Here is a 343,806-nt window from a genome sequence, read left to right on the forward strand (position 1 = left end):
ATGGTGCGGTTGCTCGAGACCACCATGCCGACGGGTGCATGTTCAAAAGCCAGCCGGTAATCGATCTCGGGCATCGGGTGTCACCATTACGAAATACTACGTATACGAGTAGGTAGTATCGTTGAAGCCTTTCCCACCCACTCTCCACCACCCATCAAGGAGCCCGAGTGAACAAGATTTATCCCTCCGCAGACGCGGTACTCAAGGGGGTCGTGGCCGACGGGCAGACGCTCGCGGTCGGCGGCTTCGGCCTGTGCGGCATTCCCGAAGCGCTGATCGACGCGCTGAAGGATTCCGGCGTGCAGAACCTCACCGTCATCTCGAACAACGCGGGCGTCGACGGCTTCGGCCTCGGCAAGCTGCTCGAGACGCGCCAGATCAAGAAGATGATCGCGTCGTACGTGGGCGAGAACAAGGAGTTCGAGCGCCAGTACCTGGCCGGTGAACTGGCCCTCGAATTCACGCCGCAAGGCACGCTGGCCGAGAAGCTGCGCGCCGGCGGCGCGGGCATTCCGGCCTTCTTCACGAAGACCGGCGTGGGCACGCAAGTGGCCGAAGGCAAGGAGCTGCGCGAGTTCGGCGGCGAGACCTACGTCATGGAGCACTCGCTGGTGCCCGACGTGGCGCTGGTCAAGGCCGACGTGGCCGACAAGGCCGGCAATCTGCGCTTTCGCCTCACGGCGCGCAACTTCAACCCCGCCGCCGCCATGGCCGGCAAGGTCTGCATCGTCGAGGTCGAGAAGATCGTCGAAGTGGGCGAGCTGGCCCCCGACGACATCCACCTGCCGGGCATCTACGTGCACCGCCTGGTGCTCAACGCCACGCCCGAAAAACGCATCGAGAAGCGCACCGTGAGCGCCTCGGTCGATGCCGCCGCCGCCAAGGTCGAGGCCCAGACCGCCATCGCCCAGGCCGCCGCCGCCGGCAGCGAATCGGCCGTGAAGGCCGTCAACAAGAAAGAAGGAGCCTGAGATGCCCTGGACCCAAGACCAGATGGCGGCCCGCGCCGCCCAAGAACTCGAAGACGGCTTCTACGTCAACCTCGGCATCGGCATTCCGACCCTGGTGGCCAACCACACCGGCACCAAGGAAGTCTGGCTGCAAAGCGAAAACGGCATGCTCGGCATCGGCCCATTCCCGACCGAAGACAACGTCGACGCCGACCTCATCAATGCCGGCAAGCAGACCGTCACCACGCTGCCCGGCTCGGCCATCTTCGGCAGCCATGACAGCTTCGCGATGATCCGCGGCGGCAAGATCAACCTGTCGATCCTCGGTGCGATGCAGGTCAGCGCCAAGGGCGACCTCGCCAACTGGATGATCCCCGGCAAGATGGTCAAGGGCATGGGCGGCGCCATGGACCTCGTGGCTGGCGTGAAGCGCGTGATCGTGCTGATGGAACACGTGGCCAAGAAGAAGGACGGCACCGAGGACCTGAAGATCCTCGAGCAATGCTCGCTGCCGCTGACCGGCGTGGGCGTGGTCGACCGCATCATCACCGACCTGGCCGTGATGGACGTCGTGCCCGAAGGCCTCAAGGTGATCGAGCTGGCGCCGGGCGTGAGCTTCGACGCGCTGCAGGCCAAGACCGGTGCGAAGCTGATCCAGTAAGCAGCCCGCACAAGGTCGCGAACGCAACGACAGCAACAAGGGCAGGGCCGCGCAAGCGGACCCTGCCTTTTTCATTTCCTCTTTCCCCTGAAGGGTTGACGCATGGCAACGAGTGAAGAAGTCCTGGCCGGTCTCTGGCAACTGGCGGGGTTGCCCGCCGAAGCGCTGGCCTTCGCGCGGCTCACCGGCGCCGACCCGGTGCTGCCGTCGTCCTTCGCGGTCGGCCTCGCGGCGCAGGCCAGCATCGCCGCCGCCGCGCTCGCGGCCTGCGAGCTGGGACACCGGCGCGGCGTGGCGCGGCAAGAGGTGGCGATCGACACGCTGCACGCCGCGCTCGACTGCACGGGCTGGTTCAGCCTCGACGGCCGCGTGCCCGAGCTGTGGGACACCTTCTCGGGCGTGTACCGCTGCGCCGACGGCTGGGTGCGCATCCACGCCAACTTCAAACACCACCGCGAAGGCGCGCTGCGCCTCATGAAGCTCGACCCAGCCAACGCCACGCGCGCCGACGCCGACGCCGAGGCCGCGATGGCCGGTTGGCGCGCGGTCGATTTCGAATCGGCCGCCGCCGTGCAAGGCCTGGTGGCGACCGCACTGCGCCGCTTCGACGAATGGGACGCGACGCCGCAGGGGCAGGCGGTGGCGGCGCAACCGCTCTTCACCCTCACGCGCATCGGCGATGCACCGCCGCGCGCGCTGCCGCCGCTGCGCGATGACCAGCGCCCGCTCGAAGGCCTGCGCGTGCTCGATCTCACACGCATCCTCGCGGGCCCGGTCGGCGGCCGGGCGCTGGCGGCTTATGGCGCCGACGTGATGCTGGTCAATTCGCCGAACCTGCCGAACATCGAATCCATCGCCGACACCAGCCGGGGCAAGCTCTCGACGCACGTGGACCTGTGCACGGACGAAGGTCGCGCCGTGCTGCACGGCCTCGTGGCCGATGCGCATGTCTTCGTGCAGGGCTACCGCCCCGGCGGCATCGCGGCGCTGGGCTTTGGCCCCGAAGCGCTGGCGCGCGAGCGGCCGGGCATTGTCTGTGTCTCGCTCACGGCCTACGGCACGCAGGGGCCGTGGGCCGGTCGGCGCGGCTTTGATTCGCTGGTGCAGACCGCCATGGGCTTCAACCATGCCGAAGGCGAGGCCGCGGGCGACGGCAAGCCGCGCCCGATGCCGATGCAGATCCTCGACGAAGCCAGCGGCTACCTGATCGCCCTGGGCGCCGCCGCGGCGCTGTGGCGCCAGCAGCAGGAGGGCGGCAGCTGGCATGTGCAGGTGTCGCTGGCGCAGACGGGGCAGTGGCTGCGCGGGCTGGGGCGCGTGGAGGGCGGGCTGTCGATCGCGCGGGCCGATGTCGCGCCGTACGTCGAGACGTCCGCCTCGGGCTTCGGCGAACTGGCGGCGGTGCGCCACAGCGCGCAGCTGTCGCGCACGCCGGCCGCCTGGCCGCGGCCGTCGATGCCACCGGGCAGCCATCCGCCCGTATGGCCCGCGGCTGCCAGGGGATGAGAAACTGGGCGCATGGCTTACCTAGACATCGACAACCTCCAGAGCATTTTTCTTGACGACGAGGCGCTGCGCGCACGGCATCTGCAGCGCCAGCCATGCGGAGACCTGCACCTCACGAGCGGCCGCATCGTGGCCTGCGATCCGCTGGTGCAACCCGAGCGCGAGCCTTTCGTTCGCAGCGTGAGCGGGCGCGGCGCATTCCCCGTCGAGGTGCTGCAAGGCGGCGGCCGCCATGCGTTGGCCGTTCTGTGGCTGCGTGAGCGAGGCAGCCTGCATGCGAACGATCTGCGCTGGGAGGCCGCGCTGCTCGAAGGGCAGTCGCAGGACGAGCTCGGCAGCGACGAGTTCTACGGCTACCCGGTCGATGCCGGCGTCGGCTGCTTCATGGACGCCGATGCGGCCAAGGCCATGGCCGAGCGCGAGGCGCGCGAATCCGCCACCAACCCCGAGTACGTGAGCTACTACGACGACGTGCTCGGCGCCGACCTCGCCTCGGCCGACATCGCCGACCACTACCCGCTGGGCGCGGGCAGCGCGAACAACGTGCTGATCTTCAGCGCCGGCTGGGGCGACGGCAGCTACCCGAGCTTCTGGGCGCTCGACGCGGCGGGCGAACCCGTGGCGCTGGTGACCGACTTCATGGTCATGCAGGGCGGCGACGCGCGCGACGAGGACGACAAGCGCAGCGACGCCTATGTGGCCAGTCTCTCGCCCGAGAAGCTGGCGGCGCTCGAGGCGCTGGGCGCGGCGGCGGTTCAAGGCAATGCGGCGGCGATCCAGCCCCTGCTCGACGGCGGGCTCGCGCAGCCCAACGAGATCATCCCCTCGCTCGGTGAGACCGCGATCATGAGCGCCGTCCGCATGAACCAGCTCGACGCGCTGCGCGTACTGCTGGCGGCGCTGCCAGGCCAACTGCCGATGCCGCCGCAGTTCTATCGCATGGACGAGGAAGAGAGCTACATCGACTACGCGCGCCGGCTGAAGAAGCCGCGCGTGGACGGACTCATTGAGTTGCTGGAGAAGGCCGCGACGCCGGCGGCCAGGCCTGGGTTCCTGAAGCGCCTGTTTTCCTGAAGCTGCGAATCCTCAGGCGCCGGGCGAGCATGAAGGCCGCCTGGTCCGCAACGCGTCAGGACCTTCGCTCTCGCTTCGCTTGCGCCTCAATGGCTTCGATCATTTTCAGATCTTCGGCGTCCGAATCCGTGGCTTCGGCGTGGCGACGGCGTGCATCGAACGTGTCGTAACGATCCTGGGCAATGGCCTTCATTTCCTCGTTGCTGATGCTCCCGTTGTGCTTGAGGACGGGGCGGTCGTTGAAGTCGAGCAGGCGATCCACATTGCTGCGCCAATAGTCTAGGGTTAGCTCTTTTCGTTCTTTGACCCTGAGCTCGGCCTGTTCCAGAAAGATGACGACCAAGCGATTGAGCGTATCGACTTCATCCGTGGCGAGGTAGTTCTTGGCAACGATCACATCATGCTTGCGCACGCGCGAGCCGCTCCATGTGGAGAGCGCCATGTTGGGTAGGCTGGCATCGGCGCGGGCAACCACGATTTCAGCCGCGGTTTTCTGGGTGACCGCATAGAGCAACTTGTTCTGCACTTCCGCGAAGAAGAGCTGCGCTGCGTTGTCGTTGGCGCGGTAGTCGGCACTCAGTGCGAACAGATCGCGTACCTTTTGGTAGAAACGTTTTTCGGATGCCCGGATCTCCCGGATGCGTGCCAGAAGCTCGTCAAAATGATCCCACCCTCCGGGGTTCTTCAAGCGCTCGTCGTCCATGACAAAGCCCTTGACGAGGTATTCGCTCAGATGCGACGTCGCCCATTGCCGAAACTGGGTGCCGCGCGGGGAGCGCACCCGATAACCAATCGCCAGAATCATCGGCAGGCTGTAAAGCAGGGTGCTGCGGCGGACTTGGCGCGCTCCTTCGTTTTGAACTGTCAAGGATTCCTTGACTGTTGCTTCCATCGTCAATTCCTGTTCCGCCAGGATGTTCTTTGCATGGAGGCTGACGTTCTGCTTCGTGGTGGCAAAGAGTTCGGCAATTTCCACCTGCGTAAGCCAGACGTTGCCATCAAGTGCGCGCAGCTGAATTCGGGCGAGGCCGTCATCGGTCTGATAGAGGATCAATTCACTGCGCATGCCGTGAGTTCTTTCTGCACGAAGGATTCGAGTTCTTGATGGACGCGCAGCAGATGCTGCGTGCGGGTGAGGCGGTCATTTTGTGTCCACTGCGCCATCAGGCAAGAGGAACGGCTGTTGCGCCGTGGCAGTTTCGCGCAGGAATTCCCACACAACCCGCATGCGTGCCAAGTGCTTGGTTTCCGCGGGCATCGACATCCAGAAAGTCCGTGTGAAATTTGCCTGCGCGGGGAGCACCGTACGCAACCCTTTGTCGCCCTCGGCAATGAACGCCGGCAGCACCGCAATCCCCGCACCCGCCGCCACCGCCCGGTGCTGCGCCAGCACGCTGGTGCTGCGCAGCGCAAAGCTGTCGGGGCGGTGCAGTTCGTCCAGGTACTGCAGCTCCTTGCTGAACAGCAGGTCGTCCACGTAGCTGATGAAGGTGTGGCCGCGCAGGTCTTCGCGCGTCTTGATGGGCTTGTGCGCCGCCAGGTACTGCTTCGACGCGTACAGGCGCAGCGTGTAGTCGGTGAGCTTGGTGACCACCACCGGCCCGCGCGCCGGCCGTTCGAGCGAGATCACGATGTCGGCCTCGCGCCGCGACAGGTGCACCAGCCGCGGCATCGCGAGCAGGTCGATGGTGAGCTTGGGGTGCTGCACCGCGAACAGCGCCAGCTGCGGCGCCAGCACCACGGTGCCGAAGCCCTCGGTGGCGCCGATGCGCACCAGCCCCGACAGGCCTTCCTGCGAGGCCGGCGCGGTGCTCTCCACGGCCTGGAAGGCGCTTTCCATCGCCTCGACCTGGGGCTGCAACCGGCGACCCGCCTCGGTGAGCCGGTGGCCGCCGGCCTCGCGCGAAAAGAGGGGCGCGCCCACCTCCTTTTCGAGTGCCTGGATGCGCCGAGCGACGGTGGTGTGGTCGACCTCCAGCCGGCGCGCCGCGCTCATCAGCGTGCCCGAGCGGGCGAGTTCGAGAAAGTAGCGCAGGTTGTCCCAGTCCATGTGCGTGCGGCCTCGTGCAGGGTGGCGTGCGGTGCTTTGCATTTTTGCAAAGCGATGACGCATATTTGTCTATTGTCATGGCAAATCTGCAAAGCTAGGATGCAGGCTGCACCGGTTCGAACCGGTCCCGTATTCACAGGAGACAAACCCCCATGGACGCCACCACCACCCCCTCGACGCAGGTCGCCACCGTCAAGCTGCTCATCGGCGGCAAGTTCGTCGAATCGAAGACCACCGAATGGCGCGACGTCGTCAACCCGGCCACGCAGCAGGTGCTGGCCCGCGTGCCCTTCGCTACGCAAGCCGAGCTCGACGCCGCCGTGGCCTCCGCCAAGGAAGCCTTCAAGACCTGGCGCAAGACGCCCCTGGGCGCCCGCGCCCGCATCTTCCTGAAGCTGCAGCAGCTCATCCGCGAAAACATGGGCGAGCTGGCCGCGATCCTCACGGCCGAGCAGGGCAAGACGCTGCCGGACGCCGAAGGCGACGTGTTCCGCGGCCTCGAAGTGGTCGAGCACGCCTCGAACATCGGCAACCTGCAACTGGGCGAGCTGGCCAACAACGTGGCCAACGGCGTCGACACCTACACGCTGCTGCAGCCGCTGGGCGTGTGCGCCGGCATCACGCCGTTCAACTTCCCGGCCATGATCCCGCTGTGGATGTTCCCGATGGCCATCGTCACCGGCAACACCTTCGTGCTCAAGCCCTCCGAGCAAGACCCGATGGTCACGATGCGCCTGTGCGAACTGGCGCTCGAAGCCGGCGTGCCGCCGGGCGTGCTGAACGTGGTGCACGGCGGCGAAGCCGTCGTCAACGGCATCTGCGACCACAAGGACATCAAGGCGATCAGTTTCGTCGGCTCGACCAAGGTCGGCACGCACGTCTACAACCGCGCCACGCTGGCCGGCAAGCGCGCGCAATGCATGATGGGCGCGAAGAACCACGCCATCGTGATGCCCGACGCCAACAAGGAGCAGACGCTCAACGCACTGGCCGGCGCGAGCTTCGGTGCAGCCGGTCAGCGCTGCATGGCCGTGTCGGTCGCGGTGCTGGTGGGCGAGGCGCGCAACTGGGTGCCCGAACTCATCGAGAAGGCCAAGACGCTGAAGATCGGCGCCGGTACTGAAAAGGGCGTGGACGTGGGCCCGCTGGTCTCGTGCGCAGCGTACGACCGCGTGAACAGCCTGATCGAACGCGGCGAAGCCGACGGCGCCAAGCTGGTGCTCGACGGCCGCAAGCCCACCGTGCCCGGCTACGAGAAGGGCAACTTCGTCGGCCCGACGATCTTCACCGGCGTGAAGCCCGGCATGACCATCTACGAACAGGAAGTGTTCGGCCCCGTGCTGTGCATCGCCGACGCCGAGACCATCGACGAAGCCATCGACCTGATCAACAGCAACCCGAACGGCAACGGCACGGCGATCTTCACGCAGTCGGGCGCCGCGGCGCGTCGCTTCCAGGAAGACATCGACGTGGGCCAGGTCGGCATCAACGTGCCGATCCCGGTGCCGGTCCCGATGTTCTCGTTCACCGGTTCGCGCGCATCGAAGCTCGGCGACCTGGGCCCGTACGGCAAGCAGGTCATCATGTTCTACACGCAGACCAAGACCGTGACGGCACGCTGGTTCGACGACAGCACCGTGAGCCAGGGCGTCAACACCACCATCAGCCTCAAGTGAGGCAGGGGCTTCGCGTCGCAGCCTGGGCCGCCGCGGCGGCGCTTGCCCTGCTGGCCGGCGGGGCGCAGGCGGCCGGCTCCGACGAGCCGGTCGACTGCAACCCCAACGGCAACCAGCAGCAGATGAACGACTGCGCGCTACGCGATTTCCGCGCGGCCGACGCCGAGCTCAACATCCGCTACGGCGAGGTGATGAAGACGCTCTCGCCGCAGATGCGCGTCGCGCTGCGCACCGAGCAGCGGACCTGGCTCAAGGGCCGCGACCCGGGTTGCAAGCGGGCCGCGAAAGCGAACGAAGGCGGCTCGATCTGGCCGCTGGTGTTCAACGCGTGCCTGGAAAAATCGACCCGCAAACGCACCGCCGAACTGGACCTCTGGAAGGGTCGTCAACCATGAATTTCGAACTGTCCGAAGAACAGAACGCCTTTGCACAGACCGCGCGCGATTTCGCGCAGGCCGAGTTCGCACCGCACGCCGCGCAGTGGGACGCCGAGGCGGTCTTTCCGCGCGAAGCCATCGCCAAGGCCGGCGAGCTGGGCTTTTGCGGCCTGTACGCGCCCGAGCGCATCGGCGGCCTGGGCCTGCCGCGGCTCGACTCTGCGCTGGTGTTCGAGGAAATGGCCGCGGTCGACCCGTCGACCACCGCCTTCATCACGATCCACAACATGGCGACGTGGATGCTCGGCACCTGGGCCACCGACGCGGTGGCCCAGCAGTGGGGCGAAGACCTCACGAGCGGGCGCAAGCTGGCGTCGTACTGCCTGACCGAACCGGGCGCGGGCTCCGACGCGGGGTCGCTCAAGACGCGCGCCGAACTGCAAGGTGCCGAGTACGTGATCAACGGCAACAAGGCCTTCATCTCCGGCGCCGGCTCGACCGACGTGCTGGTGCTCATGGCCCGCACGGGTGGCGCGGGCGCCAGCGGCATCTCGGCCTTCGCGGTGCCGGCCGACGCGCCGGGCGTGAGCTACGGCAAGAAGGAGCACAAGATGGGCTGGAACAGCCAGCCCACGCGCACCATCAACTTCGACAACGTGCGCGTGCCGGCGCAGAACCTGCTGGGCAAGGAAGGCGAGGGCTTTCGCATCGCCATGAAGGGCCTGGACGGCGGGCGCATCAACATCGCGACCTGCTCGGTGGGCGCGGCGCAGGGCGCGCTCGACGCGGCGCGCCGCTACCTGCACGAGCGCCAGCAGTTCGGCAAGCCGATCGCGAGCTTCCAGGCGCTGCAGTTCAAGCTGGCCGACATGGCGACCGAGCTGGTGGCCGCGCGGCAGATGGTGCGGCTGGCCGCCAGCAAGCTCGATGCGGGCCATGCGGACGCGAGCACCTATTGCGCGATGGCCAAGCGCTTCGCGACCGATGCGGGCTTCAACGTCTGCAACGACGCGCTGCAGCTGCACGGCGGCTACGGCTACCTGAGCGAGTTCCCGCTCGAGCGCCTGGTGCGCGACACGCGCGTGCACCAGATCCTCGAAGGCACCAACGAAATCATGCGCGTCATCGTTGCGCGAAAATTGCTGGAAGGCGACAGCGACATCCGCTGACCCCGCCGCACCCAGGACCTGAAAACAATGACCGACAACGTAGTTCTCTTCAACGAAATCAAGACCGCCGGCGGCCAGCGTTTTGCCGTGGCCACGCTCAATGCGCCGGCTTCGCTCAACGCGCTGTCCGTGGACATGGTGCGCCTGCTCACGCCCAAGCTGCGCGAGTGGGCCGCAGACGCCGGCATCGTCGGCGTGCTGCTCGACGCGGCGGGCGAGAAGGCCTTCTGCGCCGGCGGCGACCTGCGCCAGCTCTACCAGACGCTGCTCGACTGCGGCCCCGAACGCAACACCTACGCCGAAGACTTCTTCCGCGAGGAGTACGAGCTCGACCACCTGATCCACACCTTCCCCAAGCCCTTCCTGTGCTGGGGCCACGGCATCGTGATGGGCGGCGGCGTGGGCCTGCTGGCGGGCGCTTCGCACCGCGTGATGACGCTGCAAAGCCGCATCGCCATGCCCGAGATCAACATCGGCCTGTATCCCGACGTGGGCGGCAGCTGGTTCCTGCGCCGCACGCCGGGCCGCACGGGCCTGTTCCTGGCGCTCACGGCCGCCAACATCAACGCGCACGACACCATCTTCTGCGGCCTGGCCGACGTGCTGGTGCCGCAGGAGCGCAAGGGCGCGGTGATCGAGGCCATCGCGTCCACGCAATGGGTCGGCGGTGACGCCAAGGCCGACCGCGCCACGCTGTCGCGCATCCTGGCCCAGGCGGGCGAGGGCGCTGAAATGCCCGCCTCGAAGGTGCGCGAGCACTACGACACCATCAACGCGCTGATGGCCGGCGACGACCTGCTCGACATCGCCAAGCGCCTGCGCAACGTGCAAAGCGACGACGCCTGGCTGCAGACCGCATCGAAGACCTTCACCAAGGGCGCGCCGAGCTCCATCGCACTGAGCTTCGAGCTCTGGCAGCGCGTGCCGCGCATGTCGCTGGCCGAGGTGTTCCGCCTCGAATACTGGGCGTCGCTGGGCTTCTGCGCGAACAAGGATTTCGCCGAAGGCATCCGCGCCGTGCTGGTCGACAAGGACCGCAACCCGCGCTGGAACCCCGCCACGCTCGAAGAAATCACGCCGGCCTTCGTCGAAGACCACCTGCGTCCGCGCGGCGAGATGCCGGCGGAACTGGCCTCGCTGACCTGATCGGCCCCATTCCCTGCACAGAACAACGGAGACAAGACACATGAAGATCGCATTCATCGGCCTGGGCAACATGGGCGGCCCGATGGCCCTGAACCTGCACAAGGCAGGCCACACGCTCAGCGCCTTCGACCTCTCGGCCGAAGCCTGCAAGAAGTTCGCTGCCGAAGGCCTGCCGATCGCCAAGTCGGCGGCCGAGACCGTGGCCGGCGCCGAGGTGGTGATCAGCATGCTGCCCGCCAGCGCGCACGTCGAGGGCCTGTTCCTCGGCGGCGCCGGCAAGCCCGGCCTGCTCGACAGCATCCAGGCCGGCACGCTCGTGATCGACAGCAGCACCATCGCCGCCGCCACCTCGCGCAAGGTGGCCGAGGCCGCCGCCGCCAAGGGCGTCGCGATGATCGATGCGCCCGTGTCGGGCGGCACCGGCGGCGCGATTGCCGGCACGCTGACCTTCATGGTCGGCGGCGACACCAAGGACCTGGAGCGCGCGCGCCCGGTGCTCGAGAAGATGGGCGCCAACATCTTCCACGCCGGTGCGGCCGGTGCGGGACAGACCGCCAAGATCTGCAACAACATGCTGCTCGGCATCCTGATGATCGGCACCTCGGAAGCGCTCGCGCTGGGCGTGGCCAACGGGCTCGATCCGAAGGTGCTGTCCGAGATCATGCGCCGCAGCTCGGGCGGCAACTGGGCGCTCGAGAAGTACAACCCCGTGCCCGGCGTGATGGAAGCCGCGCCGGCCTCGAAGAACTACGCCGGCGGCTTCGGCACCGACCTGATGCTCAAGGACCTGGGCCTGGCGCAGGAAAACGCCACCGCCGTGCGCGCGGCCACGCCGCTGGGCGGCCTGGCACGCAGCCTGTACGCGGCGCACAGCCTCGCCGGCCACGGCGCGCTCGATTTCTCGAGCGTGCTGAAGCTGGTTCAGAAAGCCGGCTGAACGGCGCGCCGGCCGCGCCGCGCCATCGCGAGCAGCAGGCCGGCCGTCACGAGGTTGGCGCCGATCGCCACGAGGATCGGCAGCAGGTAGCTGCGCGTGAGGTCGAAGGCGAAGCCCGCGGCGCTCGGCCCGATCAGCGTGCCGATGGCCACGCTGGTGTACAGGATGCCGATGATCGCGCCGATGTGGCGCCCGCCGAACCAGTCCATCACCAGCGCGGGCAGCAGCGCCACGAAGCCGCCGTAGAACACGCCGTAGGCAAAGGCGAACAGGGCCAGCCCCCAGAACCCGCCCGACACGGCCCACACCACCAGCGACAGTGCCATGCCGGCCGACATCAGCGGCAGCGCATGGTCGCGGCCCATGCGGTCGGCCAGTCCGCCCAGGAAGAAGCGGCCCGCCGTGCTGCCGACGCCGATCGCGCCGAGCAGCAGCACCGCCGACGAGGCGGCCACGCCGTGGTCCAGCGCGTAGGGCACCAGGTGCACGAAGGGCACGAACAAACCGAACGAGCTGATCAGGCAGGCCGCGTACAGCCCCGCGAAACGGCCTGAGCCCACGGCCTCGCGCACCGAGGCGCCGGGAGGCAGCGCGGTGGAAGCCTGCGCCTGCGGCGGATCGCCATCGGGCCCGAGGCCGCGTGCGCGCGGGTCGTTCTCGACCAGGAGCGCCATGCCCACGCCCACCACGGCCGCAAGCACGCCGAGCGCCAGGTAGGCATCGCGCCAGCCCAGCGTGTCGATGAACCACGAGGCCAGCGGCGGCATGGCCAGCGTGCCCACGCCGATGCCGCTCACGGCGAGCCCCGAGGCGAAGCCGCGCCGGCGCACGAACCAGCGCTGCACCGCGCCGAGCACAGGCACGTACGAGGCCCCCACGCCGAGACCGACACCAAGCCCATACGCCCAGAAGATCTGCGTCAGGCTGCGCGCCTGCCCCGCGAGCACCAGCCCGAGGCCGACCAGCACCATGCCTGCGACCGCCAGCCGCCGCGCGCCCCAGCGGTCGGCCAGCGGGCCGCTGAACACGCCGAGCCCGAAGTACAGGAAGCCCGCGAGCGAGAACACCAGCGACACCTCGCCGCGCGAGGCGCCGAAGTCGCGCTGCAGCGCATCGAGGAACGCGCTGAAGGTGTAGGCGCAGCCGAAGCCCACGAACATGACGGCGAAGGCGCCGGCGACCACGAGCCAGCCGTGGAAGAAGCGGTGGCGTGGCGCGGCAGGGGAGTCGGGTGTGTTCGGCGATGTCATGGGGCGGTCCGTGGTGGTGGTCGATCTTCAGGCCGTGCACCACCACGCACTGGCCGGATTCGGACGTGATCCTCCCGCCATCGGACTCACAGGGCTCACAGCAATTCGATCCCCGGCAGGCTCTTGAAGCAGCTCTCGCGCGTGACGCGCACGAAGTCGTCCAGCCAGGGCCGCGCCGACGTCGCCTGCGTGCAGGCCATGTACAGCCGCCCCGTCAGGCCCCGGGCGCCCACGCGGCGCGCCGTGACGTAGCCGCGGTCGAGGTAATTCTGCACCGCCCACAGCGGCAGCGTGGCCACGCCGCGCCCGCTGGCCACCAGCTGCAGCATCGCCACCGTGAGCTCGGTCGTACGCCGGTGCGCGGGCTCGACGCCGGCGGGCGCCAGCACCTGGCGCACGATGTCGAGCATCTCGTCGGGCACGGGGTAGGTGATGAGCGTCTGGTCGGCGAAGTGCCGGGCCGTGAGGTGCGACTTGGCCGTCAGCGCATGGTCGTTGGCCAGCAGCGCCACGATCTCGAAGCGGAACAGCGCGTGGTAGTCGACCGTTTCATCGGGGTCTTCCTCGGAGACGATCGCCACCTCGGCGCGGTTCTGCATCACGAGTGCGATCGGGTCGGGGTGGAAGCCCGAGACGATGTCCAGCTCGATCTCGGGCCAGCGCTGGCGAAAGGCGTCCATCGCGGGCATCAGCCAGTCGAAGCAGGTGTGGCACTCGACCACGATGCGCAGCTGCCCGCTGCGCCCCAACGCCAGCCGCGCCACGTCGCGCTCGGCTTCTTCGACGAGCGGCAGCGCGGTGTCGGCCAGCTGCAGCAGCCGCAGCCCGGTGGTGCTGAACTGCGGCGGCACCGACTTGCGTTCGAACAGCTGCGCGCCGTAGCGCTCTTCGAGCAGCTTGATCTGGTGCGACAGCGCCGACTGCGTGAGGTTGAGCAGCTGCGCCGCGCGCACCAGGCTGCCGGTGTCGCGCAACGCGGCCAGCGTGCGCAGGTGGCGGATCTCGAGGATGGACTGCATCATGAAAATGATTCAAGCGAACGGGCAAAAGGTTTCGTTTGAATCATATGCGCCAAACGCCGACGATCACCGGTTTCCAAGACCAGCGACCGGATTACCTGCAATGACCACCCGTACCCACATCCTCGGCTTTCCGCGCATGGGCGCCCACCGGGAACTCAAGTTCGCCCTCGAGAAGCACTGGCGCGGCGAGACCGGCCACGCCGCGCTCGAAGCCGTCGGCGAGGCGCTGCGCGCGCGCCACTGGCAGGCGCAGCGCGACGCGGGGCTCGACTTCGTGACCGTGGGCGACTTCGCCTTCTACGACCACGTGGCCAACCACATCCAGCTGCTGGGCTGCGAGCCGGCGCGCTTCGGCTTCAGCGGCGACGAGCCCGAGCTGTCGCGCTATTTCAAGATGGCGCGCGGCGTGGAAGACGAAGCGGGCCATGTGCACGACGACAGCTGCACGCACGGCGCCGAAGGCACCTTCGCGCTTGAGATGACGAAGTGGTTCGACACCAACTACCACTACCTCGTGCCCGAGTTCGATGCGGCCACGCAGTTCAGGCTCGCGTCCACGCGCCTGTTCGACGAGGTCGCGCAGGCGCAGCAGGCCGGCCACGCGGTCAAGGCCGTGCTGCTCGGGCCGCTGAGCTTCCTGTACCTGGGCAAGGAAAAGGCGGCGGGCTTCGACCGCTTCTCGCTGCTCGAATCGCTGCTGCCTGTGTACGAGCAGGTGCTCGGCCGGCTCAAGCAGCAGGGTGTGGAATGGGTGCAGATCGACGAGCCGATCCTGGGCCTCGACCTGCCCGAGGCCTGGCGAAATGCCTTCGAACGCGCGTACTGGCAGATCGCGCGCAACGCGCCGAAGCTGCTGCTGGCGAGCTACTTCTCGCCGCTGTCCGAGAACCTGCGCCTGGCCTGCCAGCTGCCCGTGGCCGGCCTGCACGTCGATGCCGTGCGCGCGCCGCAGGAGCTGACCGGCGTGGCCGACTGGCTGCCGGCGCACAAGGTGCTGTCGGTCGGCGTGGTCGACGGCCGCAACATCTGGCGCACCGACGTCGATGTGGCGCTGGGCAAGCTCAGGCCCGTGGCGGAGAAGCACCAGGGCGAGCTGTGGATCGCGCCATCGTGCTCGCTGCTGCATGTGCCGTTCAGCCTCGCGGCCGAGACGAAGCTCGACACCGAACTGAAATCGTGGCTCGCCTTCGCGATCGAGAAGCTCGATGAGTTGCGCGTGCTGCGCGCCGCCGTCGAGGGCGACGAAGCCTTGGTGGCCGCCGAACTCACGGCCGCGCGTACGGCCGTGGCCGCGCGCCGCGCCAGCCCGCGCGTGCACCGCGCCGACGTGGCGCTGCGCCTGGCACGCAGCGTGGCCGGCGACGACCGCCGCGTGTCCGCTTTCCCGCAGCGCCAACAGCTGCAGCGCACGCGCTTTGCACTGCCCGCGCTGCCGACCACCACCATCGGCTCGTTCCCGCAGACCGCCGAGATCCGCGCGGCCCGCGCCGCCTTCAAGCGCGGCGAGCTCGATGCCGGCGGCTATCGCGAGAAGATGCGCGCCGAGATCGCCCTCGCTGTGCGCAAGCAGGAAGAGCTCGGCATCGACGTGCTGGTGCATGGCGAGGCCGAGCGCAACGACATGGTCGAGTACTTCGGCGAGCAGCTCGACGGCTTCGCCTTCACGGCCAACGGCTGGGTGCAGTCGTACGGCTCGCGCTGCGTGAAGCCGCCGGTGATCTTCGGCGACGTGGCACGCCCGGCGCCGATGACGGTCGAATGGACCGCGTACGCGCAGAGCCTCACGACGCTGCCGATGAAGGGCATGCTGACCGGCCCCGTGACCATTCTGCAGTGGTCCTTCGTGCGCGACGACCAGCCGCGCGCCACCACCTGCGAGCAGATCGCCTGGGCGATCCGCGACGAGGTGAACGACCTCGAGGGCGCGGGCATCGGCATCATCCAGATCGACGAGCCCGCCATCCGCGAAGGCCTGCCATTGCGCCGCGCGGGCTGGCCGGCGTACCTGAAGGCGGCCACGCGCGCCTTCAGGATCAGCGCCTCGGGCGTGCGCGACCAGACGCAGATCCACACCCACATGTGCTATTCGGAGTTCAACGACATCCTGCCGGAGATCGCCGCGATGGACGCCGACGTGATCACCATCGAGACCAGCCGCTCGGACATGGAGCTGCTGCGCGGCTTCGGCGGCGAGGGTGGTTTCCGCTACCCGAACGAGATCGGCCCTGGCGTGTACGACATCCACTCGCCGCGCGTGCCCTCGGTCGACGAGATCGTGCGCCTCATGCGCAAGGCCGCGCAGGTGGTGCCGGGCGAGAACCTCTGGATCAACCCCGACTGCGGCCTCAAGACCCGCGGCTGGCCCGAGACCGAGGCGGCGCTGTCGAACATGGTGGCGGCCGCGAAGCTGCTGCGCGGGGAGCTGGCGCAGGCCTGATGAAGGGCGCGGGATCGCGGCGTGCCAATAATGCGGGATGTCCTTGCTGTCCCGCCTGTCGTCGCCCCGTTGCCTCTTGTTGCTGTCGTTGCTCCTCGCCCCCTTGACGGGGTGGACGCAGGACCGCGCGCAGGCCCTGCTCCAGTTCGAGGGCGTGCAGGCGCGCTACCAGAACGCCTACGGCCCCGGTGCCGTGTCGCGCGGCGCGCGCGAGCTGCTGGAGCCGCCCGACTTGGCCATCGCCGACAAGGCCCTGCAGTCGCTCGACGTGGCGGCCGGCCGCGCCTTCGACGTGAACGCCTCGGTGACCGCGATCCGGCAGGACGTGGCGGCGGCCGGGCAGGGCGCCGCCGCGCCGACGCCTCCGGTGCTGGAAGCCGTGGCGCGCCTGGCGAAGCTGCGCGCCGAGTACGCCGCGATGGACGAGCCCGCCAAGGTGACGTTCTTCCATCAGCAGCATGCGCGGCCGGCCGACCCGGCGCGCGTCGAACTGCTGGCGCGCATGACGGTGGCCGAGGCGCGCGAGATCGATTTCTCGAGCCAGCTGCTCATGAGCGCGGTGGTCAAGCAGCTGGCGCGCGGCAATGCCGGGCAGTTCAGTTCGCTGCCCGACCGCACGCTCGACACCGCGCTCGATTCGCTCTGGTCGCGCGGCGTGACGTCGCCGCGCCCGCGCAACCTGATGACCGTGGCGCGCGAGTTCGAAAAGCTGGTCACGCAGGCGCTGCTGCTGGCGCTGCCCGACGCCGACGTGGCCGCCTTGCTCGCCTGGCGCAACGAACCGCAGGCCGCCGCCGAGCGCGAGGCGCTGCTGGGCAGCTACCGCGCCGAGGTCAAGGGCAGCGGCGCGGTCGCCATCCGCACGCTGGTGCGCAGCTGGGGGCGGCCCTGAGACTTGACGACAGCGCGCCAAAGTTTGCAAACTCGGGGCCGTTTGTACGAAAAAGTTTCACGCGAACCCCGCATGTCGGAAAGTTCCCCGTGATTGTTTCAATTCCGTGAACACTGCGATTCAGATTGACTGGGGTTTACCCTAGGAATTTGGCGCACACTTCAGGGCATCCAAAGCCCGATCAAGAAGGAATTGAAATGAAGACCTCGAACATCCTCGCCGCCGCCGCTCTCTCCCTGCTCGCCGCCGCTGGCGCCGCCCACGCAGAGACCTACGAAGGCGTTCACGCCGTGACCTCCGGCTACAGCCGTGCCGACGTGGCACCGCAAGCCGTGGCCGCCGCCCGTGCCGGCAACGAATACAGCGACGCCGTGTCGGCCAGCGTGGCCCCCGTGCTGGCCTCGTCGGTGGACCGCGCCTCGGTTCGCGCCGAAGCCGTGGCAGCCGCCCACGCTCCCGGCCAGAACCTGCGCCGCGAATCCTTCGCCGGCAGCGTGATCCCCTCGCAGGCACGCAGCTTCACGCGCCAGGCTGGCCTGTGATCGACGGCGGCGCGAGCCGCCTCGGTTAGCAAGACCACCACCCGAAAAGACCGGACCGTGCGACAGCACCGTCCGGTTTTTTCATGCCTGTTCAGGCGCGGCGGTGGTCGCGATGGCAGTGGCAGTCGGGCGCGTGGTCGTCGACGATGCCCGTGGCCTGCATCCAGGCATAGACGATCACCGGCCCGACGAACTTGAAGCCGCGCTGCTTCAGCGCCTTGGACATCGTTTCGGACAGCGGCGTCTGCGTGGGCACCGTGCCCGTGGTGTTGACGACCGGCTGGCCGCCTGCGAGGCCCCAGACGAAATCAGAAAAATCTTCGCCCGCCGCCTCCATGGCCAGGTAGGCCTTGGCGTTGCCGATGGCGGCTTCGATCTTGGCGCGCGAGCGCACGATGCCCGCGTCCTGCATGAGGCGTTCGACGTCGGCCGGCGTGAAGCGCGCCACGGTCTCGGGCACGAAGCCCTCGAAGGCCGCGCGGAAGGCGTCGCGCTTGCGCAGGATGGTGAGCCACGACAGGCCGGCCTGGAAGCCGTCGAGCATCAGCTTTTCCCACAGCGCGCGGCTGTCGCGTTCGGGCACGCCCCATTCGGCGTCGTGGTAGCTGGCCAGCAGCGGATCGGTGCGGGCCCAGGCGCATCGCGGGAGTGAGGAAAGGCTGTCGTCGTGAGGCATGGCTCGGCTATCGTCGGGGGATGTTTTCGGAATGAGGGGGTGACCCTGATGCAGCAGTCTCGTTTTTCATTGTCGGCGCTTTCGCTGGCGCTCATGGCGCTCGCCGTCGCTGTCCCGGCCGGTGCCGAGACCCTCAAGAAGCCCGCGCTCGACCAGCTCGCCGCCGCCTGGAAGGGCGGCCGCACGGCGCCCGACTTCAAGGCCTTCCTGGCCCAGGCCGCGCAGGCCCAGCCCGCGCTGCAGGCCAGCGTGGCGGCCTACACCGGCGGCAAGGCGCTGGCGGGCGACGACCTCGTCAACATCGCGCGCCTGCTCGGCCTGTACAACCGGCTGCAGAACCAGCAGGCCGTGATCGCCAGCATCGGCACCATGGTCGCCTTGCCCACCGTGCGCAACGTGCAGGTGCCGCCGCACGAGAGCCCGCCGATGGTCGCGTTTGGCCAGCTGGTCGAGAAGATGGCGAAGGACTTCGGGCTGGGCTACCGCAACGTCGACGGCCGCATCTTCGAAGTGAGCCTGAAGGGTCGGGGCAGCGAGGAGTTCGGCATCCTCACGCACGCCGACGTGGTGCCGGCCGTGCTGTCCGAATGGGTGCTCGACGACGGCACGCGCCTGGACCCCTTCGCGATGACGCGCGTGGGCGACTTCCTCTACGGGCGCGGCACCATCGACGACAAGGGCTCCATCGCCGCCGTGCTCTACGCCATGAAGGCCGTGAAGGACAGCGGCCTGCCGGTGGAACGCGGCGTGCGCCTGATGATCGAGACCACCGAGGAAACCGGCGGCGACGCGATGCAGTACTACCGCGACAAGACGCCGCTGCCGGCCTACAACATCGTGCTCGACAGCAAGTACCCCGCGGTCGTGGCCGAGAAGGGCTCGGGCGCGCTCAAGGTGTTCTTCCCCGCGGAAGCGGCCGACCCCGCCGCGACCGCCATCACCGCGATGAGCGGCGCCGCCTCGGCCAACGCCATTCCGCAGACCGCGACGGCCACGCTCAAGGGCGGCGACCTCGCGGCCGTGGCCGCGAAGCTCGAGGCCGCCAAGGCCGCCTTCGTGCGCAAGTACGAAAGCCAGGGCGGCAAGTTCGCGATCGACATCGCACACGGCGCCGAGGCCGTCGAGCTGAAGGTCACGGGCACCTCGGCCCACGGCTCGCGGCCCGAAGAGGGCGTGAACCCCGTGCCGCGCCTGGCGCTGTTCCTGAAGGAGTCCGGCGTGCCGCTGGCCGCCAACCCCTACCTGCGGGCCGTGCAGTACATCGACGCGCTCTACGGCACCGGCTACCTCGGCGAGAAGATGGGCTTGGGCTACCAGGACGACTTCATGGGCCCGCTCACGATGTCGCCCACGCTGGTGCGCATGGGCGCCGACGGTCGCCTCGAGGTGATGGCCAACGTGCGCATGCCGCGCGGCCGCACGCCCGACGAGCTGAAGGCGCAGGTGGCGGCCAAGATCAACGGCTGGGCCACGGCCAGCCAGGTGAAGCTGGAGCTGGCCTACGACCAGGGCAACTGGATGGCGCGCGACCCGAAGGGCGCATGGCTCTCGACCTTGCTCAACATCTTCGGCGACACCACTGGCCTCGAGGCCAAGCCCGTGCCCACCGCCGGCAGCACCACGGCCAAGCTGATGCCCAACGCCATCAACTTCGGCCCCGCGATGCCCGGCAAGAAGTACACGGCGCACAACGCGAAGGAATACAAGGAAGTGCCCGATCTCGACGCCGACATGCAGATGTTCACCGAGATGCTGGTGCGCATCGGCAACCTGCAGCAGATGCAGTAGCGGCCCGCGCCGGGGCGCGACGCGTCAGGATTTCGATGTCGCCAGGGGCACCAGCGGTGCCCCGTTCTTCGTCGTGGCCTGGATTTCCGCGATGGTGCGCCGCATCGCGACGAAGCGTTTGGCGGAGCTCGGCGGGGCGCTCATGAAGCTCTTCTTTTTCGCCCCGGCCGTGTGCACCCCGAGCTCGCGCCAGATCCGTTCGGCGCCGTCGATGTTGTAGCCCGCCGCGGCCACCATGTAGAGGCCGAGGTAGTCGGCCTCGGCGTCGAACTGCTGCGAGAACGGCGACGACAGCGCCTCTTGCGCCAGCCCGGTGCTGCCCAGCGCGCCATCCACGATGCCGGCCGCGATGCCCACCGCGCGCGTCTTGCCGCCATGCGACAGCACGCCGTTGGCCAGCTCGTGCCCCAGCACGATCGCGAGGTCGCGGTTGTCGGGAAAGAAGCGCATCAGCGCCGAGTTGACGACGATCTCGTGCCCGTCGTTCTCCGCATGGACCTCGTTCTTCATGCGCGTGACGGCGGTGTAGTTGCACGCCGTGGTGTACGGCAGGCGCAGCGCCGTCGACTGGCCCTCGCGCTGCACCACGGCTTCCAGCCAGCCTTCGCGCCGGGCGGGCTTGGCGCGCGCGGCGTCGATCAGCACGTCGTTGAGCCGGTCGATCCCTTTCTCGCCGGCGGGCAGCGGCTTGCCGCCGACGGACAGCAGCACGTCCCCGGCGCGCAGCGGCGTGGCCGGCGCCTGCTTCCTGTCGAGCGTCCACAGCACGGTCAGCCGGTCGTCCAGGTGCAGGGCCTGCTTGGCCGCCGCGCGCTCTTCCTTCTCGAAGCTCCACAAGCTGGCGATGTGCGCGCCCAGGCTGGCCCGCACGTCGCCGCCGCAGAACGGCGCGCTGTGCTCCAGGAGCGGGATCGCCACGTCGTCGAGCCGGCGCTGCAGCGTCATGCGGTGGTTCAGCGACAGCGAGTGCTGCAGGGCCTGTTCCTGCACGACGTCGGGGTCGTCGCTGGCCGGCCGGATGGAGGCGGCGCAGGCCGTGAGGACAAAGGTGGCCGCGATCGACGCGCAGGCCGGGAAGAAGGACGGGCGAGGGTTGTTCATTCGCTCAAGAGGTGCTGGGCATCGGTCGCATCCAGGCGCGGACGCGATGCCAGATGCCATCGAGGGAAGGGGAGTTGCCCGGTGGCGATGGCGACCGGGCGTTCCAGGCAAGGCGAGGTGCCGCGCCCGCTTGACATTGTGGGAGCGCGAGCGCGCTCCAAGCTGAAGATCAGATGAAGGCTCAGCCCGTCTTGCGTGAACGCAGCGTGGCCGAAGGCAGCTCGCCGAAGCGCTGCTGGTAGGCCGCGGCGAACAGGCCGAAGTTGGCGTAGCCCCACGCCTGCGCCACCGAGCGCACCGTCGCGCCCGCGTCGGCCATCAGCAGTTCGGCGCGCACGCCCTGCAGGCGCTGCTCGCGCAGCGCGCGCATCGGCGTGGCCTGGCGGTATTCGCGGAAGGCGCTGTTCAGCGTGCGCACGCTGACGCCCGCCACGCTCGCCAGTTCGCCGAGCGTGGGCGCGTGCTGGGCGTGCTCGCGGATGTGGCGCTCGGCCGCCAGCACATGCCGCGGCGCCATGCGGTGCTGCACCGCTTCGGCCGGGTGCTCCAGCTGCGCGCGCCACTGGGTCAGCACGTGCACGCCGATCATCTCCTCGAGGTGCCGCCCCAGCGGACCGGCGTCGACCGCCTCGGGCAGCTCGGTGACGCAGCGGCACGCATACGACAGCAGCGCGATCCAGCTCGAGTGGGCGCCGCCGAACTTGAACTTGCGCGTCCACAGCCGCTCGTCCGCGGGCGCGCCGAACCAGCGCGCGTGCAACGCGGCCAACGCGTCGTGCGAGAAGCTGAGGTTGACCTGCAGGTGGTTGGCGTCGAAGTCCACCCAGTAGTGGGTGCGCGAGGTGTCGACCACGAAGGCGTCGCCCACGCCGGTGTCGGCATAGGCGTTGGCTTCGGACCAGTGGCGGCCCGCGCCGCGCACGGTCGTCAGCACCATGCCGACGCCGCTGTCGGGCGAGAAGTCCTTGATGTTCACCGGAATGCCGTAGTGAAAACGGCTCAGCGTGAAGTGCCCGATGCGCGTGGCGTCGAGCACCGAGTCGGGCGTGCGCGCCCGCCCGATAGGCGTGACGCGGTAGGGCATGTAGATGCGGTCCGACCAGCGCCGGATGTCGTCCCAGTCGTGCGAGGCCACCAGGCGGTGGCGCTCGCTCGGCTGCCCGCGGGCGTCGGTGACCAGCACGTTGCGGATCGCATCCATCGCGCACCTCGGTTCAGAAGGAAGAAGGTGCGCGCCCCGGGGCGCGCACCGCTCAGCGGCTCAACGGTGATGGTAAACCGCGGTCTCGAAAGCCACGAAGCCCGGGTAGCTCGCGCAGTCCTGGAAGGGCAGGATCTGCGTCGCCCAGTAGCCGCCGAGGCCGCTCTCGCGGTCGATCCAGAAGAAGCTGTTGGCCAGGCCCGCCCACATCAGCGAGTGGGCGGGGCGGCCCGTGGGCGCGCGCTCGCGGTTGGTCATGAAGGTGTAGGCCCAGCCCTTGTCGGTGCCGGGCAGGAACTCGCCCGTGTTGCTCAGCGCGGGCACCGACGTGCGCCAGCCGCCCACCGACAGGTCCATGGCGGCCAGGCCGTCCTGCGCCATGCGCTGCACCGTGTCGGCCTTCAACACGCGCCCGTGCGGCCCGGCGCCGTCGTTCAGCACCATGCGGATGAACTTCATGTACTCGCCCACGGTGGCATACAGGCCGTGGCCGCCCATGTCCATCGGCGGCGGCTCGGGCAGCACCAGCTCGGGCAGCGGCGTGAGCCGGCCGTCGGCCGCGCGGTCGTGGATGGTCACGCGGCGCGCCTTCATCGATTCGGACATGCCGAAGCCGATGTCCTGCATGCCCAGCGGCTCGAAGACGCGCTCCTTCATCACCTCGCCCAGGCGCTTGCCGCGCTGCTGCTCGACGATGCGGCCGAGCCAGTCGATGTTGGCGCCGTAGGTCCAGGCTGCGCCCGGCTCGTGCAGCAGCACGGTGCGGATCGATTCGAAGCTGCCCGACACCACCGTCGGAATGTTCAGCGCGGCGCGGTACTTCAGGTCGTCTTCGCTGAAGAACTCGTAGCCCAGGCCCGAGGTGTGCAGCATCAGGTCGTTGACCGTGATGCGTCGGCGTGGCGCGCGCGTGCGCGGCCGGCCGTCGGCGTCGAAGCCGTCGAGCACCTGCAGTTCGTCGATCTCGGGCGCGTAGGCGCCGGCCGGGTCAGTGAGGGCAATCTTGCCTTCTTCGACCAGCTGCATCACGCAGGTGCCCGTGATCGCCTTGGTGGTCGAGAAGATGGCGAACACGCTGTCGGTGGCCATCGGCCGGTCGAGCCCGAGTTCGCGCGTGCCGGCGGCGCCTTCGTAGAAATTGCCCGTGCGGTCGGTCGCCATCGCGACGACGCCGGGGGCGCCGCCGTGGCGGTGAACGGTCTGGTGCAGCGTTGCGTCGAGCGCGGTCTTCAGCCTGTGCGAGGTCATGCCTTCTTGTCTCCTGTGTGAGGAGGCCGGGCGTGTGTGAACGGGTGCCTGCGCGCCGGCCTGCCATGCGAAATTCCGCAGGCAGCGGCAATCTAGGGCCGCGGGCTCACCGATCCTGTTCGCAAATGGCAGGCGGCTGTGCGGATCTGGCAGTCATTGCATGCGCGTGACCCGCGACGCGCGCGGCGCGTTTCAGTCCACGCCGTTGGCGCGCAGCACCGCCTTCAGCCGCCGCACCTCGTGCTGCAGGTCGAGGATCAGCGCGGCGGCGTCCAGGTTCACGCCGAAGTCGCGTTCGAGGCGGCGCGCTTCGAGCGCGTGCTGCAGGTCGGTGCTGGAAAACTCCCAGCGCTCGGGCGGTGCGTCGGTCGTGCTGACCTGCACGATGCCCACTTCGACCAGTTGCACGACCCAGGCGGTGTCGGCGCCGCAGGCGTGCGCCAGTTCGTTCGCGGCCAGCGGGTGCGAGACGCCGATGGCCGTGGTGGTGGTCACGGAAGAAAAGTTCGCCATGCTCAGACTCCCAGGTGCTGGCGGGGGTTGAACGAGGAGGTCGCCTGCGCGAGTTGTGCGTAGGCGTTGCGTGCGGCCTCGCTGTCGGCGGGCGGCAGTGCGATCTCGAGCAGCAGGTACAGGTCGCCGGGCGTCTTGCCCGCGAAGCCGCGGCCCTTGAGCCGCAGCTTCATGCCGCCGCGCGCGTTGGGCGGCACGGTGACCTCGACCACGCCGCCGGTGGGCGTGGGCACCTGCACCTGCGCGCCCAGCGCGGCCTCGGCGGGGGTGACGGGCAGCGTCATGTACAGGTCGCGCTCTTCCACGCGGTACAGCTTGTGCGGCGCGATGCGCACCTCGAGGTAGAGGTCGCCGGCCGGCTCACCGCCGTGGCCGGGCATGCCCTGGCCTGCGAGGCGGATGAACTGGCCGGGGTGCACGCCGGGCGGGATCTTCACGGCGAGCGTGCGGTTCTCCCACTGCGGGTGGCCCTGCGCGTCGAGTGTCTGGGCGCGCAGCGTGAGCTCGCGCTCGGCACCGTTCAGCGCGTCTTCGAGCGTGATCTCGATGGCCGCATGGTGGTCTTCGCCGCGCGCGCGGTAGTTCTGGCGCGTGGCGCCGCGCCGCTCGGCGTCGCCGAACATCGAGGAGAAGAATTCGCTGAAGTCGGCGTGGTCGGCCGGGCCCTGGCGCGGGCCGCGGTGAAACTCGTAGCCGGTGTCCCAGCCGGGCGGCGGCTCGAAGCTGCCGTCGGGGCGGCCCCCGCGCGCGACACGGTCGGCCAGCGCGTCGTAGGCGGCGCGCTTGTCCTTGTCGCCGAGCACGTCCTTGGCCTCGTTGATGTCGCGCATGCGCTGCTCGGCGTCGGGCTCCTTGCTGACGTCGGGGTGGTACTTGCGGGCGAGCTTGCGGTAGGCCTTGCGCACCTCGTCGTCGGACGCGGTGCGTTCGACGCCCAGTGCGCTGTAGTAGTCCTTGAATTCCATGGTGGGTGGTGATTCCTTTCAGGACGGCGTACAGATCAACCGGGAGCCAGGTCAGGCCAGGGCTGCTCCGCCGTCGGCGTGCCGCTGTTGGAGCGGCGTCACGGCCCATGTGGGGCCGGCACGTGAAAAACGCAATGGCTGGGCGTTGCCGAAGATGCTCGCATCGACCGCCACGCCCAGCAGCGCGGCCAGCGCATAGAGCGTGCCGCCGTGCGCCACCACCAGCACCGGCGCGGGCTGCGCGGCGAGTGCGGCAGCCAGCGCCTGGCGCTTGCGGTCGACGAACTGCGCCAGCGTCTCGCCGCCCTCGGGCTCGCAGGCCCAGTCGATGTTCGCCGACGAGGTGCCGATGAGCGCGCCGAAGTTGCGCTCGCGCAGGTTCTCGTGCGCGCTGGGCACGAGGCCCAGGGCGCGCGCCACGGTGTGGGCGGTGTCGAAGGCGCGGCGCGCGTCGCTGCACACGATGGCGCCGATCGGCTCGCCGGCCAGCAGCTCGGCCGCCTGCACCGCCTGCTGCTCGCCGAGCGCGCTCAGGGGCTCGTCGGGCGCCTGGAAGACGCGCAGCGCGTTGCGCCCGGTCTGGCCGTGGCGCAGGAAGTAGAAGTGGTCGCAGGCCGGGGCGAGCGGCTGCTCGGCGGCCAGGCGGTTCAGCAGGTCGATGCCTGTGGCGGCGTGGGCGGGAAAAGGAACGGTGGTCGAGGACATGGTTCAGTACGCCAGCTGCAACGGCTTGCCCTCGCGCTGCGCCTGCACGTCGGCCGGGTGGAAGGGCAGCGGATGCCACTGCTTGGCCGCGAACAGCGGCAATTGGTCGTAGGCGCGCGGCGAGGCCGGGTCGCTGCTCTGGCCGTAGGTGAGCAGGCCTTGCGCCACGGGGCCGCGCGCGTCGAAGGTCACGACCTGCATGTAGCTGCTGCCGTAGTTGATGGCGTAGCCCTTCGGGTCGATCAGCGGCTGGCCCTGCGATTCGAGCTTGTTGAGCACGCCTTCGAACTCGTCGCCGCCGGGCAGTGCGATCTTCTGGCCGCGCACGGTGCGCGACTGCGGCACGCCCAGCGCCACGTCGGGGGCGAAGCCGGCGGTGCGCACGGTGCCGACCGCGTCGCCCAGCGCCTTGAACACCGCCTCGCGCGTGGCGGGCGTGGCCATGTCCAGGCCGGTGGGCGTGGTCACGGGCTGCGCCGGGTCGAAGGGCACGCGCCAGACCTTCGGCAGGTCCTTGGCCTTGCGCCAGAACTCGCGGAACAGCGCCGCGCCCTTCGACTCGGCGTTGCTGGTGCGGTCCCAGGCGGAGAGCACGCGGCAGCCCAGGGCCTGGTCGGCGCTCAGCGCGGCGCCGGTGGCGGCGCACGCGGCCTTCAGGTCGTCCATCACCAGCATGCCGGCGAGGTTCCTGTCGCGGAAGATCACGCTGCGCAGCTCGGCCGCGCCCATGCGGTTGCCCGGCAGGCCGTCGGTGCCGGCCAGGCGGCCTTCGATTTCCATGATGCCGCTGCGCGTGCGCAGCCGCTGCGGCACGCCGACGGGGCCGACCAGTGGCGACACGCCGGCCATCGGCGGCACGCGCGGGTTGCTGAGCCAGAAGCTGTCGTTGCTGTTCTGCACCCAGTCGGGCGTGACGACGACGGGCATGCGGGCCGGCGCGATGATGCCGGGCGCGGCGGCGCTGCTATCGCGGTGCCAGGCGCAGGCGCTGCGCGAGCCGTCGAGCACGGGCAGGCCGGCCGCGTTGAGCAGCGCGGCGGCGGCCGGCGAGGGCGCGCAGGTCTTGAGCATTTCGGCCGACACGTCGGGCACCACCGACAGGTCGGCGTACATCGCGTTGCCTTCGCGGTCGGCCGCGAGGGTGTTGATCCACGGGATGCCCTGGTTGCCCATGGCGGCGCGCAGCTCGGCGACGTTGCGGGCCCGGCCCATCTTCATCCAGCTCTCAGCCGAGCGCACGTTGAGCGTGTTGGCGTCGCGGATCGCATAGGCCTTCTGGGCGGTCCAGCCCAGGCCGGCACGCGGCAGCGACACCACGGGGCCCCAGTCGGTGGCGTAGAAGGTGTGCTGCACGGGCGCGCCGCCCGCCGTGGCGGCGGCCGGCAGTGCGACGGTGCGCGCGACCATCTTCTTCGGCTGGCCGTCGACCCAGTACACGGTCGGGTCGTTGGGGTCGAGCTTGAGTTCGTACAGCGTGAAGCGCTTCCCGGTCGACACGGTGTGGGTCCAGGCCACGTCCTTGTTGAAGCCGATCGACACCACCGGGCTCAGGCCGCCGGTGGCGCCCATCACGTCGAGCTGGCCGGGGATGGTCAGGTGCATCTGCCAGAAGCGGTTGGTGCCGTTCCAGGGGAAATGCGGGTTGCCCAGCAGCAGGCCCTTGCCGTCGGGCGTGGCGTTGCGCCCGAAGGCCCAGCCGTTGGAGCCCAGCTCGCCCCCTTCGGGGTTGGCGTTGAAGCTGTGGCGGCCGATTTCGGCCACCGCCTGCTCGAGCGCGACCGGTGCCGCGCCGGTCTTGGCGCCCGGGGCCGGCGGCACGGCGGCCAGCACCGCGCCGGCCAGCGCGCCCAGGCCGCCCTGGATCATCGATTGCTCGGTGGCGCGCGCCAGGTCGGCGGCCGTCATCGGGCGCACCCAGGGTTTGCCGCGGCAGGCTTCGGGCAGGCCGCCAGGGCCCGCGTCCTGCAGGTAGCGGTTGTAGCCCGCCACGTAGCCGCGCAGCGCGGCCTTCACCTCGTCGTTGGTGGTGGCCGCCGCGCGGGCCAGCGCCGCGTCGTCCATGTGGTAGCGCACGAACAGGTCGATCTGCGCGTTGGGCATGCGGCCCAGGCCGAAGTCGCCGGTGTTCTGTGCCCCGAGGAACTGCGCGCGGTCGCCGCGCAGCGTCAGCAGGTGCTCGGCGGTCTGGCAGACGTTGTCCTGCGCATGCGCGTAGGCGGTGCCGTAGGCCAGGCCTTCGTAGTCGGGCGCCGTGATGTGCGCGATGCCGAAGGTGGTGCGCTCGATGCTCACGCTGCGGCTGCCGGGCGGCGGCGTGCTGGCACAGGCCCCGAGCAGGGCGACCAGGCCCAGGGAGAGGGCCGTCAACGAGAACCGGGAGCGCGAGGTGTTCGATGTCATGGGGCGGGCGTGAGGTGGGAAAGGGTCGAAAAAGAGGGACCGATTAGAGGATGAACCTCCGCCGCGCACTGTCGCCAGCGCGGCACGCCTTGCCGCTTACTTCAACCGAACTTCATGCCTTTGGGCCGTGCTTGCAGCCGGTGGATGTACGCATCGAGCTTCGGGCGGTTCGTGCGCCCGCCGAAGGCGCGGTGCCAGATGAGCATCGAGCCGATCATCACGTCGGCGGCCGTGAACTGGGCGCCAAACAGGTAGGGGCCGTCGCCGAGTTCGCGTTCGACGGCGTCCTTGGCCTGCTCGAAATCGGTCCAGCCGCGCGCGCTGTTGTTGCTCTTGATCTTCAGCAGGCTGTCGCCCATCGAGGGCTCGAGCTGCGCGGTCGAATAGACCATGAGCGACAGGTAGCGCCCGCGCTCGGGCGTGCCCACGGCCGGTGCCAGGCGCTTGCCGGGGTACTTCTCGGCGATGTACATGCAGATGGCCGCGTTCTCGAAGATGCGGGTGCGGCCGTCGACCAGCGCGGGCAGCTTGCCGGCCGGGTTGATCTTCAGGAACTCGGGGCGCTTGTGGGCGCCCTCCCGGATGAGGGTGGGCACGATCTCGTAGTCGACCTCGGCCTCGTCGAGCATCCACTTGGCGACCTGCGCACGGCTGCGCGGGTCGAAATACAGCTTCATCGCCATGCGGGGTCCCCTTTGTCAGGTGGGTGAGATGGGCGGGTTGTCAGAACTTGGGAATGCGCAGGGTCTTGCTGATCATCAGCGTGCCCGAGAGCGCGAACAGCAGCACCAGCGGGTGCAGCTGCCAGGGGCCGAGCGTCCAGGCGCCGCCCCACACGTTGGCGCCGAGGGCGCCCTTCGAGGCCGCGTAGGCCAGCACGCCCACCAGCACGACGCTGGTCGGGATCGGCGTACCTTCGAAGTACTTCACCTTGTCGGCGCCGGCCGAGAGGGCCTCGGCCGTCACGTTGTAGCGCGCGAGCCGGCTCACGCCGCAGCCGACGAAATAGATCAGCACCGCGCAGTCCCAGCCGCCGTCCAGGCCGGCGGCGAAGCCGAGCGCGGCGGGCAGCACGCCGAAGGAGATCACGTCGGCCAGCGAGTCGAGTTCGCGTCCGAGCGCCGACTGGGTCTGGCGCCAGCGCGCGATGCGGCCGTCGAGCACGTCGAAGATGAAGGCGGCCGGGGCGAGCGCCGCGGCCCAGTAGAAGTGGGCGAGCGACTGGCTGCGCATGAAGGCCATCGCGAAGAACACCGCCCCGACGCCGCAGGCCGCGTTGCCGAGCGTGAACACATCGGCCAGGTGAAAGCCGCGGATCATCGAGAAGTGCTTGCGGGCCGGCGGGGACGAAGGCGTGGTCATGAGGCGGGGAAAGCTGCGAAAGGAACCGCACCTTAACCCAAGCGGGGCCCGCTTTTTGTAGTCGCGCGCCGACGCCCCGTCGGCGCCCCGTCGGCGCGCTCAGGCGGCTGGCTGCGCCTTGGCCTCGACGATCCGTGCGAAGCGCCCGAGCAGGCCCGCCGCCGCGTCGGTGGGGCGCACGCCTTCGCGCAGCGCCGCGGCGTCGAGCCCGTCCGCGGCGAGGTCGCGGGCCAGCAGGTCGATGTAGCCGCCCATGGTCCGGGCGTCGAACTCGGGGTGGAACTGCAGGCCCCAGGCTTGCGCGCCCACGCGGAAGGCGTGGACCGGCTCGTGCGCGCTGTAGGCCAGCTTCACCGCGCCCTCGGGCAGGCGCAGCGCGCTCTGCCAGTGGATCGCCTGCGCCGGGAACTGCGCGGGCAGGTCGCCCAGCAGCGCGTCGCCGGCGGCGGCTGCGTCGAGCGTGACGGTGACCGTGCCAACTTCGGGGCCGCCCGGGTGGTGCCCGGCCTCGCCGCCGAGTGCGTGCGCGAGCAGCTGGTGGCCGTAGCAGATGCCGAGCACGGGCGTGTCGCGTGCGACCAGTTCGGCGAGCCAGGCGGCGGTGGTTTCGCTCCAGGGTTCGCGGTGCGACACCATCGCGTGCGAGCCGGTGACGACCACGCCCGCGACCTGGCCGGGCGCGGGCAACGTGTCGCCGCGGCGCGGGTCGACCACCACGAGGGGCAGGGTCTGCGTACCGAGGCCGTCGGCGATCCAGTGCTCGAAGTCGCCGCGGCCTTCGCGCAGCGCGTCATGGGTGTCACCGACCTTGACGATGACCAGGGGATACGGGGGCGTGCTGTGCATGGCGTCGATCATGCCGCAGCGCAACGTGCGCCGGTCAGCGCCGGGACGATTCCCGACGGTGCAGCAGGTCCATGAAGGCGCGGCCCACGGGCGAGGGCGAGCGCCCCGCGCGCGTGACCAGCCCGATGGGCCGCGACATCAGCGGACGCTGCAGCGGCACGGTGGCCAGCTCGTCGTTCTGCGACAGCTGCAGCGCGAGCCGGGGCAGGGCGGTGAGCCCCAGTCCGGCCGCCACCAGCGCGCCCGCCACGGCCACGCTCGGGTATTCGAGCGCGGGCTGCACCTGCAGGCCGCGCTGCAGGAAGGCGGCGTCGGTGATCGGCCGGATGCTGCTCTGGAAGCTGCTCGCAATGAAGGGCCGTGTCGCGAACACCGACCACGACACCGAGGCGCGCGCGGCCAGCGGGTCGTCGCGCCGGCACAGCAGCACGAAGGGGTCGTCGCGCAGGTGGCGGTACAGCAGGGGCTCGTGCGTGCCGGGGCGCACGCTGAGGCCAAAGTCGGCGCGGCCTTCGTCCACCGCGGCGCGCACCGCCTCGGCCGGCCCTTCGATCAGCGAGAACTGCACCTGCGGATGCTGCTGGCGGAACTCGGCAATGGCACCGGGCAGCAGCGCCACGCCGGTCGAGGGCAGCGCCGCGATGGTGAGGTGGCCGCTGCGGCCTTCGAGGAACTGCGACAGCTCGCTGAACGAGCTGTTGAAGTTCTCCAGGATGCGCAGCGCGATCGGCAGCAGCTCGCGCCCGGCCGGCGTGAGCTCCACATGCCGCGTGTCGCGGTCGAACAGGCGCGCACCCACCAGGTCTTCGACGATGCGCACCGTGCGGCTCAGCGCCGGCTGCGACACATGCAGCGCCTGCGCGGCGGCGCGGAAGTTGGTGGTCTTCGCGACTTCGACGAAGGCCTCGAGCTGCTGCAGCGTGATGTCGACTCGCACGAACGGGGCCTCTCGGGGTGGCGGTGGATTGATCCATCCAAGTTATCACAGATATAGGAATATTGTTCTTCACAGATCAATGTGCGACGCCGAGACTGGCGCATTCGATACCACGGAGACAAGGGGCCCACGCGCCCCCGTGACATGGACACCAAAATTCTGGAAGGCATCCGGGTGCTCGAGCTCGGGCAGGTGCTGGCGGGGCCCTTCGCGGGCGCGATCCTGGCCGACCTCGGCGCCGACGTCGTGAAGCTCGAGCGCGTCGAGGGTGGCGACGACGCGCGCCACATGGGCCCGGCCTTTCGCCACGGCGACGCGCTCAATTTCCACGTCTTCAACCGCGGCAAGCGCTCGGTCGCCATCGACCTGAAGAGCGAAGAGGGCATGGCCGCCTTCGAGACCCTCGCGGCCGGCGCCGACATCCTCATCCACAACCTGCGACCGGGCGTCACGCAGTCGATGGGCATCGACGGCCCCTCGCTGTGCGCGCGCCATCCGCGGCTCATCTACTGCGAGATCTCGGCCTTCGGCCACACCGGTCCGCTGCGCATGCAGCCGGGCTACGAGCCGCTGATCCAGGCCTTCAGCGGGCTGTCGAGCATCAACGGCGGGCCTGACGATCCGCCCATGCGCACCGGCGCCTCGGTCTGCGACCAGGGCACCGGCATGTGGGCCGTGATCGGCGCGCTGGCGCTGCTGCAGCGGCGCCACCTCACGGGGCGGGGCGGCGTGGTGAGCACCTCGCTGCTGGAGACCGCGCTGGTCTGGACGGGGCAGAAGGCCGACGCCTACGTCAACGAAGGCCGGTTGCCCGATCGCCACCGCTCGGGCCATCCGGGCTTCGTGCCTTACGAGTCTTTCGACACCGCCGATGCGCCGCTCCTGATCTGCTGCGGCAACGACCGGCTCTTCGCCAAGTTTGCGCACGAGCTCGGCCGCGACGACTGGACCACCGACGCGCGCTTTGCCAACAACCGCCAGCGGCTGCAGCACAAGGCGGCGCTGTTCGAAGAGATCGGCCCGCTGCTGCGCGCGCGCACCCGCGCCGACTGGATGGCGCGCTTCACCGCCGCCGGCGTGCCCTGCGCGCCGGTGCACACCGTGCCCGAGGCGGTCGCGCATCCGCAGGTGGAGGCGCTGGGCATGCTGCAGCCCGTGCCGGGCGAGGACTTCCGCCTCACGGCGCTGCCGATGTCCATCGACGGCGTGCGGCCCGCGCACCGCGCGGTCGCGCCCCGTCTGGGCGAGCACAACGCGGCGCTCGGCGCACCGCCGGTGCCGCCGCGCGACCGCGCCTGAGCGACCGCACCCTTTCCCTTCTCAAGAACTACATCCCACCGGAGACATCACCCATGCGCACTTCCATCTTCCGCCTCGGCGCGGTCCTGGCCTTCGCGGTCGCGGCGGCGGCATCTGCCCACGCGCAGGACTACCCCGCCAAGCCCCTCACCGTCGTCGTGCCCTTCGCGGCCGGCAGCGGCACCGACCAGCAGGCGCGCAGCTTCGCGCAGGCCCTGACAGTCGAATACAAGGTGCCGGTGATCGTGGAGAACCGCGCGGGCGCCAGCGGCTTCCTGGCCGCGCAGTACGTCGCCAAGGCCGCGCCCGACGGCTACACGTTGCTCATGACCACCAACACCACGCACGCCGCCAACGAGCACCTGTACAAGAAGCTGCCCTACGACCCGGTGAAAGACTTCACGCCGGTCGGGCTGCTGTCCAAGGGCCACATGCTGCTGCTGGTGGGGGCCGATTCGCCGATCAAGTCGGTGGCCGACCTCGTGGCGGCGGCGAAGAAGTCGCCGGGCAAGCTCAACTTCGGCAGCGGCAGCTCGTCCAGCCGCGTGGCGAGCGAGCTGCTCAAGCAGATGGCCGGCATCGACATGGTGAACGTGCCCTACAAGAGCAACCCGATGGCCATCACCGACCTGCTGGGCGGGCAGGTCGACTTCATGTTCGCCGACGCGCCCACGGCGCTGCCGCACGTCAAGAGCGGCAAGCTGCGCGCGCTGGCCGTGAGCGGCGACAAGCGCCTGGCCGCCGTGCCCGCGCTGCCGACCGTGGCCGAGGCGGGCGTGAAGGGCTACGACATGTCGTACTGGACCGCCGTCTACCTGCCGCCGGGCGCGCCCGCGGCCGTCACGCGCAAGCTCAACGAGATGCTGGTGAAGGTGTCGGCCTCGCCGGCCATCGTCGCCTACCAGGCCATCTCCAGCGGCGAGGCCGCCACCGGCACGCCCGAGGCGCTCGCGAAGTTCCAGGCCGCCGAGTCGCAGAAGTGGGGCCGCGTGATCCGCGCTGCCGGCATCGAGCCCGAATGAGCCGCGCGATGAATACGTCGGACACGCAGAAGAAGGCTGTGCGCATCGGCGGCGCCTCGGGCTTCTGGGGCGACAGCAGCACGGGAGCGCCGCAGCTCGTGGCGCACGGCGGCATCGATTACCTGGTGTTCGACTACCTGGCCGAACTCACGATGTCGCTGCTGGCCGGCGCGAAGCTGAAGAACCCCGACGCCGGCTACGCCACCGACTTCGTCACCACCGCCATGGCCGCCGTGCTGCCCGACGTGATGCGCCAAGGCATCCGCGTGATCGCCAACGCCGGCGGCGTGAACCCGCGCGCCTGCGCCGCCGCGCTCACGCACCTGGCGGCCGGCATGGGGCTCGCGCCGCGCATCGCCGTGGTCACTGGCGACGACGCACTGCCGCATGCCGAAGCGCTGCGTGCGCAGGGCATCGGCCACATGAGCACGGGCGCACCGCTGCCCGAGCGCCTCGTGAGCGCCAACGCCTACCTGGGCGCCGTGCCGATCGCGCGGGCGCTCGATGCCGGCGCGCAGATCGTCATCACCGGCCGCTGCGTCGACAGCGCCGTCACGCTCGGCGCGCTGATGCACGAATTCGGCTGGGCCGACGACGACTGGGACCGCCTCGCGGGCGGCAGCCTGGCCGGCCACATCATCGAATGCGGCGCACAAGCCACCGGCGGGCTGCACACCGACTGGGAGCAGGTGCCCGACTGGGCCCGCATCGGCTACCCGGTGGTCGAATGCGCGGCCGACGGCAGCTTCGTCGTCGGCAAGCCGCCCGGCACCGGCGGGCTGGTGAGCCGCGCCACCGTGGGCGAGCAGCTGCTGTACGAGATCGGTGACCCCGCGGCCTACCTGCTGCCCGACGTGACCTGCGACTTCCGCACCGTGCAGATCGAGGCCGTGGGCGTGGACCGGGTGCGCGTCTCGGGCGCGAAAGGACGTGCGCCCTCGGGTCGCTACAAGGTCACGGCCACCTACGCCGCGGGCTACCGCTGCAACGCCGAGCTGCTGATCGTCGGCTTCGACGCCGCCGCCAAGGCGCGGCGCAGCGGCGAGGCGATGCTGCGCCGCACGCGCGACCTGTTCGCGCAGCGCGGCTGGGCCGACTTCTCGGCCACCCACATCGACGTGCTGGGCGCCGAGCAGTGCTACGGCCCGCACGCCACCGCCCAGCCGCCGCGCCAGGCGGTGCTGCGCGTGGCCGTGACGCACGCGGACAAGGCGCCGCTCGAACTCTTCGCGCGCGAGATCTCGGCGGCCGGCACCTCGTGGGCGCCCGGCACCACGGGCCTGGGCGGCGGGCGGCCGTCGGTGGCGCTGTCGATCCGGCAGTTTCCGCTGCTCGTGGACAAGGCGCTGTTCACGCCCGTGGTCGAGATGGCGGGCGAGTCATGGCCCGTGGCGGTGAGGGCGCAGGCAGCGGAGGTTGCCGTGGCCGATGAGGTGGCGCCGCAGGCAGACGCCACCGACCCGGACACGGACGACGAATGGCTCGAGGTGCCGCTGATCCGCCTGGCCTATGGCCGCAGCGGCGACAAGGGCGACGTCTCGAACATCGGCATCCTCGCGCGCGAGCCGCACTACCTGCCCGTGCTGCGCGCGCAGCTCAGCGCGCAGGCCGTGCGCGCCTACATGTCGCACCTGGTCGAAGGCGAGGTGACGCGCTACGAGCTGCCCGGCATCGGCGCCTTCAACTTCGTCTGCGAAGCGGCGCTGGGCGGCGGCGGCATGGCCTCGCTGCGCACCGACCCGCTGGGCAAGAGCATGGCGCAGATCCTGTTGTCGATGCCGGTGCGCATCGCGGCCCGCCGGCTGCGCGCGGCCTGAGCCGACGCGCCGCCGGGCCCGCGTTTTCAGCGCGGGCCCACGCCATCGTTCATCGCTTTCGGATTCGTCCGATGGCCTGCCGCGGTGGTTTTTCCTAGAGTGCTTCGTTCCCTGAGCGCTGGCCGTTTTCCGGCCGGCCCGCTCTTCCTTCTCTTCGCCAGATGGCTGCCTTTTTTTGTGAAGGCGCTCGAAGCACGCCATGTCCTTGTCCAGATTCCTTTCCTTCCATCCCCGCCCGCGCGCGGGCCGCTGGCTGCTTGCCGCCTCCACGCTGGTCGCGGGCTGCGGCCCCGTCGCGGTCACGTCGTACGTGCCGCTGCCGCCGATGCCGCCGCCCTCTGAGCCGATGAACATGGCCGTGCCTGTCGCGGTGTCGGCCACGAGCTCGCGCAAGGGGGCGGTGTACCGGCCCGCGCCCGCGGTGGTGCCCGAGCTGGCGCAGGTCGTGTTCTTCCGCCGCGCCACGTCCACGCCCAGCACGGGCGCGGCGCATGTGTATGTCGACGGCGAGTTCCATGCCGCGCTGATGCCCAACGGCTTCACGCGCCTGTGCGTGGCGCCGGGCGCGCACTCGCTGGAGGCCTACATCGACGATGCACCGCTCTACGCGGGCAAGTCGCAACCGAAGACGCAGGCGGTGCTCGAAGGCGGGCAGACGGTGTTCGTGGCCGTGTCGGAAATGGGCGAGGGCGCGCCGGTGCCTCACGGCAGGGTCGCGGCCGAGCGCCTGCTCAAGGGCGCGCGCGAGCAGCGGCAGGTGATCAGCCGCGCGGTCCGCGTGCAGCCCTGCCGCGAGCCTTCGCAGCCCGCCCGCCGGGCCTGACACCGCCCGACGGCCTTCAAGGGATCTGCGTCGCGTAGGCCGCCTCAGCGGCCTCCAGCTGGGTCCAGAAGCCTTGCGGCGCGCGCCCGTGCAGCACCTCGTCGAGCACGCCCAGGTGCGCGTGCCAGCCGCTGGCCACGCTCAGCGTTTCCTTGCGGTCGGGCAGGCGGCGGTGCGTGAGCACCAGATGGGTGGCTTGCGCGCCCTGCGGCGACAGTTCGAAACTGACCTCGGACGCGTCCTCGCGCTCGCTGCCCCAGCTGATGACCAGCAGGGTCGGCGGCTCGATGCGCAGCACGCGCGAGTGCTGCACATGGGTCTCGCGGTAGGCCGCGAAGCGCTCGGGCGCGACCTCGCCCGACAGCTCGGTGTGCTGGAAGCGCAGCTCGAACACCGCGCCGGGTGCCTGCGCCATGGTGCCGCCGGCCAGCCAGCTGCGGCGCTTCTCGGGATCGACGAGGTAGGTCCACACGCGGTCGATGGGGCCGGGCAGGGTGCGTTCGATGCGCAGGGTGCCAGGCTCGGTCTGCGTGCCCAGGCTGTGCTTCAAGGTCGTGGTCATGGGTCGGTGCTCCTTGGGTGAATGAGGGGAGAGACGTTGTTCACGCGCTATCGCCGGCGTCGCGCCGCAGCGCATCCGCCAGGGCGTCCAGGCGGTGGTTCCAGAAGACTTCGTAGGCGCGCAGCCACGCATCGGCCGTGGCGAGCGCCGCCGGTTCCAGCCGGCACACGTGCGCGCGGCCCTGCACGGTGCGCGACACCAGCCCCGCGCGCTCCAGCGTCTTGACGTGCTTGGAGGCGCCCGCGAAAGACATGCGAAACGGCGCGCCCAGCTCGCCCACGCTGCATTCGCCCTGCGCGAGCAGTTGCAGCATGGTGCGCCGCGTGCTGTCGGCCAGGGCGTGGAACACGGCGTCGAGCCGTTCGTCTTCGATCTCAAGTTCAACCATGAAGTTGAATATAGATCGGTCCCGAAGAAAATTCAACCCGAAGGTTGAATGATGAAATGGCGTTACACCTGATACACCCGGGACGCCGTGCGCGCCCCGGGCGCTGGAAGCGCGGCGGCGGCGCTCCTACGATGCCTTTCATTCCATCCACTCGCGAAAAGAAAGACGCACGCACATGAACCCTCTGATCCAGCGCCGCACCCTGTTGCTCGCCGCCGCCGTGACCCCGCTTGCCGGCGCCTGCAGCGCATGGCCGAAGAAGGGCGCGCAGTCGGACGCCGAAACGCAGCTCGCCGAACTCGAGCGCGCCTGCGGCGGGCGCTTGGGCGTGGCGGGCTTCCACACCGGCAGCGGTGCACGCCTGCAGCACCGTGCGCACGAGCGCTTTCCGCTGTGCAGCACCTTCAAGCTGGTGCTCGCCGCGGCGGTGCTCGAACGCAGCGCGACCGACGCAAGCCTGCTCGGGCGTCGCGTCAGTGTCGGCAAGGGCGACCTGGTGTCGCACTCGCCGGTCGCCGAGAAACACCTCGCCACCGGCATGACCGTGAACGAGATGTGCGCTGCCACCATGCAGTACAGCGACAACGCCGCCGCCAACCTGCTGCTGAAGGTGATGGGCGGGCCGGCCGCCGTCACGGCCTTTGCGCGGCGCATCGGCGACACGACCTTCCGCCTCGACCGCACCGAGCCTGAGCTGAACACCGCCATCCCTGGCGACCCGCGCGACACGACCACGCCTGCCGCCATGAGCGACACCGTGCAGCGACTCGCGCTGGGCGACGCGCTCGGCGCCCCGCAGCGCGAGCAGATGCGCGAATGGCTGCTCGGCAACACCACGAGCACCGAGCGTTTCCTGGCCGGCGTGCCCAAAGGCTGGCGTGTGGGCGACAAGACCGGCGCGGGCTCGTACGGCTCCACCAACGACGTCGGCGTGCTGTGGCCGCCGTCGGGCGCGCCGCTGGTGTTGTCGGTCTACCTGACCTTCCCCGACAAGGACGCCAAGGGCCGCAACGACGTGGTCGCCTCGGCCACGCGCATCGCCGTCAAGGCCCTGGCAGGCTGAGTCAGCGGCGGGGCCACAATGGGCGCCCCATCTTTCCCCGTCGCCCCATGGACCTGAGGTCTCTTCGCTATTTCATCGCGGTGCTCGAAGCCGGCAGCCTGTCGCGCGCGGCGGCGTCGCTGTACGTGGCGCAGCCCGCGCTGACCGCGCAGATCAAGAAGCTCGAGGCCGAGCTCGGCACGCAGCTGTTCGACCGCTCGCACGTGGGCGTCACGCCCACGGCCGCCGGGCTGCAGCTGTACCAGGACGCGCGGCGCCTGCTGTCGGATGCCGCCGCCATGCGCGAACGGCTGCAGCGCGCGCCCGACGGGCCCGAGGGCTCGGTCACGGTGGCCGTGCCGTTCCTGCTGGCCTCGCTGCTGCTCGGGCCGGTGCTGGCGCGGCTGAAACAGTCGCACCCGCGCATCCGCGTGTTCGTGATCGACGACCTGAGCCTGATGGTGCGCAAGGCCATGGTCGATCGCCGCGCCGACATCGGCCTGCTGGTCGACACCCCGAGCGTCGAGGGGTTGGATGTGCGTCCCTTCGTGCGCGAAGGCATGTTCCTCTGCGGCTTCAATGCGAAGGGCGAGGTGGCGGCACTGCTCGGCAAAAGTGCGAAGGGTGGGCGCGCGAAGAAGGGTGTGCCCGCGCGTCCCACGGTGCCTTTCGCACGCGCCGCGAACCTGCCGCTGGTGCTGCAGTCGCGCCGCTTCAGCATCCGCCAGCGTGTCGAGGCGGCCGCCGAGGCGGTGGGTGTGGAACTCAACGTGGTGCACGAGCACGACTCGGCGCGCGTGCTGCGCTCGCTCTACCTGGCGGGCGCGGGCTTCACGGTCACGCCTGCCTGCGCGCTCGCGGACGGGCCGGGCGATCAGCCGAACTGGTTGATTGCACGCATCGTCGAGCCCGAGCTGGCGCGTACGTACCATCTGGCCACGCCGGCCGGCAAGGTGCCCGATGCGGCGACGCAGGTCGTGAGGCAGGCGCTGGCCGACGAGGCGCGCTCGATGATCGCCTCGGGCCGCTGGGACGCGCAGTTCCTGGGCGACGGCAAGGCGTAGCCATCGCGCACGCCGGTGCCGCGCGCCCGGGCCATCATCTTTTGTGATGGCCGCGCATCAGCAATCGGTATTTGTTGTGCGGCGGCGTTGTTTGCGAAAGTTCTCCCCACGGTGCACAGGCACCGGCCTCAAGGAGACAACTTGCCCTCACTTTCGCCCGAGGTCGCCAACGTCGGCGAACTCGCATCCCGCGCCGCCCGCCTGCATGCCCGGCAGATCGCCGTGACCAGCCCGCAGCGCGCCTGCACCTACGAACAGCTCGACCGGCGCGCCAACCGCCTGGCCAATGCCCTGCGCGGGCTCGGCCTGCAGCGCGGCGACCGCGTAGGCGTGTACCTGCCCAACTGCGTCGAGATCGTCGAGCTGGAGCTGGCCTGCTACAAGGCCGCGCTGGTGAAGGCGCCGATGAACGCGCGGCTCGCGCCGGTCGAGGTGGCCGAGGTCATCGAGAACAGCGACGCCGCGCTCATCGTCACCACCGCCGCGCGCGCCGAGACCTTCCTGCCGCTGCTGAAGGGCGCGGCCCCGAAGTTGCTGCTGCTCGACGCGGCCGAAGGCACGCCCGCTTCCTACGAAGGCCAGCTGGCGCGCGCGAGCGACGCCTTCACCTGCGAGCGCGTGCGCGCCGACGAACTGGCGGTGCTGCACTACACCTCGGGCTCCAGCGGCGTGCTCAAGGCCGCGATGCAGACCTTCGGCAACCGGCTGGCCCAGCTGCGCAAGTTCCTCTCGCGCAGCGAAGGCCTGCGCCCCGGCGACCTGCTGGGGCTGGTGGGGCCGATCACGCACGCCTCGGGCATGCAGATCGTGCCGGCGCTGTGCAGCGGCGCGACCATCCGCCTGTTCACCGGCTTCGAGCCCGCGCGCTTCCTGGACGACATGAGGAAGGAGCGCGTGACCCATACCTTCATGGTGCCCACCATGATCAACATGCTGCTGGCCGAGCTGCAGGGCCGCTACCGGCCGCTGCCCGACCTGCAGCGCCTGGGCTACGGCGCGGCGCCGATGGCGCCCGCGCGGATCATGCAGGCGATGGACGTGTTCGGCCCGGTGCTGTCGCAGGGCTACGGCGCGGGCGAGACCACCTCGGGCGTGTGCGGCCTCTCGGTGGAAGACCACCTGTTCGCGCGCGCCGCCATGCCCGAGCGGTTGGCCTCGTGCGGGCGGCCGTTCCTCGAGTCGCTGGTGGAGATCGTCGACGACGAAGGCCGACCGGTCGCGCCCGGCGAGGTGGGCGAGATCGTGGTGAGCGGCGAGGACATCTTCGCCGGCTACTGGCGCGCGCCCGAGCTCACGGCCGAGGTACTGAAAGAGGGCCGCTACCACACGGGCGACCTCGCGCGCGCCGACGACGAGGGCTACATCTACATCGTCGATCGCAAGAAGGACATGGTCATCAGCGGCGGCTTCAACGTGTACCCCTCGGAGGTCGAGGCCGTGCTGTACCAGCACGCGGCGGTGGCCGAGGCCTGCGTGTTCAGCGTGCCCGACGACAAGTGGGGCGAGGCGGTGGCCGCGCACATCGTGCTGAAGCCGGGCGCCTCGCCCGACACGGCCGGGCTCGACGACTTCTGCGCCGCGCGGCTGGCGGGCTTCAAGCGGCCGCGCCGTATCGAGTTCGTCGAGTCGCTGCTCAAGAACGCCAACGGCAAGGTCGCGCGCAAGGCGATCCAGACGCCGTACTGGGCCGGCCACGCGCGGCGCGTCAATTGAAAGAGAACGACATGGACACCACGCTGACACCTTCCGCCGCACCCACCGAGGCTTCGGCCATCCGCGCGCCGCTGTTCGACGGCCCCTTCGAGGGCTCGCCGCGCGCGGCCGAGCTGATCGCGCGCATCGGCGACTTCCTGAACGGCGAGCTGGCCGACCTGGTGCGCGAGAAGGGCATCGACCACGAGCACGGCCCCGACCGGGAGACGCTGCGCCACGTCTGGCGCCGCTCGCACGCGATGGGCTTCTACGGCATGACGCTGCCACCGGCGATGGGCGGCCTGGGCCTGTCGCTGCTCGATCATGTGCTGGTGAAGGAATCGATCTACGCCAGCGGCTCGCCGCTCGCGCCGCATGTGTTCGGCGAACTCAGCGGGCCACCGCGCGTCGGCGCATTGGCCAAGTTTGCGACGCCGGAGCAGATGGCGAAGTTCATCCGTCCCGTGGCACAGGCCGAGAAGGCGATCTGCTTCGCGCTCACCGAGGCCGAGGCCGGCTCCGATGCCGGCGCGGTGCAGACGCAGGCGCGGCGCGAGGGCGATGTGTACGTGCTGAACGGGCGCAAGCGCTTCATCTCGGGCTCGCCCTTTGCCGATCTCGCGGTGCTCATGGCGTCCACCTCGGACGATCCGGCGCGCCGCGAGGTGACGGCGTTCTTCGTCGACCTGACGCAACCGGGCGTCGAGGTGCAGGCGGGCTACAAGACCATGGCGGGCCAGTCGACCACGGGCGACATCGTGCTCACCGATTGCCGCGTGCCCGCCGCGAACCTCATCGGCGAGCCCGGCAAGGGGCTGGCGCTGGCGCTGGGGCGCATCACGGTCAACCGGCTGCTGCACTGCCCGGGCATGGTGGGGCTGGCGACCGTGGCGCTGAAGGACGCACGCGACTACGCGCGCACCCGCCGCCAGTTCGGCCGCGCCATCGCGCAGTTCCAGGCGATCCAGCATTCGCTGGCCGACATGGCGACGCAACTCTGCGCGGCGCGCGCGCTGATGCTGTCGACCGCGCGGCAGATCGACGCCGGCGGCGACCCGCGCGCCGAGGCCTCGATGGCCAAGCTGTTCTGCTCGGAGGCCGCGTTCCGCGTGGCCGACGCGGCGGTGCAGATCCACGGCGGCGAAGGCATCGTGCAGGGGCGGCGCGTGGAGTTTTTGTTCCGCATGCTGCGCATGTACCGCGTGCTCACGGGCACCAGCGAAATCCAGAAGAACATCATCGCGCGCGAGCTGATCGGCGATGCGGCCTGAGGCCGGACCAGACAATCAGGAGACACCACAAGCCATGACTCTCATCAATGTCAATCGCCGCGCGCTGTGCGGTGCGATCGCGGCGTCGGCGCTGCTGCCGGCCGTTGCTCGCGCAGCGGGCGCGAACGCCTCCGCCTGGCGCCCGACCCGCCCGGTCAAGTGGGTCGTGCCGTACCTGGCCGGCACCGGCCCGGACAATGGCGCGCGCATCCTCGCGGAAGCGCTCGGTCCCTTGCTGGGACAGCCGGTCGTCATCGAGAACCGGGGCGGCGCGGCCGGCAACATCGGCGCGCGCCAGGTCGCACGGGCCGCGCCCGACGGCTACACCTGGATCTACTCGAGCGCGCCCATGGCCGCCAACATGCGCATGCAGCAGAACCCGGGCTACGACGCGCTCAAGGACTTCCGCCACATCATGCGGCTGACCACCTCCGACGTGCTGTTGGTGGTGAATGCGGGCTCGGGCATCCAGACCCTGCAGGAATTGGTGGCACGTGCGCGCGCCAACCCCGGCAAGCTCGACTACGCCTCGGGCGGCGTCGGCACGCCCTCGCACCTGGGCGTGGAGCTGTTCCTGCAGGCGGCGGGCGTGCAGGCCACGCACGTGCCGTACAAGGGCGCCTCGGAAATCGTCAACGCGGTGCTGGGCAACCAGGTGAACTTCGGCATGCCGATCTTCTCGGTGGCGCTGCCGCACGTGCAGGGTGGCAAGCTGCGCGCCCTGGGCGTGGCCGGCACCAAGCGCAACGCGACCTTGCCGCAGGTGCCGACGCTGGCCGAGCTGGGGCTGCGCGGCGTCGAGCTCACGTCGTGGGGCGGTGTCTCGCTGCCGGCGGGCACGCCCGATGCCATTGCGGCGCGCATCTATGAGGTGTTCGGCCAGGCGCTGAAGCAGCCGTCGGTGATCGCCGCGCTGACCGAGCTGGGCAGCGAGGTGAGCCCGTCGACGACCGAGGCCTATGTGCAAGGCTTCGCGAGCGAGATGGAACTGACCGAGCGGATGATGAAGACCGCGAAGCTGCAGCCGTTGTAGGAACCAGGCTTCAGAGCACGAACCATCCCACGGCCACGTAGTGGCTCGTGGTGCCGGCCAGCACGAACAGGTGCCAGGCGCCGTGCGCGTGGCGCAGCCCCCGCCGGTTGCGATAGAACACCGTGCCCACCGTGTAGAGCACGCCGCCCGCGACCAGCCAGGCCAGGCCGGTCGTGTGCAGCTTGGCCGCCAGCGGCGCGGCGGCCAGCACGCCGAGCCAGCCCATGCCGATGTACAGCGGCAACGAAGGCTTCTTCGCCGCGTCGACCGCCGCGGGTTTCAGCTCGCGCCAGATACCGAAGCACGCCGCGCTCCAGATCGCCGCGAGCAGCAGCCAGCCCCAGGGGCCTTGCAGCGTGACGAGCGCGAAGGGCGTGTAGGTGCCCGCGATGAGCAGGAAGATCGCGCAGTGGTCGGCGCGCTCCCACAGGCGCTTGCTGCGGCCGCGCGTGCTGTGAAAGAGCGTGGAGGCCGCGTACAGCGCCACCGCCGAGAGCGAAAACACCAGCCCGCCCGCGATGCGCGCCGGGTCGCCCGTGGGCAGCGTCTTGGCGAGCAGCAACGCGGCCGCCGGCAGCGCGAGCAGCAGGCCGAACAGGTGGCTGTAGCCGTTGAGTCGTTCGCCGGGGTACATGGGATGGATTGGAGTGGGCGCGTCGGGCGCCCGCGATCCTAGGCAACCGCCATGACTGCCCCGTGACCGGGCAAACCCTGTCTGGATTCTGGTTGCAAATGTTTACATTCAGCGGCCGGGATGCGTTCCCGACACCCGCCGCGTGCTTTGGCGCACCAGTGCCGGCGGGCCTTCTCACCGTGAGGGACTGCCGATGAAAAAAAGTTTGATGTCGTGGCGCCGGGCTGCTGTCCTGTGCGTCGCCATGGGGAGCGCCGCTGTCGCTTGTGCGCAAGTGCAGCAGTTCAAGTGGGGCCACATCTACGAGCCCGCGAGCATCTTTCACCAGCAGGCCGAACTGGCGGCGCGCAAGATCGCCGAGCAGTCCGAGGGCAAGATCAAGATCGAGGTGGTGCCCGCCTCGAAGCTGGGGCAGGAGCGCGACTACGCGCTGATGCTCGCCAACGATTCCATGCAGATCGCCTACGTCGGTCAGGCCACGCTGGCCGAGGGCTATCCGCCGCTGGGCCTGGGCAGCTACCCCTTCGCCTTCAAGGACCTGGACCACGTGCGCAAGTACCTCGCGAGCCCGCTGCTCGCGGACCTGATGAAGGGCTACAACGAACGCAGCGGCAACCGCATGGTCGCGTCGGTCTACTACGGCGCGCGGCAGGTGACCTCGGGCAAGCCGCTGCAGCGCCCCGAGGACTTTCGCGACCTGCGCCTGTACGTGCCCGACGCCGCGGCCTACCAGCTCTTCGCCACCGCGCTCGACGCCAAGCCCGTGTCGCTGCCGTTCAACAGCCTGTACGGCGCGCTCAAGAAGAACGAGGTCGAGGCGCAGGAGCATCCGCTGGGCACGGTGCGCGCCAAGCAGCTGTACGAGGTGCAGAAGTACGTGCAGCTCACGGGCCACATCTACGACACGCTGGGCATCGTCATCGGCAAGGCGGCTTGGGCCCGGCTCACGCCGGCGCAGCAGGCGATGGTGGAGAAGACGCTGGCCGACACGGCCAAGTGGACCAACGTCGGCGTGATCGCCAGCGAGCTCGAAGACGAGCAGTTCCTGCGCGGCAAGGGTATGACGGTGCAGCCGGTCAACCGCCTGCCGCTGCTGGAGCGCGTGACGAAGCGCTCCACGCCCGAGCAGATGGGCGCGCGGCCGGGCGATTTCGCCAAGTTGCAGGCGCTGGCCGGCGCAGCGAACTAACCCGCGCGCTGGCGGTAGCCACGCGGCGTGCTGCCGGTCCACGTGCGAAAGGCACGGTGGAAGGCCGGCGTGTTGTCGAAGCCGACCGAGGCGGCGATGCGGTCGATGGGCTCGCGCGTCTTCACGAGGCGCTGGATCGCAAGGTCGCGCCGCACCTCCTCCTTCAGTGCGCGAAAGCTGGTGCCCTCGGCCGCGAGCTGGCGCGACAGCGCGCGTTCCGACATGTGCACCGCGCGCGCCGCCGCGCCCAGCGTGGCGTCCGAGGCGAGGTGCGCGGCGACGAACTCGCGCACCGCGGCGCTGGTGGTGTCGTGGTCGAAGGTGACGAAGATCCAGTCGTCGGGCGCGCGGCGCACGAAGTCGAGCAGCTCGGCGCGCGTGCGCTGGAAGGTCTGGCGCAGCACCGGTTCGGCAAAGCGCACCGAAGATGTGTCCTGCTCGAACTGCAACGGGCCGGGGAACAGGTTGGCGTACTCGTCGAAGCGCGCCGGTCGCGGGAACGCAAAGCCGACGCCCAGCACCGGCAGCTGCCGCCCCATGAGCCACGAGGCCACGCCGTGGATCAGCTTGACCATCAGCGCATGGCCGAAGGGCGTGGTGGGCCGCGCGGCGGCTTCGGGGTGCGGCGCGATGGCGATCGTGGCCACGCCGTGGGCGCGCGTCATGCGCAGGCGGTGGTCGTCCAGCAGCAGGTTCCAGAAGCGCGTGAAGCGGTACATGGCGACCATGAGCGAGGGCGCATCGAGCAGGCTGAGCCCGAGGTACTTGAGCGCGCCCGCGCGGATCGGGCGCGACCACAGCCCCAGCATCTCGTCGCCCATGAAGAGCGACACGCACTCGTACATGCGAACGAACTGTTCGCGCGTGACGCGCGCGCCGTCCTGGCGCAGCAGCTGCGGCGAGAGGCCGGCCTGCGCGGCCAGCAGGTCGATGTCGCGCGGGCTGAGCTGGCGGCGCGCGCCGCTCAGCAGGTGCTGCAGGAAGCTGACGGCGACGGTGGCGCGCTCTGGCGGCATAGCGAGTTCAAAAGACGGTTGGCGGAATCTGCAAATGAATGGGCGCGATCTGCAAGCAATGGCGCAGCGCCCATGGCTATCGTAGCCCTGAAGCGCCCCATTCTGGTGGCGGAACCCGCAACAACCCAAGGAGCCCTGCCGTGATCGAACGGAACGTCACCCTGCACATGGATGAAGAGGTCGCCGTCGTGACCCTGAACCGTCCCGCCAAGCGCAACGCCATCGACGAGGCCACGCTGGCCGCGCTGGACGCCGTGTTCAGTGCGCTGCCGCGCGAGGCCAAGGCCGTGGTGCTGACCGGCGCGGGGCCGCATTTCTGTGCCGGGCTCGACCTCAAGGAACACCACGACAAGGAACGCACGGCGGTCGACTTCATGCGCGTGTGCCAGCGCTGGCACAGCACCTTCGACAAGATCCAGTACGGCGGCATCCCGGTGGTCGCGGCGCTGCATGGCGCGGTGGTCGGCGGCGGGCTCGAACTCGCGGCGGCCACGCACGTGCGCGTGGCTGACCCGTCGACCTATTTCGCGCTGCCCGAGGGGCAGAAGGGCATCTTCACCGGCGGCGGCGCGACGGTGCGCGTGGCGCGCATCATCACGCCGGGCCGCATGGTCGAGATGATGCTCACCGGCCGCGTGCTCGACGCCCGCGCCGGCAAGACGCTAGGCCTGGCGCACGAGATCGCCGCACCCGGCGAGAGCCTGCGCGCCGCGATGGTGCTGGCCAAGCGCGTGGCGAAGAACGCAGCGCTGTCGAACTACGCGATGGTGACGTCGATCAGCCGCATCGCCGACATGTCGGCCACTGACGGCATGTTCGCCGAGTCGCTGATGGCGGCGGTGGTGCAGACCGGCGGGGAAGTGCAGACGCGGCTGGGGGCGTTCGTCGACAAGTCGCTCGCCAAGGTCACGCCCGAACAGGTCGCGGGCTGAGGCCCGGCTTCAGGCGTCGAAGGCGCGCCGCAGTTCGAGCGACAGCGTGCCCGTCAGTGCTTCGCGCTGCGGCGCGGGGCGCCAGAAGCTGCGCGTGAGGGCGCCGGTCGATTCCCACTCGGGATGGCTGCGCGCCGGTTGCACGGCGCGCACGGCACCGGCGGCGGCGCGCATCAGCGTGTCGTCCTCGTCCGCCGATCGGGCCTCGGCCCGGATGCGTTCCACGGCCGCATGGCCGCGCCGTTCCAGCGCCTGCGCGAGCTGCAGCTGCCACGCCGCGAGCGTGAACAGCACGCTGTCTTCCACCGTGAGCTCGTGCATGTCGCGCAGCTTGTTGGCCAGCTTGCGCCCGAGCGGTCCCCAGCCCTGCGACACCGCACCGCCGATGGCGCCGCCCAATGCCGCGCCCGCGCCCAGCGACAGGCCCGCCACCGCGAGGTCGGCCACCACGCCCACGGCGGCGCCGATGACCGCGCCCTTGCCCAGGCGCAGGCCCGCGTCCTTCATCGCCTCGGGGTTGAAGAAGTCAAGCGTCCAGCGCCCTTCGATGATCGGCAGCGGTGCTTCGTCGGCATCGCCCTGACGAAAGCCGTAGAGCGCGAGCAGGTCGTCGGTGCAGCGCTGGGCCTTGTCGAACACGTCCTTCTGCACGCCGGCGACCAGCGCCTGGCGGCGCGTGGCATCGGTGAACTCGGCGGCCGGCACGGTGCGGCGGACGGATGCGGCATCGACCAGCAGGTCCGCGATGCGCGTGCAGGCCGACTGGCGGCGCGCGTCGGCCTCGGCGTCGAGCGCGTCGACCACGCCGCGCAGCGCGTCGCGGCGGTCGCGCAGCAGGGTGGCGAGGTCGTTGTAGAGGTCGTGCTCGGCGCCCACGAACGGCGCCGCCGCATCGAAGCGCACCTGCACGTGCAGGCCGTAGGCCGAGAGCAGTTCTTTCCAGGCCGGCTCGCGGCTGGCGGCGTCGCGCACGAAGTTGAGCACCGGCAGCACCGGGCGCGCGCAGGAGTTCAGGAGCTCGATCTCGTCGCGGAACTTGGGCAGCACCGGCTCGCGCACGTCGATCACGAGAAAGGCAGCGTCGATGTCGAGCATCGCGCGCAGCACCTTGGCCTCCTGCTCGAACACGCCCTGCGCCTCGGGGCCCTGCAGAAAGCGGCGGATGCGCTCGGGCGGCGTGGCCTGCTGGGCGGCGTCGAGGTCGGCCAGGTGCTCGCGCAGCGCGACCGCGTCTTCCAGGCCCGGCGTGTCGAGGAAGCGCACGGCCGGCTGGCCGTTCACCTCGAGATCGACCGACTCGACATGGCGCGTGGTGCCCGGGCGCTGCGACACCTCGCCGAAATTCACGCGCCGCGTGAGCGTGCGCAGCAGCGAGGTTTTGCCCGCGTTGGTGTGGCCGACGACGGCAATGCGGATCGGAGTCGGGGTGGTCATGCGGTGGCGGTGCCTTCCGTGAAGACGGCATCGAGCCGGTCGCTCGCGACCACGTGGGCGAGCCCTGCGTCGCGCAGCCAGTCGCGCCAGCGCTGCGTGGCGGCGGCGTTGGGTGCGTCGGCCAGCCAGAGGCGGCATTCGCCGCAATGCGCCAGCACCTCGCGCAGGAAGCGCTCGGTGCCGCGGTCGGGGCTCGAGGCCGCATGGCAAACGAGCAGCACGGTGCGCGGGTGGATTTGCGCAAGCTGGTCGAGCAGCGCACGTCGCGCCGGGGCGCTGCCGTCGATGCGGACCGCCGATGCGGGCAAGCCGGCGGGCGGCCAGGGCAGGTCGGGCGGCAGTTCGAAGCCGACGACGAACAGGCCGTCGTGCTGCTCGGAGGCCGGCAGGCCCGTGGGCGCGGCGGGGTGCGCGCGGCCCGGGTCGGCATCGACGATGGCGGGCGGCGCCAGCGCGGCGAAACGGGCCAGCAGCTTGCGGTAGTAGGGCGCCTGCCAGTCGGGCTGCAGGGCGGGGCGGCGCTGGCGACAGACGGCAGTGCTCAGCAGCACCAGCGCCAGGCGCGGCAGCAGGCCGTACACCGCGATGCAGCCAGTGAGCCACAGCGCCCAGGTGCGCTGGGCCGCTGCGACCGGCGCCGTCGATTGCACCATGGCCGCATCGGGCACCGGAAAGCCGAACTGCGCCGGCAGCCAGCCCAGCGCCTGCACCACGCGCACGAAGAAGGCGGGCTCGAGGATGGTGGTCTCCCAGCTCAGCGTGTAGCTGCGAAAGGCGAGGGCGAACAGCATCGCGGCCAGCACCACGGCGAACGACAGCGCCCAGATGCCGTGGCTCACGAGCCCGAAGGCCCAGGGCAGCAGACGCGCACGTGTCAGCAGCCCCGTGGCCGCGCGCACCAGCTGCGGCGCCTGGCCGCGCTGGCCGCCCGCCACGCGCGCCGTGAGCGACAGCCACAGCCAGCCCAGCGAGGCCGTGCCGAAGGTGCCCGACGGCAGCCACAGGCCGGCCAGCCACAAGAGCAGCGTGAGCGCATGCAGGCCCAGCAAGCTCACGAGCGCGACGATCACGTTGATGTGGCGGTCGTTGCCGCCGACCACCTGGCCGGCCAGGCCCAGCCCCGCGATCACGACCAGCGCCACCAGCGCCAGCAGCACCCACGGCGCCCATTGCCGGCCGCGCGCGAGTTCGGCCTGCAGGCCCATGCGGTCGCCGAGCTGGCGGGCGCGTTCAACGATGCGGGAGTGGCCGTCGGCTGCGCGCGAGGCCGCGGTGCGAAGGGCCGACGCGTCGTCGAGCGGGCCGTTCTGTTCGGTCCATCGGACCGCCTCGGTGATCACCGCATCCGGAAAAGCAGGTGCGCGCAGCGCGGTGGTGGTGATCAACAGGGTCCCTTCTTCTTCGCCAATGACGCCCCGGCGCAGCAAAGCGGCGGCGGGGCGCGCAAATTATGCCCGGCGCATGCAGAAGGCCTGCCCAAGAGAAACGGGGCCGCGAACGGCCCCGTGGCGCTGCGCGGACGGTTTCAGCGCAGGCCGAAGAACGACAGCACGGCGACGACGACCACGACCAGGCCGACGATGTAGATGATGGAATTCACGCGAAGGCTCCTTGTGGTTGGCGATGACCCAGCATCGGGCGCCGGCCGGCGCGCGGGTGTCGGCGAGGGACGGTGCGTGCTGTAGGACTCGCGAAGCGCGCACACGGCGACAAATGCCCGGGATGGGCGTGGACGTGGGCGTGGGCGTGCGCGCCCGGCCCGCTGTGTGACCATTGTTTGCAATGAGCGGCGGGCATCCACGCAAGACTCTGCCCCTTCCAGAAAAGGCCAGGTCATGCGGCTCACCGAGCAATCCCCGTTCACAGGTTCCCACCCCGCGCACCCCGGCGCCCGCGCGCCCCGCGGGCCCGATGCACCCGCCGCGCCGCGCGTCAACGCGCAGCTGCTGCCCACGCTGTTCGACCGCCTGCGCGACGAGGCGCCCGGCCGCAGCGCCGAGCTGCCGTCCGAGTACACGGCCACGCCGGCCCGGATGCGCGAGATCATCCAGCGCGACCTGGCCCTGCTGTTCAACACCACCAACGCCGAAGACCTGATCGACCGCACGCGCCATGCCGACGCGGCGTCTTCCACCGTCAACTACGGCGTGCCGCCGCTGGCCGGCAGCTACCTGTCGGAGCGCAAATGGGCGGACATCGAACGCATCATCCGCCGCGCCATCCGCGACTACGAGCCGCGCCTGATTCCCGACAGCGTGCAGGTCGTGCCGCTCATGAAGGAAGACGGCGCGGCCGAGGCCTACAACGTGCTGCTGTTCGAGATCCGCGCGCTCATTCACCTGAAGCCGTACCCGCTGGCGTTCACGGTGCAGAGCGCGGTCGATCTCGAGACCAACCGCATGCGCATCGTCGGCGCGGCGGATTGACCTGCTGCCGCCCATCTCTCGTTTTTCTTTCACTTCACACCACGCCAGGGAAGGCTCACCGTCATGGACCCGCAACTCCTCGAGTACTACAACCGGGAACTCGTCTACATGCGCGAGGCGGCGAGCGAGTTCGCCGCCTCGCACCCCAAGATCGCCCGCCGCCTGGGCATGCACGGCATCGAGGTGGCCGACCCGTACGTGGAGCGGCTCATCGAGTCCTTCAGCTTCATGTCGGCGCGCATGCAGATCAAGCTCGACGCCGAATTTCCGCGCTTCACGCAGCGCCTGCTTGAGGTGCTGTACCCCAACTACCTGAGCCCCACGCCGTCGATGGCCGTGGCGCAGCTGCATCCCAGCGTGAAGGAGGGGGACTTCACGCGCGGCTTCGTGGTGCCGCGCGGCACGGCCTTCCATGCGCGCGTGCCCGCGGGCGAGCAGACGCCGTGCGAGTTCCGCTCCAGTCAGGACGTGACGCTGTGGCCCTTCGAGATCGCCGAGGCCCGGCTCACCGGCGCACCGCCCGACATCCCGGCGCTGGAGCGCTACGTGCCGCCGCACGTGCAAGTGACGGGCGCGCTGCGCCTGCGGCTGCGCATCGTGGGCGAGATGGGCTTTTCAGCACTGTCGGGGCTCGACCGGCTGCCGATCTACCTGCGCGGCAACGAGCAGGTGGCGTCGCACCTGTTCGAGCTGCTGCACACCTCGGCGGTCGCGACCTTCATCGGCGAGCCCGGCCAGCTGATGGACCGCCCACATGTGGTGACCGAGGGCGCGCTGGTGCACGAAGGGCTGGGGCCGGGCGAAGGCCTGCTGCCGCTGGCGTGGAACACCTTCCACGGCCACAACCTGCTGCACGAATACTTCGCGTGCCCCGAGCGCTTCTACTTCTTCACGCTCACGCAGCTCGCGCCGGGGCTGGCGCGCATTCCCGGCAAGGAGGTCGAGATCGTCGTGCTGCTGAGCAAGCCGCCCGGCGCGCTGGGTGCGCTGGTCGATGCGGCGCAGTTCGCGCTGTTCAGCACGCCGGTGGTCAACCTGTTCGAGCGGCGCACCGACCGCATCGAGCTCGACAGCGCGCAGACTGAGTTCCACCTCGTGCCCGACCGCTCGCGGCCGATGGACTTCGAGGTGTATTCGGTGCAGCGCATCGCCGGCCAGCAGGCGCGCACCACGGCTGAGATCGACTTCCGCCCGCTCTACCAGACGCTCAACGAAGACGAGGGCAACCATGGCCGCTATTTTTCGGTGCGGCGCGAGCCGCGGCTGGTCTCCGAAACGGCGCGCAAGTACGGCACGCGCACGCCCTACATCGGCACCGAGGTGTTCCTGTCGCTGGTCGACCAGCAGGAGGCGCCGTACCCCGAGAGCCTGCGCTATCTGTCGGTGAAGGCGATGCTCACCAACCGCGACCTGCCGTGCCTGGTGCCGCGCAACGGGCAGGCCGACCTCGCGGTGGCCGATTCGATCCCGGTGTCGGCCGTGGGCCTCATCCGTGCGCCGAGCACGCCCAAGTCGCCGTTCGCGCAGCGCGAGATCGCATGGCGGCTGATCCGCCAGCTGGGTTTCAACCACCTGCCGCTGGCCGACATGCCGCACCGCGAGGGCGCGCAGGCGCTGCGCGACATGCTGCGGCTGTTCGTCACGGCCGACAACGATGTGCTGCGCCGGCAGATCGATTGCCTCGTCGGCTCGCGCATCGAACCCGTGACGCGGCGCCTGCCGGGCGCGGGGCCGCTGATCTACGGGCGCGGCGTGCAATGCACGCTGAGCGTCGACGAAGAAGGCTTCTCGGGCACGAGCCCGTACCTGCTGGGGCTGGTGCTGGAGCACTACCTCGCGCGGCACGTGAGCATCAACGTGTTCACGCAGACCACGCTCGAATCGATGCAGCGCGGCACCGTCGCCAAGTGGCCCGTGCGCATGGGCGGTCGAGGCGCGGTCTAGTTCCTCTTGGGCGGGAGCGCCTGCTCCAGCAGCCACAGCATGGCCGCCCGCACCTTGGCGGCATCGGCGCCGGCGTCGATCTCCAGCGCCGCGCGGTCGAAGGCGGCCGATAGCAGGCGGGCGAGGGCGTCGAGCGACACCTCGCCGCGGCCCATGCCGGCGCGCGCCAGCCCCTGGCGCAGGGAGTTCGCCGAGGTGGCGTCGTCCATTGACATCATTTCCGCCAGGCCCAACACGGCCGGCCCGTCGATCAGCAGCAGCCGGGTGCGCCCCGGCACCGTCATCGCCTTCAGGTAGGCCTCGCTGCCCACGAGCAGGGCCTCGCGCGGGCCGAGCTCGTCGGGCGTGGCGGCATCGATGTCGGCCGCGACCGCCTGCGCCTCGAGCAGCAGCACCTGGCGGAACAGGTCACGCTTGTCGTTGAAGTGGTGGTACAGCGCGCCGCGCGTGATGCCGGCGGCCATGGCGATCTCGGGCGTGGAGGTGTCGCCGTAGCCCTTGCTGACGAAGAGCGTGCGGGCCGCCTCGGTCAGGGCGAGGCGGGTGGTTTCGGTGCGTTCGCGGTTGGTGCGTGCCGGGGTTTTGGCCATGACCCTAATTTACATGCAGTCTGTTTGTGGATTAATATTTAACTTACATGCAGTTTGTACGTTTTATCCACGAAGGAGCCATCCCATGAAAGTGACGAGCTATTACCCGGTGATCATGACCAACGACGTGGCCGGCACCGCGGCCTTCTACCAGGCGCATTTCGGGTTTGCGTCGCTGTTCACGACCGACTGGTACGTGCACCTGCAGCTGGCGGACGATGCCTCGGTGAACCTCGCCGTGCTCGACGGCAGCCACACGACCATTCCCGCCGAAGCGCGCGGGCAGGTGGCGGGCGGGTTGCTGCTGAACTTCGAGGTGGAAGACCCCGACGCGGTGCACGAGCGCCTGAAGGCGGCGGGCCTGCCGATCCTGCTGTCGCTGCGCGACGAGGCTTTCGGCCAGCGCCACTTCATCACGCGCGACCCGAATGGCGTGCTGATCGACATCATCAAGCCGATCCCGCCGTCGGGTGAGTACGTCGCGCTGTACGAGGCCGGCACGTCGCCAAGCTAGGCTCTCCCCCAGGCTTCGCGCACTTCGTGTCGCTGCGCCAACCCCCTTCCGGGGGCAACACCTGCGGCCCGGCAAAGCCGGTTCCGCGGTGTTTCACGAAGGAGCCTTGTCAGGCGCGCAGGGCTTCGTCTTCTTCCAGTCCGTCGCCCAGGAAGCCGCCGCTCTGGTGCGCCCATAGCCGCGCATACAGGCCGCCCTGGGCCATCAGCGTGCGGTGGTCGCCTTCTTCGACGACGCGGCCTTCGTCGAGCACGATCAGGCGGTCCATCGCCGCGATGGTCGACAGGCGATGCGCGATGGCGATCACGGTCTTGCCTTCCATCAGCGTGTACAGGCTCTGCTGGATCGCGGCTTCGACCTCGGAGTCGAGCGCGCTCGTGGCTTCGTCGAGCAAAAGGATCGGTGCATCTTTCAGCATCACGCGCGCGATGGCGACGCGCTGGCGCTGGCCGCCCGACAGCTTCACGCCGCGCTCGCCCACATGCGCCTCGTAGCCGCGCCGTCCGCCCGCGTCGCCCAGCGTCTGGATGAAGTCGTGCGCCTCGGCACGCCTGGCCGCTGCCTCGATCTGCGCCAGCGTGGCGTCGGGCCGGCCGTAGGCGATGTTGTCGGCCACCGAGCGGTGCATCAGAGACGTATCTTGCGTGACCATGCCGATGTGCATGCGCAGCGAATCCTGCGTGACCTTCGAGATGTCTTGCCCGTCGATGAGGATGCGGCCGCTCTCCAGGTCATGGAAGCGCAGCAGCAGGTTCACCAGCGTCGACTTGCCGGCGCCCGAACGGCCGACCAGGCCGATCTTCTCGCCGGGCTTCACGACCAGGTTCAGGTCGTCGATGACGCGGCGGCCCGCATCGCCATAGCGGAAGCTCGCCTGCTCGAAGCGCACCTCGCCGTGCGGCACGTCGAGCACCGTGGCATGGGGCGCGTCGAGCACCGTGCGCGGGCGCGACAGTGTCTTCATGCCGTCCTGCACCGTGCCGATGTTCTCGAACAGGCTGGTCATCTCCCACATGATCCAGTGCGACATGCCCTGCAGCCGCAGCGCCATCGCCGTGGCGGCGGCCACCGCGCCCACGCCCACTGTGCCGTGCGACCACAGCCACAGCGCCATGCCCGCCATGCCGGCCGTCAGGCCCATGCTCAGCGTGTGGTTGACGATCTCGAAGGCGCTCACCAGCCGCATCTGGCCGTAGCCGGTCTTCATGAACTCGCGCATCGCGTCGCGCGCAAAGCCGGCCTCGCGCTGCGTATGCGAGAACAGCTTGACGGTCGCGATGTTGGTGTAGGCGTCGGTCACGCGGCCGGTCATGAGCGCGCGCGCGTCGGCCTGCGCCTTGCCGACCTTGCCCAGGCGCGGCACGAAGTACACCAGCGAGGCGATGTACAGCGCCAGCCAGATGACGAAGGGCCACACCAGCTGCGCGTCGAGCACGCCCACCAGGATGATCATGGTGGCCACGTACACGCCCATGGCCACGAGCACGTCGGCCAGAACGAACACGGTCTCGCGCACGGCCAGCGCGGTCTGCATCACCTTGGCCGTGATGCGGCCCGCGAACTCGTCCTGGTAGAAGGCCATGCTCTGGCCCAGCATCAGGCGGTGGAAGTTCCAGCGCAGGCGCATCGGCAGGTTCACTGCCAGCGTCTGGTGCTTCACGATGGTCTGCAGCGCCACCACGCCGATGCTGATCACCAGGAACGCGGCCAGCCACAGCAGCGTGTCGCCGCGCTCGGCCCACAGCCGCGAGGGCTCCTGGCCGCCGAGCCAGTCGACGATGCGTCCGAGGATCGCGAACAGCGCGGCCTCGAAGGTCGACATCACCGCCGTGAGCACCGCCATCGCGGCGATCTTGCCGCGCACGCCGTGCGTGCAGGCCCACAGGAAGGCAAAGAAGCCCTGGGGCGGCAGCGTCGGTTCGGCGGCGGGGTACGGGGGAAGGAGTTTTTCGAAAAAGCGGAACAAGGAATCGGTCTCCAGCAGAGCCTTCGAATGTAGCCCTGCATGCATGACCTTGCCCCGAAAAGGTGCGTTCGTGGCCGGTGCCTTCAGCAACCCTTCAGCTGCGACGCACCTTACTGTCGTCGGCCCGTGCTGCCTTTGTTTCCATGCCTCCCAGCCGCTCGCTCAGGAAGTCGATGAAAGTTCGCAGCTTGGGCGACATGTACTGCCGGCTCGTGTACACGGCGAACAGCGTGACCGGCGTGGCCTCGAACGCGGGCAGCAGCCGCACCAGCCGGCCCTGCGCCAGGTCGTCGTCGATGAGCCACACGGGCAGGTACGCAATGCCCATGTCGGCGCGCACCGCGTGCAGCGTGAGCGTGGTGTCGTCCGAGCGCATCGCGGGCGTGAGCCGCAGCGGGAACATGCGCCCGCCCGGCCCCTTGAGCGCAAGGTTGTCCAGGTTCACGTAGCTGGGCACGATCGCGCCCAGCTTCGCGAGGTCGGCCGGCACCGCGGGCATGGCGCCGTGGCGCTTCAGGTAGGCCGGCGTGCCTGCAAGATGAAAGGGCACGCGGCACAGCGGCCGCGCGATGAGCGCGGGCGAGGGCTCCTGCGTGGCGCGCAAGGCCAGGTCGTAGCCGTCGGCTGCAAGATCGACCTTGCGGTTCTCCAGGTGCATGTCGACCAGCACCTCAGGGTACGCCGCACGGTAGTCGGCCAGCACGCGCGCAAAGCGCGGCGTGGCGCACCACACGGGCGCGCTCACCTTGAGCTGGCCGCGCGGCGCGTCGCTTGTCTGGCCGATGGCGGCCTCGGCCGCATCGAGCAGGTCGAGCGCGCGGCGGCTCTGTTCGTACCAGGCGGTGCCGGCCTCGGTGAGGCTCAGGTGGCGGCTCGAGCGGTGCAGCAGTCGCGCACCCAGCGATTTCTCGAGCTGCGCCACGTGCTTGCTGGCCATCGGCGCCGACAGGCCCAGGCGCTCGGCCGCGGCCACGAAACTGCCGGCCTCGACGACCTCGCGGAACACGCGCAGGCTGGTCATGCGGTCCATCGATGATTTCCTGTGAAGAAATGATTCGATGCATCGTAGCCTGTCGATTTCCTGAAAGGAAATGTCTACAGTCGATCCAACGCCTTCAAGGAGCATCGACTTGACCCACGACACCACGCTTTCCCGCCTGCCCACGTACTTCATCTCGCACGGCGGCGGCCCCTGGCCCTGGATGAAGAAGGAGATGGGCGCCACCTACGACCAGCTCGCCGCCTCGCTGGCCGACATGCCGCGCCAGATCGGCCGCATGCCGGCCGCCATCCTCATGGTCTCGGCGCATTGGGAGTCGCCCGTGTTCACGGTGCAGGGCAACCCGCGCCCGCCCATGATCTACGACTACGGCGGCTTTCCGGCCCACACCTACGAGGTGCGCTACGCCTCGCCCGGCTCGCCCGAACTCGCGCAGCGCGTGCAGTCGCTGATCGCCGCCGCCGGCCTGCCGGCGCAGATCGACCCCGAGCGGGGCTACGACCACGGCATGTTCTCGCCCATGGCCGCGATGTACCCGAACGCCGAGGTGCCGGTGGTGCAACTGTCGCTGCGGCGCGGGCTCGACCCGGCCGAGCACCTGGCGCTGGGCCGCGCGATTGCGCCACTGCGCGACGAGAACGTGCTCATCGTCGGCAGCGGCCTGAGCTATCACAACCTGCGCAACTTCGGCCCGCAGGCGCACGGCGTGTCCAAGGCCTTCGGCGATTGGCTCGACGAGACGGCTGTGCAGGCCACGCCGCAGGCGCGCGTGCAACGCCTGCAGGACTGGGCCTCGGCCCCGTCGGCGCGCATGGCGCACCCGCGCGAGGAGCACCTGATTCCGCTGATGGTCGCGGTCGGCGCGGCCGAAGGCGACGTCGGCGAGCGCGTGTACCACGAGGACGCCTTCATGGGCGGGCTCGTGGTGTCGAGCTACCGGTTCGGCGCCGCCTGAAGGCACGCGGGCCGCGCGGCAGAATGAAGCCATGCCCACGCCCGCTCTGCCCACCCCCGACGAATCCGCCGAAGCCCGGCGCCAGATCGCTCGCATCGAAGCCCTGTCCACCTCGCACGACCCGGTGCACGACGGCGTGCGCGTGCGCTGGCGCCGCTTCGGCACCGACACGACGAAGCCGCCCATCGTGCTGCTGCACGGCGGCCACGGCAGCTGGATGCACTGGCTGCGCAACGCCGAGGCGCTGTCGGCGCAGCGCACGCTGCTCCTGCCCGACATGCCCGGCTTTCACGATTCCGACGCGCTGCCGCGCGTGGCGCCCGGCGAAGACGCGCTGGTGCCGCTCCTGGCCGCGCTCGGCGGCACGCTCGATGCGCTCATCGGCGCCGGCACGCCCATCGACCTGGGCGGCTTCTCGTTCGGCGGGCTCACCGCCGCGCGCTTCGCGGTGCGGCGCGGCGCGATCCGCCGGCTGGCGCTGATGGGCAGCGGCGGCCACGGCACCTTGCGCCGCATGACGGTCGAGATGATCAACTGGCGCGCCGCCCCCGACCGCGAGACCGAGCGCGCCGCGCTCATGCACAACCTGGGCGCGCTGATGCTGCACGCGCCCGCCGCCATCGACCCGCTGGCCTTCGAGATCCATGACCTCTCGTGCCACGGCACGCGCTTTCGCAGCAAGGAGGTGTCGCTCTCGGGCGGACTGCAGGCCGCGATCGACGCGCTGGGTGTGCCGACGCTGCTGCTGTGGGGCGAGTTCGACGTCACCGCCGACTCGCGTCCGCTGGTGGCGCAACTGGCCAGCGAAGGTCCTGGCCGCGAAGGCGTGGTGATCGACGGCGCGGGGCACTGGGTGCAGTACGAACGCGCCGACGAGACCAATGCGCGGCTGCTGAAGTTCTTCGGCTGAACTTCGCCGTCGCGACCCGTTACTGCTTCGTGAGGCCGAGCTTGCGGATGGTCTCGGCCCACTGGTCGTAGGTCGTGCGCGTCAGGTCGGCCAACTGCTGCGGGGTCGACGATTCGGCTTCGTACGCACCCTGGCGGAAGAAGTCGCGCGTGGCCGGCATCGCCAGCACCTGCGCCAGCGCGGCATTGAGCTTCGCGACCACCGGCGCCGGCATGCGCGCCGGGCCGTAGAAGCCGAGCCAGCTCGCCATGTCGACGCCGCTCACGCCTTGCTCGCTCATCGTGGGCACGTCGGGCAGCATCGCGCTGCGTTTGGGCGCTGCCACCGCGAGCATGCGCACCTTGCCGGTGGCCGTGTTCTGGATGGCGTTGGGCGCCGCGTCGAAGTAGTACTGCACGCGGCCCGCGAGGAAGTCCTTCGCCGCATCGGCACCGCCCTTGTAGGGCACATGCACGACGTCGAGCCCGGCCTGCCGCGCGAAGGCCTCGCCGTAGATGTGCGACGAGGTGCCGGTGCCGAACGAGGCGTAGCTCATCTTCCCCGGGTTGGCCTTGATGTACGCCACCAGCTCCTGTACGTTGCGCGCCGGCACGCTGGTGTGCACCGTCAGCACCAACGGGCCGCGCGCGCCGAGCGAGATGGGCGTCAAGTCCTTGAACGGGTCGTAGCGCACCTGCGCCAGCGTCTGCGGGTTCTGCGCCACCACGGAAGAGGGCGCGTACATGAAGGTGTAGCCGTCGGGCGCCGCGCGGATCACTTCCTCGGTCGCGAGGATGAAGCTTGCGCCCGGCCGGTTCTCCACGATCACCGGCGTCTGCAGCACCTCGCCGAGCTTGTTGGCGACGAAGCGCGCCTGCGCGTCGGAGGCGCCGCCCGCCGCCAGGCCGAGCACGATGCGGATGCTGCGGCCCTTGACCGGAAAGTCCGCCGGTGAGGCTGCGAATGAAGACGGCGGCAGGGCGATCGCGCCCAACGCAAGCCATGCGGCCGCGCTGCGTCGGGTGATGAAAGAAGAAGGGCTCATTGCTTGGCCAAGCCTACCTGCTGCACCATCGCGCCCCAGCGCTCGTAGGTCGTGCGCGTGATGCCCGCGAATTCTTCCGGCGTCGTCGCGCCCGCTTCGTAGCCGCCCGTGCGATAGAACTCGCGCACCTGCGGCATCGCGAGCACCTGCGTGAGCGCCGCGTTGAGCTTTGCGACCACCGGCGCCGGCATGCGCGCCGGCCCGTAGAAGCCGAGCCAGCTCGGCAGGTCCAGCCCAGCGTAGCCTTGTTCGGCGAAGGTGGGCACGTCGGGCAGCGCCGGAATGCGCGCATTCGCCGCGATGGCCAGCACCTTCACCTTGCCCGTGGCCGAGGTGATGATGGCCGACGAGGCCGAGTCGAACATGTACTGCACGCGCCCGCCGATCAGGTCCTTCGCCGCGTCCGAGCCGCCCTTGTAGGGGATGTGCACCGCATCGACGCCGGTCTTCTTCACGAAGGCCTCGCCGTAGATGTGCGACGAGGTGCCCGCGCCGAACGAGGCGTAGCTCACCTTGCCGGGGTTGGCCTTCACATAGGCCACGAGTTCCTTCACGTTGTTGGCGGGCACCGAGGTGCTGACCGACAGCACCAGCGGCCCGCGCCCGCCCATCGAGATGGCGGTGAAGTCCTTGAACGGGTCGTAGGGCACCTGCGCGAAGGTGTGCGGGTTCTGCGCCATCGTGGAAGAGGGCGCGTACAGCAGCGTGTAGCCGTCGGGCAAGGCGCGCGACACCTCGTTGGCCGCGAGCATGGTGCTCGCGCCGGGCTTGTTGTCGACGATCACGCTGGTGCCCAGCACCTCGCCGAGCTTCTGCGCCACGATGCGCGCCTGCGCGTCGGTGCCGCCGCCGGCGGTGAAGCCCACGACGATGCGGATCGGTTTGTTGCGCGCCGGAAAGTCCTGCGCGAACGCGAGCGGCGCCAGGCCCAGCAAGGCCGCGGCGCCGAGGGCCGAGCCGAATGCACGGCGGGTGCCGTTGAGTTTCTTCATCGATGTCTCCGTTGGAATGTTCTCCTGATATTGATTTAGAAAGTCATAAAAATCCAGATTGACTAGGGAATACCCCGAACAATGGCCTTTTCACGGCCTTTGCGTTTGACAAAATGAACATTGAAATCAAAATACGACGAAACAGCCCATCCAAGACACCCATCTCATGAAAACTGTCGTCCGCACCGACGAGCGCATCCTGTCCTCCGACATCTTCGACCGCGACAGCCGCGTCAAGCGCCCTGACCACGGCAGCTGGGCCGAGCCCGGCAAGAACATTCCGGTCTATCACCGCTGCGGCGTGCTGGTGGTCGGCGGCGGCCCGTCGGGCACCGCCGCAGCCGCTGCCGCCGCCCGTGCGGGCGCCGACGTGGCGCTGCTCGAGCGCTACAACCACCTGGGCGGCCTGTCGACCGGCGGCCTCGTGATCTGGATCGACCGCATGACCGACTGGGAAGGCAAGCTGGTGATCCGCGGCTTCGCCGAAGAGCTGTTCGACCGCCTGCCCGCCGACGCCATCGCTGGCCCGCAGCGCGCGGACTGGGGCTCGCAGGACGTGGCCAAGGCCGCGCACTGGTCGCAGCGCACCGCCGCGTACCACGGCATCGTCACCTGGTCGCCCACCATCGACCCCGAGCGCCTGAAGCTGCTCTCGCAGGAAATCGTGCTGGAGCGCAAGGTCAAGCTCATCTACCACTCGTGGGCCGCGATCCCGATCGTGCAGGACGGCGTCGTCAAGGGCGTGGTCTTCGAGAGCAAGGAAGGCCGCATGGCCATCATGGCCGACGTGGTGGTCGATGCCACCGGCGACGGCGACCTGTTCGCCCGCGCCGGCGCCGCCTACGTGAACGACATCGAAGAGGCCGACGTGCACCACTGCATGAACACCTCGTGGCTCTTCGGCGGCGTGGACATGAACCGCTGGATCGACTTCAAGGCCGGCCAGCCCGAGGCCTTCGCCGGCTTCATGGCGCGCGGACGCGAGCAGCTCGGCCTCTTCGAGCGGCCCTTCGTCTCGTGGCGCAACGACGTGGCGCTCTTCATGGGGCCGCGCCAGTCGGGCTACTCGGCGCTCGACGTGGACGACCTCACGGCCGTCGAAGTGCGTTCGCACCGCGCCATGGCCGCGCACCTCGACTACTTCAAGGCGCACGCGCCCGGCTTCGAGGATGCCTACCTGATGCTGAGCGCGCCGCAGATCGGCGTGCGCCATGCGCGGCGCCTCACCGGCGTGGGCGCGGTGCTGCGCAGCCAGTGGCCCGACGGCGTGGCGCTGGCGGACGAGATCGGCGTGACGCCCGCGGTGTCGCCGAAATTCCCGAACATCTCCATCCCCTACGGCGCGCTGGTGCCGCAGCAGCTCGACGGCCTCGTGGCGTGCGGGCGCCACATCTCGTGCGACCGCAACTCGCACGGCTTCATGCGCGAGATTCCGCAGTGCTGGATCACCGGGCAGGCCGCGGGCGTGGCGGCGGCGCTGGCGTCGCAGGGCGGCATCGCGCCGCGCTTCGTCGACACCGGCGCACTGCAGTCCGCGTTGCTGGCACAGGGCGTGTACCTGCGGGCCGGGGCTGAAGGCGGGCAGGGCGTGGCCTCCGTCGCAGCCGAAGCCAACGCCTGAGCCGGCCCCCTTTTTGCCATGAACCCGGACGACCTCCTTTCGCGAGCCTCTACATTGCAGAGTCTTGCAAAGGGTTCAAAGGGTCCTTCCATGTCCACCGAAAAAAACGACAGCTCTCTTTCCGCGGCCGATGCGTCCGATTCGCGCGGCGAACGTTCCGACACCGTGAGCGCGCTGGAGCGCGGCATCTCGGTGCTGCGCTGCTTCAGCGAAGACCGCCCGGTGCTCGGCCACGCCGACGTCGCGCGCATCACCGGCATTCCGCGCCCCACGGTCAACCGGCTGGTCGCGACGCTGCTTTCGCTGGGCATGCTCAAGCCCGCGCAGGCGCCCGACCGCTTCATGCTCGGGCCGGGCGTGGTCTCGCTCTCGCGCGTGTTCCTCGGCAGCCTCGATGTGCGCGCCGCCGCGCGGCCCAGCATGCAGGCGATGGCGGAGGAGGTGGGCGCCTCCGTCTACCTCGCGGTGCGCGACGGCATGGAGATGGTGCTGATCGAAGCCTGCCGCCCGCGCTCGTCGATGCTCTCGGCGCGGCTCGACGTAGGTTCGCGCGCGCCGCTGCCGAACTCGGCGCTCGGCCGCGCGTACCTCTCGGCGCTGCCCGATGCGCAGCGCAACCAGCTGGTCGATTCGATGCGTCTCCTGCGCGGCCCCGAGTGGGACGGCATCGCCGCGCCCATGACGCGCGCCATCGGCGAAGCCAAGCGGCTGGGCTACTGCCTCTCGCTGGGCGAATTCCACCGCGAGATCAACTCGGTGTCGGTGCCGCTCATCGGCCCCGACGGCGAGGTGATGGCGCTCAACGGCGGCGGCGCCGCCTTCGTGTTCACCGAAGACAGATTGCGCAACGAACTCGCACCACGCCTGCACGACATCGCGCTCACCATCGCGCGCGACATCGGCGGGCATGTGCCCACGCCCTTGCCGGGCTAGCAACCCGGCCGGGGTTCGATCCCCCACGACATAGAAGAACGGAGACACAGGTCATGCACCTGAGCAACGAAGAAAAAGCCATGTACGACGGCCGCGACGGACCGGCCGTGCAGAAGGCGATGGACCTGCTGATGCGCTATGGCGAAGCCCTCGGCGCCGAGCGACTGGTCGAGACGCGCAACGTCTGCGCCACCATCACCTCGACCACGCCCTTCCAGCGCGACTTCGCGCTCGCCAAGGGCGGCGGCATGGACGCGGTGTTCTCCGAATTCAGCCTCGACAGCCAGGAGACGGTCGAGATCCCGAAGTTCAAGGTCTTCACGAGCCACCTGCAGCTGGGCTTCGACCCCGGCCAGCCCGAGCGCATGGGCGTGAGCGAGGAGATCGTCCAGTTCTACAACAAGAGCGAACGCCATGCGGCCGGCCTCGGCGCGCAGATCATGAACACCTGCACGCCCTACCAGGTGGGCAACATCCCGACGCGCGGCGAGCACTGTGCGTGGATGGAATCGTCGGCGGTGGTGTATTGCAACTCGGTGCTTGGCGCGCGCACCAACACCGAGGGCCGCGAGAGCACGGGCGCGGCGATGCTCACCGGGCGCATTCCGTACTGGGGCTACCACCTCGAAGAGAACCGCCGCGCGACCCATGTGATCGAGCTCGACATCGAGGTCGAGTCGGTGCAGGACTGGGGCCTGCTCGGCTACTACATCGGCGAGCAGGTGCAGGAGCGCGTGCCGGTGGTGCACAGCCGGCGCGGCATCGGCCGCGTGCCGAATTTGCCGCGGCTCAAGCACTTCGGCGCGGCCGCCTCGTCCTCGGGCGGCGTGGAGATGTACCACATCGCCGGCGTCACGCCCGAGGCGCTGACGCTGGAGCAGGCGCTCGGCGGCAAGGCGCCCATCGAGGTGCTGCGCTACGGCGAGGCCGAGCGCCGCGCGACCTACGAAAAGATCAACGTCACCGGCAAGGACAGCGAAGTCCAGTACGTGATGCTCGGCTGCCCGCACTACACCATCGAGCAGATCTGGGAGGCCGCGCAGCTCATCGAAGGGCGCCGTGTGCACCCCGACTGCGAGCTGTGGATCTTCACGCCGCGCGCCATCAAGTCGCTGGCCGACCGCAACGGCTACACGAAGATCATCGAAGACGCGGGCGGCATCCTCATGACCGACAGCTGCTCGGCCATGAGCCGCGCCGTGCCCAAGGGCACGAAGACCGTGGCACTCGATTCCGCCAAGCAGGCGCACTACCTGCCCGCCATCCTCGGCGTGCAGGCGTGGTTCGGCAGCACGGCCGAATGCGTCGATGCGGCCTGCACCGGCCGCTGGAACGGAGGCTACGCATGAGCGCCGCCGTCATGACTGAAGAAAACACCATCGTGATCCGCGGCCGCAAGGTGGTCGGCGGCGTGGCCGAAGGCGAGGCGCTGGTCACGCGCGACCGCATCTCGGGCTGGGGCGGCATCGACCCGCGCACCGGCACCGTCATCGAGACGCGGCACGAACTGCGCGGCCAGAGCTTCGCCGGCAAGGTGCTGGTGTTCCCGGGCGCCAAGGGCTCGTCGGGATGGTCCGCGATGTTCCACATGACGCGGCTCATGAACTCCGCGCCCGCGGCGTTCCTTTTCAACGAGATGACGACCAAGATGGCGCTCGGCGCCGTGGTGACGCACTCGCCCTCGATGACCGACTTCGAGCGCGACCCGCTCGCATGCATCGAGACCGGCGACTGGGTGCGCGTGGACGCCGACCGCGGCGTGATCGAGATCACCAGGAAGAACAACGACAAAACCGGAGACCGTTCATGACCCGTCCCCTGCGCAGCAACTTCCCGCGCGGCTCCTACCTCTGGTCGGTGCGCAACGCGCACTGGCGCGCGCTCGGCATCCCCGAGGAGGATTGCGAGAAGCCCAAGATCGCCATCGTCAACAGCTCCTCGGAACTGGCCGCCTGCTTCAGCCACCTCGACAAGGTGGCGGCGGAAATCAAGACAGCGATCCGCGCGGCGGGCGGCGTGCCGTTCGAGATTCGTACGGCCGCGCCCAGCGACTTCATCACCGGCGCGGGCGCACGCGGCGCCTACATGCTCGGCGCGCGCGACCTCGTGACCAACGACATCGAAGTGGCGGTCGAAGGCGCGCAGCTCGACGGCATGGTCTGCCTCACCTCGTGCGACAAGACCGTGCCGGGGCAGCTCATGGCGGCCGCGCGGCTCAACATCCCGACATTGCTCGTGCCCTGCGGCTACCAGCCGAGCGGCGAGTACCGCGGCAAGCACATGGACATCGAGGAGGTGTTCATCGGCGCGATGCACGCGGTCACCGGCCACCTGCCCGTGGAAGAACTCGTGGGCATGAGCCGCGAGGCGATCCGCGGGCCGGGCGTGTGCTCAGGCCTGGGCACGGCGAACTCGATGCACATCGTGTGCGAAGCGCTCGGCATGGCCTTGCCCGGCAGCGCGCCGGTCGCCGCGCTGAGCCCGAAGATGATGGACGACGTGCGCGCGGCCGGCACGCGCATCGTGCAGATGGTGCTGGACGACCTGAAGCCGCGCGACATCCTCTCGGCCGGCGCCTTCGCCAACGCGGTGCGGGCGGTGCTCTCCGTCGGCGGCTCGCTCAACACAGCCAAGCACCTGCAGGCGATATCGACCGAAGGCGAGTGCGGCGTCGACGTGTACGGCCTCTTCGAAAGCCTCGGCCCCACGACGCCAGTGCTGGCCGGTGTGCGGCCCATCGGCGAGCATTCGATCGAGGCCTTCGAGGCGGCGGGCGGCTGCCGTGCGCTGATGAAGCAGCTCGCGCCCTTGCTCGATACGGGCGCGCTCACGGTGACCGGCGGCACCGTCGCCGACAACCTGCGCCACGCCGAAGTAATGGACGCCGAGGTGATCCGCCCCATCGACCGTCCGGTCGCGCCGCTGCCGGCCATCGTGCTCCTGCGCGGCAACCTCGCGCCCGAGTCGGGCCTCATCAAGACCGGCATCGCCGAGCGCAAGGTGCGGCGCTTCACCGGGCCGGCCGTGTGCTTCTGGACTTCGGACGCTGCCATCGCCGCGATCAAGAACCACGAGATCGTTCCCGGCCAGGTGGTCGTGATGCGCGGCGCCGGCGCGTGCGGCGGGCCGGCCATGGGTGGCGGCGCATCGCGCGTGGTCTTCGCGGTCGATGGCGCGGGGCTGGGCGACCAGGTCGCGCTGCTGACCGACGGGCATCTCTCGGGCCTGGTCTGCAAGGGGCTCGTGGTGGCCGAGGTGTCGCCCGAGGCGGCACTGGGTGGTCCGCTCGGGTTGGTGCGCGATGGCGACGTGATCACCATCGACCTCGACGCGCGCCGCCTCGACATCGCATTGACCGACGCCGAACTCGCCGCGCGCCGCGCCGACTGGCAGGCGCCGCCGCCGGCCTTCGACACCGGCTGGCTGCAGCAGTACCGGCGCAACGTGAGCCCGCTGTCCAAGGGGGCCGTGCTCGTGCGCACCGAGCGCCCGCAGCCCGCCAGCTAGACCTTTTTCACCCCGGCCTTCGCCAACCGGTGCGCACCCCCGTGCGCACCCGGTGGCGCAGCCATGCGCGCGATTCCAGAGTTTTTCAACCAAAGAGAAGAAGCAGGAGACAAAAAACCATGAAGAGAATCTTGATGTGGTCGGCCATCGGCCTTGCCAGCAGCGGCGCGGCGCACGCGCAATCCAGCGTCACCGTGTTCGGCGTGATGGACCTCGGCGTCCAGTACACGAAAGGCGAGGGCGGCGGCTCGATCAAGGCGCTGTCGAACGGCGGTCTCTCGACCAGCCGGATCGGCTTTCGCGGCACCGAAGACCTGGGCGGAGGCTTGCGCGCAGGGTTCTGGCTCGAAGGCAGCCTGAACCCCGACCTGGGCACCGGCCGGCCGAGCAACACCAACAACCAGACGAGCGGCGCGGGCCCGGCGGGACCGATCACCTTCGACCGCATGTCCTTCGTGAGCCTGTCGCACGATTCGCTGGGCGAAGTGCGGCTGGGCCACGACTTCATTCCCACGCACTACAACAGCATCTACTTCGACCCCTTCAACGCCAACGGCGTGGCGCGCGCGGGCAACCTCACCTTCGCGGGCGCGGGCACCGGGCCGCTGCCCACGGCCATCACCGGCAGCAACACGGTGAGCTACTGGCTGCCGGCCAAGCTGGGCGGCTTCTACGGCATGGCGATGGTCGGCACCGGCGAGAACAACTCCACGGCGCCGAACCGCGACGACGGCAACTTCGGCGGCGCGCGCTTCGGTTTCGCCTCGGGCGCGTTCGACATCGCGGCGGCCGTGACGCGCTCGCACTTCAACGCCACCTCCACCATCGGCAACTACACGCACGCCAACATCGGCGGCTCGTGGGACGCGGGCTTCGCGAAGTTCTTCGCGCTCTACAACAAGGTGACGGTGAAGCTCGCGGCCGGCACGGTGCGCAAGAACACGGTCGAGATCGGCGCGCACATCCCGGCCTTCGAGGTCGGGCGCATCCGCGTGAGCTACGCCTACCTGGACGACCGCAGCGACGAAAGCCTGCGCAACGCCAACGGCATGCCGCGCAACCGCGACGACGCGCGCCAGTTCGGCATCGGCTACGTGCACAACCTCTCCCGGCGCACCGCGCTGTACGGCACCTACGCGCGGCTGATGAACAGCGGGCAGGCGCGCTACGTGGTGAGCGGCGGCAGCGCGCCGGCGGGCGGAATGCGCTCGTCGGGCTGGGAGTTCGGTGTGCGGCACCTCTTCTGAACAAGGAGGCTTTCATGCGACGCAGAACCTTGACTCTCGCGGCCCTCGCCGCCACGGCACTGCCCGGCGCTGCGGCCTGGAGCGCCGACGCCTATCCGAACAAGCCCGTGCGGCTGATCGTCGGCTTCGCGCCCGGCGGCGGCGCCGATTCGCTCACGCGGATCATTGCGGAAGGGCTGTCGCGACAGCTCGGCCAGCAGGTGATCGTGGAGAACCGCCCCGGTGCCGACGGCGTGCTTGCGGCGCAAGCCACTTCATCTGCGAAGCCCGACGGCTACACGCTGCTGATGGGCACCAACACCGCGATGGTCGCCGCGCCCACGCTGCGGCCGACCTCGCCCTACGACCCGTTCAAGGCCTTCACGCCGATCAGCTCGGCGGGGCAGTTCTCGATGTTCCTCGTGGTGCCTTCGAGCCTGCCGGTGAAGAGCGTGAACGAGCTGCTGGCGCTCGTGGCGTCGAAGCCCGGGGCGCTCAACTCGGCATCGAGCAACAGCGCCTCGGAGCTCGCGATGCTGCAGCTGCTGGGCGAGCGCAAGGTGGTCAACGCGCGCTACAAGGGCGACATGCAGGCCATGACCGACCTGCTGGGCGGGCAGATCCAGATGATGTTCACCACCGGCACGCTGGCGCCGGGGTTCGTGAAGGAGGGACGCATCCGCGCGCTGGTCACGCTGTTGCCGCAGCGCAGCGGCCTGCTGCCCGATGTGCCCACGGGCGGCGAGCTGGGGCTGGGCAAGCTCACGATCACGCCCTGGGCCGGCTTCTTCGGGCCGCCGGGGCTGCCGAAGGAGATCACCGACAGGCTCTCGCTGGAACTGCAGAACACGCTCAAGCGGCCCGACGTGCATGCGCAACTGGTGCAGCAGGGCTTCGAGGGCTACGGCATGAGCCCCGCGAAGTTCGCTGAGTTCTTCCGCACGCAGTACGACGCCTTCGGCGCGACGGTGCGGGAGCACAACGTCAAGTTCGAATAGAAGAGGCCTCGCGGCGCCAGAAGGCGGCATCGGGGAAGGTGCCGGCGCCGGCCGCGGCGTTGTCCGTCATGTGCTCCGCGCGGCTCGTGCCCGGGATCGTGCAGGTCACGGCCGGATGGCTCAGCACGAACTTCAGCAGCACCTGCGCCCAGCTTGTGCAGCCGATCTCGCCGGCCCAGGCGGGCAGCGGCTTGTCGCGCAGGCGCCGCAGCAAGCCACCGCCGCCGAAGGGCATGTTGACGATCACCGCCACGCCGCGCTCGGCCGCGAGCGGCAGCAGGCGCTGTTCGGCATCGCGCGCATCGAGCGAGTAGTTGATCTGCACAAAGTCGAGCGTCTCGGCGCGCAGCACCGCTTCGACCTCGTCGTAGGCCGAGGCGGTGTAGTGGGTGATGCCGATGTAGCGCACGCGGCCTTTCTCTTTCCAGCCGCGCAGCGTGGCGAGGTGGGTGCGCCAGTCGACGAGGTTGTGCACCTGCATCAGGTCGATCTGCTGCGTGCGAAGCCGAGTGAACGACTGTTCCATCTGCGCGATGCCGGCTTCGCGGCCCGAGGTCCAGACCTTGGTCGCGAGGAAGGGCTTCGCGCCCGGCTTCGCGGCGGCCAGCAGTTCGCCGGTGGTTTCCTCGGAGCGGCCGTACATCGGCGAGCTGTCGATCACCGTGCCGCCGGCCGCGAAAAGCGCGTCGAGCACGCCGGGCAGGCGCTGGTACTCGTCGGTGCCGGGACGCTGGTCGAAGCCGATCCAGGTGCCGCAGCCGACGACCGGCAGGGCTTCCTTCGTGGAGGGAATGGGGCGGGTGGTCATCTGCATCGCGGGCCTGCGGGGTGGCTGCTGGGCGAAGGAGGGGAGCGCGGCACCTGCGCACAGGGCTGCGCCCAGTCGGAGCAACCGGGCGCGCGTGAGGGCTGGAAGGAGGGGCGCGTTCGTGGTGGGCGTCACGAACGAAATTCTGCGCCCGCCATGCCGGCGGGCGGAAGGGCTCAGCGCAGGTAGCGCCCGTCGGCCTTGAGCATCGACAGCTCGGAGAAGGTCAGCCCGCGGTGCTCGCCGGGCCGGTACGACACCGCGATGCCGCCGAGGTCCAGCGTCTTGAACGACTCCAGGCCCTTCTGCAGCGACTCGGGCGTGGGGTTGGCGCCCGCGCGCTTCAGGCCTTCGACCATGACCTTGGCCGTGACGTAGCCCTCCAGGCTGGCGTAGCTGAACTCGGTCATGCCGATCTTCTTCATCGCCGCCTGGTACTCGGCAATCACCGGCATCGCGCTGTTCCACGGGTAGGGCACGACCTGCGAGATGACCACGCCGGCCGCGTCCTTCTTGATGTCCTGGAACAGCTTTTGCCCATTCAGGAACGAGAACGAATAGAACGCCGTCTCGCCGCCGGTCGCGCGGTAGGCCGCGATGAATTTCGCCGCCACGTCGTTGGTGGCCGACAGCACCACGGCCTTGGGCTTGAGCTTGGCCAGCTCGGCGGCGCGCTCGGCCGCGTCGGAGCCGTCGTTCTTGATGGCCACGCTGCCGACCATCTTGTCGCCGCGTTCGGCAATGAACTTCTGCGTGCTCTCCATCGCCGAGCGCGCGCCGGGGTTGTCGTTGTGCGCGAAGGCGATGCGCGACAGGCCGATGGTGAACAGGTGGTTCACGATGCGGCTGTATTCCTCGTCGAAGCTGATGCGCACCGGAAAACCGAACTCGCTGAACTTCACCACCGGGCCCGCGCCCGTGTAGGGGCCGACGACGGGAATCTTCAGCTCGTTGGCCGCCTTCAGCGCGCCGACCGCCGACGAGGTGCCGATGGGCATCAGCACGCCGATGGCGCCGTCGCGCGCGAAGGTCTTGACGTTCTCGGCGCCCTTGGCGGGGTCGTAGGCGTCGTCGAGCTGGCGCAGCTCGACCGGGCGGCCGTTGACGCCGCCGCTCGCGTTCAGCGCCGTGAACATGGCACGGATGCCCACCAGCGGCTCGGTCGACAGCGACGCGAGCGGGCCGGTCTGCACGTAGGTCTGGCCGATCAGGAGCGGCTTGGCGGGCTGCGCCGAGGCGGGCGCCGCCGCGAAGACGAGGGCGGCGAGGGCCAGAAACCGCAGGTGAATCTTTTTGTGTCTCATGGTCACTAATTGTTAATAAACCGATCTTAAGGCGCGGGCCTTCGCAGGTAAATCGATCGCTGGTTGCGACCTGGGAAATACTGTATAAAAATACAGTTAACAACTGCAATCATGGGCCTCCCTTTCCTCGACTCCTTTTCCACCGCCGCGGGCCGCGGCGTCTGGCATGCCGACGAACTCGGCCTGGCCGACGCGCAGGTCGTGGCCACCGGGCATGCCGCGCTCGACGCCGAGCTGCCCGGCGGCGGCTGGCCTGTGGGCGCGATGACGGAGCTGCTGCAGGCCACGCCCGAAGCCCATGTCTGGCGCCTGCTGCTGCCCGCGCTGGCGCAGGCCGTGGAAGCGCGCGGCGGGCCGGTGGTGCTGGTCGGCGCGCCTTACGAGCCCTGCGGCACCGCGCTGGCGGCGCAGGGGTTGCCGGTGGAGGCGCTGATGTGCGTGCGCAGCGACGCCCCGGCCGCGCGGCTGTGGGCTTGCGAGCAGGCGCTGCGCTGCGCCGAGATCGCTGCCGTCGTCGCCTGGCTGCCGCAGGCCCGCGTGGGCGAGCTGCGGCGGCTGCAACTGGCGGCCGCACAGCACGAGGTGCTGCTGTTCGTGTGCCGGCCCGAGTCGGTGGCGCTGTCGGCCTCGCCCGCGCGCCTGCGCCTGCGCGCCGAGCGCTGCCCGGACGACCCGGCGCAGATCGCGCTGCACCTGCTCAAGCGCCGGGGGCCGCCGCTGGCCGCGCCGGTGCGGGTGCCGGCGCGCAACGCCCGCATGAGCGCGCTGCTGGCCGCTGCCCGCGTGCGGCGCCAACTGCGCCTGCAGCCGCCCGTGGCGCCGGCCGCCGCGCCGTCGGCCACGGTGGTGCGCATCGACGCATGGAAAGGAGGCCCGGATGCACTGGATCGCCTTGCAGTGGTCGTCTGAGTCCGAAGAAGCCGACGCCCCCGACATGCCCCCGCCCGAGGCCCTGGGCTGGTGGGCGCTGCAGTTCACGCCGCATGTCGCCTGGCAGGACGAGGCGCTGATGCTCGAGGTCTCGGCCTGCGAACGCCTGTGGGGCGGTCGCGCGCCGCTGATGCGCCAGCTGCTGGCCCTGAACCCCGCGCCCGACGCGCGCATGCGCGGCGCGCAGGGCGCCACCAGCCTGATCGCGCTGGCGCGGCTGCGCCTGTTCGCGCGCAACGAGCACCGGCCCGCCGAGGTGCCGGCCGGCCTGCCGCTGGACACGCTGACGGCCGCGCAGGGCCACCTCGACCTGCTCGCGCGCCTGGGCTGCCGCACCTGGGGCGAGGTGGCGGCGCTGCCGCGCGGCGGGCTGGCGCGGCGCTTCGGTGCCGGGCTGCGCGAGGCGCTCGACATCGCCTGGGGCCTGCGCCCCGAAAGCCACGCCTGGCTCACGCTGCCCGACGTGTTCGAGCAGAAGCTCGAACTGCCCGCGCTGGCCGAAACCGGGCCCGAACTCATGTGGTCGGCCAACCGCCTGCTGTCGGCGCTGCAGATCTGGCTGCGCGCGCGCCAGCGCGGCGCGCGTGCGCTCGAGCTGCAATGGACGCTCGACCTGCGGCGCCTCAACGGCGTGACCCTGCCGCCGCACCAGCAGCTCACCGTGCGCACGGCCGAGCCCACGCAGGACATGGCGCACCTGCGCCGCCTGCTGTCCGAAAAACTCGCGCTCACCACGCTGGCCGCGCCCGCGAGCTGGCTGAAGCTGCGCACGCTCGAAACCGATCCGCTGGCCGGCGCCAGCACCAGCTTCCTGCCGGAAGACAACCGCAAGGGCGACAAGCTGCACGAGATGGTCGAACGGCTCAGCGTGCGGCTCGGCGCCGACCAGGTGGTGGTGCCGCTCGCGCAGGCCGACCACCGGCCCGAGCGCCAGCAGCGGTGGCGGCCCGCGCTGCAGAAAGAGAAAACCCCGGCACCCGACAAGGCCCGCAAGGACGCCGCCTCGCAGCCCGATGCGATCTACCCGCCCTGGCTGCTGCCCGAGCCCTTGCGGCTCGAGATGGACGGCGAGCGCCCGTGCTACTGCGGGCCGCTGCGCAAGCTGGTCGGGCCGCAGCGCGTCGAGGCCGGCTGGTGGGGCGGCGAAGAAGACGGCGGCCAGCCCGCGATGCGCGACTACTACGTGGCCGAAAGCCCCGAGGCCGGCCTGGTGTGGATCTTTCGCGAGCGGCCCGCCACGCGCTTTTCGTCGGGCGAGGTGCGCTGGTATCTGCAAGGCTTCTATGCCTGACCTGAGCGGCAAGGAAGAGCGCAAGCGCCAGCCTGCCAAGGTGCATGTGCTGCCGCAGCGGCTGCGCCCGGCGCCGGGCCTGCCCGGCTATGCCGAGCTGCACTGCCTCACGAACTTCAGCTTCCAGCGCGGCGCGTCGACGCCCGAAGAGGTGGTCGAGCGCGCCTACCACCTCGGCTACGCGGCGCTGGCCATCACCGACGAATGCTCGGTGGCCGGCATCGTGCGCGCGCATGTCGCGTTGCGCGACCTGCCCGCCAAGCTGGACACCTACGAGCGCGAGCACCCGGACGAACCACCGATCCCGCGCCACCCCGAATTCCGCCTGTTGTTCGGCAGCGAGTTCCGCTTCGAGCGCTTCAAGCTTGTGGTGATCGCGAACGACACCGAGGGCTGGGGCAACCTCTGCGAGTTCATCACCGCTGCGCGCAACACCGAATTGCCCAAGGGCGAGTACCGCGTGAGCTGGGAGGGCAGCGACGTGGCTTCGCTGCAGGACTGCCAGGTGCTCTTCGTGCCGCACCGTCCGCCGGGTGGTATGTCGGATGCAGCCTCCTTGCAGGAAGACCTGGCAGCGGCCAGGGCGCTGTACGGCGACAACCTCTGGCTGGCCGTGGAGCTGTTCAACGAACTCGACGACGACCTCTGGCTCGTCACGCTGATGCAGGCGGGCGAGCAGGCCGGCGTGCCGCTGGTCGCGGCCGGCGATGTGCACATGCACGCGCGCGGCCGCAAGCCGCTGCACGACGTGCTCACGGCCGTGCGCGAAGGCCGCACGGTGGCCGAGTGCGGCTTTGCACTGCAGTCGAACGCCGAGCGGCACCTGCGTCAGCGGGTGCGGCTGGCCGAGCTGTACCTGCCCGCGATGCTGGCGAACACGCTGGAGGTGGCGCAGCGGTGCCGTTTCGATCCCGAGGTGATCCGCGAGACCTACAAGTACCCGCTGGAAACTCTGGGCAGCAACGAGACGGCGACGCAGACGCTGGCGCGCAAGACGTGGGAAGGGGCGCAAAGGCGCTACCCGAACGGGATTCCTGATGGCGTGCGAGCCCAGGTGCAGAAAGAGCTGGACCTGATCAGGGAGCTTGAATACGAGATGTTCTTCCTGACCGTAGAGAACATCGTCCGCTTTGCGCGCTCACAGAAAATTCTTTGCCAGGGTCGCGGGTCATCGGCCAATTCCGCTGTCTGCTATTGCCTCGAAATCACCGCCATCGACCCCGAAAAAGGCCACCTGCTGTTCGAGCGCTTCCTGAGCCGCCATCGCAAGGAACCGCCCGACATCGACGTTGACTTCGAGCACCAGCGGCGCGAAGAAGTCATCCAGTACATCTACGCAAAGTACGGCCGCGAGCGCGCCGCCATCGCCGCCGTCGTCATCTGCTACCGCTCGCGCAGCGCCTTGCGCGACGTCGGCAAGGCCATCGGCATCGACGAGCGGCTGGTCGACGAATTCGCCAAGGACCACTACTGGTTCGACGACACCGTGCTCGGCGAGCAGCTCGACAAGGCCGCCGCGCGCGTCGGGGTGAAGGAAGACCGGCTCAAGCTGGTGCAATGGATCGAGATGACGCAGCGGCTCAAGGGCTTTCCGCGCCACCTGAGCCAGCACGTCGGCGGCTTCGTGCTCACGCACACCAAGCTCACGCGGCTGGTGCCGGTCGAGAAGGCGTCGATGAAAGACCGCTCGGTCATCCAGTGGGAAAAAGACGACCTCGAGGCCATGGGCATGCTCAAGGTCGACGTGCTCGCGCTGGGCATGCTCAGCGCCATCCGGCGCGGGCTCGACCACATGAACCGCTGGCGGGGCTCGATGATGGAGATGCACCACATCCCCAACGACGACCAGAACGTGTTCGACATGATCTGCGACGCCGACACCATCGGCGTGTTCCAGATCGAGAGCCGCGCGCAGATGTCGATGCTGCCGCGCCTGAAGCCGCGCACCTATGAAGACCTGGTGATCGAGGTCGCAATCGTGCGGCCGGGGCCCATTCAGGGTGGCATGGTGCATCCGTACCTCAAGCAGCGCGAGCGGGTGCGCAAGGGCTTGCCGATCCTCTACGAAAAAGAGGAACTGAAGCCGGCGCTGGAACGCACGCTGGGCATTCCGATCTTCCAGGAGCAGGTGATGCAGATCGCCATGATCGCGGCGAAGTTCAGCGCAGACGAAGCCGATCAGTTGCGTCGTGCCATGGCCGCGTGGAAGCGCAAGGGCGGCCTCGACAAGTTTCACGCGAAGCTCGTGGATGGGATGGTGGACAACAAGTACCCGAAGGAGTTCGCCGAAGCCATCTTCAAGCAGATCCTCGGCTTCGGCGATTACGGCTTTCCCGAAAGCCACGCCGCGAGCTTCGCGCTGCTGGTCACCATCAGCAGCTGGCTCAAGAACTACGAGCCCGCCTGCTTCCTCGCCGCGTTGCTCGACTCGCAGCCGATGGGCTTCTACAGCCCCTCGCAACTGGTGCAGGACGCGCGACGCCATGGCGTTGAGGTGCGGCCGGTCGATGTCACGTGCAGCGAGATCGACACCACGCTCGAGGCCCGCACGCCCGACGCGCCGCGCATGCCGCCTGGCACCGATACGCGCTACGCCGAGCGCCTGGGCAACGAGAACCAGCCGGCGGTGCGGCTGGGCCTGAACCGGGTCCTGGGCCTCAGCGAAGCCGGCGCCAGGCGTTTGCTCGCAGCGCGCGCACAAGCGCCTTTCACCAGCACCGAAGACCTGGCCCTGCGCGCCGAACTCGAAGGCAAGGACATGGCCGCGCTCGCCGCGGCCGATGCATTGATGTCGCTCTCGGGCCATCGGCGCCAGCAGGTGTGGGATGCCACGGCGCAGCATCGCTCGTCGGCCCTGCTCAAGGGCGTGCCGATCCACGAACAGGCGCTGCTGCTGCCGGCCGCGCCCGAGGGCGAAGAGATCGTCGGCGACTACGCGGCGCTGGGCCTCACGCTGCGCCGCCATCCGCTCGCGCTGCTGCGCCCGCGCCTGGCGCGCATGAATCTCATGAGCGCGGTGGAGCTGCGCGCCGCACGCAGCGGCCAGACCGTGCGTGCCTGCGGCATCGTCAAGGGCCGGCAGCGGCCCGGCACCGCCAACGGCACCATCTTCGTCACGCTGGAGGACGAGACCGGCAACGTCAACGTGATCGTGTGGAGCCACGTCATCGAGGCCTGGCGCGAGCCGCTGCTCAAGTCGCACCTGCTCGCGGTGCAGGGCACCTGGCAGCGCGACGACGACAGCGGCGGCAAGGTGCAGCACCTGATCGCCACCGGCTTCAAGGACCTCACGCCGCTGCTGGGCCGGCTGGCGCAGAGCAACACCAGCCGCGACTTCCACTGAGGCATTGCGAATGCAACCGATCGTTCCATGCCTCGCGCCGACCCTCACTTTTCGCTAACCTGTTCTTCCCATGTCCGCACTCGCCGCAACCGCCGGATTTGCCCTTGCCGATGAGGTCGTCGCCACGCCGATCGGCCCGCCGCCGCCCGCGCCCGATGTGCCCATGCCGCCACCGCCGCCGCCCGTGCTGCCGCCCGAAGGCGATCCGCCGCCGGTCGTGCCCCCGGTGACTGACCCCGGTTTTCCGCCGCCGGTGAGCGACCCACCGCCCCTGCAGACGGCCGTGCCCTTCGGCAAGCCGCACGCACGGCGCCTGCGCGAGATCTACCGCTCGGCCGGCTGGCCCTGCTGCGACACCATCGAGGTCGAGCTGCTCGCGGGCGGTTTTCTCGAACGCGTGCGCAGCGCGCTGGGCCACGAGACGCTGCGCGTGACCGACGCGGGCATTGCGCGCATTGCCACCACGCTCACGGTCAACCGCGCGGCGCTGTCGCCGCACGAGGCGCTGGTGGAGCGCGTGGCGCGCGAGATGACGCGCGGCGGCCGCATCGCCTGGCGCGGCCTGGGCCTGCGCGCCCGCCTGCCGCCGCTGGAAGAGGGCGGCAAGCCGCGCTGGTGCATGGCGCGGCCCGACGTTTTCTCGATCCGCAACACCAGCGTCGAGGCCTATGCGCATCCCATCGTGCACGAGGTGAAGGTCAGCCGCGCCGACCTGCTGGGCGACCTGCGCAAGCCCGACAAGCGCGCGGCGTATCTCGACCTGGGCGGCGAGTGCTGGTACGTGCTGGGCAACGACGCCAAGGGCCGCTGCATCGCGTCGCCCGACGAGATCCCGGCCGAATGCGGCGTGATGGTGCTCGAGGGCGAGCGCCTCGTGGTGGCGCGCGCCGCGGTGCACCGCGCCTTCGAGCGCATTCCTTTTTCGGTGTGGCTGGCGCTGGCCAAGGCGCAGCCCGTGGCGGGCTTCGAGGACGACGCGCAGGACCTGCTGATCTGAGCGGCGCCCTTCAGGTGCTTCAGGTGATGGCGTCGTAGTCGCGGTGCGCGACGGCGACCACGTTGCCCGGCTCGAACTGGCTCGCCATCTGGCGCAGGCCTTCCTCGCGGTCTTCGCGGCTGGCCTGCGGGTCGAACATCTGGTCGCAGAACTCGAGCAGGTCGCGCACGATGCGTTCGTGGCGGTAGTAGGCGAGGGCGAGCGTGTCGACCGCCTCGTTCGTGCCGTAGCCCTGGAAGAACAGCGCTTCTTCGCGCGGCTGGTTCCACACGCCGCCGACCCCGCCGCCGATGAACATCAGGTCGCGCTCCTTCGGCGCGAGGATCAGCGTGTCCCAGTCGACGATGTACAGGCGATCGTCGTCGCCCAGCAGCACGTTGCCCGCATGCAGGTCGGCATGGCAAAGCACCTGCGGCAGTGACTTCTCGAGCAGGATCGAGGCGAGCTGTTCGCTGCGGTAGACGATCGAATCGATCTCTTCGTCGTGCGCGTCCCAGAAGGCCAGAAAGCGCTTGACCAGATCGTCGCCCGCCACGCCGTTGATGAAGCGGCGCTGGTAGCCACGCACGCCTTCGCGCCAGTGGTGCGAATAGCTTTCGCGCGGCAGGCCCGCGCGCAGAGATTCGGGCAGCTCGGTGCGATGGATGGCGTTCAGCGCGGTGCCGAGCGCGGTCCATTGCCGGTCGGTCGGTGCGCGCGTGAAGCCGTCGACGCCATCGAAGAAGGGGTAGAGCGCCCAGTCGAAGCCATGGTCCTGCACGCTGAGCCGCCGCGTGCGCGTGAGCAGAGGCGCCATCACGGCGTCGATGTCATAGGTGTGGTGCAGCACGGCCGGCACATCGACCACGGCGGGCGTGAAGCCGCCTCGGCGCAGCTTCAGGAAGTACGCGCGGCCGTCCGATGCCTCGATGCGGAACGCGGCCGAATCGACGTCTGCGCCCAGCGGCAGGAATTCGGTGCGGGAATCTTGAAGGCCCCAGTGGCTGGCGAGGCAGGCGGCGATGGCATCGTTCGACAAGGCGGGCGGCGTCAGCATGCGGGGTAGGCGTCCAGGAGTTCGTGGCGAAAGGGATGCGTGAAGTGCGAGCGGACCAGCCGGAACTCGCGCACCGTCCAGTGGATCGGTGGCAACTGCCCAGGGCACGCGGCGCGCTCGCTTTTCCGCGCAATTGTGACGTGAGGCGTCCAGCCGCGAGCGTAGGAAATGAAGCCGGCTTGCTGCAGCGCGCACGTCAGCGCGTCGTGGAATTCGCGCAGCCCGTCGTGTGCCGCGGGACGGACCACGGAGATGTCGTTGCGCCAGGTGCCGGAGCTGTCGAGCGTGAGTTCCAGTGGTGGCATCGGCACCCGGGCCAGCGTGTCGCGCAGGCGTTGCTCGGCTTCGCCCTGGTGATCGGGCAGGTAGTACAGCGTGAGGTGCAGCCCCTGCGCCGCAGACAGGGTGCAGCCACGCGGCCACCACCAGTCTTCGCGGTGCGCCAGGATTTCGGCGCGCACGTTCGTCGTGGGAAAGAGGCCGATGAGGAGCTGGCGGCGGACGGCCACGGCATCACCTTCAGGCCTCGGGCGGCCACCAGTGCGCGGCCGTGGTTTGCAGCACGCGTGCGGCTTGGGCGCGGATGTCCAGGTTGTCGCCCGGGCTCTTGTCGCGCGTGACCTTGAAGGGCCAGGTCGAGATCCGGCCCGTGGTGGCGGTGGTGCGCGGACGCGACTGCAACGGATGCTGTCGCGACGAGAAAAAAAGCACCTGCGCCGAGGGCGCAGGCGGGTTGGCGGTGGTCATGGCGTCGCCTCGAATGTTGTTCTTGGAGACGATCCATTCTAGAGAAAAGACTGTATTTATGTACAGTATATTTGCAGTCTATCGAAGATCGTTGCCGAGCAGGGCGTCGAGGTCGATGGCCGCCGCCATCGCCCGGTAGCCGGCGTCGCCGGGATGCAGGTGGTCGCCCGAGTCCATGGCGGCTTTCAGCCGGGTCGGCCGGGCCGGGTCGCGCAGCAGGGCGTCGACATCGACCACCGCATCGAAGGCGCCGCCTTCGCGGATCCAGCGGTTGACGGCCTGGCGCACCTTGTCTTTCTCGGGCGAGTGGTGGCCGGCCAGCGGCGTGCCTTCGAGTGCGCGTTCGTTGGGCGGAATGGTGGCGCCCACGATGCGCACGTTGTGGGCATGGGCCATCTCGATCAGCTGGCGAAAGCCCTGGATCACGGCCTCGGCGCGCACCGCGGGCTCCTGCGGTGCGAAGGGGCCGCCGGGCCAGCCGATGTCGTTGGTGCCCAGCAGCACGACCATCGCGCGCACGCCGGGCTGCGCGAACACGTCGCGGCCCGCGCGTTCGAGTGCCGCGCGGCCCATGCCGTCCTTCAGCAGCCGGCCGCCCGAGATGCCGGCGTTGAGCACGCCCACGCCGCGCGGCGCGAGCCGCTCGGCCAGCGCGTCGGGCCAGCGCGTGTGGGCGCCGGGCGTCGAGCCGTTGCCGTCGGTGATCGAGTCGCCCAGTGCGACGACGGTGACGGGCGCCTTCGGCGTCTCGACGATCAGGCCGCTCACGTAGACGCGGGTGCTCCACGAGGTGGCGGCGGCCGGCAGTCGTGCGGCGGCGCTCAGGTCGCCGTCGGCGATGTACAGCGTCTGCCGCGCATCGAAGTGAAAGCCCGCGGGCCGGCTGGGTTCCGGCAGGTACAGCGACACGGCCACTTCGCTCAGCGCGGGCAGCGGCAGGTCGACCGGGTCGCTTACGAGGCGCGCGCCGGGCGGCAGCGTCACGTCGCTGCGGCCGCCGAAGCGCAGCACGCGGTCGGTGCCTTCGACGACCGCCGAGCCGCTCGCATGGCGGGCCACGCGCGCCGCGCCGATGTGCAGCGGCGTGGTGCCGCCTTCGTTGCTGATCACCACGCGCAGCCGCGTGCCGCCGATGCTCAGGCGTGCCACCTGGCGCAGCGTTTGCCGCTCGAAGCGGGCGGGAATGCCGACGGGCAGCACGAAGCTCTCGTCCCACAGCGGCTGGGTGGCGGCCATCCAGCTGGGGCTCCAGTGGGTGGGCGCTGCAACGGAGGCGGTGGCGGCGCCCGCGAGGGAAAGGGCGAGCGCGCCCTGGCGCAGGAGGGTGGTGAGTCGCGAAGCGGTCATGTGAATGTCCTCAGGTGAAAGAAGTGTCGATGGACGAACTTTCTTCCATTCGAATCGCGAGGGGTAGAAGGCAGAATGGCATGCATTGCATTCCCAATTCGAATGACCCCATGGACACCCTTCGCGCACTCTCCGCCTTCGTGCACAGCGTCGAGCTCGGCAGCCTCTCGGGCGCGGCCCGCGCGCTCGACACCACGCAGCCCACCGTGAGCAAGCTGGTCGCCGGGCTGGAGCGTTCACTGGGCGTGCGGCTGCTGCGGCGCGCGGCCACCGGCCTGAGCCTCACGGAGGAGGGCCAGCGCTTTCACGAACGCGCGCGCCGCATGCTCGAGGACTACGGCGACGCCGTGGCCGATGCGCGCGCGCAGGTGCAGCAGCCGCGCGGCCTGCTGCGCCTGAGCGCGCCGGTCACGCTGGGGCAGCGGCATCTCAACGCGATGGCGGTCGAGTTCCTGCGGCTGTACCCCGACATCGAACTGGAGCTGGTGCTCGACGACCGCTTCGTCGATCCGCGCGAAGAACGCATCGACGTCTCGCTGCGCGTCGGCGGCGTGCTGCCGCCCGACCTCGTCGCGCGCCACCTCGGCAGTTGGCCGCGCGTGCTCGTCGCGTCACCGGACTACGTGGCTGCACGCGGCAAGCCGCGCACGCCGCACGATCTGCTGGCGCACGACTACCTGCGCTACGCGGCGGGCGACGACGGCGTGCTGCTCACGGGCCCCGACGGTGCGGTGACCGTGCCGGTGCGCAGCCGCTACCGCGTCAACAACGCCGTGGCGTTGCTCGACAGCGTGCTCGCCGGCGCGGGCGTGTCGCTGCAACCCACGTGGATGGTCGCGGACCTGCTTGCGCAGGGGCGGCTGGTGCGCGTGCTCGCGCGGCACACGGGGCCGGCGCAGGAGCTGCACCTGCTCTATGCGCCGCGCCGGCAGCTCCCACTGCGCGTGCAGGTGCTGGTCGACTTCCTGGCGCAGCGCGTGGCGGCGCTGCCGGGGGCTGCGAAAGCGCCGCGGCGCTAGTCAAGCCGCCTTGCGGGCCACGCTCTTCGCGCGTTTGGCCGCAGCAGGCTTGTGCGCGGTCTTGCGTGCAGAAGCCGTCGACTTCGCCGCACGCTTTTTCGCCGCAGGCGGCGTGCGCTTGCCGCTGCGCAGGCTGCGCGCGAGCAGCTCGGTCAGGTCGATCACCTCGGCGCCGCCCTCAGGTGCTTCTTCTTCCGGCTGCACCACCGTCTCCGTGTCGCCCGCCTTGACCTTCTTCTCGACGATCTTCATCACGGCGTGCTTGAACTCGTCCTTGAATTCGTCGGGGTTCCACGGGCCCGACATGTCGCCGACCAGCTGCTCGGCCATCTTCATCTCGGCGGCCGACAGCTTCGCCCCCTTGATGCCGGCGGCCGGCAGGTCGAGCCCGTCGGCGTCCTTGATCTCGTCGCCCCAGCGCAGCAGGTTGAGCACCAGCACCTTGCCGAAGGGAATCAGCAGTGCCAGGTGCTGCTTGGTCGCGATCACCACCTTGGCCAGGCCGACCTTGCCGGTCTTCACCAGCACCTCGCGCAGCAGTGCGTAGACCTTCTGGCCCTTGTTGATCGGCGCGAGGTAGTAGGGCCTCTCCAGGTACACGAAGGGAATTTCGCCCACGTCGAGAAAGCGCTGGATCTCGATGGTCTGCGTGGTGCGCGGGTAGACGGCCTCGATCTCCTTGGGCGAGATCACGACGTACTTGCCGTCTTCGTACTCGAAGCCCTTCACGATCTGCTCGCGCGCGATCTCCTTGCCCGTGCGCTTGTTGATGCGCTTGTAGCCCACGGGGTCCATGCTGCGCTTGTCGAGCCAGTCGAAGTCGATGCCCTGTTCGGTGCTGGCGGTGTGCAGGCCCACGGGGATGTGGACCAGCCCGAAGGTGATGGCGCCTTTCCAGAGGGTTCTCGTGGCCATGGTGTGCTTCCTTCCTTGTGCGTGGGTTCGTGGCTATCGCTTGAAGCCGAGCCGCTTCATCGCCTCGCCCAGCGGCTGGCGCGTGGTCCAGTAGGCGGCCCAGGGGTCTTCGGACTGGAACGACAGGTGTTCGCGCGCGGTGGCGATGGTCCAGTGCGCGCCGCTCTTGAGACCGGCGAGGTCGTCCCAGCGCACCGGCATCGACACGCCCATGCCCGGCCGCGCCCGCGCCGAGTAGGCCGCCACGGTGGTCGCGCCCACGCCGTTGCGCAGGTAGTCGGCAAAAAGCTTGCCCACGCGGTTCGAGGGCCCGCTCTTGGCCACGAACTTCGAGGGGATCACGTGGGCCATGTGCTGCACGATGGCGCGCGAGAAGGCCTTCACCGTGTCGTTGTCGTAATGCATGCGCAGCGGCACGACCACGTGCAGGCCCTTGCCGCCGCTGGTCTTGAGCCATGACGCCAGGCCCAGCTCGGTGAGCAGCGTGCGCATCAGCAGCGCGCCTTCCTGCACATGCGCCCACGGCGTGCCTTCGCCCGGGTCGAGGTCGAAGATCATGCGGTTGGGCCGCTCGAAGTGCGTCGAGGTCGCGTTCGAGGTGTGGAACTCGATCACGTTGAACTGCGCTGCGTTCAGCAAGGCCTCGAGCGTGCCGACCTCGAGCATCGACGGATGGCCGGGCCACAGGGCCGGGTCGAGTTGCTTCACGCCGGCGATGTGGACCTTCTCGGCATGCTTCTGGAAGAAGATCTCGCCGCCCACGCCCTGCGGCCCGCGCACCAGCGAGCAGGGGCGGCCCTTCAGGTGCGGCAGCATGTCGTCGGCCACCGATTCGTAGTAGCGCACGAGGTCGAGCTTGGTGCGACCCGAGGCCGCATCGATCACGCGCTCGCCGTGGCTCACGGCGACGCCGCCGACGGTGGAGGCGGATTTCTTCGACGGTGTCTTCATGGCCTTCGTGCCCTTTTCATGGGAGACAAGTGCGATGTCGCGGGGCTCTTCATGCACGATCTCCGAGGCCGGCTTGTCGTCGCGCATCGCCACGAAGGACGCGTGGCGGACCTGCCCGTCCGGCGTCCATGCGGCGAAGCGCACCTCGGCCACGAGCTTCGGCTTCACCCAGTGCCGCGTGCCGCCCGGCCGGCGGCGGCCGGGCTTGGCCTCGCCGCCGGTGAACGGCGCGTGGTCGGTGTCCAGCGCGGCGAGCTGGCGGCGGATGTCGCGCGCCTCGCGGTCGCTCCAGCCGGTGCCGACGCCGCCGACCGACACCAGCTCGCCGTTCTTCGCGTGCACGCCCAGCATCAGGCTGCCGATGCGCGTCGGGCTGTCGGTGCGCAGCGTGTAGCCGCACACCACGAACTCCTGGCGCCGGATGCACTTGAGCTTGAGCCAGGTGTCGCTGCGGCGCGAGACATACGGCGCGTCGGCGCGCTTGGCGATCACGCCCTCGAGGTTCATGCGGCAGGCCGATTGCAGGATCGAGTCGACATCGGCCTCGAAGTCGCTGCTGAAGCGCAGGCGGCGCGTGGCACGCGCGTCCATCAGTTGCTTGAGCAGCCGGCGGCGTTCGGCGAGCGGCGTGTGGCGCAGGTCGAAGCCCTCGAAGAAGGGCACGTCGAACAGGAACATCACGATGGGGTCGGCGCGTTCGCGGTCGAGTGCGTTCTGCAGCGCGTTGAAGTCGGGCGTGCCGTCCTGGTCGGGCACGACGATCTCGCCGTCGAGCCAGGCGTTGCCGAGGCCCAGTCGCTCCAGCTCGGCCACCAGCTTCGGCAGCTTCGCACTCCAGTCGTGGCCGCCGCGCGTGAGCAGGCGTGCCTTGCCGTTGCCGATGCGCGCCATGAGGCGGTAGCCGTCGAACTTGATCTCGAAGATCCAGTCGCCGGGTGCGCCTTCGGGCACGCCGGTGGCGAGTGTCGCGAGCTGCGGCGAAAGCCTGGCGGGCAGGCGTGCCTTCACCGCGCCCGTTGCGGGCAAGGCGGGCGATGTGGGCGCGGCCTTGGCCTTGGCGCTCTTGCGCGCCCCGGCCACGCTGTCGGGCAGCGCGGACACCACGTCGTACTCGGCATGCGAGCGCGCGAAGGCATCGCGCTTCTTGAACAGCAGCCAGGGCGCCTGCCGCTCGCCGCCCTTGGCGATCCTGACGAATTCCCACAGCCCTTCGAGCTTCTGGCCGTGCAGCCGGAACGCGAGCTTGCCCGCGGCCAGGCCCTTGCGCGGATCGCCCACGGGCTCCCAGGTGCCGTGGTCCCACACGATGACGTCGCCCGCGCCGTAGTGGCCTTCCGGAATCGTGCCCTCGAAGCCGGCGTACGACAGCGGATGGTCTTCCACATGCACGGCCATGCGCTTGTGCGCGGGGTCGAGGCTCGGCCCCTTGGGCACGGCCCATGACACCAGCACGCCGTCGAGTTCGAGCCGGAAGTCGTAGTGCAGCCGCCGCGCCGCGTGCTTCTGGATCACGAACGCGGGCGCGTGTGGACGGGCCTTGCCGCCTTCGGCGGGTTCGTCGGTGACGGCGAAGTCGCGCTTCGCCTGGTAGGTTGCGAGGGGCGTGTCGGAACGGGCCATGCCCTCTGGTGTGCCCGCATTCGGGCCGCGCCGCATCGGCCAGGTGTCCGGTCTTCGTGTGGGCCAAGGCCGCACGCGTGGGCGAAGGCGGGGCGAGGCGTAGGCGCAGCCGGGTGCCAGACGGGTCCCACGCGCAGGCGCTGTGCCCTCCGACCGGCGTGCCGTGCGATCCGCAGAACATGGAGGCACTGCAGCCGCCAACCCGGAGGAGGCAGCCATGTGAGCCCGTGTGCATCGCACCAAGGAGACCCCATGACTTCGAAGCAGACCCCCGACCCGAAGCCGGCGAGCCCGGACCAGAACCCGCCGGAGAAGTTTCCGTTTCCCACGTCCGAGAACCACGACAAGCCACCGGCCGAGCCTGCGAAGCCGACCGAGCAGCCGTCCAGCGAAGAAGCGCTCGACAGCGGCGTGGAAGAGTCCTTTCCGGCGAGCGACCCGGTGTCGGTCACCGTCACGAAGGTCAAGCTGCCATCGGGCGATGCGGACAAGAACAAGAAGGACGAGAACAAGAAGGCCGACGCCTGAGGCCCCGATGGACCTGCGCCTGAACACCGTCATGGCCGCGGAACCCGCCACCGGCCCGGCCACGCGCCGCGTCGTCACCTGGGACGTGCGTCCGCAGGGCTACTGCAGCGAACACGAGCACGCCACGCGCGCCAACGTTGCGCAGCGCCTGGCGGCGCTCCAGGGCTGGGCGTTCGCGGGCGCCTACGACGCCAGCCAACCGGGGCCGGACCCGCTCTACTTCGTGCCGAGCGACACGCTCACCGACCCGCACCAGGCGCGCGCCATGGGCATCGCCGGCGTGGACGACCTCTTCGGCGGCGTGGTGCCCCATGCCTTCGTCGCCACCAAGGCGATCAGCCATCCGCTCATCGGCCCCGACGCCGTGCGGCCCTTGGGCTGGTCGGCCCGGATCGCGGTGGAGATCGCCGATGCCGCCTTGCCCGGCTTCACCTGCTTCAGCCTGGACGAGGCGCGCGTTGCGGGGAGGGCGCTGCTCGACATCGGCCGCGTGCGCCTGAAGCCCGTGACGGCGACCGGCGGGCGCGGCCAGCAGGTGGTCGACGGCATCGATGCGCTCGAGCGCTGTCTCGATGCGATGGACGACCGCGCGATCGCCACCGAAGGCCTTGTGCTCGAAACCAACCTGGAACAACCCCAGACCTACAGCGTCGGGCAGCTGATCGTGGCGCAGCGTCTCGTCAGCTACTGCGGCGAGCAGCGCCTCACGCGCGACAACGCCGGGCAGGAGGTCTACGGCGGCTCCGACCTGCTGCTGGTGCGCGGCGACTTCGACGCGCTGCTGGCCCGCGTCGATCCGCCGCCGCCGCTGCGCCGCGCGATCGAGCAGGCGCGGCGCTACCACCGCGCGGTGATCGACTGCTACCCCGACTTCTTCGCCTCGCGCGTGAACTACGACGTGGCGCAAGGGCTCGACGGTCGGGGCGACTGGCGCTCGGGCGTGCTGGAGCAGTCGTGGCGCGTCGGCGGCGCCACCGGCGCGGAGATCGCGGCGCTCGAAGCCTTCCACCAGGACCCGGCGTGCCAGCGCGTGCACGCATCCTGCTTCGAGGTGTACGGCGAGGCTGCGTGCGTGCCCGCCGGCGCCATCGTGGCCTACCAGGGCAACGACCCCGAGACCGGGCCGCTGTGCAAATACACGGTGATCGAAACCACCGCCACCCCGCATGCCGACACGCCATAGTTCCATCGACATTCCCGTGGACGGCCATCACATCGAGGGCACGCTGTTCGCCGCGTCCAGCATGGTGCCGGGCGTGCTGCTGGTGCACGGCTGGGATGGCAGCCAGGAGCAGTACCTCAAGCGCGCGCAGGAGATTGCAGCGCTTGGCTGCGTCTGCCTGACCTTCGACCTGCGCGGCCATGCGCGCCATGAAGGGCTGCGCCAGCAGGTGACGCGCGAAGACAACCTGCGCGACGTGCTCGCCGCCTACGACGCGCTGGTGGGCCACCCGACCGTCGACCCCGCGGCCGTCGCCATCGTCGGCAGCAGCTACGGCGGCTACCTGGCCGCGCTCGTCAGTGCGATGCGGCCCGTGCGCTGGCTCGCGCTGCGCGCGCCCGCGCTGTACCGCGACGGCGAGTGGGACACACCCAAGGGCCTGCTGAGCCGCTCCGACCTCGTGGCCTACCGCCGCACGCTGGTCGGGCCCGACGACAACCGCGCGCTCGCGGCCTGCGCGGCCTTCACCGGCGACGTGCTCATCGTCGAATCGGAAGACGACCAGATCGTGCCGCACCCCGTCATCGAGAACTACCTCGCGGCCTTCAAGCGCGTGCGCTCGGCGACCTACCGCACCTTGTCCGGCGCGGACCACGCGCTGTCGCGCCTGGAATCGCGCCAGGCCTATGGCGCGCTGCTCGTGTCGTGGATCACCGAGATGACGCTGGGCGCCAAGGCGACGTCGACGCTCACCAGGCCGGTGATGAGCGGCTCGGCCTGAGGCACGCGCCGAGGCTGTAGGCCGCTTCCTTCCCGAACATGCGTGCCAGTCCATCACCACGCGTCGCGTCGCGCGCGCCGAATCCTGACCCCATGGTGACGGAGACAAAGAGATGGACTTCGAAGGCATCTACTGCTTCGATACGGCCACGGTGCGTTTCGCCGTGTACCCCGACGGTCCCGACGGCGCGCGCGTGCTGGCGCAGATTTCGCAAGACGTGCTGCACGATGCGCTCGGCGCGCAGGAAATCGGCGAGCACACGCTGCATGCCTGCAAGCGGCATTTCGACGTGATCTCGGCGGCGGCGGTAGCGCGCTTCAGGGCCGATCCGCACGGGCCCATCGTGCTGGCCTGCGGCGATTTCGCACGGATGCATGCACCGCGCTGAGACGCGGGTGGCGAGGCGCTGTCGGGCGAAAGTTCTCGCACGGCGCTCGCACCGTGCGACCTGTCGATTTGGTTACAAAAGCGACCTATCTGGACCCGCATTTCGGGGGCGCAACGACCTAGACTGCGCCTCGTTTCCTCAGGAGCCTTCCCATGCCCATGGACTTTCTGGAGCGCATCGAAGACGCGTCGTTCCCGATGGCGGTCCGCGACGAAGCCGACATCCACTGCGCGACCATGCTGGTCGCCGCGCACCTCATCGAAGCCGTGCTGCCACCGGCCGCCAGCGGCACGGGCCCGCGCGTCGCCGTCGTCCTGCTCATCACGCCGCAAGGGCGCGCGGCGCTGCGGCTGCGAAGGGATGCGCTGCAGACCTGAGCGTGCGCCGTGTGCGAGTGAACTGACGTTAGAATCCGCGCCTGCCGCGGGTGTAGCTCAATGGTAGAGCTGTTGCTTCCCAAGCAACTGACGAGGGTTCGATTCCCTTCACCCGCTCCAGCCAACATTCCTCGGCGCCCGGCAGCCTCTCAAGCGATGCCGTGCTGCCGCAGCACCTCGGCCTCATCGCCGGTGATCCAGCCGAACACCTTCGCGGTGCCGCCCTCGAGCCGCACCAGATAGACATTGGTGAAGTCGATCACCTTCTGCGCGCCCTCGACCTTGTAGATCGCTCTCCACGCCACGCGGGCGAGCCCGTGCAAATCGTCGATGGCCGAGATGTCCAGGTTGCGCACGGTCATCCGCTGCACGCCGGTGTCGCGGTAATGCTTGAACCCCTTCGCGGACACGCTCCTGAGTTCTTCATCGTTCTTGCCCGTGAAGACGCCGGCGGGCGAGGCGGCAATGAAGCACGCGGCGTACAGCGTCGCCACGGCCTCGAGGTCGGCTTCGCCGGTCAGTCCCGCATTAAATTCCCGCTCATAGCGGTCGAACAACGCGCGCGTCGCGGATTGGATCGGGTGGGCTTCGGCTCCGTTGAGCATGATGACGGGCACTCCTTGTCGATGGCGTTTCCGACCGGATGCCCGTCATGCCATGCCCGTATCAAGGTCGAATTTCGGTGACCTTCGCACCCTGCACCGACGCACCCGCCTCCAGGCCCACATTGGTCATCACGAAGGCGACCACGGGTTGCCGGAAGGTGCTGCTGTCGACGACGCCGTTGGCACCGTAGCGTGCCAGCGCCACCGTCGCGTCGACGCCCACCGTCCAGCCCCGGCTCTGGCGGAATTTGTCCAGCGCCTCCCTGGAGGTGAACACGTAGAACACGGCCTTCGACTGCGCACCGGCCTGGAAGCCGATGGAGCCGGCGGTCGTGCTGTAGTAGCTCTGCGTGCGGCCGCCGCTGCGCAGGGCACCGCGGCCATAGTCGGCGCCGATGCCGAAGCTTCCGCCCACCACGGACGGGAACACCAGCACGCCCTGCGCGCCAGCGACGAGCGCGCGCGAACCGGCGACGGTGTCATAGAGCCGGGCCAGCGACGCGTCGACCTGGGCGTCGATGGCCGATGCCGACGAGGCCGGGATGTCGTTCGCCGCGCCGGAGGGGCGGGTGACCGTGCAACCGGTCACGGCGAGGCTCGCCGCGATGGCGGCGGCTGCGAGCAGGTGGAAAGGTGCGACGTGCATGGCAAGTCCTCCAGGAAGAAAGGGAAGGGACAGTGAATCGGGGTGAAGGACCTCGCCTGGTCAGACCTTCTCAGGCCTCGACGGGTTGCGAGATGCCGCACAGCGCCTCGGCGGCCGGCTTGACCTTGGGCTCCTTCACCGCGACATCGGCCAGCGCCAGGATGCCCACCAGCCGTTTGTCGCGGTTGACGATGGGCAGGCGCCGGATCTGGTGCTCGGCCATGAGCTGCGCCGCATGATCGACGGCGTCGTCCTCGTAGGCCCAGCGGATGCCGTCCGACATGACGTCGCGCACCTTGGCGTTGCCGTCGTGTCCCTCGGCGATGCCGCGCACGGCAATGTCGCGGTCCGAGATCGCGCCGATCATGCGGTCGTTCTCGCCCACCGGCATCATCCCGAAGTCGCCGTCGCGCATGCGCCTGGCGGCCTCCGCGATGGTGGCGTCGGGACTGATGACCTCGACATCGCGGGTCATCACAGCGTTGACTTTTCGCATCTGGAATCCTTTGAAGAAAAAGTAAGTTGGGCGGCCGTGGTCCACGGCAGGAAAAGGGGTGCGCACGGCACTGATCCGGCGCAGGTACAGGTCTAGTCTTCTGCGCGGCCCAAGGTGTAGGACAACCGCCGAAAAGCCGGTGGTGCAAAGGAAGAACGCGCGCATGCCGCAGCCTGGGCGTGTCCCCATGTCGCGAAGGGCATGGGGCTCGCCGGGGTTGATGACCGTCGCTGATGCGTGCCCGCCACAGCGCCCCCGCGGCGGCTGTGACCAATCGCGGCAATATCGTTACGGCCTGTTGAACGCGACGCCGAAGCCGCGTTCTCGACGCCGCGCGCGCAGCGGGCCGCTTCATCGGACCTGGCCCCGTGCGATGCCCGTGGGCCTTCGAGACAAACGCGATCACACGCTGTTCCGTGCGTGCCGACACGCCCAGCCCGTGTCAACCCCCACCGCCGCAATACCTATGTAGGACTTCGCCCGGTCCGTGGCCGAAAAGTAGATGTGAAGTTCGCACATCTTGTTTCTCCCGGAAGCAGGGTCGGCCGCGCTTTGGGCGTACCTTTATTGCACCGCAGCACGACAAATCGAGGCGCGGACCGAGGGGTCGGGAGGTTGATTCGAGTCTCTTTCTTCACCAGACGGCATGCCGTTCGCCGGCATGCCGTCGATGTTTCCAAGAGGTGGTTATGCGAGTGTCCAGACCCATTCCTTTTCCGTCGGAACCGGGCCGACCGCGCGCCCCGGGTGCCGGAAGTGCCCGGCGCCAGCGGGGCGCCTTCGTTCCCAAGCTGGCGGCCTATGCGCTGCTGGCCTTCGTGCTGTGGCTGATGGTCGCCACGCTGGTCGAGCCACTCCTGTCCTCGCAGGCCACGCGGGCCGTGTTGCAGGCCCCGGTCGGCATCGTCACGTCGCCGATCAATGGCGTGGTGACGCAGATGGCGGTGCGCACGCGCGATGCGGTGGCGCCCGGCACGCTGGTGGCCACGGTGCGCAACCCGACCGTCAGCCAGGAGATCCTCACCACGCTGACCACGCAGCGCCTGGCCCTGCAAAGCCAGCTGTCGCAGCTGGGCAACCAGTACAGGTCCGACAGCCAGGAGATGCGCTCCATCGGCCAGCAGGCGCAGGTGACCCGTCAGGCCTCGCTGGCGCAGACCTGGGACGCGTGGGAGATCGCGCAGCGCCAGCGCGACGTGGCGCACAGCGTGGTGGCCGAGCAGGAGAACAAGGTGCGCACCAACGAGGCGCTGCTGAAAGAAGGCGCCATCAGCGAACAGGTGATGAACGCGTCCGAGGCCCAGCTGAGCACCGCGCGTGCCAATGCGGCGGTGGCCGAGCAGGCCTTCGCGGGACAGGCGCAGACGGTGGCGAGCGCGGGGCAGGGCGCCTTCGTGGGCACCAGCGGCAACAGCCTGTTCCAGACGCTCGCGAGCCGGCGCGAAGCGCTGCGCAACAGCAGCGACCGCGCGCGCCAGGACGGCACTGCGATCGTCAAGCAGCTCGCGCAGATCACGCAGCTCGAGGACGAAGAGCGTCGCCGCGTCGACAAGCTCGCCGCCTACGAGGTCAAGGCGAGCCAGCCCGGCATGGTGCACACGGTGCTGGCGCCCGAGGGCGCGTATGTCACGGCGGGCTCCTCGCTGGTGCGCGTGACCGACTGCAGCCGGATCGGCGTGGTCGCCGTGTTTCCCGCGCGGCTGGCCAAGCGCCTGAGCGTCGGCTCCAAGCTCGACGTGAAGGTGGCGCAGAACGTCGACGTGCAGGCGCGCGTCGAGCAGCTGCTGCCCGTGGCCTCCGACGCACTGCAGAGCACGTACAGCGTGCCCTTCCCCTTTGCCGAGCAGGGCTCGATCTATGCGGTGGCGCGCATCGAGGCGCCCGAGCCGCCGCCCTCGGAAGACGGCAGCCGTCAGACCCTGTGCGTGCCGGGCAAGGTGGTCTCGGCCAGCCTCGCCAAGGCTTGAAAAAGCATGTCGCGCAGCCCACCGAGAACGCCATGTCGATCCCTTTCTCTTTCCGTGCCGTGGCACGGTGCGCCGCCGCATCGATGGCGCTTGCCGGCGTCGCTGCAGCTGCGCCTTCGCCTTCACCCAGCGCCACGCAGCAGGCCCTTGCGCGCGAGAGCTGCGACGGGCTGCGCCGCGTCGTCGCGCACGACCAGGGCGGCGCGACGTCGGGGCCGCTGTTCCTGACCAGCTACCGCCCGGCGAATGCACAGGGCGAACCGCCGTTCGAGCCCGCGCTGGCGGGCGCCGCCTTCACCTACGACAACGCGCTGGCCGGCATCGCGCTGCTGGCGTGCGGCGAGCGCGCCGCCGCGCGGCGCATCGGCGACGCCGTGGTGCGGGCCGTGGCGCACGACCAGACGATGCCCGACGGGCGCGTGCGCAATGCCTACCGCGCCGGGCCAGTCACCGAGGAAAAGCCCGCGCTGCCTGGCCGCTGGGACGCCGGGCGCAAGCAGTGGATCGCCGACGCCTACCAGGTCAGCACCGCCACCGGCAACGTGGCCTGGGCCGCGTTGCTGCTGCTGAACCTGCACCAGGCCGAACCCACGCCCGCCTACCTGGCGACCGCGCGACGGCTGCTGGCCTGGACAGAACAGAACACGCGCGCCAGGAACGGCCCCGACGGCTACAACGGCGGGCGCCACGGCTGGGACAACGCGCAGCGCGCGCAGACCTGGAAGTCGACGGAGCACAACCTGGACATCGCCATGGCGGCGGCGTGGACCGCGCGGGCCGTGCGCGCCGACGGCCAGCCGGACGGCCCCGAGCCGCGCCAGGCGCGCACCGCGCTCGACTTCGTGGGCCGCATGTGGAACCCGTCGGAGCAGCGCTTTCACATCGGCACCAAGGAAGATGGCGCCACGATCTCCACCGAAGGCTCCGGCCTCGATGCGCAGCTGTGGCCGGTGCTTGCGGCGCCCGAGGGCTCCTGCGCCTGGGTGCGCAGCCTCGACTGGGTCGAGAAGCACCACCGCGTCGGCGCGGGCTACGGTTTCTCGCGCGAGCCCGACGGCATCTGGACCGAAGGCAGCGCACAGGCCGCCGCCACGCTGGTGGCCCGCAAGGGTGCGGCGCCCGAGGCGCTGTGGCAGCTGCTGGCCTCGCAGCGCGCCGGCAACGGCCTGTACTACGCCACGCCGAGCGCGCGCATCGCCACCGGCCTGGCCATCGGTCCCGATTCGACCGGTGCCGATTTCTTTTACTACCGCTGGCCGCACCTGGGCGCGACCGCCTGGATCGCCCTGGCCGCCACGGGTTTCAACCCCTTCACCGGCAAGACCGCCGCATCGGAAGTTCCCTCATGTCCAGCCTGATCGCCACACCGGAATTCCAGCTCAACGCCCTGGTCGGGGGGCTCGCCTTGCTCCTCATGACCTGGGCCAGGGTCGAGCGCGTCACCCACCGCGTGCTGTTCGGCGCGCTCACGGCGCTGCTGCTGCTGCGCTACGCCGTCTGGCGCATCGTGGCCACCATGCCGCCCTCGGACCTGGGCTTCGAGACCCTGTTCGCCTGGGTGTTCCTGGGCTTCGAGCTCACGGCCATCGTCTACACGCTGATGTCGATCCACATGCTCATGCGGCGCCGCGACAACCGCGCGCAGGCCGACCGGGGCGAGGCCGCGCTGCGCGAACGCCATGCGCGTGGCGAGGAGGTGCCGGCCGTCGATGTCTTCATCTGCACCTACAACGAAGAGCTGGCCGTGCTCGAGAAGACCATCATCGCCGCGCAGGCCATCGACTACCCGCGGCTGAACGTCTGGGTGCTCGACGACACGCGGCGCGACTGGCTGCGCGAGTACTGCGAGCGCCGCGGCGTGCACTACGCGCGGCGGCCCGACAACCGCCATGCCAAGGCCGGCAACCTCAACAACGGCCTGCGGCTGTCCGCAGGCGTGACCGACGCGCCCTTCATCCTCGTGCTCGACGCCGACTTCGCGCCGCAGCGCCAGATCGTCTACCGCATGCTCGGCCTGTTCGAGGACCGCCGCGTGGGGCTGGTGCAGACGCCGCAGTTCTATTACAACGCCGACCCCATCCAGCACAACCTGCGCGCCACCGACAGCTGGGTCGACGAGCAGCGCGTGTTCTTCGACGTGCTGCAGCCCGCCAAGGACGCGGTCGATTCGGCGTTCTGCGTGGGCACCTCGTTCATCGTGCGGCGCGACGCGATCACCGAGGCCGGCGGGTTCCCGGTCGGCAGCGTGTGCGAAGACATCCACACCACCTACCTGCTGCTGCGCCACGGCCGCATCACGCGCTGGCTGGGTGAGCGGCTGTCCAACGGGCTGTCGGCCGAGAGCATCATCGACTACATCAACCAGCGCAGCCGCTGGTGCCTGGGCACGGTGCAGCTCGCGCTGCTGCCCGACGGGCCCCTGCGCGGCCCGGGCTACAGCCTGTCGGCGCGGCTGCACTTCCTGCACGGGCTGCTGCACTGGCTGGGCAAGCCTTTCATGGTGCTGGTGCTGCTGGCGCCGGCGCTGTACTGGTATGCCGGCGTCTCGGCCTTCCATGCCACGCCGCAGGCCTTTGCGGCCTACGGCCTGCCGTCGCTCGTGATGTTCTGGGCCTACAGCTACTGGGTCAGCCAGCGCCGCTGCCTGCCCGTGTTCAGCGAGGTGAGCCAGCTGGTGGCGGCGATGGCCGTGAGCGGCACGCTGGCGCGCGCGATGCTGAAGCCCTTCGGCCATCCGTTCAAGGTGACGGCCAAGGGGCTGGACCGCTCGCGCACGGTGGTGCACTGGAAGCTGGTGGCCGTCTTCGGCGGCCTGCTGGTGGCGCTGCAGGGCGCGGCCGCGATGGCGGCCCTGGGCGGCGAGGCGCTCACGCCGGGCGACCAGCTCAACCTCGTGTGGACCGGCATCGCGCTGGTGCTGTGCCTGAGCGCGCTCATGGCCTGCGTCGACCTGCCGCGCCCGCAGCAGGAAGAGCGCTTTCCCTGGCGTGCGCGGGCACGGGTGCGCACGGCGGCGGGCGAGGGCGAGTCGCGCTTCGTCAACATCGCGGCCGACGGCGCGCTGCTCGAAGGCCGGGGTCCGCTCAAGCGCCTGCGCGTCGGGCAGCCGCTGGAGGTGCATGTCGACCCGGTCGGCTGGCTGCCGGCCCACCTCGCCGCGCGCGGCAGGGCGGGCGCCGAGCTGAAGTTCGCCGCCACCGAGGCGCAGCGCGAAGACCTGGTGCGCCACGTCTTCAACGTGCCGCCGAGCCACGTGGCCGTGCAGGTGCGGCCCTGGCAGGCGGCGTCGGCGCTGTTCGCGAGTGCGGGCATGCGCGCGCCGGGCGCGGGCTTCGCGCGCCTGTCGCTGCGCCTGCTCTTCGCGGTGCTGGCGGTGTGCATCGTGCTGGTGACGACCGGGTGCAACCTCACGCCGCCGCTCAAGGACCCCGACCTGTCGGTGCCGTCGCAATGGCCCGCGGGCACGACGGCGCCGGGCGCGCAGCCCGTGGACTGGCGCAGCTTCGTGCAGGACGAGGAGCTGCGCGGCCTGATCGCCACCGCGCTCGAACAGAACCGCGACCTGCGCGCCTATGCCGCGAAGGCCCGCGAGGCGCGCGCGAACTATGCGGGCAACCGCGCTTCGCTGTTCCCGGCGCTGGGCCTGTCGGCGCATGCCCAGCGCGCGCAGACCACGCCACAGGGCTCGCTCAGCCCGGTCGGCAACCTGCCGTCGGACGGGCGCGTGTCCAACAGCTTCGACGTGCAGGCGGGCGTGATGTCGTACGAGCTGGATTTCTTCGGCCGGCAGCAGAGCACCGCGCAACAAAGCGGCGCGCTCGCCGAGGCCGGCGACAAGGACCACGCGGCCGCGCGCATGAACCTGGTGGGCGAGGTGTCGAACGCCTACCTCACGCTGCGCGCCGACCGCGCCTTGCTCGCGCTGGCCGAGTCCAACGAGGCCGCGCTGAACGCCAATGCCGACACGATCGGTCGCGCCCGCGCCGTGGGCGGCGCCGCGCAGCTCGACGTGTACCGGGTGCAGTCGCTGCTGCAGACCGCGCGCGTGCGGCAGGAGGAATACCGCATGCGTGTCGCGCAGGACCTGCAGTGGCTCAACGTGCTGGTCGGGCGCCCCGTGCCGCCCGAGACGGGCAGCGCGCGGCCCTGGCCCGAGCGTTCCACGGCGCAGGTCGCGGCCGGCCTGCCGTCGAGCCTGCTGCAGCGCCGGCCCGACCTGCTCGCGGCCTATGCGCGCGTCGAGGCCGCCAACGCCGGCGTGGGCGCGGCCAAGGCCGCGATGCTGCCGACCATCTCGCTCACGGCGCTGGCCGGCGGTGTCAGCAAGGAGCTGTCGACCTTGCTCAACAGCGGCAACAGCAGCTGGGCCGGCGTGCTGGGCGTGTCGCTGCCGATCTTCGACTGGGGCCGACGGTCGGCCAACGTCAGCGCCAGTGAAGAGCGTCTATCCGCCGCGATGGCCGGCTACGAATCGGCGGCGCAGGTCGCCTTTCGCGAGGTGGCCCACGCGCTGATCGCCAGCGACCACCTGCAGCCGCAGCTGGAGGCGCAACAGGCGCGCGTGCAGGTGCTCGAGAAGGTGGCCGGCATCTCGCGCACGCGCTTTCGCAGCGGCATGGAAGACTACTTCTCGAGCCAGGACGCGCAGCGCGAGCTGTATACCGGGCAGCAGCAGCTGATCGAACTGCAGCTCAAGGCGGCGGTGAACACCGTGAACCTGTACAAGGCGCTGGGCGGGGGCTGGGGCAGCGCGTAGCGCGTAGTGCGGAGTGCGTGGCGTCGGCGAAGAGCGGCGATTCAGTTCACTGCACCTCGTCGCACCACACCCTGAACCCATCCAGTTCGTTGGGCCCGAAGGTGTTGGACAGTGCGACGTCGCTGGCGTCGCGCCCTTGCGCGATCAGCACGCGGCCGATGCGGGGCACGTTGTTGCGCGCGTCGAAGGTGTACCAGCGGTCGCCCAGGAAGGCCTCGAACCAGCCCGCGAAATCCATCGTGCCGTGCGGCGGCGGGGTGCCGACATCGCCGAGGTAGCCGCTGCAATAGCGGGCCGGAATGTTCAGGCAGCGGCACAGCGTGATGGCCAGGTGCGCGTAGTCGCGGCACACGCCTTGCCCTTCCTTGAAGGCTTCGAACGCCGAGCGGGTGCGCCGCGCATGCGGGTAGCCGAACTCGATGTGCTGGTGCACGAAGTCGCACACCGCCTGCACGCGGCCCCAGCCGGTCGGGCCGTTGCCGAAACGCTGCCAGGCGAAGTCGGACAGCAGGTCGGTTTCGCAGTACCGGCTGCCCAGCAGGTAGAGCAGGGTGGACTCGGGCAGGTACTCCACCGGCACCTGCGGCGCCGAGAGCACGACGATGTCGGGTGCGCCACTGTCGTGGACCACGGTGTCGGTGCTCAGCACGAAGCGGCCCGCGGGGGCGACCAGGCGTGTGCACCAGTTCCCGAACAGGTCACGGTACGCGGTGGTGGGAACGGCCGGTTTCGTGAGCAGGTGGTCGGGGCGCAGGAGGTCCGAGGCGCGCGAGTAGTGAATGCTGAGGGCCAGGATCATCGGCGTCGGCCGGGGAAACTGGTAGGCGATCTCGAAACCGAGCTGGATGTTCATCGGCCCATGATGCGCCTTCATTCGCCAGCGTGCGGGAATTCGCGGTGCGATGCCAGCGCGCGGCGGCTTTCAGGGGGCGTCGCCGGACCCCGACGTGGCGTGGCGCTGCTCGGCGTAGGCCTTCAGCGACCGCATGGTCCGGGGCAGTCCGTGTCGAACCTGCTTGGCGACGCCCGGCCCGAACAGGAAGGCCAGGGCGCCGGTGAACCACACGCGGTGCACCACGTCCGAGCCGCTGTCCGTTGCAGACACCGTGTGCTTGAAGTGCATGCGGAACAGGGGGATGTAGCCCTGCGCGGTGAACGACTGGCCCTCGGAGCGCTCCGTGACCACCATCGGAACACCCATGCCTTTTTGCGGAACGATCCGGCCCTTGGTGCCCACGGCGAAGGGGCCGTCGAGCCGGGCCTGCTTGGTGTCCGGGTCCCACAGGTGCCATCGGTCGACCTCGCTCCAGATGCGGTCGATGACCCGGGGCGGGACGGCGATGTGGATGCGTTCTTCGATGTGCATGGGAGGAGGGGTTGAAGGGATCGTGGAGCCTAACGCACGCGGCGCGCCATGCCTTGCGCCTCCAGTCGTCAGCGCTCCTTGCGCAAGATGGCTTCCAGCGCCTCCATCGCCTGCGATGCCGAGGGGCTGAGGTAGCCGCCGGCACGCCGCACGATGCCCACGCGGCGGGTCGATCGCCATCCGCCGACGGGGCTGACCGGCACGAACTGCGCCGCGACCGGCGGCTCTTTCAGCACCGAACGCGGCACCGGCATCAAGGCGCCCAGCGAGCGCACCAACGCCAGCTCGCGCTGGGACGAACGCGAGGTGCCCACCGGCTCGGGCGGGTCGAGCCGGTGCGCGCGGAAGTTCGCTTCGAACTCGGTGTGCGTCGACGTGCCGGGCGCCATGACGATCCACCGCGCCTGCGCGAGCTGGTCCCAGCCCACCTCGCGTCTGGTGCGTGCCAGCGGATGGCCGATCGGCGCCATGGGCAGCAACGGGTCGTCCCGCAGGCCTTCCCATGCCAGCGCGGCCGTCGGCTTCTTGTGCAGGCCGGTCAGGGCGAACTCCAGCTCGCCCATGGCGACGGCCCGCGTGAGCGAGTCGGAGTTGCCACCCGACAGGTCCACGCGGATCCCGCGCTCGATGAGCGCGGCCACCACCGGCAGCACCCAGCGGTCGGGAATGCCGTCGCCGACACCGCAGCGCAGCACGCCGGTGCGCGCCTGCCGCAGGTCGCGCAGTTCCGCATGCAGGTCGGCGGCGTCCAGGTCGATGCGCTGCGCCCGCTTCAGGAAGGCCTGGCCCAGCTCGGTCGGGCGCATGCCCCGGGCCAGCCGTTCGAACAGCTTGACCTTGGTGGCGCGCTCGAGCCGCGTCACGGCCTTGCTCAGGGTGCCCGGTGAAATGCCGAGACAGGCCGAGGCATGGCTCAGCCCGCCTTCGCGCGCGATCACCACGGCCAGATGGAGGTCGTTCAAGTTCATGGTTTTCCAAAGTGGAAAAGGTCGCCACGGAATGTAGGTTGCTGCGCGCCGGGCGGCAACCTATCGTTCAGCCCGGACACCACCAGGAGACACACCCATCATGCTTCGCAGTTCTTTCTTCCTGGGCGCCCTGTGCGCCTTCTGGGCCCTGGGGACTGCCTCGGCCTGCGCACAAGCGGCCTATCCTTCGCGCCCCATCACGCTGGTGGTTCCGTTCGCCGCGGGCAGCGGCACCGACATCGGCGCGCGCGTGCTGGCCAAGGACCTGACGGACATCCTGAAGACGCCCGTCATCGTCGACAACAGGCAGGGCGCCAACGGTGCGCTGGGAACGGCGGCGGCCGCGCGCGCGAAGCCCGACGGGTACACATTGCTGATCGGCTCGGCCACGACCAACGCCGTCAATTTCTCGTTCTTCCCGGCCAGGCTCGGCTATGAACCCGGGTCGTTCGAGATGGTGGCGGGCCTGGGCGCCAGCCCGATCTCGCTGTACGTCGCGGCCAACGCCAAGTGGCGCAACCTGGCCGACCTGATGGCCTACGGCAAGGCCCATCCGAACGCGCTCAGGTGCGGCAGCGGCAACGCGGTGACGCAGGTGGCCTGCGAGACCTTTCGCAAGTCGGCGGGCATCGACGCCGTCACGGTTCCCTACAAGTCGAACCCGCAATCGCTGGCGGACCTGGCCGGCGGGCACATCGACTTCGCGTTTTCCGACGCGTCGGTGGCCAAGGTCTTCATCGACGGGAACAAGCTGAAGCCGCTGGCCGTGGCCGCCGCGCGGCGCTATCCGGCCACGCCGGACGTCGGCACGTTCCGCGAACAAGGCATTGCCGATTTCGAGATCACCGGATGGACCGCCGTGTTCGTGCCCGCGGGCACGCCCGCGCCCATCGTCGAGACGCTGCATGCGGCCATCCGCAAGTCGTCGGCATCGCCCGAGTCGGTGCAACTGCGCGCCAGCAGCGGAACGCAGCCGCTGGCGTTCAATCTGGAAGAGAGCCGCCGCTTCGCCAGGGAAGAAATCGCCCGCTGGGCGCGCTATGTGAAGAACAGTGGCGTCAAGCCGGAGTGACGCGATGACATCGACCCCCACACCCCTGGCCGGCTTGCGCGTCATCGACTGGACCCATGTGCTGGCCGGCCCCTTCGCCGGCTACCAGCTCGGCCTGCTCGGCGCCGAGGTGATCCGCATCGAGCGCGCCGACGGCGACGACATGATCCGCGCCAAGGGCCTGGACGCCGAACTGACCGCCCTCGGACTGGGCGAGACCTTCGTGACGCAGGGCGCGGGCAAGCGCTCGCTGGCCATCGATGCGCGCGACCCGCGGGCCAAAGAGGCGCTGAGCGAACTGATCGGCAGCGCGGACGTGCTGCTGGAGAACTTCCGCCCCGGCAAGCTGGCGGCGCTCGGCTTCGATCCGCAGCAACTGATCGCGCGCCATCCGCAGCTGGTCGTCTGCTCGATCACCGGCTTCGGCCCCGCATCGGACCGGCGCGCCTACGACCACGTGATCCAGGCCGCGAGCGGGCTCATGGCGGCCAACGCCGACCGCGACGGCAAGCCGCAGCGGGTGGGTTTCCCGCTCGTCGACTACGCCGTGGGCCAGCAGGCGGCGCTGGCGGTGATGAGCGCGCTCTACCGGCGCGACCGGCCGAACGGCGAGACGCGCACGCGCGGCGAATGGCTTCAGGTGTCGATGATGGGCGCGGCGCTCACGCTGATGGCGCCCACCTACGCGGGGCCGCTGGTCAGCGGCATGGAGATGCCGCGCAGCGCATCGACCGCGTTTTCAGGCAGCCCGCTGTCGGGCACTTTCGAGGTGGCCGACGGCCAGCTGGCCATCGTCTGCAATGCGGCCGACCAGGCAAGGGGGTTGCTGAACGCGCTGCGCGAAACCGGCACGGACGCCTCGCTGCTCTCGTCGCTGCACGAAGCCGCCGAGCTGCGCGACGTGCCGCGCGCGCAGGCGCTGCTGGGCCAGGCGCTGGGTGGAAGGACCACGGCCGAATGGGATGCGCTGCTGACCCGCCACGGCGTGCCCGCCACGCCGGTGGTGCGCCCCGCACAGGCGGCGGCACAGATGGCGCGCGACTGGCCGCACGTGGAGCTGTCGTTGCCGAACGGCGCGCGACGGGTGCCGGTGCCAGGCATCGGCTTCACGTCCAGCGAGCCGCTGACGCCTTCGCTGCGCGCGCCGGTGCGTCGCGGCGCGGACACACGCCGCCTCCTGGCCGAAGCCGGGCTGGAGGCGCCGACCATCGCGGCCATGCTCGCCGACGGCGCGGCGAGCGAGCCCTCGGACTGAGCGCCGCGGTGGTCCCGCCGGGGCTGCGGCGCGTCCCGATTCGGCGCCGGAAGTGTGGCGAAAACGCCGAGAAAAATATTTCTCCAGGTTTTTCAGCGTCGCTGCCTGTTTCGCAGGCACCGTGTTGCAGGCCCCGCCAGGCAAGGGTTTCGCGCGCTGCGCACACGGTTTTCCACAACATTGTCCCCATCGGGATTGGAAAACCCGTCACTTCGATGTGCTAAGGCGCGAACCGGGCAGGGGCAGCCGCAGCCAGACGGTGGTGCCGGCACCGGGCGTGCTGTCCGCGCCCAGGGTGCCGTTGTGTTTCTGGACCACCGCGCGCACGACGGAAAAGCCCAGGCCCATGCGCCGTGTGCCCGTGCCCTTGGTCTCGCCGGGGGCGGCTTCCGGCACGGTGGGCGCGCGCCGGCCGCGCGGTGCATGGAGCAGGGCGTCGAGCTGTCCGGGCGTCATGCCCGAGCCCTGGTCGCTGACGGAGATCCGGACGCTGGCCGCGTCCGCGCCGTTGGCGCCGGGTTCGATGGTCATGCCCAATTCCACGCGGCGGCCGGACGGGCTGTGGCGGATGGCGTTGTTCAGCAGGTTGACGATGGCGCGGGTCAGTAAGGCCCCGTCGGCGCGCAGGATCGTGTCGCCGGCGGCGTCGTCGATGCGGGCTTCGACGCGCACGCCATGGGACTGCGCGTAGTGCCACACCTGGTCCCTGGCATCGAGCAGCACGGCGCCGACGTGCGTGTCCGCAAAGCGGTAGTCGTCCGATTCGGCCAGCGCGAAATCCATGAAGCCCTCGGCCATCGCCAGGGTGCGCTCGGCTTCGCGGCCGATGGCCGAACGCATGTCGGCATCGGCCGTGGAGTGCATCGACAGGATGCTGAGGATCGTGACCTGCGGGCTGCGCAGGTCGTGCGACAGGAACTGGCGCCACTCGTCGCGCTGGCGCTGCGCTTCACGCTCGGCCGTGAGCTCGGGCAGCATCACGACCCAGCCCCGGTCTTCGGGCGCGTCGCCGCTGAAGGCCGCGGCCTCCAGGCGGAACACGCGCGCGTCGGGGGTGGCGTACTCGCCGTGCAACCGGTCGGTCCAGTGGGCGGCGTCCGTGCGGGGCGGCACACCGCTGGCGGGCGGCACGGCCAGCGGCGCGATCAGCTCGGGCAGGCGCACGCCGCGCAGCGCGGGCGGTGCCATGCCATCGTTCTCGTGCGATGGCATGACACCGGCGCCCAGGAGCCGGAAGGCCGCGGCGTTGCCCGACCCGATGCGCCCCTCTTCGTCGCAGATCAGCATGGCCACGGGCATCGCCTGCATGGCCTTGTCCATGAGCTGCTGCATGCGCCGCAGGCGTGCAATGGCGCGGTCGAGCGCCTGCTTGGGATGCTCCGCCGGATCGGCGGGCGCCGGCGAGCGGGCCGGCATGACTTCGAAGGTGCCGCCGGGCAGGGCGTCGAGCACCTGCGCGCGCTTGCGCAGGTAGACGAACTGCGATTCGAGTCGGCGCCAGCTCCACAGCAGGTAGAGGATGGCCAGGCCGAGCATCGGCGCCACAGGCGGCAGCCAGTGGTGCCACGCCAGCATGGCGATGCCGCTGATCAGCAGGCACGCGCTCGCGAGGCCGGCGGCGATCGGCAGCGCGTGCCGGCCCCGCCGGACCAGCAGCCACAGCGCGAGCCACAGCGGCACCACGGTCCAGGCTGCGTGCCACAGCGGCGGCGATACGCTCACGTTGCGGCCGTGCATCAGGTTGTCGATGGCATTGGCATGCACTTCCACGCCGGGCAGCACGCCGCGGATGCCGGCGTTGGGCGTGAGCGTCTGGTCGCCGAGGCCGGGCGCGGTGGCGCCCACGAGCAGCAGCTTGTCGCGCAGCAGCTCGGCGGGCACTTCGCCGCGCAGCACGCTCACGTAGGGCACGGTGCGGTAGCTGCCGCGCGGGCCGGCGAACAGCAGGCGCAGGGGGTTCTGGCGCAGCCAGTCGACCGGCGTCGCTTCGGGGTCGACCACGGCCGGCGGGACGCGCTGCGCCATCAGCGCGCCCACGTAGGGCTGCAGTTGGTTCGGATAGCCCTCGAGCAGGTACAGCGTGCGCGCCACGCCGTCGGTGTCGGGCGCGAGGCCGGCATGCCCGACGCCGCGGGCCTGGGCGGCAAAGTCCGGCAGCGGCGGCAGGAAGCCCGGCCATTCGTGGCTCGTGAAAGCCAGGGGGCTCGCGTGCAGTAGCGGCAGGTACACGGGCAGCAGGCCCATGGCCCGCGCCAGGTGCGCGTCTTCGCGCGGGTCGGCGCTCGGCTCGGTCAGGAAGAGGTCGAGCAGCACCGCGCGCGGTGCCGCCGGCGCGAGCCGTTCGAGCAGGCGCGCGTGGGTCGCGCGGCTCCAGGGCCAGCGCCCGAGTTCGCGCAGGCTGTGTTCGTCGATGGCGATGATCAGGATGTCGGCCGACGCCCGGTGCGAGGCCAGGATCAGCAGGCGGTCGTGGATGTACGCATCCATCTGCAGCAGGCCCGGGCGGTGCGCCAGGCCGAGCATGGCCAGCGGCAGCAGCAGCGCCATCAGCAGGCGTTCGACGACGAGGCGCATGCGCGTGGCCCCGCTTCAGCGCGCCGGGATGTCGAAGCTTCCGCCGAAACCGGTTGCTGCGGACGCAGCACCGTCGGGGGTGGCCTGGCGCGCGCGCCAGTGGTAGCGCCCGCCGAGCGCGAAGGGGCCGACCGTCATGCCGGTGGCATAGACCGCGGGCTCGTTGACCAGCAACACGGCGAAGTCAGGGCTGCGCGAGAGTTCGAAGGTGTAGCGCTGGCCCGCGATGCCCGGCCAGCGGACCTCCACGCGCCCGTCGGGCAGTGCGGTCGACGTGCTCTGGCCGCCCGCGCCGCCTTCGACCGTGGGCAGGTAGACCGTGCCGTCGCCCGGCAGCCCTTCGAGCCGGGCGGCATCGAAGGCCGTGAGGCGCAGCTGGTACAGGCCCGATGGCAGTTCCGCCGGCACCGTGAAGGAAGGTCCCGGGCCGCGTTGTTCATACACCGGCAGCAGGAAGCGCTCGTCGCGCGCCAGTTGCAGGCGGTAGGTTTGCGCGCCCGCAACGGGCGTGAAGCGGAACGTGCGGTCGTTGCGCGCTGTCGTCTCGGGCACCAGCTGGGGCGCCGGCAGCAGGCCCTGCGCTTGCGACGGGCCGCTCTCCAGCAGCACCGCGCCGCGGCCTTCGCGCAGCACGAGCGGCGGTTCGGCCTGCGCGGTGCGCTGCACCACCACTTCGCCCGAAATCACTTCGCCGGTCAGCACGCCGTCTTCGTCGCGCACGCGAAAGTGCGTGCCGCGCACGCCCAGGCCCATCGACCGCGCGCGGATCTCGAACTGCTGGTTCGGCTGCTGCTTGTGCACCTGCGATTCGACGCGACCTTCGATGAGCCGCAGCCGCACGGTATTGGCATCGATGGCCAGCACCTCCAGCGCGCTGCGCGAGGGCAGCACGACGCGGCTGCCGCCCGCCACCCCGAGGGTCACGAAGGCATCGGTGCCGGTGATGAGCGTGTCGCCGGCCTGGATCGGCAGGCCGGGCGTGAGGACCTGTTCAGGCACACCCGCGCGCTTGCGCGAGGCCCGGCCTTCGACCGCGGTGACCACCGCCGCGCCCTCGGGCACGAGCCGGCCGTCGGCAAAGTAGAGCACCGTGCCCGGTTGGAGCAGGCGCGGCTCGCCCACCTGGTTGCGCTGCTGCACTTCGGGCCAGCGCAGCGGCGTGTCCAGCTGCTGGCCCGAGATGCCCCACAAGGTTTCGCCGGGCTTCACCACGTGCGGCGACTGCGCGCCCGCCGCTGTGGCGACGAGCAGTGCGGCGCAGGCCAGGAGGCGGTGCAGGCGGAACGATGGTTGGTGCGTCGTCGCCATCAGGAATCCGCCTGCGGTGCGTGTTGCGTGGCCTCGAGCCGGTAGCCGCGGCCGTACACCGTGCGCAGGCTCAGTCCGCTTTCGGCTTCGAGGCCGAGCTTGCTGCGCAGCCGGTAGATGTGGCTGTCCAGCGTGCGCGAAGGCAGCTCTTCGTTGCTGTAGCCGGCGCTTTCGAGCAGATGCGCGCGCGATACCGTGTCGCCCATGTGCTGGAACAGCGTCAGCGCGAGCTTGAATTCGCGGTCGGTGAGGGCATGCCGTTGCGGCGCGGCGTCATCGCCCGGGGCCGGGTGGATCAGGACGCTTTGCGACACCCGTTCGAACTCCCAGCGGCCGAAGCGCTCGCCGTCGGACGGCGCGAGCGGCACGCGCCGGGCCATCAGGCGCTGCACGCGCGCACGCAACTCCAGCGGTCGGAAAGGTTTGACGATGTAGTCGTCGGCGCCGAGGTTCAGCGCCTGCACCACGTCGTGCTCGGAAGCGCGTGAACTCAGCATGAGCACCGGCACCTTGTCGGTCTGCCACTTGCGCAGCCACTGCAGCAGTTCGACGCCGGCGAGGCCGGGCACGTTCCAGTCGAGCACCAGCAGATCGAAGCTTTCGCGCCGCAGTGCCTGTTGCAAGGTCGACCCGTTCGAAAACGTGATGCAGGTCACATTCGTCTCGCCAATTGTTAACAGCTGTTCGAGTGTCCGCACGAGATGCGAGAGCTGGTTCGGGTCGTCTTCAAGGATGGCGATGCGCATGGACTCCAGGGGTGGCGGCGGCAATTTTGACAGTGAATCCACACCCGAAATCTGACGAATTCCGTAGCGTGAACGTTAGCAACATTGTTGGCGATGGTTATGAAGTAGTAAAGAAATTCACAAATGCAGCCTAAAGCTGGCTGCAAATCTGACCAAACCTCACGCCGGCCCTTCGACCCTCGAAGGCCGTCGACATCATCCGCCCCCTGTAGCGCCACCCGGCGCTCCGATCACTCCACATCTCCGGTCATCTCCGCTCGCCATGTCGCGATCCTGCGGGGTACAGCCGGCTTGCATCCGAGGAACAGGGGAAATGAACAAGTCTTATCGATCCATCTGGAATGAGGCGCTGGGCGCTTGGGTTGCCGCGTCGGAAATCGCCTCGGCCCGAGGCAAGAAGAGCCGCAGCGCGCAACGCCAGCTGGCCGCGCTGGGCCTGGGCATGCTCCTGTTGGGCGGGCCGGCGCTTGCGCAGGTCGGGGTCGGCACGCCGTCCCCGGACCCCAGTTCCTGGCTGACCATCGGACCGGAGCCGGGCGCGGGTGTGCCGAACAAGGGCGTGCTGATGCCGCGTGCCGCCTTGACCGACGCCACGACCTGGGGCCTCGCCGCGCCCACGCCGGTGGAAGGCATGGTCGTCTTCAACACCACGGCAGGCACCTCGGCCAACGGCCTCGGCGTCGGGCTGATGACCTGGAAGAACGGTCGTTGGGTGAATGTCGACGAGACGCCGTACCTGCATGTGAATTCGACGGCTGTCGGCAATTCGACCCAGGCCAACTCGGGCGCCATCGGCGCCAACAGCGTGGCGATCGGGCCGGATGCCAAGGCGCTCGCGAACGACACCGTGGCCATGGGCAACGGCGCCGAGGCGCACAAGCTCGGCGACATCGCCATCGGCCGCGCCGCCATTGCAAGCGGCGGCGACCGCCTGACCGGACCGACCGAGAACTGGAGTTCCGTGGCGGTCGGCACCTATGCCTCCGCCACCGAAGGCAACTCCGTCGCCTTGGGCGGCTCGGCCAAGGCCGAGGGACGCGGCACCGCGCTGGGTTCGCGCGCCGAAGCCGGCTACGACACCGTCGCGATCGGCACGTTCGCGGGCACGGGCCGCCCCGCCAAGGCCGACCCCAACGATTTCAGCAACTCGCTCAACACCTTTGTCGGCAGCGGCTCGGGTGCGAGCGGCAATGGCGCCCGCAATTCCTACGTTGGCAACCAGGCGGGCCTTGTGGTGCAGGGCGACGAGAACGCCGGCATGGGCTACGGCGCGGGCGGGCTGTCGAGCGGCAACCGCAACGTCGCGGTGGGCCAGCGCGCCGGCCAGTTCGTGACGGGCGACCAGAACATCAACCAGGGCACGATGGCGGGCTTTCAGGCCAAGGGCAGCAACAACATCGCGCTCGGCACCCTGGCGAGCGCCAACCTGGCGCTGGCCGCGCAGGACCCGAACGCCCCGATCTCCCAGGCCGCTGTGCAGGCGGCGAGCCTGGCGGCGCAGACCGAATACATGGGCTTTCTGGCCACGCGCGGCGTGACCGAGGCCGGCCTGGCCGACGGCACCTACACCCTGGACGCCAGCGGCAACGTCATCGAGGCCAGCAGCGGCAACGTGCTGGTCACCGCCGCCGAGCTGCAGACCTCGGTCACCCAGGCATTCCAGCGCAACGGCGTGGCCGGCATCGACGCCAGCCGCACGACGGCCATCGGCCACCTGTCGCGCGCCACCGGCGACGACGCCGTGGCGCTGGGCTCGTCGGCGGTCGCCGGCGACAAGGCCGCCGTGGCCATCGGCACGGCGAGCAAGGCGTTCGGTGTGTCCAGCGTGGCGGTGGGCGACAGCGCCTTTGCGAAGGGCGAAGCCTCCATCGCCATGGGCAAGGGTGCCCAGGCCAACGGCACGCAGTCGATCAGCATCGGCACCGGCAACATCGTCAACGGCAACAACAGCGGCGCCATCGGCGACCCGAGCACGATCGACGGCGCCAACAGCTACAGCGTGGGCAACAACAACACGCTGGGCGCTGCGGCGAACAACACCTTCGTGCTGGGCAACAACGTCAATGTCAACGTGGCCAATGCCACGGCACTGGGCGATTCGACCAGCGTGACGGTGGCTGATGGCGTGGCGCTGGGCAGCAAATCGGTGGCGAGCACGGACAAGGGCGTGGCGGGCTTCGACCCGGCCACGGGCCTGGCCTCGACGGACACCTCGGCCACGTGGAAGAGCACGCTGGGTGCGGTGAGCGTGGGCGGCAATGGCCAGACGCGGCAGATCACGAACGTGGCGGCGGGCACGCAAGCCACCGATGCGGTGAACGTCGCGCAGCTGAAGGCGGGACAGACGCACTACTACAGCGTGAACGACAACGGCGTGCAGGGCGGCAATTACGCCAACGACGGCGCCACCGGCATCAACGCACTGGCGGCGGGCGTGGGCGCCCAAGCCAACGGCGAGCGCAGCGTGTCCATTGGCTACCAGGCCGGCGTGGGTGCCAGCGCCGGCCTGGCCGGCCAGAACAACGTGGGCATCGGCACCGAAGCGGGTGGCGGTGTCGTGGGGTCCAGCAACACCGCCGTGGGGTCCGCTGCGGGCAAGGACGTGGCGGGCAGCTCGAACGCGGCGTTCGGCATCGCGGCGGGCCAGGGCGTCCAGGGCGACTACAACCTGGCGATGGGTGTCTACAGCGGCATCGGGACCAAGGGCACCTACAACACCGCGATCGGCGGCAGCGCGGGCCAGGCCGTGAACGGCAACGACAACATCGCCATGGGCGACCTGTCGGGCTCCTCCGTCGTCGGTGACACGAACGTCGGCATCGGCGCGGCGGCGGGCGCCGGTACCAAGGGCAACAGCAACGTCGCCATCGGCACCCTGGCGGGCGTGGTCGATCCCGCGACGTTGAGTGGCATCGCCGCCGACAACACGGTGAGCATCGGCAACAGTGCCGTGGCCAGCAAGAACGACGGCGTTGCCATCGGCCGCCAGGCGCAGGCCAGTGCGGCCAACGGTGTCGCGCTGGGCGCGGATTCGAAGGCGACGCAGGACGCAGCCGCGCTGGCGCTCAAGAACGCCTATGTGCCGGCAGGCGCGACGGCCGTGGCCGGCGCCGTGCCGGTGGGCGAGGTGTCGGTGGGCAGCGCGGGCAAGGAGCGGCGCATCACCAACGTGGCCGCCGGATCGGACGACACCGACGCAGTGAACGTGAGCCAGCTCAAGGCGGCGCAGACGCACTACTACAGCGTGAACGACAACGGGACGCCAGGCGCGAACTACAAGAACGACGGCGCACTCGGACAGAACTCGCTGGCCGCTGGCGTGAACGCCAGCACCGCGACCGGCGCGCGGCGCGCGGTGGCCGTGGGAACCGACGCCAGTGCGCAGGCTGAAGAGAGCGTGGCGGTCGGTCCCTCGGCGACGGCACTGCAGAACAGCGCCACCGCGATCGGCAGCAGCGCGCGCGCTGACGGTTCCACGGCCGTGGCGATCAATGGCCAGGCGACCGGCACTCAATCCACCGCCATCAACGGCATTGCCAACGGCACGGCGGCGGTGGCGATTGGTGGGGCCTCCAGCGGCACGGCCAGGGCCGAAGGCTTCAGCGCCATCGCCATCGGTGGGCAGGCCCAGGGCGACAACACCGTGGCCCTGGGTTGGGCGGCACGCGTGGACAACGCCGAGAACGCCATGGCACTCGGCGCGAACTCGCGTGCCAACGTGGCCGACGGCGTGGCGCTGGGTAGCGGATCGGTGGCCGACAGGGCCGCCGGCGAGCCGGGCTTCGACCCGCGCACCGGCACGTTCAGCACGGCCTCCACCCCGACCTGGAAGAGCACCCTGGGCGCGGTCAGCGTGGGCAACGGCACCGACACCCGGCAGATCACCGGCGTGGCAGCGGGCACCGCCGAGACCGATGCGGTGAACGTGGCGCAGCTCACCTCCGCGCAGACGCACTACTACAGCGTGAACGACAACGGCACGCAGGGCGGCAACTACGACAACAAGGGCGCGACCGGCATCAATGCGATCGCGGCAGGCGTGGATGCCGTGGCCGCGGGCGTGGGCACCGTGGCGGTCGGCAACTTGGCCGGCTCGGGCAGCACGGCGGCTGGCAACTCGCACAACACCTTCGTCGGGTACGCCGCGGGCCGGCAGGTTGCGGGAGCGGACAACACGGCCGTCGGCAACAGCGCCGGCGTGTCGGTGACGGGCGGGAACAACACCGCGCTCGGGTTGAGCGCGGGCGCCCGCGTCACCGGGGACTCCAACATCGGCATCGGCGTGAATGGCGGGGCGGTCACGACCGGTTTCTCCAACGTGGGCATCGGAAGTTCCGCGGGGCAGGGCACCACCGGCGCCTTCAACGTGGCGCTGGGTGGTCTTTCCGGCGGCGGGGTCCAGGGCAGCGCCAACGTCGCGATCGGCTTGAACGCGGGCGAGAGCATCAGCGCCAGCAACACCGTCGCCATCGGCAACCGTGCCAAGGCGACGGGCGACAGCGGCGTCAGCATCGGCACCGATGCCAGTGCCACCTACGCGAACGCGGTGGCACTGGGTGCCAACAGCACCACGGCCTCGGACCTGGCGACGTTGAACGCGAACGCGGCTTACAAGCCGACGGGCGCGGCCGTCGCCGGCTCGACCGCCGTGGGTGAGGTTTCCGTGGGCGGCGTGAGCGCCGAGCGGCGCATCACCAACGTCGCGGCCGGCGCGGTCGATACCGACGCCGTGAACGTGAGCCAGCTCAAGGCGGCGCAGACGCACTACTTCAGCGTCTTCGACAACGCCGTGCCGCAAGGGAACTACAACAACAACGGAGCCCAGGCCATCAACGCGATCGCCGTCGGTCCGAATGCGTTCGTCGATTCCAACTCGTCCGTCGCCATCGGCGACGGCGCAAGCGTGACGGGCACTTCGGCCAACGACTCGGTTGCCATCGGCACCAAGGCCGCGGTGCTCGGCGGCTTTGCGAAAAGCGTGGCCATCGGCGCGGGCAGCAAGACCTCCAACAGCAGCGCCGTGGCGCTGGGTGTGGACGCGAATGCGACGGCGGCGAACTCGACCGCGATCGGTCTTGGCGCATTCACCGGGGGACAGAACGCCACGGCCATCGGGGTCACCGCGCGCGCCGAGGGCATCAGCTCCTTCGCGATGGGCGAAGCGGCGGTTGCCGGGAACGACTACACGGTCGCTGCTGGCTTCCAGGCCAATGCAAACGGGCTGCGAAGCGTCGCCATGGGCTACCAGGCAAACGCCACGACCGACGACACCGTGTCGATGGGCCGCCTGGCCGGCGCAGGGCAATCGGGCGTGGCCGGCGGCAACCTGAACCTCGGCACCAAGGCGGGCCAGTCGGCCACCGGCGACGGGCTGACGGCCATCGGTTCGCAGGCCGGCGCGAGCAGCAACGGCAACGACAACACCTTCATCGGAAAGCTGTCGGGTGTGAATGTCGTGGGCGACGGCAACTTCGGCCTCGGCGCTTTCGCGCTGGCCGGTAGCAACGGCAGCAACAACGTCGCCATCGGCAACCGGGCGCAGAACGGCGTGCCCGGAACCGTCGACAACGTTGCGGTGCTGGGCAGCAACGCGCAGTCGACCGTCAGCAATGGCGTGGCGCTGGGCGCCAACTCCGTAGCCTCCACGCCCGCCGGCGTCGTCGGCTACGACCCGAGCACCGGGGTGGCCGCACAGAGCGGCACCGCGATCGCCAACACCACCAGCACGCTGGCGGCGGTGAGCGTGGGCGGCAACGGCCAGTTCCGCCAGATCACCAATGTGGCAGCAGGCGCCGCGGACAGCGACGCGGTGAACGTGAGCCAACTCAAGGCGGTCCGCGAGGTTGCGAATGCGGGCTGGAATGTGGCGGCCAACGGGGAGGCTACGGGCGGCAACGTTGCGCCGGGCAGCAAGGTCGATTTCAGCAACTCGGACAGCAACGTCACGATCACGCGCACGGGCACGGACCTGGACTTCAAGCTGGCGAATGACGTGAAGGTCAACAACAGCGTGACGGTGGGGCAGAGCGTGCTCAACACCACGGGCCTGACCGTGAACGATGGGGCGGCCAATGTCACGACGACGTCGGCGACGGGCACGAACGTGACCAATGGCACGACCACCACGGCGGTGGCTGCCGGTGGCGTGACCAGTGGGACCGTCAATCTGAGCGGGGTGAGCAACGACATCCAGGGTCTGAGCAACAAGACGCTGACCGATCCGAGCTTCGCGACGGTGGGCCGTGCGGCGACCGAAGAGCAGCTCAAGATCGTCAACGACACGGCCAGCGCGGGCTGGAATGTCGCAGCCAACGGCGAAGCCACGGGCGGCAATGTCGCGCCGGGCGGCAAGGTCGACTTCAGCAATTCGGACAGCAACATCGCGATCACGCGAAGTGGTACGAACCTGGACTTCAAGCTGGCCGACGATGTGAAGGTCAACAGCAGCGTGACGGTGGGCCAGAGCGTGCTCAACACCACGGGTCTGACGGTCAACAACGGCACGACGACCACGGCGGTTGCCGCCGGCGGCGTGACCAGCGGAACGGTCAAGCTCAGCGGCGTCAGCAACGACATCCAGGGCCTGAGCAACAAGACGCTGACTGATCCGAGCTTCGCAACGGTGGGCCGTGGGGCCACGGAAGAGCAGCTCAAGATCGTCAATGACACGGCCAGCGCGGGTTGGAACGTGGCTGCCAACGGCGAGGCTACGGGCGGCAATGTCGCCCCGGGCGGCAAGGTGGACTTCAGCAATTCGGACAGCAACATCGCGATCACGCGCACGGGCACGAATCTCGACTTCAAGCTGGCCGATGACGTCAAGGTCAACAACAGCGTGACCGTAGGCCAAAGCGTGCTCAACACCACGGGCCTGACGGTCAACAACGGCACCACGACCACTGCGGTGGCCGCAGGCGGCGTGACCAGCGGCAGCGTGAACCTCAGCGGTGTCACCAACGACATCAAGGGCCTGAGCAATACGACATTGACCGATCCGAGCTTCGCGACGGTGGGGCGTGCAGCTACCGAAGAGCAGCTGAAGAAGGTCAACGACACCGCCAGCGCAGGCTGGAATGTCGCGGCCAACGGCGAAGCCACCGGCGGCAACGTTGCGCCGGGCGCCAAGGTCGACTTCAGCAACTCGGACAGCAACATCGCGATCACCCGCACGGGCACGAACCTCGACTTCAAGCTGGCTGACGATGTGAAGGTCAACAACAGCGTGACCGTGGGCCAGAGCGTTCTCAACACCACGGGTCTGACGGTCAACAACGGCACGACCACCACTGCGGTCGCGGCAGGCGGCGTGACCAGCGGGACGGTCAACCTGAGTGGCGTGACCAACGATATCCAGGGTCTGAGCAACAAGACGCTGACCGACCCGAGCTTCGCGACGGTGGGCCGTGGGGCCACTGAGGAACAGCTCAAGATCGTCAACGACACCGCCAGCGCAGGCTGGAATGTCGCAGCCAACGGCGAAGCCACGGGCGGCAACGTCGCACCGGGTGGCAAGGTCGACTTCAGCAACTCGGACAGCAACATCGCCATCGCGCGCACCGGCACGAACCTCGACTTCAAGCTCGCTGACGACGTGAAGGTCAACAACAGCGTGACCGTGGGCCAGAGCGTGCTCAATACGACGGGCCTGACGGTGAACGACGGCACGACCACCACGGCCGTCGCGGCGGGTGGCGTCACCAGCGGCACCGTCAAGCTCAGCGGCGTCAGCAATGACATCCAGGGCCTGAGCAACAAGACGCTGACCGACCCGAGCTTCGCGACTGTGGGCCGTGCTGCGACGGAAGAGCAACTGAAGCAGGTCAACGACACCGCCAGCGCAGGCTGGAATGTCGCGGCCAACGGTGAAGCCACCGGCGGCAACGTCGCGCCGGGCGGCAAGGTCGACTTCAGCAACTCGGACAGCAACATCGCGATCACGCGCACCGGAACGAACCTCGACTTCAAGCTGGCCGACGACGTGAAGGTCAACAACAGCGTGACCGTGGGACAGAGCGTGCTCAACACCACTGGCCTGACGGTCAACAATGGCACGACCACCACCGCAGTCGCCGCCGGCGGCGTCACCAGCGGCACCGTCAAGCTCAGCGGTGTCAGCAACGACATCCAGGGCCTGAGCAACAAGACGCTGACCGACCCGAGCTTCGCAACCGTGGGCCGTGCAGCCACCGAAGAGCAGCTCAAGCTGGTCGATGCCACGGCCAGCAAGGGCTGGAACCTGAGCGCGAACGGCGAGGCGACGCCGCAGAACATCGCGCCCGGCGGCACGGCCAACTTCGCCAACGGCGACAACATGGTCGTCACGCGCAACGGCAACACGCTGACCGTGGCCACGGCCAAGGACGTGAAGTTCGACAGCGTGACCACCGGCGACACGGTGATGAACAACGCCGGCGTGACCGTCGGCCCGAACGTCACGCTCGGCGCCACCGGCCTGACCATCGTCGGCGGTCCGAGCGTGACCACGGCGGGGGTCGACGCGGGCGGCAAGGTGATCACCAACGTGGCACCCGGCGTGGCCGGCACCGACGCGGTGAACGTCAGCCAGCTCAAGGACACGGTCGCCGAGAGCAAGACCAAGTACTACAGCGTGAACTCGACCGGCGGCGGCAACGAGAACAACGACGGTGCCACGGGCGCCGACGCGATCGCCGCGGGCAAGGACGCGCAAGCGACGGCCGTCAACGCGGTGGCAATGGGCACGGCGGCGCAGGCCGCGGGCGTCAGCGCCACGTCGATCGGCAATGCCGCCTGGGCGATGGGCGACCGCAGCACGGCGGTGGGCTACTTCTCGACCGCCGACGGCATCGACAGCGCGGCCTTTGGCGCCTGGGCGCGGGCTGCTGGCAACGGCAGCGTGGCCGCGGGCATGGCCTCGAACGCCTCGGGCGTGGCAAGCGTCGCAATGGGCGCGCTGAGCGCCGCGGCCGGCGACGTCAGCGTGGCCGTGGGCGCAGGCAGCACGGCCACCGCGGCCGGTGGTGCGGCCCTGGGCGCAGGCGCGGTGGCCGACCGCGCGGCCGGCGTGAAGGGCTATGTGCCGCCGGAGGCGACCGCGGCACAAGCGGACGCCATCGCCGCCACCACCAGCACCATGGGTGCGGTGGGCGTGGGCGACGCCGCCAACGGCGTGTTCCGCCAGATCACCGGCGTGGCGGCCGGCTCCGCACCGAGCGACGCCGTCAACGTGGCGCAGCTGCAGGCGGTGGCCAGCCAGGCTGCGGCGGCGGGCAGCAAGTGGATCACCGGGTCGCCGACGACCTACGTGGCGCCCACGTCCACGGGCACCGACAGCACGGCGGTGGGCTCGGGCGCGGCCGTCAAGGCCGACCAGGGCGTGGCCATCGGCACCGGCGCCGTGGTCACCACGAAGAACAGCGTCGCGCTGGGCAACGACGCGACCACGGCGGAGGCCAAGCCCACCGAAGAGGTCACGCTCCAGGGCACGACCTACCAGTTCGCCGGCACCAAGCCGGTGGGCGTGGTCAGCGTCGGTTCGAAGGATGCCGAGCGGCAGATCACCAACGTCGCGGCCGGCGAGATCAGCGCCACCAGCACCGACGCGGTGAACGGCAGCCAGCTCAACGCGACCAACCAGGCGATCAACAACATGACCACGGGTGGTGGCGGTATCAAGTACTTCCACGCGAACTCGAAGGCGGCCGACTCGGACGCCAAGGGCGCGGAGAGTGTGGCGATCGGACCGAAGGCCGTTGCGACCGGCAACAACTCCATCGCCACCGGCAACAACGCGCAGGCCAAGGCGGCCGGCAGCATCGCGCTGGGTGCCAACAGCACGGCCAGCACGGCCAACAGCGTGGCGCTGGGCGACGGCGCGGTGGCCAACCGCGCGGGCATGAACGGGCAGCGCGAGATGTTCTCGAACACCGTGGTGCAGTCGGCGCAGGGCGCGGTGTCGGTCGGTTCGGCCGGCAACGAACGCCAGATCACCAACGTGGCCGGTGGCACGCAGGCCACCGACGCGGTGAACGTGCGCCAGCTGCAGGCCGTGCAGCAAAGCGCGGTGCGCTACGACACGAACGTGGACGGCAGCGTCAACTACAACAGCGTGACCATGGGCAACGGGGCCTCCACCGGCCCGGTCACGGTGCAGAACGTGGCGCCGGGCGTGGCGCCCACCGACGCGGTCAACGTGCAGCAGCTGAACCAGGCCGGTGCCGCCGGCATGGCCTACACCGACGCGCGCACCAACGCGCTGGGCAACGAGCTGCGCAACACCGCCAAGAACGCGTATGCCGGCGTGGCCGCCGCCATGGCCGTGCAGATGCCGGGCACCTCGGTGCCGGGCAAGACGGTGATGCGCGTGGGTTACGGCACGTTCAAGGGCGAGAGCGCGGTGGGCATCAGCTTCCGCCGCACGGCCGAGAACAATGGCTGGAGCGTGACCGGCGGCGTGGGCATGAGCCGCGCCGGGGCCGCGGCCACGGTCGGTGCCGAGTGGGTCTTCAATTGAAGCGGGAGAGAAAAAGAATGAAGCAGATGAACCGAACCCTGTCCGCCGTCGCACTGGCGGCCTTGCTCGCGGCCCTGCAGGGCTGCGCCTCGCCCGGCGCCGCCATCGACAAGGACGCGCAGGCGCGCGCCGCGGCCGAGAAGCCCGCGGCGCCCAAGCCCGAGGAGTTTCCGGCGCTGGACAGCGCCAAGTGGAAGCAGGGCGCCTTCCCGGGTACCGAGAAGTTCCAGCGCGTGCGCCCCGGCATGGGCAAAGACCAGCTGCGCGAGCTGCTGGGCTGGCCGCATTTCAGCGAAGGGCTGTGGGGCGTGCGCGAGTGGAACTACATCTTCCACTTCTACACGGGCAAGGGCAGCGAGCACGTCACCTGCCAGTACATGGTGCGTTTCAACGGCAGCGAGCTGATGACCGGCGGTTGGTGGAAGAACCCCGACTGCGCCTTGCTCGCGCAGCCGCCGGCGGCCACGCCGATCCCGGCCAGCACCAAGCTGGCGCCGCCGCAGAAGGTCACGCTCAATGCAGACGGCCTGTTCCGCTTCGACGGCGCCTCGCTCACCGACCTGCAGCCCGCGGGCCGCACGCGGCTGGAGCACCTGGCCGTCGAGCTGCGCAACAACTTCCGCTCGCTGCACTACATCGTGGTGACGGGCCACACCGACCGGCTGGGCGGCGACGCCTACAACGAGGCGCTGTCGCTGGAGCGCGCCAACACCGTGCGCGACCTGCTGGTGCAGCAGGGGCTGGACCGCAAGCTGATCCGCACCGCGGGCATGGGCAAGCGCCAGCCGGTGGTGTCCGACTGCGAAGGCAGCCGCAGCACGCCGGCGCTGCTGCAGTGCCTGCAGCCCAACCGGCGCGTCGAGCTCGACATCGCAGGGGAGCAGTGACGATGAACGCGCCTGCTCCCTCGGGCTACCGGATCGCGCTGGTCGATTCCGACGCCTTGCAGCGCGCCTGCACCGGCAACTCGCTGACGGCGCTGGGGGCCGACTTCATTCCCTTCGTGCGCATCGCCGACCTGATCCAGGCGCTGGAGGTGGGCCAGCGCTTCGACGGGGTGATCGTGGGGCTGCACGCCGACGCGCAGAAGACGGTGGCGCGCGTGCCCGCGATGCACCAGGCGGCCGACTGGATGCTGCCGCTGCTGTACCTCACGCACCGCTCGGAGCTGGAGAGCGTGGAGTCGGTGCCCGTCGCGGTGCGCGCGCAGCGTTCCTTCGAGCTGTTGCTGACGCCCGTGTCGAACGAGGACCTGGGCGCCTGGCTGGCGTCGCTGGACGGCCGGCTGAAGCCAGCGCGGCTGATTCGCGTGGGGGCGGACGCCTGACGCGCGTCCGGGGCCCGGCCCGCTGCGGGGCCGGGCCTGTCAGCAATTCACGGCAAGGGCGGCATGGCGTGGCCGGCCTCTTCGCGTGAACTCCCTCTCCTTGACGGGTTCGCGCCCGGGCAACACCGACACGAGCCGGTAGCCCTGCTTGTAGACCGCGCGCAGCTCGTAGCCGTTCGCGGCGCACAGGTCCAGGCGCTTGCGGATGTTGGCCGCGCACACGTCGAGCACGCGCGTGCCTTCATACGGCGTGGTCTTGTCCCAGATCGATTGCCACAGCCACTCGCGCGTGATCACCTGCCCGGCGTTGCGGAACAGCGTGACGGCAAAGGCGTACTGGCGCGGCTGCAGGCGGATGCGCCGCTCGTGCAGCAGCACCGTGTGGGCCATGTCGAGAAAGCGGTAGGGGCCCCAGCTCGCCGCGCCGAGGCTGGCGGTCTGCGCGGCCTGCCGGGCGCGCAGCAGCAGGGTGCGCATGCGCCAGGCCAGTTCGTTGATGGCGTCGTCGATGCCGGCGCCGTGCAGCTCGATGAAATCGTCCCAGCCCGGCGCGTCGCGCCAGGGCATGAGCTGCTCCCAGCGCCTGTCGCGCACGATGAGCAGCGTCGGAATGTTCAGCGCCCGGCAGGCGGCGAAGAGGCTGCGCGAAGCCAGCTCGTTCTCGACCACCAGCAGCAGCAGGTCGATCGGCTGGCCGCTGTCCAGCAATGCAAAGAAGTCGCCCGCACTCGAGAACCGCAGGGTGTCGTAGCCCAGGCGGGGCAGGCTGTGCAGCAGCTGGGGTCCGGTGGTGCCTTGCGGGTCGAGCAGGGCCACGCGCGTGGTCACCGGCATGGCTCAGGACGCCTTCTTGCCGTCCCGGACCGCCAGCACCACGATGCCCACGGCGCACGCCGCGAACAGCACGCCCGTCGGCACGGCGCCCAGGGTGCCCATCAGCCAGCCGTACAGGTCGGTCAGCATGGCGATGAGCCGGTTGCCGCTGGTCTGGCGGCTCAGGTCGTTGGCGATGAATGCGTTGAACGACAGCACTGAGAAAACCAGCGCCACAAAGCCAGCCACGATCCACTTCACGATGTTTTGCTCCCTTGGGTCCCCGGCGCGGCGCAGGCTGGCCGCCCGGGTCGTTCGATGCTAGCGGGGGCTTCGGGGTGGGAGTCTGATGAATTCTTTCAGCGCCGTTCGGGGCGGCGGCGGGCGGGGCTCGGCGGGGAAAACGGGCGGGAAAAATATTTTTCCGGGTTTTTTACCTTCGCTGCCTCTTTCGCAGGCACCGCGTTGCAGGCCCCGCCAGGCAACGGTTTTGCGCGCTGCACACACGGTTTTCCACAACATTGTCCCCACCGGATTGGGAAAACCCGTCATGGCGATGTGGTAGGGCGACGGCCGGCCCGGTGGCGGGCAAAAAAATACCCGCCGGAGCGGGTATCTCGAGGGGCCCCCGAAGGGGCGCGCTCTAAGGCAAACAGAGAGCTCTTCTTTTGCGGCCCTGTTGCGTGACAGCAAGTGCATCCTCGGCGAGGACGCGCGCCCAGCATGTCAGCTGAAAAATGTCGTAACCGTAGGACAAGTTAAAAAGTGTGAAGAATTTGGCACTTTTTCGAGCTTCCGGGGATACCCGCGGTTCGCACGATCGTGCAGAACTGTCGGTGTTGTCCGACAAGCCGGGGGCGGCCCGGGCCCTAAATTTTGCGGACTCGCTTCAAGTGCGGGTTCTCTGTGCGTGACAGCAATCCAGAGATTCAGCCCAGCATCGTGCTGGGTTTTTTTTGCGCGTTTTCTGGCGTTTTCTGGGGTTTTGGCCCGTCAGCGCAGGAAGACATGCTCCATGAACTGCCGGATCGGGTACTGGATCACCGTCTGCACCCGGGCCGGCAGCTCCAGCGGGCGCATCAGCATCTTCAGCGTGGCGGCGGGGCTCAGGTGGGTGCGAATGGTGCGGTTCATGTGCGCGCTCAGCTGCTGCACGTAGGCCGCGTCGCCGGCGCGGTGCGGGGCGCGGGCCTGCAGCACGTGGCGGACGGCGCAGTCGGCGTCCTCGCTTTTCAGCTCCAGCGTGCGCCGGCCGATGGTGCCCATCACGCGGAAACGGTTCAGCCGCTCCTGCGCGCGGTAGCGGCGAAAGAACCGGTAGAAGTGCTTGTAGTGGTTGACCTCGTCGGTCGCGATGCGGGTGGCCAGGTCGCGCAGCACCGGCTCGGTGGTGCTGCGGGCCATGGCCCGGTAGTAGGTGGCGGTGCCGGTCTCGACCACGCAGCGGGCGGTCATTTCCAGGGCGCGGGTCGGGGCCAGCAGCTCGACCTTGCAGTAGGTGGCGTATTCGTCGAGAAAGCCGCGGTAGGCGGTTTCCCAGGGAAATTCGGGCCAGACGTGGTCCACGTAGGCGCGCAGGGCCCGGCCGTGCTGCAGCTCTTCCTGCTCCCAGTGGTTCGACAGCCACTCGGTGACCTCGTCGTCACCCCGGAAGAAATCGACCAGATTCTGCGTGTACAGGTCGGAGCCGCTCTCGATGAAGGAGGCCGACGCCACCAGGTAGAAGAGGTTCTCGTCCGTGCGCACCTGCTCGCGTGCGATGCGGGAGAAATCGAGGTCTTCGATCTTCCAGTGTTCCGACGCCTGACCCGCCATGCGTGCTCCTTGATTCATGTTGCCGATGAAAACAGGGAAGAAACAGGCTGCAGCCGGGGAGGGCGCGCACCGCTTCAGCCGTCCATATTAGCCCCGGCTCCCGGATCGCGCGTGCGCAAGGCCCGCGGCGGGCCCGGGCACCATGCGCAAACCTATAATCGATTGTTCAAGCAAATCAAGCAGTTAGGCCGGTTCAACGCAGTGGTTTCGACGCAGGGTCGCCATCGCCAGGCCGCCCCCGACAGCAGACGAAATCCAAAGATGAGCCAGCCCACATTCACGGTCGCGGACATCCGCAAGACCTTTCTCGATTTCTTCGCCTCCAAGGGCCACACGGTGGTCCCTTCGAGTTCGCTGGTGCCGGGCAACGACCCGACGCTCATGTTCACGAACTCGGGCATGGTCCAGTTCAAGGACGTGTTCCTCGGCGAAGACAAGCGCCCCTACGTGCGCGCCGCCTCGGTGCAGGCCTGCCTGCGTGCCGGCGGCAAGCACAACGACCTCGAGAACGTGGGCTACACCGCGCGCCACCACACCTTCTTCGAGATGCTGGGCAACTGGAGCTTCGGCGACTACTTCAAGCGCGACTCGCTGAAGTGGGCCTTCGAGTTGCTGACCCAGGTCTACAAGCTGCCGGCCGACAAACTCTGGGCCACCGTCTACATCGAGGACGACGAGGCCTACGACATCTGGACCAAGGAAATCGGCCTGCCGCCCGAGCGCGTCGTGCGCATCGGCGACAACAAGGGCGGGCGCTACATGTCCGACAACTTCTGGATGATGGCCGACACGGGCCCCTGCGGTCCGTGCTCCGAGATCTTCTACGACCACGGCCCCGAGATCCCCGGCGGCCCGCCCGGCTCGCCCGATGAAGACGGCGATCGCTACATCGAGATCTGGAACAACGTGTTCATGCAGTTCGACATGCAGCCCGACGGCTCGGTCAAGAAGCTGCCCGCACCCTGCGTCGACACCGGCATGGGCCTGGAGCGCCTGGCGGCGATCCTGCAGCACGTGCACAGCAACTACGAAATCGACATCTTCGACGCGCTCATCAAGGCCGCCGGCCGCGAGACCGGCACGCAGGATCTGTCGAACAACTCGCTGCGCGTGATCGCCGACCACATCCGCGCCACCTCCTTCCTGGTGGCCGACGGCGTGATTCCGTCGAACGAAGGCCGCGGCTACGTGCAGCGGCGCATCGTGCGCCGCGCCATCCGCCACGGCTACAAGCTGGGCCAGAAGAAGCCCTTCTTCCACAAGCTGGTGCCCGACCTCGTGAAGCTCATGGGCGACGCGTACCCCAAGCTGGTGGCCGACGAGAAGCGCATCATCGACACGCTGAAGGCCGAGGAAGAACGCTTCTTCGAAACGCTGGCCAACGGCATGGAAATCCTCGACGCGGCGCTGGCCGGCGATGCCAAGGTGCTGCCGGGCGACGTCGCCTTCAAGCTGCACGACACCTACGGCTTCCCGCTCGACCTGTCGGCCGACGTGTGCCGCGAGCGCGGCCTGAGCGTCGACGAAGCGGGCTTTCACGCCGCGATGGAAAAGCAGAAGGCCGCGGGCCGTGCCGCCGGCAAGTTCAAGATGGACCGCAACGTCGAGTACGCCGGCGCGGGCAACACCTTCACCGGCTACGACCACCTCGAAGAAAACGCCAAGGTCGTCGCGCTGTACCTCGACGGCGTGGCCGTCGACGCGCTGAAGGAAGGCCAGAGCGGCATCGTGGTGCTCGACACCACGCCGTTCTATTCGGAAAGCGGCGGCCAGGTCGGCGACCAGGGCGTGCTCGTGGCCGAAGGCGTGCAGTTCGGCGTCGACGACACGCAGAAGATCAAGGCCGACGTGTTCGGCCACCACGGCACGCAAACGCAAGGCACGCTGAAGGTCGGCGACGCGGTCAAGGCCGCGGTCGACACCGCGCGCCGCGCCGCCACCATGCGCAACCACTCGGTCACCCACCTGATGCACAAGGCCCTGCGCGAAGTGCTCGGCGACCACGTGCAGCAGAAGGGCTCGCTGGTCGACGCCGACAAGACGCGCTTCGACTTCGCGCACAACGCCCCCGTCACGCGCGAGCAGATTCTCGAGATCGAAAAGCGCGTCAACGCCGAGATCCTGGACAACGCGCCCACGCAGGCCCGCGTGATGGACCTTGAGTCGGCCCAGAAGACCGGCGCCATGATGCTGTTCGGCGAGAAGTACGGCGAGACCGTGCGCGTGCTCGACATCGGCACCAGCCGCGAACTGTGCGGCGGCACCCACGTGGGCCGCACGGGCGACATCGGCCTGTTCAAGATCGTCAGCGAAGGCGGCGTGGCCGCCGGCGTGCGCCGCATCGAAGCCGTCACGGGCGCCAACGCGCTGTCGTACCTGCAGGACCTCGAATCGACCGTGCACAGCGTGGCCGCCACGCTCAAGTCGCCGGCCGCCGAGCTGCAGGGCCGCCTCTCGCAGGTGCTCGAGCAGGTCAAGACGCTCGAACGCGAAGTGGGCGCGCTCAAGGGCAAGCTCGCGTCGTCCAAGGGTGACGAGCTCATCGCGCAGGCGGTGGACGTCAACGGCATCAAGGTGCTCGCGGCCAAGCTCGACGGCGCCGACGCCAAGACGCTGCGCGACACCATGGACAAGCTCAAGGACAAGCTGAAGACCGCCGCCATCGTGCTGGCCGCCGTCGACGGCGACAAGGTGCAGATCGCCGCCGGCGTCACGGCCGACAGCATCGCCAAGGTCAAGGCCGGCGAGCTGGTCAACTTCGTGGCCCAGCAGGTCGGTGGCAAGGGCGGCGGCAAGCCCGACATGGCCATGGCCGGCGGCACCGACGCCGCGGGCCTGCCGGCCGCGCTGCAATCGGTGCAGGCCTGGGTCGCCCAACGGACCTGAGGTCCTTTCCGCTCACTACCCACACAGCACTTCATGTCCGACGCGATCCCCGGTGAAGTGCTCGTGATGGGGGCGGGCACCATCGGCTGCTTCATCGGCGGCAGCCTGGCGGCGGCGGGCGTGCCCGTCACCTTCGTCGGCCGTCCGCGCGTGCTCGACAAGCTCGCGCGCCACGGCCTCACGCTCACTGACCTCGACGGCGCCCGGCACAAGCTGGCGGCGCCCACGCTGCGCTTGTGCGAGCAGGTGCCGGTGGGCGCGCGGCCCGCGCTGGTGCTGCTGTGCGTGAAGAGCGGCGCCACCGCCGAGGCGGCGCGCGAACTGGCCTTTGCGCTGCCGGCCGGCACCACGGTGGTTTCGCTGCAGAACGGCATCTCGAACTGCGCCGCCGCAGGACAGGCCGGCCCGTCGCTGAACATCCGCGCCGGCATGGTGCCGTACAACGTGGCCGAGATCGACGACGGCGCCTTCCATCGCGGCACGCCCGGCCGGCTGGCCGCGGAAGACGACCCCGCGCTGCGCGACTGGCTGCCCGTGTTCGAGCGCGCCGGTGTGCCGCTCGACCTGCACGCCGACCTGCTGCCGGTGCAGTGGGGCAAGCTGCTGCTCAACCTCAACAACCCGGTCAACGCACTGTCGGGCCTGCCGCTGCGCGACGAACTCATGCAGCGCGGCTACCGCCGCTGCTTCGCGGCGCTCATCGACGAAACGCTGGGCGTGCTGCGCACGGGCGGCATCGTGCCCGCGCAGGTCGCGGCCGTGCCGGCGCGGCGCTTGCCGGGCCTGCTGCGGCTGCCCGACTGGCTGTTTCGCATCGTCGCGGCGCGCATGCTGCGCATCGATGCCAAGGCGCGCTCGAGCATGGCCGACGACCTGGCCCTGGGCCGTCGCACCGAGATCGACGCGCTCAGCGGCGAGGTGGTGCGGCTCGCGCAGGAACATGGCCTGAGCGCCCCGCGCAACGCGCGCATGGTCGCGCTGCTTGAGGCCTGGCCGCAACAGCCGAAGCGCTGGACGGCGCGCGAACTGCAGGACTCGCTGGGCCTGTAGGTGCCGACCCTGTACCCTCGGCCCATGGCGGCTTTCAAGAGGGAGGGGTTGTCATGCAGGTCCTGATTCTCGGCAGCGGTGTCATCGGCACCTCGGTGGCGTACTACCTGGCGCGCGCCGGGCATGCGGTGACGGTGCTGGAGCGCCAGCCGGCGCCCGCGCTCGAAACCAGCTTCGGCAATGCGGGCGAAGTGTCGCCCGGCTACTCGGCGCCCTGGGCCGGGCCCGGCGTGCCGGTCAAGGCGATCAAGTGGATGCTCATGCAGCACAGCCCGCTGGTCATCAAGCCGATGCTCGATCCGGCGATGTGGCGCTGGGGTCTGTCGATGCTGCGCAACTGCACGCAGGCGCGCTACGAACTCAACAAGGGCCGCATGGTGCGGCTGGCCGAATACAGCCGCGACTGCCTGAAGGCGCTGCGCGCCGACACCGGCATCCGCTACGACGAGCGCATGCAGGGCACGTTGCAGCTCTTTCGCACGCAGGCACAGCTCGACGGCACCGCGAAGGACGTCGAGGTGCTGAAGGCGTCCGGCGTGCCCTACCAGGTGCTCGACCGCGACGGCTGCGTGTTGCATGAGCCCGCGCTCGGCGCCGTGAAGGACAAGTTCGTCGGCGGCCTGCGCCTGCCGGGCGACGAGACCGGCGACTGCTTCAAGTTCACGCAGGCGCTGGCCAAGCTGGCCGAAGCCGAAGGCGTGCAATTCCGCTTCGGCGTGAACATCCAGGCCCTCGAACACGAAGCGGGGAAGGGCGTGACCGGCGTGCGCACCGACCAGGGCCATTTCACCGCCGACCGCTACGTGGTCGCGCTCGGCAGCTACTCGCCCGCGCTGGTGCGGCCCTTGGGCATCAATCTGCCGGTGTACCCGGTCAAGGGCTTCTCGATCACGGTGCCCATCACCGACGCGAGCGGCGCGCCCGAATCCACCGTGATGGACGAGACCTTCAAGGTCGCCGTCACGCGCCTGGGCGATCGCATCCGCGTGGGCGGCACGGCGCAGCTCTCGGGCTTCGACCTGGCGCTCGATGCGCGGCGGCGCGACACGCTCGAGCACGTCGTGACCGACCTGTTCCCGCGCGGCGGCCCGGTGCGCGACGCCTCCTTCTGGACCGGCCTGCGGCCCATGACGCCCGACGGCACGCCGGTGATCGGCGCCACCCGCGTGCCCAACCTGCTGCTGAGCACCGGCCACGGCACGCTCGGCTGGACCATGGCGGCCGGCACGGGCCGCGTGATGGCCGACTTGGTCGCGGGCAGGGCGCCCGAGATCGACATGGAAGGCCTGACCGTCGCGCGCTACGGCGGGTAGCCCAACCCCGCTTCCACCCTCGAAGGGCGGCCCGAAACGGCCGCCCTTTTTTCGTGGGCCGCGCAGCCTGGCTTCACCTCAACTAGGGTTTTTACCTAGTCATGAAGTTGTCTTCGTCGGTATTCTCGCGGTGTTCCATTAATAAATCGTTGTTTCGTTAGTGAAACAAACCACCGATTCCACGGACCCCCGATGACACACACTCGCCGCCTCGCCATCGCCGCTGCCGTCTCCCTGGCTGCCGCTTGCGCTTCCGGATTCGCCTGGGCAGACACCTACCCCAGCAAGCCGATCACGCTGGTCGTTGCCTATCCGGCGGGTGGCGACACCGACGCCCTGGCGCGCCTGTATGCCGAAAAGCTCTCGGCCCGCGTCGGCCAGCCCGTGGTGGTCGACAACCGCCCCGGCGCCAGCGGCATCATCGGCAGCGCTTTCGTGTCGAAGGCCGCGCCCGACGGCTACACGCTGCTGCTCGCGCCCAGCACCTTCTCGATCGCGCAGCTGGTGCTCAAGACCGGCAGCACCTCGGGCTACGACGTGCTCAACGGCTTCACGCCGATCGTGCAGACCGGCAACCTGCCGCTCTTCCTCGTGGCCAGCGGCGCCAAGGGCTACACCGGCCTGAAGGACGCGGTGGCCGCGGCCAAGGGCGGCAAGTCGCTGAGCTACGCCAGCCCGGGCAGCGGCTCGCCGATGCACATCCTGGGCGAGATGTTCGCCCGCGCCTCGGGCACCAGCCTGGCGCACGTGCCCTACAAGGGCGTGGCGCCCGCCGTCAACGACGTGCTCGGCGGCCACGTGCCGGTGACCTTCATCACGCTGGGCCCGGTGGCGCCCTACATGCCCAACGGCAAGATGGTCCCGCTGGCCGTGGCTTCGCGCGAGCGCTCGCCGCTGGCGCCCAAGGTGCCGACCTTCGCCGAGCTGGGCTACAAGGACGTCGAGCTCACCGCCTGGAACGGCCTGTGGGGCCCGCGCAACCTGCCGCCCGAGATCGTGAAGACGCTCAACGGCCACTTCAACGAGATCCTGAAGATGCCCGAGATCGTCGCGCGCATGGCCGTGCTGGGCACCACGCCCGTGGGCGGCGACGCCGACGTGCTGGCCAAGACCAACGCCGCCGACTTCGCGCGCTTCGGCAAGGTCATCAAGGAACTCGGCATCCAGGCCGACTGAACCTCACGGAGACGCCCGCCATGACCGACCTCAAAGCCATCGCCGATCCCTCCAGCCTGCAGGCCCTGCTGGCCGAGATGCCCGCCAACCTGCTGGCCGGCCGCCGCGTGCTCGTGACCGGCGGTGCGCGCGGCCTGGGCCTGGCGTTCGCGCAGTGCGTGGCCGCGGCGGGTGCGAGCGTGGTGCTGGCCGACATCCTCGGCGAGCTGGCCGAGACCGAGGCCAAGGCGCTGCGCGAGGCCGGCCGCACGGCGCACGCGCTGGCCATCGACCTGTCGGACCCGGCCTCCATCGAGGCGGGCGCCGCCGAGGCAGTGCGCCTGCTCGGCGGCCTCGACGGCCTCGTCAACAACGCCGCCATCACCAACTCGGGCGGGCGCGATGCGCACCAGCTCGAGATCGACATGTGGGACCGCGTGATGAACGTCAACGTGCGCGGCAGCTGGCTCATGGGCCGCGCCTGCCGCCCCGCGCTGGCGGCCAGCGGCCGTGGCGCCATCGTCAACCTGGCGTCGGACACGGCGCTGTGGGGCGCGCCCAACCTGCTGGCCTATGCCTCGAGCAAGGGCGCCGTCATTTCCATGACGCGCTCGCTGGCGCGCGAATGGGGCGGCGACAACATCACGGTGAACGCCGTGGCGCCCGGCCTCACGCTGGTCGAGGCCACCGAGTACGTGCCGATGGCGCGCCACCAGAAGTACCTCGAAGGCCGCGCCATCCCGCGCGAGCAGCAGGCGGCCGACGTCTGCGGCGCGACCGTGTTCCTGCTGTCCGGCCTGGCGCGCTTCGTCACCGGCCAGCTGCTCGCCGTCAACGGCGGCTTCGCGATGCACTGAACGAGTCACCACCGACCGAATTTCCCGACCAAGGAGTACACCCATGAGCGATTTGTCCGAACAGCAGAAGATCAACAACACCCTGGCGCAGCCCGAGGGCAGCAGCCTGGCCGAGTGGATGAACACCCGCATCGCCCGCTACGAGACTCGCAAGTACGACTGGGACGCGCTGAAGTTCCAGGCCGACTTCGACCCCAAGTTCCGCCGCGCGCAGATGCGCTACGTGGGCACCGGCGGCACCGGTGTCGCGGCCGACACCAACACCGTGCCCTCGGAGCACTTCACCTTCTCGACCATGGTGATCCCGGCCGGCCACGAAGGCCCGCCGCACATCCACACCGACGTGGAAGAGGTGTTCTTCCTGATCCGCGGCAAGCTCAAGGTCGTCATCGAGAAGGACGGCGAGCGCTTCGAAACCATCATGACCGACCGCGACCTGATCTCGGTGCCGCCCGGCGTGTACCGCGAAGAGATCAACATCGGCGACGAAGACGCGCTGATGTGCGTGATGCTCGGCGCCAAGAAGCCGGTCACGCCGACGTACCCCGCCGACCACCCGCTGGCCAAGATCAAGCGCTGAGCGAGCGAGCAAGCAAGCGAGCGAACAGGCCATGAGCACCGTCGACATCTCCGCGCAGACCCTGCCGGCTTCCGAGCTGGCGCGGCTCGACGCGCGCTTTCCGGCCCGCGACGTCGCGGTCGGCGGCGGCGCGGTGGTGTCGGTGCGCGAATGCGGGCAGGGTCCCGTCATCGTGTGCCTGCACGGCATCGGCTCGGGCGCGGCCTCGTGGCTCGACACCGCAGCGCTGCTGGCGCCGCAGGCCTGCCTCATCGCCTGGGATGCACCGGGCTACGGCCGCTCGACGCCGCTGGCCTCGGCCGCGCCGACCGCCGCCGACTACGCCGCACGCCTTGAAGAAATGCTCGATGCGCTGTCGATCCGCTCCTGCGTGCTCGTCGGCCATTCGCTGGGCGCCATCGTGGCCGCGTCGGCCGCCCGCAGCGATGCGAGCGCCAGTGCCCGCATCCGCCGCCTCGTGCTCGTGAGCCCTGCCATCGGCTACGGCGCCGCCGGGCGCATCGACGCCCGCGCCAAGGTGCGCGCCGAACGCCTGGCCACGCTCGACGACCTCGGCATTGCCGGCATGGCCGCCAAGCGTGCGGGCCGGCTCGTGTCCGACGGCGCCAGCGAACACGCCCGCCAGTGGGTGCGCTGGAACATGGCGCGCCTGAACGACCACGGCTACCGCCAGGCCGTCGAGCTGCTGTGCAACGCCGACCTGCTGGCCGACCTGCCGCCGCCGATGCCCGTGCGCGTGGCCTGCGGTGCGCTCGACGTCGTCACGCCGCCGGCTGCCTGCGAAGAAGTCGCGCGCCGCTGCGGCGTGCCCCTCGAATTGGTGGACGATGCGGGTCACGCCGGCTATGTGGAACAACCGCAGGCCGTCGCCGCCTTGCTGCGCGAATCGCTCGCCGGCTGACCCGACACGAACAAGACAACCGAGAGGAATTCCAAGATGGCCACCGACAACGAAGTGATGGAAGAGGGCGCGGACCGCTACAACGTGCCCGCGCTGGAGCGCGGCCTGCGCGTGCTGTGCGAGTTCAGCCGCGAGAGCCGCACGCTCTCCGCGCCCGAGCTGGCGCGCCGCTTTGACCTGCCGCGCTCGACCGTCTTCCGCCTGCTCACCACGCTGGAGAACATGGGCTTCCTCGAGCGCGCCGAGGGCGGGCGCGACTACCGCCTGGGCCTGGCCGTGCTGCGCCTGGGCTTCGAATACCTGGCCTCGCTGGAACTCACGCAGCTGGGCACACCGCTGCTCAACCGCCTGTGCGACGAGCTGCGCACGCCCTGCAACCTGGTGGTGCGCGACGGCCGCTCGATCGTCTACGTCGCCAAGGTGGCGCCGGCCACGCCGTTCGCCAGCTCGGTCACGGTGGGCACGCGCCTGCCGGCCCACGCCACGGTGCTGGGCCGCATCCTGCTGGAAGACCTCACGCTGCCGCAGCTGCGCGCGCTGTACCCCGAAGACAAGCTCGAGACCTTCTCGCCGAGCACACCCAAGACCGTGAACGAACTGTTCGACATGGTGCAGGCCGACCGCCAGCGCGGCTACGTGCTGGGCGAGGGCTTCTTCGAATCGAACATCTCGACCATCGCCGCGCCGGTGCGCGACCACAGCGGCCACATCGTGGCGGCGCTGGGCGCCACCATCACCTCGGGCCACATCGACGAGAACCGCATGGACGAGATGGTGCAGCGCGTGCGCGGCACGGCCGACGAGATCTCGGGCCTGCTCAATTACTCGCCCGCGCGCACCAGCAAGGTGGTGCCGCTGCGCAGCGCCTGACGACTGATTTCAGATCGACCATGACGACCCTCGCCCCTTCCTCCTCCTTCTTCGCCGCCGACGCACTGGCCGGCCGCGTGGCCGTGGTCACGGGCGGGTCGTCGGGCATCGGCCTGGCCACCGTGGAACTGCTGCTCGGCTGCGGCGCCGCCGTGGCGCTGTGCGGGCGCAACGCCGAACGGCTCGATGCCGCCGTGGCCGGCCTGCGTGCGCAATACCCCGACGCCAAGCTGTTCGCGCAGACCTGCGACGTGCTGGACGCCGCCTCGGTGCGTGCCTTCGCCGCCGCCAGCGAGGCCGCGCTCGGCCCGGCCTCGATGCTGGTCAACAACGCAGGGCAGGGGCGTGTCTCCACCTTCGCCGACACCGACGACGCGGCCTGGATGCAAGAGCTGAACCTGAAGTTCTTCTCCGTCATCCACCCGACGCGCGCCTTCCTGCCGCAGCTCACGGCGCAGCGCGCGGTGCTCGGCGATGCCGCCATCGTCTGCGCCAACTCGCTGCTGGCACGCCAGCCCGAGCCGCACATGGTCGCCACCTCGGCCGCGCGCGCGGGCCTCTTGAATCTGGTGCGCTCCATGGCTACCGAGTTCGCGCCGCAGGGCGTGCGAGTCAACGGCATCCTGATCGGCCTGGTCGAGTCGGGCCAGTGGCGCCGCCGCTTCGAGGCGCGCGAAGACAAGTCGCAGGACTGGGCCGCCTGGAGCCGCCAGCTCGCCACCACCAAACACATCCCGCTGGGTCGCCTGGGGCTTCCGACCGAAGCCGCGCGCGCGATCCTTTTCCTTGCTTCACCGCTCGCGTCGTACACGACCGGCAGCCACATCGACATCTCCGGAGGCCATTCCCGCCATGCATAACCCCAACAACACCGTCACGGTCGGCGCCGTCGTCGCCGCGTTCCTCGAGCAGTGCGGCGTCAAGGCAGCCTTCGGCGTGATCTCGATCCACAACATGCCGATCCTCGATGCCTTCGCGCAGCGCGGCACGGTGCGCTTCATCTCGGCACGCGGCGAAGCCGGCGCGGGCAACATGGCCGACGCCTATGCGCGCTCCACCGCCAGCCTGGGCGTGTGCATCACCAGCACCGGCCCGGCCGCGGGCAACATCGCCGGCAGCATGGTCGAGGCACTGACGGCCGGCGCGCCGCTGCTGCACATCACCGGCCAGATCGAGACGCCGTACCTGGACAAGGGCATGTCGTACATCCACGAAGCGCCCGACCAGCTCACCATGCTCAAGGCGGTGTCGAAGGCCGCGCTGCGCGTGCGCAGCGTCGAGACGGTGCTGGGCACGCTCAAGCGCGCGGTGCAGCTCGCCATGACGGCGCCGACCGGCCCGGTGAGCGTGGAGATTCCGATCGACATCCAGTCGGCGCTCACGACCATGCCGGCCGACCTGTCGCCGCTGCCCATCGAGCGTCCCGTGCCTTCGGCCGCCGGCCTCGATGCACTGGCCGCGCGCCTGGCCACGGCCAAGCGCCCACTGCTGTGGGTCGGTGGCGGTGCCCGCCATGCGCGCAGCGCGATCCAGCGTCTGCAGAAGCTGGGCTTCGGCGTGGTCACGACCACGCAGGGCCGCGGCACGGTGCCCGAGGACGACGCCGGTTCGCTCGGCGCCTACAACATCCAGAAGCCCGTCGAGGCCTTCTATCAAACCTGCGACGCGATGCTCGTGGTCGGTTCGCGCCTGCGCGGCAACGAGACGCTCAAGTACGAACTGAAGCTGCCGCGCCCGCTGTACCGCATCGACGCCGATGCCGCCGCCGAAGGCCGCTGCTATGCATCCGAGGCCTTTGTCTGCGGCGATTCCGCGCTGGCCCTCGACGGCCTGGCCGACCGCCTCGAAGCCGCGAAGTACCAGGCTGACCCGCAGCTGCTGGTCGACCTGCGCGCCGCGCACGACCAGGCCGTGGCCACGCTGCGCGACGGCCTCGGCCCGTACGCCGAGCTCGTGCGCCAGCTGCAGTCGGTGGCCGGCCGCAAGTTCAACTGGGTGCGCGACGTCACGGTGTCCAACAGCACCTGGGGCAACCGCGAGCTGCGCGTGTTCGAACCCAGCGCCGGCGTGCACGCCACGGGCGGCGGCATCGGCCAGGGCATGCCCATGGCCATCGGCGCGGCCATCGGTGCGGCGGTGACGGGCTCGGGCCGCAAGACCTTCTGCCTGGCCGGCGACGGCGGCTTCATCCTGAACCTGGGCGAGCTCGCCTGCATGGTGCAGGAGAAGGCCCCCATGGTCATCGTGCTCATGAACGACAAGAGCTACGGCGTGATCAAGAACATCCAGGACGCGCAGTACGGCGGCCGCCAGTGCTACGCCGAGCTGCACACGCCCGACTACGACCTGCTGTGCAAGTCGATCGCGCTGCCGCACGCCCGTGTGAAAGACCTGGCCGACCTGCCGGCGCAACTGGACCAGGCGCTCGCCGCCGACGGCCCGTTCGTGCTGGAGATCGACATGCTGTCGATCGGCGGTTTCAAGACCAGCTTCGCCGGCCCGCCGACCAACACGGTCACGCAGATTCCCGCGCTCGGCGCGGCCAAGTGAGCGAACGCGGAGCCCCACGCATGACCACTGCCATCACGCGCATCGCCCTCGTCGGCTGCGGAGCCATCGGCACCTCGGTGCTCGAACTGCTGCGCGGCGATCCCGCCCTGAAGGTGGTGGCCATCGTCGTGCCGGCCGAAGGCATTGCCGCCGCGCAGAAGGTCGCCCCCGACGCGCAGGTGGGCAGCGCCGTGCCCGCCGACGGCATCGACCTCGTGGTCGAGACCGCCGGCCATGCCGCCATCGAGGAGCACGTGCTGCCCGCGCTGGCACGCGGCACGCCCTGCGTGGTGGCCTCGGTGGGCGCGCTGTCGGCCACGGGCTTCGCCGAGAAGCTCGAAGCCGCCGCCGTCGCCGGCCGCACGCAGGTGCAGCTGATTCCCGGCGCCATCGGCGGCATCGACGCGCTCGCCGCGGCCCGCATCGGCGGCCTGGACAGCGTGCGCTACACCGGCCGCAAGCCGCCGCAGGCCTGGAAGGGCACGCCGGCCGAGCAGGGCCGCAACCTGGACACGCTGGCCCACGAAACCGTGATCTTCGAAGGCAGTGCGCGCGAAGCCGCCTTGCTCTATCCGAAGAACGCCAACGTGGCGGCCACCGTGTCGCTCGCGGGCCTGGGCCTGGACCAGACGCTGGTGCGCCTCATTGCCGACCCGGCCACCACCGAGAACGTGCACACCGTCGAAGCCGAAGGCGCCTTCGGCAGCTTCGCGCTGACCATGCGCAACAAGCCGCTCGCGGCCAACCCCAAGACCTCGGCCCTGACCGTGTACAGCGCCGTGCGCGCGCTGCGCAACCGCGTCGCGGCCCTTGCCATCTGAGCCACCCCATGATCTCCACCGAACTCCTTCCGATCTGCATCGCCGGCGAATGGCGCCTGGGCGGCGGCGACGTCTACGAAAGCCTGTACCCGGCCACCGGCGAGCCCATCGCGCGCCTGAAGGCCGCGAGCCTGGCCGATGTCGAAGAAGCCATCACGCGCGCCGACCACGCCTTTCGCACCAGCGGCTGGGCCCAGCGCCTGCCGCACGAGCGCGCCGCCGTGCTGCACCGCGTGGCACAGCTGATCCGCGAAGAGGGCGAGTCGCTGGCGCAGAAGCAGCGCCTGGACAACGGCAAGCCGATCAGCGAAACGCGCAACCTCGTGGCCAGCGCCGCGGGCACCTTCCAGTTCTTCGCCGCCGCGCTCGAGACGCTCGAAGAAACCATCACCCCCTCGCGCGGTGCCTTCGTCACGATGAGCGTGCACGAGCCCATGGGCGTGGTCGCGGCCATCACGCCGTGGAACTCGCCCATCGCCAGCGAAGCCCAGAAGCTGGCGCCCGCGCTGGCCGCGGGCAACGCGGTGGTCGTGAAGCCCGCCGAAGTCACGCCGCTCATGGCGCTGGAACTGGCGCGCATCTGCGAGTTGGCCGGCGTGCCCAAGGGCATCGTGAGCGTGCTGCCGGGCAAGGGCTCGGTGATCGGCGACGCCATCACCAAGCACCCGCTGGTCAAGCGCGTGTCGTTCACCGGCGGCACCACCACCGGCAAGCACATCGCCCACATCGCGGCCGACAAGATGATGCCGGTGTCGCTCGAGCTCGGCGGCAAGTCGCCCACCATGGTGCTGGATGACGCCGACCTCGACCATGCGGTGAACGGCGTGCTGTACGGCATCTTCAGTTCGTCGGGCGAGTCGTGCATCGCGGGCTCGCGCCTGTTCGTGGCACGCGGCATCTACGACGAGTTCCTCACGCGGCTGGCCGAAGGCGCCAATGCGCTGCGCGTGGGCGACCCGGCCTCGGAGCGCACGCAGATGGGGCCGCTCATCACGGCCAAGCACCGCGAGGGCATCGAGCGCTACGTGGACCTGGGCGTGTCCGAGGGCGGGCGCATCCGCACGGGCGGCGTGCGCCCGCACGGCGCCGACTACGACAAGGGCTACTTCTACCAGCCGACCATCCTCGAAGGCCTGACCAACAACGCCCGCATCAGCCAGGAAGAAATCTTCGGCCCGGTGCTGGTCGCGATGCCGTTCGACAACGAGGAAGAACTGATCGCACAGGCCAACGACAGCGTCTACGCGCTGGCCGCGGGCGTGTGGAGCCGCGACTTCAAGCGCGCCTGGAAGCTGGGCCGCGCGGTGCAGGCCGGCACGGTCTGGGTCAACACCTACAAGCAGTTCTCGGTTTCGACGCCGTTCGGCGGCTGGCGCGACAGCGGCCTGGGCCGCGAGAAGGGCCGCGAAGGCATCTTCCAGTACATGGAACAGAAGAGCATGTACTGGGGCACGAACGAACAGCCCCTGCCTTGGGCGAACTGAACGAGAGCGAAAAGATCATGAGCGTACTTGGCATCGACCAGATCACCTACGGCGCGGACGACCTGCCCGCCTGCCGCCAGTTCTTCCAGGACTGGGGCCTTTCACTCGTGTCCGAAGCCGCCGACGAACTCGTCTTCGAGTGCCTCAACGGCTGCAAGGTGGTCGTTGCGGCGTGGGACAAGCCCGGCCTGCCGCCTGCGATGGAAGAGGGCCCGACGCTGCGCGAAGTGGTGTGGGGCGTGGAAAGCGACGCCGACCTGGACCGCTACGCCGCCGCCATCGCGCAAGACCCGGCCTTCGTGGACACCACGGTCGACGGCGCGCGCCGCATCGGCTGCACCGACCCCAACGGCCTGGCCGTGCGCCTGCAGGTCAGCCGCAAGCGCGCGGTCGAGGTCGACTGCGGCGCCATGAACACCTGGAACGCCAAGCCGCGCGTGAACCAGCCCGCACCCATCTACGAACGCGCCACGCCGATCGAGGTCGGCCACGTCGTGTTCTTCGTGAGCGACGTGAAGGGCACGAGCGCGTTCTACGCGCAGCGCTTCGGCTTCGTGTCCTCCGACGGCTATCCGAACCGCGGTGCCTTCATGCGCTGCGCGCCCGAGGGCGGCCACCATGACCTGTTCCTGCTGCAGATTCCCTCGGGCAAGCGCGGGCTCAACCACGTGGCCTTCACCGTGCGCGACATCCACGAGGTGTTCGGCGGCGGCCTGCATTTTTCGCGCTGCGGTTGGGACACCCAGCTGGGCCCGGGCCGCCACCCCGTGTCGTCCGCGTACTTCTGGTACTTCAAGAACCCGGCCGGCGGCCTCATCGAGTACTACGCCGACGAAGACCAGCTCACCGCCGACTGGCAGCCGCGCGAGTTCGAACCCGGCCCGACCGTGTTCGCCGAATGGGCGGTCGATGGCGGCCTCGATGGCCACACGCGCCGCCAGAAGAACGCGGAAGGCCCGAAAGGTGCTTTCCTGACCGAGAAGAAGTGAACCCGGTGACCCTCATGCAACGACGTTTTTCCTTCTCCCTGCTGGCCGCCGCGACGCTGGCCATCGCCTTGCCCGCGCACGCGCAGAGCGACGCGCACAAGCAGCTGTCGAGCGACCGCTTCACCATCGTCTCGCCGTTCCCGCCCGGCGGCCCGGTCGACACGCTGGCCCGCATCCTGTCCGACGGCCTGGCCAAGCGCTACGGCCAAGCGGCCGTGGTCGAGAACATGGTGGGCGCGGCCGGCAACATCGGCATCGACAAGGTCAAGCGTGCGAAGGGCGACGGCCACACGCTGCTCGTGGTGCCGGCCGGCAACCTCACGATCAACCCGACGCTGATGCCGAACTTCCCGTTCAACATCGAGAAGGACTTCGTGCCCGTCACCATGCTCGCCAAGGCGCCCAACGTGCTGGTGGCCGCGCCGGCCTCGGGCATCAAGAGCGCGAAGGAACTCGTGGCCATGGCCAAGGCCAAGCCCAACACGCTGTCGTATGCCTCGCCCGGCGTGGGCAGCGGCCTGCACCTGGCGGGCGAGCTGTTCAAGCAGCAGGCCGGCATCGACCTGCTGCACGTGCCCTACAAAGGCACGGCGCCCGCGCTCAACGACGTGCTCGGCGGCTCGGTGCCGCTGATGTTCAGCAACCTGCCCGCGACCATGCCCTTCATCAAGAACGGCAAGCTCGTCGCGCTGGGCGTGACCGAAGCCAAGCGCAGCGCCGCCGCGCCCGACATTCCCACGCTGGCGGAGCAGGGCATCCAGGGCGTGGCTGTGACCTCCTGGTATGGCCTCTTGGCCCCCAAGGGCACGCCGCCCGCCGTGGTCGAGCAGCTTGCCAAGGACGCGGCCGAGATGCTGGCCCAGCCCGACGTGCGCGAACGCCTGAAGGCACAGGGCATGACCGACGCGGCCATGAAGCCCGCCGAGTTCGCCACCCATATCCGCGATGAGACGGCCGTCTGGGCCCGGATCATCAAGGCCCGCAACATCGTGGCCGAGTGAGCCACCCCCAAGAACAAAGAGAGACAGAGACCATGCAGACAAGCGAATCCACCATCGGCATCGTCGGTGCCGGCATCGGCGGCCTGGTCGCCGCCATCGCACTGCGCCGCGCCGGGCACGACGTGGTCGTGTTCGAGCAGGCGAAGCAGTTCGCTCGCGTCGGCGCCGACATCAACCTCACGCCGAACGCCGTGCGCGCACTCGACGGCCTGGGCGTCGGCGACGCCGCCCGCGTGACGGCGGCCCGCCCGTCGCACCGCATCAGCCGCACCTACGACAGCGGCGAAGAAACCTCGCGCCTCGAAATGGCCGACTCGGCCGAAGAGCGCTACGGCGCGCCGCAGCTCACCATCCACCGCGCCGACCTGCTGGCCGCGCTGGCCGACATGTTCCCCGCCGAGCGCGTGGCGCTGGGCAAGCGCGCCGAGACCATCGCGGCCGACGGCCAGGGCGTGACCCTGTCGTTCAGCGACGGCACCAGCGCTCGCGTGGGCGCGCTCATCGGTGCCGACGGCATCCACTCGGGTGTGCGCACCGCGATGTTCGGCGCCGAGAGCCCGCGCTTCACGGGCATCGTCGCCTACCGCGCCGTGGTGCCCGCCGAGCGCGTGGCCGGCGTGCCCAACCTGGGCGCCTTCACCAAGTGGTGGGGCCCGAACCCGCAGAGCCAGATCGTCACCTTCCCGCTGAACCGCGGCAAGGACATCTTCATCTTTGCCACCACGCCGCAGGACACCTGGCACCTCGAGTCGTGGACCGCGCCGGGCAGCGTCGACGAACTGCGCGAGCAGTACGTGGCCTACCACCCCGAGGCGCGCGCGCTGCTCGACGCCTGCGACACGGTGCTGAAGACCGCGCTGTACGAGCGCGACCCGATGCCCGCCTGGGCGCAGGGCCGCATGGCGCTGCTGGGCGACGCCGCGCACCCGATGCTGCCCTTCATGGCGCAGGGCGCCGGCATGGCCATCGAAGACGCCGTGGTGCTGTCGCGCCACCTCGATGGCGTGGCCATGGCCGGCATTCCCGCCGCGCTGCAGGCCTACCAGACCGCGCGCATCGAGCGCGCCAGCCAGGTGCAGCTCGGCTCGCGCGGCAACAACTGGCTGCGCGAAGGCGGCAACGCCGACTGGGTGTACGCCTACGACGCCTGGGCCGTGCCGCTGGGCGTGCCGGCGCAGGGCGCTGTCGCCGCCGCCTGAAATTTTTCCCCTCGCTTACGGAGGCTCACGATGCAACAAGACCGCTTTCTCCAACCGCACCAGGCGCGCCAGCGCCCCGCGACCACCTACGAAGACCTGCTGGGCGACGTGATCGAACGCGCCTACGCCGACGGCATCCATGACCTGCCGGGCCTGGTGCAGCGCCTGAACGACAGCGGCCTGGCCACGCCGGGCGGCCTCGCATGGACCGAGGCGCTGTACCGCAAGGAAATGGCCACGCTGGCCGCCTGAGGAGAACCACCATGACCATCGCCATCCATCCCGTTCCCGCCGATCCGGTCGACCACCTGCTCGAGATCGGCCTGAAGGACCTCTGGTACCCGATCTGCCCCTCGCACTTCATCAAGGAGAACCCGATCTCCCTGCGCCGCCTCGGCCGCAAGATCGCGCTGTGGCGCGACGGCGAAGGCGTGCTGCATGCGCTGGAAGACCGCTGCCCGCACCGCGGCGCGCCGCTGTCGCAGGGCGTGGTGCTGGGCGACCGGCTCTCGTGCCCGTACCACGGCGTCGAAGTGCGCCATGACGGCGTGGTCACGCGCGTGCCCGGCAGCCCGGGCTGCAAGCTTGAAGGCTCGCGCGCCACGCGCCACTTCCACGTGCAGGAGCGCGCGGGCGCCGTGTTTCTCTACAACTCGAAGGAGCCGGTCGACGTGCCGCCGCCGCTGGTGCTGCCCGAGCAGCTGACCGACGAGGCCGAGTATTCGAACTTCCTGTGCTACACGGAGTGGAAGGGCGACTACCGCTACGTGCTGGACAACGTGATGGACCCGATGCACGGCACCTACCTGCACAAGCAGTCGCACTCGATGGCCGAGGGCGACTCGAGCGCCAAGTTCGGCGTGCGCCCGACCGACATCGGCTTCGTGTTCGAGAAGGAAGGCCAGCGCAACGTCAACTTCGACTGGACCGAGTGGGCCGACACCGGCATCCACTGGATGCGCCTGGAGATTCCGTACCCGAAGACCGGCGGCCCCGGCGGCAACTTCATCATCATCGGCGCCTTCTCGCCGATGGCCAACGGCATGACGGCCACCTTCTTCTGGCGCGCACGCAAGCTGGCGCCGGGCTGGGAGCGCGACACCTGGCGCTTCCTCTACAAGAACCGCCTCGAGGCGCGCCACTGGCACGTGCTGGAACAAGACCGCGTGATGCTCGAAGAGATGGAAGCCGACGCCAACCAGCACGAGAACCTGTACCAGCACGACCTGGGCATCGTCCGGCTGCGCCGCCACATGCGCAACCTGGCGCAGGCGCAGCTGGCGCAAGCCGAGGCCGCCACGGCCTGAACTGCAAGCAAGCGAGCATCGCCATGTCTTCTCCCACGCTGAACGCCCTCGTGCACACCATGCGCTACGAGGCCGACGGCATCGTCAGCGTCGAGTTCCGGCCGGCCACGCCGGCGGTGGACTTTCCCGCCTTCGAGGCCGGCTCCCACATCGACCTGCACCTGCCCAACGGGCTGGTGCGCAGCTACTCGCTGTGCAACCCCTCGAGCGACCGCCAGCGCTACGTGGTGGGCGTGCTCAACGACCGCAAGAGCCGCGGCGGCTCGCGCTACGTGCACCAGCAACTGCGCGTGGGCATGACGCTGCCCATCTCGGCACCGCGCAACAACTTCAAGCTGGAAGAGGGCGCCGAACGCTCGGTGCTCGTGGCCGGCGGCATCGGCGTGACGCCCATCTGGTGCATGCTGCAGCGGCTCATCGCCATCGGCAAGCCGGTGGAGTTCGTGTACTGCGCGCGCACCCGCAAGGAAGCCGCCTTCTGCGACGCCATCGAGGCGCTGGCCACCGAAAAATCGGTGCAGCTCACCTGGCACTTCGACGACGAGAAGGGCGCGCCGCCCGACCTCGCGTCGCTGCTGGCCGGCAAGGGCGCCGCCAGCCACTACTACTGCTGCGGCCCCACGCCGATGCTCGACGCCTTCGAAAAGAGCTGCGAGCAACTGGGCTATGCCAACGCCCACATCGAACGCTTCGCCGCCGTGCATGTGGAGGCGCCCAGCGCCACGCAGACCTGCGTGGTGCAGTGCGCCAAGAGCGGCAAGAGCGTCGAGGTGCCTCCGGGCAAGTCGATTCTCGACAGCCTGATCGACGCTGGCCTCAACCCCGATCACAGCTGCAAGGAAGGCGTCTGCGGCGCCTGCGAAACGGCGGTGCTCGAGGGCGAAGTCGATCACCACGACGGCATCCTCACCAAGATCGAACGTGCGTCCAACAAGACCATGATGATCTGCGTCTCTCGCTGCAAGGGCGAGCGGCTGGTGCTGGACATCTGAACGAGAAGGCCACAACCCAAAAGACGGCCGAGAGAAGAAAACCAACCGAGACATTCAATGAAAAAGTACTTGATCGCGATGGCTGCGGCCACCGCGGCTGGCGGAGCGCTGGCCCAATCTTCCGTGACGCTCTTCGGCGTCGTCGACGCCTCCGTGGTCTACACGCGCGGCAGCGGCAACGGATCGGCCCACAAGACGCAGCTGGGCAACAGCGGCAACATGTTCAGCCGCCTCGGCTTTCGCGGCACGGAAGACCTCGGCGGCGGCTACTCGGCCAACTTCTGGCTCGAGATGGGCCTGCAGAACGACAGCGGCACGGGCTTTCCGTCGAACTCGAACAACCAGGCCAGCGGCAACGGCACGCCCGGCGTGCTGAGCTTCAACCGCCGCTCGACCGTGAGCCTGGCCGGCCCCTTCGGCGAAGTGCGCCTGGGCCGCGACTACGTGCCCGCCTTCTGGAACACCGCGATCTTCGACCCCTTCGGCACCGGCGGCGGCATCGGCGCCAACCAGATCTACTTCTCGGGCCTGGGCGGCCTGGTGGCGCCCACCGGCACGCGCGCCTCGAACAGCATCGGCTACTTCCTGCCGGCCAACCTGGGCGGCTTCTACGGCCAGGTGATGTACGCGATGGGCGAGAACGATTCGAACTCGGTGCTGCCCGGCACCCAGGTGTCGAACAAGCGCGACGGCCAGCACACCGGCGCGCGCTTCGGCTACCAGAGCGGCGGCCTCAACGTGGCGCTGGCCACCGGCCGCACGCGCTACGCCGCCGGCGACCTGCGCGTGACCAACCTGGGCGCGTCCTACACCTTCGATGCGGCGCTCATGAACCTCAAGCTCACGAGCGAGCTGTACAAGGAATCGAAGGGCAGCACCGACGCCAAGGGCGTGCTGGTCGGCTTCCAGCTGCCCATCGGGCCGGGCGAGATCAAGGCCTCGTACGCGCGCTACAGGCTGGAGCCGCTCAATGCGGTGCTCGAGCCCACGACGTCGAAGCTGGCCCTGGGCTACGTGCACAACCTGTCCAAGCGCACGGCGGTGTACGGAACCATTGCCCGCATCAGCAACAAGAACGGCGCAACGCAGGCTTTGGCCGGCGCCATCACGCGGCCCAACCGCGCCTCCAGCGGCGTCGAGTTCGGCATGCGCCATATGTTCTAGGCGCGGCAAGACAGCGCGCACCACCCCCGCAAGAGAGAGCCCCGGTCATGCAGAGCAAGAACTTCCGTTGGTACGGCGTCATCACGCTGTTCGTGATCGTGGCGATCTCTTACGTCGACCGCATCAACATCGCGGTGCTGATCACCGATGCGGCCTTTCTGAAGCACGTGGGCCTCGACGCCTCCGACCGCGTGAGCCAGGGCCTCCTAGCCACGGCCTTCATGCTGGGCTACGGCATCTCGGCCTTCGTGCTCACGCCGTTCTGCTCGGCGCTGTTCGGCGTGCGGCGCAGCCTGATCTACGGCCTCGTGCTGTGGGGCGTGGTGACCTGGGCCTCGCCCATGTTCAACAGCTACGGCCTGCTGCTGGCCTCGCGCGTGCTGCTGGGCGTGTCGGAGGGGCCGCTGTTCTCGCTGGCTTCGTCGTACATCAAGGCGCACTTCAAGAGCGACGAGAACGGCAAGCCCAATGCGCTGGTGAACATGGGCACGGGCCTGGGCCTGGCGGTGGGCTATCCGCTGGTGGGCTACCTGCTCACGCAGTTCGAATGGGACAGCTCGTTCCACGTGCTGGGCGTGCTCAACATCGTGCTGGGCATTCCGCTGGTGCTGGCCTTCGTGCGCATGCCTGCGGGGCACGGCGACGGCATCAAGCCCTCGTCGCTGGGCGATGCGATATCGCGCGTGGCGGGCATCGTGAAAGGTGCGCTGCACACGCGGCACCTGTTCCTCATCACGCTGCTGACCTCGGCGGCGCTGGCCTACCTCTGGGGCAGCAGCAACTGGCTGCCGACTTACCTGCGCGAGGCGCGCGGCTTCTCGCTGCGCGAGATGGGCTGGATCGCCTCGCTGCCGCAGTACGCCACCGTGCTCGCCGTGTTCACGGGCGGCGTGCTCATCGACAAGCTGGGGCGCGACCGCGTGCCCTTCATCTTCATGGGCGCGAGCGCGGGCGTGGCACTGTCGGTGCTGCTGGCGATCAATGCGCGCGACCCGTACATGGCCGCGACCTGCCTCGTAGCGGCGAACTTCTTCTGGGGCCTGCAGAGCCCCGCCATTCCGAGCACCGTGCAGCACTGCTCGCGGCCCGAGCACACGGCCAGCGCCTTCGGCGTGACCAACGGCGTGGGCAGCCTCGTAGCGGGCTTCATGCCGGCGCTGATGGGCGGCGTGATCACCGCGGTGTCGCACGGTGGTGGCGCAGCGCACACAGCGGTCACCGCGGCCTCGTCGGCGGCGGGTTTCTTCGCGGGCTTTGCACTGCTCATCGGCACGCAGGTCGTCGTGTTCGCGTGCGGCTTTCTGCTGTGGTGGCGCGAGCGCGCGCAACGCACTGCTGCAGTCTCTGGTTCACAGCTTTCGTAGCCTTCGCCGCGGCTTGAACCTTCGTACTGTGGCCGCTTCGTCACAGTGAAGGCCCCGTGTTTTTGTCATCTGCGTGAGCAGGTGTTTCGGTCGCAGAACCATCTTCGTAGTGCATGGCATGCGTTGCATGTCATGACGCCATTCGGCCTATCGCGCGCGAACAATTGGAGAGAGAAAAGTTCCGCGGATCGTTGAGCTCATTGCATCGATCAGCTACAACTGCGTGCACTTCAACGGACGAGGGAATGCGCGTGAAATCAACCACAAGAGCCGCAGCCAGTCTTGCCGTCGCCATCGCTTTCGCCATGGCCCCGGCCGTTCACCTGACGGGTGAACGCATCGCGTCGATGCACGGGCACTGAGCCCGGCCCGCGACACCCCACCGCGTTCACACGCTCCCCCCACACCCCGCGTCCTGACGGGAATGGCGCCGCTCGCCCCGCGCATTCTGGGACCACCGCAGCACACGCGGTGCGGTCCGGCTTGAGCCTGCGTTCCTGACGAACGGTTTGTTCGCCGGGAGGGCGCTGTGCTGCCCGTGATCTGTCGTTCCACTCATCCCGCGCGCGTCACGTGCATCACCGGCTATCCGCCGGTGCCTGCGGTGCGGCGCATGTTCCTTACCAAGAGTACCCAGAGGCGATCATGAAATCACTGAATACACCTGTCGTTCATTGCCTGGCCCTCACGGCCGTGACCCTTGCCGCGCTGACGGCCTGCGGCGGCGGAGACAGCGGCGGTGGCGCATCGTTCGGCGGCTCCGGCCTGAACGCGCCGTCGCTGGCCAACGCGCCCGCGGCCGACAGCGGCGACACCACCAAGAAGACCCCCGACGACGGCGTGCCCGCCGCATCCGATGCAGCGGTGGCCGCGGTCGATCGTTCGGCCCGGCCGATGGAGCTGCCTGACACTGTCTGGCCCGTGAACTACAAGCTGTGGTTCCGCCCCGATGCGGCGCTCAAGACGTTCGTGGGCCGCGCCGACGTGGAGATCGACGTGCTCAAGCCGGTGGACGCCATCGTCGTCGCCGCGCACGACCTCAACTTTGCGCGCGGGCGCACCACGCTGCGCAAGGTGTCCAAGCCGGGCGAGGTGATCCCGCTGATTCCAACGCCGCAGACGCGCGGCGACTTCGTGCAGCTGCGCCTGAACGATGGCCAGATCGCCAAGGGCAAGTACCTGCTGCACATGGAGTGGGACGGCAAGATCCAGTTCTCCGACGCCGAGTACTGCACGCCGGACGTGATGGCGAAGAACCCGCTGTGCTCGGCCGCGTCGGGCATCTTCAAGGTGGGCCTTTCCACGCCCGAGGGCGTGAGCAGCGACGCCATCGTGACGCAGGGCGAAACCAACTTCGCACGCCAGTGGTTCCCAGGCTGGGACGAGCCGGCCTTCCGCCACACCTTCGAGATCTCGGCCGAGGTGCCGGGCGACTGGAAGACCGTGTCCAACGGCGCGCAGACCGAGGCCGTGAAACTGCCCGACGGCTACCAGCGCGTGGCCTTCGAGAAGACGCCTTCGATGCCGATGTACCTGGCCTTCTTCGGCGGCGGCAAGTTCGACATCCTGGCCGACACCTTCAAGAACCCGCTCGATGGCAGCGACATGGCGCTGCGCTGGTTCACGCCGCCGGGCCGCTCCGACTGGGCCAAGTTCGCGATGGAGTGGACCAAGGTGTCGATGGACTACTACTACAAGTACACCGGCATCTCGTTGCCCTTCAAGAAGTTCGACACCGTGGCCGCCAACGACAGCTACGACAACAAGCCCAACACCGGCTTCGGCGGCATGGAGAACTGGGGTGCGATCTTCGAGTTTGCCGATGCGGTGCTCACCAAGCCCGGCGACAAGCCCACGCTGTACTCGGTGACCGTGGTCACGCACGAGGTGGCGCACCAGTGGTTCGGCGACCTCGTCACGCTCGACTGGTGGGACAACGTGTGGCTCAACGAGTCGTTCGCGCGCTGGTTCGAACGGCGCACCACGATCAAGTTCCACCCCGAGTACTACAGCTTCTCCGACTACGTGCTGGACAAGCACAACGTGATCGTGGCCGACCTGAAGCCGTCGGCCGTGCCGGTGCAGCGCAACCTGAACGACGCGGGCTCCTTCGGCTTCATCAGCCCGGCGATCTTTGTCTACAACAAGGGCAGCCACGTGCTGGAGATGGTGCAGAACTACATCGGCGAAGAGGCGATGCAGAAGGGCCTGCAGATCTACCTGAAGGACTATGCGTACGGCAACGTCACGCCCACGCGGTTGTGGACCTCGCTGGAGAAGGCCGCCGGCGGCAAGAAGGTGAGCGAGATCGGCGACAGCTTCATCCGCCAGACCGGCATTCCGCTGCTCACGGTCGATGCGCAGTGCGCCGGCGACCGCACCTACGTGAACATCACGCAGGAGTCGTTCCCCAACCAGAACCAGTTCCCGGCCTCGACGTGGACCATTCCCGTCACGCTGGCGTACGGCGACGCGATGGAAAAGCGCGAGACCTTCGTGATGTCGAACAACGCCACGCAGGTCGAGCTGCCGGGTTGCACCGCGGTGCTGGCCGGGCCGACGGGGCAGGACTACTACGTGAGCAACTACAGCGCGCCGTCGTGGAGCAACCTGCTGGCCAAGGTGCAGAACTTCGCGGGCAACAAGCCGCTGCTGCTGAACATCGAGCGCGATGCCTTCCGCCTGCTGGGCGTGGGGCGCATCACGCAGGCGCAGTACGACCAGATCAAGGGCGTGCTCAACCTGCCGGCGCCGCTGCTCGCCAAGACGCAGCTGAGCCAGCAGAAGATGGCGGCGGTGGACGCGGGCGGCAAGGAAGAGTACCCGCACGCGCTGCGCTTCCAGGGCAAGCTGCCGCTGCGCGAGAACCAGAAGCGTTGAGTTGAACTGAACTCACTTTCATGAACCCTCGCATGTGCCGCCCGGCGGCGCATGCGTCACCACTTCATCCGAACCCATGAAAAAGCTTCTGAACTCTTTGCTGGCAGTGGCCTGTGTGTCACTGCTCTCGGCCTGCGGCGCGCGCGGCGGGCCCGAGACCGAACTGGTCGGTGTCTACGCCGTCGAACGCAACGGCGTGCTCAAGGAGGTCGTCAAGATCGAGCGCGACGGCGACCGCTACATCATGCGCGACAAGGTGCGCACACCCGAGTGGAGCGAACCGAAGATGCAGCTGCAGCCGGTGACGCGCGAGCGCTGGAGCCGCATCACCACCGACACGGAGAACACGTCCTTCGTCGGCATCTCGAGCGACCAGCTCGGTATCTTCAAGGTGCCGCCCGGTTGGCAGAAGAACGGCTTCAAGACCCAGACGGGCTACTTCCTGTTCTATTCGCAGGGACCGGTGGAGGCCCACAAGCTCTGATCGGCCGCCGCCACCACCACGACAGCACCCAGCGGGCACAGGACACTGGGTGCTTCCCGCAGCGAAATCAAGGAGGAGGGGCGAAGCCCCGGGGGACATTCGCGGAGGGAAGTACCCGGTGGCCTGTGCACGCGCCCTGAACGAGCGCGCTTGATCAGGGCGCGACGATCGCGCCTTCGATGCGATGGCGTTTCAACGCATCGGCCACAAAGCCCGAAGCCTTCATCTCTTCGACAAAGGAAGAGAGCAGCGCCTGCGCCTCGGCCCCCCGGCTGGCCGGCGTCCCCATCGCCTGCTGGATCACCATGAAGCGCCCCGGCAGCACACGCACGCCCGGCGCGCGAGTCGCTTCGCCTTCGAGCAGCTGGCGAATGCCCGCCGCCACCTCGACCTGCCCCGCGCGCAATGCAGCGAGCGCAGGCCCCGCGCCCTGAAGGCGCACGATCTCGGCCGCCTTGATCTCGCGCGTGAGGAACAGGTCGTAGGCGCTCCCAGAGCCGACCGAGATGCGGTGGCCTTCAGCATCGACCTGCGCGTTGTCGGTCAGCGCAGAGGATTCGGGCACGAGGTAGCTGCCTTCGATCAGCACATACGGCGCCGTGAAGCGAAGGCCTTCGCTGCGTGCCGGGTCGACCGCGAAGAAACCGATGTCGGCCTTCTCGTTCTTCACCGCGTCCACCGAGGCCGCGGCCTTCTCGAACACCACCAGCTCGATGCCCACGCCAAGCCGCCGCGCGAACTCGCGGGCCAGGTCGATCGACACGCCGACCGGCTCGCCCGTGGTGGCGTCCTTGTTGGCGAGGATCGGATTGCCGAGGTTGATCGAGGCGCGCAGCGTGCCGCTGGGCGCGAAGGCGGTCACGAGGGCGGAAGAGGGCGAAGTGGTCATGGCGTCCGTTCGTCGGGAAGGCGGAAGGAGGGGATGAAGGCCGCCAGTTTACGGGCCGTGAGGCCGCCGGTTCAGCGCGCCATTCACCGCGCGGAGAGCGGCTCCAGCCCCGTCTTCGCGATGGTCGGCGCCGCGGCCGGCGCGTTGAGGTAGCGGATCAGCTGGCGCGCCGCCTCCGGCTGCTTCGAGGCCGCGGCCACGCCGGCCGAGAACACCGTCACGCGCTGCACCTCGGCGGGCAGCGGGCCGATGTAGTCGATGCCCTCGATGGGCAACAGCTCGCTCACCTGCTGCAGGCCGAGGGCCGCGTCGCCGCGCGCCACCACCGTGCCCACGCGCTCGCTCAGGATGCGCTTGCTCTTGGGCTTCACCTGGTCCTCGATGCCCAGCGTCTTGAGCAGCTCGGTCTCGTAGTAGGTGCCGCTCGCGCTCGCCGAATAGGCGATCGACGGCGCCGCGAGCAGCGTGCGCTTGAGCGCATCGACCGTGCCGATGTCGGGCTTGGGCGCGCCCTTGCGCACCGCGAAGCCGATCGACGAACGCACCAGGTCGACCTGGCTGCCCGCCACCACCTTGCCCTGCGCCACCAGCGCATCGAGCGCGGGGCGCGCCAGGATCACGACGTCGGCCGGCTCGTTGCGCCCCAGGCGGCTGGGAATCGAATCGCTGGCGTTGCCCATCGACGCGCCGTAGGCCGTCTTCACGCTGCGCCCGGTGCTGCGCTCGAAGCCGGGGCGCAGCTCGTTGTAGGCGGCGGTGAAGCCGCCGGAGGTCATGACGTGGATGTCGCCTGTGGCGGCGGGTGGGGTGCTGACGCAACCGGCGAGCGCGAAGGAGGCGGCCAGCGCCAGGGCGGCGCGGCGGGTCAGGGCGGAACGGGGGAAGGCGAAGGCTGTCACGGCGTGTGTCTCCTGAAGATCGTGCCGTGTCATCGTAGGGGCCGAGGCTGTCAATCGGCCTTCAGGAAATTCGGGGTTACTACTAGCGCGAGGGCTTGGGCGGGTCCGCGTCCTTGGCGGGCGCAGCCGCCGCCGGCAGGCGCCCACGCTTCGCCAGCCCTTCGCGCAGCAGGAACTCGACCTGCGCGTTCGCGCTGCGCAGCTCCTGGGCCGCCAGCCGCTCGATCTCGGCCCACAGGGCCGGATCGATGCGCAGCGGGTAGGACTTCTTACCGGGACTGGCCATCAGGGAACAACGACGTGGCGGCGGTGAACAGGTGCCGTGGATGCATCAGGTATAGAGCGTGCCCGTGTTGACCACGGGCTGGGTTTCGCGGTCCGAGCACAGTACCACCAGCAGGTTCGACACCATCGAGGCCTTGCGCTCGTCGTCGAGCACAACGAGGTTGCGCTCCGACAGGCCCTTGAGGGCGGCCTCGACCATGCCCACCGCGCCCGCCACGATCTGGTGCCGCGCGCTCACGATGGCCACCGCCTGCTGGCGCCGCAGCATCACCTGGGCGATCTCGGGCGCATAGGCCAGGTGGGTGAGCTTGGCATCGAGCACCTCGACGCCGGCGCTGGCGAAGCGCTGGTTCAGCTCGGCCTTGAGGGCGTCGGCCACCACGTCCAGGCCGGCGCGCAGCGTGACCTCGTCGCTTTGCAGGTCGTCGCCGCTGTCGTAGGCGTAGAGCGTGGCCAGGTGGCGGATGGCGGCTTCGGACTGGATGGCGACGAACTTGTTGTAGTCGTCGATCTCGAACACGGCCTGCGCCGTGTCGTGCACGCGCCAGACCACGGCCGCGCCGATCTCCACCGGGTTGCCGCGCTTGTCGTTCACCTTCAGCGGCGGCGTGTTGAGGTTGCGCGCGCGCAGCGAAATTTTCTGGCCCGACTGGAACGGGTTGGTCCAGCGCAGTCCCTCGCTGCGGTCGGTGCCCTGGTACTTGCCAAAGAGCGTGAGGATGATGCCCTCGTTGGGCTTGAGCATGTACAGGCCCGGCAGCAGCGAGACGCCGACGACGATCAGCAAGATGCTCAGGGGCAGCGGCATCATCCGCCGCACGAGAACCCAGGCGCCGACCGCAAGGATCAGCAGCGCCACGGCGACGATGCCGTATCCGTTGACGGACCGGTACGGCCGCTCCCTGCGGACCGGGCGAGGGATGGACGGGGTCTGCTCGTGCATGAAGGCCTCCTGTTGAAAGTGATATCACTTTAATATCTTTTTGGAGGTCGTCAAGGATTTCTTTCGGCTCGCCTTCACCGGTTCGGCTGCCTCGCGCAGGCACTGCGCAAACTGCGCGACGAGGGGCGGGCTGGCGCGTGGCTTGCGCTGCAGGAGGCCGATCTCGCGATGGAACGTGGCCTCGCCGAGGGACAGCATGCGCACGCCCGGCGGCAGCGGCAGGTGGGCCTCGACCCACGGCACGAGCGCAACGCCCAGGCCCTTGGAGGCCAGGTGGATGAGCCCGGAGATTTCGTCGACCTCGATGGCGTCGCTGACCACGAGGCCTTCGCGCTGGAGGAATCGTTCGACCATGCGCCCGCCGAACGATGCGCGGTCGTAGCGCAGGAACGGCTGTTCCTGCAGCAGGGTGCGCCAGTTCCTGCCCGGCACGCTCGCGGGGGCAATGAGCACATAGGGCTCGCGCACCAGGGTCTGCCACGTCAGCTCGGGAAGAATGCCGAAAGGCGGCCGGATGATCACGGCCGCATCGATGCTGCCGGCGTCCAGGTCGTCCATCAGCCGCATCGACACGCCGGGCGAGATGTGCACGCGCAGCAGGGGGAAGCCGGCGCGCAGTTTCTCGAGCGCCCGCGCCACCAGTGTCGGCTGCGCGGACGCGATGGCGCCGATGCGCAGCAGCCCGGCGTTCGCAGCGTCGTCGGGCAGCTCGCCGAGCTTGGCGTAGAGGCCGCAGATTTCTTCCGCCCGTCCCAGCGTGGTCTCGCCCGCCGCATTCAAGGTGGCAGAGCGGCCCGTGCGATCGAAGAGCTGGAACCCCAGGGATTCCTCGAGCCGCTTGATCTGGCTGCTGACGGCCGATTGCGTGAGGCCGATGCGCTCTCCTGCCGCGGCGAATGTGCCGTGGCGACACACGGCGATGAAGGTTCGAAGCTCGGTGATCATTCGGGATTCATCGAAATGGGTGGTGCTCAGCGATGAAATATATCGTTTTCGGTTATGTGGCTCGCTGCTTAGAGTTTGCTCACCCTGAACTCCTTGATCGATGAACCCCATGAGCACCCCCACTGCACGCATCCCGTTCCACCTGGCCTTTCCCGTGCGCGACATCGCCGAGGCGCGCGCCTTCTACGGCGAGTTGCTCGAATGTCCCGAAGGCCGCAGTTCGACCGAGTGGGTCGACTTCAACTTCCACGGCCACCAGATCGTGGCGCACCTGGCGCCCGACGAATGCGGCCACAAGACGCACAGCGCCGTGGACGGCCATGACGTGCCCGTGCGCCACTTCGGCGCCGTGCTGCCGATGGACCTGTGGCAGGCGATGGCCGACAAGCTCATCGCACGCCAGACGCCATTCGTGATCGAGCCCTACATCCGGTTCAAGGGCGAGCCCGGCGAACAGGCGACGATGTTCTTTCTCGACCCGTCGGGCAACGCCATCGAGCTGAAGTCCTTTGCGGACCTGGATTCGCTGTTCGCCGTCTGAAAGCGCCGACGTGAAAACAACCCACTGCCTTCTGGCGGCCGCAACGGCCGCGGCGCTCTTGCTGAGCGCCGGGCGTGCATCCGCCCAAACCGACGTGCTGAAGAAGATCAGGGAGTCCGGCGCCATCACCATGGGTGTGCGCGACGCCTCGGGCGCCATGTCCTTCACCCTGGGGCCCGGCAGCTACACGGGCTTTCACGTCGAGGTCTGCGAACGTGTCATTGCCGACATCGGGAAGGCGTTGCAGATCGGCAAGATTCACGTGAAGTACCAGCTCGTCACGCCGCAGAACCGCATGCCGCTCGTGCAGAACGGAACGGTCGACATCGAGTGCGGCACCACGACCAACAATGCGGCGCGCCAGAAAGACGTCGCGTTCGCTCCGACGCTCTATGTCGAAGGGGTTCGCATCGCGGTCAAGGCGACATCCGGCGTTGCTTCGGCGGCTCAGCTCGCCGGCAAGGCGGTGGCCGTCACGACGGGGAGCACCTCCGTCCAGCTGCTGAGAAAACTCAAGCGCGACAACGCCCCGGAGATTGCGGAGGTGTACGCCAAGGACAACAGCGAAGGGTTCCTGCTGCTCGAATCGGGCCGCGCGGAGGGCTTCGTCGCCGACGGGCAGATCCTTGCCACCTTGATTTCCAGGAGCAAGGAGCCCGCGCAGTACCGGCTGCTCGACCAGGTGCTCAGCGTCGAGCCGATCGCGATCATGATTCCCAAGGGCGATGCCGCGTTCAAGAAGCTGGTCGATCAAAGCGTCCTGGCGTTGGCAAGGAGCGGGGAGGCCGCGCGGCTCTACGACAAGTGGTTCATGCAACCCATTGCGCCGCACGGCGCGAAGGTGGGGCTGCCGGCCAGTGCCCTGACCAGGGCCGCCTGGGCCAACCCCAGCGACAAGCCGATGGAAGACTACGAGGTGCGATAGGGCGGCACCCGCAAGGCGACGAGGTCGAATCAGGCGATCAGGTCGAAGCAGCAGCCCGCGTAGTACGGCTTGTCGCCGCCATCGACGAAGGGCACCTCGATCGGCTTGCCCTCGTTGCGCCACACGTCGCGCTTGCGGTAGCCGGCGCGTGCCAGGTCGGCCAGCAGCTCGTCGTGGTGCTGGATGCGGTAGGCGCACACGGCCACGCCGATGCTGTTGAGCGTGTAGATCGTGCGCTCGGGGTGCACGGCCGTGGTGTTCATGACGATGCGCCGGGGCTTCACGGCGAGCGCGGAAAGAATCGCGTCCATGCGCATCGGCAGGTACTGCAGGCTGCCCGACACGTACAGCACGTCGCAGCCGCTCGCGTCGCGGTAGTCGGTGGTGAAGCCGAGCTGCGCGGTCGCCTCGCGCTTGACGGCCATCGCGCGGCCGCTCTCGACCACGCCGGGCACGTCGCACACCGTCCAGCGCAGGGTGTCGGGGTAGCTCAGCACGCGCCGGAAGGCGTAGTACTTGATGCCGACGTGCCCGCCCAGGTCGAACACGCGCGTCAGGCCCGCATCGATGGAGCGGCCCAGCCAGAAGAGGCCGGGATAGTCGTAGAAATAGATCTGCGGGCTGTAGAGCTCGCCCGCGTCGGCGTTGGCGTAGCCGATGGCCTTGGAGGGCGGCGCGCCGGCCTCGGCCGCCTCGAAGCTCTCGAACGACCCCATGAAGAGGTTCTCGTCCGTGTTGTTCAGGAACTTGCGCCGGTAGGCGCTTTCGCGGGGCGGGAAGGTCAGCAGGCTTGAAAGCATGTCTCTCTCCTGTGGCTCTGCCCATTCTGAGCGCAACCGGCGCCTTTGGGGCGATAGCCCAGCGCCGCGGGGGCGGTTACCCCGTGGGGCTTTACATGCCGCTCGCCAGTGCCGCAGCCGCCGCGCGGGTCTCCACCCCCAGCTTCTCGAAGATGTGCTCCAGGTGCTTGTTCACCGTGCGTGGGCTGGTGCCCAGGATCTCGCCGATGTCGCGGTTGGTCTTGCCCTTGGCGAGCCAGGACAGCACCTCGGTCTCGCGCGGCGTGAGGGCCGCGTCGGCCAGGCGCGCGGCCGGGCCTTCGCGCTGGATGGCGAACAGCAGCATCGTCTCGCCGAGCGCCGCCGCGCCCAGGTTGCGCACCGACAGGCGCATGCCCGTGGCGGTGCCGATGGCGATCGATGCACCCGGCGCCAGCGCAGGCTCCACCGACGCGGGCAGGCGCCCCGGCGCCACCGGGTCTTCGAGCGCGTGCAGCCACAGCGCGGCCTGCGGCGAGCGCCAGGCGATGCGCCCGCGCGTGTCGACGAACACCACGCCCATGCCCGCCACGTCGACCGCGTCGCGCGCCATGCGCGTGATGCGGGCGTTGCGCGTGTGCGTGTGCAGGCGCGCCAGCACCTCCTGCGCGCGGATCGGCTTCACCACGTAGTCGACGCCGCCGCACTCGAAGCCCTCGACCACGTGCGCGGTTTCCGACAGGCCCGTCATGAACAGCACCGGAATGTGCGCCAGCGCCGCGTTGGCCTTGATGCGCCGGCAGGTCTCGAAGCCCGAGAGGCCGGGCATCAGGCCGTCGAGCAGGATCGCGTCGGGCACCACCAGCTCGAGCCGCTGCAGCGCGGCCTCGCCGTCGGCCGCCACCAGCACGGTGTAGCCGCTGGCCTCGAGCGTGTCGCACAGCATGCCCAGGCTGCTGGGGGCGTCGTCCACCACCAGCACGACGGGGCGTTCGGATTCATGACCGGGCAAGGGGAGTGTCTGCATCTTCTGCCAGTGCGTTGCGGAGGTTGTCGAGTTCGAAGCGCGCGACCATGCCGCGCAGCCAGGTGCAGGTGGCCGCCGCCGCGGGCGAGGCCGCGGCCAGCCGGTCGAGCGCGGTGTGCAGGCCGCGCACATGGCCCATCTGCACCAGGCGCATGAGGTCGGCGCGGTCGTCTTCGCCGAGCGCGAGCAGGGGCGGGCGCGGCGGCGCGAGGTCGGGGTCGGCGGGCGGCGGCATCGCATCGCCGGTCGCCAGCCATTCGAGGCCCAGGTGCCGTTCCAGCGTGGCGATGAGTTCCGACTCGATCACCGGCTTGCCCACGAAGGCCTGGCAGCCCGCGGCGCGCAGCCGGTCGGCCTGGTTCTCGAACATGTTGGCCGAGACGATGATGATCGGCAGTTCGGCAAAGCCCGAGGCCCGCACCGAGCGCGCGGTCTGCCAGCCGTCCATGTCGTCCATCGTCAGGTCCAGCAGGATGGCCGAGGGCAGCTCTTCGCGCAGGCTGTCCAGGCACTCGGTGCCGCTGGCCGCCTCGCGCACCGTGAAGCCCAGCGGCGCGAGCATGCCGGCGAGCATCTGGCGCTGCACCGGCTGGTCGTCCACCACCAGCAGCGTGCGGCGCTCGCCCAGGTAGCCCGACACCGGTTCGCGCGAGCCCGCCTGCGGGCCGGGGTCAGCCACCTCACGCAGGTACACGCGCACGCTGAAGGTGCTGCCCGCCGACGAGGTCGACGCCAGCTTGAGCTCGCCGCCCATGAGCGAGGTGAGCAGCCCGGTGATCGTCAGGCCCAGCCCCGTGCCCGGCTCGCCGCGCCGGCGGCCCGCGGCGCCGCGCTCGAAGGGCAGGAAGATGCGCTGGCGGTCCTGCGGCGCCACGCCGATGCCGGTGTCGACCACGTCGAAGCGCAGCACCTCGCGCCGCGCGTCCACATGCAGCGTGACGGTGCCGCTGTCGGTGAAGCGCACGGCGTTGGTCAGCAGGTTGATGAGGATCTGGCGCAGCCACTTCACGTCGGCATGCACCCACGGCGGCAGCCGGCCCGCGTGCGTGTAGACGAACGCCAGGCCCTTGGCCTCGGCCTGCGGTCGCACCATCTGCACCACCTGGTCGAGAAAGGCCGGCAGCGCCAGCGGCGAGGGCTCCAGCTGCAGCCGGCCGGCCTCGATGCGCGCGAGGTCGAGCAGGCCGTCGATGAGGCCCAGCATGTGCTCGCCGCTGCGGTGGATGGTCTGCACCGCCTCGCGCGGCGGCAGGGCCGAGTCGCCGCCCTTGAGCAGGATCTGCGAGTAGCCCAGGATGCTGTTGAGCGGCGTGCGCAGCTCGTGCGTCATGCCGGCCACGTAGCGCGTCTTGGCCTGGTTGGCGGCTTCGGCGGCTTCCTTGGCGGTCTGCAGCGCGGCATCGGTGCGGCGGTGCGCTTCGATCTCCAGGGCCAGCAGGTTGTTGTGGCGGTTCGATTCTTCCTGCGCCATCTGCCGGCTCTCGCTGCCCAGCACCACCCACCACGCGGCCACGGCGGCGACCACCGAGAGCAGCGCGAACACTTTCAAAAAGGCCGTCGCCATCGCCGAATCGATGGTGCCCGCGATGGCCTCCTGCGCGTAGACCACGCCCACCACCGTGGCCAGCAGCGCGATGAGCGAGGTGGCGACCAGCAGGTAGTGCGCCACGCGGAAGTTGAGCCGTGCCGACAGCGCGGGCGGCAGCAGCGCCTGCAGCCAGCCGCTCATCTGCTCGGCCGCGCGCGAGTCGGTCTTGCAGCGGTCGTGGCAGCGCGACTCGAGCGTGCAGCACAGCGAGCAGATCGGCGCGCTGTAGGCCGGGCAGTGCGCCATGTCTTCCGACTCGAAGCTGTTGTCGCATACCGAGCACTTCACGCTCTGGCCCGGCGTCCAGCGGTCGATGTCGGTGCGCGCCAGGTAGTAGCGCCCGCGCGTCTGCCATGCGAGCAGCGGCGACACGGCCATGGCCGTGGCCAGCGCGATGAAGGGCGAGAAGGCCCGCGCCCACTGGCCCAGCGCGCCCGAGTAGGCCAGCATCGCCAGTGCCGCCGCCACCAGCATCGCGACCAGGCCCACGGGGTTGATGTCGTACAGGTGCGCGCGCTTGAACTCGATGGTCTTCGGGCTCCAGCCCAGCGGCTTGTTGATGACCAGGTCGGCCACCAGCGCGCCGACCCAGGCGATGGCGATGTTGCTGTAGAAGCCCAGCACGTGCTCCAGCGCGGCGAACACGCCCAGCGCCATCAGCAAAATCGCGATGGCCACGTTGAACACCAGCCACACCACGCGCCCCGGGTGGCTGTGCGTGAGCCGCGCGAAGAAGTTCGACCACGCCAGCGACCCCGCATAGGCGTTGGTCAGGTTGATCTTCATCTGCGAGACCACCACGAACAGCACCGTGATGCCCAGCACCCAGGCCGGGTCGCGCAGCACGTACGAGAAGCCCGTGAGGTACATCTGCGTCGGCTCGATCGCGTGGTTGGCCGGTATCTCGTGCTGCAGCGCCAGGAAGGCGAGGAACGCGCCTCCCATCATCTTCAGCATGCCCGGCACGATCCAGCCTGGCCCGGCGACCAGCACTGCCGTCCACCAGCGCCCGCGGTTGGCGGCGGTCTTCTCGGGCAAAAAGCGCAGGTAGTCGACCTGTTCGCCGATCTGCACCACGAGCGAGAAGGCCACCGTGGCCGCCGCGCCGAACATCAGCGGATCGAAGCCGCTGCTGTCCGAGGTGCGGCCCACGAGGCCGGTGAAGTCGGCATACAGCTCGGGCTTCTTCACCATCACCGCGATGAAGGGGCAGACGAACAGCACGATCCAGATCGGCTGCGTCCACAGCTGCAGCCCCGAGATCAGCGTGATGCCGCGCGCCACCAGCGGAATGATCACGATCGACGACACCAGGTACAGCAGCCACAGCGGCCAGTCCAGGTACATCTGCAGCGCCAGCGCGAGGATGGCCGCTTCGAGCGCAAAGAAGATGAAGGTGAAGCTCGCGTAGATCAGCGAGGTGAGCGTGGAGCCCAGGTAGCCGAAGCCCGCGCCGCGCGTGAGCAGGTCCATGTCGACGCCATGGCGCGCGGCGTAATACGAGATGGGCAGGCCGGTCAGGAAGGTGATGAGCCCCACCACCAGGATGGCCCACAGCGCGTTCGAGAAACCGTAGCTCAGCGCGATCGCGCCGCCGATGGCCTCCAGTGCCAGGAACGAGGTGGCGCCGAAGGCCGCGTTGGCCACGCGGAACTCCGACCACTTGCGAAAGCTGCGCGGCGTGTAGCGCAGCGCGTAGTCCTCCAGCGTCTCGTTCGCGACCCAGGCGTTGTAGTCGCGGCGGATGCGAAAGATCTTCTGTCCGGAGACGGATGTCATGGCGGGTTCTCGCGGCGGCGGCTGTGGCATGCGTCAGGTACAGCAAGAAGCGCTCCCTGCTGTCTCCTGCGTTGTCTGGCTCGGGAGTCTGCGGGTGGGGCGGGGCACCGCCGCTACGTTGAATGACGTATTCGCGCAGAGGCAAGTGATTTCTAAAGTACCAGCCATGGTGCTAGCGGCACCGTCCGATGCACTGCGATGGTGCGCGGCTCTCCCTTCTTTCAACCTGCCTGGAGTTCCTGATGTCGCGTGATTCCGACCCTTCCTCTCTCGATGCCATGGCACTGCGCCGCCGTCGCCTGTTGCAGGGCGCCGCCGCGCTGCCCGTGATGGGCCTGAGCGGCCTGAGCTTCGGCCAGGGGCAGTTCCCCACGGCCAAGGTCAACACCACCAAGCTCGCGGTGACCGACACCGAAGTCACGGTGGGCCAGCTGCATTCGTCCACCGGCACCATGGCCATCTCGGAGACCGGCTCCATCCAGGCCGAGCAACTGGCCATCGACCAGATCAACGCGATGGGCGGCATCCTGGGCCGCAAGATCAAGGTCATCAAGGAAGACGGCGCCTCCGACTGGCCGACCTTCGCCGAGAAGTCGAAGAAGCTGCTGGTCAACGACAAGGTCGCCGCCGTGTTCGGCTGCTGGACCAGCGCCTCGCGCAAGGCCGTGCTGCCGGTGTTCGAGAAAGAGAACGGCCTGCTGTACTACCCGACCTTCTACGAAGGCCTGGAGCAGAGCAAGAACGTGATCTACACGGGGCAAGAGGCCACGCAGCAGATCATCTGGGGCCTCGACTGGGGCGCGAAGGAGAAGAAGGCCAAGACCTTCTTCCTGGTCGGCTCCGACTACATCTGGCCGCGCACCTCCATGAAGATCGCGCGCAAGCACATCGAGAACTTCCAGAAGGGTTCGGTCAAGGGCGAGGAGTACTACCCGCTGGGCCATACCAACTTCAACTCGCTGATCAACAAGATCAAGGTGGCCAAGCCCGACTGCATCTTCGCGGGGGTGGTGGGCGGCTCGAACGTAGCCTTCTACAAGCAGCTCAAGGCCGCGGGCATCACGGGCGACAAGCAGTTCCTGCTGACGCTGGCCGTGACCGAAGACGAGATGACCGGCGTGGGCGGCGAGAACTTCGCGGGCTTCTATTCGTCGATGAAGTACTTCCAGACGCTGGACAACGAGAACAACAAGAAGTTCGTGGCCGCCTTCAAGGCCAAGTACGGCAAGGACGCGGTGATCGGCGACGTGACGCAGGCGGGCTACCTCGGCCCGTGGCTGTGGAAGGCGGCGGTGGAGAAGGCGGGCAGCTTCGACATCGACAAGGTGGTGGCGGCGTCGCCGGGCATCGAGCTGAAGACCGCGCCGGAGGGCTACGTGAAGCTCGACGCCAACCACCACCTGTGGAGCAAGGCGCGCATCGGGCAAGGGCAGCTGGATGGCAGCTTCAAGGTCGTTGCCGAATCGGGCGAACTGATCAAGCCCGATCCGTTCCCCAAGGGGTATCAGTAACTCCCCCGAAACGGCTCACTTCGTGTAGCCGCCTCCCCCTCAAGGGGGCGACACCAGCGGCCCGGCAAAGCCGGTTCCGCGGTGTCTCACGACTTGTTCCCTGACCCTTACCGGATATTGCGCAATGAGCCTCTCGGACATGATGAACATCGGCCTGATGCAGGGCTTCGCGGGGCTGAGCCTCTTCGCGGTGCTGCTGCTCATGGGCCTCGGGCTCGCGATCATCTTCGGGCAGATGGGCGTGATCAACATGGCGCATGGCGAGTTCATGACCATCGGCGCCTACTCGATCTTCCTGGTCGCGCAGGTGACCGAGCGCATGGCGCCCTCGCTCATGCCGTACTACTTCCCGATCGCGATCGGGCTGGCCTTCGTGTTCGCCTTCATCGCGGGCTGGCTCGTGGAATGGGCGCTGATCCGCCACCTGTACAAGCGGCCACTCGACACGCTGCTCGCCACCTGGGGCGTGAGCCTGGGCCTGCAGCAGATCTTTCGCACCTTCATCGGCCCGAAGGAAGTGAGCCCCACGCTGCCCGAGTGGCTCATGGGCTCGTGGACGCCGCATGAAGGCCTGGACATTCCGATCAACGGCCTGTTCGTGCTGGCGCTCACCGCGCTGGTCACGGGCGGCGTGCTCATCGCCTTGCACAAGAGCCGCTGGGGCCTGCGGGTGCGCGCCACCGTGGCCAACCGCACGATGGCCAACGCCACCGGCATCGACACGAAGAAGACCGACCGCCTCACCTTCGCCATCGGCTGCGGCATTGCGGGCGTGGCGGGCGCGGCCTTCACCACCATCGGCTCGACCGGGCCGACCTCGGGGTCGCTGTACATCGTCGACGCCTTCCTGGTCGTCACTTTCGGCGGCGCGGCCAGCTTGCTGGGAACGGTGGTCTCGGCCTTCGGCATTGCGCAGACCCAGTCGATCTCGGAGTTCTTCATGACCGGCTCGATGGCCAAGGTGCTGACGCTGTCGCTGATCGTGCTGATTCTCATGATGCGACCGCAGGGACTTTTCGCAGTCAAGGTCCGTCGCTGAACCCGAATCCTTCCCGGAGAACCTCCCGATGAATTTCCTCAAGGCCTCGATCCGGCGCTACCAGCTCGGCAGCCTCCTGCTGCTGGTGCTGCTGCTCGCGGTGGTGCTGCCGCTGTCGCTCGACATCTTCCGCCTCAACCTCGTGGGCAAGTACCTCAGCTACGCCTTCGTGGCCGTGGGCCTCGTCATGGTGTGGGGCTACGGCGGCGTGCTGAGCCTGGGGCAGGGCGTGTTCTTCGGCATCGGCGGCTACGCGATGGCGATGTTCCTGAAGCTCGAAGCCTCCGACCCGATCACCACCAAGATCCAGTCGACGCCCGGCATTCCGGACTTCATGGACTGGAACCAGATCACCGAGCTGCCCGCGCTGTGGCTGCCGTTCAAGAGCCTGCCGCTGAGTCTGGCGCTGGTGGTGCTGGCACCGATGGCGCTGGCCTGGCTCATCAGCTTCGCGATGTTCAAGCGCCGCGTGGGCGGCGTGTACTTCGCGATCATCACGCAGGCGGTGGCGCTGATCTGCACCGTGCTCATCATCGGCCAGCAGGGCTACACGGGCGGCGTGAACGGCATGACCGACCTGAAGACGCTGCTGGGCTGGGACACCCGCACCGACAGCGCCAAGTACATCCTCTACTACGTCTGCGTGGGCCTGCTGGTGGCCAGCATCGTGCTGTGCCGCTGGGTGCAGACGAGCAAGCTGGGCACGCTGCTGCTGGCCATGCGCGACAAGGAAGACCGCGTGCGCTTCTCGGGCTACGACGTGTCGAACTTCAAGGTCTTCACCTTCTGCCTGGCGGCCGGGCTCTCGGGCATCGGCGGCGCGATGTTCGCGCTGCAGGTGGGCTTCATGTCGCCGAGCTTCGTGGGCATCGTGCCCTCGATCGAGATGGTGATCTTCTGCGCCGTCGGCGGCCGCATGAGCCTGGTGGGCGCGGTGTACGGCGCGCTGCTGGTGAACGCGGGCAAGACGCTGTTCTCCGAGAGCTTTCCCGACCTGTGGCTGTTCCTGATGGCCGCGCTCTTCATCGGCGTGACCATGGCCTTCCCGATGGGCCTGGCGGGTCTGTGGGAAGACACGATCAAGCCGTGGTGGGCCTCGCGCCGCCAGGCCCTGCGCGACGCCGCGACGAAGCCACCGCCCGCCGCCGTGTCGGCCCCTTCACCCGTCGCTGCGCCGCAGGCCGAGGCCGTGCTGCCCGAAGGCATCGGCCGCCAGCGCGCTTGACCGAACCCGGAGTCCCACCCCATGAGCAACACCGACTTCGCCCTCGCCGTGGAAGACCTCAGCGTCTCCTTCGACGGCTTCAAGGCCATCGACGACCTGACGCTGTACATCGACAGGAACGAGCTGCGCGTGATCATCGGCCCCAACGGCGCCGGCAAGACCACGCTGCTGGACCTGATCTGCGGCAAGACGCGCGCCAGCGCCGGCAGCATCAAGTTCAAGAACACCGAGCTCACGAAGATGGCCGAGCACAAGCGCGTGCGGCTGGGCATCGGGCGCAAGTTCCAGACGCCGTCGATCTACGAGAACCTCAGCGTGTTCCAGAACCTGGAGGTGTCCTTTCCGAAGGGGCGCTCGGTGTTCGGCGCGCTGGCCTTCCAGTGCGACGACGAGGTCAAGGGCAAGGTGCAGGCCATCGCCACGGAGATCGGCCTGGCCGACAAGCTCGGCACCGAAGCGGGCCTCCTGAGCCACGGCCAGAAGCAGTGGCTGGAGATCGGCATGCTGCTGATGCAGGAGCCCGAGCTCCTGATGCTCGACGAGCCCATTGCCGGCATGAGTGCGCGCGAACGCGAGCTCACGGCCGACCTGCTGCAGCGCATCTGCCGCAACCGCGCCGTGATCGTCATCGAGCACGACATGGCCTTCGTGAAGCAGATCGCGCACAAGGTCACCGTGATGCACCAGGGAAAGATCCTCGCCGAAGGGCCGATGGAGAAGGTGCAGGCGGACCCGAAGGTCATCGACGTCTACCTGGGCCACTGAACCATGAGCACCATCATGCTGAAGGTCGACGACCTGCACACCGCCTACGGCCAGAGCGAGGCGCTGCACGGCATCTCGTTCGTGGGCCATGCCAACGAAACCATCGCCATCATGGGCCGCAACGGCATGGGCAAGACCACGCTGTTCAAGAGCCTCATGGGCGTGCTGCCGATCAAGAGCGGGCGCATCGAAGTGGCGGGGCAGGACGTGTCGCGCGACGAGAGCTTTCGCCGCGTGGCCAAGGGCATCGCGTACGTGCCGCAGGGCCGCATGATCTTCCCGACGCTGACCGTGGAAGAGAACATCCAGACCGGCCTGGAGAACTCGAAGACCCGCCGCATCCCCGAAGAAATCTACGCGCTCTTCCCCGTGCTGTGGGACATGAAGAGCCGCAAGGGCGGCAACCTCTCCGGCGGCCAGCAGCAGCAGCTCGCCATTGCGCGCGCGCTCGTCACCGACCCCAAGGTGCTGCTGCTCGACGAGCCCACCGAGGGCATCCAGCCTTCGATCATCAAGGACATCGCCAAGGCGCTCAACGAGATCCGCAAGCTGCGCGGCATCACCATCGTCGTGTCCGAGCAGGTGCTGAGCTTCGCGATGGACGTGGCCGACCGGCTGTTCGTCATCGAAGGCGGCCGCCTCGTGCACGAGACCGCGCGCGACAAGACCGATGTGGAACACATCAAAGCCTATCTCTCTGTCTAACCACAACCCCAGGAGCCACTGCACATGACGGACACGCTGATCAAGGTCGACCTGACCAAGCCGCCCACGGAGAACGAGAACATCCACAACCGCTGGCATCCGGACATTCCGATGGCCTGCTGGGTCAACCCGGGCGACGACTTCATCCTCGAGACCTTCGACTGGACCGGCGGCTTCATCAAGAACAACGACAGCGCCGACGACGTGCGCGACATCGACCTGAGCACGGTGCACTACCTCTCGGGCCCGGTGGGCGTGAAGGGTGCCGAGCCCGGCGACCTGCTGGTGGTCGACCTGCTCGACATCGGCGCCAAGCAGGACAGCCTGTGGGGCTTCAACGGCTTCTTCTCGAAGAAGAATGGCGGCGGCTTTTTGACCGATCACTTTCCCGAAGCGCAGAAATCGATCTGGGACTTCAAGGGCATGTTCACCAGCTCGCGCCACATTCCGGGCGTGAACTTCGCGGGCCTGATCCATCCGGGCCTCATCGGCTGCCTGCCCGACAAGCCCATGCTCGACATGTGGAACGAGCGCGAAGGCAAGCTCATCGCCACCGACCCGGACCGCGTGCCCGGCCTGGCCAACCCGCCGTTCGCCGGCACCGCCCACATGGGCAGGATGACGGGCGAGGCGAGGGCGAAGGCCGCCGCCGAGGGCGCGCGCACCGTGCCGCCGCGCGAGCACGGCGGCAACTGCGACATCAAGGACCTGTCGCGTGGCTCGAAGGTGTTCTTCCCCGTGTATGTCGACGGCGCGGGCCTGAGCGTGGGCGACCTGCACTTCAGCCAGGGCGACGGCGAGATCACCTTCTGCGGCGCCATCGAGATGGCCGGCTGGGTGCACATGAAGGTCACGCTCATCAAGGGCGGCATGGCCAAGTACGGCATCAAGAACCCGATCTTCAAGCCCAGCCCGATCACGCCGCAGTACAACGACTACCTGATCTTCGAAGGCATCTCGGTCGACGAGAGCGGCAAGCAGCATTACCTGGACGTGAACGTGGCCTACCGCCAGGCCTGCCTGAACGCCATCGAGTACCTGAAGAAGTTCGGCTATTCGGGCGCGCAGGCCTATTCGATCCTGGGCACGGCGCCGGTGCAGGGCCACATCAGCGGCGTGGTCGACGTGCCCAACTCGTGCGCCACGCTGTGGCTGCCCACGGGCATCTTCGACTTCGACATCAACCCGAACGCGTCGGGGCCGGTGAAGTTCATCGACGGCAGCATCGACATGCCGCTGTCGCACGACCTGCGTTGACGCCATGCCGACCTACGACTACGCCTGCGGGAAGTGCGGCGGCTTCGAATCGCTGCGGCCTTCGGGCCAGCGCGACGAGCCCGCCGCCTGCCCCGATTGCGGCACGGCTTCGCCGCGCGTGTTCACGGCCGCGCCGCGCCTGGCGCTGATGGCCGCCGATACGCGGCACGCGATGGCGACCAATGAACGCGCACGCCATGAGCCTTCGAGCTCGCGCGACTATGCGCGGCTGCGGCATCCCTCGGGCTGCGGTTGCTGCGCGGGATCGTCGCGGCGCAGTGCCACGCAGACCGCGCCGAACGGCGCGAAATCGGCCCCGTCGCGGCGGCCCTGGATGATCTCGCACTGAGGGGGCGGCGTGCATTCCTTGCATGCATCAGGCGCATGCAAAGAATGCCGATGACGAGAACTTTCTCGTGCGTTCCCTCTGGAGGGCAGGGTTCCGGCCGCCGCATCGCATGCGCGAGCGACGCGCGATTGTTTCAATCCCGTGAACGCCGCGATTCCTTTTGCTGCCGTTTTTTTGGGCGCTTCAGGTTCAAACTTCATTCCATCGACACACCACCTGAAGGAGATTGAAATGAATGCCTCGAAGACCCTCGCCGCCGTTGCCCTCTCGCTCTTGGCTGCTGCCGGTGCCCACGCTGAAACCTATGACGGCGTGCACACCGTGAACTCGACGCTCTCGCGTTCGGAAGTCGCGTCGCAAGCCGTGGCCGCCGCCCGCGCCGGCAACGAGTACAGCGACGGCGCCACCGCTGGCGCACAGACCTTCACCTCGACCGCCGACCGCTCGACGATCCGCGCTGAAGCCGTCGCCAAGGCCCACGACCCGCTCGCCAGCCTCGACCGCCGCGCGTTCTACCGCGACGAAGTGCCGGCTGCGTACAAGAAGCCCAGCGTGTCGTTCACGCGCCAGGCTGGCCTGTAATTGGTCGACGGCAGCTCCTCGAGAGCTGCAAGGAAAGATCGGGCCTTCGCAGGCTGTGTGAATAGCCTGCGCTGAGTTCGCGAAACATGCCCTTCAGGCGTTTGTCTGAGGGGCATTTTTCATGGGCCCTCTCACATCGGGCCGGCTGCGCTCATTTCTTCGAGAGCATGGTCTCGATGGCGTGCTTGGCGAGCATCTCCGTTTCCGCGGTCGACGTGGGGTCCAGGGCCAGGTCGCCCAGCATCCGAAGCGCCGTGGCCTTGTCGCCGCGCTCGGCCAGGGTTTTGGCCTTGGTCACCAGGAACCAGCCCCTGGTCTCGGGATCCGGATCCTTGCGCAATCCTTTTTCGATGAACTGGAGGCGCTTCACGGGATCGTCTTCCACGCGGGCCATTTCCTGCCAGCCTGGGGCGAAGTCTGGATAGTGGGTGCTCAGCTCGACGGCGGCCTGCTTCCATGCCTTCTTTTCGAGCATCCATTCGAACTCGAGCCTGAACAACCGCTGGGCCGTGCCGCGGGGCAGCTTCCCCTGCATCTCCAGCTGGAGCGTGGGCAGGATCGTCCAGGTCCTGAGAAAGCCCCGGGGCGACAGGCTGTCGACGCGGCGATGGAGCTCATAGGCCTTCGCAACGTTTCCTTCGTCGAGGTAGTCCTCTGCCAAGCTGTAGATCGGGTAAGGCCACTGGGGACTGGCTTCAGCGGCAGCTTCGTAGTGGCGACGCGCTGTCTCGTAGTCCTTTTTCAGCGAGGCCCGGTCAGCGAGCTCCTTCAGCCTCCAGGCCTTGGAGGAGGGCTTGCCTTGAAACAGGGCGGCATTTCTGAGGCGACTGAAGCTGTCGTTGACATCGCCGAAGGTCAGCACGCGACCGGCCTTGTCCGTGTGGATGACGTCCGTTGCGGTCTGGGCGTGAAGGGGTTGCGCCAGGGCCAGCAGGAGGGGCAGGGCATGCAGGAGGTGCTTCGCGGATTTCATGGGCGGGTGCGGGTTCGGCGCGGGAGGGGTTGCCGATGATAGGCATCCCGGTTTGGCCGGATCGCGCGGGTCGAGCGCACGAAACCGCCATGGTTGCCGGGTAAGCTCGCGGCCCATGAAGCGCAACAGCACTCCCCGCACGTCCAAGTCCACCGGCGGCAAGGCTGCCGCGGCGCCCGCCGCCGAGGCATCCGACGTCCCGGTGTCGGCCGTGCTGGCGCGCATCGAAACCCTGTGGTCGTCGCTCGGCCCCGTGGGCCAGCGCATCGCCGACTTCATCGTGAAGAACCCGCGCGAGGTGGTCCACATGTCGGTGAGCGAGGTGGCGGAGCGCACCGGCTCCAGCGAAGGCAGCATCGTCGGCCTGTGCAAGAACCTGGGCGCCACGGGCTTCCAGCAGATCAAGATCGCGCTGGCGCAGGAGATCGTGCGACCGGTGCAGTTCATCCACGAAGACCTCGACCCGCAGGACAAGGCCGACGCGGTCATCCGCAAGATCTTCCAGAGCAACGTGCAGACGCTGCACGACACGCAGTCGATGCTCGACGCGAAGGCGATGGAGCGCGCGGTGCAGCTGTTTCGCAAGGCCGAGCGCATCGAGATCTACGGCATCGGCAGCTCGGCCACCATCGCCGAGGACGCGCACTACCGCATGCTGCGCATCGGCCTCAATGCCAAGGTGGTGGTCGATTCGCACGTGCAGGCCATCAGCGCCTCGCTCACGAATGCGAAGACGGCGGTGCTGACGATTTCGCATTCGGGCAGCACGCACGAGACGGTGACGGCCACGCGCCTCGCGAAGGAGGCGGGCGCGGCCACGGTGTGCATCACCAACTTCGGCAAGTCGCCGATCCAGGCCTTTGCCGACGTGCTGCTGTTCACCATGGCGCGGGAAACCAACTTCCGCACCGAGGCGATGACGAGCCGGCTGGCACAGCTGGCGATCATCGACGTGCTGATCGCCTGCCTGGCGCTGTCGGACTACGACACCTCGGTGCGCACGCTGCGCCAGACCTTCGACGTGCTCTCGCTCAAGCGGTACTGAGGCGCGGGTTCCACTGCTTCTGAGACGGGCGGCACGAGCAGTCCGGCGACCGTGGGCGCCACCGCGCCCGGCGATTCACCCACCAGCACGCAGGCCAGGCCAAGCCGAGCGGCGCCTTCGCCATCGGTCAGCGGGTTGTCGCCGACCACCACCGTGCGCCCGGCGTGCGCGCCGAGGCGGCGCAGGCCTTCCTCGAACAGCAGCGGCGCGGGCTTGCCGACCACGCACCACGGCTGCACGCCGCTGGCCGCGACCACGGCCGCGAGCAGCGCGCCGGTCTCGGGCACCACGCGGCCGTGCGGGCCCGGGTGCGTGGCGTCGGCGTTGGTCACCATCAGCCTGGCACCGCGCCGCAGTGCGTTCGCGATGACCGACAGGCGCGCGTGGCTGAAGTGCATGTCGAGCGCCAGCAGCACGACGTCGGCCTCGGCCTCCACGGACACCAGCCGGCAGCCCTGTGTGCGCGCGTAGCGCTGCAGGGCAGGGCTGGCGGCCAGCAGCACGCGCGCCTGCGGATGCTGCTGCGCCAGCTGGCGCACCGCGAGTTCGCCGGCCAGCACGATGCGCTCGGGCGGCACGCGCAGGCCCAGCTTGCGCAGCCGCACCGACAGGCCGTGTGCCGTGTGCGTGGAGTTGTTGGACACGATGGCGTAGCGGTCGTGAAAGTGCGCCAGCAGGCGGGCCGCGCCGTCGATGGCTTCCTGCTGGCGCACCAGCGTGCCGTCGAGGTCGACCAGCAGGTGGCGGGCCTGCGCCAGCGCCTGGATGCCGCTGCCGTTCATGGTCCCTGTTGTCGTGTGATGCGTGCTCATGGATCTCCGGGAGTGGGGCCGTCGTGGGGGCTCGGCCGTGGCGGCGGATTCTATTGAATATTGCTCAGTGGTATTTGAATTTTGAAATGAGCTTATTTCATTTCCCTGTCATCTGCGGCTCCTAAAGTTCTCTTCATCGGGGCGTTGCAACCGCACGCCCACCGCTTTCCAAACGAAGGAACCGACCATGAAAAAGCTCCTGGCCCTTGCGGCCGCCGCCCTCTCGCTGACTGCCGCGCTGCCGCTGGCCGCGCAAGCCCAATCGGTGGCCGACGGCTCGCGCGAGCGGCCGCTGCGCGTGCTGCTGATCCCGGCCGACGGCGGCACCGAGTCGGGCACCAAGGCCGACTACGCGCCGGTGTTCAACGCCATCACGCGCAGCACCGGCCTGAACTTCGACCTCAAGGTCGGCCAGTCGTACGGCGCGGTGGTCGAGGGCATGTGCAACCAGCTCGCCGACATCGCCTTCTTCGGCCCGGTGTCGTACGTGCAGGCGAACAAGCGCGGCTGCGCGCAGCTGTTGGCCGTGGGCGTGGAGAAGGGCGCCTCGGTCTACTACGCGGGCATGTTCGCCAAGGCCAACGCGCCCATCGCCTCGGTCAAGGACCTCAAGGGCAAGCGCGTGGCCTTCGGCGACGTCAACTCGGCCTCGAGTTTCACCTTCCAGGTCGCGATGCTGCTCGACGCCGGCATGGACCCGGCCAAGGACCTCGGCGCCATCCGCATGACCGGCAGCCACGCCAGCAGCCTGGCCGCGCTGGTGCAGGACCAGGTCGACGTGGCCTCGCTCTCGTTCGACTCCTACGAGAAGGCGGTGAAGCAGGGCGTGGTCGACCCGAAGACGGTGAAGGTGGTGGCACGCAGCATGCCCATTCCGTACCCGCCGCTGGCGCTCAACTCGAAGCTGCCCGAGCCGCTGAAGGCAAAGCTCAAGGACGCCTTCCAGACCGTGAACAAGGCCCCCGGCGTCACGCCCGACATGATCCGCGGCTACGGCGGCGGCAAGATCGACGGCTACGACACCAAGTTCTCGGAAGCCGAGTTCAACGTCGCCGCCGAAAAGCTCGGCCTGCTGACCGACGAGCTCAAGGGCCGCATCCTCGCCAAGTCCGCCGAGCGTTGAGCGTCGCCATGCTGAATTTCGAATCGGTCGCCATGCACTACGCCGACGGCACGCGCGCGCTCGACGGCGTGTCGCTGCAGGTGCCGGCGGGGCAGTTCTGCGTGGTGCTGGGCGCCTCGGGCGCGGGCAAGTCGACGCTGCTGCGCATGGCCAACGGGCTGGTCAAGCCCACGCAGGGCGCGGTGCAGGTCGAGGGCGTGCAGATCGCTGCCCACTCGCTGGCCCGCATCCGCCCGCGCATCGGCATGATCCACCAGCAGTTCAACCTGGTGCTGCGCTCCACGGTGGCCGACAACGTGCTGGCCGGTGCGCTGCCCGCGGTGCCGACATGGCGCGCGCTGCTCGGCCTGTTCACCGATGAGCAGCGTGCCAAGGCCTGCGCGCTGATCGAATCGGTCGGGCTGCAGGAGCAGCACCTGCTGCGCCGCGTGAGCGAACTCTCGGGCGGCCAGCAGCAGCGCGTGGGCATCGCGCGCGCCTTCATGCTCGAGCCGCCGCTGGTGCTGGCCGACGAGCCCGTGGCCAGCCTCGACCCGCAGACCAGCCACGACGTGCTGTCGCTGCTGCGCACGCAGGCCCGCGAGCGCGGCACCACCGTGCTGTGCAGCCTGCACCAGATCGAACTGGCCTGCGAGTTCGCCGACCGCATCGTGGCGCTGCGCCACGGCGCCGTGGTGTTCGACGGTGCGCCCGTGGCCTTCGACCCGAAGGTGTTCGACGCGGTCTACGGGCGCACGCCGGCGCCCGCGCGGCCCGCGCCCGAAGCGCCGTTGCCGCTGCATGCCGGCGCGCTGGAGCTGGTGCCATGAGCCGCCCCGCATCCGCCTGGGACCTGCCGCGCCCCTTCGGCGCGCGCAGCCTCGCCGTGCTGCTGCTCGTGGTGGTGGTCGGCTTCTTCGCCGGCCAGCGCGTGGAGATGGGCCGCATGCTGTCGCTCACGGGCGAGGGCGTGCTCGCGGCCGTCGGCTTGCGCGACCAGTCGCAGGTGCTGTCGGGCCTGGGCACCATCGCCAAGTCGCTCTTTCCGCCGCAGGTGTCGGAGCGCACGGAGGTGTCGCGCATCGAGGGCTTCGACCGCGAGCGGCTGCCGTGGTTCTCGCATGTCGAGACCGAGGAGTCGCGCCAGCCCAAGCTCAACCCGCAGACGCTGCAGATGGAAGAGGTGGTCGACCGGCGCGAGGTGCTGGTCGAGCCCTTCGGCTACCTCTGGCACGTGGCGGTGAAGATGCTGGAGACCTTCGAGATCGCCATCTGGGCGACGCTGCTGGCCATCGTGCTGAGCGCGCCGCTGGCCTGGTGCAGCGCGAAGAACTACACGCCGAACCGCGCCGTCTACACGCTGGCGCGCGGTGTGGTCGGCATGTTCCGCGCGGTGCCCGAGCTGGTGAGTGCGCTGTTCCTGGTGCTCGCCTACGGCTTCGGTCCGATTGCCGGCGTGCTCGCATTGGCACTGCATTCGGCGGGCTTCCTCGGCAAGTTCTACGCCGAAGACATCGAGACCGCCGACGACAAGCCGCAGGAGGCGCTGCGGGCCATCGGCGCCAGCAAGTTGAAGGTGATGCGCTTCGCGGTGCTGCCGCAGGTGATGCCGCAGTTCATCGCCTACACGCTGTACATCCTCGACCGCAACGTGCGCATGGCCACCGTGGTGGGGCTGGTGGGCGCGGGCGGCATCGGCCAGGAGCTGAAGGGCCGCTACGACATGTACAACTACGCACACGTCGGAACGATCCTGATCGCGATCTTCCTCACGGTGCTCGTGCTCGACAGGGTCGCAGCCCGGCTGCGCAGCCGCTATGCCTGAGCGCTGACACCCACCCCTGCGCCCACTTCGGGCACCCGACTTCATTCCGTTTCTTCCCGTTCCGGTGCAAGCCCTTCGAGGCCTGCACGGCCCGGCTTCGCCCTGCTTTTCTTCCCACGCCCCTTCGATCCAGAAAAGGACACCTTCATGACCTCACGTTCTTCCCGGTATGGCCTCGCTGCGGCGGGCTTTCTCCTGTGCCTGAGCCTTGCCGCGTGCGGCGGCGGAGGGGGCGGTGGCGGCGGCCTGCCGGTGCTGCCGCCCACCGGCCCCACGCCCCCGACCACCACGCCGGAGCAGCCCGGCCCGACGCCGGCGCTGAAGTGCGCACCCTGAGCCGCGCGCCGCCTTCATCCACGCGCCTTCCATTTCTTCTGTTTTTGTCCTCGCGTTGAAAGACTCCCCATGAACCCCTCCAACCGTCGCGATTTCTTCCGCAAGTCGGCCGGTGCCGTCGGCGCGGCCTCGGCCCTCACCCTGCTGCCGCCCACGATCCGCAAGGCGCTCGCCGTCGAGGCCGCGGTCGACACCGGCACCATCAAGGACATCAAGCACGTCGTGATCCTGATGCAGGAGAACCGCAGCTTCGACCACTACTTCGGCACGCTGCGCGGCGTGCGCGGTTTCGGCGACCGCTTTCCGATTCCGCTGGCCAACGGCAAGTCGGTGTACTTCCAGTCGAACCCCGCGGGCGGCGCGGAGATTCCGCCGTTCCGCCGCGACTCGACGATTGCCAACGCGCTGATCGGTTCGGGCACGCCGCACAACTTTCCCGACCAGCAGGCTGCTTGGAACCAGGGAAAGATGGACCGCTGGATCCAGTTCAAGAACCAGGCCACGATGGGCTACTACCTGCGCGAGGACATCCCGTTCCAGTTCGCGCTGGCCGATGCCTTCACGGTGTGCGATGGCTACCACTGCTCCATCCTCACCGGCACCGACCCGAACCGCATCGTGTTCTGGTCGGGCTCCAACTTCAACCCGGAGCTGCGCAAGAAGGGCATCAACAGCACCGACACCGACTCCGAACCCGTGAACTCGCGCTGCTGGCCCAAGCCGTCCAACTGGGTGGCGAACCGCCCGCAGGAGGCCGACGGCTCCGGCCAGAAAGACCCGATCACGGGCGACTACAACTACAAGTACGTCAACAACGCCTTCAAGTGGGACACCCTGCCCGACGTGCTGCAGAAGAAGGGCGTCAGCTGGCACATCTACCAGAACATGAACAACAACTGGACGGGCGCCATGCACGGCTGCCTGGCCTTCGAGAGCTTCCGCACCGCGCAGCCGGGCTCGCCGATCTATGAGCACGGCCTCACGGGCGGCCCCGACACGGCCGACGGCGCCACCAACTTCCTGGCCCAGCTCAAGCAGGACGTGATGACGGGCAAATTGCCGGACGTCTCGTGGGTGCTGCCCACGCAGGCGCTGGCCGAGCACCCCGGCAGCAGCGAAGGCACGGCCGGCGCGGCCGACTTCATCGCCGACGTGCTGGACGCGCTCACGTCCAACCCGGCGGTGTGGAGCAAGACCGCGCTGTTCGTGACCTTCGACGAGAACGACGGTTTCTTCGATCACCTGGCCATGCCGGCCGTGCCCTCGTACGACGCCAACGGCACGCTCATGGGCAAGTCGACCGTGCCGCTGGAGGGCGAATACTTCGACGCCTCGGTGGGCAGCTACCTGGCCGCCGCCGACAACACCACCACCGGCAAGATCCGCCCCTGGGGCCTGAGCTCGCGCGTGCCGATGTACGTGGTGTCGCCGTGGAGCAAGGGCGGCTGGGTCAACTCGCAGGTGTTCGACCACACCTCGGTCGGCCGCTTCCTCGAGAAGCGTTTCGACATCACCGTGGATGCGATCAGCCCGTGGCACCGCGCCGTGTGCGGCGACCTCACGACCTGCTTCGACTTCGTGAGCCCGAACGACCCGGTCGTTCCCAAGCTGCCCGACACGAGCAACTTCCCCGCGATCAATGCGGCGCAGCGGCTGTTGCCCACGGCCCCCGTGAGAAACGCCCCCGCCACGCCGCAGCCGCTGTACCAGGAGACCGGCACGCGCTTCTCGCGCGCGCTGCCCTACGAGTTGCACACCAGCGCACGCGTCGAGCCGCGCGGCCTGGTGCAGCTGGTGTTCGCGAACTCCGGCACGCAGGGCGCCGTGTTCCATGTGTACGACAAGCTGCACCTGGACCGCATCCCGCGCCGCTACACGGTCGAAGCCGGCAAGCAGCTGGCCGACTACTGGAACACCGGCGCCAGCGACAGCGGCAAGTACGACCTGTGGGTCTACAGCACCAACGGCTACGTGCGCAGCTTCCAGGGCGACGCACTGGCCTTCGACACCGCCGGCTTCAAGCCCGAGGTGCAGGTCTGCTACGAACCGGTCGACGGGCAGGTCTACCTGAAGGTGCACAACAACGGCAAGGCGGCCGGCAAGGTCACGGTGACGGCCAATGCGTACCGCAACGACGGCCCCTGGACGCTCGAGGTCGCGCCGGGTGCCACCGGCATGCTGCACTGGAGCCTGGACAAGAGCGGCTACTGGTACGACTTCACCGTCAGCGCCGGGCACACCGAGCGCCGCTTCGCGGGCCGCGTCGAGACCGGCAAGCCCGGCGTGAGCGATCCGGCCATGGCCCTGCACCTGAAGGCCTGAGCGTCATGAAGCGAAAGAACAGCACGCACACCCTGCTCGGACTGGCCGTGGCCTTCGGCTCGGTGGCCGGCATGGGCATCGCCTCGGCCCAGCCGATCACCTGGGACCCGGCCAAGGGCAACCTGGGCATCGGCGACAAGGCCGGCACCACCGGCGTCACGGGCAGCAACGACCTGGCTTTCGGCAAGGGCGCGGGCAACAACGTCAGCACCAACTGGAACCTGGCCATCGGCGAGGGCGCCGGCACCGGCGTGTCGGGCAAGAACGCCAACCAGGCCATCGGCTACTACGCGGGCACCAACGTGGTCGGCGGCTGGAACCAGTCGATGGGCCGCAGCGCGGGCCAGAACGTGACCGGCGACTACAACAACGCCGTCGGCTTCTGGGCAGGCACCGACGTGAAGGGCAACGGCAACGAGGCCTACGGCAGCAACGCCGGGCGCAACGTGACCGGCAACGCCAATCAGGCCTACGGCGGCGATGCGGGTCGCAACGTGACCGGCAGCAACAACCTGGCCACGGGGCAGGGCGCGGGCAGCGGCGTCACCGGCTCGGGCAACCAGGCCTCGGGCCAGATGGCCGGCGCGCAGGTGGCGGGCAGCAACAACGTGGCCATGGGCCAGGCCGCGGGCGGCGGCGTGCAGGGTAACCAGAACCTGGCGCTGGGCACGGCGGCCGGCCAGGGCGTGGTCGGCAGCCACAACATCGCGCAGGGCAGCGGCGCGGGCCAGAACGTGATGGGCAGCGGCAACATCGCCATCGGCGCCGACGCCGGTGTGTACGTGAACGCGAACCAGGCGATCTCGCTGGGCAGCGCGGCGCGCGCGAGTGCCGACAACGCCATTGCCCTGGGCAGCAACGCATCGGCTTCTCACGCCAACAGCGTGGCGCTCGGCGCGGGCAGCACGACCACGCGCGGCGCGCAGTCGAACTACGTGGCCGTGGGCATGAGCGGGCTGCAGTCGTCGGCTGGCGAGGTGGCGCTGGGCAACCGCCAGCTCACCGGCGTGGCGCCCGGCAGCGCACCCGACGACGGGACCAACGTAGGCCAGGTGCAGGGCATGGTGCAGCAAGGTGTGAGCACTGCCAACGCCTACACCGACAGCGTCGCCGCGCAGGGCCTGCCGCTGGGCAAGGCCTACACCGACTTCACTGCTGCGCGACTGCAAAGCCAGATGGACGAGAACGCGCGGCGTGCCTATGCCGGTATCGCAGGCGTTGCCGCCATGGAGGCTGCGCCGGTCGTGCCTGGGAAGATCAGCTACGCCGTGGGCTTGGGCAACTTCCGAAGCGAAAGCGCGATGGGGGGATCGATCCGTCGCACTTCGCAGGATGGGCGCTACAGCGTGACGTTGGGTGTCGGCGCGAGCAGCTCGGGCGTGGTGAGCCGGGTGGCGTTCACGGGGGTGTTCGACTGAGCTTGTGAATGCTCAGGGCGACGATCCCGCCGACGGGGTGCCTTGCTCCGCGAATGTCCTCCGGCCTGCGGCCTCCCCCTTAATTTCGCTGCGCAAGGCACCCCATCGACGTGATCGTCCTCAGTGCAGTCGTTGATCGGCCAGCGCACCACAGCCGCTTCCCGTGCACAGGACACTGGGTGCTTCCCGCAGCGAAATCAAGGAGGAGGGGCGCAGCCCCGGGGGACATTCGCGGAGGGAAGTACCCGGTGGCCTGTGCACGCGCCCTGAAGAAACTCACTCCCGCGTCAACACGAAGCGCTTGCGAATCCCGTCAGAAGCAGAAGGCGCAACCCACAGATCGATCTCACCCGGTTCAATCACGGGCTTCATGTCCCGCCCCAGAAACTGCAGCTCGTCATTGCCGACAGTGAACTCGACCACCTCCGACGCCCCCGGCGCAATCCGCACCTTGCGGAAATTCTTCAGCTCGCGCACCGGCCGCGTCACGCTCGCAGCGCGCTGCGCCAGGTACAGCTGCACCACTTCTTCCGCCTCGCGCGTCCCCGTGTTGGTGACGGTGGCGCGCACACGCAGCGTCTGGCCGATGGCGAGGCGGTCGTTGCTCAACTCGACCTGGTCGTAGCGCACCGGCGCATAGCCGATGCCGAAACCGAAGGGGTACAGCGCCTCGTTCGTCGCGTCCAGGTAGCGGGTCTTGAAGGCCGTGCCTGGTGCGCTTTCGGGCGAGGGGCGGCCGGTGCGCTTGTGGGCGTAGTAGTAGGGCACCTGGCCAGCAGTCTGTGGAAAGCTCACGGGCAGGCGGCCCGAGGGATTGGCGTCGCCGAACACCACGTCGGCGATCGCGTGGCCGGTCTGCACGCCGAGGAACCAGGTCACGAGGATGGCGCGTGCGTTGCGCACCGCACCCTTGAGCGCCATCGCGCGGCCGTTGCTCAGCAGCACGACCACCGGCTTGCCCGTGGCGGCCACGGCCTCGGCCAGGTCCTGCTGCGCCTGCGGCAGGCCGATGTCGCTGCGCGAGCGCGACTCGCCCGACATCTTCTGGCTCTCGCCGATGGCCAGCACCACCACGTCGGCCTCGCGCGCGGCGGCCACGGCGGCCTCGATGCCGCCGGGCAGCGGCGATTCGACGTTCGCACCGCGCGTGACGGTCAATCGCGAGGCCTCGGTGCCCAGCGCAGCATGCAGGCCTTCGTCGATGCCCACGGGCGCGGACTGGCCCGGGAAAAGGCTCCAGGAGCCCATCAAATCCTTGGTGCCTTCGGCGAAGGGGCCGATCAGCGCGATCTTCTGCGGGCCGGTCTTGGCCAGCGGCAGCAGCTGGCCTTCGTTCTTCAGCATCACGATCGAGCGGCGCGCGCTCTCGCGGGCCAGTGCGATGAACTCGGGGTTCTCCACGCGCTGTGCGGCCGGCGGACCGTCGAGGCCGCGCATCGGGTCGTCGAAGAGGCCGAGCTTGAGCTTGACCCGCAGCACGCGCCGCACGGCCTCGTCGAGCCGCGCCATCGGCACCTCGCCCGAAGTCACGAGGTCGGGCAGGTGGCGGATGTACAGGCCGCTTTGCATGCTCACGTCGGTGCCGGCCATGAAGGCCAGCTTGGCGGCCTCGCGGCCGTTGGCGGCGTGGCCGTGCTCGATGAGCTCCTCGTCGGCCGTGTAGTCGGACACCACGAAGCCCTTGAACTTCCACTCGTCGCGCAGCACGCCGGTGAGCAGCGCGGGGTTGGCGGTCGAAGGAACGCCGCCGATCTCGTTGAAGGCGCTCATGACCGACAGCGCGCCCGCATCGATCGCCGCGCGAAACGGCGGCAGGTAGACCTCGCGCAGCGTGCGCTCCGAGATCTCGCTCGTGTTGTAGTCGAGCCCGCCCTCGGCCGCGCCGTAGGCCGCGAAGTGCTTGGGCGTGGCCAGCATCGAGTCGGCGTTCGCGAGGTTGCTGCCCTGGAAGCCGCGCACACGCGCCGCCGCGAACTGGCGCGCCAGGTACGGGTCTTCGCCCACGCCTTCGAGGCCGCGGCCCCAGCGCGCATCGCGCGCGATGTCGACCATGGGGGCGAAGGTCCAGCGGAAGCCGTCGGCCGTGGCCTCGACCGCTGCCGCGCGCGCGGTGCGCTCGGCCAGCGCGGGCTCCCAGCTCGAGGCCTCGGCCAGCGGCATCGGGAAGATGGTGCGAAAGCCGTGGATCACGTCGGCGCCGAAGATCAGCGGAATGCCCAGCCGCGATTCGCGCACCGCCACCTGCTGCAGCCGCCGCTTGCCTTCGAGGCCGGCGTTGTTGAACAGGCCCGTGAGGCGCCCGTTGCGCACGTCCTCGGTCTCCTGCTGCCCGTTGCGCCAGCCGGCCTGCGGGTTGTTCGGGATGTTGATGTCCGCCGGGCCGTAGAGGCTGAGCTGGCCGGCTTTTTCCTGCGGCGTCATGCGCGCGATCAGCGATTCGATGCGGGCTTCGGCGGCGTCGGAGGGCTGGAGGCTTTTCGGAACGGACGCCGCGATGGCGGGGAGGGAGAGGGCGGACAGGACGAGGGCGAGAACGGCGGCTTTTCGAACATGCATGGCCGCCTATTCTGCAGACAACCCCCGCCCGCCCCGGCCAGCGGGTTTCCGCCCTGGGCGTAGGGCCTTGTCCGACCCCGGCCGCTTCAGGCCATGTCGGTCAGTCCGCACCCAGGCGCAACCGGCTGGGCAGTCGCTTCTCGATCGCGAACTTCAGCAGCGCCGCGCAGCGGAAGATGCCGTGCGCGAACTTGCCGTAGGGCAGCGTGAGAAAGAGCGCCATCACCACGCCCAGGTGAACCGCCAGCAGCAGCGCCATGAAGCGCGTGTCGCGCCACGCGAGCAGGGCCAGGCCCGTGAGGCTCGTGAGCAACAGCAGCGCGATGAAGCCGCGGTCCATCGGCCGCTGAGCGACGTCGCCGTGCGCCGCATGGCGCCGCAGGTTGAGCCACAGCAGGCCGACAGGGCCGATCACGAGGCCGATGCCGCCCGTGGTGCCCAGCAGCACCGGCAGGCTCGTGAGCGCATAGGGCGCATGCAGGTCGAACAGGTAGTGGTACAGCGTCGCCACGCAGGTGGAGGCGAAGCACAGCATGAAGCCGTAGAAGGTGAAGTGATGGAAGCGTCGGCGCCAGAGCGTGAAGCGGTCGTCTTCGTTGTTGCAGCCTTCGCCATGGCCGCCATCGAGATACTTCAGGCGCAGCGCGTCGTGCGCGGCTTCGGCGCTGGCTGCGCGGCGCACGCCCGGCAGGTCGGGCGCGTTGCCCGGGTCGTTCGCGGGGGAAACCTCGCGCCAGAAGCGGCGCGTGCCCATCGCCAGCGCGAACATCACGAACAGGAACACCGCGCCGAACACCAGCGCGAGGAAGTTGTGCGGAAAGATCGCGTAGAAGTTGCCCGCGAGCGGCGCGTGCACGAGCGAACCCGACATCGCCACGGCCAGCACGAGGAACAGCGCGAGCCCGCCCGCCAGTGCCAATGCGACGGTGAGCCCGGCCCGCTTGTAGAGCGCGCCCATCGCGGGCGGCCAGGCGTAGTCGTGGTAGGTCTGCAGGCGCACCTGCGCCATCGCCTGCGGCACGTTCACGGCGAATTCGTGCGGCGGTGCGTACTGGCAGGCATGCAGGCAGGCGCCGCAGTTGTGGCACAGGTTGGCGAGGTAGTGCGTGTCGGCCTTGCCGAACTCGAGCCGGCGCGTCATGGCGGGGAACACGGCGCAGAAGCCCTCGCAGTAGCGGCAGGCGTTGCAGATCTGCAGGATGCGCGCGACTTCGCCTTCGGAGGCGGTCAACGGCAGGGCGGGCTGGATCGGTATGACGCGCGACGGGTTGCTGCCGATGCCATCGGCATCCGCACGGGCGCGTGCGACGAGGTCAGTGAGCTGCTGCAAGGGCGGTCTCCGGGGATTTCTTTGAAACGTTCTTGGCGGCCTTCGCGGCCTGCGTCCCGGCGATGCGCCCGAAGGCCGTGCCGATGCTCATGCCCACGCCGGCCGTGTAGCCCTTGCCCAGCACGTTGCCGGCCATCATTTCGCCGGCCACGAAGAGGTTTGGGCTGGGCCGTCCGCCGAAGCGCACCGCGGCGGTCTCGTCCACCTTCAGGCCGAGGTACGTGAAGGTGATGCCGGGGCGCACGGGGTAGGCGTATAAGGGCGCCGTGTCGATCGGGCGCGCCCAGTGCGTCTTGGCGGGCGCGAGGCCTTCGGTGTGGCAGTCGTCCAGCGCCGTGTGATCGAAGCGGCCAACGCGGCAGGCGGCGTTGTAGTCCTGCACGGTGCGCACGAAGGTGGCTTCGTCCAGGCCGATCTTCTGCGCCAGTTCGCCGAGCGTGTTCGCCTGCGTGCCGGGGAACACGGGCGGCATGAAGCGCCCGACCGCCTGCTGGTCGATGACCGACCACGCGATCTGCCCCGGCTGCTGCGCCACGAGCCGGCCCCAGATCGCATAGCGCTTGGGCCAGAAGTCTTCGCCTTCGTCGTAGAAGCGCTGCGCGTCGCGGTTGACCACCACGCCGAGCGACACGCAGTCGATGCGCGTGCAGATGCCGCCGTCGTACAGCGGCGCGCGCGCGTCGATGGCGACCATGTGGCCCTGCGACGGATCGCCGATGCTGTCGGCGCCCGCGTCGATCATGTGCCTGAGCAGCACGCCCTGGTTGAAGCGCGTGCCGCGGATGAGGAAGTTGTCGGCCGGCCACTCGCCGCGTTCGTTTTGCCCCCAGGCTTCGCGCAGCCAGTCGCGGTTCGATTCGAAACCGCCCGAGGCGAGCACGCAGCTCTTCGCCGCGATGCGCTCGCCAGTCTCGGTGCGCACGGCCACGAAGCGGTCGCCGTCGAGTTCGACCGAAGCCACGGGCGTGTCGTAGCGGATCTGCACGCCGAGCGTTTCGGCGCTGCGGTAGTAGGCGTTGACGAGCGCCTTGCCGCCGCCCATGAAGAAGGCGTTGGTGCGCGCCACGTGCAGCGCGCCCGACAGCGGCGGCTGAAAGCGCACGCCGTGGCGGCGCATCCAGTCGCGGCAGTTCGACGAGGCGCGGATCACGAGGCGGGCGAGGTGCTCGTCGGTGAGGCCGCCGGTCACCTTCAGCAGGTCTTGCCAGTACTCCTCTTCAGGGTAGGCCTCGACCAGCACGTCCTGCGGCGCGTCGTGCATGCAGCGCAGGTTGCGGGTGTGCTGCGAATTGCCGCCGCGCCATGCTTTGGGCGAGGCCTCCAGCAGCAGCACCGATGCGCCGGCCTCGCGCGCCATCAGCGCGGCGCACAGCGCGGCATTGCCGCCACCGACAACCAGTACGTCTATCACTCGTGGGTCTCCTTGGAATGCAGGAGACTTTAGGGAGCATGGCCTTCACGCGAAAGGCCGAAAGAGGCAACAGGTGTTCAGCTTTCGAGAAGACTTGCACCGGTCCAGCGGCCTTCGCTCACCAGCGTGCGCGCCGTTTCGGCCACCACCACGCGCGCGGCCAGCGCGGCGGGCGAGAGCTCGTCGTCCGACAGGCTCACGAGCAGGTTGCGGCGCCCGACATGCGCATCGGCAATCTGCGTGAGCGCGAGGTCGTCGCGGTCGTGCCGCGCCGTGGCGGCACCGGGCTGGATGGTGGCGCCGTGGCCGGCACGCACCGCGTCCATCAGCAGCGCCAGGCCGTCGACCTCGGCCACGATGCGCGGCGCCACGCGCGCCCGCGCAAAGGCGGCCATCAACGTGGCGCGCAGGCCGTGGCTGCCGCTGGGCAGGATCAGCGGCACCTCGGCCAGCTGTGACAGGCGCACCTTCTTGCCGGTGGGGCGCGGCGTGAGTGCGGGCGACGCGATCACGAAGAGCTTTTCGGCCAGCAGCGGCGCCACGCTCCAGCGCCGTGGCGTGTCGGTCTGGAACAGCACGGCCAGATCAAGCTGGCGCGCATGCAGCATCGTCGTGAGGTGGCCCGACAGCGCCTCGACCATGTGCAGCCGCACCTCGGGGTAGCGCGCCTGCATCGCTTGCATGAGCGGCACGCCCAGCACGGTGGCGGTGGTGGGCGCCAGGCCCACGCTCACATGGCCTGAGAGCCGCGCCTGCTGCGCCGCGCGCACGGCGTCGTCGGCGTGGCGCAAGGTGAGTTGCGCCTGGTGCAGGAAGGCCAGGCCCGCGTCGGTGGGCATGACGCCGGTCGAATGGCGGCGCAGCAGCCGGGTCGAGAGTTCGCTTTCGAGCCGGCTGATCTGCTGGCTCAGCGCCGAGGTCACCACCCCCAGTTCCACCGCCGCGCGGCCCATGCTGCGCAGCTCGCAGACCTTGACGAAGTAGCGCAGTTGTCTCAGTTCCATCCGCGCATCATGGCGCAGGCACGGCGGCGGGCTGACCGCGCCGCAGCAACAGCCATCCGAACAGTGGGGCGGTGATGTACATCACGACCGAGTAGATGGCGGCCGGCAGCGCGAGCGGAAAGCTCCCGAGCACGCTCACCGCGATGAAGATGGCCAGCGTGGAGTTGTGGATGCCGATCTCGTAGCTGATGGCGGTGGCCAGCGGCTTGTCCAGGCCGGCCGCGCGGCTCAGGTAGTAGCCGGCCAGCAGGCTCACGAGGTTGAACAGCAGCACCGGCACGCCGATCTCGGCGAAGGTGGTGGTGATGTTCTTCCACTCGTTGGCAATGGCGAGCACCGTGACCACCGCGAGCACCACGGCGCTGAAGATCTTGGTCGGTTTTTCCATGCGTGCCGCGAAGCCGGGCTTTCGCGACGCGACCACCATGCCGATGGCCACCGGCACCAGCACGATGGCGATCACCTCGACCAGCTTGCGCGTCTGCAGCGGCACCACCTGGCCGCTCTGCGCGAAGTGGCCGATGGCCCAGTTGGCGATGAGCGGCAGCGTGACGATCGACAGCAGCGTGTTCACGGCCGTGAGCGAGATGTTCATTGCCACGTTGCCGCCGAACAGGTGCGAGAACAGGTTGGCCGAGATGCCGCCCGGCGAGGCCGCCAGCAGCATGAGCCCGATGGCGAACACCGGTGACAGGCCGAAGCCCACGATGATCGCGTAGCAGGCCAGCGGCAGGCCGATGACCTGCAGCACGAGCGCGAGGGTCACGGCCTTCGGGTGCTTGAACAGGCGCCGGAAGTCCTCGAGCGAGAGCGACAGCCCCAGCCCGAACATCACGAGCGCGAGCGCGCCGAACAGGAACCGGGTCACGATGAGCGTGGTGTCCATGCGGTGGTGTCTCCTCTTGGATTCTTCTGCTTAAAAAAATGGCTGCCGGCACCCGTCGCGCGGGCGCTGGCAGCCGTGGAAACCGGGATCGACGTCTGTCTTATTGTTTGTAGCTGTCGTCGATGCGGTCGAGTTTGCGGATCAGCGAAGGCCAGACGAACATGCCGCCCAGGCCGCCGCTTTGCACCTTCATGGCCTGGCCCACGCCGTCGATGATCTTCGGGTCCACGTGCGTGAGTTCACCGCCGCCGGCCTGCGCGGCGATCTGGATCTGGCAGGTGTTCTCGAAGGTGTACATCGAAAGGAAGGCGTCGGCAATGGTCTTGCCGCAGGTCAGCAGGCCGTGGTTGCGCAGCATGAGGAAGTTGGCGTGGCCCATGTCGGCCTGCAGGCGCGGCTTCTCGTCGTCGCGGAAGGCCACGCCTTCGTAGTCGTGGTAGGCCAGCGAGGCCAGGACGAAGGTCGACTGCTGGCTGATGGGCAGCACGCCGTTCTTCTGCGCGCTCACGGCGATGCCGGCCCGGGTGTGGGTGTGCAGCACGCATTGGATGTCCTCGCGCGCGGCATGCACGGCGCTGTGGATCACGAAGCCGGCCGGGTTCACGGGGTAGGGCGAGTCGATGATCTTGTTGCACTGCTGGTCGACCTTGACCAGGCTCGACGCCGTGATCTCGTCGAACATCAGGCCGTAGGGGTTGATCAGGAAGTGGTGCTCGGGGCCGGGCACGCGCGCGCTGATGTGCGTGAAGACGAGGTCGCTCCAGCCGTACAGCGCCACCAGGCGGTAGCAGGCGGCGAGGTCGACGCGCAGCTGCCATTCTTCGGCGGAGACGAGCTTCTGGATTTCGGAGGCGGAGGTGGCGTTCATGGGGGTGTCCTTTGTCTTGATCAAGCGGTGGTCGGCTCTTGCAGCACGGTCTTGTAGACGCTCTGCTTGGGCTGCGCCATCAGGCGGCGCAGCATGGGCTCGAACTCGCTGATGGGCAGGGTCTCGGCCTTGGGGTCGAAGGCCGGGTTGTCGTAGAGCGCACAGAACTCGGCCGTGCGCTCGTAGTGCGGGTGGTCCTTGAAGGTGTCGCGCATGTCGCGGTCCAGCCCGATGTGGTGGAAGAAGTAATGGCCCTGGAAGATGCCGTGGTTCTGCACCATCCAGTGGTTGGCCTCGCTCACGAAGGGCTTGAGGATGGCAGCGGCGATGTCGGGGTGGTTGAAGCTGCCCAGCGTGTCGCCGATATCGTGCAGCAGCGCGCACACCACGTACTCCTCGTCGCGGCCGTCGCGCAGCGCGCGCGTGGCGGTCTGCAGCGAGTGCGTGTAGCGGTCGACCGGAAAGCCGCCGTAGTCGCCTTCGAGGATCTGCAGGTGCTTGATCACGCGCGCGGGCAGGCCGCCCGCGAACTGCATGAACTCGCCGCCGATCAGTTGCCAGTCTTCGCGCGTGCTGTCCTGCATGCGCTTGAAACTTGCCCGTGCGTTCATCGTGTGGGGTCTCCGTTCTGGGGGATGGCGGCCACTGTAGACCTGCGCTTGACCTTCAACTGTCAAGAATTTGACAATGCGAGGTTCTGGTAAACCCGCCTCAGGCGCCTTTTTTCCCTCTATGGCCACCTCGACCAAGCCGCGCCTGTCGGCCGCGCACCGCGCCGCGCTCGACGGCAACCCCTGGTTCACCAGCATGCCGCGCGCACAGCGCGACGCGCTGCTGGGCGCGGCCGAGCTGCTGCACGTGCGGCGCGGCACCATGGTGTTCCGCCAGGGCGACCCGATCCATGCGGCGGGCGGCGGTTTCTACGGGCTGGTGGCGGGCACGATCAAGATCTCGTCGCTGCGCCAGGACGGGCGCGAGGCCATCCTGGCGGTGCTGGAGCCGGGCAACTGGTTCGGCGAGATCACGCTCATCGACGGCTCGCCGCGCACGCACGACGCTACCGCGCTCGAAGCGCTCGACCTGCTGGTGGTGCCGCCCGAGGCCTTCGTGCGGCAGATGCGCGACGTGGTGTTTTCCAACGCCATCGCCGCCATGCTGGCCGCGCGCGTGCGCATGCTCTACGGCCTGGCCGAAGACGCGACCTTGCGCAGCCTGCGCGCGCGCGTGGCGCACCGGCTGCTGGTGCTGGCGCGCGGCGATGCCACGCAGTCGGTGCACCTGCGGCACGAACTCATGCTGTCGCAGGAGGCGCTGGCCATGATGCTCGGCGTGACACGCCAGACGCTGTCCAAGGAGCTCAATGCGCTGGCCACCGAAGGCGTGGTGTCGCTGGGCTACGGGCGCATCGAACTGCTGTCGCTCGAGGCACTGCAGGGGTTGGTGCGCACGGGCTGAGGGTCTTGTCACAGCGCGGGCAGGGCGCAGGCGTATAAGACTTTCCCGGCCCGTCATTCCGGCGGCCCGGTGTCTTATTTCTTCACTGGAAGGTGGCGAATCATGAGCAACAACAAACCGACGGTCGTCCTGGTCCATGGTTTCTGGGGTGGTGCGGCGCACTGGCACAACGTCATCGTGGAGCTGCTGCGCAAGGGCCACACGGCCATCCGCGCGGTCGAGCTGCCGCTGACCTCGCTGGCCGACGACGCCGAGCGCACGCGCAAGATGGTGGCGCAGGTGCAGGGGCCGGTCTTGCTGGTCGGCCACTCGTACGGCGGCGCGGTGATCACGCAGGCCGGCGACCTGCCCAACGTGGTCGGGCTGGTCTACATCGCCGCCTTCGCGCCCGACGCGGGCGAAAGCCCCGGCGGCATCACGCAGGAGCATCCGCCCGTGGCCGTGCCCAACCTGGCGCCCGACAGCGATGGCTACCTGTGGGTGATACCCGAGAAATACCACGAGAGCTTCTGCCAGGACCTGAGCGCCGAAGAAGGCCTGGTGATGGGCCTCACGCAGAAGGCGCCGCTGGCCAGCACCTTCGGCGACACCATCACGGCGCCGGCCTGGAAGAAGAAGCCGTCGTGGTACCAGATCTCGAGCGAGGACCGCATGATCTCGCCGGTGAACCAGGAGCGCATGTCGGCGCGCCTGGGCGCGAAGAAGGTCATCACGCTGGCGGCCAGCCACGCCTCGCTGGCCTCGCAGCCGCAGGCCGTGGCGGCGCTCATCGACGAAGCCGCGAGCGCTGCCTGAGGCCGGCTACGCGCAGCGCTCGGTGCGCTGCGCAGCCGTCGGGCGGGCCCGCCAGCCGAGGATCGCCACGGCGCAGGCCGCTGCGATGACGATCGCCACGGCCACGCCCATCACCGAGAAGAAGGCCTGGTCGAAGGCCGTGTGCGCGAGCGCCACGAGCTGCGAGGCGACGGGCGCGGGCAGCGTCTCGGCGGCCAGCAGCGCGGCGTCGATGCTGTCGCCGGCCGAGGCCGGCACGGCCAGGCCGTCGGGAATCACCAGCGCGGCGGTGTAGCTCGCCGAGAGCACGCTGCCCAGCAGCGCGATGCCCAGCACGCCGCCGAGTTCGTACGACACCTCCTCGATCGACGCCGCCATGCCGGCGTGCTCGACGGGCGCGTTGTTCATGACCGCGTTGGACGCCGCCGTGATGGTCGCGCCCACGCCCAGCCCCAGCAGCACCAGGATGGCCGGCTTGAGCAGGCCCGCGGCATCGACCGCCAGTGCCAGCGCGCACAGCGCCAGCGCCGTGGTCACGAGGCCGCCCAGGATGACGGGGCGCGAGCCGATGCGTGCCAGCAGCAGGCCCGCGAGCGGCCCCGCCACGAACGCGGCCAGCGGCAGCGGCAGCAGAGTGAGGCCGGCTTGCAACGGCGTGAGGCCGACCACCAGCTGGAGCCGCTGGCTGAACACCAGCTCGACACCGATCAGCGCCACCGAGGCCACGATGGCCGCGATCACGCCGCCCGAGAAGTACGCGTTGCGGAACAGGCGAAAGTCGATCAGCGGCGCGCTGCTGCGCCGCTGGCGCCGCACGAACAGGGCCATGGCCACCACGGCGAGTGCGCCGGTGATGGCGGCTGTCGTGACCGAGGGCGCGAACTTGGTGAGTTCCTTGATGGTCAGCACGAGAAAGACCAGCCCCGCCAGCACCTGCACCGAGCCGATGAAGTCCCACGGGCGCGTGCCGGTGTTCTTCTGCGTCGGCAGCAGCCACAGGGCCAGCACCAGCGCGAGCACCACCACGGGCACGTTGATGAGGAACACCGAACCCCACCAGAAGTATTCGAGCAGCACGCCGCCCACGACCGGCCCGAGTGCTGCGCCGCCCGAGGCCACCGAGGCCCACACGCCGATGGCCACCGCGCGCTCGCGCTCGTCGGTGAACACCAGCCGCAGGATCGCCAGCGTGGCCGGCATCATCATCGACGCGCCCACGCCCAGGAGGGCCCGCGCGGCGATGAGGACGGCCGGGTTCGGCGCGTAGGCCGCGCACAGCGAGGCCACGCCGAATACGGAAAGACCCGCGACGAACATGCGCCGGTAGCCCACGCGGTCGCCCAGCGCGCCCATGCCCAGCAGGAAGCCGGAGACGACCACGGTGTAGGCGTTGAGGATCCAGAGCTTCTCGGTGGCCGACGCGGCCAGGTCGTGCGTGAGCGTGGGCAGCGCCGTGTAGAGCACGGTCATGTCGACCACGATCAGCAGCAGCGCCATCGAGACGATGCCGAGCGTGATCCATTTCTTTGCGGTGGGGTTCAGGCCGTTCATGGCGTGGCCCTCCGGTCGTGCGACTGCGCGGTGGTGCCGTCCAGTTCCTTGAGCATCGTCACCGAGACGGTCTCGCAGCCGCGTCCGTGGAAGAAGTCGTGCGCGCGGGCGTTGCCGATGCCGCTTTCGAGAAAGAGGCGCTGGATGCCGTGGCGCTGCAGCTCGGCGCAGACCCAGTCGAAGAGCCGACCGCCCAGGCCCAGGCCCTGGAAGCGCGCGTCGACGACGAGGTCGTCGAGCGTCGCGAAGCTGCGCGCGGCGCGGCGGGTGTCGTCGATGGACACCAGCGCGAAGCCGGCCAGTGCGCCGTCGGCTCGTGCGACGGCCACGCGGGCGTGGGCCGTGGCCGGGTCCAGCGCCAGGGTCTCGCGCACTTGCGCCATGAAGACGGCGGGCAGGTCGGCGCGCCATTCGCCCAGGGCCACGGCGCGCTGCTCCTGCAGTTCCGAGTGGGAGATGTAGGCAGGGGAAAGTTGCTGCAGGAACAGGGCGGTCAACGCCTGTGCCTGGGAAGGATCGCTGCACCAGCTCAGTTCGAACGCCGGTGTCGTCTTGTTGTTTGCATTCGTCATGGCGCCATGTTGCGCCATTAAAATGAATGAATAAAGATGAAATTCATCTGATAAATAGATGAGTAGGTGGCCGAAATGGAATGGACCGTCGACCAATTGCGCCAGTTCGTGACGACCGCCGAGTGCGGCTCGTTCTCGGCCGCGGCGCGCCACCTGGGCAAGGCCCAGTCGGCCGTGAGCACCGCCATCGGGCTGCTCGAGGTCGACCTCGGCGTGGCGCTGTTCGACCGCTCGCGGCGCAACGCGCAGCTGTCGGACGCGGGCCGGGTGCTGCTGCTGGAGGCGCGCGAGTTGCTGCGGCAGGCCGAGCAGCTCGATCAGCGCGCCCGCTCGCTGCACGCAGGCGACGAGGCCGCGCTGTCGCTGGCGCTGGACGAAGCCCTGCCGTACACCGCCATCGGCACGCTGATGCGCGAGCTGTCGGTGAAGTTTCCGAGCCTCGAGCTCACGCTGCTGAACGGCACCGCGACCGAGGTGGCCGACTACGTCGAGCAGGAGCGCGCCAGCGTGGCCTTCCACTTCGACCGCGGCCCGGTGCGCGCGAGCTTCGACCAGCGCCACATCGGCAGCGTGCGCCAGGGCGTGTTCGTGGCCAGCGACCATCCGCTGGCCGACGGCCGCACGGTGCGGCGCCAGGACCTGGCGCGGCAACGCCAGCTGCTGATGCACGCGGACGACGTGCACGAGGTGGCCTACAGCCCGCGCGTGTGGCGCTCCGACAGCTTCTACAGCACGGCCGAGATGGTGGCCGACAACCTGGGCTGGGCCGTGCTGCCCATCAACATCGCGCGCTACGAGGGCTTCAGCAAGGCGCTGAAGGAAGTGCCATGCCCGTCGCTGGCCTTGCCTCGCTTGTCGGTGCGCATGCTGTGGCTGCAGGGGCGGCCGCTCGGCGCGACGGCGCTGTATGTGCAGCAGCGCTTCACCGAGCTGCTGGGGGACGGCGCCGTGTGAGGCGCGTCAGCGGAGCACGCGACCGTCGGCGGAGATGCTGATGAGGTCGATGCTGCGCACGTTGTCGCGCAGGCCGGGGCGCAGGTTGATGCGGAAGCCGCCCACGTCGTAGTCGGTCATCGCCGTCATCGTGCGCAGCAGGGTGGCGGTGTTGAAGCCGCGGCCCGCGCGGCGCACCGCCTCGCCCGCGGCCTTGGCGGCGATGAAGCCCTCGAGCCCTTCGTACGACGCGGTCTGGTCGGAGTTGTCGACGGCCGCGAGGTACTCCTTGACGATCGGAATGGCCGAGGGGCGCGGCGAGGGCACGACCTGCGAGATCACGATGCCGCCGATGTCCTTGCCCAGCTCGGCGTAGAGCGGGTCGATGCCCACGATCGAGAAGGCCATGAAGTTGCCCGTGTAGCCGCTCTTGCGCAGCTTGCGGATGGCACTGGCCGTGGTGCCCGAGAGCGACACCAGCACGATGGCCTGGGGCGTCTGCTGCTGCACGGTCTTCAGCGCGGCGTCGAGCTTGTCGGCGCCGGCGGGCACCAGCGCGCTGGCGACCAGCGGCGGCAGCTTGAGTTCGGTGACGGCCTGCTGCACGGCGGCCAGGCCGGCGCGGCCCATGGCGTCGTCGTCGCCCACCAGCGCGATGCGCTTTTGCCCCACGGTGGCGCACTGGCGCACGATCTTGAGGGCCTCGTCGATCATGCCGGGGCGCACATGGAACACGTTCGGGTGCTCGGGGCCGCGCAGCGTGTCGGAGGCGGCGAAGGGCGCGAACAGCAGGCTGCCCTGCTGCGTGGCGACCTTGGCGCCGGCCTCGCTGCTGGCGGTGCCGACAAAGCCGAACAGCATGTCGGCCTTGTTCGCGCCCAGCAGCGTGCGGGCGTTGGTGGTGGCGCGCGCGGCGTCGTAGCCGTCGTCCAGTTGCAGCAGCTTCAGCTGCAGGCCGGTGGCGGCGTTGCGCGTGTTGAAGTCGCTCACGGCGAGCCGGCTGCCGGCCGCGAAGGCGTTGCCGATCTCGTTGGCGCTGCCGGTGAGCGGCACCGACTGGCCGAGCAGGACGACGCGGGCCCCGGCGGCGGCCGGGCGTGGCGTCTGTGCCAGCAAGGGACGGGTGATGCAGAGGCCGCTTCCCAGAAGCAGCATTGCGGAGGCTTTTCCCAGCCATGTCCTGCGAGACGCGTTCATTGGCTACCTTTTGCTAACAATAGTAAAAAAGTGTAGCAATTTCGAGGCCAGGGCGGAAGGCGCGGGTGCTCCAGAATTGCCCTGATGAAAACAACTGTGTCCTGGGTTCTGGGAGGGATGTGCGCGGCGCTCGCCGGTTGCGTCGTATCGCCCCCATCGAAGGTGGTGGAAAAGGCGCTGCCCGCGCCGGAGGTCTTTGTGCCCGTGGCTGCGCCGCAGCCGCCGCAACCGAGGATCGAGCCGCCGCCCCTGCCGCCGCCATCGACGATCGAGCCGCCACCGCTGCCACTGGCGGGGCCGCCGATGGCATTGCCGTCGGGGCCGACCCTCATGGCGGCGCCGCGCGCCGATCCGCGGGCCGCGGCGGACGCGGTCGTGACGGAGCCGGTGATCCGCCAGCGCCGTTATCCCAGCTACCCGTCCGCGCTGGTGGAAGAGGGCATCGAGGGCCTGGTGGTAACGGCCTTCTTCGTCGGCGTGGATGGCAAGCCCGAAGACATCCGCGTCGAACGCTCGCCGCACCCGCTGCTGTCGCAGGCGGCGACCGATTCGCTCAAGGGATGGCGCTTCGACCCGGCGCGCACGGCGGACGGGCGTGCGGTGCGCGCCCGCATGCGGCTGCCGTTCCGCTTCAAGCTCGTCGAGTGAGCGGGGGAAGGTGACGCGCGCTCAGGCGCGTTTTTCGAACACCAGGTCCCACACGCCGTGGCCCAGCTTGAGGCCGCGGTTCTCGAACTTCGTGAGCGGGCGGTACGCCGGCTTGGGCGCGTAGCCGGTGTCCGGCGCGGTGTTGCGCAGCAGCGGCTCGGCGCCCAGCACTTCGAGCATCTGCTCGGCGTAAGGCTGCCAGTCGGTGGCGCAATGGATGTAGCCGCCGGGGCGCAGGTGCTGCGCCAGCTTGGTCACGAACTCGGGCTGGATCAGACGGCGCTTGTTGTGGCGCTTCTTGTGCCACGGGTCGGGAAAGAACACGTGCACGCCGGCCAGCGTGCCGGGCTGCAGCATGTGGTCGATCACGTCGACCGCGTCGTGCGCGCAGATGCGGATGTTCGAGATCGACTGCTCGCCGATGCGCTTGAGCAGCGCGCCCACGCCGGGCTCGTGCACCTCGCAGCACAGGAAGTTGGTCTCGGGCAGCACCGTGGCGATGTGGGCCGTGGCCTCGCCCATGCCGAAGCCGATCTCCAGCACCGTCGGGCCCGCGCGGCCGCCGAAGGCCGCCGTGAGGTCGAGCCGCTCGGGCGTGTAGGGCACGAGGAACAGCGGGCCCAGCTCGGCGAAGGCGCGGGCCTGGCCGTCGGTGGTGCGGCCGGCGCGCTTCACGAAGCTCTTGAGGCGGCGGTGCAGCGGGTGCGGCTTGCCGTCGGTGGCGTCGTCTTCGGGGGATGCGGGCAGGTCGTCGCCGGGCGGGAGGTCGTTGGACACGGTGTCGGGAATGTTCATGAGGGCCGCGAATTGTAGAGATCGCGCCATTCGGGCACCCAGCCGGCCAGGGCGGCGGTGCAGTGGCCGGCGGCGGTGGGGCGCAGCCCGAGCGCGCGCGCGGCGGCATCGAGCGCGGCCAGCGCGGCCTGCGGCGTGGCGGTGTCGATGGCCGTGGCGCCGTTCTGCTTGGAGAGCTTGTCGCCGTCGGCGCCGCGCACCAGCGGCGTGTGCAGGTAGCTCGGTGTGGGCAGGCCGAGCGCCTGCTGCAGCAGGATCTGGCGCGCCGTGTTGTCGGCCAGGTCTTCGCCGCGCACCACGTCGGTCACGCCCTGTTCGGCGTCGTCGACCACCACGGCCAGTTGGTAGGCCCAGGGGCCGTCGGCGCGGCGCAGCACGAAGTCGCCGACCTCGCGCTGCACGTCCTGCCGCTGCGGGCCGAGGCGGCGGTCGTGCCAGTGCAGGTCGCCGGCCGGCATGCGGTGCGCGGCAAAGCGCCAGGCGCGTGCGGGTTTGCCGTGCAGGCCGTCGCGGCAGGTGCCGGGGTAGACGCGCTCGCCGTGGCGTTCGTGCGCATGGCCGAGCCGGGCCAGGGCCAGGTCGATGTCCTTGCGCGAGCAGCCGCAGGGGTAGGTGAGGCCGCGCGCCTGCAGCGCGGCCAGCGCCGCCTCGTAGTGCGCGGTGCGCTGCGTCTGCCACTCGGGCGGTTCGTCGGGAAGCAGGGCGCAATCGGCGAGTTGCCGCAGGATGTGCTCGCCCATGCCGGGCAGGCAGCGCTCGGTGTCGGCGTCCTCGATGCGGACCAGCCAGCGCGCACTGTCGCCGCGCGCGCGCACGTCGAGCCAGCTCGCGAGCGCGGCCACCAGCGAGCCGGCGTGCAGCGGGCCGGTGGGCGAGGGGGCGAAGCGGCCGGTGGCCCGCATCCTTTCTTGGAGGACTTAGAGAACGGCCAGGGCCAGCGACAGGCCCGACACGAAACCGTCTTCCACGCGGTGGCCGATGCACCAGTCACCCGCGATGCCGATGCGCGCCTTGGCGTCCCACAGGTGGGTCTGGCCCACGGGCACCTGCGTCTGCGCCTCGGGCCAGCAGCGCGCCTTGGCGTGGCTGGGCGTGGCGTGGATGCCGGTGATCTCCGAGAAGGCGCGCAGCAGCTTGGCTTCGATGCGCGCGGGCGTGTCGCGCAGGTGTTCTTCCGACCACTTGGCGCTGGCCTGCAGGGTCCAGCGCTCGACGCGCTCGCGGCCGGGCTTGGACGATTCGCGCGCCAGCCACGCCACGCGGTGGTGGGTGCTGCGCGCCACGTTCCATTGCGGGCCGAGGTGCGACATGTTGGCCTGGTTGGCCTGGGGGAAGGCGATCATCAGCGTCCAGCAGGGCGCGATGCGCACGGGTTCGATCTTGCGGCTCAGCGTGGCCGAGCGGTCGCCGCCGGCGAGCAGCTCGCGGGTGCGTGCGGGCGGCACGGCCAGCAGCACGGCGTCGAAGCCGGAGTAAACGTGCTGCGAATCGTCGGCGCCGGCGGTGCGCAGCTGCCAGCGGGTGGCGTCGAGCGCGTCGGGCTCGATGCGGGTGACCTGCGTGCCGGTGACGAGGTGTTCGTCCAGCGGCGCGGCCCAGTGGGCCACGAGTGCGTCCATGCCGGGCTGGGCGACCCAGTGCGGCTCCAGCGAAGGCAGCGCCGCTTCGGCCACGCGGCCGTGGGCGTCGAGCACGCGCACGAGGTTGGCGCTCCAGGGGCGGCACAGCGCGGGCGTGGTGGCCAGCACCTGTGCAAAGCGCGGATCGCGCACGGTGAAGTACTGCGCGCCGCTGTCGAAGCGGCCGAAGGCGGTGTCGATGCTCGCCATCCGCCCGCCCGGCGTGGCCTCGCGTTCGAACACCGTGACACGGTGCCCGGCCTGCATCAGCGTGCGGGCACAGGCCACGCCGGCAATGCCGGCGCCGATCACGGCGAAATGGCGGGCGGCGGCGGGAGTTCGGTGGCGGTCGGCGGTGGCGCGGGCTTTGGCTTTGGGCATGGCGGACTCTTTTCTTTTGACAGGGTGATGACTGAGGAGGCCGTGCACACTCTACCTCGGTCTGCGCGCGTCGCCGGGCTGGGGGCGACCCTTATGACGCCGTCATCGAGTGGCCTTCAACGGCCGCGGTGCCGTTCGAGCAGCGCCTTGCGCGTGCCCTCGTGCTCGAACTGCGCGAGCCACCATTCGAGCGCGCGCCCCGGCTTGCCCGCGCTGCGCACGCGCCACGCGCAGTGCATGGTGCCCAGCGGCGGCTGGCGTTCGGTCTGCAGCTCGACGAGGTGGCCGGCCTCGATGTAGGGCCGCGCCATCGGCTCGGGCAAGAAGCCGCCGCCCAGGCCGTGCAGCTGCGCGGCGATCTTGGCCTGCATGCTGGGCACGGTGAGCACGTCCTGCCCGCCGACGAGGTTCACCGTCATGCTCGGCCCGCTGCGCACCGAGTCGGCCGCGGCCACCGCGCGGTGCTGGCGCAGCACCGCGTCGCTCAGCGGCTGCGGCAGGCGCGCGAGCGGATGGTGCGGCGCCACCGCGAACACGAAGCGCAGTTCGCCGATCGGCCGGCTGCGGATGCCGGTGGCGGTGAAGGCCAGGCTCGCGGCATCGAGCACCGCGCCGATCGCCAGGTCGGCCTCGCCGCTGGTCAGCGCCTCGATGGTGCCGAGCAGCGTTTCGTCGCGCAGCTTCAGGCGCGTGGGCGGCTCGAGCGCGAAGAAGGCGGTGCACAGGTCGAGCAGCGGGTCGCGTGCGATCACGCTGTCGACCGCGATGGTCAGCATCGGCTCCCAGCCGGTGGCCACGCGCTTCACGCGGTTGGCCACGGCGTCGATCTCGCCGAGCAGGCGCGCGGCCTCGCGCAGCAGTTCGGCGCCGGCCTCGGTGATGCGGGCCTGGCGCGCGCTGCGGTCGAACAGCAGCACGTCGAGCGCGTCCTCGATCTGGCGCACGCGGTAGCTCAGCGCGCTGGGCACCAGGCCGAGCGCGCGCGCGGCGGCGGCGAAGCTGCCGGTGGTGGCCACCGTCTGCAGCATGGCCAGCGCGTCGGGGGTGAGGACGTCTCGGGCGCTCGTCATGGGGCGGGCTCCATCATTCAAATAATTTGAATGATGCCATCAAAACCGGGCATCTTTCAGAGGGGGATGGAGGTCCAGAATTCTTCTCATCCGCTGCGCATCCGGCGCGGCCCACGACGAAAGCCCCGGCGCCCGAACCGGGTGGGGCAGCAAGGAGTTCGATATGTTGCAAGTGCGTAAATCCCAGGAACGCGGTTATGCCGACCATGGCTGGCTGCGCTCGTTCCACAGCTTTTCCTTCGCGGGGTACTACGATCCGGCCTACATGGGCTTCGGCAACCTGCGGGTGATCAACGAAGACCGCGTGGCGGCGGGCGCCGGCTTCGGCACCCACGGCCACCGGGACATGGAGATCATCAGCTACGTGCTCTCGGGCGAACTCGCGCACAAGGACAGCATGGGCAACATCGAATCCATTCCGCCGGGCGACGTGCAGCGCATGAGCGCCGGCCGTGGCGTGATGCACAGCGAGTTCAACCACAAGGCCGACCAGACCACGCACTTCCTGCAGATCTGGATCGAGCCCAAGGAACGCGGCATCACCCCCGGCTACGAGCAGAAGCAGTTCAGCGACGCCGAAAAGCGCGGCACCCTGCGCCTGGTGGCCTCGCCCGACGGCCGCGACGGCTCGGTGACGGTGAACGCCGACGCGCGCCTGTTCGCCGGCCTGTTCGACGGCAGCGAAACCGCCAGCCTGGCGCTCGACCCGCAACGCAAGAGCTACGTGCACCTGGTGCGCGGCGAGCTCGAAGTCAACGGCCAGAAGCTCGTGGGCGGCGACGCCGCGATGCTCGAAGGCGAATCGCAACTCACGCTCGGCGCCGGCACCGATGCCGAAGTGCTGGTGTTCGACCTGACGGCCTGAGACGGCGTCTTTTTTCTTTTCTTTGTTCCTTTCGCTTCAACAACCAACGAGGAGTTTCACCATGGCCATTACCACCACAACCACCGCCCCCAACGCCGCCCAGGACACGCTGGCGCTCATCGGCCGCGTGCTGATCGCTGCGCTGTTCGTGCCCGCAGGCTTCGGCAAGCTCATGGGCTTCGCCGGCACCGTGGGGTACATCTCCTCGGTGGGCGCACCGCTGCCGCAGGTCGCGGCGGTCATCGCGATCGTCGTGGAGCTGGGGCTCGGCCTGCTGCTGCTGGTCGGCTTCAAGACGCGCGTGTCGGCGATCGTGCTGGCGATCTTCACCGTGGCCGCGGCCGTGATGTTCCACAACTACTGGGCCATGCCCGCCGACAAGGCCTTCGTGAACCAGCTGATGTTCTTCAAGAACATTGCCATCGCAGGCGGTCTGCTGGCCTTCGCGGCCTTCGGTGCTGGCCGTTTCAGCATCGATAAAAAGTAAGCTCGCTCCCCTCAGGCCGCGCACACCTCGTGGGCGCGGCCTGACGACTTCATCGCTTCCTTGAGGAAATCCGTTTCATGGCAAACATCGTCGTTGTCTTCCATTCCGGCTACGGCCATACCCAGCGCGTGGCCCAGGCCGTGGCCGACGGGGCGGGCGCGCAGCTGCTCGCCATCGACGCCGACGGCAACCTGCCGGCCGATGGCTGGGAGACGCTGGCCGCAGCCGACGCGATCATCTTCGGCTCGCCGACCTACATGGGCGGCGTCAGCTGGCAGTTCAAGAAATTCGCCGATGCGTCGTCCAAGGTCTGGTACACGCAAGGCTGGAAAGACAAGCTCTTCGCCGGCTTCACCAACAGCGCCACGATGAACGGCGACAAGGTCACGACCATGACCTACCTGTGGACGCTGGCCATGCAGCACAGCGGCATCTGGGTCAGCATGGGCATCCTGCCGACCAACAACAAGGCGGCCACGCGCGACGCCATGAACTACGTCGGCGGCTACGGCGGCCTGCTCACGCAGTCGCCCTCGGACGCGAGCCCGGCCGAGATGCCCAAGGGCGACCTGGAAACCGCGCGAGCCTTCGGCGAGCGCGTGGGTGCAGTGGCAAGATCACGCGCATAACGCCCCACCGAACCTCGCCCACAAGGACACCACGATGACCGACACCATCCCCGAAATCCAATTGCTGCGGCCCCACGACAAGGACCTGGGCGGTGGCTTCAACGTGCGGCGTGTGCTGCCGGCGGCGCAGCGCCGCTCGGTCGGGCCCTTCGTGTTCTTCGACCACTTCGGTCCGGCCACCGAGCAGCCCGGCAACGCGCACGACGTGCGCCCGCATCCGCACATCGGCCTGTCGACGGTCACCTACCTGTTCGAGGGCGCGATGATGCACCGCGACAGCCTCGGCAGCGTGCAGGAGATCCAGCCCGGCGCCATCAACTGGATGACCGCGGGGCGCGGCATCGTGCACTCCGAGCGCAAGCCCGAGCGCCTGCTGGCTGACACTTTCGTGAACCACGGCCTGCAGCTGTGGGCCGCGCTGCCGCAGGCCCATGAAGAGGTCGAACCCAGCTTCGAGCACACGCCGGCCGACGCCATTCCCGAACTGACGGTGCAAGGTGTGCCCGTGCGCGTGCTGGTGGGCGAGGCCTTCGGCGTGCGCTCGCCGGTGAAGACGCTGGCGCAGACGGTCTACCTGGACATCGCGCTGCCGGCCGGCGGCCGTTTCGAGCTGCCCGCGCTGGCGCCCGAACTGGCGGTCTACATGGTCGACGGCGATGCGAGCGTGAACGGCGAGCCCGCCCCCGCTCACACGATGGCGGTGCTGCCCGACGGGCAGGGCGCGGTGTTCACTGCCGACACGGCCGTGCGCCTGATGGTGATCGGCGGCGAGCCACTCGACGGCCCGCGTTACATCACCTGGAATTTCGTCTCGAGCCGGCGCGAGCGCATCCTCGAAGCCGGCGCCGACTGGGCCGCGCAGCGCATGGGCCACGTGCCCGGCGAGACCGAGTTCATTCCGCTGCCGGGTAAGCCCTTCGGTGTGCGCGAGCCCGACACGGGCACGACGCCGGTCTGAGCCTTCTGTTTATTGCTTGATGCCGATGTCCGGGTCTTCCGAGGCCCGGGCGCTGGCGTCCGATGCGCGCGCGCTGAGGTCGGGCGCCAGGGCCCGGCGGCCGTCGAACACGAAGCAGTCGCCGTGGTAGTGCGCGCCGCCGACGTCCTCGAAGTACTTGAGGATGCCGCCTTCGAGCTGCAGCACGTGCTCCACGCCTTCCTCGCGCATGAGGATGGCCGCCTTCTCGCAGCGGATGCCGCCGGTGCAGAAGCTCACCACCGTCTTGCCCTCGAAGTCGGCGCGGTGCGCCTTCAATGCGGGCGGAAACTCGGTGAACTTGGTGATGCGCCAGTCGATCGCGCCGTCGAAGGTGCCTTCGTCGACCTCGAAGTCGTTGCGCGTGTCCAGCATCACGATCTCGCGGCCCTCGTCGTCGTGGCCCTGGTCGAGCCAGCGCTTGAGCGTGGGCGCGTCCACGCCGGGCGCGCGGCCGGCGGCGGGCTGGATCGCGGGGTGGTCCATGCGGATGATCTCGCGCTTGAGCTTCACCAGCATGCGCCGGAAGGGCTGCGTGGCCGACCAGCTTTCCTTGGTTTCGAGGTCGGCAAAGCGCGCGTCGGCGCGCAGGTCGGCCAGGAAGGCGTGGATGGCCTGCGCCGTCCCCGCCAGAAACAGGTTGATACCTTCGGGCGCCAGCAGGATCGTGCCCATCAGGCCCAGGGCCTGCGCGCGCTCGCGCAGGGTCTCACGCAGCACGGGGCTGTCGTTGATGCCTACGAACTTGTAGGCGGCGATATTCAAAATCTCTTGCACGGGGCGGGATTGTAGGGATCGCCACACCACATCGTGGAGGGCGGCTTCCTACAATCGACGGATGTTTGTTCACCTGCGTCTGCATACCGAGTTTTCCGTCGTCGATGGCACGAATCGAATCGACGAAGTCATCAAGGCCGCCGCTGCCGACAAGCAGCCCGCGCTGGCCATCACCGACCTGAACAACCTGTTCGGGACGGTCAAGTTCTACAAGCAGGGCCGGGGCAAGGGCGTCAAGCCCGTCATCGGCGCTGAAATCTTCATCGACGGGCTGGGCAAGGAGCCCGGCGCGCTGACCCGCCTCATTCTGCTGGTGCAGAGCATGGAGGGCTACCTCAACCTGTCGGAGCTGCTGGCCCGCGCCTGGACGCAGAACGTGGGCCGCGGCCAGTCGCAGGCGGCCTGCAAGCTCGAATGGCTGCAGGAGCTGCAGGGCGGGCTGATCGCGCTGTCGGGCGCACAGGCCGGGCCGCTGGGCCAGCCGCTGCTGCAGGGCCAGGAGGAGCGCGCCGCCGAACTGGCGTTGCAGCTCGCGGGCATGTTCCCGCACCGTTTCTACATCGAGCTGCAGCGCGCCGGCCGTCCCGAGGACGAGCCGCATGTGATTGCGGCCGTGAAGCTCGCCGCTCGGCTGAAGCTGCCGGTGGTCGCCACGCACCCGGTGCAGTTCGCTGAACGTCAGGACTACGAGGCGCACGAGGCGCGCGTGTGCATTTCCGAAGGCGAAATCCTCGGCAACCCGCGCCGCGTGCGCAAGTTCACCGAAGAGCAGTACTTCAAGTCGAGCGCCGAGATGCAGGCGCTCTTTGCCGACGTGCCGAGCGCGCTGGCCAACACGGTCGAAATCGCCAAGCGCTGCAACCTCACGCTGGTGCTCGGCAAGCCGCAGCTGCCCGACTTTCCCACGCCCTTCATCAGCGAAGGCGTGCGCATGCCGATCGGCGAGTTCTTCCGCCAGGAGTCGTTCGACGGGCTGGAGGTGCGGCTGAAGCACCTGTACCCCGACGAAGCCAAGCGCGAGGCCGAACGGGCACGCTACGTGGAGCGCCTGGAGTTCGAGATCAACACGATCCTGAACATGGGCTTCCCCGGCTACTTCCTGATCGTGGGCGACTTCATCAAGTGGGCCAAGGAAAACGGCTGCCCCGTGGGCCCGGGCCGGGGCTCGGGTGCCGGCTCGCTCGTGGCCTACGCGCTGAAGATCACCGACCTCGACCCGCTCGAATACAAGCTGCTGTTCGAACGTTTCCTGAACCCCGAACGCGTCTCGATGCCCGACTTCGACATCGACTTCTGCCAGGGCAACCGGGACCGCGTGATCGACTACGTGAAAGACAAGTACGGCCGCAACGCCGTGAGCCAGATCGCCACCTTCGGCACCATGGCCGCGCGCGCGGCCATCCGCGACGTGGGCCGCGTGCTCGACATGAGCTACATGTTCTGCGACGGCATCAGCAAGCTGATTCCGAACAAGCCGGGCATGTCGGTCACGCTGCAGTACCCCCCCGCGACCAAGATCGAAGGCGACAAGAACAACTACGCCATCGAGATGGAGCCGCAGCTCGCGGAGCGCATCGAGAAGGAAGAAGAAGTGCGCATGCTGGTCGAGCTCGCGCAGAAGCTCGAAGGCATGACCCGCAACATCGGCATGCACGCCGGCGGCGTGCTCATTGCGCCGGGCAAGCTCACCGACTTCTGCCCGCTGTACCAGCAGCCCGGCAGCGAATCGGCCGTGAGCCAGTACGACAAGGACGACGTCGAAGCCATCGGCCTCGTGAAGTTCGACTTCTTGGGCCTGGCCACGCTCACGATCCTGGAGATCGCGCGCGAGTTCATCATGAAGCGCCACAAGGGCCAGGAGAACTTCGCGTTCGAGAACATCCCGCTGAACGACGGGCCGACCTACCGTCTGTTCTCCGACGGCAAGACCGAGGCCGTGTTCCAGTTCGAATCCCGCGGCATGCAGGGCATGCTGAAAGATGCGCGGCCCACGCGCCTGGAAGACCTGATCGCGCTGAACGCGCTGTATCGCCCGGGCCCGATGGACCTGATTCCCAGCTTCGTGGCGCGCAAGCACGGCCGCGAAGACGTGGAGTACCCGCACCCGGCCGTGGCCGAGATGCTCTCCGAGACCTACGGGATCATGGTCTACCAGGAGCAGGTGATGCAGACCGCGCAGATCCTGGGCGGCTACTCGCTGGGCGGCGCCGACTTGCTGCGCCGCGCGATGGGCAAGAAGAAGCTCGAGGAAATGGCCGAGCACCGCGAGAAGTTCCGCGCGGGTGCCCTGGCCACGCATGGCATCGTGCAGGACAAGGCCGACGAAATCTTCGACTTGATGGAGAAGTTCGCGGGCTACGGCTTCAACAAGTCGCACGCCGCCGCCTACTCGCTGCTGGCGTACCACACGGGCTGGCTCAAGGTCCACTACACGGCCGAGTTCTTCTGCGCCAACATGACCGTGGAAATGGACGACACGGACAAGCTCAAGCTCTTGTTCGAAGACGCCCAGAAGAACTTCAACATCACCTTCGAGCCGCCGGACGTGAACCGCGGCAACTACCGCTTCGAGCCCGTCACCAACCGGATCATCCGGTATGGCCTGGGCGCCGTGAAGGGCACGGGCCAGCTCGCGGTCGAGGCCGTGGTGCGGGCGCGTGAAGAGGGCGGACCGTTCAAGAGCCTGTACGACTTCTGCGTGCGCATCGACCGCCAGCGCATCAACAAGCGCACAGTCGAAGCGCTCATCAAGGCCGGCGCGTTCGACGCCATCCAGCAGAACCGCGCCTCGCTCATCGCCTCGGTCGACCGCGCCTTCGAGTTCGCCATTGCCACGGCGGCCAACGCCTCGCAGGCCGACATCTTCGGCGACTGCGAGCACGGCTCGGCCACGCAGGAGCCCGACCTGGTCGACGCCACGCCCTGGGGCGTGAAAGAGCGCCTGACCTTCGAGAAGACGGCCGTCGGCTTCTACCTGTCGGGCCACCTCTTCGACGAGGTTTCGCACGAGGTGCGGCGCTTCTGCAAGCGCGAGATCGGCGACCTGCTCGACAGCCGCGATCCGCAGGTCATCGCCGGCATCGTGAGCGACTTCCGCGTCATCAACGGCCAGCGCGGCCGGCTGGCGATCTTCAAGCTCGACGACAAGTCGGAGTCGATCGACGCCACGGCCGACGAGGCGCTCATCAACGCCAACCGCAACACGCTGAAGGACGACGAGCTCGTCATCGTGAGCGGCAAGCTGCAGCCGGCGCGCGGCGGTTTCGAGGCACGCTTCCAGGTGCAGCAGGTGTGGGACCTGGCCTCGGCGCGCTGCCGCTTCGGCAAGTTCCTGCGCGTGGCGGTCAACGGCAAGGTGCCAGAGATCGCGCGCCTGTTGAAGGACTTTCCGGCGCGCACCGAGCAGACCGAGGTCGGCGACCTGGTGCACGGCCTGCCCGTGCGCCTGTCGATGGCACGGGGCGGGGCGCAGGTCGAGCTGCAGTTGGGCGAGCGCGCCAAGTTCTTCCCGACCGACGCGGCGCTCGCGAGCTGGACCGCCCAGGCCGAGGCCGGCAAGGCGCAGGTCATCTACGATTGATCGGATCGCGCGGCCCCGGGGAACCTCGGGGCCCGTGCGCGGTCCATCAGTCTGTTGCAACCTGGCCTTGGGCCACTCACAGGAGGAACGACCGCATGCATTTCAAGAAGATCCTCAAGACCACCGCGTTGACGTTCGGCGTGGCGCTGCCCATGGCCGCGGCCTGGGCCCAGTACGCCGGCCCGAGCTCGGTGCCGAACCTGACGGTCAAGCAGCTGATCGAGACCGGCCAGGACGACCAGCACGCCACGGTGCGCGGCTTCATCGTTTCGCACGACGGCGGCGAGCACTACACCTTTGCCGACGACACGGGGCGCCTGAAGGTCGAGATCGACGCCAAGTACTTCCCGCCGGGCGTGAAGATCGACGACAAGGTGCGCGTCGAGCTCAGCGGCGAGTTCGACAAGGACCGGCTCACCGGCAAGACCGAACTCGACGTCAAGCGCGTCATCACCGTCCTGCGCTGACCCCCGCCTTTTTCCCGAGCGCCTGCTCGACCTGGTCGAGCACGGCCTCGGGGGTGTGCAGCCAGTCCTTGGCCAGCACCTGCATCACCTGCCAGCCGAACGCGTCGAGGATGCGCGGACGCGAGACATAGCGTTCCAGCACGTTGTGGCGCGTGCCTTCCTGCGCCGCACCGTCCACGAGGAGGCCCAGCGCATAGTGGCCCTGGCCCGCTGCGCGCACCGCGAGGTCGCAGCGAAAACGCGACTGCCCCACCTGTTCGTCCACCGCATGGCCGCGCGCGCGCAGCGCCTGCGCGATCTGCGCTGTGACCTCGTCCGTGCGCGCATGCCGCGCCACGTGGCCGCGCGCCAGCGGGTTCATGCCTTCGAGCACGCGCCGCGCCGTGTCCTCGTCGCCGCGTGACAGGCACTCGGCATAGCGCAGGAAGTTCTTCAGCGCCGCCGCGCCTTCGTTGTGGTCGTTGGTGATCGCCTCGTGGCGGATGGTCGAGACCACCGCCATGTGGTGCTTGGCGCGGCTGAAGATCACGTTCAGCCGCTTCTCGCCGCCGCGCTGGTTGATCGGGCCGAAGTTCATCAGCATGCGGCCCTCGGGGTTGGGGCCGTAGCAGATGCTGAGGATGATGATGTCGCGCTCGTCGCCCTGCACGTTCTCCAGATTCTTGATGAAGAGGCCGCAGAACTGGTCGTCTTCCTCGCGCACGTACTCGGCCTCCAGCCGCGCCGCGAAGTCGGCATCGACCGCGCCGAGCGCGTTCAGCTCCTCCTCGATCTCGCCCTGTTGCGCTTCCGAGAACGCCACGATGCCCAGGCTGCGCCCGGTCTCGCGGCGCAGCAGCTCGCGCACCAGCTGCGCGATGTGGCGCGCCTCGCCGTCGTTGATGCGGTTCTCGTACACCGCATCGGCCACGCGGTGGAAGCTGATGGCGCGCGAGAGCAGGGCGTCGACCTGCGCCTTCACCGATTCGTCGCTCGGGCTGCGCGACTGCACCACGATCTCGCCGCGTTCGGGCGCGGGCAGGCTGCGGTCGGGAATGGTGTACAGGTTGCCCGCGTAGAAGGCCGCGTTCGAAAAACCGATGAGCGATTCGTAGCGGCTGCGGTAGTGCCAGGCCAGCAGCGTGGCCGGCAGGTTGCGCGCGCCCTGGTTCAGCAGGCTGTCGGCGTCGAGCACGACGGCGATGCGCTCGCCTTCCTCGCCGTTCTCCGCGTCGTCGCCTGCCACCGACACGGTGTCTTCCTCGGCATCGCGGCCCGACGAGAAGAAGCTCGTGGGCGGCAGCTGCATCTCGTCGCCCACCACGATGATCTGCGGCGCGCGGTACAGCGCGGGCACGGCTTCCTCGACCGGGATCTGGCTGGCCTCGTCGAAGATCACGACGTCGAACAGGTCGGCCGCGAGCGGCAGCGTGTCGGAGACCGACAGCGGGCTCATGAGCCAGATCGGCTTCATGTCGCGCACCACGCGGCCGGTGTCGCCGCTGGCCAGTTCGCGGATCGCCTTGTAGCGCATGGTCTTGCCGAACTCGTGCTCGAGCTCGCGGCGGCCGGCGTTGTAGCTCTTCTTGAAGACCTTGCCGTCGGCGTCGAGCTGGCTGGCGGGCAGGGCGCTCTTTTGCACATGGTCGCGGAAACGCTGGCGCACCGCGGCGGCGAGCGTGCGCGCATTGCGCTCGAGCAGCTTGCGTTCGCCTTCGCCCAGGCGCTGCGCATGGCGTGCCAGCGTGGCGCCGTCGAAGCGCGGCAGCCAGCGTTCGGTACGGTAGACGCGCTCCAGCCCTTCGCGAGCGACGGCGTACTCGATGGCCTCGGGCGGCAGCGGCAGGGTGCGCAGCGCGGCGGCCACGGCCGGGTCGGCGTCGGCCAGTTCCTGCAGCGGCTGGAGCACCGACGGCAGCGCGTCGGCCTGGTCGCGCAGCGTGCGGGCCAGGGCGTCGAGCGCGTCCAGCGGTTGCGCGCCAGCGTCGTGCAACAGGTCGCGCCAGAGGGCGTCGAGCGTGTCGACGCGCGGTGCGGCGGCGACGAGCTGTTCGACGCTGCGGCGGCCCGCGTCGGTGCGCAGGTGGGCCTGGAACGCTGCGCGCAGGCCGGCGCCGGCGTCGATGCCGCGCATCGCCTGCAGCTGCTGCGCGAAAGCCTCGGCGTCGGTGCAGCCGTAGTCGGCCTCGAGGCGCGCCGCCTGCTGGTCGAGCGCGGTGCGCGCGGCCTGTTCGGCGCGCAGGTCCTCGAGGATCTGGCTGGGCTGCGGACGCACGGCATGCGCGGCGAAGTCGTAGCGGCGCTTGAGTTCGCCCGACAGGCGCCACCACGAGGGCTGCAGCCAGCGCAGCAGCGAGCCTTGCTGCGTGCGGGCCTGCGCCAAGGCAGCTTCGGTGTCGCCGGGCGAGAGCTTGTCGCGCCAGTGGGCGGTGCGCTGCAGCTGCGCGTCGAGCGCCTGCTGCAGCGTGCGTCTTTCGTTCAGTGCGTTGCCGAGCGCGAGGCTGCTCGGGTGCGCCGCGTCGAGCAGCGCCAGCTGGCCGCGCGCGGCCAGTGCCGCGACGCTGCGCGAATCGGCCACCACGGCGAGCGCATCGCGCCACAGCACGCCGGCCTCGGCCAGCGGTGGCCAGGCATCGACCAGCGCGTCGCGGCAGGGGGCGCTCAGGTCGATGGCGCGTTCGCTGCGCTCGACCAGCCGCGCCAGCGGTTTCTCCTGCGCCAGCAGCGAGGGCGCGAGCTGCGCGAACACATGCTGCGCGAAGCTGGGCGCGCCCAGGCTTTCGGTCACGGCCAGGTGCAGGCGCGACACCAGCTCCGCATGCCGGCGCCAAGCCGCGAAGGCGGGCAGTGCTTCGGCTTGCAGCGGCGTGAGCGACGGGTCGCCGGCCTTGAGCGCCACCAGCCGCGACAGCAGTTCGCGCAGCGTCACCGCGATGTGTTCGGGCACGTCGTGCATGGCGGCGTCGAAGCGCTCGAGCGCGCGCAGGTCGAGGTCCATGGCGTCGAGCACCCGCGTGCGCTCGGTGCTTTCCTGCGCCAGCGTGCCGGGTGCTTCGAGCCACAGCTCGTAGGTCTTGCGCAGGTTCTGCACGAAGGCCTTCTTGTCGCCCTGCGAGTCGTGGATCATGCAGCACAGCTCGTCCAGCCCCTGCTGGCGCAGGCGGTGGAACACGACGTCGATGGCGGCGCGCTTCTCGCAGACGAAGAGCACACGCTGGCCGCGGCCCACGTAGTCGGCGATCAGGTTGGTGATGGTCTGCGACTTCCCCGTGCCCGGCGGGCCCTGGATGATGTAGCTGGTGCCGGTGCGCGCCAGCGCCACCGCAGCGGTCTGCGTGGCGTCGGCCTGCACCACGGGCCACTGGTCGGCCAGTGGCAGGGCGGGCGGCGTCTCGCCGTCGACGCGGCGCGGCTGCAGCGAGAACACGCGGTCGAAAGCCTCGCTCGCCAGGTCGGATTCGGCCAGCCCCGAGTAGTCGCGCACCAGCGACATCTTGCGGTGGTTGAAGTTGCCGAGCGTCACGGCCGTGAGGTCGATGTCCCACTGGTAGGGGTTGCCGCTGCTCTCGCGCAGCGCGAAGGTCTTGCGCTCGGTGTCGTCGACCGCGGTGGCCGCCATCTGCGGCGCGCGCGGCTGGGGCGCGCCGCCGACGGCCTCGCGCACCGGCAGCGGCACGGGGCGCACGCGCGCATGGAACAGCTGCAGCCCGCGCGGGCGGAAGTCGTCCTGCGCGTAGCTGAAATCTTGCGCGGCCACTGGTACCGCCGAGGGCGAGCGCACGCGGGTGCGGCGCTTGAACTGTTCGAGCCGCTGGCGCGCGCGCTGGTGCATCACGGCGATCTCGGGCTGCTTCACGAGCCGCAGCTGCACGCCGGGCTCGCTCTGCGCGATCTGCGCCGACAGCTGGGCGTGGAACTGTTCGAGCGAGGTCTCGCGCAGGTCGACCGTCTCGGGCAGCGCGATGCCGTAGAGCTGGCGCAGGTGGTGGCGCAGCGTGGGGTTCACCTGCGCCTCGCTGGCCGAGGCTTCGAGCAGGTACTGGTCGCGCACGCCTTTCTTGCGCGTGAGTTCGACCGGCAGCATCAGCAGCGGCGAGGCGATGCGCTCGGCGCGTTCGGCCTCGCCCTCCTTGAGGTTGTGCCAGCGCAGGAAGGCGATCACCAGCGACAGCTGCGAGAAGCCGTACTCGGCCCGGTCGCGCCGCGCCTCCTGCAGGATGCGGTCGAGCGCGCCGGGCAGGTAGGGCTGGTCTTCGAAGCGCAGCCAGCGCGCGAGCGGCACGGGGTCGCAACTGGCGATGTCGGCGGCAAAGCGGCCGTCCCACACGCACAGCTGGTCGGTGCGGATGCTGTTGAGGTCGACCACCAGCGGCACGCTGGCGACGGTGAGATTCACATGCGCTTGCGTCGGCTTGAAGTACAGCAGGCGGTTGCGCCGCGAGAGGTCGAACAGCCGGTCGCGCAGGTGCAGCTGGATCGCCTGGCGGCGCTGGCCCGCGCCGTCCCTTGCCGGCGCGATGCGGTCCAGGCCGAGGTCGACCGGCTGGTCGCGGTAGGTCTCGAGGCGGCGGATGACCGAAGGCAGGTCGCGTGCGCGCTCGTGGCGGTCGAGCGCGGTCATCTCGAAGATCACGGCGGCGACCACCGGGTGCAGCCGGCGGTTCAGTTCGAACAGATTGCCGCGGTGCGTGGCGAAGCGGGTCAGGTCGTCGCCGTCGGTGAAGTCGAGCCCGCACGACAGGCTGGCCAGCACCTGGCCCAGGCACAGGATGTCGCCGAGCGCGTCGTGGTGGCCCAGGCGCAGTTCCCACGCGGCGTAGCCGGGCAGGTAGACGGGGCGCGTGGGCACGGTGTCGGGCCCGGCCTCGGGCATCACCGCGAGGTTCTCGAGCGCCACGCCGGCTTCGGCATCGACGGTCAGGCGCGTTTCGCCGACCACGCGCAGCACTGAGGCGGCGGGTTGTTCGAGCGGCGCGATGGCCTCGGGGTGGCGGCGCGGCGCGGTGCCTTCGGGCTGCGCGAGTGCCAGCGCGGGTTCGGCGGGCGCGTCGGTCACGCGGTAGGCAAAAACGTTGCCGAGCGCGGCGACGTGGCCGAGTTCGTGCAGGGCCGAGACCTCGCGCAGCAGCGGCAGCACGAGCTTGAGCACGTCGTCGGTCTGCAGGCCGCCGTGGGCCTCGGCGGTGGCGAGCAGTTGCAGGAGCGGGGCGGGAGCGAGGGTCATGCGGCGGCGGCCTGCGAAGAAGAAGTGGCGGCCTTGTCGAGCAAGGCGGCGGCATCGCGCTTGACGCGGGTGAAATTGCGCTTGGAAAGACCCAGGTCCTTCAGCACGCGCTGTTCGAAAGGCGCATCGCAGCCGAGTGCATCGGCCAGGCCCAGCGCGGCGGCGAGGGTGACGTCGTCCATCTCGGGATCGGCGGCGACGAAGTCGACCAGCACGCTGGCCAGGTAGTCGTGCAAGCCGGCGGGCGCGGGCTCGGGCAGCGGCATCGCCGACGTGGGCGGCGTGAAGTCGGGGAAGAAGCGGCGCGCATGCGCGAGCAGCGAGTCCGACTGCAGCACGGGCCGCTGCAGCAGCTGCGCCAGGGTGCCGCGCGTGAGCGCGCTCACGCGTTGTTGGCCGAGCATGTCGAGCGTGGACAGGTCGAGCGGACCTTCGAGCGCGGCGGCCAGCCATTCGTCGGCGTCGTGCTCGCGGCCGGCCCACAGGCGCAGCGCGCGGGCGCGCACGAACACTTCGGGGTGGCTCACGCCGCGCGTCTGCAATGCCTTGTTGCCGGGGTCTGCGCAGATTTCCTCGGCCTGCGCCAGGTAGCTCGCCACGTTGACCTGCGTGAGGCCGGTCTCGATCTTGATGAGCGCGCTCACGGCGGGCTCGAGCGCGCCGCAGGCCACGCAGCCGCCGCGGTCGGCAAAGGCCTCGGTGTACAGCGCATGGCGCCGCGCGGCCTGCAGGTGGCTCGCGTCGGCGCGCGGGTCGGACGCTGTGGCGTGCAGCAGGCGGTCGACGACGTGGTGCTTGCCGCCGTCGCGCTCCCACAGCAGGTAGTGCGCCAGCTCGTGGCCGAGCACGGCCTGGCGCTCGGGCGGCTGCAGTTTTTCGAGCAGCGGGCCCGAGAGCACGATGTGCGCCTCGCCCGGCACGACGTAGATCGCGGCGTTCATGGCCGCGCCGTCGCCGGACGGCGCCTGGTAGAGCGTGATGCGCGCCGTGACGCCCAGCCGCTGCGCGGCCAGGGTGGCGTCGGCATGCAGGTCGGGGTGCGCGTCGGCGTCGAGGCGGTAGGCGCTGCGCAGCAATTCGGCACGCATGGCGGCCGTGTGTTCTTCGCGCGCTTCGGCCGAAGCGGCCCAGCGCCAAGCCTCGGGTTCGTTCGCCTGGAGGTGGGCGGCCAGTGCCTGCTGGTAGGGCAGCGGCGTCAGGTCTTGGAGGCGAACGGCAGGGAAAGAGTCGACCATGTCAGGAGCGCCAGCAACAATGAGTTGCCGACGATCCTAAACGAGCGGGTGGCGTCGCTTGCAATCACCCACGATGTGGGTGATTGCGGGGGTCAACGCTTGGGCTTGAGCGTGACGATGAGCGACGGGAAGATGCGCCCGTCCGTGTCGCGCGGCAACTTGTCGGTCTTGCGCAGGCCGCGTTCGGCCGCTTCGTCCCAGGCCGGCAGGCCGCTGGACTTGGCGAGCTTGACGCCGACGATGGTGCCGTCGGGTGCCAGCCGCACTTCGAACTCGGCCTCGGGGTTGCCGTTCACGCTGTCGGCATCGGGGAAGGTGATGTTCGGGCGCACGGCGGCGGCGATGCGGCCGGCATAGCCGCTGGACGGGCCGGACGATCGCTGGGCGTTGCCCTTGGCATCGTCGCTGCCGCTGGCACCGGCCATGCCCTGCATGCGCTTGAGCGTCGCAGCGCGGTCGGCGGCGGCCTGCTTGGCGGCTGCCTCTGCCTTCTTCGCTTCGGCCTGCTTGGCCTCGGCTTCCTGCTGCTTCTTCTGCTCGGCCAGTTTCTTCTGCTGCTCTTTCTTGCGCTCGGCCTCTTCCTCGGCGCGCTCCTTGGCCTCGAGCTCCTTCTTCTTTTGCTGCTGCACGCGCTGCTGCTCGAGCTCGCGCTCCTTCTGCGCCTTCTGCTCCTTGAGCTTCTTCTCGCGCTCCAGCGCGATGTCGGGGGCAGGGGCGGGCGCCGGCTCGGGTGGCCTGACGGCCGGGGGAGGCGGCGGGGGCGGAGCGGGTGCAGGCGGCGGCGGTGCGGGCACGGGGGCCGGCGGCTCCGGCACCGACAGGCGCGGGGCGGCCTGCATCACCGTGGTGGACCACAGCTCGGCATCGACCGCGCCGTCGTCGGCTTCGCTGCGCCAGCGCACGCCCCAGGTGAGGGCGGCGATCAGCAGCGCATGGGCAATGAGGGCGAGCGCAACCGCGCGGGGCGTGCCGCGTTGCGGCGGCGGCGCGAACTCGGGGCGATCCAGGGCGAGCGACATGCCTTATTTGCCGCCCGTGGTCGTGACCGACAGCCCCACGCGCTCGATGCCGCTGCGCTTGAGCTGGTTCATCGCCTTCACGACGGTTTCGTACTTCACCGACTTGTCGGCGCTGATGACCACGGGGCGCTGGGCGTCGCCGCCTTGCGCGGCCTTGGCGGCCGAGCCGATCTGCGTCATGGGAATCGACGCGCCGCCGGTGCCGGTGGACGGGTCTTTCTTGATCTGCACTTCGTCGTCGCTCTTGATGACGATCTCGATGGGCTTGTCCGGCTGCTTGTTGGCCCGATCGACCGTCGGCAGGTTGATCACACTCGGCGTGATGAGCGGGGCCGTGACCATAAAGATGATCAGCAGCACCAGCATCACGTCGATGAACGGGACCATGTTGATCTCGTTGATCGTGCGGCGGCCGCGGCCCCGGGATGAAACGGCGGGCATGTCGTCGCGTCCTTTGTCTTGTGCGCGCCGCTCTTCAGCGGTTCGCGGCGGTGACCGAGGCGGCGGGCGTCACGGCGCCGGGGTTGGCCGAGAGGTTGCGCTGCAGGATGTTGGAGAACTCTTCGATGTAGGTCTCCAGGGCGATGGCGATCTTGTCGATCTCGCGCGCGAAGCGGTTGTAGCCGACCACTGCAGGGATGGCGGCGAACAGGCCGATGGCCGTGGCCACCAGCGCTTCGGCGATGCCGGGCGCCACGGTGGCCAGCGTCACCTGCGTGAGGGCGGCCAGGCCGGTGAAGGCATGCATGATCCCCCAGACCGTGCCGAAGAGGCCCACGTACGGCGACACCGAGCCGACGGTGGCCAGGAACGACAGGTTCTGCTCGGCCGCGTCGAGTTCACGCTGGAAGCTCGCGCGCATCGCGCGGCGGGCGCCGTCGAGCAGCGTGGCCGCGTCGGTCACGTGGCGCTCGCGCAGCTTCTGGTACTCGCGCATGCCGGAGGCAAAGATGCGCTCCATGGGGCCGGCGAACTTGGCGTTCTGCGCCGCCGAGGCGAACAGTTCGTTCAGGCTGGTGCCCGACCAGAACTCGCGCTCGAAGTCGTCGTTGAGCACGCGGATGCGCTTGAGGGCAAAGTACTTGCGGATGATGGCGGCCCAGCTGGCGACCGACACGATCACCAGCAGCAGCACGACCAGTTGCACCACGAAGCTGGCGTGGAGCAGAAGATTGATGATGGAGAGATCTTGGTTCATGGCTTGAAAGGTTGAGTCATGGAGCCGCTGGAGTGCTCGAGGGTTCCCGAAACTTGGGCCGGAATGCGCGCAGGGCGCAAGGTGGCGGCGTCCACCCAGCCGATGCGGATCGTGCCTTCGCACAGCAAGACCGGTGCCGCGGCCCCGGTGCGTTCTTGCTCTGTTTTTGATAGCACGCGCTGACCGATTATCAACGACGCGGTGCCCAGTTGCCGCAGCTCGGCTGTAACCAGCAGTTCGTCGTCCAGCCGCGAGGGCCGATGGTATTTGAGCTGCGTTTCGCTCACCACGAACTGGCCGCCGGTGGCTTCCTTGAGCTTGCGCTGCTCGACACCCAGGGAGCGCAGCCACTCGGTGCGACCGCGCTCCATGAACTTCAGGTAGTTGGCGTAGAACACGATGCCGCCGGCATCGGTGTCTTCCCAGTAGACGCGGATCGGAAACTCGAAAGTCACTTGCATGCCTCCGTGCTTCGCACTGCGGCGCGAGCTTGCTTGGGGCGGCCCGGCGCTACGCTCATTGGGCGATCATGGCCCGCAGGCGCTCGACCGATTCCTGCAGGTGCGCCATCGAGCTGGCGGTGGAGAAGCGCACGAACTTCGCGGTTTCGGCCGTGCCGAAATCGCGGCCCGGCGTGACGGCGAGGTGGGCGCGCTTCATGGTCTCGAAGGCGAAGTCCCAGCTGCCCGAGATGCCGAGCTTGTCGGCCACGCTCGTGCAGTCGGCCCAGGCGTAGAAGGCGCCGTCGGGCACCACGGGCACGTTCAGGCCCAGGGCGTTCAGTTGCGGAATGAACCAGTCGCGGCGCGCCTTGAACTCGGCGCGGCGGCGTTCGTACTCGGCGATGCTCTCGGCCTCGAAGCAGGCCAGCGCGGCGTACTGCGACACGGTGCTCGCGCAGATGAAGAGGTTCTGCGCCAGGCGCTCGACCACCGGCACCAGCACTTCGGGCACCACCAGCCAGCCCAGTCGCCAGCCGGTCATGTTGAAGTACTTGCTGAAGCTGTTGATGCTGATGACGTTGTCGTCGATGGCCAGCGCCGTCTGCCCGAAGGCATCGTCGTACGACAGGCCCAGGTAGATCTCGTCGATCAGCGTGATGCCGCCGCGCTGCGACACCACCTCGTGGATGCGGCGCAGCTCGTCGGGCGCGATCGAGGTGCCGGTCGGGTTCGAGGGCGAGGCCAGCAGCACGCCGCGGGTCTTGTCGGTCCAGGCGGCTTCGACCTTGGAGGCGGTGAGCTGGAAGCGCTCCTCGGCCGTGGTCGGTACCAGCACCGCCTTGCCGTCTGCCGCGCTCACGAAGTGGCGGTTGCAGGGGTAGCTCGGGTCGGGCATCAGGATCTCGTCGCCCGATTCGATCAGCGCGAGGCAGGCCAGCTGCAACGCGGCCGAGGCACCGGCCGTGACGACGATGCGGCGGGCCGGCACGTCGACATTGAAGCGCTGCTTGTACCAGCCGCTGATGCGCTCGCGCAGGTGGTCCAGGCCGGTGGCCTGCGTGTACTGCGTGGCGCCGGCGCGCACGGCGCGGGCGGCCGCTTCCTGCACCAGGGGCGGGGCGGTGAAGTCAGGCTCGCCGATGTTCAGGAAGATCATCGGACGGTCGGTGTGGGCCACTTCACGGGCCAGCACCCCAGCCGCCTTGGCGACCTCCATCACGTAAAACGGTTCGATGCGCTGCGCGCGCGTCGAGATCCTCATGGGCGCGCCTTGCCGGTGGCCCGGTCGGCTTCCACTTCGAGCGGACGCAGCTGCGGCGCCAGGCCGTTGAGCACGGCGTTCACGTACTTGTGGCCGTCGGTGCCGCCGAATTCCTTGGCAAGCTCGATGCACTCGTTGAGCACCACGCGCCAGGGCACGTCGGGGCAGTTCTGGAACTCGTACACGCCGATCCACATCACGGCGTGTTCGATGGGCGAGATCTCTGCGAACTTGCGGTCCAGCAGCGGCAGGATCAGCGCGTCGAGCTGTTCGGCACCGTTGATCGAGCCGTGCAGCAGCGCGTCGTAGTGCGCCGCGTCGGCCTTGTGGAAGCCCGCGAGGTCGCGCGTGAAGTGGTCGATGTCGGTCGGGTCGTTGCGGCCCACCAGGTGCTGGTAGAGCGCCTGCAGCGCGAACTCGCGTGCGCGGCTGCGGTTCGACTTGGCCGCGGCCTTGCGTGCGCCCGTGCTGGTGAGGCCGGTGCGCGACTGGCGGGGCTTGGCGGACTTGGAGGTGTCTTCGGTCATGAAAGGGTGGCCAGCAGTTGTGCCATCTCGACCGCCACCTGGGCTGCGTCGCGGCCCTTGTCGGTCTGACGGGCGACGGCCTGTTCGAGGTTTTCGGTCGTGAGGATCGCGTTGGCGATGGGCAGGCGGTAGTCGAGCGCGACGCGGCTCACGCTCGCGCCCGATTCGTTGGCCACCAGTTCGAAGTGGTAGGTCTCGCCGCGGATGATGCAGCCCAGCGCCACGAGCGCGTGGTAGCCGCCGCGCTCGGCGAGCGCCTGCAGCGCCACGGGCACTTCGAGCGCACCGGGCACCTGCACGTGATGGATGTCGGACGCGGCCACGCCGAGAGCCTCGAGCTCCGACAGGCAGGCCGCGGCCAGTGCGTCGGTGATGTCGGCGTTGAAGCGCGCCTGCACGATGCCGATGCGCAGGCCTTTGCCGTTGAGGGTGATCTCGCCCTTGTTGGAACCTTGCATGGTCGTTCAGTCTTTCGTGAGGTAACCGGCGATCTCGAGGCCGAAGCCGGCGGCCATGCTCGGCATGCGACGCGGCGCGCCGAGCAGGTTCATCTTGTGCACGCCGCATTCGCGCAGGATCTGCGCGCCGATGCCGTAGTTGCGCAGGTCCATGCGGCCGCGCTCGGGCGCTTGCGCGGGGCGCGCGGTGCCGTCGAACTGCGCGAGCAGCTCGGCCGCGGTTTCGCCGCAGTTCAGCAGCACGGCCACGCCCTTGCCTTCGTTCGCGATGTGCGAAAGGCTGGCGTCCAGGCTCCAGGAGTGCATCGGGCGGTTGACCTCGAGCGCGTCGAGCACCGACAGCGGCTCGTGCACGCGCACCGACACCGTCTCTTCGGGTGCCCACTGGCCGCGCACCAGTGCCAGGTGCACGCCGCGGCTGGGCTTGTCGATGAAGGCGTGGGCCGTGAAGGCGCCCCAGTTGGTCTGGATCTCGCGGCAGCCGACTTTTTCGACCAGCGATTCGACGCGGCTGCGGTGCTCGATGAGTGCGGCGATGGTGCCGATCTTGATGCCGTGCTCGGCCGCGAAGATCTGCAGGTCGGGCAGGCGGGCCATCGTGCCGTCTTCGTTCATCACCTCGCAGATCACCGAGGCGGGCGAGCAGCCGGCCATGGCGGCCAGGTCGCAGCCGGCTTCGGTGTGGCCAGCGCGCATGAGCACGCCGCCGTCCACCGCCTGCAGCGGGAAGATGTGGCCGGGCTGCACCAGGTCGGCGGCCACGGCGTTGCGTGCCACGGCGGCCTGCACAGTGCGGGCGCGGTCGGCGGCCGAGATGCCGGTGGTCACGCCTTCGGCTGCCTCGATGGAGACGGTGAAGGCGGTCGAATGCTTGGCGCCGTTGCGCTGGACCATCGGCGGCAGCTGCAGCCGCTCGCACATCTCGCGCGAGAGCGTGAGGCAGATCAGGCCGCGCGCGTGGCGGGCCATGAAGTTGATGGATTCGGCGGTGATGTGGTCGGCGGCGATGACGATGTCGCCTTCGTTCTCGCGATCTTCCTCGTCCACGAGGATGACCATGCGGCCGGCGGCCAGCTCGGCCACGATGTCTTCGACCGGGGAGATCGGTGCGGGTGCACGGTCGGCGCGCGGGGCGCCGATCGGCGTGACGGAGGCGTTCATTTCGAAGTGTCCTTGGGAGACGTGGAAGACGTCAGAGAGGGTGTGAGCATGCCGGCCTGAAGCATGCGCTCCACGTAGCGCGCCACGGTGTCGATTTCGAGGTTGACCTTCGAGCCGGCCTTCAGGCCGCCGAGGGAGGTGTTTTCCACGGTGTGCGGGATCAGGTTGATGCTGACCTCGGCACCCTCGGCGATGTCGCTCACGCTGTTGACCGTGAGGCTCACGCCGTTGATGGTGATCGAGCCCTTGTAGGCCAGGAAGCGCGCCAGCGCGGGCGGTGCGACCACGCGCAGCTCCCAGCTTTCGCCGACCGGCGCGAAGAAGCTCACGTGGCCGATGCCGTCCACGTGGCCCGAGACGATGTGGCCGCCGAGGCGGTCGCTCGCGCGCAGGGCCTTCTCGAGGTTGATGCGGCTGCCCTCGTCGGTCAGGCCGGCCGTCTTGTCGAGGGACTCCGCGGAAATGTCGATGGTGAATTGCCCGCGTTCAGGTGCGAGCGTGGTGACCGTCATGCAGGCGCCGTTGAGCGCGATGCTGTCGCCGAGCCCGACGTCGTCGAGGTAGCCGTCGGGCACCTCGATGCTGAGTCGCTTGCCGTAGGAGGAGGAGGTGCCGAGGTCGTGGATGGCGGCGATGCGCCCCACGCCGGTGATGATTCCGGTGAACATTTCCACATTTTCGCAGACATCGAGGGGTCTTCGGCCCGAAGGGCCGGTTTGCGGCTGCGAATGTGCCGCGCCGCGTCGGCGGCGGCTCAGAAGCGGTCGCGGCCGGCGACGCGCGCGACGATGCGCAGGTCGGGCCCCAGCATGTCGACCGACTTGAATTCGAGCGGCAGCGCACCCGCCAGCGAGGTGAGCGGGCCCTCGGCATGCAGGTGGCTGGCGATGTCGAGCCCGCTGCCGATCAGCTTGGGCGCCAGGTACACCAACAGTTCGTCCACGCAGCCTTCGCGCAGCAGCGAGCCGTTGAGCTTGTGGCCCGATTCGACGTGCAGTTCGTTGACGCCGCGCGCCGCGAGGTCTTTGAGCATCGCGGGCAGGTCGACCTTGCCGTGCAGGTTGGGCAGGCAGGTGATGGTGGCGCCGCGGGCTTCGAGCGCGGCTGCCTTTTCTTCGTTGTGCCGGCTGGCGGCGTAGATCCAGACGGCGCGGCCAGCTATGAAAATGTGAGCGTCGGGCGAGGTCTGGAGATGGCTATCGACCACCACGAGGTGGGGCTGGCGCGGCGTGTCGACCAGGCGCACGTCCAGGCGCGGGTTGTCTTCGAGCAGCGTGCCGACGCCGGTCAGCACGGCACCGGTGCGGGCCCGCCAGGCGTGGCCGTCGGCGCGCGCGGCCTCGCCGGTGATCCACTGGCTCACGCCGTTGTGCAGGCCGGTGCGGCCGTCGATCGAGGCGGCGATCTTCATTCGAACCCAGGGCTGCTTGCGGATCATGCGGCTGAAGAAGCCGATGTTGAGTTCGCGGGATTCGTCGGCGCCCGGCCCGACTTCGACCTCGACGCCCGCCGCACGCAGGCGCTCGAAGCCCTGTCCCGCCACCAGCGGGTTCGGGTCGGCGAGCGAGGCCACGACGCGGCGTACGCCGGCGGCGATCAGTGCGTCGCAGCAGGGGCCGGTGCGGCCGTGGTGCGAGCAGGGTTCGAGCGTGACGTAGGCGGTGGCGCCCGCAGTCGAATGGCCTTGGGCCTGCGCGTCGCGCAGCGCCATCACCTCGGCATGCGGGCCGCCGGCTTGTTGGGTGTGGCCCTGGCCGATCACGCGGCCGTCGGCGTCGCACAGCACGCAGCCGACGCGCGGGTTCGGGTCGGTCAGGCGGATCGCGGAGGCGGCGAGCCGCAGAGCGGTCGCGATGTGGGAGGCGTCGTGTTGGGAAGAGGACATGCCGGGTTCGTTCACGCCTTCTCGGAGGTCAGATATCGCGCAGCAGCTGCCGGAACTCGTCCACGTCCTCGAAGCTGCGGTACACCGAGGCAAAGCGCACGTAGGCGACCTTGTCGAGTTTCTTGAGTTCGCGCATCACGAGTTCGCCGACCTTCGTCGAATCGATTTCGCGCAGGCCACTGGCCAGCAGCTTTTGTTCGATGCGCAGCAGGGCGTTGTCGATCTGCTCGATGCTCACGGGGCGCTTGCGCAGCGCCAGCATCATCGAGGCGCGCACCTTGGTCGAGTCGAAGTCGGCGCGGCTGCCGTCCTTCTTGACCACGACGGGGAAGTTGACGTCGGGGCGCTCATACGTGGTGAAGCGCTTGTCGCAGGCGCTGCATTGGCGGCGCCTGCGGACGAAGTCGGCGTCTTCCGAAACGCGGGTTTCGACGACCTGCGTTTCGAGATGACCGCAAAAAGGGCATTTCATGCGGCCAGTGCTTCTCTTCTTCTGATTACGAAATCAACGGTAGACAGGGAAGCGGCTCGTCAAGGCGTGGACCTTGGCGCGCACCGCGTCGATGTTCGCCGCGTCGCGCGGGTTCTCGAGCACGTCGGCCACCAGGTTCGCCGTGATGCGGGCCTCTTCGTCCTTGAAGCCGCGCGTGGTCATGGCGGGGGTGCCGATGCGCACGCCGCTGGTGACCATCGGCTTTTCCGGGTCGTTGGGGATCGCGTTCTTGTTGATCGTCATGTGGGCGGCGCCCAGCACGGCTTCGGCTTCCTTGCCGGTGATGCCCTTCGAACGCAGGTCGACCAGCATGACGTGGCTTTCGGTGCGTCCGCTCACGATGCGCAGGCCGCGCGCGGTGAGGGTGTCGGCCACGATCTGGGCGTTCTTGACCACCTGTTGCTGGTAGGCCTTGAACTCGGGCGTCAGGGCTTCCTTGAACGCGACGGCCTTGGCGGCGATCACGTGCATCAGCGGGCCGCCTTGCAGGCCGGGGAAGATGGCGCTGTTGATCGCCTTCTCGTGCTGCGACTTCATCAGGATGATGCCGCCGCGCGGGCCGCGCAGGCTCTTGTGCGTGGTCGAGGTGACGATGTCGGCGTGCGGCACCGGGTTGGGGTACACGCCCGCGGCCACGAGGCCGGCGTAGTGGGCGATGTCGACCATGAAGATCGCGCCGACGTCGTTGGCGACCTTGGCGAAACGCTCGAAGTCGATGTGCAGCGAGTAGGCCGAGGCGCCCGCGATGATCAGCTTGGGCATGTGCTCGTGCGCCTTGCGTTCCATCGCGTCGTAGTCGATGGCTTCGTTGGCGTCCAGGCCATAGCTCACGACGTTGAACCACTTGCCGCTCATGTTCAGCGGCATGCCGTGGGTCAGGTGGCCGCCTTCGGCCAGGCTCATGCCCATGATGGTGTCGCCGGGCTTCAGGAAGGCGAGCATCACGGCTTCGTTGGCCGAGGCACCGCAGTGCGGCTGCACGTTGGCGGCGTCGGCGCCGAAGATCTGCTTGACGCGGTCGATGGCCAGTTGCTCGGCCACGTCGACGTGCTCGCAGCCGCCGTAGTAGCGCTTGCCCGGGTAGCCTTCGGCGTACTTGTTGGTGAGCTGCGAGCCCTGGGCCTGCATGACGGCCGGCGAGGCGTAGTTCTCGCTGGCGATCAGCTCGATGTGATGTTCCTGGCGCGCGTTTTCGGCTTGAATCGCGGCCCAGATTTCGGGATCGGTCTGTTCGACCAGGATATTGCGTTGGTACATGGCAGTCCTTTGAAGACGAGGTCCTTGTTCAACCAAACAAGGGCTGCCCAGGCGAACGGCTGAACGCCTGTTGTGGCCAGGCGGCACGCTTCCCAGTGGTATTCCACGTCAGCGCGTGGCACCTTTTTCAGGGTGCTGCGCCTATCGCCAGTCGCGTACAGGCCGAGTGTAGCGCAGGCCCGCACGCATCCGGGCCGGGAGGGCCGGCAAGGCCTCAGGAAACTGCGGAGAGCAGGGCGACCTTGGCCGGTTCGCTGCCGGTGGCGGGCTCTTCGCCTGCAGGCTTGGCCGGTGCCACGACCGGAATCGGCTGTGCGCGCGCCGTGGTCGGCGGCGGCACGACCATCGTCGACGGCGCACGGCCGGCGGCGACCTGGCGCAGGCGCTCGTGTTCGGCCAGCACCTTGGCGGCATAGCCGCCGTCGTCGTCGAGGTTGGCGGCGCCCACGTAGTAGCGCAGGCCGCCTTCGAGCGAGCCGGCGCGGGCGATGCATTCCTGCAGCACCTTCACGCCGACGCGCATGTTGGTCACGGGGTCGAAGGCGGTGAGCGTGCCGCCCGCGCTTTCGTACTTGTCGCCGTGAACGCGGGTCATGACCTGCATCAGGCCCTGGGCGCCGACGTGGCTTTGCGCGAACGGGTTGAAGCTGGACTCGATGGCCATGATGGCCAGGATCAGCGTCGGGTCGAGCTTGGTGCGCTTGCCGATCTGGTAGGCCTCGGAGACCAGCACGCTCAGCGGCTCGGCCGCGACGCGGTACTTCTTGCTGAGCCAGTAGGCCACCGCCGCCTGCTGCTTGGGCAACTCGTCGGGGCTTGCGGCCGTGGTGCGCTCGATGGCGGTCGGTTCCAGGTCGGTGGGTTCGGGCGCGGGCTTGCGCGACTGCAGCCAGCCCATCAGTTGTTCCTCGCCGGTCTTGCGCAGGTCGGGGCGCGCCACGAGGGCGAGGGCCGCGAACACGATGGCCAGGCCGACCAACGCAAACCCGTTGTGGGTGATTTCAAAAAAGCCGTCTGCCACATCGGACACGAAGGTCCGTAGCCCGCGGGCTGTGGCATCAAACGCCTTGCTCATCGCTTTTTTCCTTTCTGTGCGGCACCTGGCATGCAGCGCCTGAAAGGGCGGTGGATGAAGGCAGCGGCGCTTGGATTGGTATGTACGAATCAGGCTCCGCGCATGGAGGGTGTGTGGGGTAGGGAGCGCGGCGGCCTGATCACGCCGGTGGAATTCGGCAGCGGATTCAGGGAAGGCCCTGCTGCGTCCGGCAGCAAGGCAGGCGGGATTCTATCGTGGCTAAATACACGGTCAAGCATAAGGATTTGGTTTCATATGTTAATAAGTGCTTGAAGAATCCCCTCGTTCGAGGGGGCTCCAGGGGGCGCGGGCCTACGGGAAATCCCTTGGAAAAAGGGATTTGCAAAGGAAGGGTGAGACGCCTAATCTGGACGGGCCTGAGGTTTCAGGCGTTTTTCCGAAGTCAGGCAGTCCGAGGTGCAAGTCAAGGACTCGAACGATGGAGGACTCCACGGCGGCAATCTCTTGCTGCCAGCACGGCGGGAACCATTACTTCCGGTCGCGCGAATCGATGGCATGGGTTTTGAGCCCGCCATCAAGCCCGGTGACAAGACACTTCGTCGACTCACCGGGCTTTCTTGTTTTCGGGGCGCGCACTTTCGGCCTATCCACGCTGGCGGTGATTGCCTTCGCATCACAACGCCTCGCCAAAAGGGAACGCATTCACGTTTCCGCAGACTTTGTTGGCATCTGTTTGCGGCACACTTCTGCGGATGGATGCTGCTTCGATCAAACAGAACAAATGGGTGCGGCGTGGGGTCGTCGCGTTGCTGGTGGTGTTGGCCCTGTGGGCCATCGCGTGGCTGGCGGTGCCGCCGATCGCCAAGAGCCAACTCCAGAAGATCGCGAGCGAGAAACTGGGCCGGCAGGTCACCGTCGGCAAGATCGACTTCAAGCCCTGGACGCTCGAGCTCGCACTGAATGACCTGCGCATCGCCACCGCCGACGGCAAGCAGCCGCAGGTGGCCATCAAGCGCATCTATGCCGACGCTGAATTGCAATCGCTGTTCCGCCTGGCGCCCGTGATCGACGCGGTGACGGTCGAGGCGCCCGCGGTGCTGCTCACGCACCTGGCCGACGGCAAGTACGACATCGACGACATTCTGGCCAAGCTGGCCTCGGGCCCGCCGCCCGATCCGAAGGCCGAGCCCGCGCGCTTCGCGATCTACAACATCTCGATCAAGGACGGCGCGGTCGACTTCGACGACCAGACCGTCAAGCGCCGGCACGAGCTGCGCGGCTTCATGCTGAACGTGCCGTTCCTGAGCAACCTCGCCTCCAAGCGCGAGATCAAGACCGAGCCCAAGCTGGCCTTCGCGCTCAACGGCAGCCAGTTCGACTCGGCCGCCTTCACGACCCCGTTCGCGCAAAGCCGCAAGACCGACGCCCACGTGCAGTTCAAGGGGCTCGACCTCGTGCCCTACCTGGGCTACATCCCCGGCGGCCTGCCCGCGAAGCTGCAGGCCGGCAGCCTGGATGCCGACCTGAAGATCGATTTCCAGCAGACCAACACCATCGGCCTGAAGATCACGGGCACGGTCGAGGCCCATGGCGCCAAGCTGGGCGACGCGCGCGGGCGCGACCTGCTGAGCTTCGACTCGCTCAAGCTGGCGCTGGCCGACGTGCGACCGCTGGAGTCGGTGTTCCACCTGAGCGAGGTCGCGCTGGCCAAGCCGCAGCTGGTGGTGGCGCGCGACGCCGCCGGCCAGCTCAACCTGATGGCCACCGACCCGGCGACCGGCGCGGCCGAAAAGGCGGCGCCGCTGCCCGCGCCCGCCGCCAGCGCCCCGGGCGGCAATCCGGCCGCCGAGAAGCCCAAGCTCAAGGTGCAGGTCGACAAGATCGCGCTCGACGGCGGCCGTGTCGGCTGGCGCGACGAAACCGTCAAGCCCGCCGCAGCCATCGACCTCACCGACCTCGGCATCAACCTCACGGCCGTCACCTGGCCCATGGAAAAGCCCGCGCAGTTCGACGGCAGCACCGCCGTCGCGGGCGCCACGCTGAAGTTCAAGGGCAACGCCACCGACAAGGTCGCTGACGTGCAGACCGAGGTCGAGGCGCTGCCGCTGTTGCTGGCCGCGCCCTACCTGGCGCAGAGCCTGGAGCCCACGCTCGACGGCAAGCTCAGCGGCCAGATCGACGTGTCCTGGGCCCAGCCCGACCTGAAGTTCAAGGCGCGCCGCTTGGCCGCCGACGGCCTGGCGCTGACCCAGGCAAAGACCGCGCTGGCCAGCGTCGGGCGCTTCGAGCTGGTCGACGCCGAGGTCGACATGACCAGGCACACCCTGAACATCGCGTCGTTCACCGCGACCAACCCCAAGGTGAGCGTCGAGCGCGACAACGAGAAGCGCTGGATGTTCGAGCGCTGGCTCAAGACCCCGGCCGGCGGCGCCAAGGTGGCGGCGCCCAAGCCGGCCGACGCCGGCGCGGCGCGCCCGAATAGCGCCAACACCAAGCCCTGGGCGCTGACCCTGGGCACGCTGGCGGTCGACAACGGCAGCCTGTCCTATGCGGACAAGGCCGGCTCGGCGCCGGTGGCGATCGAGGTCACGGCCTTCAAGCTGCTGGCCCAGAAGATCGCACCCGACACCAACACCGTCTCGCCGCTGCAGGTGTCGGGCCGCATCGGCTCCGGCCGCCGCGCGGACCCGGGGCGCTTCGACTACAAGGGCAACATCGTGCTCAAGCCGCTGGCGGCCGAGGGGCGGCTCGAGGTGGCGTCGTTCCCGGCGCATGCCTTCAAGGCCTACTACGCCGACGCGCTCAATGTCGACATCCGCCGCGCCTTCGCGAACTACCGCGGCACGGTGCGCTACGCGAGCGCGCCGGCCGGCATGAGCCTGAAGCTGGCCGGCGACACCGCGCTGGACGACTTCCGCGCCAACAGCGTCTCGCTGACCCAGTCGCCGGGCTTCGACCGCAACAACAGCCAGCTGTTGAGCTGGAAGACCCTGAGCCTGCGCGGCCTGCAGGTCAGCCTCGCACCCAACGCGGCCCCGACCGTGGACGTGCGCGAAACCACGCTGACCGACTTCTTCGCCCGCGTGATCGTCGACCCCACCGGCCGCCTGAACCTGCTGAGCCTGACCAAGAAGGGCGAGGAAGCCTCGAAGGCCGCCGCGGCCGCCGCCACCGAAGCCAGCACCAGGAAGGGCCCGGGTGGCACGACCACCACGACCCGCGCGCCGGCCGCCTCGGCACCGCAGCGGGCTTCGGGCGGTGCGCCGGTGTCGGCCGAAGCCATGGTCGGCGGCGCGCCCGAGCCTGCGCCGGCTGCGTCCGCACCCGTCGTGGCTGCCGCGCCTGCGGCCGACAGCGGCCCGGCGCCCGTCATCAACTTCGGTCCGATGAGCCTGGTCAACGGCAAGATCGATTTCACCGACCTGTTCGTCAAGCCCAACTACTCGGCCGACCTGAGCGAGCTGACCGGCAAGCTCAGTTCCTTCTCGTCGAACCCGCCGAACGGGCAGGGCGGTCGACCGGCGCTGGCCGACCTCGAGCTGCGCGGCAAGGCGCAGCAGACCGCGGCGCTGGAAATCACCGGCAAGCTCAACCCGCTGGCCAAGCCGCTCGAACTCGACATCACGGCCAAGATGCGCGACCTCGACCTGGCGCCGCTGTCGCCGTACTCGGTGCGCTACGCGGGCCACGGCATCGAGCGCGGCAAGATGAGCATGGACGTCAACTACAAGATCGCGCCCGACGGCCAGCTCACCGCCACCAACAAGCTGGTGCTCAACCAGCTGAAGTTCGGCGACGAGGTGGCCGGCGCGCCCAACAGCCTGCCCGTGCGCCTGGCCGTGACCCTGCTGGCCGACCGCAACGGCGTGATCGACGTCGACCTGCCGCTGCGCGGCTCGCTCAACGACCCGCAGTTCAGCATCGGCCCGCTGATCTTCAAGGCGGTGGTCAACCTGATCGTCAAGGCCGTGACCGCGCCGTTCAGCCTGCTGACCGGCGGCCTGGGCGGTGGCGGCAGCGGCGACTCGAGCGCCATCACCTTCGAGCCTGGCAGTTCCACGCTCAGCAGCGGCGCGAAAGAAAGCCTGGACAAGGTCGTGAAGGCCCTGACCGAGCGCCCGACGCTGCAGATGACGGTGGTGGGTACCTCCAGCCTCGAGAAGGAGCGCGACGCCTACCAGCGTCAGCGCCTGCGCCAGCTGACCCAGGCCGAGAAGCGCCGCGTCGCCGTGCGCGGCGGCCAGACCGGCACCGAGGTGGCGCCGGTGACCGATGCCGAATACCCGGAGCTGCTCACGGCCGTCTACAAGCGCTCCGACATCACCAAGCCGCGCAACATGGTTGGCCTGGCCAAGGACCTGCCGGTGAAGGAAATGGAAAACCTGCTGCTGGCCAGCGTGCCGGTCGACGAGGAATCGATGCGCCAGCTCGCCGTCGAGCGCGGCGCCGTGGTGCGCGACTACCTGCTGGCGCAGAAGCTGCCGAGCGAGCGCCTGTTCCTGGGGGCCGTGCGCACCACGGCCAGCGGCAGCGACTGGAAGCCCGGCGCCGAGCTGAGCCTGACCATGAAATAGCCGGCGGGGCTTGGCTTTTCGCCTCGCCTTGCCATAGATCCTGCGGGCCCTTTTCAGCCCGCCGAACGGTGCGCGCCGCAGTTCCGACACGGAATTCGGCGGGCTGTTCGCCAACTGGGTGAAAATGTCGATGTGCGCCGGCCTTTGCCGGCGCCTTCGCTTTCTCTACCAAGACAACGATTTCGCGCAGTGACCTCTACTTCTTCCAAGCCACACGACCTCCAGGCCCTCGACACGCTCACCGGCGGCGCCTTCACCGCGCCGACCTCGGGCGAGCGCGCCGCGCGCATCCGCGACTGGCTCGCGGGCAACCCTTCGTCCGAGCAGATGCAAGAGGTCTTCAAGGAGTTGAGCGGCCGCGACAAGGGCGCCGCGCGCCTGCTGCGCGAAAAACTCGACGAAATCAAACGCGCCAAGGGCCAGGAAGCCATCGCGGCCGAATGGGCGCAGAAGGCCGAGACGCTGCTGGCGCAGTCCAAGCTCAACATCGCCGACGCACTGGCTTGGCAGCGTGACGCCGCCAAGGCCGGCGCGCCGTTGTCGCGCGAACCGCTGGCCGGGCTGAAGGCCCAGCTGGCCGAGCGCGTCAAGGGCATCGAAGACCTGCAGCACCGCGCGCAGGTCCACCGCGAAGCCGCCGTCTTGCTGGCGCAGCGCTTCGAAGTGCTGTCCACCAAGGGCTGGAAGGACGCCCAGGCCGCCGAGGAATCGCTGCGCGCCGACGTGACCCACTGGCAGCAGCAGGCCGCCGACATCGTGGCCGATGCCAACTGGAACAGCCTCGACGCCAAGTTCGCCCCCCAGCTCGAAGCTTCCAAGTCGCAACTGCTCGTGGTGTCCGATTCGTTCCACGGCGCGCTGGCGCAGGCCGTGGCCGCAGCCGCCGATGCCGCCGCGCCTTTGCCCCCGGTGCCCGTCTGGGCCGATGAACTGCGCGCCGCGCGCGGCGAAGTGGTGGCCCCCAAGCCCGCCGCGCCCGCCCGTCCCGCCGCACCCAAGGTCGACCCGGCCGTGCGCGCCGCGGCGCAAGACGCCGTGCAGGCCGCCCTCGCCAAGCTCGAACAGGAAACCGCCGAAGGCCACGGCAAGGCCAGTGCCGGCGCCGCCGCTGCGCTGCGCGCCGTGCTCAAGGAACACGGCAAGCTGGTCGACGCGCCGCTCGAAGCCCGCGTGCATGCCGCACTGGTCGCCGCCGGCGAACTCGAAGGCTGGCAGCGCTGGAGCGCCGACAAGGTGCGCGAAGACCTCGTCGCCAAGGCCGAAGGCCTGCTCAAGCGCCCCGAAGGCCAGGCCCTTGGTGGCCGCAAGATGCAGGAAACCCTGCGCGCCCTGCGCGACCAGTGGAAGCAGGCCGACCAGGGCGGCGTGCCGAACCACGCGCTGTGGAAGCGTTTCGACGAAGCCTGCAACGAAGCGCACAAGGTCGTCGAAGCGTGGCTTGAGAAGGTACGCGCCGATGCCGCCGAGCACCGCGGCCTGCGCGTCGCGCTGATCGAAGAGGTCAAGGCCTGGGCTGCCGCCCATGCCGGCGCCACCGACCTGAAGGCGCACAATCGCGCGCTGCACCAGTTCGCCGACCGCTGGCGCGATGCCGGCCACGTGGGCGAGAAGGTGTTCGCCGAGCTGCAACCGCTGTGGAATGAGGCCTTCGGCGCCGCCCGCGCACCGTTCGAAACCGCGCAGAAGGCCAGCGTCGAACGTCGCCAGGCCATGATCGCCGAAGCCACCGAGCTGGGCGCCCAGCCGATGCTGCGCATCGACGCCGTCAAGGCGCTGCAGCAGCGCTGGCAGCACGAGGCGCAGAGCGTGCCGCTCGACCGCCGCCACGAACAGAAGCTGTGGGACGCGTTCCGCGCACCCATCGACGAAGCCTTCAACCGCAAGACGGTCGAGCGCGAAAAGGCATCGGCCGCCATGAGCGAGCACGATCGCTACGTGCTCGACGCGTCCAAGGCGCTCGACGCGGCCAATGCCGGTGGCGACGCACAGAAGATCCGCGCCGCCATCGCCGGCCTCGAAGCCGCGCTGCGCGGTGAAGTGCCGGCGCCTGCATCGGCACCCGCCACCACGAGCGACGGTCCTTCGGTCGGCGCAACCGGTGTCGAAGCCCCCGGCCAGGCTGCCGCCGAGTTCGGCGAGAGCGCCGAGCAGACGCCGGGTTCGAGCGATGCCGAAGCCACGCCGTCCGCACCAGCGGCAGCAGTGGCGGACGCGCCCGACCTGGTCGCTCCCGCAGACGGCGCGGATGCCTCGGCCCGCAGCGATAGCGCCGCGCACGAAGCAGGTGAAGCCGCAAGCGTCGCGCCGGCCGCGCCGCCGAAGCCCGCACCCAAGCCCGTGGTCGCCATGCGTGGCGACGACCGGCCCAGCAGCAAGAAGGCCGAAGCCGCACCGGCCGCCCGCGGCACGGGTCGCTTCGGTGATCGCCGCGACGGCGGTCGTCCTGGTGCCGGCGGCCCCGGCCGTCCGAACGACCGTGGCGGCCCGCGTCCTGATGCCCGTGGTGGCGATCGCGGCGCACCGGGCGGTGGCCGTTTCGGCGACCGTCCGCCGCGCGAAGACCGCGGCCCGCGTCTGGGCGATGCCGCCTTCCGCGCGCAACGCGAAGCGCTCGAGCGTGCCGACATGGCGCTGCGCAAGCTGGCCGCGCAGGCCCACGGCGAAGCGCTCACGCAGGTGCTCGGCGCCTGGGAGCAGCGCGATGCCGCCCGCCTGCCGAGCGTGCAGGAACTGGGCCGTGCCGTGACGCCGGCCGTGCGCACGCAATGGTCGCAAGCCGTGGGTGCCGCACCGACGGCCGGCGCGAGCGATGCCGCAGAAGCGCTGCTGCGCCTCGAGATGGCCGCCGAAGTGCCGACGCCCGCCGAGCAACTCGATGCACGCCGCGCGCTGCAGCTCAAGCTGCTGACGAAGCGTGGCGATCCGACGCCGGCCCAGACCTGGGGTCAGGACGCCGGCAAGGTGCTCGCCGCCGCGCACGACGCCGCCACTGCGCGCCGTCTGCAGAACGCACTGAAGGCCTTGCTGCGCAAGTAAGGCGCCAGCGCGCATTCATGAGAAAGAGCCCGCCGCGTGCGGGCTTTTTCATGTGTGTCGACCCGTCCCGGCTCAATGCAATTTGGCCAGGATCTTGTCCATTTCACCGGCGGTATAGGCGCGCAGGGAGCGCGTGCGCACATTGCCCTGCATGGCGATGGCCAGGCTGAATGCACAGAGCGCCTGCTCGTCCTCGGACTCCAGCACGCAGACCACATCGCAGTCGCCCATGGTCCAGAAGATCTCGCGCATGTTGACGCCGAGCTTCTGGGCGGTTTCCTTGGCGGCGGCAGCGCGTTTGGTGGTTTCCTTGACGCTCTGGATGCCCTTGTCCGTGAAGCTCAGCATGCCGATATAGGTCACCATTTTCTGCTCCTGTGTTGTTATCCGCGGGGGCGAATCACATGAAGCAACGCCGCCCCCGATGGCGACGCTCCAGGTCATCAGGCGCGCAGCGACGCTGTGGAGGGCGATGGCCGCAGCGATGCTACGCCTGGGGCCTGCAAAGGCAAGGCGCCCCCGATCAACGCCTACTCAGGACGAGGTATGCGGACCGCGATCGCGCGCGCAAGCAAGGAAACCAGATGTGAGGGGCGGTCAGGCTTGCGCAGGCCGAAAGAACGCATCGAAGAGAACCAGCACTCCCGGGAAGTCCCGCGCGAAGTTCGGCCGGTTCACGAAGTAGGCCTCGCAGGCCACCGCGAAGAACTCGCTGATCGAGGTCGCACCGTAATCGTCGAGCCAGGGCGGCTCGGCGCCGAAGCGTTCGGCAAGGATGGTCTTCTCGCGGAAGTCGTCGTAGGCCGGCTGCAGCACGGCCATCCAGGCCGCGCGGGCCTCGCGCGCACTGCGCCGGCCCATGAAGCCGGCCGGCAGCGGCGGGCAGCCGTCGGCGATGCCGTTGCGCATGTCGATCTTGTGGGCGAACTCGTGGATCACGACGTTGTAGCCGCCCTCGCTGCTGACGCTGCTCGCGAGCACGTCCTGCCAGCTGAGCATGACGGGGCCCTGGTCCATCGCCTCGCCGGCGACGACCTCTTCGTATTCGTGCACGACCAGCGCGTCATCGACGACCTTGCGTGGCGCCACCACCTCGGACGGATGCACCACGATGCCGACGAAATCGTCGTACCAGTCGAGCCCGTCCTTCAGATGCAACACCGGCAGCACGGCCTGCGCCGCGATGGCCAGCGCCACCTCGTCGGTGATGACGAAGCCCTGCGTGCCGTGGAATTCCTTGTCCCGCAGGAACTCGGCCGCCAGCGTGCGCAGCTGTTGCTGCTGTTCGGACGGCAACGCGCCCAGGAAGGCGTAGCGCGTGAGCGTGGCGTGCCAGGCGGCGTCGGGAATCGGGGGCAGGGCGCGCAGCCGGCGCAGCCACTTGAACATCGGCGGGCGGTGCGCCTAGCGCAGGTCGACGCGCTGCGCGCCGGCGGCCGACAGGCACAGCAGTTGCGCGCGCGCCGGATGGGCGGCGGCGTCCCAGTCGCTCAGCACGATGCGACGCAGGCCGTGGCCCAGGTCGTGGACGGCGGGGCGGTGGGTGTGGCCGTGGATCAGCGCGCTGGCGCCCGCGTGCTGCAGCCATTGGCGGGCAGCGTCGGCGTCCACATCGGCCCAGAGGGTCGAGGGATCGCGCTTGCGGTCTTCGCTCTGTGCGCGGATGGCGCGGGCGAGGGCGCGGCGCTCTTCCAGCGGGCGCGCGAGGAACGCGGCCTGCCATTCGGGCGTGCGCACCTGGGCGCGAAACTGGAGGTAGTCGGTGTCTTCGAGGCAGAGCGCGTCGCCATGGCTGAGCAGCCAGCGTTCGCCGTGCAGCACCAGCACCGTGGGGTCGTCAAGCAAGGTCAGGCCGCATTGCGCGGCAAAGGCCTTGCCGACGAGGAAGTCGCGGTTGCCGTGCATGAAGAACACCGGCATGCGTTGCGCGGTGCGCTGCAGCAGTTCGGCGCACTGCGCCTCGAAGCCGGGCTGGGCGGCGGCATCGTCGCCCACCCACACCTCGAACAGGTCGCCGAGGATGACCAGCGCATCGGCCGGCGTGGTCTGCAGGTAGCCCTGCCAGGCCTCGAAGGTGGCCAGCTCGCTGGCCTGCAGGTGCAGGTCGGAAATCAGGTCGACGGTGCGCCACGCGGGCGACGCCACCAGCTCGGAGAAAGCCGGGTTCGCCACCGGGGTCATGCCGCTGCGCCGTGCCTGAGGTGCATCACTCGACAGTGACGACTGCCTTTTCGATCACGACGTCCTCGAGGGGCACGTCGTCATGGAAGCCCTTGCGGCCCGTCTTCACGGCCTTGATCTTGTCGACGACATCGGTGCCGCCCGTGACCTTGCCGAACACCGCATAGCCCCAGCCCTGGGCCGAGGGGGCGGTGTGGTTCAGGAAGCCGTTGTCGGCCACGTTGATGAAGAACTGGGCGGTGGCCGAGTGCGGTGCGCTCGTGCGGGCCATGGCCACGGTGTAGTTGGCGTTCTTGAGGCCGTTGTTGGCTTCGTTCTCGATCTCGGCGCCGGTGGGCTTTTGCTTCATGCCGGGCTCGAAACCGCCGCCTTGCACCATGAAGCCGGGGATCACGCGGTGGAACACCGTGTTGTCGTAGTGGCCCTTCTTCACGTACTCGATGAAGTTGGCGGTCGACTTCGGTGCCTTCACGCCGTCGAGTTCGAGCGTGATGACGCCGTAGTTCTTGATGTGCAGTTCGACTTGGGGGTTGCTCATGAGTTAGCTCCTTCTTCGGAAACGGGATTACTTCGCCAGCGTGGCGGACTTGATGGTGAGGGTTTCGACGGGCACGTTCTGCATGCCGCCCTTGTTGCCGGTCTGCACGGCGCGGATCTTGTCGACCACGTCGGTGCCGGCGACGACCTTGCCGAACACGGTGTAGCCGTAGCCGTCGGGGTTGGGCGCGTTGAGCGAGTCGTTGTTCTTCACGTTGATGAAGAACTGCGAGGTGGCCGAATTGGGGTTGCCGGTGCGGGCCATCGCGATCGTGTACTTGTCGTTCTTCAGGCCGTTGTTGGCCTCGAGCGGGATCGGCGGGCGCGTGGGCTTTTGCTGCAGGTCGGCCGTGAAGCCGCCGCCCTGGATCATGAAGCCGTCGATGACGCGGTGGAACACCGTGCCGTCGTAGTGCTTGTCCTTGACGTACTGCAGGAAGTTTTCGACCGTCTTGGGGGCCTTGGCCGCATCGAGCTCGACCACGATGTCGCCCGCCGAGGTGGCGAGCTTGACGCGCGGCGCGGCCTGCTGGGCGTGCGCGCCGGCGGCGGCGCCGAAGGCCAGGGCCGCGGCCAGTGCGAGGGCGCCGCGGCGGCTGAAACGGGAAAGTGCAGAGGTCGTCAAATGAGGCTCCGTGTGCAGGTGGAGGGGAGGGCGATGGGCCTGCGAGGGCGCAGGTTGGGAGGCAACTGTGTGCGCACCGCCGGATTGCAAGAGGCTGTTACTTGGTCGTGCGGCCCACGGGCTTGCGCACTTCGGGCGGCGCGGCCGGCAGCACGGCCGCATCGGCCGCGGCCTTGGGCGTGAAGATCTGGCGGATCAGCGCGAGCTTGGGCGCGACGCTCGCATTGGTGGTGGCGAACTGCTGGGCGCGCTGGTATTCCTGGGCCGCCAGGCGTGCATACACGTCGCCGAGGTTCTCGTGCGCGGTGGCGTAGTTGGGGCTGAGCTTGAGCGCGGTTTCGAGCGCGGCGCGGGCCTGGTCGAACTTGCTTTGCGACGCGTACAGGGCCGCGAGGTTGTTGTACGGCTCGGGCAGTTCAGGGAAGTCCTGCGTGAGCTGCGTGAACGCGGTGATCGCGTCGGCGGTCTTGTTCTGCTCGGTGAGGATCACGCCGCGCAGGAAGCGCATCTGCGGGTCGCGCGGCTTGCCGGCGATGTAGGTGTCGGCCTTGGCCAGCGCCTCGGCGGACTTGCCCTGGCGCAGCAAAAGGTTGACGTCGTCGTAGTCGTTGGCGTGCGCGGCGAAGCCCCACAGACCGAACAGCAGTGCAAAGGCGATGGGGAGTCTGGAGAACGCGGCGTGCTTCATGAAGCCTCGGCAGGATTGGGGGAGAGCGGGGGCCTGGAGAACACCCGGATGCTGCGCGGCGGCAGCCGTTTATACTGCGTCGCATTGTAGCCGAGGGGCCACGTCGAACCCCTCGTAGCCACACCCCCCGTCACCCCTGAAATACACCGTTGCTCGCCCGTACCGCACGTGCGCGAATCAACGCTTTCCGAGTCCCATGAGTCTGCGCATCTACAACACGCTGTCGCGTGAATTGGAGGATTTCTCCCCCCTGCAACCTGGACAGGTTCGCATGTACGTGTGCGGCATGACCGTCTATGACCTGTGCCACATCGGCCACGCCCGCATGATGATGGCGTTCGACGTGGTGCAGCGCTGGCTGCGCGCCAGCGGCTATGCCGTGACCTACGTGCGCAACATCACCGACATCGACGACAAGATCATCGCCCGCGCGGTCCAGCGCGGCATCACCATCCGCGCGCTGACCGACGAGGTGATCGCGGCCATGCACGAGGACATCGGTGCGCTGCGCATCGAACCGCCCACCATCGAGCCGCGCGCCACCGAATACGTGCCGCAGATGCTCGGCATCATCGAGACGCTGGAACGCAAGGGCCTGGCCTACCGCTCGGACAACGGCGACGTGAACTACGCCGTGCGCAAGTTCACCGGCTACGGCAAGCTCTCGGGCAAGTCGCTCGACGAACTGCACGCCGGCGAGCGCGTCGCGGTGCTCGACGGCAAGCAGGACCCGCTCGACTTCGTGCTCTGGAAATCCGCCAAGCCGACCGAGCCCGACGACGCCAAGTGGGACAGCCCCTTCGGCACCGGTCGCCCGGGCTGGCACATCGAGTGCTCGGCCATGAGCTGCGCCACGCTCGGCGAGACTTTCGACATCCATGGCGGCGGTGCCGACCTGCAGTTCCCGCACCACGAGAACGAAATCGCGCAGAGCGAAGGCGCCAACGGCAAGCCGCTGTCGCGCTTCTGGGTGCACAACGGCTTCGTGCGCGTGGACAACGAGAAGATGTCCAAGAGCCTGGGCAACTTCTTCACCATCCGCGAAGTGCTGCAGAAGTACGACGCCGAGAGCCTGCGTTTCTTCCTCGTGCGCACGCATTACCGCAGCGCGCTGAACTACAGCGACGCGCACCTCGACGACGCCCGCAACTCGCTCAAGCGCCTGTACACCGCCCTCGACCTGGTGGCGCCAGGGGCCGTGACCATCGACTGGACGCAGCCCCACGCGGCGCGTTTCAAGGCGGCGATGGACGAAGATTTCGGCACGCCCGAAGCCATCGCCGTGCTGTTCGAGCTGGCCGGCGAAGTCAATCGCACGAAGTCCGCAGACACCGCGGGCCTGCTCAAGGCGCTGGCCGGCACGCTGGGCTTGCTGCAAGGCGATCCGAAGGCGTTCCTGCAGGCGGGCACCACGCTCGACGAAGCCACCATCCAGGCGAAGATCGAGGCACGCGCGGCGGCCAAGGCGGCGAAGAATTTCGCCGAAGCCGATCGCATTCGCCAGGAACTCCTCGAGCAGGGCATCGTGCTCAAGGATTCGCCCACGGGAACGACCTGGGCGGCTGCACAGTGAACGGAACGACGAACCCCGTACCCGCCACCCAGCAGACCAGCGTGCGCATCTACACGCCGGACTATTGGGAGGAAGCCTGCAAGCACCTGGCCAAGAAAGACCGCGTGATGAAGCGGCTCATTCCGAAGTTCGGCGAGGCCTGCCTCGAATCGCGCGGCGACGCCTTCACCACGCTGGCGCGCAGCATCGTGGGCCAGCAGATCTCGGTGAAGGCCGCGCAGTCGACCTGGGACAAGTTCGCGGCGCTGCCGCGCAAGCTGACGCCGGCCAACGTGCTCAAGCTCAAGGTCGATGACATGCGCGGCGCCGGGCTGTCGGCGCGCAAGATCGAATATCTGGTCGACCTGGCCCTGAATTTCGATTCGGGCACCGTGCATGTCGACCGCTGGAAAGACATGTCGGACGAGCTCATCATCGAAGAGCTCGTGGCCATCCGTGGCATCAGCCGCTGGACCGCCGAAATGTTCCTCATCTTTCACCTGATGCGCCCGAACGTGCTGCCGGTCGACGACCAGGGCCTGCTCAACGGCATCAGCGTGAACTATTTTTCGGGCGACCCGGTCAGCCGCAGCGATGCCCGCGATGTCGCCGTGGCCTGGGCGCCGTATTGCAGCGTGGCGACTTGGTATATTTGGCGATCGCTGGACCCCGTGCCGGTCGTTTACTAAGGATCACCCCCAGGCTTCGCGCACTTCGTGTCGCTTCGCCAACCCCCTTCGAGGGGGCAACACCGCAGGCCCGGCAAAGCCGGTTCCTCGGTGTTTCTGGAATAAATGCAAAAGAGCCGGATGGCCGGTCAATTGATGAAATAAACAGGAGAAGACGTTGGCGAAACGAACCTTCCTCGACTTCGAGCAGCCCATTGCTGAACTCGAAACAAAGATCGAAGAACTGCGTTATGTACAGACCGAATCGGCGGTCGACATCTCGGAAGAAATCGATCAGCTCGGCAAGAAAAGCCAGCAACTCACCAAAGACATCTACAGCGACCTGACGCCCTGGCAGATCACCAAGATCGCACGGCATCCGGAGCGCCCGTACACGCTCGACTACGTCAACGAAATCTTCACGGACTTCGTCGAGCTGCATGGCGACCGCCATTTCTCGGACGACCTGTCGATCGTCGGTGGCCTTGCACGCTTCAACGGCGTGCCCTGCATGGTGCTCGGTCACCAGAAGGGTCGCGACACGAAGGAGCGCACCGCGCGCAACTTCGGCATGAGCAAGCCCGAGGGTTACCGCAAGGCGCTGCGTCTCATGAAGACGGCCGAGAAATTCAAGCTGCCGGTGTTCACCTTCGTCGATACGCCCGGCGCCTACCCCGGCATCGACGCCGAAGAGCGCGGCCAGTCGGAAGCCATCGGCCGCAACATCTTCGAGATGGCGCAGCTCGAGGTACCCATCATCGTCACCATCATCGGTGAAGGCGGTTCGGGCGGCGCGCTGGCCATTTCAGTCGGCGACCAGCTCGTGATGCTGCAGTACTCGATCTACTCGGTGATCAGCCCCGAAGGCTGCGCGTCCATTCTCTGGAAGACCAGCGACAAGGCGCAGGAAGCCGCAGATGCACTGGGCATCACGGCGCACCGCCTGAAGGCGCTGGGCCTGGTCGACAAGATCGTCAACGAACCCGTCGGCGGTGCGCACCGCGACCATCGCCAGATGGCCGCGTTCCTCAAGCGCGCGCTCAACGACGCCTTCCGCCAGGTCAGCGACCTGAAGACGAAGGAACTGCTGGACCGCCGCTACGAGCGCCTGCAGAGCTACGGCCGGTTCAACGACACCAAGGCCGACAACAGCCGCTGAGCGGCTTTCCCTTTTCCATCATGAGCGAAGCCTTCGAACGCGCCATGGCCGCGTTCGAACCGGCGAGCCTGCCGCTGGCCGTCGGCTTCAGCGGCGGCGCGGATTCGACCGCCTTGCTCGCGGCCTGCGCGGCGCGATGGCCGGGGCAGGTGATCGCCTTCCATGTGCATCACGGCCTGCAGGCGGCGGCCGACGACTTCGAGCGGCAGTGCGCGCAGGTCTGCGAGCGGCTCGGTGTGCCGTTGGTCACACACCGCGTCGATGCGCGGCATGCGCCGGGCGACAGCCCCGAGGATGCGGCGCGGCGCGCACGTTATGACGCGTATGCGGCCATGGCACGGGCCGACGGCGCGCGGCCTGCGGTGTCGTCCATCGCGCTCGGGCACCATGCCGATGACCAGGTCGAAACGCTGCTGCTGGCGCTGTCGCGCGGCGCCGGCCTGCCGGGCCTGGCCGCGATGCCTGCGCATGCCGTGCGCGACGGATTGAACATCCATCGGCCGCTGCTCGCGGTACCGGCGGCCGACATCCGCAGCTGGCTGGCGCAGCAGCAGTTGCCGTGGATCGAAGACCCGAGCAACGCCGACGCGCGCTACACCCGCAACCGCATCCGCGCCGTGCTGCTGCCTGCATTGGCAGAAGCCTTTCCGCAGTTCCGCGCCACCTTCGCGCGCAGCATCGGCCACGCGGCGCAGGCCCAGCAGCTGCTGGGCGAACTGGCGTCGCAGGACCTCGCCGCGGTGGGCGAACCGCCGCAGATCCGGACGCTGCAGGCGCTGTCTCGGGCGCGCCAGGCCAACGTGCTGCGCCACTGGCTCATGCAGTCGCACGGCTGTGCACCGAGCGCGGCGCAGCTCGACCAGCTGCTGGACCAGGTCCGCGCCTGCACCACGCGCGGCCACCGCATCCACCTCAAGGTGGGCGCGGGCTTCGCCGAGCGCAGGGGAGAGCGGCTGCATTGGTACAATGCCCCGCCCTCGCTGAAGACTTCGCTCTGACGGCTTGCAGGGCGCCGCTTTCCAGGCGGCCCTTTATCTTTCTCTGATTTCATCCATGGCATTGATCGTTCACAAATACGGCGGCACGTCGATGGGCTCGACCGAGCGCATCCGCAATGTCGCCAAGCGCGTCGCCAAATGGGCGCGTGCGGGTCACCAGATGATCGTGGTGCCCAGCGCCATGAGCGGCGAAACCAACCGCCTGCTCGGTCTTGCCAAGGAGCTCTCCCCGGGCAAACCCGGCGTGGCCTATCACCGCGAACTCGACATGCTCGCCTCCACCGGCGAACAGGCATCGTCGGCACTGCTGGCCATGGCGCTGCAGGCCGAGGGCGTGGAGTCGGTGAGCTACGCGGGCTGGCAGGTGTCGGTGCGCACCGACAACTCGTACACCAAGGCCCGCATCGAGAGCATCGACGACGCCAAGGTGCGCGCCGACCTCGCAGCCGGTCGCGTGGTGGTCATCACCGGCTTCCAGGGCGTGGACGACGAGGGCAACATCACCACGCTGGGTCGTGGCGGCAGCGACACCTCGGCCGTGGCCATCGCGGCGGCCATGAAGGCCAGCGAGTGCCTGATCTACACCGACGTCGACGGCGTCTACACCACCGACCCGCGCGTCGAGCCCGACGCGCGCCGCCTGACCACCGTGAGCTTCGAGGAGATGCTCGAGATGGCCAGCCTGGGCTCCAAGGTGCTGCAAATCCGCTCGGTGGAATTCGCCGGCAAGTACAAGGTGCCGCTGCGTGTGCTCTCGAGCTTCACCGCATGGGACATCGACATCAATGAAGAGGCCAAGTCCGGCACGCTGATCACTTTCGAGGAAGACGAAAACATGGAACAAGCCGTCGTATCCGGCATCGCATTCAATCGCGACGAAGCCAAGATCTCGGTGCTCGGCGTGCCCGACAAGCCGGGCATCGCGTATCACATCCTCGGTGCCGTGGCAGACGCGAACATCGAAGTCGACGTGATCATCCAGAACCTCAGCAAGGACGGCAAGACCGACTTCAGCTTCACCGTGCATCGCAACGAGTTCGCGCGCACGGTCGAGCTGCTGGAGTCGAAGGTGATGCCTTCGCTGGGCGCCACCGAAATCGTGGGCGACACCAAGATCTGCAAGGTCAGCATCGTGGGCATCGGCATGCGCAGCCACGTGGGTGTCGCGAGCAAGATGTTCCGTGTGTTGAGCGAAGAGGGGATCAACATCCAGATGATCTCGACCAGCGAAATCAAGACCTCGGTCGTGATCGACGAAAAATATATGGAATTGGCAGTGCGCGCACTGCATAAAGCGTTCGATCTGGACCAACCGAGCGCTTAAGTAATGGCATAATTGCGGTTGCTTTCAGGAACTGTGACCGAGTGGCCGAAGGTGCTCCCCTGCTAAGGGAGTATGGGGTGTAGAGCCTCATCGAGGGTTCGAATCCCTCCGGTTCCGCCAGGATTGGCTTCCTGATCACCTTGCAGTGATCAAACAGCCCAAAAAAGCCCCGCCAGTCGGGGCTTTTTTGCGTCTGCGCGCAACGCGCGACCGCTCCGCCGAAATGGCGAAGCGATGTCTTCAGGACGGCTGCGGTCCGAGCACGGGCAGCGTCGCGATCGGCGCCGTGCCCACATGCAGTTCGCAAGGATCGCAAGGCACCGCAATCTGCCGGCCGTCGAAACGTACCCGCACGTGCGGATAGGTCGCTCCGGTGATGGTGCCGAGCCGGCCTTCGCAGACGACGCGATCGCCGCGACGGAACGACCGGCCGAACCGGAGCTTGATTTTTTCAAAACTCATTTCAGTGTCTCCTGGGTGTGCATCCGATGCTCAGCGCACCGGGTCGGATTCGAGCGGTGGCCGCACCAGCGTCGCGGCCGTGTCTTGCAGGATCAGCGCGTGATCCGGGTCGTGGCTGAGGTAGGGGCTGGTCAGCAGCTGGCCGATCAGCCGGTCGAAGTGGTAGCGGACCTTGGCCGGCTCGGGGTGCGCGGCGTACAGCGCGCGCAGCATCGAGACGACGGCGCTGGTCTGCGTGGTCAGGACCTCCATGGAACCCAGGCGGCCCGCCGCTTCGAAAACTGCTTGTTGATCTGAGGGGGGCATCCGGGCCTCCTTTTTGGGGCGTTGGCATGTCCAACGCAAAAAGAGGCTGAAAGGCTTACTTCGAGAGGATCGCTCCCCAGAATTGGTGATGCCCCGCCTTCGATTCGTGACTTATTTCACGAATTTCGACTCACTGGCGCTGAGCGGGCGCAGACCCCAGCACCTCGGCCAGCACCCGCAAAGCGTCGGTCGCCAGGTCCGCAAAGCGCACCGAGCAGGCCAGCATGAGGTTCAGCGGCAGCCCGAAATCTTCGATCAGCGTGCCCTCGGGGTCGCGCAGGCTGCCGTCCGGGTCGCGGCCGACGACGCCTGCCGTGGCGGCGCGCTGCGCATAGGTGCCTGGCGGAACGCCGTAGGCGGCCACCGGAAGGCCCAGCGCGATGGCCACGCCGACCTCGAACACCGTGCCCGAGTCGGGCTCCAGCCCGCGAAACGGCGCGAGGTTGGCAATGACGCCGTCCGCCGACCGCAGCAGCGTCATGTTTTCCTCGTAGATCCGGCGCGCGGGGTCGGGGCCGGCCGCCTTGCCGTCGAACGGCGGCACGGCCGTCATGCCGAGCGCGTCGCAGGCCAATGCCAGCGCGGCAAAGTACTGCGCGGCGTCGGGCCGGAACACGTCGGGGCCGGCAAGGTAGACCCGTGGACGCGTGGAAGAGGAGGGCATCTGTCGAGTATGCGACCGCCCCCGGCCAGCGCCAACGGGAAGGGCTGCGGCGCGGTTGGTTACTTCTTCATCGCCTTGACTTCGGCCATGCCCTTGCTTTCGTCGGCCTTGGCCTGCTTCACGCAGGTCGACTTGGCTTCGCCCTTCTGGTCGTCGCATTTTTCCTTGGCGACGCTGTAGGTCACTTCCACCTTGGCTTCGGCCAACTTGCGGGCGTTGCCGTCGCTGGGCTTCATCTTCTGGTCGAGCTCGGCCTTGGCGATCTTTTCCTTGCCCTTGGCTTCCTCGACGCAGACGTCCTTGGCGTTGTCCTTCATGGGATCGCACGCGGCGCGGTCGGTCTTGTAGTCGGCCGAGATCTTGTCGCGGGCCGCCTTGTATTCGGCGACCGCCGGATCGACCGTGGCCGCGGGCGGCGGGTTCACTTGCGCTTGCGCCGAGACGGCCGTGAGACAGGACACGGCAACGGCGCACATCCACACGAGCTTTCTTTGCATGGTCATCTCCTTGAAGGCGCCGGCGGTTGCCTCATTGCGACAAGCGCAAGAGAACCGGCGCCCGAAAACCATCCTAGGAACCGACGGCGCGAGAGCGGTAGGACGCCTCGCGAAGCCGCCGTCAGCGCATGCTGACGCTCAGTGGCCTTCCGTTGTAGCCTGCGCGCGCATCTCGCTGCGCAGGGCGCGCTGTCCCGAGGCCAGGGCGAGCTCGTAGCTCTCGACCGGGTCGAAGGCGCAGCGAAGGACGGTGGGATGCGCACCGTCGGTGTCGGTTTCGAGCAGCCGCCAGACAAAAGATCCGGGAGCCGGCTCGTCGATGATGAGTTCGATCGGATGTGTCATGGCCTCACCATGTCCGCTCGCATGGCGCCTGTCTGTAGGCGAAGGCCGACCGATGCCGCGCCGCGCCGCCAGAACCCCCAGATCTGGTGATGGCCGCAGCGCCGCCGCGAGGGGACACTGCAGCCTCGCGCGCGAAGCCTGGGTGATGATTCGGGCATGCTTGCCCCCTTGTCCGAACCGTCCTGATGTCCGCTTTCTCTCCCCAGCCCGAAGGTCCGGCGATGACGCCGCCGCCCAGCCCCGACCTGCCGGCGCCCGTGCTCATCGTCGAGGACGACGCGCTGATGCAGCGGCGCATCGTCGGCATCCTGAACCAACTGGGCTACGGCAACGACGTGCTGGTGCTCGCGGCCACGCTGGCCGATGCGCGCATCGAACTCGCGCGCCAGTCGTTCGCGCTCGCGCTGGTCGACCTGGGCCTGCCCGACGGCAACGGCGTGGAACTGATCGCGCAGATGAGCGCGCCGACCGGTGCGGCAATGAACGCCGACGATGGCCCCGGCATCCTCGTGATCTCCGCCTGGAGCACCGACGACCTGATCCTCAACGCGCTGCGCGCCGGCGCCACCGGCTACGTGCTCAAGGAGCGCGACGACCTGGAGCTGCTGCTGTCGATCCGCAGCGTGCTGCGCGGCGGGGCGCCGATCGATCCGTTCATTGCGCGCCGCATCCTTGACCTGACGCAGGCGCCGCCGGCCACGCCGGGGCGCGTCGGCGAAGATGTGCTGACCTCGCGCGAGCTGCAGATCCTCCAGCTGGTTGCCGAAGGCTTGACCAACCGCGAGATAGCCGAGCAGATCTTCCTGTCGCGGCACACCGTCGAATGCCACATCAAGAACATCTACCGCAAGCTCACCGTTTCCTCGCGCACGCGCGCCGTTTTCGCAGCGCGTTCGCGTGGCTTGCTGGCCTGAGCCTGTGGTGGTTGTTCGCGCACGCAGCTGCGGCGGTCGAGGCGTGCGTGCCGCACATCGACAGCGTGCGGGCCGTGCGCGCCGCCGCCGGCGCGGGGCCTGAAGCACCGCCGCCCATCGACGGCTGGCAGCCGGTGTCGCTGCCCGACCACTGGGCCACGCGCTGGCCCGGCTTCGAAGGCATCGTGTGGTACCGCATCGACTGGCAGCGCCCCTGCGCCGGTCGCGACGACGCGCCGCAGCTGGGCGTGGCCTTCGATTACCTGAGCATGGCCGGAGCGATCTCGCTGAACGACAACCTGCTCTGGCGCGACGCCAGCCTGGTCGAGCCGCTGAGCCGCAGCTGGAACACGCCGCGCGTCTTCTTCCTGCCGGCCGCCGCGTTGAACCCCGGCACCAACACGCTGTGGGTGCAGGTGGTGGGCGGCAGCATGTACGGCTCGGGGCTGGGCCGCGTGGTGCTCGGCACGGCGGACGCGGCGGTGGCGTACCACGATGAACGCCGCCTGTTCGCGCGCGTGCTGCCCGCGGTCAACCTCGTCATCTCGATCACGCTGGGCTGTTTCTTCCTCGTGCTGTGGGTCATGCGCCGGCAGGAGGTTGCCTACGGCTGGTACGCGCTCAGCGCCATTGCCTGGCTGGTGTTCGCGAGCAACACCGTGGTCAGCACCTTGCCGTGGCCGTTCGCCTCCACCGACGCCTGGTCGCGCTGGATCACGGCCTGGATGGTCCTGTACGTGAGCTGCTTCTGCATGTTCATGTGGCACTTCGGCGGCCAGCGCTTTCCGCGCTTGAGCCGCGCGCTGTGGACGATGGCCGCGCTGGCCGTGGCGGCGATCGCACTGCTGCCGCAGCCCGCGCTGTCGGTCGCGACGCTGGCGGTGTTCATCGTGTATTCGCTGCTCTTCATGGCCGTGTGCGTGCAGTTCATCCTGCGCGCACTCGACACGAAGAAGACCGAGCACCTGCTGCTGGCCCTGTGCGCCTTCGGCTTCCTGGTGGCCGCGGTGCACGACGCGCTGATGATCCTGCGCGTCATCGACGACCGCTTCGGCTACACCGTGGTCACGGCGCCGCTGATCATGATCGGCATGTCGCTGATCCTGGCGGGTGGCTTCACGCGCAGCCTGCGCCGTGTCGAAAGTTTCAACGACGAGCTGGCGCGCGAAGTGCGCGGGGCACGCACCGAGCTGGCCGACACGCTCAGCCGCGAACACCAGCTCGAACTCGACAACGTGCGGCTGCACGAGCGCCTGAGCGTGGCGCACGACCTGCACGACGGCCTGGGCAGTTCGCTGGTGCGCTCGATCGCGCTGGTGGAACAGTCGGGCGAGGCGCTGCAGCGGCCGCAGTACCTGTCGATGTTCAAGTCGCTGCGCGACGACCTGCGCCAGATCATCGACACCCACAGTGGCGGCGCGGCCCCGGTGGCCGCCACGCCCACGCAATGGCTGGCGCCGATGCGCCACCGCTTCGGCCGCCTGTTCGAGGAGATGGGCGTGCGCAGCCACTGGCAGACGCCCGCGGCCTGGCCCTGTGCGCTGTCCGCGCGCCAGGTGCTGGGCCTTACGCGCCTGCTCGAGGAGGCGCTGGCCAACGTGGTGAAGCACAGCCGTGCGCGCACCCTGCGCGTGCAGCTGATGGCCGACGGCGAGGCGGGCGTGCTGCTGAGCGTCGAGGACGACGGCGTGGGCTTCGATGCGGTGGCCATGGCCTCATCGATCGGCGGACTGGGCCTGCGCAGCATGCAGGCGCGCATGGCCCGCATCGGCGGCACGCTGCAGATCGATGCGGGCGATGGCGGCACGCGGTTGGCGGCGAGGGTGCAGGCACCCGTGGCAGGCGCTGGCAGCAGCTGAGTCCCGCTGGCGCGTGATCAGCGCGCCTTGCGGAACGCGCGCACCTCGGGCGCCGGATGGTCTTCGATGTGCTGCAGCAGGAAGTCGAGAAACTCCTGCGCCGACGGCGAGAGTCCCCGGTCCTTGTTCAGCCACACCTGGAACTTGCGGCTGAGCACGGGCGTGACGAGGGGGCGGAATTCGAGCTGCTGACGCTGCAGCAGCTCGCCCGCATACGGCAGGCAGGTGGTCACGCCCAGGCCGTGCTCGACCATGCTCAGCGCCGTGGTCAGGAAGGCGACTTCATGCGTCGGGCTGAACTCCAGCCGGCCCGGCGACGCATAGAGCTCGGCGCTGAGCAGCTGCGTGTATTCGCCCTGCAGCGAGATCACGGGGTAGCGGACCAGGTCGCTCCAGGCGACCCTTTGCTTTTTGGTGAGCGGATGCCCCGGGGGCAGCACCGCGAGGAAGGGCAGGGTGAACAGCGTGCGCGCCACCACGTTGGCGGGCGCGTCGCGCTCGGGGCCGATGGCCAGGTCGACGTCGCCGTTGATGAGCCGGCCCAGCACGCTTTCGACCATCGAGTCCTGCAATCGCACGCGGATGCCGGGGTACTTGCGGGCGAAGGCCGCCATGATTTCCGGCATGACCGTGCACGCCATCACCTGCGGCACTGCGATGCGCACGGTGCCGGTGCGCAGCTCGCGCAGGTCGGACACCGCATCGAGCGCCATGCCCAGGTCCTGGAGGATGCGTTCGGCCATCGGCAGGAACACTTCGCCTGCGCTGGACAGCTGCAGCTTGCGCGTCGTGCGGTGAAGCATCTGCACGCCCAGGTTCGACTCCAGGTCCTTGATGAGGCCGCTCAGCGCCGACTGCGTGATGTGCAGCCGCAGGGCGGCCTCGGTCACGCTGCCGGCGCGGGCCACCGCGATGAAGGCGCGCAATTGGCGCAGCGTGACATTCATCGGTTTGTCCGATAAGTGGGAAAGAAATATCTGATTGAACCATGAATGAAGCTCGCATCCAATCGCAGCGCCATCACAACAACCACTGCCAGGAGACATCGTTCATGCCCGTTTCTCATCGCCTTGCGCGCCGCGGTTTTCTTTCGCTCGTGGCCGCTGCATTTGCTTTCGCGGGGGCTCCCGCGCAAGCGCAGGCGCAGGCCTTTCCGTCCAAGCCGATCAAGTGGATCGTCGGCTACCCCGCCGGTGGCGGCAGTGACTTCCTGGCCCGCACCATCGGCGCGCAGATGTCGGTCCAGGCCGGCCAGCCGGTGATCGTCGACAACCGCGCCGGTGCTGGCGCCATCATCGGCGCCGAGGTCACGGCCCGGTCGCCCGGCGACGGCTACACCGTGTTCACGGCCGACAACGGTGTGCTGGTGTACAACCCCGCGCTCTACAAGAAGCTGCCCTATGCCGTCGACCGCGACTTCGCGATGCTCGGCCTGATGGCGCGCACGCCCCTCGTGCTCGTGGCGGCACCGTCGACGAACCTCAAGACCATCGGCGCCCTGATGGAGCAGCTCAAGAGCAAGCCGGGCACGCTGTCGTACGCCTCGCCGGGCAACGGCAGCCCGCACCACCTGGCGATGGAACTGTTCCTGAGCCGCAGCGGCCTGTCGACGATGCATGTGCCGTACCGCGGCGCCGCGCCTGCGCTGCAGGACGTGATGGGCGGACAGGTGCCGCTGATGGTCGTCGATACCTCCTCGGGGCTCAGCGCCATCCAGGCAGGGAAGGTCATTCCGCTGATGGCGTTCAGCGCCAAGCGCCTGCCGATCCTTCCCGCCGTGCCCACGGTGGGCGAACAGGGCTTCAAGGATTCGGAAGCTTACGCGTGGCAAGGGCTGGTGGTGCCGGCCAGCACGCCGGCCGCCATCCAGGAGCGCCTTTCCAAGGAGATGCAGGCCGCGCTGGCCAACGAGGGCGTGCGCAAGCGGCTGCAGGAAGGCGGGTGGGAGCCGGTGCCGAGCGACAGCGTGTTGATGAAGACCTATGCCTTCGCCGAGACCAAGAAGTGGCACGCGCTGATCCGTGAGCGCGGCATCTCGCTGGACTGAAGACGCCACCTCGCGATGAGTCGGGCCGCGGCGCACCGGCGGTGTTGTAGCCTGTCGCCCCATGGATTCCCTCATCGCCGCCTCCGCGCGCGCGCTCGCTGCCGGCGACGCGCTGGGTGCCCTCAAGCGCGTGGCCCTGCGCGACGACCCGCCGGCGCTTGCGCTGCGCGGCATCGCGATGGCCCAGCTCGGCGAGCACCCGCGTGCACGCGAACTGCTGCGGCGCGCCGCGAGCGGCTTCGGGGCGCACGAAGAGCTGGCGCGCGCACGTTGCGTCGTCGCCGAGGCCGAGGTGGCACTGGCGATGCGCGACCTGGGCGGCTCGCCGCGCGCGCTGACCGCGGCGGCGGCCACGCTCGAGGCGCGCGACGACCTGGTCAATGCGCTGCAGGCGCGGCTCATCGCGGCACGCCGGTTGCTGTTGCTCGGCCGGCTCGACGAGGCCGCCGCCGCGCTGTCGCTGCTCGACGGGCACAGCCTGCCGCCGTTGCTGGCGGCGGTGGCCGAGCTGGCATCGGCGGAACTCGCAATGCGTTCGCTGCGCACCGGTACGGCACGGGCGGCACTCACCCGCGCGCATGACGCGGCCCTGCGTGCGCGCGTGCCGGCGCTGCTGGCCGAGGTGGCGGAAGCGCGCGCCGCGCTCGAACGTCCCGCCGCCCGGCGCATCGCTGCCGGCGGTGAACAGGCCCTGCGCCTCGATGAGGTCGAGGCGCTGCTCGCGTCCGATGCGCTCGTCGTCGATGCCTGCCGCCGCGGTGTCGGAGGCGGCGACACCTGGCGTTCGCTCGCACGCCGGCCCGTGCTGTTCTCGCTGGCGCGTGCGATGGCCGCGGCCTGGCCCGGCGATGTCGACCGCGACGCGCTGATCGCCGACGCCTTCCGCACCCGCGACCCCGACGAAACGCACCGCGCGCGGCTGCGCGTCGAGATCGGCCGGCTGCGCGCGCTCGTCAAGCCGATGGCGCGTATCGAGGCCACGCCGCAGGGCTTCATCCTCCAGCCTCTGGATGCGCGTCCGGTGGTGGTGCTGGCACCGCCCATCGACGGCGAACAGGCTTCGCTGGTGGCGCTGCTGTCCGACGGCGCGGCCTGGTCGACCTCGGCCCTCGCACTGGCCTTGGGCGCGAGCCAGCGCACGGTGCAGCGCGCGCTGGCCGAGCTCGAGGCGCAGCGGCGCGTGCGCGCCATCGGGCAGGCCAGGGCGCGCCGCTGGCTGGCCCCGCCGCTGGCGGGATTCACGACGATCTTGTTACTCCCCGCCGCGCTGCCGATTGAATAGAGTCGGGCTCATGCGCTACCCCGTGGCGCACCTACAGGAGCCCACCATGAGCAGCAGCAACAGCAGTCAGAGCAAGAAGGCAGGCAAGGACCGTTTCGAAGGCGCGGTGCAGGCCGCGCAGATCGTGCGCGAATACGGACCGTTCGAAGGCGTGGAGCGCATCCACGGCGTGACGCACGACGGCCACCAGGTGTGGGCCGCCACCGGCGGGCAACTGGTCGCCTTCGACCCCGCGAGCGGCGAAGCCACGCGCCGCATCGACGTCGCCTGCGACGCCGGCACCGCCTTCGACGGCACCTGCTTCTATCAGATCGTCGAGGCGCGCATCGACAAGATCGATGCCGCCACCGGCAAGGTGCTGGCCTCGATTCCCGCGCCCGGCAACGGCTCCGACTCGGGCCTCACCTGGGCCGAAGGCAGCCTCTGGGTGGGCGAGTACCGCGACCGCAAGATCCACCAGATCGACCCGGCGACCGGCGCGATCCGCCGCACCATCGAATCGAACCGCTTCGTCACCGGCGTCACCTGGGTCGACGGCGAACTCTGGCACGGCACCTGGGAAGGCGACCAGAGCGACATCCGCCGCATCGACCCCGCCAGCGGCGACGTGATCGCGCGGCTGGAAATGCCCAGCGGCGTCGGTGTGAGCGGCCTCGAGTCGGATGGCGCGGGGCTTTTCTACGCCGGCGACGGCCGGGCCAGCAAGGTCCGCGCGGTGCGGCGCCCGAAGACGGCCACGGCCTGAACGACACGCAAGCCAAGGAGCACACCATGAACACCCCAATGAATCACACCGTCGTGACCCCCGAGCGCTGGATCGACGCGCGCAAATCGCTGCTGGCGCGCGAGAAGGAGCTGACCCAGCTGCGCGACCGCATCGCCGAAGAGCGCCGCGCGCTGCCGTGGACCCGCGTCGAGAAGGCCTACGTCTTCGACACGCCCCAGGGCCGCCGCCCGCTCGCCGACCTGTTCGAAGGCCGCCGCCAGTTGCTGGTGCAGCACTTCATGTTCGGCCCCGACTGGGAGCAGGGCTGCCAGAGCTGCTCGTTCATGGCCGACCATTCCGACGGGATGCGCGTGCACCTCGCGCACCGCGACGTCACGCTGGTGGCCGTCTCGCGCGCGCCGCTGGCCCGCATCGAGGCTTTCCGCCGTCGCATGGGCTGGCAGTTCACCTGGGTCTCGTCGCACGACAACGACTTCAACCACGATTTCGGCGTGAGCTTCACGCCCAACGAAATGGCCAGCGGCGCGGTCGCCTACAACTACGTGAAGCAGCCGTTCCCGAGCGAGGAAGCGCCCGGCGTCAGCGTGTTCTTCAAGGACGACGCCGGCGACGTGTTCCACACCTACTCGACCTACGGCCGCGGCGTGGAAGTGATGATGGGCACCTACAACATGCTCGACCTCGTGCCCAAGGGCCGCGACGAGCACAACCCGTCCTACGCGATGGACTGGATCCGTCACCACGACCGCTACGAGCCCGCGCCCGTTGCGGCGACGGGTGGTTGCTGCCACGCGCAGTCCTAAGAAAAACGCGCGACCCGGCGTGTCGATCGGTCCGCACCATGGCAAGCCTCTGGCCCTGGCTGGCGGTGGCGGGAATGGGCGTCCTGCACGGCCTGAACCCCACCACCGGCTGGATGTTCGCCGCCGCCTGGGGCCTGCGTTCGCACGACCGGGCGCAGGCGCTGCGGGCGCTGTGGCCGATCGGCGTCGGGCATGTCGCCTCGGTGGCGCTCGTGGTCGTTGCGGTGGCCTTCGGCCTGTCGATGGACCGGGGCCTGTTGCAGTGGCTGGCCGGCGGGCTGATCGCGGCGGTCGCGCTCGTGCACCTGTCGGGGCGCCTGCCCGCCGTGGCGCGTGCGCCGGCGGGTCATGCGGGGCTGGCGCTGTGGTCTTTCATGATGTCCACCGCGCACGGTGCCGGGCTGATGCTGGTGCCGGCGCTGATCCCGCTGTGCATGGGCGATGCAGCGAAGGGCTCGATGAGTGACTCGCTCGTGCCGGCGCTCGCGGCCGTCGCGCTCCACACGGCGGCGATGCTGGCCACCACCGGGCTGATGGCCGTCGGCGTCGGGGCGAGTGTGGGCTGGCTGCGGCGCTTCACACGGCGATCACCTGCGATGCCGCACTGAACGCGCGATGCGCGCAAAGCGCATAAGCAAACGCGAAAACCGGCGTTCCATTCGAGCGGCCTGCGGCGCAACACTCGAAGGCTCTCGACCCCACAGGCCTTCGGATGCCCGGTACCTTCACTTCCCCGCGCAAGCGGCTCGGCTTCTTCAGCCGGCTGCTCGACGATGTCCCCGCCGCCGAGCGCTACCGCCTCGTCACCGCGCAGATCGCCCATGCCGAGGCCTTCGGCTTCGATTCCGCGTGGGTGGCGCAGCACCATTTCCATGAGCATGAGGGCGGCTTGCCGTCGCCCTTCGTCTTCCTCGCCCACGTCGCCTCGCGCACGCGGCGCATCCGCCTGGGCACGGGCATCGTCACGCTGCCGCTGGAGAACGCGGTGCGCACGGCCGAAGACGCGATCGTGCTGGACCTGCTCTCGGGCGGCCGGCTCGAAGTGGGCGTCGGCACGGGCGGCACGCCGGCGTCCTTCGCCGCCTTCGGGCTGGACAGCGACGACCGCGCGGCGCTGTTCGAACGGCAGCTCGCCACGGTGCGCGACGCCTGGGCCGGCCGGCCGCTGCCCGGCGGCGACACGCTGTACCCGGCGGGCGCGCAGCTGCTCGGCCGGCTCTGGCAGGCCACGTTCTCGGTGAGCGGCGGCACGCGTGCGGGCACGGCCGGCGACGGGCTGATGCTTTCGCGCACGCAGCCGCGCACGGCGCAGGCGCCCGATGCATCGCTGGCCGACCTGCAGGACCCGATCATCGACGCCTACCTGGCGGCGCTGCCGCCGGGGCGCACGCCGCGCATCGTGGGTTCGCGCAGCGTGTTCGTGGCGGACACCCGCAAGGAAGCGCTGCGCCTGGCCGAGACCGGGCTGCGCCGCGCGGTGGTGCAAGCCGCCGCCACGGGGCAGATCGGTTTGGCCGACCGCGTCCGCGCCGATGCGCCGCTCGAGCAGCTGATCGCCGCGTACGACGTGCATGTCGGTTCGCCCGACGACGTGATCGCCTCGCTGCGCGCCGACCGCACGCTCGCGCGCGTGACCGACCTCGTGTGCCAGGTGCATTCGGTCGATCCGCCGCATGCGGCCATCCTGCGTTCCATCGAACTGACCGCCACGGTCGTCGCACCCGCCTTGGGCTGGGCGCGCGATACGGGCGTGCCGGACCTTCAATCGCTTGCGCTTCTCTAGGCTGTTGTTTCCATGAATGCCGTTGTCTCTTCTTTTCCCGCTCCCGAGGCTGTCGACGTGATCGACCAGCTGGTGGGTATCGCGCCCGGCAGCGCGCTCGACCGGCTGCGTGCGCAGCGCGAGCAGGCGCGCACGCAGGCGCAGCAGAGCTACCTGGCGCTGTTCGCGCCGGCCGAGCCCGTGGCCGGCCACTTCGAGATCGCAGACCGTTTCGCCGTCGCGGCCTTCGTCGCCGGATTGCACGGGCAACCCGAGGTGGCGCGCTTCTATACCGAGGCCTTGGCGGGGCAGGGCGTGGTAAAGGCCATCGAGGCCGAGGTTGCACGCGGTGCCACGCAAGGGCCGTATGGCCGTTATCCGGAAGGTCCGCTGAGCGTGGAGGACGTGGCTGGCCCGGTCTACGCCGTCGATGCGGCGCAGCGCGCGGTGCTGGGCGAACGGCTGTCGGCCGGCCTCGCGCATGCGCACCTGCTCGTCTTCCACCCGCGCGACGCCAGCCCGGCCGCGCTGCAGGCGCTGCTCGACGCGGGATGGCGCACCACCGAGATCGTCACCTTGTCGCAGCTGGTGGCGTTCCTCGCATTCCAGATCCGCGTCGTCATCGGCCTGCGCGCGCTGGCCACCCCTTCTGCATGAGCGCCCCATGAGCACCGATTCGACCCTGACCCATCCCCACAACACGCACCCGCGCAGCTTCACGCAGGCGCAGCTCGAATGGCTGCCCTGGCTTGAACCGCTGCCGGAAGACGAGCTGACCGAGCGCCACTACGCGGGCCTCGTCGACGCCTCGCGCGCCAAGTCTCCGTACTTCCGCCTGCTGGCGCGCGACCCGGACATCCTCGGCGCGCGCACGCGCACCGACAAGGACATCTTCTACAACCCCGATGCCGGCCTGCCGCGCGCCGAGCGCGAGCTCTCGGCCGCCGCGGCTTCGCGCTTCAACGGCTGCATCTACTGCGCCTCGGTGCACGCGCGTTTCGCCTCGCATTTCTCGCAGCGCACGGACGACGTGCAGCGCCTGCTCGACGAGGGCGGGCAGGCCGACCTGGGCGCGCGCTGGAATGCGATCGTGCAGGCGTCGGTCGCGCTGTCGGCCACGCCGTCGACCTTCGGGTCTGCGCACGTCGACGCCTTGCGCGCGCAGGGGCTGGACGACCTGGCGATTGCCGACGTCGTGCACGGCGCGGCCTTCTTCAACTGGGCCAACCGTCTGATGCTCTCGCTGGGCGAACCGCAGGCGCCTGCTGCCACGTAGGCCCGCGCGGCCGCGCGCAGATTTGTTGCGGCGGCAAGTGAGCGGGATCACAGTCGGGCGCGCGGCGTGCCCGTGGGTCGGCACGATGACCCGCATGCACACCGACGCTCCTGGGTACGCAACGACACGCCACGGCCGCGCGCCCGCGCCCGGACCGTCTTTCGGCAATCCCTTCCTCCGCTGCCGATGCGGACTGGCCGGTCTGGAGCGCATCCACCGCCGGCCGTGGATGAAGTTCCTGCCCGGCCTGCGCTTCTATCGCTGCAGCAGTTGCGGCAAGCCGCAGCTGGCGCCGAAGCGCGCGGTGCGCGACGCGGTCATCGCGCACAGGAGCGAGCAACAGAACCAGCGCTAGCTGGTGTGGTGTCCCGCAAATAACTGGGCATGAAATCGCGCTTTTCACGCCAGGGCGGCGTTGCAAATCCTCGCCAGGACGCTGCTGGCGCTCAGGCGTCGTCGTCCGACGTCTTCGCCTGCAACTGCTGCTGGCGTTCGGCAATCGCCATGTCGCGCGCCACCTCGTAGCCGAGCGTGCGCACCGAGAACGAGCGGCTCACGCTGCCCTTGCCCGCCGTGTAGGTGATCGCCACCCAGTACCCGGGATGACCCGTGCGCGGCGTCTTGAACTGCACGCCGCTGACGCCGCTCGTGTTGTTGCGCCGCACGATCTCCGATTTCGAGCGCTTGGGCGGCAGCGCCGCTTCGTCGTCGGGCGGCGGGCGCCGGCGGATGGCTTCTTCGGCGGGGTGCAGCCGCGCGAGGCCGACCATGCGGCCGAGCTGGCGTTGCCGCTCGCCGATGGCATGCGCGCGGGCCGCAGGGCCCCAGTCGGCGAGGTCGAATTCGGCGCGCAGGATTTCCTCGTTGCCGAGGTAGGTCTTGGCCAGCCAGGCCACCGGCTTGCCTTGCGCGGACAAGCGGCTGAAGACGCCGGGCTCGCCCGTCTTGTTGTTGCTGCGCAGGGTCTGCGCGCGGTCCTTGCGCGCGACCGGCGGATGCTCCTTCACGATGGTGTCGCGCCAGGCCTGGGCGCGTCGCAGCGCCTGCTGGGGGCCGCCGTAGCTGGCGTGGCCGAAGAGGCGCGCGTAGCGCACGCCGTTTCGCACGAGCGACACCTCGAAGCCCCACGGGCGGGGAGAAATGCCATACATGTCGACGGGGTTCGGAATTCCTTTGGGCATCGTCGGTGCTGTCCTTGTTGCAGTCAGGGCCGGTGAAGGCGGCGCGTCATGGCGCTTCGGGGCTGTCGCCGTTCCAGGCACAGAGCTCGTCGGAGAGCTCGTGGGCGTCCGGCGGCAGGCTGCCGAAATCGGTCGAGGCGAAGGTCGGCGGCACGTGCACGCCCTGGTCGTCGCGGCGCACCAGCCCGCGGCTTTCCATGTCGCGCATGGTCTTGTTGACGACCTCGCGCGAGAGCCCCGAGTACGACGCGATCACCGCCTGGGTGATGCGCTTGTCGTAGCCGCCCGTGGCGGCCGGCGCCAGCTGCGTCAGCTCGTGCAGCACGCGGCTCACGAGGCTTTCGGACGACAGCGACGAGATGCGGCGCAGCTGGCCGCGCACCATGGCGACGCGTTTCATCGCGATCTCCAGCAGGCCCATGGTCACCTCGGGGTACAGCGCGCACAGCCGGCGCACCGCGGCCACCGGCAGGTGGTAGACCGACGAGGGCAGGGCGGCCACCAGCGTCGAGGTGGCCTGGTAGCTGTTCTCGCCCAGCGAGGGGCCGAGGAAGAAATCGCCCCGGCGGATGAAATCGGTCGTCACGTCCCTGTCGACCGCGCGCAGCAGGCCCGTGGCCACGCAGTAGATGCGGTCGGTGTGCGTGTCCGCCTGCAGCACGATCTCGTTGCGCCGGTAGGAATGCAGCGCGCTGCTGCGAATCAAGGCGGCGCGCTCGTCGGGCGGCACGCTGGCGATCAGGGGATGGAGATACATGGCCAAGGGGGTTGCGAGACCATCGGCGGTTCGTTCTCATGGGCGAATCCACGGGCGGCGGTCAAGGAACAGGACGGTGCGGCGCCCCCGGGGCGACTCGCCATCGGGCGCCCCTTCGCCGGGCCGGGCTGCGATGGGCTGAAGGCGGCAAGGCCATCTCAGCCGGGCTGGAGCTGCGCGAACAGCGTGTCGATCCGGGCCCGTTCCTCGGCACCTCGCAGACAGCGCTCGCGCAGCCACAGGGCATCTCCCTGCCGCGCGATGCGCAGGTCGTACACGTGTTCGATGTCGTCCACCACGACGTCGCTCGCAGGCCGCGCCCTGGCCGTGGGCGCGGGATGCGGTTGTGCGGCCCACAGCGCCAGTTCGATTTCGGCTGGGCTCATCGGCCCGCTGTCGCGCAGGGCGATCCAGTCGGCATGCAGCTGCGGCTGCGCGGCGATGCCCTTGACGAGGATCGGCTCGCGCCCGAGCGCGGCCAGCAGGTCGTCCAGCCGCGCGTGGCGGGTTCGCAGCAGAAAGCAGTCGTCGCGCAGGCAGCTCAGGTCGGTGTCGCCCGACGGCGGGAAGGCCGCGAAGAGCCGACGCCGGATCTCGCGGCTCACGCCCGCCGCCACCTCCGGGCCGTCGGTGTCGGCCAGTTGCGCCAGGTTGGCGATGAAGACCAGCGCACACACCCGGTCCGCCGGCGGCGGGGGAGAAGCAGGCCGCACCACTTCGGCGTCGCGGCGCAGCGCTGGCAGGCAGGACGCCAGCGCTGCGCGCCATCGCGTGCCGAAAGGTTCGAGTTCCGTGAAAAACAAGGCAGCCATTTCATCCCCAGTAGAGAGAGTTCCGGTTGACGTTCGATCCGAAGGAATGCTACGAATCGCGCCCTTCTTTGACATTCGCTTTCGCGGCGCGGATGTGTCGCGAGTCACATCCGGATGCAATTGCCCGCCGCGAGCGCCGGCCGAAGGGCGAAGCGGGCCCGACCGACATGCCGACCGGCGATCGGCAAGGCGTGGAACCGTGGCTTGCGCCGGTGGGCGCGGTGCGCCATCCCCCCGAACACCCGGGCTGTTATCTCTGTTATCGTTTGTAAAAATTATCCGAGGTCCACGCGGACCTGTCAGGAAAAAATCGGGAGTTCCCGTTCGTGACCCGCGGCTTCTGGCGTGGCGCCGGCTGCATGGAGGAAGAGGGGCGTGCCGCATGTCCGACACCGACAGTCGCATCCAGCGCTTTCACACCGGCATGGTGTCGCGCAAAGACGGGTTCGCCTTCTGGGCCGACGAGATCGGCCCGCACGTGGGGCGGCTGGACAGCCCCGAGCGCAGCCACTTCCAGCAGGAACTCACCATCGTCGACACGGCCGGGATGGCCTTCATGCGGGTGCACGGCAGCGGCGCGACCATCGAGCGCACAGGGCCGAGCCAGCTCATGGGCGCCGAGGTCTATCCCTATCACCTGCTGATCAAGCTCGACGGCGGCCTGGCCATCAGCGAGCAGCGCCAGCGCATCGAACTGGCTGCGGGCGACATGGTCCTGATCGACTCCTGGCAGCCGCTGCGCCTGCGCTCGACCGAGGCCACCAACTCATGGACGCTGGGCCTGTCGGAAGCGGTGGTGAACCGCTGGCTGCCGCATGCGGACCAGTCCACCGACCTGCGGCTGGCCGGCGCCAAGGGCTGGGCCGGGATGCTGTCGGGCTACCTGCGGGCGCTGGACGTCGAGCACCTGTGCAGCATCCAGAGCCCCGCGCAGCGCCAGCTGCTCGGTGAGCACCTGATGTCGATGCTGTCGTTCTCGCTGGAACAGAACGGGCTGAGGGCGCAGCCGGGCGCACTGGGCGAGCGCGTGTCGCCGCGCGACGGCGACCTGCACGCCCGCATGCGCGCCTGGATTCGCGAGCACCACGCCGACACCGAGATCGACGCGCAGAAGCTGGCCGCCAGCTTCAACGTGTCGGTGCGCTACGTGCACAAGGTGTTCGCCAAGGCCGGCCGCGGCATGACCTTTCTCGAGACCCTGCAGAACGACCGGCTCGAGGCCGCGGCCCGCATGCTGCGCAGCCCCGAGGGCGCGCGCAGGTTCGTCGCCCAGGTCGCCTACGACTGCGGCTTTGCGGACCCGGCCTATTTCGGCCTGGTCTTCCGCAAGAAGTACGGCTGCACGCCGCGCACCTTCGCCCTGCAGCAGGGGCAGGCCGCGGCAGACGGCACGTTGCTCGTCAGCTGACCGGCGCGCCTCCGGCCCGGCCGCCCTGGCCGGTGGATGGGTGCATGGCGTGGCCGCCGTGCCCGATCCTCATATTTCTGTTCCCTTCATTCATACCTGTGAACTTTATTTGGGAATAGATTCACTTCCCAAGGAATTGCGCCGGCCGTAAATGCATTCGTAAAAAAATGCTTCTGTCTTCAACAATTCAGAGCAATTTATTCCTGAAGGGTTGAATGATGAAAGTCGATTTCCCCGCCAACGGGGCAAAAATAGAAGTTTGTGACGCCACGGTGTGCAAGGTAATTTTCAATGTTTGAGCAAAACTCCCCGCACATTGCAGTGTTGGACCCCTCTCCCCGAACGCGGTGGCACGCCAGTCGTGCCGCCAAGATGCTGGGTTATACGCCCGTCGCATTTGCGCATGTCGACGAATTGATTTCGCAGGTGGCGCCCGGCGGTAATTTCGAGGCGCTGCTGCTTTCAATTCCGTCGGCGCCCGACGACGTGCAAAAACTCGTGGGCCAGGTGCGTGAAACGCTGCGTTATCACACGCCATTGATCATGAGCGCGCGCAAACGGCAGATCCGCGGGTTGTCGCTGTTGCATGCCGGCCCCGACGACGCCGTGCTGCCGGAGCCGTCGACCTTCGAGGAGATGTACTTCATGCTCGAATTCTTCCTGCGCCAGCGCAACCGGCCGGTGGTGCCGCGCAGCCTCGACTGGCAGGAGTTCAGCCTGTTGTCGCCGTTCGACATGGTCGACGTGGCCGGCACCGAGATTCGCCTGACGCCGATCGAATTCGACCTCGCGGCCGAATTCTTCCGCCACATGAACCGGCCGCTGGACCGGGAGCACCTGGAAATGATCGGCTGGCAAAGCGGCGTGGCCGCCGGCTCGCGCACGCTGGACGCCAACGTGTCGAAGCTGCGCCGCAAGCTCGGGTTGTATGTCGACCAGCCGCACGGCCTGTCGCTGCACGCGGTGTGGGGCATGGGCTATCAATTGAGCCAGCTGGGCAAGCGCGAGGCGCCCGGCACCTGGACGTTCCCGGCGGATTTCCGGGTGGCGTCGGCCGCGCCGTCGCAGCTGTCGACCTGAGCGGCGATTCAGCGCGCGGGCGACGGCTGCTGTGGCGGCTGCGCCAGCACCCAGCGCGCGAGCACCTGCGCGTCGGCCTCCGACACCAGCGACTGGCGCGGCATGATCACGCGGCCCCAGGTGCCGACGCTGCCGTTGCGGATCTTCTCGGCCAGCCGTGCCGGCGCGGCGGCGTCGCCGCGGTAGCGCTCGGCGATCTGCGCGAAGCCCGGCCCGACCTGCTTGTGCACCAGGCCGTGGCAGGCCATGCAGGCGTTCTTGCGGGCCAGGTCGACAGCGGAAAGTTGCGGCTGCTGGGCTGCGGCACCGAAGGATGCGGCGGCGAGTGCGATCGAGAGAAAGTGGGGAGCGGAAAGCCGGGGAATACAGGGCATGGAGGGGAAACCGGGGAGGGGTGAAAACTGTACCTTGCCCTGTCGCAGACCCCGGATCGCCGCCCGAATGCCCCGTCTGGAGGTCGTCTCTCATTCGCGACAAGTCGATTCAAGAGTAACTATATGTATGGTTAAATCCCTCGCAACTACCGCGAAGAGGACGAGGGATTCCCATGAAGCTGCCGCTCAGCATTGCATTGGCCACCGTGGTTCTGGCCGGATGCGCCAGCGCACCGCCGCCCGGGCCCGGCCAGGGCACCGGCATGTCGTACGTGCCGATGGTGGCCATGGAAGGCGTGGACAAGGTGCGCTACGACAGCGACGTGGCCGACTGCCGCACCGCCGCCACCCGCATCACCGCGCGCAGCGAATCGGGCGACGCCATGTGGGCCGCGCTGGGCCTGGGCCTGATCACGGTGCACGGCCAGGGCATCGTCGCCGCGGCCTCGTACACCGGCATCAGCGCCGCCGTCATCGACTGGAACACCCGCCCCAGCAGCGCGCTGATCGCCGAGCACCAGCAGATCGCCATCGTCCATTGCATGGCCAAGCGCGGCTACCGCAACCTCGACCCGAACGTGCAGGACACGTTCTACGGCAACACCTTCAACCCCGTGCTCGCGCTCAAGCCGCGCCGCACGGGCATCGACACCTACAACGTCGAGCGCCTGGCCAAGGCCGGCCGCTGCAACGTGCAGCCGCGCGCCGAGCTGACGGCCAAGGGCCCGGGCTACGAGAGCTACAGCGTGCCGTGCACCACCGGCGTGGCCTGGGCCGTGCGCTGCGAGTTCGGCAACTGCCGCGTGCTGGCGCAGACGCCGATGCGCCCCACGGCGCCCGTGCGCCGCTCCTGAGCCGGACCTTCCGGGCTCACTTCACGACCATGCCCTTGAGGGCCGGGTCGGGCGGCGGGGGCTTGAGCTTCATGTCGCGCAGCGTCTTCACGAGCAGCTGCGCGATCATCATGTTGCGGTGCCGCTTGCTGTTGGCCGGAATCACGTGCCACGGCGCGTGGTCGCTCGAGGTGGCGGCCAGCGCGTTCTGATAGGCCTTCTGGTAGTCGGCCCACTTGGTGCGCACCTCGAGGTCGCCCATGCTGAACTTCCATTGCTTGCCGGGCGTGTCGATGCGGGCCTGCAGGCGCTCGCGCTGCTCGTCCTTGTCGATGTGCAGCATGCACTTGACGACGACCGTGCCGGTCTCGGTGAGCAGCCGCTCGAAGTCGTTGATCTGCGCATAGCGGCGGCGGGCCTCGTCGCCGTCGATCCAGCCTTCGACCACGGGCACGAGCACGTCCTCGTAGTGGCTGCGGTTCCACACCATGATCTCGCCGGTGCGCGGCACGGCGGCGTGGCAGCGCCAGAGGTAGTCGTGCGCGCGTTCATCTTCGCTCGGCGCCTTGAAGGCCGTCACCCGCACGCCCAGCGGCGAGGTGCGCGAGAACACCCAGCGCACCGTGCCGTCCTTGCCGCTGGTGTCCATGCCCTGCAGCACCAGCAGCACCTTGCGCCGGCCTTCGGCGTGCAGCACGTCCTGCAGTTCGTCGAGCTCGACGGCCAGGGTGTCGAGCTCGGCACGCTGGGCCGACTCGTCACCCGTGAGAAAGGGCGAATCGTCGGGGTCGATGCGCGAGAGCTTGAACTTGCTGCCGACGCGGTACTTCTTGAACTTGGACATCTGCGGACGCTCCGTCAAAAAAGAAACGAAGCCCGCAGGGTACGCGAATCAGCGTTGCGGGCGACCGCGCGGCGGCGGGTGGTCGTCGTCGCCGTTGCTTTCGTCGATCGATGCGCTCCAGCGGTTGTCCCACTCGGCCTGGTGGCGCACGCCGTCGATCTCGCGCCGGTCGCGCTTGGTGGGCCGGCCCTGTTCGATGGCCAGGGCCGGCTCGCTGCCCATGCGGCGCTGCTCGCGGAAGGCGGCCTGCGCCGCCAGGCTCTCGGGCGTTTCCTCGTAGAGCTGCTGGGCCACGGGCGCCGGGCCGCGTTGGCCGCTGAGGCCGCGCACGGTCACGGTCCGCGTGAGCGGGCCCAGGCGCATCGCGACCGTGTCGCCGGCCTTGACCTCGCGCGAGGCCTTGGCGACGTCGCCGTTCACCTGGATGCGGTTCTTGCCGATTTCGTCCGCGGCCAGCGAGCGGGTCTTGAAGAAGCGGGCGGCCCAGAGCCACTTGTCGATGCGCAGACGGTCCATGAAGGTCGGAAAAGAAAGGTCAGCCATTGTGGCGCGACAGCGGCAGCCGCACCACGGTGTCGAGCCCGGTCACGCGGTCGGTGCCGCCGGGGTTGGGTACCGTGCGGTTGTCGAGGCTGATGCGTCCACCCAGGGCCAGAACGATCTCGCGGCAGATCGCCAGGCCCAGGCCCGAGCCGCTCGCGGTGTTGCCCGCCGAGAACGGCGCGAACAGGCGCTGGCGCAGCTCGGCGGAAATGCCCGGGCCGTCGTCGCGCACGGTGAGCACGGCCTCGTCGCCCTCGGCGTGCACGCGCACCGAGAGCGGCGCGCCCGTGGGGCTGTGCTTGATGGCGTTGTGCAGCAGGTTGCGCGTGAGCTCCTGCAGCATCCACTGGTGCGCGCGCACGGTCACGGCGTCGTCGGCGGCCAGCTCGAAATCGAGCGCCTTGTCGGCCACCAGCGGCGACAGGTCGAGCGCGATGTGGCGCACCACGTCGCCCAGGTCGAGCAGCGCCGATTCGGGCTGCTGGCGCAGCTGCTCCACCTTCGCCAGCGACAGCATCTGGTTGGCCAGCGTGGTGGCACGCTCGACGGTCTGGCTGATCTCGATCAGCGCCTGCTCGGGCGCCACGTCGCCGCGGCGCGCCGACTGCACCTGCGCCTTCAGCACCGCCAGCGGCGTGCGCAGCTGGTGGGCGCTGTCGCGCACGAAGCGCTTCTGGTGATCGAGCAGCCGCTGCAGCCGGCCCATGACCTCGGTGGTGGCGTCGATCAGCGGGCGCAGCTCGGCCGGGGCGCCGGGCGCGTCGATGGGCGAGAGGTCGTCTTCGGGGCGCCGCTCGATGGCTTCGCCGAGTTCGCGCACCGGCCGCGTGGCGCGCTGCACGACGACCACGGTGACCAGCGCGATCACGCCCATCAGCAGCAGCTGGCGCCAGAGCATGTCGAGCAGCAGCTTGCGCACGAGTGTCTCGCGCAACTCCAATGTTTCGGCGACCTGCACCACGGCCATGCCGCGGCCGCGCGCGCTGGCCACCGGCTGCAGCATCACGGCGACGCGCACCGGCTGGCCGCGGAACTCGGCGTCGTAGAAATCGACCAGCGCCGCGTAGGCCCCGCGGTCGGGGATGCGCCCGCGCCAGAACGGCAGCTCGGCAAAGCCCGAGACCATCTCGCCGTCGAGCGCCGACACGCGGTAGAACAGGCGGCTACGGTTGTCGGCCTCGAAGGCCTCGAGCGCGGAGTAGGGCACGATCGCGCGCAGTCGCGCCATGTCGTCGTAGCCTTCCACGTCCAGCTGCTCGCCGATGGTCTTGGCCGAGGCCAGCAGCGTGCGGTCGTAGGCGGTGGTGGCGGCCGCCAGGCTCTGGCGGTACAGACTCACGCTGTTGATCACGACGAACACCGCGACCGGCACCAGGATGCCGAGCAGGAGCCGCGCGCGCAGGGACGACATCGTGCGCCGCAGGGCCGCCCTCAAGTCTCGGCCCGCAAGAGATAGCCCAGGCCGCGCATCGTCATCAGCACCGTGCCGGTGCCCACCAGCTTCTTGCGCAGGCGGTACACGACCACCTCGATGGCCTCGTACTGCACCTCGGATTCGCCCGGGAACACCAGCTCGAACAGGCGCTCCTTGGTGACCGCGTGGCCGGGTTTCATCATCAGCGCCTTGAGCAGCGCGAGCTCGCGCGGCGTGAGCTCGAGCAGTTCCGAGCGGTGGTACACGGCGCCGTTGTCGGGCTCGAAGCGCAGGCTGCCGACCTCCAGCGGGTTCAGCGTGGGGTCGGGCCCCGCGCTCAGGCTGCGCCGGCGCAGCGCGCGGATGCGGGCCTCGAGCTCGTCCAGGTCGAAGGGCTTGGGCAGGTAGTCGTCCGCGCCGGCGTTCAGGCCCATGATGCGGTCGCCCACCGTGCCGCGCGCGGTCAGCAGCAGCACCGGCGTGCGCAGGCCCTCGGCGCGCGCCTGGGCCAGCACCTGCAGGCCGTCGACGTGCGGCAGGCTCAGGTCGAGCGCCACCACGTCGGGCTCGACGGCGCGCCACTGCGCGATCGCCTGCGCGCCGTCGCCGCAGATGCGCACGTCGATGCGGCGGCGCCCGAGGGTGCGCTGCAGGGTGATTTGCATCGAGGGGTCGTCTTCGACGAGCAGCAGCTTCATACGGGCAGGGGTCGGTACTTCGGTGTTTTCCCCAGTCTGGTGGACAGCCAACTGACAGCGGGGCGGCGCATGATAGCGGCTCAGGTCCAAGTCAGGTTCCATCCGTTCCCAAGTTCTCAGGAGACACCAACGATGCGTCGCGATACCTTTTTGAAGTCCCTGGCCGCACTGGCCGCTGCCGGCGCCTTGCCGCTGTCGGCGCGCGCTGCCGCCAACGTCAAGATGATGATCCCGGCCAACCCGGGTGGCGGCTGGGACACCACCGGCCGCGCGCTGGGCAAGGCCCTGACCGACGCCAAGGTGGCGGACACCGTCGCCTACGACAACAAGGGCGGTGCCGCCGGTGCGCTGGGCCTGGCCCAGTTCGTCAACGGCTCCAAGGGCGATGCCAACGCGCTGATGGTCATGGGCTCGGTCATGCTGGGCGGCATCATCACCGGCAAGCCGCCGGTCAACCTGTCGCAGGCCACGCCCATCGCGCGCCTGACCACCGAATACAACGTGTTCGTGCTGCCGTCGAACTCGCCCTTCAAGACCATGAAGGACGTGGTCGAGCAGCTCAAGAAAGACCCGGGCAGCGTCAAGTGGGGCGGCGGTTCGCGCGGCTCCACCGAGCACATCGCCGCGGCCATGATCGCGCAGAAGGTCGGCGCCGATCCGTCCAAGATCAACTACGTGGCCTTCCGCGGAGGCGGTGAAGCCACCGCCGCCATCCTGGGCGGCAACGTCACCATCGGCGGCAGCGGCTACAGCGAGTTCGCCGAGTACATCGCCGCCGGCAAGATGAAACCCATTGCTGTCACCTCCGCCCAGCGCCTGCCGGGCATCAATGTGCCGACCCTGAAGGAACAGGGCATCGACGTCGAGATCGGCAACTGGCGCGGCGTGTACGGCGCGCCCGGCATCTCGGCCGAGCAGCGCAAGGCCCTGACCGACATGGTGCTGGCCGCGCTCAAGAGCCCGTCGTGGGCCGAGTCGCTCAAGAAGAACGACTGGACGCCGGCCGTGCTGTCGGGCGATGCCTTCGCCAAGTTCGTCGACGACGACTTCGCCAGCCTGCGCGCGATCATGGCCAAGTCCGGCATGGTCTGAATCTGGCTCGCCCCCAGGCTGCGCGCACTTCGTGTCGCTGCGCCAACCCCCTTCCGGGGGCAACACCTGCGGCCTGGCAGAGCCAGTTCCGCGGTGTTTCTGGAAGGAGGCTGTTCTTTTCCCCCACGACTGCGGGAGCAAAAAATGACAACTCCAGAATCCTCGGTCTCACGTTCCGCTGAGGCCACCTCCGGCGCGGCCCGCTGGCCGCAATACGTCGTCGGCCTCGGCGTGCTGCTGACCGGCGCTGCGCTGGCCTTCGGCGCCATCGGCATTTCTTCCGAAGCCGGCTACGGCGGCGTCGGCCCCAACTTCCTGCCCTGGATGGTCTCGATCGTCTTGATGGTCTGCGGCGCGTGGATCACCTGGGAAGCGTTCAGCGGCGGCTTCCGCGAGCTCGACGCGCCCTCCGGTGCCGACACCGCCTACTGGCCCGGTTTCATCTGGGTGGCGGCGGGCCTGCTGCTCAATGCGGCGCTCATCACCAGCATCGGCTTCATCCTGAGCTGCGCGCTGTGCTACCTGCTGGCCGTGCAGGGCCTGCGTCGCGCCGCCGGGCAGGCCAAGGTCAACGCACCGGCCACCTGGGTCACCGATTTGGTGACCGGCCTGGCGATCTCGGCCCCGGTCTTCTGGATGTTCACCAAGTTCCTGGCCATCAGCCTGCCGGGTCTCACCAGCACCGGCTGGATCTGAGCGGAGCCACGCCAAATGGATATCTTCAACGCACTGATGACCGGCTTCGCGGCCGCGATCACCCCCATCAACCTGCTGTGGTGCCTCATCGGCTGTGCCCTGGGCACGGCCGTGGGCGTGCTGCCCGGCATCGGCCCCGCCGTGGCGGTGGCCATGCTGCTGCCGATCACCGGCAAGGTCGACATCACGGCCTCGATGATCTTCTTCTCGGGCATCTATTACGGCGCCATGTACGGCGGCTCGACCACCTCGATCCTGCTGAACACGCCCGGCGAAACCGCCAGCATGGTCACGGCCATGGAAGGCAACAAGATGGCCAAGAGCGGCCGCGCGGGCGCCGCGCTCGCCACCGCGGCCATCGGCTCCTTCGTGGCCGGCACCATCGCCACCGTGGTCGTCACGCTGTTCGCGCCCTTCGTGGCCGACTACGCCGTGCGCCTGGCGGCACCCGAGTACTTCCTGCTGATGCTGCTGGCCTTCACCACGGTGAGCGCGGTGCTGGGCAAGAGCACGCTGCGCGGCATGACGGCGCTGTTCGTCGGCCTGGCCATCGGCTGCGTGGGCCTGGACCAGATCACGGGCCAGGGCCGCTACACCGGCAACATGCCCGAGCTGCTCGACGGCATCGAGATCGTGCTGGTGGCGGTGGGCCTGTTTGCCGTGGCCGAGGTGCTGTACGCCGTGCTGTACGAAGGCCGCGTGGTCGAGGGCCAGAACAAGCTGACCCGCGTGCACATGACCTCGCGCGACTGGAAGCGTTCCATTCCCGCCTGGCTGCGCGGCGCGGCCATCGGCACGCCCTTCGGCTGCATTCCGGCCGGCGGCACCGAGATCCCGACCTTCCTGAGCTACGCGACCGAGAAGAAGCTCGCGAAGGACGCCGATGCCAAGGCCGAGTTCGGCACCACCGGCGCCATCGAAGGCGTGGCCGGCCCCGAGGCCGCCAACAACGCCACGGTGACCGCCGCGCTGATCCCGCTGCTCACGCTGGGCATTCCCACCTCGAACACCACGGCCATCATGCTGGGCGCGTTCCAGAACTACGGCATCCAGCCGGGCCCGCAGCTCTTCACCACCTCGGCCGCACTGGTCTGGGCGCTGATCGCCTCGCTGTACATCGGCAACCTGATGCTGCTGGTGCTCAACCTGCCGATGGTCGGCCTGTGGGTCAAGCTGCTCAAGATCCCGAAGCCGCAGCTGTACGCCGGCATCCTGATCTTCGCGACCGTGGGGGCGTACGGCATGCGCCAGAACACCTTCGACCTGTTCCTGCTGTTCGGCATCGGCCTGCTGGGCGTGGTGATGCGGCGCTTCGACTTCCCGACCGCCCCCGTGGTGGTCGGCATGATCCTCGGCCCGCTCGCCGAAGCCAACCTGCGCAACGCCATCGCCATGGGGCAGGGCAGCCCGATCGTGTTCTTCCAGCGCCCCGAGTCGATCGTGGTGATCATCGCCATCGTCGCTGTGCTGGTGCTGCCGCGCCTGGCCAAGCGCATGAGCGAACGCAAGCTGAAGCGGCTGGCGCAGCTGGACGCCTGACGCGACCGACTTTCTTTTTCGGTTCACATGCCGCGGGCGATTGGCGCCCGCGGCATTTTTTTTGAATGCGCCTGCGGCGCCAAGGGGCTTGACTGCGCAGTCATCACCGCGTCGCCGCATGTCCCCAGAATGGCGGCTTCGTTCGGGGTACCGCTTGCATCGCCCGCATTCCATGCCCGGTACGGCAGGGGTGTGACGAGGTATTCCCATGAAGAGTCCACAGACTCTGGCCTGGCTGCTGCTTGCGGCCAGCGTGGCGGCGGAAGTCGCCGGCACCATCGCCCTTCGCCATGCCGAAGGTTTCACCCGCCTGTTGCCATCGCTGCTCACCGCCGCCTGCTATGCCGGCGCGATCTGGCTCATGTCGCTCGCGGTACGCGAACTGGATGTGGGGCTGGGCTACGCGGTCTGGGCCGGTGCCGGCACCGCGCTGATCGCGGTCGCCGGCATGGTCTGGTTCGGTGAAGCGGTCACGCTGACGCGCGTGGTCGGCCTGCTGGCCATCGTGGCAGGCGTGGTGGTGCTGAACATCGAGGCGCGGTAGCGGGGCCACCGCTGCCCGCGCCCAGAGGTCTCAGCGCTGCGGCGCCTCGACCAGGTCGTCGTCGATGTGCGGATCGGCCGGCTGCCCGCGCACTTTGCGCACAGTGCGACGGATCCAGTGCTCGATGTCGTCCACGTAGGTGAACACGGCCGGCACCACCAGCAAACTCAGCACCGTGGAGGTGATCAGCCCGCCGATCACCGCCATCGCCATCGGCGAGCGGAAGCTCGAATCGGCGGCGCCGAAGCCCACGGCAATGGGCAGCATGCCGGCGCCCATGGCGAGCGTGGTCATGATGATGGGCCGTGCGCGCTTGTGGCAGGCGTCGCGCAGCGCGTCCCAGCGGCTCATGCCGTGGTCGCGGCGCGCCACGATGGCGTACTCCACCAGCAGGATCGAGTTCTTCGTGGCAATGCCCATCAGCATGATCAGGCCGATCAGCGAGGGCATCGACAGCGCCTTCTGCCCGATCAGCAAGCCCACGAAGGCGCCGCCCAGTGCGAGCGGCAGCGCGCACAGGATGGTCACCGGGTGCAGGAAGTCCTTGAACAGCAGCACCAGCACGATGTAGATGCACAGCACGCCCGTGAGCATCGCCAGGCCGAAGCTGGCGAACAGCTCGGTCATGACTTCGGCGTCGCCCACCTCGGCGATGCGCACGCCGGGCGGCAGCTTCTGGATCGAGGGCAGGGCCTCGACGGCGGTCTTGGCGTCGCCCAGGCCCACGCCCGACAGCTCGATCTCGAAGTTGACGTTGCGCGAGCGGTCGTAGCGGTCGATGACGGCCGGGCCGCCTTCCATCGTGAGCGAAGCCACCTGGCTCAGCATGACGGGGCCGCGCGCGCCCGGCACCGACAGGCGCCCGATCAGGTCGAGGTCTTGTCGCGCCGAGTCTTCGAGTTTCACCACGATCGGCACCTGCCGCTGCGCGAGGTTGAGCTTGGCCAGCGCCTGGTCGTAGTCGCCCAGTGTGGCCACGCGCAGTGTTTCGGCGATGGCCGAGCTGGTCACGCCGAGGTCGGCGGCGCGCGCGAAGTCGGGGCGCACGGCGATCTCGGGACGGATCAGGCTCGCGGTCGAGGTGATGTTGCCCAGGCCGGGAATGGTGCGCAGGTCTTTCTCGACCGCGCCCGCGGCCGCCGACAGCGCCGCCGGGTCTTCGCCGGTGAGCACCAGGATGTACTTCTCGCCCGAGCCGCCCAGGCCCACGGTGCTGCGCACACCGGGCAGGGTTTCGAGCGCGGTACGGATCTCTTTCTCGATCAGCTGCTTGCGCGGCCGGTCGCCGCGCGGGTCGAGCTGGATCGTCAGCGTGGCCTTGCGCGTCTCGGGCGTGCCGAAGTTCGCGAACGGGTCACCGCCCGCGCTGCCGCCCGCCACCGTGGTGTAGACGCTCTTCACGTGGTTGATCTGCATCACGCGGCGGCGCGTTTCCTCGGCCGCGGCCGTGGTCTGCGCCAGCGTGGAGCCCGGCGGCAGCGACAGGTAGACCTGCGTCTGCGAGTTGTCGTCGGCCGGAATGAAGCCGGTCTTGAGCAGCGGGATCATCGCCAGCGAGCCGAAGAAGAAGAGGGTGGCCATCACCATCGTCTTGAAGCGGTGGTGCGTGCTCCACTCCACGGCGCGCATGTACAAGCGCAGCCAGCCCGGCTCCTTCTCGGCGCCGACGATGGGCTTGAGGATGTAGGCCGCCATCATCGGCGTGAGCACCCGCGCCACCACCAGCGAGGCGAACACCGCGAGCGACGCGGTCCAGCCGAACTGCTTGAAGAACTTGCCGGCCACGCCGCTCATGAAGGCCGTGGGCAGGAACACGGCAATGAGCGTGAAGGTGGTGGCGATCACGGCCAGGCCGATTTCGTCCGCCGCCTCCATGGCCGCCTGGTAGGGCGACTTGCCCATGCGCAGGTGGCGCACGATGTTCTCGACCTCCACGATGGCGTCGTCCACCAAGATGCCGACCACCAGCGAGAGCGCGAGCAGCGAGATCACGTTGACCGAGAAGCCCAGCAGGTACATGCCGACGAAGGCCGGGATCACCGACATCGGCAGCGCCACGGCCGAGACGAAGGTGGCGCGCCAGTCGCGCAGGAAGAGCCACACCACGATCACCGCGAGGATGGCGCCCTCGTACAGCAGGTGCAGCGAGCCGTCGTACTCTTCTTCCACCGGATCGACGAAGTTGAAGGCCTCGGTCAGCTCGATGTCGGGGCGCTGCACGCGCAGGTCGGCCAGCGCCTTCTGAATGGCGCGGCCCACTTCGACCTCGCTGGCGCCGCGGCTGCGGGCCACCTCGAAGCCCACCACCGGCTTGCCGTTGAGCAGCGCGGCGGCGCGCGGCTCGGCGATGGTGTCGCTGATGCGCGCCACCTGGTCCAGGCGGATGCGGCGGCCGTCGCTCAGCGCGATCTGCATGTCGGCGAGCTGGTCGGCCGACTGCACGGTGGCCATGGTGCGCACCGGCTGTTCGCTGCCGCCCAGGTCGATGCGCCCGCCCGCGCTCTCGGTCTGCACCTGGCGCAGCTGGCGCGAGATGTCGGCCGCCGAGGCGCCCAGCGCCTGCAGCTTGGCCGGGTCGAGGTCGATGTGCACCTGGCGCGTGACGCCGCCCACGCGGTTCACCGCGCCCACGCCGGGCAGCGCGAGCAGCTTCTTGGTGATGTCGTTGTCCACGAACCAGCTCAGCGCCTCGTTGTCCATGCGCGACGAGGCGATGGTGAAGGCCAGCACCGGCTGCGCCGCGAAGTCGAGCTTGGTGACGACCGGGTCGCGCACGTCGGCGGGCAGGTCGGCGCGCACCTTCTGCACGGCCGAGCGCACGTCGTCCACGGCCTCCTGCACGGGCTTCTCGAGGCGGAACTCGACGATCAGCGTGGCGGCGCCGTCCTGCACCTTGGTCGTGATGTGCTTCAGGCCCTGGATGGTGGCGATCGAGTTCTCGAGCTTGCGCGCGACGTCGGTCTCCAGCTGCGAGGGCGCGGCGCCCGGCAGCGAGGCCGAGACGGTGACGGTCGGCAGGTCGATGTCCGGGAAGTTCTGCACCTTCATGGCGTTGAACGAAAGCAGCCCCCCGAAGGTGAGCAGCACGAACAGCATCACCGCTGGAATGGGGTTGCGTATGGACCAGGCGGAAACGTTCATGGCGTGTTCCTTGTGTTGGCTTATTTAGGCGAAGGGGCGGATGCCCCCGCCTTCGCCGGGGTGGCGGACGAAGCGGCCGCGGGCGTGGCGTCCACCACGCGCACCAGGTCGCCATCGTTGAGGAAGCCCGCGCCCTGCACCACGATCTGCACGCCCTCGGGCAGGGCGCTGGTGATCTCCACGCGGTCCTTCAGGCGGCGGCCCGTCTGCACCTTGAGCTGCGCCACGCGGCCGTCGGGCAGCAGCGTGAAGACGTTGTTGAAGCCGTCGCGCGGCACGATCGCGCTTTGGGGCACGGTCGGCGCGGAACTGCGGCCCAGTTCGAAGTCGCCGCGCGCGAACATGCCGGCCTTCACGCCGGTGTTCTGCTGCACGTTGGGCAGGTCGACATAGACCAGCGCCGCGCGCGTCTGTGGATCGACCGTGGGCGCGATGCTGCGCACCGTGCCCTTCACCTGCGCGCCGCTGGCGCTGACCACGAAGGCCGGCGTGCCCACGGCGACGCGGCCCAGCTCGGCCGAGGTGACTTCGGCGCGCCATTCGAGACGGCCCTGGCGGATCAGCCGGAACAGCTCCGTGCCGGCGCCCACCACGCTGCCGACCGTGGCGGTGCGCGCGGAGATCACGCCATCGTCGGGCGCCAGCACCTGCGTGTTGCGCCCGCGCACCTGCTGCGCGGCCAGCACGGCCTCGGCCGCTTCGGCGCGCGCCTTGGCGGTCTGCTCGGTGGTCTGGTACTGGTTGATCTGCTGCTGGCTCAGCGCGCCCGTGGCCTGCAGCGTGCGGGCGCGCGCGGCGTTGCCGGCGGCGTCGGCCGCCGAGGCGCGGGCCTCGGCCAGCGAGGCGCGCGCCTGCGCGATGTCGGCCTGCACCGTCTCGGGCGAGAACACCGCGAGCACCTGGCCCTTCTTCACGGTGTCGCCCACGTTGACGCGCACCTCGGCCAGCTTCAGGCCGTTCGATTCGGAGCCGATCACGGCCTCCTGCCAGGCCGCCACGTTGCCGTTGGCGGCCAGCGTGACGGTCAGCTCGGTGGCTTCGGGCTTGGCGACGGAGACGGTCAGCGCCGGGCGCTGCGCGGGGCCTTTGGCCGCAGGCGCGGCCTTGTCGTCGGCCGGCTTGCGGGTGAGCCACAGGCCGGCGCCAACGACGACGATCAGCGCCAGCAGCGCGAGGACAAGGGTGGAACGCTTCATTGTTTTCATGGCGACGTCGCGACCTTGGCGGCCGGGGTGGTGGTCATTGGGGACGATGCTTCGGCGGGGCGGCTCCAGCCGCCGCCCATCGAGCGGTACAGGGAGACCCAGGCTTCGGTGCTCTCGCGCTGCAGCGAGACGCGCGCGGTCTGCGCGGCGAACAGCGTGCGCCGCGAATCCTCGAGCTCGAACAGGCTGGCCAGGCCGCTGCTGTAGCGGGCCTGGGTGGCGTCGAATGAGGCCTGGTAGTTCTTCACCGCGCTGTCGGCGTCGGTGCTGCGCGCGGTGGTGGCGTCGAGGTTCACCAGGGCTTCCTCGACCTCGCGCACCGCCTGGCGCACGTTGGCGCGGTAGAGCGACACGGCCTCGGTGTAGCGCGCCTTGGCGGCTTCGGCGTTGGCCGCGCGCGCGCCGCCGTCGAGCAGCGGCACGGTGAGCGACAGCGGCCCGACCGTCCAGGTGTCGAGCGATTCGCGAAAGCCGCTGGTGCGGATCTGCATGCGGCCGATCGAGCCCGAGAGCGTGAGCTTGGGGTAGCGCTCGGCCTCGGCCGAGCCCACCTCGGCGCTGGCCGCGGCCACGCCGAGTTCGGCCGCGTACACGTCGGGCCGCTGCGAGAGCGCCTGCGCCGGCACGCTGGCGATGGCGCCGACCACCGGCAGCGCGCGCTGCGTGGGGGAGGCCGCGAGCTTCTGCGCCAGCGTGGGTTCGTCGAGCCCGCTGAGCGCCACCAGCGCCTTGCGCTGCACCGCGCACAGGGCGCGCTGTTGCGTGAGGCGGCCGGAGGCGTCGGAGGCGCTGGCACGCGCCAGCGCGGCGTCGGCCGGTGCGGTGAAGCCGGCGCGCGCCGACAGGTCGGTGAGCCGCGCCGTTTCGCCGCGCGACTTCGCATCGGACTCGGACACGTTCAACTGCTGCTGGCAGGCGCGCTCGGCGAAATAGGCGTTGGCCGTTTCGGCCGCCACGGCGACGCGGGCGTCGTGCCACTTGGCGGTGGCGCTGTCCAGCTTCTGCTGGGCCGAGTCGCGGTCGGCGCGCAGGCGGCCGAACAGGTCGATCTCCCACTTCGACTGCAGGCCGGCCTGCAGCGTGGTGACCGGCGCGGCGGCGGCGCTGCTGCTGCTGCTGCTCGAAGAACCGCCCGATCCGAACGACGAGCCCGAAACGCCGCGGCTGGCCGACGCTGTGCCGTCCAGGCTGGGCAGCAGCGCTGCGCCGGCCTGCACGCGCGTGGAGCGCGCCTCGGTCACGCGCGCCGCGGCGCTGGCAAGGTTGGGGCTCGCGGTTTCGGCGGCGGCGATCAGCTCGACCAGCAGCGGGTCGTCCAGCTGGCGCCACCACTCGGCCAGCGCGGCCAGCGAGCCGCCGTGGGGCAGGGGCGCGTGCCACTGCGCGGGGAAGGGCGCCTGCACCGAGGCGGGCGGGCGCGTCAGGCCGCAGCCGGCGAGGCCGAGGCCCAGCGGCAGGCTCAGAACAAGGGCAATCCGTCGGAGTCGTCTCATGGCTTCTTTCTCTGCTCGGCGGCCACCTGGCGGCGGCGTGCGGTTTCGGCCTGGACCAGCGCCATCGCGTAGCCCGTGAGCCGGTCGGCCCAGGTGTCGATGGCGCGCGGCGTGCGCAGCAGCGACGGGCGCAGGGCCTCGATGAAATCCTGGCTCACGTACAGCTGCATCGACAGCCCGGTGATCGCGAAGGTCAGGCGGTGGATGTCGTCGTCGGCGCGCGCCACCTGCAGGTGGCGGCACAGCAGCTCGACGATGGCGCGGTGCGGGCCCTTGATGTCGCGCTCCAGCTCCTTGGCCCACTGGCTGGTGGGCTCCAGCATCTCGCGCATGTGCAGCTGGATGCACTGGCGCACGATCTCGCCCTGCTTGAGCGGGTCGATCATGGCCACCATGCAGATGCGCAGCGTGTCCTCGAGCGACTGGCCGGGCACGTTGCAGGCGGCCACCAGGTCGTTCGAATCGCTGCCCATCGGTTCGTTGAAGGTGGCGGAGTACAGCCCCTCCTTGTCGCCGAAGTAGTAGCTGATGGCCGACACGTTCACCCCGGCCTCGCGCGCGATCTCGCGGATCGAGGTCTTGGCGAAACCGTTCTGGGCGAACAGCCGCAGCGCGGTGTGCAGCAGGCGGTGGCGCGCTTCGGCGCCGTCGCTGCGGGGGGCGCGGCGCGGCGAGGGCACGGGCGTTGGCGTGAGGGGGTCCCTGGCGTTCATCGGCGCGATTAAAGCATGATTGAAATCAAACGATTGATTTACTTAAGGCTTGCTGAAGGCTTTTGTTTTTGGTTGCATCTGGGCCTGCGCGAGGCCGGGGCGGGGGCCGCACACAGTACGATCCGCGCATGTCCGTTGCTCCCTCCGCCGCCGCACCGCCGCCCGCCTTGCCCCTGGACGCCGAAGGCATCCTCGCGCTCGCTGCGCGTTCGATGTTTCATCTGTTTTCGAGCATCAGCCAGGGCATGTTCCTGGTCGACCGCAGCGGGCGCATCGTCTGGGTGAACGAGGGCTACCGCCGCTTCCTGCCGGCGCTGGGCTTTTCGTCCATCGACGAGTTCATGGGCCACATGGTCGAGGACGTGATCCCCAACACCATGATGCGCCGCGTGCTCGAAACCGGCGAGCCGATCCTCATCGACCTGCTGACCAACAAGGCCGGCACTTTCGTCGTGAGCCGCATCCCGCTGCGCGAGGAGCGCGAAGACGGGGAGGGCCTGGGCAAGGTCATCGGCGCCATCGGCATCGTGCTGTTCGACCAGCCCGAGACCACGCTGCAGCCGCTCATCAGCAAGTTCGCGCTGCTGCAGCGCGACCTCGACGACGCGCGCCGCGAGCTGGCCAGCCAGCGCAACAACCCGCTGTACCAGCACGCGCCCGACGGCCAGCGCCGTTCCAAGTACACCTTCGCGAGCTTCATCGGCAGCAGCCCGGCGGCCGTGGAGGTGAAGCGCCACGCGCGCCGCGCCGCGCAGTCCACCAGCCCGGTGCTGCTGCTGGGCGAGACCGGCACCGGCAAGGAGCTGCTGGCGCACGCGATCCACGCGTCGTCCACGCGCGCGAAGGGCCAGTTCGTCAGCGTCAACATCGCGGCCGTGCCCGACACGCTGCTCGAGGCCGAGTTCTTCGGCTTCGCCCCTGGCGCCTTCACCGGCGCCGACAAGCGCGGGCGCGAAGGCAAGTTCAAGCTGGCCGACGGCGGCAGCCTGTTTCTCGATGAAATCGGCGACATGCCGCTGGGCCTGCAGGCCAAGCTGCTGCGCGCGCTGCAAGAGGGCGAGATCGAGCCGCTGGGCTCCAACAAGCTGATCCCCTTCGACGCCCGCGTGATCGCCGCCACCTCGCGCGACCTGCCCGAGCTGGTGCGCCGCGGCCTGTTCCGCGAAGACCTGTATTACCGACTCAACGTGCTGCCGCTGCGCGTGCCGCCGCTGCGCGAGCGGCGCAGCGACATCCCGGCGCTGGTCGAGGCGCTGGGCGAAGACATGGCGCTGCGCAGCGGCGAGGCGCCGCCCGAGCTCACGCCCGACGCGCTCGCGCTCCTGGCCGGCCAGCACTGGCGCGGCAACATCCGCGAGCTGCGCAACGTGCTGGAGCAGGTGACGATGCGCAGCGACTCGCAGCGCATCGATGCCGCGCAGCTCGAACGCATCCTGCGCGAGGCGGGGCTGGAGCAGATCGAGGCGCCCGACACCTCGCACAGCCTGCGCGACGTCGACCAGGAGGCCGCGCTGCTGCGTCCGCTGTCGCAGCAGGTGGCCGAGCTGGAGCGCAAGGCGATCGCCGCCGCGCTCGAAAGCACAGGCGGCAACAAGCTCGCGACCTCGCGGCTGCTGGGCATTTCACGCGCCACGCTGTACGAGCGCATGACGGGGATGGGCCTCTCATGAGCGTCAAGGCACTGCGTTCCACCTTCGGCCCGAACTGCCATTGGTGCGGGCTGCCGATGGACTTCGACGAGCCGCACGGACGCCCCGAGTCGGCCACCATCGAACACCTGCTCGACGCCACGCTGGGCGGCGTGCGCCAGCAGAAGCACCGGCGCCTCGCGCACGCGGTGTGCAACCACACGCGCAACGAGCTGCGGATGCGGGCCGAGCGCGAGTTCGAAAGCTGGCTCGCGGCACGCCGCGACTCTGCTGGGAAACCCTGACTGATCAGCAGACAGTTGTCTGAAAACAAGACAGCATGAATGCACTGAAATCAGGCGAAACCGGTTGCGTCCGAATGAGGAAGCCTTTGTTATCAATGGCTTAGGTGGGTGGCACGAACTGTGCAATATTCAGTCACCTTTATCAGGAGACAAGACATGCACCGTCGCCACCTCATCGCCCTGGCCGCCCTGGGCGCCACCGTTGCCACCATGCCCGCCTGGGCCCAATCGAACGAAATCCGCATCGCCCACGTCTACAGCAAGACCGGCGCGCTGGAGGCCTACGGCAAGCAGACGCAGACCGGCCTGATGATGGGCCTGAACTACGCCACCGGCGGCACGATGATGGTCAACGGCAAGAAGCTGGTGGTCATCGAGAAGGACGACCAGGGCAAGCCCGACCTGGGCAAGTCGCTGCTGGCCGCCGCGTACTCCGACGACAAGGCCGCGCTCGCGGTCGGCCCGACCGCTTCGGGCGTGGCGCTGGCCATGCTGCCGGTGGCCGAGGAGTACAAGAAGATCCTGATCGTCGAGCCCGCCGTGGCCGACTCGATCACCGGCGACAAGTGGAACAAGTACATCTTCCGCACCGGCCGCAACTCGAGCCAGGACGCCATCTCCAACGCCGTGGCCATCGACAAGGCCGGCGTCACCGTCGCCACGCTGGCGCAGGACAACGCCTTCGGCCGCGACGGCGTGAAGGCCTTCGGCGCCGCGCTGAAGAAAGCCAAGCTCGCGCACGAGGAGTACCTGCCGCCCGCCACCACCGACTTCACGGCCGGCGCGCAGCGCCTGATCGACAAGCTCAAGGACCAGCCGGGCCGCAAGATCATCTGGATCGTCTGGGCCGGCGCGGGCAACCCGTTCAAGATCGTCGACCTCGACCTGAAGCGCTACGGCATCGAGATCGCCACCGGCGGCAACATCCTGCCGGCCATGGCGGCCTACAAGTCGCTGCCGGGCATGGAAGGCGCGGCCTACTACTACTTCGGCATCCCGAAGAACCCGGTGAACGAGGCGATGGTTGCGGCCCACTACAAGGAATTCAAGACGCCGCCGGACTTCTTCACGGCCGGCGGTTTCTCGGCCGCGATGGCGGTGGTGACGGCGCTGAAGAAGACCAACGGCGACACCGGCACCAACAAGCTCATCAGCACCATGGAAGGCATGAGCTTCGACACGCCCAAGGGCAAGATGACCTTCCGCAAGGAAGACCACCAGGCGATGCAGTCGATGTACCACTTCAAGATCAAGGCCGACCCCGCCTTCGCGTGGGGCGTGCCGGAGCTGGTGCACGAGATCAAGCCGGAAGAGATGGACATCCCGATCAAAAACAAGCGCTGAACACGGCGCTGATCGCCCCCTGACCCCGCGGCGCGCATGCAGGCGCCGCCCCCTTTTCGCCCCGGATGGCCGCCGGGCGAAGCGCCAGCCTGCGTCCGCGCCAGCTGTCGTGTGCCACGGTCAATTCGTCAGTCTGCAAGCAAGCGTTCGATCAAACACAACAGAAGGAGACAGCGATGCCAGCGATGCGATGGAACAACTGGAAGGGGTTTGCCGCAGCAGCGGTGATCACGGCGGCGGCGCAGGCCGCCACGGCGGCCGTGCCGCTGCCGGCACTGGGCGCCAACCCGGCGGAGGTGAGCGTGTCCGGCCTGTCGGCCGGCGGCTTCATGGCGGTGCAGCTGCACGTGGCCTACTCGGCCACCTTCAAGCGCGGCGCGGGCGTGGTCGCCGGCGGTCCGTACTACTGCGCCGAAGGCTCGGTGCTCAACGCCACCGGGCGCTGCATGACGCACAGCACCAGCATCCCGGTCTCCACGCTCGTGAGTACCACCAACAGCTGGGCCGCCAGCGGTGCGATCGACCCGGTGTCGAACCTCAGCAATTCCAAGGTCTACCTGTTCTCGGGCACCTCGGACAACACCGTCAAGCAGCCGGTGATGGACGACCTGAAGACGTATTACCAGAGCTTCGTGCCGGCCGCCAACACGGTCTACAAGAACAACCTCGGCGCCGGCCACGCGATGGTCACCGACGACTACGGCGGCGCCTGCAGCACCACGGCCGCGCCGTACATCAACAACTGCGGCTTCGACCTCGCGGGCGAGATCCTCACGCAGCTGTACGGTCCGCTGAACCCGCGCAACAACGGCGCACTGGGCGGCACTTTCACCGAGTTCAACCAGTCGGAGTTCGTCACCGGCCACGGCGTGGCCGCCACCGGCTGGCTCTACGTGCCGCAGGCCTGCACCACCACCTCGTGCCGCGTGCACCTGGTGCTGCACGGCTGCAAGCAGAACTACACCGACGTGAGCGACCAGTACGTCAAGAAGACGGGCTACAACCGCTGGGCCGACACCAACAACATCATCCTGATCTACCCGCAGACCAGCACCGCGGCCACCAACAGCTGCTGGGACTGGTGGGGCTACGACAGCGCCAACTACGCCAAGAAGTCGGGCCCGCAGATGGCCGCCATGAAGGCCATGATCGACCGCGTCACCGGTTCGGCCGGCGGCGGCGGGCTGTCGGCGCCCACCGGCGTGGGCACCTCGGGCGCGACCAGCAGCAGCATGGTCATCGGCTGGGCCGGCGTGTCGGGCGCTTCGGGCTACAACGTGTACCGCGGCGGCAGCAAGGTCAACGCCTCGCCGGTGGCGGGCACCAGCTACACCGACACCGGCCTGGCCGCGTCGACCAGCTACAGCTGGACCGTGGCCGCGCTGAACGCGAGCAATGTCGAAGGCGCGATGTCGGCGGCCGCCACGGGCGCGACCACGGCGGGCCCGGGCGGCGGGGGCACGTGCTACACCGCGAGCAACTACACGCACACCATGGCCGGGCGCGCCTATGCGCTGTGGGGCCTGACCTATGCCAACGGCTCGGGCCAGTCGATGGGCCTGTGGAACATCTACGCCATGACCACGCTGAAGCAGACGGGCACCAACTACTACGTGATCGGCACCTGTTGAGGCCGTTCACCCTGCACTGATTTTTCGATTCGCAAGGACTTTTCCACAATGCTTGAGACCCGGGATCTGACCATCCGCTTCGGAGGGCACGTGGCCGTCAACAGCGTGAGCTGCGCATTCGCGCCAGGCACGCTGACGGCCATCGTCGGCCCCAACGGCGCGGGCAAGACCACTTACTTCAACCTGATCTCCGGGCAGCTCAAGGCCACGGCCGGCACGGTGTCGCTCGACGGGCAACCGTTGTCGCACCTGTCGCCGTCGGCGCGCACGCACGCCGGGCTGGGTCGCGCGTTCCAGCTCACCAACCTGTTCCCCAACCTCACGGTGCTGGAGAACGTGCGGCTCGCGGTGCAGGCCACGCGCGCCGGCGCCCACCGCCACGGGCTCAACCTGTGGAGCATCTGGAGCGACCACAAGGCGCTGACCGAACGCGCCGAGCAGATCCTGGCCGACGTCGCTCTGGAGCCGCGCGCCCACGCCACCGTGGCCAGCCTGCCGCACGGCGACCAGCGCAAGCTCGAGGTGGCGCTGCTGATGGCGCTCGAACCCAAGGTCTTCATGTTCGACGAGCCCACGGCCGGCATGCACGCGGCCGAGGCGCCCGTCATCCTCGACCTCATCCGCAAGCTCAAGCAGGACAAGACCAAGACCATCCTGCTGGTCGAACACAAGATGGACGTGGTGCGCGAACTCGCGGACCGCATCATCGTGCTGCACAACGGCACGCTCGTGGCAGACGGCGAACCGGCCGAGGTGATCGCCTCGCCGGTGGTGCAGGAGGCCTACCTGGGCATCGCGAAGGAGGCCGCATGAGCACCGAAAATTTGCTGACCCTGGAAGGCGTGCAGACGCACATCGGGGCGTACCACATCCTGCACGGCGTCGACCTGGCCGTGCCCAAGGGCCAGCTCACCATGCTGCTGGGCCGCAACGGCGCGGGCAAGACCACCACGCTGCGCACCATCATGGGCCTGTGGCATGCGTCGCAGGGCAGGGTGCAGTTCGCCGGCAAGGACATCACGGCCCTGCACACGCCGCAGATCGCCGAGCTCGGCGTGGCCTACGTGCCCGAGAACATGGGCATCTTCTCCGACCTCACGGTGAAGGAGAACATGGTGCTGGCCGCGCGCGGCGCCAAGAACGCCGACGCCATCGACGACACGCGGCTGAAGTGGATCTTCAAGCTCTTTCCCGCGGTCGAGAAGTTCTGGAACCACCCGGCCGGCAAGCTGTCGGGCGGGCAAAAGCAGATGCTGGCCGTGTCGCGCGCCATCGTCGAGCCGCGCCAGCTGCTCATCATCGACGAGCCCAGCAAGGGCCTGGCGCCCGTGATGATCAACAACATGATCGAGGCCTTCGGCGAGCTCAAACGCAGCGGCGTGACGATCCTGCTGGTCGAACAGAACATCCACTTCGCCCAGCGCCTGGGCGACACCGTCGCGGTGATGGACAACGGCCGCGTGGTGCACAGCGGCTCGATGGCCGCGTTCTCCGCCGATGCGCAACTGCAGCAATCGCTGCTCGGACTTGCCCTATGAAACTCGACTTCGACTGGAAGCCTCTGCTTCTTGCCCCCATCCTCGCGCTCGTCGCGCTGCCGCTCACGGGCTCGGTCTCGACCTGGCTCACGCTCACGGTGGCGGGGCTGGCGATGGGCATGATCATCTTCATCATCGCCTCGGGCCTCACGCTGGTGTTCGGCCTGATGGACGTGCTCAACTTCGGCCACGGCGTGTTCATTGCGCTGGGCGCCTTCGTGGCCAGCAGCGTGCTCGGCCTCATGGGCGACTGGACCGGCTCGGGCGAGCTGTGGCGCAACCTCGTGGCCGTGTTCCCGGCCATGCTGGCCGCGATGGCGGTGGCCGGCGCCATCGGCCTGGCCTTCGAGCGCTTCATCGTGCGGCCGGTGTACGGCCAGCACCTGAAGCAGATCCTCATCACGATGGGCGGCATGATCATCGGCGAGGAGCTCATCAAGGTGATCTGGGGCCCGGCGCAGATTCCGCTGCCGCTGCCCGAGGCGCTGCGCGGCTCGCTGCTGGTGGGCGACGCCGCCATCAGCAAGTACCGCCTGCTCGCGGTGGCCGTGGGCGTGGTGGTGTTCGGCGTGCTCGCCTGGACGCTGGGCCGCACCAAGATCGGCCTCCTGATCCGCGCCGGCGTGCAGGACCGCGAGATGGTCGAGTCGCTGGGCTACCGCATCGGGCGCCTGTTCGTGGGCGTGTTCGTGGTGGGCAGCGCGCTGGCCGGCCTGGGCGGCGTGATGTGGGGCCTGTTCCAGCAGAACCTGGTGCCGCAGATGGGCGCGCAGGTCAACGTGCTGATCTTCATCGTGATCATCATCGGCGGGCTGGGCTCGACCGGCGGGGCGCTGCTCGGCGCGCTGCTGGTGGGGCTCATGACCAACTACATCGGCTTCCTGCTGCCCACGCTCACGCAGTTCGCGAGCATCTTCCTCATGGTGGCCGTGCTGCTGTGGCGCCCGCAGGGCGTGTACCCCGTGGCGAACCGTTGAGGAGAAAGCCGTCATGTTCCTGAAACGACTTCTTTCCAACGACATGCCGCGCAGCCGCCTGCTGGCGCTGCTGCTGCTGGCCCTGTTCCTGGCGCTGGCCTTCGCGCCGTTCCTGTTCCCGGGCGTGAAGGCGCTCAGCGTCGCGGCCAAGATCCTGGTGTTCGTGGTGCTGGTCGCGAGCTTCGACCTGCTCCTGGGCTACACCGGCATCGTGAGCTTCGCGCACACGATGTTCTTCGGCATCGGCGCCTACGGCATCGCCATCTCGGCCTCGCGGCTGGGGCCCAACTGGGGCGCGGTGCTGGTGGGGCTGGGCGCGTCGCTCGCGATCTCGCTGGTGCTCTCGCTGGCCATCGGCTTGTTCTCGCTGCGGGTGCGCGCGATCTTCTTCGCGATGATCACGCTGGCCGTGGCCTCGGCGTTCCAGACGCTCGCCTCGCAGCTGTCGGACTTCACCGGCGGCGAAGACGGCCTGACCTTCAAGCTGCCCGAGCTGATCTCGCCGAGCTTCGAGTTCGCCGAACAGCCGTTCCTCGGCGTCTCGCTCGACGGGCGCCTGCTGTGCTACTACCTGCTGTTCGTGGCGGCGGTGGTGCTGGTGCTGGCGATGCTGCGCATCGTGAACTCGCCCTTCGGCCGCGTGCTGCAGGCCATCCGCGAGAACGAGTTCCGCGCCGAGGCCATCGGCTACCGCGTGGTGGTGTACCGCACCACGGCCGCCGTGCTGTCGGCGCTGTTCGCCACGCTGGCCGGCGCGATGCTGGCCATCTGGCTGCGCTACAACGGGCCCGACACCTCGCTGAGCTTCGAGATCATGATCGACGTGCTGCTCATCGTGGTGATCGGCGGCATGGGCACCATCTACGGCGCGGCCATCGGTGCGGTGCTGTTCGTGGTGGCGCAGAGCTACCTGCAGGACCTGCTGCGCCTGGGCAACGAGGCCGCCAGCGGCCTGCCGTGGCTCGCGGCGCTGCTGTCGCCCGACCGCTGGCTGCTGTGGCTGGGCGTGCTGTTCGTGCTGTCGGTGTATTACTTCCCCACGGGCATCGTCGGCAAGCTGCGGGCGAGGGCGGCGAAATGAGCGACGGCAACAACAACAGCACCATGACGCCGACATCGCACTACGCACAACTCGCAGGCCGTGAAATCCACTGGCTCGACTGGGGCCCCGCCAACGCCCCCGTCGTCATCGCCTGGCACGGCCTGGCGCGCACCAGCCGCGACATGGACGAGTTGGCGCAGCACTTCGCGGCGCGCGGCTTTCGCGTGATCTGCCCCGACACCCTCGGGCGCGGCCTGAGCCAGTGGAGCCCGGCGCCCGACGACGAATACACGCTCGCGTTCTACGCACGGCTGGCCAATGCGCTGTGCGACGAGCTGCGGCTGGGCCGCGTGCACTGGGTGGGCACCTCGATGGGCGGCGCGATCGGCACGGTCTGCGCATCGGGCCTGTTCGAGCCGCGCATGAAGGCGCGCATCGCCAGCCTCACGCTGAACGACAACGCACCGCAGCTCGCGCAGGCCGCCATCGAGCGCATCCGCGCCTATGCCGGCGACCCGCCGGCCTTCGCCACGGTGGCCGAGCTGGAGGCCTTTTTTCGCACGGTCTACAAGCCCTACGGCTGGCTCAGCGACGCGCAGTGGCGCCGCCTGACCGAAAGCTCCACGCGCCGCCTGGCCGACGGCCGCGTCACGCCGCACTACGACCCGGCCATGGTCAAGCAGTTCAGCGCGCACGACAACGACTACCTGATCTGGCCGCACTACGACGTGATCGAGGCGCCGGTGCTGTGCCTGCGCGGTGCCGAGTCCGACCTGGTGCTGCCCGAGGTGATCGACGAGATGCACCGGCGCGGGCCGGGCGCGGCCGGGCGCCTGCAGGTGATCGAGGTGCCGGGCTGCGGCCATGCGCCCGCGCTCAACGTGCCGGAACAACTGGACCCGATCGAAGGGTTTATCCGCGCGGCCGGTCGTTGAAGGCATGGCCGGATCACAATCCGGCCGACTTCAACTCCAAGATCACCTCGCCATGGCCCTCTCGATGTACGACCTGTCCGTGCCGGTTTTCACCCGCGGACTCGGCCAGCTGACCCACCTGCTCGACAAGGGCCTCGCGCATGCGAAGGCCCAGGGCATCGACCCGGCGACGCTGGTCGACGCGCGCCTCGCGCCCGACATGCTCACGCTGGCCGGCCAGATCCAGCGCGCGAGCGACGCCTCGAAGCTGGGCACGGCGCGCATCGCGGGCATCACCGCGCCGAGCTTTCCCGACGAGGAAAAGACCTGGGACGACCTGCTGGCGCGCATCGTGAAGACGCAGGATTTCCTGGCCAGCGTGGATCGCGCGCTCATCGACGGCCACGAAGAACGCCCCGTGACCATCAAGGCGCGCGAAGGCGAGGCGCACTTCACCGCGCAGCGCTACCTGCTGCAGTTCGCGCTGCCGAATTTCTTCTTCCACGTGACCACCGCCTATGACGTGCTGCGCCACAAGGGCGTGCCCATCGGCAAGCTGGACTACCTCGGCCGCTTCTGAGTGGGTTCAGGCGCGGCGTGCCGCCAGTGCGTACATCAGCGGAATGCGCGGCATGCCTTCGGGCGGGGCCATGCGCCGTCCGCCGAGTTCGCGCATGCCCTCGAAGGGCTTCCAGCCGTTGGTGTACGGGTACTCCTCGAAGCGCTCGATGGCCAAGCCCGCCTGCGCGAGCGCGGTCGTCACCTGGCCCACGCCCCAGGTGAACTCGAAGCTCGGGTGCGGGTTGCGAAAGCCTTGCACGCCGGGCATGGGCCGGTCGTCGGCCACGAGGCCGTCGCCCGATTCGGCCACGTAGTCGCCCACGCCTTCCTCGGGCACGGGCGCGTCGTTGAAGTAGTCGTAGTGGAACTTCCACTGCGGGTCGAACACCAGTGCGAACGGATGGAACTCGACGATCACGAAGCGACCGCCGGGCTTGAGCAGCTGCGCCACGCCGCGCGCCCAGGCACCGAGGTCGGACAGCCAGCACAGCGTGCCGTACGAACAGAACACGAGGTCGTGGCGCTCGCCGCGCGCGGCGGCGGCCTCGAAGTAGTCGTAGACGTCCGCGCGCTCGAAGCGCGCCGCAACGCCCGACTCGGCCGAGAGGCGGGTGGCGAAGTCGATGGCCTCGTCGGAGATGTCGACGCCGGTCACGCGGGCGCCGCGGCGCGCGATGCTCAGGCTGTCCTGGCCCGCGTTGCACTGCAGGTGCAGCACCGAGAGGCCGTCCACGTCGCCGAGCAGGGCGCTTTCCTCGGGGAACAGCGTCGAGCCGCCCGCACGGAAGAAGGCGGCCTGGTCACCCTTGTGGCTGTTGTGCGCAACCGTGGCAGCGTTCCACGACTGGCGGTTGGCTTCGTGCAGGTCTTTCTTCATGGCGTGGTCGTTGTGTCTTGTCGGGTGGGCCAGCCCGCCAGGTGGCGTTCGGCGATGCCCGTGAGCGCGGTGATCCACGCCGGGCTGTCGTTGAGGCAGGGGATGTAGCCGAAGCGCTCGCCGCCCGCGTGCAGGAAGGCTTCGCGGCCTTCCATGGCGATTTCTTCGAGCGTTTCGAGGCAGTCGGCCGGAAAGCCCGGGCACACCACGTCGACGTGCTTCACACCGCTGGCGCCGAGTTCGCGCAGAGTGGGCTCGGTGTAGGGCTCCAGCCACTTGGCGCGGCCGAAGCGCGACTGGAAGGTCGTGCGGTACTGCGTGGACGCCAGGCCCAGCCGTGCCGCGAGCAGGCGGGCGGTCTCGAGGCACTGCGCCTCGTAGGGGTCGCCCAGCGCGATGTTGCGCGCGGGAATGCCGTGGAAGCTCATCACCAGCAGCTCGCCGCGGCCTTCGGTCTTCCAGTGCTTTTCGATGCCTTGCGCGAGCGCCTCGATGTAGGCGGGGTCGTCGTGGTACTGGTTGACGAAACGGAACTCGGGCACGTGGCGCTGGCGGCGGCTCCAGGCGTTCACGGCGTCGATCACGCTGGCCGTGGTGGTGGCCGAGTACTGCGGGTAGGCCTGCAGCACCAGCACGCGCGTGGCGCCCTCGGCCTGCAATGCATCGAGCCGCGAGGCGATCGACGGGTTGGCGTAGCGCATCGCGTCGCGCACTGTCACGCGGTGGCCGCGTTCGCCGAGCCAGCCGGCCAGCAGGGTGGCCTGCTTCTGTGTCCAGACCTTGAGCGGCGAGCCCTCGGGCAGCCAGATGCTGGCGTACTTCGCGGCCGACTTCGCGGGCCGCGTGCGCAGGATGATGCCGTGCAGGATCAGCGCCCACAGCGCCCTGGGAATCTCGACCACGCGCGGGTCGCCCAGGAAGTCGGCGAGGTAGGGGCGCACTGCGGCGGCGGTGGGCGCATCGGGCGAACCCAGGTTGCACCAGAGCACGGCGGTGCGGTCGTTCTTGCTGTTCTGGCTGTCTTGGGGGGCGAGAGGCATGCGATATTCTCGGGCATGACTTCCGCTTCCCCGGCGCCCGGCGGCGCCACGCCGCTCGACATCTCGCGCATCTCGGCGATCACGCTCGACCTGGACGACACCCTGTGGCCGATCTGGCCGACCATCGAGCGTGCCGAGCGCGTGCTGCACGAATGGCTGCTGCGCGAGGCGCCCAAGACGGCCTCGCTGCTGCTCACGCCGGGCGTGCTGCGCGAGCTGCGCGAAGCCACCGCCAAGGAGCGCTCCGACCTCGCGCACGACCTGAGCGCGCTGCGCCGCGAGTCGATCCGCACGGCGCTCGTGCGCGCGGGCGAGGACCCGGCGCTGGCCGACCCGGCCTTCGACGCCTTCTTCGAAGAGCGCCAGCGCGTCACGCTGTACGACGACGCGCTGCCGGCGCTCAAGTGGCTCAGCGAGCGCTACCCGCTGGTGGCGGTGTCGAACGGCAACGCCGACCTCCACAAGACCGGCGTCGGCCGGTGGTTCCGCACCGCCTTCAATGCGCGCACCTTCGGCAGCGGCAAGCCGCATGCGCCGATCTTCCGCGCTGCGGCGGCCTCGGTCGGCCTGCTGCCGAAAGACGTGCTGCACGTGGGCGACGACGCCGCGCTCGACGTGGTGGGCGCGCTCAACGCCGGCATGCAGGCCGCCTGGCTGGTGCGCGACGAGCGGCCGTGGGAGCACGGCGCGCGTCCGCAGCTGATCGTGCCCAACCTGCACGCGCTGTGCATCGCGCTGGGCGCCTGACGCTCGCCAGCACCAAGAACGTCACCGCGGTCGATACCAGAAACACCGAGGAACCGGCTTTGCCGGGCCTCTGGTGTTGCCCCCTGCAAGGGGGTTGGCGTAGCGACACGAAGTGCGCGAAGACTGGGGGTTAGCCAAATACTGGTCGGAAGAAGCTGCGTTCGTAGCTGACGATGCAGCGCGTTTCCTCCGCGTAGCGGAAGGCGGCCTGGCAGTCGGCGTCCTGCATCGAATCGGCCCGGTAGGTTTCGTAGGCGGCCAGGCTCGGGAAGCTGAACATCGCCAGCGCCACGTTGTTCGCGCCTTCGGACGGCAGGAAGTAGCCGTGGTGCTGGCCGCCGAACTTCTCGACCAGCGGAATCCAGAGCTTGCCGTAGTGCTCGAATTCCTTGAGCTTGAAGGGATCGACGATGTAGCGCAGGTAGCAGGTGATCATGGGTGAGGAGCGTCAGGGGACTATCGGCGCGGCCCGAGCGGCGCGCGGCTGCCCGGACTATAGTTTTGCGACGGCCTCCTTTCACTGCTTTCGCGCGAATTCCCTTCCATGCATCTCTCCACCTGGCTCCTCTTTTGCGGCGTGACCCTGGTCGTCGCCTTCACGCCCGGCCCGGCCGTGCTGCTCGCGGTCTCCAACGCCATCTCCGTCGGCCCGCGCCGCGCGATGATCAGTTCGCTGGGGAACGCCTGCGGGCTCTTCCTGGTCTCGGCCGCCGCGATGGGCGGGCTGGGCGTGGTGCTCAACACCTCGGCCACGGCCTTCATGGTGCTGAAGGTGGCGGGCGCGGGCTACCTCGTGTACCTGGGCATCCGGCAGTGGCGCAGCCGCACGAGCGTGTTCGCCGAGCTGCAGCCGTCGGCCGCGCCGGCGCCTTCGCGTTCCGCGCGCCGGCTGTTCGGGCATGGCGTGACGGTGGCGCTGACCAACCCGAAGGGCATCCTGTTCTTCTCGGCGCTGTTCCCGCAGTTCCTCACGCACGACGCGCCGATCCTCACGCAGTTCGCCGTGCTCACCACGACCTTCGCGGCCGGCTCGGTGCTGGCGCATGGTTCGTACGTGCTGTTGGCGCGCCTGCTGAAGAAGCAGTTCGCGAACCCCAAGCGCGCGCAGCTGTTCAACCGCGTGTCGGGCGGTGCCTTCGTGCTGCTGGGGTTGAGCCTGCTGCGCCTGCGCAACAAGACGGCCTGAGAAGGCCGCCGACTTTCTTCAGTCGAGCCCGAAGCGCTCGCGCAGCGCCGCGCAGAAATCGGCGGTGCCGCCGAGCGAGAGCGTGAGGGTGTCCAGGCGCGGGTTGTCTTCCCGCGTGCGCTGCACGTCGCAGTCCCACATTGCGCCTTCGTCGAGCGCGCCGCGCGCACCGGGGAAGGTGGCCTCGGCCCAGGCCAGCACCTGCGCGATCTCGGCTTCCACCTCGGGCGTGCGCTCGGGCGGGGTCGAGGCCATGGCGTCGAAGGTGCCGTGGTCTTCGGTGTCTTCGCTGTAGTCGAAATCGAGGTAGCGCAGGGTCGTTGTCATGGCGTGGCAAGTGCGCGCGCGACGGCCAGTCCGTTGAGGACCGCGCCTTCGAGCGTGGCGGGATAAGGGCCTTCGGTGTAGTCGCCGCAGGCCTGCAGCCCCGGCGCGATGGCGGCCGGCGGGCGGGCCAGGCCGGGCGTGCAGGCGAAGGTGGCGCGCTTCTCGACCACGGTCTGGATCGGCGTGAGGCCGGGCTGCCCGAGCTTCGCGCCGGCTTGCGCGAGCACCTGTTTCTCGAGCGTCTCGCGCGGCGTCTCGTTGGCGCTCACGACGAAGGCGAGCACGCCTTCTGGTCCACCGAGCTGGCCGCGATCGAACACGAACTGGGCCGGTGCGCTGCCCGGCTGGCTACGCAGCGCGAGCATCGGCTCGGCCAGCGGCGCTGCGCCGCGCACGTAGACCGTGGCAATCGCCTCGAAGCGCAGCGATTCGGTGACGTTGCACCAGCGCGAAGCGGCCGGCAGGCCGGTGGCGCGCACGAGGCGCGCGGCGTCCCAGGGCGCGCAGGCCAGCACGGCCTGGTCGAAGACCTCGTCATCGACGCGCCACCGGTCGCCCTCGGGCGCGATGGCGCGCACGCGGTGGCCGATGTGCGCGGTGGCGCCGTGCCGCGCGAGCCAGGCCAGCGCGGCATCGGGCAGCAGGGCGCCGAGGTCCACGCGCGGCAGCAGCAGGTCGGCGCCGCCGCGTCCGCTGAACAGCGCGTCGTGCAGCACGCGCAGGAACACCTGGCCGCTCGATTGCGGCACGGGCGTGTTGAGCGCCGAGACGCACAGCGGCTCGATGAGTTCGTGCATCACGCGCGGCGTGAGGCCGGCGCACAGCGTGGCGACGCTGGTGCCGGGCGCGCAGCGAAAGCCCGCGAGGCGCCAGCGCACGGCGGTGGCCAGCAGCGCGGCCTTGTCGCGCCAGCTCCAGCCGCGCGCGGTGAAGATGCCGATGAGCAGGTCGAGCGGCGGCGGCCGGCCCGCGGGCAGCTGCAGCCCGCCGCCGTCGGCAAAGCGCAGCGACAGCGGCAGGCGCTGCAGGGCGGTGTCGACATCGACACCCACGTCGCGCATGAGCGCCAGCGTGGCGGTGTAGGCGCCGATCAGGATGTGCTGGCCGTTATCGAGCGCCATGCCGTGCATGTGATCGACCCGCCGCGCCCGCCCGCCGGCCATCGGCGCGGCTTCGAACAGGGTGACGGCGTGGCCGAGGCGCGTGGCCTCGACGGCGCAGGCCAGGCCGGCCCAGCCGGCGCCGATGACGGCGAGCCTCATGGGCACGAAGGGTGGGGCGTCATATCCGGCCCAGCGCCTGGACTTTCCAGGCCAGCCAGAACTTGCGCACCGGCGTCAGGCTGATGCGCTGGTTCAGCACCTGGAAGTCGTCGCGCTCGATCTCGCGCAGCAGCGTGCGGTAGATGCTGGCCATCATCAGGCCGGGCTTCTGCGTGCGGCGGTCGGCCAGTGGCAGCAGGGCCAGCGCCTCGTCGTAGGCGGCGTGGGCACGCTGGGCCTGGAACTTCATGAGCGCGACAAAACGGTCGGAGTGCACGCGGTTGAGAATTTCGTGCGCCTTCACGTCGAACTGCTGCAGCTCGTTGACCGGCAGGTAGATGCGACCGCGCAGCGCGTCTTCGCCGACGTCGCGCAGGATGTTGGTCAGCTGCAGCGCCAGGCCGAGCTTGTGGGCGTAGGCGGTGGTCTGCGGATCGGTCTGGCCGAAGATGCGCGCCGCCACCTCGCCGACCACGCCGGCCACCAGATGGCAGTAGCGCGCGAGGCCGGGGAAGTCGAGGTAGCGGGTCTGGTCCAGGTCCATCTGGCAACCGTCGATCACCTCGTTGAGCTGGCGCGCCTCAATGCCGTAGGTGGCGGCATGCGGCATGAGCGCCTGCATGACCGGGTGGCGCGGCGTGCCGGCAAAAGCCTGGGCGACCTCGGTGCGCCACCAGGCGAGCTTGGTGGCAGCCACGCCGGGGTCGGAGACCTCGTCGACCACGTCGTCGACCTCGCGGCAGAAGGCATAAAAAGCCGTGATCGCGGCGCGCCGCGGCTTGGGCAGGAACAGGAAGGCGTAATAGAAACTGCTGCCCGAAGCGGCGGCCTTGTCTTGCACGTATTGCTCGGGATTCATCGGGGAGGCGCTGCTTTCATGGGCCGTGATTGTCTCCGCATCCGCCATGCCTTCCAGAGCAGCACGGGCGCGTCGGCCTTGCCGACGGTGGGGCGCTGCGTGAAGGTGTCGAAGCCCAGGTCCTCGATCTTGTCGAGGATGCGCAGGCCGCCCTGCACGACCAGGCGCAGCTCCCAGCCCACGCGGCCCGGCAGGCGGTGCACGAGCGGGGCGCCTTCGGTCATGAGCTCGCGCGCCCAGAAGGCCACCACCGCTATCAGATTGATAGCTTCCTGCGGCGGCGGCGCGGAAGACAGCGGTGCGAAGACCTTGAAGTGCTCCGACGTCAGGCCGCGCCGCGCGCAGTCGGTGCTCGGAAAGTAGAAGCGCCCGCGCGGCAGGTCGACGCTCGGGTCCTGCCAGAAGTTGATGAGCTGCAGCGCGCTGCAGATGGCGTCGCTCTGGGCCAGCGCCTGCGCATCGGTCACACCGTACAGGTGCAGCAGCAGCCGGCCGACCGGGTTGGCGGAGCGGCGGCAGTAGTCGAGCAGCTCGGCGCGGTCGGCGTAGGTGCCGCGGTCGCGGGTCTTCTCGATGTCCTGCATGAAGGCGCTGAGCAGGTCGGCGAGCAGGTCTTCGGGCAGGCGGTACTGGGCGATGGCCCAGGCCAGCGGGCCGAACACGTGGGGCCAGCGCGAGTCGGGCAACGCGTCGCCGCGCGCGGCGGCGGCCAGTTCCTCGCGGTAGGCGCGCAGCTCGGCCAGGCGCGCATCGGGCGAGGCGTCGCCTTCGTCGGCGATGTCGTCGGCGGTGCGCGCGAAGTGGTAGATCGCGGCGATCGGCGGGCGCAGGTGCGGCGGGCACAGCCAGGAGGCCACGGGGAAGTTTTCGTAGTGCGCCGGCGCGGCGGCATGACGGGGATTGGCGGGGGGAGTGGCGGACACGCCACGATTGTCGGCGACGTCATGTCCGGGCACTATGCTCGTGGCGTCGCCACTTTCCATCTCTCTTTCGCCCATGACGATGAAAGCAACTGCCGCGGCTTCCGGGACTTCGCTTCCCGCTTCGGGCGACGCGGCACATCCGGCCGGGCCGGGGCTGATGATCGCGGCGCTGGGCGTCGTCTTCGGCGACATCGGCACCTCGCCGCTGTACGCCTTCAAGGAGACGATGAACCCCGAGCACGGCGTGCCGTTCTCGCCCGACGCGGTGCTGGGCCTGCTCTCGCTGATCTTCTGGGGCCTGATGTTCGTGGTGACGCTCAAGTACGTGGTGTTCGTGCTGCGCGCCGACCACGACGGTGAGGGCGGCATCCTGGCGCTGCAGGCGCTGGCGCGCAACGCCGTTTCCGGCCCGAAGACCCGGCCCTGGGTGTGGCGCGGGATCGGGGTCCTGGGCCTGGTGGGCGCGGCCATGTTCTACGGCGACAGCCTCATCACGCCGGCGATCTCGGTGCTGTCGGCGGTGGAGGGCCTGGAGGTGCAGGCGCCGGTGCTGCAGCGGGTGGTGATCCCGATCACGCTGGCGATCCTTGTCGGGCTGTTCATGGTGCAGAAGAAGGGCACCGGCGTGGTCGGCAGGATCTTCGGGCCGGTGATGCTGCTGTGGTTCCTGGTGCTGGGCGTGGCGGGGCTGTGGCAGGTGCTGCAGCAGCCGCAGGTGCTGGCGGCGCTCGACCCGCGCCGGGCGGTGGGCTTCCTGGTGGTGCACCGGGCGCAGTCGCTGGCCGTGCTGGGTGCGGTGTTCCTGGCGTTCACGGGCGGGGAGGCGCTGTATGCCGACATGGGGCACTTCGGCGCCAGGCCGATCCGTCTCGCGTGGCTCTTCATCGCGCTGCCGGGGCTGGTGCTCAACTACTTCGGGCAGGGCGCGCTGGTGCTGGCGAACCCGGCGGCCATCGACAACCCGTTCTTCCGGCTCTTTCCCTCGTGGGGTGTGCTGCCGATGGTGGTGCTGGCCGCCATGGCCACGGTGATCGCGTCGCAGGCGGTGATCTCGGGCGCCTTCTCGCTCACCGCGCAGGCGATGCGCATGGGCTACCTGCCGCGCATGCGCGTGGTGCAGACCTCGGGCACGGCCATCGGGCAGATCTACGTGCCCGCGGTCAACTGGTTGTTGATGGTCGGCGTGCTGCTGCTGGTGCTGGGCTTCCGCAGCTCGGGCGCGCTGTCGGCGGCGTATGGCATCGCGGTGTCGATCACGATGGTGACGACCACATTGCTGGCCGGCATCGTGGCCTGGGGCCTGTGGCGCTGGAACAAGGTGGCGGTGGTGGTCGGCGTGGCGGCCTTCGCGGCGGTCGACCTGACCTTCGTGGTGTCCAACAGCCTGAAGGTGGCCGAGGGCGGCTGGCTCACGCTGGCGGTGGCGGCCGGGGTGATGGTGCTGTTCACCACCTGGGCCAAGGGCCGGCGCCTGGGCCTGGAAGCGGCGGCGGCCGACAGCCTGCCGCTGCGCCCCTTCGTCGAGTCGCTGGCGCTGAACATGCCGCACCGGGTGAGCGGCACGGCCGTGTTCCTGAACCCCGACGCCACGGCGGTGCCGCATGCGCTGCTGCACAACCTCAAGCACAACCAGGTGCTGCACGAGCAGGTGATTGTGCTGCGCGTGCTCTCGTGCGACACGCCGCGCGTGGACGCGCGCCTGCGCATCGAGGCCGAGCAGCTGATGGACGGCATCTGGGTGGTCACCGCGCGCCACGGCTTCATGGAGCGGGCCGACGTGCCCGAGTTCATCCGCATCCTGGCCTACCAGAAGACCCTGGCCATCGACTCGATGAAGACCTCGTACTTCGTCTCCCGCGCCTCGGTGGGCGAGGAGAACCTGCCGGGCATGAACCCGGTGCGACGGGTGCTGTTCGGCTGGCTGCAGCGCAACGCGGGCCGGGCATCCGATTACTTCGAGCTTCCTGATAACCGGCTGGTTGAAATGGGGCAGAGAACCTAGCGCAGACATTGCTGTCGACATGGTCAACTGACCCGCGGGTCATTGACACTGTTTAACGTTTACCCTAGATTACTAACCGGTGGGTCATTAATGACCCGATTCCTCTCTTCTTGGGTGTCTCATGACCGCCTCCGCCGCCTCACTCCGTGCCCGCAGCGCCGCCTGGCTGCTGCTTCCCGCCATCTTTCTGGCCGGCTGTTCGCCGAAACCGCCCGCCCAGGAGCCCGTGAGGGCGGTCAAATTCGTGACCGTCGGCACCAGCGACTACGACGCCCAGCCCGAGTTCTCGGCCGAGGTGCGGGCCCGGGTCGAATCGCGCCTGGGCTTCCGGGTGGCGGGCAAGATCATCCGCCGCCAGGCCGAGCTCGGCCAGCACGTGCAGGCCGGCCAGGTCTTGGCCCAGCTCGATCCGCAGGACTACCGCCTGGCTGCCGAGGCCGCCCGCGCCCAGCAGGCCGCCGCGCTGACCAACCGCGATCTGGCAGCCGCCGACCTCAAGCGCTACACCGAACTGCGATCGCAGAACTTCATCAGCGGCGCCGAACTGGAACGCCGCGAAACCACCTGGAAGGCGGCCCAGGCGCAGCTCGAACAGGCGCAGGCGCAACTGGCCTCACAAGGCAACCAGGCCAGCTACACGACGCTGGTGGCCGACGTGGCAGGCATCATCACGGCCATCGAGGCCGAGCCGGGCCAGGTGGTGCAGGCCGGCACGCCGGTCGTGCGCATCGCCCAGGACGGCGCGCGCGACGTGGTGTTCGCGGTGCCTGAAGACCGCGCCGCGCTGATCAAGCCCGGCTCGCCGGTCGCGGTGCGCGGTTGGTCCGGCGGCGAGGTGCTGCAGGGCCAGGTGCGCGAGGTGGCGGCCAGTGCCGACGCGGTCACGCGCACCTACTCGGTCAAGGTGTCGATCGACGCCGCGACCTCGCCGGCGCTCGGCGCCACCGTCTATGCCCGGCCGCAGGCGCTGGCCCGCACCGACGTCGCGGTGATCAAGCTGCCGACCAGCGCGCTGCGCCAGGAAGGCAAGGGCTCGGCGGTCTGGGTGCTCGACAAGGACAGCATGACCGTGCGCTCGCAGCCGGTGCAGGTGGTCACGGCCGACGGCAATGAAGCGGTGATCGGATCGGGCCTGTCGACCGGAATGATGGTCGTGGCCGCGGGCGTGCACGTGCTGTCGCCGGGGCAGAAGGTCACCATCTACCAGTCGAAGGAGGCCATGGCGGCCGCCGCCAATGGCCAGCAACAGGCGCAGGCGAAGCAGCAGGCCGTCGAGGCCGTGGCCGCGACGAAGAAGGAGATCGCAACGGGTGCCGCCAAATGACGGAAGGCCCAGCGACCCCCGCAACCCCTGCGACAACCCCGGCGTCCGAGTACAAGTCGCCCGGCTTCAATCTTTCCAAATGGGCGCTGGACCACGCGCCCCTCACGCGCTACCTGATGGTGGTGCTGATGGTGCTGGGCGCGTTCGCGTACTTCCAGCTCGGCCAGGACGAAGACCCGCCGTTCACCTTCCGTGCCATGGTGGTGCGCACCTACTGGCCCGGCGCCACCGCGCAGCAGGTGGCCGAGCAGGTCACCGACAAGCTGGAGCGCACGCTGCAGGAGGCGCCGTACGCCGACAAGATCCGCAGCTATTCGAAGCCGGGTGAGTCGCAGATCATTTTCCAGATCAAGGACTCGTCGAAGGCCGCCGAGGTGGCCAACGTCTGGTACACGGTGCGCAAGAAGATCGGCGACATGCGCGGCACCTTGCCCGCGGGTGTGCAGGGGCCGTTCTTCAATGACGATTTCGGCGACGTCTACGGCGTGATCTACGCGCTGGAAAGCGAGGGCTTCAGCTACGCCGAGCTCAAGACGCTGGCCGACGACGTGCGCCAGCAGCTGCTGCGCGTGAAGGACGTGGCCAAGGTCGACCAGTTCGGCGTGCAGGACGAGAAGGTTTTCATCGAGATCTCGCAGAAGCGCCTGGCCCAGCTGGGGCTCGACTTCAACGCCGTGCTGGCGCAGCTCGGCTCGCAGAACGCGGTCGAAAGCGCCGGCACGATCCAGTCGCCGCTGGACGTGGTGCAGGTGCGCGTGGGCGGCCAGTTCACCAGCGTCGAGCAGCTGCGCGAGATGCCGATCCGCGGCAGCTCGGGCAACCAGATCAAGCTCGGCGACATCGCCGAGATCCGCCGTGGGTACGTCGATCCGCCGGCCGTGAAGGTGCACCACCAGGGCAAGGAAGTGATCGCGCTCGGTGTGTCGATGGCCAAGGGCGGCGACATCATTGCGCTGGGCAAGGCGCTCAAGGCCACCACCGCCACCATCGACCAGCGCCTGCCGGCCGGCGTGAAGCTGGCGCAGGTGCAAGACCAACCGGTGTCGGTGGCCAGCTCGGTCAACGAATTCGTGGGCGTGCTCATCGAGGCCGTGGCCATCGTGCTGGCCGTGAGCATCATCGCGCTCGGCCTGCACAAGGGCGGGCGTTTCGGCTGGTACATCGACATGCGCCCGGGGCTGGTGGTGGCGATCACCATTCCGCTGGTGCTGGCCGTGACCTTCCTGGCCATGAACTACTTCGGCATCGGGCTGCACAAGATATCGCTGGGGTCGCTGATCATCGCGCTCGGCCTCTTGGTCGACGACGCGATCATTGCGGTCGAGATGATGGTGCGGAAGATGGAAGAGGGCTACGACAAGGTCCGCGCCGCCACCTTCGCCTACGACGTCACGGCCAAGCCGATGCTCACGGGCACGCTCATCACGGCGGCGGGCTTCCTGCCGATCGGCATCGCCAAGTCGGTGACGGGCGAGTACACCTTCGCGATCTTCGCGGTGACGGTGATCGCGCTGGTGCTGTCGTGGATCGTGTCGGTGTACTTCGTGCCCTACCTGGGCACGCTGCTGCTCAAGGTGAAGCCGCACGACCCCGACGCGCCGCCGCACGAGCTGTTCGACACGCCGTTCTACAACAGCTTCCGCCGCGCCGTGAACTGGTGCGTGCAGCACCGCTGGCTGACCATCGGCGCCACCGTGCTGATCTTTGCGCTGGGCATCGTCGGCATGGGCAAGGTGCAGCAGCAGTTCTTCCCCGATTCGAGCCGGCCCGAGATCATGGTGGACATCTGGTTCCCCGAAGGCACCTCGTTCGCCGCCAACGAAGAGGTGGCCAAGCGCGTCGAGCAGCGCGTGATGAAGGAAGAGGGCGTGAAGACCGTCAGCACCTGGATCGGTTCCGGCGTGCCGCGCTTCTACCTGCCGCTGGACCAGGTGTTTCCGCAGACCAACGTGTCGCAGCTCATCGTGCTGGCCAAGGACCTGAAGGTGCGCGAAACGTTGCGCCTGCGCCTGCCCGCCTTGCTGGCCGAGGAATTCCCCGAGGTGCGCGGCCGCGTCAAGCTGCTGCCCAACGGCCCGCCGGTGCCGTACCCGGTGCAGTTCCGCGTGATCGGCACCGAGCCCGCCCAGCTGCGCGCCCGCGCCGACGAGGTGAAGGCCGTGCTGCGCGAGAGCACCAACATGCGCGGCGTGAACGACAACTGGAACGAGTCGGTCAAGGTGATCCGCCTGGAGATCGACCAGGCCAAGGCGCGTGCGCTCGGCGTGACCAGCCAGGCCATAGCCCAGGCTTCGCGCACCATGTTCAGCGGCACCACGGTCGGCCAGTACCGCGAGAACGACCTGCTGATCGACATCGTGCTGCGCCAGTCGGCCGACGAGCGCGAGGCGATTTCGGACATCGGCAACGCCTACATCCCGACGACCACGGGCCGTTCGATCCCGCTCACGCAGATCGCCCGGCCGGTGTTCACCTGGGAGCCCGGCGTGATGTGGCGCGAGAACCGCGACTACGCCATCACCGTGCAGGGCGACGTGGTGGAAGGCCTGCAGGGCGCCACCGTGACCGAGCAACTGCTGCCGAAGCTGCGCCAGCTCGAAGCTGGCTGGCATGCGGCCGGGCAGGGTGGCTACCGCATCGAGGTGGCGGGCGCCGTGGAAGAAAGCTCCAAGGGCTCGGCCTCGATCGTGGCTGGCGTGCCGATCATGCTGTTCCTGGTGTTCACGCTGCTGATGCTGCAGCTGCACAGCTTCAGCCGCTCGCTGCTGGTGTTCATCACCGGCCCGATGGGCATCGCCGGCGTGGCCGCCGCGCTGCTGCTGCTGAACCGGCCTTTCGGCTTCGTGGCGCTGCTCGGCGTGATCGCACTGATGGGCATGATCCAGCGCAACGCCGTGATCCTGATCGACCAGATCGAGCTCGACCGCGCCGCCGGCGTGCCGGCCTGGGACGCGATCGTCGAGTCGGCCGTGCGGCGCCTGCGCCCCATCGTGCTGACCGCCGCGGCGGCGGTGCTGGCGATGATCCCGCTGTCGCGCAGCGTGTTCTGGGGGCCGATGGCCGTGGCCATCATGGGAGGACTTATCGTGGCCACCGTGCTGACGCTGCTGGCGCTGCCGGCCATGTACGCCGCGGCCTTCCGCATCAAGCGGGAGCCGCAAACCGCTGCCGCCTGAAAGGCGCTTTTCACGGGCCGTTGTCGCGCGGCCCGTATCCCTTGCGCGAGAGTGGGTGAAATCCCCCAAAGGGGGAAGCCGGAAGGCCCCCATTCTTGCGTTTAAAATGCGCGGTTGACCGATTTCAGGCGGACGGTCTTGGGCCAGCGGTTTTCCGCAGCGCCGAGGCCGTCCGCCTTTGCATTCACCTGAAATTTGGCATCGCGCGGGTGGCGAAATTGGTAGACGCACCAGGTTTAGGTCCTGACGTTCGCAAGAACGTGCCGGTTCGAGTCCGGCCCCGCGCACCAGCCACACCCCTCACAAGGAAGACACCATGACCGTGAACGTTGAAACTCTCGAGAAGCTCGAACGCAAGATCACGCTGACCCTGCCGGTCGGCACCATCCAGAACGAAGTCGATTCGCGCCTCAAGAAGCTCGCGCGCACCGTCAAGATGGACGGCTTCCGTCCCGGCAAGGTGCCGATGAACGTCGTGGCCCAGCGCTACGGCTACTCGGTGCACTACGAAGTCATGAACGACAAGGTCGGCGAGGCCTTCTCGCAAGCCGCCAACGAAGCCAAGCTGCGTGTCGCCGGCCAGCCCCGCATCACCGAGAAGGAAGAGTCGCCCGAAGGCCAGCTCGCCTTCGACGCGGTCTTCGAAGTGTTCCCCGAAGTCAAGATCAACGACCTGTCGGGCGCTGAAGTCGAGAAGCTGTCGGCCGAAGTCGGCGACGAAGCCATCGACAAGACCCTGGACATCCTGCGCAAGCAGCGCCGCACCTTCGCCCAGCGCGCCCAAGACGCTGTGGCCGAAGACAACGACCGCGTGACGGTCGACTTCGAAGGCAAGATCGACGGCGAACCCTTCCAGGGCGGCAAGGCCGAAGACTTCCAGTTCGTCGTCGGCGAAGGCCAGATGCTCAAGGAATTCGAAGACGCCGTGCGCGGCATGAAGTCCGGCGACAGCCGCACCTTCCCGCTGTCGTTCCCGGCCGATTACCACGGCAAGGACGTGGCCGGCAAGCAAGCCGACTTCATGGTCACCGTGAAGAAGATCGAAGCTTCGCACCTGCCCGAAGTCAACGAGCAGCTGGCCAAGTCGCTCGGCATCGCCGAAGCCACCGTGGAAGGCCTGCGCGCCGACATCAAGCGCAACCTCGAGCGCGAAGTGAAGTTCCGCCTGCTGGCCCGCAACAAGAACGCCGTGATGGACGCCCTGGTGGCCAACGCCGAACTCGACCTGCCCAACGCCAGCGTGCAGTCGGAAGTCGCCCGCATGATCGACGGCGCCCGCGCCGAGCTCAAGCAGCGCGGCATCAAGGACGCCGACAAGGCCCCGATCCCCGAGGAAGTGTTCCGCCCGCAAGCCGAGCGCCGCGTGCGCCTGGGCCTGGTCGTGGCCGAGTTGGTGCGTGCCAACAACCTGCAGGCCAAGCCCGAGCAGATCAAGGCCCACATCGACGAGCTGGCCGCCAGCTACGAGAAGCCGCAAGACGTCGTTCGCTGGTACTTCGGCGACAACAACCGCCTGGCGGAAGTCGAAGCCGTGGTCATCGAGAACAACGTGACCGACTTCGTGCTGGGCAAGGCCAAGGTCAACGAAAAGTCGGTGTCGTTCGACGAACTGATGGCGCAGCAGCAGTAAGCTGGTTTCCGTCGCTGCATGCAGCAACGCCGATGGGGCTTGTGCTTTGCGGCACGAGCCCCATTTCACTCAGGCGTACAGTTCAATCAGAGCGAACGAATCCATTTTCCGGAGAGCAAATTCATGAGCGCACAGGAAATTCAAGGCCTCGGCATGATCCCGATGGTCGTCGAGCAGTCGGGCCGCGGCGAGCGGTCGTATGACATCTACTCGCGTCTCCTCAAGGAACGCATCATCTTCCTGGTGGGCGAGGTCAACGACCAGACCGCCAACCTCGTGGTGGCCCAGCTGCTGTTCCTCGAGAGCGAGAACCCGGACAAGGACATTTCGTTCTACATCAACTCCCCGGGCGGCAGCGTGAGCGCCGGCATGGCGATCTACGACACGATGCAGTTCATCAAGCCGTCGGTGTCGACCATGTGCCTGGGCTTCGCGGCCAGCATGGGCGCCTTCCTGCTGGCGGCCGGCGAGAAGGGCAAGCGTTTCTCGCTGCCCAACTCCAAGATCATGATCCACCAGGTGCTCGGCGGCGCACGCGGCCAGGCCACCGACATCGAGATCCATGCGCGTGACATCCTGCGCACCAAGGACCAGATGAACCGCATCCTGGCCGAACGCACCGGCCAGCCGCTGGAAAAGGTCAAGTCGGACACCGAGCGCGACTATTTCCTGACTGCCGACGAGGCCAAGGATTACGGCCTGGTCGACCAGGTCGTCGCCCAGCGCGGTTAAAGCCGCCCGGCGCCGCGGGCGCCAGAATGGCAAAAACGGCGTTTCCCACACGGGAAACGCCGTTTTTGTTTAGTTATCATTGTCCATACCCTGTCACGAGGCAAAAGTCCATGGCCGAAAAAAAAGGCACCTCCAGCGAAAAAACGCTTTATTGCTCGTTCTGCGGCAAGAGCCAGCATGAGGTCAAGAAGCTGATCGCGGGCCCTTCGGTCTTCATCTGCGACGAATGCATCGACCTGTGCAACGAGATCATCCGTGACGAGCTGCCGGCCGGTGAGGAAGCGCGCGACGCGCGCAGCGACCTGCCCACGCCGCTGGAGATCAAGACCAACCTCGACAACTACGTGATCGGCCAGGAGCCGGCCAAGCGCATGCTGTCGGTGGCGGTCTACAACCACTACAAGCGCCTGCGCCACAAGGAAAAGAACACCAAGGGCGACGAGGTCGAGCTCAGCAAGAGCAACATCCTCTTGATCGGTCCCACGGGTTCGGGCAAGACGCTCCTGGCGCAAACGCTTGCGCGCATGCTCGACGTGCCCTTCGTGATGGCCGACGCCACCACGCTGACCGAAGCCGGCTATGTGGGCGAAGACGTCGAGAACATCATCCAGAAGCTGCTGCAAAGCTGCAACTACGAGGTCGAGCGCGCCCAGCGCGGCATCGTCTACATCGACGAAATCGACAAGATCTCGCGCAAGTCCGACAACCCCTCGATCACGCGCGACGTGTCGGGCGAGGGCGTGCAGCAGGCGCTGCTCAAGCTCATCGAAGGCACCATGGCCAGCGTGCCGCCCCAGGGCGGGCGCAAGCACCCGAACCAGGACTTCCTGCAGATCGACACGACCAACATCCTGTTCATCTGCGGCGGCGCTTTTGCTGGCCTGGAGAAGGTCATCGAAAACCGCACCGAGGCCTCGGGTATCGGCTTCGGCGCCGCAGTGAAGAGCAAGGCCCAGCGCAGCATCACCGAGGTGTTCCGCGAAGTCGAGCCCGAAGACCTGATCAAGTTCGGCCTGATCCCCGAACTCGTGGGCCGCATGCCCGTGGTCGCCTCGCTGGCCGAGCTGAGCGAAGACGCGCTGGTGCAGATCCTGACCGAGCCCAAGAATGCGGTGGTGAAGCAGTTCACCAAGCTGCTGCAGATGGAAGGCGTGGACCTCGAAATCCGTCCCGCGGCGCTCAAGGCGATCGCACGCAAGGCGCTGGCCCGCAAGACCGGTGCGCGCGGCCTGCGCTCGATCCTTGAACAGTCGCTGATCGACACCATGTTCGAATTGCCGAACGCGACCAATGTCGACAAGGTGGTGGTCGAGGAATCGACCATCGACGAAAACAAGCCCCCGCTGCTCGTGTACCGCGAAACGGCGAAAAAGGCCTAAAGGACAAGGACGCTCATGTCTGGTCATACCCCATTGCCCCCCGAAGCCCTCGACCTGCCGCTGCTGCCGCTGCGTGACGTCGTGGTGTTTCCCCACATGGTGATCCCGCTCTTCGTGGGTCGCCCGAAGAGCATCAAGGCGCTCGAGCTGGCGATGGAGGCCGAGCGCCGCATCATGCTGGTGGCCCAGAAGGCCGCCGCCAAGGACGAGCCCTCGGTCGAGGACATGTTCGAGGTCGGCTGCGTCTCGACCATCCTGCAGATGCTCAAGCTGCCCGACGGCACCGTGAAGGTGCTGGTCGAAGGCCAGCAACGCGCCCGCGTGAACCGCATCGATGACGGCGAAACGCACTTCTCGGCCAACGTGACGCCCGTCGAGGCGCCCGAAGGCGGCGAGAAGGGCACCGAGGTCGAGGCGCTGCGCCGCGCGGTGATGCAGCAGTTCGACCAGTACGTCAAGCTGAACAAGAAGATCCCACCCGAGATCCTCACCTCGATCTCGAGCATCGACGACGCCGGCCGCCTGGCCGACACCATCGCCGCCCACCTGCCGCTCAAGCTGGACAACAAGCAGGCCGTGCTCGACTTGGACGACGTCAAGGCGCGCCTGGAAAACCTGTTCGGCCAGCTCGAACGCGAAGTCGACATCCTGAACGTCGACAAGAAGATCCGTGGCCGCGTGAAGCGCCAGATGGAGAAGAACCAGCGCGACTTCTACCTCAACGAGCAGGTCAAGGCCATCCAGAAGGAGCTCGGCGAAGGCGAAGAGGGCGCGGACATCGAGGAGATCGAGAAGAAGATCAAGCTCGCCAAGATGTCCAAGGAAGGCCTGAAGAAGGCCGAGGGCGAGCTCAAGAAGCTCAAGCTCATGTCGCCCATGTCGGCCGAAGCCACGGTGGTGCGCAACTACATCGACGTGCTCATCGGCCTGCCGTGGAGCAAGAAGACCAAGATCAAGCACGATCTGGCCAATGCCGAGGCCGTGCTCAATGCCGACCATTACGGCCTCGAAAAGGTCAAGGACCGCATCCTTGAATATCTTGCGGTGCAGCAGCGCGTCGACAAGGTGAAGGCACCTATCCTGTGCCTCGTGGGCCCGCCCGGTGTCGGCAAGACCTCGCTGGGGCAGTCGATCGCCAAGGCGACCGGTCGCAAGTACACCCGCATGGCGCTGGGCGGCATGCGCGACGAAGCCGAGATCCGCGGCCATCGCCGCACCTACATCGGCGCGCTGCCGGGCAAGGTGCTGCAGGGGCTGAGCAAGATCGGCACGCGCAATCCTCTGTTCCTGCTCGACGAAATCGACAAGCTGGGCACGGACTTCCGCGGCGATCCGTCGAGCGCGCTGCTCGAGGTGCTCGACCCGGAGCAGAACCACACCTTCGGCGACCACTACGTGGAAGTCGACTTCGACCTGAGCGACGTCATGTTCGTCGCCACCTCGAACTCGATGAACATCCCGCCGGCGCTGCTGGACCGCATGGAAGTCATCCGCCTCTCGGGCTACACCGAGGACGAGAAGACCAACATCGCGATCAAGTACCTGCTGCCCAAGCAGATGAAGAACAACGGCGTGAAGGACGACGAACTGGCCGTCACCGAAGCCGCCGTGCGCGACATCGTGCGCTACTACACGCGGGAAGCCGGCGTGCGTTCGCTGGAGCGCGAGCTGTCCAAGATCTGCCGCAAGGTGGTGAAGGGCCTGCTGCTCAAGCAACTGACGCCCAAGGTCACGGTCGACGGCGAGAACCTCAACGAGTTCCTCGGCGTGCGCAAGTACAGCTTCGGCCTGGCCGAGAAGCAGAACCAGGTCGGCCAGGTGGTCGGCCTTGCGTGGACCGAAGTCGGCGGCGACCTGCTGACGATCGAGGCCGTGACCATGCCCGGCAAGGGCGTGATCAGCCGCACCGGATCGCTGGGCGACGTGATGAAGGAATCGGTCGAGGCCGCACGCACCGTGGTGCGCAGCCGCTCGCGCCGCCTGGGCATCAAGGACGAGGTGTTCGAGAAGCGCGACATCCACATCCACGTGCCCGACGGCGCCACGCCCAAGGACGGCCCGAGCGCGGGTGCGGCGATGACGACGGCCTTCGTGTCGGCGCTCACGGGCATCCCGGTGCGTGCCGACGTCGCGATGACCGGCGAGATCACGCTGCGCGGCGAAGTCACCGCCATCGGTGGCCTGAAGGAAAAGCTGCTGGCCGCCCTGCGCGGCGGCATCAAGACCGTGCTGATCCCCGAAGAGAACGCCAAGGACCTGCAGGACATTCCCGAGAACGTGAAGAACGGCCTCGAGATCGTGCCGGTGAAGTGGATCGACAAGGTGCTCGAGATCGCGCTCGAGAAAATGCCCGAGCCGCTGTCCGACGAAGAGGTGGCCGCTTCGGCTGCTGCGGTGGCCGAACTGGCCAAGCAGCGCGCCGGGGCGCCGGCCGTCGAAGGCTCGGTCAAACATTGATCGATTGATTGCAGAACTTGTGAAGCCTCAAAAAACTGGTATATAATTTGAGGCTCGAAACGCGGGAATAGCTCAGTTGGTAGAGCGCAACCTTGCCAAGGTTGAGGTCGAGAGTTCGAGACTCTTTTCCCGCTCCAGTTTTGAAAAAGGGAAGCAAGCAGCTTCCCTTTTTTTCGCAGTTCGATTTCGTTATTCAGCGTGGCGCGATAGCAAAGCGGTTATGCAACGGATTGCAAATCCGTCTAGCCCGGTTCGACTCCGGGTCGCGCCTCCACCCTCTCGTCAAGACCGATCGGCTCCGATACACAAGCCCCGCCAACCGACGTTGCCGGGGCTTGTTTCATTTGGGTTATCGTCGATGTTCAACCCGAGGCCCGGATGGTGAAATTGGTAGACACATCGGACTTAAAATCCGCCGCTTCCTTAATCGGGGCATACGGGTTCGACCCCCGTTCCGGGTACCACCATATTTACAAGGGAGTATTTGATGCCTCGCTACAACGCTCCATTTGAGATCCATGTGCATGGCGATGTGCCGCTGCGCTCGGACGTGAGCTTCGAGCAAATCCAGGAGGCGCTGCGGCCGCTCTGGAAATACGCAGGCGCCAAATCGCTGGCCGACGGTGCCACCAGCACCTACGAAGAAGAACCTGGCATCCGCTTCGAGCAGAAGGACCACACGCTGCAGATCTGCTGGACCGTGCCGGGCGACGAAGACTTCCGCCAGGCGCTCGACGAGATGTGCATGGGCCTGAACGAACTCTCCGAACGCGGCGCCGCGATCGAGGTCACCTTCTACGACACCGATTTCGACGAAGAAGAGGGCGACCCCGACGAAGAATCGCGCGACGACTTCCTGATGCTGTTCGTGGGTCCCAACCCGGCCGCGATCATGCAGGTGCAGCGCGACCTGCTGGTCGAAGACGTGGTCAACCTCATGGAACGCCACTTCGACGGCGCCGAGCTGGGCGGCGTGGTCGCCGAGATTGACCGCCTCTTCAGCGACCGTTTCGACGCGCTCGTGAACTCGCTCGAAATCGGCAAGCGTCCGCGCGGTGCCGGTGGGGCCGGCGGCGGCAGCGGTGGTGGCCACGGCGGTGGCCGTCGTCCGCGCCACCTGCACTGATCCTTCACCCCGCCCGGTCCCAAGGCCGCATGGCCCTGTTTCCAGCTTCCGCGTTGCGCCCCGGCGTGCGCAAGCGCGAGGTGTTCGGCTGGGCGATGTACGACTTCGCGAACTCGGGCTACACCACGGTCGTGATCACGGCGGTGTTCGCCGCCTACTTCGTCGGCGGCATCGCCAAGGGCGCGCCCTGGGCCACCTTCGCGTGGACCGCAGCCCTCAGCACCTCGTACGCCATCGTGATGCTCACGATGCCCGCCATCGGCGCCTGGGCCGACCTGCGCGCCGCCAAGAAGCGCGTGCTGGTCATGACGACCACGGGCTGCGTGCTCGCCACGGCGGCTCTGGCGCTCACGCCGGGCTTCGCGGGCGGCCCGATGGGCGTTGCGCTCGCGATGGCGCTGGTGATCGTCTCCAACGCGTTCTATTCCTACGGCGAGTCGCTGACGGGCGCCTTCCTGCCCGAGCTGGCGACGGCCGAGGGCATGGGCAAGGTGAGCGGCTGGGGCTGGGCCTTCGGCTATGTCGGCGGCATGCTGGCGCTGGGGCTGTGCCTGGCGTACGTGCTGTGGTCGCAGGCCCATGGGTTGCCGGCGGCGCACTTCGTCCCGGTCACGATGCTGATCACAGCAGCAATCTACGGCGTGGCCGCCTGCGTGACCTTCGCGCTGCTGCCCGAACGCGCCGTGCCGCAGGCCAGTCGAGGCGAGGACAGCGCCTGGCGGCAGTTGCGCGCCACCTTCCAACAGGCCCGCGCCTACCGCGACTTCATGTGGCTGCTGGTCTGCACCGTCTGCTACCAGGGTGGTGTGGCGGTCGCGATCACGCTGGCGGCGATCTACGCCGAGCAGGTGATCGGCTTCGTCGCGAGCGAGACGATGGTGCTGATCTTCGTGCTCAACGTCGCGGCCGCGCTCGGCGCCTTTGCCTTCGGCTACGTGCAGGACCGCATCGGCCACAAGGTGTCGCTGGCCGCCACGCTGCTCGCGTGGATTGCGGTGTGCGTGATCGCCGCATGGGTCACGACCAAGGGCGGCTTCTGGTGGGCCGCCGCGATTGCGGGGCTGGCGATGGGCTCGAGCCAGTCGGCCGGGCGCGCGATGACGGGCTACCTCGCGCCGCCGCAGCAGCTGGCCGAATTCTTCGGCCTCTGGACCTTCGCCACGCGCCTGGCCAGCATCATCGGCCCGCTGAGCTTCGGTGCGATCACCTGGGCCACCGGCGGCAACCAGCGCATCGCGATCCTCTCGACGGCCGTGCTGTTCATCGGCGGGCTGTTGCTGCTGCTGCCGATCGACATGCAACGCGGCCGCAAGGCCGCGCTGCAGGTGCGCTGATCAACGACGCTCAGGGCAGCTTGTCGCCGAACAGGCTGTCGCGCGTGAGCGGGTAGCCCGCTTCCGGCGCATAGCGCTGGACCCAGTTCGCCGGGTTCTTCACACGCGCCGCGAAGGCCGCCAGGTCCGAGCGGTCGAGCGAGCCGATGTAGATCGAGTTGGTCTGGTTGAGCGGATCGACCGTGAAGCTGAACGCCGTGCCGGCCGTCGTGAGTGCATCGGGAATGCTGCCTGCCTTGCCGCCGAGCGTGATGCTCGCGAGGTAGTTGCCGACCGAGGTGATCTCTCCAGCCTTGCCTTCGCCCAATCCCTTGATGGTGCCGCCCGCGATGGCGTAGATGGTTTCCGATTTGCCGATGCCGCCCGGCGAGCCGAGCGTGAAGCCCTTGTCCGCGATCGGACTGCCCACGACATCCGTCTGAATGGTCACGATGGTGCCGGCTGGCAGGTTCTGGTTCGCGGTCCAGAAGTAGGCCGTTTCCTTGGTGTTGCCGGTGAATTCGGCCGTGCCGTCGCCGCGGTCGCGATCTGTGAACAGCACCTGTGTCCCACCGTTCACCGCCTTCAGCAGCACGAAGGCATAGGCGTCGGGCGCCTCGGCATTGGCGGCCATGAAGAGCAGGTCGCCGGCTGCCAACGGCGTGGGCGCGCCGGCCGTCGTGAAGCCCAGCGTCGCCGTGTCGTTGGTGCCCGCGAAGGCGTTGCCGGCGGCGTCGGTGATGGCGTCGGCATCGACCGTGACGTAGTAACCGGCGTTCATCGCGAGCTTGGCCGTGGGCACCAGCGTCAGCACGTTGAACGCCACCTGCACGCGGGCAGCGGGGCTGTTGGCGTGGAAGGTCTCGACCACCGCACCGTCGGCCGCATGCAGCACGATGCGCCCGGACCCGAGACGCACCGCCTCGTTGAACGACAGGATGATCGAGGTGTCGAGGTTGACGCCCACGCGGCCGGCCGGCGGCGACGCCTTCTGCAGCTTCGGCGCGGCCGTGTCGACCCACGGCGCGCCCAGGCGCACGACGAAGCCGTCGAACTTCTGCTCGGCGGCGGACAGGTCCTTCGAGGCCGTCTTGCCGTCCCACTTGGTGTCGCCGTTGTCCAGCAGCAGCTGCACCTGCGTGCCGGCCTTCACCGGGCCCGGCACCTCGACGACCGATTCGAAACTGCCGCCCGTGGCCTTGCGCAGCGCGTCGAGGTCGTTCGAGAGTTCGACGGGCGCGCTGTTCGGGTTGCCGTCCCAGGCGAACAGGGCGAAGTTGCGGTCCACCTCCGGCATGGCCGCGCCCGCGGGCCCGGCGACGATTAGGTAGTTGCCGTCGGTGCCCTTGTCGATCGAGCGGATGCCGCGGCCGCCCAGCTCCAGTTCGATAGGCGCGCCGAAGACGGCTTGCGTGGCGGTGCCGGCCATCAGCGCGGCATGGTTCTGCAGCGGCACGATCAGCGCCTTGGCGCGCACTGAGGCGCCGGTCTGCGGCGCGCGAAAGCCCAGCCACAGGGCGGTGTCGCCCGGCGCACTGGTCATGCCTTCGATCGAGAAGCCATCGACGCGCTCCGGTACGATGCCGGCAGCGGCCGACACGGCAAAGCCGAAGTGGTTGGCGCCGAGCCCGTGGGCGTTGCCCGTGTCCCAGGCGATGAGCTGCGCTTCGAGCAGCGAAAACTGGCCCACGTAGTCGAAGGTGGTGGCCGCGCCGGTGCCGCCGACTTTCACCGCGAAGAGGTGCGAGCGGTCGGCCGCCGCGTCGCCGCCGTCCTTCTTGTTGCTGTTGGAGCCGGTGAAGTACAGCGTGTCGCCGATGCGCGTGCCGGCTTCGAGGTCGAGCTCCTTGGCGAGCTTGGGACCTTCGAGCTTGTAGCTCCACTCCTTCACCGCCGCGCCGCCGGCGCGCGGGTACACGCGCAGCACGTTCGATTCGTCGTCCGCCACCAGCATGAAATCGCCGGGCAGGGCGAGGGCGGTCGATGCGTCGGACGAGCCTTCGGTGGTGCCTGCGTTGGGCGTGAACTGCGCCTTCGACACGAGCTGGTCGGGCTCGGGCTGCACCACAGCGGGCGGCGTGGTCGGCGGATTGGCGGCGGGCGGGAAGAACCCGCTGAAGCCGCCGCCGTCACTGCCGCCGCCGCAGGCAGCGAGCAGGATCGACAGAGCGCCGGCGAGCAGCATGGGGCGGAAGGGAATGCGGGACGGGAGAGAAAGCGAACTCATGGTGCGTGGCCGTTCTTTGGAACAAACCGCGCATGCTGTTGCTTTCGTATGACGGGTCCGTGAATGACCCGCCGGATTTCAAGTGCGCCTCAGGGCGTCTGCTGCAGCGACTTCGGCACCTTGAAGCGCTCGCCGTCATAGCGCAGTGTCACGGTGCTGAACTTCGCGGGCAGCGCTTTCTCGACGCAACCCTGGTCTTCCTGTTCCTGCGCGCGGCTTTGCACCAGCGTGCGCGACAGCTGCAGGTCGGCCAAGCCGTTGCTCGTGGTGCGCGCGACCGACAGCATGGTGCGCAGCTTCTCGAAGTGGCCGGTGCAGGTGGCGTCCCAGCCGCCGTTGTCGTGATCGAGCTCGACCTCCTGCAGCACCTGCTGCAGCTTGTTGCCGCGCTGCACGTACAGGCGCACGGTCTCGCTGGCCTGCGGGCCCGAGGTCGGGCTGTTGCCGCGGTAGCGCACGCGCAGGCCGAAGGCGCGCGTGTCGGGCGACAGCACGTAGCGCGAGGTGTCGACGCGGATTTCCTGGATCGAGGTGGTGGCGTCTTCGTCGAGCGCTTCGGGCAGGAAGATCCGCCCGATCACCGTGTCGCGGTCGGTGTTGCCGTTGTCGGGCCGCTGGATCAGCAGCAGCGCGAGGTCGAAGACCTTGGCGCCCTTGTCCGTGGTCTCGCGCGGCATCGGCAGCACGACGATGCTGCGGCCGGGGAACGCCGGCCAGACCTTGCAGGCGGCAAGCCGTTCATCGAGCGGCTGCTTGGGATAGAGCTTGGCATGCATGCGCTCGGCCAGCCCGCTTTCGCAGGCGGCGTGGCCCAGGCCGGCGGCCGAGGCCAGGCCCAGCAGGAGCAGTGCATGACGCAGGAAGAAGAGGGCGTGCATTGCCAATCGTGAGGTCAGGCGGCGTTTGCCGCAGGCACTGGGGCGCCTGGCGTGCGTGTGGGGAGCCAACGCGCGGCGGCGGCTTTGAGCACCGCCAGGACGCCGCTGCTCTCAAGCACCAGCCCGCCTTCGCTGCCATCGTCGGCCAGTCGACCGAGCGACGTCAGCACGCGCCGCGTCTGCTGCGCGACCGGCGCGCCGGTGTCGATGAAGCGCAGCGTCGACGGTGCGTGGCGCTGCAGTTCGTCTTTCACGAGCGGGTAGTGCGTGCAGCCGAGCACCACGGTGTCGACTTCGCCTGGCCCGTCGCCGAAGGGCCCGGCCTCCGCCATGTAGCGAGCGCACAGCGCGGCGATGGTGGCGCTGTCGAAGCCTTCGATGGCCTTCACGAGGCCGTCGCAGGGCACGGGCCGCACGGTCGTCGCGCCTGCAAAGGAGTCGCGCAGGGCCGCGTACCGGGCGCTGGCCAGCGTGCCGCGCGTGGCCAGCACCGCGATGTGGCCGGTGCGGCTCGTCGCCACGGCGGGCTTGAGCGCCGGTTCCAGGCCCACGATGGGCAACGCGGGAAATTCGGCGCGCAGCACGTGGATCGCCGCCGTGGTGGCCGTGTTGCAGGCCACCACCAGCGCCTTGATGTCGTGCGCGCGCAGCAGGTGTTCGACCACCTGGCGCGAGTGCGCGATGACGTAGGCGTCGCCGCGCTCGCCATACGGCGCATTCGCGGTGTCGGCGAAGTAGATGAAACGCTCCGTCGGCAGCTCGGCCTGCAGCACGGCGAGCGTGCTCAGCCCCCCGACGCCGCTGTCGAACACGCCGACCGGGTTCAAGCGACTTCCAGCGGAATGGTCTTGAACTCGCCGCTGGCGATGCGCTTTTGCCACTCGGCCGGGCCGGTGATGTGCGCGCTGGTGCCGCCGGCATCGACCGCCACCGTCACGGGCATGTCGACCACGTCGAATTCGTAGATGGCTTCCATGCCCAGGTCCGCAAAGCCCACGACCTTGGCGGTCTTGATGGCCTTGCTCACGAGGTAAGCGGCGCCGCCCACGGCCATGAGGTAGGCGCTCTTGTGCTTCTTGATCGCCTCGATGGCGACCGGGCCGCGCTCGGCCTTGCCGATCATGGCGATCAGGCCCGTTTCGGCCAGCATCATCTCGGTGAAGCCATCCATGCGCGTGGCGGTGGTCGGGCCGGCGGGGCCCACGGCCTCGTTGCCGACCGGATCGACCGGGCCGACGTAGTAGATGACGCGGTTCTTGAAGTCGACCGGCAGCTTCTCGCCCTTGGCCAGCATGCCCTGGATGCGCTTGTGCGCGGCGTCGCGGCCGGTGAGCATCTTGCCGTTCAGCAGCAGCGTGTCGCCGGGCTTCCAGCTCGCCACTTCGGCGGGCGTGAGCTGGTCGAGGTTGACGCGCTTGCTCTTCTTTTCGTCGGGAGCCCAGTTCACGTCGGGCCACAGGTCGAGCGACGGCGGATCGAGGTAGACCGGGCCGCTGCCGTCCATCACGAAGTGCGCGTGGCGCGTGGCCGCGCAGTTGGGGATCATCGCCACGGGCTTGCTGGCCGCGTGCGTGGGGTACATCTGGATCTTGACGTCGAGCACGGTGGCCAGGCCGCCCAGGCCCTGCGCGCCGATGCCCAGGGCGTTGACCTTTTCGAACAGCTCCAGGCGCAGCGCCTCGACCTTGCTGAGTTCGGCGCCCGAGGCGGCCTTGGCCTGCAGCTCGTGCATGTCCAGGTCGTCCATCAGGCTTTCCTTGGCCATCAATGCGGCCTTCTCGGCCGTGCCGCCGATGCCGATGCCCAGCATGCCGGGCGGGCACCAGCCGGCGCCCATGGTCGGCACGGTCTTGAGCACCCAGTCGACCACGCTGTCGCCGGGGTTCAGCATGACCAGCTTGCTCTTGTTCTCGCTGCCGCCGCCCTTGGCGGCCACCGTCACTTCGACGGTGTTGCCCGGCACGATCTCGGTGAAGATCACCGCGGGCGTGTTGTCCTTGGTGTTCTTGCGATCGAACTGCGGGTCGCCCACGACCGAGGCGCGCAGCGTGTTGTCGGGGTGGTTGTAGCCGCGGCGCACGCCTTCGTTGATGGCGTCGTCCAGCGAACCGGTGAAGCCGCCCCAGCGCACGTCCATGCCCACCTTGAGGAACACGTTGACGATGCCGGTGTCCTGGCAGATCGGGCGGTGGCCCGTGGCGCTCATCTTGCTGTTGGTCAGGATCTGCGCAATGGCGTCCTTGGCGGCGGGGCTCTGCTCGCGCTCGTAGGCCTTGGCCAGGTGGGCAATGTAGTCCGCGGGGTGGTAGTAGCTGATGTACTGGAGCGCGGCGCTGATCGATTCGATCAGGTCGGCCTGCTGGATCGTGGTCGTCATGGTGGGGAGTCTTCTTGGAGGGGGAACGCCCTCGATTATCTCAGCCACCAATACCGCAGGCCGGCGCCGGGCGAAAGGGCGCCGGCGCGGGTGTGAGTCGGTGTTACCGGGCCGCGGCGCGCGCCTGCGCAATCCAGCCGTCGAAGGTCGCCTGGTGCACCCGAATCCACCCGTCGGTGTGGCGCGTCACATCCTGCATGCTGTTCGCGCCTTCGCTCATGCGCAGGTTCTGCGCGTTGATGTCGCTGATCGGCAGCTTCATCACCTCGAACAGGCGGCCGGCGGCGGGGTTCTTCTCGATGAAGGCCCGGTTGGCGACGATGCGCTGCTCGTTGGCCAGGAAGCCGTAGTTGCGGCCATTGGGCAGCCGGGTGTCGACCTGCGCGCCGGCCTGCGCGGGGGAGAAGGGCACCTGCAGCCAGACCACGTCGGCGCCCGGGCGCAGCACGGCGCTGACCCAGTAGGGCGTCCAGGTGTAGTAGAGGATCGGCTTGTCCTGCTTGAAGCGCGCGATGGTGTCGGCCATGAGCGCCGCGTAGCTGCCCTGCTTGTGGGTCACGCTGTCGCGCAGCTGGTAGGCGTTCAGGTGGTTTTCGATGGCCAGTTCGCAGCCCCAGCCGGGGTTGCAGCCGGTGAGGTCGGCCTTGCCGTCGCCGTCGGCATCGAACAGCTTGGCAATCGCCGGGTCTTTCAGCTGCGCGATGCTCGTGATGTTGTATTGCTCGGCGGTCTTGCGGTCGATCAGGTAGCCCTGCACCGCGCCGTCGGAGTACGTGCCCTGGCGCCACAGCTTGGCGTCGCCGCCGCTGTTCTTGTAGAAGTCGGCGTGCAGCAGGCTCCAGTGGTTGGCCATGAAGGTGGCGTCGCCATTGGCAATGGCCAGGTGCTCGGTGGCGGGCTCCAGGTCTTTCATCGGCTCGACCTTGTAGCCGAGCTTCTCGAGCGCGCGCATCACCAGCAGCGTCTGGAAGGCTTCCTCGGCGAGCGAGCTTTTCAGCGGCTGCACGGTGACGCCCTGGCCGGGCAGGTCGTTGGCGGCCTGTGCGGTCGCACCGAAGGCGATAAGGCCCAGCGCCAGGAGGCCGCGGGCAAGGAAGAGGCGGGTGGTCTTCATGCGTGGTTGTCCTCCGTGACGGTCAGTGCGCTTGCGCGGAAAGGGCGGGCACGGCGTCGTCGGCGTGCGAGCCGCGCGAGGGCGTGCCCACGAGGCGCTGCAGCAGGCGCAGCGCGAAGCCGGCCGGGCCGGTGTGCCACCAGCGGTGGCCGGCGCTGCGGCGCGACTTGCCCATGGCCTGCGTCAGGCGGTCCAGCGTGATCGCCAGCAGCACGATGCCCAGGCCGCCGACGGTGGCCAGGCCCATGTCGAGCCGGCCGATGCCGCGCAGCACCATCTGGCCGAGGCCGCCCACGGCGATCATCGAGGCGATCACCACCATCGACAGCGACAGCATCAGCGCCTGGTTGATGCCCGCCATGATCGAGGGCATGGCCAGCGGCAGCTTCACCTTCACGAGCATCTGCCAGGGCGAGGCGCCGTAGGCGCGCGCGGCCTCGATGAGGTCGGGGCGCACCTGGCGCAGGCCGAGGTTGGTCAGGCGCACCAGCGGGGCGAGCGCGAAGACGATGGTCACGATCACGCCCGGCACGTTGCCGATGCCGAACAGCATCACCACCGGCACGAGGTACACGAAGGCCGGCGTGGTCTGCATGGCGTCGAGCACCGGGCGCATCACGCGCTGGGCCCGGTCGTTGCTGGCCAGCAGCACGCCCAGCGGCAGGCCGATGACCATGCAGAACACCAGTGACGTCAGCACCAAAGACAGCGTGACCATGGCCTCGGGCCAGATGCCCAGCATGGTCACGAGCATCAGCGACACGACGGTGCCGACGGCCAGCGCGCGGCCGGCGAACTGCCAGGCGAGCAGGCCGATGAGCGCGATCATCGGCAGCGCGGGCAGGGCGGTGAGCAGGCCCTGCACCGAGTTGAGCGTGCTGTCGATGGGCAGGCGCACGGTTTGGAAGAAGGGGCGGAAGTGCTCCACCACCCAGCCCAGGCCCTGGTTGATCCAGGCCTCGACGGGCAGCGAGCCGTCCCACAGGCGGTGCAGCGCGAAGCCGTTGGTGGCGGTGTCGGCCTGCCCCGCGAGGGCGTGCGCGGTGTTCGCCGGCGCGTCGAGCCAGGCGCTGGCGGTCGAGGTGTCAGGTGCGGCCGAGATGGCTTCCCACGGGTCGAGGGCAACAGGGGGCGCGGCGGGCGTGTCGAGGACGGGGGTGTCCAGCAGGGGCGCGTTCAGGTCGGAAGGCAATGTGGTGTCGTTCATCGTTCAAGGTCCTTCGTGAATTCAGTGCGGCTCGGCGGCGAGTGCGGGCGCGGCATGCGGCGAGACGGGTTCGATCGGCGGCGTGTCGCGGTCGAGGAAGCGCAGCAGCGTCGTCTTGCTGATCGCGCCGCAGAAGCGGCCGTCGCCGGCCACGACCGGCAGCGCGCACGGCGCCTGCGCGAGCTGGCCGATGAGACCGGCCACGGGGGCTTCGGCGTCGATGCGCGGCAGGTCCTCGAGGAAGGCGTGCTGCAACCCGAGCGGGCCCGAATGCCCATCGAGCGCACCGCGCAGCGTGTCGGCCGAGACCACGCCCAGGAAGCGCTTGGTCGGGCTGGTCACGTAGGCGAAGTCGCGGTCCTGGTCTTCCAGCAGCTTGAGCGCCGCGCGCGCGCCGCGCTCGGGGTGCTCGCACACCACGGTGAGCGACTTGCGCGCGATGTCGGCCGCCTTGAACACCGCCGCCGCGTCCACGCCGCGCACGAAGCTGCGCACGTAGTCGTCGGCCGGGGTGCGCAGGATCTCGTCGGGCGTGCCGACCTGGATCACGTGGCCGTCCTTCATGATCGCGATGCGGTCGCCGATGCGCATGGCTTCGTCCAGGTCGTGCGAGATGAAGACGATGGTGCGGCGCTGCACCTGCTGCAACCGCAGCAGCTCCGACTGCATCTCGGTGCGGATGATGGGGTCGAGCGCCGAGAAGGCCTCGTCCATCAGCAGGATCGACGGGTCGGACGCCAGCGCGCGCGCCAGGCCCACGCGCTGCTGCATGCCGCCCGAGAGTTCGTCGGGGTAGCTGTCGCCCCAACCCGAAAGGCCCACTTGCGCCAGCGCGAGGTCGGCCTGCGCGAGGCGGTCTTTCTTGCGCGTGCCCGACAGCTCCAGGCCGAAGGCGGTGTTCTCGCGCACCGTCATGTGCGGCATCAGGGCGAACGACTGGAACACCATGCTGATGTCCTTGCGGCGCAGCGCGCGCAGCTTGCTGTCGGAGTGCTCGTTGATGTCGGCCCCGTCGATCACGATGCGCCCGGCGGTTGGCTCGATCAGCCGGTTCAACAGGCGCACCAGCGTCGACTTGCCCGAGCCCGACAGGCCCATGATCACGAAGATCTCGCCGGCCTGGATCTCGAAGGTGGCATCGAACACGCCGATCGACTGGCCGGTCTTCGCCAGGATGTCCTTCTTGGAAAAACCTTGGCGGACCAGCTCGAGGGCTTGTTCGGGCGAGTCGCCGAACACCTTGAAGACATGGTCGATGAGAATTCCTTTGGCCATATGCCGGGGCTCCTTGAGTGAAGGGTGGACACAGCACCGCCCCGGAAGGCGGCAACGGCCACGCCATCAGCCCGATGAGGGAGCTGCCCGACAGCGCGCATGAAGATTGCGCATGCGCATGCAATGGCCCGGCGAGCCCCGAGGGCTGCCGACAGGCACTGAAGACGACTTGGCGACGAAGCCAGTGCCCGCCGGATGCTTCATTCGCAGACAACGGGCCTGGTCGAGGGGCGCCGCCTGGATGAGCGTGACGTGGCAATGGGGCCGGAAAAAGATCCGGCCGGTTTGCCGGGCTGAGCCCGGCGTGAAGGGCCTTGCACCGCGACGGGATTCGCTGATCCGCGAGTAGTGCAAGGGTGACCAACATGACTTGTTGGTCGTCGGAAGCCGCTAATTATAACTTTTTGGCATGACGCGAGTCAACCCACGGGCGTATCGTGTCTGTGGGACCCGGGCGAAAGGCCTCGTCAGATGCGAGCCATTCTTATCGAGACCATACTCGGCATCGCGCCCGACAAGCGGCGCAACCATCCAAGACCGTGGAGCCATTTTTCTCATGACGACTTCTCCCAAGACCCGTGCCGAGCGCGACACCTTCGGCCCGATCGACGTGCCGGCCGACAAGCTGTGGGGCGCGCAGACGCAGCGCTCGCTGCAGAACTTCGACATCTCCGGCGAGCAGCAGCCGCGCGAAATCATCAAGGCGCTGGCGCAGGTCAAGCGCGCATCGGCCGTGGTCAACCACGCGCTGGGCCTGCAGGACGAGAAGAAGACGAACGCCATCGTGGCCGCGGCCGACGAGGTCATTGCCGGCAAGCACCCGGGCGAGTTCCCGCTGGTGGTCTGGCAGACCGGCTCGGGCACGCAGAGCAACATGAACGTCAACGAGGTGCTGGCCAACCGCGCCAGCGAACTGCTCGGCGGCGAGCGCGGGGAAGGGCGCCTGGTGCACCCGAACGACGACGTGAACCGCAGCCAGTCGAGCAACGACGTGTTCCCGACCGCCATGCACGTGGCCGCCGTCGAGGCCATCACGCACAAGCTGCTGCCCGCCATCGCCAAGCTGCGTGGCACGCTGGCGAAGAAGGCCGAAGACTTCGCCGACATCGTGAAGATCGGCCGCACCCACCTGCAGGACGCCACGCCGCTCACGCTGGGCCAGGAGTTCTCGGGCTACGTCGCGCAGTTGGCGCATGGCGAGGCGCACGTGCGCGCCGCGCTGCCGCACCTGAGCGAACTGGCGCTGGGCGGCACGGCCGTGGGCACCGGGCTCAATGCGCCGAAGGGCTATGCAGAACAGGTGGCGGCCGAACTCGCAAAGCTCACTGGCCTGCCGTTCGTGACCGCACCGAACAAGTTCGAAGCCATGGCCAGCGTCGATGCGCTGGTGCATGCCCACGGCGCGCTCAAGACGCTCGCGGCCAGCATGAACAAGATCGCCAACGACGTGCGCTGGCTCGCGAGCGGCCCGCGCAGCGGCATCGGCGAGCTGAGCATTCCCGAGAACGAACCCGGCTCGTCGATCATGCCGGGCAAGGTCAACCCGACCCAGAGCGAAGCCGTGACGATGCTGGCCGCGCAGGTGTTCGGCAACGACGTGGCCATCAACATCGGCGGCGCCTCGGGCAACTTCGAGCTGAACGTGTTCCGCCCGATGGTGGCGCACAACTTCCTGCAGAGCGTGCGCCTGCTGGCCGATGGCATGGTGAGCTTCAACGACCACTGCGCCGTGGGCATCGAGCCGAACCGCGAACGCATCACGGAACTGGTGCAGCGCTCGCTGATGCTGGTGACGGCGCTGAACACGCACATCGGCTACGACAAGTCGGCCTACATCGCGAAGAAGGCGCACAAGGAAGGCACGAGCCTGCGCGAGGCGGCGATTGCGTCGGGGCACCTGACGGCCGAGCAGTTCGACCAGTGGGTGGTGCCGGAGAACATGACCGGTCGCTGATCCGCTCCGTAGCCCCCATGAAAAAAGGACCCGCGAGGGTCCTTTTTCGTTGCCGGCCGATCGATCAGTAGCCGATCGTGTAGCGCTGGCGCGAGTGCGCGGGCTTCTCGAGCTCGTCGATGAACGCGATCGCGTAGTCCTCGAAGGTGATCCAGCTGCGGCCCTCGGCGCTCACCAGCAGGTCGTCCTTGCCGAGGCGGAACTTGCCGGTGCGCTCGCCTTCGACGAATTCGGCCGAGGGCGACAGGAAGGTCCAGTCGAGGTCCTTCTCGTTGCGCAGCGCGTCCAGGAACACGCCGCCGGCCGTGGCTTCGGCGCGGTAGGCATCGGGGAAGTTCGGCGTGTCGATCACCTTCAGGCCGGGCGCTGCGAACAGGCTGCCGGCGCCGCCGACCACCAGCAGGCGCTTCACGCCCGCGCGCTTCACCGGCTCGATGACGGCCGCGGGCGGCACGGTGGCGAAGTGCGCGGCGCTGAACACGGCGTCATGGCCGGCCACGGCCTTTTCGAGGGCGGCGGCGTCGAGCGCGTCGACATCGACGGTCTTGACGTTGGCACGGCCCGCCAGCTTCGCGCTGGCATGGCGGGCGATGGCCGCCACGGTGTGGCCGCGGCGCAGCGCTTCTTCGAGAAGGCGGCCGCCGGCACGTCCGGTGGCGCCGAGGATGGCGATGTGGCTCATGAGGGACTCCAGTCAAAAGTTGGGAAGGGGATGAACCGCATCTTAGGTTTCTGGTTTCGAAAGAAATACCTCGAATTCCGCGCTTCTTTATTCCTAAAATCGTTCGAATGGACCGATTGAACGCAATGCGGGTGTTCGTGACCGTGGTGGACGCGGGCAGCCTTTCGGCCGCGGCCGACAAGCTCGACCTGTCGCGCCCGGTGGTCACGCGCTACGTGGCCGAACTGGAGCAATGGACCGGCGCACGCCTGCTGCACCGCACGACGCGGCGCCTGAGCCTCACGGCGGCGGGCGAGGAACTGCTGCCGCGCTGCCGCCAGGTGCTCGAACTCGCGGGCGACATGCAGGCGGCGGTGCGCCATCCGGCCGAGGCGCCCAGCGGGCAGCTGCGCATCACCGCCAGCACCTCGTTCGCGCAGGCGCAGCTGGCCGGCGCGGTGGCCGATTACGTGCGGCGCTACCCGGGCGTGGCGGTCGACCTGGTGCTGCTCGACCGCGCGGTGAACCTGGTGGACGAGCGCATCGACCTGGCCATCCGCGTGTCGTCCGAGATCGATCCGAACCTCATCGCGCGCCGGCTCTCGGTGTGCCGTTCGGTGGTCTGCGCGACGCCCGACTACCTGAAGACGCACGGCCAGCCGCAGCGCGTGGAAGAGCTGGCGCAGCGCAACTGCCTCACGCACTCGTATTTCGGCCGCAGCCTGTGGAACTTCACGCGCAAGGCCGACGGCCTGCCGGTCTCGGTGGCCGTGGCCGGCAACCTCTCGACCAACGACGCGGCCAGCCTGATGGCGCTGGCGCGGGCCGGGGCGGGCATCGCGATGCTGCCCACCTATCTGACGTCGGGGTTGCTGCAATCGGGCGAGCTGGTGTCGCTCTTTCCCGATCACGAGCCGCAAGTGCTGGGGGTGTATGCGGTGTACGCCTCGCGCAAGCACATGCCGTCTGCGCTGCGCACCTTGCTCGATTTCTTGGCCGAGCGCTTCACTGAAGTGCCGGCCTGGGATGCTACTTAGCAGGCCCTCAGTGGTGGGCGTTGGCGGCGGCCGCCTCGTTCATCAGCTTGTCGGTGTAGGCGATGGCCATGGCCGAGAACAGGAACGCGATGTGGATCACGGTCTGCGCGATCAGCACCTTGTCGGTGTAGTTGTCCGCGTTGATGAAGGTCTTGAGCAGGTGGATCGAGCTGATGCCGATGATGGCGGTGGCCAGCTTCACCTTGAGCACCGAGGCGTTCACGTGGCTCAGCCACTCGGGCTGGTCCTGGTGGCCTTCGAGGTCCATGCGGCTCACGAAGGTCTCGTAGCCGCCCACGATCACCATGATCAGCAGGTTGGAGATCATCACCACGTCGATCAGCGCCAGCACCACCAGCATGATCACTGTCTCGTTGAGCGCGCCGACCGGTGCGGTGGTCTTGTAGCCGATGCTCGCGATCAGGGCCTGCAGCGCGTCCTTGTTGCCGAAGGCGGCTTCGACCAGGTGCAGCAGCTCGACCAGGAAGTGCACCACGTACACCCCCTGCGCCACGATCAGTCCCAGGTACAGCGGCAGCTGCAGCCAGCGGCTCGCGAAGATGAGCCGGGGCAGTGGCTTCAGCGGGGAACTGCGTGCTGGTACGGGCGCGTTCCGGGCGTCGAAAGGATCGGGGGCGGACATGAAGTAAGAAGACAGATGTAAAAAGTCGGGCGATTCTAGAGGTCTCCCAGTGACGCACTCGTGATAACCCTGCGAACTAACATCGACCCCGTCAGTGGCCCGTAAGTGCGTGCCCCGACATTACGGCCGCATTCAATCAGGAGACAAGAGCATGAGCAGCGCATCGAAGAACATTGAATCCGTCCTGGTCGAGAACCGCGTGTTCCCGCCCGACGCCCGCGCCACCGAAGGCGCCCGCATTGCCGGCATGGCCGCCTACGAGGCGCTGTGCAAGGAAGCCGAACAGGACTTCGAAGGCTTCTGGACCCGGCTGGCCAAGGACAACCTGCAGTGGACCAAGCCCTTCACCCGCACCCTGGACGAATCGAAGGCGCCGTTCTACGAATGGTTCGGCGACGGTGAACTCAACGCCAGCGCCAACTGCCTGGACAAGCACATCGGCACCCCGGTCGAGAACAAGACCGCCATCGTCTTCGAAGCCGACGACGGTGCCGTCACCCGCGTCACCTACAAGGAACTGCTGGCCCGCGTGAGCCAGTTCGCCAACGCGCTCAAGGCGCAGGGCATCCGCAAGGGCGACCGCGTCATCATCTACATGCCGATGACCATCGAAGGCGTGGTCGCCATGCAGGCCTGCGCGCGCATCGGCGCCACCCACAGCGTGGTGTTCGGCGGCTTCTCGGCCAAGGCACTGCAGGAACGCATCATCGACGCGGGCGCCGTGGCGGTCATCACCGCCAACTACCAGCTGCGCGGCGGCAAGGAGCTGCCGCTGAAGGCCATCGTGGACGACGGCATCGCGCTGGGCGGCTGCGACACGCTCAAGACCGTGCTCGTGTACGAGCGCACGCCCACCGCGTGGAACCGCGTCGAGGGCCGCGACAAGACCTTCACCGAAGCGCTGGCAGGGCAGAGCACCGAATGCGCGGCCGTGCCGGTCAATGCCGAGCACCCGCTGTTCATCCTCTACACCTCGGGCTCCACCGGCAAGCCCAAGGGCGTGCAGCACGCCACCGGCGGCTACCTGCTGTGGGCCAAGCTCACGATGGACTGGACCTTCGACATCCGTCCCGAAGACCTGTTCTGGTGCACCGCCGACATCGGCTGGATCACCGGCCACACCTACGTCGCCTACGGCCCGCTCGCGGCCGGTGCCACGCAGGTCGTGTTCGAAGGCATCCCCACCTTCCCGCATGCGGGCCGCTTCTGGGAAATGATCCAGAAGCACAAGGTCTCGATCTTCTACACCGCACCCACCGCGATCCGCTCGCTCATCAAGGCGGCCGAAGGCGACGAAAAAGTGCACCCGAAGAACTGGGACCTGACCAGCCTGCGCATCCTCGGTTCGGTCGGCGAGCCGATCAACCCCGAAGCGTGGATGTGGTACCACCGCAATATCGGCGGCGAGCGCTGCCCGATCGTCGACACCTTCTGGCAGACCGAAACGGGCGGCCACGTCATCACGCCGCTGCCGGGCGCCACGCCGCTGGTGCCGGGTTCGTGTACCTTGCCGCTGCCGGGCATCATGGCCGCCATCGTCGACGAGACCGGCAAGGACCTGCCCAACGGCGCGGGCGGCATGCTGGTCATCAAGCGGCCGTGGCCCTCGATGATCCGCACGATCTGGAACGACCCCGAGCGCTTCAAGAAGAGCTACTTCCCCGAAGAGATGGGCGGCACCATCTACCTGGCCGGCGACGGCGCGGTGCGCAGCGCCGACCGCGGCTACTTCCGCATCACGGGCCGCATCGACGACGTGCTCAACGTGTCGGGCCACCGCCTGGGCACGATGGAAATCGAATCGGCGCTGGTGTCCAAGACCGACCTCGTGGCCGAAGCCGCGGTGGTGGGCCGTCCCGACGACGTGACGGGCGAAGCCGTGTGCGCCTTCGTCGTGCTCAAGCGCGCGCGCCCGACCGGCGAAGAAGCCAAGCAGATCGCCAACGAGCTGCGTGCCTGGGTCGCCAAGGAAATCGGCCCCATCGCCAAGCCCAAGGACATCCGCTTCGGCGACAACCTGCCCAAGACGCGCAGCGGCAAGATCATGCGGCGCCTGCTGCGCAGCATCGCGAAGGGCGAGGCGATCACGCAGGACACCTCGACGCTGGAGAACCCGGCGATCCTCGACCAGCTGTCCGAGACGAACTGAACTCCAGGGTTGGCCGAATCCGGCCAATCCGGAACAGTTGTCACGAACGCGCTGTACAGAGGTGTAGGACATGGCCGTTTGTGCGGCCATGTGCACCAAAGCGGCCTCCTGGCTGAGGTAAAACCGATGTCGTCACCGCGCGCCACGACAGGCGCGCGGCTTTTGTCATCGTGATCGGTTGTTTGCAAGGAGGCGCCACATGGGCGTGAGATCCGCTTTTCTTTTTGTCATCGTGCTGCTCATCGCGGGGCTTGCCGCGCTGAACTGGGGCACGTTGTCGGCACCCACCGACGTGTGGCTGGGCTTCATGAGCGTGTCGGCGCCGCTGGGGCTGATCATGCTGGGGCTCACGGCCGTGCTCGCAGCCTTCTTCCTCGTGTACGTGCTGTACCTGCACAGCTCGGTGCTGCTGGAGACCAAGCGCCACACGAAGGAAATGCAGACCCAGCGCGACCTCGCCGACAAGGCCGAGGCCTCGCGCTTCACCGAGCTGCGCAACTTCCTGGAAGCGCAGGAGAAGCAGCACATGTCGCACAACGCCGACCGGCACACGGCGCTGCTGGCGCGCATGGATCAGCTGGAAAGCGCGGTCAAGCTGCGTTCGGACCAGACCGACAACACGGTGGCGGCGCACATCGGGCAGCTCGAGGACCGCATCGAACGCCGTCCAGTGCCCAGCGACATCAACCCGAGCATCTGAGCGGGCGCGCCGCTGCGCGCTTCGTTTTCCTGCCGATTACTTCGTCGACAGCACCCAGGCCGCGAGCTTCTTCGCATCGGCTTCGCTGACCTGGTTGTTGGCCGGCATCGGCACCGGGCCCCACACGCCCGAGCCGCCCTTGATGATCTTGGTGGCCAGCGAGTTGGCCGCGCCCTTGTCGTCCTTGTACTTGGCCGCGATGTCCTTGAACGACGGCCCGAGCACCTTGCGTTCGACCGCGTGGCAGCTCATGCAGTTCTTCGACGTGGCAAGGGCCAGGTCGGCAAAGGCGGGCGCCGCGAGGCCGAGGCCCAGGGCTGCCATCAACATCGTTCTTTTCATGGGGACTGTTTTCGTAAGGGCTGAGTTACATTCGATCCAACGCGATTGTAGGTAGCGCGGTGCACACGCACCGGCGGCGATACCGACCAACTCGGAGGGTATTCGCGATGTGGTTTCTGCTCTTGGGCCTGCTCGGTGTAGCCCTCAAATATTTCGAAGTGGGCATGGTCGCCGGCTGGAGCTGGTGGATCGTGCTGAGCCCGTTCGCGCTGGCGCTGGCCTGGTGGGCCTGGGCCGATTCGTCGGGCTATACCAAGCGCAAGGTCATCGAGCGCGAAGAGCGGCGCAAGCAGGCGCGCATCGACCGCCAGAAGACCAACATGGGCCTGCGCACCAGCAACGGGCAGCAGCGCCCGCGCCGCTGACCCCGCGGCTCCGTCACCCGCGCCGCATGCCGACAGGACGCGCGCCATGGACGACGAAGCCGCCACCCACGCCTTGCTGGTCTTCGGGCTGTCGCTGCTGGTCGGTCCGGCTGTCGGCGCGCTGGTCGGGCGTTTCAAGACCTTCTTCTGGGGCGCAGGCATTGGCGCCTTGCTGATCGGCTGCGCCGGCCTGTACGGCGCGGTCACGGTGGGCTGGCAGCGCTACCAGTCGATCGCGGGCACGGCCAGCACACAGGGCAGCCTGGTCGAGTTCGTGGAAGAGCGCAGCAAGGACAGCAAGGGCTACGTCACCACCACGCGCGCGCCTGTCGTCGAATACACCGCCGCCGATGGGCAGAAGCGCCGCGTCAAGGGGCTCGGTGGCAGCCTGTCGGACAAGGAGTGGGGCGATGCGGTCGAGGTGCGCTACAGCACCGCCGACCCGGCCCAGGCGCTGGTGGCCGACTTCCAGAACATGTGGGGCATCGTCTGGGGACTGGGCCTCTTCGGCGGCTTTCCGACGATGTTCGGCCTGTTCTTCACTGGCATGGCGCTCAAGGAAGGCCGCAGGGGCAGGCCGGCGCCGGTGCGCGAGCCGACGCCCGCGCAGAAGAAATGGCGCACGCGCGGCACGGTGCTGGCGAACGTGGTGTTCCTGGCCGGCTTCGCGCTGGTGTTTCTCTATCCCGACGACAGTGCGATGAAGCAGTTCGGTGCGGGTTTTCTCACCATCGGCGCGGGGGCGCTGCTGCACTTCGTCGTGCAGAGCTTTCCCCCGGCGATGGATTTCGAAGCCCGGGCCATCTTCGCGATCGTAGGTTTGGGCTTTATCGCCTTCGGCTACGGCGCGTGGATGATGGGCTGATGCCGCTTCAGAACTTGTCGAGCACCGCGCCCGAGCTCGCGCTCGAGGCGTTGAACGCGAACTTGGCCTGCACGCCGCGCGTGTAGCGCGGGGCCGGCGGCGTCCAGCCTTCGCGGCGCTTGGCCAGCTCGGCTTCGGGCACGTTCAGTTCGAGCACCAGCTTGTGCGCGTCGATGGTGATCGAGTCGCCTTCGTTGACGAACGCGATGGTGCCGCCCGCCGCCGCTTCGGGCGCGACGTGGCCGACCACCATGCCCCAGGTGCCGCCCGAGAAGCGGCCGTCGGTGATGAGGCCGACGCTCTCGCCCAGGCCCGCGCCGATCAGCGCACCCGTGGGCGCCAGCATTTCCGGCATGCCCGGGCCGCCCTTGGGACCGAGGTAGCGCAGCACCATCACGTCGCCGGCGACGATCTTGCCGGCCAGGATGGCCTGCAGCGCGGACTGCTCGTCGTCGAACACACGCGCCGGGCCGGTGATGACCGGGTTCTTCAGGCCGGTGATCTTGGCGACCGCGCCTTCGGGCGACAGGTTGCCCTTCAGGATGGCCAGGTGGCCTTCCTCGTACATCGGGTTGTCGATGGGGCGGATCACGTCCTGGTCGGCGCGCGGCACGTCGGGCACGTCCTTGAGCACTTCGGCGATGGTCTGGCCGCTGATGGTGATGCAGTCGCCGTGCAGCAGGCCGGCCTTGAGCAGCACCTTCATGACCTGCGGAATGCCGCCGGCCTGGTGCAGGTCGACCGCGAGGTACTTGCCCGAGGGCTTCAGGTCGCAGATCACGGGCACCTTCTTGCGCATGCGCTCGAAGTCGTCGATGGACCACTCCACGCCAGCCGCGTGCGCGATGGCCAGGAAGTGCAGCACCGCGTTGGTCGAACCGCCGGTGGCCATGATGACTGCCACGGCGTTCTCGATGGCCTTCTTGGTCACGATGTCGCGCGGCTTCAGGTCCTTCTTGATGGCCTCGATCAGCACCTTGGCCGATTCCTTTGCCGAGTTGGCCTTCTCGTCGTGCGGGTTCGCCATGGTCGACGAGTAGGGCAGCGAGATGCCCAGCGCCTCGAACGCGCTCGACATCGTGTTGGCCGTGTACATGCCGCCGCAGGAGCCGGTGCCGGGAATGGCGCGCTTCTCGATCTCGTGCAGGTCTTCGTCGCTCATGTTGCCGGCGGCGTTCTGGCCCACGGCTTCGAACACGCTGACGATGTTCAGGTCCTGGCCCTTGTAGCGGCCCGGCAGGATGGTGCCGCCGTAGACGTAGATGGCGGGCACGTTGGCGCGCAGCATGCCCATGAGGCCGCCGGGCATGTTCTTGTCGCAGCCGCCGACCACCAGCACGCCGTCCATCCACTGGCCGCCGACGCAGGTCTCGATGCAGTCGGAAATGACCTCGCGGCTCACCAGCGAGTACTTCATGCCTTCGGTGCCCATGGCCATGCCGTCGGAGATGGTGGGCGTGCCGAACACCTGCGCGTTGCCGCCGGCTTCCTCGATGCCCGCGATGGCCGCGTCGGCCAGCTTCTGCAGGCCCGAGTTGCAGGGCGTGATGGTGCTGTGGCCGTTGGCGACGCCGACCATCGGCTTCTTGAAGTCGCCTTCCTCGTAGCCCATGGCGTAGAACATCGAGCGGTTGGGGGCGCGGCTCTTGCCTTCGGTGATGTTCGCGCTGCGGCGGTTGATCTGGATGGTCTTGGTGTCCATGGTGTCTCTTCTGTCGTGGGAGATCGTGAGGGGAGCGCCAAGTATCGGACTTCTGATTGATTGGTTCCAATCCAATTTGAAGCTTGGATTGATATGCTTGGCATATGAATGAAGCCCTCATCGACCTGCGCGCCTGGCGCCAGTTCGTGGCCGTGGCCGAAGAGCTGCACTTCGGCCGCGCCGCCCTGCGCTTGCACATGACGCAGCCGCCGGTCACGCAGGCCATCGCCCAGCTCGAGAAAACGCTGGGCGTGGTGCTGTTCGACCGCACGCGCCGCCGCGTGGCGCTCACGCCGGCCGGCGAGGCGCTGCTGCCCGATGTGCGCGAGCTGCTGGCGCGCGCCCAGGCGCTGCCGGCGCGGGCGCGCGCGGCGGCGGCGGGGCAGGTGGGGCGCGTGCGCATCGCCTTCGTTTCGACGGTCGGCTTCGAGCAGCTGCCGGCCTGGGTGCGCGAATTCCGCGTGCTGTGCCCCGAGGTGGCGCTGGAACTGGTCGAGGCCACCGGCGACGTGCAGCTCGAGGCCTTCGCGCGCGGCGAGATCGACGCCGGCCTGATGCTGCATTCGCCGGGCGCCGCGCCGCCGGGGCTGGCCTGCCTGCCGGTCGAGGTGGAGCCGCTGGTGCTCGCGCTGCCGGCCCAGCACCGGCTGGCCGAGGCGCGGCCCGTGCCGCTGGCCGAGGTGCTGGACGAGCCGCTGGTGATCTTTCCGCGCCGCATCGTGCCCTCGCTGCACGACGCGATCTTCGACCTCTACCACGCGGCCGGGCGCACGCCGCAGGTGGCGCAGGAGGCGATCCAGATGCAGACCATCGTCAACCTCGTGTCGGGCGGCATCGGCGCGGCCTGGGTGCCGCACAGCGTGATGCAGTTCCGGCGCGCGGGCGTGGTGTATCGGCAGGTTCACGAGTTCAAGGGCGTGGGGCGCCGCCGCGTGACGCTGCCGGTGTGCGAGACCAGCCTCGTGTGGCCCGCGCAAGCTTCGCATCCTGCGCTGGCGCGCTTCGTGGCCTTCGTGCGCGAGCGGGCGGGGCGCGTGCCGGCGTAAGACTCAGGCGCTGCGCGAAGCCCGGCCGGCGGGCGAGGGCGCATCGAGCGTGGCCGCCAGCAGCGTGTCGAGCCAGCCCGCGAAGGCCTGCACCCGCCGCGACAGATTGCGTCGGTGCGGGTAGACGAGGTGCACCGGCAGCGGCTCGGCGCGCGCGTCGGGCAGCACTTCCACCAGCTCCCCGGCCGCGAGGTGCTCGCGCACGTCGTAGGCCGGGATCTGGATCAGGCCCAGCCCCGCCAGCGCGCAGGCGATGTAGGTCTCGGCGTTGTTCGCCGCCACCTGGCTGCGCAGGCGCAGCACCTGGGTCTCGCCGTCGCGCACTTGCCATTCCCAGGGCGCGGCCCGGCCGCTGGTCGGCGAGGCGTAGTTGACCGCCACGTGCTGCGGCAGGTCGACCGGCGTGCGCGGCATGCCGTGGCGCGCGAGGTAGGCGGGGCTGGCGCAGTTGATGAGCGTGAAATGCCCCAGCGGCCGGGCCACGAGACTGCTGCTGGCGAGCGGGCCGACGCGCAGCGCGCAGTCGACGCCTTCGAGCACGAGGTCGACCGCGCGGTCGCTGGAACCGAGTTCCAGTTCGACCGCCGGGTGGTGCGCAAAGAAGTCCGGCAGCGCCGGTGCGATCAGCAGCCGCGCGATGCGGCTGGGCACGTCGACCTTGAGCCGGCCGCTCACGCTGCTGTGCGCGGGCTGGAACTGCTGCTCCATGTCTTCCATGTCGGCCACCAGCGCGCGGGCCCGCTCGAGCAGCACCTCGCCGTCGGGCGTGAGGCCCACGCGGCGCGTGGTGCGGTGCAGCAGGCGCGAACCCAGGCGCGCCTCGAGCTGCTGGATGGCGGTCGAGATGGTGGCGCGCGGCAGCGCCAGCCGGTCGGCGGCGCGCGTGAAGCTGCCGGTTTCGGCCACGCGCAGGAAGACCTGGAGGAGTTCGATGCGGTCCATGGCGGCGGGGCTGATTGTTCGTGGTTTTCAGAACAGTCTAGCCTTGAATGAATGATTTATCTGCAACTTGGCGATCAATAGACTGGCGGCTCGTCACACATCCCGTCCCGGGTCTTTCACTCACTCAGAGGAATCCATCCATGTCCGCACGCACGCTCACGAACAAGGTCGCCGTCATCGCCGGCGGTGGCAAGAACCTCGGTGCCCTCATCGCCCACCAGCTGGTCGACGGCGGCGCCCGCGGCATCGCCATCCACTACAACAGCGATGGCTCGCGCGCCGAGGCCGAGCAGACGGCGGCCGCGCTGAAGGCCAAGGGCGCCGACACGCTGCTGGTGCAGGGCGACCTCGCGGTGGTCGAGAACAACGTGAAGCTGTTCGACCAGGCCGTGAAGCACTTCGGCCAGGTCGACCTGGCGATCAACACGGCGGGCGTGGTGATCAAGAAGCCGATCCTGGACATCACCGAGGCCGACTACGACAAGAGCTTCGACGCCAATGCCAAGGCGGCCTTCTTCTTCATCCAGCAGGCCGGCCGCACGCTGGCCGACGGCGGCAGCATCGTGACGCTGGTGAGCTCGCTGCTGGCGGCCTACACGCCATTCTATGCCATCTACCCGGCGGCCAAGGCGGCGGTGGAGCACTACACGCGCGCGGCCTCCAAGGAGTTCGGCGACCGCGGCATCTCGGTGAACGCCATCGGCCCGGGCCCGATGGACACGCCGTTCTTCTACGGCCAGGAAAGCCCCGAGGCCGTGGCGTACCACAGCAGCGCCGCCGCGCTCAGCAAGTACTCGAAGAAGGGCCTCACCGACATCGAGGACATCGCGCCCATCGTGCGCTTCCTGGTCACCGACGGCTGGTGGATCACGGGCCAGACGATCTTCGCCAACGGTGGCTACACCACGCGCTGACCCGCCGATATCCGGCAAGATGCGCCCAGGAGGACAACGCAGATGCACACAGTCATGGTGATGGGGGGCGGCTTCGCGCTGCTGGTGGTGTTTCTTCTGGCCGGCCGCTTCATGGGCGACGGCTCGTCGATGGCGCTGGCCGCGGCGGCCAAGTGGTTCATTCCGGCGTGGTTCGTCGGCGCGGGCATCAACATGGCCGTGGGCGTGCTCAAGGCCGGGTACTCGGTGGCCGAGGAGCTGCCGATCTTCCTGTTCATCTTCGCGGTGCCGGCCGGGGTGGCGGGGTTGCTGTGGTGGAAGTTCGGGCGCTGACATTGCCCTGAATGCCCCCGCGGCCGCGGCGTCATTGCGCCACGGCACAATCGTCGGATGCTCATGTATCCGCAGATCAATCCCATCGCCTTGCAGCTGGGGCCGGTGGCCATCCACTGGTACGGCCTGACCTACCTGGCGGCCTTCGCGCTGTTTTATTTCCTGGGCACGCGCCGCCTGCACCACGAGCCGTTCCGTTCGCTGGCCACGGCCGGCGTGTGGCAACGCAAGGACATCGAGGACATCCTGTTCCTGGGCGTCATGGGCGTGATCGTCGGCGGCCGGCTCGGCTACTGCCTGTTCTACAAGCCCGAGTACTACCTCACGCACCCGCTCGAGATCCTGTACGTGTGGCAGGGCGGCATGAGCTTCCATGGCGGCCTGCTCGGCGTGATCGGCGCCATGGTGTGGTTTGCGCGCTCGCGTGCGCGGCCGTTCTGGCAGGTGATGGACTTCGTCGCGCCCTGCGTGCCGACCGGCCTGGCCGCGGGCCGCGTGGGCAACTTCATCAACGGCGAGCTGTGGGGCCGCTTCAGCAGCCCCGATCTGCCCTGGGGCATGGTGTTCCCGCAAAGCGGCTCGATGCTGCCGCGCCATCCGTCGCAGGTCTACCAGTTCCTGCTCGAAGGCCTGCTGCTGTTCGTCGTGATGTGGCTCTATGCGCGCAAGGAGCGCAAGCAGGGCCAGGTGGCCGCCGTGTTCCTCATCGGCTATGGCGTGCTGCGCTTCGTGGCCGAGTACTTCCGGGAGCCCGACGATTTCCTGGGCCTGCGCGCACTCAGCCTGAGCCAGGGCCAGTGGCTCAGCGTGCCGATGGTGATCGCCGGCATCGCGCTGTGGTTCTGGTTCGGCCGCGCCGGCAAGACAGGCAGCACCGCGCGCGCCTGACCTCTCCACACCCCGCACAACGCGGCGCAGCACCTTCGGGTGCGTGCCGCTTTTTTTCGTCCGTCTCAGGGTAATTCCGGGCTGCAAGGGCAGGGCGCGGCCCTTGCATTGCGTTAACCATGCACTCACAATTATGCGTAATTACAGGAAATTACGCGAAACGCCCACCGACTTTCCGAGTCTTCAACGCATGCGCCTGGTCCCCAATTCCCTCCACGACGAAGTCGCCGCCACGCTGCGCGAGCAGATCTTCGACGGCACGCTGTCGCCCGGCAGCTTCGTGGACGAGGTGGCCCTGTGCGAGCGGCTGTCGATCTCGCGCACGCCGCTGCGCGAGGCGCTGAAGGTGCTCACCGCCGAAGGCCTGCTGCGCCACGAGCCGCGCCGCGGCTGCTTCGTGAACGAGGTGACCGAGCGCGACCTCGACGAGATCTTTCCGGTGATCGCGCTGCTCGAAGGGCGCTGCGCCTACGAGGCGGCGCGCAACGCCAGCGACGCCGAGCTGAACGAGCTCGACGCGCTGCACGAGCGCCTGGTGCGCCATGCCAAGGCACGGCGCATCAACGACTACTACGCCACCAACCACATCATTCACGAGGCGATCATCAAGCTCGCCGACAACAAGTGGCTGGCGCAGGTGATCGGCGACCTGCGCAAAATATTGAAGCTCGCGCGGCTGCAGCAGCTGCACGCGCCGGGGCGGCTCGACCAGAGCCTGTCGGAGCACCTGGCCGTGTTCGCAGCGCTCAAGGCGCGCGACAGCGAAGGCGCCGACGCCGCCATGCGCACCCACATGACGCGCCAGCGCGAAGCCTTGCGCGAAGTCATGCAACAGCAGAAATCCCGGGTGATGCCGTGACAGGCACCGCCCACATAGCTAACGGCACAGGAGCAGATCGATGAGTGCGACCGAGTGGTTCCAGGCGCGCCTGCGCATGGGCGAATCGTCCAAGGTTCCCGTGGCGAGCAACGGCGCCACGAAAGGCCCGGCCCGTCACACGCCCAAGCCCAGCGCCCGCACCACCGCCGAGCGGCTGCAGGCCACGCTGCGCAAGGCCGACGAGGCGCTGTCGCCGCGCACGCTGCGCCGCGTGCTGGCCGAGCTGCAGGCCGTGATCGATCCGCGCGTGAGCGAGGTCGAGGGCGGCCGCCGCGCCCATGCCATTGCGCAGGCCTACGCCGGCGCTTCGCCTGAAGAACGCCGCGACTACTGGGCGCTCATGAGCGAGCATTTCGCCGCCGACGCGGGCAAGCTCAAGAGCGCGCGCGACCAGCACCAGAGCGCCGTCGGCACGCCCGACGAAGGACAGGCCGAGCTGCGCCTGCGTCGCGCGCTGGTGTCGCCGCGCATGCGGCTGCTGCAGCGCTTTGCGGTCGAGCCCGGCGGCATGCGCTTCCTGGTCGACCTGCGCGCCGACCTGCTGCCGTGCCTGAAGTCCGACAAGCGCCTGCTCGCGCTCGAGGCCGAGCTGGAGCACCTGTTTTCCACCTGGTTCGACGTGGCTTTTCTCGAGCTGCGCCGCATCGACTGGAACTCGCCGGCCTCGCTGATCGAGAAGCTCATCCGCTACGAGGCGGTGCACGACATCAAGAGCTGGTCCGACGTGAAGAACCGGCTCGATGACAGCGATCGCCGCTGCTACGGCTTCTTCCATCCGCGCCTGCCGAACGAGCCGCTCATCTTTGTCGAGGTGGCGCTGGTCGACCGCATCAGCGAAGGCATCATGCCGCTGCTCGACGAGGCCGCCGTGCCGGTGCAGCCGGCCAAGGCGACCACCGCGATCTTCTATTCGATCAGCAACACGCAGACGGGCCTGCGCGGCGTGAGCTTCGGTGATTCGCTCATCAAGCGCGTGGTCGAGACCCTGCAGGACGAGCTGCCGCGCCTGAAGACCTTCGCCACGCTGTCGCCCATTCCGGGCCTGCGCGCATGGCTCGCCAAGAACGCCGGCGAACTGCTGCCGCGCCTGGACGAGAAGCGCGAAGCCGAACTCGGCCGCCTCGTCGGCTCGGTGCCGCCCACGGCCGAGCGCCTGCTGGCAGCGGTCGATGCAGCAACAGAACTCGACGCGAAATCGCCGCTGCGCCAGTGGCTGCTGCAGGCCACCGCCGAGTACCTGGGCCGCACGCTGGTCGACGGCACGCCGGCCGACCCGGTGGCGCGCTTCCACCTGGGCAACGGCGCGCGCGTCGAGCGGCTCAACTGGGCCGGCGACCCGTCGGCCAAGGGACTCAAGCAGTCGTACGGCCTCATGGTCAACTACCTGTATGACCTCAAGCGCCTGGACCGGCATCGCACCTGGCTGGCCGAAGGCAAGATCGCGGTTTCGGGAGACATCGAAGGCCTGTTCCTCAAAAAAGGCTGAGTCCGTTCGCTTTGCCGCGGCAGCGCTGCGGCCCGCACCTTGACCGCCGGAGGGCGGCAACATCTACAACGACGACGACAGGAGACGAGACAGATGACGCAACAGAGTTTTCAACGACGCGATGTGCTGCGCGTCGCCGCAGCAGCCGGGGCCGTGGCCCTGTGCGGTGGCGCACGTGCCCAGGGCTGGCCGACCAAGCCCGTGACCATGGTGGTGCCGTTCCCGGCCGGCGGAGGCACCGACGCCTTCGCGCGTCCGCTGTCGGCCCAGTTCTCCCGCGCGGCGGGCCAGACGCTGGTCATCGACAACCGCGGTGGCGCGGGCGGCACCGTGGGCGCGAGCATCGCGGCCAAGCTGCCGGCCGACGGCTACTCGCTCTTCATGGGCGCCGTGCACCACGCGATCGCACCGTCGATCTACCCCAAGCTCGACTACGACCTCGAGAAAGACTTCGTGCCGCTGATGCTGCTGGCCAACGTGCCGCAGGTCGTGGTGGTCAACCCGAAGCGGGTGCAGGCCGCGACCATCCAGGAGCTCATTGCCACCGCCAAGCGCAACCCCGGCAAGCTCAACTACGGCTCGGCCGGCTCGGGCACCTCGCACCACCTGGCGGGCGAGCTGTTCAAGCTGCAGACCGGCACCTTCATCACCCACATCCCGTACCGCGGCGCGGGCCCGGCGCTGTCCGACCTGATCGCGGGCAACGTCGACCTGATGTTCGACGGCCTGGGTTCTTCCGCGCAGCACATCAAGGGCGGCCGCATCAAGGCGCTCATGGTCGCCGGCGCCAAGCGCAACCCCGCGTTCCCCGACGTGCCCTGCGCCGCCGAAGTGGGCCTGCCCGACTACACCGTCACCACCTGGTACGGCCTGTGGGCGCCCAAGGGCACGCCGGCCGAAGCGCAGACGCAGATCATCGACACGATGAAGAAGGCGCTGGGCACCGACGAGCTGAAGGCCATCTGGGCCCAGAACGGCTCCGAGATCCCGAACGTCACGAACGCCGCCTACGGCCGCTTCGTCAACGCCGAGATCAAGCGATGGGCCACCGTCGTGAAAGCCTCGGGCGCCAAGCTCGAATGACCGATCGGCAGGTCTCGCTGCGCCGCGAAGGCGCCGTGGCGCTCGTCACGCTGTCGAACCCGGGGCGTCTCAATGCGATGACGCGCGCCATGTGGCGCGAGTTGCGCGCGGTGTTCGACGACCTGCACGGCGACACCGCGCTGCGCTGCGTCGTCGTGCGCGGGGAGGGCGGTGCCTTCTGCGCGGGCGGCGACATCTCCGAGTACCCCTCGTTCCGCTTCGAGGAAGCGAGCCTGCGCGAGTTTCACGAGAACGAAGTCTGGGCCGCGCTGCAGGCGATGCTCGACTGCCCGCTGCCGCTGGTGGCCCAGATCGAAGGCGCCTGCATGGGTGCCGGCGTCGAGATCGCCAGCTGCTGCGACATCCGCCTGGCCGGTGCGTCGGCGAAGTTCGGCGCGCCCATCGCGAAGCTGGGCTTTCCGATGGCGCCGCGCGAAGCCGCGCTGGTGCACGGCGCCATCGGCGACGTGCTCGCGCGTGACATGCTGCTGGCCGCCGGCGTGCATGGCGCGCAGCGGCTGTACGACGCGGGCTTTCTCCTGCATGTGCTGCCCGACGCCGAAGTGCCGGCCGCCGCGCAGGCGCATGCCGCGCGCATTGCAGCGCTGTCGCCGCAGGCCGCGCGCCTGCACAAGGCCACCTTCACTGCGCTCAAGCGCGGTGGCGCGGCGGCGCAGCAGTTGCTGGCCACCGCCTATGACTACGCTGACACCGCCGAGCACCGCGAAGGCATCGATGCCTTCCTGGCCAAGCGCCCTGCGAATTTCCAAGCTTCCTGAGCCTGCCGTTCGACGACGATGACGAAGAAGATGATGATGAAGAAGACGAAGTCCTCCCCCAACGCCAACCTGTTCGCCGCCTTGCGCGCCGCCTTTCCCTCCAACCTCGACGCCATTGCGGTCGAGACCGAGAACGGCCTGCATTACTCGTGGCGCGACCTCGACCGCGCCAGCGCGATGATCGCCAACCTGCTCGACGGCCTGAAGCTCGAGAAGGGCGCGCGCGTCGCCGTGCAGGTCGAGAAATCGGTCGAAGCCATGCTGCTGTACCTCGCGACCCTGCGCGCGGGCTACGTGTTCCTGCCGCTCAACACGGCCTACCAGAGCGCCGAGATCGAGTACTTCATCGGCAACGCCGAGCCCGCCGTGGTCGTGTGCACCGGCCGCAACGCGGCCTGGGTGCGCCCCATCGCCGAGGCGGCCGGCACGCGCCATGTGTTCACGCTGGACGACGACCGCACCGGCACGCTGCTCGATGCGGCGGCGCGCTGCAGCGACCGCCACACCGTGGCGCTCAAGAAGCCCGACGACCTCGCCGCCATCCTGTACACCAGCGGCACCACCGGCCGCAGCAAGGGCGCGATGCTCACGCACCGCAACCTGCTGTCGAACGCCGAAGTGCTCAAGGACTACTGGGGCTGGACGAAGGGCGACGTGCTGATCCACGCGCTGCCGATCTTCCACGTGCACGGCCTGTTCGTGGCGCTGCACGGTGCGCTGCTCAACGGCAGCAAGATCATCTGGTTCTCGAAGTTCGACCCGAAGCGCATCGTCGCCAAGCTGCCAGAGGCCACCGTGTTCATGGGTGTGCCCACGCTCTACGTGCGCCTGCTGGCCGAGCCGGGCCTCACGCGCGAGGCGGTGCGCACCATGCGCCTGTTCGTCGCGGGCTCGGCGCCGCTGCTCATCGAGACCTTCGACGAATGGCGCGAGCGCACCGGCCACACCATCCTCGAACGCTACGGCATGAGCGAGACCGCCATGCTCACGTCCAACCCGTACGACGCCAAGAAGGGCGAGCGCCGTGGCGGCACCGTCGGTTTCGCGCTGCCCGGCGTGCAGCTGCGCGTGCGCGACGACGAGGGCAAGGACCTGCCGGTCGACGAGATCGGCGGCATCCAGGTGAAGGGCCCCAACGTGTTCGCCGGCTACTGGCGCATGCCCGAGAAGACGAAGGAAGAGTTCACGGCCGACGGCTTCTTCAAGACCGGCGACGTGGGCAAGATCGATGCGCGCGGCTACATCACCATCGTCGGGCGCAGCAAAGATTTGATCATCAGCGGCGGCTACAACGTCTACCCGGCCGAGATCGAGGGCTACATCAACGAGATGACCGGCGTGGCCGAAAGCGCCGTCATCGGCGTGCCGCACCCCGACTTCGGCGAGGTGGGCGTGGCCATCGTGATCCCCAAGGGCGGCGCCACGATCGACGCCGACGCCATCGTGGCCGAGCTCAAGGCCAAGCTGGCGAACTTCAAGATCCCGAAGCGCTGCTTCGTCGTGCCGGAACTGCCGCGCAACACGATGGGCAAGGTGCAGAAGGCGCTGCTGCGCGCCGAGCACAAGGGGCTGTTCGCCGCCTGAGCCCCGCCGCACGCCCGGGCTTCAGGCGGCGGGCGCGAGCCCGTTCATCAGCCCGCTGCGCGCGTGGCAGTTGATGTATTCGTAGCTTTGCTCGTCGGCCTTCAGCACCGACACCTCGTGGTACAGGCGCAGGCGCAGCTCGAAGTTCAGCGCCTGCACGTAGCGCATGAAGCTGCCGAAGATCGCGACGTGTGTCGGGTGCGACTCGGCCCAGCGCTCCATGTCGGCCAGCGAGCGCCAGTAGCTCAGGCCGAAGGACTTCTGCAGCGGCGCGCCGTGTGCATCGAGGTGGTGCATGAAGCGGTTGCTGTAGCAGCCGATGGGCAGACCCTGGTCGCGCAGGAAGTCCATGCCTTCGCGCAGCACCGGGGCCATGTCTTCCAGGTAGCGCTGGCGTTCCTGGCCGGTGGTCTCGGTCCATTCCTGGCCCGAACGAATCATCGCGAGGTGCGTGTGGCCCGCGATGCGCACGCGCTGGCCCGGTGCAGGCGTGCCGGCGATCACCGCGCGCGTGCCTGAAGGCGCGAGCGCGTCGGCCTGCGCGAGCGGGAGTCGATCGCGCATCGACCCCCAGTAGCCGTGCTCCTGCAGTTCGCCGCTCACACCGCCCATCACCACGCCGATGCCCTCGAGGCGGTCGGGCGTGCTGAACAGGGTCTCGAAGTGCGCAGCACGCGGGGATGCGATTTCGCGGAAGTAGCCGAGGCCTTCATGCAAGCGCTCGTCGGCGTTCCACCAGGCCTCGATGGCGGGCGTGGCACACCAGCGCGCGAACGCCGCCGCATCGCGCCAGTAGGCGATCGCGATCAGGTTGTCGTACCCGTCGGCGTCGACGCAGTGGGCCAGGTCGTGGTGGCCGGGGCCGTCGGGCAGGGCGAAGTCGCGGGTGATTTTCAGGAGCGCGGCGCAGGCCCGGCCCTGCATCGCCGGGCCGCGCGATTGCACGCCGAAGTAGCCCATCACGACCTGGGTCGTCGCCGCGGGCGCGCGCGCCGACCAGCCGGGGTAGGGCGGGGTGTGGTCGTCTGCCACGCGGCGCTCGCGGGTGCGCGGGCAGCGCAGGTGCTCGGGAATGGCCGATTCCATGGTGCGGCTCCGTGGTCGGCTCAGGCCACGACCGGCTCGGGCACGCTGCCCTCGGGCTCCGGCGTGAGCTGCACCACCACGGGCGTGCGGCGCGTCTTGTTCAGCAGCAGCTGCGTGACGTCGGGCCGCGAATAGTGACCGCTCGGATCGGCTGCCGCCTTGGCGAGCGCGATCATGCCGAGGTCGATGTCGGCGATCACCAGGCCTTCGGCGTCTTCGGCCAGCGGCGTGCCCAGTGGCGAACCGTCCGGGCCGTAGATGCGCGCATGCCCGCCGCCGACGCCCAGCATCTGCCGCTTGCCGTCGTCGGTGCACATCAGCTCGCTCATCGCCTTCGACACCGTGGCGCAGGGTGCGATGACGAAGCAGCCGCCCTCGACCGCATACACCTGGCTCGCGGCGTTGTTGACCTCATGGCCCAGCGCGTAGGCCGCGCCGCGGTAGAGCGAAAAGCTCGGCCATGCACCGCAGTGGATCTGCTCGTTCTGCGCATACATCGCGTACTTGCTCAGCGGCTGCAGGTGTTCCCAGCAGCACAGCGAGCCGATGTTGCCCAGCGGCGTCTGGACCACGTGCAGGTCGGCGCCGTCGCCTTCGCCGAACACGGTGCGTTCCACGTGCGTGGGCTTGAGCTTGCGGCGCGTTTGCACGGTGCGGCCCTGGTCGTCGATCAGCGCCTGCGCGATGTACAGGCTGCCCGCCGCTTTCTCGCTGTAGCCGAGCGAGAGCCAGATCTTGTGCTGGCGCGCCGCCGCCTGCAGGCGTTCGAACTCGGGCGAGCCGATGACCAGCGAGTTGTCGTGGTAGCGCTGCACGAACTGCATGCCCCAGGCCGGCGAATCGAGCCAGACCCACCACGGGTAGCCCGGCACCCAGGTCTCGGGAAAGGCGATGAGCTGCACGCCCTGTTTCGCGGCCTGCGCCATGAGGTCGATGGTCTTGTCGATGGTGGCGTCGAGGTCGAGGAAAACAGGCGCGGCCTGCACGGCGGCGACGCGGAGCTTGGGGTGGACGGTGGTCGGCATGGGGTGTTCTCCGGGGCAATGAACGTAACGAAATCCCCGCCGTGCGCACCGGGTTTGCGCGGTGGCATGCGGGTTGCATGAAGCGTAAATTCGCGCCGCCGGAACGCCTTGACCCGGATTGGCGGCGTTCTTGTTCCAGCGTTGCATGTGCCTTGCGAAGGCCTTCCGAGGACCCCGATGACCCCCTTGCTCAGCACCGATGCCGTCCCGCGCGACCAGCGGCTCGCGTACTGGACCGACATGATCTGCAATGTCTACGTGCAGCTCGAATGCGACGCGGTGCGCACCGGCGACGGCGGCGACTTCGAGGGCAGCATCCGCCAGCACGCGCTGCCCGGCCTCGGCATGTCGGTCGTGACCTCGCGGGCGCAGAAGGTGATGCGCACGCCCGGCCACATCGCGGCGTCGAGTGACGACTGTTTTCTCGTGAGCATCCAGGCGCGCGGGCAGGGCGTGGTGCGCCAGGACGGGCGCGACGCCGTGCTCGGCGCCGGCGACTTTGCGCTCTACGACAGCACGCGGCCTTACCAGCTGCTGTTCGACCAGCCCTTCGAGCAGATCGTGCTCAAGCTGCCCGGCGAGCGGCTGCGCAGCGAACTGCGCGACACCGAGGCGCTCACGGCCACCACCGTGTCGGGGCGCGAGGGCGCGGGGCACCTGCTGCTGGGCATGATCCGCACGCTGCGCGAGGACTTCGACGCGCTGCAGCCGGCCTCGGCGCTGGCGGTGGCCCATGGCGTGCAGAACATCCTCGTGGCCGGCCTGCAGACGCTGCCCGCGGCGCACGCACCGGCGCTCAGCAAGCTCACGGCGTACCACCTCGCGCGCGTGAAGCAGCGCATCGACGAGCAGCTGGCCGATCCGACGCTGTCGGTGGGCACGCTGGCGGCGCAGCTGGGCATGTCGGTGAGCCACATCCACCGCGTGTTCAAGAGCGAGCCGCTGACGCCCTCGCAGTACATCTGGGAGCGCCGGCTCGACGCATGCAGCCGCGACCTGCTGGAGCCGCGCCTGGCAGGGCGGCCCGTGGGAGAGATCGCGTACGGGAGGGGGTTCAACGACGCGGCGCATTTCAGCCGCGCGTTTCGCGAGCGCTTCGGGTGTTCGCCGCGCGAATGGCGGCAGCAGCGTTCGCCGCAATGACCGCGGCCACGGCGCATCGGCCGTCGCCGCGGTGGCCGGGTCTTCTTACTGGACCAGCAGCACCGAGATGTCGGTCTCGGCCACGACCTTGGTCGCGACCGAGCCCATCAGCGCGCGGCCCAGGATGCCGTGGCCGTGCGTGCCCAGCACGATCAGCTCGGCCTTCGATTCGGTGGCCGACTTGAGGATTTCCTCGGCCGCGTGGCCGTGGCGCGCGTCGGCGGTGAAGTTGGCCACGCCTTTCTCGGCGAACCAGGCCTTCACCGGGTCGAGCACCTTGGCGTTTTCCTCGGCGTAGTACTCGGTGACGATTTCCTTGCTCAGGTGGCGCGCCACGTGGCCGGAGATGCCGGTGCAGACATTGACCACCACCAGCTCATGGCCGTCCACGAACATGGTGCGGTTGGCGAGCAGGTAATTGAGGGCCTTTTGCGTGTAGGCGCTGCCGTCGACTGCAATGAGGATTTTCATGGCTTTCCTTCTACGACTGTGAACAAGTGCCGCATAGGATGGCACAGGAAAGCCACGGGGTGTTTGATATGCCTCAGCCGCGCAGGCCCTTCCAGAGCATGTAGGCGGCCAGCAGGTACAGGATGCTCGCGAACACGCGCTTGAGCTTTTTCACCGGCAGGCTGTGCGCAGCCCTGGCGCCCAGCGGCGCGGTGAACACGCTGCAGGCCGCGATCACCACGAGTGCGGGCAGCCAGATGTAGCCGAAGGCACCGGCCGGCAGGCCCTGCACCGACTGCCCGCTGAGCACATAGCCCAGCACGTTGGCCACCGCAATGGGAAAGCCCAGCGCCGCGCTGGTCGCCACCGCGTTGTGGATCGCCACGTTGCACCAGGTCATGAACGGCACGCTGATGAAGCCGCCGCCCGCGCCCACCAGGCCCGAGATGAAGCCGATGGTGCCGCCCGCCGCGAGCTGGCCGCCGGTGCCGGGCATCTGGCGCGTGGGCTTGGGTTTCTTGTCGAGGAACATCTGCGTGGCCGAGAAGCCCACGAACAGCGCGAAGAAGATGGCCAGCGCCGTGCCCTTGAGCAGCGCGAACACGCCCAGGCTGCCCGCAAGGCTGCCGATGACGATGCCGGGTGCCAGGCGCTGCACGATGTCCCAGCGCACCGCGCCGCGCTTGTGGTGCGCGCGCACGCTCGATACCGACGTGAAGATGATCGTCGCCATCGAGGTCGCGATCGCCATCTTCACCGCCAGGTCGGCCGGCACGCCGCGCTGGCCCATGATGATCGTGATGAACGGCACCATCAGCATGCCGCCGCCGATGCCCAGCAGGCCGGCGAGGAAACCGGTGCCCAGGCCGAGCGCGGCGAGTTCGGCGATCAGGAGCGGGTCGAGCAGGGCGGCGAGGTTCACGGGAGGATGGGGAAAGAACGAGCGGCTGAAAAAGCAACGGCCCCGTGCGGTGAAGCAGGGGGCCGTGGCGGGAAAAGGTGTCTGCAGATGGTGTGCCGGACCCGCATCCTGAACCAGGGTTCAGGTGGGCGAGGGCAGCAGGACTTCGGGTTCATCTGACGCGAGATGATCACGCCCGTCAAGCGATGTACCAAGCCCGGCTCCGGAGAGCATTGGAACAAGGAAATATTAAGCCCGACACGTCTGCAGACAAAACGGATTTTACGCCCCGGATGTGCCGGGCCGCGTGCCCTCAGAGCAAATGTCCATCGCCTGCCAGGGCCTGATCGAGTCTCTGAATGAGCTGGGCGGCCTTCGGGTCGGTGTCGGCGGCGGTTTCTTCGGTGCTGCTGGCAACCGCAGAGGCCGGTGCCGCGGCAGCAGCGGCAGAACTGGCCTGTTGGGCCGCGAGATCGAAAGCCAGGTTCAGCGAGGCGAGCACGGCGATGCGGTCGCGTGCCTTCACCTTGCCCGCGTCGCGGATCTTGCACATGGCCGCGTCCACGCGGTCGACGGCCTCGCGCAGTTGCGCTTCGCCGCCGTCGGGACAGCCGAGCAAATAGCTCTGGCCCATGATCTGTACTTCAATCTGCTTCATGCGTGATGGGAATCTTCGGAAGGGGGTTCGGCCGGCAGCCGTTCGAGCAGGGCATCGAGGCGGGTGCGGGCCGCGGTGAGCCGCGACTTCAGGCCGTCGCGTTCACGCGTGAGCGCATCGACCTGTTCCTGCAGCAGCGCGTTGGTGCGCTGCACCTCTTCGTGACGCACGAGCAGGCGTTCCACACGCTCGGCGATCTGGTCGATGGGGCTGGAGGCGGGCATGGTTGGCGATTGTAGTTTCCCGGGAATTCGGAACATCCGGCGCACCGCGCGGGGCGCGCACCGGACGTGGCCGAGATTCTGGGGCCTGCGCGGTCCGTGATCAAACCCGGTGTGGCGTGCCCGCCCCGTGGGCCTAAAATCCTGCCCGTTGGTGCTCGCGGCGTGGTTCGCACGGCGCAGTTCAACGGGAAGCAGGAGTGGACGCCCCCCGGGGCCGAAGCCGCCTGCGCTGCCCCCGCAACGGTCAAGCAGACGACGCCGCAACGCGTCACCCCTTTCCATCCAGCCACTGGGCGCCCTGAAACAGGTGCCTGGGAAGGCGGCAAAGGGTCGATCTGCCAGCCCGGATACCGGCCAACAAGGCGGCTGCCGCATCGGCAGCCATGACGCCCATGGCGCCGGCGGGGAAGCCGGCCAGGGCATAGAAGTTCGTTCGGTTCACCCCATGATTTCCTGTGTTTCCCTCTCCAGCGGCCGCGCCAGCGTGCGCCGCAACCGTCCCGCGTGCCTGCCGCTGACGCTCGCCCTGGCCTCGGCCTTCGGCGGCCTGGCCCTGGTGCCGCTGGCCGCGCAGGCGCAAGCCGCCGCCGCAGCAGCAGCATCTGCCACGCTCGACGAGACCGTCGTCACCGCCAACCGCACGCCGCAGGCGCTGTCGGACCTGGTGGGCGATGTCTCCGTCATCGACCGCAAGACCATCGAGCGCAGCGGCGCGACCGGCGTGGCCGACGTGCTGGCGCGCCTGCCCGGCATGGAGATATCGCGCAGCGGCGGCGTGGGCAACGCCACCAGCGTGTTCATCCGCGGCGCCGAATCGCGCTTCACCGCGGTCTACCTGGACGGCGTGCGCATTGATTCGCAGTCGACCGGCGGTGCCGGCTGGGAAGGCATTCCACTCGCGCAGATCGACCGCATCGAAGTGCTGCGCGGCCCGGCCGCCGCGGTGTACGGCTCGGACGCCGTGGGCGGCGTGATCCAGCTCTTCACCAAGCGCGGCGAGGAGGGCGTGTCGCCCTACGCCGGCATCGGCTTCGGCAGCCACGGCCTGCGCAAGATCGAAGGCGGCGTGAGCGGCAAGTCGGGCCTGCTCGACTACTCGTTCGGCGTGGCGCATGAAGAAAGCAAGGGCTTCAACATCCAGCCGATCGCCAAGCGCACGCCCTCGAAAGACGGCTTCACCAACCCCGACCGCGACGGCTACCGCAGCACTTCGGGCAACCTGAAGCTGGGCTTCCAGATCACGCCCGACCAGCGCATCGACGCCACCTTGCTCACCAGCAACACCGAGGCGGCCTACGACCCGTCGGTGAGCTTTCGCACCAAGCCGCCGATCACCTTCCGCAACGACGTGTCGACCAACGAACTGCGCACCGCCGGCCTGACCTGGTCGGCCAAGTGGAACGACATCTACAGCACCCGCCTGCAGGTGACCGATTCGCAGACCGTCTACAAGACCCAGCCCTCGTTCTATCGCACCGAGACCCGCCTGCGCGGCTACCTGTTCCAGAACGAATTCCGTTTCGGCGCGCACCTGGTGACCGCCACGCTCGAGCGCCGCGAAGACGCATTGGAAAACGCGCCCACCACCTCGGCCAAGCTGTTCTCGCGCGACCGCTCGCAGAACGCCGCCGCACTGGGCTACGGCTACGTGAAGGGCCCGCACTCGCTGCAGCTGCACGTGCGCCACGACGACGACAGCGAGTTCGGCGGCAAGACCACCGGCAGCGCCGCCTACGGCTACGCGATCACGCCGAGCCTGCGCGCCACCGTGTCGGCCGGCACCGCGTTCCGCGCGCCCACGCTGTACCAGCGCTTCAGCGAGTACGGCCTGGCGAGCCTGCAACCCGAATCGAGCCGCAACGTCGAGCTGGGCCTGCAGTACACGGCCGGCGCCACGCAGGCCGGCATCGTGCTGTACCGCAACCGGGTGCAGAACCTCATCGTGTTCGACGGCAGCGCCAAGGGTTGCCAGTCGTCGTTCGGCTGCTACGCCAGCACGGCGCGTGCGCGCTACCAGGGCGTGACGCTCACGGGCGGCCACCGCATCGGCGACGTCACGCTGCGCGCCTCGCTCGACTACCAGGACCCGCGCGACCTCGCCACCGACCACCTGCTGGCACGCCGCGCACGGGCGCACGGCACGCTGGGCGCCGACTGGCGCATCGCCGGCTGGACGCTGGGCGCCGAGGTCCAGAGCTCGGGCAAGCGCTACGACGACGCCGCCAACACCGTCAAGCTCGGCGGCTACACGCTGCTGAACCTGTCGGCCAGCAAGCAGATCACGCGCGACCTGAACCTGGTGGCGCGCGTGGACAATGTGGGCGACAAGGACTACCAGTTCGCACGGCTCTACGCCACCGGGGGCCGCACCGCGTACGTCGGACTCAAGTGGACTCCGCAGTAAACACCCGCCGCTCTTCGCCCGGCGCAGCCGTCACCTGCGCCGCGGTGCTCGTGGCCGCGCCGGCCTCGGGGCAGGGCAAGACCACGGTCGCGGCCGCGCTCGCGCGGCTGCACGTGCGCCAGGGCCGCCGCGTGCGGGCCTTCAAGTGCGGGCCCGACTTTCTCGATCCGCACTGGCTCGCGTTGGCCACCGGCGCACCGGTGCACTCGCTCGACCTGTGGATGACCGGCGAGGCCGACTGCCGCGCGCGCCTGCATGCCGCCGCGAGCGAGGCCGACCTGGTGATCGTCGAAGGCGTGATGGGCCTGTTCGACGGCACGCCCAGCGCGGCCGAGCTGGCCGAGCGCCTGGGCCTGCCGGTGCTGGCCGTGATCGACGCGCAGGCCATGACCGGCACTTTCGGCGCGCTGGCCTACGGCCTGCAGAACTTCCGCCCGGGCCTGCCCTGGGCCGGTGTGCTGGCCAACCGCGTGGCCGGCGAGCGCCATGCCGACATGCTGAAGGACGCATTGCGCGAGCCCGGCGACTGGCTCGGTGCCTTGCCGCGCAGCGCCGATTTCGCGCTGCCCGAACGCCACCTGGGGCTGGTCGGCGCCGCCGAGCTCGGCGACGCGATGGTGCGGCTCGATGCCGCGGCCGACGTGCTCGCCGCCACGCCGCTGGGGCAGCGCGCGCCCGGGCAGCTGCCGCAGGTGCGCTTCGAGCCCGCGCCGACGGCGCCCGTCGCGCCGCTGCTGGCCGGACGCACCATCGCCATCGCGCGCGACACGGCGTTCTCGTTCATCTACCCGGCCAACCTCGAGGTGCTCGAAGCCCTCGGTGCGCGGCTCGCGTTCTTCTCGCCGCTGGCCGACGAACCGCTGCCGCCTTGCGATGCCGCCTGGCTGCCCGGCGGCTATCCCGAGCTGCATGCGGCCGTGCTGTCGGCCAGCGACCGGTTGCGGCTCTCGCTCGCCAACCACGTCACGGCCGGCAAGCCGATCTGGGCCGAATGCGGCGGCATGATGGCGCTGTTCGACGAACTCGCCACGCGCGACGACGCCGAGCCGACCGACGTGCACCGCCTCTGGGGCGTGCTGCCGGGGCGGGCGGTGATGCAGAAGCGGCTGGCCGGCCTCGGCCCGCAGCAGCTCGACCTGGGCGCGCATGCCCTGCGCGGCCACACCTTCCACTACTCGCGCTGCGAGACGCCGCTCGCGCCCGCCGCGCGCACCGTCGGCACGCGCGGCGGCGAGGCGCTGTACGTGCACGGCCCCGTGCGTGCGAGCTACTTCCATGCGTGGTTCGCGTCCAGCCCGGAAGCGACCGCGCGGCTCTTCAGCGCCATGCCCCTCGAACTCGACAGCCACGCCGCACAGGCGCCCCCCGATGCCCCTCACTGAGCACGAATTCATCCTCGGCGGCCAGAAAAGCGGCAAGTCGCGCCGCGCCGAGCAGCGCGCGGCCGACTGGCTGGCGTCCGGGCCCGCATCGCGCCGCGCGGTGCTGATCGCCACCGCGCAGGCCCACGACGACGAGATGCGCGAGCGCATCGCGCGCCACCAGGCCGACCGCGCCGAGCGCGTGCCCGGTCTGCAGACCCTCGAGGAGCCGATCGAGCTGGGGCGCGCCATCGTCACGCAGAGCGCGCCCGACACGCTCGTGGTGGTCGACTGCCTCACGCTGTGGCTCACCAACCTGCTGATGCCGCTGCGCACCGAAGGCGCCGCCGTGGTCACACGCACGCCCTCGGCGCACGCCACGCTGCTGCTCATCGCGCTGCGCGAGGCGCGCGGGCCGGTGGTGCTGGTCGGCAACGAGATCGGCCTGGGCGTGATCCCGCTGGGCCGAGAGACCCGCGCCTTCGTCGACGTGCTCGGCCGGCTGAACCAGGACGTGGCAGCCGCCTGCCACCGCGCGACGCTGATGGTCGCCGGCCTGCCGCTGACGCTGAAGGCGCCCGGCGCATGAGCTTCGATCGCATGAAGACCTGGTTGCGCGCGTCGTTGCTCGGGCTCGCCCTGTTGGTGGGCGCGCAGGCGGCGCAGGCCGTCGACGTGGTGGATGAGCGCGGCGTCACCGTGCACCTGGCGCAACCGCCGCAGCGCATCGTCTCGCTGCTGCCGTCGCTGACCGAAGGCGTCTGCGCACTCGGCGCCTGCGACCGCCTGATCGGCGTCGACCGTTATTCCAACTCGCCCGCGCAGGTGCGCGCGCTGCCGCAGCTCGGCGGCGGGATCGACCCGAACGTCGAAGCCATCGTCGCGCTCAAGCCCGACGTGGTGCTGCTCGCCAGATCGTCGCGCGTCACGCAGCGGCTCGAGGCACTGGGCCTGAAAGTGATCGTGCTCGAACCCAGGAGCCATGCCGACGTGCGCCGCGTGCTGGGCGCGCTCGACCAGGTGCTCGGCACGCACGAGGCGCCCGCCGTGTGGCGCGCCATCGATGCGGCCGTGTCGGCCGCGGCACAGTCGCTGCCGGCCAGCGCCAAGGGCCTGCGCGTGTACTTCGAGGTCAACACCGGCCCGTACGCGGCGGGCGATTCGTCCTTCATCGGCGAAACGCTCGCGCGGCTGGGCGTGAAGAACATCGTGCCGGCGTCGCTCGGCCCCTTTCCCAAGCTCAACCCCGAGTTCGTGGTGCGCGCGAACCCCGACCTCATCATGGTCAGCGTGCGCAGCGCGATGGGTCTGGAGCAGCGACCCGGCTGGGGCGGCATCCGCGCGGTGCGCGAAGGGCGCGTGTGCCGCTTCGACGCCGAGCAGACCGACGTGGTCGTGCGCCCCGGCCCGCGCATGGACGAGGCTGCGCGCCTGATGGCGCAGTGCCTGGCGGACAAGGGGAGGTGAGCGGCATGCATTCCGCGCACCTGCGTCGCGTGCTGCTGCTCGGTGCCGGCCTGCTGGTGCTGGGCGCGGCGCTGCTGCTCTTCGGCCTGGGCATTGGCAGCACCGGTTTCCAGAGCCTGCTGTCCGCGCGGCACGACCCGGTGGCGCTGCAGATCGTGTGGGACATTCGCCTGCCGCGCACCCTCGGCGCGTGGTTGGCGGGCGCGCTGCTCGGGCTTGCGGGCGCGGTGGCGCAGGGCCTGTTCCGCAACCCGCTGGCCGATCCGTACCTGCTGGGCAGCGCCTCGGGCGCGTCGCTGGCCGTGGCGCTGGCGCTGATGCTGTTCGGCGGTTCCGTCACCAGCACGCAATGGGTGATGCGCCTGGGGCTCACCGGCGCGGCCTTTGTCGGCGCGGTGGCCGCGGTGCTGCTCACGCTCACGCTGGCGCGCGGCGTGCAGCAGACCCTGCGGCTGCTGCTGGCGGGCGTGATCGTCGGCGTGGTGCTGGGCGCCGCCAAGGACCTCATCACTATCGCCTCGGCCGACATCCTGCAGGCGCTGCAGGGCTTCGTGCTCGGCAGTACTGGGCTGGTCGGCTGGGCCGCCTGCGCCGTGATGGCGGCGGTCGGCGCGGCCTGCCTGCTGCTGGCCTGGGCGCTCGCGCCGGTGCTCGACGGCCTGGCGCTGGGCGAGGCCACGGCGCGTAGCCTGGGCCTGCCGCTGGGCGCCATGCGCGCCGCGCTGGTGGCGGTGCTGGCGCTGGCGACTGGTGCCGCCGTCGCGCAGACCGGCCTCATTGCTTTCGTCGGCCTGGCCGCGCCGCACCTGGTGCGCTCGGTGGTCAAGACCACGCATGCGCGGCTGATCGTGCTGTCGGCGTTGATGGGCGGGCTGCTGCTGATGGCGGCCGACCTGCTGGCGCGTTGGCTGATCGCGCCGCAAGAGCTTCCGGTGGGCGTGCTCACCGCGGTGCTCGGCGGCAGCTACCTGCTGTGGCTGATGCACCGGCGCGGCGCGAAGGGAGGTGGCCTATGAGTCGCACGCCATCCGCCGCGCTCGAAGCGCATGGCCTCAGCGCCACGCTCGGGTCGGTCGAGGTGCTGCACGGCATCGACCTGTCGCTCGCGGCTGGTCGTTGGACCAGCATCGTCGGGCCGAACGGCGCCGGCAAGTCGACGTTGTTGAAAGCGCTGGCTGGGTTGCTCGCACATCGCGGCGAAGTGCGGCTCTTCGGCGAGGCGCAAGCTGCCGTGCCGGCCCGCGTGCGCGCACGGCGCCTGTCGTGGCTGGGCCAGAGCGGCACGGGCGAGGGCAGCGCCGACGACCTGATGGTCTACGACGTCGCCATGCTGGGGCGCCTGCCGCACCAGCGCTGGCTGGCTGCGCCTAGCGAAGCCGATCGCGATGCCGTGGAGCGCGCATTGCGCAGCACCCAGGCCTGGGACTGGCGTGACCGTCCGCTGGGACAGCTCTCCGGCGGCGAACGCCAGCGCGTGCTGCTGGCGCGTGCGCTGGCGGTCGAGGCTGAACTGCTGCTGATGGACGAGCCGCTGGCCAACCTCGATCCGCCGCATCAGGCGGACTGGATGCAGACGGCGCGTGCACTGGTGGCGGAAGGCCGCACCGTGGTCAGCGTGCTGCACGAACTGCCGATGGCGCTGGCTGCGGATGAACTGGTGGTGATGAACCGGGGGAGGGTGACGCATCACGGTGCTTGTTCCGACCCTGAGACTCACCAGGCGCTGGAGCAGGTGTTCGACCATCGCATTCGCGTGCATCGCGTGGCAGAGCAATGGATCGCGTTGCCGTTATGAAGCTTCGCGCATCAAGTCATTCAGGGCGCGCTCCCGCCGACGGGGCACCTTGCTCCGCGAATGTTCCCCGGCCTGCGGCCTCCTCCTTGATTTCGCTGCGCAAGGCGCCCCATCGACGTGAGCGTGGGGCAGTGCAGCTGTTGATCGAGCAGCACAACGACCGCGCTCAGTGTGCGCAGGACACTGGGTGCTTCCCGCAGCGAAATCAAGGAGGAGGGCGAAGCCCGGGGGACATTCGCGGAGGGA

308 protein-coding genes, 6 tRNA genes and 2 riboswitches (1 of these 316 cut by a window edge) are annotated in these 343,806 nt (G+C 68.9%); of the genes, 177 read left to right on the forward strand and 137 right to left on the reverse strand.

From position 1 onward, the window contains the following. Window positions 1-74: the 5' end (the start) of a LuxR C-terminal-related transcriptional regulator gene (locus AC07SQ_RS23405; protein ID WP_062476432.1), read on the reverse strand. It extends 493 nt beyond the left edge of the window; only the first 74 of its 567 coding nucleotides appear in the window; the start codon lies at window positions 72-74; its stop codon lies off the left edge, out of view. A 93-nt stretch (window positions 75-167) separates the two neighbouring features. On the opposite strand from AC07SQ_RS23405, the gene AC07SQ_RS23410 reads away from it, so the two are divergent. The 4 genes from AC07SQ_RS23410 to AC07SQ_RS23425 all read left to right on the forward strand — a co-directional run bounded on the left by AC07SQ_RS23410 (window position 168) and on the right by AC07SQ_RS23425 (window position 4,191). Next, window positions 168-971, forward strand: coding sequence for a CoA transferase subunit A (locus AC07SQ_RS23410; RefSeq protein ID WP_495271610.1), 804 nt, complete (start codon window positions 168-170; stop codon window positions 969-971). Between the two features lies 1 nt (window position 972). Further along, window positions 973-1,611: a 3-oxoacid CoA-transferase subunit B gene (locus tag AC07SQ_RS23415; protein WP_056573812.1), complete on the forward strand. Its 639-nt coding sequence runs from the start codon at window positions 973-975 to the stop codon at window positions 1,609-1,611. A gap of 102 nt (window positions 1,612-1,713) precedes the next feature. Next, window positions 1,714-3,117, forward strand: a complete 1,404-nt coding sequence (locus AC07SQ_RS23420; protein ID WP_495271609.1) for a CoA transferase — start codon at window positions 1,714-1,716, stop codon at window positions 3,115-3,117. A 12-nt stretch (window positions 3,118-3,129) separates the two neighbouring features. After that, window positions 3,130-4,191: a DUF4241 domain-containing protein gene (locus tag AC07SQ_RS23425; RefSeq protein WP_495271608.1), complete on the forward strand. Its 1,062-nt coding sequence runs from the start codon at window positions 3,130-3,132 to the stop codon at window positions 4,189-4,191. A 55-nt stretch (window positions 4,192-4,246) separates the two neighbouring features. On the opposite strand, the gene AC07SQ_RS23430 is transcribed toward AC07SQ_RS23425, so the two are convergent. Together AC07SQ_RS23430 and AC07SQ_RS23435 are read right to left on the reverse strand one after the other, a co-directional pair. Next, complete coding sequence (locus tag AC07SQ_RS23430; RefSeq protein WP_495271607.1) at window positions 4,247-5,257, reverse strand: virulence RhuM family protein; 1,011 nt, start codon at window positions 5,255-5,257, stop codon at window positions 4,247-4,249. A gap of 75 nt (window positions 5,258-5,332) precedes the next feature. After that, a complete protein-coding gene (locus AC07SQ_RS23435; RefSeq protein WP_495271606.1) occupies window positions 5,333-6,241 on the reverse strand; it encodes a LysR family transcriptional regulator in 909 nt (302 codons plus the stop codon). Window positions 6,242-6,393: 152 nt separating this feature from the next. On the opposite strand from AC07SQ_RS23435, the gene AC07SQ_RS23440 reads away from it, so the two are divergent. From AC07SQ_RS23440 to mmsB, 5 genes are read left to right on the forward strand one after another with little or no spacing between them, the layout of a single operon-like run. Next, on the forward strand, window positions 6,394-7,917 hold the full coding sequence (locus AC07SQ_RS23440) for a CoA-acylating methylmalonate-semialdehyde dehydrogenase (protein ID WP_070059334.1): 1,524 nt from the start codon (window positions 6,394-6,396) through the stop codon (window positions 7,915-7,917). Beyond that, window positions 7,914-8,312 (forward strand): lysozyme inhibitor LprI family protein, encoded by a 399-nt coding sequence (locus tag AC07SQ_RS23445; RefSeq protein ID WP_070059333.1) that lies wholly within the window; start codon window positions 7,914-7,916, stop codon window positions 8,310-8,312. The genes AC07SQ_RS23440 and AC07SQ_RS23445 overlap by 4 nt, the downstream gene beginning before the upstream one ends. Further along, window positions 8,309-9,463 (forward strand): acyl-CoA dehydrogenase family protein, encoded by a 1,155-nt coding sequence (locus AC07SQ_RS23450; RefSeq protein ID WP_070059332.1) that lies wholly within the window; start codon window positions 8,309-8,311, stop codon window positions 9,461-9,463. The genes AC07SQ_RS23445 and AC07SQ_RS23450 overlap by 4 nt, the downstream gene beginning before the upstream one ends. A 27-nt stretch (window positions 9,464-9,490) precedes the next feature. Beyond that, window positions 9,491-10,609, forward strand: a complete 1,119-nt coding sequence (locus AC07SQ_RS23455; protein ID WP_495271605.1) for an enoyl-CoA hydratase/isomerase family protein — start codon at window positions 9,491-9,493, stop codon at window positions 10,607-10,609. Window positions 10,610-10,649: 40 nt separating this feature from the next. Further along, on the forward strand, window positions 10,650-11,546 hold the full coding sequence (mmsB, locus tag AC07SQ_RS23460; protein WP_070059330.1) for a 3-hydroxyisobutyrate dehydrogenase: 897 nt from the start codon (window positions 10,650-10,652) through the stop codon (window positions 11,544-11,546). Here mmsB and AC07SQ_RS23465 read toward each other — a convergent pair. Together AC07SQ_RS23465 and AC07SQ_RS23470 are read right to left on the reverse strand one after the other, a co-directional pair. Then, complete coding sequence (locus AC07SQ_RS23465) at window positions 11,531-12,796, reverse strand: MFS transporter (RefSeq protein WP_495271604.1); 1,266 nt, start codon at window positions 12,794-12,796, stop codon at window positions 11,531-11,533. The genes mmsB and AC07SQ_RS23465 overlap by 16 nt on opposite strands. 95 nt (window positions 12,797-12,891) lie before the next feature. Further along, window positions 12,892-13,818: a LysR family transcriptional regulator gene (locus AC07SQ_RS23470; RefSeq protein WP_495271603.1), complete on the reverse strand. Its 927-nt coding sequence runs from the start codon at window positions 13,816-13,818 to the stop codon at window positions 12,892-12,894. A gap of 100 nt (window positions 13,819-13,918) precedes the next feature. On the opposite strand from AC07SQ_RS23470, the gene metE reads away from it, so the two are divergent. The 3 genes from metE to AC07SQ_RS23485 all read left to right on the forward strand — a co-directional run bounded on the left by metE (window position 13,919) and on the right by AC07SQ_RS23485 (window position 17,689). Continuing rightward, the gene (metE, locus tag AC07SQ_RS23475) at window positions 13,919-16,255 is read left to right on the forward strand and encodes a 5-methyltetrahydropteroyltriglutamate--homocysteine S-methyltransferase (protein WP_495271602.1); all 2,337 of its coding nucleotides are present in this window, start codon (window positions 13,919-13,921) and stop codon (window positions 16,253-16,255) included. 37 nt (window positions 16,256-16,292) lie between these two features. Further along, entirely contained in the window at window positions 16,293-17,147 is an 855-nt protein-coding gene (locus AC07SQ_RS23480; protein ID WP_354347714.1) for a hypothetical protein, read from the forward strand. A 197-nt stretch (window positions 17,148-17,344) separates the two neighbouring features. After that, the gene (locus AC07SQ_RS23485) at window positions 17,345-17,689 is read left to right on the forward strand and encodes a hypothetical protein (protein WP_062481853.1); all 345 of its coding nucleotides are present in this window, start codon (window positions 17,345-17,347) and stop codon (window positions 17,687-17,689) included. A gap of 91 nt (window positions 17,690-17,780) precedes the next feature. On the opposite strand, the gene AC07SQ_RS23490 is transcribed toward AC07SQ_RS23485, so the two are convergent. Then, the gene (locus AC07SQ_RS23490; RefSeq protein ID WP_495271601.1) at window positions 17,781-18,365 is read right to left on the reverse strand and encodes a DNA-3-methyladenine glycosylase I; all 585 of its coding nucleotides are present in this window, start codon (window positions 18,363-18,365) and stop codon (window positions 17,781-17,783) included. 48 nt (window positions 18,366-18,413) lie between these two features. Here AC07SQ_RS23490 and AC07SQ_RS23495 point away from each other — a divergent pair, with 48 nt between their 5' ends. Next, entirely contained in the window at window positions 18,414-20,153 is a 1,740-nt protein-coding gene (locus AC07SQ_RS23495) for a dipeptidase (RefSeq protein ID WP_495271600.1), read from the forward strand. A gap of 24 nt (window positions 20,154-20,177) precedes the next feature. On the opposite strand, the gene AC07SQ_RS23500 is transcribed toward AC07SQ_RS23495, so the two are convergent. The 11 genes from AC07SQ_RS23500 to AC07SQ_RS23550 form a co-directional block, all read right to left on the reverse strand. Beyond that, entirely contained in the window at window positions 20,178-21,254 is a 1,077-nt protein-coding gene (locus AC07SQ_RS23500; RefSeq protein WP_495271599.1) for a M48 family metalloprotease, read from the reverse strand. A gap of 181 nt (window positions 21,255-21,435) precedes the next feature. Continuing rightward, complete coding sequence (locus AC07SQ_RS23505) at window positions 21,436-22,455, reverse strand: AraC family transcriptional regulator (protein WP_307637008.1); 1,020 nt, start codon at window positions 22,453-22,455, stop codon at window positions 21,436-21,438. Between the two features lie 60 nt (window positions 22,456-22,515). Beyond that, window positions 22,516-23,703: a serine hydrolase domain-containing protein gene (locus tag AC07SQ_RS23510; protein ID WP_495271598.1), complete on the reverse strand. Its 1,188-nt coding sequence runs from the start codon at window positions 23,701-23,703 to the stop codon at window positions 22,516-22,518. A gap of 192 nt (window positions 23,704-23,895) precedes the next feature. Then, entirely contained in the window at window positions 23,896-24,216 is a 321-nt protein-coding gene (locus AC07SQ_RS23515) for a chaperone modulator CbpM (RefSeq protein ID WP_495271597.1), read from the reverse strand. Window positions 24,217-24,218: 2 nt separating this feature from the next. Further along, window positions 24,219-25,181, reverse strand: a complete 963-nt coding sequence (locus AC07SQ_RS23520; RefSeq protein ID WP_070059322.1) for a DnaJ C-terminal domain-containing protein — start codon at window positions 25,179-25,181, stop codon at window positions 24,219-24,221. 51 nt (window positions 25,182-25,232) lie between these two features. Next, on the reverse strand, window positions 25,233-25,886 hold the full coding sequence (locus AC07SQ_RS23525) for a histidine phosphatase family protein (protein WP_495271596.1): 654 nt from the start codon (window positions 25,884-25,886) through the stop codon (window positions 25,233-25,235). Between the two features lie 3 nt (window positions 25,887-25,889). Then, window positions 25,890-28,286: a penicillin acylase family protein gene (locus tag AC07SQ_RS23530; protein WP_495271595.1), complete on the reverse strand. Its 2,397-nt coding sequence runs from the start codon at window positions 28,284-28,286 to the stop codon at window positions 25,890-25,892. Window positions 28,287-28,387: 101 nt separating this feature from the next. After that, window positions 28,388-28,969, reverse strand: coding sequence for a glutathione S-transferase family protein (locus AC07SQ_RS23535; protein ID WP_095744927.1), 582 nt, complete (start codon window positions 28,967-28,969; stop codon window positions 28,388-28,390). A gap of 40 nt (window positions 28,970-29,009) precedes the next feature. Beyond that, complete coding sequence (locus AC07SQ_RS23540) at window positions 29,010-29,648, reverse strand: CDP-alcohol phosphatidyltransferase family protein (protein WP_062475593.1); 639 nt, start codon at window positions 29,646-29,648, stop codon at window positions 29,010-29,012. Between the two features lie 99 nt (window positions 29,649-29,747). Beyond that, entirely contained in the window at window positions 29,748-30,494 is a 747-nt protein-coding gene (locus AC07SQ_RS23545; RefSeq protein WP_495271594.1) for a glutamine amidotransferase, read from the reverse strand. A gap of 34 nt (window positions 30,495-30,528) precedes the next feature. Beyond that, on the reverse strand, window positions 30,529-31,431 hold the full coding sequence (locus AC07SQ_RS23550; protein ID WP_070059317.1) for a LysR family transcriptional regulator: 903 nt from the start codon (window positions 31,429-31,431) through the stop codon (window positions 30,529-30,531). Window positions 31,432-31,575: 144 nt separating this feature from the next. Here AC07SQ_RS23550 and AC07SQ_RS23555 point away from each other — a divergent pair, with 144 nt between their 5' ends. From AC07SQ_RS23555 to AC07SQ_RS23570, 4 genes are all read left to right on the forward strand, one after another. Further along, window positions 31,576-32,730: a CaiB/BaiF CoA transferase family protein gene (locus AC07SQ_RS23555; protein ID WP_495271593.1), complete on the forward strand. Its 1,155-nt coding sequence runs from the start codon at window positions 31,576-31,578 to the stop codon at window positions 32,728-32,730. Window positions 32,731-32,783: 53 nt separating this feature from the next. Further along, window positions 32,784-33,752 carry a Bug family tripartite tricarboxylate transporter substrate binding protein gene (locus tag AC07SQ_RS23560; RefSeq protein ID WP_495271592.1) on the forward strand — a complete coding sequence of 323 codons (969 nt, stop codon included), beginning with the start codon at window positions 32,784-32,786 and terminating at the stop codon, window positions 33,750-33,752. An 8-nt stretch (window positions 33,753-33,760) separates the two neighbouring features. Further along, on the forward strand, window positions 33,761-35,569 hold the full coding sequence (locus AC07SQ_RS23565; RefSeq protein WP_495271591.1) for an acyclic terpene utilization AtuA family protein: 1,809 nt from the start codon (window positions 33,761-33,763) through the stop codon (window positions 35,567-35,569). A gap of 199 nt (window positions 35,570-35,768) precedes the next feature. Then, window positions 35,769-36,392, forward strand: coding sequence for a hypothetical protein (locus tag AC07SQ_RS23570; protein ID WP_495271590.1), 624 nt, complete (start codon window positions 35,769-35,771; stop codon window positions 36,390-36,392). 16 nt (window positions 36,393-36,408) lie between these two features. On the opposite strand, the gene AC07SQ_RS23575 is transcribed toward AC07SQ_RS23570, so the two are convergent. Beyond that, window positions 36,409-36,954, reverse strand: coding sequence for an SRPBCC family protein (locus AC07SQ_RS23575; protein WP_495271589.1), 546 nt, complete (start codon window positions 36,952-36,954; stop codon window positions 36,409-36,411). Between the two features lie 40 nt (window positions 36,955-36,994). Continuing rightward, window positions 36,995-37,342: an ArsR/SmtB family transcription factor gene (locus AC07SQ_RS23580; protein ID WP_070059311.1), complete on the reverse strand. Its 348-nt coding sequence runs from the start codon at window positions 37,340-37,342 to the stop codon at window positions 36,995-36,997. A gap of 175 nt (window positions 37,343-37,517) precedes the next feature. Between AC07SQ_RS23580 and bla the strand changes: the two genes are divergently transcribed. The 5 genes from bla to AC07SQ_RS23605 all read left to right on the forward strand — a co-directional run bounded on the left by bla (window position 37,518) and on the right by AC07SQ_RS23605 (window position 43,444). Next, window positions 37,518-38,405 carry a class A beta-lactamase gene (gene bla, locus AC07SQ_RS23585; RefSeq protein ID WP_495271588.1) on the forward strand — a complete coding sequence of 296 codons (888 nt, stop codon included), beginning with the start codon at window positions 37,518-37,520 and terminating at the stop codon, window positions 38,403-38,405. Between the two features lie 47 nt (window positions 38,406-38,452). Continuing rightward, entirely contained in the window at window positions 38,453-39,448 is a 996-nt protein-coding gene (locus AC07SQ_RS23590; RefSeq protein WP_495271587.1) for a LysR family transcriptional regulator, read from the forward strand. 141 nt (window positions 39,449-39,589) lie between these two features. Continuing rightward, window positions 39,590-41,161 (forward strand): AMP-binding protein, encoded by a 1,572-nt coding sequence (locus tag AC07SQ_RS23595; RefSeq protein ID WP_495271586.1) that lies wholly within the window; start codon window positions 39,590-39,592, stop codon window positions 41,159-41,161. A gap of 11 nt (window positions 41,162-41,172) precedes the next feature. Next, window positions 41,173-42,411 carry an acyl-CoA dehydrogenase family protein gene (locus tag AC07SQ_RS23600; RefSeq protein WP_495271585.1) on the forward strand — a complete coding sequence of 413 codons (1,239 nt, stop codon included), beginning with the start codon at window positions 41,173-41,175 and terminating at the stop codon, window positions 42,409-42,411. A 34-nt stretch (window positions 42,412-42,445) separates the two neighbouring features. After that, on the forward strand, window positions 42,446-43,444 hold the full coding sequence (locus AC07SQ_RS23605) for a tripartite tricarboxylate transporter substrate binding protein (RefSeq protein WP_495271584.1): 999 nt from the start codon (window positions 42,446-42,448) through the stop codon (window positions 43,442-43,444). A 10-nt stretch (window positions 43,445-43,454) separates the two neighbouring features. On the opposite strand, the gene trhA is transcribed toward AC07SQ_RS23605, so the two are convergent. Then, the gene (trhA, locus tag AC07SQ_RS23610) at window positions 43,455-44,078 is read right to left on the reverse strand and encodes a PAQR family membrane homeostasis protein TrhA (protein ID WP_495271583.1); all 624 of its coding nucleotides are present in this window, start codon (window positions 44,076-44,078) and stop codon (window positions 43,455-43,457) included. A gap of 193 nt (window positions 44,079-44,271) precedes the next feature. On the opposite strand from trhA, the gene AC07SQ_RS23615 reads away from it, so the two are divergent. Beyond that, on the forward strand, window positions 44,272-45,267 hold the full coding sequence (locus tag AC07SQ_RS23615; RefSeq protein WP_492678398.1) for a sialic acid TRAP transporter substrate-binding protein SiaP: 996 nt from the start codon (window positions 44,272-44,274) through the stop codon (window positions 45,265-45,267). On the opposite strand, the gene AC07SQ_RS23620 is transcribed toward AC07SQ_RS23615, so the two are convergent. Then, a complete protein-coding gene (locus tag AC07SQ_RS23620) occupies window positions 45,264-46,283 on the reverse strand; it encodes an AraC family transcriptional regulator (protein WP_492678400.1) in 1,020 nt (339 codons plus the stop codon). The genes AC07SQ_RS23615 and AC07SQ_RS23620 overlap by 4 nt on opposite strands. Before the next feature lie 140 nt (window positions 46,284-46,423). Here AC07SQ_RS23620 and AC07SQ_RS23625 point away from each other — a divergent pair, with 140 nt between their 5' ends. Beyond that, window positions 46,424-47,215 (forward strand): crotonase/enoyl-CoA hydratase family protein, encoded by a 792-nt coding sequence (locus AC07SQ_RS23625; RefSeq protein WP_255221122.1) that lies wholly within the window; start codon window positions 46,424-46,426, stop codon window positions 47,213-47,215. Between the two features lie 9 nt (window positions 47,216-47,224). On the opposite strand, the gene AC07SQ_RS23630 is transcribed toward AC07SQ_RS23625, so the two are convergent. Then, window positions 47,225-48,649, reverse strand: coding sequence for a GTPase/DUF3482 domain-containing protein (locus AC07SQ_RS23630; RefSeq protein WP_495271582.1), 1,425 nt, complete (start codon window positions 48,647-48,649; stop codon window positions 47,225-47,227). Then, window positions 48,646-50,034 (reverse strand): DUF2868 domain-containing protein, encoded by a 1,389-nt coding sequence (locus AC07SQ_RS23635; RefSeq protein ID WP_495271581.1) that lies wholly within the window; start codon window positions 50,032-50,034, stop codon window positions 48,646-48,648. Before AC07SQ_RS23635 ends, AC07SQ_RS23630 begins: the two co-directional genes overlap by 4 nt. 450 nt (window positions 50,035-50,484) lie before the next feature. Between AC07SQ_RS23635 and tssE the strand changes: the two genes are divergently transcribed. After that, window positions 50,485-51,075, forward strand: a complete 591-nt coding sequence (gene tssE / locus AC07SQ_RS23640) for a type VI secretion system baseplate subunit TssE (RefSeq protein ID WP_083258999.1) — start codon at window positions 50,485-50,487, stop codon at window positions 51,073-51,075. A 63-nt stretch (window positions 51,076-51,138) separates the two neighbouring features. Continuing rightward, window positions 51,139-53,019, forward strand: coding sequence for a type VI secretion system baseplate subunit TssF (gene tssF / locus AC07SQ_RS23645; RefSeq protein WP_062475631.1), 1,881 nt, complete (start codon window positions 51,139-51,141; stop codon window positions 53,017-53,019). On the opposite strand, the gene AC07SQ_RS23650 is transcribed toward tssF, so the two are convergent. Next, window positions 53,016-53,609: a TetR/AcrR family transcriptional regulator gene (locus tag AC07SQ_RS23650; RefSeq protein WP_492695684.1), complete on the reverse strand. Its 594-nt coding sequence runs from the start codon at window positions 53,607-53,609 to the stop codon at window positions 53,016-53,018. The two genes, tssF and AC07SQ_RS23650, sit on opposite strands and share 4 nt — an antisense overlap. Window positions 53,610-53,694: 85 nt before the next feature. Between AC07SQ_RS23650 and AC07SQ_RS23655 the strand changes: the two genes are divergently transcribed. After that, complete coding sequence (locus AC07SQ_RS23655; protein ID WP_495271580.1) at window positions 53,695-54,123, forward strand: VOC family protein; 429 nt, start codon at window positions 53,695-53,697, stop codon at window positions 54,121-54,123. Between the two features lie 109 nt (window positions 54,124-54,232). Here the strand turns inward: AC07SQ_RS23655 and AC07SQ_RS23660 are convergent, their stop codons facing one another. After that, on the reverse strand, window positions 54,233-56,089 hold the full coding sequence (locus AC07SQ_RS23660) for an ABC transporter ATP-binding protein (RefSeq protein WP_495271579.1): 1,857 nt from the start codon (window positions 56,087-56,089) through the stop codon (window positions 54,233-54,235). Between the two features lie 94 nt (window positions 56,090-56,183). Then, complete coding sequence (locus tag AC07SQ_RS23665) at window positions 56,184-57,119, reverse strand: LysR family transcriptional regulator (protein WP_495271578.1); 936 nt, start codon at window positions 57,117-57,119, stop codon at window positions 56,184-56,186. A 100-nt stretch (window positions 57,120-57,219) separates the two neighbouring features. Between AC07SQ_RS23665 and AC07SQ_RS23670 the strand changes: the two genes are divergently transcribed. Further along, window positions 57,220-58,044, forward strand: a complete 825-nt coding sequence (locus tag AC07SQ_RS23670) for a DODA-type extradiol aromatic ring-opening family dioxygenase (protein ID WP_495271577.1) — start codon at window positions 57,220-57,222, stop codon at window positions 58,042-58,044. Between the two features lie 31 nt (window positions 58,045-58,075). Next, window positions 58,076-58,954 (forward strand): alpha/beta fold hydrolase, encoded by an 879-nt coding sequence (locus AC07SQ_RS23675; protein WP_495271576.1) that lies wholly within the window; start codon window positions 58,076-58,078, stop codon window positions 58,952-58,954. A 19-nt stretch (window positions 58,955-58,973) separates the two neighbouring features. On the opposite strand, the gene AC07SQ_RS23680 is transcribed toward AC07SQ_RS23675, so the two are convergent. Together AC07SQ_RS23680 and AC07SQ_RS23685 are read right to left on the reverse strand one after the other, a co-directional pair. Then, window positions 58,974-59,978: a Bug family tripartite tricarboxylate transporter substrate binding protein gene (locus AC07SQ_RS23680; RefSeq protein WP_492678418.1), complete on the reverse strand. Its 1,005-nt coding sequence runs from the start codon at window positions 59,976-59,978 to the stop codon at window positions 58,974-58,976. Continuing rightward, window positions 59,975-60,970: a Bug family tripartite tricarboxylate transporter substrate binding protein gene (locus AC07SQ_RS23685; protein WP_495271575.1), complete on the reverse strand. Its 996-nt coding sequence runs from the start codon at window positions 60,968-60,970 to the stop codon at window positions 59,975-59,977. Before AC07SQ_RS23685 ends, AC07SQ_RS23680 begins: the two co-directional genes overlap by 4 nt. 166 nt (window positions 60,971-61,136) lie before the next feature. Here AC07SQ_RS23685 and AC07SQ_RS23690 point away from each other — a divergent pair, with 166 nt between their 5' ends. The 7 genes from AC07SQ_RS23690 to AC07SQ_RS23720 all read left to right on the forward strand — a co-directional run bounded on the left by AC07SQ_RS23690 (window position 61,137) and on the right by AC07SQ_RS23720 (window position 69,255). Beyond that, window positions 61,137-62,591 (forward strand): FAD-dependent oxidoreductase, encoded by a 1,455-nt coding sequence (locus AC07SQ_RS23690; protein ID WP_495271574.1) that lies wholly within the window; start codon window positions 61,137-61,139, stop codon window positions 62,589-62,591. 90 nt (window positions 62,592-62,681) lie between these two features. Continuing rightward, window positions 62,682-63,524: an IclR family transcriptional regulator gene (locus AC07SQ_RS23695; protein ID WP_495271573.1), complete on the forward strand. Its 843-nt coding sequence runs from the start codon at window positions 62,682-62,684 to the stop codon at window positions 63,522-63,524. Between the two features lie 53 nt (window positions 63,525-63,577). Then, window positions 63,578-64,873, forward strand: coding sequence for an aconitase X (locus tag AC07SQ_RS23700; RefSeq protein WP_495271572.1), 1,296 nt, complete (start codon window positions 63,578-63,580; stop codon window positions 64,871-64,873). Beyond that, on the forward strand, window positions 64,870-65,334 hold the full coding sequence (locus AC07SQ_RS23705; RefSeq protein WP_495271571.1) for an aconitase X swivel domain-containing protein: 465 nt from the start codon (window positions 64,870-64,872) through the stop codon (window positions 65,332-65,334). Before AC07SQ_RS23700 ends, AC07SQ_RS23705 begins: the two co-directional genes overlap by 4 nt. Beyond that, complete coding sequence (gene ilvD / locus AC07SQ_RS23710; protein WP_495271570.1) at window positions 65,331-67,031, forward strand: dihydroxy-acid dehydratase; 1,701 nt, start codon at window positions 65,331-65,333, stop codon at window positions 67,029-67,031. Before AC07SQ_RS23705 ends, ilvD (AC07SQ_RS23710) begins: the two co-directional genes overlap by 4 nt. Before the next feature lie 119 nt (window positions 67,032-67,150). Next, window positions 67,151-68,278: a porin gene (locus tag AC07SQ_RS23715; protein ID WP_495271569.1), complete on the forward strand. Its 1,128-nt coding sequence runs from the start codon at window positions 67,151-67,153 to the stop codon at window positions 68,276-68,278. A gap of 14 nt (window positions 68,279-68,292) precedes the next feature. After that, entirely contained in the window at window positions 68,293-69,255 is a 963-nt protein-coding gene (locus AC07SQ_RS23720; protein WP_495271568.1) for a Bug family tripartite tricarboxylate transporter substrate binding protein, read from the forward strand. Here AC07SQ_RS23720 and AC07SQ_RS23725 read toward each other — a convergent pair. Together AC07SQ_RS23725 and AC07SQ_RS23730 are read right to left on the reverse strand one after the other, a co-directional pair. Beyond that, window positions 69,242-70,069, reverse strand: coding sequence for an aldo/keto reductase (locus AC07SQ_RS23725; RefSeq protein WP_495271567.1), 828 nt, complete (start codon window positions 70,067-70,069; stop codon window positions 69,242-69,244). The two genes, AC07SQ_RS23720 and AC07SQ_RS23725, sit on opposite strands and share 14 nt — an antisense overlap. 170 nt (window positions 70,070-70,239) lie before the next feature. Beyond that, on the reverse strand, window positions 70,240-71,367 hold the full coding sequence (locus tag AC07SQ_RS23730) for an ABC transporter substrate-binding protein (RefSeq protein WP_495271566.1): 1,128 nt from the start codon (window positions 71,365-71,367) through the stop codon (window positions 70,240-70,242). 111 nt (window positions 71,368-71,478) lie between these two features. Here AC07SQ_RS23730 and imuA point away from each other — a divergent pair, with 111 nt between their 5' ends. The 4 genes from imuA to AC07SQ_RS23750 all read left to right on the forward strand — a co-directional run bounded on the left by imuA (window position 71,479) and on the right by AC07SQ_RS23750 (window position 77,928). After that, window positions 71,479-72,276: a translesion DNA synthesis-associated protein ImuA gene (imuA, locus tag AC07SQ_RS23735; protein WP_095744948.1), complete on the forward strand. Its 798-nt coding sequence runs from the start codon at window positions 71,479-71,481 to the stop codon at window positions 72,274-72,276. Next, a complete protein-coding gene (locus tag AC07SQ_RS23740) occupies window positions 72,245-73,588 on the forward strand; it encodes a Y-family DNA polymerase (RefSeq protein ID WP_495271565.1) in 1,344 nt (447 codons plus the stop codon). Before imuA ends, AC07SQ_RS23740 begins: the two co-directional genes overlap by 32 nt. Beyond that, window positions 73,581-76,931 carry an error-prone DNA polymerase gene (locus AC07SQ_RS23745; RefSeq protein WP_495271564.1) on the forward strand — a complete coding sequence of 1,117 codons (3,351 nt, stop codon included), beginning with the start codon at window positions 73,581-73,583 and terminating at the stop codon, window positions 76,929-76,931. Before AC07SQ_RS23740 ends, AC07SQ_RS23745 begins: the two co-directional genes overlap by 8 nt. Before the next feature lie 70 nt (window positions 76,932-77,001). Further along, complete coding sequence (locus AC07SQ_RS23750; protein ID WP_495271563.1) at window positions 77,002-77,928, forward strand: hypothetical protein; 927 nt, start codon at window positions 77,002-77,004, stop codon at window positions 77,926-77,928. Window positions 77,929-77,947: 19 nt separating this feature from the next. On the opposite strand, the gene AC07SQ_RS23755 is transcribed toward AC07SQ_RS23750, so the two are convergent. The 4 genes from AC07SQ_RS23755 to AC07SQ_RS23770 form a co-directional block, all read right to left on the reverse strand. After that, window positions 77,948-78,964, reverse strand: coding sequence for a phosphotransferase (locus AC07SQ_RS23755; protein ID WP_495271562.1), 1,017 nt, complete (start codon window positions 78,962-78,964; stop codon window positions 77,948-77,950). Further along, window positions 78,958-79,473 (reverse strand): 2'-5' RNA ligase family protein, encoded by a 516-nt coding sequence (locus tag AC07SQ_RS23760; protein WP_495271561.1) that lies wholly within the window; start codon window positions 79,471-79,473, stop codon window positions 78,958-78,960. Before AC07SQ_RS23760 ends, AC07SQ_RS23755 begins: the two co-directional genes overlap by 7 nt. A gap of 10 nt (window positions 79,474-79,483) precedes the next feature. Beyond that, complete coding sequence (locus AC07SQ_RS23765; protein WP_495271560.1) at window positions 79,484-79,711, reverse strand: hypothetical protein; 228 nt, start codon at window positions 79,709-79,711, stop codon at window positions 79,484-79,486. A 78-nt stretch (window positions 79,712-79,789) separates the two neighbouring features. Beyond that, on the reverse strand, window positions 79,790-81,058 hold the full coding sequence (locus tag AC07SQ_RS23770; RefSeq protein ID WP_495271559.1) for an SGNH/GDSL hydrolase family protein: 1,269 nt from the start codon (window positions 81,056-81,058) through the stop codon (window positions 79,790-79,792). Between the two features lie 110 nt (window positions 81,059-81,168). Here AC07SQ_RS23770 and AC07SQ_RS23775 point away from each other — a divergent pair, with 110 nt between their 5' ends. Continuing rightward, window positions 81,169-82,077 carry a LysR family transcriptional regulator gene (locus tag AC07SQ_RS23775; RefSeq protein ID WP_495271558.1) on the forward strand — a complete coding sequence of 303 codons (909 nt, stop codon included), beginning with the start codon at window positions 81,169-81,171 and terminating at the stop codon, window positions 82,075-82,077. Here the strand turns inward: AC07SQ_RS23775 and ku are convergent, their stop codons facing one another. Both ku and ligD read right to left on the reverse strand, forming a co-directional pair. Beyond that, a complete protein-coding gene (ku, locus tag AC07SQ_RS23780; protein WP_095947520.1) occupies window positions 82,078-82,992 on the reverse strand; it encodes a non-homologous end joining protein Ku in 915 nt (304 codons plus the stop codon). A 33-nt stretch (window positions 82,993-83,025) separates the two neighbouring features. Further along, window positions 83,026-85,563, reverse strand: coding sequence for a DNA ligase D (ligD, locus tag AC07SQ_RS23785; RefSeq protein WP_495271557.1), 2,538 nt, complete (start codon window positions 85,561-85,563; stop codon window positions 83,026-83,028). A gap of 252 nt (window positions 85,564-85,815) precedes the next feature. Here ligD and AC07SQ_RS23790 point away from each other — a divergent pair, with 252 nt between their 5' ends. The 6 genes from AC07SQ_RS23790 (at window position 85,816) to AC07SQ_RS23815 (ending at window position 88,919) form a co-directional block, all read left to right on the forward strand. Next, window positions 85,816-86,091, forward strand: coding sequence for a hypothetical protein (locus AC07SQ_RS23790; RefSeq protein WP_495271556.1), 276 nt, complete (start codon window positions 85,816-85,818; stop codon window positions 86,089-86,091). Window positions 86,092-86,098: 7 nt separating this feature from the next. Continuing rightward, window positions 86,099-87,274 carry a DUF3182 family protein gene (locus AC07SQ_RS23795; protein WP_495271555.1) on the forward strand — a complete coding sequence of 392 codons (1,176 nt, stop codon included), beginning with the start codon at window positions 86,099-86,101 and terminating at the stop codon, window positions 87,272-87,274. After that, the gene (locus AC07SQ_RS23800; RefSeq protein WP_495271554.1) at window positions 87,258-88,034 is read left to right on the forward strand and encodes an alpha/beta hydrolase family protein; all 777 of its coding nucleotides are present in this window, start codon (window positions 87,258-87,260) and stop codon (window positions 88,032-88,034) included. Before AC07SQ_RS23795 ends, AC07SQ_RS23800 begins: the two co-directional genes overlap by 17 nt. Before the next feature lie 112 nt (window positions 88,035-88,146). Beyond that, window positions 88,147-88,422 carry a hypothetical protein gene (locus AC07SQ_RS23805; protein ID WP_062472401.1) on the forward strand — a complete coding sequence of 92 codons (276 nt, stop codon included), beginning with the start codon at window positions 88,147-88,149 and terminating at the stop codon, window positions 88,420-88,422. 152 nt (window positions 88,423-88,574) lie between these two features. Beyond that, window positions 88,575-88,799: a hypothetical protein gene (locus AC07SQ_RS23810; protein WP_062472399.1), complete on the forward strand. Its 225-nt coding sequence runs from the start codon at window positions 88,575-88,577 to the stop codon at window positions 88,797-88,799. A gap of 46 nt (window positions 88,800-88,845) precedes the next feature. Continuing rightward, window positions 88,846-88,919: transfer RNA gene (locus tag AC07SQ_RS23815), tRNA-Gly, on the forward strand. Window positions 88,920-88,948: 29 nt separating this feature from the next. Here AC07SQ_RS23815 and AC07SQ_RS23820 read toward each other — a convergent pair. From AC07SQ_RS23820 to AC07SQ_RS23830, 3 genes are all read right to left on the reverse strand, one after another. Continuing rightward, window positions 88,949-89,404, reverse strand: coding sequence for a nuclear transport factor 2 family protein (locus tag AC07SQ_RS23820; protein ID WP_495271553.1), 456 nt, complete (start codon window positions 89,402-89,404; stop codon window positions 88,949-88,951). 61 nt (window positions 89,405-89,465) lie between these two features. Continuing rightward, window positions 89,466-90,050, reverse strand: coding sequence for a BPSL1445 family SYLF domain-containing lipoprotein (locus tag AC07SQ_RS23825; protein WP_095744962.1), 585 nt, complete (start codon window positions 90,048-90,050; stop codon window positions 89,466-89,468). A gap of 70 nt (window positions 90,051-90,120) precedes the next feature. Next, a complete protein-coding gene (locus AC07SQ_RS23830) occupies window positions 90,121-90,546 on the reverse strand; it encodes a CBS domain-containing protein (protein WP_159277250.1) in 426 nt (141 codons plus the stop codon). Between the two features lie 689 nt (window positions 90,547-91,235). On the opposite strand from AC07SQ_RS23830, the gene AC07SQ_RS23835 reads away from it, so the two are divergent. Genes AC07SQ_RS23835 through AC07SQ_RS23845 form a run of 3 tightly spaced genes read left to right on the forward strand, consistent with a single transcriptional unit; the run spans window position 91,236 to window position 97,269 of the window. Next, the gene (locus tag AC07SQ_RS23835; RefSeq protein ID WP_495271552.1) at window positions 91,236-92,513 is read left to right on the forward strand and encodes an HlyD family secretion protein; all 1,278 of its coding nucleotides are present in this window, start codon (window positions 91,236-91,238) and stop codon (window positions 92,511-92,513) included. A gap of 32 nt (window positions 92,514-92,545) precedes the next feature. Next, the gene (locus AC07SQ_RS23840; protein WP_495271551.1) at window positions 92,546-93,871 is read left to right on the forward strand and encodes a hypothetical protein; all 1,326 of its coding nucleotides are present in this window, start codon (window positions 92,546-92,548) and stop codon (window positions 93,869-93,871) included. After that, on the forward strand, window positions 93,859-97,269 hold the full coding sequence (locus AC07SQ_RS23845) for an efflux transporter outer membrane subunit (RefSeq protein ID WP_495271550.1): 3,411 nt from the start codon (window positions 93,859-93,861) through the stop codon (window positions 97,267-97,269). The genes AC07SQ_RS23840 and AC07SQ_RS23845 overlap by 13 nt, the downstream gene beginning before the upstream one ends. Before the next feature lie 46 nt (window positions 97,270-97,315). Here AC07SQ_RS23845 and AC07SQ_RS23850 read toward each other — a convergent pair whose 3' ends face one another. From AC07SQ_RS23850 to AC07SQ_RS23860, 3 genes are all read right to left on the reverse strand, one after another. Next, window positions 97,316-98,122, reverse strand: coding sequence for a transglutaminase-like domain-containing protein (locus AC07SQ_RS23850; RefSeq protein ID WP_495271549.1), 807 nt, complete (start codon window positions 98,120-98,122; stop codon window positions 97,316-97,318). 69 nt (window positions 98,123-98,191) lie between these two features. Further along, window positions 98,192-98,635 carry an SRPBCC family protein gene (locus AC07SQ_RS23855; RefSeq protein WP_062482767.1) on the reverse strand — a complete coding sequence of 148 codons (444 nt, stop codon included), beginning with the start codon at window positions 98,633-98,635 and terminating at the stop codon, window positions 98,192-98,194. 68 nt (window positions 98,636-98,703) lie between these two features. Then, window positions 98,704-99,603: a LysR family transcriptional regulator gene (locus tag AC07SQ_RS23860; RefSeq protein ID WP_495271548.1), complete on the reverse strand. Its 900-nt coding sequence runs from the start codon at window positions 99,601-99,603 to the stop codon at window positions 98,704-98,706. A gap of 100 nt (window positions 99,604-99,703) precedes the next feature. On the opposite strand from AC07SQ_RS23860, the gene AC07SQ_RS23865 reads away from it, so the two are divergent. Together AC07SQ_RS23865 and AC07SQ_RS23870 are read left to right on the forward strand one after the other, a co-directional pair. Further along, window positions 99,704-100,675 (forward strand): Bug family tripartite tricarboxylate transporter substrate binding protein, encoded by a 972-nt coding sequence (locus AC07SQ_RS23865; RefSeq protein WP_495271547.1) that lies wholly within the window; start codon window positions 99,704-99,706, stop codon window positions 100,673-100,675. Window positions 100,676-100,679: 4 nt separating this feature from the next. Then, window positions 100,680-101,909 (forward strand): CaiB/BaiF CoA transferase family protein, encoded by a 1,230-nt coding sequence (locus tag AC07SQ_RS23870; protein WP_495271546.1) that lies wholly within the window; start codon window positions 100,680-100,682, stop codon window positions 101,907-101,909. A 207-nt stretch (window positions 101,910-102,116) separates the two neighbouring features. On the opposite strand, the gene AC07SQ_RS23875 is transcribed toward AC07SQ_RS23870, so the two are convergent. The 3 genes from AC07SQ_RS23875 to AC07SQ_RS23885 are packed head-to-tail and all read right to left on the reverse strand — an operon-like array spanning window position 102,117 to window position 106,537. Then, a complete protein-coding gene (locus AC07SQ_RS23875; RefSeq protein WP_495271545.1) occupies window positions 102,117-104,483 on the reverse strand; it encodes a CHASE2 domain-containing protein in 2,367 nt (788 codons plus the stop codon). Window positions 104,484-104,498: 15 nt separating this feature from the next. Next, a complete protein-coding gene (locus AC07SQ_RS23880) occupies window positions 104,499-105,791 on the reverse strand; it encodes a FecR family protein (RefSeq protein WP_495271544.1) in 1,293 nt (430 codons plus the stop codon). Further along, complete coding sequence (locus tag AC07SQ_RS23885) at window positions 105,791-106,537, reverse strand: response regulator transcription factor (protein ID WP_062474555.1); 747 nt, start codon at window positions 106,535-106,537, stop codon at window positions 105,791-105,793. The genes AC07SQ_RS23880 and AC07SQ_RS23885 overlap by 1 nt, the downstream gene beginning before the upstream one ends. Window positions 106,538-106,850: 313 nt before the next feature. Here AC07SQ_RS23885 and AC07SQ_RS23890 point away from each other — a divergent pair, with 313 nt between their 5' ends. From AC07SQ_RS23890 to AC07SQ_RS23900, 3 genes are read left to right on the forward strand one after another with little or no spacing between them, the layout of a single operon-like run. Further along, window positions 106,851-117,029, forward strand: a complete 10,179-nt coding sequence (locus AC07SQ_RS23890) for an ESPR-type extended signal peptide-containing protein (protein ID WP_495271543.1) — start codon at window positions 106,851-106,853, stop codon at window positions 117,027-117,029. Between the two features lie 26 nt (window positions 117,030-117,055). Further along, window positions 117,056-117,916, forward strand: coding sequence for an OmpA family protein (locus AC07SQ_RS23895; RefSeq protein WP_495271542.1), 861 nt, complete (start codon window positions 117,056-117,058; stop codon window positions 117,914-117,916). A 2-nt stretch (window positions 117,917-117,918) separates the two neighbouring features. Further along, entirely contained in the window at window positions 117,919-118,356 is a 438-nt protein-coding gene (locus AC07SQ_RS23900) for a hypothetical protein (RefSeq protein ID WP_095744971.1), read from the forward strand. A 39-nt stretch (window positions 118,357-118,395) separates the two neighbouring features. On the opposite strand, the gene AC07SQ_RS23905 is transcribed toward AC07SQ_RS23900, so the two are convergent. The 3 genes from AC07SQ_RS23905 to AC07SQ_RS23915 form a co-directional block, all read right to left on the reverse strand. Continuing rightward, complete coding sequence (locus AC07SQ_RS23905; protein WP_235944108.1) at window positions 118,396-119,190, reverse strand: winged helix-turn-helix domain-containing protein; 795 nt, start codon at window positions 119,188-119,190, stop codon at window positions 118,396-118,398. Between the two features lie 3 nt (window positions 119,191-119,193). Continuing rightward, window positions 119,194-119,430 (reverse strand): hypothetical protein, encoded by a 237-nt coding sequence (locus AC07SQ_RS23910; protein ID WP_159272152.1) that lies wholly within the window; start codon window positions 119,428-119,430, stop codon window positions 119,194-119,196. A 732-nt stretch (window positions 119,431-120,162) separates the two neighbouring features. Next, window positions 120,163-120,984, reverse strand: a complete 822-nt coding sequence (locus AC07SQ_RS23915) for a ferritin-like domain-containing protein (RefSeq protein WP_070060322.1) — start codon at window positions 120,982-120,984, stop codon at window positions 120,163-120,165. A 261-nt stretch (window positions 120,985-121,245) separates the two neighbouring features. On the opposite strand from AC07SQ_RS23915, the gene alaS reads away from it, so the two are divergent. From alaS to AC07SQ_RS24025, 22 genes are all read left to right on the forward strand, one after another. Further along, window positions 121,246-123,870 carry an alanine--tRNA ligase gene (alaS, locus tag AC07SQ_RS23920; protein WP_495271541.1) on the forward strand — a complete coding sequence of 875 codons (2,625 nt, stop codon included), beginning with the start codon at window positions 121,246-121,248 and terminating at the stop codon, window positions 123,868-123,870. Between the two features lie 33 nt (window positions 123,871-123,903). Continuing rightward, window positions 123,904-124,920: a 2-dehydropantoate 2-reductase gene (locus AC07SQ_RS23925; RefSeq protein WP_070060324.1), complete on the forward strand. Its 1,017-nt coding sequence runs from the start codon at window positions 123,904-123,906 to the stop codon at window positions 124,918-124,920. 53 nt (window positions 124,921-124,973) lie between these two features. Next, the gene (locus AC07SQ_RS23930; protein WP_495271540.1) at window positions 124,974-126,233 is read left to right on the forward strand and encodes a D-amino acid dehydrogenase; all 1,260 of its coding nucleotides are present in this window, start codon (window positions 124,974-124,976) and stop codon (window positions 126,231-126,233) included. A gap of 192 nt (window positions 126,234-126,425) precedes the next feature. Next, window positions 126,426-127,409: a Bug family tripartite tricarboxylate transporter substrate binding protein gene (locus AC07SQ_RS23935; RefSeq protein WP_139701720.1), complete on the forward strand. Its 984-nt coding sequence runs from the start codon at window positions 126,426-126,428 to the stop codon at window positions 127,407-127,409. Between the two features lie 20 nt (window positions 127,410-127,429). After that, a complete protein-coding gene (locus AC07SQ_RS23940) occupies window positions 127,430-128,245 on the forward strand; it encodes an SDR family oxidoreductase (RefSeq protein ID WP_139701719.1) in 816 nt (271 codons plus the stop codon). Between the two features lie 43 nt (window positions 128,246-128,288). Continuing rightward, window positions 128,289-128,825 carry a cupin domain-containing protein gene (locus tag AC07SQ_RS23945; protein ID WP_062474577.1) on the forward strand — a complete coding sequence of 179 codons (537 nt, stop codon included), beginning with the start codon at window positions 128,289-128,291 and terminating at the stop codon, window positions 128,823-128,825. A gap of 31 nt (window positions 128,826-128,856) precedes the next feature. After that, window positions 128,857-129,726: an alpha/beta fold hydrolase gene (locus AC07SQ_RS23950; protein WP_354343350.1), complete on the forward strand. Its 870-nt coding sequence runs from the start codon at window positions 128,857-128,859 to the stop codon at window positions 129,724-129,726. 36 nt (window positions 129,727-129,762) lie between these two features. Then, complete coding sequence (locus tag AC07SQ_RS23955) at window positions 129,763-130,596, forward strand: IclR family transcriptional regulator (protein WP_070060330.1); 834 nt, start codon at window positions 129,763-129,765, stop codon at window positions 130,594-130,596. 20 nt (window positions 130,597-130,616) lie between these two features. Next, on the forward strand, window positions 130,617-131,456 hold the full coding sequence (locus tag AC07SQ_RS23960; protein WP_495271539.1) for an SDR family oxidoreductase: 840 nt from the start codon (window positions 130,617-130,619) through the stop codon (window positions 131,454-131,456). After that, on the forward strand, window positions 131,449-133,146 hold the full coding sequence (locus tag AC07SQ_RS23965; protein WP_495271538.1) for a thiamine pyrophosphate-binding protein: 1,698 nt from the start codon (window positions 131,449-131,451) through the stop codon (window positions 133,144-133,146). Before AC07SQ_RS23960 ends, AC07SQ_RS23965 begins: the two co-directional genes overlap by 8 nt. 20 nt (window positions 133,147-133,166) lie before the next feature. Next, window positions 133,167-133,967: an aspartate dehydrogenase gene (locus tag AC07SQ_RS23970; RefSeq protein WP_062474588.1), complete on the forward strand. Its 801-nt coding sequence runs from the start codon at window positions 133,167-133,169 to the stop codon at window positions 133,965-133,967. 8 nt (window positions 133,968-133,975) lie between these two features. Further along, entirely contained in the window at window positions 133,976-135,451 is a 1,476-nt protein-coding gene (locus AC07SQ_RS23975) for an aldehyde dehydrogenase (protein WP_062474590.1), read from the forward strand. 17 nt (window positions 135,452-135,468) lie between these two features. After that, window positions 135,469-136,440 (forward strand): VOC family protein, encoded by a 972-nt coding sequence (locus tag AC07SQ_RS23980; protein WP_495271537.1) that lies wholly within the window; start codon window positions 135,469-135,471, stop codon window positions 136,438-136,440. A gap of 14 nt (window positions 136,441-136,454) precedes the next feature. Further along, a complete protein-coding gene (locus AC07SQ_RS23985; RefSeq protein WP_495271536.1) occupies window positions 136,455-137,441 on the forward strand; it encodes a Bug family tripartite tricarboxylate transporter substrate binding protein in 987 nt (328 codons plus the stop codon). A 32-nt stretch (window positions 137,442-137,473) separates the two neighbouring features. After that, window positions 137,474-138,640: an FAD-dependent monooxygenase gene (locus tag AC07SQ_RS23990; protein ID WP_495271535.1), complete on the forward strand. Its 1,167-nt coding sequence runs from the start codon at window positions 137,474-137,476 to the stop codon at window positions 138,638-138,640. A gap of 30 nt (window positions 138,641-138,670) precedes the next feature. After that, on the forward strand, window positions 138,671-138,892 hold the full coding sequence (locus tag AC07SQ_RS23995; RefSeq protein ID WP_062474598.1) for a recombinase-like helix-turn-helix domain-containing protein: 222 nt from the start codon (window positions 138,671-138,673) through the stop codon (window positions 138,890-138,892). Window positions 138,893-138,903: 11 nt separating this feature from the next. Next, window positions 138,904-139,947 (forward strand): Rieske 2Fe-2S domain-containing protein, encoded by a 1,044-nt coding sequence (locus AC07SQ_RS24000; protein WP_139701712.1) that lies wholly within the window; start codon window positions 138,904-138,906, stop codon window positions 139,945-139,947. A 23-nt stretch (window positions 139,948-139,970) separates the two neighbouring features. After that, the gene (locus AC07SQ_RS24005; RefSeq protein WP_495271534.1) at window positions 139,971-140,939 is read left to right on the forward strand and encodes a PDR/VanB family oxidoreductase; all 969 of its coding nucleotides are present in this window, start codon (window positions 139,971-139,973) and stop codon (window positions 140,937-140,939) included. A gap of 57 nt (window positions 140,940-140,996) precedes the next feature. Further along, on the forward strand, window positions 140,997-142,103 hold the full coding sequence (locus AC07SQ_RS24010) for a porin (protein WP_495271533.1): 1,107 nt from the start codon (window positions 140,997-140,999) through the stop codon (window positions 142,101-142,103). Window positions 142,104-142,150: 47 nt separating this feature from the next. Further along, entirely contained in the window at window positions 142,151-143,467 is a 1,317-nt protein-coding gene (locus AC07SQ_RS24015; RefSeq protein WP_495271532.1) for an MFS transporter, read from the forward strand. 645 nt (window positions 143,468-144,112) lie between these two features. Further along, a complete protein-coding gene (locus AC07SQ_RS24020) occupies window positions 144,113-146,347 on the forward strand; it encodes a M1 family metallopeptidase (protein WP_495271531.1) in 2,235 nt (744 codons plus the stop codon). A 76-nt stretch (window positions 146,348-146,423) separates the two neighbouring features. After that, entirely contained in the window at window positions 146,424-146,831 is a 408-nt protein-coding gene (locus tag AC07SQ_RS24025; protein WP_495263864.1) for an LptM family lipoprotein, read from the forward strand. Between the two features lie 154 nt (window positions 146,832-146,985). Here AC07SQ_RS24025 and AC07SQ_RS24030 read toward each other — a convergent pair whose 3' ends face one another. From AC07SQ_RS24030 to AC07SQ_RS24050, 5 genes are all read right to left on the reverse strand, one after another. Then, a complete protein-coding gene (locus AC07SQ_RS24030) occupies window positions 146,986-147,720 on the reverse strand; it encodes a transporter substrate-binding domain-containing protein (protein ID WP_495271530.1) in 735 nt (244 codons plus the stop codon). An 83-nt stretch (window positions 147,721-147,803) separates the two neighbouring features. Next, complete coding sequence (locus AC07SQ_RS24035) at window positions 147,804-148,652, reverse strand: substrate-binding domain-containing protein (protein WP_495271529.1); 849 nt, start codon at window positions 148,650-148,652, stop codon at window positions 147,804-147,806. A 49-nt stretch (window positions 148,653-148,701) separates the two neighbouring features. Further along, window positions 148,702-148,905, reverse strand: coding sequence for a type II toxin-antitoxin system antitoxin (locus tag AC07SQ_RS24040; RefSeq protein ID WP_062474617.1), 204 nt, complete (start codon window positions 148,903-148,905; stop codon window positions 148,702-148,704). Window positions 148,906-148,950: 45 nt separating this feature from the next. Next, a complete protein-coding gene (locus AC07SQ_RS24045; RefSeq protein ID WP_489057074.1) occupies window positions 148,951-149,847 on the reverse strand; it encodes an SPFH domain-containing protein in 897 nt (298 codons plus the stop codon). Between the two features lie 24 nt (window positions 149,848-149,871). Beyond that, window positions 149,872-150,792, reverse strand: coding sequence for a LysR family transcriptional regulator (locus AC07SQ_RS24050; RefSeq protein WP_495271618.1), 921 nt, complete (start codon window positions 150,790-150,792; stop codon window positions 149,872-149,874). Between the two features lie 109 nt (window positions 150,793-150,901). Here AC07SQ_RS24050 and AC07SQ_RS24055 point away from each other — a divergent pair, with 109 nt between their 5' ends. Together AC07SQ_RS24055 and AC07SQ_RS24060 are read left to right on the forward strand one after the other, a co-directional pair. Further along, entirely contained in the window at window positions 150,902-151,333 is a 432-nt protein-coding gene (locus tag AC07SQ_RS24055) for a VOC family protein (RefSeq protein WP_495271528.1), read from the forward strand. Window positions 151,334-151,343: 10 nt separating this feature from the next. Continuing rightward, the gene (locus AC07SQ_RS24060) at window positions 151,344-152,258 is read left to right on the forward strand and encodes an amino acid ABC transporter substrate-binding protein (RefSeq protein WP_495271527.1); all 915 of its coding nucleotides are present in this window, start codon (window positions 151,344-151,346) and stop codon (window positions 152,256-152,258) included. 29 nt (window positions 152,259-152,287) lie between these two features. Here the strand turns inward: AC07SQ_RS24060 and AC07SQ_RS24065 are convergent, their stop codons facing one another. The 3 genes from AC07SQ_RS24065 to AC07SQ_RS24075 all read right to left on the reverse strand — a co-directional run bounded on the left by AC07SQ_RS24065 (window position 152,288) and on the right by AC07SQ_RS24075 (window position 157,410). Further along, window positions 152,288-153,058, reverse strand: coding sequence for a TIGR04325 family methyltransferase (locus AC07SQ_RS24065; protein ID WP_495271526.1), 771 nt, complete (start codon window positions 153,056-153,058; stop codon window positions 152,288-152,290). Between the two features lie 91 nt (window positions 153,059-153,149). Next, window positions 153,150-154,043 carry a response regulator gene (locus AC07SQ_RS24070; RefSeq protein ID WP_447743601.1) on the reverse strand — a complete coding sequence of 298 codons (894 nt, stop codon included), beginning with the start codon at window positions 154,041-154,043 and terminating at the stop codon, window positions 153,150-153,152. Beyond that, the gene (locus tag AC07SQ_RS24075; RefSeq protein ID WP_495271525.1) at window positions 154,015-157,410 is read right to left on the reverse strand and encodes a hybrid sensor histidine kinase/response regulator; all 3,396 of its coding nucleotides are present in this window, start codon (window positions 157,408-157,410) and stop codon (window positions 154,015-154,017) included. Before AC07SQ_RS24075 ends, AC07SQ_RS24070 begins: the two co-directional genes overlap by 29 nt. 242 nt (window positions 157,411-157,652) lie before the next feature. Here AC07SQ_RS24075 and urtA point away from each other — a divergent pair, with 242 nt between their 5' ends. The 8 genes from urtA to AC07SQ_RS24115 all read left to right on the forward strand — a co-directional run bounded on the left by urtA (window position 157,653) and on the right by AC07SQ_RS24115 (window position 164,843). Beyond that, window positions 157,653-158,921 carry an urea ABC transporter substrate-binding protein gene (gene urtA, locus AC07SQ_RS24080; RefSeq protein ID WP_495271524.1) on the forward strand — a complete coding sequence of 423 codons (1,269 nt, stop codon included), beginning with the start codon at window positions 157,653-157,655 and terminating at the stop codon, window positions 158,919-158,921. Window positions 158,922-159,045: 124 nt separating this feature from the next. Further along, a complete protein-coding gene (gene urtB, locus AC07SQ_RS24085) occupies window positions 159,046-159,960 on the forward strand; it encodes an urea ABC transporter permease subunit UrtB (protein ID WP_495271523.1) in 915 nt (304 codons plus the stop codon). A 28-nt stretch (window positions 159,961-159,988) separates the two neighbouring features. Further along, the gene (gene urtC / locus AC07SQ_RS24090; RefSeq protein ID WP_495271522.1) at window positions 159,989-161,185 is read left to right on the forward strand and encodes an urea ABC transporter permease subunit UrtC; all 1,197 of its coding nucleotides are present in this window, start codon (window positions 159,989-159,991) and stop codon (window positions 161,183-161,185) included. A 21-nt stretch (window positions 161,186-161,206) separates the two neighbouring features. Further along, window positions 161,207-161,950, forward strand: a complete 744-nt coding sequence (gene urtD, locus AC07SQ_RS24095) for an urea ABC transporter ATP-binding protein UrtD (protein ID WP_095744996.1) — start codon at window positions 161,207-161,209, stop codon at window positions 161,948-161,950. 15 nt (window positions 161,951-161,965) lie between these two features. Beyond that, window positions 161,966-162,655, forward strand: a complete 690-nt coding sequence (urtE, locus tag AC07SQ_RS24100) for an urea ABC transporter ATP-binding subunit UrtE (RefSeq protein WP_062478384.1) — start codon at window positions 161,966-161,968, stop codon at window positions 162,653-162,655. A gap of 24 nt (window positions 162,656-162,679) precedes the next feature. Next, on the forward strand, window positions 162,680-163,912 hold the full coding sequence (gene fmdA / locus AC07SQ_RS24105; RefSeq protein ID WP_495271521.1) for a formamidase: 1,233 nt from the start codon (window positions 162,680-162,682) through the stop codon (window positions 163,910-163,912). 4 nt (window positions 163,913-163,916) lie between these two features. Next, a complete protein-coding gene (locus AC07SQ_RS24110; RefSeq protein ID WP_495271520.1) occupies window positions 163,917-164,261 on the forward strand; it encodes a zinc ribbon domain-containing protein in 345 nt (114 codons plus the stop codon). A gap of 231 nt (window positions 164,262-164,492) precedes the next feature. Then, complete coding sequence (locus AC07SQ_RS24115; protein WP_319360766.1) at window positions 164,493-164,843, forward strand: alpha/beta hydrolase; 351 nt, start codon at window positions 164,493-164,495, stop codon at window positions 164,841-164,843. A 151-nt stretch (window positions 164,844-164,994) separates the two neighbouring features. Here the strand turns inward: AC07SQ_RS24115 and AC07SQ_RS24120 are convergent, their stop codons facing one another. Then, complete coding sequence (locus tag AC07SQ_RS24120; RefSeq protein WP_495271519.1) at window positions 164,995-165,816, reverse strand: tetratricopeptide repeat protein; 822 nt, start codon at window positions 165,814-165,816, stop codon at window positions 164,995-164,997. Between the two features lie 115 nt (window positions 165,817-165,931). Between AC07SQ_RS24120 and AC07SQ_RS24125 the strand changes: the two genes are divergently transcribed. After that, the gene (locus AC07SQ_RS24125) at window positions 165,932-166,861 is read left to right on the forward strand and encodes a MurR/RpiR family transcriptional regulator (protein ID WP_223301301.1); all 930 of its coding nucleotides are present in this window, start codon (window positions 165,932-165,934) and stop codon (window positions 166,859-166,861) included. On the opposite strand, the gene AC07SQ_RS24130 is transcribed toward AC07SQ_RS24125, so the two are convergent. Beyond that, window positions 166,798-167,673 (reverse strand): HAD-IIA family hydrolase, encoded by an 876-nt coding sequence (locus AC07SQ_RS24130; protein ID WP_495271518.1) that lies wholly within the window; start codon window positions 167,671-167,673, stop codon window positions 166,798-166,800. The two genes, AC07SQ_RS24125 and AC07SQ_RS24130, sit on opposite strands and share 64 nt — an antisense overlap. Before the next feature lie 187 nt (window positions 167,674-167,860). On the opposite strand from AC07SQ_RS24130, the gene AC07SQ_RS24135 reads away from it, so the two are divergent. The 6 genes from AC07SQ_RS24135 (at window position 167,861) to AC07SQ_RS24160 (ending at window position 174,676) form a co-directional block, all read left to right on the forward strand. Next, the gene (locus AC07SQ_RS24135) at window positions 167,861-168,796 is read left to right on the forward strand and encodes a phosphate/phosphite/phosphonate ABC transporter substrate-binding protein (protein ID WP_070060360.1); all 936 of its coding nucleotides are present in this window, start codon (window positions 167,861-167,863) and stop codon (window positions 168,794-168,796) included. 8 nt (window positions 168,797-168,804) lie between these two features. Then, the gene (gene phnC / locus AC07SQ_RS24140; protein ID WP_495271517.1) at window positions 168,805-169,605 is read left to right on the forward strand and encodes a phosphonate ABC transporter ATP-binding protein; all 801 of its coding nucleotides are present in this window, start codon (window positions 168,805-168,807) and stop codon (window positions 169,603-169,605) included. After that, on the forward strand, window positions 169,602-170,600 hold the full coding sequence (gene phnE / locus AC07SQ_RS24145) for a phosphonate ABC transporter, permease protein PhnE (RefSeq protein WP_495271516.1): 999 nt from the start codon (window positions 169,602-169,604) through the stop codon (window positions 170,598-170,600). The genes phnC and phnE overlap by 4 nt, the downstream gene beginning before the upstream one ends. Window positions 170,601-170,747: 147 nt before the next feature. Further along, window positions 170,748-170,936, forward strand: coding sequence for a hypothetical protein (locus AC07SQ_RS24150; protein WP_082548916.1), 189 nt, complete (start codon window positions 170,748-170,750; stop codon window positions 170,934-170,936). A 69-nt stretch (window positions 170,937-171,005) separates the two neighbouring features. Beyond that, a complete protein-coding gene (locus AC07SQ_RS24155; protein ID WP_495271515.1) occupies window positions 171,006-173,258 on the forward strand; it encodes a phosphocholine-specific phospholipase C in 2,253 nt (750 codons plus the stop codon). A gap of 5 nt (window positions 173,259-173,263) precedes the next feature. Continuing rightward, window positions 173,264-174,676 (forward strand): YadA family autotransporter adhesin, encoded by a 1,413-nt coding sequence (locus tag AC07SQ_RS24160; protein ID WP_495271514.1) that lies wholly within the window; start codon window positions 173,264-173,266, stop codon window positions 174,674-174,676. A gap of 276 nt (window positions 174,677-174,952) precedes the next feature. Here the strand turns inward: AC07SQ_RS24160 and AC07SQ_RS24165 are convergent, their stop codons facing one another. The 7 genes from AC07SQ_RS24165 to AC07SQ_RS24195 all read right to left on the reverse strand — a co-directional run bounded on the left by AC07SQ_RS24165 (window position 174,953) and on the right by AC07SQ_RS24195 (window position 183,342). Beyond that, entirely contained in the window at window positions 174,953-177,232 is a 2,280-nt protein-coding gene (locus tag AC07SQ_RS24165; protein WP_495271513.1) for a glycoside hydrolase family 3 N-terminal domain-containing protein, read from the reverse strand. 100 nt (window positions 177,233-177,332) lie between these two features. Continuing rightward, window positions 177,333-178,562, reverse strand: coding sequence for a tricarballylate utilization 4Fe-4S protein TcuB (tcuB, locus tag AC07SQ_RS24170; protein WP_495271512.1), 1,230 nt, complete (start codon window positions 178,560-178,562; stop codon window positions 177,333-177,335). Continuing rightward, on the reverse strand, window positions 178,546-179,973 hold the full coding sequence (gene tcuA / locus AC07SQ_RS24175) for an FAD-dependent tricarballylate dehydrogenase TcuA (RefSeq protein WP_495271511.1): 1,428 nt from the start codon (window positions 179,971-179,973) through the stop codon (window positions 178,546-178,548). The genes tcuB and tcuA overlap by 17 nt, the downstream gene beginning before the upstream one ends. Before the next feature lie 77 nt (window positions 179,974-180,050). Beyond that, window positions 180,051-180,977 (reverse strand): LysR family transcriptional regulator, encoded by a 927-nt coding sequence (locus AC07SQ_RS24180; protein ID WP_495271510.1) that lies wholly within the window; start codon window positions 180,975-180,977, stop codon window positions 180,051-180,053. A gap of 7 nt (window positions 180,978-180,984) precedes the next feature. Continuing rightward, window positions 180,985-181,863: a bile acid:sodium symporter family protein gene (locus tag AC07SQ_RS24185; protein WP_495271509.1), complete on the reverse strand. Its 879-nt coding sequence runs from the start codon at window positions 181,861-181,863 to the stop codon at window positions 180,985-180,987. A 100-nt stretch (window positions 181,864-181,963) separates the two neighbouring features. After that, window positions 181,964-182,731: a class II aldolase/adducin family protein gene (locus tag AC07SQ_RS24190; protein WP_495271508.1), complete on the reverse strand. Its 768-nt coding sequence runs from the start codon at window positions 182,729-182,731 to the stop codon at window positions 181,964-181,966. A gap of 20 nt (window positions 182,732-182,751) precedes the next feature. Then, window positions 182,752-183,342, reverse strand: a complete 591-nt coding sequence (locus AC07SQ_RS24195; RefSeq protein ID WP_390344396.1) for an HD domain-containing protein — start codon at window positions 183,340-183,342, stop codon at window positions 182,752-182,754. 121 nt (window positions 183,343-183,463) lie between these two features. Here AC07SQ_RS24195 and AC07SQ_RS24200 point away from each other — a divergent pair, with 121 nt between their 5' ends. Further along, a complete protein-coding gene (locus AC07SQ_RS24200; RefSeq protein WP_062478356.1) occupies window positions 183,464-184,186 on the forward strand; it encodes a Crp/Fnr family transcriptional regulator in 723 nt (240 codons plus the stop codon). 102 nt (window positions 184,187-184,288) lie between these two features. Beyond that, the gene (locus AC07SQ_RS24205; protein ID WP_062478359.1) at window positions 184,289-184,981 is read left to right on the forward strand and encodes an alpha/beta hydrolase; all 693 of its coding nucleotides are present in this window, start codon (window positions 184,289-184,291) and stop codon (window positions 184,979-184,981) included. Window positions 184,982-184,987: 6 nt separating this feature from the next. Here the strand turns inward: AC07SQ_RS24205 and AC07SQ_RS24210 are convergent, their stop codons facing one another. Continuing rightward, window positions 184,988-186,511 carry an MFS transporter gene (locus AC07SQ_RS24210; protein ID WP_495271507.1) on the reverse strand — a complete coding sequence of 508 codons (1,524 nt, stop codon included), beginning with the start codon at window positions 186,509-186,511 and terminating at the stop codon, window positions 184,988-184,990. Beyond that, window positions 186,508-187,083, reverse strand: a complete 576-nt coding sequence (locus tag AC07SQ_RS24215) for a GNAT family N-acetyltransferase (protein ID WP_495271506.1) — start codon at window positions 187,081-187,083, stop codon at window positions 186,508-186,510. Before AC07SQ_RS24215 ends, AC07SQ_RS24210 begins: the two co-directional genes overlap by 4 nt. A gap of 75 nt (window positions 187,084-187,158) precedes the next feature. Between AC07SQ_RS24215 and AC07SQ_RS24220 the strand changes: the two genes are divergently transcribed. Beyond that, complete coding sequence (locus AC07SQ_RS24220; RefSeq protein WP_495271505.1) at window positions 187,159-188,037, forward strand: LysR family transcriptional regulator; 879 nt, start codon at window positions 187,159-187,161, stop codon at window positions 188,035-188,037. A gap of 6 nt (window positions 188,038-188,043) precedes the next feature. On the opposite strand, the gene AC07SQ_RS24225 is transcribed toward AC07SQ_RS24220, so the two are convergent. Beyond that, window positions 188,044-189,213, reverse strand: a complete 1,170-nt coding sequence (locus AC07SQ_RS24225) for an ABC transporter substrate-binding protein (protein WP_495271504.1) — start codon at window positions 189,211-189,213, stop codon at window positions 188,044-188,046. 84 nt (window positions 189,214-189,297) lie between these two features. Between AC07SQ_RS24225 and AC07SQ_RS24230 the strand changes: the two genes are divergently transcribed. Further along, window positions 189,298-189,861 carry an energy transducer TonB gene (locus AC07SQ_RS24230; protein ID WP_495271503.1) on the forward strand — a complete coding sequence of 188 codons (564 nt, stop codon included), beginning with the start codon at window positions 189,298-189,300 and terminating at the stop codon, window positions 189,859-189,861. A 21-nt stretch (window positions 189,862-189,882) separates the two neighbouring features. Here the strand turns inward: AC07SQ_RS24230 and trmB are convergent, their stop codons facing one another. The 4 genes from trmB to AC07SQ_RS24250 all read right to left on the reverse strand — a co-directional run bounded on the left by trmB (window position 189,883) and on the right by AC07SQ_RS24250 (window position 193,726). Then, window positions 189,883-190,656: a tRNA (guanosine(46)-N7)-methyltransferase TrmB gene (gene trmB / locus AC07SQ_RS24235; RefSeq protein ID WP_495271502.1), complete on the reverse strand. Its 774-nt coding sequence runs from the start codon at window positions 190,654-190,656 to the stop codon at window positions 189,883-189,885. Next, a complete protein-coding gene (gene gluQRS, locus AC07SQ_RS24240) occupies window positions 190,653-191,558 on the reverse strand; it encodes a tRNA glutamyl-Q(34) synthetase GluQRS (protein ID WP_495271501.1) in 906 nt (301 codons plus the stop codon). Before gluQRS ends, trmB begins: the two co-directional genes overlap by 4 nt. A gap of 15 nt (window positions 191,559-191,573) precedes the next feature. After that, the gene (locus AC07SQ_RS24245; protein WP_495271500.1) at window positions 191,574-192,656 is read right to left on the reverse strand and encodes an NAD(P)/FAD-dependent oxidoreductase; all 1,083 of its coding nucleotides are present in this window, start codon (window positions 192,654-192,656) and stop codon (window positions 191,574-191,576) included. A gap of 116 nt (window positions 192,657-192,772) precedes the next feature. Continuing rightward, the gene (locus AC07SQ_RS24250; protein WP_095947849.1) at window positions 192,773-193,726 is read right to left on the reverse strand and encodes a LysR family transcriptional regulator; all 954 of its coding nucleotides are present in this window, start codon (window positions 193,724-193,726) and stop codon (window positions 192,773-192,775) included. A 163-nt stretch (window positions 193,727-193,889) separates the two neighbouring features. Here AC07SQ_RS24250 and AC07SQ_RS24255 point away from each other — a divergent pair, with 163 nt between their 5' ends. The 4 genes from AC07SQ_RS24255 to AC07SQ_RS24270 all read left to right on the forward strand — a co-directional run bounded on the left by AC07SQ_RS24255 (window position 193,890) and on the right by AC07SQ_RS24270 (window position 196,665). Then, window positions 193,890-194,591, forward strand: a complete 702-nt coding sequence (locus AC07SQ_RS24255) for a pirin family protein (protein ID WP_495271499.1) — start codon at window positions 193,890-193,892, stop codon at window positions 194,589-194,591. Window positions 194,592-194,652: 61 nt separating this feature from the next. Beyond that, the gene (locus AC07SQ_RS24260; RefSeq protein WP_495271498.1) at window positions 194,653-195,078 is read left to right on the forward strand and encodes a DoxX family protein; all 426 of its coding nucleotides are present in this window, start codon (window positions 194,653-194,655) and stop codon (window positions 195,076-195,078) included. Window positions 195,079-195,155: 77 nt separating this feature from the next. Continuing rightward, window positions 195,156-195,707: a flavodoxin family protein gene (locus AC07SQ_RS24265; protein ID WP_095947847.1), complete on the forward strand. Its 552-nt coding sequence runs from the start codon at window positions 195,156-195,158 to the stop codon at window positions 195,705-195,707. 34 nt (window positions 195,708-195,741) lie between these two features. Beyond that, on the forward strand, window positions 195,742-196,665 hold the full coding sequence (locus AC07SQ_RS24270) for a pirin family protein (RefSeq protein WP_495271497.1): 924 nt from the start codon (window positions 195,742-195,744) through the stop codon (window positions 196,663-196,665). Window positions 196,666-196,674: 9 nt separating this feature from the next. Here the strand turns inward: AC07SQ_RS24270 and AC07SQ_RS24275 are convergent, their stop codons facing one another. Further along, window positions 196,675-197,460: a sulfurtransferase gene (locus tag AC07SQ_RS24275; RefSeq protein WP_062481623.1), complete on the reverse strand. Its 786-nt coding sequence runs from the start codon at window positions 197,458-197,460 to the stop codon at window positions 196,675-196,677. Window positions 197,461-197,521: 61 nt separating this feature from the next. On the opposite strand from AC07SQ_RS24275, the gene dnaE reads away from it, so the two are divergent. After that, a complete protein-coding gene (gene dnaE, locus AC07SQ_RS24280; RefSeq protein ID WP_495271496.1) occupies window positions 197,522-201,040 on the forward strand; it encodes a DNA polymerase III subunit alpha in 3,519 nt (1,172 codons plus the stop codon). A gap of 95 nt (window positions 201,041-201,135) precedes the next feature. After that, entirely contained in the window at window positions 201,136-201,507 is a 372-nt protein-coding gene (locus tag AC07SQ_RS24285) for a YgiW/YdeI family stress tolerance OB fold protein (RefSeq protein ID WP_083259096.1), read from the forward strand. Here AC07SQ_RS24285 and AC07SQ_RS24290 read toward each other — a convergent pair. The 15 genes from AC07SQ_RS24290 to AC07SQ_RS24360 form a co-directional block, all read right to left on the reverse strand. Further along, window positions 201,491-206,710 carry a PDDEXK-like endonuclease domain-containing protein gene (locus tag AC07SQ_RS24290; RefSeq protein ID WP_495271495.1) on the reverse strand — a complete coding sequence of 1,740 codons (5,220 nt, stop codon included), beginning with the start codon at window positions 206,708-206,710 and terminating at the stop codon, window positions 201,491-201,493. The two genes, AC07SQ_RS24285 and AC07SQ_RS24290, sit on opposite strands and share 17 nt — an antisense overlap. Beyond that, window positions 206,707-207,945, reverse strand: a complete 1,239-nt coding sequence (locus tag AC07SQ_RS24295; RefSeq protein ID WP_495271494.1) for a M48 family metalloprotease — start codon at window positions 207,943-207,945, stop codon at window positions 206,707-206,709. Before AC07SQ_RS24295 ends, AC07SQ_RS24290 begins: the two co-directional genes overlap by 4 nt. Before the next feature lie 92 nt (window positions 207,946-208,037). Beyond that, on the reverse strand, window positions 208,038-208,964 hold the full coding sequence (locus AC07SQ_RS24300; RefSeq protein ID WP_495271493.1) for an energy transducer TonB: 927 nt from the start codon (window positions 208,962-208,964) through the stop codon (window positions 208,038-208,040). Between the two features lie 3 nt (window positions 208,965-208,967). Continuing rightward, complete coding sequence (locus tag AC07SQ_RS24305) at window positions 208,968-209,405, reverse strand: ExbD/TolR family protein (RefSeq protein ID WP_070060386.1); 438 nt, start codon at window positions 209,403-209,405, stop codon at window positions 208,968-208,970. 34 nt (window positions 209,406-209,439) lie between these two features. Next, entirely contained in the window at window positions 209,440-210,162 is a 723-nt protein-coding gene (gene tolQ / locus AC07SQ_RS24310) for a protein TolQ (RefSeq protein ID WP_070060387.1), read from the reverse strand. Further along, window positions 210,159-210,617 carry a tol-pal system-associated acyl-CoA thioesterase gene (ybgC, locus tag AC07SQ_RS24315; protein WP_062481580.1) on the reverse strand — a complete coding sequence of 153 codons (459 nt, stop codon included), beginning with the start codon at window positions 210,615-210,617 and terminating at the stop codon, window positions 210,159-210,161. The genes tolQ and ybgC overlap by 4 nt, the downstream gene beginning before the upstream one ends. 61 nt (window positions 210,618-210,678) lie before the next feature. Next, window positions 210,679-211,866, reverse strand: a complete 1,188-nt coding sequence (locus tag AC07SQ_RS24320) for a pyridoxal phosphate-dependent aminotransferase (RefSeq protein WP_495271492.1) — start codon at window positions 211,864-211,866, stop codon at window positions 210,679-210,681. Then, entirely contained in the window at window positions 211,863-212,393 is a 531-nt protein-coding gene (gene nusB / locus AC07SQ_RS24325) for a transcription antitermination factor NusB (RefSeq protein WP_062481565.1), read from the reverse strand. The genes AC07SQ_RS24320 and nusB overlap by 4 nt, the downstream gene beginning before the upstream one ends. Further along, window positions 212,390-212,851 (reverse strand): 6,7-dimethyl-8-ribityllumazine synthase, encoded by a 462-nt coding sequence (gene ribH / locus AC07SQ_RS24330; RefSeq protein WP_056582067.1) that lies wholly within the window; start codon window positions 212,849-212,851, stop codon window positions 212,390-212,392. The genes nusB and ribH overlap by 4 nt, the downstream gene beginning before the upstream one ends. A gap of 6 nt (window positions 212,852-212,857) precedes the next feature. Continuing rightward, window positions 212,858-214,012, reverse strand: a complete 1,155-nt coding sequence (gene ribBA, locus AC07SQ_RS24335; protein ID WP_495271491.1) for a bifunctional 3,4-dihydroxy-2-butanone-4-phosphate synthase/GTP cyclohydrolase II — start codon at window positions 214,010-214,012, stop codon at window positions 212,858-212,860. After that, entirely contained in the window at window positions 214,009-214,680 is a 672-nt protein-coding gene (locus AC07SQ_RS24340; protein WP_369632588.1) for a riboflavin synthase, read from the reverse strand. The genes ribBA and AC07SQ_RS24340 overlap by 4 nt, the downstream gene beginning before the upstream one ends. An 86-nt stretch (window positions 214,681-214,766) precedes the next feature. After that, complete coding sequence (ribD, locus tag AC07SQ_RS24345; protein WP_495271490.1) at window positions 214,767-215,897, reverse strand: bifunctional diaminohydroxyphosphoribosylaminopyrimidine deaminase/5-amino-6-(5-phosphoribosylamino)uracil reductase RibD; 1,131 nt, start codon at window positions 215,895-215,897, stop codon at window positions 214,767-214,769. 28 nt (window positions 215,898-215,925) lie between these two features. Beyond that, on the reverse strand, window positions 215,926-216,369 hold the full coding sequence (gene nrdR / locus AC07SQ_RS24350) for a transcriptional regulator NrdR (protein WP_007836918.1): 444 nt from the start codon (window positions 216,367-216,369) through the stop codon (window positions 215,926-215,928). Between the two features lie 33 nt (window positions 216,370-216,402). Continuing rightward, complete coding sequence (gene glyA / locus AC07SQ_RS24355; protein WP_495271489.1) at window positions 216,403-217,647, reverse strand: serine hydroxymethyltransferase; 1,245 nt, start codon at window positions 217,645-217,647, stop codon at window positions 216,403-216,405. Window positions 217,648-217,685: 38 nt separating this feature from the next. After that, a riboswitch (ZMP/ZTP riboswitch) is annotated at window positions 217,686-217,812 on the reverse strand. 49 nt (window positions 217,813-217,861) lie between these two features. Beyond that, window positions 217,862-218,722, reverse strand: coding sequence for a lytic transglycosylase domain-containing protein (locus AC07SQ_RS24360; RefSeq protein ID WP_062481551.1), 861 nt, complete (start codon window positions 218,720-218,722; stop codon window positions 217,862-217,864). Between the two features lie 713 nt (window positions 218,723-219,435). On the opposite strand from AC07SQ_RS24360, the gene AC07SQ_RS24365 reads away from it, so the two are divergent. Beyond that, entirely contained in the window at window positions 219,436-223,257 is a 3,822-nt protein-coding gene (locus AC07SQ_RS24365; protein WP_495271488.1) for a DUF748 domain-containing protein, read from the forward strand. A 189-nt stretch (window positions 223,258-223,446) separates the two neighbouring features. After that, window positions 223,447-226,293 (forward strand): DUF349 domain-containing protein, encoded by a 2,847-nt coding sequence (locus AC07SQ_RS24370; protein ID WP_495271487.1) that lies wholly within the window; start codon window positions 223,447-223,449, stop codon window positions 226,291-226,293. A 72-nt stretch (window positions 226,294-226,365) separates the two neighbouring features. Here the strand turns inward: AC07SQ_RS24370 and AC07SQ_RS24375 are convergent, their stop codons facing one another. The 6 genes from AC07SQ_RS24375 to AC07SQ_RS24400 form a co-directional block, all read right to left on the reverse strand. Next, a complete protein-coding gene (locus AC07SQ_RS24375) occupies window positions 226,366-226,659 on the reverse strand; it encodes a GYD domain-containing protein (RefSeq protein WP_495271617.1) in 294 nt (97 codons plus the stop codon). A gap of 231 nt (window positions 226,660-226,890) precedes the next feature. Continuing rightward, on the reverse strand, window positions 226,891-227,682 hold the full coding sequence (locus AC07SQ_RS24380; protein WP_495271486.1) for a M90 family metallopeptidase: 792 nt from the start codon (window positions 227,680-227,682) through the stop codon (window positions 226,891-226,893). Between the two features lie 15 nt (window positions 227,683-227,697). After that, a complete protein-coding gene (locus AC07SQ_RS24385) occupies window positions 227,698-228,474 on the reverse strand; it encodes a UDP-2,3-diacylglucosamine diphosphatase (protein WP_495271485.1) in 777 nt (258 codons plus the stop codon). Between the two features lie 25 nt (window positions 228,475-228,499). Continuing rightward, the gene (locus AC07SQ_RS24390) at window positions 228,500-229,012 is read right to left on the reverse strand and encodes a peptidylprolyl isomerase (RefSeq protein ID WP_070060416.1); all 513 of its coding nucleotides are present in this window, start codon (window positions 229,010-229,012) and stop codon (window positions 228,500-228,502) included. Window positions 229,013-229,039: 27 nt separating this feature from the next. After that, window positions 229,040-229,636: a peptidylprolyl isomerase gene (locus AC07SQ_RS24395; RefSeq protein WP_082818298.1), complete on the reverse strand. Its 597-nt coding sequence runs from the start codon at window positions 229,634-229,636 to the stop codon at window positions 229,040-229,042. A gap of 97 nt (window positions 229,637-229,733) precedes the next feature. Beyond that, entirely contained in the window at window positions 229,734-230,324 is a 591-nt protein-coding gene (locus AC07SQ_RS24400) for a tetratricopeptide repeat protein (RefSeq protein ID WP_062480948.1), read from the reverse strand. Window positions 230,325-230,520: 196 nt separating this feature from the next. On the opposite strand from AC07SQ_RS24400, the gene cysS reads away from it, so the two are divergent. The 6 genes from cysS to AC07SQ_RS24430 all read left to right on the forward strand — a co-directional run bounded on the left by cysS (window position 230,521) and on the right by AC07SQ_RS24430 (window position 236,145). Then, window positions 230,521-231,897 carry a cysteine--tRNA ligase gene (cysS, locus tag AC07SQ_RS24405; protein WP_495271484.1) on the forward strand — a complete coding sequence of 459 codons (1,377 nt, stop codon included), beginning with the start codon at window positions 230,521-230,523 and terminating at the stop codon, window positions 231,895-231,897. Beyond that, a complete protein-coding gene (locus AC07SQ_RS24410; protein ID WP_095947831.1) occupies window positions 231,894-232,565 on the forward strand; it encodes a DNA-3-methyladenine glycosylase family protein in 672 nt (223 codons plus the stop codon). The genes cysS and AC07SQ_RS24410 overlap by 4 nt, the downstream gene beginning before the upstream one ends. 157 nt (window positions 232,566-232,722) lie before the next feature. Next, on the forward strand, window positions 232,723-233,703 hold the full coding sequence (locus AC07SQ_RS24415; protein WP_056582036.1) for an acetyl-CoA carboxylase carboxyltransferase subunit alpha: 981 nt from the start codon (window positions 232,723-232,725) through the stop codon (window positions 233,701-233,703). 20 nt (window positions 233,704-233,723) lie between these two features. Further along, window positions 233,724-234,701 carry a tRNA lysidine(34) synthetase TilS gene (gene tilS / locus AC07SQ_RS24420; protein WP_495271483.1) on the forward strand — a complete coding sequence of 326 codons (978 nt, stop codon included), beginning with the start codon at window positions 233,724-233,726 and terminating at the stop codon, window positions 234,699-234,701. Between the two features lie 55 nt (window positions 234,702-234,756). Beyond that, on the forward strand, window positions 234,757-236,025 hold the full coding sequence (locus AC07SQ_RS24425; protein WP_062480939.1) for an aspartate kinase: 1,269 nt from the start codon (window positions 234,757-234,759) through the stop codon (window positions 236,023-236,025). Between the two features lie 27 nt (window positions 236,026-236,052). Then, window positions 236,053-236,145: transfer RNA gene (locus AC07SQ_RS24430), tRNA-Ser, on the forward strand. A 120-nt stretch (window positions 236,146-236,265) separates the two neighbouring features. On the opposite strand, the gene AC07SQ_RS24435 is transcribed toward AC07SQ_RS24430, so the two are convergent. The 5 genes from AC07SQ_RS24435 to AC07SQ_RS24455 all read right to left on the reverse strand — a co-directional run bounded on the left by AC07SQ_RS24435 (window position 236,266) and on the right by AC07SQ_RS24455 (window position 238,299). Continuing rightward, a complete protein-coding gene (locus AC07SQ_RS24435) occupies window positions 236,266-236,487 on the reverse strand; it encodes a hypothetical protein (RefSeq protein ID WP_492695871.1) in 222 nt (73 codons plus the stop codon). A 30-nt stretch (window positions 236,488-236,517) separates the two neighbouring features. Beyond that, entirely contained in the window at window positions 236,518-236,793 is a 276-nt protein-coding gene (locus tag AC07SQ_RS24440; protein WP_095947829.1) for a hypothetical protein, read from the reverse strand. Between the two features lie 130 nt (window positions 236,794-236,923). Further along, entirely contained in the window at window positions 236,924-237,457 is a 534-nt protein-coding gene (locus AC07SQ_RS24445; RefSeq protein ID WP_495271482.1) for a nucleoside 2-deoxyribosyltransferase, read from the reverse strand. Window positions 237,458-237,516: 59 nt separating this feature from the next. Beyond that, entirely contained in the window at window positions 237,517-237,954 is a 438-nt protein-coding gene (locus AC07SQ_RS24450) for a hypothetical protein (RefSeq protein WP_495271481.1), read from the reverse strand. Between the two features lie 138 nt (window positions 237,955-238,092). Then, window positions 238,093-238,299, reverse strand: a complete 207-nt coding sequence (locus tag AC07SQ_RS24455) for a hypothetical protein (RefSeq protein ID WP_095745046.1) — start codon at window positions 238,297-238,299, stop codon at window positions 238,093-238,095. 185 nt (window positions 238,300-238,484) lie between these two features. On the opposite strand from AC07SQ_RS24455, the gene AC07SQ_RS24460 reads away from it, so the two are divergent. After that, on the forward strand, window positions 238,485-239,213 hold the full coding sequence (locus AC07SQ_RS24460; RefSeq protein ID WP_495271480.1) for a LuxR C-terminal-related transcriptional regulator: 729 nt from the start codon (window positions 238,485-238,487) through the stop codon (window positions 239,211-239,213). 47 nt (window positions 239,214-239,260) lie between these two features. After that, a complete protein-coding gene (locus AC07SQ_RS24465; protein ID WP_495271479.1) occupies window positions 239,261-241,072 on the forward strand; it encodes a sensor histidine kinase in 1,812 nt (603 codons plus the stop codon). A 17-nt stretch (window positions 241,073-241,089) separates the two neighbouring features. Here AC07SQ_RS24465 and AC07SQ_RS24470 read toward each other — a convergent pair whose 3' ends face one another. After that, window positions 241,090-242,019, reverse strand: coding sequence for a LysR family transcriptional regulator (locus AC07SQ_RS24470; RefSeq protein ID WP_492742149.1), 930 nt, complete (start codon window positions 242,017-242,019; stop codon window positions 241,090-241,092). A 104-nt stretch (window positions 242,020-242,123) separates the two neighbouring features. On the opposite strand from AC07SQ_RS24470, the gene AC07SQ_RS24475 reads away from it, so the two are divergent. From AC07SQ_RS24475 to AC07SQ_RS24515, 9 genes are all read left to right on the forward strand, one after another. Continuing rightward, window positions 242,124-243,119, forward strand: coding sequence for a Bug family tripartite tricarboxylate transporter substrate binding protein (locus tag AC07SQ_RS24475; protein ID WP_495271478.1), 996 nt, complete (start codon window positions 242,124-242,126; stop codon window positions 243,117-243,119). Window positions 243,120-243,180: 61 nt separating this feature from the next. Further along, complete coding sequence (locus AC07SQ_RS24480; RefSeq protein WP_495271477.1) at window positions 243,181-244,401, forward strand: helix-turn-helix domain-containing protein; 1,221 nt, start codon at window positions 243,181-243,183, stop codon at window positions 244,399-244,401. A 46-nt stretch (window positions 244,402-244,447) separates the two neighbouring features. After that, window positions 244,448-245,146 carry a Vgb family protein gene (locus tag AC07SQ_RS24485; RefSeq protein WP_159272073.1) on the forward strand — a complete coding sequence of 233 codons (699 nt, stop codon included), beginning with the start codon at window positions 244,448-244,450 and terminating at the stop codon, window positions 245,144-245,146. Window positions 245,147-245,172: 26 nt separating this feature from the next. Continuing rightward, entirely contained in the window at window positions 245,173-245,931 is a 759-nt protein-coding gene (locus tag AC07SQ_RS24490) for a DUF899 domain-containing protein (RefSeq protein ID WP_495271476.1), read from the forward strand. 38 nt (window positions 245,932-245,969) lie between these two features. After that, window positions 245,970-246,539 (forward strand): hypothetical protein, encoded by a 570-nt coding sequence (locus tag AC07SQ_RS24495; protein WP_495271475.1) that lies wholly within the window; start codon window positions 245,970-245,972, stop codon window positions 246,537-246,539. A gap of 104 nt (window positions 246,540-246,643) precedes the next feature. Next, window positions 246,644-247,714, forward strand: a complete 1,071-nt coding sequence (locus AC07SQ_RS24500) for a putative FMN-dependent luciferase-like monooxygenase (RefSeq protein ID WP_495271474.1) — start codon at window positions 246,644-246,646, stop codon at window positions 247,712-247,714. A 12-nt stretch (window positions 247,715-247,726) separates the two neighbouring features. Next, window positions 247,727-248,350, forward strand: a complete 624-nt coding sequence (locus AC07SQ_RS24505) for a CMD domain protein (protein ID WP_495271473.1) — start codon at window positions 247,727-247,729, stop codon at window positions 248,348-248,350. 7 nt (window positions 248,351-248,357) lie between these two features. After that, the gene (locus AC07SQ_RS24510) at window positions 248,358-248,969 is read left to right on the forward strand and encodes an alkylhydroperoxidase domain protein (protein ID WP_495271472.1); all 612 of its coding nucleotides are present in this window, start codon (window positions 248,358-248,360) and stop codon (window positions 248,967-248,969) included. A 229-nt stretch (window positions 248,970-249,198) separates the two neighbouring features. Beyond that, the gene (locus tag AC07SQ_RS24515; RefSeq protein ID WP_447743699.1) at window positions 249,199-249,324 is read left to right on the forward strand and encodes a hypothetical protein; all 126 of its coding nucleotides are present in this window, start codon (window positions 249,199-249,201) and stop codon (window positions 249,322-249,324) included. A gap of 91 nt (window positions 249,325-249,415) precedes the next feature. Here AC07SQ_RS24515 and AC07SQ_RS24520 read toward each other — a convergent pair whose 3' ends face one another. The 3 genes from AC07SQ_RS24520 to AC07SQ_RS24530 all read right to left on the reverse strand — a co-directional run bounded on the left by AC07SQ_RS24520 (window position 249,416) and on the right by AC07SQ_RS24530 (window position 251,719). Further along, window positions 249,416-250,150: an AP2 domain-containing protein gene (locus tag AC07SQ_RS24520; protein ID WP_495271471.1), complete on the reverse strand. Its 735-nt coding sequence runs from the start codon at window positions 250,148-250,150 to the stop codon at window positions 249,416-249,418. A gap of 46 nt (window positions 250,151-250,196) precedes the next feature. Beyond that, complete coding sequence (locus tag AC07SQ_RS24525; protein WP_095745057.1) at window positions 250,197-250,907, reverse strand: Crp/Fnr family transcriptional regulator; 711 nt, start codon at window positions 250,905-250,907, stop codon at window positions 250,197-250,199. Window positions 250,908-251,065: 158 nt separating this feature from the next. Beyond that, the gene (locus AC07SQ_RS24530; protein ID WP_495271470.1) at window positions 251,066-251,719 is read right to left on the reverse strand and encodes a hypothetical protein; all 654 of its coding nucleotides are present in this window, start codon (window positions 251,717-251,719) and stop codon (window positions 251,066-251,068) included. A 382-nt stretch (window positions 251,720-252,101) separates the two neighbouring features. Between AC07SQ_RS24530 and AC07SQ_RS24535 the strand changes: the two genes are divergently transcribed. Both AC07SQ_RS24535 and AC07SQ_RS24540 read left to right on the forward strand, forming a co-directional pair. Next, on the forward strand, window positions 252,102-253,127 hold the full coding sequence (locus AC07SQ_RS24535; RefSeq protein ID WP_157755034.1) for an AraC family transcriptional regulator: 1,026 nt from the start codon (window positions 252,102-252,104) through the stop codon (window positions 253,125-253,127). A 372-nt stretch (window positions 253,128-253,499) separates the two neighbouring features. Continuing rightward, on the forward strand, window positions 253,500-254,207 hold the full coding sequence (locus tag AC07SQ_RS24540; RefSeq protein ID WP_185993578.1) for a winged helix-turn-helix transcriptional regulator: 708 nt from the start codon (window positions 253,500-253,502) through the stop codon (window positions 254,205-254,207). A gap of 8 nt (window positions 254,208-254,215) precedes the next feature. Here the strand turns inward: AC07SQ_RS24540 and AC07SQ_RS24545 are convergent, their stop codons facing one another. Next, on the reverse strand, window positions 254,216-254,581 hold the full coding sequence (locus AC07SQ_RS24545) for a c-type cytochrome (RefSeq protein WP_493192489.1): 366 nt from the start codon (window positions 254,579-254,581) through the stop codon (window positions 254,216-254,218). A gap of 173 nt (window positions 254,582-254,754) precedes the next feature. On the opposite strand from AC07SQ_RS24545, the gene AC07SQ_RS24550 reads away from it, so the two are divergent. After that, window positions 254,755-255,435: a hypothetical protein gene (locus AC07SQ_RS24550; protein WP_062481152.1), complete on the forward strand. Its 681-nt coding sequence runs from the start codon at window positions 254,755-254,757 to the stop codon at window positions 255,433-255,435. Window positions 255,436-255,451: 16 nt separating this feature from the next. Here the strand turns inward: AC07SQ_RS24550 and AC07SQ_RS24555 are convergent, their stop codons facing one another. Genes AC07SQ_RS24555 through AC07SQ_RS24570 form a run of 4 tightly spaced genes read right to left on the reverse strand, consistent with a single transcriptional unit; the run spans window position 255,452 to window position 258,913 of the window. Then, window positions 255,452-256,258 (reverse strand): PPK2 family polyphosphate kinase, encoded by an 807-nt coding sequence (locus AC07SQ_RS24555; protein ID WP_369647251.1) that lies wholly within the window; start codon window positions 256,256-256,258, stop codon window positions 255,452-255,454. 48 nt (window positions 256,259-256,306) lie between these two features. Further along, entirely contained in the window at window positions 256,307-256,774 is a 468-nt protein-coding gene (locus AC07SQ_RS24560; RefSeq protein ID WP_447748714.1) for an RNA-binding S4 domain-containing protein, read from the reverse strand. Between the two features lie 19 nt (window positions 256,775-256,793). Then, a complete protein-coding gene (locus AC07SQ_RS24565) occupies window positions 256,794-258,212 on the reverse strand; it encodes a sensor histidine kinase (RefSeq protein ID WP_495271469.1) in 1,419 nt (472 codons plus the stop codon). Between the two features lie 20 nt (window positions 258,213-258,232). After that, window positions 258,233-258,913 carry a response regulator transcription factor gene (locus tag AC07SQ_RS24570; RefSeq protein ID WP_062481159.1) on the reverse strand — a complete coding sequence of 227 codons (681 nt, stop codon included), beginning with the start codon at window positions 258,911-258,913 and terminating at the stop codon, window positions 258,233-258,235. Between the two features lie 132 nt (window positions 258,914-259,045). Between AC07SQ_RS24570 and AC07SQ_RS24575 the strand changes: the two genes are divergently transcribed. The 4 genes from AC07SQ_RS24575 to AC07SQ_RS24590 all read left to right on the forward strand — a co-directional run bounded on the left by AC07SQ_RS24575 (window position 259,046) and on the right by AC07SQ_RS24590 (window position 262,784). Continuing rightward, window positions 259,046-260,005, forward strand: a complete 960-nt coding sequence (locus AC07SQ_RS24575) for a Bug family tripartite tricarboxylate transporter substrate binding protein (RefSeq protein ID WP_070060440.1) — start codon at window positions 259,046-259,048, stop codon at window positions 260,003-260,005. A gap of 144 nt (window positions 260,006-260,149) precedes the next feature. Further along, a complete protein-coding gene (locus AC07SQ_RS24580) occupies window positions 260,150-260,701 on the forward strand; it encodes a tripartite tricarboxylate transporter TctB family protein (RefSeq protein WP_495271468.1) in 552 nt (183 codons plus the stop codon). Between the two features lie 15 nt (window positions 260,702-260,716). After that, on the forward strand, window positions 260,717-262,240 hold the full coding sequence (locus AC07SQ_RS24585) for a tripartite tricarboxylate transporter permease (RefSeq protein ID WP_354343496.1): 1,524 nt from the start codon (window positions 260,717-260,719) through the stop codon (window positions 262,238-262,240). A 208-nt stretch (window positions 262,241-262,448) separates the two neighbouring features. Continuing rightward, window positions 262,449-262,784 carry a DMT family transporter gene (locus tag AC07SQ_RS24590; RefSeq protein WP_095745062.1) on the forward strand — a complete coding sequence of 112 codons (336 nt, stop codon included), beginning with the start codon at window positions 262,449-262,451 and terminating at the stop codon, window positions 262,782-262,784. Between the two features lie 30 nt (window positions 262,785-262,814). Here the strand turns inward: AC07SQ_RS24590 and AC07SQ_RS24595 are convergent, their stop codons facing one another. From AC07SQ_RS24595 to AC07SQ_RS24610, 4 genes are read right to left on the reverse strand one after another with little or no spacing between them, the layout of a single operon-like run. Further along, complete coding sequence (locus AC07SQ_RS24595; RefSeq protein ID WP_495271467.1) at window positions 262,815-265,925, reverse strand: efflux RND transporter permease subunit; 3,111 nt, start codon at window positions 265,923-265,925, stop codon at window positions 262,815-262,817. Between the two features lie 20 nt (window positions 265,926-265,945). Beyond that, window positions 265,946-267,130: an efflux RND transporter periplasmic adaptor subunit gene (locus tag AC07SQ_RS24600; RefSeq protein WP_495271466.1), complete on the reverse strand. Its 1,185-nt coding sequence runs from the start codon at window positions 267,128-267,130 to the stop codon at window positions 265,946-265,948. After that, window positions 267,127-268,623: an efflux transporter outer membrane subunit gene (locus AC07SQ_RS24605; RefSeq protein WP_495271465.1), complete on the reverse strand. Its 1,497-nt coding sequence runs from the start codon at window positions 268,621-268,623 to the stop codon at window positions 267,127-267,129. The genes AC07SQ_RS24600 and AC07SQ_RS24605 overlap by 4 nt, the downstream gene beginning before the upstream one ends. Beyond that, window positions 268,620-269,336 carry a TetR/AcrR family transcriptional regulator gene (locus AC07SQ_RS24610; RefSeq protein ID WP_495271464.1) on the reverse strand — a complete coding sequence of 239 codons (717 nt, stop codon included), beginning with the start codon at window positions 269,334-269,336 and terminating at the stop codon, window positions 268,620-268,622. The genes AC07SQ_RS24605 and AC07SQ_RS24610 overlap by 4 nt, the downstream gene beginning before the upstream one ends. Before the next feature lie 128 nt (window positions 269,337-269,464). Here AC07SQ_RS24610 and AC07SQ_RS24615 point away from each other — a divergent pair, with 128 nt between their 5' ends. The 10 genes from AC07SQ_RS24615 (at window position 269,465) to AC07SQ_RS24660 (ending at window position 279,295) form a co-directional block, all read left to right on the forward strand. Beyond that, window positions 269,465-271,006 carry a sigma-54 interaction domain-containing protein gene (locus AC07SQ_RS24615; RefSeq protein WP_062475896.1) on the forward strand — a complete coding sequence of 514 codons (1,542 nt, stop codon included), beginning with the start codon at window positions 269,465-269,467 and terminating at the stop codon, window positions 271,004-271,006. Next, entirely contained in the window at window positions 271,003-271,269 is a 267-nt protein-coding gene (locus AC07SQ_RS24620) for a hypothetical protein (protein ID WP_070060447.1), read from the forward strand. The genes AC07SQ_RS24615 and AC07SQ_RS24620 overlap by 4 nt, the downstream gene beginning before the upstream one ends. A gap of 156 nt (window positions 271,270-271,425) precedes the next feature. Beyond that, a complete protein-coding gene (locus AC07SQ_RS24625; protein WP_070060448.1) occupies window positions 271,426-272,613 on the forward strand; it encodes a substrate-binding domain-containing protein in 1,188 nt (395 codons plus the stop codon). 176 nt (window positions 272,614-272,789) lie between these two features. Then, window positions 272,790-274,244, forward strand: coding sequence for an extracellular catalytic domain type 2 short-chain-length polyhydroxyalkanoate depolymerase (locus AC07SQ_RS24630; RefSeq protein WP_495271463.1), 1,455 nt, complete (start codon window positions 272,790-272,792; stop codon window positions 274,242-274,244). 48 nt (window positions 274,245-274,292) lie between these two features. Then, window positions 274,293-275,057 carry an ABC transporter ATP-binding protein gene (locus AC07SQ_RS24635; RefSeq protein WP_062475886.1) on the forward strand — a complete coding sequence of 255 codons (765 nt, stop codon included), beginning with the start codon at window positions 274,293-274,295 and terminating at the stop codon, window positions 275,055-275,057. Continuing rightward, window positions 275,054-275,782: an ABC transporter ATP-binding protein gene (locus AC07SQ_RS24640; protein ID WP_159277159.1), complete on the forward strand. Its 729-nt coding sequence runs from the start codon at window positions 275,054-275,056 to the stop codon at window positions 275,780-275,782. Before AC07SQ_RS24635 ends, AC07SQ_RS24640 begins: the two co-directional genes overlap by 4 nt. Further along, the gene (locus tag AC07SQ_RS24645) at window positions 275,779-276,759 is read left to right on the forward strand and encodes a branched-chain amino acid ABC transporter permease (protein WP_070060451.1); all 981 of its coding nucleotides are present in this window, start codon (window positions 275,779-275,781) and stop codon (window positions 276,757-276,759) included. Before AC07SQ_RS24640 ends, AC07SQ_RS24645 begins: the two co-directional genes overlap by 4 nt. A 13-nt stretch (window positions 276,760-276,772) precedes the next feature. After that, a complete protein-coding gene (locus AC07SQ_RS24650; RefSeq protein WP_495271462.1) occupies window positions 276,773-277,840 on the forward strand; it encodes a branched-chain amino acid ABC transporter permease in 1,068 nt (355 codons plus the stop codon). 23 nt (window positions 277,841-277,863) lie between these two features. Then, entirely contained in the window at window positions 277,864-278,736 is an 873-nt protein-coding gene (locus AC07SQ_RS24655; protein WP_495271616.1) for an alpha/beta fold hydrolase, read from the forward strand. 52 nt (window positions 278,737-278,788) lie between these two features. Next, window positions 278,789-279,295, forward strand: a complete 507-nt coding sequence (locus tag AC07SQ_RS24660) for a DUF1993 domain-containing protein (RefSeq protein ID WP_159272052.1) — start codon at window positions 278,789-278,791, stop codon at window positions 279,293-279,295. 6 nt (window positions 279,296-279,301) lie between these two features. Here AC07SQ_RS24660 and AC07SQ_RS24665 read toward each other — a convergent pair whose 3' ends face one another. Together AC07SQ_RS24665 and hemH are read right to left on the reverse strand one after the other, a co-directional pair. Then, complete coding sequence (locus AC07SQ_RS24665; protein WP_495271461.1) at window positions 279,302-280,153, reverse strand: class I SAM-dependent methyltransferase; 852 nt, start codon at window positions 280,151-280,153, stop codon at window positions 279,302-279,304. Beyond that, window positions 280,150-281,193 (reverse strand): ferrochelatase, encoded by a 1,044-nt coding sequence (gene hemH / locus AC07SQ_RS24670; protein ID WP_495271460.1) that lies wholly within the window; start codon window positions 281,191-281,193, stop codon window positions 280,150-280,152. Before hemH ends, AC07SQ_RS24665 begins: the two co-directional genes overlap by 4 nt. 15 nt (window positions 281,194-281,208) lie before the next feature. On the opposite strand from hemH, the gene AC07SQ_RS24675 reads away from it, so the two are divergent. Further along, on the forward strand, window positions 281,209-281,940 hold the full coding sequence (locus AC07SQ_RS24675) for an HAD family hydrolase (RefSeq protein WP_139703699.1): 732 nt from the start codon (window positions 281,209-281,211) through the stop codon (window positions 281,938-281,940). A gap of 130 nt (window positions 281,941-282,070) precedes the next feature. Here AC07SQ_RS24675 and AC07SQ_RS24680 read toward each other — a convergent pair whose 3' ends face one another. After that, a complete protein-coding gene (locus AC07SQ_RS24680) occupies window positions 282,071-282,376 on the reverse strand; it encodes an NIPSNAP family protein (protein WP_095947796.1) in 306 nt (101 codons plus the stop codon). A 108-nt stretch (window positions 282,377-282,484) separates the two neighbouring features. Between AC07SQ_RS24680 and AC07SQ_RS24685 the strand changes: the two genes are divergently transcribed. Next, entirely contained in the window at window positions 282,485-283,126 is a 642-nt protein-coding gene (locus AC07SQ_RS24685; RefSeq protein ID WP_062475861.1) for a LysE family translocator, read from the forward strand. Window positions 283,127-283,144: 18 nt separating this feature from the next. On the opposite strand, the gene AC07SQ_RS24690 is transcribed toward AC07SQ_RS24685, so the two are convergent. Genes AC07SQ_RS24690 through hpnC form a run of 4 tightly spaced genes read right to left on the reverse strand, consistent with a single transcriptional unit; the run spans window position 283,145 to window position 286,497 of the window. Beyond that, window positions 283,145-283,453: a hypothetical protein gene (locus tag AC07SQ_RS24690; protein WP_495271459.1), complete on the reverse strand. Its 309-nt coding sequence runs from the start codon at window positions 283,451-283,453 to the stop codon at window positions 283,145-283,147. Further along, on the reverse strand, window positions 283,450-284,715 hold the full coding sequence (gene hpnE / locus AC07SQ_RS24695; RefSeq protein ID WP_495271458.1) for a hydroxysqualene dehydroxylase HpnE: 1,266 nt from the start codon (window positions 284,713-284,715) through the stop codon (window positions 283,450-283,452). The genes AC07SQ_RS24690 and hpnE overlap by 4 nt, the downstream gene beginning before the upstream one ends. 19 nt (window positions 284,716-284,734) lie before the next feature. Then, complete coding sequence (gene hpnD / locus AC07SQ_RS24700) at window positions 284,735-285,574, reverse strand: presqualene diphosphate synthase HpnD (protein ID WP_062475853.1); 840 nt, start codon at window positions 285,572-285,574, stop codon at window positions 284,735-284,737. Next, window positions 285,571-286,497, reverse strand: a complete 927-nt coding sequence (gene hpnC / locus AC07SQ_RS24705; RefSeq protein WP_495271457.1) for a squalene synthase HpnC — start codon at window positions 286,495-286,497, stop codon at window positions 285,571-285,573. Before hpnC ends, hpnD begins: the two co-directional genes overlap by 4 nt. A 79-nt stretch (window positions 286,498-286,576) precedes the next feature. Here hpnC and AC07SQ_RS24710 point away from each other — a divergent pair, with 79 nt between their 5' ends. The 13 genes from AC07SQ_RS24710 to AC07SQ_RS24770 all read left to right on the forward strand — a co-directional run bounded on the left by AC07SQ_RS24710 (window position 286,577) and on the right by AC07SQ_RS24770 (window position 301,657). Next, complete coding sequence (locus tag AC07SQ_RS24710; protein WP_495271456.1) at window positions 286,577-288,499, forward strand: potassium transporter Kup; 1,923 nt, start codon at window positions 286,577-286,579, stop codon at window positions 288,497-288,499. Between the two features lie 121 nt (window positions 288,500-288,620). After that, window positions 288,621-289,823: an efflux RND transporter periplasmic adaptor subunit gene (locus AC07SQ_RS24715; RefSeq protein ID WP_139703705.1), complete on the forward strand. Its 1,203-nt coding sequence runs from the start codon at window positions 288,621-288,623 to the stop codon at window positions 289,821-289,823. Next, the gene (locus AC07SQ_RS24720; RefSeq protein ID WP_174543667.1) at window positions 289,820-292,999 is read left to right on the forward strand and encodes an efflux RND transporter permease subunit; all 3,180 of its coding nucleotides are present in this window, start codon (window positions 289,820-289,822) and stop codon (window positions 292,997-292,999) included. The genes AC07SQ_RS24715 and AC07SQ_RS24720 overlap by 4 nt, the downstream gene beginning before the upstream one ends. Before the next feature lie 203 nt (window positions 293,000-293,202). Beyond that, window positions 293,203-293,289: transfer RNA gene (locus AC07SQ_RS24725), tRNA-Leu, on the forward strand. Between the two features lie 26 nt (window positions 293,290-293,315). Then, window positions 293,316-294,629, forward strand: coding sequence for a trigger factor (tig, locus tag AC07SQ_RS24730; RefSeq protein ID WP_495271455.1), 1,314 nt, complete (start codon window positions 293,316-293,318; stop codon window positions 294,627-294,629). A 123-nt stretch (window positions 294,630-294,752) separates the two neighbouring features. Next, window positions 294,753-295,361: an ATP-dependent Clp endopeptidase proteolytic subunit ClpP gene (gene clpP / locus AC07SQ_RS24735; RefSeq protein WP_095745077.1), complete on the forward strand. Its 609-nt coding sequence runs from the start codon at window positions 294,753-294,755 to the stop codon at window positions 295,359-295,361. A gap of 110 nt (window positions 295,362-295,471) precedes the next feature. Beyond that, entirely contained in the window at window positions 295,472-296,740 is a 1,269-nt protein-coding gene (gene clpX / locus AC07SQ_RS24740; protein WP_062475840.1) for an ATP-dependent Clp protease ATP-binding subunit ClpX, read from the forward strand. A gap of 15 nt (window positions 296,741-296,755) precedes the next feature. Continuing rightward, the gene (gene lon, locus AC07SQ_RS24745; protein WP_070060466.1) at window positions 296,756-299,197 is read left to right on the forward strand and encodes an endopeptidase La; all 2,442 of its coding nucleotides are present in this window, start codon (window positions 296,756-296,758) and stop codon (window positions 299,195-299,197) included. Between the two features lie 61 nt (window positions 299,198-299,258). Further along, window positions 299,259-299,334, forward strand: a tRNA-Gly gene (locus tag AC07SQ_RS24750). A 63-nt stretch (window positions 299,335-299,397) separates the two neighbouring features. Continuing rightward, window positions 299,398-299,471, forward strand: a tRNA-Cys gene (locus AC07SQ_RS24755). A 98-nt stretch (window positions 299,472-299,569) separates the two neighbouring features. After that, window positions 299,570-299,661: transfer RNA gene (locus tag AC07SQ_RS24760), tRNA-Leu, on the forward strand. A 23-nt stretch (window positions 299,662-299,684) separates the two neighbouring features. Then, complete coding sequence (locus AC07SQ_RS24765) at window positions 299,685-300,323, forward strand: DUF6806 family protein (protein ID WP_095745079.1); 639 nt, start codon at window positions 299,685-299,687, stop codon at window positions 300,321-300,323. A 29-nt stretch (window positions 300,324-300,352) separates the two neighbouring features. Next, window positions 300,353-301,657 carry an MFS transporter gene (locus AC07SQ_RS24770; RefSeq protein WP_495271454.1) on the forward strand — a complete coding sequence of 435 codons (1,305 nt, stop codon included), beginning with the start codon at window positions 300,353-300,355 and terminating at the stop codon, window positions 301,655-301,657. A 10-nt stretch (window positions 301,658-301,667) separates the two neighbouring features. Here AC07SQ_RS24770 and AC07SQ_RS24775 read toward each other — a convergent pair whose 3' ends face one another. The 7 genes from AC07SQ_RS24775 to proV all read right to left on the reverse strand — a co-directional run bounded on the left by AC07SQ_RS24775 (window position 301,668) and on the right by proV (window position 310,714). Continuing rightward, entirely contained in the window at window positions 301,668-303,863 is a 2,196-nt protein-coding gene (locus AC07SQ_RS24775; protein WP_495271453.1) for an Ig-like domain-containing domain, read from the reverse strand. An 89-nt stretch (window positions 303,864-303,952) separates the two neighbouring features. Further along, a complete protein-coding gene (locus AC07SQ_RS24780) occupies window positions 303,953-304,741 on the reverse strand; it encodes a PA3715 family protein (protein ID WP_495271452.1) in 789 nt (262 codons plus the stop codon). 14 nt (window positions 304,742-304,755) lie between these two features. Next, window positions 304,756-305,568, reverse strand: a complete 813-nt coding sequence (gene murI / locus AC07SQ_RS24785; RefSeq protein ID WP_495271451.1) for a glutamate racemase — start codon at window positions 305,566-305,568, stop codon at window positions 304,756-304,758. Then, window positions 305,565-307,118 (reverse strand): fumarate hydratase, encoded by a 1,554-nt coding sequence (locus AC07SQ_RS24790; RefSeq protein WP_495271450.1) that lies wholly within the window; start codon window positions 307,116-307,118, stop codon window positions 305,565-305,567. Before AC07SQ_RS24790 ends, murI begins: the two co-directional genes overlap by 4 nt. A gap of 103 nt (window positions 307,119-307,221) precedes the next feature. Next, window positions 307,222-308,232 (reverse strand): glycine betaine/L-proline ABC transporter substrate-binding protein ProX, encoded by a 1,011-nt coding sequence (proX, locus tag AC07SQ_RS24795; RefSeq protein WP_495271449.1) that lies wholly within the window; start codon window positions 308,230-308,232, stop codon window positions 307,222-307,224. A gap of 22 nt (window positions 308,233-308,254) precedes the next feature. After that, window positions 308,255-309,439, reverse strand: coding sequence for a glycine betaine/L-proline ABC transporter permease ProW (gene proW, locus AC07SQ_RS24800; RefSeq protein ID WP_495271448.1), 1,185 nt, complete (start codon window positions 309,437-309,439; stop codon window positions 308,255-308,257). Window positions 309,440-309,460: 21 nt separating this feature from the next. Further along, window positions 309,461-310,714, reverse strand: a complete 1,254-nt coding sequence (gene proV / locus AC07SQ_RS24805) for a glycine betaine/L-proline ABC transporter ATP-binding protein ProV (protein ID WP_487847087.1) — start codon at window positions 310,712-310,714, stop codon at window positions 309,461-309,463. Window positions 310,715-311,270: 556 nt separating this feature from the next. On the opposite strand from proV, the gene fumC reads away from it, so the two are divergent. Next, window positions 311,271-312,668, forward strand: coding sequence for a class II fumarate hydratase (fumC, locus tag AC07SQ_RS24810; protein ID WP_495271447.1), 1,398 nt, complete (start codon window positions 311,271-311,273; stop codon window positions 312,666-312,668). Window positions 312,669-312,732: 64 nt separating this feature from the next. On the opposite strand, the gene AC07SQ_RS24815 is transcribed toward fumC, so the two are convergent. Continuing rightward, on the reverse strand, window positions 312,733-313,350 hold the full coding sequence (locus tag AC07SQ_RS24815; RefSeq protein WP_495271446.1) for an NAD(P)-dependent oxidoreductase: 618 nt from the start codon (window positions 313,348-313,350) through the stop codon (window positions 312,733-312,735). 107 nt (window positions 313,351-313,457) lie between these two features. Here AC07SQ_RS24815 and AC07SQ_RS24820 point away from each other — a divergent pair, with 107 nt between their 5' ends. Continuing rightward, the gene (locus AC07SQ_RS24820) at window positions 313,458-314,366 is read left to right on the forward strand and encodes a LysR family transcriptional regulator (RefSeq protein ID WP_495271445.1); all 909 of its coding nucleotides are present in this window, start codon (window positions 313,458-313,460) and stop codon (window positions 314,364-314,366) included. Between the two features lie 7 nt (window positions 314,367-314,373). On the opposite strand, the gene AC07SQ_RS24825 is transcribed toward AC07SQ_RS24820, so the two are convergent. Then, entirely contained in the window at window positions 314,374-315,009 is a 636-nt protein-coding gene (locus AC07SQ_RS24825) for a YqhA family protein (RefSeq protein WP_062475803.1), read from the reverse strand. A 151-nt stretch (window positions 315,010-315,160) separates the two neighbouring features. Here AC07SQ_RS24825 and acs point away from each other — a divergent pair, with 151 nt between their 5' ends. Both acs and AC07SQ_RS24835 read left to right on the forward strand, forming a co-directional pair. After that, window positions 315,161-317,158 carry an acetate--CoA ligase gene (gene acs, locus AC07SQ_RS24830; protein ID WP_495271444.1) on the forward strand — a complete coding sequence of 666 codons (1,998 nt, stop codon included), beginning with the start codon at window positions 315,161-315,163 and terminating at the stop codon, window positions 317,156-317,158. 199 nt (window positions 317,159-317,357) lie between these two features. Continuing rightward, window positions 317,358-317,858 carry a hypothetical protein gene (locus tag AC07SQ_RS24835; protein WP_062482638.1) on the forward strand — a complete coding sequence of 167 codons (501 nt, stop codon included), beginning with the start codon at window positions 317,358-317,360 and terminating at the stop codon, window positions 317,856-317,858. A 36-nt stretch (window positions 317,859-317,894) separates the two neighbouring features. Here the strand turns inward: AC07SQ_RS24835 and AC07SQ_RS24840 are convergent, their stop codons facing one another. After that, window positions 317,895-318,200, reverse strand: coding sequence for a c-type cytochrome (locus AC07SQ_RS24840; protein WP_095745089.1), 306 nt, complete (start codon window positions 318,198-318,200; stop codon window positions 317,895-317,897). A 107-nt stretch (window positions 318,201-318,307) separates the two neighbouring features. Between AC07SQ_RS24840 and AC07SQ_RS24845 the strand changes: the two genes are divergently transcribed. Next, complete coding sequence (locus AC07SQ_RS24845; protein ID WP_062482640.1) at window positions 318,308-318,565, forward strand: TIGR04438 family Trp-rich protein; 258 nt, start codon at window positions 318,308-318,310, stop codon at window positions 318,563-318,565. A gap of 46 nt (window positions 318,566-318,611) precedes the next feature. Then, window positions 318,612-319,430, forward strand: a complete 819-nt coding sequence (locus AC07SQ_RS24850) for a DUF3592 domain-containing protein (RefSeq protein WP_495271443.1) — start codon at window positions 318,612-318,614, stop codon at window positions 319,428-319,430. Between the two features lie 7 nt (window positions 319,431-319,437). Here AC07SQ_RS24850 and ilvD (AC07SQ_RS24855) read toward each other — a convergent pair whose 3' ends face one another. Further along, the gene (gene ilvD, locus AC07SQ_RS24855) at window positions 319,438-321,132 is read right to left on the reverse strand and encodes a dihydroxy-acid dehydratase (RefSeq protein WP_495271442.1); all 1,695 of its coding nucleotides are present in this window, start codon (window positions 321,130-321,132) and stop codon (window positions 319,438-319,440) included. 104 nt (window positions 321,133-321,236) lie between these two features. Between ilvD (AC07SQ_RS24855) and AC07SQ_RS24860 the strand changes: the two genes are divergently transcribed. Continuing rightward, window positions 321,237-322,178, forward strand: a complete 942-nt coding sequence (locus AC07SQ_RS24860) for a LysR family transcriptional regulator (protein WP_101492949.1) — start codon at window positions 321,237-321,239, stop codon at window positions 322,176-322,178. Window positions 322,179-322,181: 3 nt separating this feature from the next. Here the strand turns inward: AC07SQ_RS24860 and AC07SQ_RS24865 are convergent, their stop codons facing one another. After that, on the reverse strand, window positions 322,182-323,120 hold the full coding sequence (locus tag AC07SQ_RS24865) for a LysR family transcriptional regulator (protein WP_495271441.1): 939 nt from the start codon (window positions 323,118-323,120) through the stop codon (window positions 322,182-322,184). 140 nt (window positions 323,121-323,260) lie between these two features. Here AC07SQ_RS24865 and AC07SQ_RS24870 point away from each other — a divergent pair, with 140 nt between their 5' ends. The 8 genes from AC07SQ_RS24870 to AC07SQ_RS24905 all read left to right on the forward strand — a co-directional run bounded on the left by AC07SQ_RS24870 (window position 323,261) and on the right by AC07SQ_RS24905 (window position 331,046). After that, window positions 323,261-324,034: an SDR family oxidoreductase gene (locus tag AC07SQ_RS24870; RefSeq protein WP_495271440.1), complete on the forward strand. Its 774-nt coding sequence runs from the start codon at window positions 323,261-323,263 to the stop codon at window positions 324,032-324,034. 42 nt (window positions 324,035-324,076) lie between these two features. After that, entirely contained in the window at window positions 324,077-324,346 is a 270-nt protein-coding gene (locus tag AC07SQ_RS24875; RefSeq protein WP_495271439.1) for a hypothetical protein, read from the forward strand. A 57-nt stretch (window positions 324,347-324,403) separates the two neighbouring features. Next, on the forward strand, window positions 324,404-325,234 hold the full coding sequence (gene lgt, locus AC07SQ_RS24880; protein ID WP_390344240.1) for a prolipoprotein diacylglyceryl transferase: 831 nt from the start codon (window positions 324,404-324,406) through the stop codon (window positions 325,232-325,234). 190 nt (window positions 325,235-325,424) lie between these two features. Then, window positions 325,425-326,093 (forward strand): GntR family transcriptional regulator, encoded by a 669-nt coding sequence (locus AC07SQ_RS24885; protein WP_062480546.1) that lies wholly within the window; start codon window positions 325,425-325,427, stop codon window positions 326,091-326,093. A 40-nt stretch (window positions 326,094-326,133) separates the two neighbouring features. Continuing rightward, on the forward strand, window positions 326,134-327,600 hold the full coding sequence (locus AC07SQ_RS24890) for a malonyl-CoA decarboxylase (protein WP_369632651.1): 1,467 nt from the start codon (window positions 326,134-326,136) through the stop codon (window positions 327,598-327,600). 93 nt (window positions 327,601-327,693) lie between these two features. Further along, on the forward strand, window positions 327,694-328,683 hold the full coding sequence (locus tag AC07SQ_RS24895) for a Bug family tripartite tricarboxylate transporter substrate binding protein (RefSeq protein WP_062480542.1): 990 nt from the start codon (window positions 327,694-327,696) through the stop codon (window positions 328,681-328,683). Further along, the gene (locus AC07SQ_RS24900) at window positions 328,680-329,462 is read left to right on the forward strand and encodes an enoyl-CoA hydratase/isomerase family protein (protein ID WP_495271438.1); all 783 of its coding nucleotides are present in this window, start codon (window positions 328,680-328,682) and stop codon (window positions 329,460-329,462) included. The genes AC07SQ_RS24895 and AC07SQ_RS24900 overlap by 4 nt, the downstream gene beginning before the upstream one ends. 18 nt (window positions 329,463-329,480) lie before the next feature. Then, a complete protein-coding gene (locus AC07SQ_RS24905) occupies window positions 329,481-331,046 on the forward strand; it encodes a malonate--CoA ligase (protein WP_495271437.1) in 1,566 nt (521 codons plus the stop codon). Window positions 331,047-331,067: 21 nt separating this feature from the next. Here AC07SQ_RS24905 and AC07SQ_RS24910 read toward each other — a convergent pair whose 3' ends face one another. Further along, a complete protein-coding gene (locus AC07SQ_RS24910) occupies window positions 331,068-332,132 on the reverse strand; it encodes a phenylacetaldoxime dehydratase family protein (RefSeq protein WP_495271436.1) in 1,065 nt (354 codons plus the stop codon). 20 nt (window positions 332,133-332,152) lie between these two features. After that, window positions 332,153-333,157, reverse strand: a complete 1,005-nt coding sequence (locus tag AC07SQ_RS24915; protein WP_492695968.1) for a carbon-nitrogen hydrolase family protein — start codon at window positions 333,155-333,157, stop codon at window positions 332,153-332,155. Window positions 333,158-333,334: 177 nt separating this feature from the next. On the opposite strand from AC07SQ_RS24915, the gene AC07SQ_RS24920 reads away from it, so the two are divergent. Then, complete coding sequence (locus AC07SQ_RS24920) at window positions 333,335-334,300, forward strand: AraC-like ligand-binding domain-containing protein (RefSeq protein WP_095745101.1); 966 nt, start codon at window positions 333,335-333,337, stop codon at window positions 334,298-334,300. Between the two features lie 45 nt (window positions 334,301-334,345). Here the strand turns inward: AC07SQ_RS24920 and AC07SQ_RS24925 are convergent, their stop codons facing one another. The 4 genes from AC07SQ_RS24925 to AC07SQ_RS24940 form a co-directional block, all read right to left on the reverse strand. Next, window positions 334,346-334,771: a universal stress protein gene (locus AC07SQ_RS24925; RefSeq protein WP_390344227.1), complete on the reverse strand. Its 426-nt coding sequence runs from the start codon at window positions 334,769-334,771 to the stop codon at window positions 334,346-334,348. Window positions 334,772-334,844: 73 nt separating this feature from the next. Further along, complete coding sequence (locus AC07SQ_RS24930; RefSeq protein ID WP_062480530.1) at window positions 334,845-335,672, reverse strand: sulfite exporter TauE/SafE family protein; 828 nt, start codon at window positions 335,670-335,672, stop codon at window positions 334,845-334,847. A 292-nt stretch (window positions 335,673-335,964) separates the two neighbouring features. Next, window positions 335,965-336,309, reverse strand: a complete 345-nt coding sequence (locus tag AC07SQ_RS24935) for a cell division protein ZapA (RefSeq protein WP_495271435.1) — start codon at window positions 336,307-336,309, stop codon at window positions 335,965-335,967. Next, window positions 336,306-336,533, reverse strand: a complete 228-nt coding sequence (locus tag AC07SQ_RS24940; RefSeq protein WP_495271434.1) for a DUF904 domain-containing protein — start codon at window positions 336,531-336,533, stop codon at window positions 336,306-336,308. The genes AC07SQ_RS24935 and AC07SQ_RS24940 overlap by 4 nt, the downstream gene beginning before the upstream one ends. 132 nt (window positions 336,534-336,665) lie before the next feature. Further along, a riboswitch (cobalamin riboswitch) is annotated at window positions 336,666-336,906 on the forward strand. A 72-nt stretch (window positions 336,907-336,978) separates the two neighbouring features. On the opposite strand from AC07SQ_RS24940, the gene AC07SQ_RS24945 reads away from it, so the two are divergent. The 6 genes from AC07SQ_RS24945 to AC07SQ_RS24970 are packed head-to-tail and all read left to right on the forward strand — an operon-like array spanning window position 336,979 to window position 343,560. After that, window positions 336,979-338,937 (forward strand): TonB-dependent receptor domain-containing protein, encoded by a 1,959-nt coding sequence (locus tag AC07SQ_RS24945; protein WP_495271433.1) that lies wholly within the window; start codon window positions 336,979-336,981, stop codon window positions 338,935-338,937. Next, window positions 338,922-340,319 carry a cobyrinic acid a,c-diamide synthase CobB gene (locus AC07SQ_RS24950; protein WP_307693769.1) on the forward strand — a complete coding sequence of 466 codons (1,398 nt, stop codon included), beginning with the start codon at window positions 338,922-338,924 and terminating at the stop codon, window positions 340,317-340,319. The genes AC07SQ_RS24945 and AC07SQ_RS24950 overlap by 16 nt, the downstream gene beginning before the upstream one ends. After that, window positions 340,306-340,887 carry a bifunctional adenosylcobinamide kinase/adenosylcobinamide-phosphate guanylyltransferase gene (locus AC07SQ_RS24955; RefSeq protein ID WP_159271953.1) on the forward strand — a complete coding sequence of 194 codons (582 nt, stop codon included), beginning with the start codon at window positions 340,306-340,308 and terminating at the stop codon, window positions 340,885-340,887. Before AC07SQ_RS24950 ends, AC07SQ_RS24955 begins: the two co-directional genes overlap by 14 nt. An 11-nt stretch (window positions 340,888-340,898) precedes the next feature. Continuing rightward, window positions 340,899-341,765, forward strand: coding sequence for an ABC transporter substrate-binding protein (locus AC07SQ_RS24960; RefSeq protein WP_495271615.1), 867 nt, complete (start codon window positions 340,899-340,901; stop codon window positions 341,763-341,765). Window positions 341,766-341,770: 5 nt separating this feature from the next. After that, a complete protein-coding gene (locus AC07SQ_RS24965; protein WP_095747588.1) occupies window positions 341,771-342,781 on the forward strand; it encodes a FecCD family ABC transporter permease in 1,011 nt (336 codons plus the stop codon). Next, window positions 342,778-343,560, forward strand: coding sequence for an ABC transporter ATP-binding protein (locus AC07SQ_RS24970; RefSeq protein ID WP_495271432.1), 783 nt, complete (start codon window positions 342,778-342,780; stop codon window positions 343,558-343,560). Before AC07SQ_RS24965 ends, AC07SQ_RS24970 begins: the two co-directional genes overlap by 4 nt. The last annotated feature ends 246 nt before the right edge of the window (window positions 343,561-343,806 follow it).

The organism is Variovorax sp. GW821-FHT06D12, assembly GCF_059419205.1.

Excerpts from the sequence above, each read along its gene's own strand:
- AC07SQ_RS23415 (WP_056573812.1), top strand. The coding sequence starts at position 973 with ATGCCCTGGACCCAAGACCAGATGGCGGCCCGCGCCGCCCAAGAACTC.
- AC07SQ_RS23420 (WP_495271609.1), top strand. The coding sequence starts at position 1,714 with ATGGCAACGAGTGAAGAAGTCCTGGCCGGTCTCTGGCAACTGGCGGGG.
- AC07SQ_RS23425 (WP_495271608.1), top strand. The coding sequence starts at position 3,130 with ATGGCTTACCTAGACATCGACAACCTCCAGAGCATTTTTCTTGACGAC.
- AC07SQ_RS23430 (WP_495271607.1), bottom strand. The coding sequence starts at position 5,257 with ATGCGCAGTGAATTGATCCTCTATCAGACCGATGACGGCCTCGCCCGA.
- AC07SQ_RS23435 (WP_495271606.1), bottom strand. The coding sequence starts at position 6,241 with ATGGACTGGGACAACCTGCGCTACTTTCTCGAACTCGCCCGCTCGGGC.
- AC07SQ_RS23440 (WP_070059334.1), top strand. The coding sequence starts at position 6,394 with ATGGACGCCACCACCACCCCCTCGACGCAGGTCGCCACCGTCAAGCTG.
- AC07SQ_RS23450 (WP_070059332.1), top strand. The coding sequence starts at position 8,309 with ATGAATTTCGAACTGTCCGAAGAACAGAACGCCTTTGCACAGACCGCG.
- AC07SQ_RS23455 (WP_495271605.1), top strand. The coding sequence starts at position 9,491 with ATGACCGACAACGTAGTTCTCTTCAACGAAATCAAGACCGCCGGCGGC.
- mmsB (WP_070059330.1), top strand. The coding sequence starts at position 10,650 with ATGAAGATCGCATTCATCGGCCTGGGCAACATGGGCGGCCCGATGGCC.
- AC07SQ_RS23465 (WP_495271604.1), bottom strand. The coding sequence starts at position 12,796 with ATGACATCGCCGAACACACCCGACTCCCCTGCCGCGCCACGCCACCGC.
- AC07SQ_RS23470 (WP_495271603.1), bottom strand. The coding sequence starts at position 13,818 with ATGATGCAGTCCATCCTCGAGATCCGCCACCTGCGCACGCTGGCCGCG.
- metE (WP_495271602.1), top strand. The coding sequence starts at position 13,919 with ATGACCACCCGTACCCACATCCTCGGCTTTCCGCGCATGGGCGCCCAC.
- AC07SQ_RS23480 (WP_354347714.1), top strand. The coding sequence starts at position 16,293 with ATGTCCTTGCTGTCCCGCCTGTCGTCGCCCCGTTGCCTCTTGTTGCTG.
- AC07SQ_RS23485 (WP_062481853.1), top strand. The coding sequence starts at position 17,345 with ATGAAGACCTCGAACATCCTCGCCGCCGCCGCTCTCTCCCTGCTCGCC.
- AC07SQ_RS23490 (WP_495271601.1), bottom strand. The coding sequence starts at position 18,365 with ATGCCTCACGACGACAGCCTTTCCTCACTCCCGCGATGCGCCTGGGCC.
- AC07SQ_RS23495 (WP_495271600.1), top strand. The coding sequence starts at position 18,414 with ATGCAGCAGTCTCGTTTTTCATTGTCGGCGCTTTCGCTGGCGCTCATG.
- AC07SQ_RS23500 (WP_495271599.1), bottom strand. The coding sequence starts at position 21,254 with ATGAACAACCCTCGCCCGTCCTTCTTCCCGGCCTGCGCGTCGATCGCG.
- AC07SQ_RS23505 (WP_307637008.1), bottom strand. The coding sequence starts at position 22,455 with ATGGATGCGATCCGCAACGTGCTGGTCACCGACGCCCGCGGGCAGCCG.
- AC07SQ_RS23510 (WP_495271598.1), bottom strand. The coding sequence starts at position 23,703 with ATGACCTCGCACAGGCTGAAGACCGCGCTCGACGCAACGCTGCACCAG.
- AC07SQ_RS23515 (WP_495271597.1), bottom strand. The coding sequence starts at position 24,216 with ATGGCGAACTTTTCTTCCGTGACCACCACCACGGCCATCGGCGTCTCG.
- AC07SQ_RS23520 (WP_070059322.1), bottom strand. The coding sequence starts at position 25,181 with ATGGAATTCAAGGACTACTACAGCGCACTGGGCGTCGAACGCACCGCG.
- AC07SQ_RS23525 (WP_495271596.1), bottom strand. The coding sequence starts at position 25,886 with ATGTCCTCGACCACCGTTCCTTTTCCCGCCCACGCCGCCACAGGCATC.
- AC07SQ_RS23530 (WP_495271595.1), bottom strand. The coding sequence starts at position 28,286 with ATGACATCGAACACCTCGCGCTCCCGGTTCTCGTTGACGGCCCTCTCC.
- AC07SQ_RS23535 (WP_095744927.1), bottom strand. The coding sequence starts at position 28,969 with ATGGCGATGAAGCTGTATTTCGACCCGCGCAGCCGTGCGCAGGTCGCC.
- AC07SQ_RS23540 (WP_062475593.1), bottom strand. The coding sequence starts at position 29,648 with ATGACCACGCCTTCGTCCCCGCCGGCCCGCAAGCACTTCTCGATGATC.
- AC07SQ_RS23545 (WP_495271594.1), bottom strand. The coding sequence starts at position 30,494 with ATGCACAGCACGCCCCCGTATCCCCTGGTCATCGTCAAGGTCGGTGAC.
- AC07SQ_RS23555 (WP_495271593.1), top strand. The coding sequence starts at position 31,576 with ATGGACACCAAAATTCTGGAAGGCATCCGGGTGCTCGAGCTCGGGCAG.
- AC07SQ_RS23560 (WP_495271592.1), top strand. The coding sequence starts at position 32,784 with ATGCGCACTTCCATCTTCCGCCTCGGCGCGGTCCTGGCCTTCGCGGTC.
- AC07SQ_RS23565 (WP_495271591.1), top strand. The coding sequence starts at position 33,761 with ATGAATACGTCGGACACGCAGAAGAAGGCTGTGCGCATCGGCGGCGCC.
- AC07SQ_RS23570 (WP_495271590.1), top strand. The coding sequence starts at position 35,769 with ATGTCCTTGTCCAGATTCCTTTCCTTCCATCCCCGCCCGCGCGCGGGC.
- AC07SQ_RS23575 (WP_495271589.1), bottom strand. The coding sequence starts at position 36,954 with ATGACCACGACCTTGAAGCACAGCCTGGGCACGCAGACCGAGCCTGGC.
- AC07SQ_RS23580 (WP_070059311.1), bottom strand. The coding sequence starts at position 37,342 with ATGGTTGAACTTGAGATCGAAGACGAACGGCTCGACGCCGTGTTCCAC.
- bla (WP_495271588.1), top strand. The coding sequence starts at position 37,518 with ATGAACCCTCTGATCCAGCGCCGCACCCTGTTGCTCGCCGCCGCCGTG.
- AC07SQ_RS23590 (WP_495271587.1), top strand. The coding sequence starts at position 38,453 with ATGGACCTGAGGTCTCTTCGCTATTTCATCGCGGTGCTCGAAGCCGGC.
- AC07SQ_RS23600 (WP_495271585.1), top strand. The coding sequence starts at position 41,173 with ATGGACACCACGCTGACACCTTCCGCCGCACCCACCGAGGCTTCGGCC.
- AC07SQ_RS23605 (WP_495271584.1), top strand. The coding sequence starts at position 42,446 with ATGACTCTCATCAATGTCAATCGCCGCGCGCTGTGCGGTGCGATCGCG.
- trhA (WP_495271583.1), bottom strand. The coding sequence starts at position 44,078 with ATGTACCCCGGCGAACGACTCAACGGCTACAGCCACCTGTTCGGCCTG.
- AC07SQ_RS23615 (WP_492678398.1), top strand. The coding sequence starts at position 44,272 with ATGAAAAAAAGTTTGATGTCGTGGCGCCGGGCTGCTGTCCTGTGCGTC.
- AC07SQ_RS23620 (WP_492678400.1), bottom strand. The coding sequence starts at position 46,283 with ATGCCGCCAGAGCGCGCCACCGTCGCCGTCAGCTTCCTGCAGCACCTG.
- AC07SQ_RS23630 (WP_495271582.1), bottom strand. The coding sequence starts at position 48,649 with ATGACCACCCCGACTCCGATCCGCATTGCCGTCGTCGGCCACACCAAC.
- tssE (WP_083258999.1), top strand. The coding sequence starts at position 50,485 with ATGCGGCTCACCGAGCAATCCCCGTTCACAGGTTCCCACCCCGCGCAC.
- tssF (WP_062475631.1), top strand. The coding sequence starts at position 51,139 with ATGGACCCGCAACTCCTCGAGTACTACAACCGGGAACTCGTCTACATG.
- AC07SQ_RS23650 (WP_492695684.1), bottom strand. The coding sequence starts at position 53,609 with ATGGCCAAAACCCCGGCACGCACCAACCGCGAACGCACCGAAACCACC.
- AC07SQ_RS23655 (WP_495271580.1), top strand. The coding sequence starts at position 53,695 with ATGAAAGTGACGAGCTATTACCCGGTGATCATGACCAACGACGTGGCC.
- AC07SQ_RS23665 (WP_495271578.1), bottom strand. The coding sequence starts at position 57,119 with ATGGACCGCATGACCAGCCTGCGCGTGTTCCGCGAGGTCGTCGAGGCC.
- AC07SQ_RS23675 (WP_495271576.1), top strand. The coding sequence starts at position 58,076 with ATGCCCACGCCCGCTCTGCCCACCCCCGACGAATCCGCCGAAGCCCGG.
- AC07SQ_RS23680 (WP_492678418.1), bottom strand. The coding sequence starts at position 59,978 with ATGAGCCCTTCTTCTTTCATCACCCGACGCAGCGCGGCCGCATGGCTT.
- AC07SQ_RS23685 (WP_495271575.1), bottom strand. The coding sequence starts at position 60,970 with ATGAAGAAACTCAACGGCACCCGCCGTGCATTCGGCTCGGCCCTCGGC.
- AC07SQ_RS23690 (WP_495271574.1), top strand. The coding sequence starts at position 61,137 with ATGAAAACTGTCGTCCGCACCGACGAGCGCATCCTGTCCTCCGACATC.
- AC07SQ_RS23695 (WP_495271573.1), top strand. The coding sequence starts at position 62,682 with ATGTCCACCGAAAAAAACGACAGCTCTCTTTCCGCGGCCGATGCGTCC.
- AC07SQ_RS23700 (WP_495271572.1), top strand. The coding sequence starts at position 63,578 with ATGCACCTGAGCAACGAAGAAAAAGCCATGTACGACGGCCGCGACGGA.
- AC07SQ_RS23705 (WP_495271571.1), top strand. The coding sequence starts at position 64,870 with ATGAGCGCCGCCGTCATGACTGAAGAAAACACCATCGTGATCCGCGGC.
- ilvD (WP_495271570.1), top strand. The coding sequence starts at position 65,331 with ATGACCCGTCCCCTGCGCAGCAACTTCCCGCGCGGCTCCTACCTCTGG.
- AC07SQ_RS23715 (WP_495271569.1), top strand. The coding sequence starts at position 67,151 with ATGAAGAGAATCTTGATGTGGTCGGCCATCGGCCTTGCCAGCAGCGGC.
- AC07SQ_RS23720 (WP_495271568.1), top strand. The coding sequence starts at position 68,293 with ATGCGACGCAGAACCTTGACTCTCGCGGCCCTCGCCGCCACGGCACTG.
- AC07SQ_RS23725 (WP_495271567.1), bottom strand. The coding sequence starts at position 70,069 with ATGCAGATGACCACCCGCCCCATTCCCTCCACGAAGGAAGCCCTGCCG.
- AC07SQ_RS23730 (WP_495271566.1), bottom strand. The coding sequence starts at position 71,367 with ATGAGACACAAAAAGATTCACCTGCGGTTTCTGGCCCTCGCCGCCCTC.
- imuA (WP_095744948.1), top strand. The coding sequence starts at position 71,479 with ATGGGCCTCCCTTTCCTCGACTCCTTTTCCACCGCCGCGGGCCGCGGC.
- AC07SQ_RS23740 (WP_495271565.1), top strand. The coding sequence starts at position 72,245 with ATGCACTGGATCGCCTTGCAGTGGTCGTCTGAGTCCGAAGAAGCCGAC.
- AC07SQ_RS23745 (WP_495271564.1), top strand. The coding sequence starts at position 73,581 with ATGCCTGACCTGAGCGGCAAGGAAGAGCGCAAGCGCCAGCCTGCCAAG.
- AC07SQ_RS23750 (WP_495271563.1), top strand. The coding sequence starts at position 77,002 with ATGTCCGCACTCGCCGCAACCGCCGGATTTGCCCTTGCCGATGAGGTC.
- AC07SQ_RS23755 (WP_495271562.1), bottom strand. The coding sequence starts at position 78,964 with ATGCTGACGCCGCCCGCCTTGTCGAACGATGCCATCGCCGCCTGCCTC.
- AC07SQ_RS23765 (WP_495271560.1), bottom strand. The coding sequence starts at position 79,711 with ATGACCACCGCCAACCCGCCTGCGCCCTCGGCGCAGGTGCTTTTTTTC.
- AC07SQ_RS23770 (WP_495271559.1), bottom strand. The coding sequence starts at position 81,058 with ATGACCGCTTCGCGACTCACCACCCTCCTGCGCCAGGGCGCGCTCGCC.
- AC07SQ_RS23775 (WP_495271558.1), top strand. The coding sequence starts at position 81,169 with ATGGACACCCTTCGCGCACTCTCCGCCTTCGTGCACAGCGTCGAGCTC.
- ku (WP_095947520.1), bottom strand. The coding sequence starts at position 82,992 with ATGGCCACGAGAACCCTCTGGAAAGGCGCCATCACCTTCGGGCTGGTC.
- ligD (WP_495271557.1), bottom strand. The coding sequence starts at position 85,563 with ATGGCCCGTTCCGACACGCCCCTCGCAACCTACCAGGCGAAGCGCGAC.
- AC07SQ_RS23790 (WP_495271556.1), top strand. The coding sequence starts at position 85,816 with ATGACTTCGAAGCAGACCCCCGACCCGAAGCCGGCGAGCCCGGACCAG.
- AC07SQ_RS23795 (WP_495271555.1), top strand. The coding sequence starts at position 86,099 with ATGGACCTGCGCCTGAACACCGTCATGGCCGCGGAACCCGCCACCGGC.
- AC07SQ_RS23800 (WP_495271554.1), top strand. The coding sequence starts at position 87,258 with ATGCCGACACGCCATAGTTCCATCGACATTCCCGTGGACGGCCATCAC.
- AC07SQ_RS23805 (WP_062472401.1), top strand. The coding sequence starts at position 88,147 with ATGGACTTCGAAGGCATCTACTGCTTCGATACGGCCACGGTGCGTTTC.
- AC07SQ_RS23810 (WP_062472399.1), top strand. The coding sequence starts at position 88,575 with ATGCCCATGGACTTTCTGGAGCGCATCGAAGACGCGTCGTTCCCGATG.
- AC07SQ_RS23820 (WP_495271553.1), bottom strand. The coding sequence starts at position 89,404 with ATGCTCAACGGAGCCGAAGCCCACCCGATCCAATCCGCGACGCGCGCG.
- AC07SQ_RS23825 (WP_095744962.1), bottom strand. The coding sequence starts at position 90,050 with ATGCACGTCGCACCTTTCCACCTGCTCGCAGCCGCCGCCATCGCGGCG.
- AC07SQ_RS23830 (WP_159277250.1), bottom strand. The coding sequence starts at position 90,546 with ATGCGAAAAGTCAACGCTGTGATGACCCGCGATGTCGAGGTCATCAGT.
- AC07SQ_RS23835 (WP_495271552.1), top strand. The coding sequence starts at position 91,236 with ATGCGAGTGTCCAGACCCATTCCTTTTCCGTCGGAACCGGGCCGACCG.
- AC07SQ_RS23840 (WP_495271551.1), top strand. The coding sequence starts at position 92,546 with ATGTCGATCCCTTTCTCTTTCCGTGCCGTGGCACGGTGCGCCGCCGCA.
- AC07SQ_RS23845 (WP_495271550.1), top strand. The coding sequence starts at position 93,859 with ATGTCCAGCCTGATCGCCACACCGGAATTCCAGCTCAACGCCCTGGTC.
- AC07SQ_RS23850 (WP_495271549.1), bottom strand. The coding sequence starts at position 98,122 with ATGAACATCCAGCTCGGTTTCGAGATCGCCTACCAGTTTCCCCGGCCG.
- AC07SQ_RS23855 (WP_062482767.1), bottom strand. The coding sequence starts at position 98,635 with ATGCACATCGAAGAACGCATCCACATCGCCGTCCCGCCCCGGGTCATC.
- AC07SQ_RS23860 (WP_495271548.1), bottom strand. The coding sequence starts at position 99,603 with ATGAACTTGAACGACCTCCATCTGGCCGTGGTGATCGCGCGCGAAGGC.
- AC07SQ_RS23865 (WP_495271547.1), top strand. The coding sequence starts at position 99,704 with ATGCTTCGCAGTTCTTTCTTCCTGGGCGCCCTGTGCGCCTTCTGGGCC.
- AC07SQ_RS23870 (WP_495271546.1), top strand. The coding sequence starts at position 100,680 with ATGACATCGACCCCCACACCCCTGGCCGGCTTGCGCGTCATCGACTGG.
- AC07SQ_RS23875 (WP_495271545.1), bottom strand. The coding sequence starts at position 104,483 with ATGCGCCTCGTCGTCGAACGCCTGCTGATGGCGCTGCTGCTGCCGCTG.
- AC07SQ_RS23880 (WP_495271544.1), bottom strand. The coding sequence starts at position 105,791 with ATGGCGACGACGCACCAACCATCGTTCCGCCTGCACCGCCTCCTGGCC.
- AC07SQ_RS23885 (WP_062474555.1), bottom strand. The coding sequence starts at position 106,537 with ATGCGCATCGCCATCCTTGAAGACGACCCGAACCAGCTCTCGCATCTC.
- AC07SQ_RS23890 (WP_495271543.1), top strand. The coding sequence starts at position 106,851 with ATGAACAAGTCTTATCGATCCATCTGGAATGAGGCGCTGGGCGCTTGG.
- AC07SQ_RS23895 (WP_495271542.1), top strand. The coding sequence starts at position 117,056 with ATGAACCGAACCCTGTCCGCCGTCGCACTGGCGGCCTTGCTCGCGGCC.
- AC07SQ_RS23900 (WP_095744971.1), top strand. The coding sequence starts at position 117,919 with ATGAACGCGCCTGCTCCCTCGGGCTACCGGATCGCGCTGGTCGATTCC.
- AC07SQ_RS23905 (WP_235944108.1), bottom strand. The coding sequence starts at position 119,190 with ATGCCGGTGACCACGCGCGTGGCCCTGCTCGACCCGCAAGGCACCACC.
- AC07SQ_RS23915 (WP_070060322.1), bottom strand. The coding sequence starts at position 120,984 with ATGGCGGGTCAGGCGTCGGAACACTGGAAGATCGAAGACCTCGATTTC.
- alaS (WP_495271541.1), top strand. The coding sequence starts at position 121,246 with ATGAGCCAGCCCACATTCACGGTCGCGGACATCCGCAAGACCTTTCTC.
- AC07SQ_RS23925 (WP_070060324.1), top strand. The coding sequence starts at position 123,904 with ATGTCCGACGCGATCCCCGGTGAAGTGCTCGTGATGGGGGCGGGCACC.
- AC07SQ_RS23930 (WP_495271540.1), top strand. The coding sequence starts at position 124,974 with ATGCAGGTCCTGATTCTCGGCAGCGGTGTCATCGGCACCTCGGTGGCG.
- AC07SQ_RS23935 (WP_139701720.1), top strand. The coding sequence starts at position 126,426 with ATGACACACACTCGCCGCCTCGCCATCGCCGCTGCCGTCTCCCTGGCT.
- AC07SQ_RS23940 (WP_139701719.1), top strand. The coding sequence starts at position 127,430 with ATGACCGACCTCAAAGCCATCGCCGATCCCTCCAGCCTGCAGGCCCTG.
- AC07SQ_RS23945 (WP_062474577.1), top strand. The coding sequence starts at position 128,289 with ATGAGCGATTTGTCCGAACAGCAGAAGATCAACAACACCCTGGCGCAG.
- AC07SQ_RS23950 (WP_354343350.1), top strand. The coding sequence starts at position 128,857 with ATGAGCACCGTCGACATCTCCGCGCAGACCCTGCCGGCTTCCGAGCTG.
- AC07SQ_RS23955 (WP_070060330.1), top strand. The coding sequence starts at position 129,763 with ATGGCCACCGACAACGAAGTGATGGAAGAGGGCGCGGACCGCTACAAC.
- AC07SQ_RS23960 (WP_495271539.1), top strand. The coding sequence starts at position 130,617 with ATGACGACCCTCGCCCCTTCCTCCTCCTTCTTCGCCGCCGACGCACTG.
- AC07SQ_RS23965 (WP_495271538.1), top strand. The coding sequence starts at position 131,449 with ATGCATAACCCCAACAACACCGTCACGGTCGGCGCCGTCGTCGCCGCG.
- AC07SQ_RS23970 (WP_062474588.1), top strand. The coding sequence starts at position 133,167 with ATGACCACTGCCATCACGCGCATCGCCCTCGTCGGCTGCGGAGCCATC.
- AC07SQ_RS23975 (WP_062474590.1), top strand. The coding sequence starts at position 133,976 with ATGATCTCCACCGAACTCCTTCCGATCTGCATCGCCGGCGAATGGCGC.
- AC07SQ_RS23980 (WP_495271537.1), top strand. The coding sequence starts at position 135,469 with ATGAGCGTACTTGGCATCGACCAGATCACCTACGGCGCGGACGACCTG.
- AC07SQ_RS23985 (WP_495271536.1), top strand. The coding sequence starts at position 136,455 with ATGCAACGACGTTTTTCCTTCTCCCTGCTGGCCGCCGCGACGCTGGCC.
- AC07SQ_RS23990 (WP_495271535.1), top strand. The coding sequence starts at position 137,474 with ATGCAGACAAGCGAATCCACCATCGGCATCGTCGGTGCCGGCATCGGC.
- AC07SQ_RS23995 (WP_062474598.1), top strand. The coding sequence starts at position 138,671 with ATGCAACAAGACCGCTTTCTCCAACCGCACCAGGCGCGCCAGCGCCCC.
- AC07SQ_RS24000 (WP_139701712.1), top strand. The coding sequence starts at position 138,904 with ATGACCATCGCCATCCATCCCGTTCCCGCCGATCCGGTCGACCACCTG.
- AC07SQ_RS24005 (WP_495271534.1), top strand. The coding sequence starts at position 139,971 with ATGTCTTCTCCCACGCTGAACGCCCTCGTGCACACCATGCGCTACGAG.
- AC07SQ_RS24010 (WP_495271533.1), top strand. The coding sequence starts at position 140,997 with ATGAAAAAGTACTTGATCGCGATGGCTGCGGCCACCGCGGCTGGCGGA.
- AC07SQ_RS24015 (WP_495271532.1), top strand. The coding sequence starts at position 142,151 with ATGCAGAGCAAGAACTTCCGTTGGTACGGCGTCATCACGCTGTTCGTG.
- AC07SQ_RS24020 (WP_495271531.1), top strand. The coding sequence starts at position 144,113 with ATGAAATCACTGAATACACCTGTCGTTCATTGCCTGGCCCTCACGGCC.
- AC07SQ_RS24025 (WP_495263864.1), top strand. The coding sequence starts at position 146,424 with ATGAAAAAGCTTCTGAACTCTTTGCTGGCAGTGGCCTGTGTGTCACTG.
- AC07SQ_RS24030 (WP_495271530.1), bottom strand. The coding sequence starts at position 147,720 with ATGACCACTTCGCCCTCTTCCGCCCTCGTGACCGCCTTCGCGCCCAGC.
- AC07SQ_RS24035 (WP_495271529.1), bottom strand. The coding sequence starts at position 148,652 with ATGACACGGCACGATCTTCAGGAGACACACGCCGTGACAGCCTTCGCC.
- AC07SQ_RS24040 (WP_062474617.1), bottom strand. The coding sequence starts at position 148,905 with ATGGCCAGTCCCGGTAAGAAGTCCTACCCGCTGCGCATCGATCCGGCC.
- AC07SQ_RS24045 (WP_489057074.1), bottom strand. The coding sequence starts at position 149,847 with ATGCACGAGCAGACCCCGTCCATCCCTCGCCCGGTCCGCAGGGAGCGG.
- AC07SQ_RS24050 (WP_495271618.1), bottom strand. The coding sequence starts at position 150,792 with ATGATCACCGAGCTTCGAACCTTCATCGCCGTGTGTCGCCACGGCACA.
- AC07SQ_RS24055 (WP_495271528.1), top strand. The coding sequence starts at position 150,902 with ATGAGCACCCCCACTGCACGCATCCCGTTCCACCTGGCCTTTCCCGTG.
- AC07SQ_RS24065 (WP_495271526.1), bottom strand. The coding sequence starts at position 153,058 with ATGCTTTCAAGCCTGCTGACCTTCCCGCCCCGCGAAAGCGCCTACCGG.
- AC07SQ_RS24070 (WP_447743601.1), bottom strand. The coding sequence starts at position 154,043 with ATGCAGACACTCCCCTTGCCCGGTCATGAATCCGAACGCCCCGTCGTG.
- AC07SQ_RS24075 (WP_495271525.1), bottom strand. The coding sequence starts at position 157,410 with ATGACATCCGTCTCCGGACAGAAGATCTTTCGCATCCGCCGCGACTAC.
- urtA (WP_495271524.1), top strand. The coding sequence starts at position 157,653 with ATGTCGCGTGATTCCGACCCTTCCTCTCTCGATGCCATGGCACTGCGC.
- urtB (WP_495271523.1), top strand. The coding sequence starts at position 159,046 with ATGAGCCTCTCGGACATGATGAACATCGGCCTGATGCAGGGCTTCGCG.
- urtC (WP_495271522.1), top strand. The coding sequence starts at position 159,989 with ATGAATTTCCTCAAGGCCTCGATCCGGCGCTACCAGCTCGGCAGCCTC.
- urtD (WP_095744996.1), top strand. The coding sequence starts at position 161,207 with ATGAGCAACACCGACTTCGCCCTCGCCGTGGAAGACCTCAGCGTCTCC.
- urtE (WP_062478384.1), top strand. The coding sequence starts at position 161,966 with ATGCTGAAGGTCGACGACCTGCACACCGCCTACGGCCAGAGCGAGGCG.
- fmdA (WP_495271521.1), top strand. The coding sequence starts at position 162,680 with ATGACGGACACGCTGATCAAGGTCGACCTGACCAAGCCGCCCACGGAG.
- AC07SQ_RS24110 (WP_495271520.1), top strand. The coding sequence starts at position 163,917 with ATGCCGACCTACGACTACGCCTGCGGGAAGTGCGGCGGCTTCGAATCG.
- AC07SQ_RS24115 (WP_319360766.1), top strand. The coding sequence starts at position 164,493 with ATGAATGCCTCGAAGACCCTCGCCGCCGTTGCCCTCTCGCTCTTGGCT.
- AC07SQ_RS24120 (WP_495271519.1), bottom strand. The coding sequence starts at position 165,816 with ATGAAATCCGCGAAGCACCTCCTGCATGCCCTGCCCCTCCTGCTGGCC.
- AC07SQ_RS24125 (WP_223301301.1), top strand. The coding sequence starts at position 165,932 with ATGAAGCGCAACAGCACTCCCCGCACGTCCAAGTCCACCGGCGGCAAG.
- AC07SQ_RS24130 (WP_495271518.1), bottom strand. The coding sequence starts at position 167,673 with ATGAGCACGCATCACACGACAACAGGGACCATGAACGGCAGCGGCATC.
- AC07SQ_RS24135 (WP_070060360.1), top strand. The coding sequence starts at position 167,861 with ATGAAAAAGCTCCTGGCCCTTGCGGCCGCCGCCCTCTCGCTGACTGCC.
- phnC (WP_495271517.1), top strand. The coding sequence starts at position 168,805 with ATGCTGAATTTCGAATCGGTCGCCATGCACTACGCCGACGGCACGCGC.
- phnE (WP_495271516.1), top strand. The coding sequence starts at position 169,602 with ATGAGCCGCCCCGCATCCGCCTGGGACCTGCCGCGCCCCTTCGGCGCG.
- AC07SQ_RS24150 (WP_082548916.1), top strand. The coding sequence starts at position 170,748 with ATGACCTCACGTTCTTCCCGGTATGGCCTCGCTGCGGCGGGCTTTCTC.
- AC07SQ_RS24155 (WP_495271515.1), top strand. The coding sequence starts at position 171,006 with ATGAACCCCTCCAACCGTCGCGATTTCTTCCGCAAGTCGGCCGGTGCC.
- AC07SQ_RS24160 (WP_495271514.1), top strand. The coding sequence starts at position 173,264 with ATGAAGCGAAAGAACAGCACGCACACCCTGCTCGGACTGGCCGTGGCC.
- AC07SQ_RS24165 (WP_495271513.1), bottom strand. The coding sequence starts at position 177,232 with ATGCATGTTCGAAAAGCCGCCGTTCTCGCCCTCGTCCTGTCCGCCCTC.
- AC07SQ_RS24180 (WP_495271510.1), bottom strand. The coding sequence starts at position 180,977 with ATGGAACTGAGACAACTGCGCTACTTCGTCAAGGTCTGCGAGCTGCGC.
- AC07SQ_RS24185 (WP_495271509.1), bottom strand. The coding sequence starts at position 181,863 with ATGGACACCACGCTCATCGTGACCCGGTTCCTGTTCGGCGCGCTCGCG.
- AC07SQ_RS24190 (WP_495271508.1), bottom strand. The coding sequence starts at position 182,731 with ATGAACGCCACCTCCGCCTCCGAAATCCAGAAGCTCGTCTCCGCCGAA.
- AC07SQ_RS24195 (WP_390344396.1), bottom strand. The coding sequence starts at position 183,342 with ATGAACGCACGGGCAAGTTTCAAGCGCATGCAGGACAGCACGCGCGAA.
- AC07SQ_RS24200 (WP_062478356.1), top strand. The coding sequence starts at position 183,464 with ATGGCCACCTCGACCAAGCCGCGCCTGTCGGCCGCGCACCGCGCCGCG.
- AC07SQ_RS24205 (WP_062478359.1), top strand. The coding sequence starts at position 184,289 with ATGAGCAACAACAAACCGACGGTCGTCCTGGTCCATGGTTTCTGGGGT.
- AC07SQ_RS24210 (WP_495271507.1), bottom strand. The coding sequence starts at position 186,511 with ATGAACGGCCTGAACCCCACCGCAAAGAAATGGATCACGCTCGGCATC.
- AC07SQ_RS24215 (WP_495271506.1), bottom strand. The coding sequence starts at position 187,083 with ATGACGAATGCAAACAACAAGACGACACCGGCGTTCGAACTGAGCTGG.
- AC07SQ_RS24220 (WP_495271505.1), top strand. The coding sequence starts at position 187,159 with ATGGAATGGACCGTCGACCAATTGCGCCAGTTCGTGACGACCGCCGAG.
- AC07SQ_RS24225 (WP_495271504.1), bottom strand. The coding sequence starts at position 189,213 with ATGAACGCGTCTCGCAGGACATGGCTGGGAAAAGCCTCCGCAATGCTG.
- AC07SQ_RS24230 (WP_495271503.1), top strand. The coding sequence starts at position 189,298 with ATGAAAACAACTGTGTCCTGGGTTCTGGGAGGGATGTGCGCGGCGCTC.
- trmB (WP_495271502.1), bottom strand. The coding sequence starts at position 190,656 with ATGAACATTCCCGACACCGTGTCCAACGACCTCCCGCCCGGCGACGAC.
- gluQRS (WP_495271501.1), bottom strand. The coding sequence starts at position 191,558 with ATGCGGGCCACCGGCCGCTTCGCCCCCTCGCCCACCGGCCCGCTGCAC.
- AC07SQ_RS24245 (WP_495271500.1), bottom strand. The coding sequence starts at position 192,656 with ATGCCCAAAGCCAAAGCCCGCGCCACCGCCGACCGCCACCGAACTCCC.
- AC07SQ_RS24250 (WP_095947849.1), bottom strand. The coding sequence starts at position 193,726 with ATGACGAGCGCCCGAGACGTCCTCACCCCCGACGCGCTGGCCATGCTG.
- AC07SQ_RS24255 (WP_495271499.1), top strand. The coding sequence starts at position 193,890 with ATGTTGCAAGTGCGTAAATCCCAGGAACGCGGTTATGCCGACCATGGC.
- AC07SQ_RS24260 (WP_495271498.1), top strand. The coding sequence starts at position 194,653 with ATGGCCATTACCACCACAACCACCGCCCCCAACGCCGCCCAGGACACG.
- AC07SQ_RS24265 (WP_095947847.1), top strand. The coding sequence starts at position 195,156 with ATGGCAAACATCGTCGTTGTCTTCCATTCCGGCTACGGCCATACCCAG.
- AC07SQ_RS24270 (WP_495271497.1), top strand. The coding sequence starts at position 195,742 with ATGACCGACACCATCCCCGAAATCCAATTGCTGCGGCCCCACGACAAG.
- dnaE (WP_495271496.1), top strand. The coding sequence starts at position 197,522 with ATGTTTGTTCACCTGCGTCTGCATACCGAGTTTTCCGTCGTCGATGGC.
- AC07SQ_RS24285 (WP_083259096.1), top strand. The coding sequence starts at position 201,136 with ATGCATTTCAAGAAGATCCTCAAGACCACCGCGTTGACGTTCGGCGTG.
- AC07SQ_RS24290 (WP_495271495.1), bottom strand. The coding sequence starts at position 206,710 with ATGACCCTCGCTCCCGCCCCGCTCCTGCAACTGCTCGCCACCGCCGAG.
- AC07SQ_RS24295 (WP_495271494.1), bottom strand. The coding sequence starts at position 207,945 with ATGGTCGACTCTTTCCCTGCCGTTCGCCTCCAAGACCTGACGCCGCTG.
- AC07SQ_RS24300 (WP_495271493.1), bottom strand. The coding sequence starts at position 208,964 with ATGTCGCTCGCCCTGGATCGCCCCGAGTTCGCGCCGCCGCCGCAACGC.
- AC07SQ_RS24305 (WP_070060386.1), bottom strand. The coding sequence starts at position 209,405 with ATGCCCGCCGTTTCATCCCGGGGCCGCGGCCGCCGCACGATCAACGAG.
- tolQ (WP_070060387.1), bottom strand. The coding sequence starts at position 210,162 with ATGAACCAAGATCTCTCCATCATCAATCTTCTGCTCCACGCCAGCTTC.
- AC07SQ_RS24320 (WP_495271492.1), bottom strand. The coding sequence starts at position 211,866 with ATGAGGATCTCGACGCGCGCGCAGCGCATCGAACCGTTTTACGTGATG.
- nusB (WP_062481565.1), bottom strand. The coding sequence starts at position 212,393 with ATGACCGAAGACACCTCCAAGTCCGCCAAGCCCCGCCAGTCGCGCACC.
- ribH (WP_056582067.1), bottom strand. The coding sequence starts at position 212,851 with ATGCAAGGTTCCAACAAGGGCGAGATCACCCTCAACGGCAAAGGCCTG.
- ribBA (WP_495271491.1), bottom strand. The coding sequence starts at position 214,012 with ATGAACGCCTCCGTCACGCCGATCGGCGCCCCGCGCGCCGACCGTGCA.
- AC07SQ_RS24340 (WP_369632588.1), bottom strand. The coding sequence starts at position 214,680 with ATGTTCACCGGAATCATCACCGGCGTGGGGCGCATCGCCGCCATCCAC.
- ribD (WP_495271490.1), bottom strand. The coding sequence starts at position 215,897 with ATGTCCTCTTCCCAACACGACGCCTCCCACATCGCGACCGCTCTGCGG.
- nrdR (WP_007836918.1), bottom strand. The coding sequence starts at position 216,369 with ATGAAATGCCCTTTTTGCGGTCATCTCGAAACGCAGGTCGTCGAAACC.
- glyA (WP_495271489.1), bottom strand. The coding sequence starts at position 217,647 with ATGTACCAACGCAATATCCTGGTCGAACAGACCGATCCCGAAATCTGG.
- AC07SQ_RS24360 (WP_062481551.1), bottom strand. The coding sequence starts at position 218,722 with ATGAGCAAGGCGTTTGATGCCACAGCCCGCGGGCTACGGACCTTCGTG.
- AC07SQ_RS24365 (WP_495271488.1), top strand. The coding sequence starts at position 219,436 with ATGGATGCTGCTTCGATCAAACAGAACAAATGGGTGCGGCGTGGGGTC.
- AC07SQ_RS24375 (WP_495271617.1), bottom strand. The coding sequence starts at position 226,659 with ATGGTGACCTATATCGGCATGCTGAGCTTCACGGACAAGGGCATCCAG.
- AC07SQ_RS24380 (WP_495271486.1), bottom strand. The coding sequence starts at position 227,682 with ATGTTCAAGTGGCTGCGCCGGCTGCGCGCCCTGCCCCCGATTCCCGAC.
- AC07SQ_RS24385 (WP_495271485.1), bottom strand. The coding sequence starts at position 228,474 with ATGACCCCGGTGGCGAACCCGGCTTTCTCCGAGCTGGTGGCGTCGCCC.
- AC07SQ_RS24390 (WP_070060416.1), bottom strand. The coding sequence starts at position 229,012 with ATGAGCAACCCCCAAGTCGAACTGCACATCAAGAACTACGGCGTCATC.
- AC07SQ_RS24400 (WP_062480948.1), bottom strand. The coding sequence starts at position 230,324 with ATGAAGCACGCCGCGTTCTCCAGACTCCCCATCGCCTTTGCACTGCTG.
- cysS (WP_495271484.1), top strand. The coding sequence starts at position 230,521 with ATGAGTCTGCGCATCTACAACACGCTGTCGCGTGAATTGGAGGATTTC.
- tilS (WP_495271483.1), top strand. The coding sequence starts at position 233,724 with ATGAGCGAAGCCTTCGAACGCGCCATGGCCGCGTTCGAACCGGCGAGC.
- AC07SQ_RS24425 (WP_062480939.1), top strand. The coding sequence starts at position 234,757 with ATGGCATTGATCGTTCACAAATACGGCGGCACGTCGATGGGCTCGACC.
- AC07SQ_RS24435 (WP_492695871.1), bottom strand. The coding sequence starts at position 236,487 with ATGAGTTTTGAAAAAATCAAGCTCCGGTTCGGCCGGTCGTTCCGTCGC.
- AC07SQ_RS24440 (WP_095947829.1), bottom strand. The coding sequence starts at position 236,793 with ATGCCCCCCTCAGATCAACAAGCAGTTTTCGAAGCGGCGGGCCGCCTG.
- AC07SQ_RS24445 (WP_495271482.1), bottom strand. The coding sequence starts at position 237,457 with ATGCCCTCCTCTTCCACGCGTCCACGGGTCTACCTTGCCGGCCCCGAC.
- AC07SQ_RS24450 (WP_495271481.1), bottom strand. The coding sequence starts at position 237,954 with ATGCAAAGAAAGCTCGTGTGGATGTGCGCCGTTGCCGTGTCCTGTCTC.
- AC07SQ_RS24455 (WP_095745046.1), bottom strand. The coding sequence starts at position 238,299 with ATGACACATCCGATCGAACTCATCATCGACGAGCCGGCTCCCGGATCT.
- AC07SQ_RS24460 (WP_495271480.1), top strand. The coding sequence starts at position 238,485 with ATGTCCGCTTTCTCTCCCCAGCCCGAAGGTCCGGCGATGACGCCGCCG.
- AC07SQ_RS24470 (WP_492742149.1), bottom strand. The coding sequence starts at position 242,019 with ATGAATGTCACGCTGCGCCAATTGCGCGCCTTCATCGCGGTGGCCCGC.
- AC07SQ_RS24475 (WP_495271478.1), top strand. The coding sequence starts at position 242,124 with ATGCCCGTTTCTCATCGCCTTGCGCGCCGCGGTTTTCTTTCGCTCGTG.
- AC07SQ_RS24480 (WP_495271477.1), top strand. The coding sequence starts at position 243,181 with ATGGATTCCCTCATCGCCGCCTCCGCGCGCGCGCTCGCTGCCGGCGAC.
- AC07SQ_RS24485 (WP_159272073.1), top strand. The coding sequence starts at position 244,448 with ATGAGCAGCAGCAACAGCAGTCAGAGCAAGAAGGCAGGCAAGGACCGT.
- AC07SQ_RS24490 (WP_495271476.1), top strand. The coding sequence starts at position 245,173 with ATGAACACCCCAATGAATCACACCGTCGTGACCCCCGAGCGCTGGATC.
- AC07SQ_RS24495 (WP_495271475.1), top strand. The coding sequence starts at position 245,970 with ATGGCAAGCCTCTGGCCCTGGCTGGCGGTGGCGGGAATGGGCGTCCTG.
- AC07SQ_RS24500 (WP_495271474.1), top strand. The coding sequence starts at position 246,644 with ATGCCCGGTACCTTCACTTCCCCGCGCAAGCGGCTCGGCTTCTTCAGC.
- AC07SQ_RS24505 (WP_495271473.1), top strand. The coding sequence starts at position 247,727 with ATGAATGCCGTTGTCTCTTCTTTTCCCGCTCCCGAGGCTGTCGACGTG.
- AC07SQ_RS24510 (WP_495271472.1), top strand. The coding sequence starts at position 248,358 with ATGAGCACCGATTCGACCCTGACCCATCCCCACAACACGCACCCGCGC.
- AC07SQ_RS24515 (WP_447743699.1), top strand. The coding sequence starts at position 249,199 with ATGAAGTTCCTGCCCGGCCTGCGCTTCTATCGCTGCAGCAGTTGCGGC.
- AC07SQ_RS24520 (WP_495271471.1), bottom strand. The coding sequence starts at position 250,150 with ATGCCCAAAGGAATTCCGAACCCCGTCGACATGTATGGCATTTCTCCC.
- AC07SQ_RS24525 (WP_095745057.1), bottom strand. The coding sequence starts at position 250,907 with ATGTATCTCCATCCCCTGATCGCCAGCGTGCCGCCCGACGAGCGCGCC.
- AC07SQ_RS24530 (WP_495271470.1), bottom strand. The coding sequence starts at position 251,719 with ATGGCTGCCTTGTTTTTCACGGAACTCGAACCTTTCGGCACGCGATGG.
- AC07SQ_RS24535 (WP_157755034.1), top strand. The coding sequence starts at position 252,102 with ATGTCCGACACCGACAGTCGCATCCAGCGCTTTCACACCGGCATGGTG.
- AC07SQ_RS24540 (WP_185993578.1), top strand. The coding sequence starts at position 253,500 with ATGCTGGGTTATACGCCCGTCGCATTTGCGCATGTCGACGAATTGATT.
- AC07SQ_RS24545 (WP_493192489.1), bottom strand. The coding sequence starts at position 254,581 with ATGCCCTGTATTCCCCGGCTTTCCGCTCCCCACTTTCTCTCGATCGCA.
- AC07SQ_RS24550 (WP_062481152.1), top strand. The coding sequence starts at position 254,755 with ATGAAGCTGCCGCTCAGCATTGCATTGGCCACCGTGGTTCTGGCCGGA.
- AC07SQ_RS24555 (WP_369647251.1), bottom strand. The coding sequence starts at position 256,258 with ATGTCCAAGTTCAAGAAGTACCGCGTCGGCAGCAAGTTCAAGCTCTCG.
- AC07SQ_RS24560 (WP_447748714.1), bottom strand. The coding sequence starts at position 256,774 with ATGGACCGTCTGCGCATCGACAAGTGGCTCTGGGCCGCCCGCTTCTTC.
- AC07SQ_RS24565 (WP_495271469.1), bottom strand. The coding sequence starts at position 258,212 with ATGTCGTCCCTGCGCGCGCGGCTCCTGCTCGGCATCCTGGTGCCGGTC.
- AC07SQ_RS24570 (WP_062481159.1), bottom strand. The coding sequence starts at position 258,913 with ATGAAGCTGCTGCTCGTCGAAGACGACCCCTCGATGCAAATCACCCTG.
- AC07SQ_RS24575 (WP_070060440.1), top strand. The coding sequence starts at position 259,046 with ATGCGTCGCGATACCTTTTTGAAGTCCCTGGCCGCACTGGCCGCTGCC.
- AC07SQ_RS24580 (WP_495271468.1), top strand. The coding sequence starts at position 260,150 with ATGACAACTCCAGAATCCTCGGTCTCACGTTCCGCTGAGGCCACCTCC.
- AC07SQ_RS24585 (WP_354343496.1), top strand. The coding sequence starts at position 260,717 with ATGGATATCTTCAACGCACTGATGACCGGCTTCGCGGCCGCGATCACC.
- AC07SQ_RS24590 (WP_095745062.1), top strand. The coding sequence starts at position 262,449 with ATGAAGAGTCCACAGACTCTGGCCTGGCTGCTGCTTGCGGCCAGCGTG.
- AC07SQ_RS24595 (WP_495271467.1), bottom strand. The coding sequence starts at position 265,925 with ATGAACGTTTCCGCCTGGTCCATACGCAACCCCATTCCAGCGGTGATG.
- AC07SQ_RS24600 (WP_495271466.1), bottom strand. The coding sequence starts at position 267,130 with ATGAAAACAATGAAGCGTTCCACCCTTGTCCTCGCGCTGCTGGCGCTG.
- AC07SQ_RS24605 (WP_495271465.1), bottom strand. The coding sequence starts at position 268,623 with ATGAGACGACTCCGACGGATTGCCCTTGTTCTGAGCCTGCCGCTGGGC.
- AC07SQ_RS24610 (WP_495271464.1), bottom strand. The coding sequence starts at position 269,336 with ATGAACGCCAGGGACCCCCTCACGCCAACGCCCGTGCCCTCGCCGCGC.
- AC07SQ_RS24615 (WP_062475896.1), top strand. The coding sequence starts at position 269,465 with ATGTCCGTTGCTCCCTCCGCCGCCGCACCGCCGCCCGCCTTGCCCCTG.
- AC07SQ_RS24620 (WP_070060447.1), top strand. The coding sequence starts at position 271,003 with ATGAGCGTCAAGGCACTGCGTTCCACCTTCGGCCCGAACTGCCATTGG.
- AC07SQ_RS24625 (WP_070060448.1), top strand. The coding sequence starts at position 271,426 with ATGCACCGTCGCCACCTCATCGCCCTGGCCGCCCTGGGCGCCACCGTT.
- AC07SQ_RS24630 (WP_495271463.1), top strand. The coding sequence starts at position 272,790 with ATGCCAGCGATGCGATGGAACAACTGGAAGGGGTTTGCCGCAGCAGCG.
- AC07SQ_RS24635 (WP_062475886.1), top strand. The coding sequence starts at position 274,293 with ATGCTTGAGACCCGGGATCTGACCATCCGCTTCGGAGGGCACGTGGCC.
- AC07SQ_RS24640 (WP_159277159.1), top strand. The coding sequence starts at position 275,054 with ATGAGCACCGAAAATTTGCTGACCCTGGAAGGCGTGCAGACGCACATC.
- AC07SQ_RS24645 (WP_070060451.1), top strand. The coding sequence starts at position 275,779 with ATGAAACTCGACTTCGACTGGAAGCCTCTGCTTCTTGCCCCCATCCTC.
- AC07SQ_RS24650 (WP_495271462.1), top strand. The coding sequence starts at position 276,773 with ATGTTCCTGAAACGACTTCTTTCCAACGACATGCCGCGCAGCCGCCTG.
- AC07SQ_RS24655 (WP_495271616.1), top strand. The coding sequence starts at position 277,864 with ATGACGCCGACATCGCACTACGCACAACTCGCAGGCCGTGAAATCCAC.
- AC07SQ_RS24660 (WP_159272052.1), top strand. The coding sequence starts at position 278,789 with ATGGCCCTCTCGATGTACGACCTGTCCGTGCCGGTTTTCACCCGCGGA.
- AC07SQ_RS24665 (WP_495271461.1), bottom strand. The coding sequence starts at position 280,153 with ATGAAGAAAGACCTGCACGAAGCCAACCGCCAGTCGTGGAACGCTGCC.
- hemH (WP_495271460.1), bottom strand. The coding sequence starts at position 281,193 with ATGCCTCTCGCCCCCCAAGACAGCCAGAACAGCAAGAACGACCGCACC.
- AC07SQ_RS24675 (WP_139703699.1), top strand. The coding sequence starts at position 281,209 with ATGACTTCCGCTTCCCCGGCGCCCGGCGGCGCCACGCCGCTCGACATC.
- AC07SQ_RS24680 (WP_095947796.1), bottom strand. The coding sequence starts at position 282,376 with ATGATCACCTGCTACCTGCGCTACATCGTCGATCCCTTCAAGCTCAAG.
- AC07SQ_RS24685 (WP_062475861.1), top strand. The coding sequence starts at position 282,485 with ATGCATCTCTCCACCTGGCTCCTCTTTTGCGGCGTGACCCTGGTCGTC.
- AC07SQ_RS24690 (WP_495271459.1), bottom strand. The coding sequence starts at position 283,453 with ATGACAACGACCCTGCGCTACCTCGATTTCGACTACAGCGAAGACACC.
- hpnE (WP_495271458.1), bottom strand. The coding sequence starts at position 284,715 with ATGAGGCTCGCCGTCATCGGCGCCGGCTGGGCCGGCCTGGCCTGCGCC.
- hpnD (WP_062475853.1), bottom strand. The coding sequence starts at position 285,574 with ATGAATCCCGAGCAATACGTGCAAGACAAGGCCGCCGCTTCGGGCAGC.
- AC07SQ_RS24710 (WP_495271456.1), top strand. The coding sequence starts at position 286,577 with ATGAAAGCAACTGCCGCGGCTTCCGGGACTTCGCTTCCCGCTTCGGGC.
- AC07SQ_RS24715 (WP_139703705.1), top strand. The coding sequence starts at position 288,621 with ATGACCGCCTCCGCCGCCTCACTCCGTGCCCGCAGCGCCGCCTGGCTG.
- AC07SQ_RS24720 (WP_174543667.1), top strand. The coding sequence starts at position 289,820 with ATGACGGAAGGCCCAGCGACCCCCGCAACCCCTGCGACAACCCCGGCG.
- tig (WP_495271455.1), top strand. The coding sequence starts at position 293,316 with ATGACCGTGAACGTTGAAACTCTCGAGAAGCTCGAACGCAAGATCACG.
- clpP (WP_095745077.1), top strand. The coding sequence starts at position 294,753 with ATGAGCGCACAGGAAATTCAAGGCCTCGGCATGATCCCGATGGTCGTC.
- clpX (WP_062475840.1), top strand. The coding sequence starts at position 295,472 with ATGGCCGAAAAAAAAGGCACCTCCAGCGAAAAAACGCTTTATTGCTCG.
- lon (WP_070060466.1), top strand. The coding sequence starts at position 296,756 with ATGTCTGGTCATACCCCATTGCCCCCCGAAGCCCTCGACCTGCCGCTG.
- AC07SQ_RS24765 (WP_095745079.1), top strand. The coding sequence starts at position 299,685 with ATGCCTCGCTACAACGCTCCATTTGAGATCCATGTGCATGGCGATGTG.
- AC07SQ_RS24770 (WP_495271454.1), top strand. The coding sequence starts at position 300,353 with ATGGCCCTGTTTCCAGCTTCCGCGTTGCGCCCCGGCGTGCGCAAGCGC.
- AC07SQ_RS24775 (WP_495271453.1), bottom strand. The coding sequence starts at position 303,863 with ATGAGTTCGCTTTCTCTCCCGTCCCGCATTCCCTTCCGCCCCATGCTG.
- AC07SQ_RS24780 (WP_495271452.1), bottom strand. The coding sequence starts at position 304,741 with ATGCACGCCCTCTTCTTCCTGCGTCATGCACTGCTCCTGCTGGGCCTG.
- AC07SQ_RS24790 (WP_495271450.1), bottom strand. The coding sequence starts at position 307,118 with ATGACGACCACGATCCAGCAGGCCGACCTGATCGAATCGATCAGCGCC.
- proX (WP_495271449.1), bottom strand. The coding sequence starts at position 308,232 with ATGAAGACCACCCGCCTCTTCCTTGCCCGCGGCCTCCTGGCGCTGGGC.
- proW (WP_495271448.1), bottom strand. The coding sequence starts at position 309,439 with ATGAACGACACCACATTGCCTTCCGACCTGAACGCGCCCCTGCTGGAC.
- proV (WP_487847087.1), bottom strand. The coding sequence starts at position 310,714 with ATGGCCAAAGGAATTCTCATCGACCATGTCTTCAAGGTGTTCGGCGAC.
- fumC (WP_495271447.1), top strand. The coding sequence starts at position 311,271 with ATGACGACTTCTCCCAAGACCCGTGCCGAGCGCGACACCTTCGGCCCG.
- AC07SQ_RS24815 (WP_495271446.1), bottom strand. The coding sequence starts at position 313,350 with ATGAGCCACATCGCCATCCTCGGCGCCACCGGACGTGCCGGCGGCCGC.
- AC07SQ_RS24820 (WP_495271445.1), top strand. The coding sequence starts at position 313,458 with ATGGACCGATTGAACGCAATGCGGGTGTTCGTGACCGTGGTGGACGCG.
- AC07SQ_RS24825 (WP_062475803.1), bottom strand. The coding sequence starts at position 315,009 with ATGTCCGCCCCCGATCCTTTCGACGCCCGGAACGCGCCCGTACCAGCA.
- acs (WP_495271444.1), top strand. The coding sequence starts at position 315,161 with ATGAGCAGCGCATCGAAGAACATTGAATCCGTCCTGGTCGAGAACCGC.
- AC07SQ_RS24835 (WP_062482638.1), top strand. The coding sequence starts at position 317,358 with ATGGGCGTGAGATCCGCTTTTCTTTTTGTCATCGTGCTGCTCATCGCG.
- AC07SQ_RS24840 (WP_095745089.1), bottom strand. The coding sequence starts at position 318,200 with ATGAAAAGAACGATGTTGATGGCAGCCCTGGGCCTCGGCCTCGCGGCG.
- AC07SQ_RS24845 (WP_062482640.1), top strand. The coding sequence starts at position 318,308 with ATGTGGTTTCTGCTCTTGGGCCTGCTCGGTGTAGCCCTCAAATATTTC.
- AC07SQ_RS24850 (WP_495271443.1), top strand. The coding sequence starts at position 318,612 with ATGGACGACGAAGCCGCCACCCACGCCTTGCTGGTCTTCGGGCTGTCG.
- ilvD (WP_495271442.1), bottom strand. The coding sequence starts at position 321,132 with ATGGACACCAAGACCATCCAGATCAACCGCCGCAGCGCGAACATCACC.
- AC07SQ_RS24860 (WP_101492949.1), top strand. The coding sequence starts at position 321,237 with ATGAATGAAGCCCTCATCGACCTGCGCGCCTGGCGCCAGTTCGTGGCC.
- AC07SQ_RS24865 (WP_495271441.1), bottom strand. The coding sequence starts at position 323,120 with ATGGACCGCATCGAACTCCTCCAGGTCTTCCTGCGCGTGGCCGAAACC.
- AC07SQ_RS24870 (WP_495271440.1), top strand. The coding sequence starts at position 323,261 with ATGTCCGCACGCACGCTCACGAACAAGGTCGCCGTCATCGCCGGCGGT.
- AC07SQ_RS24875 (WP_495271439.1), top strand. The coding sequence starts at position 324,077 with ATGCACACAGTCATGGTGATGGGGGGCGGCTTCGCGCTGCTGGTGGTG.
- lgt (WP_390344240.1), top strand. The coding sequence starts at position 324,404 with ATGCTCATGTATCCGCAGATCAATCCCATCGCCTTGCAGCTGGGGCCG.
- AC07SQ_RS24885 (WP_062480546.1), top strand. The coding sequence starts at position 325,425 with ATGCGCCTGGTCCCCAATTCCCTCCACGACGAAGTCGCCGCCACGCTG.
- AC07SQ_RS24890 (WP_369632651.1), top strand. The coding sequence starts at position 326,134 with ATGAGTGCGACCGAGTGGTTCCAGGCGCGCCTGCGCATGGGCGAATCG.
- AC07SQ_RS24895 (WP_062480542.1), top strand. The coding sequence starts at position 327,694 with ATGACGCAACAGAGTTTTCAACGACGCGATGTGCTGCGCGTCGCCGCA.
- AC07SQ_RS24900 (WP_495271438.1), top strand. The coding sequence starts at position 328,680 with ATGACCGATCGGCAGGTCTCGCTGCGCCGCGAAGGCGCCGTGGCGCTC.
- AC07SQ_RS24905 (WP_495271437.1), top strand. The coding sequence starts at position 329,481 with ATGACGAAGAAGATGATGATGAAGAAGACGAAGTCCTCCCCCAACGCC.
- AC07SQ_RS24910 (WP_495271436.1), bottom strand. The coding sequence starts at position 332,132 with ATGGAATCGGCCATTCCCGAGCACCTGCGCTGCCCGCGCACCCGCGAG.
- AC07SQ_RS24915 (WP_492695968.1), bottom strand. The coding sequence starts at position 333,157 with ATGCCGACCACCGTCCACCCCAAGCTCCGCGTCGCCGCCGTGCAGGCC.
- AC07SQ_RS24920 (WP_095745101.1), top strand. The coding sequence starts at position 333,335 with ATGACCCCCTTGCTCAGCACCGATGCCGTCCCGCGCGACCAGCGGCTC.
- AC07SQ_RS24925 (WP_390344227.1), bottom strand. The coding sequence starts at position 334,771 with ATGAAAATCCTCATTGCAGTCGACGGCAGCGCCTACACGCAAAAGGCC.
- AC07SQ_RS24935 (WP_495271435.1), bottom strand. The coding sequence starts at position 336,309 with ATGAAGCAGATTGAAGTACAGATCATGGGCCAGAGCTATTTGCTCGGC.
- AC07SQ_RS24940 (WP_495271434.1), bottom strand. The coding sequence starts at position 336,533 with ATGCCCGCCTCCAGCCCCATCGACCAGATCGCCGAGCGTGTGGAACGC.
- AC07SQ_RS24945 (WP_495271433.1), top strand. The coding sequence starts at position 336,979 with ATGATTTCCTGTGTTTCCCTCTCCAGCGGCCGCGCCAGCGTGCGCCGC.
- AC07SQ_RS24955 (WP_159271953.1), top strand. The coding sequence starts at position 340,306 with ATGCCCCTCACTGAGCACGAATTCATCCTCGGCGGCCAGAAAAGCGGC.
- AC07SQ_RS24960 (WP_495271615.1), top strand. The coding sequence starts at position 340,899 with ATGAAGACCTGGTTGCGCGCGTCGTTGCTCGGGCTCGCCCTGTTGGTG.
- AC07SQ_RS24965 (WP_095747588.1), top strand. The coding sequence starts at position 341,771 with ATGCATTCCGCGCACCTGCGTCGCGTGCTGCTGCTCGGTGCCGGCCTG.
- AC07SQ_RS24970 (WP_495271432.1), top strand. The coding sequence starts at position 342,778 with ATGAGTCGCACGCCATCCGCCGCGCTCGAAGCGCATGGCCTCAGCGCC.